Origin of the sequence: Shewanella putrefaciens (genome assembly GCF_016406325.1) — a bacterium.
GTDB lineage: Bacteria > Pseudomonadota > Gammaproteobacteria > Enterobacterales > Shewanellaceae > Shewanella > Shewanella putrefaciens.
In genome coordinates this window covers 288,357-749,729 of record NZ_CP066370.1, presented here as the reverse complement: position 1 = coordinate 749,729, position 461,373 = coordinate 288,357, and the positions used below count along the sequence as shown (strand labels likewise).

Here is a 461,373-nt window from a genome sequence, read left to right as displayed (position 1 = left end):
GTGTTGAGCGGTGCGCGGTCTTTGCTTGGTAGCTTGAGTGATGCATCTTCTAGGCTAAGGCGAAGAAACGGCTCCATCTGCTCGCCTGTGATTGCGCCCAGTATCGAAGATGGCACTTCCTTATCGACGGTAATGAGGGCAAAAATCAATGCTTCACTAAACTGTGAGGCGAGGTAGTGGCAATGATTGGCGCGCCATTTACGGGGGGATTTTGCACGCTTTAGCATCTTGTTTTCCTGCCCCGTTCGTTCGGTGCTGACACATAGTTCAGGGTGGCTGCTGCTTCACGCATAAATGCATCGCCACGCTTGTCATAAATAGTGGTGGTGCTGATATCCGCATGGCCTGCCATTTGGCGCACGGTGTTGATATCAACGTTTTGCTCCAGTAGCCGAGTAATAAAGGTGCGGCGCAAATCATGGGGTGATGCACCCATTACGCCGATATCTCCTAGCTTGTCTTTGACTAACCGATAGAGCGCATCCCGACTCACGGGGCGGTAATGGACGATAATGCCAGTCGTGCGACAGTGGCAAATGAGTGGCCCCAATTGCATCTTGCGCACGTTGAGCCAAGCGATGACATGTTGTTCAACCCAATCGGGTAAGAACAGAATGCGGCTCTTATTGCCCTTCCCCGCTACTACCTTAATCGTTGACGTTGCACTGTCGTAATCGGCGAGTGTCAGTGCCGCAAGCTCACTACGGCGCAGCCCCGTTCCGAGGAACAGCGCAAAGATAGCTAATGTACGAAGCCCATACGTGTCTTGGCGTTTGGAAAGTAAGGTGAGCAGCTTAGTGACTTGCTCTGCACTCAGGGGATTACCCTGATGGGCACCGTGTTTCATGTTCGCGATGCTATTGATGTGCGCGACTTGCTGCATATCCGCTTCACCCATCAAGGCCGCGACTTTAACGATACTTTTAATCGCGGTCATCGCACGGTTAATCGAGCGCGCCGACCACTGCTCGTGGATTAGCAATGCGCGTATCTGCATCGCTTGTTGAAAGTTAATGTTGCTGAGTTGCTTGCCTATCGTCGCGTCAGGCCAGTCCATCAGCTGTGCAATGCTGCGCATCTGCGAAGCAATCGAGCGCTGACTGTTGGGCGCAAGACGGCTCAAATAGAGCGCATAAGCAGTCGCTGTAGTCATAGATAACTCCAGTAAGAATAGATTGATATGTTGCTAGGGGATTGAAACAGAAGGGAATAGTGATACCACACTGTAAGCGTATGGTATCACAAATGCGGCTATTTTTCAGCCGCTGTTTTTGACACGGTTAGGCTACGTAAATGAGAAACTACTTAGCTGTACTCGCTCTCCTTATATCTTTAGTTGGCCTACTTACTCACACTTGGATGTCATCGAACCGTATTGTTCCATAAACATCTTACGTATCTTCTGCGCTTTGACTGATTTAGAGCGTGAATACTCAGACATTAACCCACGCAATTTTTTCAGTTCTTTCGTGACTACATCTTTCACTGCTTTATCATCAAGAGAAAGGAGCACACAATCTTTTAGCTGGCTTTGCATTTTGCGCCGTTCTTCCTTAGGTAGGCGTTGTAATGCAGACTTTAGTCCGTAAGCTGTAATAGCCATAAGCGTATGCGGGTGTAAAGTAGGTGATTTTTTTAATTTCAAGAAATCATACACTTGGATCCTTTTAAGATAACTGTGATGATTTATGAACTTATCTAGTTGCAACAATTTACAATTGGGTTTGAATTGGGACTCTATGCGTGTCTCAGGCTCGTCATTTGTGGGAAGGTTTTTAGCCCTACAATTTGCGGTACGATCATAAGCAGTTATGCGGCAACCACTTTTCTTATTACCTAATATAATCGTTCCAATACCACCATCTTTAGCGAAGAAGACTCCAGATGTCTGCGAGCTCGCGAAATTTACGCAAATGTTATTAATATCGACCATCAAATCAAGGGCTATATCAAGGGTTGTTACCTTCATATTCTCGCTGCTTAGTAGAAAATGGGCTGAGGCCGGTATAATCTTTTCGAGCCATAACCGCGCGAGATAATAGTGCTCTCTATTGAGTGGGAACCCTTTAAACTCAAACCGAATGAAAGGCCTATTCTGAGCGTAGGGACCCACTTGAATGAACAAATGGGGCTCTCCATTTACAGGTCTTACCCAATCAATCGGCTCTAGTAATGGCAACTTAACAGAATAGCGATAGCCCCCTAAAGACTTCATTACCTGAGGCTGAGCAAGCCCTTCATGACCGACAATAGCTTCAATTATGCTGAATAGGTTAAGCACAATGGTTTCACGGTGGTCTAAGTCTAAGCAGTGGCAGACAATCACCAATTTGTCGAACAGGACACTTTCAATGGATTTGGAGAGCTTATTCATCTTGAGCCTCCAGAATCGCTTTTGCTTCTAAAGTCATGACTGATATTTGCTGCTTCATCAAGAACTCAATAGCCTTTGCTAAAATAGCTTGATTTTTACCTGCATCCGTTTCAATAAACGCCTCGAAGATGGCTTTGCTACTTTTGCATTTCTCAGCCTTAAGATTGAACTGTTCAAGGAATTGGCGATGGCTTTTGCTTTGTTTGATTTTATCTGTGCTGGGGTGTTTAGCCCTAAATGATTGCTTAGTCGATGTCTTAGGCTTTGTATCAGAGTCTAAAGTTTCATCATCGCTACCATCAAAATCTAGACTATCATCGTCTTGCTCAACGCTATCTTCTTCTACTCCATCATTTACATCCAAATCTAGGTCATTATTCGAATTAACTTCTTGGAGTAGGCCAAGCGAACGCATAGCGGCTTCGACTATCTTGCGGGTGTATTTACCCACGATAGTAATTTCCTCGCCGTGTACTTCTTCAATATGCTCAACCACTTCTTCAATTTGATCGTTTGACAGGTCTTTCATCGGTAGCATTGAGTTGTCACTATAGAAGCCAATAGCATCCATCCCGTTAATTGCATACGCTACCTTTGCTGCCCAAACTTGTTTAAGCGCCACGTCATATGAGATGGTGAGATTTTCTTTGACGTAAGCTTTAAAGTCTGCACAACCAAGTTTTTTATAACCCTCATTTTTATAGATGATGAGTAGTGCTTGTTTAAGCTCGGTTTGCGAAGTTGTGACGATAGTACTTAACTGTTTAACTTGATCATTAGATAGTTCAAAATTACCTTCAAATGCGGATTTAAAATTGTCATCATTGTTGAATAATGCTGATACTAACTTCGATTTTGCAAAAGACTGGCTCGAGCTATCATCATTGATAGCGCATTTTTGTACTACAGCTAACGACGTTGATTTCACCTTCTTAGTTTTTTTCGATTTCTTTTTAGCGTGTTTGGTTGCTGGTGCATTTGCATCATGAATTTGCTTACGTTGAATAGCCATTGTAAATCTCCTAATTAGAACTGTGTGTGTTCGGTGATTACCGATCTCTTGATTTACAGATTCGCTTTTTCATCACTGAAACAACTTTCTCTGCAATCACAGATCTATTTACAGATTTAAATGTGTAGCTATCTAAGTACTGCTATCTACTGCTGTTTCTACTCAACTGAAAGCTTTCAGTTTTAGACATGGTTAGTGTTAATGAATACAATCACTTTAGATAAGAATGTTCTAGAAATACCTTATTAGACAATGTGTTATTGATGTCGTGTTGTTTTTTTGTCGACGGGCCGATGCTTTAGTGGTTTTGCATCAAGGTAAGGTTTGAATTCGCTGCGGCTACAAAAAATTTTTTGAGCATAAAACAATTCGTAATTCGTCGTCCCGTTGATATATTTGTAGTATTAAAGCATAGTCGTAACCGACGGGACGACGAATTGTCTGACGATTTGGATGATTAGGTTTAGTCTAGTTATGGTGGTGATAATTCAGGTGTGTAATTTTTTATAACTGCATTTTTGAAATAAGGTGGATGATATGGCCGTTGATCGAGAACAGAGTATAGACCATATAAATAAGCATTTGACAGAATGGTTTAAGGCTTTAAAGGCTAATAATGAACTGACTATTGAGCGTAAGTGTAGGAAATTGTTGGTGGATAAAAGTAAACTGTTTAATAAGGATTATCCGAAATTTTTTGTGTGTATGCAGGAAGTAAAAAATGAGACTTGGGAAAATTATCTAAGAAGATGTCGTGATAAAAAGTATGAGAAAAATCGAGGGAGGATTTCAATCAATAAATCGACACAAAAGCAACTAGACGATTTAAAGGAAAGGCTTGGTTCTGATTCATATGATACTTTGATTATTGTATTAATTGATGAATACAAAAAAGTAAATTGCAATAAAAAAACTTCACTTAAATTAAAAGGGCGGTAAAAATACTTCGAAGGCTATTGAAAGTACAAATCAATTTGTATCATAGTAGTGACTACTTGATGAATCGATTTTTTAATCATCTTAATTGGAATGGAATATTTTGATGTCGCGGAAAAAAATAACTAGATTTTTGAAAAATGAATTTGGAGTACGAAAGCTTAAACTTCCAGAATCATTGGAATTTTTATATGGGGTTCGTTTTCACGCACTGGTTGAAGAGCGAATTGGTAATCGCACCGTTCGAACAATTGAGATAAAGCCAACCAGTTTAAGAAGATTAGTTGAATATAACCAGTTTTTATCTGATGAATACGAGAGAAATCGCGATTCCATTTTATCTTTAAAGCGTATTGTACGAAAACTTAAAAATGAGGCCCTAATTGTACCTTTAGAAGTTGATATTATCGAACAGCCAATAGTTGTTGATAACCCACATAAAAATATGAATGATGCAGAAGAGGCTGAGCTTCAGGTTACTAAAGAAGAATTGAATGCAACGATAGAAAATCTTAAGCAAGAGCTTTTAGTCGAAAGGATGAAAGTTAAAGCGTTAGAGCATAACAACCAGACATTAATGGCAAATATAGAGAAAACTCCTGAACCTGAGCCACAAAAAAAAGAGAATATTTTTTTTAATTCTACAGTCAAGGTTAAGACTGATTTTAGGAGAAAGCCATTTCAAGGAGGATCGCCACAATAGGGATTGTCATCTTTACCAATAACAACCACTGTGGGTTCTGTATTTCAAGGAGGATCGCCACAATAGGGATTGTCATTGACGGTAACTTCAGCCGCAAGCTTTGAAGTTTCTACTTGCTAGCTGCTATTCTGCGATTATAATCACTGTATATATTAACAGTGGTTCATTGCAATGCGTGTTATCCCTATTCCTGCTCGTGCTGGCATTACAGGTTTTGAGTCACCTGCGGCTGAATACACTCAGCTTGGTCTAAGCTTGGATGAGCTATTGGTCGACCACCCAAGCTCAACTTTTATGGCTTATGCCCTAGGGGACTCGATGCAAGATGTCGGTATCTTTGATGGTGATATTCTCATTGTTGACCGCCATGAAACAGTGCGAAATGGCGATGTCATTGTAGCCAATTTAAATAGGGAGTTTGTCTGTAAAATCATTGATATCCCCCGCCGTTTACTGCTTTCCTCTAATCAGCAACACCAGCCTGTCATTATTCATGAATACGACGAGTTTAGTATTGAAGGCGTAATCACTCGTTCTATTCGTTGCCACCGTAAAAGTCCTGTATTGAGTAAAAAGTAGATGTTTGCGCTAGTCGATGCCAACAGCTTTTACTGTAGTGCGGAACAAGTGTTCCGACCTGATTGGCGTGGTAAGCCTGTTGTTGTGCTCAGTAATAATGATGGGATGATTGTTGCTGCCAATAGGCAGGCAAAAGAGGCGGGTATTCAGAAGTTTGTACCTTACTTTCAAGTCAAAGCACAGTGTGCGGAGCGTGGTGTGATTGCGTGTTCATCTAACTATGAACTGTATGCTGATTTGTCTAGCAAGATGATGGATATCATTGGCCGCTTTGCGCCTGAGCAGCATGTTTATAGCATCGATGAAACGTTCCTCTCGTTTAAGAACTGCTATCCAACAATAAAATGCCTACATACTCAAGGTCAATTAATAAGACGCGCTGTATGGAAAGAAGCTCGCTTGCCAGTTTGTGTGGGGATAGCGGAAACTCTGACCTTGGCAAAACTGGCTAACCATGCTGCTAAGAAGATTGAGGGTTATAAAGGGGTTTGTGTTATCGACAATGACCAAGACCGAACCGCTATTCTAAAGCAGCTAGCAGTAGGTGATGTTTGGGGAATTGGGCGCAGGATTAGTGCAAAGCTTGAACTGATGAATATCCGTACTGCGTTTGATCTATCAAACATGCCAGCAGGGCTAGCCCGTAAACAGTTCAGCATTGAAGTCGAGCGGACAGTACGAGAGCTTAACGGCCAAGCATGCAAGGTGTGGGGTGAAGTGAGGGCTGATAAGAAGCAGATATTCTCGACAAGAAGCATGGGGGAGCGAATAATCGATTTTGAATCGTTACTGCAAGCACTGAGCAAGCATGTGGGGATTGCAGCAACTAAAGCACGTAAGCAAGGCTCTGTTTGCAAGACGATGCTGCTATTTGCGAGTAACTCCCCCCACGATGAGCGTCCTGTAAGCTACAAAACCGTGGTGCATTTCCCCTGTCCGACGAACTGTACGATAGAGTTGACGAAAGCAGCGTGTGAAGCCGCCCCCAAGCTATTTCGTGAAGGTGTACGTTATTACAAGATAGGCGTAGGTTTGATTGATTTAGCGAGCGAGAAACATAGTCAATTAGACTTGTTCAATCCACCGACAGCAAAGCCAGCGCTAATGCTTACACTCGATCATATTAACCAACGCTATGGAAGTGATACTCTGTTTGTTGCAGCTCAAGGCATAGAGCAAAAATGGGCAATGCGGAGGGACTTATTGACGCCTCAATATACGACTAAGTGGCGAAGTGTGCCGTGTATTAAGTGCTAACGAGATTATGCGAGGCTGTTCTCAACGCGTGGCATTTACACTATGCGTTTGTTTAAGTGATTAAGGTGGTATGCGGCGGCTTCGGTATTGCATTGCTCACACCTTAACAGGGCGTTAACTTTCACTCAAGTTCGAGCCACTTACTTGATATATGACTATATTTTTAAGTCCGCTGTTCAGTATAGTATTCATATTAAACTTGATTACTATTGAGGGCGATATGCCACTATCATATTCCTTTGAAGATTTAGCTCAAACATTTCGTGTTCAAGTTGAATCTCATCTTAAATTCCATCAACTGATTTCAGTGGATAGACCTGAAGCTGTAGGTAATGTTGAAACCTCCGTAAATGCTATGCTAAATGCTTTCCACAATCTTTATGACCTTATGCAGCAAGAACTTGATGCACCTGTTGATTGGTATGACACACCAGAATTATGCATTATTCTCGCTATTAGAAATGCACGTCACCACAACAAAGCAAATAGAATTCGAAGCTTATACAATTACCATGTGCAAACAGCTGAAACACCTGAAACACTGCAAAAGTATTATTACGCTAACTTTCTAGCAAACCCTGAAGAGGTTGGTGGTGGCTTCTTTGATATACCACTCTCATGGGGAGATCTCCGAACATTGCTAGCTTTACCGCGAAATGAGTCACGTTTAAGAGCATCGGCTGAAGGGATTATTCGTGGTTATATCAATGCAGACTTGATTGAGGCATCAGCCGAAGAAGCCGGAGTTGACGTTAACGATATTTTCATAAATTTCGTACCTTTAGCAATGAATGCTGGCATTAAGTTGTATCCATTTATCAAAGATCATGTTACCCCTAACTCTTTGGAAGCTAGATCATTTTTGAGTTTATTTGGCTCAGTTAAACCGTCTTTGACGAATGAGCCTGATTGTGATGTTCTTCCTTTTAGTCTTCCGTCGTAAAGAAAGTTAACAAAGCATTTAAGAGAGATTCCCAACGCTTTGCATTTTTCATACCATCGTTGGGTTTGGTGTTTACGGTGGTATGGTTAGGTTCTTCGTAGCGTTGCTCACACCTTAATGCGGCAATTAGCTGGAGATATGTTATGGATGCATTTGAAAGTGGCTTGGCTTGCTATTGTCATCAGAGTCAAAATGAAGTTAATCGCATTAGACGATTCTCCCAATCTATAGATTCTCACTGGGAGTCGAAAGCGAGGCGCTTGGACTGCGAACTTGAGAAATCGTTGGCAGAAACTACCTGCGAAGATCGGCGTCAAGAGTTAGGCGAGAGCTATGGAATGATTTACTACGAAGACATAGTGAAGAGTGAATGGATACACAAGCATAGCGTAGTAATTACTATTTCGAGCTTTGTCGAAAATTCCTTATATGAGCTATGTGAGCTACTCGCATCACATAAAGGTCAGCCTCTAAAGTTACTTGAGAAAGGTAGGTTATCAAAGGTAGATAAATGTCTGCTCTATCTAAAAACCAATGCTCATCTTAGTCTTGCTGACTGCAAAGAAGAAGCCGATGCAATGATTGTCGCCTATAAGTTAAGGAATCAGATAATTCATAATAACGGCAAAGTGACTGATCGGTTTGAAAAGCAGAAGGCTCAATGGAAAGGCTTAGTTAAAGGCAGCTTAGGTTCTTATATTGAAATCGAGAGTAAATTTGTTGCATGGTACTTAGAACAAGTTGCATCGTTTTACCATAAATTGGCTCCGGAAGTGTCGTCATTTATACAGCGAACGAAAATTGCCTAACAAATAAGGATAGGCCGCGCGTAGCTGCGACCTTATCCCAAGTGTTGAACAAGCCCGATGTTGATTGTTGACACTTTATTATGCAAATAGCGGATTGAGAATTTGTACTGGCGAAGGTCTTATTTTCAAAGAGACTTTTATGCAGACATGGCCCCCCCTTAGCGAACGAGCTAATATTTTTATCACTTGTTTATCAAGCCTTTATCGAGTCCTCATTTTGTTTGGTTAACCCGTTATCCTTATAGGGGTTCTACGCCGGAACCCCAGAAAGCTAAAATGATATCAAGTTATTACCCATCAAACTGTATAAAAAACCGCTACCGCAAAAAAGCAAATTCCTATAGCATCATTCATACCCATTTACACGGATGTGGCAGCGGCCAAGTCCAACAAGCGATTTATGCCCTGCAAACAGCGCAGCGCATAAATACTAAGACGTTATGCAAGCTGAGATGAGCATGGATTCTACACCGCAATATTCAGGAAAGCCGACACTATACTTAGATCAAAACATACTCGATCTTTTCGTTAAAAATAGCGTGGGTAGTTTTGGACGAGAGCTTATGGACAAGTTCCAGATTGTTTATTCTGACGAAACTCTCAAAGAGATAAGACGATCTGCCGGCTATGAAAACGACTTTCTTAATGTTCTAAAAAACCTTGGTTCATATCATTTAAAAATCGTTGTTGAGCAGCCTGGCTTCATTGTAACTGACAAAGCGACCATCACTAGCAGGGACGTATTTGAAGCATTCGAAGAACACTGTAGCAATGATAATGAATATGAAAGCATTGAAAATTCAATGCAACAGTGGTTGTTTAAGTTCTCTGGCGGAAGATCGGGTGATAGCATTTCTGATATTCATGAAGAACAGTTGGCTGCTTTTGCACAGCTTATGGGCGGTATGCTCGAAAACGCTGATGAACTTCCTGTTGAAATGAGGGCGCAGATTAAAGAGTATTCCGAACTAATGATGGAGCAATATAAATCTACGCTTCATGAGCTTGAAAATACGATGTCAAAAGACATTCCTGATACGAAGTACTGGAATGGAATAAAGTCCTACAGAGAGTCAGTGGGTATAGGCCCAAAGGAATTAAATAATATAGAGCCACCAAATGTGATCGAAAAAATATGGGATGTTTTCAAAGTTAAGCTTCCAAAAAACGATCACATCAACAGCTTAGAAGACTTTTTCCAGAGCCGCATAAACCCTATCTACCCTGACAGACCTTACCATCTGCACCAGAAGGTAACTGGTATGTATAACATGCTTAACACTCTTGGCTACTTCCCCGACTCCAAAGTACATAAGGAAAGACGATTTATTGCCGCTATGAGTGATAATAGTCACGCATCAATGGCCTCATTCTGTAATTTATTATTATCGAGAGATGAGAACTTTGTAAGAAAGGTACGGGCGGTATATGAGTATCTTGGAGTGCAAACAGAAGTAAGGCTGGTTACGGTAAGTAATGCATAACAAAGCGCTGCTGCCGGACAAATTTTCCGCTGCGCTCCAAATTTGCCGCAGAGCGCGGCGTTATCTATAACCAAGCACTAGGAATGGAATAAAATGTCTTTTTTCTCTCAGGAGTCAGTAACTCTAATTTCAGCTGTTAGTGGTATTGCAACAATAGTCGCTTCATTTGTAGCAATATTTACATTAATCATATGGCGCAAGCAGCAAAAGTACTCTCATATGCTTAATGCAATAATGGATCTTGAAGATAATTATGAATTACTAATGCGTGAGTATTTTGTTGTTTATAATTTTTTTTTCCAGATACAAAAACTAGCTAGTGAATCTGAAGGTCAATCCAAAGAGTACAAAAAACAAGTGAATGATAGAATAAAGAGTGATTATGACGACTTCAAGACAAGCGACAAGTTATCCATAGTGCGAAATAACTATCAACTCTCACATATTAGAGCTGGTAGATTTGATATCTCTTTAAGCTCTTATGAAGCGCTCACATATGGCGCACTGCAAGATTTTTTTGAAAAAAATATTTCCTGCATTAAGGCTGAGAACTTTTCTAGTGCGGAATCCATAGAACAAGAGATGGAACGGTTTGCATATAATCTCTCTTCATTCAAAAATGCAGGACTTGAACAATTCAAAGCAATCAGGAAGTCAATATAGCTAACAAGGACGTGCAATCTGACCTCCGGCCACTGTCACCTTTTGTGCAAGAAGCGCACAAAAGTCGCCATTGGCCTGCGGCAGTTGACGCCAGCGTTAACCCATAGAAATTTTTATCCAAAACAGACACATTAGAGTTAAGGCTTTAACTCGGAAATGTCCAAAAGTGAGCTTGTGAGTCAGTCTCTCACAGACAGATTCACGCATAAAGCCCAGAGATCTGGTGTTCGTTGTGTGCTGACATGCCTCTGCACGCCTAAGCTAGTTAGAAGTCAAAGATGAGTCAAAATCTGAATGTTTATGCAGTTTCATGTGCATAAGTAAAGACTATCGACATAATCTAGCAATTCGCTTCGAAAACAGCTGAAATCTGCTCGTAAACACGCAATTTATGCATGTTAATAGTTATTACACTGCAAATATGTTATCGAATAAGTAATTAGTAGTGTCATACGCACCGTGTATATCAAATTTGTTAATTTTTTAGAATAGTACAAATTAGAAAAATGCCGATTTTAACTATTATAACGGTTAAATTTAAAGGGGTAGATATGAATATAGATTTTTCTAAAATTAGCGGTGAAGACTTCGAGTTCTTGGTGGCAGAACTCTTGTTAGAAGAGGGACTAACAATAGAATCTCGACCAGCAATAGGACCTGATGCTGGTAAAGATTTGTTAGTAATTCGCAATTCGACATGTTCACTAGGCTACCCTTCAGTTGAACGAATTTTAGTGGAGTGCAAGCACACAAAGGCAAACGTTTCTGAATCTGACTTGGGCTACTATGAAAGGAAAATGGAGAAGCATAAAGCAAATCGTTACTTGCTTGTTACTACCTCTTCTGTCACTGAGTCGGTTAGAAACCACTTTGAAGCTACCAATAACTCTGAAACTGATAAAAAAGCTATATATTGGACAAAAAACGATTTAAAAGTATTTATCTCAAAGCATGAGCGCATATACGAAAGATACTTTGTTTCATGGGATACTGAAATTAATAAAGCTCTAAGATTTACTAAAAAGCACTTAATGGAAGTTCACAAAGGAGCATTATTGTGGACTTCAAATGTAACCTTTATCTTTGGTAATGACGGCTATAGCTCGGCATTTGTACGAAACTATATTGAAGAATTAAATGATGAGCTTGGTCGGAAAGGAGTGGAAGTTCTTGCTTTCAAGGTTTTTGAAGGATATTCATGGGGAATGCTTGTGAATTCAATCCTAGCAGATGTCATGTTCGACTTAGTTTGGGATAGTACAATGAGGCATAAAGATATTGATGAAGCGACTTATCAAAAAAAAATCGCGTATTCTCGGTTGGTGAGCTATTTCAACGAGCCACATCAAACATTTGTGGGATAAATTTAACAGATAAGGATCGCCGCTCATAGTTATTATCTCATCATGTAGTTGCATAGTGAATTTGGCGGTCTAATCAGAAGTGTCTGGCTTTACTCATAGCAATCCAAATTGCTACAAACTCAAAGGTGATAAGTGATACTTTTTTTGAGTTCAGTCTGAGTCATACTAAAGTATATTCTCATCTGATTTTTTGACTGAGCGTCTAAGACTGATAGATATGTGACTACTTATGCAAATTGCGTTGCATAAGCTGAGCTTTGCATGAATCTGTTACTATAATGTGCAATGCACATCGAATAAGCGCTAGAACACACGAAAACTGCACTTTAACAGTTATTAAAATGCAAACCGTCTTTAAATGTCTGAGATCTTCTTTTGAGCGCTGTTATGCGCGTCTCTCACTAAAACAGTGTAGCGCTTGACTGGGCCGCTTTTTCACCATAGCGTAACATCTGTTTCTTCGTGGACCAGTGTTCCATATTCTTAACTGCCGACCTTAACAAGGAAGTTACCATGAACGTCATGACAATATTAATATTGCCCCTGCTTTTATCTACCAGTGTATTTGCGACACAAACTTTCCAAGTTCATAGCGGAATTTGCTTAGGTAAACAGTTAGTTTCCCAGTCTTCATTGGTTGTAAAAAACAATTCAAAAGCATCAATGGTTCTTGGCAATGACTTAGCCTACGATGTCACCATTAATCCTCAATCCGACACACAAATTGCTGTCAATGCAATACTGAAGGTAGATGACGATTCAATTACTTCCGATATGTTTGTTATGGAAAGGCAAAAGGCCAATATATAAGGTGGCGATACCAGCTTAGCTATCACTGTGAACGAAGTAAAATGACGGTAATACCAATGGAGGTGAATTAATGCAGTTTAGATTGATTCCAGCATTACTGGTTTTCTTGGGTTCTTACTTCCCACTTGCGCTAATTCTATTGGTACAAGATGTAAGCGAATCTAGTTGGTCTTCAAACTTCTGTACTGAATGGGAATCGTGTCGGTTACCGACGTTTGATCATCCTTGGCTGGCATTTTCTGCTGTAGCTGTGACAGGACTTTGCCTCCTGTTAACGTGTATGATCTTTAGGATTATTCGATACCGATATCAAGTTAATGTAGTTGAATCCAAATCGATTCCGAGTGAACTCATCAGTTATAGCTTCCCCTATATAGTGTCTTTCATGGGGGTGGACTATGGTGCATTAGGTAAAGTAGTCGGTCTGATGTTCTTTCTGTTATGGTTATTTCTAATAACATTCAGATCAGGTCAGATTATTTTAAATCCAATATTGCTTATATTGGGTTGGAACCTTTACGAAGCCAAGGTTTGTGTTAACGGACATATCCGTATCACGCGTGTGCTAAGTAAGTCTAAACTCACCCCCGGTGATTATCGCTGTGAGGTGATTCAGGATAACTACATAACAAAAGGGAATGATTTAGAATGACGGATTTTACCGATTGGCGAGAGTTTGATTATCAACAAGCAGCAGTACAGTTATGGGTTTTTAAAAAAAGTACCACAGATAAAAGGTTTAAGGCTTGGCATGTCAGAACTGACGTCAGAATAGAAACATTATTTCGTGATGCCATTGTCGATATAGTGTCAAAGACTACTGAAAAACTAGATTACAGTCCGATCTCTCAAAATAACGAGAATAGTTGTTTAGTGCATGCTTTGGAGAGCAGTGAGGGCCTTTTAGCACTTCTGGCTGCTGTGGATTTACCAGAAGCGGATAACATCGATGCGGAGTTAAAGCACCTGAAGGGTGCTGCTGGGTATCTTGTGAAATTTCAGCATGATGATAATACTGTCTATGCGGTTAGAAAAACGGCTCCAACTTGGAAACCTAAGGTGAGGAATACAGTTATCAATGCAATATTCCATAACGGCGAGCTATCTGTTACTCCTGAGGAAACCTTTTCTTTTGATTCATTTTTTGATTTTTTCTGCATAAATGAAACTGTTTTCGTTAAGTCAAAACGTGCTTATGAAAGTACCATGTCTGAAAAAAGTGCATATAAGAAAAACTTCGATGATTTAGTCGTAGAACCGACATTTAACTCCATATTCTCTGATATAGAACCACTAAAAGCTTATGTTGGAACTAATTCTATGCAGTTGAGGCGAATAACGGTTATTCAGAGTAAAGCATTATATTTACGTCCCAATTTCCCGCAGAAATTGCAAGAGATTAATGGTAAGAGAAACTTCGGACTGAACTTTGATGACAACGGAAAACTAATTGTGTGCAAAGATACCGCCAAGACGGTTTTGCAAGTCTTATTAGATCATCGCCTTCTGAGCGAAATAACTGACACCATTTACGATGTGCCAGATGCTGAAGTTGTTTAGATTGATTATGGCTGCCTTTCTTTAGATAACAATATATGGGTAGCCATATGTTGTTATCTGTGAAGTGCTAGTTCAGGGGGAAGCCTTATTTGTATTAGTGTGATTACGTCAAAATCACTTAGTACTTATACCGTCAGTATCCCTTGGTAATCACACTAGTAAATATTATTCATTGTCATTCGCTGAGTCAGAATTTGGATGTGCTTTTACTAATTCATCCAGTCTTTTCTCAGACAACCATTTTAGACGTACCACTTGAGTAATCAGCGTTTTCCGTAATCCATTATTGACTTAGCGTTCACTAATTATGTGCGAAAGACTCGCAATTGTTGCCGCTCTACGAACTATTCTTGAGTCCGGATGACTTCTGTGCGCTAGCACTTCAGGGGAACACTAAATGACTCTGGTAGTTCAATATCTAACAGAGATTGTGGAGTTTTTTTCGTTAAGAATCTCACGAAACTTAGACATGCTTTAATCCAATACACCGAATATTTTATGGCTGTATATAAAATTATGCGATTTCATTAACAATTTTTTACAGTTGGTCGTTGTAACCTCTACCAATAACCAACTAATGAGTAGTATTTATGCCAAAAATAAGATGTAACGGCTGTGGGTTTGAAGAAGAGGCAAACAAGGAGTTTTTCTTCAAAGTCTTAGGTGGTGGTATGGTTGGGTTTGGTGGCTATGCTTGGATTGCATATTTATTTGCTGGTACAGGATTTGCCTTAGTTATCTGTATCGCAATAGTTGCTGGCGGGGTCGCAATGTTAGCATTTGCTGATGAAATAACTAAGTGGATTTCCGAACGATATGATTGTCCAAAATGTCGTAAAAATAGTTGGAGCTTAATAAAGTAGATTTATATATAAGTGTAAGTGAATCGAAACTATTTTATCCAATGACTAATGCATCATAAATACACCGACGTTTGCAACGAAATGAAATGACTATTGAATTTTGACTCAATTTAGCAAGCCGCGAACTTGTAACTAAGAATCAATATGTGATGCTGCATGAAGCTAATAGGTGTCTAGTGAAATAGTGGCTATTCAAATATCAGTTCGAGAATCTACCAATAATGCATCAGGCATACATTCTTAACAAGTCAACGCAGCCGACCGTTAACACGGAGGCTGATTGAGGCGTTAGTTCCTCAAGCCTATCTTTGGAGTTTTTATGGGAAAAAACGAAGTTTATCTTCTATTTCTTCTGATTTCATTTTCTGTTTCCATCTTGTTGACCGTTTGGTTGGTCAAAAGAGGTAAGCCTGAACGTCGGATTCATTGGTTTATTGGTTGCTCAGTATTTTCAATGTTTTTACTAGGTATCATTTCAGGCCCCGTTGCTATACTGCTATCGCTCGGTATTTTAGCCTTTTTAAAAAAGGATGAAGATAGGCCATTAAATGATATTTCAAATGGCTTTTTCATCATATTTAGTTCTGGGCTATCTATTAGCTTTTACCTATTTTACATGTTGCTCAGTGTAGGCGCTTTGTATTGGTTATGGATGGCAATTCAACTAAAGAGCTTTTTAATGTTTCTAGTCGGTTTGTTTCCATTTTTTATGATTATCACAGGACCTGTAGGAGCGTATTCGTTGCTATTTGGAACACCAGAATGGGTGTATAACTGGTTTGCTTAAGTGCGGAACTAACAATCACATTAAATCACTCGCTGCACGTACTGGGGCACAAACACGGGCTGTGTCACTTCGTTCCGATTATAGCCGCCGTGTTTATGCTCTTTATGTGGGCCCTACCGTAAGGAAATAATATGTTCGAAGAGTTTTTTAATCATGGAAGTGTCTTATCTGTCTTGCTCATGGTTTATGCAGGAAATGTGATGATGGAAGCCTTGAGAAGGGATCGTCTAGATCCTCATGGTATTAACAGCCCAATGATAATTAAGCACCCCGTTTCAGCACTTTTCATGTTTGCATCCATACCATGTGCTATCTGGCCTGCTGTCTATATTGGATTGTATTCCGGCTGGGTAGCTGGAGTTGTTTCATGGGTTGTTCTACAGCTTGCTGGGGCGTTGACAACAATCGCACTCGGCATTCGGGGGCCATTGCTTAGTTTTCATTTTATTGCTGGTTGTATTGCATATCCAATTGGCTATTACCTTAGCTTTACTGCATTACCCGTATAACAATGCCAAGAAAAATCAGTCTCTGCGCTCCTTGAGCAAGCTTATACTTGCGCCTTCTATATCCTTGGCTTGCAGAGACCATGATTGTAGCGGTTGTTACCTCATTAGTTTTACCACTAGGTTTCTTTGATGTGTTCATTCAAAAACTACTTGAATACAACACGCAGCTCCTAGAAGAGCGTATACAGCTTAATGCTAATAAAACAAATAATAATCTAGAGTTATTACCTAGAAAGATTCGATGATTGAGAGCTGAATGCTCTCTTGTGGCTGCATGTCTCTGTTGACACTGCGAACGTTAAGTCTAAGACTGACCTATAGGTGATTATTTATGCATATTGTGCTGCATACACTGAGTTTCGCACTAGTTTGTCACGATATCTTTCAAAACACATCGATTGAGCGCTATAACTCGCGAAAACTGCACTTTAATACATATTAAAGTGCAAATCTTTTTCGGATAAGTAACTAGTATTGTAATTCAGATAGATTCTAACAAGCTGGCCAGTTTTGTAGACCGCATCTACGCCTTGAAGTAAGTTGCTGTTTAGGACAAGTGATTTAATTTTGTATTTATAGAATCATGACACTTGTCATCGGCGTTGTTGATTAAATCATTTCATAGAACGTAATCGTTCCAAGACTTCTGGCCGATTAAGCAACTTGCTGGCGAACGGCCATACCCAGTCTAATGACTTTGTTCATCGCCTTCACCAAACACTTTCAGGCCTGTGGCATCGACAACAACATGCATTATCGGTCCGCGACTGGGGTTGCGGTACTTAACATTGACTCCTTAGCGCGTTTACTGATAGAGGTGTAATCAGGTGATGTTAGTGGAACATTCATCAACGTAAATAATGAGTTGAGAAAGCCTTCTAGCGCACGCAACGATAAACTAAAGATGCCTTTGATCATCAACGCGGTTTCAATCGCCACATCACTATAGCTAAACCCGCGACCACGCCCGCCATGATGCTCATGGCAGTACCACGCTTTTACTGCAGCTTCATCTATCTAGAACGTGAGCGAACTTCGATTTACTAAGGGTTTATTGTATTGCTAACAGTGAACAATTTTACGTATTGATTTGCCTATGTAGCTGTCCTGATGATGAGCTAGGGGAACAGAGCACGGCAACGCCGATTAGTTCACAGATTTGTTCAACAACGCCTTGTTAAGAGGCTAAAAGTCATCTTGTGAAGTTATGGCTATTTACAACAATAAACCAATTTTCTTGGATGTTAGCAAAATGAGATCCCTATAACTTTCCTAATTGTGTTTTGGCGATAGTTTAAATGTAGATTTATTTACAGGGCACAATCAATGGATGATGTTCAATTCAATAACGAGTTAATGCAGTTGCTGGCCGATGTGGGTATTGCCTATGAACAATCAGATATTAAGAAGGTAAATCTTAATTGGTCATACTCCTTGATTAGTCCAATGCCAACTCAGGGATGTCCCTTATTGATCGGTATCAACTGGGGGGGAGGAAATAACTCAGATGAACAGTTTCATGCACAGACAGAGTTTGGACATGACGATTTATCGACACAGGATATAGGCATACTTAAAACTGCTCTCCAATATTGTCGAGATCATCTGGGTAATGAGAAAGCTCATCGGATGGCACAAACCAACTACAATTTCTTCCGTTCACCAGATGAAAGATATCTCTCATCCAAAGATTTTTCGCTGTGCGAGCCAATATTCGAAAAGCTGGTAGCTCTAATACAGCCAGAAGTTATGGTATGTTTATCAAGCAAGTTGCGTGACTATCTGCTTAATAATAACAGGTTGGATGACATAGAAATTGCTGACAACATAAAATCGGAGTCTGGAAACTCATTAAGGTCGGTTGTGGCAATCAAAGCAAAACTAAATGGTGCAAAAATTGTTTTTTTGCCTCACCCGATGTCGCAGATAACTAGCAAGGCCAGAAAAGAGGCGTGGAAATTTTGCTTCTCATAGTCGCTGATTGGCCTGCGATATGACCTCAACATAATATAAGACTGATTTTTTACTCTTTACCGTCACTGTTATCAAGTAGTGGTAGTTTTGCCCCATTCGATGTTAGCAAGGTGAGTAATGGTCAAGTCCTTCACCTAAATATTGACCAAATTTTAGTAATGTCACAAAGTGACGACTTTAACGGTGGTGATTCAAATTAATGACTGCGGAATTAGTTAAAGTGGTCCCCTTTTTTGTTCTCCAAAAGCCGCCAACTTGACCAAGCCAGTATTTGAAGATTTAAGTGCCACAGAGGAATTTATGATCGAGTCAGAGTTTGAATATAAATCATACCTTCGAGACGTACGGAAACTTGCAGAGGGAACTTGTAACAGTTACCCAACTTATCTGAATGCTATTTGTAACCATTTACGAATTGATATCTCATCGAACAGTGTTACAAATATGCAGGATGTTAATGACATTCTTGAACATTTGAAAGTGACTCTGGCTGACAGAAATTACTGGGGCAACTGCCAGTCTGCGTTGAGAGCATATTTGGCATTCTTAGAAAATGAGTCTTATAATATTACTTTGTATCCAGATGAGCATACTGAAGGGCAATCTGTAACCATCCAAGCTAATTGTTACGAGCGAAATGCTAAAGCTCGTAGAGAGTGCATTAAATTCCACAAACCTATTTGTAAGGTTTGTGGAATTGATTTTTCAGAGGTGTACGGCGATATTGGAAAGGGTTTTATTCATGTACACCATGTAAAACCATTATCTGAAATTGGGCATAGTTACACAGTTGATCCGGTTAAGGACCTAAAACCTGTGTGCCCTAACTGTCATGCTATGTTGCATACCAAAAGGCCCCCACTCCAAATCGAAGAGTTGAAAAGGCTAATATCATCCAACGGCACTTAGCAGAGGCATTAATGAATGGACGGCTAAAGCTTGGCTGACGCTCGTTCCTCGCCAGTAGAGGCAGTTATTGAGGTGTTAACCTAAAGGTATTTTAATCTGAAACTCAGCTATTAGTTGTTGAAAAACTAACTCGAAGTCTAGTCAGGGCGGCATTTCAGAAATACCCCATTATCATTTAGTGCAAAAGCTTACTCACATTGATATTTATAATTTTTCCCATAACTCAGCTAATGTGAAAAGCAAAATACAAGATTTGACCCACCGTAAGGAATAGAAATAGTTCACTTGTTACTTATCCGGTAATCCTCCCATTTTTAATTCCTATGGGATACGCTTTATATTATTGATAGGTGACTTGATATTTTCTTATCGACTTACTCACGTTTTTCTACCCATCATCACAATTTTTAAGCCTTCGTAGCTAATCCAACTCTTGATAATGTAGAATTAGTATTTTCAAGATAGTTTTACTTTTACAGCTTATAAAAACCACTTTTATATCGATGTATCTTTATAAAATTAACTCTTTAGGTAGCTGCTCTATGATTACAATGTTAAAGCAATTATTCGCCCTCTCGCTTTTTGCGTTTAGTTCCCTAGCTATGGGTAATGAACCCGCTATCCTAAAGGCTGATGTTAGCGTAGGGTTTGCTAAATGGGTATTCGAAGAAAAAACGGTCTTACTCATTGGGGAATGCGACTATTCCCCGCCACAATTTAGCAATGTTGTGGCTAAGGCTTTTACTAGTTCTGATGACTGCGGTGCTGCTGGCGTCTTTGCGTATCCTTCAGGGTCAAAGGTTTTAATCGATGGTGTAGAGTCTACGTTTATAGACCTAAGACCACTGATAGGTGATAAGGACTCTTTTCTGATTGAAATTAATGGGATAAAACTTAATATCCAAGGCTTCCAAGCGGTACTAGCGCAAGCTAACAAAGATTCGATTTTCTTCTATAACAGCGAGCTATTAAAAATAAGGATCGGGCTCTTCGTAGCTCTTGCCATTGCTCTATTCCTAGCTTACGAGATTGCTAAGTTTGCATTAAGGAAAGCAAAGCAGTTAGCAAAGACTGCAAAGTATAAAGTAGTGCAAATTGGTGAGGCTAGAGAAGCCAAAAGGGTTGCTAGAATTGCTGAGGACGAGGCCATTAGGCAAATAGTCTTTAGGCAAACTCAAAATGCAACAAGTGACGAGTTAGAAGTACTTAAAGAGCAAATTAAGGCGGCTTTAGATGCCAATGACACTAAAACCGCTTCAAACTTGATGAGCGTTTTAAGCACACAAAAGAATAAATAACCTTATGAAATTTGATCTAAAGGGGCTGTTTTTCGCAGTTTGTAAATACTTTGCTGTGGGAACGAAAAAGGAGCACTGTGGAACTTCTTGTAAGGCTATTCGGTCGGCATTAAGATTAACCTACTGGATATCTTCTAAATGCCGATTAACATCGATTTGTCACAACTTGATGGGACTCATGCTCATAACTGCTCATATCACTACTATTCACGCGGTTTATGTGCATAAGTGATGAATCTAGCTCTTTGCTTCGAAAACAGCTGAAATCTGCTATAAAACACGCGATTTGTGCATGTTCAGTTATTAAAATGCAGAAGTAATGGCACGTTTCACAAACTATGTCCTGATGTTGCTTAGCCGCTGTGTTTTTGTGGATAGAAATTATTTAATAAATGGATGGCGATTCACATGATGAGAACCACTTTAACTCGTGGAGTTGATTTTATGGCAGAAGTCTATGACCCAGAAAGGCACAAGTCTTCTAAGGTGTGGGGTGTTATCCCACAACTACTGAATAGGCAATCCTCATTGACCATCAACGCTGTTTGAATCGCCACATCACTATAGCTAACTCCGCGACCACGCCCACCATGATGAGTTTGGCAGTACCAAGCTTTTACGGTTGCTTCATCTATCTAGAACGTGAGCGAACTTCGATTTACTAAGGGTTTATTGTATTGCTAACAGTGAACAATTTTACGTATTGATTTGCCTATGTAGCTGTCCTGATGATGAGCTAGGGGAACAGATCACGGCAACGCCGATTAGTTCACAGATTTGTTCAACAACGCCCTACTACAATAATACAGCAGATCATGATTATGGATCTAAGGAATAATTATTCTAAACTTCTTGTTTTTAGTATACTTATTTGTAATATATATACTGAACTTATTATAAAAGGACGTAGAAAATTCATGGCTGACTTAAGCAAAATTATTAACGATGCAGTTGTTGCGTCGGGAGCTGATGAATCCATTAGCTCACAGTTGATTTTAGCTCTCAAAAAAGAGCTTGAGGGGTATGTTAGTTTAGAGCTTTTAAAGACTAAGTTAGCTGTTTTATATGAGTATGAAAAAAACTACTTAGAACTAGTCAAAGAGTATAAAGAAGAGATCAAATTCGCGAGTACAATTCAAGAGGACTTGAGAAAAGAAAGAGCTAAGTTTTTCTCGGAAACACTCAAAGAAGTATCTCGTACATTAAGCGAATCTCAAGTTGATACGGCAGTTGCTTCTAAATGGCTCAAAGAGCTTGTTGATAGTTACACTAAAAGCTTAGATTTAAGTAGTGGGCTTATTGAGGAGCATACACTTGATATGATAGGGAAAATTAGAGATGAAGCCAAAGGGAATAAACCAAATCTAGTAGATGATGTATCTACTCATGCAGATGCATAAGCAATCGTTAATTGAGATTTTGTTATCTCTACGAGGGGCAAGAGAAAATCTTGTTTCTCGTACAATAAAAGAAGAACCACAACTATTTTCAACATTTTTTGAGTTTGAAAACAATGTTAATATGTTGGAGTTGTCGTTCGAAAGAGAGTTTTCGATTTTTTTAAATAACAATCTAGAGTTTTTTTCTAATACAATTTCCGAACCTCACTTATCTTTTACACGTAATAAACTAAAATATATTGTTGAAGAGTTTGTATGCTCTCGATTATCTGATGACCACCGCACATCAAATCATTTGGATGTTTTTTTTCTAAAGAATAAAATTAATATGATTGATGAAATTTTTTCTGTAGCTATCAGTAATAATGAAAAAATTGAGAGAATAAGATATGTGTATAGGAAAGAACAGGTTTTATTCGATAGAGAGTTCAAGAAATTAAGGGATGCTGATAATGAGTTGGATTAAAAACTTAGGTAATGCTCTGATAAGTTGTGTTAGTAAACCGATAGATGTTTTATGTGACTGGGCTTCGGAACCTCTTAAGTCACGCAGTCATGATAGAAGTGAGTCATCTAGAGCGGCGGATCATAATAGGTCAATGGACAGTATGACTGCTCAAGCAAAGTCAGAGCACGAGCTGAAAATGGGAGCAATGCAGCTTGAAAGTGAATTGGTAGCCAAAGACAAAATCCTAAATGTTGATTTAGAAGTTCGAAGGGTTAGTGAAATAGAGGGCGCTATTGCTCAGATTGAAGAGTGGAAGAAAGAAAAAGAATTTGAACGGATGCAAAGAACAACTGAAGCAATTGCCCGTTATCTTGAACAATTAACAAAGTTAAATGTTGATACTATTAACTCAATTGGTCATATGCAACTTGAACTCAAGGAGCGTGCGCAGCAACTTGTTTATGAAAAAACAATTCAGTATAAAGAATTACAAGATGTGGCTATTTCAGATGCTATGAGAGATTTAGAGCGAATTGAATCTCAATTTGGAGATAATGAACGAGCGAAAGATATTCTTATTAAGGCTACAGATACAAAAATGAGTAATATCATTGATACAGCAAATCGATTTTTAGAAGAGCTGAATCGTGATATTGTTAATTTAAATGAGAGTATCGATCGTTTAACTGTCCAAGGTCAAAGATTTATTGAAAATCATCTTGAAAAGTTTCATATAACTAATAATTCACCAGCTTCAATTTCTATCAACAAAGAAGAACAGCTATTAAAGTCTGAGAAAAATATAAATTAATAAAGAAAGGGGGGGGTACCCCCCCTTTTTATTCTGGCTTACTTACTTTCATCTAGCTCATTTATGTCCAAAGCGAGTCGCTGTGTTTTTTGCTGATTAAGAGTTAAATATTAAAAACTGATAGATATGTGACTATTTATGCATATTGTGCTGCATAAACTGAGTTTTGCACGAGTATTTTACTATAATACGTAAAGCACATCGAATAAGCGCTAAAATGCGCGAAATCTGCACTTTAATGATAATTAAAGTGCATTATTTTTTTTGAATTAGAAATGTGCAGCGTAATTCACATAGTTTCTATCAAGTTGGCTAATTTTTGTATGCCACTACAGTGCCACTAGAGTTGGTATGACTCAAAACGTACTGGACGTGTGGGATGGGAAAGTTTGTGGGAAGGATGGTTCAAACTGCAAACCATCCTCGAAGGTTACCACCTTGCCTTGCCTCTTCAACCAGACTTGTGATCAAGAGACAAGCGAGTGCAAGACTTTGGATTAAAGGTTAATTTCCCTTAATTTACATATTTTTGACTAAAGTAGTTATCTAATGCAGCTTTTGGTTTATTGTGATTCACTAAATAATAAATACAAAATTTTAATACTTTCTGACCATTTAAAGTTTCATTAGTCATTGAGATCGATATTCTATAAAAGTTGTGCACTTAACAATCTAAGTAATTGATATCATTGACAAACATAAATTCTTCACTATCTTCAAAAAATAATTCATTAACTTCTGCCATTAGTTTTTCCTTTCAAAATCTTTAATAAAGACAGAATATACAATTGCATATTCATGTTCATGTTCATGTTCATGCATAAATCTCCCTCCGAGACTCTCACAACAAATTCACTTAAACAACGTGATACATTTATCAATCATAAATGTATCACTGTGAATATAATGTTGCACTCTACATGCTTTGATTTCAGGATAACTAACTTCGTTTTTTACCTCCGTAATATTGATAACCCGAAACATACAAATAACGAAAAAGCAATAATAGAAAAGTCTAGTAAAAATCCAAACAAATCAAATTCTGAATAAATCAAATAATCTACCACTGATGAAACGCCAGAAACCAATAATATAATTATAAACCCATGAACAAGAGGCTTATTACCCTGCGTTCTTATAAAAAAATAAAAACATATACAACTAATAAAAAAAACAGCCAAATATTTATATGCTACCAGCCAAGAAGGAACATTTTTCCCAGTTGGATCAATATCAGCCATAATATAACCAATGGGCACTCCAGACAGCACTAATAACGCGTAAATTATCATGAAATATTTAGCAATAACTTTTAAGTTCACACATAACCTCTCATTATCTATGTATTTATAAAAATCAAACTACATAACTCAACTACCCCATATAGAGTAATTGATAAAGAAAACAACAAAGCCATAACCCTAAAGACTTCTGGACAGTCTTTTGATATCTTCAAGGCATAAGTTAAACGTATCTCATCCCCTAGATAATATGCAAACGCCTTATTGCTCCCCCAAAATATGAAAATTAAATATAAAAATAATAATGTCAAATTTTTTTCACCAAAAATCGCACTAAAAAAGAACGCCACCAAAAGTAAAATAGACAAATACAATGTAATTCGTTTTCCTAACAATAGTTGATTAATCACTTTGATGTTGGTCATTTAATTAGCTCTGACCTTATCGGGATTGATCTGTGGTACGTCAGGTTTATTCTCAATAATATCAGATACATATGATTTTGCCGCATCACCAGATAATTTACCTACAACTGCTCCTACAAATTCCGAGCCTTCTTTTCCTAGTTTCTTCTCTAGAACCTTCTCAGTTACAGCACCAGCGATCTCACCAGTAGCCATTCCTGAAACATTGTCTACAACACTCTCCCCATTCACAGCTTCAATTACCGTTTCAACAGTGTCAATAACAGTGCCAACCCTTGTAAAAGAGAGAGCTTCTTTAGCGCCGTTAGCCATTGCCATATTGGTCTCATGGGTAGATTTAGCTGATTCTTCTAGACTTTTTCCTGAAAGCAAATTACCAATCAGTACACCTAGCGATTCTCTTCCATCTGGATCAGTGAATCTATAAGGATTGTTGTTAGCGTAAGTATATCTATTAAAACTATGCACATCACGAAAATCTAAAGGATCATTCGAATAAAAACGCCCAATCAGTGGATCATAGTAGCGTGCCTGCATATAAGTCAGGCCTAAATCTTTATCATGTAGATGTCCAGTATATCCCATACCTTCCTTATCGCCACCTATGCGTTTACCAAAAGGTTCATAATGGCTGCGACTGATGATGTTGCCCGTCTCATCAGATTCAGATATCACTGAACCTAGCATATCTGTGTGCTGATATCGCACAACGGTAGCCATAAGGTTAAAAGAGGTTATATAAACCAAACAAAAAAATATCAAACTTTTATATTTCATATTTACTCCTAACTAACAGACCTACAAGCTATAAGTCGCTGTTATAGTTTGATTGGAATTTGTTAGACATGTCATGGTTACGTTTAATGTAAAATGCCGTCCTAAATTTAAGCTGCCAGAAGTGCCTGAAATTTCGGTCGTACCAGATATATTAGTTCCAATTAAGCGTTGAACTTCCCCTGTACAAGAACTGGCATTTTGAGTTGTCCAACTAAATCCTTTTTTATCTTGTGTACAGATCGTCTTTGTCTTTTTTGAACCAAGTATTGGTTCTTGCCTACAAACTTCCGGAGGATTAGTTATCTCAAACTTTATATAATGATTTTCTGCATTATCGACCTCAGCAATTAATTGTTTCCATAAGAATACATTATCACTTTTTGTACCATTCGCAGCTTCACGGTATAATAACTGTCCGGCCTGACTGTATACAGAATAGTGAGAACCATCTGCTTTAGTTTGTTTAACTCTTCGATTATGACCATCATAGACATAGCTAATTCCTTTAGCTGAGGTCATTTGTTCACCTAAGTTATAGGCAAGGCTATAGCGTCCGTTATTGGTCACATTACCGCGAGTATCGTATTGGTAACCATAGGCATAGGCACCAGTTAGATTGTTTAAGCGGTTAAGTGAATTGTAATTGTAGGTAATGGTTGAGTTATTCAAACTGCGGCTGAGCACATTACCCAAACCATCATAGTTATACCGACCGGTCCCCCACTTGCCATCAGCAGATTTAAGCCTATCGACTCCGTCATAAGTGAGATTATCTACATCATTGTTGCGGTCCACCCAATCGATTAAATGGGCCAAATTGTCGTTATAGTCATAACTTGGATCGAGACTATTTTTGACTGAGCCTGCTTTGATATCTGTCAGTGCATCAATACGGCCTGTCGTGTCTAACGCAACATTTCTCACAATCCCATTACCATACGTGAATTGCTTAATCTGTCCGTTCGGATGGTAACTTACTCCTGAAGCATAACTTCCTGCCTTAGTTGCTTGACCCAGTGCATTAGGTGCAAAATCAACGATTGCTCCTGAGGGATATATAAGAGAACTCAATGCGCCTAGGTTGTTATATTCCCAGTCTAGTACAAAGTTCTTGCCATCGAGCGTAAGAGTCTCTTTTTCGATAGTATTCGAACTATTGTACAAATACGTCCAGTTTACAGACCCTGCCAGTAAAGAGGTGAGATTGCCATTGCCATCATAACTATAGGTTTTATCAGGTGTTGCATCAGGAAAGTTTTCGGTTCTTAACAGCCCTAAGTTGTCATAACTCAATACTACTTTGTGTGTTGCAGGGATAGCACTTGCATCACAAGCCGTTGTTGAGCCGTTAGTCCCTTCTGCACGCCATATCTGTTGGCGCTGTCCATTGTAACCAAATGCAGAAATCCCCGTTTCAGGACGCACCTGCTTACACAATTGTTGGTAAGCATCGTAAATTCGTGTTTCAGTCACATTACCTTGACGAATACTGGTTACTTGGCCAAATACGTTATAATCAATTGCGACATCATCCGTATCTGGTGCCTCAATTAAAGTTGGTTTATCAAATGAGGGTTCGCCGTAGGCAAGGTATGTCGTTGTCGTTGTATTGTTTTCTCCATCAGTCACGGCAACCTTATTACCTGACAGATATTCACGACGACTGACACTACCATCGCTCGTTCGAATCTGGGTAATCACTCGTCCTAGAGCATCATATTCAGTTTCCATTCCTATCCGGTTACTTGCATCAGTGCTTGGGAAACTGGCTAATGTTTGACGATTATCATGGTCATATGTAAACGACTGATATCTGGTCGTTGATGGGTTGGATATATCACGTTCCTGAGTCAAAATAGGTCTCAACAAACCATCATGATAAATCCGTTTTTCGTAATTCCCTTGCGAAATAGTCTGACGCAAACTGCCGACGGCAACATCACTGCCGCCAACGCCATCTCCAAGACTACTAACAACAGCATAACTAATAACTTTGTCGGCCCACTTAGGGTCAGCATAGTCAATCTTTGTCAACCAACCGATGGGGTTGTAGGTGTAAGACGTTTTATTGCCATTAAAGTCTGTGACACTTTTAGTGGTGCCATCTGAATTAACTTCCAGTAAAGCTATGATGGTGTTTGAAGTACTGCCATTCGCAGTGTTACACCCATTTGTTGTTGCGCAAGGAAAAGTAATTTTACGAGCTTTCCCACGATGGTAATCTTCAAATTTTTCATAGCGAGTGGAATCAGCATAGGTCGTTTGCTGTAGATTTCCATCAGGATGGTATGTATTTGTTAATAAAAGTTTACCAAATAATTTTTGTTGACGAACTAGCATTCTATCATCATAAACATACTCTTTTAATGGTATAGATGATGGATTTTCATCCCCTTTAAATTCTTTGCTTATTAAGTTCAATATCCAATATTTACTATTCCAAATATATTCGCTTGTTAAGGTTTTTTTATGCGAGTCAGAAGCTTCAACAAGCATAGTTGGTGTGTTAAATTCATTGAATTTCATATAGGAAGTTGAGTACTCAGAGTTTTTTTCTTTGACTATTTTCTTGAGCTGTACGACATTCCTCCAACCATCAAAAATAAATTTATTAACTAACTCTCCAAAATTTGAGCCAGCCCCATACTCAAATAATTCTGTCCTAATAACTTCACCATTTTTATTAAAATATTCCTTAGAGATAACTTTCCCTTCAGATAAAGAATAAACCTCACGATCAAAATAACTTTTAACTGATGTACCATCCGGTTTTTTTACTAAAGTAAAATCTGAGAGAAAACGATCCACATTGCTCGGGACATCTCCTTCTAATAGAAATTCAGCGGGTGGCTTCTGTCCCTTTATAACATATCCACCCTTATTTTTTGAGTATTCGAATAACCAAATCAATGCATTAGAGTCATCTTGCTCAGAAAAAGCAATTTTTTTCTCAGTTATATTTATTATTCGCCTACAATCTATAGGTTCTCTCGAGGGTTGTGAAAGATATTTAGAACTATAATCAATACGCTCTGAAAATCGAAATATTCCGATAAGTCCATTTGGTGTAGTGACCGTCATTACATCATTTAAAGAGGCCATGATACAGTTTGTATTATAATGCAAGTTTACATTCGGTGGTATTGTATAGTATTTATTAATAAATAAACTGTAACTCCACTCTCTATTATCTGGCTCAGTTATTATGTATTTGTTATCTCGAATAAAATAATGCCATTCTTTTTTCTGTGACAAGGTATTATCTGTTAAAGATAATACCTTTTCATTATTTAAATATTTTACTTCAAGCACTCTTCCATCGTTACTTTCCATTTTAGATAGGCCACCATCATTATGGTATTTATAGGTTATATAATTCCCAAAACGGTCTTCGATCCTTTTGACATATAATGCAGCAACTTTCCTGTAAGCTGAACCACCTGACATGGTGAAAATAATATTTCCAGCGCCTTTTACATTATTTCTTTCATAAGAGTGAACTTTTTGATTATCAACATAATGTTCAAAAAAATATGTAATGCCTTCAGGGGAGGTTGCTCTAAATCCCTCTTTATTAGTTTCAGCTGAAATATAACAACTGATTCTCCATAAGTTATTGGTTACATATGGGTATTCATCAATACTATTTCCACCAATTTTTTGCGTATTTTTTAGTAACGGTTTTGTGCCCAGTTCGGGAATAACTAATGTCGTCCCAGTATGCTGTCTACCAAGAATCGTAGAGGCACTATTAGATGAAGTCTGAGTCTGTGAGCAAAATTTACCTGAACGCCATCCGTCAGCAAGAGTGGAATGGTTTCCATTCCCTTTAATATACCCATATTCAATTCTTGGAATATCCTCCTTCCATCCAGCAAAATCAGGCATTGATATATCATAATAAGTAGGATAAGCAAATGGTAAACTATTGTTTCCTGGTAATGATGCATCTTTACGGCGAAACATCACTGCCCCCGAACTTAGATCTATTGACTCTCCAAAAACTGTTCCAGGGTCACTGGCTGATAGCGCCTCACTAGTTATAAATAACTTCTTATAATACTGCTGCTGCTGATCATTACTTGTAAACTGATCTGCAACCGCAAAAAAAGAGAATAACAGCATGACACCCGATATAATCCTTAACATATATCACCATTAAAACTAAAAAGAATAAATAAAAAAGCAATCACTACCACCTCCAATATACAGAACAACTCCATGAATAAACTGAAGAATCATGATATCATCTACTATTTAATACAATTTAATTTACATTAATTACTAACGTTTATTAATAAAAAATTTACTCAAGTTAAGAATCCACTTTCTGAAGAAGGTGGCTTTGCCCCTAAAAGAAGACTTTATTCAAGAATCAGCTAACAAAGCAATTGCTAATTTAGGTCATCTGAAATCCCTAACGTTCCTACGAATGGTTTCTTCGTTTATACCAACCGAATCGACAAATTTAACATGAGTAAATATACAGAAAAAACTATGAATGAACTCCTCCTACTGAAGTAGGTGATTCAGGGAAAAATATAATTATACTGAATTTAAAAAACACAATTAAATCTAACTAAATAACTATATACAACTAGCATATTGAAATTAAAACTGAGTGGCTTTATTTCCAAAATCAGTTGAACTAATTTTGAAGCAGATGATCAGATCTGTATTATTTACAGACTTACCAAGTAACCATGCCTAACCCCGCTACCAAACGACCAACTGGAAACAATACAACCAAGCCTTGATAAACCGTGGTTAACTTACCTTCTGGATTGATGAGGGAGCTATAGCCAACTGGAAAGCTTAAGTAGAACAAGGCAAGGAAGGTCGTCCACGATTGTTTTGTAGTGGTATCGTGAATTTGGCCATTAAGTAAGAAGTGTATACTTTACTCGTAGCAATTTGGGAGTTCTACAAATTCAAGGCTATTAAGTGATACTTGTTCTGAGTTCAGTTATGTTAAACTCCTTTCTCTTCTGATACGTCGAGTGAGTGCTATAACTCGCGAAAACTGCACTTTAAGTATAATTAAAGTGCAAATGAGATCAATTTACGTGTTAACTGTTCGTATATTTAGCTTCTTTACTGCGTTAATCAATTTAGCGCCATTTTCTTTCATAAATATTTGATTTCTCTTGGTTACACCCGTCGCAAAGAATCTGAAGATTAGTTATGTCTGATTCAAGGTCTGGTCTTAATGAGCGTGGTTTTATGTGATCTACGTGTAATACGACTCCATTTTTTGGAGTCTTTCCACAACAGGCGCAGTAGTTACCATATAGTTCAAATGCTTTGCGCCTTAATTGACGCCATTCAGTTGTTTGTAAAAAGTTTACTTCATTTGGCTGTTCAGAGAATGGTAATTCTGACCACTGCGATATTACTCTAGGTTCAGTAATACTTGGTCCAATCACAATTGCATAGTGCCCCTTACCAGCGATTTCTTCTGACCTTAGCCACTTCCAAACAGCGCGAAGTGCCCCACTCTCAGTTTTATATTTGTTTGTTCGCCTAGAATCGTCATGGTAAGTTACTGTGAACATTTTTTATTCCTTAATTCAACTACATTAGATTAGCCTATAACATGATAGTGTATTAAATATAAACATTGCGAGGCCAAAATGCTGTCAATCAAGATCAATAATAAGTCAGACGTGAACGTAAATGAATGAAAAAGCTAAAATGAGATCAAGTGATTACCCTCAAAACTTGATAAAAAACAGCTTCCGCAAAAAAGCAAACTCCTATAGCATAATTAATGTCAATATAAATTGATTGGTTGCCACCAAGTATATCTAGATATTTTTGCCTTATAGATAATGTTCAAATCCTAAGATGTACGCTCTCAATTAATCAGCGAGATTTTATGAAGTACGACAAAGTAATCAATCGAATTCAAAGTGGAAATATGAGTCGTGCCGATCTCGTCAAGCTGAAACGGAACGCAGACGAAAAATATAGTAAAGGTGATAGTGACGCTAAGTATGTTATTGATGCGATTAATAATTCAACGCCAACTGATTCTTACATACTTTTTATGGGATTTTGTCCTGGAGCTGACTTCAATGAACGCCTTGATACCGAATGGAAAGAGAAGGGAATTTGTAGATTCGATTATCATGAAAGCGAGCATCAGGTAGAACGTTTCAACAGCATATGTAAAGGCGATCTAGTTATCCTAAAGAAGAGAGAGCAATTTGGTAAGACCATGAAACTATACGGATTTGGTCGAGTGAGTGGAATTGCCTATGATAATGATCAAGTGCGATATCTAGAAATGGATTGGTCAGACCAAGAAGAAACTATCGAAGTTCCTCTGATGGGGTGTAATTCCACTGTTGACATCAGAACTATTGAGACAGTGGAAAACGAAATGACAGAAGAGTTCTATACATGGCTAAAAGCGTAACAGAGCGCTGTTGGTTGCTATATCACCGGAGGTCGAAGCATGCGCATGACTAGAATAGCAGAGATTATTTTTGAAACGGCAATCTCTGAGGATAAAGAACTTTCGGTTATTACTAATCAAGGGATTTTTCATATGCCAGAGTTGGCATTTGCTTATCAATGCGGTAAAGCAATTTTAAAGGAGGCTCATACAATCTTTGATGGTCTAAGTGTTACTTGGATTAGAGAGGCAAACCTTGGTAATGGTGGCCCTACGGACCTAGTTTTTGAACTTGAAAATGGAGATACCTTAGCGATAGAGTTCAAACTTCGGGGTACTGCAACTGCTTACAAAAAAGATATAATTAAACTCTGTAAAATTACACAACCAAATACATCAAAGATATTTTGTGCATTAATTGATGTTTTTGATTCGAAATTACCTGATGATGGAAGGCAATCTTATATCGAGTCAATGTCTGGATATAGGGTTACATCGTTATTAAAAAAATCATTCAAGACAAAACAAAATTGGTATCAATCGGAAACTTCTTGTGTTGTGGGGGCGTGGTCAGTTTCTTTGAATGAAACAGATTAATTAAATTGGGAGCTTTGTGTAAGTTGTGAGCAAATACCTTATTGAAGAAAGAGTCCAAATGAATCAGAGCTAAGATTTTGTGAAGATTTTGAAGCTGTGGTAAAATTTAGTGTCACTTCAAGTCCTTAGAAACATTCGAGCGTGCACACATGGAATTGAGTAAGCCACAGGATTTATTTTCTCTTGCTGCTGGAGATACCGTTTCAAAGAGAAATTTATTTGACCTAATTCAGTACTCTAAGGTTGAGTCCTCGCAGTATTGGTCGGGTTCTGAGTTTGCTATCTGGAATACACCTCAGCAAGGCATAAACTGGATTGGAAAATTACCGTCCGTGAAAGCTGTAATTATAAAAACTCGTCCGGGATCATATGAAGAAGATGGTTGGTCTGGCGATAAAAAATCGATATTTCACTATTCATTTAAAGCAAGGAATGGGGAGGTTAATTTTCGGGAAAAGGCCAACGATGTTCTTATAAAGCAACCACAGCATCTTTATCCTATTCTCTTGTTCACAGAATCAGAGGGCAAATGGCTTTACGAAGGTGATTTTTCTGTTGCAGAGATCGAAGAAAAATTCGTTGTACTTGCACGAAAAGGTTCATTTTTTGAACATGAGGTTAATGATCTGAGCGAAGTCCTGTATCAAGAAGGTGAGCGTCGTTATGTTACCCATTTGATGGCAGAAAGAAGCAAGGCTGTAGTTTCTGCAGTAAAGAATGCTCGCTCATGGTTCTGCGAAATATGTTCATTGGATTTTCATAAAAAATATGGAGTTAAATATATTGAGGCACACCACAAGACTCCAATTTCTACGTACTCAGAAAAGTACGCCATCAAACCTCAAGATTTAGCGCTCCTTTGCCCTAACTGTCATAAGGCTGTTCATATACTCATGAAGGAAAGTAACATTGAATATAATGAAATAATCAAAATTCTGGCTTCAAAGGGCTAACCTTGGCATGGTTGCCAGATTAGTTTTCCACTGCGTTTCAAAATCGCCTAGTGAAGAAGTGGCGATTCAGTATAACTAAACGAATATATTCAACATAACTATCAAAAATATAACTTGTTGATGAGTTTGAATTTAATCTAGGTTAAGCTTACTCAATAGTATTTAAATGACAAGAGTTAAGCATGTTCGAGCAGCTCGCTGATGTATTCACATCAGCTGCATTCAAGTACCTTACAGCCGTCGATGCCAGTCCGGTGTCAAATCAGCACGAAATAGGTGGACTGGTTAAGGCTGGTATTGGCAAAGATTTGGGAACTCCTGATGATGGTAGCCAGATAAAAATTGCCGCGATGCTCGTCTACCTCACTGAGGAGGAAGGCGAGCCGATCATCTGTGAGGATACAGTTACTTGGTACGATACACGCTACCAAGATCCTAACCGCTCCCCTGAGTGGCGGCTCTATTACAAATCTAACGATGTCAGTAATAGGTTTGAACCCGGCGATTTTTTCTTGATAGCTGTTACACGTGAAGGGACGCTGCTGATGATATTCTGTCCCCCTAGTAGCGATTATGAAGATCAGATCCGAACACTTTTCGGTGTGCGGGATACCAATACTAATGAGAGGGGACTAACTGGCGTGAAGGTCGATCAGCCCGGATTCACCCTCCCCATCAGGTTGATGTTCGCTCGGTACGGAATAGAAATCGGCTCCGAGGGTACAGACTATCTTGAGCTTATCATCGATAGGTTTGGCGCCGAATTTCCCAAAACCAAGGATTTCTCCAAATTTGCACGTGACCTAACAAGGGAGTTATCTCCGGTCGATAACCCTGACATGACTCTCATAGAGTGGATGGAGACAGAAGAGTCTGCGTTCAGGCAGCTTGAGAAACACATCGTGCAGCAGAGATTGCGAGAAGGGTTTGGTGAGAATGGCGACGATGTCGACGAGTTCGTACGCTTTTCGCTCAGTGTCCAGAATCGTAGGAAATCACGGAGTGGACATGCCTTTGAGAACCATATCGAAACTATATTGCTTTCTAACGGCATTATGTTTGATCGCGGTGCCATAACAGAGGGGAGACAGAGGCCTGACTTCCTGTTTCCCGGCAGTAGTAGCTATGCCGATACCAATTTCCCCGGGGATAAGCTCCGTATTCTGGGTGCTAAGACTACCTGCAAGGACAGATGGAGGCAGGTGCTAGCTGAAGCAAAACGAGTTCCGCGTAAGCATCTTATAACAATGGAACCAGCTATCAGCGAAGCCCAAACTCAGCAGATGGAAGAACTACAACTGCAGCTCGTTGTACCTGAAGCAATTCAAGCGAGCTACCAACCGTCGCAGGCCGAATGGCTGATGTCATTCAAGGACTTTATAGACGAAATCAAAGGTATACAGCGTTAGTAGGAGCAAATGCCGCGTGAATAAACAAATACAAGGGACGCAAACACCTGTCAGCAACGGTACAGTGCTTAGTCAACTAGATCTGAACAATAAAAGCATTCAGTTCGAGCTCCTTAGCTACGACAAACACCAGACCCTAGAAGGACTACAAATAGAACCAGTCGCGATGACTTACATAAAGCAACTCGAACAGCTAGGTCTCGAGGTGCCCAACGTTACGACAGTTATTGCTCTGCAGAAGGGAGCCGGAAATGCTCGCTGTTTTTTCGTTTGGGATCGAAGCAACAGCTGGGTAAGTCAAGAGTATATTAGAACTCTCCAGAAACTTGCGCCTAAAACCACCTTTATCGTCGGCTTCAACGAGGAAAGCTACGACTTCTACTGCCACAAACCCGGCCAAGAAGAAAAGGTATTACCGCTTCAAACCTTCCTGCAACGAAAAAGAAGATGTGCAATAATCCCTTTCCCCGCTATCCAACAGAATGTCAGAGATACAGAAAGACAGATGGCTGTTTTCTGGGGTAGATTACATGGAGCCTTTGAAACAAAAGACAATTTTAGGAACGAGGTGCTGCTTAATAGGGTAATGAAAAACTTCGTGATCCAGCCATTCTTCAGTTGGCTATGGGACCTCGATCGGATCATCCTTTACAGAAAGCAGTTCTGGGAGATCGAACTCAAGCATAAGTTCCCCTTTAGACGCGGAGCGAAGGCCCCTCTCAAATTTGGTATCAATGTAGGCCAAGCGAAACTAGTCAGGGACTTAGGGAAGGCTGGCGTCCGCACTCTACACCTGATCTTAGTAAAACCTGAATGGAATAAAAACTCCGATCCTGGCTACATATTTAATCGCCGGGACCTTCACCATAAAGTTCTGCTCATCGGCACCGAGTTGACCAAAGACAAGGCCGAAGCTCTGCTGAACCAGAAAGCACAAGAGAGCGATGAAACAACTAGTTTTACTGGTGCGACCAAGAATCACTTCCTTGAAATACCTGCAACCGATTTCCATGTACTAGGTAGCTACCAGACCCCGCCAGAAGAAGTGGCAGAGAATATAAAACTCTTACTGGAAGGAGCCTCCCTTGAAAAGGTCACGGATAGTCTGTTAGACAGTTGCCGAATAGACAAATAATCAATCTTTATATGCTTAGTACTGGATATCCATACAATATAAAAATACTCTCTGGGAATTTTGTGTGATAGAATTTACGGAAAGCTCCCATAAAATATTGTTATGTTACATAAAGAAATACTAATAGGCGATCAGTTTGACAAACTGAGAATCGAAACGAATAGATTACAAAGCAATAAGTTACTTAAGCTACTTGTCGAGATTTATGATCAAAAAAATCTTGCGATTCAATTTCAAATGCTTGGCGGTGATTTCTCATCGGTGACAAGAGAAAAGCTTAATAAGTGGAAAGCCTCAGCAGAAGAGCATCCAATCATTTTCCACGAACGAGCGATAGCGCATCTTAGAGAAAACTTACTACCTCGTAAACCTACACATTGGGATAATCCTGATTTCACATTTATCGACTTATTTGCAGGTATCGGTGGAATAAGAAAAGGCTTTGAAGCCGCGGGCGGTAAGTGTGTGTTTACAAGTGAATATGATGCAAATGCTCGTAGAACCTACCTAGCAAACCATTTTGTGGACGATACCGAGTTACCTTACTTTCTAAACAGTGAGGAAGATGACCCCCATAGAAACAATACATTCATGGATATCACTAAAGTGACAAGAAGTGGTGATGATTCAGCAAGTGAAGAGGAAAGAAAGCATAGCATTCTTTCTCACATTCCGGAGCATGATGTGTTGTTAGCTGGTTTTCCTTGCCAACCTTTCTCAATTGCTGGTGTTTCTAAGAAAAACTCACTTGGTCGCGCACATGGCTTTGATTGTGACACGCAAGGGACTTTGTTTTTCGATGTCGAACAAATACTTATAGTTAGACAGCCAAAATACTTCGTACTTGAAAATGTTAAGAATCTTAAAAGTCACGATAAAGGAAATACTTTTGCCACAATCATTCGTGCGTTAGATCGAGCAGGTTATTGGATTGCAGATATTAGTAATCAGCACAAGAACATTGAAGAAGCGATTAAAATCGTACGTCAGCGTAAGCCTGAGCCGACCATCATAGATGGCGCGATATATACGCCACAACACCGCGAACGTATCGTTTTAGTCGGTGTGAGAAAAGACATTTTAGCGGCTAACCCCGAACTCGCTAACTTAAGTTTGAAAAACATTGCTAAGCCAGAGAGTCGCTATACATTGGCAGACATTCTTCTCCCTCTTGATCAAGTTGAGCAAGCTAAATATACACTTACTCCAAACTTATGGAGCTACTTGTATCACTATGCTCTTAAACATCAAAGCAAAGGTAATGGCTTCGGTTTTGGATTAGTTGACCCTCAAAATGAACAAGCAGTAACTCGCACTCTATCTGCCCGCTATTACAAAGATGGTTCAGAAATTCTGATCAACCAACATGGTTTACAAGATGAGTATCTTCAGAGCAGGAAAAAGTTTGCTATTCGCAAAAACCAAGATAGAGAACGGTTTGCTATAGAATTTGCAAATAAATGGAAGAATGATAATCCCAAGTCGACAACAAATGCCTTCAATGAACAGATTAAAGAAGGTGAGAAGATTTACGATGACAAGTTCGGTCGTTATGCTGAGGAGTTTGACTCCCTATACCGAACTCCCCGTCGTTTAACACCTCGTGAATGTGCGCGTTTAATGGGGTTTGAAAAGCCTGAATTTGATAGAGGCGAAGCTGATACGAATTTTAGAATTGTTTGTGCCGACACATCAGCGTACAAGCAATTTGGTAACTCTGTAGTTGTGCCAGTATTTCGTGGGGTGGCCGATTTACTGAAAAGATGTTTGTCGTTAGATTGAATGTTTGCCTTCTGAAAATGCTGGGACGATTTGGGTAATACGTTATTTTTAAATCATATTCTTCTTGGGTGGTATTTACTATTTTTAATAGCATTAGCTCAGTATAGATTGTCGTATGTGACTCATAGTCGATTGTGTCTAAGGCAAAGATTTGGGAACATCTTGTCTATTGTTATGTGTAGGACTGACTATGAGTATTAAACTGGCAACAGCGGTAACGTTAAGGCAATTGCGCAATGAGGCAGGGTTAAGCCAAGAACAATTGGCAAGGCAATCTGGTATTGATCGCACCTACATTTCGGGAGTTGAACGCTCCGTTCGTAACATCACCCTTGATTCGCTTGAAGGGCTAATTAGTGCACTAGGCGTGACTTCTGAAGAGTTTATTAATAGGTTACATATTGAGCTGATTAAACAGAAGTCATAGCTGCTCAGTTTGACTCACTCTGATAGGCTGTCTGTATAACCGATAATGTTTAGTATCAAAACAATGGAGTTAAGCCAACTCATTAACTAACACAATCATTGAATTCTCATACCTCTTATTTCCTTGAATAATTCTATTGGCTTCGGTCTCGGCAGCGTACCAAGACTGACCCAGTTCAGAATCTGTATCCTGCTTGTAGGCGGCATAACATTCTGCTGGTTCTAAATCGTGTTCCTCAAAGTAAAGAACAGCTAATTCTAATCCCTCTTGCGCTAGATAGTCAGGAACATCACCAACTCCTTCAGCGCCTAATTCAAATTTATCCATCATTGTTTTTCCTATGTTTTTTTTCGATTGAGGCGTTTGCAATAGCCTCGCTAAATCGCTCAGGATTGTTGTTCCATGATTAATGGGCTGAGGCTAATTGCCTCAGATATGCCGTTAATTCAGAAGGGCTTTCAGTCGCCAATACCACTTCGCTATCCTCACCCGTGTAGATTTCTGGGGCAGCCTCTGTACCTTCATTGATTGCCGTCATCACAAGGTAGCGTTCTTGACCAAGCTCACGGCTATCAGAGTCTTCATAGTCGACCCATAGGACAAGGTACTGAGAACCTGCTTTAAAGGTAAAGCTTGGGCTGACGTCATTGTGCCAGCTCTTATCTTTCAACCAAGGGAAATCAGCGAGGTTAAAGCCTAAATTAAAGTCTTCACCAAACTCGCGTTTATAGTGTGTCATTTCAAACTCCTGAGTTTTATGTCGGTATCCTATCATTTGAAACCGTTTAATGGCGAGGGTATGACAGGATTATGGCTTATTGATATTGCCAGTCTCTTATTTACAGAAAGGTATTCATTTCAAAGGTAATCTTTAGACTAGAAGCGGTAGGCATTCGCTCTTTATCTGCAATACCTACCTAATGGTGAGATCCGTTACTTTTGTTTTCCTCTCACCATCCGGACGTATAGATAAAGGACTGGTCCATTCCAGCGGCCATGACCATCATAGAATTGGATAAGCCACTTGCCGCCAAACTGGCTATTATCGCTGGCAGTTGAAGTCCAATAGCCAGCATAGTCAGGTGTCTGCGGAAATGCTGCTTGCGCTAATGTAGGGCTTTTATAGTTACCTTCACACATATTATCGTTTGGTTTCCAATAGCTTGGTTTGCCTGATGAGCAATAAATTAGTGAACTTAATTCCTCTTTGGTGGGTAAGCGCCAGTCGGTGTAGTTACCATCAGAGATAGACATTCCCATGGCATATGGCCAGATAAAAGTATTAGGGCTGCCTTTACAGCTACCGTCTTGCCAAGTCTGTCCTACACTACAGCGCATCCACATGAGCTTGGTTTGCGTGTCGGTGATAGTGCCATTACCGTTATCGATATACCGCTCAGCAAGTGTGCCATCGCCAATTTTGGTAAACGTGGCGTTGATTTGGCAATCTGATGTCACTGTTCCTGTGGTGTACTCATTGTTATTGAGCATGCCATTACAGCCTGTGACGGATTCAATTTGATAGCCGATGTCCGTTGAGAGGTTAAAGCTGGCGTGGGTGTTGTAACTGACATCAATACTCTCGGGACTGATTTTGCCTCCGGTTGTTGCTTGTGTGGTGATTTTGTACGTACTGAGTTTGAAAGATACGGTGACCGCGCACTGGGCATTTATGACCGCCGTTGTATAGCTGTTTTGAGTTAATGAACCACCGCAACCACTGATATCATCGATTTGATAGCCGGTATCGGGTGTCACGGTGAAGGTGGTTGCATAGCCGGATTCAACCATGTTGATTGCTGGGCTGATTTTCCCGCCAAGGCTTGCCGTCGCTGGGATGCTATAGACAGTCGGCGTGACTCCCCCTGAGTCATCACTCCCCTCCCCGTCCGAGCCGCCACAACCTGCGAGTAATGTTGTTGCAAGTATGCTTAAAAGCAGTGGATTTGCCTTTGATGGCGGTGTCTTTATCGCCGTTATGGCGTGTTTGATGCTTGCGTGAATGCACTTATTCATAGGTGTTCCCTGTTATGTTGTCCTGATTAAAGCAGGCTGTTGGTCTTGATGATTACTTCGTTACTTGATTGAGGAGGATGTTTTCTGGTGTGAATATTTCGCCGATAGCCTTGTTGAGTGAGTTACTGTAGATGTCATCTAGGGCATTGTTGGCGGTGATATACGGGGTGTACTCTTTACCTTCTCCCAATGACAGTTGCCACTTTGCTGTATTCACTTCAAAGGTATCGTCGAGATTGATGAGAAACTGAATCGTCAATGATGCGCGTGTGACCTGAGAGATAAAGGTTTTATCTACTTTTCCAGTTACCGCTTCAGAGGCTTTTTGACCCATTTGCTTGAAGTGTTTCAGCTTCATATTGCAGGTATATACCACTGTGGTAATGCCATTGCTGGCTTCTTGTTCTACCCAAGCCGTGTTGGCGCAAGGCGTCCATTTATCAAACGCCTGACCTATGTTGGTTTGCTTGTAGTCTTCGAGGTACCCCTCTTTTACATAGATAATATTTAATGGTTCACCGAAACGAATGCCGAGAATGATTAAGACGATAAGGAACGCGACAAACGTAACAACCGCAGAGGATATGATACCTAACCAGCCCGTCATCCATTTAGGCATCCAAGGCCATGTGGTTTCACCGAGCTTGTAATAGCGGTAATAGTCATAATTAGCCATAAGACCGAAGACAACAGAATTGATGATAAAAGCAAGCTTGCTCAGGTTCTTGTCAGTAATGAGTGATGCAACTGCTAGGATTATCAGATTCAGCAGCATTAGCATGAGAAACAGATAAATGCCTTTCTTCCACATGCCCTTAGCGAAGTAGTACCCCGAGCCAAACACAAAAGCGAGCGCATTCATGTTAACCATATTCTGCCCCTTTAATTGCTCCTTTTTAGGCCTTGAGGTATGTGCAGGACTTTTTGCTGAAGCAAAATAGCCCAACTTGTCAGCTTGTCTAAGGTCAAATTCAGCAAACACCTTTTGCCAGCCTTTACTTAAATCATCATAGGACTTCAATGTAGGCTTGGTGGCCGTAGATGGCTTAGCTTCAATCGATGGCTTCGCTACTTGTTTTGGTGTAACAGGGGCGGTGGCTACAGGGGTTGCCGTTGCGGCTTGAGTTGCTACGGGCTTGATGTAGGTAATGATACCCACACCGTTCAGCTTGGTTTTTAGTGCGTTAGCTTCACTTTCGCTCAGAGCTTTCTTAATGCATATCGGATTACCTGAGAACAACAGATGTGCTTTTTCCTCGGGGACTTTTAGAAGCTTTGCCAGTGCCTGACTCAGCTTATGGCGGTCTTTTCCTTCTGCTATCTCACCTTTAAAAATGACGTTGTAGGAGTTCATTACCTTTCCTTGTGATACGTGAAGAGCAATCGGCTTTGCTAGACATGCAGAACTCAGGTTTGCTCAAGGACTTAAATGAGGACTATATGCACTAAATGCGGATTATAATCCGTGGTTAGTTGGTAAGCAAATTCCCATAGTGGTTGCCTTGTGACGAAGGAGACACTATGAAAACATTAGCGACTGAATTTGGTCATGCGATGCGTAAAATGAGAAAGCTCAGAGGCTTATCTCAAGATGAATTGGCGTTACGTGCAGAGATTGACCGCAGTTATATCGGCCGTATAGAACGAGCTGAGGCGAACATCACGCTCGATATGTTGTACAAGATTGCTGAGGTGCTCGACTGTGAGCCACATGAGTTGCTGCCGAGTCGAACATCACTAAAAAGTTAGTGATTGCCTAAGGCTTAAATGCAGCCTCGCTGTTTGTAGCTGGCTTGCCACTCTTTAAACAGCTCAGTCAGTCTTGCTTCATTCTGCTTACCACCAGACGCTCTTTTGGCTCTTACTTTGGATTTAGCTATGCCGAGGTCAACACCCGACAGCTCTTTACTGTACATCTTCGGCGTCACGTGGCTGTAGTGCTGTTCAATCATGGCAATGCTAGTGCCACATTGTTTAGCCAATACTTCCATGCTGACGTTACCTGATATCAGTTGCCAAGTAATGTAGGTATGGCGCAATGAGTAAAGTGTTCTAACGCCATGGGGGGATGACTTTAAACCTGCCGCTTTTATCGCTTTATCAAAGGCTTTACCGAGTTCATTGGTTTCACTTCCGTCGACTAAGCGAAACAGCTTGTCAGAAGGCTTTCTGTTTGGGAAACGCTCTCGTAACTCTTGAACGCTGGAGAAAATTTCATCACGACAAACCACTTCTCGGACGCCCGTGTGTTTGACTGTTTTCCCCTTGGTCACAGTGATATAGAAGATAATATTGTGCTCATTGGTATCGATGTGGATGTCACCCCATGTCAGGCTTTCCATTTCTGTTCCTGGTCGAATACCTGTGTTCACCGCAAACTCCATATAGTCCATCAGTAGCTCACGAATTTGGCGGGTTTTCTCTTTACGGCTGTTTTGCTCAAGCTGATATACAGCATCGAATGCTTTGTCGTATTCCTCTGGTGAAAAATGCGCTCGACGTTGTGATTCAACCCCTTTGGTAGATAGTGAGGGGACTTGTGCTGCCAGCATCCACTTACAATCTACGGCTTCCTTAAACACTAATTGCAGGGCTGCGTTGTGGTTCAGTAGCGTTGATTTTGCGGGTTTCCGGCCAAGTAGCTTTTCACGCCATTCATCAAAATCACGCAGCTTTTCATTATTAATCGAAGTGATGTAAGTGCGATCGAAAAAGGGGATATGGTACTTGCGAAGCACCTGAATGTAGGTCGTAAACTTGTGATTTTTGTCTTTGTCTTTGTCCTTCTCCTTTTTGATAATATCTGCCATGGTATTAATGGCTTTTTCAGCCACATCACGAAAGCGCTTGGAACTCACCAGTTGATTACGGTCTGCCATAAATTGGTATTCGATTTGAAGCCGATACGCCATACCAATGGCTTTCTTTTTTTCTTTCTGCTTGGTGGCTTTAGAGTGCCACTTACCTGCAACTTTGATGCGGGCATACCAACGCTCGCTGTTATCTTGTTTATAGACGTATAATTCGTCTGAAATGTCATGCCGTTCGACTTGTTTGCTCATGGTCTGATTCTGATGCTATTTTGCAAAGAATTTGCAAAGTTTGTACTTGCGTCGTAACTATATGAAAAATAATAGTGATATTACAAGCGTTATATTCAAAATCCGCCGCCCTTAAAAGCGTGCCAGTTCGAGTCTGGCCACTGGTACCAATTCTTCATGAGAAGAATATAAAACCGACTGAGCGTCGGTTTTTTTGTATCTAAAATTCAGCTAATAATAGATGCGAATCCAGTGGTTGACTCACTTTCTCGCTTGATGTTTACTGCGACATCTTACGCATTTATAAAATGAGTTTATTAACATCTATAAAAAAGCCACCGAGCAGAAATAGCGTCAGTGGCCCTCGAATATACACAATCATTAGATGCTAAGTGATGGTTCTCCACCCTCACCTAATTCAACACTATCAACACGCTGCAAGCCACGCGGTAATTTAGCCCCACGACGACCACGTTCCCCTCGATAATGTTCAAGATCACTCGGCTTTAAGGTCAGTTTTCGTTTACCAGCCCAGAGAGTCACAGAAGTATCACTCGGCACGAGTTGTAGGTGTGTCATTAGCTCATCACGACTCTTTGCGCGTTCTGAGGGGATGCCGATAATCTTATTGCCTTTACCCTTAGATAATTGTGGTAAGGCTGCAAGCGAGAACAGCAACATACGGCCTTCATTGGTGATCGCTAACAATGACATCTCTTTAGTACGGTCGATCAACTTAGGCGTCAATGATTTAGCGTTTGTCGGTAGACTCAGCAAGGCCTTACCCGCCTTATTGCGTGACACCATATCGTTGTAGGTACAAATAAAACCATAACCCGCATCAGTGGCTAGCAGGTAACATTGCTCCTCTTCACCCATGATCACGTGTTGCATCGTTTCACCAGGCGCCATATTAAAGCGGGTGGTGATTGGCTCGCCTTGGCTCCGAGCCGATGGCAGAGTATGGCTATCCGTTGCAAATGCTCGCCCTGATGAATCAATGAATACGGCGGCCTGATTGCTGCGGCCCATGGCACTACACAGATATTGATCGCCTGCCTTATAAGATAAGGATAACGGATCGATATCATGCCCCTTAGCACAACGCACCCAGCCTTTCTCAGATAATACAACGGTTACAGGCTCACTCGGCGTTAGCTCTTGTTCGGTTAAAGCCCGTGATTCATGGCGCTGCACTATGGGCGAGCGACGATTATCGCCATAGGTTTCAGCATCTTGAATTAATTCTTTCTTGATCAAGGTCTTTAACCGCCGCTCAGAACCTAATAACTGTTCCAACTTTTCGCGCTCAGCTTCGAGTTCATTCTGCTCGGCGGTAATCTTAAATTCTTCTAACTTGGCTAAATGGCGTAACTTTAATTCGAGGATCGCTTCTGCTTGCTTATCAGTTAGCGAAAAACGCGCCATCAACTCGACTTTTGGTTCATCGTGGAAACGAATGATTTCAATCACTTCATCGATATTGAGGAAAGCGATCATCAAAGCTTCGAGTATGTGTAACCGAGAAAGCACTTTATCTAAGCGATATTCAAGCCGGCGTTTAACCGTGTCTACGCGAAATTCTAGCCATTCGGTTAAGAGTGTTTTTAAACCTTTCACCCGTGGGCGACCGTCTAGGCCAAGTACGTTTAAGTTCACTCTGAAGCTTTTTTCTAAATCTGTGGTGGCAAATAAATGTGCCATTAGCTGATCACAATCGACACGGTTTGAACGTGGCACCACCACTAAACGTACTGGATTCTCGTGATCCGACTCATCGCGTAAATCGGCCACCATAGGCAATTTCTTCGCCTGCATTTGACCTGCGATTTGCTCTAAAATCTTGCCGCTACTGGCTTGATGTGGCAAAGCGGTGATAATAATTTCACCACTTTCAACAGTATAAACCGCACGCGCTCGCAATGAACCACGACCCGATTCATAAATTTTTGCGATATCGGCAGACGGGGTAATAATTTCGGCTTCCGTCGGATAATCAGGCCCAGGCACATAACTCATCAATTGCTCAAGTTCGAGCTTTGGATCATCAAGCAAAGCTACGCAGGCAGAAACTAATTCTCTGACATTATGAGGCGGAATATCCGTCGCCATTCCCACGGCAATGCCTGTAATACCATTAAGTAAAATATGCGGTAAACGAGCCGGCAATACTTTGGGTTCTTTCAGTGTTCCGTCAAAGTTTGCCCCCCAATCAACAGTGCCTTGGCCCAGTTCACTGAGTAACACTTCTGAAAACTTAGATAAACGCGCCTCGGTGTAACGCATCGCTGCAAATGACTTAGGATCATCGGGCGCCCCCCAGTTACCTTGTCCATCAACGAGGGGATATCGATAGGAAAATGGCTGCGCCATCAATACCATGGCCTCATAACAGGCACTATCACCATGGGGGTGATACTTACCCAATACGTCACCCACAGTACGGGCGGATTTTTTGTGCTTAGACTGAGCCGATAGCCCTAGCTCACTCATGGCATAAATAATTCGGCGCTGCACAGGCTTAAGCCCATCACCAATATGTGGCAAGGCCCTGTCCATAATGACGTACATGGAATAGTTCAGATAAGCCTCTTCGGTAAAGCGCCGCAATGGCATTTGCTCTACCCCATCTAAACTTAACTCGATTGCGTCACTCATTTTCTTCTAGTTCCTGTGGTTCTTCAGTACTATCGCCACCTTTAAAGAACAAGCGATATACGTTACCTTTTAAATCATCTGATATGTACATCGCCCCATCATCGGCTGATAACAACGCAAAAGGGCGAGCAACGGGGAATTCTCCGTCGAGAAAACTGACTACGGTTTCACGACTCACAACCTGTTGATTTTCAATCTTAAGCATCACAACTTGGTAACCCACTTTACTAGAGCGGTTCCAAGAACCATTTTCGGCGATAAATAATTGATTGTGGAAAACTTCTGGAAATTGGACGCCGCGATAAAAAGCCAGCCCTGTCGGTGCTACATGGGCAGGTAACTCATAAATAGGAACACTAATTTTTAAGTTTTTAGGCTTTTCGTAAGCGGGCTCAATAACAGAGGTGGCATGTAAATAAGGAAAACCATAGTGGCTTCCGATAGAATCAACACGGTTGATTTCATCGGGGGGTAAATTATCCCCCATCCAATCCCGCCCTTGATCGGCAAACCACAGTTTACCGTCGATGGGCGACCAATCAAACCCAGTTGTATCACGGACTCCAGAGACAATCTGCTCATTTGCTCCTGTATCGACATTAATCGCGATTATGCTGCTGTAGGGGGCTGGTGCTTCACACACATTACAGGGTGCGCCGATAGAGATATAAAGACGACCATCGGGACCAAAATTCATTGCTCTGGTACTTTTTTTATCAGAGGCAGGCAGATCGCTGTAGATTTCTTTCGGGCGACTAGGACGACGCAGACGCTGCTCTATATCAATAAAGCGCATAACCCGATTCTCGGTTGCCACAAACAGATCGCCATCGTAAAAGGCAATTGCTTCAGGAGATTTTAAACCTTTTGCAATCACATAACGCTTATCAACTCGGCCATCTTGGTTACTATCGACCAAGGCATGGATGGTGCCACTTTTATGAGAGCCCACAAATAAGGTGCCATTTGATCCCATCGCTATCTGTTTGGCATCCCCCAAATCAGAGGCGTAAAGGGATAAACCAAATCCCTTCGAAACGGTAATCATCACCGATTGAGATGCAGCTACCGCGCTGTGAATGGGGAGTAAAATCACAGAGACGAATAGAACTGTATAGGCTGAGAACACCTTTAAATAATTATAATTATTGGTTTTTATATACAACATTGTAATTTTCTTTATGCCTATGTTTTATCGTTATCGGCAATAATGCACAACATTAAAGTAAAGCCATGTCACCCTTATCTTCGAGCCAAGATTTACGGTCCGGAGAACGTTTTTTCGCAAGTAACATATCCATCAAAGAATCGGTTTCTTCCACATCATCTATCGTCAACTGTACTAAACGACGGGTATTAGGATCCATGGTTGTTTCACGAAGCTGTAAGGGGTTCATCTCACCCAAGCCCTTAAAGCGCGTCACTTGAACTTTTCCTTTTTTATTTTCAGCGCTAATACGGTCAAGAATACCTTCTTTTTCAGCCTCGTCTAAGGCGTAGTATACGTCTTTACCTATATCGATACGAAATAGTGGCGGCATAGCAATATACACATGACCCTGTTCGACCAATATACGGTAATGCTTCAAAAATAGCGCACAGAGTAAGGTGGCAATATGCAACCCATCGGAGTCCGCATCCGCCAGAATACAAATCTTGCCATAACGCAACTCTGAAATATCATTGCAATCGGGATCACAACCAATAGCCACTGAAATATCATGCACTTCTTGAGAAGCCAATACTTGAGAAGCGTCAACTTCCCAAGTGTTAAGGATTTTACCACGCAGCGGCATAATCGCTTGAAACTCACGGTCCCGGGCCTGCTTCGCACTACCGCCTGCGGAGTCCCCTTCGACGAGAAATAATTCGCCCCGCATCGGATCTTGCCCGCTACAATCCGTCAATTTCCCTGGTAATGCGGGGCCTGACGTCACCTTTTTACGCGCCACTTTTTTTGCAGCTTTAAGACGACGCTGGGCATTGTTAATGCATAATTCCGCTAAAGATTCAGCTAATTCCGTATTCGAGTTTAACCAGAGTGAAAAAGCATCCCGTACTATACCTGAAACAAAAGCGGAACACTGGCGGCTGGAGAGTTTCTCTTTAGTTTGCCCAGCAAATTGCGGATCCTGCATTTTTACCGACAGAATAAACGCGGCTCTGTCCCAAATATCTTCTGGTGATAATTTAATGCCACGGGGGATCAAATTACGGAACTCACAGAATTCCCGCATAGATTCGAGCAAACCTTGGCGAAATCCATTCACATGGGTGCCACCAAGTGGGGTAGGAATGAGGTTGACATAACTCTCATTGATGGATTCACCCCCCTCTGGCAACCAAGTAATGGCCCAGTCGGCTGCTTCAATTTTCCCCTTAAAACTGCCAACGAAGGGCTCTTCGGGTAACATGACGTTATCACCAACAGCAGCCTTGAGATAATCGGTTAAACCGCTTTCGTAAAACCATTCATGGACTTCATTGGTCTGCTTATTGGTGAATTTTATCCGCAATCCAGGACACAGTACGGCTTTAGCTCGCAACAGATAAATGAGTTTTGAGTTGGAAAAATTTGCAGAGTCAAAATAGCTCGCATCGGGCCAAAAATGCACGCGCGTGCCGGTATTACGACGACCACAGGTTCCTGTGACTTTTAACTCTTCAACCTTAAAACCATGTTCAAAAGCAATATCATAAACTTGACCATCACGACGCACTGTAACTTCAACACGGCGCGATAAGGCATTAACAACCGAAATACCAACACCATGTAAACCGCCTGAGAACTGATAATTTTTATTGGAAAATTTTCCGCCTGCATGCAGTTTAGTCAGAATAAGCTCAACCCCTGGAATACCTTCTTCAGGATGAATATCCACAGGCATACCACGGCCATCATCAGTCACTTCAAGGGAGTTATCGAGGTGTAAAACAACTTCAATTTTGGTCGCATGACCCGCTAAGGCTTCATCGACACTGTTATCTATGACCTCTTGGCCTAAATGGTTAGGTCTGGAGGTATCGGTATACATACCTGGACGGCGTTTAACAGGATCGAGTCCGTTAAGGACTTCAATGGCGTCAGAGGTGTATTGATTCGTCATAGTGTACGCTATAAGTTGTTATATCCGGCCATGTTGCGGCTCTGGATGTCGGTTTGTCAAGGTAAGTGTAAAAATTGGCTTATAGTTTGCAGATAGTGCTCGTAACCTACAAAACTGTGATCTCCAGCCGCTTCAATCCGTAATTGGCAGTGATGGTATTTACTCAGTGCTTCACGGTAATCGAGCACTTCATCGCCGCTTTGCAATAGTACCAAAAAACGATCTGGATTACGGATAACTGGCGTATTAAATTCAGCGACCTCCATCTTATGTTCAGGCAATACTTGGTAGTTTTCTCCTGTATAAGGATTAAACTGTGGCCCCATGAACTCATCAAACAACTCAAAAGGTTTTACCGCAGGGTTAACTAATACCGCTCGGCCACCATAATGTTCGGCTAAATAACTGGCGAAATACCCACCCAATGATGAACCAATATAGGTAAGTGGTTCACCATCCTTCAATGCCGCTTCCACATATTCCAGTAAAAGTGCCATTGCGGCCTTAGGAGTATTCGGTAATTGGGGTTGATGAAAGAGAACGGACGGATGATGCTGCGCCATATATTGCGCAGTCATTATCGCTTTATCTGAAAAAGGTGAACTGTTGAATCCGTGAATATAGAGCAGCATAGTTCCTCAAGCTGCGGTCACTCGCGTTAATAACCGCTGGAATCATTATCGGGGAAAAAATGGTTACCCGGTACGCGATAAACATTAGTGCCGATGCTACCATCGGCCTTCAACTCCAGCAAACGATAACCGGGTTGCAAACCATCTAAGGCAAAATAAGGTGATAAAGGCTTAAATTGGATACAGGTAGAAGGCGTCGCCATAAGCTGTAGCGCACCATGCGGCCCTTCATAGTGAGTATCAATTCGCTGATGCACATGCCCCCAGAGTAATCCCTTAACTTGAGGATACATTGCCACACGCTCTAAAAACTCAGCACCATTATCCATGCAATGTTGATCTAACCAAGTACAGTTAACCAAAATCGGATTATGGTGCATCACCAGTAAAGTGTAACATTCAGGGTGTGCCGCAATGGCCTGTTCAATAAGTTCAAACTGGCTCTGCGCCATATGACCACCGGGTTTTCCACGAACCGTGGAATCCAGCATTAAAATTTGCCACTTGCCAGCAAGGATACGCTGCTGCCCAAAAATCTGCTCACCTTGCATATGCAGATACATAATACGCGGATCATCATGATTTCCGGGAAGATAATGACAAGGCAAACCTACCGGCGTAACAGCTCTAACAAACTGCTGATAAGACTCAGCCGAATAATCTTGGCTTAAATCTCCCGTGGCTAACATGATATGTGCCGGATAATCGACCGCCCGAATGGTATTAAGCACAGCAGCAAAACTTTTGCTGGTGTTGACTCCAAGTAGCTGGGCCTCAGGATCGGCAAAGAGATGCGGATCAGTGACCTGCACTATACGCACACTTTCCCCTTCAGCTATGGAGTAAGAGACTGCCTCTTTCAGCACATTGAATACCCAAATTCTAAGACTGGCATACTAAACGTTGTTGGTTACCAATCTTCAACAACTCCTCCAGGAATGCATTTACCTGGTACTTTTCATCACTATGATACATGCGTAAATTGGGATAATCATACACTGGGCGTAATTGGTAAATCTGTTGACCAGTTAACACTTCTGCTAATTTAGCATCGTGATAAATTCTCACTAACACCTTGGGAGTATTGACAAACTCGCCTGTTGCAAGCGGACGAGATATCTCAACCAATTGAGTATATTTGGTATTTTCTAAAATACGCACCACTAATATACCAAACTCACCTTTTAGCTGCCATGATTGACCGATAGCAATATCCAGCGGTAACCATTTCAGCATATAGCCATAATTGCGGCCGCAAAGAGCCAAGAAATCACTGACATTCGGTCGATAGCGTGGTTTTTGATGCGAAGTGGAGGTAGCCACATTATTTCCCACTTAAACGAGTTGCTGATAGTTTAATTGCAACCATTGCAATCCAATAACGGTCGATGCATTGTCGATTTCTCCCGCCACCACACTATGATAAGCGTGCTCACGGCTCACAACATGCAATCGGATATCTTCATGTTCTTCAGCTAATCCATGCAATCCACAGGCTTGGGTTGAATCCACTTCAGCCCAATAAAAATAAAAACGCTCAGTACTGCCACCAGGGCTTGCTAAGTAGCTGTTAACAAAATGAATACTTCTAGCAACAAGGCCCGTTTCTTCAAGCAGCTCACGATGAGCAACATCGATTGCTGTCTCTGTGGGCGCAATCATACCCGCGACTAACTCCATAAGCCAAGGAGATTTAGTGGTCGCTAATGCAGGAAAGCGCACTTGTTCAATTAACACAACTTGATCGCGCTGAATGTCATAGGGCAATACCACCACAGCGTGACCCCGCTCGAATACCTCGCGGATGACAGGTTGACTCCAACCACCGGCAAAAAGTTTGTGCTTAAAAGTGAACTGTTCTAGCGCAAAAAAGCCTTGATATAGGGATTTTTTATCGAGAATTTCAATATCCATTTGCGAAAAAACAGGGGGTTTCATACTCTATCCTTAAAAGTTAAATTTGCGCCTATTATCAAGGCAATTTGACACATTTTTAAAATAAAATCTGTTACACTTCGCATTTGACTTGCCAGTGTCAGAGTTTTTAGACTCTACATCATTAAGTTTTAGCTGTATCGGGAAGCGTCGGGAAGCGCAAACCGCCTTGGTAAAGGCATTACTTAGTCTAAACGAAGTTAAAATATTTCTCCTTTGGGAGATTTTGTCTAATAAGGACAGCAAATGAAATTTAAGATCCGTTCTTTATGCGCAGCATTAACTCTCGCAGCTTCCGCTCAAGCGGTACAAGCAGATGATTTACTGCAAATTTATCAACAAGCACTGACTAACGACCCTCTCGTGTTACAAGCTCAGGCGCAACGTGATGCTTTATTTGAAAAGATTGAGCAAAACCGTGCGCCTCTGTTACCAACACTGAGTGCAAACGTAGGGTATGACAAAGCCTGGAATGACCCTAGGGATAATACCAGTGGTTTAACGGGTGGTCTTAAGTTAAATCAGGTCATTTATGACCACAGTGCTTGGGTAGGTTTAAGCCTTGCAGAGAAAGCCGCTTCTCAAGCTGATTCAAACTATGCATCAACGCTACAAACCTTGATTACTCGCGTGACTAAAGCCTACTTCGATGTGTTAACGGCCAAAGATAACTACGAGTTCCAAGGTGCAGAAAAACGCGCTATTGAACGTCAACTTGAGCAAACAAAACAACGCTTTGCTGTAGGTCTAACAGCAATAACAGATGTACATGAAGCTCAAGCTCAATATGACCTAGCGTCTGCCAGCGAGATCCTTGCTGAAAACGATCTTGCCAATAGCTATGAAGCACTGCGTGAAATCACAGGTATCGATCACAAGACTCTTAATGTGCTAGATACAAATCGTTTCTCAGCCGTGACTCCAGCCCCTTCATCACCAAGTGAATGGCTAAAGATCGCTGAATCAAACAGTGTTGATCTAATGACCCAACGCATTGGTAAAGATATTGCTCAGGAAACCATCAGCCTTTACAAAGCGGGCCATATGCCATCCTTGAGCTTAAGTGCTGGTTATAATAAAGGGCTTGAGCAAAAAACAGGCAGTGTTAACGATCCTGATTTTGATAATGTCAATGTGGGCTTAAATTTAAGCATTCCCATTTTTGAAGGCTTTAAAGTGACCTCTCAAGTCAATGAAGCACAATATCAATATGTTGAAGCCAGTGAGAAACTTGAGCAAACCTACCGTAGTGTTGTCAAGAATGTACGCAATAACTACAACAACGTAGGCGCCTCAATTAGCTCAATTCGTGCCTATGAGCAATCGGTCATTTCATCAGAAAGCGCATTAAAAGCGACTCAGGCGGGCTTTGAAGTCGGTACTCGTACTATCGTTGACGTACTAAACCGTACCCGTGACTTGTATGACTCAAAACGTAAATTGTCTGATGCACGTTACAGCTACATTAATTCGATCGTTGCCCTAAAGAAAGCAGCAGGCACACTTAACGAAGATGATGTTATTGCCATCAATAGCGGCCTAAAAGCTGAGTAAGATTAGCACTAATGTCATTAAATAAAAAAACCGCCAATTGGCGGTTTTTTTATTTTCAGAATAAAGCTTAAAAAGTAATTTCTACACCTGCAAAATAGCCATCGAACTTAGTATCAGCACTGATCCCAGAAAAACTATTTACATCGAATAAAAACTCACGGTAGCCCACACGTACACGCGTATCTACTGCTAGGCCATCAAACTCCCACCCCAGACCTATGGCATAGTCATGAACATTCGATTCATTCACACCCAACATTAAATCCGCAAACCCAAATAAACCAAATCCAGGCATACCGATATGGGTACTGGCATACCCCATAAAAATACCACTATCGACATCTTTTTCTTCTGGATGACCGGGATCTTGTACTCGCAGCGATCCATTCATTAACTTGTAGGCTGCACCGAGGTCGAATGACAAAATATCGTTATCTAACAACTCGTAATACAGCACAAAATCTGTGTTACTTAAATCGGTATAGCTAGTCACATTACCGGAAAAGTCATGCCCATTAAAGGTAAAGTCAGCACCTGACATTTTTCCTTTTTGATCAAGACTATTTTCACGAATTTTAAGGTTTGGTACAAATGGCAATGGGTGTTCAACAGCAATCCAATAACTACCCTGAGCCGATGAACTGTAATTAAAAGTTTGCTGTGGTTGCCCTTTATCTGCAAAAGTACCACTGGTATCTGCACGCCAGTAGTCACCGCCAAGTTTAAAACCAACCACTGTTGCAGCCTGGGCCGATGTGGCCATCAAAAATCCTAATACAGCACTGGCAAGGAGTGTCTTTTTCATAATTAACCTTGAGATAGCAAGTTCGTTAAATCAATCACCGCGGCATTCGCACGGGATACATAGTTAGCCATAACCAATGAATGATTAGCGACTAGACCAAAACCACTGCCATTTAGTACAACAGGGCTCCAGACGGTTTGCTGAGTCGCCTCCAATTCACGAATGATTTGTTTTAAGCTCACTTCAGCATTTTTCTTCTTTAAAACATCTGCAAAATCGACTTCTACTGCACGCATAAAATTCAGGAGTGCCCATGAAGCACCACGACTTTCATAAAACACATCATCAATCTTCCACCAGCTTGTTTTTATCTGATGGCTTGCCAAATTAGGCGTCGATTGACGCGCAGAGTTATCACCAGCTAAGTCCGTGTTCAATCTTTCCTGACCCACACTCGCCGATAAACGCTGTGACATACTGCCTAAACGTTTTTGAATTTCTTTTAACCATTCGTTGAGATTGTCAGCCCGTGCATAGAACTGTGCATCTTGATTGTTAGGGTCCATCATGCGTGCACGATACAGTTTTAATAGTTTGACTGCATCACGGTATTCACTTTCTGCACTCGGCACTAACCAACTTGTATGGTCGATATTCAGCTTAGATTGTGCCTCACCCAAATCTTTATCCGCAGTAGACTGAGACTGTGAACGGCTAAACTCTTTACGCATGATAAGTGCTAAATCGCGAACTTGCTCTAACGCGCCAAATTCAAAGGCAGGCATATTATCCATAAAGATAGAAGGCGGGATCACATCGTTAGATAACCAACCGCCTTGTTTATCCAATAACGTTTCAACGGTTAAGATCAGCGATGTGGTCGTGGCAAAACCAACAACATTCTTATCTGTTGCAGTGAGTTCTTGAGGCGTAAGCGTATCGGGTTCAATACTCCACCACACACTCACTGCATAGCAGATTAAGACTAAAAATAAACCGACTCCGGTGACTTGCTTCCATGTTATTTGCATCAAGCGACTCCTTAATGATGATGGTGATGATGCTCTTGCTCAGCATTGTTTTCTGCTTGCTTATTGACGGGTAGTGTTATCGCAATGTTTTTGCCATCGTCAAACTGCAATAGCAATTCAACTTGTTGTTCTAAGACAAGAGGTGCTTTTAAACCAAGTAACATGACATGATTACCCGATGGCGTTAACGTCAATTTGCCATGGGATGGAATATCAAATCCCTCAACATGTCGCATTTTAACCATGCCTTGCTCTTCAATAATGGTGTGAAGTTGTGCTTCTTTTGCTACATCAGTTTGTACGCCAACAAGACGAAGCGCTTTATCTGTGTGGTTTTCAAGCGTAAAGTAAGCGGCGGTATTGGGCACTGTATCTGGCATAGCTCGTACATGCCCTTCGGTCACAACCACACTCGCCAACACAGAAAAAGATGCACAGGATAGTGCGAGACAATTAAACATCTGTTTGAATATTGGTTTCAATGTCTTAAACTCCATGTCTACCCAATGTCGTCGTAAAGGAAAACAACCCATGAGTCATATACAGGTTCAGGATGATCAAGGTGTCCGTATTATCAGCTTTAATCGCCCTGATAAACGCAATGCACTTGATCTTAATATGTATAAACAACTGACAGAATACCTGATCGAAGGTGAAGCAGACAACGACATTCGTGCCTTTATGCTCCATGGACAAGATAATTGTTTCACCTCAGGGAATGATATTGCAGACTTTTTGAAAAATAGTGACTTAGGGCCTAATCATCCCGCTGTACGTTTTTTATTTTGTCTACTCGAACTGAAAAAGCCACTCGTAGCGGCTGTGTCTGGTTCCGCCGTGGGTATAGGTACAACGGTTCTATTACACTGTGATCTTGTGTATGCCGATAACACTGCCAAATTTCAACTACCCTTTGTTAATCTGGCACTCGTGCCTGAGGCTGGTGCCAGCTTACTCTTACCTGAACTCGTTGGTTATCAAAAAGCGGCAGAACTACTCTTACTCGGAGAGAGTTTTGATGCCAATACAGCCTATCGACTTAACATGATTAATGAGATTATCGCTCAGGAAGATTTACTCAGTTACACTCTTAATCAAGCCAAAAAACTCGCTAACCAACCGCCACAAGCTCTGCAAATGACTCGCCAGTTGATGCGTCCACATAAGAATCGAGTACAACATCAAATGCATCAAGAGTTGGAACAATTTAGCGCTAGGCTAAAGAGTGATGAAGCAAAAGCCAGATTTCAGACTTTTCTAAAAAAATAATGTCACTAAACCGTTCAGTGCTCACTATTTGCATGAGGGTCAGGTGCCCTCTTTTTGATGGATTAAGCATTAGCGCTTATAAGCTGTTTATAAGGTATCTCTCAAACCAACTTAAATAGACTTCTTCCACTGGGTCACTAACAACGCTAATACAAAGTAAACCAATAAGCTGACACCAGGCATCAAGAAGATAGCGACAGCCCACACTGCTCTTGTCCAAAAACAAGACCAACCAAATTGCCATGCCATTCCGGAAGCAACACCGCAGACTAAACGATCTGCATTTTCCATACGCATTTGAACTCGTTTCATTTTAAACTCCCTCATCACTTAAATACGCGCTTATTTTTCGCTGCAACAGTGCCGCTGAAACCAGCAGATAATTCCTGAAAACAACGCGAGGCTAATCACTGGTAGCAGTAGCAAAGTCACTAGATGGGCTACAAACCACATAGGCAGATCCTACTACTTCGCACTATATTCAACGGCTGCGGCCGATTCAGTTTTATTGTCAGCACTTAAGCTAAGTTGGTTATTAAAGTCGTAGATACTTTCTGCAAGTTGTGTGTGTAGTGACAGCACTAACTCACGTTTAGCACTCACTAACAACTCTTGAGCCTGCGTTGTGAGTGTTTTTTCAATTGCAACCGCCACATCTGACATTGGGGCTGCTTGGGCATGCACCATAGCACTACTGATTAATCCAACACATAACACACTCATTTGAACTGATTTTTTAAGATTTGAAGTAAACATGATGTCTTCCCTTTCGATTAATTAACTTGACAAAGGGAGTATTACAAATGACGTGCCAACTTTTAAAAAACGAATAACATACTGAAAATAAATAAATTTATTTAAGGTGAATTTAGAGAGGTAAAAATTAAAAATAAGAAGTGGTGAAAAAAACTACTCACTTTAGCTAATTTCACCATTTTTTATCAGAACAAAAATCACACAGCCATTTCTGTCTGGATACTTTGAAAGGCCTGCCTAACAGTCTCGATCCCTGCACCATTTTTATGGGCGTTTTCACTTAAATAACGACGCCAAGCCCGAGCACCTGGTAACCCTTGAAATAAACCAATCATATGGCGAGTGATATGATTTAAGCGTCCACCCGCCTGCAAATGCGCTTCAATATAGGGCAACATAGCCTCAATGACATCCTCACGGCTAATTACCGCTCTTTGACTACCGCAAAGCACTTGATCAACCCGCGCAAGTATATAAGGATTTTGGTACGCCTCACGCCCCATCATCACTCCATCAAGTTGTGCTAAATGCCCTTGCGCTTGCTCAAGTGTTGTAACTCCACCATTAATACTGATATTCAGCACGGGATAATCACGTTTAAGTTGATATACTCGCTCATAATCAAGTGGTGGGATCTCGCGATTTTCTTTTGGACTCAATCCTTGTAACCAAGCCTTACGAGCATGAATAGTAAAATCCGTGCATCCCTTGGCGTTGACAATATCGATAAAGTACGTGAGAAATTCATAACTGTCTTGCTCATCAATACCGATGCGGGTTTTGACTGTAACTGGAATATCAACAACTTGCTTCATGGCATCCACACACTCAGCCACAAGCTCAGGCTCAGCCATTAAACAAGCACCGAAACGACCATTTTGCACGCGATCTGAAGGGCAACCGACATTGAGATTCACTTCATCATAACCGCGCTCCGCCGCGAGTTTAGCGCAACGCGCTAAATCCTGCGGGTTAGAACCACCTAACTGCAGTGCCAAAGGATGCTCTTCTTGGTTATAGGCCAAGTAATCACCACGACCATGCAGTATCGCCCCTGTAGTCACCATTTCTGTGTATAACAATGCCTTAGCCGACATTAAACGTGCAAAATAACGATAGTGCCGGTCCGTCCAATCCAACATGGGCGCAATGGAAAAGGTTCTATCGAGTGAGTAAGTATCAATATTGTTATTTTTCAAAGTATTAACATCTATTCTGTGTTGAGACATGATGGACTCTTTCCAAGTGGCTTCTTGCCTAGCTAGCCATTGTAAAATTGAGACATTGTAAGCTCACGCTCAAGTTAACCCATGACTAGATTGACGATAACAACGCAAAAAGCACAGACAGAAATAGCCATTGCCCTTTCGTGCTCACAATATATTAGCCGCGCATTATACCGCTAATCGCATATATTGTGGAAATTAAGGCGGCGGAGAATAAGCAAAGACCCCCTTATCGATATGCTTAGTATCGTAAACGAAGATCGCGATTTATCTCCCTGTGAATAAGCAACGGACTTCTTTTTCAGCAAACACGAGATAACAAGGTATTTGGAATGCCTCCTCCCTAGCAATATTCAAATAAAGGATAAGAAAATGGTCAAATTAGCCGTACATTTATATCGAGTTCATCTAAGCTGATAGAGTGTGATCCTAGTTGCGGCGATTAAACCACTTTTCGACTAGTCTTAAATAAGCCACAACCGACAGGCTTAGAGCTAAAAGAGGACAAATTTAGGCATGAACGTCAATTTTATTAACCCTTTCCTACAATCTCTACTCAATGTTATTTCAACAATGGCGAGTATGGATTTGACGCCGGGCAAGCCCCAAATAAAAAATGATAACTTAGCCAAAGGAGATGTTTCCGGATTGATCGGTATGGTTGGGCCACAGACTAAAGGATCCTTGTCGATTACATTTGAGCAAACGCTTGTACTACAGATTATGCAGAATATGCTCGGTGAGAACCCTGGCAAAATTAATGAGGAAGTCACCGATTTGGTCGGTGAAATCACCAATATGGTCACAGGTGGCGCTAAAAATCTTTTAGGGCAAAAAGGATATGAATTTGAAATGGCTACGCCTATGGTCGTATCAGGAAAAGGCCATACAATTTCCCATAAAGCCAATGGCACCAAAATTATTATGCCTTTTACTAGCCCACATGGTACTGCTTTTATTGAAATCTGTTTTGAAAGCTAACAGTGAGTAAATCGCTACTGTTATTAAAAGAAAACGGCACATACGTGCCGCTGATTAACCTAAAAAACGCTATCTAAGCTAAACATACCGCCACCCTTGGCGTGAGTTTAGTCACCAACTCATAAGCGATAGTGCCGATCCTTTCTGCCACTTCTTCGACAGGTAAGTCCTGCCCCCAAAGTAGAACATCATCACCGACTTTATCAGTCGCATCTTGGCCTAAATCCACAGTGAGCATATCCATAGAGACACGACCAACGATGGGCACTCTACGGCCATTAACCCATACAGGTGTACCTTCGGGCGCATTACGAGGATAGCCATCGCCGTAACCAATAGCGACTACACCTAAACGGGTATCTTGTTTGGCCGTCCAATAACAGCCATAACCGACTGGCTGATTGGCTTTATGATCACGCACGGCGATAAGGCGCGAAACGAGATTCATCGCGGGGATAAGCCCATGATTTGTACCACAATCGCCAGCAACGGGAGACACTCCATAAAGTGCGATACCGGGTCTAATCCAATCACCTTGGCTTTTGGGCCAATAAAGCGCTCCTGCAGAATTAGCTAAGGTTCTAAAACCCGGTAAGCCCGCCGTCAATTCATTAAAAGCGGCCATTTGTACATCTGTATAATGGTTATCCGGTTCATCGGCACAGGCAAAATGCGTCATCAGATGAATGGGTTTTGCGATATTAGGGCAAGCCATCAATCTTGCATAAACGGTGGCAAATTGCTCAGGCGTGACCCCTAATCTGTGCATGCCAGAATCCACTTTAAGCCAGACGGTGACAGGTTTAGTGAGCTTAACCTGCTCTAACATCTCTATTTGCGATTCATGGTGAACCACAGTGTCAATATCGTGGGCAACCAGTAAAGGTAAGTCCGTGCTACGAAAGAATCCCTCGAGTAACAACAGCCGCGCCTTTACACCACCCGCTCGTAATTCTAGTGCTTCTTCTAAACGCGCCAACCCAAAACCATCGGCGTTCACAAGACAATTGGCCACATTCAGTAATCCATGGCCGTAACCATTGGCCTTAACAACAGCCATCACTTGGCTTGCGCTGGCCTGCTGACGCAGCACAGCTAAATTGTTTTGCAGTGCACTACTGCTAATTTCTGCACGGGGAAAAGGTTTCAAAATTTACCTTGCCTATTCTGGAAAAAGTCAGGAAATAAAAAGCCAGAGAAATAAAAAGAATACATAAGCGTTGCTTATCTTCTATCACCATCAACTTGTTCTTGTAAAACTCACTATCTATATGCTCAGACACGTCAATCGCTTAATCTTCTTCAAACTGAGGGCCTGCATAATTATCGAAGCGAGAATACTGACCTTGGAAGGTTAAGCGTACCCGCCCAATAGGACCGTTACGCTGCTTACCGATAATAATTTCAGCCGTGCCTTTGTCTGGAGAATCGTTGTTATACACTTCATCACGGTAAATAAACATGATGAGATCCGCATCCTGCTCGATAGATCCCGATTCACGTAAGTCTGAGTTGACCGGACGTTTATCGGCTCGTTGCTCCAGTGATCGGTTAAGCTGAGACAGGGCAATAACAGGGATCTCTAGTTCTTTCGCCAAGGCTTTAAGTGAGCGAGAGATTTCGGCAATTTCAAGCGTTCGGTTTTCAGATAAAGCGGGCACTTGCATCAACTGTAAGTAGTCGACCATGATCATAGATAAGCCACCGTATTCACGAGCAATACGACGGGCGCGGCTACGCACTTCCGTCGGCGTTAAACCAGAACCATCGTCGATATACATTTTACCCTGCTCGAGCATAATCCCCATGGTCGATGACACCCGCGCCCAATCTTCATCATCAAGTTGACCAGTACGGATTTTAGTCTGATCGACGCGGCCTAATGAGGCGAGCATACGCATCATAATTTGTTCGGATGGCATCTCGAGACTGAAAATAAGTACGGGTTTATCTTCATTCATCGCTGCCTGTTCGCAGAGGTTCATCGCAAAGGTCGTTTTACCCATGGATGGACGTGCCGCCACGATAATCAAGTCGCCAGATTGGAAACCTGCGGTCATTTTATCGAGATCACTAAAACCACTCGATACCCCAGTTACACCGTTGTGCGGGTTGTTATAGAGCTTCTCAATCTTATCGACGGTTTTTTCAAGAATGGTTTTGATGCCTTCAGGGCCTTCGTTGGCATTGGTGCGTTGCTCGGCAATCTTAAAGACTTTGCTTTCGGCTAAATCGAGCAAAGCACTGGAGTCTCGGCCTTCGGGGTTATAACCCGCATCGGCAATTTCATGGGCGACTCGGATCATCTCTCTGACTACTGCACGTTCGCGAACAATCTCAGCATAGGAGACAATATTGCCGGCACTGGGAGTATTCTTAGCAATTTCACCTAAGTAGGCAAAACCTCCCGCTTCTTCGAGCTGATTTTCAAGCTCAAGTTGCTCAGAAACCGTGATCAAATCGATGGGCTGACTGGTTTCCACTAGGCGGTGCATCGCCGCAAAAATCATCCGGTGCGAGCGCGAGTAAAAATCTTCTTTTACGACCGTTTCAGCCACCTTATCCCAAGCATCGGCGTCCAACATTAGGCCGCCTAATACCGATTGTTCAGCCTCAATAGAATGCGGTGGCAGCTTGAGTCCATCTAGCTGCAAATCTCTTGGCTTACTTTTAGGCTTAAAAGCACCTTGTTGTGACATTAACACTCCCGATTTCCAACAACTTAACAAAATATGATATAAAACCCGCGTTAAGCAACAGGTGGTTTACCTGTTATCCTGTTCCAACGGACACTCTAACAATCAATAAGGAAAAGACATGCGTATTGCACTGGTTGCGACCTTAGTACTGACATCCGGCATAGCAAATGCCGACGAAGGGCAATGGCAACCTTATCAAATGCCTTCAATTGCAGACAAACTCAGTGAACGCGGAATCGACATTCCTGCCGAAAAACTGGCCGATCTAACTAGCTATCCAATGAATGCCGTTGTCGGGCTGGGCTATTGTACCGCCAGTTTTGTCTCCCCCCAAGGGCTAGTTGTGACAAACCATCATTGTGCCTACAAAGCGATACAATATAACACTAAGCAAGAACATAACTATCTAGAACAAGGCTTTTTAGCCACATCAATGGATAAAGAACCTTCGGCTGGGCCGAACGAGCGTTTATATATTACCGAAGCCGTCACCGATGTAACCAAGGACGTCACGAAAGAGTTAAGCCAAGATCCCCTCACCCGCTATGAAGAAATTCAAAATAATAGCAAAGCACTCATAAAAAACTGTGAAGTGGATGATAACTATCGCTGTAATGTCCGTAGTTTTCATAACGGCTTAGAATACTACTTAATCAAGCAATTGATGATCCGCGATGTACGTTTAGTCTATGCACCGCCAGAAAGTGTTGGCGGTTATGGTGGTGATATCGATAATTATGAATATCCACGCCATTCGGGGGATTTTGCCTTCCTACGGGCTTACGTGGGTAAAGATGGTAAGCCCGCAGCCTATGCGGAAGATAACATTCCCTACAAACCGAAAAGCTACCTTAAAGTGAATGCCGATGGCGTTAAGGCTGGTGATGGCGTGTTTGTTGCGGGTTATCCCGGAACGACTAGCCGCTATAATCTCACTAGCGAGCTTAAATTTGCCAGTGATTGGCTCTATCCAACCCAAGCCAAACGCTATCAATTACAGATTGATACCATCGAAGCCATGGGTCAGGAAGATGCGGATATCGCCATAAAATACGCTGGTAATATGGCCTCAATGGCCAACCGAATGAAGAAACTTAATGGCCTATTAGCGGGTTTTAAAGCAACGGATATCATTGGCATTAAGCAAAGTCGTGAAGATAATTTTTTAGCTTGGCTTAAACAAAACCCTAAACTAAATCAAAATCTTATTGCAGAACTAGAAGTGTTACTCGCCGAGCAGCAACAAGTATTCCAGAGTAATTATTACTTTACCAATGCCCAATCGAGCACACTGTTAACCGCCGCTAACAGCCTTTATCGCCTTGCGAAGGAAAAACAAAAGAGCGATGCTGAACGCGAAATTGGTTATCAGGAGCGTGATTTGGCGATGTTTAGCTCGCGCTTAAAACGTATCGATTCAAGCTTTCACGTTGATGTAGATAAGACCCTATGGCGACAAGACCTCACAGCGTATCTTGCTCAACCGAATCGCATAGCAGCCCTTGATGATGCACTGGATCTCAACAATAAAGAGACAAATCTCGAGGCCAAACTCGATGGTTTGTATTCACTCACGACGCTCACAGACCAAGCCCAGCGTCTCGCCTGGATGGATGCCGATACGACAACCTTCGAAACCAGTACCGATCCCTTTATTCGTTTAGCCGTTGCGCTCTACGATACCAATATGGCACAGGAGAAAGCGGAAAAAATACTCGATGGTAAGTTATCGACTGCGCGTCCTGACTATATGGCCGCGGTTATCGAGTATTACAAAGCCAATAACTGGCCTGTCTACCCTGATGCCAACGGTACACTTCGTATCAGCTACGGTATGGTGGATGGTTATCAATCCCGTGATGCACTCTATAAACAGCCGTTTACTCGTCTGGATGGCATAGTGGCTAAACACACAGGAGCCGAACCCTACAATGCCCCCAAAAAACTGCTCGATGCGATTCACGAGCAACGCTTTGGCGATCATCTTGTGAAGTCAGTTTATCAAGATCCCCGCGGCTGGATTTGCAAGCTATTTTCTTGTTTAGACAAGCCTGAAGAATTTAACTCAGTACCGGTTAACTTCTTATCGAGTGTAGATACCACAGGTGGCAACTCAGGTTCACCCGTCTTTAACGGTAAAGGGGAATTGGTGGGCCTTAACTTCGACTCTACCTATGAAGCGATTACTAAGGATTGGTTCTTCAATCCGACAATCACCCGCGCCGTACACGTGGATATCCGTTATATCCTGTGGATGATGGATAAAGTTGACCATGCCGATAATCTGATTAAAGAACTGGATTTAGTGAGAAATTAATCTTCTAAGCTAAATCAGTTGCTATAGACAAAAAACCGCTCACTGTTATGCAATGAGCGGTTTTTATTTAAGCGAGCTTAGCCACTTATGTAGTTTAAGATTGAATGTGTACCGATTACTTACCGCATTCATTCCCTATCAAAACTTGCTCAAGCCATAACATGGCACCCAACACTGAATTTCAACCATAAAAAAACACCGCCGAAGCGGTGTTTTTTTAGTTTAAAGCAGTATGTAATTAAGCTTCTGCAACGATAGAAACTTTAACAACAGCTTTAACTTCAGTGTGTAACTGAACTTCAACTTCGAAGTCGCCAGTAGTACGCAGAGCGCCTAATGGTAAACGAACTTCTGATTTAGCCAGCTCAACACCAGCAGCAGTTACTGCATCAGCGATGTCACGGTTGCCAACTGAACCAAACAGTTTGCCTTCATCACCCGCTTTAGAAGCGATAACAACCGCTTCCAGGGCAGTGATTTTCTCAGCGCGTTGGTTAGCAGCAGCTAATTCAGCAGCTAATTTAGCTTCTAATTCAGCGCGACGAGCTTCAAATACTTTAACGTTGCTTTCGTTAGCAACAACAGCTTTACCTTGTGGCAGCAGGTAGTTACGAGCGTAACCAGCCTTAACTACAACTTGGTCACCCAAGTTACCTAGGTTAGCGATTTTATCAAGCAGAATAACGTTCATTATCAAATCCTCTATATTCGATTAGGAATACTGCAATTACTGATGTAAATCAGTGTATGGCAGTAGAGAAAGATAACGAGCACGCTTGATAGCGCGAGCTAGTTGGCGCTGATATTTAGCACTAGTACCAGTGATACGGCTTGGAACAATTTTGCCGCTTTCAGTGATGTAGTTCTTTAAAGTAACGATATCTTTGTAATCAATCTCTGCAACACCTTCAGCGGTGAAACGGCAGAACTTGCGACGACGGAAATAACGTGCCATGTGACAGTCTCCTAAGTTTTCAATTCGACATTTTCGGCATGGATAACTAAGCGGTTTTGACCATTTCGCCCTTGTTGGAGCGTCATAAAGCCTTGCACTTGCACTTCCACACCTGCTTTCAGATTGTCTGCGACGCTTTCAAAGCGCGGGCCACTCAATATCACTTGTATTTGTACGTAGACGTTGCGGAGCATATCTGCTTCATAACGCTGCGATTTGTGTTCCAGCATAATCACACTGTGTGCAATCCCTGCTGGGCTTTTAAAGCGTCTGGAACGGGTTATGGTTCCGGACAACACCAAGCTATTGGTGGTCACAGATAAACTTACTCACCGATTTCTTCAGCGTGAGCTTCATCGTATGAGCGTTCGCCAGCTGGGCCACGACGTGAATCGCGCTCATCTCTAGCTCTAGCCATTGGAGATGCTTCAGTAACGGCAACTTTAGTACGCATTACCATGTTACGCAGAACTGCGTCGTTGAAACGGAAAGCTGTTTCTAGCTCTTCGATCGTTTCTGCAGGTGCTTCAACGTTCATCAGAACGTAGTGAGCTTTATGCAGATCTTGGATTGGGTAAGCCAATTGGCGACGGCCCCAATCTTCTAAACGGTGGATTGTGCCGTTAGCTTCGGTGATAACACCTGTGTAACGCTCAATCATACCTGGTACTTGTTCACTTTGATCTGGGTGAACCATAAATACGATTTCGTAATGACGCATTTATTGCTCCTTACGGTTATGTAGCCTCGGTATTGGCTCAGTCAAACCAAATAGAGGCAAGGAACGAAAATTAGTGACTGATTTGAGCGCGAGATAGTACAGAAAGCAGACGCGAAACTCAAGCAATAACTTTGCCTCGCTTGCCAATACAGGTATGATGACGCCTCGCCCCCATTCGGATATCTGAAATCAGCCAACCAAGAATAAAATACAATGCTAAAAGTTACCGCTCTTATCAGTTTATGTTCTCTTTCAATGCCGGCATTTGCGCTCGTCCCCCCCGACTATCAGGAGCCTCCTAGCGACTTTACGGCTGAAGTCGAAGCAGGATTACAGCTAAATACAGGTAATACCGAATCGAGTAGTTTTAATGGCCGAACCCAGCTCATTTACGACACGAAACAAACCAAACAAGAAGCCACATTAAAAGCTTACTTTGCATCCGAAAAAAGCCAAACCACTTCAGAAAAATATGAACTGCAATTGCAGTCAAACTATAAGCTCAATAAAGGGTATGTTTTTGGCCGTGGGGACTTTACGTGGGACCAATTTGGTAGCTATACCCAGATATCAACACTTTCAAGTGGTTATGGTTTTAATGCTATTAGTAATCATAAAACAAAGCTGAGTCTCGAAATAGGTCCTGGTTACCGTTATAACTTACCCGCTGAGTCTACTTCTGTTCCCGATCCAGACGCAGAAAAAGATGCCATTTTACGTACAGCGGCGAAGTTTTCTCAAAAACTACAGGAATACACGAGTATCAATGCCGATCTCACCGCTGAAGTTGGGGAAAATAACAACACACTGACTTTAGATATGAGCTACAAAAACCTCGTATTTCAGGATTGGGCGTTTAAAATTGGAATGAACATTAAATACACTGAAGTGGTTCCCGAAGGGAGTCAGCAAACTGATACGATAACGACATTCAATCTACTCTATACATTTAGGTAAATTGTTTGGATTAATGGACCATCGATTAACCTTGGTTAAACCCAAACTCCTTGTGCAAAACCGCCATTATCTCCGTGTAATCTGAAGCACCATTTATGCTTCTGTGGTCATAATTTAGTGACCCATACACAAAAACGAAAAATAAATCGATAATCACCAACAATTTGCAACACTCTACAAACACCAACCCCTGATATACTAGCCAAGAATTATCTTGTTTGCGTTTTTGGCTGTGTTGGTGTTTAGAGTGATTTGACACTTTTTTATACAAGGCAGACAAAATTCAACATCGGAAAGTTAACACGCCTTAGGAGTAGTATATGGCAAACCCGCTACGCACTTTCGCCTCTTTATATAGCACAACGCTCTTAACTGTGTTGGCAGGTGGTTTACTTACCACTTATTTAGGACTTAGGCTCTCTGTAGCGAATGTGCCACAACTTTGGATTGGTAGCATGATGTCTGCCTATTACGTCGGCCTCGTTGCTGGCTCCAAGATAGGGCATAAACTTATCGCTCAGGTCGGTCATATTCGTGCATTTGTGGCAAGTGCGGGTATCGTTGCGGCATCGGCATTATGTCACGCTCTCGTTAATGATCTATTTATATGGATACTACTTAGACTTATCGTTGGCATGGGGATGATGTGCCAATATATGGTGCTTGAAAGCTGGTTAAATGAACAAGCGGAAAATAGTCAACGTGGCACTGTATTCGCGAGCTACATGATCGTCTCTTACTTTGGCTTAATCCTCGGACAGGGGGCCATTAGTATCTATCCCGAACTGGGTTTAGAACCCTTATTGCTTATCGCCATTTGTTTTGCACTGTGTATTGTACCTATTTCACTTACTCGCCGAATTCACCCTGCGCCACTGATACCAGCGCCACTGCAAATTACTCATTACTGGAAAAAAGCCCCACAGGCCCTCACCACCATTGCAATAGGCAGCATGATCGTCGGCTCCTTTTATGGTCTCGCTCCCGCCTATGCCAGTAATTTAGGATTACCACCGGAGAAAGTCGCAACCTACATGACTGCCACTATCCTTGCAGGACTTTTGGCACAATGGCCGATGGGCAAACTGTCCGACATTATGCCCCGCAGCAGGCTTATTCGTATCAACTGCGTGCTCCTCGGTATTTTAGCTCTGGGCATTGCACTCACACCCTATCACCCCGTCATTTCATTGGTGATGACTTTCCTTTTTGGGATCCTTGGATTTACTTTTTATCCATTGGCAACAGCCTTAGCTAACTCTCGGGTAGAGCAAAGTGAACGCGTGGGTTTGTCAGCCACAATCTTACTCACCTTTGGTCTGGGTGCCAGTATCGGTCCATTAATCGCATCCACCCTAATGCAATGGCTAGGCAATAACATGCTCTATGGTTTTATGTCCGCCTGCACCTTAGTACTCTTTTTACGCTTACGTTATGTCAACTCACTGCAAAAAACGGAAACAAATATCACCCAAGACTACATAATGGCGACAGGGGATTTAGTCTCGTCTCCACTGGCTGCAGCACTTGATCCTCGGGTGGACGTCGAGTCAATTCAGGAGCATATGACTCCGAATCCAGAAGAATATGAGGATCAAGAAGATTTAGGTGCAGATGCGATAACGAGTGATGACGAAGATGATGATCAACAACTTGCCTTTAGTTTCGATATGGAACCCGTTCGCACTTTCGCCTCACAAATGGAGACGATAGTGCCGCTTGATGAACAAGTCTGCGAGACAAAAGATTTAGCTAAACCTATTTAATTAATCAATTAATAAAAAGACGGAAAATATCCGTCTTTTTATGGCTTATAACGAGTAATTTAATTAGCTACGGCGTTGACGCACTGCTTCAAATAAGCAAACACCTGTCGCGACCGAGACATTCAAGCTAGACACGCTTCCCGCCATAGGGATAGAAATAAGCGAATCACAAGACTCACGACTTAAACGGCGTAAGCCTTTATCTTCAGCGCCCATAGCAATCGCCAATGGCCCTTTAAGATCCGCTTGATAAAGCTCGCAATCAGCCTCGCCCGCCGTGCCCACAATCCACACACCTTTATCCTGTAGATGGCGCATCGTGCGCGCAAGATTAGTGACTTGGAATAAAGGGACGGTTTCTGCCGCGCCACATGCCACTTTACTCACTGTCGCCGTTAAGCCAACCGAGTTATCCTTAGGGACGATAATACCTTGCACGCCCGCCGCATCGGCATTACGTAGGCAAGCACCTAAGTTATGGGGATCGGTCACACCATCCAAGATCAACAGGAATGGTTGCTCAGTGTTAGCAAGTAGCACATCTAAATCTTGCTCATTCAATACTTTTGCCGCTTTAACGCGCGCGACTATGCCTTGATGTTGGCTGCTTTCCGCTTTGTCATCCAAGGCTTTACGAGAAGCCACTTGAATCGTCGTACCAAAGGCCTTAGCCTGTTCGGCAAGCACAGTTAAACGCTCATCATCACGACCTTGTAACAGCCACAACTCAATAATGCGCTCAGGGCTGTGTTTTAACAGGGCTTCAACTGCGTGGATCCCAAAAATAATATCTTGTTTTTTCATTTATTTCTTTCTCGTGCTCCGCTTTGCGGCTTTTGGCTTTTTAGCCGGATCTTTTACTGTTGCCTTTTTGGCTTTAGCACCCGCTTTGGCCTTAGGTTTGGCTTTGCCTGTTCCAACTTTGGCGCTAGATGCCGCGGTTTTGCCAGCTTTACCTTGCTTAGCACCTTCACGATTAACACGCTCACGGGCTGTCATCGGTTTATCACGGCTAGCTGATACTTTACGCTTGCCACCTTTGCTATCATCACCCAGCATGATCAAATCAATCTGTCTGTCATCTAAGTTGACTGCAGCGACCTTAACTGTCACAGGATCACCCACTTGATAGACTTGGCCTGTGTGCTCGCCGATAAGACGTTGGCGCATTGGATCAAACTGGTAGTAATCGCTACCTAGGCTTGAGATATGCACTAAGCCATCGATAAATAGCTCATTTAAACGCACAAACAAACCAAAACTGGTTACTGAAGCAATCACAGCTTCGAAGGTATCGCCGACGTGATCTTGCATAAACTCGCACTTGAGCCAATCGCTGACATCGCGAGTTGCTTCATCGGCACGACGTTCTGTGGTCGAACACTCTTCGCCTAATTGATCGAGTTCATCGAGTTGATAATGGTAGCCACCATCCTGCGTCCACTTCTCAGTGGTTTCGCCTCTTTCCTTCGCGAGTAAATAACGGATCACACGATGTAACACTAAATCCGGATAGCGGCGAATGGGCGAAGTAAAATGCGCATATTCTTCTAAGGCTAAACCGAAGTGGCCTTCATTATCCGGTGTATAAATTGCTTGACGCATAGAGCGCAGCAACATCACTTGGATAAGTTCAGCATCGGGACGGTCGGCAATTTGCAGCATCACGTTCTGATAATCTGACGGCGTTGGCTCAAGCCCGCCAGTCATAGTCAAGCCACGCTCGGCCAAAAACTCTTTAAAGTTCGCTAGCTTTTGCTCTGATGGCGCTTCATGTACACGATACAAGACTTCGCCTTTGTGTTTCTTCACAAACTTAGCCGCCGAAACGTTGGCTAAAATCATACATTCTTCAATGATTTTATGTGCTTGATTGCGGCCACGTGGCACGATTTTTTCAATCTTGCGCTGCTCATTAAAAATAAACTGCGTTTCCATGGTCTCAAAGGCAATCGCGCCGCGCTCGGCTCGCTGCTCATCAAGCGCTAAATACAGTGATTGTAAACACTGCAAATGTGGGAATAAGGCCTCGTGCTCTGGTGCAATCGGGCCGCCTTCTAACATCTCTGCCACTTGGGTATAAGTGAAACGGGCATGGGAATACATCACAGCCGGATAAAATTTGTAACCCGATAACTTACCTTTTGCAGATACCGTCATCTCAGCGACCATACATAAACGGTCGACGTGAGGATTAAGCGAACATAAGCCGTTAGAGATTTTCTCTGGCAACATAGGGATAACTTGCGACGGGAAATACACTGAATTACCACGGGCACGCGCTTCAGTATCTAATGCCGAATCGGTGCATACATAGTAACTGACATCCGCGATTGCGACCCATAAACGCCAGCCGCCACCTGCTTTTTTCTCGGCATACACAGCATCATCAAAATCGCGGGCGTCTTCACCGTCAATAGTCACTAAGGGGAGATGACGTAAATCCACACGGCCTACTTTATCGGCTTCGGTCACTTCATCGGGAATACGGCGCAGTTTCTTCTCGATCACGGGTGACCAAGTATGGGGTAAATCATAATTACGCAGGGCAATTTCGATTTCCATTCCCGGCGCCATTTGCTTACCAAGCACTTCGGTCACTTTACCCGCAGCCTTAACAAAACGGCCTGGGCGACGCGTTAATTCAACCACAACCACATCACCTTGACGGGCGCCATTGCGGTCTTCATTGGCGACTAAAATTTCTTGGGTAATGCGTTTATCATCGGCAATCACAAATGCCATACCGCTATCGACATGATAGCGACCGACAATTGCAGCACTGCGAGGCTGAATAAGGCGTACAATACGGGCTTCGCGGCGGCCTCGACGATCTAACCCTGCCTTTTGCGCCAGTACTTTATCACCGTGGAAGTACATCAACATATCGCGGTTGGAGATAAATAAGTCATCACCGCCTTCATCGGGCTTGAAAAAGCCAAAGCCTTCCCTATGCCCAAGAACGATGCCGGAAATTAAGTCCATCTTCTCTGGTAAGCCATAGCTTTGTCCGCGGGTGAACACCAGTTCGCCATCGCGTTCCATCGCACGTAGGCGACGCCTTAAGGCTTCTAGTTGCTCTTCCTCGTGAATGTTTAACGCTGCGGCGATGCTGTCACGAGTGATGGGTGATTTTTGAGAACGTAAGTATTCGATAATATACTCACGGCTTGGGATAGGGTTTTCGTACTTATCCTGTTCACGCTCAAAATGAGGGTCTTTTATCATTCAATATCCAAATAATGAGTCTCTGCTTTCAGAGACATCTTAACGGGTTCGCAACTGCTCTTGCTGGGCCCGCGCCACTGCACTGGGGGGCATTTTAGCTGCTAACACCTGCAGTAAAGATAAGGCTTTTTTCTTCGTAACCTCATCTACAAATACATCGTTATATAACCAGTGATAGGCCATTTCGTAATCCCTTGGACTACCGTAACCTTCACCGTATAAACGCACTAACATCATACGAGCGGGTAAATCGCCGCTTGCGGCTGCAGGTAACAAATAGTTAACTGCTCGATCTTTATTGCGAATGACAAATTTACCACTTTGATAATACTCGGCAAGTTTCACCATTGCTTCAGGGCTACCTTGTTCAACCGAATCACGTAGCAAGCGCATTCCCTTAGTAGGATTTGCTTTTACACAAGTCCCATGGTTCAGCATTTCTCCCCAAAGAAATTGATATAAAGGTTGCTTCAGAACTTCAGCCCTGGCCTCAATATCTTGGACCAATTGGCAATCATCACGCTTTACTTTCGCTAAATACTGATTGCTACGGATCAATTCAAGCAATTGATCTTGGCTGTAAATATCGACTGCCAGTGTTTGCGCAAAGCACATTGAAGAGACTAAAGGCAGTAGCGCAACTAATACAGTACGAAGCATAACGACTCTCAATGACAATAGGGTGAATACTTGCATCGGCAGTATAACCTATTTCTTGAGCTTAAGCTGAATATCTAACCGCAGGGAAGCACAGAGAAAGGATAGCGCGAAGAGAAAAAGGCCGTGAAACACGGCCTTTTAAGTCTTAATTGAACGGATTAACCAAAATCATCGTCTCGTTACGATCAGGACCTGTTGAGATAATGTCGATTGGTGTTTCTAATAACGCTTCAAGACGCTTGATATAATTGATCGCCGCCTGTGGCAGTTGATCAATCGACGTCGCACCAAAAGTCGACTCGCTCCAACCCGGCATTGTTTCATAAACAGGTGTAACCTGCTCATAACCTTCTGCGGCAAGTGGTGTCACTTTCGCGATAGTACCATCGGGGTGTTGATAACCCACACAGATCTTCACTTCTTTGAGACCATCAAGTACGTCCAACTTAGTCAGGCAGAAACCACTGACGCTGTTGATTTGAACTGCGCGGCGCATGGCCACTGCATCCAACCAACCTGGACGACGCTTACGACCCGTGGTCGCACCAAACTCATGACCTTTAGTGCCTAAATGATCACCGACTTCACATAATAGTTCAGTTGGGAATGGACCTGCACCTACGCGAGTGGTGTAAGCCTTCATGATACCTAAGACATAGTCTAAGTGACGCGGACCAAAACCGCTGCCTGTCGCAACACCACCAGCAGTGGTATTTGAAGAGGTTACAAATGGGTATGTTCCGTGGTCGATGTCGAGTAATGTACCTTGAGCGCCTTCGAACAGAATTGGCTCACCGGCTTTACGCGCAGTATCCAATAGTTCAGTCACATCAACACACATGCTCTTCAGATAATCGGCCATAGCCAAAGCATCTGCTAGCGTTTGCTCGTAATCAACCGCTTCGACTTGATAGTACTCTGTCAGCATAAAGTTATGGTATTTCATAACTTCTTTCAGCTTTTCAGCAAACAGTTCAGCATTGAACAGGTCGCCTACTCGCAGACCGCGACGAGAGATCTTGTCTTCATACGCAGGTCCAATACCACGGCCAGTTGTACCAATAGCTTTATTACCGCGCGCTTTTTCACGGGCAATATCAAGGGCACAATGGAAAGGTAGGATCAACGGACACGCTTCAGAAATCAGCAGGCGCTCCTCAACAGGAACTCCACGATCTTTGAGCATATTGATCTCTTTCATCAGGGCGTCTGGTGCAAGCACCACACCGTTGCCAATAATGCATTTCACATTATCACGCAGAATACCCGATGGGATCAGATGAAGAACGGTTTTTTCACCGTCGATAACCAAGGTATGACCAGCATTGTGGCCGCCTTGATAGCGAACTACATATTTTGCCTGTTCTGTTAGAAGGTCGACAATTTTACCTTTTCCTTCGTCACCCCATTGAGTGCCGAGAACAACTACGTTTTTGCCCATTGTTTGCTGCAAGGTTGTGGTTAAAAAAGGATTCTAGCAGATTTGTGGGGCCAAGTTGCAAGCCATTTATGAAAAAATAATCAAGATTACCACGCCGGCAGTAACCAAAGCACCGCCCATTCTGCGTAAAACTTGCTGATTTTGATTGGAAAGCTCACTTAAATAACGACGCCATTTATTGGGAAATAATAGTGGGCCTACGCCTTCCAAAATCAACACCAATGCTATCGCAAGCATAAATAATTGAAATGTCATTTCCATCCTCAAACTTAACCTAACGCTTTATTTTGATAAGCATAATAAATCTTAGGTAATAAAAAACCCAGCATAGGCTGGGTTTTTTGATATTCCAAAAACGAATTAACGCTTAGAGAATTGTGGCTTACGACGTGCTTTACGTAGACCCACTTTCTTACGCTCAACTTTACGAGCGTCACGGGTAACGAAACCAGCAGAACGTAACGATGGACGCAGCGCTTCATCTAATTGCATCAGAGCACGGGTAATACCGTGACGGATTGCGCCTGCTTGGCCAGTGATACCACCGCCTTTAACAGTTACATAGATGTCCAGCTTGTCAGTCATTTCAACTAACTCTAAAGGTTGACGAACAACCATACGAGCAGTTTCACGACCAAAATACTGATCCAAAGGACGTTGATTTACAACGATGTTGCCACTACCAGCTTTAGCGAATACGCGAGCTGTAGAGGTTTTGCGACGGCCAGTGCCGTAGTACTGAGTTGCAGCCATTTGCTTAATCCCGTTTAGATATCAAGAACTTGAGGTTGTTGTGCAGCGTGGTTATGTTCTGCGCCAGCGTAAACTTTCAGTTTACGGAACATGGCACGGCCCAGAGGACCTTTTGGTAACATACCCTTAACTGCCTTCTCGATGATCATTTCTGGCTTATGCGCTTGCAGCTTTTCAAAGCTGATTTGCTTAATGCCACCAGGGGAGCCTGAATGCGAGTAGTACGTTTTGCCTTTCGCTTTGTTACCAGTAACAGTGACTTTTTCAGCATTGATAACGATGATGTAATCACCAGTATCAACGTGAGGAGTGTATTCTGGCTTATGCTTGCCGCGTAAACGGGTAGCAATTTCAGTAGCGATACGACCTAAAGTTTTGCCGTCTGCATCAACGACGAACCAGTCACGAGTTACAGTTTCTGGTGTAGCAGTAAAAGTCTTCATTATTACAAAAACCCAAAGTTAATTTCTGTCTCACATGCCGCTTGCATTTGCAAACAACACAAAATTGCCTTTCAGTACCCCTTCGAGCACTTAATTCGGCTTACAACTTCCGCCCAATTGGCGGAGTAACGTGGGCAGGTGGCGGAGTATAGACAAAGCTGAGTTAAAAATCACCTGATATTTTGACAAAAAACATAAAATTTCGATCAAGCGGCTAGTCATCTCAAGGAGGAATGAGCCGCTCTCGATGGTGTAAAAAAATAACGCGAGTGCGATTGTCTACAAGGACTAGGGAAGATGTTCCGATTTCAAATAATCGTGGGATTGCATCTCAATAAGACGCGAGCGACAACGCCTAAATTCAAAGTTAAGCAAACCATCGGCATAGATATCTTCAAGCGGGACTTGGGCTGACACAATAAGCTTTACATTACGCTCGTAAAACTCATCCACCATCGCTAAAAAACGCCTTGCGATATCGTCACCTGTTAAAAATGCCCCCATTTGTTCTATGCCGCTGACCAGCACGGTATGATAAATCCGAGCCAATTCCATATAATCACGTTGACTACGGGGTCCATCACAAAGAGCCCTGAAATCAATTAATAACACACTCTGTGCTTGTTGACGAATCGGTATCACACGCCCTTCAATTTCAATGGCTTCAGTGGATACCACTGCCTCAGGCGCTAATTGAGAAAAGTAATGCAGTAAATTTTTATCTGCCTGTGCATCTAGCGGGTAATGATAAATTTCCGCTTGCTCTAAGGTGCGTAAACGATAGTCAATCCCAGAATCCACATTAAGCACTTCGCAATGTTGATTGATCAAAGCTATTGCCGGCAAGAAACGCGCACGCTGTAAACCATTTTTGTAGAGATCGTCGGGAATAATATTTGAGGTCGCAACTAATACCACTCCTTCTTTAAATAAAGCTTGGAATAACGTACCGAGTAACATAGCGTCAGTAATATCGGAAACAAAAAACTCGTCAAAACAAATCACTCGATATTTAGCGGCCATCTGTTTGGCAATCACAATCAATGGATCGCGAACGCCCTTTAGCTTGTCCAACTCTAAATGCAACTGGTGCATAAAACGATGGAAGTGAGCGCGCAGTTTTTTATCACCAGGCAATGCATCAAAAAACGTGTCCATCAAATAGGTTTTACCACGACCAACACCGCCCCAAAGATAGAGTCCTTTTATACCTTCAGGAGCGGATTTTAACCCTAAAGCCGTAAACAATTTACCGACGATAGAATGAGGTATTTCGGCTGTGGTTAAGTCCTCATATACACGTTGTAATGCTTTAACCGCCACTTCTTGGGCTGGATCATGGGAAAAACCGTCACGGGTAAGATCTTTTTGATAATGCTGCCAAGGGCTTAACTGGGGCACAGTTTAATTCTCTTCTATCCTTTAATAACACTGTGACGATATTAGCACGGCAAATGTGACACAGGATATATTTAAACTGAGCGTAATATCGTCTTTAATACACGACAGATTGAAGCATCATGTAAACAATCAAAATAGTGTTAGCGGGTAACCCGTTAAGTTGATAGATTTGATTCATCCTCCCCCTTGAAAAGTACATCTTTCGACCATAGTGTTGGCCTTAGTAACAAATCGGAAAAGCTCATAAAACCAGCTTAAAGAAATTAACCTTTGTTAATATTAATGAACTTTTTCAAATAGGTGCGTGTCCGAATGGTTACCTAGGCAAATAGCCAGTACCGATACAGATTCGATCTGGGGCGTATATTACAGCGCATTATAGCCAGATCTTTGAACCCTTATTTGGAGTTATGAATAGATGAAAACAAAACTATCTGTACTTTCAGCTGCAATGTTAGCCGCAACCCTGACTATGATGCCTGCTATCTCACAGGCCGCAATTCCACAAACTGTTGATGGACAGTCGATGCCAAGTCTTGCGCCCATGCTTGAGCGCGCAACGCCAGCCGTCGTCTCTGTGGCTGTCACTGGTACCCACGTTTCTAAACAAAGAGTACCTGATGTATTTCGTTACTTCTTTGGCCCTAATGTGCCACAGGAACAAATTCAAGAACGTCCTTTTAGAGGATTAGGTTCCGGCGTCATTATTGATGCTGATAAAGGTTATATTGTTACCAATAACCATGTGATTAATGGCGCAGATGATATCCAAGTTGGTTTACACGATGGTCGAGAGGTCAAAGCGAAACTCATTGGTGCCGATGCCGAATCGGATATAGCCTTATTGCAAATTGAGGCTAAAAATCTTGTCGCTATCAAGTCATCAGACTCCGATGATTTACGCGTAGGTGACTTTGCCGTTGCCATTGGTAACCCTTTCGGTTTAGGTCAGACTGTGACATCAGGTATCGTCAGCGCCTTAGGTCGTAGTGGCCTAGGAATTGAAATGCTTGAAAATTTCATTCAAACCGATGCGGCAATTAATAGCGGTAACTCAGGTGGTGCCCTTGTTAACCTTAATGGCGAATTGATTGGTATCAATACTGCTATTGTGGCTCCGGGAGGCGGTAACGTCGGTATTGGTTTTGCAATTCCTGCCAATATGGTGAAAAACTTAGTCGCACAGATTGTCGAACATGGTGAAGTACGTCGTGGTGTGCTTGGTATTTCAGGCCGCGATCTCGATAGTCAACTTGCTCAAGGTTTTGGTTTAGATACTCAGCACGGTGGCTTTGTCAATGAAGTGACCGCGGGTAGCGCTGCAGAAAAGGCTGGTATTAAAGCGGGCGATATTATTGTCAGTGTTGATGGCCGGGGCATTAAGTCTTTCCAAGAGCTACGTGCTAAGGTGGCGACTATGGGAGCGGGTGCAAAAGTCGAGTTAGGGATCATCCGCGATGGTGATAAAAAAACCGTTAAAGTCACCTTAGGTGAAGCAAGCCAAACGAGTGATTCGGCCGCAGGCGCGGTGCACCCTATGTTACAAGGTGCCGCCTTAGAAAATGCTGCCAAGGGCGGAGTGACGATTACTGATGTTGCTCAAGGTTCCCCCGCCGCGATGAGTGGCTTACAGAAAGGCGATATCATAGTGGGAATTAACCGCACTGCAATTAAAGATCTTAAGGCACTCAAAGCCCATCTTAAGGATCAGGAAGGTGCCGTAGCGCTAAAAATATTGCGCGATAAGAGCATGTTATATTTAGTACTGCGTTAACGGACTAATCATCGCTGAAAAATCAGCTATTTTTCAGACTTAGATCAGAATAGGGAGCCTGCGCTCCCTATTCTTTGCCTAGCTAAACATGTTAATCTAACTCACCTTTTTCAATATTTATCCTGCCATGACTATAAAAGACACCCTGTTGTATCTCGGTAAAGCCATCCTTTTCGGTCTTATCATGGCGGCAATGTTTTTATTGGTGACTCGTTATTTCGATAGTAACAATCTCGGGAATACTCTACTGCAAACCCGCGCCAATAATACCGTTGAACTTTCCTTTGCCAAAGCCGTTCGCCGGGCAGCCCCTGCCGTTGTCAATATCTATAGTCTCAGTATCGATCAACGTCGCCCTCTCAATTCTGGCTCACTCCAAGGTCTTGGTTCTGGGGTAATAATGAGTAAGGAAGGTTATATCCTTACCAATTATCATGTGATTAAAAAAGCCGACGAAATTGTGGTCGCACTACAGGATGGACGTAAATTTACCTCTGAAGTCGTGGGCTTTGATCCTGAAACCGATTTATCGGTTCTTAAAATTGAGGGGGATAATTTACCGATTGTCCCGGTTAATCTTGATAGTCCACCTCAAGTAGGTGATGTCGTACTTGCCATTGGTAATCCCTATAATTTAGGTCAAACCATTACCCAAGGTATCATCAGTGCCACTGGGCGCAACGGGTTAAGTTCAGGTTACTTAGACTTCTTGCAAACCGATGCTGCGATTAATGCGGGTAACTCCGGTGGCGCATTAATTGATACTAATGGCAGTCTTATTGGTATAAACACTGCAGCCTTCCAAATTGGTGAAGAAGGGGGGGGGCACGGCATTAACTTCGCTATTCCGATTAAATTGGCCCACAGCATTATGGGCAAGTTAATTAAAAATGGCCGCGTTATCCGTGGAGCATTAGGCATTTCTGGCGAACCAATTAACCCTGTTGTGGCACAAATTCTTAATCTTCCCGATCTACGTGGCGTATTAGTGACAGGTATCGATCCTAATGGTCCAGCAGCACGAGCACAGCTAATGCCAAGGGATGTGATCATTAAATACGAGGGTGAAGATGTCCCCGGCGTCGAGATGCTGATGGATCGCATAGCAGAAACGACCCCCGGCAAAAAAGTGATGATGACAGTGATACGCCAAGGAAAACCTCAAGAGTTACCCGTCATTATTGATGAAAAGGTTGTGGTTGATAATTAAGTTCGGTTGAATAATCTTGTTTAGTGAAACTCAGAATGAGGTAAGAATAAAGCTTCATTCTGAGTAATAAGATCAACATATGGAATTGCCACATCATCCTCAAATGGCAGAGGAAGATATATCGCACCGCTATGTTTAACTCACTTTTGGCCCAAAGCAACACAGTTGAGTTACGCGCATTACATTACATTACGCATTAGTTGTCATTGCTTCCCCAATAACACGCAGCCCCTTCATTTAACAAGAAGCATCCATATAGGCTCGACGGCGATATCTGCTGTACATGGATATTCGAATGTTACGATCACATAGATGTGAATGAGCAACCATGCCGCCAACGGTCACTGTTGCAACTGTGCCAATCTTAGCGACCATTGAACTGTTCATTTGCCTAAAAGCTTTTGCCCCCAAACGAGTTATAAAAAGATAATTTACACATACCAAGGACAGCTGCTTAGCATTAGACTATCTAACTATACAGATTTAAGCTAAAAATATTCTTTAATTGACTCCCTTAGGGATGCACATCACTACCTCAAGATGCTTGAGCATGATAAGGACTTACCATACTAACGATTCTAATTACATTCATGGTTATTTAACTCTTGACCTTCCCTTTGAGTAGGGACCTTCCTTCGCCGAATTAAGATCCTAAATATATCTCATATTCCAAAATGAACTAAATACAGCAATATTAATAACTATTTTTACAGTTATAGTCAGGCTGCGAGTCAAACTGGCTTCATCCGGTCGTCATTTGGCTCTCTTATAAACTCACATCTTGGAGGATGAAATATGGCAACCTTATTAATTGTGCCAGGGTTTGGTGGTAGCGGCCCTTTACATTGGCAAAGTTGGATTGCACAAAAATATGAATCAGCTATATGGGTCAATGACTTACCACTATTGGAGCCTAAAATTCATATCTGGGCCAATGCCATTTGCCGCGCAATCGATCAAATCGAAGATGAAATCCTCATCCTCGCCCACAGCTTTGGTTGCTTAGCCTCAAGCTTGGCAATTGCTCGTCACCCACAGCGGGTAGCAGCAGCTATTTTAGTCGCGCCAGCATCACCAGCACGATTTTCTGAGAATGGACACATTCTGCCTGAACACGATGGCACTCAAACGATCAAACACTTGTTGCCAAAACATCCCTTAGGTGTCACAGGGCTTGTCATTGCCAGTGAAAACGATCCTTGGATGCCCTTTAATCAAGCTGCAAAACTGGCAAAAAAATTTGGATTCCCAACAATCAACTTAGGGTTAAGTGGCCACATTAATGTCGATTCCGGACATGGAAAGTGGCCCCTCATTGATGTGCTTATTGGTAATCTTATCTATCAAATAGAAAGTGCAACTCAGAGCCAGTCTAAAGATCTCGCAAACTCAAACACCAAAAACACGCTTATTACATAAAAGAATATAAAATCGCAAAATGTAACTTTTTAGTTATCAATATTTGATTATAATTCCAATTACGTTGTCAAAAACTACTTACATAAGGACTGATATGGCAACCAAAGAAGATCTACAGACCGTGATCCCCTTGCTCGTCAATAGTTTAGAAAAACTACTGGGTAGAATTGAGTTTGGGACAGTGGAATTAACCTTTCACCATGGGAAATTAGTGCAATTAGAAAAGAAAGAAAAAATTCGTTTAGACCAAGTTACGCCGTCGAAATAAAACGAAATTTACCACCCAATCAACACAGTTAGACCACATCGCTGACCGGTCAACCGGAAGCCTTATTAAATAATATGAGGATTTCGGTATGAATATTTTATCTCACCTACAAAAAGCAACACTCACCTTAGTTTTGGCCTCGGCTAGTTTTCTCGCACTCGCTGAAGATACGCTATTGAATGTTTCCTATGATCCAACCCGTGAATTCTATCGGGAATATAACCAAATCTTCAGCCAATATTGGCAAAAACAGGGCCATAAAGCCCCAACCATACGTCAATCTCATGGTGGTTCAGGCTCGCAAGCTCGCTCAGTTATTGATGGATTAGAAGCGGATGTTGTCACTCTGGCACTGGCCTATGACGTTGATGCATTAAGGCAAAAAGCGGATTTAATTCCTGAAAATTGGCAAAGTCGCCTGCCACACAATAGCTCGCCCTATACCTCGACCATAGTGCTATTGGTTCGCAAGGGAAATCCCAAAAATATCCATGACTGGAATGACTTAGTTCGAGAAGGTGTAGAGGTCATTACCCCAAATCCTAAGACTTCAGGCGGGGCGCGCTGGAACTATCTCGCCGCTTGGGGTTATGCACTGAAGCAATACGGCTCAGAAGAAAAAGCGTTAGAGTTTGTCACTCAGATTTATAAAAACGTACCTGTGCTGGACTCTGGCGCCCGTGGCGCAACCAATACCTTTGTACAGCGTAAAATTGGCGATGTGTTCATCGCTTGGGAAAATGAAGCCATATTATCCGTTGAGGAGTTAGGAAAAGGTGAATTTGAAATCATTGTTCCCAGTGTCAGTATTCTTGCCGAGCCACCAGTGACAGTGGTAGATAAAAATGTCGATCGCAAAGGGACACGTAAGTTAGCAGAAGCTTACTTAGCACATCTCTATACTGATGAAGCACAACACTTAGCCGCAAAACACTTTTATCGCCCGACAAACCCAGACATTGCGTTGCAATACAAAGACAAGTTTCCACAACTGAAGCTCTTTACCATTGATGAGGTTTTTGGTGGCTGGAACAAAGCACAAAAAACGCATTTTAATGATGGTGGTCAATTCGATTCTATTTTAACCAAGATTAGCAAGTAATCTTTTACGCGGTTTCATTAATACGAAACCGCCCATGAGTTTCACTTATCTCGCTACGGAATAATGATATGAGCAAGGTTGTCATAAAATCTGTGCTACCTGGATTTGGTATTACCTTAGGCTTCTCAGTTTTATATTTAAGTTTGCTGTTTCTTATTCCTGTAGCCGGATTAGTTCTGTTTACGCTGCAAATGAGTTGGGCTGACTTTTGGGTCGCAATTAGTCATCCTCAGGTTGTAGCCTCATACAAGCTGTCATTTACGGCGTCTTTTATTGGCGCCAGCATTAATGCCATTTTTGGGACTCTTGTCGCTTGGGTGTTAGTACGTTATCAATTTTTGGGTAAAAAAGTCGTCGATGCTTTAGTCGATCTGCCTTTTGCCTTACCGACGGCTGTCGCAGGTATCGCGCTCGTAACGCTTTATTCGACTACCGGGTGGGTAGGTCAATATTTACATTTATGGGGCATTAAAGTGGCCTACAGTCAAATTGGTGTTGTGATTGCCTTAACTTACATTGGATTGCCCTTTGTCGTACGAACAGTACAACCGGTTTTAGCAGACTTTTCAAAGGAACTTGAAGAAGCCTCAGCATCCCTCGGTGCTAATCGATTAACCACCATAAGAAGAGTGATCCTACCTGCGGTATTACCTGCATTATTAACGGGTTACGCCTTAGCCTTTGCACGTGCAGTAGGCGAATATGGTTCCGTCATTTTTATCTCGGGCAATTTGCCCTATCGCACCGAAATCACTCCGCTACTGATAGTGTCCAAAGCTGAGCAATATGACTATAACGGCGCTGCGGCTATCGGCGTGGTCATGCTCGCAGCAGCTTTCCTCTTATTGTTATTAATTAATAGCCTACAGTGGTGGGCGAGTAAAAGAGGTTAAGTCTATGGGCCAAATATCGACTGTAAATTATCAAGCTACCACTGAGGCCCCTTGGATAAAGTGGAGTTTAATCGGGATCGCATTAAGCTTTCTCGCACTGTTTCTGGTTTTGCCATTAGCGGTTGTGCTCTACGGCGCCTTCGAAGCGGGTCTCAAGGTCTGGTGGCAAGCTGTGACCGATCCCGATGCGCTCGCTTCCATTCGCCTCACCTTGTTAGTGTTAATTATTGTTGTACCCACCAATGCTATTTTTGGTGTCGCCATCGCTTGGGCCATTGCTAAATTTGAGTTTAGAGGCAAAACCATACTGATCTCGATAATCGACATGCCCTTCGCCATTTCACCCGTCGTGGTCGGGCTGATTTTTGTGATCCTCTTCGGTGCCCAAGGCTGGTTTGGGCCTTGGCTTGCTGCCCATGATTTAAAAGTGATTTTTGCCGTTCCGGGCATAGTCATTGTCATCATGTTCGGCACTTTACCCTTTATTGCCCGTGAACTTATCCCACTGATGCAGCAACAGGGCAAAGATGAAGAAGAAGCCTCACTCACCTTAGGTGCCAGTGGTTTAAAGACTTTTTGGTACGTCACACTGCCGAACATTAAGTGGGGCTTACTCTATGGAGTGATCCTATGTAATGCCCGTGCTATGGGCGAGTTTGGTGCGGTAGCAGTGGTCTCTGGACGCATTCGCGGTGAGACCAATACTATGCCGTTACACATAGAAGTGCTTTATAACGAATACATGTTTACGGCCGCGTTTGCCGTGTCGTCCCTGTTCACTGGTTTAGCACTGGTCACTATCGTGCTCAAAAGCGTTGTGGAATGGAAAGATGAGCGCAAACATCAAATTAACTAAACGCAACGTCCTTGGGAACAGAGCATTATGAGCATACACATTCAACAAGTTAATAAGCGTTTTAGTGATTTTGTTGCCGTTGACTCGGTCAATTTAGAGATCAAAACCGGAGAGCTGACGGCCCTTTTAGGTCCATCCGGCTCAGGCAAAACAACGTTACTCAGGATTATTGCCGGACTCGAACAGGCCGACAGTGGCATAGTCAGATTTAATGGCGAAGACATCACCACACAGCATGTGAGTGAACGCGGTGTCGGTTTTGTATTCCAACATTACGCCCTATTTAAACATATGACTGTATTCGAAAATGTCGCCTATGGGCTCACAGTCCGACCACGAAAGACACGGCCGAGTAAGGTTGAAATTGCCGATAAGGTGCATTCATTACTCAAACTCGTCCAATTAGATTGGACTGCTAATCGCTATCCATCACAACTTTCAGGCGGTCAAAGGCAACGTATCGCTCTCGCCCGCGCACTTGCTGTCGAACCTAAGGTTCTACTGTTAGACGAACCCTTTGGCGCGCTCGATGCAAAAGTCCGCGCAGAATTACGCCGCTGGTTAAGACGTTTACACGATGAGATTAATGTCACTACCGTATTTGTGACCCATGATCAGGAAGAAGCACTCGAAGTCGCAGATAAAATCGTGGTGATGAATCAAGGTCGTATCGAGCAGCAAGGTACGCCAGAAGAAGTCTATGACAATCCAAGCAATCCTTTTGTGTACGAGTTTCTTGGCAATGTGAACCTATTTCATGCCAGGGTAAAACAAGGGCATAGCACTATAGGCAATATCCACATTTCCTCACCAGAGCACACGATTAGTGAAGAGCAACAAGGCTTAGCCTATGTGCGCCCACACGAAATCGAAGTACTGACACAACCAACTGAAAATGCCCTTAAAGTCAGTTTAGACTTAGTGACCATCGTTGGCCCAGCAGTAAGATTAGAAGTCCTAACTGAGCTAGATAACCAACTGATCCATGTTGAATTATCTAAAGTGCAATTTAAACAACTTGGCATAAACAAAGGTGATAGCGCTTGGATCCAGCCGCGCTATACCAAAGTCTTTTTAGGGGAAGGCATTTAACGGGTAATACTGGATAAGCTCAAGGAAATGAACATTTGTTGAAAACTCATATGAGTTTTCAACTTAAATTATTTATTTTCGTGAGTGGTGTTTAGATCTTAATATATGTAACGCCAATACGGTTATCATCCTATGCTAATATTTATTACCTTAAGCTGAGTCACACTTTAGCTATATTCTTTAATTATAACAATTACTTTTGAAGTAGCGTAGATTTTGCTACTTAGTATAGAATAAAAAACAAGGAATGAGCTAAGTGATGATGGGGGCACCATTTATACTCTACCGGGGAGAGGAGTATATCTCAAACCTTGTAAAAACTGTTCAATGCTGAATTGTAATTCAACACCTTATTATAGAAACTTCACTACTTTAAGGTTATTAACCCATCTTGACATCTCAATAAACCCTATCCTGCCTTGCGGTTAAGTATAACATTATAAATTAATTGCATTTTTAATGTGAAAGGCAGACAAGTATTTAAAGTTTTTTCATCACCAGAAAGGCTTTAGCCATAGTAGTTTAACTGTAATTAATAAGTGGCAAGGCCGAAAATAAAGAGGTTACATTTTTGTTTTTAGGTAACTATTCTAAATCGTATCAGCGATAATACATCCTATTCGGCCTTGCCTTAACCTTATATGAACAATGTTACGCGATATTCATCTCTATTAATGTGACTTACATATGATTAGAAATAACATTATAAACAGTTCATCACAAATACAAAGCTAAAGTTTATTTTTATATATATCAAATTAGAATATTTAATTATTTATATAATGGTAAGGGTTGTTGCAGCATGCATAATGACTCTTTCAGTTATTGACTTGTTTTTATATTGATACTATGTAAATCTAAAACAGAAGCTGAAAAAGTTTTATTTATATCCTTAATAGTCATGGCTATCATGTATTTCAATTGATAAATCGTCTATACGAAATACTCAAGTTTCAATTGCTGAATGACGTTGTTGGAGAGTAATAAGTATCATACCAAACGATCAAGTAACCCTGTTCGTACCATTTTAATGATACGTAACCAGAAATAAAGATTCATACAGGTTACCCTGAACATTCGCTGCCTTGACACGTTCGGTGTTTTTCAAGGCAGTTGTCACTCTTTGATTCATCTTAAGGGAAAAACGCCCAAGAATAGCCGTAAACAGGGTGCTAGAGCGGATTTTAGGCGATAGCGTGAATCGGTCTGACCTAGAGTGATTCACTGACATAAACTAGAAAAATTAGTGAATCAATCCGCCAGCTCTTGCGATCCCTACAATACCAATCAAAATCCAAAAACCATTGAGTAACGTGTAAGCGGCATCTTTGCGTAAAGCGGCACACCATGTTAGCAAAACAGCATCTATCGTGTTGAAAATCCATACAAACATAAAAGGACTTTCAGGGCCAAGCCAACTGACAAGTGAGAAACTAAATATTCGCATTAGAACACCAACCATTTCAAAGGTCCGCATGTTTGCGTTCAAATATGCGTTAAATTTTTTATAAGACAATTTATCATTACTCTTTTATTCATAAGAAAATTCTTATCATGTAGAACTACATAAAAGAACAACTGTTACCAACGCAATCCCTTTGATACGGGGTAAATTGCGCGAAATTTTAATATGTAAACCAAACTAGGTAAATCTGATTCACCGTAACGAGTGTTGAAATCTCTCATGATCAGGTTTTTCTTTTTGGTATTAATTACGTTTTGTCTCTCTAGTTAACAGATAACAAAGGGCTGACATTTGAGCCATGGCATGCTTTGGGGCATTTTCGATTTAGAAATGGCAGCGTACCGATGTTATCGCCGCCATTTTAGTATGATACTTTAATACTCAGGATTGAGACTTTATTGCTCTCCTACAGCCGTATCCAATTGGACACCATTAAAACACTAAGGCTTGCTCAAGATCGGCAATCAAATCTTGAGGATCTTCCACACCAATGCTCAATCTAATCAGGTTGTCATTCACCCCTGAAGCTAGCCGACTCGCAGCATCCATAGCAGCATGGGTGGTGCTAGCTGGATGACAGGCAAGGCTCTCTAAGTCACCTAAACTGACCGCTTGAGTAAACAAGTTCAAATGATCTAAAAACTGCGCCGCTCGGTTAAAACCGCCTTCGAGCTCAATACTCACCATACCGCCAAAGGCATTGATTGTTTCACTCAGAACTTGATGACCTTGATCCTCTGCTAGCCCAGGGTAATAAACTTTTGTAACGCTCGGATGGGTTGCAAGAAAAGCGGCGACCTTAGCCGCGCCCGCAAGATGAGCATCCATTCTCAGTGCTAAGGTACGTAAGCCTCGCTGTAATAAATAAGCTTCCTGTGGCCCAATCGCGGCGCCGATATGTTTAAGCGCTATAGTGCGAATAGGTTGCATTAATGCCTTAGGTCCAGCAACAACTCCGGCGATCAAATCGCCATGACCACTTAGATACTTAGTGGCACTGTGCATCACGATATCAATGCCATGTTCCAGCGGTTTGAATAAATACGGGGTTAAAAACGTATTATCACAAATGGTTATAGCGCCCACTTTTTCGGCGGCAAGCTTAACCTTACGGTAGTCACTGACTTTTAAGGTCGGATTGGTGATGGGCTCAAATAAAATAATTTTTGTTTCGGCGGTAATCTCTGCCAATAAATGATCATCGTCTTGATAACGGCGCACGGTAATACCCGCGCGAGTTAACGTTTGGATTAAAAATGCCGCAGTGCCACCATATACGGGGTCGATAAATGCGATTTCATCACCTTGGCTGGCTAAGGCATAGAAAATACTGCTGATTGCCGCCATCCCACTCGCAACAACGAGTGCTTCATCAGCCCCTTCCAGTTGTGCTAATTGATATTCAAGCGCCTGCACTGTCGGATTCGCCATGCGACTGTAGATAAAGCCCGGTTGCTCACCAGCAAAACGGGCTCGACCATCCTCGGCACTACCGTAGGCGAAGGTGCTACTTTGATAGATAGGAGTTGTAAGCGCGCCCGTCGAGTTATCAGCGGCATAATGGGTGTGAAGTAATTTAGTTTTAAATTGCATAATAGATCCTAATAACCATTAAATGGCATGAGCGAATGAGGCGTAATGCGCTTGAGCAACGTCGGGATGAGAGCGTAAACGCCCTTTTAATACGTTCTGGCCCACTTGGTGGAAAAGTGGATTTAATGGATCACTTGCCGGTCCTTGAGCTTGGTTCGCCAGATGCTTTGGCAAAGGTAACAAAGGGACTGTCGCATTCAACTGCGCCGCCATAAAAAAGGCGCACGAGTAGCGCTCGACCCCAGCAGGCGGGCTTGTCACCCTATGGTTGGTTGCCTTTAAATACCCATTAGAAGCCAACTCAAGTAATTCACCTATATTCACCACAAAGGCATCTTCTAATGGCGGTATGCTTAACCAACCGTTGTCAGTCTGAACCTCTAAACCGGATTGCTTATCTTGCAGCACTAAGGTCAAATAGCCAGGATCTTTATGTGCCCCTACACCTTGGCCTGAAGTCTGTCCATCCGCGCCGGGATAGCGAATAAGCTTCATATGTTGATAAGGACCGGCTTCAATCGTGGCATCAAAGGCGCTTTCAGGTTGCTCTAATGCGACAGCAAAAGCTCTCAATAGAGTGACACTGATATCCACTAAATCCTGTTGCCATGCCAATAAAGTCGATTTCATCTGTGGTAATTGTGATGGCCATTGATTTGGCCCCTGTAGCTGCCACCATATAGGCCCATTTGACTGCTGAGGGTTAGCGACTTCTTCTTGCATAATATCAAACTGTTCCCGCCAGTCCGGTTTCCCTAAGGTCAATTCACCTTGTAAACGGGTATAACCTCGAAAATGCGGCGTGTTAGCCATTTTTACCGCAAGTTTATCTGCAACGGGCAACGCAAAGAAATCTGCCGCTAACTGAAGTACTTGCTGCTGTCTAGCGAGGCCAAGACCATGTCCAGTTAGGTAGAAAAAACCAATTCTTCTAGCGGCATCGGCAAGCTTAGTGATGAAGGCGTTACGACGTTGCCCACCCGCATACCAATCACTTAAATTCAATATCGGTAATTGTTCCATCCATGACTCCCATTTAATGAAATGCTTTGTATGAGTCGGATTCTATGCCTTTACCAGTTGAGGGATAATGATTTAATAACTATTTGATATAACGATAATGAATAATAGATCATTTAGATATATAGACATCTAGGTATCTATACTTCTATTTCTTTACATCACGATAAAAAAGTAGAACTAAATACATGATTAATTGATATTCCTATACGAATCGCGATTAGCCAATAAACCGATGCCTATCGACATATCTGCATATTGAAACCTATTGTCCATTCGAATTTTTCATTACTTTTGTTTATTCGAAATGAAGATAATTCCGCGCAAAACGCAGCACACTTCTATCCCTTCCCTTTTAGCAGAGCTAAATTGAGCGCAATAAAAAACCAGCATTACGCTGGTTTTTTATTGGAGCCAATTCGACGCTGAAGTTATTGTACGCGCTCTACATGCGCGCCCAATCCTTGGAATTTCTGCTCGATATGCTCGTAACCGCGATCTAAATGATAGATACGATCGACGATAGTCTTACCATCAGCGACTAAACCGGCAATCACTAGACTGGCTGACGCGCGTAAATCGGTCGCCATCACCTGTGCACCGCTTAAAGACTCAATCCCTTGGATAATACAGGTATTGCCTTCAAGCTCCATGGTAGCGCCCATACGGATAAGTTCTGGCACGTGCATAAAGCGGTTTTCGAAGATGGTCTCGGTAATGGTTGCCGTGCCCTGCGCGAGCGCATTGAGTACACAAAACTGCGCCTGCATATCGGTGGGGAAACCAGGATAAGGCGCCGTCTTGATATTCACCGCCTTTGGACGCTTGCCTTCCATATCCAGCTCAATCCAATCTTCACCTGTGGTGATCTTAGCGCCCGCATCTTCAAGTTTTGCGATAACCGACTCTAATGAAGCGGGATCGGCTTTTAGGCAGCGAATACGGCCACGAGTGACAGCTGCAGCAACCAGGAATGAACCGGTTTCGATACGATCTGGCATCACGCGATACTCACAGCCCTGTAAACGCTCAACCCCTTGAATACGCAGTGTAGCACTGCCTACACCAGTGATTTTTGCGCCCATGGCAATCAAGCAATTCGCCAAGTCGATCACTTCAGGTTCGCGGGCTGCGTTTTCAATCACAGTTTCGCCATCGGCTAACGCCGCCGCCATCAGTAAATTTTCCGTCGCACCAACGCTGACCATGTCCATAAAAATATGCGCGCCTTTAAGACGACCATCGACACGGGCTTTAATATAGCCTTCTTTCACTTCAATCTTGGCGCCCATCATTTCGAGGCCATGCAAGTGTAAGTTCACTGGACGCGCGCCAATGGCACAGCCGCCCGGCAATGAAACGTCAGCGGTACCATAGCGTGCCAATAACGGTCCTAAGATCAAGATAGAGGCACGCATGGTTTTCACTAGATCGTAGGGAGCGCAAAACTCATTCAGATTAGTGGTCGAAATGCGGATCTGTCCGTCACCAAGTTCAGTCACTTCAGCACCAAGGCAGCGTAATAATTTGCAGCTAGTACTTACATCGCGAAGATTCGGCACATTAGAAACCACAAAATCGGTCTCTGCCAATACTCCCGCCATTAGGATTGGTAGCGCCGCATTTTTAGCACCAGAAATGATCACATCACCGGCAAGCGGGGGGCTTGCCTGAATTGTTAGTTTATCCACTTTTCCTCTCTAGCTAGGCATGTTGAAAACTTTTTCGCGTTTCCATTGAGTCGGCGTGAAAGTTTTGATCGTTAATGCATGTAATTCACCGCTGGCAATGTGTGCAGTGAGTGGTGCATAAATGGCTTGTTGCTGTTTAACTCGGCTCATACCATCAAAGCACTCACCTACGGCGATGACTTTATAATGGCTACCATCCGAGCTTGCGTGAACTTCTTCAAGCCCTAACGCATCACGTAAAATCTGTTCGATTAAGCTGCATTCCATAGAATCTAATACCTTGTATTCAAATCGCTTCTTCAGAGAAGAAGGACTGTAAATCATATAAATCAATTAATTTTTTAAGTTGCTGCGAAGCGGAACTCAGCGCGAGAGGGGTTTTATGCTCACTGACTAAAGCCAGCAGAAAAGCTACGCCAGCACTATCACTGTATTCAAGCCCAGACAAAGATAGCACCTGTGTCTGTGGGCTAAGTAAGCTGTGTCTTTGTGACCACAAGGCTATCACTTGAGTTTGTGATAAACGTCCTTTGAGGTGGCAAACTGTATCCTGCTGCACAAATTCAATCACGACATTGAGTTCCCAGATGATTTAGCTTGTTTGGTGACTTTGTCTTTAGTCCGTTCTTCTAGCATCTTAATGACAGGATCAATCCCCTGTTGACGAATAAGATTAGAAATTTCAGATTGTTTAGATGACAGTAAACTCACACCTTCAGCGACTAAATCAAACGCCTTCCATGAATCATCCTTTAAACGACGCACTTTAAACAACAGTTTAATCGGTGGACGTCCCGGTTCGATGATCTGCACATTAACGTCGACAATTTTCTCATTGCTGAAATCAATGCCGGGGGAAAATTCAACTTTCTGATTCGTATATTCAGTAAATGCTTGTGCATAGGTGGTAACTAAATATCCCTCAAAAGCATCAACAAAACGATTACGCTGATCTTCAGTCGAATCTTTAAGGTACTGGCCTAAAACCTTGTAAGAGGCATATTTATAATCAACGTAGGGCATGAGTTCTTCATGGACGATGACTTTCAGGTGATCGGTATTCGCATCGATCAATGCTTTATCTTTATGGAAACGATCGAAGGTTTTATTCGCAACGGATTTTACCATGGCATATGGATCTTTAGTGTTTACCGTGGCATCAGAAGCAAGCGCACTTGCTGTACCTAAGACCATAACTAACGGCAGTAAAAAGCGAGATAAGCTTTTAAACATAGTAGTAACCCCTATTTATCCTTTGAACCCATACTATATAGGAACTGACCAATCAGATCCTCTAACACTAAGGCAGAGCGAGTATCATCAATTTTATCGCCATCTTTTAGCATGCCGATATCATCATCCACAAAACCTGGAGTAAGACCAAGAAACTGCTCACCTAACAGACCCGAAGTGAGAATCGCTAAGCTACTGGTTTCTGGGAATTTATCGTAACGCTTATCCATAACTATCGTGACGACAGCAACCAATTTAACCGGATCAAGGTCAATACTACTGACTCGCCCAACAACCACTCCGCCCACTTTCACAGGCGAACGCACTTTAAGGCCACCAATATTGGTAAAGTTTGCCGTTAAGGTATAACTGCTATCGCTGGTTTTCACTTCAATATTGGCGACATTAAACACCAATACCAAAAAGGCGGCTAAACCGGTTAAAAGAAATACACCCACTAACAATTCAATTTTTCGTGTCAACATACTCAGTTACCACTCTCTTAATCCATCTAAACTGTGTCTAACGGCGCAATAATCCATTAGCTGCCAAACATCAGGGCTGTTAGTAAAAAATCCAATGCCAGAACGGCAAGACTCGACTGCACTACCGTCGACGTTGTTGCACGGCTGATACCCTCAGGATTTGGGATCACTTGATAGCCACGATACAACGCAATCCAAGTGACCACTACGGCAAATACACCACTCTTGATCAGGCAATTAAGTATGTCTTTTTGCCATTCTACTGATGCCTGTAAAATCGACCAAAACGCACCACTGTCGATCCCCTTCCACTCCACACCAACAAGATGACCGCCATAAATACCGACCGCGGTAAACATCAATGCCAATAATGGCATACTGATCACCCCAGCCCAAAAGCGTGGTGCAATAATTTGTCTTAATGGATCGATAGCCATCATCTCTAAACTGGAAAGCTGCTCAGTGCTTTTCATTAAACCGATTTCAGCGGTTAATGCTGAACCCGCCCGTCCCGCAAACAATAACGCGGTAACAACAGGCCCCAACTCACGCAATAAACTCAATGCCACCATAGGACCTAGGCTTTCTTCAGTGCCAAAGCCTACTAAGATGTTGTAGCCTTGCAGTGCGAGCACCATGCCGATAAAGAGCCCTGAAACAACAATAATCACCATAGATTGCACACCAACGACATAAATCTGGCGCACTAATAATGGGAACCCTTTACGCACCCGTGGCCAGCGAAAAATCGCTCCCCACAACATAAGACCTGCACGGCCAAAACCGAGCACTAACTCAATCGCACTACGGCCTAGGTCGGCAATACTGTCTAATAACTTCACTTGCCAACTCCTTTTGCCATTAATTCTTGTTGGTAATCATTTGCCGGATAATGAAACGGCACAGGACCGTCTGGCGCTCCTTGAATAAACTGTTTCAACTGCGGATTATCGGCATACTTTAATTCCTCTGGCGTGCCATGGGCGATCACTTTTTTATCGGCCACCACATACACGTAATCGGCAATGCCAAGCACTTCATCCACATCATGGGATACGACAATCGAAGTTAAGTTCAACGCATCCGATAACTCGCGAATCAGCTTGACTAACACCCCCATAGAGATAGGGTCTTGTCCCGCAAAGGGTTCATCATACATCACCATTTCAGGCTCAAGGGCAATCGCGCGCGCTAATGCAGCACGGCGCTGCATACCGCCGGATAATTCGCTTGGCATCATCTGGGCCGCACCACGCAAACCTACGGCTTCAAGTTTCATCAACACGATAGTGCGAATAATCTCTTCAGGTAATCCCGAGTGCTCACGCAGTGCAAAGGCGACATTATCGAACACATTTATATCCGTGAATAAAGCACCACTTTGGAACAACATGCTCATGCGTTTACGTAAGGCAAATAATTCATTTCGACTCACAGCATGGATATCATGCCCATCAAATAACACTTGTCCCTGCGTAGGTGTTAATTGCCCGCCGATTAACTTTAAGAGTGTGGTTTTACCAATCCCGCTTGGCCCCATGATGGCAGTCACTTTGCCCCGAGGAATAGACAAGCTAATATCTTCATATATGACACGCTGTCCGCGGCTAAACCCCAAATGACGGATCTCAACCAGCGGCGTTTGTTCTTGAGTCATGCTTGATTCCGATATTTGAAAAAGAGGTGATCTGAGTTTTAGACAGACCAATCGAAGAGCCGTAAATTGTACGTAATTGCGCTTTAACCTACAACAGAATCGACACTATCGCCCCGCGATACTTTCAATTTGCCCTATTTCCAGCGAAAATGCGCGCTAAGTTTTTATTTCCAGCGAAAACTGTTACACAGGGTTCGCTGGTGAGTTAATTAAATGATCGAATTATTTTAATTGATTGCTAAATCATAACTGCACAAGGTTAGAATGACGGTTAAACAACCCTAGCTTAACTGCTCATATTTAAAAGAGAAAGCGAGCAAGCGTGCTGCCCTCTCACATAAAACCATTAAAATAAACGATAAAGACGATGATATTGCTCAAGACATTCAAGCACTAAACACGCTATTCTGCTTCATTAGCCTAGTGATTTACCCTTGGTGGACGGTAAATGGCCGTCATACAGGCAAAATGAGCAATATTGACAAACGTGGCGCAAAACCGAATCTAAAAATAAAGGCCATGACAAAGTAGCATAGAAAACGACATAACCTTGGCAGGATGCCCTTTTATTTATCATCTTTATCGCGTACCAAATTGTGCTATTCCAATCCCATCCATGGGGCGACAAAGACAATGCAAGAAGAGAGATAGACATGGTAGACCAATCACAATTGCGCCAATGGGGCAGCAAAGTTATCGACATTGAAAAGTTAGCCCTCGATAATCTTTATCAATATGTTGATTCTATTGAATTTGTACAGGCTTGCGAGTTAATTCTTAACTGCTCTGGCAAAGTTATTGTTATGGGAATGGGTAAATCAGGCCATATCGGCAATAAGATTTCAGCGACACTGGCAAGCACTGGTACTCCGGCATTTTTTGTGCATCCCGGAGAAGCGAGCCACGGGGACCTTGGTGTGCTCTCAGACAATGATATTATTCTCGCAATATCAAACTCGGGAGAATCCAGTGAAATCTTGGCCTTAATGCCCGTCATTCAACGAAAAGCTATCCCCGTGATTGCGATGACAGGTAAACCCGATTCAACGATGGCGCGTCTGGCCAAAATCCATTTATGTATAGAAGTGCCAGAAGAGGCCTGCCCGCTTGGGCTTGCACCCACCTCCAGCACAACGGCAACCCTCGTGATGGGTGATGCAATCGCTATTGCGCTACTACAAGCCAAAGGCTTTACTCGCGAAGATTTTGCCATGTCGCATCCAGGTGGCGCACTGGGCCGAAAATTGCTACTAAGAGTCCGCGATGTTATGCACAGCGGTAACGAGTTACCACTTGTCAATCACGATATTTGTATCACCGAAGCCCTCTATGAAATATCCAAAAAAGGCTTAGGTATGACGGCGGTTATTGATGAGCAGCATAAATTAGTGGGCATTTTCACCGATGGCGATTTACGTCGGGTGATTGATGCAGAAGTGAATCTACGTACAACGCCAATTGCCGATGTGATGACTCGCAATTGCATCACAATTACCGATAGCGCACTTGCGGCTCAAGCACTACAAGTTATGGATAGTAAAAATATTAATGGTTTAATCGTGATAAACAAAGATCACCATCCTATCGGAGCACTTAATATGCTCGATTTGGTTAAAGCAGGAGTTATTTAATGCCACAGCAAGGATTTTACGGCCCTATCAGCGATGATGTTTGGCAAAGAGCACAAAAAATAAAACTGCTTATCTGTGATGTTGATGGCGTATTTTCTGACGGGCGCATTTATTTAAGTAATGCAGGTGAAGAACTTAAAGCATTTCATACCCGTGATGGTTATGGTGTTCGCTCGCTACTGACCAGCGGTTTTAACATGGCAGTTATTACAGGTCGCCAATCTAAGATTGTTGCCAATCGTATGACTGCCCTAGGCATTACAGATATTTATCAAGGTGTTGATAATAAATTCGAGCCTTATCAAGCCCTACTATCACACTATAATGTCATCCCAGAAGAAGTGGCTTACATCGGGGATGATATTGTCGATCTTCCGGTGATGAGCGCGGTAGGTTTAGCAGTATGTGTCGCCGATGGTCATCCCTATGTCCGCCAACAGGCACACTTTGTCACCAACCTCAACGGCGGACATGGCGCGCTACGGGAATTAACCGATTTACTGCTGTTAAGCCAAAATAAGTTCACTTCGGCCCACGGGATGAGTATATGAGTCGTGTGACCCTCGCTATCATTGCCTTTTTTGGTACTGCCCTCATTCTCTACTGGCAAGTACAACAAAAGCGGGGTAACGAAACAGACAGCAGCTTGAATAACCAAGATAGTCCCGATTACATTATTGAAGATCTGCGTAGCATTGAATTTAATGAACAAGGTCAAGTGAATAGCCGTGTCACCGCCAAGCACATGGAACACTATGAACTAAAAAGCCAAACCTATTTCACTCAACCTGTATATCTTGTTTATCCTGACCAAGGCAAAGCACAATGGCAGATCAGAGCGGATCAAGGACAACTCAACAAAGAAACAGGCAAGGTTGTATTAGAAAATAATGTTATTATCGATGCCATTAGCCCTGAAGAGCCGATACAAACCTTATCGACTAGTTTTTTAGAACTTGATCTAAACACTATGATAATGACCTCTGACCGTATCATTTACGTCACAGGGAAAGATTTTAATATCCAAGGGCAAGGCCTTTATGCGGACCTGAACGCGCAGGAAGTCCAATTGACCAGTCAGGTAGTAGGAACCTATGAAGCAAAATAAGATATTACTTGCCAGCTTAATGCTGATAATGAGCATGAGCGCTTATGCAAAAGTCGCAGATCTGCAGCAAGAAGTTAAAATTAAAGCCGTTAGCCAGACCGCAGATATCAAAAACAACCAAATCATCTTCTTTGGCCCGGTAGAAGTCACACAGGGTTCAATCAAAATCCAAGCTGCCCAGCTTCGCGCCTTTTCTGCCGATGGTGAAACCAGCAAAATCTTAGTTGCAACGGGCAACCCCGCGACTTACACCCAAATATTAGATGACGGTCGCCCTGCTTCCGCCAGTGCTAAAGAAATTCGCTATGAAATGGCGACAAGAACATTAACACTGACAGGTTCGGCCTCCCTCGATCAAGCGGGCAGTCAAGTGACAGGTAACCTCATTCGTTACAACATCATTCAACAAAAACTGATCGCAGAAAGCACAGGGAGTGGTGATGATCGCGTGATCACTATCATCCAACCTGAAAACTATCAGGATGATCTCAAAACCCAAACACCCGCAGATAAACCTGTGAAAGAGCAGGATTCTCAATGACCCAAATCACCCTAAGAGCACAAAATCTCGCGAAGAGCTACAAAAACCGCCAAGTTGTTAAAGACGTCAGTCTGACAGTCAAAACCGGCCAAATTGTTGGCTTACTCGGCCCAAATGGTGCAGGTAAAACCACGACCTTTTACATGGTGGTTGGGTTAGTAAAAAGCGATAAAGGCCATATTTTTATCGACAATGATGATTTAACTGCAGACCCTATGCATCTTCGCGCCCGCAAAGGAATTGGTTACTTACCACAAGAAGCCAGTATCTTCCGTAAGCTGACCGTTCACGACAATATCATGGCGGTATTACAAACCCGTAAAGAGCTAAAAGACGAAGAACGCGAAGAAGAACTGGAACACCTACTCGAAGAGTTCCATATTACCCATATTCGCGATAGCCAAGGTATGTCCCTTTCGGGGGGTGAACGTCGCCGAGTTGAAATTGCCCGCGCCCTCGCGGCCAATCCAAAGTTTATTCTGCTCGATGAGCCTTTTGCGGGCGTTGATCCGATTTCCGTCATCGATATCAAAAAAATTATCGAACAACTTAAGAGTCGTGGCTTAGGCGTACTTATCACAGACCACAATGTCCGAGAAACATTAGACGTATGTGAACATGCCTACATAGTAAGTCATGGAAACCTGATTGCCGAGGGAACTCCTGCAGAGATCTTAGACAATCAGCAAGTTAGGGCTGTGTACTTAGGTGAACAATTCAGGCTATAGTTACTCCAGCGGAGTCTATAGCCTAAAATTATCGCGACTAGACTCCACTCACTGATAACAAGCGGCCTCATTCAAAAATAATAACGTAGGGATCAGCGGTAACATGAAAGCGTCACTCCAGCTCAAACTGGGCCAACAGTTAACCATGACGCCACAGTTACAACAGGCGATTCGTCTGTTGCAGCTCTCGTCATTGGAATTACAACAAGAGATCCAGCAAGCCTTAGACTCTAATCCTCTTCTTGAGCTGGAAGATGAGCAATTTGACGCACCTACAGAACGCAACCAGAATTTATCAGACACCGATTTCAGCGAATCAAGCCCACTGCCCCCCGAACAAGATAGCTCCACTGTTGATACCGCAGAATCCTTGACCAAAGAATCTATGCCAGATGAACTGCCCATGGATACCACTTGGGATGAAGTATTTACCGCCTCACCCAACTCAGGTTCAGGTGGCAGTAGAGAAGACGACATGCCCTTTCAGGGGGAAACCAGCGAGGGCCTGCATGAACATTTAGAATGGCAAAAAAACCTCACCCCCTTCTCTGAAACCGATCTTGCCATTGCCACTGCCATTATTGATGCTATTGATGATCAGGGCTATCTCACCCAAAGTACTGAAGATATTCTCGAAGCGATGGGAAATCCTGAGATTGAGTTGGACGAAGTCGAAGCTGTACTTAAACGTATCCAACACTTTGATCCTGTTGGTGTTGCAGCAAGAGATCTCAGCGAATGTTTACTGATCCAGCTATCCCATTTTTCGCCGGACACACCACATCTCGAAAATGCCCGCATGTTGATCAAAGATCATTTAGATCTGATCGCTGCTCGCGATTTTAGGCTGTTAATGCGTAAAACCAAACTGAAAGAAGATGAACTTCGGGATGGTATCGCACTGATACAAACGCTGAACCCTCGCCCAGGTTTGTTGATCACACCGATGGATGAAGAATATGTGATCCCAGATGTGTCAGTATCGAAGAAAAATGGCCGTTGGGTGGTAGAACTCAACCCAGATTGCATGCCCAAAATCAATGTAAACCAGCAATATGCCGCCATGGCTCGCAGCACAAAAAGCCAAGCAGACAGCCAATTTATTCGTGGCCATCTGCAGGAAGCCAAATGGTTTATCAAGAGCTTAGAAAGTCGTAACGACACCTTACTCAAAGTAGCCAATTGTATCGTTCAATACCAACAAGGCTTCTTTGAGTACGGTGAAGAAGCCATGAAACCTATGGTACTTAACGATATAGCCGAAGCGGTTGAAATGCATGAGTCCACCATCTCACGGGTCACAACTCAAAAATACATGCATACCCCTAAGGGACTTTTTGAACTAAAATACTTCTTCTCAAGCCATGTCGGGACTGACGATGGCGGTGAGTGCTCATCCACAGCAATCAGAGCCTTTATTAAAAAACTGGTTGCCGCGGAAAACCAGAAAAAACCATTAAGCGACAGTAAGATGGCACAACTTCTGGCAGAACAGGGAATAAATGTTGCGCGCAGAACCATTGCGAAGTATCGAGAAGCAATGCTTATTCCCCCTTCCAATCAGCGTAAAAGTTTATAGCCTACTATGGATATCGGAGGACGTTTCTATGCAAATAAAGCTCATTGGACACCATATCGAGATTACTGAATCGTTACGGGCATATGTAGAGGAAAAATTTTCAAAACTTGAACGCCATTTCGAACAGATCCATAATGTGCACGTTGTGCTCAATGTTGAGAAAATGCAACAGATTGCCGAAGCGCGAATCAACCTCACCGGTGGTGAAGTTTTTGCAACTTCAGAGCATACTGACATGTATGCTGCCATAGACGTCCTGATCGATAAACTTGATCGTCAGGTTATTAAACACAAAGAGAAGTTAACAAAACACTAATAATGGAACTTTGTACCATACTGAGGCCGGAGTGCACTACCTGCGCCACTCCGGGCAGTAAAAAAAAGGTACTGGAACTCATCAGTGACTTAGCCGCTGCCCAGTACCCCACCCTCTCATCTCAAGAGATCTTCGAAAGCCTTGTGGCGCGCGAAAAGATGGGGAGCACAGGTATAGGTAACGGTATCGCCATTCCACATGGTCGATTAACCGATATTACACAACCCATTGCAATACTCGTAAAATGTGAGGAACCGATAGCTTTCGACGCTATCGATAAGCAACCTGTTGATATTTTGTTTGCACTGCTTGTGCCGGCGGATCAATGCCAACAGCACCTAAGCACGTTGTCGTGCATGGCAGAAAAGCTAAGTGATAAACAAATATTAAAACAACTGCGTAAGACGCATGATGAAACGGAACTCTATCAGGTAATCACTGGATGAAACTGGTCATAGTGTCAGGCCGCTCTGGCTCAGGCAAATCTGTCGCACTTAGGGTACTTGAAGATCTCGGCTATTACTGTGTCGATAACCTTCCCTTGCCACTAATAGGCAGTTTGCTTGAGCAACTCAAAGGCAGTAACGATCTTGTCGCCATTAGTGTCGATGTTCGTAATATGCCAGAGCAAGATAAAGTGCTGGTTCAGCAGCTTTCTAACCTGCCAGCAGGGACGGAGATTACCAGCTTCTTCCTCAATTCAAGCGATAAAGTGTTACTTAAACGCTACAGTGAAACACGCCGCCTGCACCCGTTATCTAAAAGTCGTGTATCCCTACAAGAAGCCATTAAACTTGAAGGCAAACTGCTCGAACCTATGTCCAAACTGGTAGATCACTACATAGATACTTCAAATTTAAATATCTATGATTTAAGCGATCAAGTCAGACAAATTCTTCTTGGTAGCGTTGATAAAGAATTAGTCATCTACTTTGAGTCCTTTGGCTTTAAAAATGGCATGCCTACAGAAGCCGACTTTATGTTCGATGTGCGCTTTTTACCTAACCCCCATTGGGAGTTAGCATTGCGTCCACTGACAGGCCTAGACGAACCTGTGGCTGAGTTTTTGAATCGCCAGCCCCTGGTAAACAAGTTCATTTGGCAGATAGAAAACTTACTAGAAACCTGGTTACCACACCTTGAGCGTAATAATCGCAGTTATTTAACCATTGCGATTGGTTGCACAGGTGGACAGCACAGATCAGTTTATGTGGCAGAACAATTAGCGAAGCGATTTAGTAATGGTAAACATAAGGTCAATGTACGCCATCGAGAGCTAGATCATGCCAAAGCTTGAACGTCAGATTACCATCTGTAATAAGCTCGGTTTACACGCCCGCGCCGCCACAAAATTGGTGGTGTTGGCCTCTGAGTTTGATGCCACAATAACGTTAATACAAGGCGATAAACAAGCCTCAGCGGCAAGTGTGCTTGGTCTTTTGATGCTTGAAACGGGTATGGGGAAAACCATCAAGCTAATTGCAGAGGGCCCAGATGCAGAACTCGCGCTTGATGCTATTTGCGCATTAATCGATGCTAAATTTGACGAAGCCTGCTGATCTTAAGCAAAGTTACACTTAACCTATTCCCGTTGTACCGTTCACTGGTACCCAATCGGTACTCATTTGTGACTCGACGTTCCCTGTGACGCTCAATTACAATATGTCCCCTGCGTCCGCTGATCAAACCCATTACCTTGACTAGGCTATATTCACACTCAGTGAAAATAGTCTCTAATTATCCGTTTCCCTCACCATATTATGGAGGACAAATGCCCGTAGAAGCTTCAGATAGTCATCAAGTCGGACATCGCCTCGACCAGCTCAGCAAAGCCCTTAGCAGCGGTATGTTTGTCCATGTGCGGCAAATGCTACAGAATATGGCGGCATCGGATATCGCTTTAATCCTCGAATCTTCACCACCAAAGGCAAGGCAAGTCCTATGGCAATTAATTGATCAGGAGCAATTAGGGGCGATTCTTGACGAACTGAGTGAAGAGTTGAAAGATCCGCTGATCAGCACCATGAGCCCAGAACGAGTTGCAAAGGCGACTGCGAGTATGGATACGGACGATCTCGCCTATATTCTGCGAAGTCTACCAGATACGGTTTATAAACAAGTATTACAGTCGATGAGCCTACAGAATCGTCAACGAGTGGAGCAAGCACTGTCCTACCCTGATGAGACGGCTGGCAGCTTGATGAATACAGATACCGTCACCCTAAGGCCAGACGTTAATATCGATGTTGTACTGCGTTATCTTCGGCAAAGGGGTAACCTCCCCGATACCACTGACACCCTATATGTGGTCGATAAACAGGATAAAGTCCTCGGCGGTGTCAGACTTGCCGATCTGCTCACCTGCGATCCCAACACGCCTATCCGTAATATTATGGATCCTGACATTGAGAGCATTCCAGTGGGTATGTCAGACAGTGAAGTCGCCCAATTATTCGAGCGTCACGATTGGGTATCCGCGCCCGTTGTGGACAGCGATAACAAACTACTCGGCCGGATCACGATTGATGATGTCGTCGATGTTATCCGTGAAGATGCAGAACATTCTATGATGGGAATGGCAGGCATGGACGATGATGAAGATACCTTTGCACCAGTGCTAAAAAGTACCTTTCGTCGCTCACTTTGGTTGACCATCAATTTGTTTGCCGCCCTACTTGCGGCCTCTGTCAGTAGTATGTTTGAAGGGACTATCGAGAAATTTGCCACTATTGCGATATTAATGACCATAGTTCCAAGTATGGGTGGTGTCGCGGGTAATCAAACCCTTGTTTTAGTCATTCGCGCTATAGCGCTTGGGCATATTGGCCAAAGCAATGCCCGCTGGCTTATTGGTAAAGAATTGGCGATTGGATTTCTCAATGGCTTGCTATGGTCAATACTGGTCTTTGTTGCCGTATCCCTTTGGAAAGGAGATACCGCACTCGCCAGCTTAATTGCAGGGGCAATGCTAATCAATATGACAGTCGCAGGGCTCGCGGGTGCCAGCATTCCGCTAATATTAAAACGACTCAAAATCGATCCCGCGCTAGCTGGCGGTATGGTATTAACCACAGTCACAGATGTAACAGGGCTTTTCGCCTTTCTCGGTTTAGCCACCCTCTATTTAATGAATTAGCATAAAAGAGGATGTCATATAGTCATACCATCGAAAGGTGGTAATACATTAAAACGGCGCTATTCATTGCGCCGTTTTAATATCAGCCATATTTTTATGATTGGTATTGAAGCTAATTTACCGGTGGTTGAAAGCCATAACGACTTAAAATAGCTTGCCCTTTCGCCGATAAAATAAACTCAGCTAAAGGAGCCGCCGAGGCGTTACTCTCTTTCAGGATAAGTAAACCATAGTCGGCCCCAACAGCAAGACTTGTCGGTAAATCAATAATCTGTAGACTAGGCACTTCATTTTTAGCCAGCACTGCATTGGTGCAATAGGTCAAAAAGATATCCGCTTGCTTATTTTCCATTACCCAACCATAAGGGTTACGATCCTTGGGCGGTTTCGCACTATCTGGCCCTCCAGTCAACTGTAATGCCTTGGCCTCTAAAATAGCTTTTGCATCTGGTTTTAGCGTTTGTGCTTTATCAAACACAGCCCAAGCATAATCTCCTGCGGGATCTGCTTTGGGCGTAGAAGTGCCAACTTTAATATTGGGATCGAGCAGTGTATCTAACAGTGTCGCGCTTGTAAGAGAGACGCTATTTTGAGCAATAGCACAGAGCTGATTACGAGCAAACATTTGCACCTTTTCCCCAAACCCTGCGTCAACAAGCGCCTGAGGATGGGCCATATTTGCAGAGGCAAAGAGATCGACGCGCTCCCCCTCTTGAATACGCTTTAACAACAGGCCAGAAGGTGCATATTGCGCAACAACAGTATCTTTAGTTTGGGCTTGGTAGGCGGTAATAATATCGTTCATCGCCGCTTTTAAGCTACCCGCCGCACGCAGTTCAATTGGGGCGACCTCGGCAGTCACAGGGGCACCTTGTACTATCGAAACCATCATAGCAGGGCAAAAACTTAAGGCTACGAGTATATTTTTCTTCGTCATAATGATCTTCTCCTCTAGGTATTGAGCCTTACCCTGCTCAATATTTGCCATACAACACGTGAAATAGCTTTGAAGATCAACTACAAATCATCATCTAGCCGAAGGAAGCTGCACAATTGCAGTACAGATCACTCAAGCCTTAACAGACTAAAGACATATTGTCTCAACGGGAAATAATAAATGCCTGGATACAAAAAAGTCGCCCGCAGGCGACTTTTGATTGTTGAGCAGCACTTAGCCCGTAGGTGTTAATACAATCTCAACACGACGGTTTTGTGCTCGCCCTTCAGCACTGGCATTAGATGCTATTGGACTCGCCTTTCCCATTCCCTTAGATTTAACACGTGAAGCCGCTATACCTTTACTCATTAGATAATTAGCCACTTCACTCGCGCGCACCTGTGATAGACGCAAATTGTAAGCATCTGAACCACTGCTGTCGGTATAACCTAATACGTTAAGTTGGGTTTTGCTGTATTCCTTTGCCACCAACGCCACAGAGTTAAGCACCCGTGAGGCGCCATCGCTTAACTCGGTTTGATCGACACCAAACGTCACTTCGTTGGGCATATTCAAAATAATATTATCGCCATTACGGGTCACGCTCACCCCCGTAGATGCCAATTGCTGCCGTAATTTGGTTTCTTGCACATCCATATAATAACCAATACCACCGCCCACAGCGGCGCCCGATGCAGCACCAATTAATGCCCCTTTACCGCGGTCACTCTTACTTGAGGAAGCAACACCCACTGCCGCACCAGCAACGGCACCAATAATGGCACCACTGGTCGCTTTAGCCGTTTGCTGCTCGTTAGTATATGGATTAACTGTTGAACAACCAGATACAACAAACGTACCGATAATCGCAGCAAAGGCGAGCCTAGATGATGTAAATCGATTTACCTGAAAACGTTTCATCGTTAATGACCTCATAACAGGATTGAAAATGTGAGTACCCACATAGAAGGCATAGATCTCACTGCCAATGACATAGCGAAATCCTTATTGAATACTCTAAAACCCGCAGTATATAAGCATTCCTCACAGAGACAATCTTTAATCGCTGTGTAAATTTATAAATCGATAATTTAGTCAGCAAAGATACAGGGATTATCTAAGATAACCATCCCCAACAACATAGAGTAAAAGCACTGAAATAGTGCACTTTGCACCGTTTTTGCCATACGTGAAAAAATCCCGCGTTTTAATCGATATGGTAAACAATTGATTTTAAACAAAAATAAAAAATTTAGAATATTGGCACGAATTTTACATACTACTTAGTGAGTAAGGCGAGAAATGGACAAGCAAACCAGTTACTCGAGCGCCACTTAAATCGTTTTAACCTAGATGAAATACCTAAAAGCATAACGGGTATTGAGGACGAAAGATGAAAAGCATTATGAACTTAATCAAACTGTGCCGCCATGAATGGATATATCTACGCCATGTTGGACTCAGCCAGTGGGATTTAGAGCAGCGTCGCTAATCTATTTAAGGACTATACATAACCGCTAAACCGATTTTAGTTAGAAGGCAGTAAAGAGGGATCGCTTATGGGAATCGCCGACAATAATCTCAAATTAGATGTCATCGCTGAAGTAAAAGTGAAAGGTCGCTTGCTCTCGGATGTGGCTCACCAATACGGTATTTCAACTAAAGCCGTATACCAGTGGGTAAGAGAAAGCGATCAGCAACCACAGCAAAGAGAATATGCGCTCATCAGTGAAATAGCCCAACTGCAAAAAAGAATTAAGCAGCTTAACAACGAATTACGCACGCTAGGTTAACCATTACGGTTTTATAAGTGCCCTAATCGACAAGGCCGGACAACATTGCAAGTCGCCCTGCTGATGACGCTAACGATATAAAAGATGTGCTAACAACAATAATAACAGCGCCTTTTTAATGTCCGGCCTTGTCATTCAAATAATGAGATTAACGAGTAAAAGGAAGAAGAAAAGTTAACCAGTTTAGGCAGAGTCGGATGGGTATCTATTATCGCTCCCCAACGACCTAAGATATATGCCCAAACAACCTCTAAATACAGGATAAGCATTTTGAGGGTGCTTGGGTGTAAATGCACAAATAACAATAATAAATGTGCTGTTTACCATCTGACTCTGCCGCTTTATTGATTGAATCCAACAGAGATTGGACAATTTGCTCAACACGGGACAATGCAAAAGTTTCGGCAAGACTATAGAGGGAATTATCTCCCCCAAAGATTAAATATGTGAATTGTGCTCCCCCAAGTCATGAACATATTAACCTCTTAGGTCTTGTCCTTTTATTCACAAGATCAATGAAGATCAAACGCTATAGTGAGTGTGGCGTGCCAAGGAGGGCTGTGATTTAACACTATTTAGTGTGATTAAAAATACACAAGGTTTCGGCAAGACTCGAGGGAGTGGTCTCCCCCAAGATTAAATATGTAAATTGTGCTCTCCAACTCAACAGCATATTTCTCTCTCTGGTCTTGTCCTTTTATTCACTTAGTCAATGATGACCCTGTGCTTAACAGCGCATATGCCAAGGATGGCAGTGATACATCAAATAACACATTAAACCTCAATATTGCCCATAAAAAAGACGCTACCCTGAGCGCCTTTACATGGGATGGTATACCCACCTAATAATCTTCATTCGCCTCTTGGATCCGCAGTTTTCGCTCCTGCGCTTCCTCATAGGCAGCTTGGATTTCTTCAAGTACAGAACCGACATCCGCTTCTGCCAATACTTCGGTAAATTCACCCGTAAGTTGAGTATCAGGCTTAAGATCTCCCGCTTCAAACAAGGCCCACATTTCTTTGGCATATTGGGTCTTGAGTAATTCGGGAGCATATTGGCCATAATATTGGGTCATATTATTAATGTCCCTCGCTAACATCCATTTAGCATGGTTATTCGCGGCAGCATCGACGGCTTGGGGTAAGTCGATAATCACAGGCCCTTCACTATCGACGAGAACATTAAACTCAGATAAATCGCCATGGACTAAACCTGCACATAGCATACGTTTAACGTAGGTCATCACTAAGTTATGATCGCGGATCGCTTTTTCGGCGGACAGCGTGACATCATTTAAACGAGGGGCAACATTGCCCTCAGTGTCAGTCACCAACTCCATTAGCAGCACACCATCAAAACAACCATAAGGTATAGGCACGCGAACACCTGCATCGGCTAAACGGTAAAGCGCATCAACCTCTGCACTTTGCCAAGCTTCTTCCATTTGGTCCCGACCAAACTTAGAACCTTTTTCCATAGCCCGAGCACGACGGCTATTACGGACTTTACGGCCTTCTTGGTAAAGCACGGCTTGCTTAAAACTGCGTTTATCTGCTTCTTTATAGACTTTGGCGCAGCGGATATCGTCGCCGCTGCGTACAACGTACACTGTGGCCTCTTTACCGCTCATTAACTGGCTAATGACCTCATCGACCAGTCCTTCATCAACCAGAGGTTGGATTCGTTTCGGAGTTTTCATAGCGCCCTTATACCTTACTTAGGCTTGAGATGGAATACTGCGGACAAATCTTCATATAAAAGCGGTCTCCTGCCAGATAAAGGCACTGTTGATTCTCAATCAAAATCATTTTGTAAACTAAAATAGCAATGATGAATAGTCGATACTTAGGCTGATATCAAACGCAGATACACATCAACTGATTGCAGTTACAACACTAGCAATGCCCATTTAAGAACCTAAAGCCCTAACTTGGTTCCACCGTTGCACTGCCAGCACAAAATAACCGTATCAATCGCTGAATATATCACTAGATCTCATCTTTCAGAGTCCTTATTCTAATCCAACTTTACAATCTATGTCCCTTGAGATCTTCGAATGCGTTACCTAAACCTTACCTTAGCACTTTGCGCCCTGTCTCTCACCCACTGCACGAGTCTCTCCCTTGAAGAATGTAGCAGCAGCGATTGGTATACCCTTGGGCTTGCAGATGGTAATCGTGGGGCAACGGCCACGAGACTCAATCAATATCAAAAGGATTGTAATGAATTTAATCTTAAAGTGGACGCATCTCAGTGGCAGCAAGGCTATCAACAAGGACTCATCAATTATTGTTTACCTGAAAACGGTTATCGTGTGGGATTAGAAGGTGAAAGTTATTACGGGGTCTGCAGCGATAACCAATTTGTAGAACGCTATAACCAAGGGCATCAACAGTATCTCGTCAATAAGCGTTTGGCGGAAATCGCAGACCGTTTACACACTATTGATAGTGAGATCAGCAGTATTAATACCAAACTCAATAATCTCACCGATAAAGCCGACTTATTAAGGCAAAAAAATATCCTCTTAAATGAAAAAAATCATCTTCTAGATGAAAAAGCCCGCCTACGCCAAGGAAATATTGAGTTTAAATTTAGATTCTAACCATAAAAATCTAGCCATCCACAAAGCCAATTCAAAAGAGTAAACCCAAACAAAAATGTTAAAAGGAACAAGCCGTAAATAAGGCTATTTTAGGATGACTCACCCATACTTCTATTGCATTTAGAAATAAGCTATAAATACAAAAGGTTACAATAGATGATTTTTAAGAAGGTAAAAATACGTTTTTTATCCTAACTGCCTGTTGTAACTTTATTTTATTGATTTATTCTACAGTTCACTGCCGCACAGGCAGCTTAGAAATCTGGATCAATATCAATATCTACTTCAGCAAAGTTCACTGCCGCACAGGCAGCTTAGAAATAGAAGCGCATGCAGGCAATGGGTGAAGACATGTTCACTGCCGCACAGGCAGCTTAGAAAAGAATCATAGCCTTCTACATTGTGCAGCGGATGTTCACTGCCGCACAGGCAGCTTAGAAATGCATCGTCATTAGCTGGCAATTCAGGCTTAGGTTCACTGCCGCACAGGCAGCTTAGAAATGCCATATCGGCGGCGGCATCAATGTAATTTTGTTCACTGCCGCACAGGCAGCTTAGAAAATTTTAGGAATAAATCATATATTTGTAGTTAAGTTCACTGCCGCACAGGCAGCTTAGAAACAATTGAGATTACTTTGGCTGGTTGTCGAAACGTTCACTGCCGCACAGGCAGCTTAGAAAAATCATCGACATTAATACCGATGAACTTTATGGTTCACTGCCGCACAGGCAGCTTAGATGTCACCAACAATGCAAAACTGATCTACTTGTTTTCACTATCAAAGATGGGACATACCCAACTCTCTATGGATTAACAATCAAAACCGAGGTGACAGTATTTTACTCTTCCCTTCGAAATTGCCTCAGGGCATTTGCGTTCGTTGCGTGAGCGAGGCATGGTCATTCTCGTGCATATCTGGACCCATCCATTGCACTTCACAACATTCAGGCATCTTACCTATCAGATACCGAGATAGCGTCAGTCGAATCAGGGACGAGCAGTCCTTCTTGGTCGACTCTTGATTAAGAATAAGGAGGGAAAGCCCCACGACTTTTATTCACCTCGGCCGTAAGGCCGCAATGACTAACAATGTAGAAAGATGGGACACTCTAACCACCAGCAAAAGTATACGATGTTACACTTTTAGTAACTATTTCAGTGCTTAAATCTCAAAAAGTGTAGCTAAGTACACCTGAAACTTACCCAAGTCACCAGACCAAAAAACAAAACCCCAATTCGGTTTCCCGAATTGGGGTTTTCATTTTTCTCTTACAAGAATTTAGGTTTAAGCGATTAAGCTAAAGACCGTAGATGTTTGCTAATCTAGCGCAGGAAAAATCGTTTTAGAGCAAGGCTTTTTGTTGCGACGTGTAGTGTTTTTCTACACGAGTAACAAAGTAACGCAGCTATAAACGATTTTAACCAGCTAGGATCACATCATGCCGCCCATTCCGCCCATACCACCCATTCCGCCCATATCTGGCGCAGAATTTTGTGGGATCTCAGCAACCATAGCTTCTGTGGTGATCATCAGGCCAGCAATTGATGCTGCGAATTGCAACGCACAACGAGTCACTTTAGTTGGGTCAAGGATACCCATTTCTAACATATCGCCGTAAGTGTCGTTACCGGCGTTGTAACCGTAGTTACCGCTGCCATTCTTCACTGTGTTAGCAACAACTGACGCTTCTTCACCCGCGTTAGTGGCGATTTGACGCAGTGGCGCTTCCATTGCACGCAGGGCAATAACCACACCGTGTTTTTGATCTTCGTTTAATACTTCAAGTTCAGCGATCTTAGACGCTACGCGAACCAGAGCAACACCACCGCCAGGAACCACGCCTTCTTCTACCGCAGCGCGAGTGGCATGCAGCGCATCTTCAACGCGTGCTTTTTTCTCTTTCATTTCAACTTCAGTCGCTGCGCCAACTTTGATAACTGCTACGCCGCCAGCTAATTTAGCCATACGCTCTTGCAGTTTTTCTTTGTCGTAGTCTGAGGTTGATTCTTCGATTTGTTGCTTGATTTGGCTTACACGCGCTTCGATTTGCGCTTGCTCGCCGTTACCATCGATGATGGTGGTGTTGTCTTTAGTGATCACAACACGCTTAGCTGTACCTAAATCTTCTAGGGTTGCTTTTTCAAGCTCTAGGCCGATTTCTTCAGCAATAACAGTACCGCCAGTCAGGATTGCTACGTCTTGCAGCATTGCCTTACGACGATCGCCAAAGCCTGGGGCTTTAACGGCAGCCACTTTCACGATACCGCGCATGTTGTTCACAACTAAAGTTGCTAATGCTTCGCCTTCAACGTCTTCAGCAACGATAAGCAATGGCTTACCCGTTTTTGCCAGACCTTCAAGGATAGGTAACAGTTCGCGAATGTTAGAGATTTTCTTGTCTACTAACAGGACGAATGGGTGATCTAATTCAACGCTGCCTGTTTCTGGCTTGTTGATAAAGTATGGAGACAGGTAGCCACGGTCGAACTGCATACCTTCTACTACGTCCAGTTCGTTTTCCAGCGCTTGGCCTTCTTCGACTGTGATCACGCCTTCTTTACCGACTTTTTCCATCGCAGTAGCGATGATTTCACCGATAGATTCGTCAGAGTTTGCAGAGATAGTCGCAACTTGTGCAATCGCTTTTGAATCTGCACAAGGTTGTGATAAGGCTTTTAATTCAGCAACGGCAGCGATAACGGCTTTGTCGATTCCGCGCTTCAGGTCCATTGGGTTCATACCGGCTGCAACGGCTTTTAAGCCTTCAGTCACAATGGCTTGAGCCAGTACAGTTGCAGTAGTAGTACCGTCACCGGCGGCGTCGTTGGCTTTAGAAGCAACTTCTTTCACCATTTGCGCGCCCATGTTTTCGAATTTGTCTTCTAATTCGATTTCTTTGGCAACAGAAACACCGTCTTTAGTGATCAGTGGTGAGCCGAAGCTCTTGTCTAATACCACGTTACGGCCTTTAGGGCCTAAGGTCACTTTCACTGCGTTCGCGAGAATGTTTACGCCAGCCAACATTTTTACGCGAGCGTCATTACCAAATACAACTTCTTTAGCTGCCATCTTGATTATCCTTTAAATTTTTAATGATTAATTGGAATGTCGAATTGATGCGAAGGATTAACCTACTACTGCCATCAGGTCAGCTTCTGACAGGATCAAGACTTCTTGATCGTCAATTTTTTCTTTCTTAACGCCGTAACCTTCGTTGAAGATCACCACGTCACCCACTTTCACATCCAGTGGTTTAACTGTGCCGTTTTCTAGAATACGGCCATTGCCCACTGCAAGGATTTCACCGCGAGTTGATTTTTCAGCGGCGCTTCCTGTTAGAACGATGCCACCCGCTGAAGTTGATTCAACTTCTAGACGCTTAACGATTACGCGGTCATGTAATGGACGAATATTCATCTATGAACTCTCCTAATGATTTAATGCCCAACAATCGAGGCGATTTGTGATGAAAAAAGGAGGCTTATCCGCCTTCCTCTTTGATGTCTGTGATATGGGGTTAATACTTGTCAGATCCAAGTGCCTTTACAAAAAAAATTTCTTTTTTTTGATGTCGGTTTTTTAAAGCGGGCACAATCCTGCTAGAATTCCGCCTCCGCACGCAAACAAGGCACTATTTTTCCCATGAAAGACAGACACGGGCTGCTCACCGCGCCAATTGGTCGTGTACTGCTCAACATGAGCCTCCCTAACTTGATTGGCATTATGACCATTCTAGGTTTTAGCCTCGCTGACACTTTTTTTATCAGTCAATTAGGGACAGAGCCTTTAGCTGCCATCAGTTTTACCTTTCCGGTTACCCTGATTATTTCGAGCATTGCTATCGGTATTGGTGCAGGTGTTTCAACCAACCTTGGGCGTCTTATCGGCTCAGGAAATGCTCCTAAAGCAAAAGTATTTTTACACGATGCCTTACTGCTGACGTTTATATTAACAGCCAGTTTATCGGCCCTTGGCAGCATTTTTATTACACCGCTGTTTAGTTTGCTTGGGGCGAATGAAAGCAGTCTGCCGCTGATCCGCGACTATATGATTTACTGGTATTTAGCCGCACCATTGCTGGTCGTGCTAATGGTGGGCAATCAAGGTTTACGCTCAACTGGTGACACCCGCTCACCTGCAATGATCATGTCACTTGCGGCGATCATTAACCTTATTCTGGATCCTTTACTTATCTTTGGGATTGGCCCATTTCCACGCTTAGAAATTCAAGGGGCTGCCATTGCAACCCTTATTGCTTGGGTTGTGGCTTTATCGCTATCCAGTTATTTGTTGATTATTAAGCGTAAAATGTTGGAGTGGGCCGCTTTCGATATCGATAGAATGCGCGCCAATTGGAGTAAACTTGCCCATATTGCACAACCTGCGGCATTAATGAATTTAATTAACCCGCTTGCCAATGCCGTGATCATGGCCATGTTGGCGCATATAGACCACAGCGCTGTTGCCGCCTTTGGAGCGGGTACGCGGTTAGAGTCAGTATTATTGATTGTCGTAATGGCACTATCGTCAAGCCTAATGCCCTTTATTGCGCAAAACTTAGGTGCAGGGCAACCACAAAGAGCCAAAGAAGCACTGCTGTTATCACTTAAATTTATCTTTATCTTCCAAACCTTACTCTATATACCACTGGTGTTTTTGGCTGAACCCATAGCACACTTATTTAGTACGGATCCGCAAGTATTGGAATGGCTTAGTTTTTATATTTTAGTACTGCCCTGCGCTTACGGGCCTTTGGGGATAGTGATTATTTTCGCTACCGCCCTAAACGCCTATCACAGACCCATAAACTCCTTGGTGATTAATCTGTGCCGCTTAGTATTGCTGATGTTGCCATTGGCGGCATTGGGCTCCTATATTGGCGGGGTAAAAGGCTTATTGCTCGCGCTACCTGTGACCAATATTTTAATGGGAATTGCCTGCTATTGGCTGGCGCAGCAGATATGTGAGCCTGTAAAAGTCACTACTGTAAACGCCAATAGTGCGACCCATTAACCTTAGACGGACTCTTTAATGCGAAAACGCAAATCGTCGTGAGGGAAGGCTTCTTTAGAGACTTTACATGTCCGGCGAGTACTCATCTCGCTCATATTGGTCGGTACGCCATTGGGCACTAATTCTTGCATGATAAAGTCAATAAAACGCCGGCTAGCTAAGCTCACATAACGCCTTGATGGATATGCTAAGAAACACTCACCTTGATGAGCATCAATTTCTGGCAGTAGGGTAACGAGCTCACCCGTTTCGACAAATTCAGCAACCACCTCTGTGGGCGCATAGACAATACCTCTGCCTTGTAATGCAAACTCAACCGCGACTTCCACACTGTTCGAACAAAAATTCCCCCGCACTCTGACTTCTTCTTCCAACCCTATCCATAACTCATTAAAAATTTTGCCATTGGATAATCGAAATAAAGAAACATTATGTGACTCAATCTCTTGAGGTGTTTTTGGTATACCTTGTGCGGCTAAATACTCAGGGCTAGCATAAAAGCGAAGATCCGTTGTAAAAATAGGGCGTACCACTAAATCTAAGGTATCTAAAGCAGGCTCAACCACAAAAGCGACATCGAGGTTATGCTTGACCATATCGACGGATTCAGCGCTGCTAATTACTTCAACTGTGAGTTTGGGATGCATATCCATAAAACGAAAAATGGCTTGCATCAATATCTTCATACTATGGATAGGGAACATTTGAATGCGTAAATGCCCGCTGATCTCGGCGTCATCATTGGTCATCTCAAATAAGGTTTCATCGAGTTGGGCCAAAATATTTTGTGAACGCTGGTAAAAATGGCTGCCCGCCGAAGTTAATGTCATCGAACGACTTTGACGGTGAAACAGTTTAATATTCAGCTCATCTTCCAATGCCTGCAGACGGCGACTGACCGTCGATTTAGGTAAGTTAAGTAAATCAGCGGCTTCAATCAAACTGCCTGTTTCAGCTATTCGGTGGAATAGTGCTAAGTCCTCTGTCTTCATTTTTGCCCTAATTTCAATCTCATTATATGAGACCGATAATCCCAAACAATCCCGTTTATTGCAACAAATTTAACTGTTATCTTCGCGCCTCTGAAATGCTGACAATTTGTTATCAAGGAACCTCCCATGACATCATATCGACTCCTCCCCTTAGCGGCGCTGCTTCCAGCCTTGCTCAGTGGTTGTTCACCTGCCGAGAGTTCAGTGCAAACTCCAGCGGTTCGTCCAGTAAAACTGTTTGAGGTGATACAACTCGAAGGCGGGGATTTTAGAACCTTTCCAGCCCGCGTAGCAGCCAATAGCCGTGCCGAGTTATCGTTTCGTATTTCAGGACAATTGACTGAACTTGCATTAGTTGAAGGACAAAAAGTCACAGAGGGAAGCTTGCTTGCCAAACTGGACGACAGGGATGCACATAACAACTTGATGACGCGTGAAGCCGACCATGAACTTTTGGCTGCGGATTATCAACGTAAAGTAGAGTTATTGAATCGCAAACTGATTTCACAAGCCGAATTCGATAGCACCCAAGCTCAGCTAAAATCCGCCAAAGCCGCTTTAGCAGCCGCGCGCGATCAACTGAGTTATACCCGTTTAACCGCCCCTTTTAGTGGCACTATCGCTAAGCGCTTAGTGGATAACCACCAAATAGTGCAGGCAAACCAAGGGGTGTTAACACTGCAAAATAATAACTTGCTCGATGTCAGCATCCACGTGCCCGAAGCGATGGCCGCAGGCTTAAACGAGTATATTAAGCAGAAAAACTTTACCGCAAAGGTGCGATTCACCGCGCTAGAAGGAATGGAGTTTGATGCTAAATTCAAAGAGTACTCAACCCAAGTTACGCCGGGTACTCAAGCCTATGAAGTGGTGTTTTCGCTCCCACAACCTAACAATGTGCAGCTATTGCCAGGAATGAGTGCCGAGCTAACCTTAGCCTTGGTTAAAGCTCCTAATCAAATTTCAGCTATTGTACCTGTTACCGCTATCGATAAACGTGACCAAGACGGTCAAGTACAGGTCTGGGTATATCAAACTCAATCAGGCGAAGTCGTCCCCGCACCAGTGACACTGGGACGCGTAACCAATCAAGGGATTGAAATTCTTGGCGGTCTAAATAAAGGCGATCTTATTGTCAGTGCAGGCGTGTCTCAGTTATCCACGGGGATGAAAGTTAAACCACTGCGCTGGCAGCATGGAGTATAAGTGATGAATATTGCTGAATACTCCATTCGCCACAAAGTCATTAGCTGGATGTTTGTGTTACTCCTATTAATTGGTGGTGGCATCAGCTTTACGGGATTAGGGCAGTTAGAATTTCCCGAATTTACCATCAAAGAAGCCCTAGTGATCACGGCTTATCCCGGTGCCTCGCCAGAACAAGTTGAAGAAGAAGTTACCCTACCGCTGGAAGATGCCCTACAACAACTCGATGCAGTCAAGCATGTGACCTCTATTAACAGTGCGGGTTTGTCACAAATCCAAATTGAGATCAAAGACAGTTACGATAAAACTAGCCTGCCACAAGTATGGGATGAAGTGCGCCGTAAGGTCAATGATACTGCGGGCCAATTACCTCCAGGCACAGGGACCCCACAAGTCATGGATGACTTTGGTGATGTATACGGGATTTTATTTAATCTTTCAGGGCCAGATTACAGCAACCGAGAACTGAGCAATTATGCCGACTATTTACGCCGTGAGTTAGTACTCGTGCCAGGGGTAAAAAAAGTTTCAGTTGTGGGCAGTATTACCGAGCAAGTGGTCATTGAAATATCTCAGCAAAAACTCTCGGCGCTAGGGTTAGATCAAAGCTATATCTATGGCCTTATCAATAATCAAAACGTGGTCTCCAATGCAGGAAGCCTAGTGATTGGTGATAATCGAATCCGCATTCATCCCACTGGTGAATTTGGCAGTATTCAGGATCTCGCCCGCTTGATTGTCAGTCCACCCGGCAGCACGGAACTTATCTATTTAGGCGATATTGCCAATATCGCAAAGGATTATAACGAAACCCCGACAGTGCTTTATCACAACAAAGGCGAAGCTGCGCTATCCCTAGGCATTTCCTTCTCTAGCGGTGTAAACGTCGTCGAAGTCGGTCAAAGGGTGAGTGAACGCCTCACCGAACTCGAATCCCAACGTCCGATTGGAATGAATTTAGATACAGTCTACAACCAAAGTTCGGCGGTAGATGACACCGTTAATGGATTTTTAATCAATCTATTAGAGTCAATTGCCATCGTTATTGCCGTACTGTTGCTGTTTATGGGCTTACGTTCAGGCTTACTAATGGGGCTTATCCTGCTGTTAACCATCTTAGGGACTTTCATCGTAATGAAAGTGCTAGGTATTGAGCTACAGCTCATTTCACTCGGTGCGTTGATTATCGCCTTAGGTATGTTGGTCGATAACGCGATTGTTGTCACCGAAGGCATTTTAATTGGCCTTCGCCGTGGCAAGACGCGCTTAGAAGCGGCAAAACAAATTGTCTCCCAGACTCAATGGCCACTGTTAGGTGCAACCATTATTGCCATCATCGCCTTTGCGCCTATCGGATTATCGCAAAATGCCTCTGGAGAATTTTGTCGCTCACTGTTCCAAGTGCTGATGATTTCATTATTTATCAGTTGGATCACCGCAATTACCCTCACCCCTTTCTTCTGTCATTTGTTGTTTAAAGATGCACCAAGTGATGACGAGCAAGATCCTTATAAGGGTTGGGTTTTCAACTTATATCGAGCCAGTTTAACCCTAGCGCTGCGATTTAGAATTGTGAGCATACTGCTGGTTGGTGTGCTGTTAGTGAGTGCCGTGATTGGCTTTGGTCATATTAAAAATGTGTTTTTTCCCGCATCCAATACGCCAATCTTTTTTGTGGATATTTGGATGCCTGAAGGCACTGATATTAAAGCAACGGAGCGCTTTGCTGCTGATATTGAACAACAATTACTCAAACAAGCTGAGCAACAGCATACTGGCCTGACCCACCTAACGACGGTAATAGGCCAAGGGGCGCAGCGTTTTATTCTGCCTTATCAGCCCGAAAAAGGTTACCCCGCATTCGCCCAGTTGATTGTAGAAATGCAGGATCTTGAGGCGGTGAAAAACTATATGCCTGAACTGGAGCGGTTTTTAAATCAACGCTTCCCACAGGCACAATATCGCCTAAAAAATATGGAAAATGGTCCATCCCCCGCAGCCAAAATTGAGGCTCGTTTCTATGGTGATGATCCTGAAGTCCTAAGAGCATTAGGTGCCCAAGTCGAAGCTATTTTCTACGCAGAGCCAAGCATGGATGGTATACGCCACGACTGGCGTAACCAAGTCCCGTTAGTTCGTCCGCAATTGGAAAATGCCCAAGCACGGGAAACGGGGATCAGTAAACAAGATCTCGACAATGCACTGCTGGTTAACTTTAGCGGTAAACACATTGGTTTATATCGAGAAACCAGCCACTTGTTGCCGATAGTCGCAAGAGCACCCGCCGAGGAGCGCTTGCAAGCTGATAGTCTCTGGAAACTACAAATTTGGAGTAGTGAACACAGCACCTTTGTACCAGCAACTCAAGTTGTCAGTAACTTCAATACCGAATGGGAAAATCCACTGGTGATGCGCCGTGACCGTATGCGCATGCTTGCTGTCTTGGCAGATCCTAAATTAGGCAGCGATGAAACGGCGGACTCTGTGCTACGTAAGGTCAAAGATAAGGTTGAAGCTATCGCCTTACCCGCTGGCTACCACCTCGAATGGGGCGGCGAATATGAAACCGCAGGTGAAGCGCAAACAGCGGTGTTTAGCTCAATTCCGCTGGGTTACCTTGCCATGTTTTTAATTACAGTATTCCTATTCAACTCTGTGCGTCAGCCATTGGTTATTTGGTTTACTGTACCACTCGCATTGATTGGGGTTTCGGCGGGACTCTTGTTATTCGATGCGCCCTTCAGCTTTATGGCACTGCTTGGCCTATTGAGCTTATCGGGCATGGTGATCAAAAACGGCATTGTGTTGGTCGATCAAATCAACCTTGAACTAAGTGAAGGTAAAGCGGCCTATAGTGCATTGTTGGATTCCTGCGTCAGCCGTGTTCGCCCTGTCATGATGGCGGCGATAACCACAATGCTTGGAATGATCCCCTTAATTTCAGATGCATTTTTTGGTTCGATGGCCATAACCATCATCTTTGGCTTAGGCTTCGCTTCTGTGCTGACATTAATTGTCCTGCCAGTCATGTATAGCTTGGCCTTTAATATCAAACCGACACTAATAGGAGGTCAATCACGTAACTAACGCTCCACTTTTATCCTAAACGCTTCCCGGCGCGGCCGATCGATACTTGATGTGAGTAATCGATCGGTCATTTCACCAACCTTGCCACTAAAAAGCTAACACGCAAACTACTCAGCCTTAATCGCAGGTTCACGCAATAAGGCCTTATCATGCTTAAATACCACTAACTCACCTATTGGACTATCGCTGGTACCTAAAACGATCACATCACATACATAAAGGTAGGGGCCACTTGTAAACTGAAATGAGTGATTACCACCACTGCCATCAAACACGAGCTTACCCTGATTAAGCACTAAATCAGGCTTTTCACTCAATGGCTTACCTTTTGCCCAAGATGCATAGCGGTATTGACTATTACCCATATTATCAACTCGAATCGTAAACTTGGCAGTTTGCCAAGCTAACTCCGGACTAACGAACTGACTCACGCTTTCATGCAGCCCTGTTTTTTGGTTGGCAATAAGCTCAGCTTTAAGTTTGGTCTCTGCAGGTGTTTGATAGTTAACAGCAGTAATCTTGCCATCAAAATCCATCCATATAGTGCCGTTACCTAACATAATGCCGCGCCACCCCATTGCCTGCCAATCAGCTTCAACCTGAGATTGTGCTATTGTCTCAAGGATTTCTGGATCAAATACTTGGTCAAAACGCTTAAGCAATTCCTCCGGAGTGTTAATCGCAGGGATAGGATTTGTACGCTTTATGGGATAAGCCATATAGTCCGCAATAGCTTGACGATCATGTGCCTTTACCGCATCAATAAATCCCTGAACGAGCGGGATAGACTCCTGCGGTAGCGAGTTATCGGTAACGGCGGCATTGACTACGCTGACATGAATCGCCACCCCCAATGAACCCAGTAATATCATGCGCAATATGTGAGCCTTAAACCGCAGGGTGCGTACCAATCCCTTAGAGATGATTTGGATAATCCATAATACTTGCGCCATTTTTATCCCTTAATCCAATAATGTCCCGAAAAATGGCACACAGCATAACACAAGAGATTTAGGCGCCATTAGGCCGAAAACAGTAAGTTCGAGACGATCGCGAATGCCACCGCAATAAAAATAACGCCGATAACAGTATCAATAACCGGTGTTAATCGTTGTAGTTTGCGTTGCACCTGTACCTTAGACAGCATTAGTGCCAGAAAACCAAACCACAGCAGTGATAGCAATAGGAGAAGCATGGCGGCTGCAACTTTAGTGCTCACAGTCACACTGGGAGTGATCAAAGCAGAAAACAAGGTTAAGAAAAAAACTAACGCTTTGGGGTTCAATAAATTCGTATAAAACCCCGTTAAAAAGCCTTGTTTAGGCGACATCGTTGTGCCCAAAGGCACTGGCGTTACGGCCGATCCTGCCATGCCACTATCGTTAACACCTTGAGTTCCCTTCGATGTCGCCAATACCGCGAAAGCGGCACGCAAAGCTCCCCATCCCATCCACGCTAAATAACAGGCACCAATGATTTGCACCAACAAATATAAAGTGTGCGAACTCTTAATAACCAAACTGACGCCCGTTAAACTCAAAATAGTGTGAGCGACAATGGCCACCGAAATTCCCACCGCAGCAGCAACGGCAGCGCTTCTTGACTGCTGAGTGGCAATTTTTACCATAATCGCAAAATCGGGCCCTGGGCTGACTAAAGCCACAGCGTGGATCAAGGCTAAGGTGAGTAAAAGGGATAAATCCATAACAAGGCGACTCCGCGAATAAAAATAATGAAGGCCAGTATTACAACTTCGACAAAGGCTGCATTGTAATAAATTGCACCATAAGAAGGAGTTTAAAAGACAAGAAGCACTAAAGCATGCGCCGCTGAAACTGTACAGGAGAGAGTAGGAATGCTTGTTTAAAGGCTTTATTCAAATGGCTTTGGTCGAAAAATCCAAGCTGCTGCGCCACATCAGCGACTAAGGTGCCATGACATAATGACTTTTTGGCTAGCTCTAAGCGCACACGCTTAAGATAGGCATGGGGCGTCATCCCCGTTGCCTGTTTAAACTGACGTAAAAATTGAAACTTACTCAAATTCACTTCACCCGCTAAGGTTTCAAGCTGCGTATTATGCCAAGGCTCATCATGCATTCGCTGTTTAACTAAGCCCAGTTGTAATGTCGATAAACCCTGCGGTGAATTGCACTTGAGTATGCCGCTAGGATGGCGTCTAAGGAGTAGCTGAATGAAATTAAACAGGTGAGACTCACTCGCAAGCGCGGTAACTTGACCTTGAATAAGAAGCTCATGTAAGTGGATAAAATAGTGATAAAGTAGCGCATCGTCCACCATAGGCGCGCTAAAAAAGTGCTCCTTTAGGCCGAGTTCTTGGCTAACTTCATTCATATATTCCACAGGGATAGACATGACTTTCACCCGATAACCTTCGGCGTCACGGCTTTGTCCATCATGGGTATCGTCGGGATTTAGGGTCGATAGACTATGCTGACCAAGCTGATAATAACTGCCCTTATTCACAAACTGTTGGGCACCTTGAGTAACGACGCCTAGGTGATAATCCAAATGGACATGTTTATCGAAGCTAAAATGCGTAAACTCAGCCTGACTTAATTCAATGCCAGATAGACTTGGGTGTCGCCAATAGTCAATGTTCTCAATCGATGCTGTCGTACTCATAATTGGGGGCTTTGGCCGCAAAAATCCTGTAATCGAAATTCATTTAGATAGCATTCTAGTCGTCATTACCACCTAAAGAATAGTAAATAATTGCAGCCTGAGTTTCTGATATCAACACAAATATTCTGCTGAATTTAATCCCATGTCGGCGGTTAAACTCAGCACATAACACTAGAAGTGATAGCTTACACTCACCCTAATCATACGGGGTTCAACGGGATGATAGTGCTGATCTTCTATGCCTTCGGCCGCTTCACCGGGTAAGCGTGAAGCATAGAAATAATCGATATCATGGTCCTGACTATCAAACAGATTTAACAATTCAAGTTTAGTGTCAAAGTGGTCAAATTTATAACCCAGAGCAAGATTCACTAAGGTCGTATCATCGGCCTTATGCTCGTTAAAATTATCAAGCACCCGCTCACCAAGGTATCGAATGCGAATGCTGGAATACAGGCCACCGTCGGGGCGATAGGTTATCCCTGCACTGCCAACAAAAGGCACAGCACCATCGATATATTTGCCTTCTTCGGCTTCGTCCTCGGTAAATCGAGCATGGGTCCATGCCAACTCCATATCAAGACTAATATCATCATTTAGCCAGTAATATGCTGTTATTTCAGCACCATAACGCTCTGACGCACGGCTTGGCTCTGTGTTACCTGCATCGCCAACAAAGACTAACTCCGAATCCAATTGCAAATACCAAACTGCCGCAGAAAAGTTAATAAAATCGCGGTCGTAATATTTGACACCAAACTCACCCCCATTGGAGCGCACTAAAAGATCGACTTTATCAACCTCATCTCCACTAACAGGATCGACTTGGATCGTTGCTCCACGAGCATCGTTTGAGTGCAATCCTTGGCCTGCATTCACATAAAGCTCAAGATTATCACTCCATAAATAGGAAGCCCCCGCCTTGAGGCTCAGCATACCATCGGACGCATCACCACTGTTGAGCGAATTGTCACTATCAACCTGCACATCAAAATAGTCGTAACGCAGCCCTAGATTAAAACGCCATTGCTCAAGGGGTAGCCACTCGAGCTTACCAAATAGACCCCCTGATAATTCCTGCACTTCATCAAGCCTTACCGTGCTTAACCTTTGACGCGCCTGAGTATTGTATAACCCTACTGCACTTATATCGTCGTAACGTATATCAGCACCCAAACTGTAATTAATCTGAGTTCCACCTAAGAATGTATGCCAATCACGCTTAATATCCCCACCCCAAAGGGTGCGTTCATCAACTTGCTCAAATTCATCGCCATTGACGGGATCATTTAGGAAATAGGTAAAATTTGAGAATAAATCCATGGTTGAACGAATTGCATACGCATTTCCCTGCCAATTCCCCGCATCGTAATGGGCAGAAACGCTGTAACGACTGGCATCGCCACCCACATCCTTGTCTAAGGATCCATAAAAATCGATGAGTCCAGACTCCACAGCCCGTGCGGGGATCTGATCCGCCGAATTCCAGCTATTGTCATAGGCCATCATAGTCACACTTAAATCACCGCCAGCGAGTCGCGTTAAATAACGGGCGACGACATTAACCTTGCTAACATCTTCATTAATATCCTTCCATGGGCCATCATAGGCTTGTAACTCTACACCAAGAATAAAACGCCCAACATCCGTAGTTAACGCTTGAGTCGCCACCAGCCGCTGGTAACCATACTCCCCTAAAGTCACCCCAACTTGGTTATAAGCCAGTTGGTCTGCAAGCATCAACTGCGCGGCTCCGGCACCAGAAAAGTCGGCAACCTCTGGATAATACGCCCCTTTTACATAACGGATCTCCCCTAAAAGCTCGGGAATTAAAAAGTTAAGATCCGTATAGCCTTGACCATGTCCATGGGTGCGCATATTGACAGGCATACCTTCGACACGAGTATTAAAATCAGTCCCATGGTCTAAGTTAAACCCGCGCAAAAAATACTGATTTGCTTTGCCTGAACCACTGTGTTGGGTAACTATCATCCCAGGGACAAATTCTAAAATCTCTCCCGTTCGTAGCAGAGGTCGACTCGCTATCTCCGCCGCACCGACAATCCCCTCCGAAGCAGAAGTGCTATGTCCTAAGGTATTAATTTGCCTACCACGAATTTCAAGTCGTTCAATATTATCGGCCAAATCTTCGGCGATAACCGTGTACGACAACCCCAAAAGCGGTAAAAAACATACAGCTAATTTCATCTGTCATATCCCAATGTTGATGATAGTTGGCGCCGATTTAACGCTTCACTTACAAACCAAACACTGAGCCAAATCAAAGTTTCACACTTCAACAACGAGATGGTGACGTATTTTTGCCATTTTTATGTGCTATGTCGCACATTATTTCTTATGGCATAGACAATTTGTCCACAGATAATCCTATTTTATGGGGCTTTAAATAGTGATTAAGATTGCGTGTCTATCATTTTCTGCATCGCAAAATATCGCGCACACTTTCATAGCAAGGAAACAGTGCCGCAATAATCAAGCAATAACTCAGCCCTTTATTTAGCATGGCTAATGTGGCTATGCTCAGCCACGCCTCATTGGTGCTTTGTAATATTGGACCGCTAAAAGCAAGTATTAATAAGAACAGCGCATAAGCAACATTAATGCCTATATTTGCCACTAATAACTCAACAGCCCATACGCGACGACGTAATTGCCATAAGCTATTAACGACTGAAAGCACAATAATTGGACTAAACCACTGGAGTAATTGCTGGGCATTGGCACTGAATATCACTGTCAAAGTGCTCAATTGTTCAGGACTCATCCATACCGAAGGCCAAATCACTAATAGCAAGAATATATAAGTTGCAAGATCAGTGAATACATCACTTAAACTGATATGCTCCCAACCAGGGCCAACCTTAGGTAAATTTTGGGGTTCCCATGTTTGGCAATGGCGCCCCGTCACAGTCTTCTCTTGTGTCGAAACTAACCAAAAAGACAGCACGATAGCCGTAAAAGCAAAACAAGCATCTTCGATAAATCCCGCTGCAATATAGTGTAAAAAACCGACAAGACTAGCCCCTGACGTCCCCAACCACTGCATAGTTCCACCAACAACTTGCAGTACAAATAACACGCCTAGTACCATAATAAGCGTATGCTTTAACAGTGGAATATCCTCAATGGCAACAATAGGTGTAGAGGGAGAAAACTGCTGAGCAACCTTACGTGGGTGGCCCATCGTCTTTAGCACTTCAGTCACCTGAACTTCGGTCAATTGGCCCTGTTCAGACAGTGCGTCCAATTGATCATAAATATTAGCTTTCAACTCACGACCAATTTCCTGACGTTTGTTCTCGGGCAATTCTCGTTGCACTGCGGCGATATAGCGATCGACTAATTCCATATCAAATCTCCTTTTGACTCGTATCTGAGTTCTTATCAGAACTTGTGGTATCAGTACCATTAGTGTCAGCGCTTTGCTCCAGTAAAAAAGCCAAAGCACCATTAAGTTGCTGCCATTCATCGGTCAGTTGACTGAGCAACTCAGCGCCCAATGATGACAATTGGTAATAACGACGCTCACGCCCTTCGGCTTGACGCCACTCACTCTCCAACAATCCTTGATCGGCTAGGCGGCGCACTAAGGGATACAGAGTCCCTTCGTCAATATCGATACCGCCTTCCTGCAACTGTTTGCGGAGCGAATAACCGTAGTGGGCTTGTTTTAATAATCCCAGTACCGCCAACACTAATACCCCACGGCGCAACTCGAGTCGCATTTTGACTAGCTGTGAACTTGTCATGGTCGAATTCCTATCCTTAACACTGTGTCACACACACTGTGTGCTACACAGCAAATACTATGCATCACACAGTAATAATGCAAGATTTAATGTTGTTTTTTTGTAAATAAAAAAAGTAAACAGGTAGAAACACTTTAAGATGATGTGGTGCCAGATAAGTAAATTTTATATAACATATTGAAATCAAAACACTCACCTAACGGCTATACAACTGATAGGGTTAATCATAGCCATCATATCGATCCCTACGAGCACTTGCTTCAATCTTGGTAAATTAATGGGAAATAGCGCAGTTATAATGGGATGGCTTTCATCATGCCAATGAACGAGTGAGCAGACTCTCGATAATTAAATGATAATGAAGACTATGAATGCCTCTGACCTAATTCAACAAATTGATTCAACTGAAATGCTAGAACGACTTTTAGTGAGGAAAGCAGCGGTATTGCTGTTATTTGGTGCGCCAAACTGCGGAGTATGCCAAACGCTCAAACCAAGAATTGCTGAAATGTTATCGCAGGAATTTCCACTCATCCAAATGGCCTATATCGATTGCGAGGCTCAAGCAGAGATAGCGGCGAGCCACAATGTATTTTGCCTACCTGTAGTAGAGTGTGTGTTTTATGGTAAAACCTTTGGGCGGTTTGCCAAGGTGTTTTCGCTAGCCGATATAAGAGGGGCGCTGGCTCGCCCCTATACGTTAATCGCCACAGAATAATCTACATAAAAACGGTGATCATTTATTTCCTAACGGCCTAAAACCTGCGTAATGCACTGACTTATCAGATTTCGCCTCTGCTGTTGGCGCTCCAATAAGGCGTGATGAATGAGTTAGGGCATGCGCTTTACCACCGCAACCACAGCCGTCTTTAGAATGACAACATCCGCCCTTAGCGGCATGCTTGAGCGATGCTCGCCCTTGGGATGCATCCGTCAGCCTTAGATTAAGATCGGTACTTTTTGCTAATAAAGTTGCGACTGCTTGGCTCGCGTCACCTTTACTCACACTGATCCCAGAATCTAATAATTTTCCCAACATACGCTCACCAATATGCTGCACAATAACGATATTGGTTTTTTGTTGGACAATAAGATTAAGTAGTGCTTTTTTAGCACTGCAGTCGCCATCAAGTGCGGGATTATCCACTAAGGAAATCAGTTGATGATGCTCATCAAAAAAACCTATCTGTTGAGCTTTAGTAAAATGGGCCGCGAGTCGCTCACGGCTCATAGGCATAGCAATAATCATGATAAATCCTTGTCTGTTTTGCTTGGCAATCTCAACACTTGGCCTTGCGTAATCGCAGTTGCTACTTTTTTACGGGCACTTGCAAGTAAATACCCAAAGGTTTGCCGAGAAATCCCCATCAAAGCTGCAGCATCGAGCTGGCTTAATCTTTGTACATCTCCGAGTTCCAATGCTTCAAATTCATCGGCTGCTAACTGGATATGGGTTAGCTCTACGGATGGAATGCCATTGGGCTTAAATAAGCTACAGGGCACACAACTCGAGAGCTGACGGCATTTTTTGGGTCTTGCCATAACGAAAATCACCTGACAAACAGCGTTAATAGATAAATTTATATTGATGATCTTTTGAGAAACACCAATTGTTTATGGCGTAGGCCAGAAACAATTATTTGGAATATTGGGATTTCAAACCGAGGGATTGCTCACAACACTTAACATACATAGCAATATTTTGGAGGAATACGGAAATCAGCAAAAAAATACCACGCCTAAAAATATAGCCGTGGTATTAAAAAATCAGTTGATACTTGGATATTACTGACTAATAGGTAAGTCGAACCAATCACCTGTTGAGGTATATCTCACTTGCAGTAGCGGATTTTCATCACCTTCGTAAACGATGGAGCCCTCAACCAAGGTTTTATCTGCACCAAGTCCATTGCAGTCACCGATGCCATAGGCTTCTTCGCCACCATCAACAGTACCGCTTAAGTTGAATCCAGTGATCATACCTTTGCTATTTTTTCTTGGATCAATAGCTGCACTCGTGTCAACCGCATGCGTGCTAACGGAGTTAACATGGCGTTTCTGAGTTGGACCAGTAAACCACTCACATTGCCACGTTACACTTCCTGCGGTAATAAAGCGAAATTCAAGTAAAGATGCATTTTCTTGTAATTGGCTATTATTCCAATCAAATAGTGATTGGATATCCCCTTTACCAACAAAACCTACACCATTTTCATCATAGATTACGGAAGCATTTGCCGACATAGCTGCAAACAAAGAGACTAAAGCGAGTACTTTATATTTCATATATTCTCCGACAGGTAAAAAATATTGTTAAACATTCTGTAAACGCTAATGATTTGAGCGTATACGAACGATTTTTCACCTGATTCGGCAACCCGGCTATCTTAATAAAAAATCAAGACCCGAAGCTTTGCGACCCCGTCTCACAACGGGTGTACCTGTTCGTCAGTTGACTAAATAAGAAGTCAAGAAAGCACTTAGCTTCCCCGTAAAACTCCTATATCAGTCGCAAGTATGAACAAAAAAATAACAATTGCAACAACATTAAACAACGCCAAATTTACAATAAAAATTCGCTATCACTAAAATAGTTAGTATTTTTCATATTAATTTTAATGAGTTAACTAGCTTAGAGATGGCTCACTTGCACAGAATATCCATCACCTTGTCTAACGAAATCAATAAAGTGTTTGATGGATGGTAGGGCATCCTCCCTATGATGGGACACATATAAAAGCTGACTCAGATGATGATGGGCAATCATCTCTAGCGTACGCATCACTAAGGTTCGATTGATAAAATCGAGCCCTTGGTACGGCTCATCAAGAATCAACAATAAGGGCTTTTTAATTAACGCCCGCCCAATCAGTAATAATCGCTGCTGCCCATATTCTAGTTGCTTAAAACTGATGTGTGCCAATTCACTCATATGTAGAATAGCTAACCATTCTTTAGCGAGATCATGTTGAAGCTTAGTGGGTTTATGGTATAGGCCAATAGAATCAAAGAAACCTGAAAGTAGCACATCAAGGGCGGAGCAACTCACTCGATACTGCAAATGCAGTGCGGAAGAAACAATGCCAATCCTTTGTTTAATTTCCCAAATACTTTCACCACTTCCCCGTGGACGACCAAAAAGCGTGATATCGTTGCTATAACATTGGGGATGATCCCCTAAAATAAGCCCAAGTAAAGTACTTTTACCGCAACCATTCGGGCCACGCACTTGCCAATGTTGCCCAGCCTCAATACGCCAGTTAACTCCAGAAAAAATCAGCCCACTCACATATTCCACTTTGCCATTTTTAATTTCCACCAAGGGGTCAAAATCTTCAACCTTATGGCGCTGGCGCACCAATAATGCCAATAATTCATCGCTGCGCTGGGCCGACAAAGCATGAAGCTGGGCCATAATGGGATGGCTATGCCACTCCTTGATGGACATAGGCAAACTCAACTTATGTATGTTCTGTCCTGATTGAAGCATTTCAGTATTAAACAATGCCACATGGCTGATACATTCTGGTAACTCCTCTTGGCGAGAGGTAATGAGCAGTAGCTGACAGTTCTTGGCAACTTCATCCAACAGTTGTGACAAACTCTCCTGATGCTCACAATCTAAACCCGCATAGGGATCATCAAGGATCAGCAATTGCGGTTGCATTGCTAGGGCACGCGCTAACATTACCCGCCGAGTTTCACCGGTTGATAACTGCCGAAAACCTCGTAGGCGCAAATGTTCTAGCCCTACTTGTTGTAATAATGGGCCTAATTGCTGAGCACCCTGACAACATTCCAGCACTAACAACTCGACACTTGATCCATAATCAAGCTCATCTTTCGCTAATTCCCGCGCCAGTAATGCCTGTTGCTGTCCAAGGGAAACCCAACCAATACGCTGTGGTAGACCAGTTATAATCCCCTGATCTGGTGTAATATCCCCCGATAAGATCCGCCCAAGGAGGGAGCCTGAATAACTATCGGTCGCAAAAATTGCCCAATGCTCAGCCGTTCCTAATTGCCATGCATCAACTACCAGCACATCATTACCGTGCCCATAGCGCAATTGCTCAATCACAATACCTTTATTCAGCACAACATCAGACATCAATCTTCCTCTTTTTATGCGGTAATAAAACTCACTATGCCACCTAATGAAGCGTTTTATCACTTTGTTTTATCCACCTGAGGAAAAATAATCTCTAAACCTCAAGAGACCTCAATAAGCCCATTATAAAAAAAAGCCCTCAAATTTGAGGGCTTTGGCTTTATTAACCTTTATCAGGCTAAGTATTACTTATATGTCGCTTCGCGCTTTTTAGCTTCTTCATCCCATTTAGGCAGGATGTTTTTCTTGAAGGCTTCTTTCTCTTCAACCAGTTGTTTCATATCCATGCCTAACACGGCTTGTGCTTTCGCTTTGGTTGAAATATCAGGAACGGCCACTGGATCAGTAATACCTTTTTTACCCAGTAACTGCGCTAACTTAACACGCGCATCAGCAGCTTTATTGACTGATGTTCCTAGGATACGCAAGGCTTCATCAGGAGCGTGAGCCGCAACACCATGGGAAGCAATCGCTAGATCCCAACGCCATTGTGAATGACGGATATCAGTCAGGATAGGCTTCATTTCTTCTTCAGTTGCACCAGCTTTCCAAGCAGCTTCAGCTTCAAAATGTGCTTTAACTAATTGCTCTTCTGCTTTCAACTTCATTTCTTTGACTTTAGCTTTACGCTCATTCGTCACGCCAACCAAAAACTCTTTCGTTTGGCTATGGCAAGTTGCACAGGTTTCTTCAAAACGGTCGAATGGATTACCGACTTTATGATCGGTAAACTTCTTGCCATCAGCACTGGTGACTTTTGGCATGTGGCAGTCAACACAGCTCACATTATTCATACCATGAATACCCATTTTCCAAGTTTCATACTCTGGATGTTGGGCTTTTAACATTGGTGCTTTAGACAGTGCATGGGTCCAATCTGAGAATTGGATTGAGTCATAATAGACTTCCATTTTCTCAACAGTCACACCCATATCCCAAGGGAATTTGACAAAACCTTTTTTGTCTTCGGTTTTTTCAAAATAGTATTCAACGTGGCACTGGGCACACACCATTGATTCTTTATCTTGCTTAGAAGCCTTGCTAAAAGGTGTACCGATTGCATCTAATGCACGGTCAACATAAGGGCGAGAAATACGTAACTTTGGCGAGCCTTTATCATGGCAATCACCGCAGCCAATTGCGTTAGTCACTTCTGGGCCACCCTTAGCCCACTTACCTTTGAAATAACCGTCTTCGCCTTGCTCTTCAATCAGGCGAGGCACATCTGGACTTTTACAACTCCAACATGCCATTGGCAATGGGCCGTCTTCCGCGTCTTTAGGCGCACCTGTACGTAAGGTATTGCGTACATCGGTTACCGCATACATATGACCACGCGGAGCTTTATAATCCTTTGCAAAAGGATAACCTGCCCACAGGATAACCATATTAGGATCCTGTTCAAGCGCATCCACTAACTCTTCACTTTTAGCGGTATCATGCCAGCTATTGTATTGATTTTTAAATTTATCTTTATAAACCTCATTGCGAGGTTCAGTTTTATCGCTCGCCATTGCGCCCGCCGCCATGAAGCTGGCGGCAACCAGTGCACTTAGTGCAAAGGACTTACCTGTCATCTTCTTCATCATCTCATCTCCGTGTTACATTATTGTTGTGAATCACGACATCTCCGTTACCAAAGTTAGTAGCTTAATGCCGCTAAAAATATACCTCTTAGGAGGTATCTGCGGTGAAGTTTGCGCCAGATCAAAATGTAATAGTGTTGTTGTTCACACTTTTATGTTTTTGTTAAGGTATTACATTATTTTCTAATGTAAAAACACAACTAAAGAGCCATCAAAACGTGGCCTTCAACTGGATAGCCAACCTATGAAACGAGGCAGTCTCACCTCTAAGATTTTAGGATTAATGTTAGTCCTTATTCTGCTTTCTAGCAGTTTAGCCATCTTTGCCATCATTAATCTGTCCTATAGTTTAGGCGATGCTAAAGCAATTAACGCATCAGGATCCCTGCGGATGCAAAGTTATCGACTCATGTTTTATGCCAATTCAGGTAGCCAAGCCGCCCAGAAAAAAATTATCGAATTTGAAAATACCTTGCATTCCGAAGCCTTACAGCCATCGACAGGTTGGCTAAGCCCACAAAAAATCGCAGACCAATACCAACTTGTGATCGACAAGTGGCTCGTCATGAAATATTACATTGAGCAGGAAAATTCCCGTGACTATGCTGCAGCACTCAAGGACTTTGTCGATACGATAGATTTACTCGTACTGGAAATGGAACACCATGCCGCCTTTAAATTGAGGTTATTGGCAGCCAGCCAAATTTTTGGTCTAGGGCTGATGCTCTTTATTGCTTTTATTGCCGTGCGGTTCACCAAACGTAAGGTAGTAGTGCCATTGCAAAAATTGATGGAGTCCGCCAACACCATTTCTAAAGGTAATTTTGAAATTGAAATGCCAGAAACCGAATATATCGAGCTCACCGCGTTGACCAATGCGCTACAAAAAACAGCAAAGGAATTAGCTACGTTATATGGAAACTTAGAGTCACAGGTTGCAGAAAAAACCTTAGCATTGACGAGGGCAAATAATGAGCTGGCCTTTTTATATGATAATTTACTCACCCTAAATGCCAATAAACTCGATTATAAAGCCCTTAGAGAAGCACTAAATCAGCTTAAAGGTTATGAATCCCTTGATTATCTACGACTGATAATTCAATACCCAGATCAAGAGGTGGAAATCGTTGAGGCAAATGGGGGCTGGCCGACAGAACCAAAGGAAAGCACTCGTTTTCCGATGCAGTTTGAGCAAGTTGATTTAGGTTATTTAGAACTGATTTCCGCACAAACACCTAATATTGCATTGTTTAACAACTTTGCCATTATGTTGACTCGCTCAATTGTGATTCACAATGCCACAGAGCAAAGACAACAGTTAGCGTTAATGGAAGAACGCGGGGTGATCGCGCGCGAATTACATGACTCCCTTGGTCAAGTGTTATCTTTTTTGAAGATACAAATCAGCTTGTTGCGTAAAAATCTTGCCTATAGTTGCCGTAGTCCAGCGGTAGAAAATCAGCTAAACGAGATTAACGAAGGTGTGAGTACGGCTTACGTGCAGCTTCGAGAATTGTTATCAACCTTCAGGCTTACCATTAAAGAACCTAATTTGAAAAGTGCAATGGAAGCCATGCTGGATCAGCTTAGAGCTAAAACCGATATAAAAATCAGTTTAGATTACAAACTCTCCCCCCAATGGCTTGAGGCAAAACAGCATATCCATATATTACAAATCACCCGAGAAGCAACGCTTAATGCCATAAAACATTCAAAGGCAACCCTGATACATATACGTTGCTATAAGGATGATAACGCTATGGTCAATATCAGTGTCTGCGATAATGGCGTGGGTATTGAGCATTTAAAAGAGCGAGATCAACATTTTGGTATAGGGATTATGCACGAGCGAGCGAGTAAACTCGCGGGTATGGTGGTGTTTAGCAGCAATGATAAACTCATTGTCCCTAATCATATTGAACCAACCGAAAATCAAATACAAAATGGCACACTTACTACTGTGACCGATGGTGAACTCGGTATTCCCCAAGGAACGAAAGTCACTCTTATTTTTCCTTCTCAACTGGAGCCTACACATGGGTAAACCCTATTCTATCTTGGTCGTTGATGACCATCCGCTTTTACGTAAAGGTATCTGCCAATTGATCACTTCAGATCCTGATTTCAGTCTTTTTGGCGAAGCTGGTGGCGGATTAGATGCGTTAAGTGCAGTCGCGACGGATGAGCCAGATATCATACTCCTTGATTTGAATATGAAAGGCATGACAGGACTCGATACACTCAACGCCATGCGCCAGGAAGGTGTTACTTCACGCATCGTTATTCTCACTGTTTCCGACGCAAAACAAGATGTGATTAGATTACTTCGCGCAGGTGCGGACGGCTATTTACTCAAGGATACCGAACCGGATTTACTGCTCGAAAAACTCAAAAATGCCATGCTAGGACATAGGGTGATCAGTGAGGAAATTGAAGAATATCTCTATGAGCTTAAAAATGTTGCCGATGAGCAAGAATGGATCTCAAGTCTTACACCAAGGGAGTTACAAATCCTGCAACAATTGGCGGAAGGCTTAAGCAATCGTATGATTTCAGAACATTTACATATCAGTGAAGGCACAGTAAAAGTTCACGTTAAAAATTTACTGCGTAAAGCGAATGCCAAATCACGAACCGAAATGGCAGTAAGGTATTTAAATAACTAAAACAGCAGAGTAAATAATAAAGGCAATCAACAGATTGCCTTTATTATACTAGCCAAAAGAATACACATTCATATGGCATCAGTGATGCTTAAATGCCCTTTTGCACAAATTCTTGCCAGCTTAACAGTGCTTGTTCAAAATCCTCTAAACCGCAATAGGCTTCAGATTCAGCATCATAGAGTGACATCGCATCTTCTAATTCATACTCCTCATCAAATCCCAATACATTGGCGTACACTCTGGCTTGCTCTCGATCTATTTCTAAGGTTAAGTCACTGCCAATAAGCTGCCATGATTCGCGTTTACCCGCGAGGATCTCTGTGACGCTGTCTAACACTTGCTGAATTTTGGCTAACTCTGGCCCTAATTCTTCAGAAAACCACTGCCCAAGCACTTCATGATCCATGCTAAAGGTGGCTAAAAAAGTGCCCGTTAAACTGTTACGCCGAAATTCATATTCCATTTTAGGTTCTCTTTGCACTAACTCACTTAAGGCTAATTTTAACTTAACATGGGACAAGTTGCTTGAGTAACAGCGTAGCTGCCTTGAACTTATTCAAATATCCCTTGATTAGCATTGCGAGCGACAGACTTCATTTTTAGAACAAAATCAGTTAGCTTGAATAAATGATTGAGAAAGTAATTGGAAAACATATGCATGATGGATTTATCTATAGTTTAGTGCTTAGCGGCGCCCAAGCAGGCTCAAGCTTAAGCCCTGAACAACTTGATGCTTGGGATCCAAAGGATGGCCTACTCTGGCTACATCTGCGTTATCGCCACAAGAAGGCGCGTCATTGGGTCATCAATAGTGGCCTCAATAAAGTAGAAACCGATGCGCTACTCGCACAGGATACCCGACCAAGAGCCGTACTGGCTGGAGAGGGAGTACTGTTAGCACTGCGTGGCGTAAACTTAAACCCCAATTCAGCCCCAGAGGATATGGTTGCCATACGCATCTACGCCGATAAGCAAAGGATTATTTCAACCTGCGACCGTGAATTACAATCGGTAAAAGATGTGGCAGAACTTATCAAAGAAGGTGTAGGGCCGACGACTACGGGGGATTTTATTGTCGCAATCTGTGAGAGACTCACCAATCGAAAGGTCGAGTTTATCGATAAATTAGAAGAACAACTTTCTGAATTAGAAGAACAAGTCGTTTCAGGCAATGTGAAGGATCTGCGTACCGATATCGCCGAGTTACGCCGTCAAACGGTCGCAATTCGCCGCTATTTAGCGCCACAAAGAGAAGCATTCACTAAAATGCTCTCCGATCAATTTACCCTACTTAACGATCCAGAACGGCTTAAACTAAGGGAAATCAACGATAAACTAATCCGTACCATTGAAGATCTCGATGCCCTGCGCGATAGGGCGAATGTGACTCAAGAAGAATTGCTCAGTCAGCAATCAGAACAACTCAATAAACGCTTATATTTCCTATCATTAGTATCGGCAATCTTCTTACCGCTAGGCTTTTTAACGGGTTTGTTGGGAGTCAATATTGGTGGTATTCCTGGGGCAGAAGACACTTGGGCCTTTGCCACCTTCTGCGGCATATTGGTATCCCTTGTTGCTCTGCAAATGGCACTTTTTTACCGATTTAAATGGCTATAATCATCGCAAAATAAAAACGCCAATCCCTTTAGATTGGCGTTTTTATGTTTGCAAAATCACTTTAAGCCTTGGCTACAGATCAAGCAGCTTCGAATAAATTTTCATGTAATGCTTTTACCACCTGAGCCGCTTCCGATTCTGCCACTAACACGCATAAATTATGTGGACTCGCACCTTGGCAGATCATGCGCACATTGTGGGGTTCTAGCACTTCAAACACACGGCGACAAATGCCCGGCGTGGTCGCAATACGGTTACCAATAATTGCCACTAAAGCTAAACCGTCTTCAACACGCACTCGGCAATGTTGTGATAATTCTTGCAGCAGTGCCTCACTCAACAAGCCTTGACCACTCGAGTCTGAGCCCGTTTTATCGAGGGTTAGTGATACGTTCACTTCCGAAGTGGTGATTAAGTCCACACTGATCTTATGCCTTGCAAGCGTTGCAAAGGTTTCCGCTAAAAAGCCTTGGGCATGTAGCATTTGCAAGCTGTGAAGATTTAACAGAGTTTGATCGCGTCGCAGTGCCACAGCGCGGAACACTGGCGCATCTTCCACTTGATGACGGATCCAAGTCCCGCCTTTCTCGGGTTCTTTACTCGAGCCAACAAATACTTGAATTTGCTGACGAACGGCTGGAAGAATAGTGGCAGGATGTAATACTTTGGCGCCAAAGGTCGCCATTTCAGCGGCTTCATTAAAACTGATCTCGGCAATAGGATGGGCATTTGGCGCAAGGCGTGGATCGGTCGTATAAATGCCTGCGACATCGGTCCAAATCTCCACCGCCGATGCACGCAGAGCCTCGGCTAACAAAGCTGCCGAATAATCGCTACCACCGCGGCCAAGCGTTGTTGTTTGCCCCGCTTCATCGGCGCCGATAAAACCTTGGGTCACAATGACTTGCTCTACAAGTAGCGGTTGTAAATAGTCGTGCGATAGGGTTGCAATCTGTTCAACCTGAGGTTCGGCACGGCCAAAGTGGCTATCAGTACGCAGTACTTTACGTACATCAAAAGCACTGGAGTTTGCCCCTTTTTCACGCAATACCGCTGAAAATAAGGCAGAAGAACATTGCTCTCCCAGCGATAGCAACTCATCTATGGTCGCTTTGCTGCGAACGGAAACTAAAGCTTCACTGAGTAGCGCCATCCGACTCAATAATTTATCTAATGCAGCGGCCACATCGTTAGGGCGACCGAGTTTATCTAAGATAGCATATTGAATTTGGGCAATTTGTTTTAATCGTTGTAGACGCGCATCATCGGTTATCGCTTCTTGCGTTAATTCAACCAATAAATTCGTCACACCGCTCGAGGCACTGACCACAACTAAACGGCAATCAGGATTTGCTAACACTATATCGGCACAGCGATTCATCGCACCATAGTCAGCAACGGAAGTTCCACCAAATTTTGCGACAACAAGGGACATTAGCTCACCTCCGCAAAATACGCAGGATAAGCGACGACAACAGATTGAATAAGATATTGATTAACTAACATGATCACACTCCGAACTAACGACGTTCGAAGAGCCTGGTGCTCAATGATAACGCACCCCAATAGAAGGGAAACAGCAATCGTCACCAGAAGCTCTCCACCAATTACAGGTGACAATCGTCAGGATTCAGCCTGAACGACCGACATAAACACGCAGCAACCATATCTATGCCTCGGCGTTAATCTCCCTCATCTGTCATCGTTGGAGTTTGTGCTCCTCAGACCGACTACCTAGTTAACGCTCCTCTTCTGTTCCTTTCCACGGAAAGGGACGAAAAAAGTAGCAATAAACCCCTAATGAAGTCAATGCTAATTTCATATCAAATAAACAAATTAACTGAGACTAAGTGTGAGATTAAGTGTTCAAATCAGGCAACTCATACACTAATTGCACATAATCACTAAATTTACCTAAACAAACTTCATCGTATCCCGCTAATGTGCAAGGCACTAAACTCACACAACCCTGCTCAACCATGTAAATGGCATATTGATTAAATTTCTTGCCTAATTGTAGCGCCATGGTTCTATCGATAAACACAGCCCAGCTTTTTTCCATATAGGATAAATCAGGAGCTGCACCGACTAATGCCCTATAAGGACTGCTAAGTGATTCAATATCGCGGAGAAGTTGTCTATCGAGTAAGCGGTTCTTGCTGGGAGAAAAACGTTTTGAAGCAGGATTATGGGCGGTAATTACGGCAAAGGGAAAATCACAGGATAATGCTTGAGTCAGCAAAAATAATGGTGTTTGGTAACACTGCCACAGGTCTTGAGTTGTATTGTCCATTGGTAGTCTAGTCGAAAAATGAACCCGAGTTAGTGTAGCAGAGTGATTGTAAAATCCAAAGAGGCGTGAACTGGCTCACAAGAATTAAAAATACATTAGTTATACTAATCAATAAGTAAAGTAAATATCATGGTAAATATCGCCCTTAGCTTGAAATTTGTTAACATTTCATTTGTTAACAAATGCCTAAAACGAGTACAATGACATCACTGGCCTAGTTGAACAACGGCTTAAGATTGCCTAGTGTTTAATACTGTTTGTTATGTTGTTCTTTGGGGATAACAACGTCGGCTAGACATCTGTTTAAAATGTGTTCTACATTTGATTTATCATTTAAACATTAAAAAAAACAATAGTTAAGGAACTATTTCTAACTATTGCTTATCGAAGTTGATACTTGTTACGTTTTATCGTATTACACTTTAAACGTGCACTTTATATACATCCTGATATGTCGCAGTGAAGATCTTTCCTTTAGAAGCACAGCAGTTCAAGGAAGTATCAACATTTTTATGAATATAAGAGCCCGATGTAAGAGGCACTTATGGTTAGAATAGAATTGATTAAAATTTAGGTAAATAACATGCAAAATCCGCACATTCTGATCGTTGAAGATGAAGCCGTTACCCGTAACACGCTGAGAAGTATTTTCGAGGCAGAAGGGTATGTGGTAACTGAGGCCAATGATGGCGCAGAAATGCATAAGGCTATGCAAGAAAACAAAATTAACTTGGTGGTGATGGACATTAACCTACCAGGTAAAAATGGTCTGTTGTTGGCACGTGAACTGCGTGAAATCAACAACATCGGCCTAATCTTCCTGACAGGTCGTGATAACGAAGTCGACAAAATCCTTGGACTTGAAATTGGCGCGGACGATTATATTACCAAGCCGTTCAACCCACGTGAATTGACGATTCGTGCTCGTAACCTTCTGACTCGTGTTAATAGCGCTGGCAATGAAGTCGAAGAAAAGAGCTCTGTCGAATACTACCGTTTCAACGATTGGAGCTTAGAGATCAACAGCCGTTCTCTCGTAAGCCCACAGGGTGAATCTTACAAACTGCCACGTAGCGAATTCCGCGCTATGCTGCACTTTGTTGAAAACCCAGGCAAAATCTTAACTCGTGCTGATCTGCTGATGAAGATGACTGGCCGTGAGTTAAAGCCACATGACCGTACTGTTGACGTGACTATCCGTCGTATCCGTAAGCATTTCGAAAGCTTACCAGATACGCCAGAAATCATCGCAACCATTCACGGTGAAGGCTATCGTTTTTGCGGTAATTTAGAAGACTAATCTGCGACTTACCGTTTAAACGCCATAAAAAACCAGATCATAGGATCTGGTTTTTTTATGCATGCTACTTTCCGCTTTTTAACTGTCTATCGAGGAAATCCGCCAGCGAGCGATATAAGTGATTACGCACTTTTTCGCCACGCATTGAGTGTTTAGATCCCGGATAATCGATCATCTGAAATAATTTACCTTCATCCTGCAATGCCTTATAGACGCGAGTGCTGTTTTCAAACAAGACGTTATCATCAGCCATGCCGTGGTACATCAAGAGTCCCGATTGATAGTTTTTCACATAGGGGAATACGCTACTGGCTTCATATCCCGTTTCATTATTCTCAGGATGATCTAAGTAACGCTCAGTGTAATGGGTATCATATAAACGCCAGTCGGTTACAGGTGCACCCGAAATCGCGGCTTTAAAGTAATCCGGCGCCTTAAATAGACTCATTAAAGCCATATAACCGCCGTAGCTGTGGCCGTAAATCGCCACATTATCGGCATCGACAAAGGGCAGACTCCGTAAATAGTCCACTCCCACTTTTTGATCATTGACTTCAGCTTCGCCCAAATGACGGTAAATCACTTGCTCGAACTTGGTGCCTCTGTGGGCACTACCGCGGTTATCCAGTTGAAATACCACATAACCTTGCTGAACTAAGTACTGGGTAAAGTAATCCTGCTCACTCCAGCTATTGGTCACTAATTGCGCATGTGGGCCACCATAAACCCGCACAACCACGGGGTACTTTTTACCCGCATAGAAGGGAACCGGTTTAAATAGGCGTGTTTGCAAGATTTGGCCATCTTCGGCTTTAAGCTCTTTAAACTCAGGCAGTTGCCAAAGTCCCACATAGTCATATAAAGGATGACCCGCTTTGACTTGGTTTTGCTCAACCCACGCTAAATGCTGGCCCTTGTCACCGTGTAAACTAATCTGCGGTGGCTGAGATAAGCTATTGAAATAATCCAGATACACGCTTTGATTGTCGGCAAATACAGGCTCATGCATACCCGCCGCTGTACTCACTCGTTCAATCTTGCCGCCCGCTAACGGCACGCGATACAGTTGTTTCTCGATTGGCGTATCTTTACGGCCAGTGAAATACACCCAACCTGCGGTTTCATCGACATATTCCAGCTTATCGACAGCCCACTCACCTTTAGTCAATTGCGTCTTAAGTTTGCCTTTTAAGTCAAAAAGGTACAGATGATTAAAGCCATCGCGCTCCGAGGCCCAAATAAAAGCCGATTGCTGCTTTAAAAAGTGCAAGTCATTGTTAAGATTAACCCATGCCTCGCTTCGCTCTTTGACTAACGTTTTCGGCTTGGTCAGCGCATCTAATGCCACTAACTGCAAATCAAGCTTATGTTGATCGCGGCTCTGCCACTGAAACGATAAATGTCTACTGTCGGGCAACCAATTAACCCGCGGCAGGTAAATGTCTTTGCTCTTATCATCATTTAAGGTCACCCAATTGATAGCCTTATCTTTTAGCGTGACCACACCTAATGCAATGTCGACGTTGTTTTTGCCCGCATAGGGATAGCGCTGTTCGGTGAGTTTAATGCCATCGGCATAGATTTCATTACGGGTGACTAACTCAACGCCAGATTCATCTATTCGCGTAAAAGCGATAGCCGATTCATCGGGTGCCCACCAGTAGCCCGTCATGCGATCCATTTCTTCTTGAGCCACAAATTCTGCCATGGCATTTTTAATCGCCCCACCACCGTCAGTGGTCATGGCCTCAAGCTTTTTAGTTGCAAGATCGAGCACATACAAATTTTGATCCCGCACAAAAGACACAAAATTGCCCTTAGGTGATAAGCGGGCATCGGTAGCAAAACCTTCACCAATCGAAAGTTGACTCACACGATTATCGACCAAGGAGAAGTAATACAAATTGCCCGAGGCAGGGATCAATAGCGCCTTGCTATCGTCAGCCCAGAAATATTCCATAATGCCTTCGCCATAAATACGTTGGCGCTCGCGGCGTGCCTTTTCTTCATCGGATAACTCATTGCTCGCCAGCTTATCGGCGCTCAGCAACAAGCTAGATTTTCCTGTTTTAACATCCATTTGCCACAGATCGTAAAAGTTTTGGTTATCCTTACGCCCTGCAAGATAAGTCACGTGCTGACCATCGGGAGATAATTTTAAACCTCGGGGACTGGTGCCCGCTAATGCGGGCGAAGCATTCATCCGCTCAATGGTGAGGGGCAGTTTGCCGCCTTCGAGGGCATAACTCGGCGATATTGAAACCATAACCATTTGACTCGCTATTAATAGGGATGAGGCGCCCAATTTCACGGCGCGTAGGGAGGAAGCTAACCCATTTTTAGTCATTATTATTCCTTGGAAGCATATTCGCCTTAAGACGGCGATTAAAAAACTGCCGCCATTGTGCCAGAGGCAAAGCCTAAATAAAAAGCGCGGGCAATATACAGATACAAATTAACTGGCGAACAAAACACCCACAACTCAGCCAAATCATCAAGATGATAAACACAGTTTCGCATTAACAGATAACCGCAACGCTCTAAATTCATTAAAACCCACAGTAACATCGCTGAAATTGTCGACTAACTGAGTTATCATTCGCGGCAAATAACCAAATTGACCTCATTGTTGAACCCCTAAAGGACCTAACATGCAGACTCTTGCCCAGCACTTAACCTCACAGGCAGTGAACGACTCTCTCTCGCAACTGATTTTGACCTTAGCCGACACCTCAAAAGCCATTAGCCATGCCGTACGCCACGGTGCGCTCGCAGGCGTGTTAGGTGCGACCGAGCAAGAAAACGTCCAAGGTGAAACACAGAAAAAACTGGATATCATCACCAACGATATGCTTAAAGATGCGCTCAAAGCCGACGGAACAGTGCGCGGCTTAGCATCAGAAGAAGAAGATCATGTGGTGGAAGTGAGCACCAATGGTCAATATCTGGTGTGTTTCGATCCCTTAGATGGCTCATCGAACATCGATATCAACTCGCTAGTCGGCACGATTTTCTCTATCCTGCCCGCCTCTGCTGGCGAGTTAACTGAAACTAGCTTTTTACAATCTGGCCGCAATCAGTTAGCCGCAGGTTATGTACTTTATGGTCCATCGACCATGCTGGCATTAACCACAGGCCAAGGCGTGCAACTCTTTACTTTGCACCCAGAAACCAATGAGTTTTTACTGACGAATGCCGCCATGAGCATTAGCCCATACACCGCCGAATTTGCCATTAACATGTCAAACCAGCGTTTTTGGGAAGCGCCAATGCAAACCTATATCGCCGACTTACTGTTAGGCAAAATTGGCCCACGCGAAAAATCCTTCAACATGCGCTGGATTGCCGCCATGGTCGGCGATGTACACCGCGTGTTATCCCGTGGCGGTATTTTCACTTACCCAACAGATAATAAAGATCCGAAAAAACCGCACAAACTGCGCTTGATGTACGAAGCCAACCCAATGGCATTCTTAGTCGAACAAGCAGGCGGTAAAGCCTCAACGGGTTATGAAACCATTTTGGATATTCAACCAACTCAAATTCACCAACGTGTAGCGGTTATCCTAGGCAGCGCCAACGAAGTTGACGCTTGTTTGAGCTACCATGGTTTAGACTACAGCGAAGAACCTGGTTTAGACTACAGCGAAGAACCTGGTTTAGACTACAGCGAAGAACCTGGTTTAGACTAAGCCGAATCGCTTATATTCTGATTTTTATGATAAAAGCCACTGATTATAGTGGCTTTTTTGTTGTCGCTGAATGCAACATTCATTTTTAAATGCGGCCTTATGGCCGAGAAAGTTTAACGTCGTGGGGCTTCACCCCACACCCGACCAAGGAGGACTGCTCGTCCTATCCTCCTTGGATGCTCCAAGACGCCCCAACGGAGTTGAAAACCCCTTGTGCTCATTGCCAAATTTGCTACCGCTTCCGAAGGATGCATCCCTGCACCTGCGAAAGCTAGCTTGCCATCCATGGCAAGACTCACGCAATTTGTCTATTCGCCCTGCAGCAACTCCGAGGGGAGGGTGAACACCTGTCGCTACTGTATGGGCTGTAAATTCAGAAAGAATTGTGTCTGTCCGATCTTTCATCCATGACCGGACTCACGCAATTTATTCCAACGCCCCACGGCAACTTCGCAGGGAATGAGTATCATCTGCACAATTGTATGAACTTAGGTTGAGAAAGCCAATTATTCTTAAAATTAAATAAAAATGTATACCTACTTAACTTTTTCGACTTTTTGAGCTCTCTGTGGAAGAGGGCAAACTATTTACATTTTTCTGAGGAGAATTTGATGTAAGACGATAGTTTTGCATCCATAAAGGTAAGCCTCTAACTACTTGAGCAGAGTTACTTTTAATCATTTTGCTTGTCCTTATGTTCTTGTAAAATATCTTGAAGCTCTGCATCAAGAATAAATTCACTCTCTAAGTATGATAATGGAACTAAAGGGATTCTTAGTTCTGCTGTTTCTCTTTTCCAGTCAGCAAGATGACCCGCAGATTTGCGAATAAGCTTCCTTCCATTACCTAACTTCATTGAGAATAGGTCAATAAATTTTCTTGGTCCAACCCCTGCAAACGGATAAAAGTGCACTTTCGTTTCGTCACCATTGAACCTATCAACTTTTATTGAGTCACTATGCAACTTTGTTGCAAAACTCTTTGGATAGGGCTCAATAAACACAACTTTACCAACGCCTGCAGCAACAATATGCTTGGCGCAATTGTGGCATGGGAAAGTGGTTGTGTATAGCGTGGCTCCCAAAACTGAGATCCCCGTACGTGCAGCAGACATCAACGCTTCCATTTCAGCATGCACAGCGCGACCATACTCTGTGATATCCAGTATACCTGTCTGCTTTAAGCGTTTTTTCGCGATTTTATAATTTTCATCTTCGGAAACAGTATTATTATAAGCATCAAATTCTTTTAAAATTTTTAAACTAATAGCCTTTTTTTCCTGCTCATTTGTATCGCATCCTTTGACATAATCTCGCTGATCATTAATCCCAGGCCAATAGAGTCCGCCCCCTTTTTGAGGGACATCATTAGCCCCTGTTGAAATAATATCACCAGAGACTCCCACAACTACAGCACCTACTTGTCGAGATAAATCTGCAGAACGTAGAGAAGCTGCATACGCAAGAAACATTGCATATTCATCTAGATTCGGTGATACAACAGGTTTAGCAAATAAAATACTAAGAATCCGCTGTAGCTGCTCATCGAACTCCTCTACAGTATCAATAGTTAAAAAGAAGTCTGAAAGTTGGAATACATCGCGAGTTGACTGTCCGTGCTCGCCATATTCAGTTGATAAATCATTTTCTCTATCGTCACGCTCTATGAGCTCCTGAGCTTTTTCTCTAGTTTCAATTCCTTTTTGTTCCATAAGATATTTTATACGGCTCTCTTCATCGGCAGTTATGCCTATTAAGACAAAGCCTTTCCCGTAAACAGTCCGTAGAGTTTCCACTTCATCAGGATGCTTTAAAGAACGAATAATATGGGCAGTCCGAAAAAGAGGTTTACTTCTATCAGCCTCTCTTTCACGCTTTGAAAGAATCGAATTAATGGCCACAAGAGCCATAATGTCGTCTCTTTTATAGTCTTTCCGTAAACGATTACCTAAAGCCATAGCATTTTGAAGTCGTTCATCTTCTGAAACGAAGCCAACCTCACCATTCTCAATCAGTTCTGCCATCAATTTACTAAGGTGAAGCCAATTTAGCTTGTATCTGTACCGAGTTAAAAATGTTTCAAAACGAGAACTTATATCGTCATAATTCACACCAACTGGTGTAACAAGTCCAATAATGACCTCACTGTCAGGTGCATAAGTATCCATATTAAGAATTAAGTCCTTCAATAACCGAGTAGACACATAAAAAAACACTATTTTAACAAACTTACGACAAAGTCGAGCAAGAGTAAATTGATTGTGTTGTTGGCATCGAAAGATGGCACAGGCATAACTCTTTTGGGATTAACGGCCAACACCGAGATCACAGAAGTTCACCTCCCCTCGGAGTTGCCGCAGGGCATTTGCGTTCGTTGCGTGAGCGAGGCATGGATGCCGAGATAGCGTCAGTCGAATCAGGGACGAGCGTCTGACGCGATAGCATAAGGACGCTTAATGCCCAAAGGGCTTTCAACTCCGTTAGGGGCGTCAAGGAGCATCCAAGGAGGATAGGACGAGCAGTCCTCCTTGGTCGGGTGTGGGGTGAAGCCCCACGACTTTGACTTACCTCGGACGTAAGGCCGCAATTGCTAACATACTCACAGCGATAACCTTGCCAATTCAACACCAAACAAACCAGCACTATTATCGGGTGTGGGGTGAAGCCCCACGACCTTGATTCACCTCGGCCGTAAGGCCACAAAGCCAAAAGCTACGTAGCAAGAGCAAGTGCGAAATGTGGCGCAAAGAAAGTCACGACAGGTACAAACTCCAAAGCACAAATCTGCCACAGCAGCCGCAAGGCCTGCGTGAGTGACCATGGCTGGGCTTACACATTTTATAAATCAAGAGGGCCAACGCCCCGCTGCAAGGTCGGCGGGGATTGGTATTGCGTGGCATTAGTGGTGGATTTAGATCAGAAAGATCTACCTATCCGGTTTGTCGCCTTTCTATTCAGCGAATTAAACCTGCAGCTTTACTGACATTGTTTACTTTACTTTCAGTTGATTGTTTACTGAATGCACACCTGAGGTTGCTGCAGTAACCAGTTTAGCCTGGTCTTTTTGAGCTTGGGTGTCTACCTTACCGGAGAGCATGACATCGCCCTTGCGAGTTTCTATCTGAATATCAAAATCTTTTAACTGCGCATCGGCCATCAGCGCGGTATTAACTGCTGTGGTTATTTTTACATCATCACCAGTGCCATCCTCGGTTGTCACGGTTAAATCCGGTGAACCGCTTTGAGCATTAACATCTCCACGGTCACAGCCGCTAAGCAACAGACTACCAGCTAGCACTATACCAGCAGTTACGAACGTAAGTTTTAGTGTTTGCATTATAAGCTCCTTCACACTGCAAAAAGTGCAGGGTAATAACCATAATGCAATAACGATAGCTCTGGCTCTGTGCGCTGACAGACATACCAAGTTATGGGGTGACATTAAGTAAGCGGTAAGTACAGCGTAGTCGTGCGACAAATGAGAGCTCCATAATAGATGGCATTTCATCCCCTCTGCTATTGTATAATGGCGAACCGAAAGTGCATTATGCTATTGTTTTAGCTTAAATGATTCGATTGACTTCTACTGTATCTTATATAAAGGGTTAAATTTTTGATGGAAAAAATATTTGAAAGGCTAATGTATGCATCGCGCTGGATTATGGCGCCGATTTATTTGGGATTAAGCCTCGTCTTATTAGGTTTAGGCATTAAATTCTTTCAAGAAATCTTTCATGTTTTGCCTATCATTTTTGAGATGCGCGAAGTGGACTTAGTGCTAGTCACGCTGTCACTGATTGATATCACGCTTGTGGGCGGGCTTATTGTGATGGTGATGTTTTCTGGCTATGAGAATTTCGTCTCACAATTAGATGTAGGTGAAGATAGCGAAAAATTAAGCTGGCTTGGCAAACTGGATTCCGGCTCGCTGAAAAACAAAGTCGCTGCCTCTATTGTGGCTATTTCGTCCATTCATTTGCTCAAAATATTTATGAATGTTGAGAATATTTCCAATGACAAGATTATGTGGTACCTGCTGATCCATATCACTTTTGTCTTATCTGCCTTCGCTATGGGATATTTAGATAAAATAACCCGTAAATAAGCGCGCTAGATGGGTGCACCTGTAAGATTATGAATTTCAGAGTGGAAGAAGACGGACTGCGGGGAAAATATAAGCTCCAATCCCCCGCGTTATATCTAGACATTATCCCATTTAAGTAAGAGCCCCGTTCAGAGCTATTCCTTCAGACTTAGCCGCGGCAGGTTTTACCACTGCCGCGGCTAAATTAACACAAGAGGGTATTCCATAATCAGTCTGGTGCCGGGGTCGAAGGCGGGAATACTCTCGCCATCATCTCACTCCCGCATAGATATTGATGCCAAGCCTTAGCTCGGCATCAATATCTATGGTTATCTACATCTATGCTTATTCTACCGCTTATAACCTAAAGCCACTCAGTGACTTTTTCATATCACTAGCCATGTTCCGTAGTTGATGGCTGGCAGTCGATAGTTCTGAAGATTTTGCATTGGTGTTTTCCACCGCCTGCGCAATATTCTCCATATTTTGATTAATCGTACCCGACACAACGGCCAGTTGTTCTGTGGCGCTGGCCAATTGATCGTTGACATCGGTAATGCTCGACACGGCAGTGTTAATGCGGGTTAGCGCCTCGCTGGCCTGCTGAGAACAGACTATCGTTTGCTCCGTTTCGGTTCGACTTTGCGCCATCGATTGCACGGCGTTGGCAGAGTCTTGCTGAATGCCTTGAATACGCCTATTGATATCCTGAGTTGACGCCTGAGAGCGGCTAGCAAGGGTACGCACTTCATCGGCCACAACAGCAAATCCGCGCCCCATTTCTCCAGCACGCGCCGCTTCTATCGCCGCATTTAATGCCAATAGATTGGTCTGCTCCGCAATCGCACCGATAACATCGGTGACCGCACCAATTTCATCGCCACGTTTAGACAACTGCCCTATCACATCAGAGACTTGCTCCAGTTTTACTTTAAGCGCATCAATGGCCGTTATCGTTTGGCCTACGGATGTCACGCCGTTTTTGGCTTCAGTGTCAGCATCTCTGGTCGCTTTAGCGGCCAGAGTCGCGCTGCGGGCCATATCCTCACAAGTCGAGGTCATTTCATTGACCGCGGTAGCCACTTGAGCAGTTTGGTCCATCACACTTTGTAAAATATGCTGCGTCTGTTGGCTGGTGTCCTCAAGTACCTCTGATTGCTTGACCAATTGCTCAGCCATTGCCGATTGCTGGCCGATAATACTGCGCAACTGGCTGATAAGGCCACTTAATGCCGCCAACAAGCTGTCGTTATCACCCGGCTTTAACCCAAAGTTCACTGAGAAATCACCCGCCGCAACCTGCTGCACCAGTGCTTTGGTTGTCGCCAGTTCCCCACCTAGTGCCTGCAATAACCAGCGGCGGATATACAAAGACACACCAACTGTCAGGGCCATAATAACCACGACGACCAACCCAACTCTCATAGCGACTTCCCAGAAGGCCGCTTTAACATCATCAATATAAATTCCAGAACCGAGCACCCAGCCCCATTTGTCATCTTTTGCCACATAGGACAACTTGGTATAACGCTCCTGCGTCACTCCCCCACCTTTTAAGGGTTTAGGCCATTGGTACTCAACAAAACCATTGCCATAACGGTCGATAACGTCAACAAAACTGACAAACAAGTTGGCGTTGCTCAGTGTTTGTTGTTGGCTGCCATCACGGTTACGCATTAAGGTCGCGTGATGAAAGTTGGGTTTGTCCAGTACAGTGCCGTCTAAAGTGGATACGGTTGGATGCATAACCATTTTGGGGATAGGCCGACCGGTATCGTTAATCCAAATATATTCAGTACCATCATAACGAATGGCCTTAATAGTCGACATGGCCTGCTGCTGCGCTTGCTCAGTGCTTAACGCACCGCTTTGCTCCAGTGTCTGATAATGTTTAACGATACTCAGGCTGCTATCAATAATCGCCACAACGCGATCTTCCCTCCCCTTAGTCAAACTCTGGTTAAGTGCGTTTAGCTCCATGATGCCCAGCACCACGAAACCCAGCAATGCCAGTAACGGAATGCTGAGTAATCGCCCCCCTACTGTCTGCCAAAATCCAGTCATGGTGCCCCCTAATTTTTCAAATGATTCAAGGTTATAAACCAGTATGGTTTAAGTTACATTTATTTAACCACTTTTAATTTGATAAAAATACTCTATGCATCTGACTCAGCTTGGAAATATCAGATTTTTAGGCGCGATAAAGGCCGTATTGAAACATTAGAACCAAACAAGCTCACCTTAAGCACAAGATTCACTCTCATCATAAAAGCCAAAGACAGCTAAATAAATCCATACAACCTTCAATTCACCTAACAAAAAAGCCACTGATATCAGTGGCTTTTTGCATATCATTTTATAGCGTATAAATGAGTGGCGTTAGCTCTTCGCTAACTCAAGCTGATGCACTTTCTCGGTTTGATCCACTATGGTCAACACCGCAGTATCACCGACCACGTTACAGGATGTCAGCACCATATCGATAATACGATCCAGCGCTGCCACAATGGCAAAGGCTTCTATCGGTAAACCCATTTGATGGATTAACACACCTATCATCACCATACCGCCACCGGGCACACCGCCCGCCCCAACGGATAATAAAAAGATACTAAACAGCAGCGAAGGCAATTGCTCAGTGGTTATTGGCATACCAAAGGCGTTGGCGACAAAGAAAATCGCGACTGTGATATAAATCGCCACACCGCCCATGTTCATGGTCGCACCCAGCGGCACACCAAAACCAGCAACAGCACGGTTCACGCCTAACTTGTCCGTTAAAGTACGCATAGTCACAGGAATAGTCGCATTTGAGCTTGCGGTCGAGAGTGAAAATAACACTTGCTCTTGGGTCTTCTCGCGGAAGGTTTTGGCTGAAATGGGGGTAAAGAATCCCACAGCCATAGGATAAACCACAAAAATCCACAGTAGCAGCAGCGCGAGGATCAGCACCATATACTCAACCACACTCATAAACACACCTGCATCTAAGGTCGCGCCGAGTTTAAACATCAAGGCAAATACACCATAGGGCGCAAGATTCATCACCACAGAAATCAGCTTCATCATAATTTTATTGGCGGTTTGAAACCCTTGCACCGCGCCAGTGACATGCTCACCGAGGGATTTGATCACACCACCGAGCATTAACGCCATAAAGATCACTTGCAACATATTGCCCGACATAAAAGCCGCCACTGGATTACGCGGGACTATGTCAATCACCAGCGCCATCAGACTTGGCAACTCTGTTGCGGTAATGGCTACACCGTCTGTGCTGCTCATATCCACGCCTTTACCGGGTTCGAGTAGCAGTGCCACTAATAATGCCGTCGCGATTGCGACAAAGGTATTGATGATATAAAAACCAAAGGTCTTACCGCCCAAACGGCCAAAACTTTTGAGATCTTGTAGCTCACAGACACCGCAAACGATGCTCACGAACACGAGTGGCACAACCAACATCATGATCATATTGACGAACATAGTGCCAACGCCACCAGCAAGCTCCACTAAATTGCCCGAGAAAAAACCGATATCGTTTAAGAAGTATTGCACTATTGTGCCGAAAATAAGGCCGGCAAACAGACCAATAAAGATCCGCGTCGAAAGTGATTTCATCATGCTTGTGGTTTCCCCAGAAAGGTCATTTATTTGTTATTCATCTTCCATGATGAGCACAATAGCCAATCCATTTTTGGCTCAGGCGGGGATAGTGAAACATGCTAGCAGTAAATTCAATGAATAAATTTACTTATTTAATTTCAAATTAAGCAAAGCACATCACAAAAAACTTCTATTAACATGATTTTAAATGAAATAAAAACAACTGAATAATAAATACTCAGTTAATCACTTTATTTTAAAATCAAAATAATAACAGTAATCAAACAAAAAACTCACGATTCAAGGGTTTTATTAGGATAACACTAGATTTAAAAACTGAATAAATACTTTAATTAGCATTTAAAACTGTCAATATCGAATTTTACAGAGAGATGGGGAAGAATAAAGGTTAACTGTATGCCAGTAGTACTAGCTCAAGCCGATGATGCAGCAGGTGCTGCTGTTTGATACTAATACGGTGTTGATTTAACCAAACGGCTAATTTTTGCCAATGCTTTAACTCGGCATTTTGTAAATACTTAGCCTGTTTCGCTTGCTTGTCAAAATCATCAGTAGAATTAATTTGTGCTATCGCCAATAACTCAGCAGGTGCTGTCAGCGCAAGTTGTGGCACAAGCCAATGAGTCACGCCCGTTAAGGTATGGGCGATTTGTAACCCTGCGGGATCTAAGTCGGTAAAGGCAATGATCGGCAATTTATCTGCCATCGCTTGCAAAAAATGCCGCACGCCAATCGGGGAATGATGACCGCTACCACGGTAGATAACCATCACATGGGTTAAATTCTCAGGCAAACGCGCTTGATGGATAACATCAAACACATCTAAATTTTCAACCACTAGGATGGCTGCGACATTGAGGTCATGGCAATGCTTTTGTGCTTCATCCAATGGAATACGCAGTGATGTGCGTGTTGAAATCCCAAATGGTGAAGATCCGAAACCCAGATACTTCATCAAAACGTATTCGGCTTCGGGACGGATCTTAGCGAGCTTTTCATCGTGACTTTTAGCGGACATCGCCATGCGATCGACGTTGAAATCAAGCTGCCTTAAATCAAGCCCCATTAACGCCAACACGCTTTGCCTTAGCAGTTCGAAATCTTTGGGCGCAAAACACAGATACTTTTCGGATCCGTCTAACTCACCCACTTCTAACTCGCGATAAATCGCGCGCCAGTTAGCCGTGAGCTTAACCTTGGGAGAACGCTTAATAAAAGCGTTCTCCAACAGTTGTAATTGTTGCTGGCCTAGGCGAGCCATAATTCCACATCGCGAATAATAAAGTTACCGCTATAGATGGGATGCGGTTCACCCAATGGCTCAAGCTCAAAATACGCTTTGTGTTCATCGGGCAGACCTTCGTAGCCACCAATCACTTGATAAATCCAGCTTTCGGCGTCCCAAGGCAGCGCTTTATCCGCCAGATATTCCAGCGCCGATTGGCGCAGGCCAGACTCAATCACATCGACGAAATACTCATCCACCGCTTGCTTGAGTGGATTATCCGGCACATCGAAGTCTTCACTTTGGGTGATAGAAACGGATACATCATGCTCACGCACCGCCGCAATCACGGGATGACGACTAATAGCTTTAATGTGCGCGACTATGCCCATCAACTCCAACTCTTGGCTGGCGTTATGTACGTCGACCGATGCAGGCGCGAGCAAGATTTCGGCGCGATTGAATAGGCTTGGAATTTCCTTGTGGGACACATGGTCCGCAGGACGATAATCCGGATGCAAATCAGTGTAGAGCAACCAACCCTTGAGCAAACGGGTACGTCCACGGATTTGCCTAAAGCGGCCTAAGAGTTCGAGTAAACGCCCCTGCACTACGCTCAGTTCCTGGGCGCAGTCGCTCATGGTTTCCTGCAAAGTCGTCACTAAGAGCTTGCGCAGTTCACGGATATCGCCAGCGATTTCGCCTAGCTCACTAAACTGGAACATCTCTAAGCCATTAAGCAATTCAGACACTTGGCTTTGGGCTAATTCGTTTTCGCGGATCTTAGCGTTGATCGTACCGACGTAACCGAACTCGTTATTAATGCGGCCCCAGAGCACACGGATCGAATAACGCAGACTGTCGGCGAAACTATAAACATGCTCGCTTAAATCGGATAAATAGGCCTCGGCGGCGCTGTAGTCTGAGCTATGACGCGCCTCTTTATAATGGTCGGCCAAGGTTTTAATGGTCGCTAAGGCCGAACCGACATTAGAGTCGATTTGGCGATTGCGCTCATCACTTAAGCCTTCTTCGAGCAAGGCACGCACAGAACGCTTAAGCCGCAGCTCCTGATCTGGCTCTGGCCGCCATAAAATCCCGGCTTGTTTAAGCTTTTCGACCACGCTTGGATCGTGCGCATCCTCATTAAGAGAGCCCGCCAAATAGGTGTCCATAATAATGTCAGCATGGCGACCTAACTGCTTGAGCAGTTTCACACCCGCCTGATGTAAATTACTGCTCATCATGGCCTCCTTGGTCGCAGTTTTTACCTAGGTTTAACAGTGCCAACATTATATTAGGTCCCGCTGGGTCGCCGTTTCTGCCTGCGCTTCTAGGCTTAGGCCTTCAGTTTCATCGATAAAACGAATGACTTCATACAGATAATCCAGCTTGCCCGTAGCGATATAGATTTGCTTCTCCGCATTCGGGCGCACTAAATAGCCGAGTTCGACTAAGCGTTTGAAGACTAATTTGATTTGTGCATCGCTATTAGTACTCGTCGAGCCAAATAGGCGATATTGGCTGAGTTTGGCTAACTGCTCACGGAACGCCGGCGTGTCTTCGATACGGCTTTGCAGCTCGGTTAAGCGCACGGGCGCACCTTCGCTCAGCGGCGCATCTTGGCCACTGGCTTCTTGCACTAATACCAACCATTCCACCAGCGGGATCAATGCCTGACAGATATCTTTAAACTGCGATGAAATCACTTTACGTTCGGCATCGCCGAGCTGCAAATAACCGCAGAAGAACACATCACCTTCGGCGGCGGAGGCTACGGTACGGTTGATTTGATTGAGATAGGCCTCGACCCGCTCGCGGGTACTGCTATTTTTAAGGGCGCGCCAGCCTTCTTCATTGGTGGTGCGGCAAATAAACTCGCCCTTGAGTAACAGTTCAATCAAAGCGCCAGTACCAACTAATACGGTTTGGGTTGCATCGCTCATTAGATGGCCTCCTTCGACAAACGCTTATTCAACATGTCTGTAATTGGGTTGACCTTAGGCTTCACCACCTGCAACTTCTTAGTTTGTTTGTTGATAATGTAACGGTTGGCGAACAAGTTCAGCACCTCAGACTCAGGGTTCGGGAAGGCGCCCAGCACACAAATATTGTTGTTTTCACAGGCATCGAAAATCTTCTTCACGTTGGTATGGTGCAAAGTGCCCAACTCATCAATTGGCCAGTGAATGGTCACATCGGCGCGGCCACGCAGCAAGCGCGTGAATGCCAGCAGGAACTTACACAAAATCAGATACGCCATACCATGGCTTGAGGATTCGTTAAGTTGTCTATCGGTGCGGATGATTAAGTCGCTGTTACCTTCTTTAAGGCGCAGCTCGATTTCCAGCAACTTAGAGATGCCCCCCGTTAATGCAGCGCGGCCGATAATGTCTAAGGCGCGGCGCATACTGTTGGTATAATCCTCATCGGGCAAGCCATTAAAGCCATCGGCTTTCCAATGTTTAAAGGCTTTGACGAACTGCTCAAGCTCAGGCCAGAACTCTAACTCACTGATGCGCGAGCGAATACGTACAGCCGATTCAGACACGCCATCGAGGAATAACTCTTCGCCCACTTCGCGGGTAATACGCGCACTTTGGGAGGCAATGCGGCGGTCGATATCGGCTAACACATCGTAGAAGGCGGTCAAGTCGACACCGAAGATCCGTCCCTGCTCACGCAGCGCCATAATCGATTGCGGCACTATTACGTTTAGCAATTGTTCAAGTTGTGGCACTAACTTGCGGTAATCCAGCAGACGAATACCTTTGTCGTTGATAAAGCTCGATTCTTCACGGGCACGCTCCCAAGTTTCGGCAAGACCTGAACCTGACTTGCTGGCGATCACTGAGTCAAAATGCTCCACATATTGCTTCACTGAACCCATTAGGTAATCGCGTTTTAGCAGCAAATCTTCACCTTGGCGCAGACGCTCGCCTAGGCTGCCTTGGGCTTCTTCGTTATTGGTTGGTAACTTAAGCTCGGCGAGTTTACGCATTACTGCACGTAACTTAGTTAAGTTTTCAGAGGCTTCCACCTGCGCCGCATTGGATGCCTTAAGCTCGGTATCCAATTTTTGCCTACGGGTCTTCACCTCTAAAGTTTTAGCCTTAAGCTGTTGATCGATTTCCGATACGGCGCGCTTTACATCGCTAAGCTGAGTTTGCAGTTTAGGTTTGCGCGCAAGCCAAGTGTGCTGATACCAATCGTCGAAACGCAGTACGTCACTGCGGCGCTGCTCTGCGCGGCTGATTTTGGTTTCTAACTCGCGAATTTGTTGCTTAAGTTTGAGGATATTATCCTCATCCACACCGCGGGATTTAAGCTCGTTTTTGTACCAAGTCTCGCAGGCCTTCTGCTCGATTTTGGCACTTTCACGGCGCCCTTCAATGGTCGCTTTAATTTGCCCGAGTTGATTATCGAGCGCGCCGATGACTTCCTGCCAATAGGCATTCTTTTCCATGCGCGCTTCTAGCGCTTGCTCTTTTTGATCTTCGAGCCAGAGTTCGTGCTGATGTTTAAGCTGTTTTAGCTCACCATCAAGTTGAGTTAGTCTTTGTCCCGCATGGGCTTTGCGCTCACTCAATGCTTTGTTGATTTTGTCTTGCTCGCTGCGCTTTTCATCGAATAGTCGACGCAGATCGTCACGGCTATTCTTATATGCCGTGCGGGCAAAGGTCAGTTCACGGCTGAGATTATCCAACTCGCCATTAATCGAGATTAATTGCGATTCCGCCTCGGTTTGTAGCTCCTGAGCACTTTGTAACGCTTCTTCGGCTTTGCTTAAGCGAATACGCAGCTCTTGCTCAGAGGCGGCATATTCAGGCACATCGATGGCTTTAAGATCTAAATGCACCCCAAACAGGGTGTCACCAGAGCCTGTTACACTCGGGTGTAAATCGGTACGATGCAACAGTTCTGGCGCAATCACTTTCCCTAAACTTTGCTCCCAACCTTGGGCTTCTTTACGTAAGAATTCCAATAGGGTGTGTGACTCGGGGAACAGCATATGGTGCAGTTCATCCAGTTCGGCTTGGCGCTCATTCACCCTTAAACTGGCGATACGCAAGGCTTCATTGGCTTGATCGCGCTTAGATCTGAGTTTGCGCTCATCGCTGGCAAGACGCTCGACCTTAACATTGCAGCTTTCTTGCTCTTCATCGGCGCGGTGAATACGTTCGTCGAAAATCGCGAGACTTAACTTTTCTTCTTCGGTGTAAGTCACACCATCGACACGTAATTTAAGCTCGGCGGCAGTAAGTTTGAATTGGTATTCCTGCTCGCTAAAGCTGGCCTTACCCGCATCGATTTGGTTGCGCCATTGAGTTTCTAAGGCATCAATATCGGCGCGCGCCACCTCACGCTGTTTATCGCGGGCTTCGCGCTGCTTGTCTTGGTCGCTGTGCAAGCCTTCTAGCTCACGGTTTAACTGCTCGCCAATCTTGCTGCGACGGGCATTGTAGGCCGCCTCAATATCTTGGTGTTTCTCGGTTTGTAGCTTATGACGTTCACTTAAGTTTTCAACATCGGTGCGCCAGTTTGGTAGCATCTCTAAATCAGCTTTAGCCTCTTCGATGTTGGCATCTAAAAAGGCGGCATGCTGATTTTCAATCGCATCGAGTTCATACTCGCACTTTGCCACATCACCCTTAGCGGCAGATAAGTCGAGGTTTAGCTCATCGCGCTGCTCTTTCCATTCTTCATCTAATAAGCGAAGCTTTAAATTCAATTCCTTAGCTAGGGTTTGCTCCCTATCTTGGCGATCGGCTTCTAAGGTTTCATCGTTTCGATAACCGCGAGACAGACTCGATAAACGCAGTTCGGCGCTGAGCAGTTGGTTAAATTCTTGTTCGAGTTTCTCAAACTCAGGACGAATGACTTCAAAGCCTTGAATAAGTTGGCTTTCACGGATCCACGCTTCAACGCGCTGCGGATTCAAACGTGAGCTGGGCGGATTAACCCCATCTTCCTCTAAAATGGCGGCGATCATGGATTTGACCGTCTCCATCTTGCCTTCTTTGGAGTGCACCGCTTTAGCGAGTTTTTCGATGTGGCGCAGGGAATGCTCACCCTCACACAGGGCAAATTGGCGTGCATAACCGCGTAGTTCGCTGCGGTTACTGCCCGTGCTCAATAGGGTGCGATCGTTTTGAATAATGGCGCGATATTCACGGGTATTAAGCAAATTAGTGGTGGCGATGCCGGCACGTTTTAAATCACGGCCTAATTCCGCCATGGTGTGGCACAGAATAGTGTCGCCATTTTGCGATTTAATATAATCACTTAACTCAAAACCTTTGGCGATAAAACGATAGTTAACGCCCTTACCATCGCCCGCCGAGGCCAACACGGCTTGGTACAGTAAGCCATCGGCCTTTTGATATTCGTAAATGATGTAGCTTGAATCGTGTGGTAAATACCAACGCTCGAAACTGTCGCGGGTCGAAGGCACCACGCGGCTTGGGTATTCACCATAAAAAACAGGGACTAGACGTTGTAATGTCGTTTTACCCGAGGCGTTAGTACCACAAATGTTGGTATGGCCATTGAGGGCGAGTTCCACCACGCCCGGAAGGTGCGTATCAATCAGCACAATACGAATCAAGCTTGCCATTTCATTCCTTATGCAAACAGGAGAGTCTTATCTAAGCTGCAGAAGCTTCTACACAAATAAGAGAAAACAATCCAAGAGGGCCACTGACGTTAAAATCGTGACCTAAAAATAGTGCCCCTAAAATAAGGCAATCACAGTGTATTGGCAATTAAGCGGCGATGCACTAATGCCTTAGCTCACATCTCAGCCCATTGCTCAGCAAAAACATAACCCCATAGCTAGGCCAATGTTAAGCGGCCAATGATACGACAACTTAGCCCAAATGGACGGCTAACAAAGCGGCAATTAGCGCGATAAAAGGTAAATTCCAACGGATTTATTCGAGACGCAGGCGTTCGGCGATCCGACTGTAAATCAGCATCATTTCCGCCAGCGATCCCACTTGCATGCCTTTCATCAAATTGGCACGGTGGATCTCAACCGTGCGCATGGCAATACAGAGACTATCGGCGATCTCTTGGTTCTTCAGTCCTTGGGCAATCAGGTTGAGTATTTCCCGCTCCCTTGGCGTGAGCGCTTGATAAGTCTCAAGATACTGATTGTCTTGATGATGCGCCTTAGTATGTTCCAACGCTTTGACAACCGCTTCGGCTAACTTAGCGCCATCGGCGGGCTTTTGGAAAAAATCCACCGCACCTAATTTAAGCGCATCTACCGCCATAGGCACATCGCCATGGCCAGTGAGATAAATCACCGCTAGCGGACTATTTTTTGCCACTAATTCAAGATGCAACTGCTGACCACTCAAACCCGGCATACGCACATCGACCAGCGCACAACCCGGTAGTGTTAAGTCTACAGCGGTAAAAAAAGCTTCGGCGCTATCAAAATCGATGATCTTAAGGCCATAACTTTCAAGCATAAAACGCAAAGAACGACGCACTGAGTCATCGTCATCGATTAAATACACAGGTAACTCAAGGCTCATTATAGTGCTCCATTGGGCTCAGGTTTACGCGGTATAGCTACCTGCGCTTGGCAACCGCCACCCATAGCGCTTTCTAGGCTAAACGTCCCGCCATGGCTCTCGGCAATATCGCGGCAAATCACTAAGCCTAAACCTAATCCCTCTGATTTAGTGGAATAAAAGGCTTGCATCAGCAGGCTGGCGGCTTCGGTTAAACCCGTGCCATTATCCGTGACTGTCAGCAAGAGTATGCGTTCTTGGTAGCGAAGATCGATATCGATCGTCGGCGTGTATGGTTTTTGCGTGATGATCTGTTCTGTGCCACTGGGTTCAAGCTCTAACCGCTGAACGCAGGCGTCAAAGGCGTTTTTCAGCAAGTTAAGCAACAACTGCTGCATGCCAACTTCATCGAGGGACTGTAAATAGGGTTCACCATTCACATTGACAGCAAGGTTTATCTGATGTTGTTCAAACTCATAGGCGAGCAGCGGCACAGTATCATTGACCAACTCATGCAGATACAAAGGTTGTTTCGACACAGGTCGCTTCTTCAATAAATTACGTAAGCGACTGATAATATTGTCGGCGCGCGTGACTTCCTGCTGGATCAGCGCCAATACAGATTGCAACTCCTCAGGGCTAGTCCCCCTCTGTAATCGCACTTCAGCGCCATGACAATAATGGCCAATCGCCGCCAAAGGTTGATTGAGTTCATGGGAGAGACTCGCGCCAAGCTCGCCCGCGATAGCAATACGTTGGGCATGTTCCAGTAACGCACGGTTTTCATTGAGCTGGCGCTGAGTGTTAATCAACTCACGGCCACGACGACTAAAGCGGTATTCAAGCCAAAAATGATACACATTGAGTAAAACCAAAATCCCCAAAACAAGCCAAGCCCATTGTTGATGTAACTTGATCCACTGCCACGCCCTTTGCCACCATGGTGCCTGCAAAGGATGCATATCGAGATCTTTAAGCAGTTGATCGATCGCAAGCTGACTCACGGCAGTGGTCCAGCCCGCAGAATCAGCAGACTTAGCGGCGAGATGATCTTCGGGCAGCGCCAGCAAAGCTTGAGTCACACTTTTAGCCAGAGACTGGGAGGCGCGATTGGTCTTTGCCATAGACCAGTTGGGATAAAGGTGAGTCGAGACTTGGCAATTAAACCCCGCAGGCGCTTGATTATCGAGCACTCGATAATGGGCGATGTTAATAAGACCTTCCGTTTGCATCTGCTCAAGCTGACACACAGGCACGACCGCAGCATCTAACGGTTGATGTCGCTCTGTGGAAGTTTTTTTGTCATCTAACTGATAAATCAAGTTATCTAGCGGAAACCCCAACGGAATAATCTCACCCACAAAGCGAGGCAAATCTATGCCCTTTAGCTGCGCTTCGTACACTAAGGTCAAGTAACCGCCGAAGGCATTTTTCGATACGATCCCGAGTCGACGTCCCTTAAGATCACTTAAGGTGTGATAGGGTGAATCGGCGCGCACCACCAGCGCCGAACCCACTTGCATTGCCGCGCCATTATTTAACGGGCTACGCAGGGTCGCCAACCAAGTGAGAGAATATTGCCGTGCCAGTAACACGGATTGCCCTGGGTTAGTGATCACAAAATCGAGCCCTTGGGTTTCAACGCCCTTAGCTAGTTCATCGAGGGTGAGAGGATGTAACCTAAAGTAACTGTTGGGAATTTGGGTTTCGAGCCATCCCATCAAAGGTTGCCAGCGGTTGATGGTTGCCTTATAACCGCGGATGGCTAACACGCCAACATCGACCACTTGATAACTGGGCTCTTCGATAGCAACTTGAGCAACAACCTCAGGGTCAGTTAAGCCCGAATGCACACTTTGATTCAGTGGCTCCGCAGCAAACACCTCAGCCGAAGCGAGCAAGCATAGGAATAACACTGCGTTCCTTGGCTTTTTCCTCGGTATTGCCACGGAATGTGGAGTGCTCAGAATCGATAACGGCCACTTGACCGATACTGCTAAGCGAAACACCGTTTTCATCATCCTAAATAACATGAAGTGCAATACTTTATCCCCAGTCACTCACACTAAAATCAAGTCCAACTCAAGCTAAGAAAAGGCCAAACTCAAGTAACAAAAAATAAAACCCTAGCATTTTGAAGGCTATTCTAACGGATATTTGTTGCGCTAGATCAAGTCCACACCCGATATGTGGAAAACCACTATAGTTATGCCGCCTCCCCTTTTACAGAATGCCTGTAAACCTCGCCATAAACCTTACCCCTAGGTCTATGAGCCAGTTTATTCGCCATCTGCAAGAGTGAAGGAAATCTGTATGGACAAGAGTAAACGTCAGTTTCTCGGCAAAATAGCCAGCGTCAGTGTTGGCGCCGCACTCATCCCTGTCGTGCAAGTGTATGCACAGGATGATAAGCGCAGCCCTCAAATGCACAGTGCCAGCGAAGGCCAAATAGGTAAACGCTACGGTATGGTAATTGACTTGCGTCGCTGCGTGGGCTGCCAAGCCTGTACTGTGGCTTGCACTATCGAGAATCAACCGCCCCTCGGCCAATTTCGCACCACAGTGCAGCAGTATGAAGTCTCGCAGCAGGAAGATACCACTCCGCCTGCGTTTTTAATGCTGCCAAGACTTTGTAATCACTGCGAAAACCCGCCCTGCATCCCAGTTTGTCCTACGGGCGCGACCTTCCAGCGCAAGGACGGCATAGTGGTCGTCAACAATGAATGGTGTGTTGGTTGTGGCTATTGCGTGCAAGCCTGCCCATATGATGCGCGCTTTATCAACCACGATACCAATACCGCCGACAAATGTACCTTCTGCGCCCACAGGTTAGATGCAGGGTTACTGCCCGCCTGTGTCGAAACCTGCGTAGGAGAAGCCCGTGTGATTGGCGATCTGAATAATCCCAACAGCCAGATAAGCCAACTGCTCGCCGCCAACAAAACCGATATCAAGGTGCTCAAACCGACGGCCAACACTGCGCCACGGGTGTTCTACATCGGCATGAGCAGCGCTTTTGAGGACAAGATTAGCGGCCAAGCCCCCGTTAGAACCTTACTTACCGATACTGGCGAGGAGATCCACCATGGTCATTAAAGAAATCTTTACCCCAGATATCGCCATTACTTGGCTACCTTGGGCAGTACAATACTTTTTTATGATGGGGCTCGCCTACGCCAGCGTATGGGTAGCGACAATACACTTGTTCAGCCAACCCAAACCCGATGACAGATTGCTGAAGCTCTGCGCCTGTTTAATGTTAACCGCAGGCATAGTCGCCCCTATCGCCTTACTCGCCGATTTACACCAACCGCTGCGGGCTTGGCATTTTTATGCGCAAGTTCGCCCTGATTCTTGGATGTGGTATGGCGCCTTTTTACTGCCCGTATTCTCGGGCACCAGCGCAGTGTTTGCTTGGCTGCTACTGCGTCAATATCTGCCTAAGCACACCACGAATCAAGACTCAGATTGGGTGAATAAAATAGGCCAATTACTGAGATTCGGTGATTGGAACAGTGACAAATTCATCAAGCCGATCGCACTGATCACGGCCCTGAGTGCCTGCAGTATCGCCCTCTACACTGGCATGGAAACCATGGCCATTAAGGCGCGGCCACTGTGGCATACCTATTGGCTGCCACCTTTGATGGCAATGAGTGCCCTGCTCGCCGCCTGCGGCACTTTGGTGGTACTGAATCGACTATTAAAGGGCTACCAACAGCGCACCCAAGACAGCCTATTACTCTGGGTAAGAGCGAGTTTTGGTCTATTCGCCCTATGCCTTATCGGCTGGGCGTTATTCGATAAGGGCTCGGCCCCTGAAGCCGCACTATTGCTTGAAACCAGCCCAAGCTGGCAACTGGCTGCGATTTGGGTACTGGTCACACTCGCCGTGCTGGCACTGATGCTCGCCATTCGTCACTTACCCAATATGGCAATGCTAATCGTCAGCCTCACGGCCATTCACCTTGCGTGGGGATTTCGCTGGATAGTGCTAATTCAAGCGCAAACCGATCCTAAATACGGCGCGGGGACTTATCTCTATCAACTGCCTTGGGGACCCGAAGGGCTATTAGGAATAGCTGGGACTTTCGGCCTTTGGTTAGCATTAATGGCGCTGGTCTCCGAACTTATTCGCCACACGCCTGCGGCAAAACTTGCTCGCTGAGCACCCAATTAGTTTACAGAATTAAGGAGTCCATCATGGATAAGAGTAAACGTCGTTTTATCAAAGGGGCCGCTGTAACGGGTGGTGTGGGATTATTTGCCGCGGGTTATAGCCATACATTAGCGCAAATAGGTAAAGGTGTCGTCAATGGTACCTCAGGAAAACCAACCCAAGATCCGCTGCATGGTAATTCCTTAGCACCTGAATACAAAGTCGATTTACAGTCAGGTCAGCTGATCAGCAATGACGATCAACGCATCGCCAATACTATGTGCTTAGGTTGCTGGACCAAATGCGGCGTGCGCGCTCGTATCGATCAAAAAACCGATAAAATCATCCGTATCAGCGGTAATCCTTATCATCCGTTGTCATCGCGGGAACATATCGATTTCGATACACCAATCAAAACCGCCTTTGTTGGGCTTAGCGCCTTCCAAGAACAAGGGCTGCAAGGACGTTCCACCGCCTGCGCCCGCGGTAATGCCATGCTAGAACAATTAGATAGCCCACATCGCGTCACCCAATGCCTTAAACGCGTGGGTAAGCGCGGCAGCGGCCAATGGCAGAGCATTAGCTTTGAGCAATTGCTGAATGAAGTCGTCGAAGGCGGTGATTTATTTGGTGAGGGCCAAGTCGAAGGCTTAAGAGCGATTCGTGATATCACCACGCCACTCGATACCAATAATCCAGAATACGGCCCTAAAGCTAATCAGTTACTGGTCTCAAACGCATCAGATGAAGGCCGCGATGCCATTATCAAACGCTTCACCTTCAACAGCTTTGGCACGCGCAACTTTGCCAACCACGGCGCTTACTGTGGATTTACCTACCGTGCTGGAGCGGGCGCTTTATTGGATGATTTGAAAAAATACGCCCACTTAAAACCCGATTGGGACCATAGTGAATTTTTACTCTTTATCGGCACTTCACCGCAGCAATCGGGCAATCCCTTTAAACGCCAAGCAAGACAATTGGCTAACGCGCGGGTGAATAACAGCAATTTCAGTTATGTGGTGGTGTCACCCATGCTACCCAATACCTCGAATCAACCTTGCGCGGGTAACAATACTTGGCTGCCGATCCGCCCCGCCACCGACTCGGCCCTCGCCATGGGCATGTTGCGCTGGATTATTGATAACCAGCGCTACGCCGCCGATTTTTTGAGTGCACCCAATGTCGATGCCGCAAAAGCATCAGGTTACCGTGGTTTTAGTAACGCGGGCTTCTTGATCGTCAGCGAACCGACCCATCCAAGATATGGCCAATATCTCTTTGCCAGCGATCTTGACTTACCTTTCGAGGGCAAAGCCTATGGCGAGCAAGACTCGCAGTTGGTTGTCGATGCCGCGAGTGGCGAGATAGTGTTGGCGAGTCAAAGCCTGAAAGCTAAGCTCGACGTTGACCAAAGCGTCGACACACCTAAGGGAATGATTGCGGTTAAATCTAGCTTCCAACTGTTAAGTGAAGCGGCGCAGAGCTTCGAGATGGCACACTATGCCAAGGAGTGCGATATCAGCGAGGCGCAGATCATTACCCTCGCGGATAAATTTACCAGCCATGGCACTAAGGCTGCGGTGATCTCCCACGGCGGCACAATGAGCGCCAATGGTTTTTATAGCGCGTGGGCAATCATGATGCTCAACGCCATGATAGGTAACATCAATTTAAAAGGTGGCGCATTAGCTTCCGGCGGTTCATTTCCTGCCTTTGGTAAAGGCCCAAGGTATAATCTGCAGGAGTTTGACGGCATGGTCGAGCCTAAGGGCGTATTCCTATCGCGCTCTAAATTCCCCTACGAGAAAACCTCAGAGTATCGCCGTAAAGTCGAAGCGGGCGAATCGCCTTATCCTACAAAGGAGCCTTGGTTTCCGATTTCATCGCCCTTGCTTGGCGAACATTTAACGGCGGCGGTGCACGGTTATCCCTATCGACTCAAAGCATGGATTAACCACATGGGCAATCCAATTTATGGTCAAGCGGGTCTAGGTGAAGCCATTGGTGAACAACTGAAAGATCCCAAAGTGCTGCCGCTGTTTATCAGTATCGACAGCTTTATTAACGAAACCTCGGCGCTATCGGATTATATCGTGCCCGACACATTAACTTACGAGTCATGGGGTTGGAGCCCTTCTTGGCATGGGACCCTGACGAAGGAAACGACAGGTCGCTGGCCGATTGTCGAACCAAGGGTCACAAAAATGGCCAGTGGCGATGTGGTGTGCATGGAATCTTTCTTGAGCCAAGTGGCGATAAAACTGCAACTACCCGGCTTTGGCGAAAATGCCGTTAAGGCCGCCGATGGCAGCTTGCATCCGTTAACGCGCGCAGCGGATTACTCACTCTATGGTGCAGCCAACGTGGCCTATTTGGGTAAAGCCGTCGCCGATATCAACGCTGAGGACATGTATCTTAGCGGTGTGAGTCGTATCCAAAGTGAGCTCAACGCCAGACTCAAGCCAGATGAAGTCAAAAAAGTTAGCTACTTATTTGCCCGCGGCGGCCGCTTTGAAAATATGAGCGGTGCACGGGATGAAGTGGGGAATCCAACCAAGGTTTGGCCAAAACCTATGATGCTGTGGAATCCTGAAGTGGGCAGTCGCCGTAACAGTCTCACAGGGGAATTTATGAGTGGCTGTCCGCGCTTATATCAACCCGCCTTAGCCAATGGCACACCGCTCGATAAGGCGTTTGATAAGTCACAGTGGCCATTGCTGATCAGCAGCTACAAATCCCATACCATGAGTTCTATGAGTATTGGCTCGGATCGTTTACGCCAAGTACACCCTAATAATCCGGTGCGACTGAACGAGAAAACCGCCACTCGCCTTGGGATCAGCACAGGTGACACGGTCAAGATCAGCACGCCCAACGGCAGCGTTATTGCCTTAGTGGAATGTGTTGCCGGAGTGCACCCTGACTGCATCGCTATCGAACACGGTTATGGCCATAAGGAACTCGGCGCGCGGGACGTAGTGATCGACAACCTTAAAATCGCCGCCAATCCGCTGATCCGAGTAGGCATCAATATGAACGACTTGAATCTGTTTGATCCGAGTCGCCACGGCCGCTACCCGCTGGTGGATTGGGCAAGTGGCGCTTCGGCCAGACAAGGGCTACCCGCAAAAATAGAGAAAGTCGTATAAGGTTTATTCTCACCTCAAGTTGGCAGGCTTTTATGCAAAGCAAAGCCCGTATAGTGAATCTATACAAACGGGCGATAATCTAGCAAAAACGCCTGCCAAACTCCGTTACTTGGCAACATTTGCTCATGTAAGCTTGATGTCTGCACTTTATCCACATCTGATTTTAGTGATCTTACTTGCCAATATTGCAGTATACAGTTCGGCGTACCATGTTAATAAAAACCACAAATCATCCCAATCATAGCTATATTTATCAGTGTATTTGGCGCCATATCATCCAATAAAAAAGAGTTCGTTTTTGAATTAAGGAGTATCTCAGTGTTTAATTCATCGTTACGTAAAAGCCTTGAAGAGAGTGAAGCGAAACTACTGGAATCAGAATCTTTAGTTGATTCCATCGATAACAGCGTCGCCACTATCACGTTTTCACCAGATGGTGAAATCCTAGATGCTAATCCTCTGTTTTTAAATACGATGGGTTATTCTCTGGTAGAAATTATAGGCCGAAGCCATAGGATATTTTGTAAGCCAGAATATGCAAACGCCTCTACCTATCGTCAGTTTTGGGACAACTTGAAAGCAGGCCATCTGCAGGAAGGTAATTTTTGCCGTATCCATAAAAATGGACACGAGATATGGCTTAAAGCGACTTATTTTCCCATTAAATTAGATGGGAAAGTGATAAAAGTGATGAAGATTGCCGCTGACATCACGAAAGAAAAGCTTCAACTCGATGATCAAGCGGCTATTTTCGATGCATTAAATAAGTCACAGGCCATTATTGAATTTACGCCAGAGGGTACCATACTCAACGCCAATCATAATTTCTTACGGGTAATGGCGTACAGCAAAGAACAAGTCATCGGCAAGCACCACCGTATTTTTTGCTTTGATAATTTCTATCAGCAACAACCTCATTTTTGGGACGATCTTAAAAATGGGCAATTTAAGAGCGGTTTGTTTGAGCGTAAAAATGCCTATGGTCAATCCATCTGGTTAGAGGCTGCCTATAATCCCATTATTGATGAAAACGGTCATGTCAGAAAAATCATCAAATTCGCCAGCGATGTCAGCGCGCGAATCCAACAAAATCAAGCCGTTCAAGAAGCCGCTAATATTGCGCTGATCACCTCACAACAAACGCTTACACAAGCCCAACAAGGTGTGAAATTGCTGGATGCAACAGTAAGTACCTCAAATGCCATTGCCGAGCAAACCCATAGGACGACGGATTCAATGGCAAAACTCAATGAGCAGTCTCAGAGTATTCAAGCCATTGTTGCAACCATCAGTTCGATTGCAGATCAAACGAATCTTCTGGCGCTTAACGCTGCCATTGAAGCTGCGCGTGCAGGTGATCAAGGGCGTGGCTTTGCCGTTGTCGCCGATGAAGTGAGACAACTTGCAGCCCGAACCAGTAAATCAACCAGTGAAATTGCCGCCGTAGTCAGTAAAAATACTCAATTAACCGCTAGCGCAACACACATGATGAATGAGGTTGAGCGTATCGCTCAGGAAGGGAAACTGCAGTTAGCAGAGGTGACATTGGTTATGGGGGAAATTCGTAATGGGGCGGAAAATGTCTCATCAACGGTGTCAAAGCTTTCCATCGACGATCAACATTAATCCGCATATTACATCATTCATTAGCGCTATTTATGGATGCATAGCGCTTTGCCTACAGACAAAAACCACGCGATGACCTAAGCGCCTATCAATAATCTATTTTACGGCCTTCATAGGTTGCGCACATTTGCTGCACAAAAACCTCATCGTAAGCACGTAATCCACTCATCACTAAGGTCTTTATACCTGTTCCGACTAAGGTATCACCACTGTGTAACTCAAAATGCAAAGTCACATCGCCGCGTTTGCCATCAATTTTAAGATCTTGTCCAACGAGGGATAAAGTGACCTCAATAAAATCAAGTGTAGTGAGATCGAACGACATGCTTTCGTAAATCACTAATGGGCGTTCTGGATTTATCATCACTTGATGCTGTTTCATTAACGGCACTAAGATATCGATGAAATTATGTCCAGAGAAAGCAACATATTGACGAATAAAGGATTCTTTCTGCGCATCACAACAACTTACATCACCCTGACGGCTGACATTAAGATAGGCTTTTTCACGACTATCGCAAATCGAAAAACTATCATTAACCTGCTCTGGAAATTGCAATTCGACGCCATCCCCCACCATGCCTGCAAAGCTAAATTTCATGCTCTGACTCAAACCATACTGGGTTAACACTAAAGCAAACAGCAGATCTCCGGGGACACAAAAACGCTTGGCGCCGACATCATGTATAGGATTAAAATCCTGTGCAACTTTCTTAGCGAAATCGCTAGCCTGCTGTGCCGAAACTGAAATTGCTTGATTTTGCTTTGAAAAATAAGGCGCTAGAAACATATAAACTCTATTAGTAATGACTCAAGTAGGGATGGATAACAAAATTCTCACGAGTCTACCTTAATTTAGGTATTTCACTCACCCGATGACTTGAATCCAACGAAGCCGTAAAAGTAACACCGTGATAATATTTGTAAAGCGAATAACCTCGTTGTTGCATTTCACATTGCTAGCGCATTTCCATCGCAACATGCATCTTTTAGACTTTATTAAACTCACGTTTTAATTGAAAACCATCGTCAGTCACTAACTGCTCTAGCACCTCAACACGACGACGCAGCGTTTCTAACTCGGTGCGCAGCACTTGGTTCTCCTGTGCTTGCTCATGACTCGCCAATCTTTGCTTTTCACGGATCTTCATAATTGCCACAACATATCCTCCCACAATCGCAAGTATGGGAATAAGTAAAGCAAGAGCACCATTGTTCATAATCCATTCCTTTCGTTTTAGGGTGTGTTGACGTTTCAGGGTTATTTTTGCAGTGAAATTTAATCTCGAAACGCAGTAACAATCAGTATGTTCAAGATACGCCAAATACACCAGTGACAAAAGTCATGAGATTTGACTGCAAAATCATTCTTTATCAAAACTATCCACAACGATAGCGCCCATAGAGGCCGGCATAGTAATCACTATGATCCGTTTAATCGAGGTCAGAGGATCCTCAAAAAATGGCACTTTATCGAGGCAAAACAGCACCAGAAAAACAACAAGTGCAGTGAGCAAATACGCCACCACTATCCGAAAAATAAACACAGGGATCCGTGTTCGAATATTCTGCTGGAACACGCTGTGGTAAGTAAATACTCCGAGAAATAACAACGATAAACTAAAGAGCATAGCAATATTTAATAAAGGCAACGTTTCGCCAAGTTGCCACGCTTCCTCAGAAAATGCGATGGGAACCGCAAGGGCAAAAGCGCCCACACATACTTGGCTCGCATCTTCGGTGTTAAAACTAAATTTCATGCTGATCGCTCCCTAATCTTCCAATCTATTTGATTAGTCGAAAATAACGTTCGGTGAAGATGCGCTTATTACTGAGGTATTAAGTGCGATAAAGCACTTTAACGACATGCCAGCCAAACTTCGTTTTTACTATATGTGGCACCAATAACTCGCCCGAAAATGCGACTTTATCGAACTGTGGCACCATTTGGCCTTTTTTAAACTCACCTAAGTCGCCGCCTTTTTTGGCTGAAGGACAAGAGGAAAAACGCTTAGCGAGCACAGCAAAATTAGCACCATTATTTAGCTGCTTAACAATATCCTCAGCCTGCTCTTTGTGTTTCACTAAAATATGCACGGCGGCAGCGGTTTTAAACATGTCATTTCTCACTTTGAGTTAACGTCCCGAGCAAAAGGAAGAGTGACATCCCGAGTTTGCTCTCGATAACATCACTTCCATCGACACAGGTTCTACTGGTTTTATATTCAACACATCAGTGCGTTATTAGCCAATAATCGCCCCGATTAACCTAGAAAATCTTCTGCCACCATTGCAAAGGTTCACCGCAATTTTGTGCAGGATTATAGGTTCCCTTTAATGCGGGTAGAGCTTCGACATTGCCACAACCCGCTTCTTTAGCGACGCCAGTATCACGGTCAAAATAGCCTCGCACAACACCTGGAACCGGGATTGAGCGTAAACCAATTGGTGGGCGCTCACTTAAGAAGGATTGATATACCGCCATGGCGCCACTACTACCATAGAGGCTAGTTTTGCCATTATCGTCCCGTCCGACCCAAATTGCTGCAACATTACGCTCATCAAACCCCGCAAACCAAGAGTCACGGCTATCGTTACTCGTTCCCGTTTTACCCGCTAGCGCCACCCCAGGGAAAGCATTACCTAACCGTGTTGCCGTACCAGAACGCACCACCTGCTGCATCGCATATTGCACGAGAAAATCTGTTTCGGGCGTAATGGCTTGCTCTTTAGGTGAACGGGTCACTGGCAAAGGTTCATTATGGCTATCCAATACTGCAGTAACGGTTGTGAGCTTACGATAAGCCCCATTATCCGCTAGGGTCTGGTACACCTGCGCGACCATCAGAGGAGAGCCATTCACTGCCCCTAATAACATCGATGGATATTCGTTTAAGGGCTCTTCCCAGCCAGATTTGGCTAGGGTGGTTGCTACTGCGTCCACACCAACCGCAATCCCCAAGTTTACCGTGGGCACGTTCATCGATTTTTTCAACGCCGTTAACAGGGATACTTGACCACTAAACTTTTTATCGAAGTTTTGGGGAGACCAAGTTTTACCTTGTTCATTTTTTAAGGTAATAGGCTGATCTTTTAGCGGTGTCGCCAAAGTGAATTTGCTATTAGGCGCCAATGCCGTCGCGTACACAAAGGGCTTAATTAACGAGCCAATAGGACGGCGAATTTCAACGGCGCGGTTAAATCCATCAAACCCTGGCGTTTTATCGCCTACCATTGCGGCAATACCGCCGGTGTATTTGTCGGTCACCACCATACCAATCTGCAATGATTTATTGCCTTTATCTAAACTTTTAAAGGTTTTCATCACCGCATTTTCGGCCGCTTCTTGGGCCATTGGGTCTAGGGTAGTATAAATTTTCACACCAGATTGTTTCAGTAAAGCATCACCATAACGTTGATTTAGTTCTTGCTTCACCAAAGCATAGAAAGCAGGTAACTTCTGATGAACAGGCTTATTTTGACTACGTAAGCCCAATGGAGACTCTACCGCCGCCTTATACTGTTCTGTATTTAATTCACCCGCATCCATCAATAAACGCAATACGAGATCGCGTCTTTCTTGACTACGATCTGGATATTTCCACGGATTGTAGTAAGACGGACCTTTAATTGCTGCCACAAGAAATGCCTGCTGAGGCGCAGTCAGTTCGCTAATCGGACGTCCAAAATAAAATTGCGAGGCCAGCCCCATGCCGTGTATGGCACGGGATTTATCCTGCCCCATATAAACTTCATTTAAATAGGCTTCGAGGATTTCTTCTTTGCTGTAGCGAAAATCAATAATCACCGCCATTAGCGCTTCCCGCACTTTACGCAGCAAAGAGCGCTCACTGGACAAGAAAAAGTTTTTTGCAAGCTGCTGTGTCAGCGTTGAGCCGCCTTGTACTGTTCGTCCAGCACTTAAGTTGACAAACGCAGCACGCAGAATCGCAAAAGGATTAACGCCATGATGTTCATAGAAACTGCGATCTTCCACTAGAAGTAATGCCTGAATAATCAATTTAGGCATATCTTCGGTTGGCACAAATAACCTATCTTCACCGTCGCCAGCAATAATACGATCAAGTAATACGGGTTCTAAATGAAACACCGCTAATTGACGCTTATCTTCTATCCGCGCGACGGAACTTACACCATCACTGTCGAAGCTTATCATTACTCTTTGTTCTGCTTGATCGCCCTCAGGATGTAAAAAGGGTCTACGCCATAACTCTATACGCGTACTTGAAGCTGAAAATTCACCGACTTGGCGAGGATTAGCGACCTTACGATAACCGAGCAATTTAAGTTCAGCCATTAACTGAGGATGACTGACGGCGGCACCGGGGTACAAGGCCATGGACCGGCTAAATACTTGGGCGGGTAGATGCCATTTTTGCCCTTCAAATTTTTTGGCAATAATTTGATCAAGATAAATACTGTAAAAAGTAACTACGGCAAGCACTACTAAAGTCAACTTCCAAGTGAGCGACCAGATGTGCCCAAAGAGTCCACGACTCCTTTTTGCCTTGCGCTGAGCGGGTGTTTTTTTTGTCGTCTTAGTTGTCATATCTACTTCATCATTCACACATTTAAAGACATCAGTCACGGGCACAACACCTAAATGTTGTAAATCAAAGCAGCCTAAAAGCTATGACTGAGATAAACCCAAGGTTTTCTTCTTGGTATATTTTGTAGGTAAAGTATTCACAGGATCGTCCGGCCACAAATGTTTTGGATAACGACCACGCATTTCTTTTTTGACTTCAACATAAGGGCCCTGCCAAAAGCTGGCTAAATCGGCTGTAAGTGCTAATGGTCGCTGTGCTGGCGAGAGCAACTCCATCGTCACCTTAAGTTTGCCCTGTGCCAATATTGGGCTTTGTGCCATACCAAAGGTTTCTTGTAATCTCACCCTAAGCAAAGCTCGCCCAGAGGCGTCATACACTATCGGGGCATGTGTTCCAGTGACTAACGCCCAAGAGGTTGGCAAACATGTCTCGAGCATTTGTTGCTGCTGCCAACTTAATTGGTTTGCGACAAAGCTAAAACAATCGAGTTTCTGTAACTGCGGCAGATTATTCACATTTTCAAGGTAAGGCGCCAGCCAAGTTTCAAGGTTTGCCAATAATGCAGTGTCACTGATATCAGGCCAATCAGTACTCGCATCCAGTGCTTTAGCCAACTGGATGCGATATTGGAGTTGTTCTAAGTTGTCGTTCCAATTGAGAATTTTTAATCCCTGCAAACGGATATAGTTCAGTAATGCGGCCACTATTTGTGGGCGTTCAGGCTTAGAGATTGAATCAGACCTGAACAATATTTGGCCAATCTTATATTGGCGTTCTGCCACTACTCGCCCTTTTATCTCATCCCAACCGCATTGCTCTGTGATATTTAGCAGGGGCTTTAGTGCCTCATCGAATAGATTGGGGTGCAACTGACTTGCCAAATAGATCCGACCTGCACTTTTACCTTCTGTTTCTTGAAAATCAGCGACAACAAGCCATGGTGTTTGCGCAAGTCCATCCTCCGCGGCGAGCACAACACCCGTGCCATTAGCCAATTGATATCCCTCTACGCCCCGCGCCCTAGCGATACGATCAGGATAGGCAAATGCCAATAATAACCCGACATCTTTATGATGAGCATGGGAGGCTATCACGCTTAAATCACCAGACACGGCTAACTTTCTTTGCCATTGTTTTACCTGCTGCCCCACTTGTCCCTGAGTCGCAAAGTACAGGTAATTCATCATATCTGCACCCTTTTTGGGTAAGCCTCTGGCCTCTAAAATCCCCGCAAGCAAACAGGCTAAGCTAGATAATTCTGGTTGAGATAACTGCTCAGCTAAGGTTTTAGCACTCAGTAACATATGGGCAAGCCGAGGGTGGCAACCTAACTCATAGGCAGCTTTGCCATGGGGAGATAACTTATTTTGACCATCAACCATCCCTAAATGCTGTAACAGCCGCCAAGCTAGTGCTTCATTTACCTTGGGGGGTGAAGTCAGTAACATTAGATCACTAAAGGATTTTGCCCCCCAATAGGCACAATCGTGGGCCATTGAGACAAGATCTGCTTGGCAAATTTCAGGCTCATCAGCCTTTAGCATTCGCCCTTGTTCTTCTTGGCTCCATAATCGAATACATACACCCGCGGCTAAACGCCCTGCACGCCCTGCACGTTGAGTTGCCGAGGCTTGACTAATGCGTTTTAAACTGAGGCGAGTAACGCCGGTTTTAGGATTAAAACTCGCCTGACGCTTATAGCCACTGTCTATAACAAAGCCAATGCCATCAATCGTTAAGCTCGATTCTGCTACGTTGGTTGCCAATACAATTTTACGCTTTCCCTGTGTCGATACCGCTATGGCGCGATCTTGCTCAGCACCAGAAAGCTCACCGTATAATGGACATATCAAGAAAGTATCACTGTCGAGACGCTCACCCAAATACTGCACTAATCGCAGGATTTCAGCTTTGCCGGGTAAAAAGACTAATACATCATTGTGAACGGTATTTTTTTCAGTAACCGTATTTGCACTGACAAGCTCGACAATACAGCGACCAAGATGCTCCAACCAATGCTGCTGACTTGGCACGGGGCAATATTCAACTTCAACGGGGAAACTGCGACCTTCGCTGTGTAAAATCGCCGCCGAGGGCATTAATTCACCCAAGGCTAAGCCCGATAACGTCGCCGACATAGCCAATATTTTTAAATCATCACGCAGGGAAGCTTGTACTTCGAGCGCTAAGGCAAGGCCAAGATCCGTTGTAAGATGCCGCTCGTGGATCTCATCAAAAATGATCACTTCAATCCCTGTTAACTCAGGATCTTGCTGGATCATCCGCGTTAAAATCCCTTCGGTAACTATCTCTAAGCGTGTATTGGCGCTGACCTTAGACTCTCCACGCACCCGATACCCAATCTCTTGCCCTACGTTCTGTTGTCGGCAGCGGGCAATATAATGTGCCACACTACGGGCGGCGACTCGACGAGGCTCAAGCATTAGAATACGCCCAGTGACTTCAGGCCAATCCAACATAGCCAGAGGCAAAGCGGTAGATTTACCCGCCCCAGTAGGCGCCTCAAGAATGACTTGCGCATGGGTAGAAAATGCCTCATGCAGCGGAGCAAGTAGAGAATAAATGGGTAGAGAGTTCAAGGATCTGATATCAAAGTTCAAAACAGGTCGTCAGTGTACTCATAATCGGCTTTAATACCAACCGTGCAGGTTGTGGATTTAAGGCTGTAAACCACTGTTCATATCAAGCCAAGGCCGACTTAGCCCTGAAGTTAAATCAGATAAACGAGTGGGTTTGTTAATCGCGTAACCTTGGGCGTAGTCGACCCCGAGCATCTGTAATTTAAGGCCAATTTCGGGGGACTCCACAAACTCAGCGATAATATCAAATCCCATGTCTTGCCCCAACTGACAGATAGCCTTAACAATAGCTTGATCCGCGGGATCCTCACAAATATTAAGGACAAACTGACCATCAATTTTGACAAAATCCACATTAAGACGCTTGAGATAGGCAAAGCTTGAAAAACCAGCTCCAAAATCATCTAGAGCTAACTGACAATTAAGGGGACGTAATACTTCAATCAATTTTGTCGCCTGTTCTAGCTGACTCACCGCTGCCGTTTCTGTAATCTCAATACAAAGTTTGTCCACCAACTCCGGCTCGGTCATTAAGCGCATTTCAAGCCAGTTCATAAACTCACTGTCTCCTAAAGACGTGGCCGATAAATTAACGGAAACAAGATCCAACTGCTGCCAAATCGCTAAATGACTACTACCCCATTTAAGTAAATTATCTATCACCCAAAGATCGACTTTAGAAGCTAAGTTATAACGCTCAGCCGCGGGCAAGAAAATCGCAGGAGAAACAATAGTGCCGTTCGGCTGCACCATACGCAGTAAGATTTCTAAATGCAGACCTGACTCACGGCGATTTAATGGTGTAATAATTTGAAAATAAAGCTCAAACTGATTCAATGCGAGGGCGCTGACAATATCAACTGAGGCCATCATCTCAGTATAAAGTCGAGTCATCTTAGGATCTTTGGCGCTGTATAAATGCCAACCATTGCGCCCTTTATCTTTAGCAAGGCGACATGCCGCATCCGCTTGACTCATCACAGTGTAAATATCAGCAGCCGATTTATCGAGCTTGGCAATGCCCATACTCACACTGACATTATGGCAACGGTTCTCCCAAATAAACTCGTGGGTTGCAAGCTGGGTACAAATGCGATTAGCAATATGCTGCGCCGAATCCACGTTGCTGTAATGCATCAAAATACCAAATTCATCACCACCGAGGCGCGCGACAATATCGCCTTTGCGGACAAGTTGTTTTAGACGCAAAGCCAACTGACACAGGAGTTTATCTCCCGCTTGATGGCCGCTCACATTATTGATGACTTGAAATTGGTCGACATCAATAAAAGCAACGCAGGTCGGCATGTCATCCCTTGCTTGTAGAAGATTCTCAAGCAATGCCTCAAAATGTAGTCGGTTGGGTAAGCCAGTCAGTGCATCGTAATTAGCATGGAAAGAGAGTTCATCGGCTAAGCGATACTTTTCACTCACATCTTCAGCTATCATCACCAGCGTATTTTTATCACCATGGATCTGGCTGAAACTTAACCTTAACCAATCGAGTTGATGCACCGATTTTAACGGTAACTCACACCAAGCTTGACCTAAGACGCCCTCACGTACCATATGCAAGGTATCGTTGAGCATGGCGTGTTCTTCTTCTCGTACCATCTGGAATAAATCATATCCGTGCTGCACAGGTAAAGTTTGCAACGCCACTTTATTTAACATTGCCAGTTGATTATGTTTATCGAGTAACGCACAGGCTAAAGGTAACTGATTAAATACTTGACGGTATTTATATTCACTTGCCAGCATATTTTGGGCAATTCGAGTCAATTCCATTGCAGAGCCAATCATCACTGCGGCATGACTAAACTCATCAATAAACGCATTACTCCAATCACAACACTCAGAGCAGTTAACCGCCCCTAGAGCTATCCGTGTTTCGCCAAAAATGACGGGAGGTAAAACCAATAAACTTTTTACATTCCAATCTTTTAGTAGGGCTCTTTCAGCCAATGCCTCATCGGGCAACCGATTAACATCAGGCACATTTAATAATCTTGGTGAACGTACCAACGAACGAAAAAAAGGCATACGTGCTAAAGGCCAAACTCGGATCTGTTGTCCCTTAGTAAATTGCGGTTTTAAATAAAGATTTCGAGTGCGTAAATGGTCAAGAGACTGGCTTCCTGTCAACACAAACACTCCATCACAGTGGAGTTGCAAGGTAATAGTCTCTAGGGCTCGGTCAACATTCTGCTCTAAGGTTTCTAGCGGGGTTTCGCTAAAAATAGTGACGAGTGCCTGTTGGAGTGGATTGGCTAAACCATCTGACATTTCAAGGTATTTCCTTACCTAACATTCCATTTAAGGTGTTATCAACATGCGTTGAGCATAGAAATTTGAATAATCAAAAACGGCTAATGAGCTAATGAGCTAATGAGCTAATGAATAGCTATAAAATAATAAAATGACATTAACCGCTACGGAAAAAAGTATAGCTTATTCAGAAAAACACACTTCTTTATGATTGGTCAAGATTTAGCCTGAAATAGATTAAATCCTGCACTCAATAAGCAGGACTGATAAGGAAAGTCAGATAGAAAGTAGGGGCAACAAACACGAGAAAGTCTAATAATTTATTCAACCAGACGTAAGGTTTCGCGATAGGCTCGTTTTTGTTCATAGGTTTGTAACCGCTGAATGAACTCATCCGTCTTAGTCAGTTCAGCACTCATCTTTAAAGCTTCAATCGCTTTTTGCTGGGTCAATATTGCAGCACTAAAATCACCAATTTCTGCATAGGCAGCAGCGAGGTTATCTAAATTAGTGGGATCGTTTTCATTTACTTTAAGTAACTTTAAGGATAACTCAACCGCTTTATTGCCATCGCGATATTCAGCCTCAGGGCAAGTCGCAAGGATCCACGCCACATTACCCAGCGCAATATCATCACCCACTTGGGTAAATTGCTCGACCGCTTTACCACAATTACGTACAACGCCATCACCGCCAGAGGCATAAATAAAACCTAAACGGAACTGAGCCCAACGATTACCTCGTTCACTCATCACTTTATACCAATGCTCTGCTACCGAGAGATCTCTGGCAATAATTTTGCCCTCAAAGGATAAATCAGCCAGCGTTTGCTGTGCTTTCTCATGCTGTTGTTCAGCCGCCAGGGATATCCAATACATGCCAGATGGCACCTCTTGTTCCACATAGCGCCCAGAGAGATACATCAGCCCCAATAAAAATTGAGCATCAGCACTGCCATGCGCCGCCTGAACTTGGATTAGCGCAAATTTACTCGCTGCAATTTCAGCTGCAGGTTGTGGAATAGAAAATGCGTGCGCAACAGAACTTAGCCCTACGCCTAAAGTTAAGCCTATGCTCAAAACCCATTGTCTGTATTTCACCTTACTTACCTCACCTCAAAGCGACCACACCATAAAGTTAGCCTGAATTTTTTGGATAAGTCGAGCCTAAATCGCACTAAAACCAAGACTAAAATGGGATAATAAAGGGATATTTTTTCGAAATAGCAAAAGTAATTACCTCGTACAGTGGCATTTTTTTTATTTTTGGCTCAAAAAATTCTTAAAATGCCTTATAAGATGTGATTAACTCGACAGAGTTAACTGAATCCGATGAGTTTCGTACCGATTTAGTTGACTAATATCACTAAAGTAGCAAAATAAGCTCTAATTTTAGATGGTTAATTGCATTTATTCACTTATTCTAAACTAAGACTTCTATCAAGTTTTTGTGAGTCTAATTGACGTAAAATGCTTATTTAGAATATCCTTACTTTCGTTTTAATCAATCGAGGAACATCAACATGGCTCTGATTGGTAAGCCAAAACCGGACCCAACTTTGGAATGGTTTTTATCACACTGTCACATTCATAAGTACCCTGCAAAGAGCACTCTTATCCATGCTGGTGAAGATTCAGATACCCTTTATTACATCGTAAAAGGTTCTGTTGCCGTATTGATTAAAGATGAAGAAGGTAAAGAGATGATCCTTTCTTATCTTAATCAAGGCGACTTTATTGGTGAGTTAGGATTATTTGAAGAACAAGCAGAACGTACCGCTTGGGTTCGAGCTAAACAAGCATGTGAAATTGCAGAAATTTCATATAAAAAGTTTAAGCAACTGATCCAAGTTAACCCTGAAATTCTGATGAAACTGTCTGCTCAAATGGCTTATCGCCTACAAAGCACGAGTCAGAAAGTCGGCAATTTAGCGTTTCTTGATGTCGCAGGTCGTATAGCACAAACATTATTGCACTTAGCTAAACAGCCTGATGCAATGACTCATCCTGATGGGATGCAAATCAAGATCACTCGTCAAGAGATTGGCCAGATTGTAGGCTGTTCACGTGAGACTGTCGGTCGAATCTTGAAAATGCTTGAAGAGCAAAATTTAATTCAAGCACACGGCAAAACGATAGTGGTATACGGTACCCGTTAAGTTAGTCTTCAGCTTGATTTAAGCCTGTTTCATTAAAGTGGCCTAGCATAAATTCTAGGCCATTTTTTATTGGGGTACACAAATGAAACGGCTGTTTTTTATCTGTTTTTTCAGTCTGTTCGCACTGGTGTATCCAACAATAATCAATGCTGAACCGATTGAATTAGAACACTATCAAGTCAAAGATCTCGTTAACTCAGGACAAATTCTGTCGCTCAATGGTACCCTTGCGGTTGTGGATCAATTTTGCCAAGGTGAACTAATTGATGCCCATCTCTATCAAGAAGCGCATAAATGGCGCTATGATTTACAAATTAAAGTTCAGCGCGGCCAAATCGTTAATCTGAGCATTGATGCAACCAATGGCCAACCCGATCAATCCATTGCACTACCGAGCGAATGCCAAAAAAATGAAACTGCTACTCGTTGAAGATAACCCAATGCTGGTCAATGAACTGGCAAAGCAACTCAAACTTGCTGGCTACGTTACCGATATCACAGACAAAGCACTGGAAGCCGATTACCTCATCAAAGAAACTCAATATGATTGTGTGATCTTAGATATTGGCCTACCCGATGGTAATGGACTCGAATTGCTCGAAGGCTGGCGAAATCAAGGTATTAGTACGCCAGTGATCATGTTAACGGCTCGTAGCCAATGGCATGAAAAAGTCGAAGGTTTTAATGCGGGTGCTGATGATTACCTAGGAAAACCTTTCCATGCTCAAGAACTGCTTGCTCGCATACAAGCACTGATTCACCGAGCCCATGGACGCTTAAATACTCCTAGCAAACAACTCACCTATGGTGGCGTTACCTTAGATGAAACGGAGCAAACAGTAAAAGTAGCCGATCACCTATACGAGTTAACAGCCATGGAATTTAGATTGCTTAAGATTTTTCTTATGTCACCTAAAAAGCTGTTATCTAAAGCACAGCTAACCGATAAACTCTATCAATTTGATGATGAAAAAGAGAGTAACGTCGTAGAAGTTTATGTGACACATCTACGTAAAAAACTCGGTAAAACCGCTATCGAAACCCGCCGCGGTCAAGGTTATATTTTCCACGGCGCAATTCAATGATATCCATTCGCACTAAGCTCAGTTTATGGTTAACGGGCTTAATAGTGCTGGGCACAGTGATTGGACTTATCTTATTTGAGTCCATGTTGCGCCAAGCTTTTCACGATTCGATTATCAATCGTTTAGAAGAAGATCTTGAACATATCATGCTGGCGACCCATATCAATGATGGTGATATCAGCATAGATCAAAGCCAGCTTTCCAGTTTTTATAAACCTGCCTATTCGGGCCGCTATTTCCAGCTTAATCTGCCAAATGAAGTGATTCGCTCACGTTCATTATGGGACATGCAATTAGATATTGAACCATTAGCCCCAAATCAAACCCGAGTTTGGCAAGCTAAAGGCCCAAAAAACAATGATATGCAACTGTTATCCTTGGGATTAAATTCGAGTAGCGCCAATGTCACAGCCACCCTGACAGTGGCGCAGGATCTCAGTATTGGTAGACGCGTATTTAGTGAAGTTTATGGCACTAAACTTGGGGTCAATCTAGCGATGCTAGTGGCGATGATCATGGGGATCTTTTTAATTCTACGTCAGTCTTTTAAACCCGTTAGGCAAATCCAAGATGCGCTATCCCGTTTACAGCAAGGGGAGATCAACGCTCTCGAACTGAGTAATATCCCCCCGGAAGTAAGGCCACTAGCAAAAACCTATAATGAACTACTCGAATACACCGCCAAGCAAATTGAACGTAGTCGCAATAACTTAGGTAACTTGAGCCATGGGCTCAAAACGCCACTGGCGGTGATGCAGCAACAAGTTGAAGCACTTGGGCTTAAAGATCCTGAAACCGCCATAGCCCTGCAGCAGCAACTTGATTCGATTCACAAGATGGTCGAGCGTAAACTGGCGGCGGCAAGGATCACAGGCGACATGCTTCCTGCGGCGCAATTAGTGATCCCAAGGGATTTACACAGCCTAGCCAATACCCTTAATAAGGTCCACCGCAACAAGTCCATCGAATGCAATTTTGAACTCGATCCCAATATCCTACGGCTGCCGATCCACAGAGAGGATGGCATGGAGCTCCTAGGCAACCTATTAGACAACGCCTTTAAGTGGGCTAAGCACCAAGTGAGTATTCAGCTATCACGTCAGCAAGAGCGTCTCTGCCTTTGTATCGATGATGATGGCCCTGGGGTTGCTGATGATGAGCTAGATAAACTCACGCAGCGGGGAACAAGATTAGATGAAGCTGTAATGGGTCACGGCTTAGGTTTATCGATAGTGAAAGAAATTGCCGAGCAATATGAGATTGAACTTAGATTTGATCACAGCACTCGCTTAGGTGGACTGAGGATCGAACTGACCTTTAGCTAGATGTCTTACTTGAGCTATTCATAAAAAACGCCATCGAATCGATGGCGTTTTTTATACTCAAAGCGAGATTAGGCTCTGATGAAGTTAAGCTTTATTCACGTTGGTACTTTCAAAAATCTTGTCGGCAGACGCCGCTACAAAGCCCGTGTAAAGCTCGCCATTTGCCATAGGATAACGCAGGGCAAACTCGTAGAAACAACTTGGGATTTCTACTGTCGCATTAGTAAATTCAACGCCAATTTTATCGGCCATGGTCGAGGATTGCTCTAACAACACCTCTGGCGAACCTTTAATCTCACCACCAGAACTATTGAGCACAAAGCCCGCTTGTTTCAATGCATTATTCACTGACTCTAAGGTATCAAAACCATCGAGGTGATTGATAGACACAGTAAAATGGTTTGCACGATAACCAAAAGCGGCTACCCAAGCAGCATATTCACTCTCGGCTAATAAATCCTGATAGGTTTGAGAATCCAATGACCAATGGCGGCCTGAGTAGATAAAATTATCCGCCGTTGTCGCGGCGACATCCACTTGGGCGATTAAACCTTGAATGGTCGCTTGTAGCGCAGGGCTAAATTCTTCAACCAACAACTCAGAGATAAACACTTTAGGCTGAGTCGAGTCTGGATGTTCAAAATGCTTAGCCACCAGTTTTTTCTGCTCGAACTTATAATCACCACAAGCAACATAGCCTAATGATGTGAAATGCTTAGCCAGCACATCCAAATTCACTTTAGCGATATTAAAAGTGCGTAGGGCGATATGGTCGTTGATAATCGGTTTACCATGGCCCAGCAGCGCGTGCACTTTTGCCGCAGAAGGGGTCATTTGAATATAGTCTTGCCACAGGGCGGCAAATAAGGCGTTGATGTCAGTATGCATAAAAACTCCTTTTATTGTGCTGCGGTTATTGCTGTTATTGTGCCGCAAACACTAAATGTAACGACCTAGATGCCACTGTTGCAGCGTCACACATACCCACAGTAGAAACTCAAGTCACGTTACTGCTTGTTATTAAAAAGGAAGAACATTCATCCTTCCTCCTCTTTACCACATAAAAGTCAAATCTCTACCCGCTTACAAGCTCAAACCTGGGCTTAGTGTCGCGGGTAAACTCACGGCATCAGCCTCGACCGAAGCAACGGGGTAAGCACAGTAATCAGCGGCATAGAAAGCACTCGCTCTGTGGTTACCCGAAGCGCCTACGCCACCAAAAGGCGCCGCGCCCGATGCACCTGTGATTTGTTTGTTCCAGTTAACAATGCCTGCACGAATACGCGCGAGGAAATAATCATAATCTTCACGGCTATCGGCAAGTAATCCCGCAGACAAACCATAACGCGTTTGGTTAGCCAATTTGATCGCCTGATCGAAATCGCCATAGCGCACCAACTGCAATAGAGGCCCAAAGTATTCTTCATCCGGCAATACATCAATTGCCGTTACATCGATAAGGCCAGGAGAGACTAAGCCCGTTCCTGCTTGTAAATGCGTTAATTCAACGAGCACTTTACCGCCTAAATCGAGTAGATTGGCTTGCGCCGCAACCATACCTTTGGCGGCAGTTTCTGAAATCATTGAGCCCATAAATGGCTGTGGCTGCGCATTCCAAGGGCCGACTTTAATCTGTTTAACCGCATCGACTAACAGGGCAATCAGGGCATCACCCTGCTCGCCTTGCTCAACGTATAAACGGCGTGCACAAGTGCAGCGTTGGCCAGATGAGATATAAGCCGACTGCAGAATATCGTGCACTGCAGCCTTAATATCCTGTACCCCTTTGATGATCAGTGGATTATTACCACCCATCTCAAGTGCTAAAATTTTGCCAGGATGACCCGCATATTGTTGGTGTAATAGGTGTCCTGTACGTGAACTGCCCGTAAAAAACAAACCATCGATCTGAGGATGTGAGGCTAACGCTTTACCTGTATCCACCTCGCCTTGAACTAAGTTGATAACCCCCGCAGGTAAACCCGCTTTATCCCAAAGCGTGACCATTAACTCAGCGACTTTAGGCGTGAGTTCAGATGGCTTAAACACCACGGTATTCCCAGCAAGTAACGCAGGCACTATATGACCATTAGGCAGATGACCGGGGAAATTATAAGGTCCAAATACGGCCACCACACCATGGGGTTTATGGCGAATAACCGCACGCCCTGCCGGAGTATCGTTCGCTTCAGTGCCAGTACGTTTATTGTAGGCCGCTGCCGATAGCGCAATCTTACCTATCATGGCGCCGACTTCGGTTGCCGTTTCCCACTGAGGTTTACCGGTTTCTTGGGCAATCGTTTCAGCCAGTTCCGCTTTATTGGCTTCGAGTTGGCTGCGATACGCTTCAACTATGGCTAAACGCGCGTCAAAACCTAACATAAACCAATCAAATTGTGCAGCGCGCGCAGCCTCAACCGCGGCATTAACCTGCTCTGCGGTAGCTGTTTTTCCGCACCAAATAGTTTCACCATTGGCAGGATTGATTGAGGTCACGTCATGACCGTTACCAGTATGCCATTGGCCTTGAATATAATGTGTCATGTGTTTATTCCTACATTGCCAAAATACGGATTTGATCGCCTTTAGCGAGCAACAAACCCGCTGCGAGTTCAGGGCTAATTACTATGTGTTCGGATTTATCATCCACCGCTAAATATGCCGCTGTTGCACGGTAGTTGGCTAATTGGGTATTGGAGATAATGAATTGGCTACTCGCCTCGACCATATCACCTATATCTATGGTCAATAGCCGACTTTCTCGGACTGCGCGAATATCGGATAAACGACACTCAACCGTTGGGCCACCATCGAAAATATCCACATAACCGCGGCATCTAAAACCTTCTGCTTGTAGCAGACTCAATGCGGGACGGGTGTTGGTATGCACTTCGCCTATCACCTTTTGTGCTTCTTCCGGTAGTAAACACACATAAACCGGATTTCGTGGCATCATTTCAGCCATAAATGCCTTTTTACCCAAACCAGAAAGATAATCTGCCTGAACAAAATCAATGCCTAAGAAATGCTTTTGCAGCCAACCATAAAAGGGAGAATGACCATTAGCGTCGCTCACACCACGCATTTCGGCGATCACTGTTTCACCAAAACGTTTCGCATGTTGGGCCAAAAACAAAAAGCGACTACGGGATAACATGCGGCCATTATTACCTTTACGATAGGCTTCACGTAAAAACAATGTACATAATTCGGCGGCGCCAGTGTAATCGTGGCAAAGGGTTAAGGTTTCAACCTCATTACGCACGTCGATTTGTTCAGAATGATAAACTTCGGTGCCGAGTCGATAATGGTAAAAAGCATCTTCCATTCCGACAGCGGCCTCAATGGCACAAGTGCCGACCACTGCGCGGGTATCGGTATCTTCCAATACCATCAGATAGCCTTCATCGAAGGGAGTCTCTACAGGTTTGACGAATGAGGCTTCTGCTCTCGCAATTTTATGTTTGAGCAAATCGGCATTCACAGGTAATGACGTAAAACCATGGCCAGACTCTTCGGCAATTTGATATAAAGCCTCAAAATCACCAGCCTGAATAGGACGTATGATTAACATCTTAGTGTCTCCTCACTTTGGCTTGCAGCGCACCAAGGCTCCTATCTAAATAAGACAGGTAGTGATGCACACAAGCATTCCCTGACAAAAAAGGAGTGCGAATAAATTCAGCACTCCTTAGGTCATTTAGGCGGCAGCTATGCTCGCCACAGCACGTTCAAAACGAGCTAGACCTTCAGCAATATCTGCCTCGGGGATCACCAGAGAAGGAGCAAAACGCACCACGTTAGCACCCGCCATCAGACTCATTAAGCCTTCGGCGACAGAGGCGACCAAAAAGTCGCGTGAACGACCTTGGTACTGTTCATTAAGAACGGCCCCTAAGAGTAAACCTTTACCGCGAACTTCTGAAAAAACATGATATTTTTCATTGATTTTATTCAAACCATCACGCAGTAATTGCTCGCGATGTTTCACGCCATCTAGCACTTCTTGCGTGTTCACAACATCTAATACTGCATTACCGATAGCACAGGCCAATGGGTTGCCACCATAGGTAGAACCATGGGTGCCCACTTTTAAATGCTCAGCAATTTCAGCCGTAGTCAGCATAGCAGCAATCGGAAAACCACCACCCAAAGCCTTAGCCGTGGTGAGAATATCTGGCACTATGTCCGTTCCCATATAAGCGTAAAGCTCGCCAGTACGGCCAACACCGGTTTGGACTTCATCAAAAATTACGAGGGCATTGTGCTTATTCGCAAGTTCACGTACCGCTTTGAGGAAGGCGGGCTCGCCACTGATAATACCGCCCTCACCTTGTAGTGGCTCAAGCATAATGGCACAGGTTTTATCCGATACTGCGGCTTCTAATGCTGCGATATCGTTATAAGGTAAATGTGTAATGCTCTGTGGTTTAGGACCAAAACCATCGGAATAGGCGGCTTGCCCACCAACACTTACAGTAAAGAAAGTACGACCATGGAAGGCTTTATCGAATGCGATGATTTCGTCTTTTTCAACACCGTATTTTTCTAAGGCATAACGACGGGCTAATTTTAATGCGGCTTCGTTTGCCTCAGCACCTGAATTAGCAAAATACACTTTGTCGGCAAAAGTGCTGTTCACTAATTTAGTCGCTAAGGCTAAGGCAGGTTCGTTTGTCATCACATTGGACAAATGCCACAGTTTTTCACCTTGAGTTTTTAGCGCATTCACGAGAGCTGGATGACAATGACCTAAGCAATTTACCGCAATACCGCCAGCAAAATCGATAAACTCGTTACCTTCTTGATCCCATACTCGGCTTCCTTCGCCACGAACGGGGATCACTGCCGCTGGCGCATAATTAGGCACCATCACTGCGTCAAATTGGGCACGGTTTAACTTCATATCAACGCTCATTCTTCTTCATCCTTTGTTTTTGTTTAGCGGCATAGGGCGCCGTCAGAATACCCTGTGTATCTTTATCTAGAGTTAGTGATACAGGGAATGCTTGTGTCTGTTAATAGCCATTATTAGCGAAAATGTGATCAAAATACCAGTTTTTCACAAACATCAATCGCTATGCTTTGACACAAAGTGCATAAAGATTGCAGTTTAAGAACTATACAAGCGTTTATCCCTAAGGCTTGTAGCATATTTAGTCAGAAAAAAAGTTATTTACCTCTATTTTTGCTAGCTATTCACTGAATATGAATAACTACACAATTTTAACGAATCAAATGTGAAAGCACAAAGTGACTGATTTTCTCCCTCGCCTCGAGGGCCTCAGGTAACAAGTCAAACATAGGAAATACGTGAGGCATATTGGGATAGAATATGCCTTGGATCTCCCCACCACTCGCTTTAATTTGAGTCACTAACCGTTCTGAATCCTGTAATAGCAACTCCCGAGTACCCGCGATCACTAAGAGCGGCGGCAGACCTGCCAAGTTCCCTTGTAAAGGAGAAACTCTTGCAGACATAGGATCTGCGCCTGCAAGATAAGCTCCCCGTAAACGCAGCAATGACTCTATGGTAAAAAAAGGATCATCTGCACCAAGAATAAGCTCAGTGTCCCCCGTTATCGCCAAATCTAATGCTGGCGATAAGAGTACGCAGGCTTGGGGAAGCGGTAAATGAAGACGCTTAAGTTCGAGCAATAAACTTAAGGCTAAATTACCTCCCGCAGAATCCCCCATCAGTACCAAATTATTTGCACCTTTCAAGTCGATTAAGCGTAAATACGCCTCCATCACATCATCACAGGGCGCGGGAAAAGGATATTCGGGAGCAAGACGATAATCGGGAATATAGATATCTAACTGACAACGCCGACCGATATCTGCAACAAGCCTTGCATGGGCATGGGGGGTTTTAAAGCAAAAACCGCCACCACGAACATAAAAGAGATTTCCTAATAGAGGTGATTTAGTCAGATGCACATAGTGCAATAGATTTGAATGCCTAAGCGGAATGGTGGCACTGACTAATTTATCGGGCCAGGGGATCCAGCGCTTATCCAGCTCAATAAGCTTTTCACGCACTTGTGCTAAGGGGACTTTTGCCTTGCCTCGGCTGATGGATGGGCGGGCAACGTAGGATAAAATAGTGTTTAATACAGATGATTGCCAGCTTGACATCTTCCCTCCACATCAGCGCCATATCGACACTGATAAAAGGGCATCGATTATAGCAAATCTAACTTTCGATAATTTTGTGCTTTTAAACGCAGCACTTCTTGCTCTGTTAACTCGTAATAATCGAACATTAAACGCTTTTCTTGCGGCTCAATATGGCGCATCTCTTCAAGTAACACCACCTTAGCATAACAATTAGCCCGTGCGACAATCGCGGCTTGAGGTGAGAGCTCACGATAACTTAAGGTTTGATCAAGTTCCTTTAATAACAAAGTTAATGGACTATGTTCAAACTCAAGTAGTGTTAATAATTGCCAATTAAGTTTCAGCCCATGATTTAACACTTGTTCAAAAACCACTTTAGCTGGGAATTCTGTTGCTATCACAGCATCGTATACTTCTTTATCGCGGCTGCTACTGGCTTCCCGTATCCAAGTTCCCCATGTTTTATCGAATAAGCGAGCACTTAAACTCAATACAACCGACGTGCCTAACTGGTTTAACAGAGCACTACTATAAACCAGTGCTGAGTCAGTATTGTGAAGCTTAGCCAGTGCATTGGCTGCAATACCGCTGATAATGCTGTAGCGCCAAAGTTTACGGGTAGTCCACAGCAATTTAGCATTGCCGCTAGGTAACCAGTTACGTAAACAAAAATAGGGAATAATTGTGCGAAGGTTCTCTATTCCAATGTAACTCATCACTAATTTGATATCAGTGACATGCACATCAGCCCCCTGAGGTCGATGGGCACGAAAGGCGGGACTGTTGACCATATTGGTTAAATCGCGACATAACCAACTTAGATTACTGATGAGCGGTCGTAATCGAGTGGCATCAAGGTTTTTTGCAAGTAGGAGTTCTAACAATAAAATTTGGGACTCATTGATATCAGCCTGCACCAAAACCAATTCAGGGGAGGCTAATTGATGCTCAATGGCGTTATTAACGGTTGCAGTTAATTGTTTCGACACCGCTTCAAAAACTTCTCGGGCTTGGAGCTGTTTCATCATACGCGCCAAAATGGCTTCGCGTTCAATATCCAACTTATTCGCATCGGCCTCAAGCTCCCTATCAAGTTCATCCAATAGTGTTGGACTCGCCTTTTGTTTGCCGAGGATTAATTGCTGATAGAGCCTATGCTCTATCTCTATAATTTTGCCAGGCCTTACGCCACCCGCTACCGAAATCGCCACTATTCATCTGTCCTATTAAGCCATGCCTGTGACGTCAATATTCTAAAATCCTAAAAAACATTATAATTTCAGCACATACACTCAATCTTAGCAATAAACAAACCCTGCTGCTTAGTACCTCTCAAATTTACTAACTTAAACATAAAAAAGGCCTCTTAAAGAGGCCTTTGTAAAACGCTAAACGCGCTTATTTGAGTTCTTGTTCAAATAGCTTATAGATACGACGATATTCATCTAACCAACTCGATGGCTGACGAAAACCGTGTGGCTCAACAGGATAAATTGCCATTTCAAACATCGGCTTTTCCAGTTCAATCAGGCGCTGCACCATGCGAACACTGTCTTGGAAGAAGACGTTATCGTCCATCACACCACTCATAATTAACAATGGCTTAGTTAATCCTTGGGCATGTTCAATCGGTGAACTGCGCTCATAGGCAATAGGATCCACATCAGGCGTGTTTAAAATGTTCGAGGTATAAGGAGCATTATAGTGTGCCCAATCTGCCACAGGGCGCAGTGCGGCGCCCGCTTGGAATAGATCTGGCGCGGTAAACAGCGACATAAAGGTTAAGAATCCACCGTAGGAGCCACCATAAGTACCGACACGTTGAGTATCGACATTGGCATGGTTCCCCATCCAAGTCACACCATCCTTTAAGTCCTCTACTTCGGGATGCCCCATATTGCGATAAATCGCAGTACGCCAATCACGGCCGTAACCCTTAGAGCCGCGGTAATCCATATCCATCACCACATAACCTTGTTGAGTTAATAGGTTATGGAACATAAACTCGCGGAAATAACCGCTAAAGCCATAGTCAGCATTTTGCAAATAACCTGCACCATGGTTAAAAATCACCGCAGGGTACTTTTCAGCGCGGGATTTATCATAGCCTTGGGGTAAATAGACTCGAGCATAAATATCACCTGCACCGTAATTTGACGGCACCGCCACCACTTCAGGCGCTTGCCATGGGTAGTTTTTAAAGGCATCACTCGTATAAGAAGTTAGTTGCTTTAACTCGCCGCCAATAGATTGAATATAGAGCTCATTCGGTTGTGTACGGCGTGAGGCATTGAGCAACAGCTTAGTTCCATCAGGGCTTAAGCTGTAATCTAAATTACCATCCCACTGAGTTAATTGCTCATTTTTACCCGTGGATATATTTACGCGGTGAACATTATAAATACCTGGATGATTTTGATTTGCTTTGTAATAAATAAAACTTGCATCCGGTGATAGCGTGATATCACTTACCACAAACTTACCTTGGGTTAACGCACGTGGCTTTTCGCCTAATGATTTAATGTAAAGTTGCGAATAACCTGTTTCTTCCGACAGATAGTAAAGCGTATCTGTCCCTGGCACCCAACCGAACTGGTTATAGTCATAGTTCACCCAAGCATCATCATGGAGGCGATGTTCAGTAATAAACTTCCCCTTTGAGAGGTCAACACTGGCTATCCAGCGATCTTTATTATCTGTGGCTTCCAACATGAGGGCGACTTTAGCGCCGGACTCATGCCACTGAATCGCACTTTGTGTCCAACCCCAATCCTGCATTAACTGAATTTTACGTGGTGCGAAAGTGCTTTGATAAGTTTCGCCTTTAGCCTTGGCATTCTCAGTTTTAACCTTTGCCAGTACATCCTCATCGAATCCTGTTAGGCCTTCAATGGTGATATTGATTTGTTTGTGCAGGGTTAGGTCAAGTAATACAAAGCGTTGCCCAGGTGGAGCATCTTCAGCTACACGAGCGCGCACAGGCACAGGATCGATATATCCTTTGGCACCAAGATAATTAGGCATGATGTCATGCTCATTACGGCCGTTATAATTTTTATCGGTTAACGCCACTAAAATATAACGGCCATCAGGAGACAGGCTAAGCTCAGAAACCACCTCACTATCGCCTAAATACCAAGTACTGGCCGCAAGCGTCGGATCGTTTTTCTGCAAATCATCATTGAACTTCGCCTTAGCTTTGGCGTTTTCCTGTTGCAGTGCCACATATTGAATTAATCTGTACTGCTGTTTAGCCAAATAAGTATTAGGCTCTTTTACCCCTTCTGGCGCTTTTGCCATTTTGATTTCGGCAAGCTGCTCAATTAACCCTGTCTCTTGATGAATTTGGAAAACATTATCCCCCTGCCAGTATGCAATGTCGCCATTATTCAAATAACGTACACCATCAATCGCAGTGCGTTGGCGAGTCAATTGGGTGATCTTCCCTGTACTTAACTGCTTAACAAAAATATTGCCTTGATAGAGGTAGGCTTTATAAGACTGCGTGGGATCTATGACCCCAAATTGCTGATCAGCGGTATGCAGCTTATCGATAGCTAACTCAAGCGCACTACTATCATCAATACCTTGCTGATAATAACTCCGCAAAGGTGCACCACTGGCTTGACGGGCAAAAAATACACTTTGACTATCATCACTCCAATAAGCTTCTTTAGCGAAAATCCCCATCCAATCGGGATTCGCCATAATTTGATTAAGCGTAAGGGCCTCTGAAACCTGCGGAGGTTGCGCCAATGGGACTTGGAACACCTGCGGCAATGATGTAGGGATTGACGTTTCTGTCGATGTTGCGGCACAACCCGCTAACACCGCAACGGTAAGTGCACTAAATCCCAAACTTCGGATTACGCTTTTCATTTATCCTTCCTTTTTATTGTTATCGCAACAGCCAAAGTATGATCTGTCTATCTTGTCTGTTTAGCGTAGTTTTGCGGCACTTATATCATATTTAGCGACTAAATTGACGCAAAAGGAGGGATAAATCTTGTAACAGAGAATGATAAAAGAGTGAATAAAAACGACTTTAACTTGGGGATAAAGATAAAAAGTTTGCTAAAAGATCAAGTCCTTGCTCAGTTAAAATTGATTCCGGGTGGAATTGCACCCCATAAAGCGGTAAATGTTGATGACTCATTGCCATAATCTCACGTCCATAGATAGGATCATCAAACCAAGCGTCGAGCACAAACCCCTCTGGCACGGCGTCCACAAGTAATGAATGATATCTTGTCACCGTCAAAGGGTGATTTAGCCCTGTAAATAATCGCTCACCACTGTGCTCAATTTCACTTACTTTGCCATGCATCACTCGCTCGGCACGAACGACATTCGCCCCAAAAACCTGAGCCATAGCTTGATGGCCTAAACACACACCTAAAATAGGTAAGTGTGTCGAAAAATGCTTAATCGCCGCGAGGGAAATTCCCGCTTCATTTGGAGAGCATGGGCCAGGGGAGATCACCAGATGAGAGGGTGCAAGGGCTTCAATCTCATCTAAGCTAATTTCATCATTACGTTTTACCACAATCTTTTGCCCTAGTTGCTGAAAATACTGCACTAAGTTAAAGGTAAAAGAGTCGTAATTATCGATCATTAACAGCATTAAAATACCAATAGGTTAATTTTAAAAGGCAATTAAAGAATAACCCAGCTATTAGCTGGGTTAGTTTTAATATTAGCGATTAAAAGAATTTATTCTTATCGCTTCAATCAGTACCGCTCTAGAACGGAATATCGTCATCCCAGCCATCATCCAAATCTGGCGTAAAATTCTGTTGTGGTTGTGGCGCAGGACGCTGTGCCGGTGCTGCAAGCGCTTGATAAGCTGGCGCAGGAGCGGCTTGTGGCTTAGGCGCATAACCACCTTGTTGTGATTGTTGAGCCTGTGGCTGACCATAACCTTGCTGCTGAGCAGGTGCTGGCGGAGCATATTGTTGCTGCGCAGGGGCTTGGTAAGCAGGTGCAGCTTGAGGCGCTGGCGCATACTGATTTTGTGCAGGAGCGGCTTGCTGAGGCGCTGACTGATAGCCTGCATTTTGTGGCATACCGCCGCCCATTGGCGCACCTTGTGCTTGACCACCTTGACCACGGCTACCTAGCATTTGCATGCTACCGCTTTGATCGATAACCACTTCAGTGCTGTAGCGATCTTGACCGCTTTGGTCTTTCCACTTACGAGTTTGCAGTTTACCTTCAAGATAAACCTGTGAACCTTTACGTAAATATTCACCTGTAATTTCAGCTAATTTGCCGAACAGAACCACACGGTGCCATTCGGTGCGCTCTTGCTGTTGACCCTGTTGGTCTTTCCACGATTCGCTAGTCGCTACTGTAATGTTTGCGACTGCATTACCGTTTGGCATATAACGCACTTCTGGATCTTGTCCCAAATTGCCAACCAAAATTACCTTGTTAACACCACGACTGGCCATTGAAATCTCCTGCGATTCTTTAAATAATCTATTAATTCAGTATGTTGTTTATCAGTGTTGCCATAAGGGAAAATCTAGGTCCCAAAATACTTTGGCTATCACACATATTATTGAGCAGAGCCTAACACAGCTCGGGCTTCTCTTAAATCGAAATGCTCGTCTACCTTGAGGTAAGCCACCTTCTCGTCCAGTACAACTATGGCTTCAACAACACCCATTAATTGCGATAACTGGGTTGCCATATCGCGCGCTTGTGCCTTATCTTTTACTTCGGCTTCTAAGGTGTAACTCTTTAACAGCACAGGATTTTGCATACCTAATGTCAGGAATAACCATATAGACATTAAGATCACAGCAACAATAAAGACCCCGACGGCGCCCACGAGCTGAAAAGCACCGCCACCGAGCATACCACCACAAAATGCCCCTAAGAATTGGCTTGTGGAATATACCCCCATGGCAGAACCTTTCTCCCCTACGGGACAGAATTTAGCAATTAAGCTCGGTAATGATGCCTCGAGATAGTTAAAACCAGTAAAAAATAATAATACCGCCACACTCAAAGCCCATAGATTACTGGCAAATACTGCCATACCAGCCAATGAACATATCATGATCACCAGCGCAATTTGGAACATGGCTTTAGTATTCTTACGCTTAACCCCAATGATGATTAACGGCACCATTAAAATAAATGCGCCCACGAAAGCGGGAAAATACAGCATCCAATGTTTTTCTTTAACCAGCCCCGCATCAACCAGATCTAGCGGTAAGGCCACAAATACAGCGGTAAGCACTAAATGCAGGATAAAAATCCCAGCGTTAAGCCTAAATAATTGCGGCTCAAGGAACATACGTTTGAGCTTAGCGGGCGTCGCTAAAGTATCTCCCTTGGGTGCCTGAGTGATGGGATTAGGCACTAAAAATTGGATCAACAGCATACCCACAATCGCCAATACAGCCGTTAACCAAAATAATCCAGTCAACCCAAGATGCTGCGCGACTATCGGCCCCATTAGCAAAGACAGGGCAAAGGATAGCCCGATGCACATGCCGATAATCGCCATCACCTTAGTGCGCTGCTCGTCGCGGGTTAAATCCGCGGCAAGCGCCAGCACTGCAGCGGCAATCGCGCCCATCCCCTGCACTGCTCGGCCAAACACAACGCCATAAATTGTATCTGCATTAGCTGCGATAACACTACCGACAGCAAACAACACTAAGCCACCAAGAATAATCGGCTTGCGACCATACTTGTCAGATAAAATCCCCATAGGGATTTGCAGCACGGCTTGAGTCAGACCATAGGCGCCGATAGCAATACCCACCCACAGAGGCGAAAAACCTTCGAGGTGCTGACCATAAAGCGCAAAGACGGGCATGATCATAAATAAGCCCATCATGCGTAAACCAAATACACTGGCTAAAGAAAACGCGACTTTTTTCTCAGTACCTGAAAGCCCGTTGTTACCCATGATTATGCCCTAATATGAAGTCTTTTAGGGGGCGCATGTTATCACACCCAAAAGGGTTTGCTCAAAAGGAAATCGTGGCCTAGTCCACAGTGTTTGCACGCCCTATTTGTCCTTGAAAAACGAGCATTCCACCTTCATAGGTCAATAACGCCATTACACTACCATTACAATATGCTAACCAAGCGGTCACGAATATAATGAAGGCCATATAACATATCGCATTAATCTTAGTTAATCCTCATAGACTTATATCCCAAAGGAAGTACAACACTCCTCTATAAAGGCTTAAAAGCGACAAGGTATGGAATAGGTTTAGATCACAGAATCAACTAAACTCAGCGGCAGAACTGTGCGATACTTATGCTCATTTTTTTTAAACGCATATGACTTGAGTGATAGATGGATAAGATTGAAATACGCGGCGCCCGCACCCACAATCTCAAAAATATCAACCTGACTATCCCAAGGGATAAACTGATTGTCATCACAGGTTTATCTGGGTCCGGCAAATCCTCCCTTGCATTTGATACTTTATATGCCGAAGGCCAACGACGTTACGTTGAGTCCCTATCAGCCTACGCTCGTCAGTTCTTAAGTTTGATGGAAAAACCCGATGTAGACCATATTGAAGGTTTAAGCCCAGCCATCTCTATCGAGCAAAAATCGACATCCCATAACCCGCGCTCTACGGTGGGGACCATTACCGAGATTTACGATTACCTACGTCTACTATTTGCTCGTGTAGGCGAGCCACGCTGTCCAACGCATAATCAACCTTTGGCAGCGCAAACCGTCAGTCAGATGGTCGATAAAGTATTGGAAATGCCCCAAGATAGCCGCTTAATGCTATTAGCCCCTGTGGTCAACGCCCGTAAGGGTGAACACGTTAAACTGCTGGAAGGCTTAGCCGCTCAGGGATATATCCGTGCCCGTATCGACGGTGAAGTATGCGATTTAACCGATCCACCAACACTGGATTTACACGTAAAACACACCATTGAAGTGGTCGTTGACCGTTTTAAAGTACGCGACGATATCCAGCAACGCTTAGCTGAGTCCTTTGAAACTGCACTAGAACTCTCCGGCGGCATTGCCATCGTTGCCAGCATGAATGAAGGTGACGGTAAGACCAAGAGTGACGAGCTCATCTTTTCCGCTAACTTTGCCTGCCCGCATTGCGGTTATTCGATGGCAGAATTAGAGCCACGGATTTTCTCCTTTAATAATCCTGCGGGGGCGTGCCCAACCTGTGACGGTTTAGGCGTGCAGCAATTTTTCGACCCAGAGCGCGTGATCACTAATACCGAGCTTTCACTGGCGGGCGGTGCGATTCGAGGCTGGGATAGACGCAACTTCTATTATTTCCAAATGCTCAGTTCACTTGCCGAGCATTATAAGTTCGATGTTGAAGCCCCCTTCGAACAACTGAGTGAAAAAGTCCGCAAAATCGTACTCTATGGTTCAGGCAAAGAAAGCATTGCCTTTAAATACATTAATGACCGTGGCGATGTAGTGGTGCGTAATCACCCCTTCGAAGGCATTCTAAACAATATGGACAGGCGCTATCGCGAAACCGAAAGTAACTCAGTACGTGATGAATTAGCCAAGTTTATCAATACCCAAGCCTGTCAAAGCTGTGGTGGCTCACGTCTACGCGAAGAGGCCCGTCATGTGTTTATTGGCGATCTCAACCTACCCAAACTCACCACTTGGTCAATTGGTGAAGCCTTGGACTACTTCGAGAAAGTCGAATTTAGCGGTCAGAAGGCGCAGATCGCTGAGAAAATTTTGAAGGAAATTCGCGATCGCTTAGGCTTTCTTGTCAACGTAGGTCTCAATTATTTGAGCCTGTCACGTTCGGCTGAAACCCTTTCCGGCGGTGAAGCCCAGCGTATTCGACTCGCCAGCCAAATCGGTGCAGGGCTCGTCGGCGTGATGTATGTGCTCGACGAACCCTCAATTGGTCTGCATCAAAGGGATAACGAACGCCTGTTGCAAACCCTGATCCATCTGCGGGATTTGGGTAACACTGTGATTGTGGTTGAGCATGACGAAGATGCGATCCGTATGGCGGATCATGTGATCGATATCGGTCCAGGCGCAGGAGTGCACGGCGGCGAAGTTATTTGCGACGGTCCGATTGAGAAGATCATCGCCTGTGAAGCATCTGTCACTGGTCAATATATTTCCGGTAAGCGCAGCATTCATATCGATACGCCGCGCATTCCGTTTGACAAAAACCAAGTCATCCAATTATTTGGCGCTCGCGGTAACAACCTGCGCAATGTCGATTTAACCATTCCTGTGGGATTATTCACTTGTGTGACAGGTGTGTCAGGATCAGGTAAGTCGACCTTAATCAACGATACCTTCTTCAAAATCGCCCATAGGATGCTCAACGGAGCGACTGTGGATGAGCCGTCACCCTATGATCGCATCGAAGGGATGGAACTGTGCGACAAAGTGGTCGATATCGACCAAAGCCCGATTGGCCGCACGCCGCGCTCGAATCCTGCCACTTATACGGGCATCTTCACCCCGATCCGCGAGATTTTTGCCGGCACCCAAGAGTCACGTACTCGAGGTTATCAAGTCGGCCGTTTCTCCTTTAACGTCAAAGGTGGACGCTGTGAGGCTTGCCAAGGCGACGGCTTGATCAAGGTCGAAATGCACTTCCTACCCGATGTGTATGTGCCCTGCGATTCCTGTAAAGGTAAGCGCTATAACCGCGAAACCTTAGAAGTACGCTATAAAGGCAAGAATATTCACGAAGTACTGCAGATGACAGTGGAAGATGCGCGTCAGTTCTTCGATGCCGTACCTGCCATTGCCCGTAAACTGCAAACCTTGATGGATGTGGGTTTGTCCTATGTGCGCCTCGGCCAGAGCGCGACCACGCTTTCGGGCGGTGAAGCCCAAAGGGTGAAACTCGCCAAGGAGCTGTCCAAACGTGACACAGGTAAAACCTTGTATATCTTGGACGAACCGACCACAGGCTTACACTTTGCCGATATCCAACTACTGCTCGATGTACTGCATCGCCTTAAATCCCACGGCAATACCATAGTGGTGATTGAGCATAATCTGGATGTAATCAAAACCGCAGACTGGATTATCGACTTAGGGCCAGAAGGCGGCGGTGGTGGCGGCATGATCTTAGCCACAGGCACGCCAGAAGACGTCGCCGAACATCCAACCTCCCATACGGCACGCTTCTTAAAGCCACTGTTAAAACGGGATGTTGAACTGGCAAAGGCTAAAAAAGCCAAGGCGTAAAAACCAACCGCGATTATATTTAGAAGCGCAGTCGTTTAAGGACTGCGCTTCTTTAACTGAGTCTGCATTTGAATTACTTCAATTAAATGTTGAATATTTAAAGAATTAATGGGAAGTGGCGCGTTTCTTGCTCAGTTTTAGCGAAAAAAATGCAGAAAACAGGTTAAATAGTGTGACTCTGATTGGTAAAGTGGCTGCTATGCTGCTATAATCCGTCGTTCGCGGGAAATCGACACGGGGTTGATTTTCTGTCTGTGAAACTATTAGCGCCATTTCGCGCGCGCATCCACAAGGCTACAACCCAATGTCATCCGATGAAAGAACTTTCCGTGAACTCGGCCTGTCCGAGAATTTGTTGCGTGCTCTTGACGAGCTAGGTTATGAAAAACCCACGCCAATCCAATCAGCCAGTATTGATCCACTTATGGCTGGCAAAGATATTTTAGGTCAAGCGCAAACAGGTACAGGTAAAACTGGCGCCTTCGCGCTGCCGCTACTTAACAAAGTCACCAGCCAAACTACACCGCAAATTTTAGTATTAGCGCCAACGCGTGAATTAGCGGTTCAGGTTGCTGAAGCATTTAGTAGCTATGCCAAATTTATGAAGAATTTCCACGTTCTGCCAATTTACGGCGGTCAAAGCATGCAACAACAGTTGAATGCCCTGAAACGTGGTCCACAGGTTATCGTGGGTACGCCAGGTCGTGTTATGGACCATATGCGTCGCGGTACCTTGAAACTTGATTCATTAAAAGCACTCGTGCTTGATGAAGCCGATGAAATGTTAAAAATGGGCTTCATCGACGATATCGAATGGATCCTTGAGCACACGCCAAGCGAGCGCCAATTGGCGTTATTCTCTGCCACTATGCCAGAGCAAATTAAGCGTGTTGCTAACCAACATTTACGCAGCCCTGTGCATGTTCGTATCGAATCAAGCCAAACAACGGTTGAATCAATCGAACAGCGTTTTGTGCAAGTGTCACAACACAACAAACTTGAAGCTTTAGTACGTGTATTAGAAGTTGAAAACACTGAAGGTGTGATCATATTCGTGCGTACTCGTAACTCATGTGTTGAGTTAGCTGAAAAGTTAGAAGCCCGCGGTTATGCTTCATCACCACTACACGGTGACATGAACCAGCAAGCCCGTGAGCGTGCAGTTGACCAACTGAAACGTGGCAAGTTAGACATTCTGATCGCGACTGACGTTGCGGCCCGTGGTCTTGACGTTGAGCGTATTGGTCACGTTGTGAACTACGATATTCCGTATGATGCCGAAGCTTATGTGCACCGTATTGGCCGTACAGGCCGTGCTGGCCGTACTGGTATGGCAATCCTGTTTGTGACAAGCCGTGAAATGCGCATGCTGCGCACTATCGAGCGTTCAACTAACAGTCGTATTTCACCAATGAAAATCCCAAGTCCAGAGACAGTTGCAGAACGTCGTCTGTCTCGCTTAGGTGAGCAATTGGCTGAAACCATCAACGGCGATTTAGATTTCATGAAAGAAGCTGTTGCTCAATTATGCCAACAGTTAGAAGTCGATACCGATCTGCTAGCCGCAGCCTTGTTACAGCAAGTTCAACAAGAACGTCCTTTGCAATTGCCAGCCATTCAAGAACGTGTTCGTGATGAACGTAATGAGCGCAGTGAACGTAGCGACCGCGGAAGTGATCGTAATGACCGTGGTGGTGAGCGTGGTGAACGCAGAAGTCGCGAACCGCGTCCAATGCCAGCCAGCTTAGGCTCAGCTGAAGCGTTGAAAGACAACCCAGATTTAAAAATGTGTCGTTACGTTATCGACGTAGGTCGTGAGAATGGTGTGGGTGTGGGTAACATCGTTGGCGCTATCGCGAACGAAGCCAACATTGACAGCCGTTACATTGGCGCAATCCAACTTTACGATGCAGTGACTACCGTTGACCTGCCAGACGGCATGCCAAAAGACGTGTTACAGCACCTACGTAAAGTACGTGTTTGTGGCAAGCCATTGAACATCCGCGAAGCTGGCGATCAAGTATTTGTTGATTCAGGCCGCAGTGCTCGTTCAGACCGTCCTGCTGGTGACCGTAAACCACGTGGCGATCGTCCAACGGGTGACCGCCCAGCGGGTGATCGTAAGCCTCGCGCTGCGTCTACGGGTGACAAACCATTTGCTGATCGCAAACCACGTGCAGACAAACCTGCCGGTGAGCGTAAGCCACGTAAACCACGTGAAGACTAATCTAGCTTAAGCTAGAGACTAAAAAAGGAGCCTAGGCTCCTTTTTTGTTGGCTTGATTTTGTCTTAGTTTGCCTTTAGCAAAGATAAAGCTTAGTGTCTAATATCCAAAGAGTTTAATGGCATAAGTAATCGACTCCCATGAAAAAAGCCCTTACCGCTGGACTATTATCCGCCTTCGTCGCCCCCGGCAGCGGCCATTTCTATCTTAAGCATAAACGCACTGGCCTAGTGTTTTTTGTACTGGCAATACTGAGTCTCGGCCTGATGCTGCAACAAGTCATGCAAGTCGCACAGCTTATCTCGCTGGATATTCAAACTGGCGTTTTGCCGTTGGATATAGGCGTGATTGCGGCCGAAGTGACCAAACAAACCACCGCAACTATTCGGGATGGTGCAGACAAGTTAATGTATGGCTTTATCCTCTGCTGGCTAATTGCCTTACTAGATAGTGTGCGCTTGGGACTGAAACAAGATAAGCAAGATGCAGTCACGGCCCAAAACAATGCCTAGTCGCCAACTGTCCATGCTTCAATAAAGCTATGGTAGCAAGTAACGAGCATATCGGCGCCCTTGGCATAATCGGGAATGGTTTCAGGACAATAGAGGGCGCAGCGGCTACCTGCATTACGCGCAGTTTGCAGATCAAACAGATAATCGCCTATATATAAAATATCAGCGGGCGCGAGTTGCCACTGCTGGCAAATAAGGTGAATACCTTCGGGATGCGGCTTAGGCTCTGCATCGTAACGGGTCAGCACTAAAGGGATATCAATACCCAGTTTTTCGATAGTAATTTGCGCCGCTTCTGGCATATTGCGAGTCAAAATAGCCAAGGGCAGTGACTTGGCCCGTAGGCATTCGATAAGCTCCCTCGCGCCATCAATCCAACGAGCATTGAGTGAACTTTGCCTTTCGTACTCATGGACAATGTCTAACGCCTTAGCCCGTGCTTCACCAGTACTGAGACTCTCAACATGGGCCAAGATATCCGTGCCAGAATGAATCCCCAATTCACGCCGCAGCCCAGCAAAATCGGGATTAGAATGCGCAAGCGTACCGTCGAGATCGAAGATGACGCCACGGATATCCTGAAGTTTTAATTCGCTGAGTCTAGTGATCACTGGCCTTTCCCATAAATAAAATGTATGCGTTAGGCAGCCTGTAAACGCTTCGCCTGACGATTACGGTACATAGGCAGCAATTGCACCACCATCACAGACACAATAATCACGCCAATCCCCAGCAGAGATAGACCATCTAATTCATCAGCACGGAATACTTCTGGCCACCAGCCAAGGCTCACCACTAACGCCGTGGCACTAAAGCTAAATACGGGTGTTAGGGCCAACATGGCGCTCACCTGTGCCGTCGGCCAATATTTTATCGACTGACCAAAACAACCATAAGCGATCAGTGTATTGGCAGCGCAAAACAGGGCAACCTGCCAATCGAAACTGTCCATGTTGGCGAACTGACTAAAGTCACTAAAGGGTGCCATAACCACAATGCCTAAACCATAGAGCACTAATAGTACGTTCGCGGGCGATAAACGGTTCAATAAGGATTTTTGTAATAACGCATAGGTCGTCCACGATAAGGCAGAGAACTGAATAATCATCACCCCAAGCCAAACCTGATGATTATCCGATGCAGAAAAATCTAAATACGGATGGAAAAACATCAACATACCTAATGCTAAAGTCGCAAAACAGCTGAGCTGCACCGCATTAAGCCGTTCCTTAAAAAACAACACACCACCAAAGGCGAGGAAAAAGGGTGAGGTTTGGAAGTTAAGCTGGGCGGCACCCGGTGCAAGAAAATCGAGGGAATACACAAATGAAACGTAGTTAAGCATCAAAAAGATGCCAGCAAGCACCAACCTTAACCAGGCCGTTCCCGTCAGTCCCGCAAATTGTTTTAAACTGCCCGCACTCCACTGGATAACTAAGCTCACTAGCCATGCGACTAAAAAACGAAACCAAGTCAAAGTAATGGGATCGATAAACGCACCCGACAGTTTCAATGCTATGGGTAAAATACCCCAAAATAAAACCGCAACTGAGATGAATAGGAGCCCGAGTTGAGCATGATTATTTGCCTGAGGGGCGTTATGGCTAAGATTCACGAAGGAGTCCAGTAGAAACCGCAAAATGGACAGCCATTCTGGCACTGAGCTAACACAATATCTAGCGGATCATCATGGAAACATTCGCGTTAGATTGGATACTTTAGCTGACACTTATGTGAGGCAAGTATCAGCATCTTACGATGGCTGAAATATTGGCCCTACGTTTGAATCAACGACAGCAGATTTACCCCGAAAGCCAACATTGGCATTTCCCGCGTTGCCAATAACCGAGTATATTTGGCCCATAAAAATGGCTTCTGCCACACTCTCTAGGCCACTTCTTTTTAAGCTAACGCTTTAAATAGGAAAGTTAATGTTATCTACCGCCACACTCGAACAAGTTAAAACGCATATTAATACTGCAGCCAAAGAATTAGCCGAGCGCCGCGCCGCAGGCACGAGCGGCGATTTACTGATCCCAGAACTAAGGCCAACCAGCTTCGAACAGGCCTTCGCTATTCAACAAACCGTGGCAGAAATATATAAGGCAAGCGATAACAATCCTATCGCAGCGTGGAAATGCCTCTTACCCTCGGCGGAAAAAACCGTCGTAGCGCCTATTTATCAAGCTGATGTGTATCAACAATCGACCACTTGCTCACTCTATCCATCAACTAAAGGGCTTGCCCGAGTCGAACCCGAACTCGCCTTCGAGATTGCTCGCGATTTACCGCCAAGAGCCACGCCTTACACTGAGGCTGAAATCGATGCGGCCTTAGGCCACACACGCTTAGCCTTGGAATTGATCAAAAGCCGCTACCACACACCCAGTGAAGCGACGCATTTTGATGCCCTCGCCGATGGCTTAGTCAATCAAGGGCTGTGGTTAGGGCCAGTACTTAATCCGCAAGAAGGTTTAGAGACGAGCCGTTTTGAACTCCGCGTTGATATTCAGGATGGCGACACTCTGCAAAAATCCGCCATTCATCCTAACGGTTTCCCTAAGGCGGGACTCTACTGGTTAGTTAACTTTTTATCCGCCCAAGGCATTGGCTTAACGCAAGGGCAATATGTGATCACAGGCTCCTACGCTGGCGTGCTCGATCTGCCATTGGCACAGGTCTGCAAATTTGAATACGGCGCGCTTGGGCAGTTCGCCGTGACTTTTATTGCCAAATAATCCGGTAGTCATTTAGTCATAACAACAAATAAAGTAAGCGACCCAGTGACAACTGGGCTCGCCTATTTTCAATCTAAGTGCTCAGCACCTCTACCGCAAATTAACAAAAACCAAACTGACTTGTCCCATAATCCACATCTATGTATCATCCAACTTCATTAATAATAAGGATATATAGAATGTCACACGGAAAAATGCTGCCAATTGCCTGTCTTCTTGCCCTCACTTTAGGCACTTCTCTTAGCGTGCATGCCTCAGAAAATAGCTTTGCCAAAGCCTATAGTGACTATCAAGCCGCCGTTGAAAAGGGCGATGCCGCGAATATTGAAGCGAGTGCTAAAACCGCTTATCAACTCGGCGAAGCTCAATATGCCAAGGACAGTATCGACTTAGCGAATCTCGCCATAAACTGGGCCAGCGCAATAGAAAAGCAAGTTGCACCCTACCCATTTACAGAAAAAAACCTAGCACAAACTGCCAAGGCGAATGAGCTATATCAAATCGCATTAGCAAACTATAAAGTCCATTACGGCAAAGAGGCACTGGAGCTTATCGATCCCTTGCTAGGATCTGCTACAACCGAGAGCAAAGCTAAGGTTGCAAAAGATTACCTGCAAGCAGCAATTGATATCGCAGAAAAATCGGATAATAAAAAACTCATAGCCGATGTAAAAATGGCTGCCTTCAATCGCTTATCCAATACTGAGCTATACACCAAAAGCATAAGAAACTATGCCTTCGATGCCTATGATATTTATAAAGAAATTCTTCCCGAAAATGCATTAGATAGAGTCAAGGCAACCTATGTGGTGGGTGCCGTTGAGTATGCAGAAAAGCATGATGACAAAGCGATTCCATTGCTTTTAGAAGTCGTTAAGCAGTTTGAAGCCCTTAACTTTAGCCATCCCTATGCCTTAAGTGCCCACGCTTATTTAGTCGAACTCTATGAGCGCCGAGGAAAGCGTGAGGAGTCCACCGCTCACTGTATTGCTATCGGCAAAATGCGCCCATGGGCCGACGCACAGGAACAACAACCTATTTTCCGTATTAACCCTAAATATCCATTATCCTATGCCCAACAACGGAAAAGTGGCTGGGTTCAGCTTAAATTTACCGTAGATGAACATGGTTTCGTGAAAAATCCTGAAATTTTAGCCTCTAATGGTGGCATTTTATTTGAAAAAGAGAGCATTAAAGCCCTAGATAAATGGCGTTACGCACCAAAGTTTGAAAATGGTAAAGCGGTTGAAGCACAAACTAGCGTGCAACTGGATTACACCATAGATAAGTAACCCACTACCTATGAATAGCCTGTAATCAAGAAATAGCCGTTACTTCGCCTCATAACCTAGCCCATCCCTCACACTCGATGGGCTTTTTTCATCCTGCGCTTTAAGCTGGTCCTGACTTAAACCCAGCTTGAGTTGGCTTAAACAAGCTTGGCAAATACACGCATCGCTAGGCGGTAAAATAGGGCTTAATGCCCCTTGCAGCGAACCTGATGCTTGCGCTTGCAAGGCGGCCAAAGGTGGAAATGTTTGCAGAGCGCACCAACAGTCCTTAATGCCCTTACCTAAAATCACAGCACATTGATTCGCGCCTTGGCACAAAGGGCAAATTTTCGCAGTTTCGAACTTAGGTTGTTCCGATGGCTGAGACACGGTAATCCTTATTGCAAGATAAGTTGTTATAGCACGTAGATCATAATAGATTTTTGCAACTCAGGCTTAGTTGTTTCCCACCAAAGCTGCTGAGTTATGCAGCATTAATTGCCATTGTTTTCCCAGTGACACGCCTGCTTATGATTTAAAAAAAAGTGTTAATAATGTCCTAGGCATTATAGTGATATTCTCTATGCCCCTATCGGTCAGATACAATAAAGTATCCTTTCTGATTTGCTAAAAGATTAAGTACTTGTATTCCAGTGACACGCCATAAACTCATCCCTGAGGGCTCGACGGCGGCATCCTTGCCGCCAACGGTCACTTCCATGCAAGTACTTAATCTCGTTAATTCCCGAGTATACCTGTCGCTAAATTTAACAATGGATGTTTCAATAAAGTTCAATTGGTTGTATTCATCAAGTTATCTAACTTAAATGATATTTTGATGTATTCATTTGGCTCAGTGAACCGCATTCCTGTGCTATAGCAAGTGTGTTCACAGATGCATACATGGTGATTTCATTTTGGAGGTATATAAGAAATGTGGAAATGTTTGAGAAATATACATTTGAAATTAACTAATTGATTTTACATACTAGCTTTTCAGGCAAAATATAAGATTAAAAGTAGTTCTAGGGAGTAAGAAATGCAGTTGTTTTTTCATGATGTAGGGCTGAAGGGCGCAAATGAAGATTTTCCCAAGACTGTTTTCGGTGACATTTCAATTGATGACATAGTAGAGCATTCTCCTGCTGAGCTTAAGGATGAAATTAGTCAAACTCTTTCTGCTGAATTTCCTACGGGCTTTTGTAATGTTTGGGGTGTACCTGACGGTGCTAAAAGCATTATCAAACATTTAAACACTAACGATGTCATGTTACTTATCAAAACTACAGGCGGGTTGGGAGACATGCCTGCATTGTGTCATATCAAAGGTTTTTGGCGCGTACATATGCCAGTATTATCTAAGTTTTTGTGGGGTAGTAATCATTTCCCATATGTATTTTTCTTTAAAACTCAAAATATTGACTTAACGTGGTTTCAGTTCAAAGAAGATGTTAAGTATATGCCGAAGTTTAGGCCAAGCGGCAATGTTTATAGAGTCCGTGAAGATAGGCTTACACACTTTGGTGGTGTAGAGGGATATGTTAATCGGCTTTTGAACAAGACTATAAGCGTAACTAATGTACTTGACTTAAAAGTCCAAGAAAATACACAAAGCTATGAATACGAGGAAGGTGAACGTCATACCAAGGAGGTCAATTATTTCAGGAGAAATGCTAAGTTAGTTAAGGAAGCAAAAGAGCATTTAGGCTATGTTTGTCAGGCATGTGGTTTTGACTTTGAGAAAGTCTACGGTGATATCGGAAAAAATTATATTGAGTGCCATCACTTAAATCCACTGTCAGAGAGAGATGAGGATCTTACTAGTACAATCAATGATGTATGTATGCTTTGTTCAAATTGCCACAGAATGATTCATAGAATTAGACCTGCCATGAGCGTTGCAGAGTTTAGACAAATTATTAAAAGTAATCTTACTAATATTGATGATGGATGGCCTTTAAACTAGAAGCGATTCTTGTTTTTAACTATACCTAAATTTGACTATCCAAAAGATATTGTTGTCACATATAGGTGTAACAACTCCGATAAACGAAAACAATAAACCAGTGTAGAATCAGCTCCTTAGAAAACGTAGAGAGGGTTCGACTCCCCCGATATGTTTTGCACACTCAAGATAGTTTAATAAGCCACCCATGGCTAAATTCTCTGTGTACTTTAGATCAACAGATAACACTAATGCTCGAAAGGTGAGTCATGGTGATTTGCGAGACGACCGTCCGCCCCATGGACGGGGCGGTCGAGCATCCACGGATGGACTGGCTGCGTGTCGGTGAGCGAATACCATGACAAGCCGATACTAGCGGGCTAAACCATTAAGTATTAATACCCTGAAATCACAGAGCGCTCAGTAGAATTGACCAACACATATTTGACCAATAAAAAAGCCAGCAAAGCTAAATACTTGCTGGCTTTTCTGTCTAACTTATTCACTCGCTTTATAACATCACACGAGCACTTAATCTCAGCGGCTCAACTACGACTTCTTAGGAAAAATAGGATAGGCCTCAGCGCCTAACACTTTGCCATCGACTGTGACACCATAGTAGTCGCTGTCATTATGGTATTTCTCCTGCGCTTGCTTCACATCACCCTTGTTACGTGGGTCCTGCGGACGCTCGTGGGAGTTGATGTAAGCGGCAACATCCCAAGCTTGTTGGTTCGTCAACTGCATACTCTTACCAAAGGGCATATTTTCATAAATGAAAAATGCGGCAGTATTGACCCTGCGCATTCCCGCTCCCCAGTTATAACTTTGAGGTCCCCACAGCGGCGGCAGTGTATACACGCCCGCAATGGCTTGACCTTGCCCATCGGCGCCATGGCACGCTTGGCAATGGGCGACATACACGGCTTTACCTCGTTCAGGTGAATAGGCTTGTTCGGGTTTTGGGATCTCAGGATAAGCTCGGCCCGGCAAGTTAGCACGCTGTTCAACTGTCATCGTCTTAGCTAATGCCTCTGGTAATGGGAAGTCATCCCGCTTAGCACCTTTGACTAACTCAGCATCACTGATCTCAGGAACAGGACCACTGATATTAGCCTCATCCATCAAGCCGCCCATGCCTAACCAATAGGCGTAGGCAGAAAGCGCCACTAACTCAGGGCTACCCGACGCTGGGGCTTTACCATTCATCGAATAGTTAAAACAGCCTTGAATGCGTTCTTCAAAGCTACTGACTTTATCATCTTTTTTACGATACGCCGGATAAGCAAAATACGCGCCCCAGAGGGGTGATGCATTGGCTTTACGGCCTGCGTCCATATGGCAATTGGTGCAGTTAAGCTCATTACCTACATACTTATCACGCAGCTGTTGGGTATTCACAAACAGTTGATAACCTAAACGCACTTTGTCACCAAAGGCGCCTTCGGGAATCGCACTCAAAGGTCTAGGGGTAAGATAGGTTTGATCCGCTACCTTAGGGAAAGAAGGCAGCGGAGCTTGCTTATCTGGCCGTTCTTGTACTGGCTCAGTTTCAGCTTGCGCCTGAACGGTTAACGACCCCATCGCGGCCAATAATAACATTGCGGAATATTTCATGGCCGGCTCCTTATTTTAAATTCGCAAAGTAGTTGGCTAACGCATCAATCTCGGCGACGGTGAGCTTATTCGCGACGCTCCCCATCATGCCATCGACATCACCTTTACGTGTTCCCGACTGCCACGCCAATAATTGCGTTTTGATATAACTCGCCTGTTGACCTGCTAAGCGAGGAAATAAGCCGCCACCTAATGCAGAAGGACCATGGCAGGTCACGCAGGCGGGTAAACCACGGGACCAATCACCTTGATAGGCTAAACGAGCGGTGTCGTCATTAAAAACAACTTGTTCACCACGGATAACGGGCTTGACGTCAGTGGTTGGCTTTGCCGAAAAATAGCTCGACACTTGCTCAATACCGTCACCTTGGAGCGTCATTGCCATAGGCATCATGGTCGCATTTTGGCGAACGCCCGTTTGGAAATGCTGCAACTGTATCGAGATATATTCTTTAGATAATCCCGCTAATCGAGGGCCGAGTGGTTCAATACCCTCACCCTCTGCCCCATGGCAAGACACACAGAGTTGCGCTGCAGGTGGGATAATGTCCATCGATTGTTTGCCAGAAGGCGCATCAGAGGCGGCTGCATAACCGCTGCATAGGGTTAGACCTATGACGAATGTTCTAATATTCATTTTCTATCCTGAAAGAGAGGTAAGCTCTAAAGCATAGGGATAAGGTTATTTATGTGGGTTTGCTCACACATAATGCTTGTTACCTTACTCCGCAAACCTAAAAACGACAAGCATAAAAAAAATCTAATATATCTAATTACAATCAATAACCAAATCGCGTCGATTCGAAACGATTCAATAACTTATGTATCAGGTAACATAAAAGTAGCGTGCCAACGATAGCGATTAAAATACTGCTCACTCGGTATAAGGCACTGAAGATTAAATCGTTACCTGGGGTCAGATACTGGCCAAACAAAATCCCTAAGGTGGTCATAGCCCCAAAACCGACTCCAGAGCCACTCGCCTCGCGCACATGAGCTTGGCTAAAAATCATCAGTCCAATCCACAATAAAGGAACAACTAACACCAATAACCCAGACCAATCATAAAGCAGTAACTGCACGAGTATCCCAAACGACACCCCCAACAAAGTACCGATGGCGCGCTTACGGGCATAGTCGAGTGCGCCATTCCAATGCATGGGAAACAATAGTAAAAGAGTAGTCGCTTGAGCCGACATCGAATCCCGCAGATCAAATATTTGGAACACCAGAAACGATGCCGTCGCTATGGTCGCACCAAGCAAGGCTTCGTGGCGCATTCGATGCGGCGCCTTAGGCCCAGGCTTGTAAGCCGCTCTTGGTTCAACATCGGGCCAGAGTGCCGTCATAGCGTAGGCGATAACAACTGAAAGGGCTGTTGCCCAAAAGTTACTGAAAATTAAATCGTTTAAATCAACGCCGGGATAACTAGCAAAGTGCAGCATGATACTGAGACTCAACACACCGTTAGCACCAAAGAGAAACAAACTGCCGCGGGACATGGCTGCAAAGCGGTATAAAAACAGCAAAAACACGATAGGAGTCATCATGCCGGGATGGCTACCAAAGAAACCACCGAGCAACCCAACCTCTAACCCAGCTATGGCAGATGAGGCCAATAATTGGCGCATCGCATGACCATTCATTACGGGCACTAATCCGAGGAGTAGCATAGGTGTCACAGTGAAAAATACCCCGTTGCTCCAACCAAAAATTTTACACAGGGTAAAACCTAAGGTCGCGCCAGTCGCAATCCGTAAACACTGGCGTAAATCGTTGGCCGTCAATGGGCTATGGCGTAGTAACATGCTCGTCGCCTTGTTCTATCGATACATTAAATGAGGATGTTTAGCTGACTTATGCTGCGTTCATGCTTATGTTGTGAACTCTTTTACGACTCGCGGTAAATACAAATCAACCACGAGTCACTGAGACCTCAACAGCGAGAAGCGCGAGTAGATAGGCTAGTAAATGGCTAGTAAATATAGTGCAACAGGCTTATCACTTTAATTTGCACTTTAGCGAGTAAACCAAACAGGCTATTATCCGGAAGTAACTGCACCGTAGCGCGCGCACCTGAGGGTAGGTCTTTCATTCCATCGCCATCCAAAATTAAGTGCAATCTGAGCCTTTGAGCATCACGCACCCAGCGGTCAGACTCCTGCGGCGCGGCTAAACGCCCATTGGCATCGAATTGCCCTGCACTCACGCCCGCATCGACGCTGCTGACTTGAGCGCGATATAAACGACCGGGTTCGCCATCAAACGCAATCAAAGCAGTTGAAGAGGCATTAACCCCACGCAGACTTTTCTCGCGAAAATCGGCAATAATATCCACTTTATCCGAGACCAAGGCCAACAGTGGCTGACCAACAGTGGCAAAACTGCCGACCTCAAGTTGCAAGTTAGTGACGACACCATCCTGATCGGCTCGAATCTGCGTGTAAGATAGATTCAGTTCTGCCTGTTCAAGGCTATTAAGTGCTTGGCGAACTTTAAGATTTGCCTCACCATAAGCACCACGGCTCACTTTAAGTTTATCTAAGCGCGCATTGGCGGCGAGTAAATTAGCTTCCGCGGCGTCAGCATCACTATCGGCCTGATCGCGCTGTTGCTGCGATACGCCGTGGGTGGCATATAGGGCATCCAGACGTTTAGCTTCGCTGCGTTTTTGTAATGCAGTTGCTTTACTCGCATTCACATCCGCTTTAGCTGCGATAAGTGAAGCATCTAATTCGGCATTGTCTTGGCGAACTTGTTCTAGTGCCAATTTAGCTTGTGATACTGCGAGCTCATAGGGCGCGGGATCGACTTGAAACAATAAATCACCTTTAGTGACGGCTTGATTGTTCGTCACCGCTATCGTCTGAATTTTACCGCTGATCTGTGGTGTCACTTTAGTCACCACACGGGTAGCCATGGCTTGAGGTGTCAATGGCATCACTGTATCGGCAAGCATGAAATAGCCAAAAATCATCACAAAGCCAAACATGGCAAATTTTACTAAACGGGCAAATTGTTGATCTGGTGTCATCTTTTTTCTCACAAAATGGTGTCTGTTACCTTGGCTAATTTGGCGCTGGCGTTGTCACTGATCAGGCTAATAATGCGTTCAAATTCGCTGAGCTCGCTGGCACTGATCCCATCGAGTAACTCACGGCGAACTTGAATAATCCGCGCTTCCATTTGCTTTAAAACCTCTAATCCCGCAGGCGTCAAACTCACAATCCTTGCCCGCTTATCTTTGTCACAGCAATGACGCTCGACTAAGCCCTGCTCCTCTAATTGTCCTAAAGTGCGCATAAGCGAAGCCAATTCAATCTCTAGCGCATCGGCCAATACTTTTTGACTCAGGTTGTCGCCTAAACGCAGCAGTTTCCATAGGGCAGTCCAGCGTGGATGAGTTAATCCTAAAGGTGCCAATTCAACATCGGCGACAGTGCGCCACAACCGATGTAGACGGCCTAAATGTTCCGCGAGGGATAATTCCTTTAAACGCTCTAATTCTGTTTGCATCATGCTTACCAGTTTACTTAGCCTGCTAAGCATTATACTTAGTTAGCAGGCTAAGTAAATAATTGAGAATAAAAAAGATCTGTGTTCAAGACCACGAAACCAACGTAAAGAAGGAAAAATAACCTAAAAAGGTTCGTCCCCTCTCAAATATTGTCATGTTGTATCTCTATAATATTAAACAGATAATTTAGATGGATGCGCACATGAACTGGAGGCTGCTTTGATAAATCTAAAAATTAGTACGAGGATCGTTATCGGGATCTGTCTATTACTGTTAACAGCTATGAGCTTTATCATGCCGCTCGTGCTCTCCGAATTCAGTCGCCAAGTTGCTGAATCCGAACAAAGAGAACTCCATAAGCTCTATGAAACCGCAGTGGCCGAAATCGCCTCTTCGGGCAAATTAGCCGAAGCAATGGCTACCATTATCTCGCTCACACCTGAAGTGCAAAGCACCTTTGCAATGGGTGATCGTGATGAACTCACCACACGCACCTTGCCTATCTTTACCCAACTCAAGCGTGATTTTGCCGTTCAGCAATTCCAATTTCACACACCACCCGCCACATCTTTCCTGCGTTTACATCGCCCTGAAAAATTTGGCGATGATCTCACCAGCATACGTAAAACCATCGTTGAGACAAATAGCCAAAAACGCCCCCTCTATGGCTTGGAATATGGAGTGGAAGGATTGGGTATTCGCGGCTTAGTACCAATGAGTTACAACGGACAACACACAGGTTCGGTGGAATTTGGCATGTCCTTTGGTCAACCTTTTTTTGATAATTTTAAACAAGCCTATCAAGCGGAAATCGCCCTCATATTACCTGATGGTCCAAAATATAAGTTATTTGGTGCCACCTTCACGCCTGATACCCAAGCAATAAATGAGCTAAATACGGTTATGCAAGGCCATGAAGTGATCCGCACTCTCACCTTAAATAACACAACCTACGCCCTGTATCGACACGCCATAAAAGATTATTCAGGGAATGTATTTGGGGTACTCGATATCGCGATGGATAGAACCCATTCAGAGCAGACGATGGCAGATATTCGTCTTAAGCTGATCCTTATCGGTTTAGCAGCGCTATTCATTGGAACCGCCATTGCTTGGTTTATTGCCAAGGGCATTACGCGTCCTATCGCAGAAACCACCCAAGCCATGAATGATATCGCCGAAGGTGAAGGTGACTTAACCCGCCGAATCGCGGTAAATGGTAAGGATGAGATCGCAGAATTATCCATGGCATTCAACCGCTTTGTTGAAAAAATTCACAGCACAGTTTCCCAAGTTGCCAACTCTACCAGCCTGCTCGCCACCTCCGCAGAGGAAATGTCGAGCATTACGCGAGAAACCCAGCAAATGGCGAATCGCCAACACCTCGAAACCGAGCAAGTTGCTACCGCAATGAATGAAATGGCCGCAACGGTACAAGAAGTTGCCCATAACGCCACCGATGCGGCCGATGCCGCCAATCACGCCAATGACTCAACCGAACAAGGCAAATTGGTCGTACAAAAAGTGGTATCAACGATAGCGATTCTAGCCGAGGAGATAGCCACAGCAGCGAGCGCAATCAATGAATTAGAGCGTAATACCGCTGAAATTGATTCTGTGCTTGTGGTTATCCGTAATATTGCCGACCAGACTAACTTACTCGCACTCAATGCGGCAATTGAGGCCGCAAGGGCGGGTGAACAAGGTCGAGGATTTGCGGTGGTTGCCGATGAAGTGCGCACCCTTGCTAGCCGCACCCAAGCATCTACCACAGAAATTCAGCAGATGATCGAAGCGCTTCAACATAAAGCAAAATCCACGGTTAATGCGATGGAAACCAGCACCCGTACCACCCAAAGCTGCGTATCCCAAGTCCACCAAGCGGGTGAAGCACTCGAAGCCATTACCCAAGCAGTATCCACTATTAGCCAAATGAACATTCAAATTGCCAGCGCCGCAAATGAGCAATGCGCAGTTTCGGCAGAAATTAATAAAAATGTCAATAACATCAATGATATTGCGACCAATGCCACAGATAGTGCGGTACAAACTGCACGCGCTGGCGATGAACTTGCCCAACTCGCAGCCCGTTTAACAACGTTATTGGCCCAATTCAAAATTTAAAGCACAGAAAAACAAAACGCCGCATTCTCTGCGGCGTTTTTATTAGCTTATTTTATAAGATGTTATTTAGGACGCACGCCTAAAGTGTGGCAAATCGCGTAGGTCAATTCGGCGCGATTTAAGGTGTAGAAATGGAAATCCTTCACGCCTTCGCGGGACAATACTTTTACCATATCGATTGCCACGTTTGCCCCCACCAATTGGCGTGTACCCGCATCGTTTTCTAGGCCATCAAATTGCTTATGTAACCAATTAGGTAACGACACATTGGTCATGCCCGCGAAACGTTTTAGCTGGGTAAAGTTAGTCACAGGTAAGATGCCAGGCACGATTTCAACATCGATACCGGCGGCAACGCAGCGATCACGAAAACGCAGGTAAGATTCCACATCGAAGAAAAACTGGGTAATGGCACGGCTGGCACCCGCATCAATCTTACGCTTAAGGTTGATCAAATCCGCCTGTGCATTGCTCGCATCGGGGTGCACTTCTGGATAGGCCGCAACGGAAATATCAAAGTCAGCCACAGAGCGCAGCAAACGCACTAAATCGGCCGCAAAACGGGTTGGCTTTGGGCTACCTGCGGGTAAATCACCCCGTAGGGCCACTATGTCACGAATGCCCGATTTCCAGTAATGCTTAGCCAGTTCTAATAACTCTTCATCGCTGGCGTCCACTAAGGTTAAGTGCGGCGCGGCAACAAGGTCAGTTTCCTGTTGGATTCGTTCAATCACACCGTGGGTACGGTCACGCACACCTGAGTTAGCACCATAAGTCACAGACACAAACTTAGGATTCAGTGGCTCTAAACGACGGATAGAATTCCACAGGATCTGTTCCATTTCGGGGGTCGATGGCGGAAAAAACTCAAAAGAAACATTAATATCGCCATTAAGCTCAGACAAGCTCTGGTTTAGCGAATGTGAATGTTGTGCGTGATGAAAAGCCATGTGTATTTCCTCAACCGCCCTTGGCACGACTAACCGCCCATGGCACGACTCTATAGTTCAGTGGTTCAAATCAAATGGACGTTTGGACGTCTACATGTCCATATACTAGAGAAACTGAGATGCAAGTCAAGCCAAAAAATCTCCATTTGTTGCATTTTCTTATCGCTTGTAGACCAGCTTAATTTTAGTCAATAAAAAAGGACTCGAATGAGTCCTTTAAGCTTTTGAATTTAAATCTATTCCTGCAATAGATCGCGACAAATCTGGGTCAAGTCCGACTGCACTGCTGCCGCAGTCACTTCGCGGCCTGCGCCCGGCCCACGGATGATCAGCGGATTACCTTGATAGAAGGCGCTGCGGATCACAAACACGTTATCCCCCGGGGTTAAATTGGCATAGGGATGATCGGTATCAATCCACTGCAAGCCCACCTCTGCTTTCAGAGCAGCACCGCTATTGTCTAAGGATGCCACGTATCTGAGCACCTTATTCTGCTCAGCCGCCGCACCATATTGTTGCAGCAAATCGGCATCTAACTCGGCAATGCGAGCAAGAAACTGCTCTAAGGGAATATCCGCTAAATGTGCGGGCACTAATGAACGCAGCTCAATATCTTCAAGCTCTATTTCAAGGCCAATTTCACGAGCTAAAATAAGCAACTTACGCTGCATATCACGGCCGGAGAGATCGTCGCGGGGATCGGGTTCAGTAATACCTAAGCCTCTGGCTTCAATCACTAATTCTGAAAATGGCTTGCTGGTATCGTATTTCTCAAACAACCAACACAAGGTGCCAGAGAAAATCCCGCCTACCGCTTCAACACTATCACCGCTATTACGCAGATCATTTAGCGCATGCTGGATAGGCAAGCCGGCGCCGCAACTAGCATTGTAGCGCCAAAATAAGCGACGATTACCTAGTTGCTGCTTTAACTCACGGTAGAAAGGTAGTGGACCCGAGCCAGCGAGTTTGTTCGCGCTCACCACATGGATACCGCGCTCGAACAGTTCTGGATATTGCAGCGTCAAACTGGCGCTGGCACTGATATCTAAGGCCACCAGCTCATCGCAGTTAACTTGCTCTAACTGCTCAAATAAATGCTCATATTGCCAAGGCGTAGCATCTGCCTCGAATTCGGTCTGCCAATTGGCTAAGTTAATGCCAGCGGATTTGATCAACGCCTTACTGGAGCTAACTAATCCCACTAACTCAACCTTAGCCTCAAGTTCATGGTCCAGTGATGGCGAAACCGACTTAAAGAGATTGACCCAAGCCTCACCAATATTGCCCACACCGAGCAGTAAGACGCCAATGCGTTTACGCGGGCCAGCGCAGCGGCGGTGGACTTTTTGGGTTAACAGATTCACCTGTGACTGTGGCACTAGCGTCACTAGGCTTAAATCGCCACTGAACAAAGGTTTAGCATCACGGCTCAGTAAACGCGCGAAGCTGCGGCGATAATGTTCGGCGTCGGCACTCACTAATGCGACTAAACCATAATCTGTGTTGATCTGCTGATCGCTGATCCCTAATGCTTCTGCCTCAGCATCGAGTAATCTTTGAACTTGTTTTTGATTCTCAGCGGTATAGGCAAGTTCAACCCTTTGATGGGCAGATGTCCAATGGGCCAATGGCGTTAAACCCGCGGCAATCAATAAATCTAATAAACGGGTTAATTCACCCGTGAGTTTAAAGCCGAACAGGACCACAGCATTGAGATTAGTCACCACAGGCGCGCTCGCCGACGAACTGTGGGGCGCGATTAAGGTAAAGTCGGTGTGCGACGCATAACTTGAACGCACCGCTAAGCTCACTTCGGTATTGAATAACGGCTGCAAAGTGCGCGAATGCAATACTGGCGACCCTAAACGCGCTAGGCGATCGGCTTCGGCAAGTGACATACTTTTTAGTAACTTGGCATCGTTGATTTTATTAGGATCGGCGTTGAACACCCCTTCCACATCGGTCCAAATGGTCACGCGCTCAATGTCGGCAAGGCTAGCAATCAGGCTGGCACTAAAATCTGAGCCATTACGACCAAGTAACAAGGTATCGCCACGCTCGTTAGCGCAGATAAAACCTGTGATCACTAAGCGTTCATTGGGATGCGCGGCTAATAGGGCTTGTACTTTAGCGCGGGATTCCTGTACCCGAATTTGTGGCACAGCGGCTTCATCGGCCACTAAAATTGAACAGGCATCTACATGGCTTGCCGCCACGCCAGATTCGCGCAGTAGCGCCGCCATTAAGCGTGCCGACCAACGTTCACCAAAGCTCACCACATAGTTGATTTGGTAATCGTTGCGAACGTCTAAGGATAATAAGCTGATAAGTTGCGCTTTATCAGTCGCCAAACGCTCACGCAGATCGCGGGCCTGTTCATGCGACAACAACTGCTCAATCAACCCCTGTTGGTAACTGATCAGCACTTGTAACTCTTCTTGCCATAGCTGACCCGCATCACGCAGCGCTAATAATTTATACAGGAAATTCGTGCTTTTACCCGCCGCAGAGACCACTACGAGATCATCACTATGACCGTGGGTTAACAGGATATGGGCGACTCGGCGATAACAATCGGCATCCGCTAAACTGGAGCCACCAAATTTATGTAAGTGACAACGTGCCATCTATTATTCCTCTACTGACAAGCCGCAACGGCGGCTAATCCTGCTTGAATATCTGCAACTAAATCGGCGGCATCTTCAATACCCACCGATAGACGCAATAGGGTGTCTTTAATACCAGCCTCGAAGCGCGCCTGCGGCTCCATGGCTCTGTGGGTCATAGTGGCTGGCACTGCCACCAAACTTTCGACGCCACCTAAACTTTCTGCCACGCTAAATAAACTTAATGCACCTAAAAAGGCCACCACTTCGGCCTCGCCGCCTTTGAGCTCAAAGCTCAGCATAGCGCCAAAGCCTTTTTGCTGCTTGGCCGCAATGGCGTGACCAGGGTGATCCGCAAGACCGGGGTAATAGACTTTGCTCACCACAGGGCTTTGGGTTAATACCTCAATAATGCGCTGGGCATTGGCTTGATGTTCGCGAATGCGTACCGCTAGAGTACGTAGGCCGCGCAGGGTCAGATAACTGTCGAAGGCTGACCCCGTTAAGCCTAGAGTGTTCGACCACCAATGTAAGCTTTCGCCGATTTGCGCATCTTTGGCGACCACAGCGCCGCCGACCACATCGCTGTGACCATTGATATATTTAGTGGTGGAATGGATAACGATATCCGCACCTAACAATAGGGGTTGTTGCAATATCGGCGATAAAAAGGTGTTATCGACCACCACCAGCGCGCCGACATCATGGCTCGCCTTAGCAATGGCTTCGATATCCACCACACGCAATAATGGGTTCGACGGGGTTTCGAGCCACACCATCTTAGGATTCTGCGCTATGGCTGCGGCTAACGCTTGACTGTCGGTTTGATCGACCACCAGCAGCTTAAACTGGCCTTTCTTCGCTAAATTGGTAAATAAACGGTAAGAACCACCGTAACAATCATGGGGCACAACCAAGAGATCATCTGGGCCGAGTAAGGTGGTCACTAAGGTGATGGCCGCCATGCCAGTGCACGTCACTATGCCAGTGGCGCCCTTTTCTAATTGGGCTAACGCTTCGCCTAAAATACAGCGCGTTGGGTTACCTGAACGACTGTAATCAAATTCGCGGGGATTGTTATGACCATCGAAGGCGTAATTAGTCGACAAATAAATCGGTGGCACAACGGCACCATATTGAGTATCGCTTTCGATACCCTGACGCACTGCCAGTGTGGCTAATTGACGCTCTGTCATGGGTGGACTCCTAAATTCGGTAGACTGATAGAGATGTCTGGACGTCTAAATGTACCTAAGCCCAACCACATCGTCAATAGGCGTTAAGACGTTTAGACGTCTAAACATAAAGAAATCTGTTTGCAATCCCTAAGAAATAGTAGCAATAATTTGACTGTTGTTTGTAAGGGTTTAAAATCTGCCCCGAATTTAGCGTTATAACAGGTGAGTCAATGACTGAATGGAATGGGGAATATATCAGCCCCTATGCTGAACATGGCAAGAAGAATGAGCAAGTAAAGAAAATTACTGTGTCCATTCCGCTCAAAGTGCTTAAGATCCTTACGGACGAACGTACTCGTCGTCAGGTCAATAATTTACGTCACGCCACCAACAGCGAGCTGTTGTGTGAGGCATTTTTGCACGCCTACACTGGCCAGCCATTGCCTAACGATGACGATCTGTCAAAAGACAACCCAGACAGTATTCCCGCCGAAGCCAAGTTGTTGATGGACGAAATGGGGATCGAGTGGGAAGACATGGAATAGCGACTCGTCGCTTCCAAGATTGCTGTTATTTTCAAGATCACATTGCTCATCAATAGGGATCGTTAACGGTCCCTTTTTGTTTATGCCTACATAATCTCAAGCGATGAGTTTATCTTGAGATTTTGGGGTATGTAGGAACCCTATGTTTTCTATGATAGATCCCCAGACACTTGCCTTAGCCTCGCTAATCGTGTTTATGGGCGCCTTAACCCAAAGCCTGATTGGATTTGGGCTTGCGGTTGTTGCTAGCCCCTTGTTGTATATCGTCGATCCGCAGCTTGTCCCTGCACCCGTTATTGCGATGGGATTCTCTATCGCGCTACTTACCTTAGTGCGTGAGCGCGGTCATTTAGAATTCAATGGCTTGCAATATGCTCTTATCGGTCGCGTACCCGGCGGTTTTATCGGTGCCAGCCTGTTGCTGTTTGCGCCTCAACCCATACTCGGTTTATCCATCGCCGCCATTGTGACAATCGCGGTTATTCTCAGCCTATATAAATTCAGTCTCCCCGTTAATAAAGCAACCCTCTTCAGTGCGGGTGTGGTTTCAGGGATTTTCGGCAATATTGCCGCAATTGGTGGCCCGCCAATGGCGATTTTATTGGCAGGCAAAGATGCCTCGCAGTTTCGCGCAGCTTTATCGGCCTTCTTTATTTTTAGCTCTATGATTGCGCTGTGTATTTTAGCTGTAACAGGCTTGCTAGAGATCAAACACCTATGGCTCTCCTTAATGCTATTACCCTCAGTCATTTTGGGTTATTTAGTCGCAGGTAAACTCGTGGGACGCATCGATAAACATAAAACCAAAATGGCGACATTAGCCCTCTGTGCCATCAGCGCCTTAGTGTTAACGGTAAAGTCGGTTATCGAGCTATTACCCCAATAAGTGCCCTGCTTGTACAGGCAAACCTTCTCAAGATTCAAACAATAAAAAGCACTGACATTGCCAGTGCTTTTTCTTTATCTCTCAATATGTAAAGCCTATCTACACTCAGCTTAAGTAGCTTTGTCCTGCGTACACAATAAAGTGTCTCAGTGCGAGCACGCCCGTTAAGCTAGCGCAGGCAACCATGATCATTGCGCCCTTAGTATGGCGAGTCGCAGCGGGTAGCAGCATAAACAGCAATGGAATACCAAAGCCGATACCCACTACGCCAATCCAGAATACGCTTGCCCAAACACCTGTTGTCAATGAAGCCAGTGCTGCAGCCGCAGCACCACCTTTAAAGTACAAGGCGCAGAACAACATAAACAGGAACATGACTTCAATCGCCATCACAGGCAATTCTAAACCGTGCATTTTGACAAGCGTTTTATCGTGACTGTCTGTCTTAAACATCAGCAACGCCAGTACCGCGTTAGCCGCAGCGCCCGCCGATAAGCCTGACACTAAAAACAGTGCAGGCAGTACCGCAGTATTGAGCATAGGATAGGCATTCATGGCCGAAATTAAGAAGCCAGTGTAAGCCCCTACGCCAATAGCGAGGACAAACAGCAATACTTCAATCACCTTTCTAAAGGGCATAAGTAACTTAGCAATAGGCACTAAGAAACCTAAGCCCCACTTTGGCAAATCGTCACGCAATACGAGAATCGCGTAGGCAAATGCCAAGGGTGAATAAGCCAGCAGCGCCAACACCCCAATAGCCATCACTGACTGGAAGTTGTAGTTAATCAAGATTAACCAGAAATGGAATGGCTTGGTTAAATCAAACACTAAGCACGCCAAACCTAAACTGATCGCTACAGGCCCAATAATGGCCGCCGCCTTAAGAATACTGCTTTCAACTCCAGCGTTAAGCTCCTTATTCGCCCAACGTAGACCGATACCAATCAGTAAACTGCCCGCGGATAACCCCGCCATAAATAGGTAGACGGCGATAACCCAGTGCCAAGTCACTGGATCATATTGCGTCATATCGCCCCAAGTATTGTTCATAATCAAATCCCCCCTCTTTTGGTAGGAACGCGATACACCCTAGGCTTAGTGCCCAAATGGGTTTTATCTTGGTAAGTGATTTTGGTATTGAGCATGATGGCCACTTCACTCTTAGGATCATTGGCATCACCAAACACAAGCGCATCGGTTGGACACACAGTCACACAAGCAGGCTCTTCACCCCGCGCTAAACGCGTGTCTTTACAGAAGTTGCACTTATCCGCGACTTTAGTTTCTGGGTTCATAAAACGTACTTTGTAGGGGCACGCCGCCACACAGTACATACAACCCACACACTTATCTGCATGAATAGAAACAATGCCGTCTTCACCCACATAGGCAGCCCCCGTTGGGCACACCTTAACGCAGGGCGCATCTTCACACTGTTGGCAGGATACCCTGTGGTATTTGAAATGCAGATTGGGCATTTCACCATAGGGGCCTTCGACACGTACCTGTAGGCGGGTAACACCTTCAGGTACACCATTTTCACTGCGACACGCCACGTTACAAGCTTGGCAGCCGATGCACTTATTCTCGTCGTGCACCATTACATATCGTTTATTCATTTAAGCCTCCGATTAGCGCTTTGCCAGCGTGACACCCGTAGTGTGCACATTCATGCCGCACACAGGTGCTGTCACGTGGGGAAGTAAGTTTCCGCAGTGGATACCTTTGCCCGTTGCTCTGACCAACTCTTTGTTTTTAGAGCCGAAACCCATATAAGCAAATACAGTATCTGGGCGAATACCCGGCGTGACTAAGGCATGACCTTCTTCGGTACCTACGCTACTGGTGAGACGAATTGGATCGCCATTACTGATCCCTAACTTGCCCGCTGTCACTGGGTGAACCCAGATAGCGTTATCAGGCATCAGGTTCGCCAACATAGGAATATTGTGGGTGGCGCCATTGGTGTGTACAGCCACTTTGCCTTGGATAAAGTAGAGCTCGTCTGGTTTTTTCAGAGCCACTTCGCGGAACTTAATCACTCCACGCCCCGGAGCCATCGCTTCAACTTTAGCGGAGGTGAGTTCAATTTTGCCGCTTGGGGTTTTAAAGGTCAGTGCACTGGCGTAAGTGCCGTCTTCATCGGCTGGTCGCGCATTGGGGTATGCCTTAATAAACTCGGCAACCATCTTAGGTTCGCGCAACATAATAGGTTTACCAAAGCTGACAAAACCTTCATCCTTAATTCGGCGTAACAGCGCGGTATCGCGGTTCACTTGCATTAATTGCAGGGTTTCAATGTTGTCCCATGGATAAAACTCACCGAGGCCCAGTTCATTGCCAATGTCTTTAAAGATTTGCCAAGAGGGTCTTGTATCACCGAGTGTTTCAACCACTCGTTGACGCACATAGTAAGCGGGATTTTTCCCCGACCTATCGGCAATTTCTTCATCGCGCTCAAGGTAGGTTGATTCAGGTAAAATCACATCAGCATAGGCCGCAGTTTCACTGATATACACATCACACACGGCGATAAAGTCGAGCTTTTTCATGGCTTCAACAACGCGCGCTCTGTCTGTCATGGTTTGCATTGGGTTAGTGCGGGACATCACCCAGCCGTGTAACTGATATGGCACTGCACTTAAGGTCGCATCGAGAATGGTTTGGTAAATCCCCCCCGATGACCACATCATGGCGTATTGTTCTTCCACTTGGTCAATGCGTTTTGCGGCTGGTTTTGGCATATCTTTTATGCCGGGTTTGGCCAACACTGGCGCAACCGCTTCACCGGCGAGCTTGTTGTAATCACCCGGCTTTTGGCCGATATAAATCCCCCCCTTACGCTCAATGTTACCAATCAAGACGTTGGCAGCATAAAGGGCGCGGCGCATATCAAACTCTTCCGTGGTGAATGTCGCTCTATGACCAAAATCGACTACAGCATGGGGGGCTTTAGCGGCATATTCATGGGCGATACGGCGAATGTCTTTGGCGGGCACATCGGAAACCGTTTCTGCCCATTCAGGGGTATAGGCTTTCACTTCGTCGGCAAAGGCTTCAAAACCTTCAACATAACGCTCAACAAAAGCTTTATCGTATAGATTATCTTCAATTAATACATGGCATAACGCTAAGGCGACTGCGACATCGGTGCCGGGGCGAATGGCATACCATTCATCGGCCTTGTCGGCCACAATCGAGAATCTTGGCTCGAACACCACCAACTTGGCGCCTTTATCCATTTGCGCCGCCATCATGCCGCGGGTTTCGGACATGTTAATGCCTTCGTACAGGTTATGGCCGAAGTTGATAATGTATTTTGAATTGCCTAAATCACGTTTTAACTTAGTCCCAAAGATGGCTTTGGCGGCAATTTCATAACCACCGGGGCAAGTTGAAGCGTGAGTAAAGGTGTTAGGACTGCCATAAGCCGTGGCTAAATGGAACAAATGCTGTTCGAGTGATCCAGATTTTGACGAGAATGCTACGGCTTCAGGACCATGTTCCTTTTTAATTTTATTCAGATTATCCGCAATCAGTTTATAGGCTTCGTCCCAACTGATCTCAGCCCATTTGCCTTCGCCACGCTCACCCACACGTTTAAGTGGTTTAACAATACGTTGTGGATCGTACAGCAAGCTGTGACCTGCACCACCACGGGCACAGACTTTACCACCAAAGGATTTAGCCGCTTTATTGCCGCTAATGAAGACATTTTTGCCCTCAATCACCCGCGCAGAAATAGGGCAACGGGTTGAGCACATTTCACAAATACTGGCAATATCCTTGCCCATGCCCTTTAGCTGTTTATTCTCTAATGCCGCTAAGCTGCCCGGCAGCAGACTGGCTAAGGCACAGGTTGCACCGCTCGCCCCAGCACCCTTTAAAAAGGTTCGCCTATTAAGCTCTATCATGGTTACCTCCATCACGCTCATCCAACCCGTTTAATGCCTTTTGGCCATATCGAGTTAAAGTGTGCTCACTGATTTTGTTTTGCTTTTATCGTTATCAGCGCATTAAAGTTCGTTTAATGCACTTCTTCTAATCCAAGGCAATTGTTAACCCTAAAGAGGTAAGCGGATATTGTGGTAAACCACATAGGGGAGAGCGGTGTGATCTAAGGCAACGAAAAGCTAAAATCAATCTAAAAAATCGTGAATAAGATCAATAGACTTGCTGAGGACTTTTAGAGGAAAAAGATGATGCTTTTTTATAAAAAAATCATCTTCGATAAACATAAAAATTTATGAAAATACTTTAAAAATAATTAGTTAATACTGATTAAAGCGCATTTTAATCGACAAGTTCGATATCGAGACAATTGAGCAAACGAATCGCCTCATCACAACTAAATTTAGCCCCTTTGATTTTATTATTAAAAATATCAATATCGTAATTTGTCGCTTCAGAGAAATCCGCATCAGCTAATTGGGTGCGGCCAAACAGGCTATGGCTAAAATCCGTGTAGGTGAAATTGGCTCGATTGAAGCTGCCTTCTCGAAAATCCACATCGTGGGCTTTACACTCCTCAATCACTATTTCGTCGAGGGATAAACCAAGAAAAGAACTATCGTTGAGGATGCATTGTTTAAAGGAAAATGGCGCAGCAAAGGATAAACGTGGCCATGCAGCGCGGGTCCAATCTATACCGACGAGCTTACATTCTTCAAATACAACGGCATTGAACTGGCATTGGGGCACTTTGACTAAACTCAAGTTACAGCGCACAAAGCGGCACTCGATAAACTTACATTTACGGAAGGTACTCTCGCTAAAATGGCAATCCAAAAACTCGCAATCCTCAAATTCAACCTCCTGCCACTCCTGCGCATTCTCGGATAAGCCACTAAACTGCTCAGATAAAAAATGGCTACCCTGTGGTGCCGCCCTTTGGCCAATCTTACATGCCATCACCTACCCCTTTATAAAATGATTCCAATGCTATAATTCCACAGACATTGTTCAACGGCCAATTGCGCCATCATCAATAAACCTTAGGATTTTGTCCACTGCGTCGCACAAATAGCCATGGTAAATTTTGTCAAAAACGGTAGAATGTCGGCACTTTTTCGCGGCAGTCTAGAACAAGGTTCTCTCGGATTAATGGTTAGCATTTTCGAGCAAAATGACACGGGCCCAGCCCGCTTTAGCAGACCACTTTCACTGTGGTGCCAACCTTGCCCTGCGTTCGTTCCATCCCTTGCCTTATCTCCAACAAACACAATTCAAACACCGCCCGAAAACAACATTTTTGCTGTTCAAGATTTAACATCAAATCCCACCAATGGACTTCTCCAATTAAATGGTAAGCCTTTGGTAAATAATAAAAAGATTGTACTAAACAAGGCGCTCGCTCGAAGCATGGCCCTAGTGCAAACCGACACCTATAAAAACCTTATCCCTACACTCTTAATCCAAAGGAATACTCGTCATGAGTCTTGCTGATTCCGTATTAGCCGTGAACAACGATTTACCCATCCGTACCGACAGCCCAGTCCACAGCGGCAAGGTACGTAGCGTTTACTGGCTAACCGACGCCGACAGCCGCCGTTTAATCAAAACCAAGGGTTATAACGTCCCCGAAGATACCCCGCTCGCCATCATGGTGATAAGCGACCGTATCTCCGCCTTCGACTGTATCTTCCACGGTGAAGGTGGTTTAAAAGGCATCCCAGGTAAAGGCGCTGCATTAAATGCCATTTCTAATCATTGGTTTAAGCTGTTCGCCGAAAACGGCCTAGCCGACAGCCATATTTTGGATATCCCGCATCCCTTCGTATGGATAGTCCAAAAAGCCCGTCCCATTAAAGTCGAAGCCATTTGCCGCCAGTACATCACAGGCTCCATGTGGCGCGCCTACTCTAAGGGCGAGCGTGTATTCTGTGGCATCACACTGCCAGAAGGCTTAGAGAAAGATCAAAAGCTGCCTGACTTACTGATCACCCCTTCAACTAAGGGCATTTTAACCGGCATCCCAGGCGTGCCAGCCCAAGATGACGTTAACATCAGCCGCAGCGATATCGAAGCTAATTACCAAGCCTTTGGTTTTGAAAAATTAGAAGATATCGACCTGTACGAAAAACTATTAAAAGATGGCTTTAAGGTTATTTCAAAAGCACTGGCCGACATTGACCAAGTGTTTGTCGATACCAAGTTCGAGTTTGGCTATGTGACCGACAAAGATGGCAACTCAAAGCTGATTTATATGGATGAAGTCGGCACCCCAGACTCATCACGTATTTGGGACGGCGCCGCCTACCGCGATGGTAAGATTTTGGAAAACTCCAAAGAGGGTTTCCGCCAGTTCCTGCTAAATCATTTCCCTGATCCTGATGTGCTGCTCAACAAAGACAGAATGCCAGAGCGTGAAGCCCTCGCCCGCGACAATGACCTCCCACTTGAGGCCATGATGCAAGTGTCACGCACTTACACCGGCGTTGCCGAGAAAGTGACTGGCGCGGCGATTCCGCTTCCAGCGAATCCAAAGGCAGATATTATTAAGATCCTACGGGAAGAGTATGATCTGATTCTCTAGTAGAGAGTTGTAAGCAAATCTGAGGTTTTGGGTGGTTTACCCATAGCTGAATAGTAAAAAAGGCGCTTAGGCCTGTCTCTTATACACAAATCCCCCGATAAATTCGGGGATTTTTTTGAACTCGCGCTGATGTTGTTGATCTGATCTACAAAACAACTTTAGGCGCACGCTATGAATTTTATTTCCAACCCAGCACAATGGGCCCAACATCTCTTCCAACATGCCAGTTTAGGTGATGCTCGGCGCGTCAAACGCTTGATAGCATTATCGGCAACGCTGGCTGCTCATATGGGAAAATCTGTGCCGCAAGCCAGTCAAACTACCGCTGATATTGAAGCCGCTTACCGTTTTATCCGCAATGAGGCCATTTCGGCCGATGCCATCGCCGAAGCAGGCTTTATGGCAACGAAGCAAGAAGCCTTAGCATTTGACACCTTACTGGCACTGGAAGACACCAGCTCGCTAAATTTTTCTCACAAAGGGGTCCGTGATGAACTGGGACATATTACATCTCATCTATCGAGCCGCGGATTTCAAGCACATTCAGTATTGCTGTACGCACCATCACATAACCAACTGATTGGTTTAATTGAACAACATTTGCGGACCCGCGACATAGCTACGATGGGAAAGCACAAAAACGCAACCAAAAGACCTTACTGGGAAAAAGAGAGTTTTAAATGGCAGCAGGCCTCACAAAATGTCGCTAACCGTTTGGGTCAACACATGGCACATGCGGTCAGCGTCTGTGACCGCGAAGCGGATTTAATTGAGTACCTGCAATATAAACTCGAACATCAGCAACGGTTTGTGGTGCGTTCGATGATAAGTCGGCATATAGAAGAAGCCGAAGGTAAGTTACATCTGTACGGCCATTCGTTGCAAAGTGCTGGGGAGCGAATGGTAGAGGTGGTACAAAAAGGTGGCCGCAAAGCCAGAGTCGCGACCTGTGAAGTCCGTTTTGCACCGGTAACCCTGAAAATGCCCAGCAATAAAGTTGGCGAAAGTACGCCGTTGTTTTATGTCAGTTGTATTGAAAAAGGCAATGACGATGGATTGTGCTGGCACCTGCTGACGTCGGAGCCCGTCACCACGACGGAACAAGCACTGACGATCTTGTGCTGGTATGAAAAGCGCTGGCTGATAGAGGACTTTCATAAATCCTGGAAAAGCGGTGGGACTCAGGTTGAAGATTTGCGCTTACAAAGCAAAGGTAATTTGGAGCGTATGATTACGATCCTAGCGTTTATAGCGGTGCGAGTTCAGCAGTTGCGCCATCTTGGGTTACAAGAAGAACAGGCAAAGCAACAAAGTTGTGAGACATTGTTGGGTTGCAAAGCGTGGAAATTACTGTGGCTGAAAGTTGAACAATGCAAACCACCCAAGCAAGCACCCAGTGTGCATTGGGCTTACCTAAGTTTAGGAAAATTAGCGGGTTGGCACGATAGTAAAGGAACGGGTGTAGTAGGTTGGGAGCGGTTATGGGAAGGATGGTTCAAACTGCAAACCATCCTTGAAGGCTACGAATTGGCTCTATCTCTTGAACACGAGATGTGATCAAGAGATAGGCTTAGGCGCCTTTTTCTTTAAGTTATTCATAAACTAAACCAATACATCGCTGATGATTAAGCACTGTCATTCCAGTGACACGCCATAAACTCATCCATGAGGGCTCGACGACGGCATCCATGCCGTCAACGGTCACTTACATGCCAATGCTTAATTCAACCAACTCCCCAGTAATCTGCATGCCTTTTTACAAGCATACACTTTGCAAATTTAACAATGGGTGGCTCGTTAAATTGTTAGCTGTTAATCTCAAAAGAGTGCAGCCTGCCCTATCTTTGTCTTAAAAAGCCATGGGGTAATAGTTTTGGGACAGAGGTTATTTTGTCGATATAGCAGGGGTTAATGAAGAAATCATTAGACGATATGTGCGCCATCAAGGTAAATAAGATCTGGAACACGAGGCTAAATTATCGTGGCAGACGATGTAGGCTCTTGGAATAGCTCCTTCCAGGGAAAAGGGTAGTGTTCAAATTTCTGTGTCATTTCTTTAAGCTATACCAAAAAGAGATGATTTATGACCACACCTACTTTTGATATCAATGCTGCCATTCAAGCACTACGTGAAGGTAAAGACCTCACAGGCAAGGATGGCATCTTAACCCCTTTGATTAAGCAACTCACTGAAGCGGCCTTAGCCGCAGAGTTGGATGGCCATTTGGCGAGCACTGAAGGCGCCAATCGTAAAAACGGTAAAACCACCAAAACGGTTAAAAGCCCCATTGGCAACTTTGAGTTGAACACGCCCAGAGACAGAGCGGGCACCTTCGACCCTCAATTAGTCAAAAAGCACCAAACCCAGCTTACCGATGAAATGGAGCGTAAAATCATTGGCTTATTTTCATTAGGCTCCAGCTACCAAGATATTCGCGCGCATATCGAGGACATGTACGGCATGTCGATGTCCAACGGCACGGTGAATGCCATCACTGACAAGTTATTACCTGAACTTCAGGCATGGCGTGAGCGCGAACTAGAGCCGCTTTACCCCGTCATATGGCTCGATGCGATTCACTATAAAATCAAAGAGAACGGCCGCTTTATCAGCAAAGCGGTTTACACCATTTTAGCGCTTAATGTCGAAGGTAAAAAAGAGCTATTAGGCTTATATCTGTCTGATAATGAAGGCGCTCACCATTGGTTAAGCGTGCTAACCGACTTGGATAACCGTGGGGTGAAAGACATCCTCATCGCCTGCGTTGATGGCCTCAAAGGCTTTCCTGAAGCCATTGAGACCATTTACCCGCAGACGGAAGTGCAACTGTGTGTCATCCACCAAATTCGCAACTCGATGAAGTATGTTGCTTCAAAGCATCAAAAGGCCTTCATGGCGGATTTAAAGTGCGTTTATAAGGCTGCCACCTTGAATGCGGCTGAGATGGCACTGGATGAACTGGAGACGAAATGGGGCGATAAATACCCTGTGGTGATTAAGTCATGGCGTAACAAGTGGGCACTGTTATCGGTGTATTTCAAATACCCTGACTATGTCCGCACTGCCATCTACACCACCAATGCGGTTGAAGCGGTACATAGGCAATTCAGAAAGTTAACCAAAACAAAGGGCGGTTTTGCTAACGAGAATAGTTTACTCAAGCTGCTTTACGCGGGTATATTGAAGGCCTCAGAGCGCTGGACTCACCCCATCCAAAATTGGAATTTGACGCTATCACAGCTCTCAATCCATTTTGAGGGGCGCTTAGAAAACCATATCGATCTGTGAAATTAATCTGACACAGAATTATGAACAGCCTCGGGAAAAGTCAAAGCCGCCTTCTAAAAAGGCGAGTTCTTTACTGAGAGTAAGCTGGCTACATTTTAAAATGTTATTCTGTAAATTAATAGTTTAGTATTAAAGTATCTATTTTTAATGCAGTAAATTTCTAGATCTTAATTTTTGAAAGAAAATATAATTATATACCTGTATTTAAACCTAAAAAAACCACTAAAGTGCTTCACTCCTATAATACTATTTAAAACATGCTCATCTTTTATATTATAATTTCAATTCCGTCAATAATTATTCTACTATTAACCCCACATATTTCAACTCATATCTGTCATTAACAACTTCATTGTAAACTAAGGTTTAATAAGAATCATGTTTATATGTTTTAATGGGAAATCTCAAAAACAGTTGAAAAGCAATTAACATCCAGATCACGGCAAGCTCCTCTCCTTTCATAAAAACACAACTCCTATCTAAAAATTAATTAAAAATCTATATATCTTTATTTAACTCGTTATGTGTATCAAAATAAAAACCCTGAAAATAGTCGAATGGCAAATAATAAACAGTCAAAAAATCCTGCTTTGATTGGACCTTTTCTGCGATAAGCTTGGCATTATTATACTTTAATCCATATAAGTGATCAGTAAATCCATTGATATCATTCTTTAAATTGACTAAATGGACATCCATCGTTAATGGCGAGGTAGTTAACCTCCGACTATGCTTTGGTTAAGCATTAAACAAGGAGGTTTGTATGCCGCGCCCTCGCAGAACTCAGATTAGTCTTGAAGACACCCCTTTTTATCACTGTTGCAGTCGTGTCGTTCGACGTGCTTTTTTGTGTGGCGATGATAGTTACTCAGGTAAAAACTATGACCATCGCCGCGCTTGGGTAGAGTCGCTATTGTTTGAACTCGAAGCCGTTTTTGCAATAGATGTGGTGGCCTTTGCGGTGATGTCCAATCATCTACATGTGGTTTTACGCATTGATGTAGAGACAGCAAACCGCTGGAGCGACAGGGAGGTGCTTGAGCAATGGCATAAGCTATTTAAAGGCGATGAATTAACGCAAAAATTCGCCAAAGGTGGGTTGGTTGAAGCGGACGAGGTCAACAGATTAAGGCATTCAATCGCCATTTATCGCAGCCGTTTATGTGATATCAGTTGGTTCATGCGTTGCTTAAACGAGCCGATAGCAAGACAAGCAAATCAAGAAGATAACTGTACTGGGCGTTTTTGGGAAGGTCGATTTAAATCGCAAGCTCTACTTGATGAAGCTGCCGTTTTAGCCTGTATGACTTATGTTGATTTGAATCCCATCAGAGCCCAAATGGCCGATACACTTGAGCAATCAGCTCATACCAGTATTCAGCTCCGAATTCAGGCGGCATTGAAAGATGAGCAGCCCAAAAATCTATTGCCTTTTATCGGCAATGAACGCGATAACCAACCCATTGGCATTACGTTTTCATTAATAGATTACCTTCAATTGGTGGATGATACCGGTCGAATTATTCGAAATGATAAACTAGGTGCAATCACTGAAAATAGCGCCAAGTTCCTGACAAGATTAAATATCCACCATGACAATTGGCTTAAGCTTACCACCGAGTTTGGTAAGCTATTTCATGGCCCTGTGGGAACCTTGCAAGAACTGACTGATTACTGCGAACACTTAGAAAAGCGACGACGGCACTTTGCCAAATGCTGTCAGCACCTCAACGCTGGCTGATTTCAATCCTGCATCATTAACCGTGCCTTTCACAACAGCCAACAAGAGAATGGCTTAGGTATTTTTTACTAAAAATCTAAGTTTTTCAGCAAAATAGGCTAATAGAGTTAGTCCTCATCCTCTGGAGCAATACCTCGCAAGCTTTTTAGCCGCTAAGTGACTTTTAGTCACTTGGGTGCTAACTGAAAGTACATTATGTTCTTGTTTTATATTGGGTGGCCTGATTTGTTTCTGATTTGTTTTTCCTGATTTGTTTTTGATTTGTTTTGCCTGATTTGTTTTGTTGCCCGCTGTTCTGATTAGCTTGTTTAGGTTTCATAAGAATCATGTTCATATGCTTTAATGGGAAAGCTCAAAAAAATAGTAGAAAGTAATTAATCCAGAATACGACAAGTTTCTCTTCCTTCATAAAATCACAACTCCAAACATTAAATTTAAAAGACCTATATACAATTATTTAACTCGTTATGTGTATCAAAATAAAAACCCTGAAAATAGTCAAATGGCAAATAATAAACAGTCAAAAAATCCTGCTTTGATTGGACCTTTTCTGCGATAAGCTTGGCATTATTATACTTTAATCTATATAAGTGATCAGTAAATCCATTGATATCATTCTTTATACTTTTATAAACAATATCCATATCGATTTTTATATATTGATAGTCATCTACAAAAATGTGTGTTTTCTTTTCAAAAGAATAATCATCTGCCGCAAAATCAATATCGTCAACCAACATTTTGTAGAATACATTTTTTATATTTACATCTGTTTCATACTGCCTTTCTGTAACTTCGTAAACAAGCTTTACTCCCTTCATCTTTAGTTCTTTATTTGCAATAGTTAGTATATCAACTACTTTAGGGTCAACAAGTAAATAACGGTCTATATTTAAAAAGTATTTATAGCCACTAAGATTAAGTATTCCCCAGTTTTTAGTCAGATTAAGAAGTTGATGTTTTATTAACCTTTTACCCTTATCAACACTCATGGTATCAAAATACTCTTCAATATTGTTACTCGGGTTATAATGGGGCCTTGATAACATTTCTACCGCATATAACTTTCCATATCTATCAATAATATGCTGAAAAATATAATAGTGCTCACAACCTTTTTTTCACAATTTAATCCAAAAAAAACACAACGTTTGCAAAGAGTATCTTTCAGCAACCTAAACATCAATTCTCTCCATAATATTTCTATATTTGTAGTAAATTATTAAACTACCAACAAATAACTAGCAAGAAATATTGCCAAAGAGACCAATGTGTCAAAAATATGACTCAATGATAATAAAAGGTGATAATATCGTTTCAAAAAAAATTAAGATTAACAATGGTTGCAGTTCTTCGTATTATCAAATTATGTATCATTCAGAGAGCCAATAAATCCTACCACCCATTGTAAAACAATAATATAATGCATTTTTGATATGGGGTAGAGTAACGGCAAGCCGCCATAGGCGACTTCCGCGCTAAAAGCACTAGAAAGCACTATTCGAATGGACATTGCTTAGCTAAATAGGTCGATATGGCTTTCTAAGCCCGCTACAAATGGAGGACAAGATCTATTTCTCCCAACACTAATTGTCAATTGCTGCAATTTTTTTAAAGATTCCATCTAACTAATCATTATTATAAGTCGTTTCTTGAGTTAAATGACCATCTTCATTATAGCTTTTCCAAATACCTTCTTTCTTACCATTTTCATAAGTTCCTTCTACTTCTATTATACCATTTTTATAATAACTCTTAAAAAGCCCCTCTCGCTCTCCATTTTTATAATATTCCTCAGCTTGCAATATTCCTTCCTCATCATAGGCTTTATAAAGACCATCTAATTGATCATTTTTATAAACGCCTTCCGCCTCTAATTTACCGTATTCATTATAATATTTAAACAGACCATTTCTAACACCATTAACATAGGTTTTTTCCACTGTTAATCTACCATTTTCATTATAACACCTCCAAACACCTTCTAATTTTCCATTTATATACAACGCTTCATTCTCTAGTTCACCATTACAATGATAAGTTCGATAAAAACCGTCTTCTTTCCCATTTTTAAAAATTTGTACTGTTACTTGACCGTTTTCATTATAATATTTCCAAACACCTTCTAAAGTCCCATTTTCATAAGTCAATTCCGACTCTAACTGACCGTTTCTATAATAGCTTTTACAAATACCCTCTTCTTTCCCATTTACATAAAACTTTTCCTCCGTTAGTTTTCCATTAGACCAATAATGCTTATAAATGCCTTCTCTATTGCCTTTTCTATAAGTTCCCTCTTTTTCTAACTGACCGTCTTTATAATAACTATTACAAATACCATCTAACACTCCATCTTTATAATTTTCTTCTTTTTCTAGCAGGCCGTTTTCATAATAACTATTACGAATACCATCTAACTTTCCATCTTCATAATTTTCCTCAATCCTTAGTTGACCATTTTTATAATGACCTGTTACTTTCCCTGTAAATATTTTTTTACTCATTTTGCTATACCATAATTAAGATAACTAAAATTCAACTCCGAAGTGCGATACTCTAATCGGAGAATAGAAGCAAGATTAACGCCCAAGAGTGCAAATCTCAATCTATCAGTTCTATTTTCAACCATAGTTTACTCAAAAGCATACTTATGTTAACCATAGATATAAGAGACTATCACCATGAATTATCTGTATTTGACCATAGTAAGACGATACCAGATTTCTGTTCTTTTAGAACAAGGCTTTCGATATAAATGTACTGATTGTCATCGTCCTAGTGACGATAGGCAATCCTCCCATGCCTAAAATCGGTGGGGTTTGCATGTTTAAAAACGCCTTTTTTAATGAATTAGTTTGATTTTTGTCCCCTATATCGTCCCATCATTTTTAATGGTACTCGTTCAAGCAATTTTCGCCATAACAGATTGTAGGCAAAAATGGAAAGTGCATTATATTGTTGTTTGTAAATAGCTCTCAACATTTCTTATTAAATCCAATAACATCTACCATCAAGATAATATTAAAGTAAAAAAGGTATAACACTTAGCGTGTTACACCTCGATGATTAGTACTTTAATTTTAAGTATTAAAAATATTTAGAATCGATATTCAACACCTAAACTTGCTTGTTTAAAGTCCGTTTCTGTATTTGCACCATTAGCTACATTATCCGCATTAATCTCTGCATCATACCAAGTGTACTCAGCATTAATTAAAAATCGGTCTGTGACTTTAAATGCGACACCTGCACCCGCAAATACACCTTCATCATCTTTATTTCCAGAAAAGCCTACGACTTTATAATCGGTGGAATACCATAGCTGCCCAGCTTTAGCGTATAACTCGACTCTGTCTACAATTGGAAACATGACTTTAAGGCCTGCAGTATAACCATCCGTTTCGGCCTTAGCTAAGTTGTTGCCATACTTGCCAAAGTTAATGTATCCACCTTCAAGGGCTAAGTACTGGTTGAAACGATAACCAACAAGACCTTGAAAAACATCGCTGTTATCATCAAAATCGTCGGCTCCATCGACCTTTAAATACCCATAGTTAGCGCCTACATAGATGCCATTTTGTGCAACATCGATGTTGTTAGAACTATTGGCATGAGAATATGTACTAAAAGACACTAAGGAAATAATGGCCGCCAAAGTAATAATGTTATTTTTCATAAAGTACTCCTAGTTAATTAATTTAAATACACTAAAGTACATTACAAATTTGATGCCAGCTTTTAATAAATAGCCTTGGACAACTTAAATAAATAAAAACTTACCTTGATTATCAATGCTATGCCATATTTAATATGATTAATTCTAAATAATACAGCTTTTTAAAAGTGTTCAAGATGCTTATGTAATGATGACCAAATTCACACTCATTCTATTTTAATGTATTTATTTCCGATGCATTTGTAACTATTTCATAAGCCATTCCATAAAATATTAGCTTATCTTATATAGTGCCGCGCCAATGTAAAATACAGCGATGTCTTATCGGGATAATGGGATCAAATAGCCTGAATTTGCTATAAATGCTGGCGGATATACATCACATGGGCGACCTGATAGTTTTGATGCTCCAGTACACCATAGGCAAAATGCGGAGTAAATGTGCTGCTTTGCGCAACAGTTAACAAATGTAAATAACAATAACTATCATTAACACTAAAGTGCTATTGCGCTATATTGTGCCCACTTTTGCATTTGATTCTTCACACCATTGGGCCTATTGATGAACTCACCACGCTTATCCCTACTCTATTCAGCTATGTTGCTGGCGCTAGGCACCGCAGGCCTAAGCCATGCGGATGACAGTGCCACCAACAATAAAACCACTGATAATATTGAAAAAATTGAAGTGAAAGGCAGTTATATCGCTGGCTACAATGCCAGCACTGCCAGCGGAGCCTCTCGCCTTGATTTAGCAATAAGCGATATTCCCCAATCGGTATCGGTGATCACCAATGCCCAGATGAGTGATTTCCAACTCACTAACATTAATACCGCCCTCGACTCGGCAACGGGTGTGAATGTTGAGCGCATTGAAACCGACCGTACCTATTACACCGCCCGCGGTTTCGATATTACCAACTTCCAAGTGGATGGCATTGGTTTACCCTTAAGCTCGGGTAGTAATCATGCCGATGAAGATACCGCGATTTATGATCGTATCGAAGTGATCCGTGGTGCTAACGGTTTGATGACGGGCGTGGGTAATCCTTCGGCGACCATTAACTTTATCCGTAAACGCCCAACGGCCGACACTCAACTGAATATCAATGGCAGTTATGGCAGCTTTAATAACACCCGACTCGAACTCGACGGTTCCACCAAGCTGAGTGAGAATATTGCCGCCCGCGCCGTGGCGGTAAAACAAACTCAAGACTCGTACCTTGACCGTTATGAGCAAGACAAAACCGTGCTCTATGCCTTTATTGAGGCCAATTTATCCGATAGCACCAGCTTTTCCATCAGCCACAGTTATATCAATAACGACGCCAACGGCGGCCTGTGGGGCGCATTGCCACTGTATTTTACCGATGGCAGCGCCACAAACTACGACCGCTCCACCAGCACATCGGCCAATTGGTCGGCTTGGGTGGTAGAGAAAAACAATACCGTAGTTGAACTGAGTCATTACTTTAATGATGATTGGCACTTACGGGCGACTTATTCCCATAAATCCGCCGATGAAGACACTGAACTCTTTTATGTTTTCGGTACACCTGATAAAACCACTGGCTTAGGGTTAACGGGTTACGGCAGCGCCTATGATGCGAAAGAAACCACCGATCTTGCTGATATTTATGTAAAAGGTGATTTTAGTCTGTTTGGCCGTGATCATCAGTTAGTCTTTGGTGCTAACTATTCCACCGCCGATAAACAAGAACACTCCCTCTACGATGACACCACGGGCAATGGTTTCCCGAAAATGCCCGATCTCAACACTTGGGATGGTAATACCCCGTACCCCACCTTTGCTGACAGACCATCGGGGAGCGATACCGAATCGACTCAAAAAGCCGCCTACTTTACCGGACGCTTTAATCTGTTTGAGGATATGCACCTTATCGCTGGGGGCCGTTTTAACCGTTGGGATACCAAAGGTGAATCCTATGGTAAGTCTCGTGACGCCGAAGCCGAGGAGTTTATTCCCTACATCGGCGCCGTTTACCGCTTTATGCCAGAATTGGTCGCCTATGCCAGCTATACCGAAACCTTCTTGGCGCAAACCGAAGTCGATATCAATGAGCAACCACTCGATCCAGTGACGGGTGAAAGCAAAGAAATCGGCCTCAAAAGCGAGCTATTTGAGGGTAAGTTGATTGCCAGCTTAGCTTATTTCCAAATCGATCAGGTCAACCTCGCGAAGTTAGATCCTGCCACCATTAACTTACCGCCTAACCAGCAAAAATATATTGCGGCTGACGGTATCAGCAGTGATGGCTATGAAATAGATATTGCAGGCGAAATCTATGATGGTTTGCAAGTGAGTGTTGGATTTACTGACTTCAATATTAAAGGCGATGAGTTAGTGGCCAACTACACCCCAAGCAAGCTATTCAAATTAGCGGCAACCTACGATGTTGCCCAACTAGAGGGCTTAAGCTTGGGGGTCAATATGCGCTGGCAGGATGATATTTCTCGCGAGCAAGGCACGGTCGGTGCAGGTTTTGCTAATGCGGGCGACACCATTATCACCCGTCAAGACGCTTATGCCATCGTCGACCTGATGGCGCGCTATGCCTTTAGCGAAAACATCAGCCTCACCTTCAATGCCAATAACGTGACCGATGAGAAATACATTAACAGTTTGTACTGGGCGCAAGGGTTTTACGGCGCACCAGCCAACTACAGCGCAACCTTAAGCTGGAAGCTGTAATACATGTCATCAAAGTGGGCTGCTCATATCAAGCAGCCCAAGGTCAAATCTTCACACAGACAAATAAGGCATTACCCGAATTTAAATCCCATGGAATAATTTTTTCATAGTCATGTTCAAAAATATGCACTTCAAAATAGGGGGCTAACAGTTCCTGTAGCTCAGCAAAACTGGTGGCAACCATGGCATGTTGATCCTGCCATAATTCTGTTTGGCGCGGGCTCTCCTCGGCATTAAACTCTACATCAGTGAACCGACTGAAAGGTTGATTACTCTTCTCAATACTGAGCGTTAGCGACTGCTTCTCACCTTGTCCGCTGTAATGCCAACCTGATTCAAAGGCGAAGTGGTTGCCCTCAAACTCGGCAAAATGCTTAATCGAGCTTGTGTTATCGATTCTGTGCTTATCAACCGTATTAAAACAAAACAGCCCACCATCATTAAGTGCGCTATGCACACTGGCGATACAGCTCTTAAGGCGTTCGATACAAGCACTGTAATGAATGGAATATAAAAAACAGGTAATCAAATCGACGCGCTCTTCTAAGTAAAAAGCCGTCATATCTTGGAGGTTAAACTGAGCTTCAGGGCAACGACGCATGGCCATGTCTAGCATAGGCTGATTAATATCAAGGCCACTGCACTGATAACCAAGGTCGATAAAATGCCGCACATGTGGACCAGTACCACAGGCTAAATCAAGATGTTGCTTACCATTATTGCCGAGGAACTGATGCAGACGATGGATACTCGCGCTCTGTTGCTGGTAGTTGATATCGGAACACATTAAATCGTAATAACCGGATAAATCGGTATAGAGCGCGTTGGAAGACATAGTAGCGAATAGGTAACAAGGGCAATTTTAGGTGGCGCATGATATATCAGTTAGCCGATATCAGAAACAAAGAATTATCCATCGAGTCTCTGCACGTGTTATCACTCTAATCGTGCAACGATATCAATCCACCGAACCATTTACTTTGGGGCGTGAAAGCTCAGCTCTTCAAAGGAACTCAAATATTCGAGTTGTGGTTTGGCAAAATAATAACCCTGAAAATACTCAATCCCTATTCCAGCGAGATAATTAAGTTCGGCTTCAGTCTCAATGCCTTCAGCCAAAACTCTTGTATTAAGCTCTAAACAAATACGCAGTATTTCATCCACGGCTAACTGCTTTTCTTTGTCTAGATCGATATCTCGGATCAAGGTCATATCGAGTTTTAATACTTGGGGACGAAGAGCTTCGAGCCAGCTTAAATCGGCAAAGCCACTGCCAAAATCATCGATTGCCGTGATAAAGCCACGCTTGGCATAACTCTCGAAAATACGCATTAATTTTGCCCGATCGACAATTTGCTCGCCCTCAGTCATTTCAAACATGATTTTATGAATATCAAAACCATAAAGATCTGCAGCTTCAATCGTCGCGCGGATACAGGTCTCAGGGTTATATACGGCATTAGGTAAAAAGTTGATGCTGAGCATTTTATCGAGTCCCAGCTTTGAAGCAGTTTCTATCGCTTTAACACGGCAAGCCTGATCAAAATAGTATTTATTATCTTCATTAATCCGCTCAAACACCCACGCAGCACCTTCTCCATTTGGGCCTCGAACAAGGGCTTCATAACCGCTAATTTCACGACTAGGCCAATGGATAATAGGTTGAAATGCCATTCGGATTTCAAAGCCTAATGACTTACCACTTAAGCAATCCATGCAAGTTTGTTGCTTTATTCGAGCGGGAAAATCCATAAACGGCCTCCTAAACATTAACCTTACTAGTGTGAGGATAAATGCTTAAATTTGCCAGTTTTTACTGTTCATCATCCTAATAAAATCCATCACATATAGAGTGAAGAATGCTATTTCCAAAAATATAAAACGATTGTAAACGGCATAAAAAATGGATGAATCCCAATAGGAGCTTCATCCATCACCATATGCCTCTGGCTGATTTACTTCAGTTTATAAATCACTTCGACTCTATCTTCGATGCTTACTTGGCCGTATTGATAGCTCTCGGCGGCGCCCATGGCATCGGCTTTGGCGCTCATGCGTAACATAACAGGTTGCACAGGGCGTTGATCGTAATAACGGATCTGCCAAATTTTACCGAGGTTTTCACCAAAACCTTTAGCCAAAGATTCGGCTTTTTGCTTAGCATCCGCTATCGCCTCTTGACGTGCTTTTGCAACATATTCTGCTTCTTTGCTCGACTTAAGGGCAATGTTATTCACCCGATTCATCCCCTCTTCTAAGGCTGAATCTAAGATAGCATTTAAGCGGCTTAAGTCTGTCACCGTCACAGTAATTTGGCGACTGGCGGTATAACCCGTCAATTCTGGCGCTTTATCCTGCACATACACATATTGCGGCTGCAGATTTAAATTGGCGCTTTGGATTTGATCCTTTGCTACACCAGCAGCCGTTAAGCGAGCAATAAACTTAGCCACTGCCGCATCGGAATTATCTTTAGCGGCTTTAGCGGTTTTTTCTGTCACGGCCACTTCCACATTTAAATCCGCCATATCGGGTTCGACTTGGATTTGGCTCACACCCATGGTTTCAATATGCGGAAAATCGACCTCAGCGGCGAGCACTGCTGGCGCCATAAACGCGCTAGAAAAAAGACCACCCGCCACCAATACCGCTAAAAGAGAATTTTTCATAACTTACTCCAAAAATTTAAGATAAATAAAACTGAATATTCTCGACTATCTAAACTGACTATCTAAGCTATCACTTAAAGAGACAAATACCTGTGTCAATATGTAACCCTGCTAGAAGCTAGAACCTTGCACTGATAAACGCGCTGAAATTTAAAAAGGGTTAATTTTTCTGAAAAATGTTTAGATCTTTTTATCCCGATGAGTTTTGCCACAGATCTTTGGCTTATCTTCCTATGTCCACACCCAGAATAGGCCTTTGGGTTAACTGGCATATTCAACGCCTTGGTTGTACATTTTTCAGCCAAAGCTACTGTACCTTTTAATCACTTCAGGTATAATCCGCCAACTTTTTTAAGGCAGCTTATATCTCAGCGAGAAACCATGACAGTTGAAACGTTTAAACCCAAGCAAACAACCACGCTTGATACCCCAGCAAAAACATTAGAAGCAGCAAGCACTAATGCTGTGACCCCTGGGAATCGCATCGGTTTCGTGTCTTTGGGCTGCCCAAAAAACCTCGTGGATTCAGAGCGTATTCTGACTCAGTTACGCATCGACGGCTACGAAGTGACTAACAGCTACGACAATGCCGACTTAGTTATCGTCAATACCTGCGGCTTTATCGATGCTGCGGTGGAAGAATCTCTGGACGCTGTACGTGAAGCCTTAGAAGAAAACGGCAAAGTGATCGTCACTGGCTGCCTTGGCGCCAAAGAAAACCAAATCCGCGAAGTGCATCCAGATGTATTAGAAATCACTGGCCCACACAGCTATGAAGCGGTGTTAAAGCACGTTCACAAATATGTGCCTAAGCCAGAGCACAACCCTTTTACCTCGTTAATCCCACAAACTGGGGTTAAGTTAACGCCTAAACATTACGCTTATTTAAAGATTTCAGAAGGTTGCGACAACCGTTGTACTTTCTGCATCATTCCTTCGCTACGTGGCGATCTCGACAGCCGCCCAGCGGGCAGCATCCTAGATGAAGCTAAGCGTTTAGTGGAATCAGGCGTACAAGAAATTCTAGTTGTGAGCCAAGACACCTCAGCCTACGGCAAAGACAAAGGCGGTCGTACCGATTTTTGGGACGGCATGCCAGTCAAGCAAGACATTACTAGCCTAGCGCGCCAACTGGGTAAAATGGGCGCTTGGGTGCGTCTGCATTACATCTATCCCTACCCATGGGTTGACGATTTGATCCCGCTAATGGCCGAAGGTTTAATCCTGCCGTATTTGGATATTCCAATGCAGCATGCTAGCCCACGTATCCTGAAGATGATGAAGCGTCCAGGCCGTGTTGACCGTCAGTTAGAAGCGATCCAACGCTGGCGTGAAATTTGTCCCGATCTAGTGATCCGCTCGACCTTTATCGTCGGCTTCCCAGGTGAAACCGAAGAGGATTTCCAAATCCTGCTCGATTTCTTAAAAGAAGCTCGTCTCGACCGCGTAGGTTGCTTTAAGTATTCTGAAGTGGATGGCGCTGTCGCCAACACCATCGCTGAGCTTATCAGCGAAGAGGTTAAAGAAGACAGATACCACAGATTTATGGAACTCCAAGCCGAGATCAGCGCCGAGCGTTTAGCCCGTTTCGTTGGCCGTACTTTAGATATTCTGATTGACGATGTAGACGAAGAAGGCGCCATTGGCCGCAGCTTCGCCGATGCACCTGAAATCGACGGCATGGTGTTTATCAATGGTGAAACTGAACTTGAGCCCGGTATGTTGGTTCGTGCCCGCATCACCCATTCAGATGAGCATGATCTATGGGCTGAAGTAGTCGACGCTGACACCCAAGACTAAGCATTAAGCTAGGCTCTAGATTCTAGGGCCTGATTCTCGCAGCTGCGCCTTTTGTAGCGTCCTAGCAGGGCGAAGCCCGCCCTGCTTTCCTCCTTCTGATCAATGCAACTTTCCATTTAATGCAACTAGACATCTGGTCCTAGCATCTTTTTGGCATCGACCCACAGCTCGAACTCTTCTGCCGTGACAAACTTAAGTTCTAATGCCGCTTGGCGCAGTGTCTTATGCTCGCTATGGGCTTTTTTGGCTATCTTAGCAGCCTTTTCATAACCGATATGTTGATTTAGCGCCGTGACTAACATAAGTGAATTTTCCACATGCAGCGCGATTTGTGGCTCATTCGCCACTATGCCGACTACGCAATGGTCATTAAACGACTGGCAAGCATCCCCCAATAAGCGCCCCGATTGCAGCACATTGGCGATAATCATCGGCTTAAATACATTGAGCTCAAACTGACCATTGCTGCCGCCAATCCCAACGGCGACATCATTACCCATGATTTGCGCACACACCATGGTCATAGCCTCGACCTGAGTCGGATTCACTTTTCCCGGCATGATCGACGAGCCGGGTTCATTTTCAGGCAGTAATAACTCACCGATGCCGCAGCGCGGGCCAGAACCTAACATCCTAATATCATTTGCGATCTTCATTAAACTAACCGCTGCCACTTTATAGGCCGCCGACAGGGAGACTAATTCATCGTGGGCAGCAAGGGCAGCAAACTTATTCGGCGCCGTCACAAAGGGCAAACCCGTGAGTTTTGCGATATTGTCCGCCACCTTAACAGCGTAATCCTTATGGGTATTCAGCCCAGTGCCGACGGCGGTCGCACCTAAAGCTAACTCGGCCACCCGCTTGAGACTGTGCTCAATGCCTTCGATGGCATGACTTAACTGCGCGGCGTAACCGGAAAACTCTTGGCCTAACGTTAACGGTGTTGCATCCATAAAATGCGTGCGACCGATTTTGACTAGGTGCGCAAACTCCTCGGCCTTCTTCTGTAAGCTCTGCTGCAGGCATTTCATGTTAGGTAAAACGAGTTCCACTGCTTGGCGATAGGCAGCGATATGCATGGCGGTGGGAAAAGTATCGTTGGAGGATTGTGAGCGGTTAACATCATCATTGGGGTGCAAGCATTTAACCGCATCGGTGAGTTGCCCACCCGAGAGCACATGGCCGCGATAGGCAATCACCTCATTGACGTTCATATTGGTTTGCGTGCCCGAACCCGTTTGCCAAATCACTAAAGGAAATTGCGCATCGAGTTCGCCTGCAATCAGCTCATCGCACACTTGGGCAATCAATTGAGCTTTATCTTGGTGCAAGACGCCAAGCTGTTGATTGGTAATGGCGGCGGCTTTCTTTAAATAGCCAAAAGCGTGGATCACTTCGACAGGTATAGATGCCTCAGCACCAATACGAAAGTGCTGCCGCGAACGCTCGGTTTGTGCGCCCCAATAACAATCGGCGGGGACTTTCACCTCACCCATAGTGTCGTGTTCAACTCGATATTGCTGTGCCATGTGCATCTCCTTCGCTAAAACCCTCTAAGCGTTCACCATACTCGCTCAGGGCGAAAGTACAATTAACCTCCAACAAGGAGTATCAACAAGAAGGATGATTTAAGCGTAAAGATTGGCGTAAGGACAGATGGAAGAGCATGAATAGACTGGATTAACGAGCACTAAAACAACAAACTAAAACAGCGAACTGAGGCCGTAAAAAAGCAGATTAACAAAAGCACAGACCTAAAAAGTCGAAAGGGGCATCACCCTTATGCTGATGCCCCTTTCGGTTTGCTGCTTTACGGTCATATGACCCTTTGCCCTTTTTCGCTTTCTCGGTGCGGGTCCTAAACAAGGGACTCGTCACTAAGGCTTTGAGTGCATTATCGGTAATGGTGCCTCGACCACTTTCGTGTTCTAAGGTTATATTTTGCGGTTTTTGCTTAGTCATTTTATGCCTCACTGCTTAATGAAAGTTAAGCCCATGGCCTAACGGCGCAAACTATAGCGCAATCTAATCAGATGTACAGAGTTTGTGCTATCTACCCTAAAAAATGGCTTTTACCCACCTGAAAGTATGATAGATTAACCCAACAAAAATAACACATTAGCCCAACAAAGCATAAACAGTCACCGTTGAATTTAGCCATCATGTTTTGGCAAATAGATTACTGATGTAATCGCTAGATAAGGAGATCAATTTGAAATCCGGATCCATATACAAAATAGGACTTACCGCTTTTTGCTTATTTATTGCCCTACAACCGATATTAAGCTATTCCTTTTCCAGCGCCGAATCCTGCGTACTCACTATGGGATATCGCACCAGCGAACGCCTTCCCTTTATTGAAGGAGAACCCAGTAATAACGGGCTATATCAGGATATCTACCAAGCTGCCGCAGAAAAAATAGGTTGCAAGCTTAATATTGTTCGTGCGCCTAAATTACGTATTTTACGGGATATAAAACTTGGCAATATCGACTTTTACCCCGGCCTTAATTTTACTGAAGAACGTGCAGAATATGCGCTTTTTATCCCTAATGGTCTGTCGGAACGTGCCATAGGCATTAGTCGTTCAGGAGCCGCAGATATTCGCTCTAAAGAGCAGTTATCCCAAAGCGGTCTAACTCTCTTAATTGCTCCAGGCAGTTATGATTTTGGTGGTTTAGCAAACAATATGCAGGTACGTAAGCCTCCAGAGCTAGATGTATCGAGAGCATTAGATTATTTATTGTCAAATCAGGGTGATATATTTATCTATGATCAAGCCACTATCAGCTACTACTTGCGAAATCGTGATAAAACTCGGTTTAAACTGCACTATACCTGCTGTGAAATCCCACAAGAAATGTATTTAGGTTTCTCAAAAAACAGTCAATATTTTCGCAGCGAACCCAATCCCCACTATCGCAGCGATAAACCGCTAAGCCCTGATAACAGCCCCATATTGTTATCACCTCAGTCTAAAGCCTATGAATTTGCCAAAGCACTGGCAGCTATGGACTCGGGTGGAGAAACAGAGCAAATTTACTTCCACTACTTTGGCTAATAGTTCAAGACAGACCTCTATACCCAAACAAGCTATTTGCATATCTAGGTAAAATGATAAGTGGGGCTTACTTTACTTAAGTCTTTATTTTATAAGGTATGCGACAATATGCCGCACCTACCACAATGAGATAATCTTTATAATGCAGCGCAATTATCCAAGTGAATGGAAGACAATAAAATGGCTGCAAATTCTGCGTATTTATCTCACGCCTTTAACACCTCAATACTCTATTCATCCCTTGCGATTGCGCTAGGAATTGCCCCTATAACACAGGCAATGGCAGATGATAGCGAAGTCGCTAATATTGAACATATCCAAGTCCATGGTCAGCAAAGTGAGCCCCGAAACATCCTAGGCTCAGCAGAAAATAGACTTAAAGAACAAGGTGTTGATTTTTCTGAAGCGGGCGGCGTATCGGCCCTACCTATCCTCAATGGCATGATGGGCGATCGCATCAAAGTGCTGGTCGATGGCGCAGACATTACCGCCTCCTGCGCAAACCAAATGAATCCACCGCTGTCCTATATCTCCGCCAATCAAATCACCACGGCCGAAGTCATTGCGGGCGTATCGCCAGTCAGTGCCGGTGGCGACAATATTGCGGGTGTGATCAAGGTTAGCAGCCTTAACCCTAAATTTGGTGAAAGCGAGGCTATCAAGTGGAATAGTGGCGATATTTCAACTGGATACCGCAGCGTGAGTGACACTTTATTACTCGGCACCAACGCCACAGTCGCCAGCAAAAATGTCAGTCTTAGCTATCAAGGCGCCTATGAAGATGCCAACAGCTATAAAGATGGCAATGGCGATAAAGTCATCGATACCCTGTACCGCGCACAAAACCATGCACTGACCGCCGCATGGCGCGATGAGACTCAAGAAGTTGCCATCAAATTGACCCACCAAAATATTCCATTCCAAGGTTTTGCTAACCAATACATGGATATGACGGATAACAAGAGTTACGGTGCCCTCGCCCGTTATCAACTTAAACTCGACGATGACGGTGAATTCAGTGCCCAAGTAAACTGGCACGGCGTGAAACATGAGATGGGCTTTTTCACCCCAGAAAAAACCGGCAAGATGCCAATGAACACTGAAGGTGATGACTACAGCTATCAACTACACTGGCGCTTGCCAATGGGTGATGACAGCACCTTACTGGTCGGCCAAGAATACTATAGCTACCAGCTCGACGATGTTTGGCCTGCAGTGCCTGGCACTATGATGGCGCCCAATGACTACATCAACATCAACGATGGTGAACGCCGCCGTGCCGCCGTTTATGGCGAATGGCAGCAAGATTTAAGTCAAAGCTGGTGGTTATCGGCGGGTATTCGCTTTGAGTATGTCACCACCAATACCGGTGAAGTCCAAGCTTATAGCCCTAGCTCTATGATGGGCATGCCCAATGTCGACGCCGAAGCGGCAAAAGCCTTTAATGCAATGGACAGAAGTAGAGACGATAATCTTATCGATGCGACATTACTAGCGCGTTATCAATTATCGACCAATCAACAACTGGAATTTGGACTCGCCCGTAAAAATCGTGCTCCAAACCTTTATGAGCGTTACAGCTGGGGCCGCGGCACTATGGCGACCACTATGATAGGTTGGTATGGTGATGGTAATGGTTATGTGGGTAATCCGGATCTTAAACCAGAAACCGCCCATACCTTAAGCGCAGCCTACAAATATAACGATGATAGCTGGCAAGTCTCGACCACGGCTTGGTACACAGCTGTGACTGACTATGTAGATGCCGAAGTCATTGGTAGCTTTAATCGTACCAACACGCCTGATGGCAAACGCAATATTCTCCAATTTACTAACCTCGATGCCAATCTCTATGGCGCACGTTTTAATGCGCTCTATCAGTTTGCCGAAACCAGCACAGGTAAGTGGCAAGTGTTAGGCAAAGTGAATGTCACCCGTGGCGAGCGAGATGAAGGTGATGAACCTTTATATCAAATCAAGCCGCTACAAACGGAACTGGCACTGCAACATCAGTTAGGTAACTGGGAAAACAGTCTTTCATGGCAATGGGTTGCGACCAAAGATCGCGTCGATGACCGCCGCCTTGAAAATGAAACTGACAGCTACTCCTTGCTCAATTTGAACAGCAGCATGAAATGGCAAGATCTGACCGTCACCTTCGCCGTCAATAACCTGTTTGATACCTATTATGCGTTGCCACTGGGCGGCGTGAGTGTGGCTGAATTTAAGGCCGATAATACCAATGGCTTTAATCAGGTGGCTGGCGCGGGACGCTCATTTGAACTCAGCGCAAGCTATGCGTTTTAACCTTAGCGGTTCATTAGACGAATAGCCGTAATCAGCGCGTTATACAAAAAGGGCAAGCAGATTAAATAGTTAATCGCTTGCCCTTTGTTATTTTAATTCAGTAGCTTAAATATGGATATTAAAACCTAAAGCACTCAATGCCCAACTCACTGCGCACAGATGCGCATCTGTGCGCATTAGTTACCTGCAATCTTCATTTCAGATAACAAGATACCGCCGGTACGAATCGATGAGCGCAAATCAAAATCCTTACTCACGGCTTGTACGCCACGGAACATCTCTTTCAAGTTGCCCGCGATAGTGATCTCTTCCACTGGATATTGGATCTCGCCGTTTTCAACATAGAAGCCCGCCGCACCACGGGAATAATCCCCCGTGACCATGTTCACGCCTTGGCCCATGACTTCGGTCACAATCAAACCTGTGCCCATGTCTTTAACTAGTTTGTCGAAAGTTTGGCCCGTGTGGCCGAGCGTCCAATTGTAGATACCGCCCGCATGACCCGTGTTCGGCAAACCTAATTTTCGCGCCGAGTAGCTAGTCAACAAATAGGTTTCTAACATGCCGCGGTCGATAATGCGTCTGTCTTGGGTCGCCACACCTTCGCTATCGTAGTTCGCACTCGCCAATGCGCCCAGTAAATGCGGCTGCTCTTCGATACTGAACCAATCAGGGAAGATTTGTGTGTGGATTGCATCCAATAAGAAGCTGGATTTACGGTATAAACTGCCGCCACTGATGGCACCAATTAAGTGACCAATTAAGCCAGTTGCTATCTCAGGGGCCAATAAAATAGGTAAACGTGTCGTGGCAATCTTACGCGCACCTAAACGGCTCACCGTCTTCTCGGCGGTCTTTAACCCTACGGTTTCTGGCGCAAGCATCTCACTGAATTTACGGGCGATAGTGTAATCGTAATCCCGTTGCATATTGCCTTCGCTATCTTCACCGATCACGCTGCAACTCAAACTATACCGTGAGCTGCAATAACCGTTTAAAAAGCCATGGCTGTTGCCATACACTTTAACCGCGGTGTGCGCATTGGCACTAGCGCCATCAGAATTATTGATACGAGGATCGGCATCGAGTGCCGCAGTTTCGGCGCGGATGGCAAGCTTCGCTAATTCCTCGGGGGAAATATCTTCAGGATAATAGAGCTTAAGATCGCGGATCTGATGGGCCATTAAGGCTTTATCGGCAAGACCACTGAAGGGGTCGGGAGAAGTATAACGGGCGATATCGTCGGCCGCTTTCACCGCTAAGGCAATGGCCTCAGGGCTTAAATCCGACGTTGATGAACTGCCCTTGCAACCATCGCGGTAAACCGTAATTCCTAAGGCACCATCTTTATTAAATTCAACGGTTTCAACTTCTTTTAAACGGGTAGAAACCGACAATCCCTGTTGTTTGCTGATCGCCACTTCGGCCGCGTTCGTTCCTAGTTTGTTGGCATATTCGAGTGCCACGGCAACCGCATCTTTCAGCGCGCCCAATTCACTATCAATTCTGTTCAAAGACACAAAGCTACTCTTTCGTTGTCGGCAATGGCGCTAGCATAACAAACACAAAACCCATTCACATTAATTATTAACACCATATCAGTAGCAAAATGAGACTGATGACCCACACTATAAGCACATTCACCTAGGCGATTTTTGGCTGGAGATGTTATTATTAGCAAGATTTTTACTTGAGGTTTTATCTATATGAAGATAGTTGGTGATTCAGAGCATTTTAAACAGCCCTACGACATTGATGAAGATTATGTCAGCAGCAAAACATCGGACAAGCGTGATAGCGAAGCCGTGCAAAAAGTCGGTATGGAGCTTGTTTCACTGAGCAAGACTCAGCTAGATAAAATCGAGCTGGATGAGTTTTTGTACGACGCTATTTTGCAAACGCGCAAAATCAAGGTCAATACTGAGGCGTACCGTCGCCATATGCAGTATATCGGCAAATTGATGCGCAATTTTGATATTGAACCGATCAAAGCTGCTCTCGCTGTTGTGTTAAACAAAAACAACAACGAAACCGCTAAACTGCAGATGTTTGAGAAAATGCGTGAGCGTTTGTTAACCCAAGGTGACGATGAAATTCAAACCTTAGTCGAGCACTATCCGCAATTAGACAGACAAAAACTGCGTACTTTGGTGCGTCAAGCGACTAAAGAGCTGGCTAAAAGTCCAGAATCAAAATCATCTAAAGAGCTGTTTAAATATCTACGCAGCGAAATCCAAGACTAATTAACTTCAGCCTCACAAGGATGTTGCTTATGCGACTCAGCAAAATGTTAGCGGTATTTTCTTGGGTGTTACTGGGCGCATTAGCGCTCAGTGGTTGTAATGGCGCCGCCGATGAAGATAATGGCGGCACAGATGCCACTGACGGTATCTATAAACTGTCTATCGACTTTAAAACCTTATCGGGTTCTGAATGCGGCAGTTTGACTTCACTCCAACGTTTCCCTAAAAACACAGGTTTTTGCGCAGTCGCGAAGTTAAAGAAAGGCTCAGCCGCAGTCAGTAATCAGAAAGTCGACTTTACGACTGACCTTGGTGTATTAACGCCCAGCAGCAAGCTAACCGACAATAACGGTGAAGCCATTATTATCGTGAGTAATCCAGATTTACTCATCAATGCTGGAACAATTTCGGCAACAACCATCCCAAAAGATTCCACAACAGCACTCACCGCTAGCCGCAATTTTGAGTTTTTAAGCACGGGCGATAATACCTCTCCGACCACCCCTAAACTCAGCGCCAGTATTTTAAGCAGTTCTGCCTTAGTCACTCGCTTTAAAGTCGATGAGGCGGTGCAACTGCAAGCCATATTGTTAGACAGCGAAAGTAAGGGTATCGAAGGCGCTAAAGTGACCTTTACCGCAGGTTCGGCAACGCTCAATCCAGCCAGTGCGCTAACCAACAATCAAGGTATTGCACAGGTGACCTACACGCCAAGTGGCAGTGAATTAGGGGCAAACGCCTTAACGGTCACAGTGGATTATCAAGGTCAATCGCTGCAAACCAGTAGCCTGTATGAAGTGTTGAGTAAAGATGCCGTCAACCAAGAAGGCACGCTAAAACTCGGCTCATTCAATGGCACAGTGTTTACCGAAGGCAAATTAGCAAGCACCTTAACGGCCGATGCCAATGGCGTATATAAGATCAGCGCAGGTGGCAGCTTTGGCGTAAGCGCAAGTTTAGTCTTAGAGGCCAATGACGGCACAATTACGCGAGTACAAACACCGGCTTCCATCAGCTTTAGTTCAGATTGCACCACAAACAATAGTGCAACTCTCGATACCCCCGTTACCACCCTATCGGGTAATGCGAGTTCAACCTTCCAAGACACGAGTTGCAGTGGCAATAGCGAGCGTAACGATCAGATCATCGCCACCACAGTTGCGGGCAATCAAATCTTAACGGCTAGCCTACCTTTTACCCTACAACGCCAAACGCTGGCTAGCTTAAGCTTTGAATCGGCGGAACCCACTCAAATTCGTATTAAAGGTGCGGGCGGTACGGGTTCAAGCGAATCCTCTTTAGTCAGCTTTAAAGTCACCAGCGCCAACGGCCAACCCGCAGCGCAGCAAAAGGTCAGCTTTACCTTAGATACAGTGGTCGGCGGTTTAAGTTTTGCCAATGGCACTGCAAATGCGCAAAGCCAGACTAACTCCCAAGGTATCGCCAGTGTACGGGTATTATCCGGTACCGTCCCCACGCCAGTGCGCGTAGTCGCTACTGCGGTTGATACTGATACTAAAGAAGTCATCACTAGCCAATCTGAACAATTAACCGTGAATACGGGTCTGCCACAACAGCTTGGATTTAGTTTAGCGACCAGTAATGCCAATCCTGAAGCGGGTAACATTGATGGCGAAAAAGTCACAGTAACGGCAAGGTTATCCGATAGTTTTGGTAACCCTGCGCCCAACGACACAACAGTCAATTTCACCAGTGAAGGCGGGCAAATAGAGCCAAGCTGCTTAACTCAAAATGGTGTCTGCAGTGTGACTTGGACATCAAGCGACCCGAGACCTCAAGACCATCGCATAACAGTATTAGCCTACGCTTTAGGTCACGAAACCTTTTTCGACACCAATGGTAACAACCAATTTGATTCGGCCGATGGTAGCGCAATCGCAAAGGCCTGTTTAATGAATGGCGTGCCTGTGGCTTGTAGCGGTAACGGCTTAGATGTTGAAACCTTCCATAGCTCAGGCTTTAGCGATCTGCCGACAGCCTTTCGCGATGATAACGAAAACTTTGCCTATGACAGTGGTGAGCCCTATTTCGATAACCTCGCGAGTACGACCTATAAAGGCGCCGATGGCAAGTTTAACGGCCCTCAATGTCAAGGCGCACTCTGTGGTACAGGCCAAGCTAATAAGACTTACGTTCGCAAAGCGGTTGTGATGATAATGTCAGGCTCAAAAGCCTATTTCTCCCTATGGCAAGATGATGTCAAAGTATATGAAGATCGCCAAGGTCAAAATATTCTCAATAATCTTGACGCGTTAACTGCAATCCCTGCCGGGAAAACGGCTAAATTTACCGTAAAATTCTACGATAGTGCCGATCAAATTATGCCCTCGAGCACAACGCTTAATATCGGTGCGGATAAAGGGGAATTACTATCAACAACCTATACTGTCCCTAAAACGAATAATGCTAATGCTGGTATGACGGACTTTTTCCTCAAGAATACTGGAACCGCTAGCAGCCAAGTGGTACTAACAGTGAATACACCAAGTGGTGTTGAAACCTTGCTTAAGTTCAATATATTGCTGCAATAGTCGGTAATGTATCCGTAAAACACAGACCCGCCAATGCGGGTCTTTTTTTAGATCCAGATGACCTATCATTGGGGCTAAGAAAAAACACGCAAGAGGTGTATCCTCTGGCTTTTCCTCTTGCTTTCCAATGCCTTCTGTAAACTCTCTGCTACTCTTGTTTATCCTCTTGATCTCCCACGCTCGCTTTAGCTGGACTCATCAGCCTCAAGGTAAAGAACGTCATGGCACTGAGCACCAGCGCAATTTCGAGGCGGCCAGTGGCGACCGATATTCCGATAGCTCCCGTTAACCACAGGCTTGCTGCTGTTGCTGTACCTGAAACAACACCTTCACCTTTCACCGCATTTTTAAGAATGGCACCGCCACCAATAAACCCTATCCCTGTGATGATACCTTGCATCACACGGGCTTCTGCATCCGTTGAACTCAGTACCTCAATACCAACCAGCATATATCCGCATGCGGCAACCGCGACCAGCGGAAAGGTGCGTAAGCCCGCCGTACGTTCACGCTTTTCACGGTCCCAACCGATCGGCAGGGCCAGAATAAAGGCAAACAATAAATCGCGTACATGCAGTGCGGCAACACTCAATTCAAGATCAGGTATTAGGTTCATAGGCCTTTTTACAGAGTTTAAAAGTGAATCTAAAAATCCTAGTCAAGCTCTGCTTATCGACCTTTAGCTGCGACAAAACAGGCGTTCCACAACCAGTCTGAAGGATACAAATCACAGCGTCGGTGCGTTGTCGAACTGAACAAAAAAACGGCATACGGTGATGCAGATACAGTCTAGTGGATGGTTCGCTATCGAACAGACACAGCCCATCAACTCAATAAGAATCGATAAAGGTTGGCGGTTTGAGCGGTATCTCTATTGTCAACATTCCCCACCTCACCGGAGAACAATTATGGCTATGAACAAAAAACCAGACCCGTCATCACGAGTGCAAAGCAAAGATGACTCATCCGTCGCCGCAACAGAGGGTCAGGAGTCTGTGCTTAAAACGAATGACATAGTTGCAAAGCAAGCTCGCGATAGCGATACCTTGGTCGCAGCTATGCCCTACAACATTAATAAGGCATTCGACTATGGTCATGATAACGCTATGGCACCTGTACCTGGAGTGACTGTGGAGTTGCCCTCTATTGCATTAACGGCAAGCACGGCAACTGAGGATATCGAAACGGCTAAAACCGGTAGCGCTGTGCGACCTGGGATTAACCCTATGGTCGACTCGCTCAATCGGGTTCGAGTCGATGCAAGCGCTCAGCCTTTGACCACCAATCAAGGGGTTAGGATTGGCGATAATCAAAATAGCCTGAAAGCTGGATTACGCGGACCATCCTTGCTTGAAGATTTCATCCTGCGGGAAAAAATTACCCATTTTGATCACGAACGAATCCCTGAACGGATAGTTCATGCTCGCGGTTCAGGAGCTCATGGCTACTTCAAAGCCTATGACGCACTGGGCAAATACACTCGCGCAGCACCTTTTGCGGAGCAAGGCAAAATCACCCCTGTGTTCGTACGTTTTTCTACGGTAGCTGGCGAGCGTGGCTCAAAAGACACGGCGCGTGATGTGCGTGGCTTTGCGGTGAAGTTCTATACCGACGAGGGTAACTGGGATCTGGTTGGAAATAACATGCCAGTATTCTTTATTCAGGATGCGATGAAGTTTCCCGATCTAGTACACGCAGTTAAACCTGAGCCACACCACGGCATGCCTCAGGCGGCATCGGCCCATGATACGTTTTGGGACTTTGTTTCACTGATGCCAGAATCCACCCATATGCTGATGTGGGTGATGTCGGACCGCGCTATACCGCGCAGTTATCGCATGATGCAAGGCTTTGGCGTGCATACCTTTCGTTTAGTGAACGAAGAGGGGCAATCCGTATTTTGTAAATTCCACTGGAAGCCGCTGCAAGGCACGCATTCATTGCTGTGGGATGAGGCGGTGAAAATATCGGGCGCCGATCCTGATTTCCACCGACGGGATTTATGGGAAGCCATAGAGTCGGGCGAGTTTCCGGAATGGGAGCTCGGGCTGCAAATTTTTAGCGAGGAACAGGCCGATGGTTTCAGTTTCGATGTACTCGATTCAACTAAGCTGCTCCCTGAGGAACTGGTGCCAGTACTGCCTGTTGGGCGTATGGTGCTCAATCGCAATCCTGATAACTTCTTTGCCGAAACCGAACAAGTTGCGTTCTGCACCGCACATGTTATTCCGGGCATAGACTTCTCTAATGACCCACTGCTGGCGGGTCGTATCCACTCCTATGTGGACACGCAAATTACCCGCTTAGGTGGCGCTAATTTTCACGAAATCCCGATCAATGCACCACTAGCCCCGGTTCAAAATAACCAACGCGACGGCATTCATCGTCAGGCGATCCATCGCGGCCGTGTTGCCTACGAGCCAAATTCACTGGCGGGTGGTTGTCCATTTCAAGCTGGAAGCAGCGGATTTGTATCGTTTCCAGAAAGAATTAGCGAAGACAAAATCAGGGGTAAGCCGGAAAAATTTGCCGAGCACTATCTACAAGCCACTTTGTTTTTCAACAGTCAAACGGCTGTCGAAAAAGCCCATATTGTCGATGCATTTCGCTTCGAGCTCAGCAAAGTTGCAGTCCCTGCCATACGCAATCGGATGCTGTCCTCGTTGGTGAATGTCTCCCCTGAACTTGCCGCTGAAGTTGCAGCAGGCCTAGGCATGGTTGTTCCAGATGCAATGCCCAAGGCCATCGCGGAGCCGCAGTCACCTGAGGTAACAGTCTCTACCGCCTTGTCGCTGATGGCATTACCGGGCGAATGCGGTATCCGTACACGTCAGATTGCCGTGTTAATCGAGGATGGAGTTCACCATGCATCCTTGGTCAGCCTTCATTCGGCCTTAGTGGAAGCGGGGGCTGTCGTTCATTTTGTAGGGCCACGAATAGGAAGTTTTGTGGGTGCCTCAGGCGAGAAAATAGAAGCGGATAAATCGATGGAGAATTCTCCGGCTGTGCTGTTTGATGCCATGGTCCTACCCGATGGAAACGAGGCGGTTCAAGCTCTCGCAGGCTATAGCCACACAATCCCATTTATAAAAGAGTTGTACCTACACGGCAAAACAATCCTCGCTTTAGGTGACGGACGGGAACTGCTGGATTTGGCTAACATTGGATTCCGCATGGAAGAAGACAGGGGGATCCTGCTAGTAGACAGCAGCAATATGGCTGAAATTGTGCCGGTATTTATTGATGCGGTCGCATCTCATCGCCACCCTTCTCGCTATTCAATAATCCAATAACGCTATAACCACATGAAGCAGTCCGATTATCGCTCACGACCAACCACTGCTTAAAAAATGCCACTAAAAGGATAACGCTATGAACAAGAAACCTTATATCAAAAAACAGCTACACGAGTTGCTGTATCAGGCTATCGAGACAGAGCGCGGTGGCATAAAAATCTACGAAACGGCCCTGTCATGCGCGCTAAACAAAGATTTAAAAACTGAATGGCAAGAATACCTTGAGCAAACCCGCATCCACGAGCAGGTACTTATGGATGTTTTTGGTGAGCTAGGGTTGGATCCTGACACTAAGACACCTGGTCGTGAAGTCGTGGCTCATATAGGGAATTCACTGGTCAAAGCGATGCAAATAGCAAAGACACGAGGCACTACTGCCGCAGCGCAACTGGTCGCTGGCGAGTGCGTGGTTCTGGCAGAAACAAAAGATCATCAGAACTGGGAGCTGATTGGACATCTGGCAGAACACGGTGAAGGTGAGGAAACCGATGCACTAAGGACTGCGTTTGAATTGGTGGCGCAGGATGAGCACCATCATCTCTATCACACCAAGGGATTCCTACGCGAACTATGGATCGAATCACTGGGTTTACCCGCCGTCCTACCGCCGCCTGAGGAAATTAAAAAAGTGGAAACCGCCATTGGCGCCGCGCGGGCAATAAACCTACGCGATGACATGTTGAAGTCTAAAAGCTAATAGATATGTATGGCGGCATCAAATAGTGGAGTGACGCCAACAAGGAAGTCTGTGCAGTTATAACCGCACTGTTTTTCAGTTCCAACAACAATGCCAACACTGTGGATAACCTTACTACCTTATTTTTATAAATACAAAATGGAGAGACACATGTCAGAAGTTAACCTCGGTATGGAAACGATGAAAGATCGCCGCATACCAGCAAACAGCATTAACACCCCATACGGATCTAGCGCCGTCTCATGGGCAGCCATCTTTGCAGGAGCGGCAGGTGCCGCAGCGCTGTCACTGTTATTAATGCTCTTAGGCACTGGGCTGGGTTTCTCTGCTATATCGCCGTGGAGCATGGAGGGCATCAGTGCAGCAACCTTTGGTGTTGCAGCAATCGCATGGCTGAGTTTCACTCAACTCGCTGCATCAGGCATGGGCGGTTATCTAGCCGGACGACTGCGCACCAAATGGACAGATGTACATACGGATGAAGTGTACTTTCGCGATACCGCTCACGGTTTTCTGACATGGGCTGTCGCATCACTGCTAACCGTTGTGGTACTGACGTCGGTCGTGGGTAGCATTGGCAGTGGCGTCCGTGCTAGTGCTGACGTTGTCGGTAAAGCCGCAAGTGCCGCAGGAACTGCAGTGGGTTCGGCGGCAACGCTAGCCACAGGTGAAGCTGGCAATGGCAACCATCCCATCGGCTATTTTGTTGATTCACTGTTCCGTGATAACTCTAACGGCTCCCGTAAAAGAACAACACCGCAGGTAAACAAACCGGCCCAAGAAATCCCAGCAGAAAGAATGACACCTCAGGTCAATGAACAAATGCCAGAAGTCCAAACTGAAGCTACAGCCCCCCAAGTAAACGCATTGGCAAACGAGCAAGCCCCTGAAGTCTTGCCAATTCCAGTCCGTGAAGTCTCACGGATACTCGCACAGGCACTGCAAACAGGTACGTTGTCACCAGAGGACGAACGCTATATAGGTCAACTCATTACACAACGCACCGATCTGACTCAGCAGGAGGCAGAGCAGCGAGTGTCACAAGGGTTTGAGAAAGTGCAAACCACGCTGAAAAATGCGGAAACTACGGCTCGCCAAGCCGCAGATGAAGCACGTAAAGCATCGGCCTATGCTGCACTTTGGATGGCGGTAGCACTATTGTTGGGCGCATTCGTCGCAAGTGTGATGGCTATTTTCGGTGGCCGTCAACGCGATGCTTAATTCGCACACTGTTTATTCAATTTAAAGGAGGTTGTTATGCGTTCAGTATTACTTTGGTTTATCGGGATCCCAATTCCGATCATTATCTTAATCGCGCTGTTCTTTTAGAACACGTGACTCCCTTTACCAGTATGCGGAGTACTATCTGGTAAAGGGTTTTTATCGTCTAACTTAGGTGAATTGCCATGTATTGAACTCAACTAATTTTGTAGCTCTACTGCACGGCGTAAACGGAAACTCCGTAAAGCCAAATACATCGCTCCCACTGCCGCCCAAATGAGCCCCAGCTCTAATGATTGTGGTTCTAAGTTCACCCAAAGTACACCAATAGTACCCGCGCCACACAATGGCAAGACTAAGTATTGCAAGTATTCTCTAAGTGATTGATTACGCTGCTCCCTCACATAAAACTGCACAATGACAGATAAATTCACGAAGGTAAAAGCGACTAAAGCACCAAAATTAACTAAGGCTAGCGCCATTTCTAAGTCAAATGAGACGGCAGATAGCGCAAGCGCGCCCACCAACAGAACATTAAATGCTGGGGTGCGCCACTTAGGGTGGATATAAGCAAACCCTTTACGTGGCAGCATATTATCCCGCCCCATCACATATAAAATCCGTGCAACGCCTGCATGGGCTGCCATACCCGAGGCTAATACCGCAACAGTGGTTGCCACTAATACGATGGACTGGAATAGATTACCGCCAACGTAGAGTGCAATTTCAGGCAATACCGCATCAAGCTGTTGAAAGCGTGAGATATCGGGGAAATAAAGCTGCAAGAAATAGGATACACCAACAAAAATCACGCCACCGATCAAGGCTGTCAACACAATCGCGCGAGGAATAACACGTTGAGCATCCTTAGTTTCTTCGGTCAGCGAACTTAATCCATCAAAGCCGAGGAAGGAGAAACACAGAATCGTCGCCCCCGTGAATAATGGCGCCATCGCCATATTATCTGCATAAAATGGTCGTACGCTCGCAATCACACCCTCGCCTTCACCGAGGGAAATGCTATAGCCCATTAGACCAATAAACACCACAATAATGGCCAGCTGTGCAAACACTATCACCCCATTAAAGTTAGCGACCAGATCTATCCCCTTAAGATTAAGTAAGGTCATTATGATCACAAGAGCGAAAATAAAGATCCAAGGTTCAACATTGGGGAACATGGCAGTTAAATAGATTTTTGCCAGTAACATATTGATCATCGGCATAAACATATAATCCAGCAGCGATGACCAGCCCACCATAAAACCGACGTTCGGACTAAAGGTTTTTTGAGCATAAGTGTAGGCTGAACCCGCATAAGGATATTTACGCACTAAGTGGCCATAACTGAACGCGGTAAATAAGATCCCAGCGAGCGCAAAAAGATAGGATGTAGCAACATGACCTGAGGTTATCTCGGAAACAATACCAAAGGTGTCAAAAACGGCCATCGGCGTGAGATAGGCAAGCCCCATTACCACCACTTGCCATAAGTTGAGGGTCTGCTTCAAACCCGGATTTTGTTGACTCATCAGCACACCCCCATTCTATAGGGATGAACACTTAACCATACATCTGCAATTGGTTTTTGCTTGTGAGTCACCATCAACACCTTAGGTTGAATAGCTAACGCAACTACTTGATTTACAGCAACGACCGAAAATTCGGTACACAACAACCTCATTGGTTTGTCCTCAGTAAAATAGGTTCAGCCGAACCTCATATCATTTCCGGATGTTTACCGGCCTCAATTGGTGTTAAACGCATATTCATAAATGAAAAATAACCGAGCCACTGAGTAGCTCGGTTATTTTTTCGGCGCGCATTCTCCCCCAAAACCAACCAGAAGACAACCCAATAAAAATATTAAGTGATCCGCAATCTGTGATGGTTTAGCGAAAAACGACAGAATCTAAGTATAAGACTTGATAACCGCTCACGATCCTCAATCTGCTTTAGTCAGAACCAATATCTCCCTTTGTCGACACATTAGAAGAATCACCAGCAGCATTGCGCAACAAGGTTTGTAATTGTTGTAGCTCGAGTCTGATGGCTTTCAACTCCTCGTGCATTTGTCTTTGTTCCTGCTCTAAGATTTGTTTGTCTTGTTCACGCTCTAATGCATGCTCTTCGTCGCTGAAGGTTTGCATGGTATTGACGATAATCGCAATAAACAAATTTAGCATTGTGAAAGTCGCTACCAGAATAAATGGTACGAAAAATACCCAAGCATAAGGGTACACTTCCATCACTGGCCGCGAAATTCCCATAGACCAGCTTTCAAGCGTCATTATTTGAAATAGGGTATAAAATGAGTCAGCAATAGTGCCAAACCATTCAGGGAATGCATCGCCAAAAATTTTGGTAGCAATCACCGCAAACACATAATAAATCAACAGTAATACCGTGGCGATCGATGCCAATCCAGGAAGTGATCCCAACAGCGCAGACACCACCCGTTTCATTGATGGCACAATTGTTAACACTCTCAGCACCCGCAATACCCTGAGCGAACGCAGGACAGCCAATGGCCCAGATGCAGGGATCAGTGCTATCACTATCACGGTAAAATCGAACACGCTCCAAGGGTCTTTAAAAAATTTCCCCCTGTAGGCATAAATCCGCAGCAATAACTCCACCACAAATACACTCAGTAGCAACTTATCAAGACTCATCAACAAAGTACCGTATTGCGCCATCAGGCTGGCTGAGGTCTCCATACCTAACTGCACCGCGTTGATTAAAATCAATGCCAAAATAAAATGACCAAACCAGTTTTGCTCAACCAAGTTAATCACTCGTGCCTGCAAACCCGTTGGCGCGTTAAGTAAAGATGTACTCATGTCGACTCCTATAATCACAATGGCGGCGATTGTAGCGATTGTACTTTCAGATGCCCAGTTCTTTGCGGTGGGCTATACCAATCGTATTAAATTACAACAGGGGTAAACGCAGCGGATTGACTAAGATTCGAATGATATGAGTAACAAATTTTTGGTGGGGGCAAAGCGTCGTTGCGTCCTAGCAAACTATTCACACTCGCCAATAAATAGAAATAGCGAATATTGCTAAACCTAGGGGTTATCAATTAACAACAACTTCGCTCTTCGCTTGATCCCTACAATTGCTAGGCCGAAAAAGACCGCAAATAAGCCCCAGAGTTGTAGCCATTTAGGGGTTACACTCGCCCAACTCGCCCCCATTTGATTAAGCTCGAGCATGCCCATAATCGCAGGCACTGCAGGAATAAACTGCGAGCCTAACACCAGCGGTTCAGGGATCAATGCTATCGGCCACACAAAACCTGACACAAATAAAATAGGCATAGAGATCAGCAGTAGCACTTGTGTTGGTAAATCGCGGCGAGTGAACAGTGTGCTCATCGCAACCCCTGCTGCTGCGGTAGCCAGTAAAAACGGCAATAACCACAGCGCAACTAAGCCAAGGCTCGTTTGAATACTGACGTTATACCAGTGATAACAATAGCCCACATAAAAGCTGGTAAAAAATATATAAATCAACATAAAAGCAATTATACGACCACAGACTAATTGCACCGGTGACACCTGCTGCCAATATCCTTTATGGCGCCATTGCCCTGCCCCTAAAATACCCGTACCAATCAATAAGGTTTGATGTAGGATCAGCAAAAACAATCCGGGTACCACATAGGGCGTATAACCTAAACTTGGGTTAAAAGCAGGAACGCTATTTAGATGGAGCGATTGTAGACTTTCTTGAGCCTGCTTAGGATTTTGCCCTTGGGCAAGCATGCCAATTAATTGCACTTGTTTACCCGCATCCATTCCCGCACTGACTAAACCTTCGGCAACGGCGGAGTAAATCAAAAAGTAACTGGCGTCACCACCATAACTTAGCGTGACGCCTTTACCGAGCAATAAATCGCGGCGAAATCCTTCGGGGATGACCAATAAACCATGGGCTTTACCTATTTCAATAAAGCGCTTCGCCTCGGTTATCGAGCCGACTTGACCTATGACTTGAATTTTTGCGCTGGCATCGGCATGGCGGATCAACTGACGGCTTAAGGAAGAATGGTCTAAGTCCACCACGATCAATTGTTGCTCGGTCGGCACTTGGTTTAGATAGGGTAAAGGATAGAGCACCGAATAAAACAATACGCCGCCAAATAAAGTCACGGCTATCGCTTTATCGCTAATAATGGCTTTAAGTTCAGTGAATACCAGCCGCCATATATTCATACTATTGCCCCTTGGCAGGCTGTGCTGCATCCGAATCACTTGCCGCTAACCCACTCTCAGTATTTGCTGTCATGGGCAGTAACTTACGCGCTAATAAATAAATTAGAGGAAACAGGCAGATAAAGCCCCAATAGCTGCTCATTTGGCTCACCACGTCCAGCCCACTGGCGCCGTAACTCACCACGCTCACATGGGACTCCATATAGTGGCTCGACGGCATAATCAATCGCCACCACTGGGCTAATGGCGGCATATCATGGGTCGGGAAAGTAATGCCCATAAAAGCAAAGGCGGGCGCAAATAAAGCGGTACAAAAACTGATGACCCGCGCACTGTCACGCATCACAACAAATATAAATAACACTAAGCTCCAGACCGCCAATAACATCACTAATTGCGCGAGCAATAATAGGGCTAAACTGCCCGCCATAGGCAGGGCAAGATACAAATACAGCCAAGCTAAAATAAAGCCACCCTGCAACATTAATATCGGCGTAAACAATGCCACTTTAGCCAATACTTTAGGCCAGAAATGTGTGGTTAATCGATCCGATATCACATCGGCTTGTACAACAGGCGCTAAATGTAACTCACGATTTAGGCTATTTGCCATCACCAACATCGATAATAACTGCCACAGTGCAATAAGCACTGGTGGCACCAAGAAACCGATGTAGTTGTTATTACGATTAAATAATGCCGTAGTTTGGCTTTTGACAGGGCTTAAATTGACTGCCACTTGGGATTTTGGCGTACCCGTTGCCAGTTGCTTTAATTCCGCAACTTGCTGTAATCCCTCACCTAAACTCAGTTGAATTTGGCTTGACAGTAACTTACCCACCAGCAAAAACTGGCTATTATAGCGCACATCAATTGTCGGTTTATGGCCTGTGAGTAAATCCTTTTTCATATCATAGGGGAAGACCACAATCGCGTAGACTTTCGCCTGCTGCATGGCGCTAACAGCTGAGGATAAATCGGTAAAACTTTGGGGGTCGGTAACGGGATTTGCCTTCATCTGACGGGTCAACATGCGGCTCAATTGGCTATGATCTTGGTCGACAATCGCCACGGGCAGTTGTCTTGGAAGACCGGCACTGAACAGCCACCAAAGGCATAACATTCCCAGTAGCGGAATATAACTTATCAGTGCTAACTGCCAAGGATCATGCCATAGGGCACGCAGCTCACGACGAACTAATGCGACGAACAATGCCATTAAGCCCATGTCAGCAGCCCTTGGCGCGCTGCGAGTGTCCAGCGCTTTGATGTTTGTCGAGTGCTCAGTCACGGCCTTTACTCACCGCGTAGCAGCACTGACATGCCGACACGTAGGTTAGCAATCGGTGCATTGGGGCGTAATTCCACCTCAAAAGTACGCATATCAAAGTCATGGCCACTCTCGGTCGAGCGCCAAGTGGCAAAGTCACCCATGACACTGATATGGGATACTGTAAATTCGACATCCTGCCCGAGTGCCGGAATATTGAGTTGAATTTTATCGCCTTTGTTGAAACGCTTGAGTTGATCTTCACGCACTTGGAACACAGCCCAAGCATCCTGCATATCAATTAAACTCACAATCGGAAAACCACTTGGTGCCAATTCACCCGCCTGTAATAGCACCTCGCTAATTTCGCCCGATTTAGGGGCGCGCATTTGGCTATCTTCCATCACGGCGCTCACTTCTTTTACCGCGCCTTCAGCCATACGTGCATTACCCGCAGCAGCGGCTTTGGTCTCAACTCGCGCGCCTTCCTCGGCCATTTGATACATGGCTAAGGCCGCTTGTTCTGTGTATTTTGCCGCTTGCCATTGAGTAAAGGCTTCATCACGTTTTTGTCTTGCTGCCACACCTTCGTTGAATAAGTTTTCAACGCGGGTATAAGTCGTTTTAGCGAGCGTTGCCGCCGCCTGCGCCTTGAGCCATTGCTCCCTAGCCGCCATCACTTCTTGGCTACGAGCACCATTATTAGCTTCTAACTGCTTAGCCTTGGCGGCATCGCGCCCGCCTTCAGCCTGCATCAACTTTGCATCCAGCTCAGGGCTGTGGATCGCGAATAACAAATCCCCTTCGGCCACGCTATCGCCACGGCGCACTAACACTTGCTCGACCCGACCGGGCACTTTGGATGACACATTGTATTCTCGGGCTTCTATCTGCCCCTGCAATAGACTCGGCTGCGGGCTATAAGCCAGCTTAAGCCCATAGGCTAAGATGAGGCCTAATGCGACCAACGCCACAAGGGCCAGCATTCGATTAGCGCGCATGATTTATCTCCTGCACTGGGTGACGATCGACGGTACGACCAATAAATTCATCTAATTGACCACTGATTGCCATCAATCTGGCATAGGCTTGCACATAACGATAACGGGCAGCCAATTGCTGGGTTTTCACTGCGCTCAGTTTTAGCTCGGCATCGACTCGGTCGATAGAAGTGGAAAGCCCTTGATTAAAAGCAATCTCCCTAAGCCGCAGATTTTCGGTCGCAAGCTCGAGTGAGGTATCAAGCGCCTTCACTTCTTCTTCGGCCTGTAATAATTGGCGATAGCTTTGATCCACCAGAAGGCTTAAGTCTTGCTTGGTTTGTGCCTTGGTATAGCGGGCTTGCAGTAGGGCACTTTTCGCTGCTTCGACCTTACCGCTGCGGCCATCACGGCTGATCAGCGGCACATTAACCCCGACACCAACCATCCAATCAGGCGTAATGCTCGATAAGAGTGTGTCTTCTTCATACAAGGTGTAATTACCAAAGAGGAATACCGTTGGGTGGTATTTCCCCTTTTCTAATGACACTAAACCATTCGCTTGCGCTTCTTTCGCTTCGAGCAATTTGAGTGCTGGATGTTGGCTTAAGGTTATTTGGCTAAGTTGATCTAATGATGGAGCGTGCGGCAGTACAAATAAAGGGGAATGGGTACTCACCTGACTTTGCTGGAGCATACGAGCCAGCGCGATAACAGCCATTTCATGTTGGCGGCGGGCACTACCTAAATTGACTTTAGCATTATCTAAAGCGACCTGAGCATTGAGGCGCTCAACCTTCGCAATTTGCCCTTCGCGCTCCATTGCTAGAGCATGTTCAACATGCTTTGTTAAGGAGCCAACCAGATCGGTTTGGGTCTCAACTAATGCCTGAGTCACATCGACAGCATAATATCTGTCCACCAACTGGGTAAATAAATCGCGGGTGGCTAATTGTAATTCTTGTTGTTTTTCAGCCACCATGGCCGCGTGTATACCTTGAGCGGCCGTGATCTGCCCACCCGTATAAATCGGCCACATTGCCTGCAAGCTTGCACTAAAAATATCTTGCTCACTTAAGGGCAGCGGCGGAATACCCGCGATGATGCCGCCAAGGGCTGGTGGAATAGAAACCACTGAATTTAATTCTTTCAAATCAAACTCTATCGGTTTATCCAAATGAATATAGTTACCGCGAATATCTAAGGAGGGTAAGTTTAACCCCTCTCCGGCCTGCTGCTCGCCTTTAGCACGGTTAACTTCCTGCGACTGCGCCTGTAGCTTATCGCTCACCTTCAGCACTTGTTGCCAAGCGTCACTGAAGCTTATCGGCTCTGCATGCAAAGCCGATGGCAATAAAAAAGGCACTGACAGTAAACACAGCCAAGCCACTCGTGATCGTTTCATTAACACCTCTAGAGTTGTTACTCTAATTTAGTTTGCGGATGATAACATTCATGGTGGAAAGCGGCTAGAACTCGCCTCCTTAAGTGTGGCGTTAAGCCTAGGTTCTAGGTTCTAGATTCTAGATCTTATGCTGTCCCCCCCACTGTTAAGCGATCTAACTTCAAGGTCGGTTGGCCGACACCTACAGGTACACTTTGACCATCTTTACCACAAACGCCAACGCCTCTATCCAGTGCCATATCATTCCCCACCATCGAAATTTGGCTCATGGCTTCTGGGCCGTTACCGATTAAAGTCGCGCCTTTAATGGCTTGAGTCACTTCACCATTTTCAATCAAATAGGCTTCAGAGGCTGAGAACACAAACTTACCTGAAGTGATATCCACCTGCCCACCGCCAAAGTTAGGAGCATAAATACCCTTCTTCACCGACTTGATGATCTCGCTTGGGTCAGACTCGCCTGCTGTCATATAAGTGTTAGTCATACGTGGCATAGGCAAATGCGCGTAGGATTCGCGGCGACCGTTACCCGTTGGCGCAACACCCATTAAACGCGCATTGAGTTTGTCTTGGATGTACCCCTTTAAAATACCGTCTTCAATCAATACCGTTCTTTGAGTTTGTACACCTTCATCGTCGATACTCAGTGAACCACGGCGATTGGGCAAGGTACCATCGTCGACCACAGTCACTAATTTAGACGCAACTTGCTGGCCAACCTTGCCACTAAAGGCACTGCTGCCCTTACGGTTAAAGTCACCTTCCAAACCATGTCCAACCGCTTCGTGGAGCAATACACCCGGCCAGCCATTACCCAATACCACTGGCATTTCACCCGCTGGTGCATCGATGGCGTTAAGGTTAACCTGCGCTTGACGAACAGCCTCACGGGCAAAGGCAAAACACATAGGTAAACCTGTGTCATCATTTGCCATTAAAACACCGTAGTCATGGCGTCCACCGCCCCCTGCACCGCCACGTTCACGTTTACCGTTTTCTTCTAAAATCACACTGCAATTAAAGCGCACTAAGGGGCGAATATCGGCCGCCAACGTACCATCGCTCGCAGCAATAAGGATTTCTTCGTGCACACCGGCAAGGCTAACCACCACTTGGATAATGCGACTATCGAGACTGCGAATAAAGGCATCGGCCTCTTTTAGCAGGTTGATTTTTTTGACTTCTTCCATCGCCGCTATGGGATCTAAGCTATCATATAGCGCTAATGCTTTTTGGCGTTTAAAGGCTTGCACTTGAGTTTGCTCACCCGCACTGGCAATACCTCGGGCAGCCTGTACTGCAGCGCTTAAGGCAGCAGGAGTGATATCGTCGGCATAGGCAAAACCGGTTTTTTCACCGCTAATAGCCCGCACACCCACACCGCGCTCAATATGAAAACTACCGTCTTTGATGATGCCGTCTTCCAGCACCCAAGACTCGTGGCGACTGCCTTGAAAATAGAGATCGGAATAATCGATATTGTGCTGATGTATGGTGTTCAAATAGCTTTGCAAGCCATCTAACGCTAACCCATTCTTTAATAAACTTTGCTCTACTTGTGCTAAAAATGGCATCTATGCTCTCTTTGATCCCAAAGGATCTTGATATTCTGAGTGTAAACTCGGTGTACTCATTCTATGTGTTAATGCTGCGTATCGACTCAAGCGTAAATTCAGCATTTCAACTCGTCTGCTGGCTATTGGCGCATTATTTCAAACATGGTTCACGGAAACGATTATGCTGCATGACGGGCATTTTACTGCGAATACTGTGCAGTTCGGTTAAGTCGACCTCGGCCTGCACCCAACCCGTACCCGTTTTAAGCTCAGCCAAAATATTTCCCCAAGGACCGACTATCATGCTCTGCCCCCAAGTTTCGCGGCTACCTTCATTATGGGCTCCCCATTGCGCCGCAGCGAGAATAACGCATTGGGTTTCAATGGCTCTTGCCTGTAGCAATACTTGCCAATGGGCTTCCCCCGTCACTTTAGTAAAGGCCGAAGGGACTGTAATAATCTCGGCACCCGCAAGACGCATCGCCCTAAACAAGTCGGGAAAACGTAAATCATAACAGATAGCTAGGCCTATTTTGCCAAAAGGTGTATCGATAACAGTTATATGATCGCCAGGGCAGAAAGTTTCGCTCTCGCGATATTGCTTTGTACCGTCGGCAACATCCACATCAAAAAGGTGTAGTTTATCGTAATGCCCTAAAGTATCACCTTTATCATCAAACAGATAACAGCGACTATAAACACGACCATCCTCAGCCAACGCCGGAATAGTTCCCGCGACCATAAACACCCGATACTTGGCGGCCAGTGCACTTAACGCCGATTTGAGTGGGTTCTGATGGGCATCGCCCGCATAGGCAAGTTGCTGACTTTCATGGCCACCAAACAGTAAGCTGCATTCGGGTAATACCACTAAGTGGGGCGCATCGGCATCCCGCGGAAGCGTTTTAAGCTGCGATTCGATAAACAGCAGATTGGCGCTGACGTCGCGACTGCTCTGACATTGCAACAGGCTGATGTGCATTGTTATCTCCCTGATTTTGCTTAATCGGTTTAACGTCTTGGCTATTGGTAGGTTCGATAGGCTTGATGGCTGGCTCGGGCGGCATCGTATCAGGCTGAGATCCTTGAGGCAGAGGTTCGCCAAGTTTCTTGTCCTCCGAAGCCTTTGGGTCTAGCTTCGGGGTATGTTGTTCATTGTTACCCTCGGTCGGCATGGCTTTATCGCCAGCGCCAATAATGGGCAAAATAGACTCTGGAATTTCAATCTCTTTACTCTTACGCTCTAATTCTTCGACCACAGGCTCAGCCATAGTCCCCGTTACCCTAAAACGAATTTCTGAAATCACCTCAATCACAGGCTCAAGCACTTTGGTCAGGGCAAATGCGCCCAGTCCCAATGTCCACGCACTGGTGCTGAGCAATACCACTGTCGGCACACTCGAGGCCAATTGCGGCACAAAACGAATATCGTAATTTAAACTTTCAGTGGTGAGATCCGTGTATCCTCGCACCTTCATATTGCCGGCAATCGCATCCATTTCGGTATCAGTGGTTTTCACCACCCCATTATCAATTTGCAGGTTTCCGGTAAAGGAATTGAAATACATGCCTTGCCCAAAAACATCGCTAAAATCTAACGATAGCTTACGCACGAGGGAATCTAAGCTGAAAAGTGAAAATATTCGCGCCCCCTTATCACTCACTTGGGATAAATGACCTTTACCCAAAGCAAAGTTTACTTTGCCGTTTAAGCTTTCAAGGGAAAATGCATAGGGCGCGCCCTCCCACGATAAGTCAGCATTAACCTTGAGTGGCGCCTCATTAACGCCAGGATCAATCCCTAATTGCTCGGTCAAATGATTAAACTGGGTCGCATTTAACATCATGCTCAACTCTGTTTTATTTTGCCCATCCTGCTGTTGCCATATCCCACTCCCTTTTAGGGTTACATTAGGTGTAGCCAAAGACAATGTCTGGATCTGATATCCCGATGGTTGTGGACTAGCCTGCAACACTAATTTGCCAAAGGGTTTATCAAAAACATGGAAATCTTCCACATTTACGGCAACGGGTGGCAAGTTAGTAAGGACTTGTTCCGCGCCAAAATCGGCTTCTGCATCATTTTTTAACTCAGGAGCAAAATAGAATTTGCTTGCAGCAATTTTAAGCCCCTGCGTCATCCAGTTTGGATAGAAATCTATCCAACCTTCGAATTCGTTGGCGTTGGCATTGAAGCGCCATCCCGTTTCATTAGGTTTCGCATTAAGCCTAAGCTCTGTCAGTTGTTGCCCCAATAGATCGAGACGACCAATATGAGAATCGATACTTGCTACCGCGGGAAATACGTTTTTATGTGGGATCTCATCAACTAAAATCCCCGTTTTAGGCATTTTTTCTTGCCCAACAAAAGCATTAATCACAGGTAACCATTCAGCTAATTTGGCTTTGCCAAGATCAATTTGGATATGACCTTGCTCTGTATTTTTGGCCTCATCCTCATCGAATAAACGCCCCAATAACAAATCAAAGTAACTAAAGCGAGTACCATTATCGGCTGTAAACCCACCGACAAACTCGGCATGACTGGCAAGCTTTACGTCTAAGATCGCATCATTTTGATCGCCAATAAACTCCGCAACTAAAGATCGCGGTTCATCTTCTGGCTTAGCAAAATATCCGGGGAATGACAGTTGCGTCCCCAGCATATCGGATGTCACTTTGGCTTGGATTTGATAACCTTGCTCAGTAAAGAGCATATCGATTGCACCATCCCAACTGATTTTCCCCTGATAGAAATCACTCAAAGGATGATGTAATTCATCGGGAAGACGGTTGAGATCCCAGCGACTTTTCAACTGAAGATTAAGGGCAAAATCTTTACCTTTGGGCTGAGTGTCAAAGGTAAAACTGAGCGGCTGTTCAAACAAGCGGGCTTTGATGCCTTTGCCTGTAATCACTTGATTTGTAAAATTGATTATACCTGTCACGCCATTAAGCTGAATCCCAGGTTGCGCAATATACACAGGCGTATTATCAAAACTAATTTGGCCTCGAATGTCTTCATCTTCGCCCTCATATAAGGGAATACTGATATCTAAGTTTCCTGTCACAGCGCCTTGAACTTGCACAACGCTGAGTGTTTTACCTACGGAGTCTGCAAGGGGAGATGCCTGTAAAACTTGAGTCGCGGCACGACCTTGAGTCGCCAGCTCTGCTTGAATTTTTAGTAATGAATATTCACCCAATTCAGGAATAAATACATGGGCGCCATCAGCGATAACATCCATTAACTTTCCTTGATTAACCCAAATATCCATACGAGCATTTTCAAATAGGGCGTCGAGGGAAAGATCCGTGACCGCTGGCCAATCGGGTTGAAATTGGAATTGCGCATCCTGCAACGTAAAGGCTGCTTGAAAAACCCCACTATTATCATCAAAGGGAAAATTCGCCAATGCTCCTTGCCATAACACCTGTGCATTTTGGCTATGCCCAGCCTTTATCGCATCATCAAGGTATTTAGCTAAAGACTCGCCCATGGCTTTTACGGGAAAATATTTATCCGCATTGGCAGCATTTTTTACCTCCACATTGGCGGCAAGCGACATCAATACTGCGGCACTGAAGTCCAATTTAACGGCTGCATCGAGCGCTATATCATCATTATCAAACCGAATTTGCGGCACTCTTAAGGTTAAAGATTCAGTATCGAATTGCCCAACAATGGCTGCACCATTAAGCACTAAGGGGGCAGGAAACTCATCGCCAAAGTTCAGGGTATAAGCTTGCTCTGGCAATGAAAAGACGAGGGTTTTATCCTGCCACTGCAGATGAGCATCCAATGGGTTAGCATTAGGAACACCCTCATCCATCCGCCAATGAAGCTGTTTAATATCCGTGTTGGCAAGCCAAGGTTCACCTTTTTTATGGTATACGCGGATAGGGCCAATTCCGCCCTCTGGAGCCAATTGATGCCACTGTTTTAAAGCCGCTAAATCAACGCTGGGAAATAAGGGCAATAATGGAAATAAAGTTTGTAACTCAAGTTGACTTGCATAGCCAAATAACTCATCACCCTGCTGTTCAAGCGCCAATGTCAACTCAGGCCAAGCCTCGCCATTGGTTATAAAATCCAGATCCGTGCTATTAACCTCCCAACCAGAGGCTGTCGGTAACCACGTAATGCTGCCCGACTTGATCTCAAATTTTTGTGGTTTGTCCCCTATTGCCCATTCAAGCCAACTCGGTTCAAAGTGGATCATCCCCGAATGGATACTCCGCTGAGCAAAAGTAAGCCAAGCTTTGAGATTGATAACACCTTCCAAAGGGAGTTTCTCGCTAGGCTCATCTGGATGAGATTGACGCGACGCCCACTCTCCTAAATCCAAGGATTGAGCCGCTAGATAGATTTGACCTGTGAGGCTATCAGGGGTAGCGCCATCGCCCTTAATATCGAGTTGTAATTGTAATGACTCGTGCATAGAGGCGTGATTATCGAGATAAACTTGACCCGCACCGCGATGGCTATCACCATTATTACGCCAATTTAAATGCCGAATATGAATGGGGCGATATTCATGCTGCTGACTTAACAACTGTACCGAAACATCTGTGAGAGAAAAACGCTCAAGCTGTTTTAGGAGTAATTTGTACAACCAATCGGTCTGATAGACGTTACTTTGTGTCGTCACCGACGGATCTTCGATGAGTTTATCGATATCGAGGGCGAGTCTGATCCCATCAAAATTGACATCCTCAATACGCGGGCTGGTTTTCAATAAGGATTGCCAAAAATCCAGCTTAATTTGGATATTCTTGACCAATACTGTTACTGGTACTTTATGTTGGGGTGGGATAATCAGGTTTTCAATGGTCAGTGCGGGTCCAAAGGCTTGCCATTGAGCCGATAATTCCCCCACTTGAACATCGAGATGATATTCATTTTTTATATAATCAACGAGCTGCTGACGCACTTCATCGACCTGAGGTAATAATCCACGGATCAAGCTAACAGCCAGTGCAAACAACACCAAGACAACTGCTAGAAGCTGCCAGCAAAAACGGCTCACTGATTTAACGGTAACAAACGCAGCCACTACATCATCACCACATCGTATTTGTGCTGTGAGTACATAGGCTCATTTTGCAGGCGAATACGTTTACTAATATAAACTTCAAGCTCAGCGATCAGATGACTTTCTTCGCCACTCAAACTTTGATATACCGCAGGAGAACAATACAGCAAAAACTCATCGGCATCGTATGCACGATTTAATCGAATAATTTCTCGGAATATTTCATAGGAGACAGTTTCAACTGTCTTCATACTCCCTGTGCCATGACAAGCTGGACACTCGCTACAAACCACATGCTCTAAACTCTCGCGAGTGCGTTTGCGCGTCATCTCGACCAGCCCTAAACCAGAAAACCCACTGACATTCGTTTTAACGCGGTCCTTGGCTAAAGCACTATTTAAACTATTAAGCACACGTGTTTTATGCTCTTCATTAAGCATATCGATAAAGTCGATAATAATGATGCCACCTAGATTGCGTAGGCGCAGTTGTCTTGCAATGGCTTGGGTCGCTTCGAGATTGGTATTAAAGATGGTTTCTTCGAGATTACGATGACCCACAAAGGCACCAGTGTTGATGTCGACGGTCGTCATAGCTTCGGTTTGATCGATGATCAGATAACCGCCCGACTTTAACTCAACTTTACGACCCAGCGCGCGCTGGATTTCATTTTCAACATCGTAGAGATCAAAAATAGGTGCCGGGCCTGAGTAATGCTCAATTTTCTCAGCAATTTCAGGCATAAATTCTTGAGCGAAGGTTTGCAACTCATCAAAGGTGCGGCGTGAATCGACCTGAATACGATCCAGTTCAGTGCCAACAAAATCACGCACAATACGCACTGGCAACGCTAAATCTTGGTATAAAAGCGCCACGCCACGGCGTTGTCGTCGCTCGCTGACCTTAGACCAAACTCGGCGTAAGAACGCCGCATCTTGAGCAAGCTCATCTTCTCCAACGCCTTCGGCAGCCGTGCGAATAATAAATCCGCCATCTTCATCCACATAAGGAAGTGTGATTTTCTTTAAACGGCTGCGCTCTTCCTCAAGCTCAATACGTTGGGAAACCCCAACATGGCTAGAGCCAGGCATAAAGACTAAATAACGGGAAGGCAGCGTGATATCAGTTGTTAAACGCGCTCCCTTAGTACCCAAGGGATCTTTAACTACTTGCACCATAATATCTTGCCCTTGGCGGACTAATTCAGCGATATCACGGACAACGAAGTGGCCTTTTTCAACATCGGCAACGCACTCAGTGTGTGGCACTATGTCAGAAGCATGAAGAAATGCAGCTTTATCTAAACCTATATCAACAAAAGCCGCTTGCATGCCAGGTAACACGCGGCTGATTTTACCTTTATAAATATTGCCGACTAATCCCCGTTTCATACGGCGTTCAATATGCACTTCTTGCAATACACCGTGTTCAACTAAAGCGACGCGAGCCTCGGATGGGGTTACGTTGATCAGTAATTCTGAACCCATCTTGCGCTGTATTTTATTTTGATTTAAGCGACTGGTATTCACGACTCACCCCATTCGGGAAATTAGATTAAATAATTGAAGTTATAGCGTCTCTCAGCCTGAAACCGATACTCCAACTACGACCAACACCGTAAGTTCACGGACTAAAACTTGGTAGTAAGAGGTTATCAACATCGATAAGGTTCCGTTTTAAATCCTTTAAACCTCGCAACAGGGATAAGATTAACCGAATCCAACCTCAGCTAATAATGCACGCGTTTCAACTAAAGGTAAGCCAACCACGCAGGAATAACTGCCTTCAATCGACTCAACAAAACAGCCGCCTAACCCCTGAATACCATAACTACCTGCTTTATCCATGGGTTCCTTTGAGGCAACATAGGCATCGATATCAGCATCACTTAGCGTACAAAATCGTACTTGGGTTTCAACCAAACGCACTGATGTTGTAGGGCTGTCGACATCACCATAGGTTATCGCCACCGCTGTCATTACTGTGTGTGTTTTGCCAGATAATGCCCGCAACACACGTTTTGCATCCTGTTCGTCAACGGGTTTTCCTAATATTGCGTTTTCAAGCACAACGATAGTATCAGAACCTAATACAGCAGGCTGTGACATGCCAAGGCATAATGCAAGCCCTGCTTGCGCTTTTTCAGCGGCGAGACGTTGTACATAATCCCTTGGAGTCTCATCATTTAAAGGGGTTTCATCAATATCTGGGGCGACTTGAGTAAAACTAAAATCTGTACGCCCTAAGCCAATATTTGCCAATAATTCTTTGCGACGTGGAGAGGTAGAAGCGAGAACTAAATTCACCGTTAGCGAACCTTATAATGACGTCGAACACGACGTAAAATCCAAAAAATCCAAGGCCAAATCACTAGCCCAGAAATTGCAGGTAGAAACAAATCCGCATTAAATGTCGCTTCATCCATCACAAACTCTACCCAGTAAACGACTAAGTGGTAAAGGGCAATTAGCAGCGCCACTACTAAGGTTTGCTGCCATTTTGGGAAATTACGCAACCGTTGGCAATGCAAAATCGCAATATAGATCACCAATGACATCGCTAAAGAGCGCACACCCAAGGTTGCTCCCAACAGAATATCGAGGGCCAAACCTAAAACCCAAGCAGTTAAAATATTGTATCTGTGTGGCAAGGCAATAGACCAATACATAACCACCATTAACAGCCAGTCAGGGCGCCAAGCTTCAACCACCGAAGGTAACGGCATAATTTGGCTTAGCAATCCGATAAACAGCGTCAACCAGACGATGAGTCGACCATTGGCAGCTTGTAAACTCATTAATGCACCTCTGCTGGCGGTGGAGTGGTCACAGCGCCCGTTGTAGCATTCGCATTAGTTGCAGCCCCTTGTGGCGTGTTTGCCGAACCTTGGGTATTGGGTGCACTATTTATCGTATTGGGATCCGGCTTAGCCTCTTCAGGCTGATCCGCAGCAGGTACTGGCATTTGATGCGGCAAAGTCACACCTGAATCTGGTGATGGCCAAATCAATAATAAATAACGAATACGATCAAGGGCTGCCAGTGGTTGAGCGGTAACACGGGCATAGCTTTGGCCATCCTCCGTCAGGACTTCCATGACCCGAGCAACGGGATACCCTTCGGGAAAACGATTACCAAGGCCAGAAGTCACTAATAAATCACCAACACGCACATCGATACTTTTAGCCACATGGCGCAATTCAATCTCATCATTTTCACCCGTACCATTGGCGATTAAGCGCACATCGTTGCGGGTAATACGCACAGGTAAACCATGGGAGACATCAGAAAGCAGCAATACACGACTGGTCATCTCGCTAATTTGCACCACCTGCCCCACAACCCCTTGTGCATCAACAACGGGTTGCCCGACGAAAACGCCACTGCGCGCTCCGTGATTTAACACAACATAATGATGGGAGGGATCGCTAGCGACCTCGAGCACTTCTGCCACCATTTTGCGAGAATCCTGATACGCAGGAGACCCAAGCAAGGCGCGTAAACGCTCATTCTCTTGGCGCAAATGTTCAAAACGCTGCAAACGCTCGCTCATTAGTAATTGCTGTCTTAATAGCTCTTTATTCTGTAACGCCAGCATATTACGCGTTGCAAAACTCTCGGATGACCAATCGAGTAAGGCCCCAGGAAAACTGGCGAGATATTGCACAGGGCTTAATACAGATGAAAGGGATTGACGCGCAGGTTCGAGACGATGATTAGCCACGAGCAAAATCACCGACAAAATAATTGCCAGTGTTAAACGAAATTGGTTAGAAATACCACGAACAAAAATTGGCTTCATAGAAAGCTAGGGCGGTGATTAGCCGCCCCATACCGAAGTTAAATTAAGTTTCTTCGGAGAACAGATCGCCGCCGTGCATATCAATCATTTCGAGGGCTTTACCACCGCCGCGTGCAACACACGTTAGTGGATCGTCCGCAACCATTACAGGTATACCCGTTTCTTGCATTAATAAACGGTCTAAATCACGCAACAGTGCGCCACCGCCCGTTAATACCATGCCACGCTCAGAAATATCTGAGGCTAACTCAGGTGGAGACTGCTCTAACGCCACCATCACCGCGCTAACAATACCCGATAATGGCTCTTGCAGCGCTTCTAAAATTTCATTGCTGTTAAGTATAAAGCTACGCGGCACACCTTCAGCCAAGTTACGACCACGTACCTCAATCTCTAACACTTCATCCCCAGGATAAGCCGTACCAATTGTGTGCTTAATACGCTCAGCCGTTGCTTCACCAATTAAGCTGCCATAATTACGGCGCACATAGTTGATAATGGCATCATCAAACTTATCGCCACCAATACGTACTGAAGAGGAATACACGACACCGTTCAATGAAATAATAGCGACTTCAGTGGTACCACCACCAATATCCACTACCATAGAACCTGTTGCTTCAGAGACAGGTAAACCCGCACCAATCGCAGCAGCCATTGGCTCTTCAATTAAATACACTTCGCGAGCACCAGCCCCCATGGCCGATTCACGGATAGCACGACGTTCAACCTGAGTTGCCCCCACGGGCACACAGACTAAAACGCGCGGGCTTGGACGAAAAAAGCTATTGTTGTGCACTTGTTTGATAAAGTGCTGCAGCATTTTTTCAGTCACATAAAAGTCAGCAATAACACCGTCTTTCATTGGACGGATAGCTTGGATGTTACCGGGTGTTCGGCCTAACATTTGTTTAGCCTCTGTGCCGACTGCGGCGACAGATTTCTGACCAGAGCTGTTACGCTCACCACGTATAGCAACAACAGAAGGCTCATTGAGGACTATGCCTTCGTCACGAACATAAATTAATGTGTTAGCTGTACCCAAATCGATCGATAGATCATTAGAAAAAATGCCACGCAGCTTCTTGAACATGTAACTAGCCTGTATTCTGTGGAGTCAGAAGAAAAGAAAAATCAGCTAACTTTATCAATGCCACCTTGATTCCACAAGACCATTGAGGTTAACAATCGCTAATGGCGTGATTTTTTTTCAAATATACACCTTAAAAACAGTATTTAGCCGAAAAATACGCTTTACAGGTTAAAGTTTGAGCAGTGAAAAGTAAAAAGTAATACAAACTAGCAACACATGCCAAACGTCATTTTTGCATTTAAAGCCGAACGTAGACATTTAAGCCAAGGCTCAAAAATAAGTCGCCTAACGATTTACCACTAAAGTTACAACTTAATTTAGCGGGATAGATTACTAAAACTAATTAATTAACCTCTCGCCAGTAGATGATCCTGTCATGCCCACGGTAACGACCAAAAAATGCACTGGCGCGGGGTTCGGATAAGCTAGTAGGTGAAACCCCGTTCCAATTCCAATACCATTCTAGCCAAGCGGGTACATCTAAAGGCGCGGTCACTTGTCCTCGGTAAAGCGGGCCACTTGTCGCCACGGCTCGCCACAGCAACTCAAATTGGCCAGATTGGAATGTTGATGTGCCACCGGAGCGCACAACACTTTGTCCTGTGGCTAAATTTGGGTCAAAGTGATAGCCAAGACCAGCATTATCAACCTGCGAACCTAAGCCATAAGTGGCGATAGTGCAGCTATCATCCCCATTTAACACCCAATTCGTGCCATTCCAATACTCGGCCCGAACAGGCATACTTAATGTTTCAGTCTCTGGGCCGTAAGTGTTGTCCATTACCACTCGACCATGGCGATATCTCTGCTGGATAGCGGATAATATAACAGCATCACAACTAGTACCCGCACTGCAGTCGCCAAGGGTGGCTGCATTCATATTTGGCGATGCAACTGAACTAACATTCCCATCATTATCAAATACTTTAACTCCCAACAACATTTGCTCATAGGGACCATCGACTTCACCACCAATTAAAGCGGGGAGGCGGGAAAAATGAGGTTGATAATCTATGCTCGCCTCACCAGCTGTCCACGAACTCGATTTCAAGGGTACAGCAACGTCATCTAAGCGTAGCTGCATATCATTACCATCATCATTATTTTCTCCCACCAGCAGCCCCGTCGCTTTGGCAAAACTACCGTGATAATTCTGTGTCACAACTCCAGCGACATTTCGCGCCTCAAGATTAAATGCTACATCAAAAGGCTGATCCATATAGCTAAAGCTATAGGTACTACTACACGCAGGCACCACACTCGATGTGGTCACTTCAAAGTGGTCGGGGACAAATCGGCCTATGTTGGCACTCTTTGCGAGTGGTATTGAGTAAAAACTCGATCCTAAGTAACTCGATGGCGGCGCAGCACTAAAGGTAAATACCCCCACTTCACTTATGCTTTGAGCCACTGTATTAAGATTATTTATCTTGCCCTCTTGATCGTAACTGGCTACGCCTACTGCCCCCTGTACACCGGAACTTGGCGCCACCAGTTGGCTGGATAACGCGATACCAGATTGGACATAATTGGGCGTACTAGGGTTATCGCAATAATTGCCGTCGTTATCAACAACCCATGCTTTAGCAACAATCTGCAAATTAAAACTCTCACCCGCTTTTTTATACACAGAACAGCTCTCATTTCCCGCGGGACACAAGGCACCGTTGTCTTCTGGGGTAACACATAAACCTACAGGGACATTGACAAACTGATCTGAGCCTATCATCAATAAACCTTGCTCATCGCCCGTGCCTGTATATTTCGCATTGAGCTGTAATTTGCCCGCATCGGGGTAATTGACCGTGATTTTTGCCTGCCCATTAATATCAAAGCCCAGGCTCAATGCAGTAGGTACGGCGCTCGCAGCACTGATTGCAGTGCTATTAATAGTGACAGCCTTAGGTGTGATTGGCGCACTAGGCTCCACATACTGACTCCAAAAACTAAGGCTCTTAGCCTGATTCTGGAAACTCGGAATACACTGCTGTGTGACATCCGACTTTTTAACCGCTTTGACCAACACCTCAACCGGTTTATTAGCTAATTTATCAGGTACATCAAAAATAAAACCGCTATCGGCAAAGGTCAGCGAACAATTATTTTCACTTAATGCACCAGCACCAATACGGCATAAGGTCTTGCTTAAGGGCCTAGTTGTTGGACTGGACCCTTTTACACCTAAGGTCACAACGCCAGCAGTATTGCGCCGTAGTTGTAATTGCGCAGTACCACCACTAAAACTCACTTGGTTACCGCCAACCCACACGCCCTCGGCTGTAGACTCAGGCAATAATGTTGCCGTTAGCGGTTCGGTAAAGAGTTGACTACAACTCGTATTGGCACAGGCTCTAATGGTCACAGTCTCGGGATTACAGGTGAGTCCCTGACCCGTATGATCAAATTCAAAATGATCGATCTGTGTGGTAATTGGATTCGACTTTAATGCGCAAATCTGAACATTATCAATTTCATGGTTATTATAGTAATCCCCCGTCGATCCCGTTAATGACAATAAAAAATCCTTCGGAATGGTTGCTTGCCCCGTCTGAGCCGCAGCATTGAAAGAGGATATTAAGGTGACAAAACCTGAGCCTGTATTACGCTCAACTTTGACTAATGATTGTCCCGCAGACTGCGAATCTATGGTAATTTTATATCTGTGTGCAGGGGTTACATTGTTTTTATCAACCGTAGGAGATAAACAGCTACCACTGGTATTGGTTGTGCCGTTATTACAGGTTCCACGCAGATAACGATAACCAGATGTGCCAGCACCAGAACCACGCACGACAACTGACTGGCGCCGCTGGCCCGAAAGATTTATGCTCCCGCCTTCACCAGAGAAGTTCCCAAACTCATCAATACCAACCCCAAGCCAGCCTCCCGCAAACCCGCTAATTCCAGGCTTAAAACCATAACCTAAAGGTCCTCCAAAGGCGCCAGGCTGCGGTGTAATCGCGGCATCAGATAACACTACGGCAATACCATCGGCACCATTATTGGTCGCGCCACCGTAAGCATAATGATCAAACTGGATTTCGACTAAGTTTTCAGCGGCGGGGAAAAGTCTTTGATAAGTGGATGCCGTTGATTGTTTCTGACTCGCTTGCGTTAAACGCATGCGGCCACCCACGATTGAAGGGGTAAAACTGCCACTGCTACGGGAAACAACCCAATCACTGCTTAATGCGCTTTGGGAGAAATCATCATTAAAGCATTGTAAGACAGGTGCAGGATTACAATTAGGCACGACATTTATATTCGATGCCTTATTATCAAACCTAACACTACTTCCCCCTTTTAAACTGATGTTTTTAGCTGTAATGGCACCATCTAAGTAAGAGCTACCTTCAAGTAGTGCATTTTTTTCAGAAACCACATATGACTTTAGAGATGCCCCCCCATTAAGAGTAAAATTCCCATAATTATAAATGAGTAATTTTTCTGGTTGGCCAACAGTATTTAGACTGTAATGTTTATAGTCATCTTTAATAAATAACGATACTGTACCAACCGAAGGGTATATTAATGTAACACCATGGTTTATGGATAAACTTTCAATCCAATACTGCCCAGCAGAAAGCACTATTTGTCCAGATGTTGCTGTGAGTGATTTTATTTTATATATACCATCTTTGCTTGTGAATCGGAGAATCTTATCCGAACCACCCTCTAAAAGAATATTATTATATTCACCTTCCACAATATCTATTTGTTTATTGTCCCATGTAGGTGGGCCAACATTCACGGTACTAGAAGATGTACATTGAGCGAAATCTATACGGCTGATGGGTAAATTAGCAACATAGTTACCTGCCTGACACCAACGATATGAATTACTGGATGTCACACATAATTGGTCAAGACTATAACCATCCTGAATATATTTATATGTAGGTAAATAGCTATACCAGAAAGTGGCATTATTAGGTGCATTATATAGATATGAAGTATTAAATGTTATTGTACCACTTACATCATAGTTATTTACACCTTGAGGAAAGGTTCCACTCCAATCAGCCTTTACAAAACTAGAAAGCAGCACTGTGAGTAAGCATAAAAAAATAAACAATGATCTAATTATAATTTTTTTATAATACACATCTAAAAGGTTAATTCCCACGGGCTTCTACCTCAACTTGTCGGCTGACGCGAATCTCACCACTCTCACATACCGCTTTACTATTTATTCGATATTGGGTGACAGTGTCTACGGCATATGCTTTACAACTGAGTTCAACACGGCAAGCATGGAAACCTACTACATTCGGTGGCGTCCAAGAACTGCTTGCCAAACAAACACCGACACTACCGTTTAGTGGAAATAACTGTGCTAATGCGGCATCAGCACCGCTATTGGCCGCGGCTAAGGCACGAGCGCCCCACACTTCTTGCGTCAATCCAGTATCCGCATCTTCCACAATATTGATAAGCGCAGACGCTAATAAAAACATCACAGTGATAACAAATATCCCAATGATCAACGCACTCCCCCGCTGCCGCGTAGGTAAGGCTGGTCGTTGCGACCTTACTCGCGATGTTCTGGGTAACATTCGCATTATTGAGTGATGACCTGTCAATTGACGAGATACATTATGGAACATTGATCACCTGCACTTGATGTCGATATTGGAATGTCTCACCATTAACATTAAACCGCGGTTGTAAATGCACCATGGCATGATTAACTAAACTTGATGGGGTTAATGTCATTGGTAAGTCATTACTATCGTTCAAACGATTTGCCACACTTTGCGCCATCAACACCCCTGAACCCATATCGCCCGGTTTAGATTGAGTGGCAGTAAAGGCATAGCCCGCGTAACGTCGTACCTGCAATTGATTAGCACTTGGCTCTTTTTCAAAACAATAACTCACAGGATTTGAACCAAAATAGATCCGCTGCCGTGGTGATGCTTCAGCAAAACGTACTGGCGCAGTAAACGTCAGCGTTACCCAATTACCCGAAGGCGCCATGGTGTTAATCTGAGCGCGTTTTTGCCTCGCGCTGTTATACACATCGCTATCAGTCAAAGGATAAATCCAAGCATATTGGTTAACCGCAATCTTACTGGTCACATTGTCTAAAATCACCGTTCCCGAGAGAGCTGTGGCGCTCGGCGATATTGGCATAGATAAATAGGAGGTGCTGGCTTGGATAGGTACAAATTCAATACATTGATAGGTGAGTGAATCCGTATTCACTCGCACACTATTAGGCACTGCGCTGCGTAATTCGCGCGTCATTCGCTCGACCACAAAACGGCTCTGACTGAGCACTTGATCGACCGAGCTCGACTCGACAAAAATCCGCGTGCCAAAAATAATAAAGCTACTGACCCCAACCACAAGAATACCCAGAATCAAGATAACAGTGACCATCTCGACTAAGGTAAATCCCCGCGCGAATTTTTTATTTACAGCATAGTGTGAAGCCATCAGTAATTACTCCTCACCATATTGTAAGTAATCACTTCGTTATCAGGCGTTGTCACATTAATCGTCACTAACTTGGTATTGGGCACGACCCCATAAGCAACAGTGACACTTAAACGATAGTTAGGATAAGCCTCGGTATAAGTTTGGCTGGAGTTAAGCATAGTCGCGGTTTCATTTAAACCGTGGTAATCATCCACATCATTAAAATTATTGCGGCTTTCCACTATTCCAGAAACGATATCTTTACCTAACTTATCGGCAGGGGTACAACTCATCCCTAAAGGACTCCCACAGGCGGGCACACCGCCATTGGCATTGGTATTTTGATCGTATCTTTTACCCCATATCTCATTCATCACCGAATGGGCAAGTTCGGCGCTTCGCACCCTATGCAAGGTTTTTGCTGCACGATCCGCTTGGGGAAATAACATACTGCTAAGCATCACGATAGCAATCGCAATCACCAGCATGCCCACCACTAATTCAATTAAGGTAAAGCCCTTGTGTGGCGATATTTTATGAAGGAATAAGCGAGGATTAGTTGGCATAGATATATCCCTCGCTCGAGATATTGATGCTTACAATATCGTTGGCGATGACTTTGATACAGTGACCATTACAAGCTAATGAGGGTCTACCATTAATATCAAAATCAATATTAAAACTACTGGCATTGCTACTGGATAACGTAAGCGTAGCACCACCTTTAAAGGCTTGGGTATATAGCGGTTCTGGAGAAAGCGGCGCGCCCGTGCAACCTGTATTATCACGGGTCGCAAATTGACTCACTTGATAACCCACACTGGAGACAGCGATCCGATAACATCTATCGGTATTGTTTAATGCTCTTTGTTGCACTTGACGCAGCTCTGCCATAAATTCATTACGCAAGCTAAAAGCACTATAGGATGACTGGGTAAACAGACGCGGCAGGACGGTCACAGAAAGGATCGCAATCAAGATGATCGTTGTGACTAACTCAACTAAGGTAAATCCCGCCTGTTTTGCCATTGAAAATTTAGCCATTGTCCATTTCAGGTTCTAGGTTCTAGGTTCTAGGTTCTAGGTTCTAGGTTCTAGGTTCTAGGTTCTAGGTTCTAGGTTCTAGGTTCTAGGTTCTAGGTTCTAGGTTCTAGGTTCTAGGTTCTAGGTTCTAGGTTCAGTTTCTGCCAACTTGATTTGTAAGGCAAACATTTCGTACAAACAAGATAAATAATAAGTAAATTCAATTTATTAGAACCAAAAAAAATCAATAGATTATAGACCTAAAAAAAAGGCCTGCTAGGCAGGCCTTTTAATAAAAAATTTTCTAGCATCCAGACACAACAGTATTAACAGTGATAGGACCGTATGCAGTCAGACCATTCACATACTGAACATAACATTGACCACCAGAAGCCGTCCCATCAGGAGCAGTTTGTCCTTGAGGATAGAAATAAATGCTGTCAGTAGCTAACACATATAGCCACTCAGTTGTTGCACCGGTATCGGCAGCATTAATATCTAATATATTAGCTAATGCATCATTCCATTTAGCTACTGCATGACCGTAATTAATGTCAACAGTAGTACCTGCAGAGTCGACAGTTACTGTTGGGCCATCAGTGTCTGCCCCTGCAACAGTATTATTACCCGCTATTAACGATTTTGAGTTAATTAGAGTATCCGCACCTTTAATTGCAGCTTCTAATCCTTTCACAGTTGAAGCTCTTGCATCCGATTGTAGATTGATAAATTTAGGTGCGGCGGTAACAGCTAAAATGCCTAAAATAATAATCACAACCACTAATTCAATTAATGTAAAACCACTTTGTTTTTTCATTCTTCAAGACTCCATTAACACGCAGTAGCTACAACGTTATACACAGGCAATGTGGTATTCGTTGCAGGTGTATATTCTAAACGGCAAGCATCAGTATCTTTCTTTCCCTTGGGAACAATAATGAAAGATGTCGCACTTTTATAGATAACACCAAAGTCATTCACTGTACCGACAGTATCAGTGGCCAATGCATCAAATTTCATATCTAACGCTTTTTCAAGGTTAGCCTTCACCTCTGTAGAATCGGTAGCACTGTTTATATAACCATAATCAGTTGTAACCTTAACATTAGGAGTTACACTTGAATCAATTGTCACGCTCTCACCAGCAGCTTTACCTAAACCTTGAATGGCCGCCTTTGAATAAATCAGTGTATTAGCACCTTGCAACGCAGCTTTAACACCATCAATTGTCGATTTACGCGCATCAGACTGAAGATTAATAAACTTAGGTGCCGCTGTGACAGCAAGAATACCTAAAATAATAATAACTACCACTAACTCAATTAAGGTAAAACCTTGTTGTCTTTTCATCATTAACTACCTATGTAATAACAATTCTAAATATCTAATTCCACGCCAGTGTAATTAAGGCGTAAATGGGGTTTGGGTAAAGCTTAATACTCTGCCTGTACCTGGGTTATAGACCACGCCCTTAGCACCTGCCGTGGATAAATCGGGTGTAGGCGTCGCGACCCCCGTTGTTTGGTTGACCACCAGTGAAGCCACTTGGTGATAAACACATAAATCTAAGCCAGTTACCGTTGCACCTGCAATTGAGGTCGCACTGCCGCCCGCACCATCGATCACTCTGACGGTATAGCGTTGATTACGGGTATCTTGAGTGTAAAGCACATTGCGTGGTGCACTCTGCAACACGGTATTAAAGACTTCTTGGCAACTGGCATCCGTCATTACGGTCGCATCCGTGACTGAGGTTCCAGTAGGGTAACCAAAACGAGTATCGAGGTTAACCGAGGTACCATCGAGGAGCACATTATTATTGCGACGTCCATCCACTTCCCACTGTGAACGTACAAAGCTCACGGCAGTGGATAAACCACCCGCAACCCCATCGACACTCGCATCCTGTGCGTCATCGGTTACATTTAAAAACCGTGGGATCGCCGTTGCCGCTAATAAGCCTAAAATCACAATAACGATAACGAGTTCAATCAATGAAAAACCATTTTGCTTAGTCTTCATTTACTTACCCTCATACTTAAGACATGTCATTCTAACAGTTAAATTCATTTTAAAAAGCCTACTGCTTAACAATATTTTAAGGATTCGTCAAAAAAATGACCCTGCCAGAATCCAGTTGGTAGCCAATGCTATCGCCATTTTGCGAGCGATAATGGCAGCTATTATCCCGAGGAAGATACGCGCCGATTAGAGTGCTTTTTTTTAATTCTGTTCCCATTAACTGTTGCCATAACGCTTGGCAACCTTGGTTATTCCGTTGCTGAGGTTGTGGCCAACCAAGGGGATTCATCTTAACCACGCTAGGCTTAAGCTGCTGATTTTGATTATCAAATATTTCCCAGTCTAAATTCATCTGTGACGGTTTACCAAGGGATAACCATTGGGAGCGCACCATAGCCACTATATTTAAAAAACGCGTATGTTCTAATTCAAGCCCTCTAGCGGCCAACTGCGGCATCGTTGAAAAATATTTGATACCGATAATAGCCATCATAGTTAACACCACAATTAACGCGATCATCCGACCATAGAGGTTCAATAGATTGCTTTCAGCCTTCTGCTGACTTCGCATCTAGTCACACCCTTTGCAATAAGCAGGTGTGCTGCGCATGCTGTTAATTCCCACCCTTAACCACATTGAGCATATCCCACATAGGGAGATAGATACCGAGCGCAAGCACTAATACGATAACGGCGACTATGCCAATAAGAATAGGCTCTAATTTTGCCGTGAGATTTTTAAGATCGTAATCCACTTCACCCTCATAAAAATCGGCAGCATCATTCAATAACTGATCGATTTGCCCTGTTTCTTCACCTACCGCCACCATTTGTAGCACTAAGGGCGTAAATAATTGGCTCTGATTCGAAACCCTAAGCACTGAGTCACCGGATTCAATCCCTCGGCGCATACCCACAATCCTATCGTGCATATAAGCATTATCCACCGCATCAGCCACCAGACTTAATGCTTGAGTCATAGGGACTCCCGCGCTGAGCATCATCGAAAAACTGCGGCAATAACGTGAAAGGGTTGAACGCTCAATAATAGAGCCAACGGCTGGAATATGCAGCTTCCACTTATCCCACTGCTTTTCACCTTTTTCCGTATGATGCCAATAACGTATCCCAACAATGGCTCCGATAAGTGCCACTAGCATTAAGGGCCAATAATTAACAAAAAGGTTTGATGTACCAATTAACACTTTGGTCGCCCAAGGTAAATCGGCCCCAAAGCGACTAAACATTTCAGCAAATTTGGGGATCACCATAATATTCAAGATCACCATGGCAATGGTGATGGCGATTAATACAAATATGGGGTAACGCATAGCCGCTTTTATTCGACGCCGCGTCTCTTGTTCACGCTCGATATAGCCTGAAAGCTGGATAAATGCATCCTCTAACTTACCGGTGTTTTCACCCACATGCACCATAGAAACAAACAAAGAATCAAATACCTCAGGGTGTTGATTCATCGCAGAGGACAAGGGGCGCCCAGCGGTAAGTTGCTCAGAAATATCATTGAGGGCATCTTTCATCCGCTGGGAATGAGCGGTTTCAGATAATCCTGCAATCGCCCGTAAAATCGGAATGCCTGAACGAGTCAAAGAGTACATTTGGCGAGTGAAAATTTGTAACTCGTCTAAACCGACTTTGCCGCCAAATAACTGAGTCACAGAAAAGGATTTAACGACTTTAGCCACTTTCACTTCAAGGGGAATAATCCCGCGGGCTAAGAGCATATCCGCCGCAGCACTTTCCGAGGCAGCATCGAGCTGCCCCGTAACGGCTTGACCTTGACCACTGCGACCACGGTATTGATAAACCGGCATAATTACGCCTCAACGCCTTGTTGGCTAATCAGATCCTTAGATAAAGGGATCTGCGACTCACTCACATCTTCCACCAGCTTCGCCACCTCTTCAATGGTCGTCATGCCTTCAATTAAATATTGCAAGGCTGACTCGGCCAGTGGCGTAAAATTGGGGCTTTGTAATGCTGCGCGGGCAAAATCCTGTGGATTACCCGTACGCATGGCATCGATCATCTTCTCATCCAGTTCAAGGATTTCAAAGATACCGATCCGACCACGGTAACCACTGCCATTACAACTCTGGCAACCCGTACCAATTCTAAAATTCGCCGCTGAAAAATCTTTACGGCTTACGCTGCTCAACCAGGCTTTTTCCTGTAGTGTAGGTTGATAGTCAACCCCACAATTATGGCAAACGCGGCGAACTAAACGCTGAGCAATAATCACCCTGAGCGCGCTTGCCACCAAATAGCTCGCCGCCCCCATATCGAGTAAACGCAATGCACTGGTGACCGCATCATTGGTATGTAGCGTCGATAACACAAAGTGACCAGTTAAGGCACCGCGTAGTCCAATTTCTACCGTTTCTTGATCGCGCATCTCACCGACCATGATGATATCGGGGTCTTGACGTAATGTGGTACGCAGTACGTTTGAAAAATCGAGCCCAATCTTGTGGTTCACTTGTACTTGGTTTATCCGCGGCAATTGATACTCGACGGGGTCTTCCACCGTAATAATTTTACGGTCAGCGGTATTAAGCTCACTTAAAATGCCGTACAGCGTGGTGGTTTTACCGCTACCCGTGGGGCCTGTTACCAATAACATGCCATGGGGACGTTTAATCTGTTTACGAATTCGCGCCAAAATATGCGGCGGCATCCCGGTTTCATTAAGTGTAAGCAAACCTGCGGATTGGTCGAGCAAACGCATTACCACAGATTCGCCGTGGTAAATCGGCATGGTCGACATACGCACATCAATATGATGGCCTTTGATTTCGATATGGAAACGCCCATCCTGTGGCAGACGTTTTTCCGAAATATCAAGCCCTGCCATTAACTTCAGCCGCAGCACTAAGGCGGCTGCAATATTTACTTCATTCAGAATCGTTTCATGCAGTTGACCATCGATACGCTGACGAATACGCAGTGCTTTATCACCGGGTTCGATATGAATATCCGAGGCGCGCATTTGTACCGCGTCTTCGAAAATCGATTGCAGTAACTTAACCACGGTCGTTTCATTATCGCTATCGCCCGAGGTTAAACTCGCCAAATCAAACATTTTATCGGCGGCGTATTCTTCTTCGAGCTTGCCGGCAATCTGCGCGATTTGATCGGTACGACGATAAAGGTTATCAAAGGCCTCTAGCAGTTGTTGCTCTGGCGCAACCGCTAAGGTTAAGCGTTTAGGGGCAACGAGAACCTCTAAGTGATCGAGCGCCTGTAAATCTGCGGGATCGCTCATGGCAACCAGTACACTGTCTCCCCTATCTTCAACTGCAAGTGCCCGAAAACGCCGCGCTTGTACTTCAGGGATAAGCTGTACTACTTCTGCTGAAATGGGGCGCTTACTGATATCGAGTAAGGGCAAATTCAATTGTTGGGAGAGAAATTGCAGCAATTGATGTTCGCTAATGGAGCGTAAATCAATCAAGGTTCGACCCAGTTTATGGCCTGTTTTACGTTGCTCAGTTAACGCTTGCTGTAGCTGTTCTTCGGTAATAATCGATTCTTGCACTAACAGATCGCCCAAACGCATCTTTAATCTGGGTTTCATTGGCTATCTCCTAGTTGGCTTAATCGTTGTTCAATAAAAGTCGTTGCCTGCGCCGAGAGCCCTGAATGGCTTAATGCGGTGCGATAGGCTTGACTCGCCTTGGCAAATTGCTGCTGAGAATCTAAAGCATATCCTAAGCCCATCCACCATTTTCCTTGCTGCGGCTCCTGTTGCAATAGCTGCCGATAAGCCTGTTCAGCTAAAGTAAATTGCCCTTGTTTTTGGGCTAAATCGGTTTGCGCTAACCATTTTTGCCGTGCTAAAACATGGCTGTCGGGGATTTGCGCTAGGCTAGCCAATGCTAAATCTACTTCGCCAAGCTCCTGCTGAACTCGTGCTAATAACAGGTAAAACTCAAATTCTTGAGGGTATAACAGTACGGCTTGCTGCAACACTTGTTCGGCGTTATTGAGCCGTCCTTGGCCATAGTGCAATGCCGCAAGCTGCTGACGCACATTATGTAAGCTTGGGTCAAAGCCGAGGGCCTTTTCATAATATTCGAGTGCCTTATCGAGTTTTCCCTGTTTTTCGGCATCAGTTGCAAGAGTAAGCTGCTTTTGCGCGAGCTGGCTTGGCGTAAGCTTAACTTCTGTCACCGCCATTTTACCCGCGGGTTTAACAGGCTCAATTGTGGGGGTATCTACGGATGGCTTAACGAACTCACGTTCGGGCGCACTGGCCTGAATCGCTTCAACAATTTCATCCTCTTCTGTGACTATTGTCTGTGGTTCAGATTGGGCATTAGCAGTCACTGTGGCTTCTATTTGGGCATTCTGCTTGGCGACTGGATGCGATCCCTCATCGAGGGGCATTTCTGTATTAACCAAACCATTAGATGCTTTGACCACTGTCTTTTTGCTAAGGGCTACATTCACGGCCTCTGAGGTGATTGTCTCTGCTTCAGCGTTTATTTCTGGCACTGTTGGGATTATCGCCACTTCAGTCTCACTCGCGGCGGCAAACTTAGGTGCTGGCTCGACAGACATTTGACTGATTAATTGATAGCCATAAACACCAACACCGCCAATAAGCAATGACATTAGGCTGATTGAAACCCAGATGTTAACGCTATGCTTGCGACCTAAATATTGCACTTGATGCTGGGCAATATTTGAAAGTTGATGTCCCTGTTGGCGCTGATCAAGATCTTTTAGCATTTTGTTGATAACACTCATTCTCTATTCCCCAAAATCTGCAGGAAATCGATACCTGATGCTGCTATCGCAAAAATGAAGACCGTTAATAGCGCTAGAACGAGCGCCATGCTTCGAGACCAGAACGAATTTTTACTGGCATCTTCAGTATCTAAAATAGCACCACGCACATGGGATGCCTTCACCCGTGTAACGCCTTCACCAAAACTTAGCAATAGCGCCTTGTGGGCGAGAATATTAATCAATCTGGGGATCCCTCGGGAGGCATTGGCAATCTTACGCGTTAGTTTAGGTGTAAATAAGGCTTCACCTTGGCGACCCGAAATGGCTAATCGATAGCGAATATAGGCATCGGTTTCATCCCATGTGAGCGGGCGTAAATTGTAGCTAAAAGTGATGCGCTGCCTTAACTGTCTAAATTCTTGACGTTTTAATCTTTCATCAAGCTCTGGCTGCCCAAATAACACGACTTGGAGTAATTTGCGACTCTCGGTCTCAAGGTTAGTGAATAAACGCAGCGCTTCTAAGCTATCGTCCGGTAATGCCTGCGCCTCGTCTAACACTAAAACTATCGCCTGCCCATGACTGCTTAACTCGAGCAGTTGCTGCTGAATCAAGCCTGTAAGCTGCTGCTGATCGATATCTTTCGCGTAATGAAGCCCCAATTCATTTGCTACCGCCCAACGTAATTCCGCTGGTGTTAAATAGGGATTAGGCAAATAAGCACAATGAAATCCACTCGGTAGGTCATTAATTAACTTACGGCAAAGTAATGTTTTACCTGTACCGACCTCACCTGTCACCTTGATAAACCCCTCACCCGTTTGCAAGGCCGTTTGGAGCACTTGCAAGGCTTCCACATGTGGCGATAACCCGAAAAAAAATCCGGTATTCGGGGTGAGTGAAAATGGGGTTTGGCTTAGGCCAAAATGCTTCAAATACATAGAAGCTTACTTAGTCTCCGGATACCAGCGATCTAATAAGGTTTTTGAACGCTCTAACTCATTCTTCCATGTATCACCGCCAACAACGGTGGGTTTTAACAGAATAATCAGCTCGGTTTTCTTCTTTTGCTTGCTGCGGTTTTTAAACAGCTCGCCTAATAATGGAATATCACCCAATAACGGCACCTGTGAGACAACTTCTACGTTCTCGCTTTTCATCAATCCACCGATCACTACCACATCACCAGATGCGGCGCGGATTACTGTGTCTGATTCTCGGATCTCACTCTGTGCTAAGGGTAATTCCAGCGATTCATTACTCACTTTGATATTTTTTGTCTGCTCTTTCACATCAATAACCGATGGATGAACATGCAGTAACACATTGCCATCTTTATCGATTTGCGGTGTGACGTCCAAGGCAATGCCCGAGAAGAACGGCGTTAACTCTACCTGTGGCGTCGTCACAGGCGTAGTACCTGCCACTGTGGTTGAAGATACATCAGTGACAAAATACTCATCAGTGCCGACCTTAATCACCGCTTTTTGATTGTTCGATGCGGTCACTCTTGGGCTAGACAACACATCCACATCACCCTGAGTATCTAATAGATTGATCATAGTTGTGAAATCAGAGCCTTTAATGCTAAGTGATGTTACACCGCCCAGAGTGGATGTGACTTTATTACCCACAGTTCCTGCTGTTGTACCAAAATTAATATTGGTATTTCCCACATGACCTAACACGTTTTCCCATTGGATCCCTTGCTGAAAATCATCCGATAGTGTGACTTCTAGGATTTTTGCCTCAAGGATAACTTGGCGTTGCAAATGGGTTTCCGCCGAATTTAAAAAACTGCGTACTTGGCGTAATTCGCTAGGGAAAGCTCGAATAGTGACTAACCCTGCCTGTGGTGTAACAACCACCTGACGCCCATTGCCCGTATCACCAATAATGGCCGTTAGGGTTTCTTTTAAATCACCCCAAAAATCTGTTTTAGTGCGCGAACGGATAAAAGTGCCGTTTGAACTATCACTATTATTGTTTGAATTACTACCGTTGTTCGAATTGTTATTGCCGCTATTATTGTTGGAATTACCGTTATTCGAATTGTTATTGTTATTAGTATTACTGTTGGAATTATTATCGGAAATCCGACCCGAGCTAACAGAGGTCAATGACAGACCATCACGTTCCATATAGAGGTAGTTTAAGGGGAAAGTTTCTGTACGCATGCCCGCAGGGAATACCCGTAAAACTCGCCCTTCTCGACTGACTTCATAGCCATAAATATCTTCAACAACTTGAATAGCTTCACTTAAGGTAACGCCCTTTAGTGATAGAGAAATCGTGCCCTCCACCTCGGGATGTACGGCAACGCTCAGTGGCGTACCTTGCACTAAGCTAGGAAAAAACACTCTCGCATCCACATCATTTGCCGAAACATCAAAGCGTCGCTCGGTTTCTAATGCCGGAGCGAGTCCTGCCAATAAAGCACCCGAATTTAGTTCACGTTGCACTGCATCAGGCATAGTTGCGGGAGGTGGCGTCGTCGCACGATTCGCCGTTTGCATTGATGCAGCCAATGCTGCCTTAGAGGCTTCAGGTTGTGGCCTATCTGTGGATTGGCACGCCACAAGACAAAGTGAGAGCAGAGGCGTGAAGTATTTGATCGCTGTCATGTAATTTGTATTCCCTATCTCTCGGTTATTGCTTGAAACAGTGCCAATTTACGCCCATCAGAAAGTGACACAGACGAAGGGGTGATCCTAACGATTTTGACCCCTTGAATGCTGTCGCCGACAGACAATATTTTATTATTAATCACAGCATAGGCTGTGCTTCCTGAGCTAACGATGCTATTTAGGATCAGTGTTTGTTCCTGAGACTGAGTGACTTGCCCTGCACCAGAGTAACCTTTTCCGGGTAAGGTTGGATCGCGCAGCGCTTCGGCCGATACGCTCGAAGCTACACATAATAATGTCATGAAAAGATAAGGCTTATTTAGCAACACTGATAAAGTCCTTATTAAGGCTCAAAGTATAAACTTCGATATCAATCATCCCTTTAGGATATTCGGCCACCTTATAATCAAGGCGCTTCCAATAGAGTTTGTCAGGCATAGCCTCTACCGCCTCGACAAAGCGCATGACCGAAAAATAATCTCCCTCAAGACTCATACGAATACCATGGCTGTAAAGGTTGAGTTTTTTCTCATCGCCCACCGCCAGCAAAGGTACTGGGGCAATAGAAGTAAACTTAATGAGCTTTATCCCCTGCACTTGCCCAAGCAAATTACCCAGTAACTCCGGCATGTAATCTGCTGGCACCATGTCGACCATCTGTTCATTAAGCTGCATATCAATCTCTTGATTTTGCTGCTGTAATAACACCAATCTTTGTTGGTAATCCTGATTAGGATCCATGGTTAAACGCTGCTGATATAACTCAATCTGCTGAACCGAAATCTGATTTTCCTGCTCCAGAACCTTAAGTTGCTGTGATATCGACATCTGTTTTTTCCAAAGCGATTCTAATGGCATAAACCCGATAATGCTGACAAGTGCTAATAGGGCGATACCGATCAAGACTCGTTCGCGGCGGCTTAAAACCTCAAACTGTTGGCCGACATGATTAAACATCGTCTTCATCGCTTCGGCTCCACTAAGATCTCACTGGTTAATGTGAAAGCCAAAGGCTTATCCTCACCACGATCCATCGTCATAGAAGAAAATGCCTGCCCCTTTAATGTATTTGTTGTTTTTAGCTTACCCACCCATAACGGGATACTTTTAGGATGGTCTGCAAAACCTTCAAACATCACGTTTTGCTCATTAATCATAATCCGGCTTAGCCACACACTCGCATCGGAAACCTGTGCTAAATCCTTAAGCACTGGTGCAAAGCCTCGACTCGTTAAAGCGGAACGAAGGGCTAATTCACTAATTAACAACTGTTTAAGTTCGAGTTGCTGCGACTCTAACTCGACCCGTGCCACCAATGCAGGATCCGGTTTACGTGCCGCGATTTGCGCTTCAAGCGCCGCTTTTTGCTGTTCGAGTTGCTGCTTTTGCTGGGAAGCCTGTTGTAATGCTTGCTCTGACTGACTCACCTGCCAATAGCCGTATACCCCGGCTAACATGCACAGCAGGGCCAATCCAGCCACATAGGCCATCAGTTTTGCAAAGGTTAACTGCTGCTTAGGAGGTAATAATGTTGCAGAATAAAGGTTTACTCTCGATTTAATCACTCTGCACCTCGAGACAATTCATAAAAAGCCAGTCCCGCCATGCACGCACCCACAGCATTTTTCTCGATAACATTGACTGCTTGATTGAAATTGGTTGAAACCAATTTGGCTAAGGCGTCGGCCGCGCCATCAATGAGTAACTCAATAGATGCCACAGGAGCCTGCCTAAGCTGGCTCTCAAAATAATCCATAGAACGTTGAATTTCTAAACTTAAGTTATCAGCAAGACCATAGTTAAGCTCATCTACTTCCGCTTTATCTAACTGCATAAAACCACGCACACGTCGCTGCATATAAAGTTGGCCTTGCTTGACTACGGTGAGCAAGAGATCGTGCCCAGAATAATGGCTCACAACGAGACGAGCTTGGTTATCATCGACAAACAAATTCGTCATGGCGAGCTCTTCAATACTGATGCCTGCAATGGAAAGCCCATGCGCATGTATAGCTTGCACCATATTGATTAATTTATCTTTTTCAACTACCACCACATTGATTTTACCGCTAGGTAATGGCGACTCAAAATAATCCAAATGGATCTGTGGCACAGGCAGGGTCACCATATCTTTAACTGACCAGAGCAAGGCTTGGGGTAGTTCCTCGGGAGCCACATTGGGTTTATCGGCCACGAGTAGCTGATAAGGGCCACTTGCTAATAGCAGTTGTAATCGAGCATGGGGGAAAACGCGGGCGAGCTCAGCAAAAGCCATTAGCCATTGCTCATGTTGCAATTCGAATGTGACCCACTGCTCTGCATAGCGCTCTGTTGCAGGGGCATAGACCCATAGCTTATCGGCACAAACATAGACGCCAAGATCTGTCGTAATCGCTTTATTTTGCCAGAAGGCTAATCGACCAATACGTCTTTTATCCATAAAATGTTTATAACCTAATGAATTTAAAAGCTAGAGCAATGATTTTGCAAAAATTATTACGCCAACAACAATACAGTGTAAGGTGAAATAGAAAACGTGAAACCTGTCATATTCACCGTCATAATTTTGGCACCGGCTAGTCTAGCCGCTAATCAGTGAATTTTATAGGAAAATAGGTCCGTTATGCGCCCAATCTTCCATAATGATCACAGGAGCAAATATTTATTACGCCTCCACAGGATCACTGAAAAACATACCTTGTCCCATACCGACACCAAGAATTTGTAGTGTTTGCCATTCTTCAAACACCTCCACCCCTTCGGCGCAGACTTGCACTTCGGTACGATATAAACCACCGATCAAACTTCGAATAAATAGCTGATTTTCAGGGCGTAAGTGAATATGCCGAACAATAGAGCGATGGAGTTTAATCATGTCAAAATGACATTCGCGAATATAATAAGTGCCGACCACTTGCTGACCTACGTGATCAACACAGAGCCTTGCCCCCATTTTGCGGATCATATCCAACTTAGGCTGTAACTTGGCTTGATGCTGAATAACGATATCCTCAGAGACCTCAAATATCAGCCTTGGAGTTAAATGGCGATATTCCAACAAAGTCGTTTTTAACCACTGACTAAAGGCACGGCTCGTTAGGGAGTCGAGGCTTAAGTTCACACTATAAATCTGTTTACTATGTCGCTCATCGGCAAGCAACGCTAAAACCCGCTCAATCATTTGCCGCTCGATTTGCGGCATTAATCCACACTTATTGGCCATAGGAATAAAAAGCGTGGCACGAATTAACGCGCCTTGATTATCCCTTGCACGGGTGAAAATTTCCTTATGGTGTTCATTCGCATCTGAATCAATCACGGGTTGGCTAAAAGGAAAAAAGCGCCGCTGAACTAAGGTATTCTCTAAAAAACTGCGCCAACGCACAGAGCCCTTAGCAAACTCCTCATCAATTGCCCCTTTATCGTACATAAACCAATTACTGTTACCCTGTAATTGAGCGGCACGTAAGGCCATATCAGCCTCATCGATCAACTGCGTTGCGTTGTCGCCTGCGGTAAAATAAGCACATCCTAAGTGGAAAAAATTGTCTCGATTATCCACATCCGTTAACGGCTGGCTTAAACACACTTTTAACAGTTTACTGGCAAGTTGATCGGCTTCAATCAAAGAGACTTGGGGTACAACAATGGCAAATTGATTATGGGAACGACGGGCAAAAATACTGTTTGGTAGCGTTTGCAGGATCTGATTAATCCCATTGACAGTTGAATTTAAAAGCTCTTTGGCTACAGACTCACCTTTCGCTTGCTGTAATAAATCGAGATCATCCATCTCTAATAAGTAAATAACCCCATGGGCAACCATACCTTGATTGTGACTTAAAGCATCGAGACGATTATTTAAGAAAAGTCGATTACCAATACGAGTCTCAGCATCTAAAAAGGTATTTGAGCGGATAAATTTATCAAAACGTCCACGCTCTTTTTGCGCATCCTGCAACTCTTCAAGTAATTTTGTCAGTGCACGATTGATTAACCGAGGTTTACCTTTACCTGGGCTCGCCAGTGCTTGCTCATGCTTTCCTTGTAAGATTAAACGGCTCCGTAATGCTAATTCTTCAATCCCATCGAGCTGCTGTGAAAACCATAAATAACCAAAACGCACTAAAACAACAATGGCAAAAATCCCTACCGCGAGGATTAAAAACTCGTACCAACCAACATGATATTGCTCAAAAGGCTGTGGCAAAATGAGTGACATTCGCAGATCGGAATTGGGATCGAGCAGATGGTTATATACCATGGCATTTTGTGTTAACACATTACCTTGATAAGCGAATAGTACTTCCGTTTTCAAGGTCAACTTAAACTCAACGGTATTGTACGCTAACAACAGTGGTGGCAACCAAGAGTCCAATTCCCAACCAGATTGGGCGTGATAATGGTTAACCAACATAGATTCGAGTTCAGTCACTTTTTGCTGCTGAAATTTATAGGTCAGTTGCACAAAACTCATCATGGCACAGAGTAAAAATACAAAAGCAATGGCAGCTAAAGACATCAACCAAAAACTGGTCAATTTTGTAGTTAACATTCGAGTGAATTTCATCGATCCGCTATCCTGCAGAATTATTATAATTATCGGTGCGTATTTAACATTAGCTCAACAAATGTTGCCCCCTGATTATTCAGTAGCATAAGCCAAAAGGCAACTAAGGATAGGCGTATTTACCTACAGCTAAAAACTAAAAAAGAGGCTAATGAGCCTCTTTTTAGATGATTTACCACTTTTTACTTAATCAGCATACTTGGGAAGCGTAGTGATTGCAGCCACTCCCGACTCAATTGCGGCCTGTGCAACGGCACGTGCCACCTGAGGCAATAAACGTGGATCCATAGGTTTTGGTAATACATACTCAGGGCCAAAACTTAATGAACTCACCTTAGGATAGGCCTTAAGTACACTCTCAGGCACGGGTTCTTTGGCTAACTCAGCGATAGCATGTACGGCGGCGATTTTCATTTCATCATTGATGCAAGACGCTCGCACATCTAAAGCACCACGGAAAATAAATGGAAAACACAGTACGTTATTCACCTGATTTGGATAATCGCTGCGACCTGTGCCCATAATCAAATCATTGCGAATGGCATGGGCAAGTGCAGGCTTAATTTCAGGATCTGGATTTGAGCAAGCAAAAATAACCGGCTTGTCAGCCATCATGGCAACTTCTTCTGCGCCAATCACATCTGGACCAGATAAGCCCAAAAAGACATCGGCACCTTTAATTACATCTTGTAAAGTGCGTTTATCGGTATCATTGGCAAATAATGCTTTATATTCATTAAGATCGGTACGACCAGAATGGATAACGCCTTTAGTGTCTAACATATAAATGTTGGCGCGATTAGCACCACACTTGACTAACATCGTCATACAAGCAATAGCAGCAGCACCTGCACCCATACACACAAAAGTCGCGTCACTTATCAACTTGCCTTGAATTTCCAACGCATTGATCATACCGGCAGCAGTCACAATGGCCGTACCATGCTGATCATCATGGAATACGGGCACTTTACAACGGGCAATTAACTCGCGTTCAATGACAAAGCATTCGGGCGCTTTAATATCTTCGAGGTTAATGCCGCCAAACGTATCTGCAATCGCGGCAACAGTGTTGATAAATTCCTCAGGAGTATTGTGAGTAATTTCAATATCTGTCGAGTCGATATTGGCAAAATGCTTGAATAGTAAAGCTTTACCTTCCATTACAGGCTTTGATGCTAGCGGACCTAAGTTGCCAAGACCAAGAATTGCCGTGCCATTGGTGATCACTGCAACTGTGTTGCCTTTATTGGTGTAACGATATGCATTGTCAGGATTAGCGGCAATTTCACGTACAGGCTCTGCGACACCAGGGCTATATGCTAGGGCGAGATCGTGGCTCGTTTCGGCGGGTTTAGTAAGACAAACGGCGGTTTTACCTGGAACGGGAAATTCATGATAATCGAGTGCTTGTTGACGAATATCTGACATTTTAACATCCTGAAATGCGACATTTATAATAGTATGGGTAAGGCCTAGTCAGCGCAGATGAGTTCATTTTTGAGACATCTGTCGACTTTGTAGGTGAGGGGTAAGATACGCCAATCACAGTAATTTTTAAATAAGAGATTGAGAAATTTCGCCTTTGCGCATCAATCTGACATCTAAGCCCAGTTTTATAAACTTATCTGTACGGATAAGACCTGATTACCTATTTACTTTTTGTAGGAAACAAACTTAAATTTTACTGAAATAATGCGGCTCACAACCATAACTCACAATAAATTTTGGCTAAATTACAATAAAGATAGTGAACTCCACTTATCTTATCGTTAATTGCAATGAATAAGTCGTTTTACCGTGTTAAAGCGTCAGCTTCCACAGTATTGATGATTTTTTAATTGAAGTCATACCAGCGGCTATTACTGTGAAGAGTCATAAATATCAAAAATTGAAAAGCAAAAAGGCGCCGAGGCGCCCTTTCTAGAAACATTGCCGTCGCAATTATTTCTTAGCAAGCACAGCAAAGCGCTTGTTGAATTTGTCGATACGACCGCCTGTATCAACAACTTTTTGTGTACCTGTGTAGAATGGGTGACATGCACCACAAACGTCTAAGTGCAGGTCTTTACCAGCAGTAGAGTTTACTTTGATTACGTTGCCACAAGTACAGTTTGCAGTAATAACTGCGTATTCTGGGTGGATACCTTGTTTCATTGGGGTTACCTCAAAATGTAAGGCCATGTCGCTCTTCCAACCCTTAGTCGGACACCACATGCAGTTAATAACGATATGTTAGGGCGCAGAATGGTACAGTATCGTCACTGCGGATACAAGTAGATTATCTGAGCATTTCACAGATAACTCCGCATGATAATACCGTTGAATCTCGCTCTTATTTACCCGCTTGCTTTGCCTCAAAGATGGCCTTGGCCTCTTTCGCATCTGGGTACTGTGCCAACAGATCTGTTGATGGGCAGTAAAGGGCAGCATCGCCTCTTAACGCGCTGATTTTATTTTTAGCAAACGCCTTGGGATTGGCATCATATATAGCAAGCATGGCGCCATAAACACTTACATTCCATTCGTTCGCATAACGATTTGCAACCCGCCAGAGGGTTTCGCTTGAGTCATAATTGAGCAAACATTCCTTAGTTGGCATCATCTTGGGTGCATTACCAGTCTCTTGATCAGGCTCATCTTTAGAAAATATAAAACCCGTTGTAACGATAGATTCAGAACCCATACTTTTCGTTATAGGGGTTAAATTACTTGATGACACCGCTGGTAAGGACTTAGCTTCTGTTGCCACAATATCCACTTTGTTTAGCCTCACTTCGGAACTAAGCTCTGCAGATTTAACACCTTGAGATATTCTTGTTGAATCCACTGAAGTGGTGTGACTCGCAACGGCAGAAGGCTCCACAAAAAGTGGGATCTTTTTTACCTCATACCAACGATCAACACGATATTCCCTCACCACTAACTGCGCCTTGGGATCTTTGACGTCTTCAACCCCAGTGAGTAACACTAGAAAGCGATTGAGCTCCTGCGCCATCAACTTCTCTTCACCACTTGATTGGCGCAGCACAAATTCAAGCCGTGTAATATCCTGATTATCAGTAATCACATTGAGGCGCATCTTCGGATAAGTCCCCAACTCAAACATCATGTTATTGATACTCACATGGGATACTTGAGCCATCGAAGATGCACTGCAAACTAAGATGAATAGACCTAATGATTTCACGATATTAGCCATCAATTTACTCTCCACTATCCTTAGATAAACCATCATTAGGACTAGCCCTTGCTAGCCGTGCTGAGTACACTAAACCCCATTCTCATTAAGACTTGCCTAGCATATGTCACTGTTTGTCGAAGTTGCGTTACCTGTACCTATGCGGCAAAACTTTAGTTACCGCGTTCCCGAAACCTACCCGCAAACACCACAAATTGGGGTTCGCGTTAAAGTGCCTTTCGGTCGCCAGCAACTTATAGGGTTAGTCACCGCGGTGACTGACACTTGTAGCCTAGAGCCAAAGCAAATAAAAGCGGTTATTGATTTTATTGATGACACGCCATTATTGCCCGAATCCCTTTATAAATTAACTTTATGGGCAGCAAGATATTACTTTTGCAGCCAAGGGCAAATGCTAACTCAAGCCCTCCCTGTCGCATTACGTAAGGGGCTAGATGCCGCACCACAAAAAATCCAATATTGGCAATTAACTGAACTAGGGCAAAATATTGCTCCCGAGATCGTTAAACGCGCTCCCGCGCAGAAAAAACTGCTCGAGTTACTCAAAAAGACTAGCCTAACTCAAGAAGAAGTGATCACTTTCGCGATAAGTAAAACCGCCTTAAAAGCCTTGGAAGATAAAGGTTGGGTTGCTCGTCACGAAAAAATAGCCGAACTTAACCTTGATTGGCGTACCCAATTAGTTCTGGATGAAACACCGCATAGACTCAATAAAGAACAAGCTATTGCCGTGACTATTTTAAATCAGCAACAAGGTTATCATTGCACCTTATTAGAAGGTATTACCGGTTCGGGTAAAACCGAAGTCTATTTGGCCGTACTCGAAGAAATTCTAAAACAAGGCAAACAAGCGCTGATCTTAGTGCCAGAGATTGGCCTAACGCCACAAACCATCAACCGATTTAAACGTCGTTTTAAGGTCAATGTCGCGGTTTTACATTCAGGGTTAACCGATAACCAACGCCTCGAAGCATGGCGTCAAGCACGCTGTGGACAGGCGGCGATCATTATTGGCACACGTTCAGCGTTGTTCACACCTATGGCCTATCCTGGGATTATTATTCTCGATGAAGAACACGACAGCAGTTTCAAGCAGCAGGAAGGCGTCGGTTATCATGCTCGTGATTTAGCGGTTATGCGTGGCCATTTAGAATCAATTCCCGTCATTTTAGGCTCTGCCACACCGTCACTCGAAAGTCTGCAAAATGCCTTGAGTGGTCGCTATGTGCATTTACAACTTGGTGAGCGCGCAGGTGCCGCCAAAAAAGTAAGACAAGGTATTATTGATATTAAAAATCTGCCCCTAAAGGCAGGGATGTCGGCACCACTATTAAATGAAATTAGGCTGCATCTAGATGCAGGAAACCAAGTATTACTGTTTTTAAACCGCCGTGGTTTTGCGCCAGCCCTGCTATGCCACGAGTGTGGGCACTTACATGAGTGCGACCGCTGCGATGCATTTTTTACTGTGCATCAATCCCTTGGTGAAATTTGCTGCCACCATTGTGGTAACCAATATGCCATTCCCAAACAATGTCACAAATGCGGCAGCACTATGCTGATGGGTCAAGGCATAGGCACAGAGCAACTTGCCGAAGCATTACAGCAGGAGTTTCCGAAATATCCTGTGGTGCGCATCGACCGAGATACGACGCGTCTTAAAGGCTCCCTAGAAAGCCATTTAAGTGCGATTCATAAGGGTGAATATAAAATCTTAGTCGGCACTCAAATGTTAGCAAAAGGACACCATTTCCCCGATGTAACCCTTGTTGGGCTATTGGATGTCGATGGGGCCCTATTTAGCGCCGACTTCCGCGCACCTGAGCGTTTTGGGCAACTCTATACTCAAGTCGCAGGGCGTGCGGGCCGCGCCAGTAAACCCGGCACAGTGCTACTACAAACACACCAGAGCGATAACCCCATCTTGCGGGATTTGCTGCACCGCGGTTATGGCGAGTTTGCCCGTAGCCAGTTAAAAGAACGCCAACAGGCACTACTGCCACCAGCATGGCATATGGTACTCGTACGCGCCGAAGCGCATTCTGCCTTGGATGCCGACAGTTTTCTCAATGCCTTTGCAGCACTTTTACCTCAAGATAAAGAGTTTGAGGTAATAGGCCCAATGCCTGCGCCACTGGATAGAAAAGCAGGTAAGTTCCGCCGCCAGTTAATGTTTCAGGCCAAGAATCGCAATCGCCTGCAGCAAGAGTTTGAACGTATTCATCCGCTTGTGGAGTTACTCCCCGAAGCAAAGCGTTGCCGCTGGAGTTTGGATAGGGATCCACAGGATCTGCTATAAATCGATTATTTGATAAAAAATCATCGGGAAGATAGCAATTGTTAACCACAAGCGGCTAAAATATGCGGTTATTCCCTGTATTCACTCTTAAAGTTAGTGCTAATTAATCCATGAAATCACATATCCAATCATTACTTGAACAAACAATCGAATCCTTTAAACAACAAGGTATTTTGCCTGCTGATTTTGAAGCACGCATTCAAGTAGATCGAACCAAGGATAAGAGTCATGGCGACTTGGCAACCAACTTAGCCATGATGCTGACCAAGGTCGCTGGCAAGAATCCACGTGAATTAGCCCAGTTGATCATAGATACCCTACCCGCTTCGGCATTTGTGGCTAAGGTTGAAATCGCAGGTCCAGGCTTTATCAACTTTTTCATCAACGACAGTGCCCTAGCGGATCAACTGCAAAATGCGGTTAACGATGAACATTTAGGTATTAAGTTACCGACACCGCAAACTGTAGTGGTCGATTACTCTTCCCCCAACCTCGCCAAAGAAATGCACGTAGGTCACTTACGTTCAACCATCATTGGTGACAGTGTTGTGCGTGCGCTGGAATTTCTGGGCCACAAGGTGATTCGCCAAAACCATGTGGGCGATTGGGGTACACAATTTGGTATGTTGCTGGCCTATATGGAAGAGCTGCGCGCCAAAAATGGTGAGCAGGCTCATCTTGAGCTGTCTGATCTTGAAACCTTCTACCGTGCCGCTAAACTGCGTTTCGATGAATCAGCAGAATTTGCCACCCGCGCTCGTCAGTTAGTGGTTGAGTTGCAATCGGGCGACGAGTATTGCAACAAACTGTGGCGCGAGTTTAACGATATTTCGTTAAGCCACTGCCATGAAGTCTACGCCCGTTTAGGTGTGAGCCTAACCCGCGCCGATGTGCACGGAGAAAGTGCCTATAACGCCGACCTCGAACAAGTGGTGAAAGATTTAGATGCCCAAGGTTTATTAACCGAAAGCAACGGCGCCAAAGTGGTATTCCAAGAAGCCTTCCGCAATAAAGAAGGTGAGCCACTGCCTGTGATCATCCAAAAAGCCGATGGGGGCTATTTGTATGCCACCTCAGATCTCGCGGCAATGCGCTACCGCTCTAACGTGTTAAAAGCCGATCGCGTACTGTATTTTGTTGACCTACGTCAGGCGCTGCATTTCCAACAAGTTTTTAGCCTCGCCAAGCTAGCTAAATTTGTTCGTGAAGATATGTCATTGGAACACTTAGGTTTTGGCACTATGAACGGCGAAGATGGCCGTCCATTTAAAACCCGTAGCGGCGGCGTTGTGAAGTTAGTTGACCTGTTAGAAGAAGCCAATGTGCGCGCGCTAGAACTCGTTCGCAGCAAAAATCCTGATATGGATGAGGAAACGCTGGCAGAAATCGCCCGTGTTGTAGGAATAAGCGCAGTTAAATACGCCGACTTATCGAAAAACCGCACCAGTGATTACATCTTCAGCTTTGAACAAATGCTCAGCTTCGAAGGCAATACTGCACCTTACCTGTTATACGCTTATACCCGTGTTGCGGGCATATTCAAGCGAGTCACTGGTCTGGATCTCAGCCAAGCTAAAATCGTGCTTGAGCATGAAAAAGAGAAAGATCTCGGTAACAAATTGGCTCAGTTTGGCGAAATCCTTAATCGTGTTGTCGATAAAGGCCAGCCGCACGTATTGTGTGCCTACCTATATGAGTTAGCAGGCGCTTTCTCTAGTTTCTATGAGGCTTGCCCTGTACTTGCCGCCGATAACGATGAGCAAAAAAATAGCCGGTTACTGTTGTCACAGTTGACTGCTCGCACCCTACAAAAGGGACTCAATCTGCTAGGTATCGAAACCCTAGAACGGATGTAAGCTATGAGCCATCGCGACTATGCCAACAGAAGACCGCAATCGGGCGCTAAACCGCGCCCGATCCGCGCAACCCGAGCTCGGCCAGTTCAAAAGTCTGTACCGCGTAAGAAGTACCCTGTCGCACTGATCCTGTTTGTCATCCTTGCCGTGGGGTGTTTTAGCTATTTTCTGTGGAGTATCAAAGATACAGCAAAACAGCAAACGACAACCACAACACCTAAAACAGAGAGTCGTGTTAAGGTTAAAGAAACTTCAACGCTAACCCCAAAAGTGAAAGAAGCGCAAGTGCAGGAAGAACGTCAAGCTGTGACTCTTCCGGTAGAAAAACAAGAGGTAACACCTAAAGTCGATCCTAATGCGCTGCCACCAAAACCTAAGGAAGAGTGGACCTATCTTAACGAGTTAGAAAACAAGCATGTTGAGGTTGATATTCCTGACGTTGTTAGCACACGAGCACCGCAACAATATCAATTACAGTGTGCGTCATTCCGTCAGGAGTCCCAAGCCAATCAAATGAAAGCCGTCATCGCTTTTCAAGGGTTGGAGGCGCAGGTAAGGCAAATTGAAGGGACAACAGGCACTTGGTATAAGGTATCCTTAGGACCATATACCACCAAACGTGATGCAGAACGTAAACGCCATGTGTTGCAAAATGCAGGCATTAACGGTTGCCAGATTTTAGCCGTTCCTAAATAACCCAGTCGTAACCACAAATTAGCGGTCAGTTTTTAGAACTCACCGCTATTTTTATCCCTGCACCTTATTGATTAAAATTCACCACACAGCCAAGTCTCCGCCCTTAAATATACGTTTTTATCATTTATCCACTAACACCTCTTTTTGTATAACCCTCTATTTATAAATTGAAAATCAGTTTATTAACAAAGGTTAATACACAGTTAATTTGACCTAGATCAAAGTTAGGCGTATCCCTTAATCAACGGCAAAAAGTTATTTCCGTATGAATAACCAACCTAAAGGTGAAGTAATATGAACGCATTGATAGAGATTGAAGCCAATGAATTTAGTCAACTGTTTAAGGATGGTGACACGTTAGGCATTAGAATGTTTATGGAGCATGTAAACATGCCTTTAGATGTCCAAGATAAAATTTACGATGAAATCTCTGCATTACCCCAACTTGAGCAAAACGCAATTGCTCAGCTCATTGAAACTCACTCACACTCTCAAATTTCTGAGCGTTTAGCATACTAAGAATATGAGATCTCGATAGCGGTATTAAGCAAATATTGGCAAGCTAACGACTCATGCAATAGCTCGGCTTAAATCGAACAGCCATAAAACCTACAATTTTAGCTAACCCCCCATGATAATGCTCAAAAATAAGGCCAAATACTGTGTATTTGGCCTTAGGTATAGACTTATAAATCAACACGGCAGGGATTATTTATCCTTTAAGCCTGCTTCTTTTAATCCTATGCTATTCATCCAGTAATCAAAATCCACCATATTGCCTGGCAATACCACACGAGTATTTTTTTGGCTCAGGCCATCAAGCTGTTTCATATACTGTTCACCGAGTTGCATCCTCAGCGCGTTATGACCACCGGGGGCAGAAATCACCGAGGCAAGCCGTTCAATTGACTCTGCAGTTGCGCGAGATAAGGTTAATATCTCCTCAGCCTTACCTTCGGCCTCGTTAATACGGCGCTGCATTTCCCCTTCTGAGCGGTTAACTGTTTCAGCCTTAACCCCTTCTGAGCGGTTAATCTTACTCTGCTTGTCGCCTTCACTCTTAGCAAGTAATGCTCTACGCTCACGTTCAGCATTCACTTGCATTTCCATTGCATTTTTAACAGTTTCTGGTGGCGTGATATTTTTTATCTCATAGCGGTGTACACGGATACCCCATATAGCGCCAGCTTGATCAAGCACTTCGACGACCTTAGCCGAAATCACATCACGCTCTTCGAACGTACGATCTAAATCTAAGGTGCCAATCACTGAACGAGTTGTTGTTTGCGCTAATTGGATAGCTGCATAACGATAGTCAGTAATGCCATAACTCGCCTTAACAGGGTCAGTTACAGAAATATAAATTACACCATCAACTTCGACGTTCACCTCATCGCTAGAGAAGCATTCCTGTGGTGGAACATCAATCGTTTCTTCTTTTAAGTCATGGATATAAGCCACTTTATCCACAAAGGGGATCAAGGTATGAAATCCCGCATCTAGGGTGGAGTGGTACTTACCCAAACGCTCAACAATGTAGGCTGACTTAGTTGGTACTAAGCGAATCGATTGGAAAAGTTTAATAACAAAAATGGCAAAAATAAGACCCCAAATGGCCATCACAGCAAGATCAGTATCGAATGGGATATTCATTAACGCGCTCCTTTACTTACTGTATTTTGACCACTCATAGTGTGAGTGACCTGCTCCATGCCCTCGAAGAAACCTTCGAGCTTCGCCATTTCGGCGGGGACTACCGATACTTGTGCATCATTAAGTATCTTGCCAACTTGAGCGATAAACTGCTCTTTTAACAACATATTCATCGCATCAGTACCACCATTAACCGCTAATGCTTGAGAGATCATTGCCATCCCCTCTGATTTCGCCTTAGCAATGATAGCAATCTCCTGTCCCGTACCTTTGGCTTCATTAATCCGTTTCTGTTTTTGCCCTTCAGAAAGGTTAATGGCCTCTTGACGCTCACCTTCGGACATATTGATCATTGCCGCTTTTTCCGCATTGGCTAAGGTGATTTCAGCGCGTTTGCGACGCTCGGCTTCCATTTGCTTTTCTAGGGTATGGATCACATGGCGTGATGGGGTAATATTACGAATTTCATAACGTAATACTTTGATCCCCCAAGGCTCAGAAGCCTTATCAATCTCGCGTACTATGGATTCATTCAAACTATCACGCTCAGAAAAAGTTTCACTTAAGGTTAACTTACCAATTTCAGAACGCATCGTTGTCTGAGCGAGGTTTACCGCTGCTTTACGGTAGTTTTCAATACCATAACTCGCCAGTTTTCCATCCATTACCTTAAGATAAACAAGACCATCCACCTCAAGCTGAGTATTATCCTTAGAAATACAACTTTGTGGTGGCACATCAAGCACTTGCTCACGGGTATCGTGACGATAGGCGACACGGTCAAAAAACGGGATTAGAAAATGAAAACCCGGTTGCAATACAGTACGAAACTTCCCTAATCGCTCAATAACGTGAACTTCACGCATTGGCACTATTAGCATTAGTTTGTAGAGAATAAATAAAACAAATAAAATAATTAAGGTAAACAGAAACATAGACTCATCCTTTAGTTTTGAGACGTTGCCTGAGTAACAGGCTCAACCACTAGGGCAATGTTTTCTCGGCAGATAATTCGAACTTCACAACCCACGGCAATAATACTGCCATCGCCAAGAGCAGGCCATTCGCTCCCTTGAAACTCAACCCGCCCCGTTGTTTGTCCGGGACCGATAGTTTGTTTTACACGAGCAATTTGATTGTAGATGTCGAGTTCTTCATCGGTATTATCGACATGTGAATCGCCCCCTACCAGTCTTTGGGTTAACTGCCGAAAGCTCAACAACAAAACAATCGCGGAAATAAACCACAATGTCATACTCTGCACTATGCCTTCCACTAACCCGATACCCAATGCGCCAGCAACAACCAAACAGGCAGCTCCCAGCAATATCACTATACCACCCGGAACAATGAGTTCGGCTAACATCAAGATAATACCAATAACTGACCACATTAAAATTGGATTTGAAAGCTCCATATCCCCCCCCTAAAATGAGAGTGCCCGTTGCAGCACTATAGCAGTAGACACATCAATGTGCGACATAATATGTCAAAATTTACGTTAAATATGAGCCGCTATAGATATCACACTGTCAAAAAATACCGCGATGAAATTTATCAAATCACTTCTTTAGTTGTTTTAAAATTAAGCATAATCAATTCAAAAAGATAGCTATCATTTAAGTAAACGGATGTCACTTAAAACATAAAAACACTAAAAATCAACTAATTAAACCATTTTAATTACTGATTTTGATTATGTGATTTTGACAACAACATTAGATAAAAACTTTGAATAAATGTGAATTTTTGCATATATTGCCCGCACTTTTTATCTAGACCTTTGACCCGCAGCAACCGCAGTGTTTGACCTTACCCATCAAACTGTGCCGACGTCAGAGCGAGGATTGAGTACAACACTATTTAGCCTCTACCTCTACAACAGGAAATAACAATGAAAAAAACATGCCTATGTCTAGCATTAATGCTTTCTCCTCAAGCATTTGCGGGTGACTTAGTACAGTGGTGGGATTTCAGCGCTACAGCCCTTTATGGCGAAGACTACGATTTAGCGCCATCAGACAAACAAGCCACTATTACCTTAGAAACTGCAGGCGGTTGGAAATACGGAGATTGGTTTGCCTTCCAAGACTTTATCTATTTCAAAGGCAACCACACGGGCATGGATAGCACCACCTATGGTGAAATTTCCCCACGCTTTAGTGCGAGTAAAATTCTTGGCGAGAAAATCGCTTTTGGTCCAGTGACCGATTTATCTTTAGCCCTAACCTATGAAGAAGGCGAAGGCCCAGTTCATAGCCTGCTTTATGGTCTAGGCGTTGATGTCGCCGTACCTTATTTCACTTACCTTAACTTTAATACTTACCGTCGCGATGCAATGAGCACGGGCAACAATAGTGATGGTTGGCAGTTCACCCCAGTATTTCGCATCGATATTCCCGTTGGTTCAGCCAACATAGTGCTCGATGGCTTTATCGATTGGGTGTTTGCGACAGACAAGGATGGTTATGAAGAGAACTTCCACTTCAACCCACAATTAAAATACGACCTAGGTAAGAGTCTATTCGGTGAACATAAAGCCAATAAACTGTTGGTAGGTATCGAATACGATCTGTGGACCAATAAATACGGCGTAAAAGGTGTAGATCAAGACACTTATTCTGTGATTGCTCAATACCACTTCTAAGCTGTATTAGCGCCGTTTTTAAGCCATAAAAAAGGTGCCATTGGCACCTTTTTCATTTTAATCACTCACTTTGCAGGGGAGTGTTACTTAGCTTAATCCAAACTAGGCTAATAATTTTTTCGCGGCAGCAACCACGATAGAAACCGCACTGACTTCCGTTTTCTTCATCGTGGCTTCATCAGGAATTTCTTGCTGAGTACGGTTTACAATCACACCCGCCACACAGGCAGCACGCCAACCTTGAGTTGCACACATAGTAAACAGCGTCGCAGACTCCATTTCATAATTCAGTACGCCCATTTCCTGCCATTCTTTCATTGAACCAGCAAAACGGCGCGTAACACGGCCTGTAACAGTGTCATAGCGCTCTTGACCTGGATAGAAAGTATCTGAAGATGCCGTCACACCAATATGTGGCTCTACACCCGCATCGCGACATGCGGCAACCATGGCCGTAGTACATTCAAAGTTGGCAACCGCAGGAAACTCCATAGGCGCAAAATGCAAGCTAGCACCATCTAAACGCACAGATGCTTGGGTCACAATCACATCACCCACATTCACATGGGGTTGAATTGCACCTGTTGTTCCTACACGCAGGAAGGTGTTTACACCTAGCTGAGCTAATTCCTCAACGGCGATAGATGTCGACGGACCACCGATACCGGTTGAGCAGATAACAACAGGCTTACCATCGGCATACGCTAAATAGCTTGTATACTCGCGGTGGCTTGCAAGAAAAGTCGCATTGTCCATTAACTCAGCAATACGTTTTACACGCTCTGGATCGCCTGGCACGATTGCCAAGGTTGCACCATCGAGCATTGCTTTGGTCAAACCTAAATGAAATACATCAGCCATTGTGAAAACCCCTTTCATTTTTGATAATTAAATTCTTATAAAATCGACTTTAACCTAGTATCGAAGCGATGAAGGTTAACTTGATCACAGAATTATCGGCAAGAAGTAATTGTCTATTCGTAATGTAATTACCAAAACGCTTACAGTCTGATCACAAAGATAGCAAATCTTCCTCAATTCTGGATGAATGTCTGATTTATGTAAAACAAAGTGTGAACCAGATCTAACTTACGCGCTATAGACTACAATTATGATTTTAGAGCGTGCAGGCATCTAGGGATATTTTCACCGTGATTTGACGTTCTTTATATACGAATCTACACATAAGTTTGCTGATTTAACGAAATGTCGGCGATATGAACGTGAAAATATCAATAAAGCCCTTACCATTGGATTGATAGCAGATAAACATAAATCCCCCTTTAGTATGAGCCGAAAGGCAAATGAATATTGATCTAAGTCACAATTCAACCAGCTACATAAGGTTAGGGTTAAAGAGAACAAGACATATAGTAAAACGACAAGGAGAAAGCCAATGTTTCCAGAGTACAGAGAGCTCATTTCCACCCTAAAAAATCAAGATGCCCATTTTCAGCGTAAATTCAATGAGCACAATCAGTTAGATGAAGAAATAAAACAACTGGAAAAACGTGTCGGCAGTGATTTCAATCCTGCGGTGAAAGAACTCAAAAGCAGAAAGCTACATCTAAAAGAAGAGATCTATCAAATCCTTAAATCCCATAACTAGCCTTGTTCGCTAAGTTAACAATAAGGGCGCCTAAGCGCCCTTTTTAATTCTATTTCAAAAGCTTATAAATAATAATCTTTCAGCGGTGGAAAACCATTAAAACATACCGCTGAATAAGTGGTGGTATAAGCCCCTGCGGTTAACCAATACATACGATCACCAATGGCTAAGTCATTCGGTAAACCATAGCTGTAGTGCTCATACATAATATCGGCACTGTCACAGGTTGGCCCAGCAATGACACATTTATCCAACTCACCCTTTTTCTCGGTATAAATTGGAAACTTAATCGCCTCGTCCATGGTTTCAATTAAACCCGAGAACTTGCCCACATCGGTAAACACCCAACGCTCTAAGGCTGTGTAGGATTTTTTACTGATCAGCACCACTTCAGACACTAAAATGCCCGCATTAGAAATCAATGAACGGCCCGGCTCCAGAATAATTTGCGGTAAATCATCACCAAAATCTTCCTTCAGGAAGTGAGTGATCTGCTCGGCATACACACCCAACTGATTGGTTTTATCAATATAGTTAGCAGGAAAACCACCACCCATATTGATCATTTTCAGCGTGATATTGTGCTCATCGCGCAGACGGTCAAAAATGCTTTTCACTTTGCCAATCGCAGAATCCCAAGCGCCGATATCGCGCTGCTGTGAACCCACATGGAATGAAATACCATAGGGTTCTAATCCGAGTTCCTGCGCCAATACCAATAGCTCATAGGCCATCTCATTTTGGCAGCCGAATTTACGGGATAACGGCCAATCGGCAGTGTCTGTCCCTTCGGTTAGAATGCGGACATAAATGCGAGAACCTGGTGCTTCTTCGGCGATCATGCGTAAATCGGCTTCTGAGTCAGATGCATACATACGCACGCCACGCTCATAAAATGCTCGCACATCTTGGCGTTTCTTAATGGTATTGCCGTAACTCACACGGTCGGCAGTAACACCGACATTCATGACCATATCTAGCTCATAGATCGAGGCGATATCAAAGTTGGACCCTTTATCTTTTAATAAAGATAAGATCTCGGCCGCAGGGTTTGCCTTGACTGCATAATAAACGTTGGCATAAGGAAAACTATTAACCATGTCATCGTATTGTTTCGCAATGATACTGGTATCGATCACCACGAACGGGGTTGCTTTGTCTTTGGCAAACGCTTCAATACGTTTGAATGTGTCCATATCATAATAATCAGCAACATCAATAGATTGAAATTGGCTCATTGGGCCAGAGTCTCCTTTGGGTCAGGTCATAAAAAGTGGGTATGAGTCTTAAAAACGTGCGCAGTAAACGATATTTTTCCATTTTACGCAACGAATTTTTATGCTGAATAACTAACTTTTTATGCCATTTAATTTTAAGGGGATATGTCATCCAAAAAAGTATTTGTAAAACAGATGATTATGCATGCAAACCCGAAGTGAAATTTGCACCTATTTGGAGAATAAAAAGTGAATTTTTTACGATGTACTTAAATCAGGGATGGATAAGCGAGAATATCCATCCCTAACAAGCCTACTCAAGTGGACTATTTGAAGATGACAAAACCGCGACGCAGTGAGCCAATCACTGTGTCACATTTATTTTTGTGAGCGCTTGGCTCAATGCTTCACTGGAATCAAAATAAGCGATATCGAGAATATTGCGGTGATCAAGCAAAATCATCGTCGCCATATCCTTTGTGTCTGGCAGCATTTGGCTTATCTCACCTTCTCTATCTAGACCGATTGAAAAAGGTAATTCCTTCATTTGCGGTACCGCCACAAACTTAGCAATTAAAGAAGGCATACCACTAATATCAGCGACATAAACTAAGTGATTGGGAAACTGTGTTTCACTTAACGGTTGTAGCGTTTCTTTAATAATATCACCACCTTTCATACTGCGGCTAAAGAGTACTACACGGGTATCATCGGTGACTTCAATTGATTTATCATGCTGATCAACCAATGAAATAGGATTGATAGTATCCCCAGTTACATAACTAGCAGCAAATGCCCATATTGGGGTTAATAGGCAAGACACACATAACAACAGCGTTTTCATAAACACTCAACTCCATATTTGGATAGATGAACAGCATACCCGACTCCCCCTATTGGCTCATTAAAGCAACTGCGATTACATGATACGCTTCACAATGTATGACAGCTAAGCATGGAATAACCTTTTTAGGTTATACTCATACGATTAAATTTATTACAAGGATATCAAAATGATAGCACCAGGACTGGATCAAGAATTACAGCAATTACAGGGCGTTTATCAACTGATCACTGAGTTTTTAGTCACCTATAGCTTTCAGTTACTTGGTGCTTTATTGATCTTTTTATTAGGTTTATGGGTTGCGAGTAAAGTCTCCCGTTTAGTCGCCAAACAGTTTGAAAAACACAATATTGATATCACCCTTAGCAACTTTGTCAGTAATCTTATTCGGATTCTGATCATTGTTATGGTGGGGATTATCGCCCTAGGCAAAATCGGTATTAGTGTTACTCCAATGGTGGCAGCTATTGGTGCGGCCTCTTTAGGTGCAGGCTTAGCTTTGCAGGGCATGTTATCCAACTACGCTGCAGGCGTAACTATTATCGTAACCAGACCGTTTGTAGTCGGAAATACTATTGAAATTAAAGGCGAAAGTGGTGTTGTTAAGCGTATTAATTTAGGAATGACGATACTGACGAATGAAGAAGGTGAGCAAATCAGTATCCCGAATAAACATATCGTCGGTGAGATCCTACATAACTCTTTTAGCAATAAACTGGTCGAAACCCAGTTTAATCTCAGTTACAGCACAGATCCTGAGCATGCAATCGCAGTGATTACAAGCCAACTCACTAATAACCCTTATGTTCATCAGGAAACGACACCTAATATCGGCATAAACGGTTTTAACGCGGTAGGAATTGAAATGGGGGTGCGTTACTGGGTGCCAACCCAGAGCTATTTTCAGCATAAATATAAGGTCAATCTTGATTTATATCATGCACTTAAAAACGCAGGAATTGAGATAGCTTGCCCAATGAAAGAAATTCACTTACAAAATAAATAGCCCAAAATCATAGGTCTAAATCATTCAATTGGTCGACCTTAGTTAAACAGTAAACTTGCATTTTAGTGATAATCCAAGTTTACTGTGACTCCAAATATCGATAGTGACGGACTACTATGTTGTTGATACTCATAATTATTGCGTTTGTTGTATTGTTTATTGTTTTTGCTAAATATCAAAAAAAGCAAGCGCAAGCTAAGGCGCTTGCCGCAGGTGAACCTACGGCGCTACTCAATCATGGCCTAACGCTGATTAACCAAGGCGAAGTCAACGCTGGTCTAGATTATATTCAGCAGGCAGCCGATAAAGGCTTAGCCGTTGCCGCCATTGCTATGGCCGAACTTTATTCGGGTCGATTCCCACAAATCCCCGCCGATCCCAAGGCATCTAACGATTGGTATAAAAAAGCCGCCGAAATAGAGCCTCAATATTTACCCATGCTCACACTACCTAATTTGCTCTCTTCGCAGTCGCAAACACTCGATGAGTTAATCGCACAGGTAGAACAGCTCAAACCTAATGCCGAAGCGGGGCAAGCCGAGTTTCAATATGAGCTTGCTTACTTGTATCTAAGCCAGCCCTTTCTCGATCCCGATGCTAGTCAAGCAATTTACTGGTTCGAAAAAGCCGCCGCACAAGAAAACCAAAGAGCCTATTACCATTTAGCCACACTCTACTGGCATGATGAGCGCGTCACTTCGGACTATATCAAAGCACGTGAATACTTTGAGAAATCCGCAGCCGCTGATTATGAATTAGCAAAAGATGATCTAGGGCATATGCTTGCTGCAGGCCAAGGTGGACCTAAAGATTTAGCGCGTGCAGAGGCATTACTTAGCGAGCGCGCCGCAGACGATGATTTCCGCCAGTATTATCTTGGTAAACGTTTCCTCTACGGTGAAGATTTTGCTGTCGACTATGACAAGGCGCGCCATTGGTTAAGCCAATCTGTCGCTAGAGGTAATGACTTCGCTAAGATTGAATTTGCTCATCTTTTACTGAAAGCGCCACAAAATGAGAGTGATTACCAACAGGCTAAAATTGACTTTGAAGAATTCGCACTTAAGTGGAATGAAGACGCACTGCTAGGCCTGGGCAAGATTTATGAGCAAGGTTTAGGCGTGAGTCGCCAACCGATTAAAGCGTTAATGTATTACCAGCTCGCGGCCATGAGCAATAGAGCCGATCACCTAAAAGAATTAGCCAGATTCAGTCAGCAACTAGGCACCTTAGAGATAAGAGAGGCTGAGCGTCTACGTGACAGTTTCTTGCATCAGCATCCAATCCCCGCTGAGCAACAACAATATTTTTATTCCTATAAGGCTGAATCATTTTTAAGTGGTGAAAAACCCACTCAAGAGGCTCTACAAGCGGCAGAAGCTTGGTACATCAAATCGGCAGAGCTAGGTAATGAAATTGCTATGCGGGAACTGGTCAATATTTACGGCGCGGAACAATTAAATAAACCCATACAAATGTTTATTTGGTCTAGTTTATTGCTACGTCATTTTGGTAAATACGGGATGAATAGCGTTCAACGGCTGCATCAAAACACCGCAAAATCATGTTTAACAGAATCCGAACTTGCCTACGCTGAAACTCAAATTGAGACCATAGAAAGCAAACTTGCCCCCTTTATTGAATCCGAAGATTAACCCGCTCAGGTTTGGTCAGATAAAGCTGACCAAACCATCATTTATCTCGTTCGTATAAAACCAAGCGCAAAAGCCACCTTCACACTACAATCTTTATATCGGTCCTAGCTATGATTCTAAATCGTTAAAAAAATAGAACATAGTCCGACTTGCCATAACACCATAAAGAGTAAAGTCGCCCATTCAGATAGGCAAAAAAATGAAGTTGACTGTGATAACTAAGCTGTTAACGATGATTATCTTTTCATCCTTATGTTTGCCCAAAGCAGCAGCCGCAGTATCGCCAATTGTTTGGCAAGCGCACTGCCGCGATAGGAGCCCCATCATTTATTTTGAACAAGGTGAATGTAAAGGCCCCGGTGCCGCGGTGATAAATGAAGTATTCCGCCGCCTAGGACACAGAGTACATTGGACTGATGTTCCATGGGCAAGAACAATCAAAGTTGCAGAGGCTGGTCAGGTTGATCTCATTCCCTCCCATTCAATGACCACAGAACGAGAGTCCTTCCTCGACCCTATGCTACTTGGCTACGACAAACAATATGTCTATTACTACGCGCTGGCGAGTCAACCGACGGCTATTCGGGAGTTCAATGAACTCACCCCTTATATCATTGGAGCATTAAGAGGGACATTTTATAGCACGCAATTCAATGAAAATATGAATCAACTAAAGGTTTCATTTGTTAATACTAACAGCCAGTTAATTAATATGCTCAAAGCGGGCCGTATTGATTTAGCAATTAGCTCTGAGCAACATGAAATGCATATTTTTGCCAATGATCCCATGCTAAAACAGATGGAATATGTCGATATCAGTAAAAATGGCCGCTACTTCAGCATTCCATTAACGTCACCACGACACAAATATGCAAAGCAGGTTCATCAAATCGTCGACCAAATGCGTACCTCGGGTGAAATCACGCGTCTATTTGAATCCTATGGTGTCGAGCCACCACTTAATCTCACTGAATCACCTACCGCCACTCACTAATCAATACTCAAATTAACCCTGTCATCATAGAAACAAAAAGACAATTAGACTCAACTTTATCTTAATTTTGCCCTAATTTGTCTTACTGACTGGCTCAATACGGTAGTTTAAGTCTGTTTATAGTCTAAATCATCTGATTTTTATGGCATTTATTTTGCCTAATCAAGCCATGTTCAATTGTGGCAACCTCTATGACTGCGGGCAAAACCCCAACCCATTTTACGACTCAACCATTAAACCGTGTACTCGGTGAAACCAGTGGCGCTTTTGCCGACTTAGGTACTTTTTTACCTTTAGTGTTAGGGCTTATCGCCCTTAACCAGTTTTCTCCCCAAGGGATATTTTTAGGCTTTGGCGTATTCGCGATAATAAGTGCATTTTTTTACCGCCGCCCTATGCCAGTCCAACCGATGAAAGTCATCGCTGCATTGGTGATCGCCCAAGGCTTAACCCCTGGGATGCTACAGGCCAGTGCCATGTTGATGGGCATTATCCTGTTAATCTTGGCCTTTAGCGGCGCCATCACTTGGCTTGCTAAACAATTATCCCAAGCCGTGAGTGTGGGGATTCAATTGGCGATTGGTCTGCAATTGATGTGGATGGGTGCCAAGATGATGAGCGACTTTTGGCTCCTCGGGCTAGGCGCATTTATCTTGTTATTTGTGAGTAAATTCTTGCCATTACGCTACCTTGCCATGCCACTCGTTATCACCGCAGGCATGATCTGGCAAGCCAATAGCCAAACCGACATGGCCACCAGCCTGAGCATTCCAGCCGTGAGTGCATCTTTACATTTGGCTTGGCCGACACTAAACGAATGGAGCTCGGCCGCGATTTTGCTGGTGTTACCGCAACTGGCGCTCACCTTAACCAATGCGGTGATTGCAACCTCGGTTATGGCGCGGGAAAAATTCCCTGAAGATGCCGCCAAACTTACCCCTAAAAACTTAGCGATTAGCTCTGGGCTGGCGAATCTATTGCTCGCACCTTTTGGTGCTGCGGCCATGTGTCATGGCGCGGGAGGACTCGCGGTGCAGTACCACTTTGGCGCCCGAACTCACCTCGCACCACTGATTTTTGGCGGCACTTGTCTTATCATTGCCCTGTTTTGGGATAACCAAATGGCTTGGCTACTTGGGCTGATCCCAGTAGCGATTCTCGGCAGTTTACTGTCTATCGGTGGATTACAATTAGCCTGGTCAAAACGCCTGCTCGACGGCAAGCCTTTCTGTATCTTTGTGATCTTATCTACCGCCGTGACTTGCCTTGCCATTAACGCGGCGGCAGGGTTGGCCGTGGGAATTATTCTCGAACAAGGTCGCCGCACTTGGGCCATCGCTATGCGCTAATATGGCTTTCTCGCATTGTCACTTCGACGCTATTCCCGTGGTAATACTACGGTGACAATGCAACCTTGCTGCCAAGGTAATGCTGCTTCGGTGGTACAATCTTGGCAGTTTTCAATTTGAATACTCCCGTGATGGCGGGTAACCACATCCTTACAGATCGCCAAACCTAACCCTAAACCTTCATCCTTGGTTGAGGCGAAAGATGCCATCAACTCACTCGCCTGCCCCTGTAGACCTTCACCATTATCAATAACGAATACTCTGATTTCATGCGGCAAATAGTAGATATCAATCCATAACTGCCGCACCCGAGTATCACCACAGGTTTCTAGCGCATCTAGACTATTTTTCACTAGATTGACCCACATTTGGCTTAAACCCACACTATCACCCGTAAGTTCAAATGGCTCGCCCTGTACTCGTACATTCACTTGTACATTAGCCCTATCTAACTCTCGCCGCAGTAAAGCTAAGGCTTCTTTCACCACCACCGTAATATCTAAAGGTTCAGTCTTAGCTTGGCGCCGTTTAAGTAAGCCGCGAATACGATGCACAACCGCTCCTGCGCGAATCGATTGAGCATTAATTTTTCCAAGCACATCATAAAGTTCGGGATTATTTTGCCCAAGCCTTTCCAGTTGTAACATGGCACCTTCACTGTATTGGGTGATGGCTGCTATAGGTTGATTAAGCTCATGGGCAAGGCCTGCGCCAATTTCCCCCAAAATCGCCGCACTTTGTAACCGCTCTAGTTGCAGTGCCTTATCCTTTAGTTGCCGCTCTGTACTGATTAAAAACTCACTCTTCTGGCGAAATTTATATTCAAGCCAAAGGTGATAAATAGTTGAAACAATAAAAATCAGTAACAACACTCCGCCCCATTCTTTATTTTTTTCCATCCATTTATAAACGGTTTGATAAAGCGGTGGTGAAGCCCCTTGTAGTTGTAGTTCTTTGAATAATTCAATGACTTTTAACTGGCTAACGGGCGCTGTCCAGCCCAACGTATCGGCGGTAATCGCAGCCACATGGTCAGGAGGTAAATCAAATAAAGCGCGGGAGATCTGCATAGTAATCCTCGGGGAAACAGTATCTGCCGCAGCAAATGACCAACTGGGATACAACTGGGTACTTACCTCACAGTCATACCCTGCGGGCTTAGTCGGGTGGATCACTCGAAAATCAGCTTTATTAATCAGCCCTGTCTCAATCATTTCTTCTAAGGTACAAAAGGGGGCTATGGCTGCATCGGCGCTACCATCACGCACCTGATAAATCAGCGGTTCTAACGGGAAACCTAAAAAACGCACTTGCCCAAAAAACTGCTCTGGTAAAAAACCCATTTTGTGCAGCAATCCCATGGCTGCTTGATACCCCCCTAAGGCCTGCGGATCGGTTGCGACCACATTTTTACCCCGTAGATCCTGTAGGGTTCGAATTGGGCTATCAGCACGTACAATGATAGTTGCACCTATCGTGAAAGTGCTGCCTTGATGCTTACGGCTCTTCATCGTCGCCAGCCAAGATAGCGGAAAATTATTACTTAAGTGTAAATACTGCCCTGGGTTGGTCACAATAAACTGCAAGTCATGGCTAAGTAAGCCACTACTCATACCATTAAAATCAACTGGGACAACTTCAAAATGGCTATTAGGTACTTGTTCACTGAGATAATCCATCATAGGTTGCCAACGCTGCTTAGCCTGCAATACACCGTGGTTCGCCAGAACACCCACCTTAAATAAGTTCACTTCGGTCGCTTCATCGGCATAGCTCAAACTCACATAGCTCAACCCTAAAAGTAATAAATAACCGATAGCTTTAAACATTAAGCGCATCTCTTTTGCCTGAGTAATACCAAGACCTTAACTGATAAAAAGACACTAAGCTGTGAAATGCCACCAAACTCTCACCCCACTGTAAAATGAATATTGTGATTTAGTGATATACCTCCCAAGACACAGGGTTAATCTTGAGCACTACACCTTCACGGCTTAAGCTGGTTAGGGCTTGTTGAGGTATGGAGATTTTATGTTTGGCGCTGTAACTCACCAAAACAATCAACAAGCCCTAATAATCTGCCTAATAACACAGGATATATATGCTCACTAAGCTGCCCCTTTATCTTGTCGATGACGATGACGCCATTTTAGATTCACTTGGCTTTATGCTCAGGCAATTTGGCTACCAAGTACAAACCTTTAATAATGGTCGAGACTTTCTCGAACAGTGCCCTCTATCTGAGGCTGGCTGCGTAATTTTAGATAGCAGAATGCCTGAAATTACGGGCCAAGAAGTACAGCAAAAACTGATAGAAACCCACAGTCCACTAGGCGTGATATTTCTCACAGGTCACGGTGATTTACCTATGGCATTGAGTGCTTTTCGTAAAGGGGCCTGCGACTTTTTTCAAAAACCCGTATCGGGCAAAGCATTAGTACAAGCCATTGAAAAGGCTCAGTGCGAGAGCCTCGCAACCTTTGAAAAGCAGAGCTTACAACATAAGTTTGACCAACTCACCGAACGCGAACAGCAAGTGTTAGCCCATGTAATCCAAGGCATGACTAACAAGCAAATCTCGGAGGCAATGTTTTTATCCCTACGCACGATTGAAGTTCACCGTGCAAAAATCATGAAAAAACTTGAAGTAAACAATATGGCAGAGCTAGTACAGCACTTAGGCAATCTGAATTCTGTCTTATAAACGGTGAACCAATATTAAGTGCGCAATAAATGGCATTCCCATGAGCGTATAAGTTCTAATCAAAAAACCTTCTATTGCACTAATTGATGAGAGTTAAATATTAATTTTACCTAAATTGGCTTAGATCTAATTACCATTTAACAAAACTGGAATAAGAGAGTTTGATTTGTTACCTTTGCCCTAAATCACTGTAAATTTAACGAAATTACCGATGGACAATCTCATAATAAAACCCGGTTATGTCACTCAATTCCAATGTGTTGGACCTGAATGCGAAGACAGCTGCTGTTACGATTGGCGAATATCATTCGATAAAAAGAGCTATAAAAATACGATTAAACATCCATTGTTAGCAACAACAGCAAAAAGCGCATTTATTGAAACCAAAAAAAGTACAAGCGATTGGGCTGACATTAGACTTAATGAGCAAGGTGCATGTCCATTTGTTAACGAACATAAGCTTTGTGACATCCACGCAAAAGCGGGTGAACAGGCCTTAAGTCATACATGTAAAACTTATCCAAGGATCCACAAGGTCATTGGCGGTAATAAATACGAAAGCCTCTATCTATCTTGCCCAGAAGTCACTCGTTTGGTGTTATTTAATCCTAATGCCTTCCAATTTGATTCTAATATAAGTGGCATAAAACAGCCTTCTACACCAAGTCCTATTTGGCTAGAAAAAACCCATGAATACAGTCTCGACTTATTAGTCAATCTGGGGCTTGATTGGGAACAAGTACTGCTAGCCATTGGGCTATTAATCAAGGTCAGTGACCAAGTTCGTCAAAATATCTTACCGATAGAAGAGCTAGATAAGCGCTTACAGCAACTAAAATTATATGCCCAGTCAGGCGCATTGGCAGAGCAATATAAGAACTTACCTTATTCCCCACAGCCGCAGATGCACGCTTTTATTGCAGTCCATAATGAGTTGTGCAAAACCCACTCGAGAGGTGTGAGAGCAAGATTTACGTCGTTAAATCAGGCGGTTGCCGCACTATGTAACGAAGAAAACAACTATCAAATTGATGCGTTGAATCAAGCATGGGCAGAGCATGCAGTACCTGCATTGATTAGCCATACGGATCTTTTTGAACGATATATTTTGTATTCAATTTACCACCACCACTTCCCCTTAATAGACTCACAACAACTATCTTGGGAAGCATTCCGTTTACTCGTACTCGATTGTTTCATGATCCGCAGCTATTTATCTGCAATAGCCTTTAAAAATAAAGGACTATCTGAAAGTGATATTGTTATGTGTTTTCAGCTTTATCAAGTAGTTAGGCAGCATAAAATTGAGTTTACCCAAAGTATGAGCAAAACATTAGAGGAATGCGGAATAGACAGTGTGCCAGCTGCAATTTGCCTTTTAAAAACAAATATCTAAACGCATAAACAGCACCACACAATAGTAAGAAGATAACACTATAGCGAAGCAATAACACAGGTGTGAATCTTCACTTTACAATAGTGATTTACCCTGTCGTGTGGGCCTGTAGTGCATAACAAATTCATCCTGCCTGCGACAAGCTGTCGCAGTTTGTGCATTTGGCTTTGTTAAAAATCGTATCAAAGCGCAGACTCTCGCAATAGGTTCTTTCCTCTGTGCCCTGCTGGCGCTCAAGAAATCCACTGCTTTTGAACCTTCACCCCGAGAGCCTGCCAGTGCCCTCGGGGATTTTTTTTATATGTTTGATTTTCGAGTTCCTTTACCTCAGAAAAACACCCACAATAGAATGGAATAATTCAGCACTAGGCTCACACTGCGGACGGGTTATATATTTACGGCCATTTCAAATGATAAGACCCATGGCAGCCTATGTTCAAATCCTTCATATCCATCATTTTTAGTCTATTTTTATTAACCTCTATTGGCGGCTGTGTTGGGCCATTAAATGCGAAATGCGATGCAAACTCGCCTTACAGCACACAAGAATGCAATGCCGCAGACGCCGCGGTTTATGTTGCAGCCGCCATATTAGAAGGCCCAGATAAAAGTCAAACGTGTAACGATATGTCCGGCAAAGCAAAACAAGACTGCCTCGCTCAGCAACAAGCACTGAAAGAATCATTAGAGAAACACGCACGGAAATCGCATTAAGGAAGAATAAATGAAAGCTTCTGTTTTTATTGCCGCGACCCTCGACGGTTATATCGCGACGCCCGATGGGGATATCGACTTTTTAAATCAGCACCCCAGTACTAATCCCGATGAAGACTTTGGTTATCATGCCTTTATCGACACTATCGATGCGATTGTAATGGGACGAAAAAGCTTTGAAAAAGTCCTCTCCTTCGATTGTGATTGGCCCTATATGAATATCCCAGTGTTTGTATTAAGTCGCAGCGGCATAACAGTACCGTCGGCGTTAAGTGAGCACGTACAAGTGCTTAATGGCAATGCGGCAAATATTAGCAAACAACTCAGAGAGCGTGGCTTCAAACATCTCTATATCGATGGCGGCCAAACAATTCAAGGCTTTTTAGCGGCAGGACTAATTCAGGAACTCACGCTCACTCGCATCCCCACTTTACTGGGTAAAGGTATTCCGCTCTTTAGTGACGTACCCCAAGCCATACAATTAATGCCAATCCACACCCAGCAATATGACAATGGCTACGTACAAACCCGCTATCGTGTTATAGACAACACGGCTTTATAAGCCGTTTACATTCGGCAGATGGCATTGAAGGGTAAAGTTCTGGCTTGCCATCTTACAGCAGTCTCATGTAACAACAATGTTAAACAACTAAATATTATCAATGGCTTACTGATTGCAAATCAAAGTTCCGTTAGAATATTGTCCTCTAACAGATAGGTGAGCAATATGAGTCGTTTGCAGTCCTCGAAGGGCTTTACGTTAATTGAGCTGGTTGTGGTCATTATCATCCTTGGGATCTTGGCCGTCGTCGCAGCACCACGGTTTTTAAACCTAGGCCAAGATGCTCACGATGCCAGAGCCAAAACCGCATTTGCGGCCTTTACCTCTGGTGTTAAGCTTTATCACAGTTGCTGGCTTGCGGGCGGTCACTCTGGTTATATCCAAGATATCGCCTGTTATGGTGATGGAAAAATAGATTCAACCTCCACTGGATTTCCACTCGGTATCAACACGGCAAGTAGCAGTAATGCAGGAACCCAATTACAGGGCGAGTTTTGCGGTGAGCTATGGCACAACCTAATTGGAAACAATGAATTTGTCCTGACTAATCACTTCGACTGGCAGCAAGTGCCCAACACTGACATTGTTTATTGGTACAGTGGCGGCCCAATAACTAATCCAAATACCTTTTGCTATTTCAATTATGTCTCAGATGATCGTCGTTTAGGCAGTGAAAATTGGGAACTCAAATACTATCCCCTTAGTGGCTACACTGAAGTGGGCCGATCCACTCTTTCCCAGTAACCGCCTATTTTCCCCGCGAAAAGAATGCCAAAGATCGCAAACTCCTTTGGCTTTTCTTACTACAACTTGAATTATTGTCATCTATCCCCATATCTACTCCATTATCCACCGCATGATTTGTCATGGCGGGCCAGAGAAGAGGATTCAAAAGTGACCACTATCGTATCAGTACGCCGTAATAATCAAGTTGTCATCGCCGGCGATGGACAAGTCTCCCTAGGCAATACCGTGATGAAAGGTAACGCCAAGAAAGTGCGTCGCTTATATCACAACAAGGTATTAGCCGGTTTTGCTGGCGGCACCGCTGACGCCTTTACCCTATTTGAGCGTTTTGAGGCCAAACTCGAAATGCACCAAGGCCATTTACTGCGCTCGGCCGTCGAACTGGCCAAAGATTGGCGAACCGATCGCATGCTGCGCAAACTCGAAGCTATGCTAGTGGTGGCCGATGCGGAAGCGTCGCTTATCATCACAGGCAACGGCGATGTGGTACAGCCAGAGTATGACTTAGTCGCCATTGGCTCGGGTGGTAATTATGCCCAAGCGGCGGCGCTGGCACTGTTGCAAAACACCGAATTATCGGCACTCGAAATCGCAGAAAAGTCCTTAACTATTGCCGGCGATATTTGCGTGTTTACCAATCAATTCAAAACGATTGAAGAACTCAATTACTAAACAGCCCGTGAGGAATATTATGTCTGAAATGACCCCCCGTGAGATTGTCCACGAGCTGGATGCACACATTATCGGCCAGAAAAAAGCCAAACGCTCCGTTGCCGTAGCCCTGCGTAACCGCTGGCGCCGCATGCAACTAGATGCCGACTTCCGTCAAGAAGTCACCCCCAAAAATATTCTGATGATTGGCCCAACAGGTGTGGGTAAAACCGAAATAGCCCGCCGTTTAGCCAAACTCGCGAATGCGCCTTTTATTAAGGTCGAAGCCACTAAGTTCACCGAAGTGGGTTATGTCGGTAAAGAAGTCGAGCAAATCATCCGTGATTTGACCGATATCGCCATCAAACTGACCCGTGAACAACAAATGGGCAAGTGCCGTCAGCTCGCTGAAGAACATGCCGAAGAACGCATTCTCGACGCCCTGCTGCCTAAGCCGAAAAATGACTGGGAAAGCACAGACACCGACACGGGTTCCAACACCCGCCAAATCTTCCGCAAGAAACTACGCGAAGGTCAATTGGATGATAAGGAAATCGATATCGATGTGGCGCAGCCGCAGATTGGTATTGAAATCATGTCGCCACCGGGCATGGAAGAAATGACAAACCAACTGCAAAGCCTGTTTAAAAACATGGGCCAAGCACCAGCAAAACGTCGCAAGATGAAGATCAAAGAAGCCTTTAAGCTATTGATCGAGGAAGAAGCCGCTAAGTTGGTGAATCAAGAGGATTTAAAAGAGCGAGCCATTGAAATGGTTGAGCAACACGGCATAGTGTTCCTCGATGAAATCGATAAAATCTGTAAGCGCGGCGAAACCTCTGGGCCCGATGTTTCACGCGAAGGTGTGCAACGTGACCTGCTGCCGCTGGTTGAAGGCTGCACTGTGACCACTAAACACGGCATGGTAAAAACAGACCATATTCTATTTATCGCCTCTGGCGCGTTCCAGATGGCAAAACCCTCGGATTTAATCCCTGAGTTACAGGGACGTCTGCCTATTCGTGTTGAGCTAGATGCACTCTCTGCCGATGATTTTAAACGCATTTTGACCGAACCACACGCCTCGCTCACCGAGCAATATGTGGCACTCATGGGGACAGAAGGCGTTAAGGTCGAGTTTACCGAATCGGGCATTGAAAGCATTGCCAAAGCCGCATGGCAAGTCAACGAGCGCACCGAGAATATCGGCGCCCGTCGTCTGCATACTGTGATGGAGAAGCTAATGGAAGATATTTCTTATGAGGCTTCCGACAAGTCTGGCAGCGCCTTTGTGATTGATGCCGATTATGTGAGTGCCCACTTAGATAATCTGGTGCAGGACGAAGACTTAAGCCGCTTTATTCTCTAGTGCGCCCCCGTTCATCGCCAAGCCCAAACAACTTGGCGATGAACGACAACTCAAAAGCAAAAGTGTGACTTAAACGAAAAAGCCTCCTCCCAGAGATAGACAGCTCTGGCTTACCCTTTGTATCCTTGGCGGCAAGCGGTTACATTAATCAGGCGTTATTTTAATGAGTCCTTATCTTATCCCTAGCATTTTCTGGTAACCAACCTATGACCACAGCAAGCCCCAATGTCATTGATCTTAAACTGAAACGTAAATCGCGCATTCTAGAAATCAGTTTCGATAATGGAGAGCAATATCAACTTAGCTGCGAGATGCTCAGAGTCTACTCGCCCTCTGCCGAAGTGCATGGTCACGGCAACCCAAAGCTGGTCACCCATAAGAAAAACGTCAATATCACCAGCATCGAACCGGTTGGCAACTATGCGGTAAAAATCGTCTTCGATGATGGCCACGATACCGGCCTATTCTCGTGGAAAGTACTCTACGATCTCGCCACTCACCAAGTGGAGTTATGGGAAAAATACCTAGCTCGCCTACGCGCTGAAAAAGCCTCGCGCGAACCGCTGATCTCGATGAATATTAAGTACAACTAATCGGTTGCTAATCGGTTAAATAGCCTAGTATTGACCAAGGAGATTGCTCTGTTTTCTCCTTGGGCCATAACACCAAAACCTTACTGACTAGGGCATCTAAGGAAAGATAATGTCGGAAAAAGTCCCCTGCACAGCCTGCCAAACCTTAATCATGCCCAGCACCGCCGAGCGAAACGCGGGCTTATGTATGCCCTGTAAAAATGGTAATCGTGAAAATATCGAGCAGGCAAAAGCCTATTATCAGCAGGAGTGGGAATTAGATAAAACTTGCCCTTTTAGAGCATTGTGGCGAGATATTGTGGTGAGGGTGCACGACGATAAGCAGGGTTTTCACACACTAAGCGAAGCAGCGCAATACTATTACGTAGTCAATTGCCTCTCTGGCGAAGTCTATAACGGCGGCTTCATCCAATATTTCGATAACTCATCGGGCGAGTATTATGAAGTTGCCGAGCGCGGCCTTCAGCAAATAGGCGCTTTGCACTCGTTAGCTCTATTACAACAAGCCAAACAGGCGGTATTTGGCGACCATCCAGTCCCCACCAATAGAGACCAGCGTCTGGCCGCAACTGATAATCCAATAGCCGAAGCACGACTCAATCAACTCGATGATGAGTTTTATAAAGACTTGGATAATCTTGATATCAAGCTAGAGAGCTATGCGCGACAAACTGGGTTGGTTAACGCCATCGAATGATTGCGGGTTTACTTCTATTAATTCAATCATTAAGCGATGTACACCAAGAGCTAAAGGCATTCAACTTAATCTTGGTTGGCTCATTGAATTACACCACTCAAAGTCGTGGGGCTTCACCCCACACCCGACCAAGGAGGACTGCCCGTCCTATCCTCCTTGGATGCTCCAAGACGCCCCTAGCGAAGTTACATGCATTAGTTACTAGCCTTGGTCTTATGGATAAATTGCTATCGCTTCCGAAGGATGCGTCCCTGCACCTGCGAAAGCTAGCCGGTCATCCATGACCGGACTCACGCAATTTATTCCAACGCCCCACGGCAACTTCGCAGGGGAAGGTGAACTTCTGTAATTTAAGTGTTGAACGTCATGTCGAAAGGGATGTATAAGTCTGACTCTAAATCAAATTATTTCATCTTGATTCTTTAATAGTTTTAGTTCACTTTGTTCCAAAAGTTTATTTCTAAGATGATCACCAACATCATGAACTTTATCATTAATTTCAATAGTTGGCTGGTCACCTAATAACAAGTCTAACTTTCTTGCTATCTTTTTAGTTGCGGAATTAATTTCATCATTAATTTCATCAGTATTATAACCATTCTTTTTAAGCTGTTCTGATATTTTCAAAAGATCATTGACTACATTAACAGAATTAGGTAATTGGTTTATTTTACCTGTTACTGTAAAGTTTTCCTGATAGTAAGATGATGCAGTATTAAGGATTGTAGTCAAAACTGTTGCTGTCAAAGCGTGACCAGCTACCTTAACCCACAAACTACCATTTTCAATATGCTCAATTATTAGAGGGTTATCTATTATCGAAATATCAAACAAATGACATATTTCGATATATATAGCCTCTATAGCTTCCAACTTAATACCAAAAGCCTTCAGGGTTGTAACATTAGACAAATAAAGCTCTAACTTAAATAAATCATTATCAGCTTGAGTAGATTCTGACATTGAAAGCAATAAGTTAATTGAAAGAAGTAAATTCTCTATACTATTCGCTAGAATATTGGCTGAAAATGATAACCTATGAAAAAATTCAGCACTAAAATTAACTCTGTAACCTTCATATATCTCTTGAAATTCCTCTAAGTTTTTCAGAAACTTTTCCATTATTGATAAAACAGCATCATTACTATCAAAACTAGTAATAAAACTTCTTATCCTTGATTCAACTTGATAACAATCAATAATCAACTTACGGTAAGTAACATCCTGTTTCTCTTTACTTATACATTGATTAGCTCTACTCAGTATTTCGGCACGTTTAGATTGAGACGCTTGGGTTTCACCAAACGTCTGATAATTAATTGATGTAAAAGTATTCGCAAAATACCCTAAGTTTTGACATGTTTCCAAAATATTATCAATTCCTGAGCTTAATAACTCTTCCTTCAGAATCTTAATTGACTTATTAAAATATTTTTTATTCACAAATATTCCCTTCCATTTATAAACTACCGACAAGAGTGAAACAGGACATCCACAACTATTTAATGCTTTAAGGAACAATAATCAGGCCACCCAAGATAAAACAAGAACATAATGCACTTTCGGTTAGCATTCAAGTGACTAAAAGTCACTTAAATACTAAAAAGCGAGCGAGGTATGGCTTCAAAGGATGATGACTGACTCAATTAACCTATTTGGCTGAAAAACTGAGATTTTTAGTAAAAAAAGCCCAACCCATTATCTTGTTGGCTGTCTTGAAAGGAACGGTCAATGAAACAGGCTTGAAATCAGCCAGCGTTGAGGGGAAAAACCGGACATCCACAACTATTTAATGCTTTAAGTGACCAATAGACAACTCAATAATCAAAGGAATACACCTCCCCTCGGAGTTGCCGCAGGGCATTTGCGTTCGTTGCGTGAGCGAGGCATGGTCGTTCTCGTGCATCCATGCACTTCACGACATTCAAGCATCCTGCCTATCAGATGCCGAGATAACGTCAGTCGAATCAGGGACGAGCGTCTGACGCGATAGCATAAGAACGCTTAATGCCCAAGGGGCTTTCAACTCCGTTAGGGGCGTCTTGGCTGATGTGAAAACAATAGGCAAGGAGGATAGAACGAGCAGTCCTCCTTGGTCGACTCTTTATTAAAAAATCAGGGGGTGAAGCCCCACGACTCTGATTTATATTGGAAAGAAATTAAAACGAAGGTTACGAATAAATTTTCTCTGTCGAAATAACGGCAAACGCCCCAGTACAGTGATCCTCACATCAACACAATTCGTAAGATTAAAAGATAAGGCTAAACGCAAGAGTCATCCAAGAGTCCACTCAATGCAATTCCATACAGTCAGGCTAATTTTAGGCGATCAACTCAATACCCAGCATTCTTGGTTTAACCGCGTTGATGATCAAGTTCTGTATGTGATCGCAGAATTACATCAAGAAAACACCTATGTGACGCACCATGTGCAAAAGATCTGTGCCTTTTTCAGTGCTATGACACAATTCGCCAGCAAGCTTTGCGCGGACGGGCATCAGGTGCGTTACCTCACCCTCGACGATACCCAAAACTTTGCCGATCTGAATGCCTTACTCCAACACTATATCGCCGAAACGGGTGCAATTAAGTTTGAATATCAACGGCCTGATGAATATCGACTGTTAGCCCAGTTAAGCCAACTTAAGTTTGCCAATATAACGGTGAACTGCGTCGATACTGAGCACTTTTTATTACCCTTTGCCGAGATTGATAAGGAGTTCCCCCAAGGGCAGCACAGAATGATGGAGCATTTTTATCGGCGAATGCGCAAAAGATTCAATATCTTAATGACGGATGGCAAGCCTGTTGGTGGACAATGGAATTTTGATGCGAGCAATAGGCAAAAGCTTAAATCCCAAGATCTGAAATCATTACCAACACCCTTGATGTTTGGCCACAATGTAGAAGATATTCTCGAGCGCCTTAAACGCCATGGCATTAACACCATGGGAAAGGCGGATATGCATTTACTCTGGCCGATAAACCGCGCGCAAAGCCTCGAGTTGCTTAGGTATTTTTGCGAGTATTGCCTGCCCGCCTTTGGCCGCTTTCAAGATGCGATGACCCAGCAGCATCCGGCGCAGTGGAGCCTGTACCATAGTCGGCTGTCCTTTAGCTTAAACGCCAAACTTATCAACCCATTAGAAGTGATTAATGCGGCGATTGAGTATTATCAGGCCAACCCGCATATCGAGATAGCCCAAGTCGAAGGTTTTGTTCGGCAAATCCTCGGCTGGCGAGAATACGTTCGCGGAATTTATTGGGCGAATATGCCGCAGTACGCCAGCATTAATGCCCTCGAGGCCACGCGCAAGCTGCCCGACTACTTTTGGAATGGCAAGACTCAAATGAATTGCCTGCGCCATGCGTTATCTCAATCATTGGATTTTGCCTATGCCCATCATATTCAGCGCCTAATGGTGATCGGCAATTTTTGTTTATTAACCGAAATCGAGCCAAATCAGGTAGATGAGTGGTATTTAGGCGTGTATGTGGATGCGATTGAATGGGTCGAGATGCCCAATACTCGCGGCATGGCACTATTTGCAGATGGCGGCATTGTCGGCACAAAACCCTATGCTGCAAGCGGCAGTTATATCAATAAAATGAGCGACTATTGCAGCGGTTGTCATTACAAAATAAAAGAACGTAGCGGCGCACTCGCTTGCCCATTCAATAGCTTTTATTGGCGCTTTATGAATAAACATCGCGCACGATTGTCGCAAAACCCAAGGATTGGCATGCTGTACCAGACTTGGGACAAGATGGAAGAATCCGTCAGAAACACCATATTAGCCACTGCCGAGCACAATCTTGCCAATCTAAACCGTTTATAGCGGCACATTTTATAATGGCACATTGACCATGGAGAATTTTGTTATGGAAATACTTATCATTGGCGGAAGTGGTGGCATTGGTAAAGCCATGGTTAAACAAATCCAAGAAACATATCCAGACGCGGCTGTGCATGCCACCTACAGGCATCATCCTCCCCAAGATGTGCAGGAGAAGATCCAATGGCATGCGTTAGATGTAACCAATGAAGCCGAGATTAAACAGCTAAGTGAACAACTCGCTAAATTAGATTGGGTCATTAACTGTGTTGGCATCTTACACACTCAAGATAACGGGCCTGAAAAAAGTTTACAGTCCCTCGATACGGATTTTTTCCAGCATAATCTAAAGTTAAATACGCTTCCCAGCGTCATGCTGGCAAAATACTTTGAGCCTGTGTTAAAACGCAGTGTGTCTGCAAGGTTTGCCGTGGTGTCGGCCAAAGTCGGCAGTATTACTGATAACAGATTGGGTGGCTGGTATAGCTATCGCACCTCAAAAGCGGCACTGAATATGTTTCTTAAAACACTGTCGATTGAATGGCAAAGGACAATGAAACACTGTGTGGTGCTATCACTTCATCCCGGCACTACAGATACGTCATTATCCAGACCTTTTCAGCAGAGTGTGCCCAAAGATAAATTGTTTACACCGCAATACGTTGCCCAGTGTTTAGTGAGCATTATTGCCAATGCCACTCCAGCTCAAACGGGAAGATTTTTAGCCTACGATGGTGCAGAGCTTCCTTGGTAGAGCAATAAGGCAACGCTTAGCACTGACACAGGTTAACTCTGACAGCGATTAACCTTGGCAAAAGTAGGCATAGTTTATTCGGCTGCCTTGCCCCCATACCGCCGTCCAACAATTCACATCGCTCATATAACCAAAGTAGATAGCCTGCAACGTATCGCATTCATCTTGAAAGGGCGCCTTATTGTCGTTAATAAATTGCGCCGAGGCCGCCAAAATATCACTGCATACCTCATCATCGGCGACTAACCAGATAAAGTCATCACGCCAATAGTCCCGTGCAACAGCCTCTTCGGGAGAATATAAATCCAGTTTTTGTTGTAGAACTTGCCGCTGCTCGGGCGTGACGAAGCAAGAGATCGCCAGTTTATCCAATACCCCAGCGCCACCCGCCCAAAAGGATAAATCAAAGTCTAACTGCTGCGGTTCTGGCGCAAATCCCAATAGATTTTCAATCACTTGTAAACTTTTGGCTAAATTGGTATCGGGCCTGCGATAACGCACCTCAATACCATCATACTCACGCATCCTACGACTCCTTCCTTGAGATCATTCTCGTTTACTTTAGCGGCCCGGTTTCACTCACGGGTTTCTTTAATAACTTACGCTGCAAAGTACGGCGATGCATACCAAGCTGGCGGGCGGTAGCCGACACATTGCCCTGATTCGCATTGAGCACTTGCTGAATATGTTCCCACTCCAGCCGTTTAGGATTAAGCGGCGAGTCATCAATTTCATCCTCTTGCAATAAATGTGACTGCGTATCTATATCCAGCGCAACAAGCAGTGTTTGGGTATCGACAGGTTTAGCCAAATAGTTATCGGCGCCGAGGCGAATCGCTTCCACCGCCGTTGCGATACTGGCATAGCCTGTGAGCAAGACCATCATCACCTTCGGCAGTAAATTACGCAGCGGCACAATTAAACTTAACCCATTGGCTTCAGCAAGCTTCATATCCAACAGAATATGGCTGGGTCGAAACTCCCGCGCCACCAGCAGTACATCGCTAGCATCATGGGTTAGACGACAATTAAAGCCATGGCGCGTAAGACGACGTTCCAAAATACTCGCAAGGGCGTGGTCATCCTCAACAATCAACAATTTTTTCATGGCGTTATCTTATCAACCAAGGCGGTCTTATCAACCAAGGCGGTCTTATCTAATGTTTTCGGGTCAACTAAAACCGTAAAACAAATTTGGGCAACGGTTCCGCCCTGCGGGTGGTTAGCCAGAACTAACTGTGCGCCTAGCCTTTCTAAGCTGGCATGACTAAGTAACAGTGCAACCCCTAATCCTTTAGGGCTTTCAACCAGCAGAGTACCGAGTTGAGGCAATAATGATGGTGCAATTCCGGCGCCGTAGTCGCGGATCCGCACATAAAGCAGCTCTTCATTTGGCTCGCTATCCACACTAATATCCACCTGCGCCACACCTAGCGTTTCAACACTGGCGCGGGCAGCATTTTCAATCAAAGCCATGATTGCAGGTGCAAGGCTCATATCAGTCAAAATGTGTAGCCCTGTCAACTGCGAAGGGGGACAGGCAATCTGCCAATTAATCTCTGTATGTGGCATAAGTAATGAGGTTTTTTGTTTAAGTCCATCAATAAGCTCATTTAAAGCTAACGGATGCTGACGACGGTCACGAATCGATTCTGTGGCTAGCCGCAATTCGGTAAGGGTATGTTCACAGCGACCGAGGGCAATTTCCATCTCGCCCACACTGGCAGATACAACACGACCTTCTTCCTTAACTTCGTCTAACAATAATCTTAAGGTTGAGAGTGGCGTAGCCAATTGATGTGCCATTTGAGCTGACGCCGTCCCTAGCGCAAGTAATTGCTCCTGACGCAATTGTCCCTCACGCATAAAGGCCAATTGCGCATCTTGACGACGCATACGTTTAGTGATCAGCGCGACACTGGTCGTCATCACTAATGCTGAAATCACAAAGTTAAACCACATTCCCAAATAGTGGGAACTCATATCCATACCGTGGTGCTGCATTTGCGATTCTGGCACGGTAAAAATCATCAAGCTATAGGCAAGGGTCGATATCGCCGTCAGGCTCCAAGGTGCCCAAATTGGTAATGTGACAGCGGCCAAGGCGATAGGCAATAACAACAGCGAGATAAAGGCATTGGTGGCACCACCGGAAAAATATAACCACGAAATCCAAAATAGTGTATCTACCCCCAGCGCAATAAATAATCCACTTTCTTTTGCAAACAATGGCTTGCGTAATACGAGTGTGAGTGACAAATATAGTGTCTCCAACACGAGTACATGCACTAAAGGTTCCATTTGCAAGCTAAGGCCAAAGGTGTCGGCTGCAAAGGTGGTTAAACCCATTTGTAATAACAAACCTAATGTTCGTAGCAATGCAACTTGGTCGGCTGCAGGTAAACTTGTGCCCAAAATCTTCGTCATTGCAACACCTATATGCAGTCGCTAAGTGAATTCACTTTAATTTAAAAAGCCTTTAATATTCAATGCATTTATTAACTACTGCTCGACCTTTAAGTCTATCTTGACGAGTGGGTTTTAAAACTCAAACCCATTGCACTGAGCATCGTGGTGAATACCGCTCACAGGATCCACAAACCGCAAACGTTGGGCCATTAACTTTAACGGTGTAGCAAAATTATCTGGACCTTTGGGTTGTAATTTTGGATAAAATCTGTCGTTTAACAATGGCATACCTAGACTTAGCATATGCACCCTTAGTTGATGCGTTTTTCCCGTAATCGGGCTTAAATGGAATAATCCTAAGTCGTCTTTTATCGCCACCAAACTGATTTCAGAATGGCTATTCGCTTCACCTTCAACCAGTTGCATCGTGAAACTCGGATCACCTGGCTGCATACGATTTTTTACCGTCCAATGCAGTGGCAAAGTTAAATGGCCTTTTTGGTATTGCTCAATAATTCCAGGTGTGAGTTTTGCAATGGCCTGATAATCCTTACATATGGCATTATCGACAAAAAGTTGATGATAAAGATGACGTGTTTCAGGCTGAATTGTCATCAAAATCACTCCTGCGGTTTCACGGTCTAATCTATGGGCCGGAGCAATGGTCTCGATGCCCGTTCGCAGCCTCAATCGATGTACTAAACACTCATTCACATAATTACCACTAGGCGTTACAGGCAAAAAATGCGGTTTATAGGCCAAGATAAGGTTATCGTCTTGAAATAGAATCTGTTCTTCAAAGGGGACTTTTGTCTCAACAGGCACTTCGCGATAGTAATATACCCTCGCCATTGGACGGTAAAGTGTATCTAGCGCGATCAAACTGCCATCCTGCCAATGCACTTTGCCATCGAGAATACGCTCACGCCAAACCTCTTCACCGATACGCGCAAAGTGTGTCGAAAGAAACGCAAATACTGTCGGCGTATCGGTAATATTCCGAGGCAGTACTACATAGGAAGGTTGAGCGGCGCGGGCAGTTAAGGTCATATCGAAAAAAAGCGGCTATTGATAAGCCGCTATTCTAACGTTTATAGGCTTTTTCAGTCTACATGCGACTTGATCAGTTGTAATACAAAATCCAGTGTCTTATGGCAATCGGGTTGATTGACCAACACTAATTTATCTTTGTTATACATAGGTAAAACCTCAAGCCAACGCTGGCTGACCCAAGCCGCATCTTCTAAATGCACTTGGGCATAAAGCTCCAAGAGCGCGGGGTTAACCTCATAGAATTGCTCTAGAGCGGCGCTAATTAATTCAAACTCACCTTTGATTGGCTCATGCCGCCAATTACGACAAGGTAAGGTACGCGACATCCAGACTTTATCTTTAGCCTGCGCAGCTGAGAGTATATTTACCCTTTGTCGCCCTTCGAGCACAATGCTAAGAGAATCATCCTCTAACTGATTAAAATCAATAATATTGCACTGAGTCGCAGTGGGATAACAGGGCGGATTTCCACGTGGATTTGCCGCAGCAAAGGCTAAATCATATTTCCCTTTAAGCACATCTGCCACCATTCGCAAATAACCGGGCTCCACCACTCTAACTTCAATCCTTCCCTGTGGCAGTAACAAGGCATCGCGTATGATTAACGCCATTTCTCGTGTTTGCATAGCAACCTCCCGCCCTGAAATAAAAGGAAATGATCAGTAACTCACCTACATTCCCTATTAACTTAGAGTGTAGCAGTAGAAATAATTTCCTTCCTAAGCAAGTAAAAAAGCATCCACCCGATTTGTGTAACCAGAAACACCTCCACTTTTAAAAAGTGTCTTAATGATGACTCCCGACAACATATTCATTTATATCGATTTAGAACAGTCCGCTCTGAGTTAGTACATATCCGTCTAAATGTAACAATTGTTATGGTGTTAACCTTCGTTCGGTCTAATTGTTGTTTTATATATACATTATTGAGAGGTTGTATGCGTCTAGCCGTTATCGCATTAGCAGTATCATCTACATTGACTATGTCTGCCGCACAAGCAGATTCACAACACGCTGCCGTAGAAAAAATTGAAGTTATCGGCTCACGTATTGCCTTGCGCACGGCAACCGACAGTGTTGCCCCTGTCGATATCATCACAGCCGAACAACTCGAATCAACAGGTATGACGGAAACCGCGAAAGCGCTGCAATTTGCGGCGCCAAGCTATAGCTTTCCATTCTCCTCGGTGACTGACGGTTCAGATGCGGTTCGCCCCGCCAGCTTACGTGGCCTGTCGCCAGACCACACCTTAGTGCTCGTAAATGGCAAGCGTCGCCATGGTTCTGCCCTAGTACATTTAAGTGGCACCATGGGAAAAGGCTCGTCTAACGTCGATTTAAACGCGATTCCAATGACAGCGATAAAACGCATTGAAATTCTCCGAGATGGAGCCTCAGCGCAATACGGCTCGGATGCAATTGCGGGCGTGATTAACGTGGTACTCAAGGACAGCGATCAAGGAGGTAGCATCTCGGCGCAAGCCGGACAAACCTACCAAGGTGACGGTGAGCAATGGCGTGTAGGTGTTAACCATGGTATCAGTTTAAGCAATGATGGCTTTGTGAATGTCGCCCTAGAAGCGCATCACAAAGACAGCACAAACCGCGCAGGACTCGATCCACGGCAGCAATACCCTAAACTAGCAGATGGTTCTGACGATCCGCGCGAAGCGACATTTAACCGTAAGAGCCACCAGGTTGGTGATGCCGAATATGATAATGTCGGTTTATTTATCAATGCGGCTCAGCCTATCTCTACTGATGGAAAACTGTATGCCTTTGGCGGCATCAGTCAACGTGAGACTAAATCAGGGGCCTTTTACCGTTTAGCTCTCGATGCCCGTAACTTACCCGAAGTGTATCCCGACGGTTTTTTACCGCAAATTAACCCCAAAATTATCGATTCTTCTCTTACCCTAGGCTATGAATTCAATCTAAGTGATTGGGATATTGATACCTCTGTGGGATATGGTAAAAACTCATTCAACTATAATATCGTCAATACGTTAAATGCTTCATTAGGTCCTGAAAGTCCTACTGAATTCGATGCTGGAACATTGGCTACCCGTGAAACCAATATCAATTTAGATATTTCTCGCTATTTTGCCTTTGTGAACGATTCTGAAATTCTGTTTGCGACGGGGATTTCATGGCGTCAAAACGGTTATGAAATTGAAGCCGGAGAAGAAGGCTCCTATATCAATGGTGGCTACAATGGTAAAGCACCCGGTAGCCAAGGTTTCACCGGTTTTACCCCTGAGTCCGAGGTCAATGAAACACGCGATAATACAGGCATTTATGCCGAACTTGAAAACCAGCTAACCAACGAGTTTTATTGGGCTGCGGCGCTGCGCTACGAAAACTATTCTGACTTTGGTGGCAATACAAGCTGGAAGTTAGCGGGTCGTTATGATTTTACCGACAACTTAGCCCTGCGTGGCACTATCAATACAGGCTTTAGAGCGCCAAGCGTACAACAACTGTACTTCAGCAACATATCAACCCTATTTAATCCCGATCCTGTGACAGGCCAGCTAGTTCCAGTTGAATCAGGCACCTTCAACACCTTATCACCAGTGACAAAGGCGCTTGGAATTAACGAACTAGAACCTGAAATATCGCAATCATTTAGTCTCGGTCTTGTTTATACCAATGACTCTGGCCTCGCGGTAACACTCGACACTTACCAAATCGAGATTGATGATCGCATCATCTTATCTGGCTCCCTAAGAGCGACTGATAGCCCTGCGGTTGCAGCGGCACTTGCGGGCACCAATGCCGATTCAGCACGATTTTTCGTCAATGCCGTCGATAGCCGCACTCGCGGGGTCGATCTCGTTGTTAGCCAAGATATTGATATTGGCACTTGGGGCGATTTACGGGCGAATTTAGCCTATGCCTATAATAAAACCGAGATCCAAGACATCAATCTGCCGTCTATTTTAGGCGGATTAGAAAAGAAACTCTTTGATGGTATAGAAAGAACCCGCATGACGTCTGCTACGCCGCATAACACGGGCAGTATTGGGCTAACCCATGAGTTAGGGGACTTTAAAACCAATGTTCGCTTAAACTACTTTGGTGACTATAGTGAAGGTTATTCAACGGGCGATGTAAACTATAGCGATCAATGGGTAATGGATCTGTCGGTAAGATACGCCGCCACTGATGCGCTAAGCTTTACCGCTGGGGTGCAAAACTTGTTTGATGTGTATCCAGAAAAACGACCAGATAACAATAACTTCAATGGTATCTTCGTCTACCCATTAACCAATACCCCCTTTGGCTTTAATGGTGGCTACTACTTCTTAGAAGCCAAATACACTTACTAATGAGTTCATCGTTTCATAACAACAGGCCATTCCATGGCCTGTTGTTTTATCTTTAAACTTGATGTCTAAACCAAAGGGATCTGATTATAATCAGCCATAATTTATCCATTTCCCTTCTGCCATATCGAGTAACAGATGATCGTTGATACTTTAGCTAACCGTCATATTTATCAAACCCTAAATCCCCGTATTGCGAGTGCGCTGGAGCATTTAGCAACGACTGACTTTAGTCAGCTACCTGTGGGAAATTACCCTCTCGATGGAGATGATATTTTTGTGATAGTTAACGACTACCACACAAAACATCAATCAACTGAATCCTTTGAAGTGCACCAAAAATATATCGACGTGCAATATGTTTTCAGCGGAGAAGAAGAGTTTGGTTACTTGCCTTTAGTCGATCAGACTCCCTCAAAACCCTATTTTGAAAAACATGATTATGCGGGATTTGATTACGAGTCAAATAAAGAAAATGCCTCTTATATCAAACTCAAAGCGGGCATGTTTGCGCTATTTTTCCCTGGCGACATACATATGCCCGGTACAGGGCATCCTGCGACCGCAGTACGCAAGGTCGTGATAAAAGTCAAAGTGTAAGCCTATTGCCCAAATTCAAGTTCAATATCTTTTAGCGTAATAGCAGCTTAAAGCCAGAGTGATATGCGCTTTGGCTATTTCCGATTAAGGCCAAATATTGCTAAAATTGTCACAAATTTAAAGGAGAGTCCCTGAAATGCCCATTTACGTTGTCGGTCACAAAATTCCCGATTCTGATTCAATCTGCGGTGCTATCGCCTTAGCTTATTTAAAAAACCAAATCGGTGAAGAAGCCGTTGCCGCACGTTTAGGTGAGTTATCGCCAGAAACGGCTTTTATTTTAGAGCGTTTCGGCTTTGAAGCGCCAGAATACAAAACCAGCTATGCAGGCGAGCAGGTCTATATTGTTGACCACTCTGAACTGACTCAAGCACCAGACGATATCGCTAAGGCGACAATTGTCGGTATCGTTGATCATCACAAATTAGGCGATCTGACAACAGATACCCCATTAGAATGTTGGATCCGCCCAGTCGGTTGCAGCAACACAGTAATCAAGATGATGTACGACTTTTACCAAGTCGCCATTCCTAAAAACATTGCTGGCATTATGATGTGCGCCATTTTGAGCGACACTGTGATTTTCAAATCACCCACTTGCACCACAGCGGACATTCGCTGCGTTGAAGCCTTAGCTGAAATTGCGGGCATTGAAGATTTTAAAGCACTGGGCATGGAAATGTTCAAAGTAAAATCTGCCGTTGAAGGCACGCCTGCACGCGATCTCGTTATGCGCGACTTTAAAGACTTCAACATGAATGGTCACTTAGTCGGTATCGGCCAGCTAGAAGTCATCGATCTGTCTGTATTTGATACAATCAAAGCTGAACTGGAAGCCGATATCAAAGCACTGAAAGTTGAAGGCAACCGTCACAGCGTATTGTTACTGCTGACCGATATTATGAAAGAAGGCTCTGAGTTGTTAGTGGTTTCTGACGATGCCGATCTGGTTAACCGCGCTTATGGTAAAACCCCAGTTGATGGCAAAGTATGGTTAGACGGCGTATTGAGCCGTAAGAAGCAAGTTGTGCCGCAACTACAAGCTGCATTCGCTTAATCGCGATGCGCGATACAAAAGGCCGAACTGAGTTCGGCCTTTTGTATTTCAACCAATCAGATATTTACTGCTAAACCCCTTGTGCATAATCAGATATAGCAAGCATGAAACTTTGCTCATAAACCTATTCAGTCTTAGCGCTTCACTTGTATGATGCTACATATTCCAAGTTAATATTAAACCTTTTCCCTATGCCTGATGCATTACAACATATCATGAGTGAACTCACGCCATGGCTACAAGAATATGGTTATGTCTTACTGTTTATCGCTATCGCGGTCGAAGGATTTGGCATTCCTGCTCCGGGGCAATCCCTATTAATCGTCGCCAGTTTATTAGCCGCTACAGGTCAAATGTCATTATCTGCTGTTTTGATGGTGGCCGCTTGTGGCGCACTTTGCGGGAATAGCTTTGGGTATTATATCGGTTGGCGCTTCGGGGAGGTGTTACTGAACAAAGGCTGGATAAAACCACAATTAGAAGACAAGATCCACAGCGTTATCGGTCAATATGGTATAGCAGCATTAATCCTGAGTCGTTTTATCGAAGGCTTAAAACAATTCATGTTTATCGGCTGCGGACTGGCAAAAATGCCGCTGAAACAGTTTGTAGTAGGTAACTGTCTTGCCACCAGTATTTGGGTAAGTATATTTGGTCTTGGCCCCGCCATTATCCGTGATGAGATAACACCAATATTGGCATTCTACCACCAGCATAAATATCCAACATGGGCAGGTGTCAGCTTGATACTTGCCGTACTTATCCTGCTTACTTGGCGAAAGTGGCAGACCAAAAATCCACAATAACCTGTTTATGATAAATGTTTACCTGAACACTAGAATAAACTGGCATGATAACTACAGGTTCATTTAAAGGTTAAACCCATTTTCGACCTGAAATTGACCTGAATCAATTAGTTAATTTGGTCTTTTAGTGATCTAAAGTAGTCACTTTACGTATACTAAACATCAGATATGGCAAGAAACCTAATATCAAAATAAGGTGTTATTAATGAATGTAATAAAACGTTTGTATTCAGGCTTCGCTGTGCTGCTATTGATCATGCTTGGTATCACACTCTTTGGCTTGTTCAAAATCAGCATAGCTGATGAAAATTTGACTGAACTGTCCGAGCAAACGGCAGTAGAACAACGCCAAGCCATCAACTTCCGTGGTAGCGTGCATGATAGGGCAATTTCCATTAGAGATGTCGTTTTAGCCAAAGATAACGATAAATCAAAATTACACCAAAATGACATTGTTCGTCTGAATGAGTACTACCAAAAAGCGGCAGTTACATTAGATGCCATGTATGCAAAGGTAAAGCACACACCAGAAGAACAAAACCTACTACGGTCAATCAAAGAAATAGAGGCTTCAACCTTATCATTAACCGAAAACTTGCTCAGTATGATCAATAATGGCCGTCAAGCCGAGGCAACCGATTATTTGATTACCACAGTTTCACCTGCCTACAGTGAATGGCTTAAACGAATTAATAAGTTAATTGATTATCAAGAAGAAGCAATACAACATCAAGTTGCCTCGGCACGTGAACAAACAAACAGTTTCCAGTGGATCATGCTCGTTGTGACCACTATTGCGATTATTATCGGCTCCCTTGTGGCGATTAGTACCGTTAATCGATTAAAAAAACTTGTCGGTGGCGAGCTTGAATATGCGGCTTTTGTTATAAAAGAAATCGCATCAGGTGATTTAACGACACAAGTTAAATTCCATACTTCCGAAAGTATTTTAAGTGCACTTAAAGATTTAACTGACCATATGTCAGGGATCACTAAAAATTCAATAAAGGCTGCCAGCGAACTACTTTCAGCATCAAACGAATTATTACTAACAGCAAAGTACAATGAAGATTTAATCGGTAATCAAAAAGCCGCCACAGAGCAGGGTGCTACGGCAATAAACCAGATGTCTTCGACCGTTTCTGAGGTTGCAAACCACACCAGTGATGCCGCCGTTTTAGCACAAACGGCAATGAATGAGTTCAATGCAGGGCAAAATGAAGTGAGCAAAACTCAGTCAAGTATTAATAAACTTGCAGACAAAGTTAGCGAAGCTGCTGTGGTTATTAACAATTTATCAGAGGATAGCCGTCAAATTGGTTCAGTATTAGAAGTGATTCAAAGCATTGCAGAGCAAACAAATTTACTCGCACTCAATGCCGCAATTGAAGCAGCAAGAGCTGGGGAGCAAGGCCGTGGCTTTGCCGTGGTTGCCGATGAAGTTCGAAATCTAGCACGCCGCACGCAAGAATCCACAGGACAAGTACAAACGGTTATTGAGAAGATGCAAAGCAACTCAATAAATGCAGTCGCCGTGATGAATGAAGGTAAGACTCAGGCTGAAATCAGTGTCGAACAAGCCAAATCTGCAGGTGATTCATTGTATGCAATCAATCTATCAGTCACCAAAATAAGCGATATGAACACTCAGATCGCCACTGCTGCGGAAGAACAGTCCGTCGTGGCATCAGAAATCAATCGTAACTTTAGCCAAATTACTCATTCCGCCTCGCTCGCAGAGGAACAAGCCAGTAAAATTACCATTGCAAGTCAAAAACTTGAAGTACTGGCAAAAACATTAGAGCAAAATGTTAAACAGTTTAAAACAGCATAATCTCGTTTAAACGACCACCAGATTGACAGATAACATCAAGTACAATCTGGTGGTTATTGCTTGATACTGAACATAGCCTTAAGCCATTAGCACTTTCTCTAGATGGCTTACATGTCTTTAGTCTCAGGTTGAGGTTTGATGTCTTCCTCAGGCTGACTCTCAGACGTTGAGTCTGGCTCAGAATCAATGATTGGCACAGGTGGCACTTCGGTAATAGGGGATTCATCTTGACGCTGAGAGTCTGAACTTTGCTCATTTGGTAAAGGTTCAACGATAACAACAGGCTCCTCTGGTACAGCTATTTCACCTTCCGCAGAGACTACTGCCCCAGACTCTGGCGTTAGCGCGCCGAGATCTTGGTTAGCTGGACTTTCAACCGCATGTTTAGGCAATTGATTTCGATACAAATCAATCATACTCATCACTTCAGACAAGGCTTTGGCATGATCCGCTGTGAGAATACCATTGTGCCCAGAGACAATCTCATCCGACACAGCCAACACCCACACCGCCTGCATATTAGCATCGGGACAGGTTTGTACGCTGCGACGAGCCTGTAAGCGAGCGCGAATTTTCCAACCTGAATTGGCAAGAGTCATCATACAGCCAGGAATTTTATCGTGAGCCATCAGTGCCGAAGGCATCTTTATTGGGGTATTGCAGTTTCCACCAGAACATTTATCGATATCATGGGTAATTGCCCAAGAGTTACCCACAGCACGCTCGCCATCCTTGATATAATTGAAAGCTTCTTTTACCGCAAAATCCCCCTTAGATTGCAGCACAACCATACTCGGTTTTTGCCTATCCAAACTTACTAACTTATCTAAAGGTTGGTAATCCTTCGCAGGCACAGCGGGGTTTAACAACAAAAATAAATTGGGATTATCTTGGCCATTATCAATTGCAGCTTTAATACGATCCTTACTGGCGTGTAATACAACTGAACCGCCTAGACTATGGCCTATAACGGTATAACGCAGTAATTGATGATTAGAGACTAAGCCATCTAGCTTATCAAATAACTGCGACAATCCCTGCTGACCAATGCGTTTAGCCACTCGTTTACGTTGCAAAATCGTCGGAAAATCTATGGGTTCAATTTGACTGGTTGCATCGTCCGAGCCGTCGAGCCAGAAAGGATCATATTTATCGCCACGCCAACCAATATAAAGACCCAATAAGTTACGTTGTTTATCTGATGCCGCCATTTGTCGGTAAAATTGTTCAAACGCCACAAAATTTTCATCTTTTGGATTAGCACTATGGTGCCAGCCATGAACGAAAATTAGCAACTCAGGAGCGATATCGTTATTAGGTTGTAAAATACGATCCCGTAAACCTTGCCACTGTCTATCATCATGGGCTTGGCCTTGATCATTAAACTCAATAACATGAAAATTTTGCTCCGCGATATCGGGACCGGGAATGTGATAAGCCTGATCTGGAATAAAAGGAAGTAAAATACAAAGAGATAACAACATTAAAAACAGTAGCTTGTACTGAGTAAACTTCTTGAGGCTCATTTATAACAACATAATCAACGGCCAGACTAGGCCAACATAGACGTGCTGAAAGGGGCTAACAGCAAAATTGCCCAAATTATACGCTAAGCCCATAAAGCCAGCTAGTGTCTCACCTACTTTTCATGTCAATCGAACACAGGGTTAACGCCATGTGTCTGGAAGCGCCACTTGTGCCCATAGCTCTTGGCATAATGGTTGGCTATGATGCCAATCACCACCTCGAAGCCATTTCACGAGAGCATCCCCCACCTGAGGATAAGCAATCGGATTTGGTGATGCCGCTTTAAGCCAACGCTTTAGCACATTAATATCAAGCGTCATCATGCTATCTGCGGCGGCAAGCAATTGTAATGCGGCCACATTTGATAACTGCTCAAACTGCCCAATCAAAGGTTTTACCAATAGTTTTTTCCCTAATGTTAACGCCTCGCTGGCAAGTTCAAACCCTGCATTACCAATCACGCCGCCGCAACTCGCTAGATGTTGCTTAAAACCATCACGGTTAAAGCCATACCATTGGATATGTTTGGCTGTTTGCACCTGAGGTTGCTGGCTGTGATACACCAAGAACTGATAGTCAGAAAAAGGAGCCAGAAAACTGGCTATCGTATCCACATCTTCAAAGGGTAAGTACACAAGGATTTGGTGAGTATGCTCAGAAGAACAGGGAACGACCTCAACAAAGGGGGGCAATATCGGAAACCCGAAATGGTGCCAATGGCAACCGAGCGCCACATCCACAGGCGCAAAGTACATAAGCAACAACTCGTTAAGCCAAGTATTCCCCATTTTAGGCACAGGATGGATCAGTGCAGCTTGATGGCTAATGCCAATTGATGGCACGCCTTGACGCCGTGCAGCCCAAGCAGAAATAGGCTCGAAATCATTAAGAACCAGATCGTAACAACTTAAATCTAAAGCTTGAATATCTTTCATTAAGGATAGTGATAAGTTCTGTCTCACCGTTTGTGGCAAATTAAGCCGCCCAGAATGAGTCGCAAACGTCATTCCTGTTTGCACACGATAATCACCAAAACATTGCATATCAAAGTATTGATCCGACTTACGCCCAGAGAATAAAAAGTCCACTTTAATATCTTGCTCCATCAGCGCCTTAGCCATCACTCGAGCACGACTTAAGTGGCCATTCCCTGTGCCTTGAACTCCGTAGAGTATTCGCATTCGTTATCCTTTAACCAATAAATATGAAAGATGTTGGTAATAAAATGAAGTGGTATATTTAATAGGATGTGAGTTAAATCAGTTGATGAACGAGTAATACAATTCCAGCCCCTAGTGAAGCCCCAGCCATGATATCTAAGGGATAGTGCACTCCTAATGCAACACGCGAACAACTAACACCTAGCGCCCATAAATATGCTGCGGGAGCGGCAACGGGATAAATCTGCGCCACACTTGTCGCCATGATAAAGGCCGCTGCCGTATGGCCAGATGGCAAACTAAAACGATCCGATGGCTCAAAGCCACTTTCAAACCCCACTAAGGCGTGGCATGGACGAGTTCGCCGAATGCTATTTTTCAATAATAAATACAGCGGCAATTCAACCAGAAAACTCACTAACATTAAATTGAATAGCGCCTGCCCCTGAGAATGAGCCAACATCAAACCTACAGATAAATACAAGTACAGATGCCCATCGCCACTCGCAGATAGTCGCTTGGCATAGGCATAAAGACCATGGCGATCAGTAAAGGCGACAATACAACAAAAAAATCGCTTATCTAAGTCTGCAATGTAACTCAACATAAAACAGGCTCCTTGCTGGTATACCAGCGAGTTTTACTGCAATGTGAATCCGCATTCTCTGTGTCGCTTAACTAAAATGCTCAAATTCAGTAATAGATTCTTTGCTTTGAGGCTTGGTTTTTAATACTTGTCTTGATGCTCATATAACACCAACTCAAGTACGATGTTGTTAAAATGAGGCTAAAAAATCGCTATGACGCCTCTGTGACATCTAGCCTAAAGTTTTATGACAATAATGACCGTTGGTGCGCTGAAATAACCGATTAGCAGTGATTTGCTGAAATAAGCGGTGGGAATAACGAAGGAGTGTTGTTCTAAATTGATATGCCTCAAGTTTAGAACAACACGTCTCGATAAAACTTAGGCTATGGCGTTTGGATTTGCCTTAGCACGGTAAATTTTCGTCAAATGATAAATGTTAATACAGGCAACAAACGCATTCATCCCTGCTACTGGCCAAGCTGAAATAAACACACCATAGATAACAAAGAGTGTACATCCCACAAAATTCAACCAGCGTAACCAAATGATATTCTTCATCATTAGAGAGATTGCCACCATTACAGAGGCAAAATAACCAATAATTTCAATCGTATTTATAGCTTCCACAGGCACCTCTCGAAGGCCCTCTACCGTCCATAAGCATAACGGGGGGTCCATGCCCCTAAAGCAAATTAAGTTAAGTAAGTTAATTTAAACTTGGGATATAATAACAAATCACGCAACAGAGTTGTAATAAAAAACCGTTATTTAATGACTAATATCAAGTTTTTGGCTTGAATTCCGATTATATGAAGAAACTTTACCACTAAAGTGTTAACGAGCTAATGGCAACAATACCGTGATTGATAACACTTTTCTTTTCAATAATCCCTTTTATACTGGCGTAAACTCGCTAAACTGTACGCAACGCGGATCAATAGGAGTGTAAATATGGAATACAACACCTCAGAACTATGTGACATGTACTTAGATGTCGTAGATGTAGTCGAGCCCATGTTCAGTAACTACGGTGGTTGTAGCTCTTTTGGCGGTTCTATTAGCACCATTAAGTGCTTTGAAGACAACGGCCTAATTACCGAAGTCTTACAAGAAGATGGCCAAGGTAAAGTCTTACTCGTCGATGGCGGCGGCTCATTACGCCGTGCTCTTATCGATGGCGCTATCGCAGAGCTTGCGGTTAGCAACAACTGGGAAGGCATTATCGTTTACGGTTCTGTACGCGATGTGGATGCACTAGAAGAATTAGACATTGGCATTCAGGCTCTAGCCTCGATTCCAGTGGGTGCAGATGGTAACTCCGTAGGTGAAGTCGAAATTCCCGTCAATTTTGGCGGCGTGACTTTCTTACCAGGTGATCATATCTATGCTGATAACACTGGTATTATTTTATCACCTGAACCTCTCGATATTGAGTAGTCTAAGTACTGTTTGATGAAAGCCAGCTAAGCTGGCTTTTTTATTATCTATTTTACCCAATGACCATTGAATAACCGCCCTAGCCTACGTCACAATAAGTTATCTTTGGCTCAATAAGAATAATCATATGCCCGAATTTATTCATTTTACTCATGCCGATGTTGCGATGCTTGTCAACTCAAGAGCAGGTGAAACCAAGCTAGGTCAATGTGTGCATACTGCAAATCAAGAGCATACTTTAGATGTGATTCTTCACACAGCCAAAGCTCATGGTGCTCAGTTTGCAATTTTGGGTGTCGGTGAGGACATAGGGCCACGTGCTAACTTCGGCCGCAGCGGTGCAACAGATGCGTTCACAACCAGTATGCAGCAATGGCTCAACCTGCAATCAAATCGTTTCCTTTCCGGCGCCGAATGCCTAGTGCTAGGCCAAGTTAACACCGCCGATCTGCAGCAACAAACCACGAGCAATACAACAGCTAACAATGACGTCACCTTAGATGAATTACGCGATGCGGTAGAACAACTCGATGAGCGCGTGATCCGTATCGTCAGTGCAATTTTAAAAGCGGGTTTAGAACCCATACTCATCGGTGGTGGCCATAACAATGCCTATGGTTTGTTGATGGCAACCTACGGCCATTATCAGCGCCAAGTCGCGGCGGTGAATCTCGATCCCCATTCGGATTTTCGTCTGCTTGAAGGTCGTCACAGCGGCAATGGCTTTAGCTATGCTGCCGACCGTGGCGCCTTAGGTTGTTACCATGTACTGGGATTGCACGAGTTAAAAAACAGCGAAACAAACCTAAGCCAGCTCACTGAATTTGGCGGCACTTGGCATAGCTTGCAACAGATTTGGGTTCGCCGCGAAATCAGCCTCAACCAAGCCTTGCTTGAGATTGCGACCAAACTCAATAACACAGGTTTACCCGTAGGCTTAGAACTCGACGTCGACGCTATCGCTAAAATGCCTAGTAGCGCCTCAACTGCAGCAGGTGTGCCGCTGCTCGATGCTGCGCATTATGTCAATTATATCGCCCGTCACTGCCCTTGTGCTTATTTGCATTTAGCTGAAGCGGCACCGATCTGTCACGAGGCAGGCATAGAAGCTGGATTTAGGGATGTAGGTCAAAGCCTAAGTGAACTTATTTATGCCTATGTTCAAGGCCGCATACAATATTTGGCACAATAACATGTGCAGGTAACGTCTAACTACACGCTAAGCTATTCAACAAATCTTGATATTGTGGTCTAATGCCTGTCCGTTTTATGTGGTCGCAGGCACATAACTTGTTGTGCTATACCAAGTGGCGTAAACAAAGACACTGACGTTAGTTTACTAACTCGATCACAGAGTGATAGATCAAAGATTCAGCAAATGCAGGCGATGGCATACACTCGCAGCTAATACATTGCAAAACAATAGGAACACATTGATGTCTGAGGGCGAATCTAAAAGTACCCACTTTGGTTACAAAACTGTAGAGGCCGATAAAAAAGCCGAACTCGTTGCCGGCGTGTTTCATTCTGTTGCCGCTAAGTACGATATCATGAACGATGTAATGTCCTTCGGCATCCACCGTTTCTGGAAGCGTCATACCATTGAGGTTTCTGGTGCTCGCCCTGGTATGAAAGTCTTAGACTTAGCAGGCGGCACAGGCGATTTAACTGCAAAATTCTCTCACTTAGTGGGCGATAAAGGGGAAGTGGTATTAGCCGACATTAACGATTCGATGCTGAAAGTCGGCCGCACTAAGCTGCGCGATAAAGGTATAGTCAACAATGTCAGTTATGTACAAGCGAATGCAGAAGCACTGCCGTTTCCCGATAACCACTTCGACATTATTACCATCGCCTTTGGTCTACGTAACGTGACCGATAAAGATGCGGCGCTACGTTCAATGAACCGCGTGCTTAAGCCAGGTGGCAAGTTATTGGTGTTAGAGTTTTCTAAGCCTCAGCATGAAATCATGCGTAAAGTGTATGATTTATATAGCTTCAAAGTCTTACCTAAGATGGGTGAACTCATCACTAAAGATGCAGATAGCTATGAATATTTGGCGGAATCGATCCGCATGCACCCAGATCAAGATACTCTGAAGCAAATGATGGTTGATGCAGGCTTCGAACAAGTCGACTACACCAACATGACCGACGGCATTGTCGCATTGCACCGTGGTTATAAGTTCTAATGATGCCGCAAGAAGTTGTGCTGCTTGCCTGCGCCGCAATTGAAACGGGTCTGAAAAAGCTTCAGGCCCAAGCGGGTGGTGATTATTCGCGCCGACGCCATTTACATGGAAAAGTATTTCGCATCCAATTATCACAACTTAGCTGGCCGATTTATTTGATTTTTGCCAAAGAGATCCAAGTACTCAGCCACTACGAAGGCGAGGTCGATGTCAGTCTACATGCCGATGCAACGACACTTTACCGTGTGACGGAAGGGGCTAACTTAACCGAATTAATTAAACAGGATAAACTCAAACTAGAGGGCGACCTCAATTTATTACAAAGTTTTAGCCAATATCTACGTGGTATAGAGTTTGATTTTGCGGAGCCCATATCACGCTACTTAGGTGATGCCGCCACCCATAAACTCATCAGTACAGGCCATCAGGCAAAGGATTTTGCCCTCGATGTTTTACGCAAAACTCGCTCCCATTTAGGTCAACTTGCAGTTGAAGAGTATCGCCTCGCACCACACAAAATTGAATTAGTTTATTTTCGCGATCAACTGGATGATTTAGTCAGTGATACTCTTGCCCTTGAACAGCGAATAATCCAATTAAGAGACCACATTAAGCCATGACCCTTACCAGTATCCGCCGCGGTTACCACGTCATAAAAACCCTGCTTCAATACGGGTTAGATGAAGTTCTGCCGCCAAAGATAACCCCTTGGTACTTTACACTCGCCCGTAGTAGCTTATTTTGGATACGTAATAAACATAAAAGCAAACCCGGTGGTGAACGCTTAAAACTGGCAATGCAAGAGCTCGGCCCTGTTTATATTAAGCTCGGACAAATGCTCTCAACCCGGCGCGATTTATTGAGTGATGAATGGGCCATTGAGTTAGCCATGCTCCAGGACAAAGTCCCTCCCTTCGATGGTGTGCTCGCTCGCAAAGCAATTGAGGCCGAGTTAAAAGCATCGATTGAATCTTTGTTTGATGACTTTGATGAAACGCCATTGGCCTCTGCATCTATTTCCCAAGTTCATACCGCGACGCTCAAATCAAATGGTAAAGCCGTAGTATTGAAAGTGCTCCGCCCTAATGTAGAGGCTAAAATTCTGGCCGACCTACAGTTGATGTCACAAACTGCTAATCTGCTTGAATATTTTCTTGGTGAAGGTAATCGCTTACGCCCCGCTGAAGTGATTGAGGACTATCGAGTCACCATTTTAGGCGAGTTGAATTTGAAGCTAGAAGCCTTAAATGCAATAAAGTTACGCAATAACTTTCTCAACTCAGATGCACTTTATGTCCCTTATGTTTATGAAGAGTTTTGTTACCCGCGTTTAATGGTAATGGAGCGCATTTACGGCATCCCTGTCTCCGATATTGCCGCCCTAAAAGCACAAGGTACAAACTTTAAATTACTAGCAGAACGCGGGGTTGAGCTATTTTTTACCCAAGTGTTCCGCGATAATTTTTTCCATGCAGATATGCATCCGGGGAATATTTTTATCTCCCGCGACCATCCCGAGAATCCTTACTACATAGGCCTAGACTGCGGCATTATGGGCACACTCAGCGAAGTCGATAAGCGCTATCTGGCAGAAAACTTCCTCGCATTCTTTAATCGTGATTACCACCGAATCGCCCAACTTTATATTGAGTCTGGTTGGGTATCAGAAAAAACGGATCTACAGGCTTTCGAACAAGCAATCAAAGTAGTTTGTGAACCTATGTTTAACAAACCACTCGATGAAATATCCTTCGGCCACGTGCTATTAGAACTCTTTCGCACAGCACGCAGCTTCGATATCGTAGTACAACCACAACTGGTATTACTGGAAAAAACCTTACTTTATATCGAAGGTCTCGGACGCCAGCTTTACCCACAGTTGGACTTATGGCAAACCGCGAAACCCTTTTTAGAACAGTGGATGGCTGAGCAAGTGGGGCCTAAAGCGATGTTTAAAAAGGTATCCACAAAACTGCCATATTGGTCTGATAAACTACCTGAATTCCCTGAACTAATTTACGACAACCTTAAGTTAGGCAGGAAATTGCTGAGTTCTCAGCAACAAATGCTAGATAAGTATCTGAAATATCAGCAGCAAGCTCATAAAAGCAATTACATGCTTATCACTTCTGCGGTTTTATTGATCTGTGGCACGTTATTATTCAACCAAGACGCTACACTGTGGTCCCCTTACGTATGCTTAACTTCAGGCGTACTTATGTGGTTCATCGGATGGCGATCTAGGCCAAAGAATCGTAAATTTTAGCTAGCACTAATTAATCAGAGGTTCATAATAGAACCGATTTCAATTAAGAGGATACCTTCATGGGTGGCATTAGTATTTGGCAACTTCTTATCATTGCCTTAATCGTTGTCTTATTGTTTGGAACGAAGAAATTACGCTCTTTGGGTGGTGATTTAGGTGGTGCGGTTAAAGGCTTCAAAAATGCAATGTCTTCAGAAGAAGATAAAAAGGCATTAGAAGATACCGAAGCAGCTAAAACAGCGCAAACAACTCAACAGGCGACTGAAAAGAAACCTGAGTCTAACAAAGAACAGGCGTAACTCTATTATGTTTGACGGTATCGGCTTTATGGAGCTGCTGCTGATCGGTGTTTTGGGGCTAGTCGTTCTTGGCCCCGAACGTTTACCGGTCGCGGTACGTTCGGTTACAGGTTGGATCCGCGCGATGAAACGCATGGCCAACTCAGTCAAAGAAGAGCTTGAGCAGGAGCTAAAGATTGAGCAATTACATGCCGATCTTAAAAAAGCTGAAAGCAAAGGGTTATCTAATCTTTCGCCTGAACTCAAAGAGTCCATTGAACAGTTAAAACAAGCGGCGCAATCCGTAAACCGTCCTTATCAAGTTCAAGACTCTTCATCCCAAGGGACGGCTGCACCGGATAATCAAATTCACAGTCCAGCTCAAGTGAGCCAGACCAATCCGACGACCCCATTAGAGACAAGTCAACATTTGACGTCTCCCGCCGCTCACAATGAGCCATCTCAGGGCGTGGATACCAGTTCTAACCCGAAAGCCAACGGATAATTCATGTCGCAACAGCAGCCACTTATCAGCCATTTGCTTGAACTTAGGTCCAAGCTGCTAAAATCCATTGCTAGCGTGTTATTGGTGTTCATTTGCAGTGTGTACTGGGCAAATGATATCTACCATTACATGGCAATACCTTTAATGCAGTCTTTACCGCTTGGTGGCAGTATGATTGCGACAGATGTCGCTGCGCCATTTTTTGCGCCTTTTAAATTGACGCTCGTTTTATCATTTTTTGTGGCTGTGCCTTATGTGTTATTTCAAATTTGGTCCTTCGTTGCACCGGGTTTATATAAACATGAAAAACGCTTAGTGATGCCACTGCTATTCAGCAGTACCGTATTGTTTTATCTCGGCATTGCCTTTGCCTATTATATTGTATTTCCTGTTGTTTTTGGATTCTTTGCTAATAATGCACCGGAAGGAGTTCAAGTTGCGACGGACATTACTAGCTACCTAAACTTCATTTTGAAGCTTTTCTTTGCCTTTGGCCTATCCTTTGAAATCCCCATCGCAGTCGTTTTACTCTGCTGGGCTGGTGTCACAACTCCTGATGACTTAAGACAAAAACGCCCCTATATTGTTGTTGGCGCCTTCGTTGTTGGTATGCTATTAACGCCACCAGATGTCATCTCGCAGACTATGCTTGCTGTACCAATGCTGCTATTGTTTGAAGGTGGTTTATTCGCCGCTCGTTTTTACAGCAAACCTAGCGACGAATCAGACGACGAAGAACAAACCAATAGCTAACGTCTTAGCTGGCGTTAGAGAAAATATAATAATAAGGAAGATTCTCATGCGCTTAACTATTATGGCTGTAGCTATAGCTATAGTATCAGTGCAAGCTAATGCCAGCATTGAACAGCAGCTAACCCAATGTGCCGCAACGGCGGATAAACTTGAACGCTTAATTTGCTATGACAAACTAGCAGAAAGCGTCAAAGGTGTAACACCAGCCATAGTAAACACTCAAGCTCCAACCACAATGACAATCGTTGCACCGGTTTCAGAACAGGCGGCTACCGTTGCAACGACGTCACAAGCACCTGCTGCGAATATTGCCGATGACTTTGGAATGGAAGCTAAGCGCATTCAAGAAAATACTGTAGATAAAATTTATTTGGAAGTTCAATCTACAACTGAAGATGCCTACGGCGCGCTTAAAGTCACTTTCACCAATGGTCAAATTTGGAAACAAACCGAAGGCCGTAAGTACAACTTAAAGCAAGGCGAGACGGTTTATATTGAAAAGGCAGCTTTAGGTTCTTTCTTAATGGGTACTGATAATCGCAATGCCAAAATTCGGGTGAAACGCCTAAAATAATGCCCTCATATATAGATATCGCTGTCAATTTACTTGGCAGCGCACTCGAGCCAGAAATAGCATCAATCATACAAGCAGCGGCGAGCCAAGGGGTTTCGCCGTTAATTGTTATTGGCAGCGATTTAAGTGAAAGTGCAGCCGCCATTACCCTTTGTAAACAATATCCGAACCAACTTTATTGCACTGCAGGTGTACATCCCCATCATGCGAGCACTTGGAATACCGATTCAAGTAAGTTACAAGCTCAGCTTTGCCAAGCACCTCAGGCCGTTGCTATTGGTGAGTGTGGTTTAGACTATAATCGTGATTTTTCACCAAGACCTATCCAGCGTCAGGCTTTTATCGCCCAACTGGAATTGGCGGTTGAGTTGAAAATGCCCGTACTGATGCACGAACGGGACGCTCATGAGGATTTTATCGCTATTCTACAAGAATATAGGCCACAGCTTACGGGTGCATTACTGCATTGCTTTACTGGAACCCATGCACAAATGGAGACCTACATTTCGCTCGATTTACACTTAGGCATTACTGGCTGGGTGTGTGACGAAAGGCGAGGCCAAGAGTTAGCACAACTCGTCCCCTTTATTCCACAAGAACGCTTACTGATAGAAACTGACAGCCCTTATCTTCTACCAAGAAGCATGCGACCTAAGCCAAAATCGAGCAAAAACAAGCCAGAACACCTCCCCTATATTGCAAAATACATTGCAGATTTGAGGGGGGAAAATGCAGATGAATTTGCTGCACGCTGCTATCAAAATAGCTTAGCGTTTTTTAATTTGAGTCGAGATAATGGCTAAAGTAAGTCGCTTTCTTTTATTCTTTCTTGGGCTGCTAACGTCTGTAACTTCCGCTGCGGCTTTACTCCACATCGACACAGATACACCAACACCACTGAACTTAACTCCTTGGCTACAGGTAAGTCATCCTTCAACAACGCAATTGGCAGATATCCAGAATCTGTCTAAACAAGAATGGCGTAACTTTACCAATAAAGATATTCAAAAACTTAGTCAACATAACTTTTGGCTAAACATCAGTTTGAATAGTACTGATGAAAGTCTTTCACGGATCTTAGCCCTAGATAATCCTTTGTTAGATAAAGTGACTATCTACCACCTCATTAATCAAAAACCATTCAACGTAGTTTATATGGGAGATAGTCTGCCTTACTCTGAACGGCCGTTACTCAGTAATATTTTCCTCTACCCTTTCAAAATCAGTGCTAATGAAGAACACACTTTTTATCTGCATATTGAAACGGAAGGCAGCGCAGCAGTCCCACTCTACCTCTGGTCTGCAAATGATTTGGCACAAATAGCAGAATCAACAGCCGTTGAGCATGGATTTCAATTAGGGGTGTTAGCTGCGATAGGCATTTTTAGTCTTTTTATTGCTGTCGCTTCAGGATCTTTCAGCTATAGCTACTATTCTGGTTATGTGCTTAGCATGACTTTACTCGTCGCAACGATTAACGGCTTCGCTTTCCGTTTTATTTGGCCAGAATGGCCTATGTTGCAACAAATTATGGTGCCTATACTACTACCTGTAGTCATGGCATTCGCGTTGATGTTTACCGAAAAGATTCTGCAACTCAAATACTATAATCGCCATATGCTGCTTATTTGCCGCTACAGCGCTGTATACATTTTACTCGTTGGGCTATTACTGCCATTTATCCACTATGGCACAGCCTTATACATTGAGATTATTTCAGTCGCCATTCTCAGCCTCATCCTTATGGTGCTTGCTATTATGCAAGCTATCAATGGGCATAAACTTGCCAGACTTTACACTATAGGTTGGGTCAGCATGCTAACAGGGGCCTGTATCAGTAGCCTGCTATACCTGAGCGTGATTGATTTAAATATGAAACCTCAGACACCAGTTATGCTCGGACTCACCTTTGAGATCATCTTCATGTCCCTCGTACTTGCAATCCGATATAACGATGAACGTAAGGCAAAACTGCGTATTCAGCAAGAGGCATTAAAGCAAGCCCAGAAAATTCGTAGTGCTCGAGAAGAAGCCCTGAAACTAGAAGCTGAAACGAATGAAAAGCTGGAGCAAATGGTGCAAGAGCGCACCTTAGAGCTTGAGATTACACTAAGAGAATTACACGAAGTAAATCAAAAACTCACAGAACAAAGTACTATCGATAGTCTCACTGGTGTTAAAAACCGCAGCGCTTTTGATAAACGATTGCTTGCAGAAAGCCGGATCAGTCGACGGCAAGAAACTCCTATTGCGGTATTAATGCTTGATATAGATAAGTTTAAATCAATCAACGACCAGTTTGGCCATTTAGCAGGCGACCAAGCATTAAAGATTATCGCTCAAACATTACAACAAAGCTTAAAGCGTCCAACGGATCTAGTATCACGTTTTGGTGGTGAAGAGTTTGCTATCATCCTCCCCAATACAACTGCAGACGGTGCACTTCAAGTTGCTGAAACTATAAGAGATGCAGTAACGTCAATTGGTTTAATGTGGGAAGGAAAACCCATCCCTCTCACCGTCAGTATAGGTGTGAGCGCAGATATAGTCGCCAGCGATCAACACAGTACAACCTTACTTGAACAAGCAGATAAAGCGCTCTATCAAGCAAAAAATAGTGGGCGTAATCAAGTGAAATTATATTCTTCTGCAACAGCAGAACCTAATTAGGAGTCAGAAGTGAATATTATTACCAGTGCTTTTCCACAGCGCAGAATGCGCCGCATGCGTAAACATGATTTTAGTCGTCGATTGATGGCCGAAAATCATCTAACGGTCAATGACTTGATTTACCCAATGTTTATCCTTGAAGGCACTAATCGTAGTGAAAAAATTGCCTCTATGCCAGGTGTCGAACGCTACTCGATAGACTTGCTACTGAAGGAGGCTGAAGAACTGGTTGAGTTAGGTATTCCATTGATCGCACTTTTCCCTGTGACACCTGCAGAGAAAAAGACATTAATGGCAGAAGAAGCCTATAACGCAGATGCCCTAGTACAACGTGCTGTGCGCGAGCTCAAAAAAGCCTTTCCACAGCTCGGCATCATGACGGACGTGGCACTAGATCCCTTCACCACTCACGGTCAAGACGGTATCATAGACGAAACAGGTTATATCCTTAACGATATCACAACCGACATTCTCGTGAAGCAAGCGCTATCGCATGCAGAAGCTGGCGCAGATATCATTGCACCATCAGATATGATGGATGGCCGTATTGGTGCAATACGCCAAGCACTTGAAGCGGCTGGTCATGTGAACACCCAAATCATGGCTTACTCAGCAAAGTACTCATCAAGCTACTATGGACCATTCCGCGATGCTGTCGGTTCAGCAGGCAATCTAAAAGGAGGCAATAAACACAGCTACCAAATGGATCCTGCAAACAGTGATGAAGCATTGCACGAAGTCGCACTGGATATTCAGGAAGGTGCAGATATGGTCATGGTCAAACCTGGTATGCCTTATTTAGATATAGTGCATCGTGTCAAAACCGAACTTGCAGTGCCAACATTCGCTTATCAAGTCAGCGGTGAATACGCCATGCATATGGCAGCAATCCAAAACGGTTGGTTGGCAGAAAAGGCGATCGTGATGGAGTCCCTACTCTGCTTCAAGCGTGCAGGAGCCGATGGTATTCTCACATATTTCGCCAAACGCGCAGCTCAGTGGCTTAAAGAAGCCTAGACGCAGTGTGAATGTGGGAAGCAAGAGCAGCCAGATGGCTGCTCTTTTTGTATCTGCAACTTTTAATACCGATTACATTCTTATGGATGACCACCCACATTTGTCCCCCCAAAAGATACTCATCCACGTGCAGTCAGGCACTATATGGCACAGTGTGTCCGGCGATGGGGGCGACACAAGCGATTATTGCGCCGCATGCCAATAGCGAATATATGTACGAGCATTTAAAGCTGATTTCAGCCGCCACAGCATTTGGGCGCCATGCACTGCTCATCATGGACGGCGCAGGCTCGCATCAACAAACTTTGATAATCTCACGCTTCTCAAGTTGCCCCTTATTCACCGAAGTTGGATCCGATAGAGCAGGTATGGCAGTGGCTACGTCAAAATATGTTGGCCAATTGTTGTTTTAGCGGCTATGCCGATATTGTCGAGCAGTGTTCCATCAAACATGGGTGGACGTTATTTTTGCCCCAGCTTAGCTGGCGAGTCGACATCGAGGTAAATTTTCGCGAAGTGGATAAACACAAAAGCCCTAGCGGTTTAGGCTAGGGCTTTTGTGTTTATTTGGGCGCTTGGCGATGACCTACTCTCACATGGGGAGACCCCACACTACCATCGGCGCGATTGCGTTTCACTTCTGAGTTCGGGATGGGATCAGGTGGTTCCACAATGCTATTGTCACCAAGCAAATTTTGTATTCTAGGAAAAGGCACTAGATTGTAATGGTGCTGATACCCAGAATCGAACTGGGGACCTCATCCTTACCAAGGATGCGCTCTACCGACTGAGCCATATCAGCAATTCTTTATCATCAGTGATGATTATCCATTTTTGATTTCACTTTTATCGAAAAGTGGAAACCTAAATTAGGCGCTTGGCGATGACCTACTCTCACATGGGGAGACCCCACACTACCATCGGCGCGATTGCGTTTCACTTCTGAGTTCGGGATGGGATCAGGTGGTTCCACAATGCTATTGTCACCAAGCATATTTGGTTTTAAACAAGACTCGAGAGCGCACTGCGTGCTGCTAGATTCTAGGAACTAAAACCTGCTCTTATCTTATTTAATAATTCGGAAAACTGATTGTTTTTTGAGTCCACACTTCATTAAGTGTTTATATTCTGTCTAAGCTCACTTTGCAGTAAAACCCATCTGGGTTGTATGGTTAAGCCTCTCGAGTCATTAGTACATGTTAGCTCAACGCCTCACAACGCTTACACACCATGCCTATCAACGTCCTAGTCTCGAACGGCTCTTTAGTGGACTTATAGTCCAAGGGATGACTCATCTTGGGGCTCGCTTCCCGCTTAGATGCTTTCAGCGGTTATCGATTCCGAACGTAGCTACCGGGCAATGCCATTGGCATGACAACCCGAACACCAGCGGTTCGTTCACTCCGGTCCTCTCGTACTAGGAGCAACTCCCCTCAATCATCCAACGCCCACGGCAGATAGGGACCGAACTGTCTCACGACGTTCTGAACCCAGCTCGCGTACCACTTTAAATGGCGAACAGCCATACCCTTGGGACCGACTTCAGCCCCAGGATGTGATGAGCCGACATCGAGGTGCCAAACACCGCCGTCGATATGAACTCTTGGGCGGTATCAGCCTGTTATCCCCGGAGTACCTTTTATCCGTTGAGCGATGGCCCTTCCATTCAGAACCACCGGATCACTATGACCTACTTTCGTACCTGCTCGACGTGTATGTCTCGCAGTTAAGCTGGCTTATGCCATTGCACTAACCGTACGATGTCCGACCGTACTTAGCCAACCTTCGTGCTCCTCCGTTACTCTTTGGGAGGAGACCGCCCCAGTCAAACTACCCACCAGGCACTGTCCCTAACCCCGATTAGGGGTCTAGGTTAGAACATCAAAACTACAAGGGTGGTATTTCAAGGACGACTCCATCAGGACTAGCGTCCCAACTTCATAGTCTCCCACCTATCCTACACATGTAGGTTCAATGTTCAGTGCCAAGCTATAGTAAAGGTTCACGGGGTCTTTCCGTCTAGCCGCGGGTATACGGCATCTTCACCGCAATTTCAACTTCACTGAGTCTCGGCTGGAGACAGCGTGGCCATCATTACGCCATTCGTGCAGGTCGGAACTTACCCGACAAGGAATTTCGCTACCTTAGGACCGTTATAGTTACGGCCGCCGTTTACCGGGGCTTCGATCATGAGCTTCTCTTGCGATAACCCAATCAATTAACCTTCCGGCACCGGGCAGGCGTCACACCGTATACTTCCTCTTGCGAGTTTGCACAGTGCTGTGTTTTTGATAAACAGTTGCAGCCACCTGGTATCTGCGACTCCCGTCAGCTTAGAGAGCAAGTCTCATCACCAACAGGAGCGTACCTTCTCCCGAAGTTACGGTACCATTTTGCCTAGTTCCTTCAGCCGAGTTCTCTCAAGCGCCTTGGTATTCTCTACCCGACCACCTGTGTCGGTTTGGGGTACGATTCCCACTAACCTGAAGCTTAGAAGATTTTCCTGGAAGCATGGCATCAACTACTTCAGTCCCTTAGGACCTCGTCATCAGCTCTCAGTGTATAGCAACCCGGATTTGCCTAAGTCACCCACCTACCACCTTAAACGCGGACTACCAACGCCGCGCTAGCCTAGCCTTCTCCGTCTCTCCATCGCAGTTAGCGGAAGTACAGAAATATTAATCTGTTTCCCATCGATTACGCCTTTCGGCCTCACCTTAGGGGTCGACTCACCCTGCCCCGATTAACGTTGGACAGGAACCCTTGGTCTTTCGGCGAGGGGGTTTTTCACCCCCTTTATCGTTACTCATGTCAGCATTCGCACTTCTGATACCTCCAGCGTGGGTTACCCCTTCACCTTCAACGGCTTACAGAACGCTCCTCTACCGCGCAACCCTAATGGGCTGCACCCGTAGCTTCGGTGGTATGTTTAGCCCCGTTACATCTTCCGCGCAGGCCGACTCGACTAGTGAGCTATTACGCTTTCTTTAAATGATGGCTGCTTCTAAGCCAACATCCTAGCTGTCTAAGCCTTCCCACATCGTTTCCCACTTAACATACACTTTGGGACCTTAGCTGACGGTCTGGGTTGTTTCCCTTTTGACGACGGACGTTAGCACCCGCCGTCTGTCTCCCGAGTAGTACTCATTGGTATTCGGAGTTTGCAAAGGGTTGGTAAGTCGGGATGACCCCCTAGCCTTAACAGTGCTCTACCCCCAATGGTATTCGCTCGAGGCGCTACCTAAATAGCTTTCGAGGAGAACCAGATATCTCCCGGTTTGATTGGCCTTTCACCCCCAGCCACAAGTCATCCGCTAATTTTTCAACATTAGTCGGTTCGGTCCTCCAGTTGATGTTACTCAACCTTCAACCTGCCCATGGCTAGATCACCGGGTTTCGGGTCTACACCTTGCAACTAAACGCGCAGTTAACACTCGGTTTCCCTACGGCTCCGCTATTCGCTTAACCTCGCTACAAAATGTAAGTCGCTGACCCATTATACAAAAGGTACGCAGTCACGGTCTCAAGAACCGCTCCCACTGCTTGTACGTATACGGTTTCAGGTTCTATTTCACTCCCCTCACAGGGGTTCTTTTCGCCTTTCCCTCACGGTACTGGTTCACTATCGGTCAGTCAGGAGTATTTAGCCTTGGAGGATGGTCCCCCCATATTCAAACAGGATGTCACGTGTCCCGCCTTACTCGTTTTCATCTACGGTTAGTTTTCGTGTACGGGGCTATCACCCTGTGCCGCTGGACTTTCCAGACCATTCCACTAACACCCCATAGACTTAAGGGCTAATCCCCGTTCGCTCGCCGCTACTAGGGGAATCTCGGTTGATTTCTTTTCCTAAGGGTACTTAGATGTTTCAGTTCCCCTCGTTCGCCTCATGTAGCTATGTATTCACTACATGATGACCGCTTATGCGGCCGGGTTCCCCCATTCGGACATCGTTAGCTCAAATGCTTGTTACTAGCTCGCCAACGCTTTTCGCAAGTTACTACGTCCTTCATCGCCTCTGACTGCCAAGGCATCCACCGTATACGCTTAGTCGCTTAACCATACAACCCAGATAGGTTTCTTTTTCGCTTGCCACTCCTCTTGTTATGCGGCGTTGCAAGTCTCATTCCTCAATCATGTAGCGCTGCTACACTCATTCGTCATTCAACTTACGGCCTTGCCTAACAAGCGATTGGCTGCGCTTATCTTATCGAAATAAGAAAAAACACATATCGAATTGTATTGCGACCAGCTTGGTTTTACTTGTCTCACTTCTGACCAAAGAAGTGGACGCGCCTTAGACTTGAATATTCAAGACACTTAATAAAGTGTTTGAGAACTCAATGTTCAATGCTTTCGCATTAAACTTTTTTCGTATCAACACAACGACAGACATCATTGTGTTTAATACTATCAGCTTTCCAAATTGTTAAAGAGCGGGCTTAAAAAAGCCAAAGATAATTTTTCAGTTTATCTTTGGCATCTCTAACCATAATGCAGTAAATGGTGGAGCTATGCGGGATCGAACCGCAGACCTCCTGCGTGCAAGGCAGGCGCTCTCCCAGCTGAGCTATAGCCCCATTTACATGCAGTGCGAGTAAATAAGATGTTCCAAACCTCTTAAAGGATTGGTTTGCCAATCATTTCTTATCAAGGCGGACAGTGGCGACGTTTAGTTCACTAAACGAGTCACTTTCCAACGCTGAGAAGGAAGGATTGGTGGGTCAGAGTGGACTTGAACCACCGACCTCACCCTTATCAGGGGTGCGCTCTAACCAGCTGAGCTACAGACCCATCTTATTGATAAATCTACAACCATCCAGAACCACCGACCTCACCCTACTCTTTATGAGGGGATTGGGGTGCTAACCAGTTAAGCTACAGACCCATCTTTTACTCTTTCTTCTATCAAGCAAATCTGTGTGAACACTCAAAAGGTACACGGATGTACCGAATGTCGAAAATGCAGGAGCATTTTTCGACCAAGCATCGAGTTAGTCGTATAGGTAAGGAGGTGATCCAGCCCCAGGTTCCCCTAGGGCTACCTTGTTACGACTTCACCCCAGTCATGAACCACAAAGTGGTGAGCGCCCCCCCGAAGGTTAAGCTACCCACTTCTTTTGCAGCCCACTCCCATGGTGTGACGGGCGGTGTGTACAAGGCCCGGGAACGTATTCACCGTGGCATTCTGATCCACGATTACTAGCGATTCCGACTTCATGGAGTCGAGTTGCAGACTCCAATCCGGACTACGACGAGCTTTGTGAGATTAGCTCCACCTCGCGGCTTTGCAACCCTCTGTACTCGCCATTGTAGCACGTGTGTAGCCCTACTCGTAAGGGCCATGATGACTTGACGTCGTCCCCACCTTCCTCCGGTTTATCACCGGCAGTCTCCCTAGAGTTCCCACCATTACGTGCTGGCAAATAAGGATAGGGGTTGCGCTCGTTGCGGGACTTAACCCAACATTTCACAACACGAGCTGACGACAGCCATGCAGCACCTGTCTCACAGTTCCCGAAGGCACCAATCCATCTCTGGAAAGTTCTGTGGATGTCAAGAGTAGGTAAGGTTCTTCGCGTTGCATCGAATTAAACCACATGCTCCACCGCTTGTGCGGGCCCCCGTCAATTCATTTGAGTTTTAACCTTGCGGCCGTACTCCCCAGGCGGTCTACTTAATGCGTTAGCTTGAGAGCCCAGTGTTCAAGACACCAAACTCCGAGTAGACATCGTTTACGGCGTGGACTACCAGGGTATCTAATCCTGTTTGCTCCCCACGCTTTCGTGCATGAGCGTCAGTCTTTGTCCAGGGGGCCGCCTTCGCCACCGGTATTCCTCCAGATCTCTACGCATTTCACCGCTACACCTGGAATTCTACCCCCCTCTACAAGACTCTAGTTCGCCAGTTCGAAATGCTATTCCTAGGTTGAGCCCAGGGCTTTCACATCTCGCTTAACAAACCGCCTGCGCACGCTTTACGCCCAGTAATTCCGATTAACGCTCGGACCCTCCGTATTACCGCGGCTGCTGGCACGGAGTTAGCCGGTCCTTCTTCTGTAGGTAACGTCACAGATATAGCGTATTAAACTACACCCTTTCCTCCCTACTGAAAGTGCTTTACAACCCGAAGGCCTTCTTCACACACGCGGCATGGCTGCATCAGGGTTTCCCCCATTGTGCAATATTCCCCACTGCTGCCTCCCGTAGGAGTCTGGGCCGTGTCTCAGTCCCAGTGTGGCTGATCATCCTCTCAGAACAGCTAGGGATCGTCGCCTTGGTGAGCCATTACCTCACCAACTAGCTAATCCCACCTAGGTTCATCCAATCGCGGAAGGCCCGAAGGTCCCCTCCTTTCCCCCGTAGGGCGTATGCGGTATTAGCAGTCGTTTCCAACTGTTATCCCCCTCGACTGGGCAGATCCCTAGGCATTACTCACCCGTCCGCCGCTCGCCACCTCAGAAGTAAACTCCCTTGTGCTGCCGCTCGACTTGCATGTGTTAGGCCTGCCGCCAGCGTTCAATCTGAGCCATGATCAAACTCTTCAATTAAAGTTTTGGTGAAACCCGAAGGTTTCGGCTCAACGAATTCTGTTCGAATTAATCTTGCGATTAACTCTTTGTACATATTGCTATGGACACTCTTCACTCTCGTGAAAGAATTGGTTGATTTAATTCTTTGACTGCCAACCCGAAGGCTAAGCAGTTTCGATTAACTCAACACCTGTGAGTGTCCACACAGATTTGCTTGATATATTGTTAAAGAGCGTTGACCATTCGCTTACACACTTCAGTGTTTTCAGCGGGTCAGGGCTGCGTATTCTACGCATTCCCGTTAGTGCGTCAAGTAGTTTTTTCAACTTTCTCAACACTCATCGTTTAGCTTGCTAACCGATGAACTGCTTGGCTTTCTTTGCTTAACTTGCGTTTCGCTGTCTGCCCTGTCAGTGGATGCGCATTATAGGGAGATTAACCAAGTCCGCAAGGGCTTTTTTGAGAAAATTAGATCTTTTTTTAATACTTTCAGTTAGTCACACTATACCCCCACTTTATCCTCAGACTTATCCACAAAATGGTTTTTAACGGTTAAATTTACGACCACGACAGGTTTACTTTAATGGCTATTGATAAGAGTGAAACTATGTTCAATGGGGAATAACAACGATTCGCTATAAAAGAAGAGTAAGAAAATACAATCCAGATGCAATCAGATTAAACGTAAGGTTTATTAAAGGAAAATAAAAAGGCAACTTCGATAAGTTGCCTTTAGTGTTCTAATCAATCTATTCGATAGAAGTAATGTCAGTAAGTCGTGCAGCAGATTAGCTTAACTTACCATGGCATTGCTTATACTTACGTCCTGAACCGCATGGACAAGGATCGTTACGACCCACTTTATCACCGTCACGGATCATCGGTGTATGTGCAGCGATAGATTCGTCATCTTCATCACCACCACCGACTAACGCTTCTGCGGCTGCATGTTGATAGTCGCGTTGGATCTTAGCATCTTCTTCACGACGACGCGCTTCCATTTCTTCAACATCTGACTGAGCTTGCACTTGAACTTTAGACAACACGCTAATCACGTCATGTTTCAGCGTATTCAGCAATTGTTGGAACAGCTCGAATGACTCACGCTTATACTCTTGCTTTGGATTCTTCTGCGCGTAACCACGTAAGTGGATACCTTGACGTAAATGATCCATTGCTGCTAAATGCTCTTTCCACAAGCCATCGAGGGTTTGTAGCATCACTGCTTTTTCGAATTGGCGCAGTACTGAGGCACCGACCATTTCTTCTTTCGCCTTATAAGCATCAGACCAAGAGGTGATAATACGCTCACGCAGACTTTCTTCATGTAAGTCGTCTTCTTTATCTAGCCATTCTTGAATTGGCAGTTTAAGCATAAATTCTTGGTTTAGGCGCTGCTCTAACCCTGGAACATCCCATAACTCTTCTACTGATTGCGGTGGAATATACTGATCTATAACTGCGCCAATCACATCGTCTTGAATGTTTTTAATAGTATCTTCAATACTTTCAGCATCCATTAACTCGTTACGCTGAGCGTAAACCACTTGACGTTGATCGTTTGCTACATCGTCAAACTCAAGTAATTGCTTGCGGATATCGAAGTTACGCGCTTCAACTTTACGTTGTGCGTTTTCAATTGCGCGTGATACCCATGGATGTTCAATCGCTTCGCCTTCTTCCATGCCCAGCTTTTTCATCATGCCAGAGACACGATCAGAGGCGAAGATACGCATTAAGCTATCTTCCATAGATAAATAGAAACGTGAAGAACCTGCGTCACCTTGACGACCCGCACGTCCACGTAATTGGTTGTCAATGCGGCGAGATTCGTGACGCTCAGTACCTAAAATATGTAAACCGCCCGCAGCGACGACAGCATCATGTCGCACTTGCCAATCGGCTTTAATCTTGGCTTTTTGCTCTGGAGTTGGATTATCGAGGGCATCGATTTCCATATTCCAGTTGCCACCGAGCACGATGTCAGTACCACGACCGGCCATGTTTGTGGCAATCGTCACAGCACCTGTACGACCAGCTTGCGCGACAATTTCAGCTTCTTTCTCATGGAACTTAGCGTTCAATACTTGGTGCGGGATCTTTTCCTGCACCATTAAGCGTGCTAATAGCTCAGACTGTTCGATTGATACTGTACCCACCAATACTGGCTGACCACGTTCGCGGCAATCTTTAATATCTTTAATAATGGCTTGATACTTTTCATTGGCGGTTAAGTAAACCAAGTCGGCCATATCTTTACGGACCATTGGACGGTTGGTTGGTACAACGACTGTATCTAATCCATAAATGTGCTGGAATTCGAACGCTTCAGTATCGGCTGTACCTGTCATACCTGCCAGCTTCTCGTATTGACGGAAGTAGTTCTGGAAAGTGATTGAAGCTAACGTCTGGTTTTCGTTCTGAATATGCACGCCTTCTTTGGCTTCTACGGCTTGATGTAAACCTTCAGACCAACGACGACCTGGCATAGTACGGCCAGTATGTTCATCAACGATAATTACTTCGCCATCTTGAACGATATAGTCAACATCACGCTCAAATAGTGTATGTGCCCGTAGTGCTGCATTAACATGGTGCAGTAGAGAGATATTGGCAGCAGAATAGAGAGAGTCACCTTCTGCTAACATACCGCGCTCGATCAGCAAGTTTTCTACTTTCTCTTGACCGCGCTCAGTGAAATGCACTTGTTTGGCTTTTTCATCAATACTGTAATCGCCCTCTCCCACATACTCTTCGGAATCTTCTTTATCCTGACGAATAAGATTTGGGATAAGGGTATTAATCTTAGTGTATAACTCAGAGCTATCTTCAGCGGCGCCAGAGATAATTAATGGCGTACGCGCTTCGTCGATTAAAATTGAGTCAACTTCATCGATAAGGGCGTAGTGCAATGGGCGTTGTACGCGATCCTGTGGCGAAAATGCCATATTATCGCGCAGATAATCGAAACCAAATTCATTGTTAGTACCGTAGGTAATATCGGCATTATAAGCAGCTTTCTTTTCTTGCTGACCAATACCTGCGACGTTAATCCCAACGGTTAAACCAAGAAACTCAAATAATGGGCGGTTATTCTCAGCATCACGACGTGCTAAGTAGTCGTTCACAGTGATCACGTGAACACCTTTGCCAGTCAGCGCATTGAGATAAGCTGGTAAGGTTGCCGTTAGGGTTTTACCTTCACCCGTACGCATTTCAGCAATACGGTTGCTATCAAGCACCATACCACCAAGTAATTGCACATCGAAGTGACGCATTTCAAACACACGCTTGGATGCCTCACGAACTGTAGCAAACGCTTCTGCCATGATGTCATCGAGAGTTTCACCTGCAGTTAATCGCTCACGGAACTCAGCCGTTTTTGCTTTTAGCTCTTCATCGGTTAACTTTTCATAATCAGCTTCGAGTGCATTAATTTTAATAACGACCTTTTGCAACCCTTTAAGGGTACGATCATTACGGCTACCAAATACTTTTGTCAGTAATTTACCAAACATCTGAATCACTTATTCTCTGTAGGCCAAGTCCATGATGGAAACTAGAAGCCAATGTTTCAATTAACTTGCTTTGCGGTAGACAAACTTTTGTGGATCTATCTGTTGTCCGCCACGCAACACTTCATAATGCACATGAGCACCAGTAGAGCGCCCAGTGCTTCCCATACTGGCGATAGTATCGCCCTTTGCGACTACATCACCTACAGTCACTGACAAAGCTTTATTATGGCCATAACGAGTTCGAAAACCATTACCATGATCAATTTCAACTAATTCGCCATAACCAAACATATTCCCAGCCCAAGTCACCACACCAGCAGCCGTCGCCACGACTTTGGCACCTTCTCGACCCGTAAAATCAATTCCTTTGTGCACAGATCTGCGACCATTAAAAGGATCATTACGCAATCCATAAGGCGACGATAACCAACCTTTATCGAGCGGGATACCTGATATATAACGCTCATCATCTATATGGTGGTTAGATGATACAGTTTCAAGTAGTGACAATTGAACATTATTGTTGTCAATTCGTGAAGCCAACTTATCCATATCATCGATAAGCTGACCAAGCTCGATATTGGTGCCTAACTCGCTTAATCCACCCACCCCAACTTCTGAGGAAAAATCAAAATCCTCAGCCAGTTTATTCTGTTGGGCAACCTGTTGGCCTAAAGCTTCGAGACGGGTGATTTTGGCTTGCATACGTGCAACATGAGTCGCTAGCATGGCTAGTTGAGACTCGGTGGCACTTTTTAGCTCTAAGACTTGTTTCTTTTGTTGTTCGCGTACGAGACGATCATTATCCACACTGGCTTGCTGATCTTCAAATCGAGCAGAGTTGTGCTGATAAATACCCGTCCCCGTTGCCAACAATAATATAGGAAGTAGCAACCAACGTTTACTGGGTTGCCAGCGTGTGACGCCATTCCGACCTTGAATAAATACTGTTACACTCATAGCCTAATTCAGCCATCTTATTATCATATGAAAAAGCCCCCTCAAGATCTCAGCCAATTACTACATCAATCAGGTAAATTACCTGACATCGCTGAGAAAGCGGAACTACTTTTATACCTGGATCAGCACGTGAAGCAAATTGTCGCAGGTCCTGTTGCGGAGCAGCTGAAAGTCGCTAATTTCCGCCAAGGTGTTCTTGTGATTGAAACTACTTCGGCGGCTTGGGCTGCACGAATTAATTTCCAAAAGCCGAAGCTATTAGCACAGCTTCAAGCAGAAACGCTCACAATCCTTACCGCAATTGAGGTTAAAGTCAACCCGAGATTAGCATTGTATGATGCAAAGCCTAAACAAGCGCACAAAGAACTGAGCCCTGCGGCCGCTGAACATATTGCTGCACTTGCGGAAAATATTAGTGGAACGCTGGGTGAAAAACTAAAACGGCTGGCCTCATTGGCCAGCCGTAATAAATAAATCAACCCTTTTTAGGCAAATACTGCGCCACTAGGTACACTAAAGCTAACGGGAACATCGGCTTCTTTTTCAAAGCTAACCAATTCCCATGCATCTTGTTGTGCCAGCAATGCTCGTACTAATTGGTTATTTAACGCATGACCCGTTTTATAGGCCGTGAACTCACCTAAAATCGCGTGTCCTGCGACATAGAGATCACCAAATGCATCTAAAATCTTGTGCTTAACAAACTCATCCTCATAACGCAGGCCATCGGGGTTGAGGACGCGGTATTCATCAAGCACAACCGCATTTTCCATGCTGCCACCTAAAGCAAGGTTGTTCGCACGCAGATACTCAATATCGCGCATAAAACCAAAAGTACGGGCTCGGCTGATTTCTTTTACAAATGCAGAGGTTGAGAAGTCCATCACCACATGCTGTTGACTACGAGCGATCTCTGGATGAGCAAAGTCAATTTTAAAATTAACTCTAAAACCTTTAAACGGTTTTAACTCAGCCCATTTATCACCATCTTCAACGCGCACAGGGCGTTTAATCTTTAAGTACTTCTTAGGTGCTGCCTGCTCTTTAATGCCAGCAGACTGCAATAAGAAGACAAATGGGCTCGCACTGCCATCCATAATAGGAATTTCAGGCGCGTCCACTTCGATTACGGCGTTATCTATGCCTAAACCCGCGAGTGCTGCAAATAAATGTTCAATAGTTGAAATTCGAATACCTTCGTCATTAACAAGAGCCGTGCACATCGTGGTTTCGCGAACTTGTTCTGCCTTCGCTGGAATAGCAACAGCAGGACTCAAGTCGGTACGCACAAGTACGATCCCTGTATTAACTGGTGCGGGCATAATGCTCAAGGTGACCTTGTTGCCAGAGTGTAATCCGACCCCGGTAGCTTTCACCATTTTTTGAACAGTTCTTTGAAATATCATTCAGTTACCCGTTTAAATTTCTATTATAGCGCTTAATATTTACACACTCAGCAGTGGCGAAACGGCCACACTGGTATGACATGGTAACATAACTTAACCATGTCATACAAATGCAGCTATGTTGTGATATTGCTCAATCAAACAATATCACCACATACACGCTGAACTCAAATACCGTCTTTAATCAGCTTGTTTACGCAAAAATGCTGGAATATCAAGATAGTCCAGTTCATGCTTTGTCGAGGGTGCTGGAGTCGGTGCTGGCTGTGCTGCCGTTGGTAACACGTTACCTTTCGGTGCAGCATAGTTTACATGAACTGCTTCTTCGACATAAGCTTCAACTTTTGGTTCCACAACCACAGGCTCTGGACGCGGCGCAGGTTTAGAAACCAATTGGATATCAGGGCGTTTTTCAGCGCCAATACCAGTAGCCACAACGGTTACACGCAGTTCGTCGCTCATTTCAGGATCGATAACCGCACCCACAACCACAGTCGCATTGTCAGAAGCATAAGCCTTAACATGATTACCGACAGTTTCGAATTCTTCGATGCTCATGTCCATACCTGCGGTAATGTTAACTAACACACCACGGGCACCGGCTAAGTCGATATCTTCTAATAATGGGCTGGCAACGGCAGCTTCAGCGGCTTCTTCAGCACGATCTTCACCACGCGCAACGCCTGTACCCATCATGGCATTACCCATTTCAGACATAACAGTCTTCACATCGGCGAAGTCGACGTTAATCAGACCTGGACGCGTGATAAGCTCGGCAATACCTTGCACCGCTCCGAGTAACACGTTATTCGCAGCAGCAAATGCATCGAGTAATGAAGTGCCACGGCCCAATACTTTTAATAATTTTTCGTTCGGGATCGTAATTAGCGAGTCCACGTGCTTAGCGAGCTCGGCAATACCTTGCTCGGCATAAACCATACGTTTTTTGCCTTCGAAGGGGAAAGGCTTAGTCACAACCGCAACGGTCAGAATACCTTCTTCACGGGCGATTTGTGCAACGACCGGCGCAGCACCTGTACCCGTACCACCACCCATACCCGCAGCGATAAAGATCATGTCTGAACCTTTAATTGCGGCACGAATGTTTTCGCGATCTTCTTCAGCTGCTGCACGACCCACATCTGGGTTCGCGCCTGCACCTAGGCCTTTGGTCACATCACGGCCTAATTGAATTGTTGAGCCAGCACTTGATTTACGCAGTGCCTGCGCGTCTGTGTTGGTAACGACAAACTCAACACCTTCAATGTTGTGTTTGACCATATGTTCGACAGCGTTACCGCCGCCGCCGCCAACGCCGATGACTTTAATCACCGCGTCGTCTGAGTGAGTATCCATGATCTCAAACATTGTCTGATCTCCGTGTTGCCTGCGTTATGAAAATTAAAATTCGCCCTTAAACCAGCTTTGGACCCGATTCCAAGCGCTAGTTACCCCTTGGCGCTCAGGACGCTCGAATTGACGTTCAAGCACCCTTCTTGCACCGTAATGAAGCAGCCCAACTCCCGTTGAGTAAATGGACTGATCCACGTATTCATATAACCCTTTGATCGGTAACGGTGACGCTACCCGAACTGGCATGCCAAAAGTTGCTTCCGCAATATCCACCACACCTTGAATCGACGCGGTACCGCCCGTTAGCACAATACCTGCGGCGATCTGATCTTCTAAACCACTGTCTTTCAACTCTTTGAGCACTAGCTCAAACAACTCTTGATATCTTGGCTCCACCACTTCGGCCAGCGTATGACGCGACATGCTGCGCGATGGGCGACCACCTACCGATGGCACTTCAATACTGTCTTCGCGACTCACCATGGAGCTGCGAGCACAGGCGAATTGCACTTTAATTTGTTCAGCATGCGATGATGGCGTGCGAAAAATCTTCGCAATGTCGTTAGTCACTTGGTTACCCGCAACGGGCACGACCGCACAGTGGCGCAGCGCACCATTGGTATACACTGCAATATCGGTAGTGCCACCGCCGATATCGACGATACACACACCTAAGTCTTTCTCATCGAAGGTCAGCACAGCGTCGGCTGAAGCAATACCTGAAAATACTAAGTCATCGACTTTTAAACCGCAGCGTTCAACGCTTTTAGTGATGTTCTTTGCCATATCATTGGCACAGGTCACTATATGTACCTTGGCTTCCATCCGCATGCCTGACATGCCGATTGGGCTGCGAATACCGTCTTGGACATCAATGGCATATTCCTGTGGCAGTACGTGCAATATCCGACGTTCAGTCGGGATCTTGACCGAGCGCGCAGTGTGGATCACATTGTCCACATCTTCCTGTGTCACTTCTTCATCGTTAATAGACACCATGCCGTTTTCGTTTTGGCAGGCGATATGTTTACCGGAAATGCTCAGGTAAACCGATGAAACTTGGCAATCTGCCATTAATTCTGCTTGGTCGAGCGCACGTTGTACACTGCGAACGATGGAGTCTAAATCGTTAACGCCACCTTTATCCATGCCCCTTGAAGGATGATTGCCAAGGCCGACTATGCTGATTTCGCCATCGGGCAGAACTTCGCCTATGATCACTGCGACCTTAGAGGTTCCTATGTCCAATCCGACGATCAGATTTCTATCTTGGTTTTTGGTCATTAATTATCAGTTCTCTTGTTTGTGCATCGCCCCAGCCTACGGCCAACCCTGTGTCGTAGCGTAAATCCACTCTGGCAATCGGTTTATCTTGTTTTGCCAAAAGAGGATAAACAGTAATAAATCTTTGTATCCGAGCAATTTTATCTTCTCGACCCAAGTCTAAAACGATACCGTTCTCTAGGGTCGCGTGCCACGCATGACGCGGCGTTAAATTCAAGCTAGCTAAAGTAAAACCATTAATTTTAAGCAATGAATTAACCTGTGCATACGCGGTTAATACTTCGACTCCCATATCATCAGGCCCTGATAGCTGTGGCAAATACTCAAGCTCTGGGCGCGCTGGCGCTTCAAACACTTCACCATGCACATTTAACCACGATGCTCCATTCCAATGGGCGACGGGTTGTTGTTCTTGCAAATACACCCTGAGTTTCGCTGGCCACTCGCGCCTTACTGACGCACGATATACCCAAGGCAAGGCTTCTAATGCCTGCTGTACTAAGGAGATATCAGCACTAAAAAAACTTCGCTGCATCAAATCCTGTAGTGCTATTTGTATATCTCTATCTGTGGTGTAAGTCCGTTCACCTTTGATGGCAACCGCTTCTATCGGCAGTGTACTGGCATCATTCAAAAACTTATGTAATTGGTAACCTGCAAAGACGAAACTACCAATCACTAAACTTAAAAAGCCAATCCCACTCCACAGATACCAATTGACCCGTGACATTCTCGCCCACCAGTGCCGCCTCTTATCACTCCAAGACACGTTTGATCCCACCTTTAACGACACTTACCAAAAACCACAGAAAACCGGCCATTATATAGAGCGAAACCTTTTGGTCAAAATTTCCTTTTAACCACAGTCCAAACACCATACATCACGCTGGCACCTGCGCGATTTCTACCTTTGCAAAGCCTAATTCTGTTACCGCTAACTGGCGCGACAGGGCGCCTATATTACCCGCACCTTGGGTCAACAATAAATCCCCCTCCTGCAACACATCGGGTAGCACTTCGGCTAGCTGATCTGGGCTGGCAATAAAGATGGGATCAAGCTGGCCGCGAAGACGAATCGAGCGGCACAATGCCCGACCATCGGCACCGGTAATGGGTGCCTCGCCTGCACTGTAGACATCGAGTAACAGCAGGCAATCCACCTGAGATAACACCTCAATAAAGTCTTCGTACAAATCACGGGTACGTGTATATCGATGGGGCTGATAGGCCATGACTAAGCGTTTTTCTGGCCAGCCTGCTCGTGCTGCTTTAATGGTTGCAGCCACTTCACTTGGGTGATGACCATAGTCATCAACTAACATCACTTCACCCTTAGGTGTGGCAAACTTACCTAAATGCTGGAAACGACGACCAATGCCTTGGAACTCAGCTAGGGCTTGAATAAGGGCGCTGTCATCAATTTCATCTTCGGTTGCTACCGCAATCGCAGCCAGCGCATTTAGCACATTGTGCTGACCTGGCAGGTTAAGCAGCAGATCTAAATCTTCCTTACCTTTGCGTCTTACCGTAAAACGGCATTGATGGCCTTGCTGGCTAAAGTTTAATGCTTGAACATCAGCGTCATCACTAAAACCATAAGTCACTAAGTGACGACCAATACGCGGCATAATTTCACGAACAACAGGATCATCAATACACACGACTGCCACACCATAGAATGGCAAATTATGCAGAAAATCCACAAAGGTCGATTTCAGTTTTTCAAAGTCACCGCCATAGGTATCCATATGATCGGCTTCAATATTGGTTACCACGCTGACCATAGGCTGCAGATGCAGGAAGCTTGCATCACTTTCATCAGCTTCGGCAATCAAGTAACGACTGGTGCCCAATCTTGCATTAGTACCTGCGCTATTAAGTAAGCCACCAATAACAAAAGTGGGATCTCGCCCTGCTTGCCCATAGACACTGGCAATAAGACTGGTTGTGGTAGTTTTACCATGGGTGCCCGCAATCGCCACACCATGGCGATAACGCATTAACTCCGCCAGCATTTCGGCACGGCGAACGATAGGGATCCGTAACTCTTTAGCGGCGATAATTTCAGGATTTTCAGCGTTTATCGCGGTCGAAACCACAACAACATCAACTTGCTGTACATTGTCAGCAGCATGACCAATTTGGATCTTCGCACCGAGTAAACACAATCTGTCGGTCACGGTATTTTGGGCGATATCCGAACCACTCACCTGATAGCCTTCGTTCACTAACACTTCAGCTATCCCGCCCATGCCCGCGCCGCCAATGCCGACGAAGTGAATACGCTTAATACGGCGCATTTCGGGGATCATGCTTCTTAGCTGTATGTATCTTTCTGTTTTAGTCATGCTTATCCTTTCTCAGCAAGGCTGATGCACACGGCTGCAACTTGTTCTGTGGCATCCAGTACTGCAACGTCTCTTGCTCTTTGGCCCATACGGGCTAATTCTGTTCTGTCATTAGCGAGCAATTGTAATTTACCCACTAGCTTATCTACGTCCAAGATGGCTTGCGGCAATAGGAAAGCAGCGCCAGCCTCAACCAATACTTGACCGTTACGTGTTTGGTGATCATCCACCGCATGGGGATAGGGAACCAAAATACTCGGTAATCCCACCGCGGCTAGCTCTGATACTGTTAGTGCACCTGCTCGGCATAGCACCACATCGGCCCAACGGTAGGCGGCTTCCATATCATCAATAAATTCAGCAATGTTGACCCCACCCTCTTGGCCTTGTTGCTGATATGCCGCTTTTACACCTGCTAAATTATCTTTACCTACCTGATGCCAAACGGTAATAGATTGCTGCTTACTTAAGGCCGCCACCACAGAAGGCATTAAATCGTTAAATATTTTGGCGCCTAGGCTTCCACCCACCACAAGCACTTTTAAAGCATCATCGGCAAGGGGTTTTGGCTCAGCGCCTAGCGCGATTAGCTCACGCCGAATGGGATTGCCCACTACCTTGGATTTCACTGTGGTAAAGGTGTTTTTAAAAGCACATAACACTTGAGTTGCGATACGAGAGAGCAACTTATTCGTCATGCCAGGAATCGCATTTTGTTCATGCAACACTAACGGAATACCCGCAAGTCTTGCTGCAACGCCACCAGGCCCACTGGCAAAACCACCCATGCCGAGCACGACATCTGGTTTAAATTCCGCTATTACAGCTTTGGCCTGCAAGATAGAGCGGATCACTTTAAAAGGGGCAGCCATTTTGCGAACCAAACCATTACCACGAACCCCTTTGATATCAATAAAATCAATATCAAATCCGTATTGCGGTACTAAACGCGCTTCCATACGATCGGCCGTGCCCAACCAACGGACTTGCCATCCCTGTTGCGCTAAATACTTGGCCACCGCTAGCGCCGGGAAGACATGCCCGCCCGTACCACCTGCCATGACTAGAATACGTTTACCCTCTTGGGTCATTACTTCAATCTCCCTTGCACGGCCTGAACTAAACTCATGCGCCGTTCATAATCAATGCGTAGCAATGTCATTGCCGCCGCCGTCATGACCCATAAACTACTACCACCGTAGCTTACAAAGGGCAGTGTTAACCCTTTAGTAGGTAACATACCAATGCTTGCTCCCACATTAACGACGGTCTGAAAACAGATCCAAATGCCGATGGCATAGGCCAGATAACCTTCGAAGGCTTTGTCCATCACTAGGCATAAATTGCCGAGGCGAATGGCCCTCAATGCCACAAACAGCAACACGGATAACACTGCAATAATGCCGATAAAACCTAACTCTTCCCCTATAACAGCAAAGATAAAGTCGGTATGGGCTTCGGGCAAATATTCTAATTTTTGAATACTATTACCTAACCCCTGACCAAACCAATCGCCACGGCCATAGGCCATTAAAGATTGGGTTAACTGATAACCACTGCCAAAGGGATCTTGCCAAGGATCCATAAATGAGGTGACACGGCGCATACGGTAAGGTTCGAGTAATACCAGCGCAACGAAGGCTAAAACCCCAGTAAAAATCAGTGCAAAGAAATCGAGTAACCGCGCACCGGCAAGGAACAATAACCCCACTGTTCCAACGAATAGCACCACGACTGTACCTAAGTCAGGTTGCATTAAGATCAAAATGGCGTAAATCGCGAACACAGCTATCGGCTTATAGAAACCCTTCGCATTTTCACGAACTTCTTGATGCCGACGCACAAGATAACCTGCCATATACACAGAGAAAGCAAACTTAGCCAACTCTGCGACTTGAATACGAATAGGCCCGATAGATAACCAGCGCGTGGCACCATTAACTGTGGTCCCCACCAGTAACACTGCAACCAACATCAAACCGACAACTAACAGCATGATTGGACTCAAACGCTGCCAAGTTTGCATATCTACCCGTAGCACGAAAGCCGCAATGACAAAACAACCAATCAAATAACCCACATGGCGAGTCATAAAGTGAAACGGATTTCCGGTTAGCGTTTGAGCCTCTGGCATCGATGCCGACATCACCATCACAAAACCAAAAGCGATTAAAGACAATACAGCCGTGAACAAAGCACGGTCGTACAATTGCACGCCCGGCACTTCAGTGTCACGTTGCCAGTTTGGCATTGCGGATAGCAAGCGACCAAACAGGCTGAATTGCCTTGTATCACTCGCCATCGAGCTGCTCCACCAGATTGCGGAAATCATCGCCACGCGCCATAAAGTTACTGTACATATCTAGACTCGCACAGGCGGGAGATAATAAAACGATATCGCCTGAGGTGGCTAATGCAGCCGCCTTGGCAACGGCTGCAGCCATAGAGTCGACTTTAATAGCCCCTTCCTTCAGCGCAGCAATCTTATTGCCATCACGGCCTAAGGTAATCAGATGAGTCACCTTGCTCAGTGGCTCAACCAGCGGGCTGAAATCCGCCCCCTTGCCATCACCGCCAGCAATTAAAATAATGTCGCCTAAGTGATCGCTTAAACCATCAAGTGCGGCAACTGTTGCGCCCACATTGGTGGCCTTGGAATCGTTCACATAAGTCACACCGCCTTTTATCCCAACCACTTCACAGCGGTGTGAGAGCCCAGTAAAGGTGCGAGCTACCTTCGCCATCACTTGCTTATCTACACCCACGGCATAGACTAGAGCCATGGCTGCAAGTAAGTTAGCATGGTTATGACTGCCAATTAGCGACACTTCGGTAATTGGCATAATTTCGCTGCGACCATGATAAATCTTACTATCACAAATACCCCACTCGTCGCCCTCTGGCGGCGCTAAACCAAAGCTGTTTTGGTTCATAGGTTCGGTAGGTATAGTCAGCGCATCATCACGGTTAAAAATGATGGAGCGACTTTGATGGTACAGACGCAGCTTTGCTTTGCGATAGGCATCCATATCGCTGTATCTGTCCATGTGATCTTCCGTCACGTTCAAGCAAGTTGAAGCCACGCAATTCAAGCTGTGAGTGGTTTCCAGTTGGAAGCTCGACAGCTCAAGCACAAAAATCTCAGCATTCTCGCTCAACAGATCTAGTGCAGGAACACCAATATTGCCCCCCACAGCGACAGCCATGCCTGCTTCACGCAGCATTTCACCGACTAAGGTTGTGACCGTCGACTTGCCATTAGAGCCAGTAATACCAATCACGCAGGGTTTTCGGTCTGCGATTTCTCTGGCAAAAAGTTCAACGTCACCAATGACCTCTATTCCCATATCTAACACTGCACGCACTTCAGCGGTATCGAGAGCAATGCCTGGGCTAATAATAATTTGGCTGGCTTGTACTAAATAGCGACAATCAAAACCACCCGTAATTAACTGTACTTCAGGGAAAGAGGCCGCAAGAGTATCCGCCCCCGGAGGTTGTCTACGGCTATCCATCACCAGTGGCGTAATGCCCTTTCCACACAAATAGCGTACAACGGACAACCCCGTTGCGCCTAAACCTAACACTATGTGTGAATACTGACGTTGCATACCCTATTACCTTAACTTTAATGTGGCTAAACCGAGCAAAACGAGGAATATCGAGATAATCCAAAAACGCACTATCACTCGAGGTTCAGGCCAACCTTTCAATTCATAATGATGATGAATAGGTGCCATACGGAAAATTCGTTGCCCGCGTAATTTATAGGAACCCACCTGTAGGATCACAGACACCGTTTCCATCACAAACACACCGCCCATAATGACAAGTAGAATTTCTTGGCGCACAAGCACTGCGATAGCACCTAAAGCAGCACCTAGCGATAATGAGCCAACATCCCCCATAAACACTTGTGCTGGGTAAGTGTTAAACCACAAAAAACCTAAGCCAGCACCAACAATGGCAGTACACACAATCACGAGTTCACCAGAACCGGGCAAATGTGGAATATGCAGATAATTTGCAAACTGCACATGACCAGATAGATACGCAATTAACGCAAATGCGGCGGCAACCATCACAGTCGGCATAATCGCCAAACCATCCAAACCATCAGTTAAGTTCACCGCATTGCTCGAACCCACAATAGTGAAATACGCCAACACGATAAACACGCCACCAAGCTGTGGCATCACATCCTTAAAGAAAGGAACCACTAATTGGGTTTCACCCGGGTTAGCCGCGGTTGTATATAAAAAGAAGGCGATTAACAATGCAGCTAAGGATTGCAGAATATATTTCCAACGCGCAATCAAGCCTTTAGTGTCTTTACGTACCACTTTACGGTAATCGTCGATAAAACCGATCAGACCAAAACTGCCCAGTACAAACAGCATCACCCACACATAGCGGCTACCAAGATCGCCCCATAGCAATACGCTAATGAAAATAGCGGCCAATATCAGTAAGCCACCCATAGTCGGCGTGCCACGCTTACTAAAATGTGACTCTGGACCATCGTTACGCACAACCTGACCAATTTGCAATAATTGCAAGCGTTCGATAAGTTTTGGTCCCCACCATAAACTAAAAATCAACGCGGTTAATAAGCCTAAAATGGCTCGAAAGGTCACATAGGAAAACACGTTAAACCCAGTATAAAAACGGGTTAAATACTCAGCCAGATATACCAGCATTTACACTAACTCCCCACGCCCGAAGGCTACTGTTAGGCCATCCACGACCCGCTCCATGGCGGCGCTACGTGAACCTTTGACTAAAACCGTCACCTGTCCCGGCAACTGGTTAATGTGCTTTATCAATTTTTCTACTAACACAGCCACGCTCTCATGGTGCTCCGCCCCAAAAGCTTGGCTCGTATGCTGACTCAACGCTCCTGTACAAAACAGCGCATCAATCCCCTGCTGTTTGGCCAGTTGTCCGAGTTCGGCGTGTAAAAGGGGCGCATTGTCGCCTAATTCGCCCAAATCTCCCAGTACCAAACAGCGATTTTCAGAAATTTCCTTTAACCAAGCGATAGCGGCGCCAACAGATACAGGATTTGCATTATAGCTATCGTCGATTAAACGAATTCGTCCTAATTGACTCGGCTGCATACGCCCCTTTACAGGCGTTAATTGGCTTAGGCCATGGGCGATATCAGTCAAACTTAATCCCAATGCAATACATACGCTTGCTGCAGCTAACGCATTACTGACCTGATGACGCCCCGCCAGCGGTAACTTAACGTCACAAGATTCACCTAAGTAGTTGAGCATAAAACGATAACAGCCATCGGCATCTGCTTTATGTCCCGTAGCAATAACGTCAATACGACGCTTTGCTGCGCCCTCTTGTTGAGAGAAATGCAATTGTTTATAAGGTCTTGCTTTAACACTCATCACATCGGCGAAAGCATCATCAGCATTGATAATTGCAGTACCGTCGGCCTGCAGATGGTTAAAAATTTCCGATTTAGCTTGGGCAACACCCGCTTGCGAGCCAAACCCTTCTAAATGGGCACTGCCAACATTATTGACTAACGCCACATTCGGACGGACTAGCCCAGAGGTGTAATCAATCTCACCTTTATGATTAGCGCCCAGCTCAAACACCCCATACTCATCCGCAGGCGTTAAGCGCAGCAAGGTTAAGGGCACACCGATCTCGTTATTAAAATTACCCGCGGTGTAAAGCACTTGGTGTTTAGCCGACAAAATAGTGGCGATCATTTCTTTTACGCTGGTCTTGCCGTTTGAACCCGTCAACGCCACACAAATGGGATTAATTTGGTCACGGACATAAGCTCCTATCGCGCCCATCGCTTTTTGACAATCTGCCACTATCAGTTGTGGAATATTCAGAGCGAGCTCACGTTCAACCATTAATGCTGCGGCGCCATTCTCAATAGCGGTTGCTGCGAAATCATGGCCATCGAAACGCTCTCCTTTTAAAGCGACAAATAGGGTTGCGTCGCCGACTTTGCGGCTATCACTGCTTAAATCTTGGATGGTAACGTCGTTACCGACTCGATGCGCACCTAAATGTTGACTTAGCACTTCGAGTGAAAGAGGGATCATTTTGATTGCTCCGCTAACTGGCGTGCCAAAGCGCGTTCATCATAGTTATGACGCACGCCTGCCGCCTCTTGGTAAGTTTCGTGGCCTTTGCCCGCAAGTAAGATCAGATCGCCAGATTTAGCCAATCCCACAACGTCTTTAATTGCTGTGATACGGTCAACCTGAGTCAATGCTCGTTCTGGAGTGACAAGCCCTTGGATAATATCGCTAATAATTTGTGCAGGATCTTCGCTGCGTGCATTATCACAGGTCACCATAATCCGGTCTGCATATTGCTCAGCGGCACGCCCCATCAAAGGGCGCTTGCCCTTATCGCGGTCTCCACCGCAACCAAACACGCACCATAAATCCCCCGCACAATGGCGGCGTAAGGCCGTTAATGCCTGCTCTATCGCATCGGGTGTATGTGCATAATCGACGACTAAGGTGATGTTATCCGCCGTAGTAAAACGCTCCATACGACCCGCAACAGGCGTTAAATACTGCACTTGCTCGGCTAAGGCTTCCATATCAAAACCTTGCAGATACAAGGCCGATAACGCCGCAAGTAAATTGGAAAGATTAAAAGCCCCCAGAAGTGGCGAGTGAATTTGAGTTTCGCCCTCGGGCCACACTAAAGTTGCACTTACGCCTTGATCGTCAAACTGAGTATTTTTGGTATAAAAAGCGGCGGCTTGGTGGCCTTCGATACTAAAGCCCCAGATCTGTGCAGCCATGTCTTTAAGCTCAATCAACCAAGATGCACCAACGGGGTCATCGAGATTCAATAAACCATGACCTAAAGTGCTAAACCGAAATAGGCTTTGCTTAGCGGCGGCATAGCTTTCCATGTCGCCGTGGTAATCGAGGTGATCGCGCGTTAAGTTAGTGAACACGGCGACATCGAATGGTACTGCATCGACGCGGCCTTGCACTAGCCCGTGGCTCGACACTTCCATAGCACAAACGCTCGCGCCTTGGGCTTCAAATTCATGCAACTGACGCATTAGGGTAATCGCATCGGCAGTGGTATTACCGCTATCAACTAGTTCACCCCATAGGCCATTTCCCAATGTACCCATAACAGCAGCTTTTCGCCCCAATGACGTCACTAGCTGTGCAATGAGTTGACTAGTTGAGGTTTTACCATTGGTGCCGGTAATGCCGATAACGCCAAGGGAGGGCGTAACGGCAAACTGGTGCGCTAAGGGATAACGCTGGGCGGCTATCGCTGATACCTGACGATTTAATTGGAAAAAATAAATCTGCACGCCACGTTCAGCATTATCGCCAAGCAACACTTTGCCATGTTGGTCAGCATCATCCGTGTGAACTAATACGCCTGTGGCACCTAAATCTAAGGCTTTATCAATAAACTGTCTGCCATCGACCCTATGCCCTGGCAACGCCAAAAACACATCGCCGCGGCGTATTGCGCGGCTATCTAAGGTCAACTCATTGAAAGATTGATCACCCGAATATATAAACCAAGGCGCTAACAGGTCCCGTAGCAACATCATTCTGCTCTCCCTGCAATTCCGGCCAATTGCACCTGTTCTTTATCGGAAATAGGTTCGACATTTAACATTTGCAGTGCGCCAGACATTACCTTGGCAAATGCCGGCCCTGCCACTGAACCACCATAATACAAATCACCCTTAGGCTCGTTGACCACAACAACTATGGCTAACTTGGGATTATTCGCTGGCGCAACGCCCGCAAATAACGCAACATAATCATCACCATAGCCACCCGCAACGGCTTTACGACTCGTCCCAGATTTACCCGCGACAGGATAACCATCAATATGCGCTAAGGTGCCTGTGCCACCTTTTTCAGTCACAGTCACCAGCATCTGTAATACATCGCGGGCAACCTTAGCTGAGATAACTCGCTCACCTTCAGGTGGTTTTTTCAATTTTAAAATCGACACTGGATACAAAGTACCGCCATTGCCTAAAGTGGCATACATACGCGCAAGTTGTAGCGTTGTTGCCGTTAAACCATAACCAAAAGAAAGCGTTGCACGCTCAAAGTCAGACCAACGATGACGATCCTGAATAAGACCAGCACTTTCACCCGTAAGATTAATCCCCGAAAAACTACCTAACCCCATGGACTGATAAGTACCTAGCAGTTGTTGTACCGGAATGGACAGGGCTAACTTACTGATCCCTACGTTGCTAGATTTCGCCAGAATACGCGCAAGGCTCATATCACCATAATTATTAGGGTCACGCACTTGGCGCCCACCTAAACGCATCCAACCTGGAGAAGTCGGGATAATATCCGTTGCCTTAACAGTGCCAGCCTCAAGCGCCGCCGCCACGACAAAAGGTTTAATCGTCGACCCCGGTTCAAAAGTGTCTGTCATAGCGCGATTACGCATTCTGAAGGTTTGCAGATTATCGCGAGAATTGGGGTTATAAGAGGGGGTGTTTACCATGGCAAGCACTTCACCCGTATGGATGTCTAGTACGACAATCGAGCCAGAGGTGGCTTGGTTCATCTCTGTAGTACGTTTAAGCTCACGGTAGGCTAACTGCTGAATACGATGATCAATACTCAGTACAAGATCATTTGGACTCTCGCCTTCTTGTACTATATCGAGGTGCTCAACGACATGACCATCACGCGACTTACGCACCTTTTGTTTGGATGGCGTGCCTGTCAACCAACTATTGTAGGCATTTTCAACGCCTTCAATCCCAACATCATCAATGTTAGTGATACCAATAAGCTGAGCGGTAATTTCACCACCTGGATAATAACGGCGGGATTCTGATTTTAAAAACACCCCAGGTAACTTCAGCTGAGTAATGTAATCCGCCACTGCGGGGGTGACTTGACGTTTAAGATAGGTAAAGCGTTTAGTGGGGTTACTACGAACTCTATCTAGCACATCTGCTAACGGTTCATGTAACACATCGGCCAACGCTTGCCAGCGGCGCATATCGGCAAAACTATTGCTGTCATTAACTTGCTTTGGATCGGCCCAAACCGCACGCACTGGCACGCTCACGGCAAGCATATCACCATTTCGATCTGTGATTAACCCTCGCTGAACCTCACGGCTCGTGGTACGCAGAGTACGCATATCACTTTCATGGCGTAACTTATCTGGCTCGATAATTTGAATATAAGCAGCCCGCCCCACCAAGCTCGAAAATAGCGCAAACACAAACCCAACCACCACGTATAAACGCCAATGGATAAGTTGCGGTTTTTGCTTTTTACTCGCCTGTTTGGTTTTTGCTTGCCTAATCATATCTTCCCTATACTCACGGCACCTTTACCACAATTTCTTCGCTGGGTAACGGGCGACTCATGTTGAGTTCTTTCGATGCAATACGCGTAATACGGCTATGCTCTGTCTGCGTTTGTTCTTCCAACAATAAATTGCGCCATTCAATATCCAGCCTATCCCGTTCCTGTAACAGTTGATCCCACTGTGTCGCGAGATTACGGCTAGCGTGGCTGATATAAACAACAACAACCGCGTTACTGAGCACGAGTAAAGCCAGTAACAAAATCCATTTGTGTGACCACAAATCATGTAGTACCACTCGTGGTAAATTTAATGAGGGCTTACTCACAGTTCGCCCCTTAGTAATCTAAACGCTCGGCAATGCGTAATACTGAGCTGCGAGCCCTGGCATTGCGTTCAATTTCCTCATCGGATGGCATAATCGCCTTACCAATGGCGCGTAATTTACGCGACTTATTAATTTGATCTTCAGTGATCGGCAAACCGTACGGCACACTCTCACCTTGGCTATGACGACGGATAAAACGCTTCACGATACGATCTTCTAAGGAATGAAAGCTAATGATGGATAATCGCCCTTGGGGAGCGAGTACAGCTAATGCCCCTTCAAGCGCCTGATCAATTTGGTCTAATTCACTGTTGATATAGATACGTATCGCCTGAAACACTCGGGTTGCTGGGTGCTTATTGCGTTCTTTATTCTTCGTGATACGCGCAATTAAATCGGCCAAATCTTTAGTGCGTAAAAATGGCGTTTTGTCACGGTCAGCAGCAATACAACGGGCGATATGACGGGCGTTTTTTTCCTCACCATAGGTTTTAAATACCCAAGCCATATCTTCAATTTCAGCGTGAGCCAACCATTGTGCGGCTGTTTGGCCTTGGCTGTTGTCCATCCGCATATCGAGTGGGCCATCTCGCAAAAAGCTAAAACCGCGCTCGGCATCGTCAAGTTGAGGTGATGACACACCTAAATCGAGTAATACGCCATCAATTTTGCCCACAAGCCCAAGATCTTTGACGTAATCGGCTAATTGGCCAAAACCGCCATGCACAATTTGAAAGCGCGGATCATCACTAAATTGTTTTGCCGCCTCAATCGCTTGGGGATCGCGATCAATTGCAATCAATCGACCATTGTCACCGAGCCGCAGCAATATCTGTCTTGAATGACCACCGCGGCCAAACGTGCCATCGATATAGATGCCATCGTCTTTGATGTTTAAACCGCCAACCGTTTCTGCTAACAGAACGGATAAATGGGCAAATTCCTGACTCATACTCTCTTCTTAATATAATTAGCGCGACTCGTTAGAGTGAAAAATCTGCCAGGCGCTCGTTATTAGCAAGCTCCTCACTTCGAATAGTTTCCTGGCATTCATCAATTTGCTGCAGCCAAGTTTGCTCATCCCACAGCTCAAACTTATTCAGTTGTCCCACCAGCATAATGCGCTTATCTAAATTGGCGTATTGCCTCAATGGTGGTGGCAGTAATATTCGCCCGTTACCGTCAAGCTCCACTTCGTGGGCATAACCCAATAACAGCCGTTTTAAAGATCTTTGGGTCTTATCGGTATCGGAAAGCTTCAATAATTTTGCTTCAATCAATTCCCATTCATGGATTGGATACAAGAGTAAACAGGCGGATTGAATATCAACGGTAATCACGATGCGGCCTTGGTGCTCAAGCTGCAAAGGTTCGCGGTATCGCACTGGAATAGCGATCCGTCCCTTTGTATCTAAGTTGATAGCACTGGCTCCACGAAACACGCTAATTCATCCCATCCTGTGATTTTTGATCCACAAATATCCACTATTTCCCACAACTGCTAAGTTTAGGGACAGTAGACAAGCATTGTCAAGGGATGGAATCCTTTTATAAAGCCAGTCGGCAAGCGGGTTAGCAGCATGTCATGCCTATGGCTTAGTGACAAAGTTTTGACAAAATATCGCACCCAAATTAGCTAAACGATGGAAAGCATAGGAATAAATAGAGTTGAAAAAAGCAGCAACCTTTAGCTTTCAGGTAGTTGAAAGATGAATTTGAGTATTTATCTCTATTTATTAATAAGGCAATCGACTAATAAAATGACCTTTAATCACCCATCAGCAGCAAATAGTTGCTTCAATGTGTAGATAGCGTTTTGAAGAATAACATCACATATAGTCTAAATATTAACCAACCTCTGCCGATATAAGGTTAAGATAGATAGAACTAAGGAGGCGTTATGAGTGGATTGGATAGCATTTATGCCATGCTGGCACAGCCAGCAAAAGCCGTATTGAACCCTAAACGGGTCGTCGACCAAGTGCATAGTGCCACAGCAAATGCCCCTGATAGCCATGAAGCACCGCAGTCACAATTGCCTCCGACGCTAGAGCGCCGAGATGCCAAAGTCAGAGATAGGCGCAAAGAGTCTGAAACCAGTAAGAACAAAAAACGGCGCGCATCAGATAAAGCTAAAGAGTTAAAAGAAGGCGCTGTACTTGAAGTCACTGATGATAGTGCTGAAATTAAAAAACCACAGACTCAACATATTATTGATGTTGAAGTCTAAGTTCTTATTACACAAAAAGAAAAAGGCGCAATCCACAGGATTAGCGCCTTTTTCTTAGCAACAACCAAACAATAGACCAAATCTAAGCATGCTAAAATTCAATGAGTTATGTTCGAGTTCTGGCCACCGCATCCTGCCAACCTGCATATAGCTGCACTCGAGTCTGGGCATCGATATTAGGGATAAAATGCTTATCGATGCAGGCTTTGTGCTCAAGCTCTATCACACTCTCCCAAAAGCCCACGGCCAACCCAGCTAAAAATGCCGCGCCCAAAGCGGTTGTCTCACAAACGCTTGGCCTTAGTACCTCAACATCGGTAATATCCGCTTGAAACTGCATCAAAAAATCATTGGCGACCGCGCCACCATCCACTTTTAAACGCTTAAGGCTGACGCCACTGTCTTTGATCATGGCATCGAGTAAATCTTTACTCTGATAAGCGATGGATTCTAACGCCGCCCGAATAATATGATTACGGTTGGCGCCGCGGGTTAACCCAAATAGCGCGCCACGGGCATTGGGATCCCAATAGGGCGCCCCGAGTCCCACAAAAGCGGGAACCAGATATACGCCATTAGTATCGGCGACCTTAGAGGCAAAGTATTCGGTATCACTGGCATCACGAATAAGCCCGAGTTCATCCCGCAACCATTGAATGGTCGCGCCGCCCATAAAAACTGAACCTTCGAGGGCATAGTTCACTTCACCCTTAGGCCCCACGGCAACTGTAGTCAATAAGCCATGGTTTGAGCGCACCGCTTTGGTCCCAGTATTCATCAACAAAAAACAACCAGTGCCGTAGGTATTCTTCGCCATGCCGGGCTCGACACATAACTGGCCAAAAAGCGCAGCCTGTTGATCGCCCGCCATTCCTGCAACTTGGATTTCACTGCCTTCACCGGCAATCCGTGTGGTGCCATACACGCTGCAGGAGGGTTTAACGTCAGGCAACATAGACAAGGGAATATCTAAGGCTTCGAGTAACTTATTATCCCAAGTCAGGCTATGGATATTGAATAGCAACGTGCGGGCAGCATTGGTGGGATCGGTGACATGTACCTTGCCTTCGGTTAACTTCCACACGAGCCAAGTATCGATAGTGCCGAACAACAACTCACCACGCTCGGCTTGCTCACGGGCATTGGGCACATTATCTAAAATCCATTTGATCTTAGTGCCTGAAAAATAAGGGTCGAGTAATAAACCGGTATTCTCACGCACATATTCTTCTAACCCTTGAGCTTTGAGTTGCTCACAAATCTCAGCGCTGCGACGGCACTGCCACACAATCGCGTTATAAATAGGTTTACCTGTGGCCTTCTCCCAAATAACGGTGGTTTCCCGCTGATTGGTTATGCCAATGGCCGCCACTTCATCGCTGTGAATACCCGCACGCGCCAGCGCTTCAACTAACACTGAACTTTGGCTTGCCCAAATCTCCATGGGATCATGCTCGACCCAACCTGGATTAGGATACAACTGGGTAAATTCCCGCTGGGACACACTGACAATGTTTGCATCGTGATCGAACACTATCGCCCTTGAACTGGTCGTGCCTTGATCTAAGGCCACCACGTATTTTTTCTGCACGCTACTATCCTATCTGGATCCTCTGTCGACATTTATATCAGCGAGAATTGAAATGACTTACTACTTATGTAGTGAATATATTCGGAATTTTCCGCCGTGAACAGTAAGCTAACCCGACGAACTTTATTCTAGCCATAAAAAAGCCCTGAAGATTCAGGGCTTTTTTTAACATACCGAACTTACATCTTGTAGCTCATTTGAATACCCGCAAGCCATACATTGCCGCTCGCTTCGCCGTTAAAGTTAACTGTCGCTAAGTTTAATAGATTTTGCTGTTCGTTGATGGGCGCATCGCCTGTCGCTTTGATATACGTCACTGCAAAATCAACATTCAGATTTTTGGAAGCCTGATAACCTGCGCCCACAGAGAACCACAAACGGTCAGAGTCAGGAATTGTAGTGGTACGCCACTCATCTGTTGCCGCCGTTTTATCTAAAGCGACACCGGCACGCACTAACCAAGCATTATTCACTTGGTAGGTCGTTCCCAGCGCGAAACGCCAGTTATCTTCAAAGTGTTCTTCTTTCACTAAATCAGACTCTAAGTCACCCTTAGGTTTAACCTCGCCGGGGAAATACGCCACTAACTGATCAAATACACTCCAATCGGTCCAGTTTACACTCGCATGCATGGCCCAGTTATCGGTCAGTTGATGGTGGGATGCAATTTCTGCAAATGCGGGTAATTCAAGCGGTAAATAACCTTCGATAGACACATCTTGGCCACCCGTATAAATGACCCCTGAAGCATGACCATCAAGATCTAGCTTAACGCCGCTATGGTAAGCCAAACCTAAACGGTGAGCGGGGGTAATCTGCCAGCTTGCGCCTAACTGCCAGCCATAGCCAATATCATCACCCTTCATACTCTTCAGCTCAGTACCGCCTGGGGGCAACATGGCAGCCACTTGCGCAGGTAAACTCGGTTTAATACCATCGACCCAACCGGGTAATGAAGCACCGATTTCACCTTCACCATAAACGATTCGCACACCACCGCCTACACTGACTGCATCATTGATGCGATAAGCAACATTAGGATTAAACTCAACGGTCGTTACCGAGGTCTTATTACCAAAAATGGCCGCGGCGTGGGTTGCAGGTAATTCTGTGGCGAGACCATAGTTAGAGTTTACCGCTAGGCCCCAAGTCCATTGATCATTTAACTGATTTGAATAATAAAAGTTTGGCACCAACGCGCTATCGGCCACATCCAGAGCATCGCCGCCTTGCATTTTAACGGGATCTGGCCCCAGTAACGGCGAGCTTAGGCTCACATCACCTTTCACATCGACGTTTGGCATCACATAAATACCACCCGCAGAAAGCTGACGTCCTTCTAAATAAGTGAGCATGGCAGGATTTCGACCTTGGGCAGAGGCGTTATCCGCCATAGCAGCTTCCCCTGCAAAGGCGCGGCCTAAACCTGTAGAAGAATATTCGGCCAATTGGAAACCAGCGGCATGGAGTTGAGTCGTTGAAGTTAACAAGGCTGCAGTGACAGCCAAAGTCAGAAGACGTTTTTGCATTATCATTCTCTAATTATCTTATTGTTATCTGTACTACTTAAATAAGTACTACGGCATTCAGGCAAAATAGAGTAAACACTCCAGATTGAATGCGCTGCAGTTTACTTATGCAGAAGATGTTTGCAACCAGAGGAGATAAAACAGATAAAAAAACTACAAACACTTGCTTGATTAAAATTTTTAGTGATAAAAATCACTTTTCAGATCAAAAATAACTAACAAATTGGCTAGGCACGTTCGCTCAATGTAGTTCTAAAAATGCAACAAAAACAAAATAATTAAACACAAACAAATAGATAATAAAAAACAACAACAGCACAAGTGTTTATCATTATTAATTGGCAATATCAGCACAAATCACTACCTCTTTTTAAAATTAGACATCCATAATAACAAATAAATAAATTATCAATTTAATACATGCACTTAAATTAATGCTCAACAAATGTGCTAACAAAAACGCCTAGACTTTCGTCAAGGCGTTTTATTATTGCATCATCATAGGTACAAGTGTTCGCTGAAATTTTAACTCCGCCAGCCTTGGATTTGGGTTTCGTACTGACTAATTTGCGCAGCATGGGACAAGGTCAGCCCAATAGCATCTAACCCATTGAGTAGCTTATGTCTCGCCGACTCTGCCAGCGTAAAACTAAACTCAGCACCTAACGGTGAAATCACTTTACAGCTTGTGAGATCGACCGTGATTTGCGCACCTTCTTCTGCCGCCACTTCGTCCATCAACTGACGCACCTGCGCATGGGTTAACGCCACAGGTAACAAGCCATTATTGATTGAGTTGCCGTAAAAAATGTCGGCAAAACTCGGTGCAATAATGGCGCGAAAACCAAAGTCTGCCAGCGCCCAAGGCGCATGTTCGCGGCTTGAACCACAACCAAAGTTTTCCTGCGACACAAGAATTGAAGCGCCTTTATAACGAGGCTGGTTCAATGAAAACTCAGGATTGGGCACATCGCCCGCATCATCTAAATAACGCCAGTCATGAAATAAGTGCACGCCAAAACCATCGCGCGTCACCTTAGATAAAAACTGTTTCGGAATGATCTGATCCGTATCGATATTGGTGCTGTCGATCATGACCGCAAGCCCGGTATGGGTCGTAAAAGGTTGCATTAACTTCTCCTCTTGGGTTTACGGTAATTAGTAAGGTTTACGAATATCGACAAAATGCCCAGCCACCGCAGCGGCGGCGGCCATCGCCGGGCTCACCAAATGGGTGCGACTACCACGGCCTTGGCGACCTTCGAAGTTACGGTTACTGGTCGAAGCACAACGATCGCCCGCCTCTAATCTGTCATCGTTCATCGCCAAACACATAGAGCAACCCGGTAAACGCCACTCAAATCCCGCTTCGATAAAGATTTTATCTAAGCCTTCGGCTTCGGCTTGCGCTTTCACTTGCCCAGAACCAGGTACGACAATCGCAGTGACACCGTTCGCGACTTTACGACCTTTAGCATGCACGGCAGCGCTGCGTAAATCTTCAATCCGCGAATTAGTACAAGAACCGATAAACACTTTGTTGATACTGATGTCTGTCATCGGCGTACCCGCACTCAGGCCAATGTATTCTAAGGCCTTTTCCATGCTGGCACGGGTGCTTGGGTTGGCTTCATCAATAGGATTTGGCACTTTTCCATCGATCGCTACGACTTGGCCAGGGTTAGTGCCCCAAGTCAATTGTGGCGCAATATCGGCGGCATCTAACTCAACGACAGCATCAAACACGGCGCCATCATCGGTTTTTATGGCTTGCCAGTAAGCGACAGCCTCTGCCCAATCTTCGCCCTTGGGTGCAAACTCGCGGCCTGCTAAATAATCGAAAGTGGTTTGATCCGGCGCGACCATGCCAGCCTTAGCGCCCATTTCAATCGCCATATTGCACACTGTCATGCGACCTTCCATCGACAGGGCTTCAATCGCCTCACCACAGAACTCCACCACATAACCCGTGCCGCCATCCATGCCGATTTTGCCGATAATGGCGAGTACGATATCTTTGGCGGTCACGCCATCGCTAACATGACCACGCACTTCAATCTTCATGGTCTTAGCTTTTAACTGACGCAGGGTTTGGGTTGCTAAAACATGCTCAACTTCCGATGTGCCAATGCCAAACGCCAATGCGCCAAAGGCGCCATGGGTCGCGGTATGGGAATCACCACAGACAATCACAGTGCCCGGCAAGGTAATACCCAACTCAGGGCCCATCACATGCACAATCCCTTGATTAGGATGATGAATGTCGTATAAACGCACGCCAAAGTCTTTACAGTTTTGCGCTAAGGTTTCAACCTGTGTGCGCGCCATTGGGCTTAGGGCATCCAAGCTGGCGCTACGGGTCGAAGTATTGTGATCCATAGTAGCAAAGGTTTTTTCCGGTGCACGCAGTTTGCGGCCCGCCACTTTTAAGCCACTGAATGCTTGGGGAGAAGTCACTTCATGGACTAAATGTCTGTCGACATAAATGATCGGCGCTTCACCTTCAGGAGTCGCTACAACGTGGGCATCCCATACTTTTTGATACAGCGTTTTTGCCACCGCGTTTTTTGGCACAGTCGTCATTACACACCTTCCTTTATAGCATTGGCGATAAAGTCACCCATCTCGGCGGTTGATTTAGCTTGGCTACGCTTGTCGCTGCTCAATAGCTCACCAGTTAAGTAGCCAGAATTTAATGCTTTGCTTACGGCGCGTTCAATCGCACAGGCGGCTTCTTCTTGCTTTAAGCTGTGGCGCAGCATTAATGCCGCCGACAGAATTTGGGCGATAGGGTTTGCAATGCCTTTACCTGCGATATCCGGCGCACTGCCACCCGCAGGTTCGAATAAACCAAAGCCAGTGCTGTTCATGCTCGCCGATGACAACAAGCCCATAGAGCCCGTTAACATGGCGATTTCGTCGGATAAAATGTCGCCGAACAGGTTAGAACATAGCATCACATCGAACTCATCGGGACGACGTAGCAACTGCATGGTCGCATTATCGATATAGATGTGTTCAAGCTCGACATCGGGGAAGTCCATCGCCACTTCTTCTACCACTTGGCGCCATAACACTGAACAGGCGAGCACATTGGCTTTATCCACTGAGGTCACTTTTTTACGGCGACCACGGGCGGCTTCGAAGGCGATGCGGGCGATACGGCTAATTTCGCGGCGGCTATAACGCATGGTATCGAAGGCTTCTTCATTTTCGCCTTCACCTTGACGACCCTTTGGCTTACCAAAATAAATGCCCCCTGTTAACTCGCGTACACATAAGACATCAAATCCACGGGCGGAGATATCGCTACGCAGCGGCGACATATGCTCTAAACTATCATGCAATTTAGCTGGGCGCAGATTACAAAACAGTTCGAAGTGACCACGCAGTGGCAATAGCGCGCCGCGCTCAGGTTGCTCATTTGGCGGTAACTTTTCCCACTTAGGGCCGCCTACCGAGCCAAATAGGATCGCATCGGCCGCTTCACAGCCCTTTAGCGTGGCATCGGGTAAGGGACAACCGTGGTTATCAATGGCAATACCGCCAACATCGTATTCAGTGTATTCGATATTTAAATCGAATCGTGCTTCCACTTCACGCAGCACTTTACGCGCCTCTGCCATCACTTCAGGACCGATCCCATCCCCTGCTAATACTGCTATTTGATAACTCATACGCCAGCCAACTCCTTTAAATGTAAATGCTTTATGCTCGACCTTGCTATTCTTTGGATGCTTTTAGCGACTAGACGCCGCCTAGCTCTCGATTTTTTTGCATGCTTTGTTTGTAATCGGCGACCTTGTCTGCGCGGCACGTTAAGTTCATCACATGCACTAAAGCGCGCGCCGAGGCTTCGACCACATCGGTCGCTAAACCTACGCCGTGAAAGTTCTGCTCGTGGTAAACCGCGGTAATGTCCACTTGGCCTAAGGCATTTTGACCTACGCCCTTAGCACCTAACTTATAGCTGATGATATCGATTCGACGATCGGTTGCGCGAGCAATCGCGTTATAGGCAGCATCAACAGGACCATTACCCGTTGCGGCTTCGGTTTTAATTTCGCCGCCCACTTCGATACGCACAGTCGCCGTAGCAACGCCTTCAGTTGAGTCAGACTGCACCACTAATTGCTGCAATTGATAGTGATTGTCTTCTTCGGCCTGTGCTTCCATAAAGGCTAAGGCTTCTAGATCATAATCAAATACTTGGCCTTTTTTATCTGCCAATTTTAGAAACTCTTCATACAGAGTATCCATATTGTAATCGTGCTCGCTATAGCCCATTTCTTCCATGCGATGCTTGATCACATGGCGACCCGAGCGAGAGGTCATATTCAAGTTATTGCGATTCAAACCTATGCTTTCTGGCGTCATGATTTCATAGGTATTTTGTGCTTTTAACATGCCATCCTGATGGATACCTGACGAATGAGTAAAAGCATTAGCACCGACAATTGCTTTGTTCGCCTGCACTGGCATATTGCATAACTGGCTGACCAAATTAGAAGTACGGTGAATTTCTTTAGCATTAATGCCTGTTTCTAGCCCTAACATTCCCTTACGCGTCGCTAAGATCATCGCGATCTCTTCCAGTGAACAGTTACCCGCACGCTCACCTATGCCATTGATGGTACATTCAATTTGACGCGCACCGTGCTGTACAGCGGTAATCGAGTTAGCCACAGATAAACCTAAGTCATCGTGGCAATGCACTGAGATCACCGCTTGGTCGATATTCGGCACCCGATTAAACAAAGTCTGAATGATATTGCCAAACTCGCTTGGCACTGTATAACCGACCGTATCGGGAATATTAATGGTGCGCGCGCCAGCAAGAATGGCGGCCTCTACCATGCGACATAGATTATCGATGGGCGTACGCCCCGCATCCTCACAGGAAAATTCCACGTCATCAGTAAAGCGACGGGCGTATTTCACTGCGCCCACCGCCATTTCTAACACTTGGTCGAAAGAACGCTTCAACTTGCTCTCAACGTGAATAGTCGAGGTCGAGATAAAGGTATGGATACGGAATTGATCAGCGACAGACAAAGCCTGCGCCGCTGCATCGATGTCCTTTTCCAATGCACGGGATAAGGCACAAACGCGGCTATTTTTGATGGTGCGTGCTATGGTCTGCACTGACTCAAAATCACCGGGTGAAGAAACTGGAAAACCCACTTCCATCACATCCACACCGAGACGTTCCAGCGCCATAGCGATCTGTAGCTTTTCTTTGACCGACAAACTTGCGGCTAACGCCTGCTCACCATCACGCAAGGTGGTATCAAATATTATGACTCTGTTAGACATCTCGCTTCTCCATGGAACGTCACCGTTCGTTAGTTAATTTTTGCCGTATTCAGATACAAAAAACCCCGCAACATTTGTGCGGGGTTTGTGAATGCTTTGCCTCTTTATCGAGCGTGCAACACTAAGACCTCCGCGTATAAACCGCGAGGAGAGAGAGGAGGAGGTCGAGTTTGCGGCTAATAATATTCATTTAATCTGTATATTTATTCTGTTTGAATTATTGAGGACGGTTAATATTTAACTTGCCTAGCCGATAGTGTCAACCCCAATTTTTTCATGTTCTACTGATTTGACTTGTCATCAGCCAACTAATTGCGAGTTTTATCCTTCAATTAGTGATCGTTCCCACAGAATTAACCCGCTGTTTGGATTCAGAAATCATTCAGATGTGTTAATTTATCTCACTTAGAAAAAAATAGTTTTTTATGCAAAAAATGATTAAGAAAAGTTATAATCCAGCCTCACTGATTATGGATAATAGAGTTTACGCATTCTATGGAGCACAAAATGGATTTTCGCGTCTTGGCACTGAGCATGCTCTTATGGCTTGTTACTCTTAATGCCTGTGCTAACAGTCAACTCGATGAATTGACCGAAATCATCTACCAATATCCGACTAAAGCCTTTAATCAAATAGCAACCCTTGAAAAACAACCCGTAACGGAAAAAGCATCAGACATTGATCAGCTCCGTCTCAGTATTTTGAAGTGCCAAAACTTGCTGCAATTAGGGGAAAATAAAGCCGCGATTAATCTCGCCCAGTTGGGTGAAGCAAAAGCTAAACGACTGAAACTCGATCAAGCTCGTCCCTACTTTTTAACATGCCAAGCCGAAGCACACCTTAATAACAATAATATCCAGAATGCTCTGCCATTACTCGATTCAGCCATTACACTCGCTAGACGCTACCAACAACCTCAGTCTTTAATTGATAGTTTAAGATTACGAGGACAACTCGATACAGATACAGACAACTTCTCATCGGCCATCGAAGATTTACGACTTGCGATTGATATTTATCCTGATATTCATAGCCAAACACAAAACTGGATTTGGCCGCCGCAGGCTTACATATATGCCGCTATGGGTAATTTACTCTATGCCACCCATGATTTTCCACAGGCCATGTATTACACCAATTTAGCGCTGCAAAGTTCTGATGCAAAAGGAAAAGTACTGCATGTCATTCTTCGTAATGCCTCACGTATTGCATTCGATAATCAAGAATTTGACTATAGTGACCAACTCGAAAAACAAGCAAAAGCCTTACTTCCTGAAATAGGCTCCCCCTTAGAACTCGCTTACAGCTATGCAATTTTGGCCTCTATCTCCTTAGATAAAGGACGTATAGATACAGCCGAAGAATATATTTCCATCAGTATCAATAGCTTTCAAAAACAAAACCAGCTCGTTGCCGTGATGCGCTCTACTCGTCTCTTGGCACAGATCCGTTTCGCCCAATCTCAAGATGAGGCAGCATTAACCCTAATGCAATCCGCAATTGAACAGGGAGAAAGTTTAAAGCAATACTCAGATTTAAAAGAATTCTACCGAATATTAAGTGACTATTACGTAGATAAAGGAGATTTTAAACAGGCATATGACTTTCTACTAAAACGTCATCAGGCTTCAGAATTCGCAAATGAAGCGATGAACAATACTCGTATATTGCAGTTCAAAGCACGCATCAATCAACAAGATTTACCGCAGGAAACTGCGCCTAACACGCAAAATCCTAACATCCTTGATGAACTCAATCTAGATTGGGCATATAGCACTCTTTTTTTACTTGCGATGACAATACTGGGCGGTGCTATTTGGTATTTTATTGATAAACAAAATAATCGCGTCCCAGCAACGGATAATGACAGCCAGTCATTATCCCCAATACAACAATTGGAATCGGCCCTAAACAGCGCAAAACAAGGCAACTATCCCCTGGCACTGCTGCTCTTTAATGCCAGCCAGATCCGTCAAGTAGACCTGCCACCACTGCAAGATGAGCTACAACATAAATTACGTGAGCACGATAAACTCATCCGCTATTCCATGGATGAAATAGTAATTGTATTACCCCATACCTCAGCGATGGGGGCGCAGCGTGTTGTCAATCAGTTAACGGCAGCGATTCAACCTTGGCAGGGGTCGAATAGAGTTTATATTGGCATTGCCGCATTGCAGCAGTTTGACACTTTAGAATCTCTGATTAAGCGCGCTGGCATCAATCAATTAGGTAAGATTAAGATCAGTGAAAATAGTCAGGATAATCACTCTCCAGCTAAATAAGCTGCAATCTCATCAAGGAAATCGTCACCAAAACGGCTGAGTTTACGCTCGCCAACCCCGTTAACCGCGAGCATTTCACCCGCACTCGTTGGCATCATGGCCGCCATTTCTGCGAGTGTCGCATCGTTAAACACTAAATATGGCGGCACGTCCTGCTGTTCGGCAATGGTTCTACGCAACAATTTTAGCCGCGCAAATAACTTACGGTCATAATTAAGCGGTGCTTTAGACTGACTCGCCTTACGTTTTGTGGTTGTTAACTGAATACGCGGTTCGGCGAGCATTAACGCCACTTCCCCTTTGAGCACAGGCCGTGCCGATGGGTTTAAGGTAATAGAGGAGCCACGAGTCACATCTTGGCTTGCTAATCCCAGATGAATGAGTTGACGGATCACACTCAGCCAATATTCATGGCTTTTATCTTTACCAATCCCCCAAGTCGTGAGTTTGTCATGCCCTCGATCGACTATCGGTGCGCCTTTCGAACCGCGTAACACTTCAATTAAGTGATTGATACCAAATCGCTGTCCTAGTCGATAAATACACGACAGCACCTTTTGCGCATCTTCGGTGCCGTTATAGCGCTTAGGCGGATCGAGGCAAATATCGCAGTTACCACAGGGTTCTAATGCACTTTCATCAAAGTAATGCAGCAGCACTTGGCGGCGGCAGGTTTGCGCCTCAGCAAAGGCCGCCATGGTATTGAGTTTGTGGAATTCGACCTGTTGCTGCGGCCCCGGCTCTGACTGCTCAATCAAATGCCGCACTCGGCCAATATCGGCCGGATCAAATAGCATAAAAGCCTCAGCATCGAGCCCATCACGACCTGCTCGGCCCGTTTCCTGGTAATAGGCTTCGATGCTTTTCGGGATATCGTAATGCACCACAAAGCGCACGTTCGACTTATTGATCCCCATACCAAACGCCACGGTCGCAACGACGATATCAATTTGATCTTTAAGGAAACTGTCCTGTACTGCACCACGGTCTTCCTGCGTCATCCCCGCATGGTAAGCCTTGGCATTAAAACCTTGCAGGCATAAACGATCGGCCACCTCATCAACACGGCGACGACTGCTGCAATAAATAATCCCACTGCTACCATTTTGTTGTAGTAGAAAATGTCGTAACTGGTTAGCGGCATTGAGTTTTTCGGCCACTGTATAGCGAATATTCGGCCTATCAAAACTCGATAATAGTCGGTAAGGATCAATACCTAAACGCTCACAAATACTTTGGCGCGTTGCCTGATCTGCTGTTGCAGTCAGCGCCATCATAGGCACATAGGGGAAGAGTTGTTTTAACTGGCCGAGTGCTGCATATTCAGGACGAAAATCATGGCCCCACTGACTAATACAGTGCGCCTCGTCGATGGCAAACATCGCCAGCTGCAGCGACTGCATACGCTCAATAAAATCAGCGGTTAATAAGCGCTCAGGTGACACATAAAGTAGTTTTAACTCACCGTGGCGTAGCTGCCTTAATACTTCGGCACTCTGCTCTCGCGGCAAAGAAGAATTCAGATAAGCCGCAGCAACACCGGTTTGCAATAAGCTATCGACTTGATCTTTCATCAAAGAAATCAATGGGGAGACGACAATAGTGATGCCATTCATCATCAAAGCGGGTAACTGATAACACAGACTCTTACCGCCGCCCGTTGGCATGATCACTAAACAATCTTGCCCGCCGCAGACACGTTCTATCACCTCCCGCTGACCGTCCCTAAAGTCACGGTAACCAAACACCTGTGCTAAGCGTTGCGAGAGCGGATCATCATGCGTGTCGAGTACGAGCTTTTCCATGGATCTTCTATGTCAAAAGTGAGGGGGCCTATTCTATACCCAAACTACCTCAAAATGCAGGATTCAGCGGGAATTTAAAGTACTTTAAAATCCGCCATGGCCTCATCAGAGTCACGTCGCCTGAGTCGCTTAGCCTGAGCACTTAGCATTAGTGGCACAGTTGCATTCGTAGTGAGGTTCACTGTAGATTAATTGCTCTAAGCCGCACTTTCCTAATCTAAGTGTTGATAACAAATCCAATTACGCCTAATACCGTCACTCAGTGACAAGGACCAGAAACCATGACAAGCCCAATCCAAGCCGAAATATTAAGCCGAGTGGCAGAAGTCTTTGATCAACATGTCCCTTTTCATAATCTGCTCGGGCTCGATATTAAACGCTACGATATCGACGGTGTCGAAGTGGTCATCAATATGAAACCAGAACTTATTGGCAATATCCATCAACAGATCCTCCACGGCGGTGTCACAGCTACAGTACTGGATGTGGTCGGCGGACTCACCGCATTTGCAGGACTGGTCGCCAGCCGTGAAGATTGGACGATTGAAGAATTACAACAACGCCTCCAAACTTTAGGGACGATTGATATGCGCGTCGATTATCTGCGGCCGGGACGCGGTCTCACCTTCACGGGTACGGGCAGCGTCATTCGTGCGGGTAATCGAGTTTCAGTATGCCGCATGGAACTGCATAATGAGCAAGGTACGCATATCGCTTTTGGAACAGGGACTTATATGGTTGGTTAGGAGATTAACTCTAGATGTTTATTGCTGTCTTATGGTTCAAAACGGACTAAGGTAAACATCTTGATGATGACTTTAATCGTCCATTCAATCTCTGGCAGAGATATTCTGTAACGAAAAGAACGCGGCGATGCCCTTGAGTCAGCGGTCAGACACACCTACAATCGCCACCTTGTTGTTCTTCGAAGATGTCTCATGCCAGATCGTGAATACCGCAAAGGGATCCTACTTGCCGTCAGTGCTTACTGTATGTGGGGTTTTGCGCCTTTATATTTCAAATTACTCAACCATGTTTCCGCCACCGAAATTTTGCTTCATCGGGTGATTTGGTCATTCGTATTTATGCTGATCATTATGCAATTTATCGGCGGTTTTTCTCGTTTACGCTTACTGTTTAAACAGCCTAAGCAGCTTATCGTCCTCGTCATTACCTCCATCCTGATCGCGGGAAACTGGCTACTATTTATCTGGGCGGTAAATAACGACCACATGCTCGATGCCAGCCTAGGCTACTTCATCAACCCTCTACTTAACGTCTTGCTCGGTATGCTATTTCTAGGTGAGAGGCTGCGTAAATTACAATGGTTCGCGGTCGCACTCGCCAGTGCTGGCGTATTGATCCAGTTAATCTCTTTTGGCTCAATTCCCATCGTCTCACTGGCACTCGCTGGCACTTTTGGCTTTTATGCACTGCTGCGAAAAAAGGTCAATGTAGATGCCAAAGCAGGCTTATTAGTCGAAACCGCAGTGCTATTACCGGTTGCACTGGTTTATCTCGTCGCAACCTTAGACACGGCCACGGCGAGCATGCTGACTAACGATTGGCAATTAAATCTGATGTTAATGGCGGCTGGGATAGTCACCACGATTCCTTTGCTCTGTTTTGCAGGGGCAGCGGTACGTATTCCATTGTCTATGCTCGGCTTTTTCCAATATATAGGCCCGAGTATTATGTTTATCCTCGCGGTGAGTCTGTTCAATGAGCCCTTCGATGCCGAAAAAGGCGTGACCTTCGGTTTTATCTGGAGCGCGCTGTTAGTCTTCACCTTAGATATGGCCTATAAACGCAAACCAGCGTAAACATTATCACGCCAATAAACACAGTGGCAGAAGTGATGACTGATGATTACTTCTGTAACTGTGCTAAAAACTCACTCCCTTGTGGTACTGTCAGTAATAAACTGTAGCCTTTAGTCGTTGGCACTAACACTAACTGCGATTTATCTGTTATCGCCAAAAATGCTTTAGTCTTCCCCTGTAAGTTAAACCAACCTAATTGAAATCCAGGCATACCTATACCATTCGTTTTAAAGCTCGGTGTTAAATTTGCCTCTTGCTGCAAATCGACTATGCGCGCCTCGGCAGGTAATAAATCCGCGCGGGATAACTGCACTTTATAGAAAGGAACATCCAATGTGAGCTCTGTATCGGTTAACACTAATTCGGCGCTATTGGATTGATAAAAGACCCAAGAAAATCCGCCCATCATCACCAGCAATATGCCTAAACTCGCTGATTTTGCTATTTTAGGCATGTTTTTTAGCCACAACATCAGCAAGATACCTGCGATCCCGAGCAATAAGACGATAAAGCTGAAGATAGAAGTCTGGGTTAAAGGGGCGAGTTCAAAAAATTGAGGGCTCATTGGCAGCATCTCCCGTGCAGTGAAGCCTTAATCTGCCAACAAAGACATATTATGTCAATAAAAATGCCAGCACTAATATCAGTACTAGGCTGGCATTCGTTGAATGTTGAATAACTTAGAGATCGAGTGCAAGAATTTTTGAGCGGCGTTGATAGTTATACAACTGCTTTTTCTTCTGCGGCAATGCATCAACATCTTCAATCACAAAGCCATGTTCTAAAAACCAGTGAATGCTGCGAGTCGTCAATGCAAACAAACGGGAATAACCACGGCTACGAGCCTGGCCAATAATATTCTTCAGCAGTAGGCTACCTCTGTCGGCATCACGATAATCAGGATGTACCACAAGACAAGCAAACTCCCCGGCATTATCCTCTTCAAAAGGGTAAAGCGCGGCACAGCCAATCACTAAGCCATCACGTTCAATCAGCATAAACTGTTCGATTTCAATCTCGAGCTGCTCACGGCTGCGACGCACCAGAATACCTTGCTCTTCCAATGGGCGAATAAGGTTCAATACGCCACCAATATCGGCGATAGAAGCACGGCGTAAACGCTCGGCACTCTCGGTCACTATTTGCGTGCCTATGCCTTCACGGGAAAACAATTCTTGCAATAAGGCGCCATCTTCAAGATAACTCACTAAATGACAACGCGGCACGCCATTACGACAGGCATCAATACTCGCCTTCAAGAAGGCCATAGTGCCCACACAGGCAGAACCTTGCTCGGCCAGCTTGTTCATGATGTTTTGCGCATCATTTGGCATCAACTCGGCAATCACATCGCCATTTCGATCGAGAATACCGTTCTGTGAGCTAAAGCCGATCATCTTGTCTGCTTTGAGCTTAATTGCCACTTGAGTCGCGATTTCCTCGGCGGTGAGATTAAAGCTTTCACCAGTAACCGAAGCCGCAATCGGCCCCATCAATACGATGCAGTGATTATCTAACTGACGTTTTAAGCCTTGCACATCAATACGACGAACTTTGCCACTCAGGCAAAAATCCACACCATTATCCACACCCAGTGGTTGAGCAATCACAAAGTTGCCGCTTACTAAGTTAATTTGCGCACCTTGCATCGGCGTATTACTTAAACTCATGGATAAACGCGCTGTGATATCAAATTGCAGTGCCCCCGCAACTTGCTTAATCACTTTGAGCGAATCTTCATCCGTGATACGCACACCGTCGTGGTAGGCAGGCGCAATACCGTTAGCGGCTAATGCAGCATCAATCTGCGGCCTAGCGCCATATACCAACACCACTTTAATCCCTAAACTGTGCAGCAGGGCGACATCATTTAAGATGGCGCGGAATTGATTTTGAGCCAAAGCTTCACCACCCAGCATGACCACAAAAGTTTTACCTCTGTGAGCATTAACATAGGGGGCAGAATGACGAAATCCATCAACCAGTTCAGTGGTACGCACGCGTTATTTACACCTCATTTTGTGCTGGCAGCATCACGATGACGCGCCAAGAGTGAATCGCTAATTTTCGCGTATGGTATTGCATTTTAATTCACATATAAAGAATTTATTCTCACTAAAATACAGTTTTAATGAATTAAAGTGCTTATAACCGCACTATTTTATATTTTCCGCGAGTATTCACAATTTTTTAACTTCACAGGAGTTGATTCAGCAGCTTAAGTTTGTGAGGAAATAATCTCAACTTGATGACGAACCACTAAAAAAAACCAAAAAAAAAGCCCCTTAAATAAGGGGCTTTTCTCGAAACACTAACCAAGGATTACTTGATTTTAGCTTCTTTGTAGATAACGTGCTGACGAATAACTGGATCAAATTTTTTGATTTCCATTTTTTCAGGCATGTTACGCTTGTTTTTTTCAGTTGTGTAGAAGTGACCAGTCTTAGCGCTTGAAACTAATTTGATCTTCTCACGATTACCTTTAGCTTTAGCCATGATCTATTATACCTTCTCGCCACGGGCACGAAGTTCAGCAACAACAACTTCAATACCTTTCTTATCGATCAGACGGATACCTTTAGTAGATACACGTAACTGTACGAAACGCTTTTCTTCTTCTAACCAAAAACGGTGGTTTTGTAGGTTAGGTAAAAAACGACGACGGGTCGCGTTTTTTGCGTGCGAACGGTTGTTACCAACCATCGGCTTCTTGCCAGTAACTTGGCATACTCTTGACATGTCAATCTTCTCCAAAAACAATTTTAACGCTCGAGCATTAATGTGCCTCGTATGGCCGTCGCCCGAGGCACAAAGAGGGCGCATTTTATACACGATCACAGAGTGAAGATCAAGTGTTAGATTAATTAATCCAGCCTCGTTCCGCAAAAGAAACTATCTCTCGATCACCTACAACCATATGATCCAATAAGGATACATCTATGGTTGATAACGCATTTTTTAATCGCTCAGTTATTCGTCTGTCAGCCTGACTGGGCTCGGCAATACCAGACGGATGATTGTGACACACTATAACGGCAGCTGCCTTTTTTTCAAGCACTAAGCTCACCACTTCACGTGGATACACTGAGGCTGAGTCTATTGTGCCGCGGAATAATTCGACAAACTGAATCACTCTATGCTGGCTATCTAGCAGCAAAATTGCGAACACTTCATAGGAGCGGTCAGTTAATTGTCTCATTAAATAGTCCCGAGTTAAATCGGGATTTGTCAAAACCTGACCTCTTTGTAGATTTTCTTGTGCGACACGCCGCGCTAATTCAGCTGCAGCTTGAAGCTGAGCATATTTTACAGGCCCTACGCCAGGAAGTCGACACACCTGATTTTTAGGGGCGCAAAGTAGATTTCTTAATCCTCCAAACTCACTGATCAACGATCTAGCTAGATCGACAGCGTTAAGACCCGCTAAACCATTACGCAGCAATACGGCCAGTAACTCTGCATCCGATAAATAGGCTGCTCCTTTTTGTAGTAGTTTATCTCTAGGCCCCTCTCCCTCTGGCCAATCTTTGATGCCCATGTGACCTCCTTGTTACCTCACATATTTTCACTTTACTGAGTATGGACGAGATTTTTTGAACTGGGATAGTCACTAAAATTCACCGCGTTGTGGTATCGTTGGAGGCATTATTTCAATCTCGGATGATGTCTGTGAGTCTCACAAATAAAAACGTCCTGCTGGGCATTGGCGGCGGCATTGCCGCCTATAAAAGTGCCGATTTAGTGCGACGCTTAAAAGAGCGTGGTTTTGATGTGCGCGTCGTAATGAGCCAAAGTGCGATGGAATTTATCACGCCTCTCACGCTGCAAGCGTTATCTGGACATCCTGTGGCATCTAGCCTACTGGATCCTGCGGCAGAAGCTGCTATGGGCCATATAGAGCTTGCTCGTTGGGCCGATTTAGTGATTATCGCCCCCGCTACGGCCAACTTACTCGCCCGTATCAATGCAGGCATGGCAGATGAGTTAATTACCACAACCTGCCTAGCTACCGAAGCCCCCATCGCTCTGTGTCCAGCGATGAATCAACAGATGTATCGTAATCTCGCCACTCAAGCGAATTTAACAAGCCTGCAAAGCCGTGGTTATACCCTTTGGGGTCCAGCCAGCGGTAGTCAAGCCTGTGGTGAGGTGGGGCCTGGACGCATGCTCGAACCGCTAGAAATTGCCGAGCTAGCCAGTGATTTTTTTGCAACAAAAGAAGTCTCTGCACAGCCTCTTGCAGGCCAGTCGGTGCTGATCACCGCCGGGCCAACCCGTGAAGCGATAGATCCCGTCAGATATATTTCCAATCACAGTTCTGGGAAAATGGGCTTTGCGCTCGCCAAAGCCGCAGCGGATATGGGCGCAGCCGTCACCTTAATCTCAGGTCCAGTGAACCTAAGTACCCCTGAAGGCGTAGCACGCATCGATGTTGAATCTGCGCAAAATATGCTCGACGCTGTTATGGATAATGTTGATAAGAAAAATATTTTTATTGGCTGCGCCGCCGTTGCAGACTACCGCATTAGCGATATTGCTACTTGTAAGATCAAAAAATCGGCAGAAAAAATGCAACTTGCGCTAGAAAGGAATCCTGATATCTTAGCCACGGTTGCGAGCTTGCCCAACCGTCCTTTTGTGGTGGGATTTGCCGCCGAAACCCATGATGTTGAAACCTACGCCCGCGATAAACTCAAACGTAAAAACTTGGATATGATCGCCGCTAATGACGTTTCAGTTACTGGCCAAGGCTTCAATGCCGATACCAATGCCCTGCGTGTATTCTGGCCGCTCGGCAGTCAAGATTTGCCTGCGACCGACAAACTCACGCTAGCACGGCAATTACTTTCGTTGATAGTGAAAGAAAAAATAAATACATGAAAACACCGATTGAATTAAAAATTCTCGACTCTCGAATCGGCTCAGAATTTCCTTTACCTGCTTACGCCACACTAGGTAGTGCAGGTATGGATCTTCGTGCCATGATAGATACCACAATGACGATAGCCCCCGGTGAAACCCAGCTTATCCCCACTGGCATTGCCATCCATGTGGCCGACCCAGGATTAGCCGCTGTGATTTTACCGCGCTCAGGTCTAGGTCATAAACACGGTATTGTACTTGGAAATTTAGTTGGACTTATCGATTCCGACTACCAAGGGCCATTGATGGTATCTTGTTGGAATAGAAGCAATAGTCCATTCACTTTAGACATTGGCGACCGTCTCGCACAACTGGTATTTGTCCCTGTGGTGCAAGCACAATTCAAACTCGTTGATGAGTTCGACAGCTCAGACCGTGGTGAAGGTGGATTTGGCCATTCAGGCACGAAATAACTACCAGTCGTTATTGAGCGAAGGATACTGCAATGGCTGTAAGCCCAAAAATTAATCGTCGTGAGCATATCTTGCAATGCTTAGCACAAATGCTAGAAACCAGTCCTGGGCAAAGGATCACTACGGCAAAACTAGCCTCAGAAGTGGGGGTTTCGGAAGCCGCACTTTATCGTCACTTCCCTAGTAAAGCGCGAATGTTTGAAGGGCTCATTGAGTTTATCGAAGAGTCACTGCTCTCACGCATCAACATCATCATGGATGATGAGAAAGATACCATGAAGCGCTGCCAGCTCATGCTACAACTGCTACTGATTTTTGCTGAACGTAATCCAGGGATCTCTCGAGTACTCAATGGTGATGCACTGTTAGGTGAAAATGAACGTCTGCGAAGTCGTATTAGTAGTTTATTTGCAAAAATTGAAACCCAGTTAAAGCAAATTTTACGGGAAAAGACACTTCGGGAAGGTAGAGGCTTTAACTTAGATGAAGCCATATTAGCCAATTTACTGTTGGCCTTTGCCGAAGGTAGAATTGCGCAATTTGTGCGAAGTGAATTCAAACTCAAACCGACCACCCACTTCGATGAACAGTGGCGTTTTATTCAACATCAACTACTCCAAAGCTAATGATTTTTCAGTATAAAGGGCGGTAATACCGTCCTTTATTTTTTAGCGTTCCCTCCTTGTCTGACTAGCACTTTTGTTTTATCCTCAAAAACATTTAAAAAACAAAACAACCACAATTACATTACAGGGATGTCTAATGAAACTCGTCCAATTAGCAACTTTGACTGCGCTTTGCTTACCAATGCTGCCAATCTCTACATTTGCTTCAGATACTGCAAACCCTAACGCCTTGTCACAGGCTCAGTTGTTTAGTAAAGGTAGTGAATACTCAAACGTAAAGATATCTCCAACAGGCAAATACTTAAGTGCTATTACCAGTGTTGATGGCAAAAAAGTACTCCTTGTATTAGATGCACAAACTAAAAAACTCCTTAATGCCATACGCTTCCCGAGCAATGCCCAAGTAGGTGATTACGAATGGGCAAATAGCGAACGAGTCGTTCTGGCAAAAGAGTATCTGAAGGGTTGGATTGAGGCTCCACAATACTATGGCGAATTAATGGCTGTTAATGCTGATGGCTCACGTCCCACATACCTGTTCGGTTTCAATAGTGGCGAACAACAAACAGGTTCAAACATTAAGAAAAATACTGCAATTAATGCAACAGCATTTATCCTCGATCCTCTGCCAGATGATGAGCGCTATATGTTGGTCAACGCCATTCCATGGAACAACGAAAGCACCCTTAACATTGAATTATCACAAGATGTATATCGAGTAGATTTATACTCAGGAGTTCGCAAACGTGTTCTAGGTTCGCCTATAGGTCAAGCGCGTTTTATGACAGACCATGAAGGTGAAGTCCGTTTTGTCGCAGGAGAAGACGGTAAAAACATCACAAAAGTATTTTACCGTCAAAATGGCGAGTGGGTGAACACTGATAAACTCAATCTTGGTCTAACTGATTTCAGCCCAATCTCCTTCGCCGATAACAAAAATACGATTTATGCCGCGGGACGAACACAAGGTGAAACATTAGGCGTATACAAAATTAATCTCGAAACAGGTGATAAAAAAGAGATTATTCAGGATGAAAATGTCGATCCCAGCAACTTTTGGATTAACGGTACCAATAAACAGCTCTATGCCGTTGAATTTGAAAATGGCTATCCTAGCTATGCCTTCGTCGATAGTGAAGATTCCCATGCAAAATTACTAAAAGATCTCATAGGCGTACTACCAGGCTATCAAGTGCGGATTGTCAGTGAAACCCGTGATGCGGAAAAGCTAGTTGTGCTTGCATTTAATGATCGCAACCCTGGCGATTACTATGTGTTTGATACCAAAAAGCTTAAACTTGAATACCTTGCTGCAGCTAAAAAATGGCTAGACCCAGAGCAAATGGCTGAAGTTAAACCCATTAATTTTACGAGTCGCGACGGTAAAACACTCCATGGTTATTTAACACTCCCCTTTGGTAAAGAAGCTAAAAATCTGCCTCTAGTAGTCAATCCTCACGGTGGCCCACATGGTGTCCGTGATTGGTGGGGGTTTGATTCACAAAACCAATATTTGGCAAGCCAAGGTATTGCAGTTTTACAGGTCAACTTTCGAGGATCTGGTGGCTATGGTGATCAATTTGAACGTGCTGGCTACCAAAAATGGGGTTCCGACATCCAACATGACATTATAGATGCAACTCAATATGTCATTGACCAAGGTGTTGCCGATAAAGAACGCATCTGTATCGCTGGTGGTAGCTTCGGTGGTTACAGCGCCCTACAAAGTGCAGTGCTTGCACCGGATATGTTTAAATGCGCCATAGGTATGGCAGGAGTATACAATCTCGAGTTGATGTTTAATAAAGGTGACGTCGCTCGCAGAAGTGCAGGAACAAGCTATCTTAAGGAAGTGTTAGGTCAAGATAAAGCGGTACTCAAAGCAATGTCTCCCTCTGAAAACGTCGATAAACTCAAAGCAAACATACTATTGGTACATGGTGGTGAAGATGAGCGAGCGCCAATTGAGCAACTCGAATCCCTCGAGAAAGCTTTAAAAGCTCACAAGTATCCTTACCAAAAACTGGTGATGGATAACGAAGGCCACGGTTTTTATAACGATGAGCATAGGGCTAAATACTATGAACAAATGCTCAGCTTCCTAAGTACCAACCTAAAACTTTAGAATTTACTAAAATTTATCGATACAACAAGTCTAAATACCACTGACAGTATCTGATTTAAAGCCGATAGCGATTAGAACTATCGGCTTTTTCATCGGTGCGGTGAATGATTTTCGGTATGAATTATCTGCAATTCGCGTTATCCTCCTCCCCCTTGTTCTTGCCCCACAAGAATAACCCAATTTGTATCCTAGGCTGGATGATCGATGCCAGTATAGGTTTTCAATGATAGCCGCTACAACGTAGTGGAGGATAAGATGGCATTAAGTGAAGCAGCAGTAAAAGTACAAGCCGCGTTATTAGAACGTGGACTTGAAACCCCCATGCTCCCCAGCGTTTACAGCAGTGAAGAACGTAAAGACAAGATTGAACATCATATGAAGGAGATACTGACATTAATGTCATTGGATCTGTCAGACGATAGCCTTGCCGATACGCCACGCCGCATTGCTAAAATGTACGTCGATGAAATATTCTCAGGCTTAGACTATGAAAATTTCCCTAAGATCACAGTTATCGACAATAAAATGGGCTTCGATGAAATGGTGCGAGTGCAAGATATTAGCCTCACCAGCACCTGCGAACATCATTTAGTGACGATCGATGGCACTGCCACCATAGCTTATCTGCCACGCAAAAAAATCATAGGTTTATCAAAGATTAATCGTATTGTGCGTTTTTTTGCCCAACGTCCACAGGTGCAAGAGCGTTTAACTCAACAAGTGTTAGTCGCGCTACAAACCTTGCTCGAAACTAAAGATGTTGCGGTAAAAATGGATGCAGTGCATTACTGCGTAAAGTCCCGCGGCGTAATGGACTCCACCAGTTCGACCACTACCACAGCGCTGGGCGGTATTTTTAAATCTAACCCCGCGACTCGCGCCGAGTTTTTGCATCAATAAGACATAGAGGGCCTAGGTTCTAGATTCTAGAGCCTAGACTCTCGAGCCTAGGTTCCTCTTAAATCCCGTATTGCTCGCGGTACTGGCTCACGGCAGCAAGCTGCACTTCCATCCCTGGTTTTTCAGACAGATAGCTGATCAGATCGGCGAGTTTAATAATCGCCACAATACCGCAACCAAAATCGCGCTCAACCTCTTGGATGGCCGATAATTCGCCCTTGCCTTTCTCTTGCCTGTCTAAGGCAATCAACACGCCGGCTAATTGCGCTTTATGGGCTTCGATGATTTCCATCGACTCACGAATCGCAGTACCCGCAGTAATCACATCGTCCACCAGCATCACACGGCCTTTTAGCTCGCTACCGACTAAGCTGCCACCTTCGCCGTGATCTTTCTTTTCTTTGCGATTAAAGCAGTAAGGGATGTCGATATCGTGATGCTCACACAAGGCAACCGCCGTAGTCGTCGCAATCGGAATGCCTTTGTAAGCGGGACCAAACAGCAAGTCATAATCAATGCCAGAATCCACTAACGCAGCGGCATAAAAACGGCCAAGACGCGCTAAATCTCGGCCGGTATTGAACAAACCTGCATTGAAGAAATAAGGACTGATACGGCCCGATTTAAGGGTAAACTCGCCGAATCGCAGTACCTGACGCTCTAAGGCAAATTCAATAAACTCACGTTGATAGGCTTTCACAATCTCTCCTTACGACTTTGTATGTAACTAGTTTTTATTAGGAAATATTTTATAAAATTTTATTAGGTACAGGGTTGGATCACGCTAGCCTCTTGTTACAGACAAAAAGCGACAGCTAATAAAAAGCCCCGCACTTTATCAATGTCGGGGCTTTTTATCAGTACACATTAGTTTAAAGCGGCTTTTTGCACATCGACGATTTCACGGATACTGTTCTTCGCCAATCCAAGTAGCTCAATCAACTCTTCGTGAGTAAACGGCTCACCTTCAGCTGTACCTTGGATTTCAATAATTTTACCCGTTTCTGTCATCACCACATTCATATCAGTTTCAGCGGCGCTGTCTTCGATATATTCGAGATCGCTTATCGCTTCACCCTTGTAAATACCTACGCTAACGGCAGCGATAAGGAATTTCAAAGGGTTAGATTTAATGATCCCTTTACCTCGTGCCCAGTTCAATGCATCCACTAAGGCCACACAGGCGCCAGTGATTGACGCAGTACGCGTGCCACCATCAGCTTGGATCACATCACAATCGATAACGATAGTGTTTTCGCCTAGGGCTTTCATATCCACGCATGCGCGCAGCGCACGACCGATAAGACGTTGAATTTCTTGTGTACGACCAGATTGCTTACCGCGAGCGGCTTCACGGTCCATACGGCTATGGGTCGAACGTGGCAACATGCCGTATTCCGCAGTCACCCAGCCTTGACCCTGACCTTTAAGGAAACGTGGCACACCTTCAGTAAAACTGGCGGTACAAAGCACTTTCGTTTCGCCAAATTCCACTAACACAGAACCTTCGGCATGGGCCGTAAACTGGCGAGTGATAGTGATGGGACGAGTTTGTGCTGGCGTTCTGTTACTTGGACGCATGCGAGATTCCTGTATTCTGAGTCATTGACCGATTTTGGCTGCATATTATAGGGGCTTGTGCCTTAGGATGCCATGCTTAGGGTGATTCTCTGGCAAACTCATCACACTCAATCGCCTAATCCGTGTCCTTATACCCAAACAACCTGAAGATGCAGAATTCAGCGGGAGTTTAACGCACTTTAGGCAAGGCCATTTATTGCTCCTGCATAAATGGCATTCACGCCATCCATGGCGATTGCGGTTATTTGCGGACCTAGTGGACTAAGTTAAAAATAACCAACGCAGCATAAAGTGCGTTACCCCGTGGTTAACATCAGCCGCCGGGACGGAACGCCTAGGGCACTTCACTTCCGTGTTGCATCAATTCAAAAGGTAGCCGACATTCTGTCATTGCTGCGCCTTGAATTGAAGCACCCTAGGCGCTCTGAAACTCGTATCTTCAGGTAGCTTGGGTATATTTACTGTATGCCTTTAATCCTACAGCCATTGACTCTATAATCGCCAATCATTATGACGATTACACCATTAGGACAACCCATGATCCAAAGCATGACAGCCTACGCTCGCATCGAGCACAAAGCACAATGGGGCACTGCCTCCCGGGAAATTCGCTCAGTCAATCAACGTTATCTCGAAACCTATCTACGTTTACCCGAGCAATTTCGCAGCTTTGAACCCGTACTTCGCGACCGCCTACGCAAACGCTTAAGCCGTGGTAAAGTGGAAGTGAATCTGCGCTATGAACTTGCCGACAACAGCAATAACGAACTGCAATTAAATCAAGCACTGGCAAAACAGCTATTAGATGCTGCCACTTGGCTCAAGCAAGAAGCGGGACAAGGCGATGTCAATCTGACCGACATCCTACGTTGGCCAGGCGTGCTAGCAAGCGGTGAACAAGATATGGATGCAATCGGTGCAGACTTAATGACAGCCTTCGATTCTGCCATAGATCAATTTATCGAAGCCCGCGGTCGTGAAGGCGAAGCCATCAAAGACATGCTGTTAAGCCGTTTAGATGGCGTGAGCGAGCAAATCGCTGTGGTACGCGAGCACATGCCAACGGTTATGCAGTATCAACGCGAAAAGCTCACCAACCGCCTTGCTGAAATCAAAGGTGAACTCGACCCAGCCCGTATCGAGCAAGAAATGGTGCTACTGGCTCAGAAACAAGATGTCGCCGAAGAAATGGACAGGCTCGAAGCCCACGTCGTCGAAGCTCGCCGCATCCTAAAAAAAGGCGGTAGCGAAGGTCGCCGTCTCGATTTTATGATGCAGGAATTTAACCGCGAATCGAATACCCTCGCCTCTAAATCCATCAGCACTGAAATCACCTCAGCCGCAGTGGAGCTTAAGGTCCTTATCGAGCAAATGAGAGAGCAGATCCAGAACGTGGAATGATGCTTCCGACTCATTACTAAAGCTTTAAAAAAGCAATAAATTGATTGGATTAATCTTTTGTATTTGAGATTGTTTGCTATTTTCTATGAAAAAGTGGGACTAAAGTGGTGACCAAAACTACTTAGCCCCACTCAATACAGTGCCCCAAATTCCGCTCAGTCATTGTTTTAATGAATTCGCCCACTAAAACGAGACTAACTTAGCGACTAAATCAATAAAAAGGCTAAATACCAAAGATTAACTAAATGTATTTTAAGCAAGAATTAAAAAATACAAGATTCAAATCTATGATTGTAGATACACCTTACCAATCGATTACTATAACGCTACTCATTTTCCCAAATAGACAGAGGCTGGATAGAGCACCATTGCCAGAATTTTTGTTCGGCTAAATCACTGGCCTCTAAAGGAATTCGTCCTTCAAACAGGCGCCAATTATCCTCGGAAAATTTCAATGCATACTGATAAAGGTGTCCCTTAGCATCTTCAAAATCGGATGCATCCTTGCCAAAGGCACTACCATCACGCATCAACTCCCAAGGGATACCTAACTTCTTCTTATGGTTTCTGAAAAAAGCTTCGGTAAACACACTGGCGGAGCCTCCGACCTCTTTACAGTTATTCCATCGCTGACAACGATAGTAAAGCTGGTAACCTTCGGCAGAACCATCTTCAGCTTCCAATGCAACATATGGACATGGGCGTTCCCAAGCCTTTTCTATACTGGCCTCTGCGACGCCTTTACGAGCCAGATCAACCTCATGGGGCTTAGGAATGGCCATTTCCAATAGCAAGTCATAGCCGGATTTTTCCTCAGCGATGGAAATAGAGGCGACGCTGAGCAACGAGACACAAAGTAAAAGATTCATGCTAAAAGGAAATGAGCGAAATGACATCTTTACAGTGCTTAGTTTAAAGAAGTTATTGTGTGGATTAGCCAAAAAAAGGATAAGGCCATCACCTGATAGCCTTTGCCCCATGTGCCGTTGTTATTAACGAATACTCGTCTTCGAAGCGGTTTAATAATTTTACGCTTAAACATAGTTTCACTCCTTGAATCATAAAAAGAATTCCATGGTTATTACTAAAACAATGTAACGATGATTAAATCACTCAGAAAGATAAAAATAAATTAAGCTATAAACTCTAAAAAAGTAATTATTTAGTATGACGACATTAGTTGAATTCGTCCCTTTAGATTGTTTTTGCGATAGATATTTTGGAGATGCATTTTCACTGTGTTAAGTGAAACATTCAATGCTTTGGCAATCTATTGCTGATAAATGTGAGACTAAAGAACTATTTCTGACAACTTGCCCATGAAATCCAGCTCTTAGCAATGTAATTTCTATTTGAGTATCGTGATGATTGACGACAGCGACATAAACTGTTGATTTTTCATGTCGCAATACCAATGCGGGAGATGTTTTTTGTGTCCAGTCGACAAAAATAACTCGATTAATATATTGTTGTTCATTGTTTGATAGTGCCTTTCGTAAACACAATCCATTCGTAAAATAAATTTTTCTCAACTCTGGTAACAAGTCAAAACCTTCTCCCTCCAGACGAATACCATTTCGTATATTCATATTCATACGTACATTCTCATATATCCATATATATCACTCGGGAAAAACATTACTCTAGTTAAACAAACTCTGAGTATGACATTTCAATTTTTTTATTGTACGATCCTTCGCCTAATTAATAAGCTAAAGTAAAACCTCCCCACTGAAAAGGATTTTTTATGGGACAAAATACATTATTGAGTGCTGTACTATTAACCACCACTGCCTTTGGTGCCAATGCAGAACAGTTGTTCACTCCTTTCTCGGATGCTAAATCTCCTGAAGAAAAACGCATCCACTTTACGCCCTTTGATATTATCACCGCAGTAAATGACAATAAGTTGACTCTTTTGACTGTCTCTGGACAGTTAACTCGGCAAAGCGTTGAACTACCTGAAAGTTATAGCCCTGAGCATGTGATCAATAATTATTTGGCTCAGATGAAAAAGCTCAATGCTGAGGTTTTATTTAATTGCAAGGCTGCATCCTGCGGAGATGGCCAAGCAATGCAGAGTCAACTAAAGCCACTTAGAGAAGTGAATGCCGACTATCACAGTGCTTACGTGGCAGCAAAAATGAAAGGTACAAGTGGTGATGTTTACAGCAGCATCTATGCCGTTAATCGTGAGGGCAGGTACACCTACATACAGGTCGATATTCTTGAGGTAATCCCAGAGCCGCTTGATCTGATTCAGGCAAACAACAGCTTTTTGCAACAGGCGCCAAAGGAGATTGAGATTAAAGACAAACGGAGTGAGGATGCACAAGGATCGGCTGATCATCCTTTGCTGGGTCGCATGCCCGGCAGTTATATCGCTCACTACAAACAAATCAATTTTACGCAGGTGCCTGTGATTGTGGGAATGGCCGGAAGCGATTACCAAACCAAGCCACTAGCAGCCAAGCTCACCCAAATCAGTTATCGCATGCCAGAGAGCTATTCTCTATTTGAAATCAACAGCAATTATGCCGCTGCGGCACAAAAACTGGCCGCAGAACGAATATTCCATTGTAAAGGTACCGTCTGTGGTGACGATGACAGCCTGATAAAAGCCATGGGCTTATTTAAAGATGATCAAGATGATGAGGGGCAAGAGTACCAGCTGTTTCAACTCAGCCATCCGCAGGGCGATGTATATTTCGATATCTATTCACAGGGATATTCCAATGGTACACCGACTGACACTACTGTTAGAGTAATGGAACTCTCGGCACTGAAGGATGATCGGGTGGCGATTAATCTCGATGCGCTAACCGATGCTATCTCGCAAACAGGTAAGGCGACGTTGGAGGGCTTGCTGTTCGATTACGACAGTGAGCGCATGCTGCCCGAGTCCAAGCCAATATTAGAGGTGCTAGCAACTTATCTTAAGCAAAATCCTGCTCTGAGTTTTTATGTGGTCGGTCATACCGATGATAAGGGCGAGCGGAGTTACAATCAAAGCCTGTCAGAACGCCGTGCTGCTGCCGTGATTAAACAACTGAATGAAGCGTTTAACATTCCATCCGTCCAATTAACAGCCCATGGCAACGGTGAATACAGCCCAGTCGCGAGTAATGCTAACGACACGGGGCAGCGTTTGAATCGCCGAGTCGAGCTGGTGCTTAGATCTGACAAAAAATAGTCAATAACTTGAACTAGTGTAAGCAAAGTTGAGCTAATGGCTCTCCCCGTGATCGGAGCTTTCGAATAAGAGAAACTCCATCACTCAGGAGAGTAAGGCGGCTGCTATAGCAGATCTCAGATAGCAAGTGGCTGGGGAGAAATTAATGACGTAGGGCTATCTCCCATTTCAAGTGCTGTCTTTTGGATTAGTGGCGTATGGAAAACCGGATCCTGTGCCACTTCTTTTATGCCGTTAATACAAAATTGCATTCCCATACACACCAATAGAAACCCCATAATCCGCGTCATAGCATCAATACCCGTAGCACCGAGGATTTTACAAACGGGATCTGCCAGCTTAAGTACGCCCCAACTGATCAGGCTCATCAAAGCAAAAGCCGTCACCATAGCGCTATAAATCGTAAAACGGCTGTATTCATCGGGCAGCTCAGCAATTTGGGCTGCACCACTAATCACCAACGCCATAGTGCCAGGCCCACACATACTTGGCATCGTCAGCGGCACAAAAGCAATACTTTCATTAATATCGACATTATTAGCCTGTGCTGGCGTAGGAAATAGCATTCTAAAACCAATAAAGCCGATAATCAGCCCACCCGCTAATCGCAAACCAGGGATTGAAATACCAAATAGCTCTAAGATTGAAGAGCCAATAAAAAAGCAAACACAAAGAGTGCAAAATAGGTAGATAGCAGCCAAGTTAACCTGATGCCGAACATGTTCGCGAGACATCCCCTTACTCAGCCCCAAAAGTAGAGTGGCCGTAGTAGGCGGATTAACCATCGGTAATAATGCTAATAAAGCAAGAACCACGACTTGGAAATACATCCTGCACCTCGTATGAGAAATGATAAATAAAACTTATCTAACCAAGACTAATTTTATGTGTAACAGATGAAAACTCAAAATATCTGTATTTTTTATGTATCGATACAAAACAAAGCGGTTAGGCAACCAATTTAAAAGAGCATAACCTTTACCCTCCTGCACTTTTATCGCGTTACGTCCTAAGATTGCCTTACGCTTATTCTCTGTTAATATATGTATAAATTCACAGTGATTGAGTGCTAACGACTTGCAGCAATTGGATCTTGTTCCGATCACCGACCTCAAAGGCGTCGCCAAAAAGGTCGCGGAGAAACTCGCAAAGCTCGGCATCACAACAGTACAAGATCTGCTGTTTCACTTACCCCTGCGCTACGAAGACAGAACCCAAATCTATCCGATTGCCGCCCTCAGCCTAGGCGGTTACGGTACGATAGAAGCAGAAATCCAATCGACACAAATCATCCAAGGCCGCAAGCGCATGCTGGTCTGCAATGTGCGCGACGATACGGGCAGCTTAAGCCTGCGCTTCTTTAACTTTTCCGTTGCTCAGCGTAATGCCATGCAAAATGGTTTGATGATCCGCGCCTATGGTGAAGTGCGCCGTGGTAGTCATCAAGCTGAGATAGTGCATCCAGAATATAAAGTGGTGTATCCCGGTGAAGATGTTCACCTGAGTGATACCCTAACGCCGATTTATCCCACAACTGAAGGCTTAAAACAGGCGAGTTGGCTAAAGCTGACGGAGCAAGCCTTGGTATTGCTGAAAGAGGGTGGCTTAACTGAGCTGCTGCCACCGCAATTACAACCTAACAACATCAGCCTTAAACAAGCACTGCAGACGTTACATCGCCCTCCTGCGGGGATCTCTCAGTTCGATTTAGAGCTAGGTCAACACCCTGCCCAGCAACGACTCGTGCAGGAAGAATTACTCGCCCATAATCTCAGCATGTTGCGCCTACGGCAGCGCAGTAATTTAGACGCTGCCGTCACCATGCAGGCCACGGGGCAGTTGCTCAATCCCTTCCTCGCGGCTCTGCCCTTTAAGCCGACTGGCGCCCAGCAAAGAGTCGTGGCTGATATAGGCAAAGATTTAGAAAAACCGCACCCTATGATGCGCTTAGTGCAAGGGGATGTTGGCTCAGGTAAAACCTTAGTCGCGGCGATGGCGGCATTACAAGCGATTGAAAACGGTTATCAAGTTGCCATGATGGCACCAACCGAATTATTAGCAGAGCAACATGCAACTAACTTTGCCGCTTGGTTTGAGCCACTCGGACTTAAGGTGGGTTGGCTTGCAGGGAAACTGAAAGGCAAGGCCAGAACCCAATCCCTTGCGGATATTGAATCTGGCGCAGCCCAGATGGTGATTGGCACCCATGCCATCTTCCAGCAGCATGCGGTCTTTAACAAACTCGCATTAATTATTATCGATGAGCAGCACAGATTCGGCGTACACCAACGCTTAGGTCTGCGGGAAAAAGGCATGAGCCAAGGCTTTCATCCACATCAGTTAATCATGACTGCAACCCCCATTCCACGCACATTGGCGATGACGGCCTATGCAGATCTCGACACCTCCATTATCGATGAACTGCCACCGGGGCGTACACCCGTAACCACAGTGGCAATTGCCGATTCCCGCCGTAACGAAGTGCTTGAACGGGTGCGCAACGCCGTCATCACCGACCAACGTCAAGCCTACTGGGTGTGTACTCTGATTGAAGAATCCGAAGTGCTCGAATGCCAAGCCGCCGAAGACACGGCCGAAGAACTGCGTCTCGCCCTGCCAGATCTCAATATCGGCCTAGTGCATGGCAGATTAAAAAGTGCCGAGAAACAGCAAATCATGGCCGACTTTAAGGCAGGCATGATTCATCTACTGGTAGCGACAACCGTGATTGAAGTCGGCGTCGACGTGCCCAATGCTAGCCTAATGATCATCGAAAACCCTGAACGTTTAGGTCTAGCACAACTGCATCAACTGCGCGGACGAGTCGGTCGAGGCGCCATCGCAAGCCATTGTGTGTTACTCTACAAGGCGCCGTTGAGCCATACCGCCACCCAACGACTGAGTGTCCTCAGACAAAGCAATGATGGTTTCATCATAGCGCAGAAAGATTTAGAAATTCGTGGCCCGGGTGAAGTGCTTGGCACTAAACAGACGGGGCTCGCCGAGCTCAAAATTGCCGATCTGGTGCGCGATCAAGCATTGATCCCACACATTCAGAAATTAGCGAGCCATGTAATGGCGCAAGCTCCCGAAAAAGTCGATGCAATTATTTTACGTTGGCTCGGGCACAGACAGCACTATGTGCAGGCTTAATTAGATAGGAAGCGAATCGCTTCATAGTAAAATAAATCATGTATGTTCAGCTAGGTGCTATAGACAAGCGCATGGAAACTTGCACAATAAACCTGCGGCCCTCGAATAAGTCCGTTATTGCACTTTAATGAATGTTAGCTGCATGTATTCACCACGTTACCTTGAAACTCAAGCTAAGGATGTAAAATGCAAGTTAATCAAGACGATAGAATAAACCCTCAAGAGACTTCTTCTAGCAGCAATCGCTTTGCTCTTTTTGCGATAGTGCTCGTCGTGCTACTTTCTGCCGGAGGATATTATTACTACAGCGGTGATTCAGACTCACCCAAACGCATCCCTAACGCGCCCATTGTATTACCTGAAACACCATCATCTGAACCTATGACACTGGAAAGTGCTACGGAGCCAGAAGAAACCACAGAAACAACACCAACAACCACTGAAACAAACACCAACAGCACAGAGTCATCCGTAACGACTGAGCCTGAGGTTGTCGTTGAACCCGTACCCGCCTTGGCTGAAAGTGATACTTTTGTACAACAAAAAGCACTCGCCATAATTAATAATAATCTGCTTGCATCTTCATTAGTGCAGCAAGACATTATTCGTCAATTCGTTGTGTTTGTAGATAACCTGGCTCAAGGTGAATTAACCCGTAAGGTAAGCCCAATTAAGGGGCCAGAAAAACTGTTTACAGTGTCTGAGATCACGAATAAAGTCTATTTGAATCCAGATAGTTATCATAGATACGACGCTTATGTTGACTCAATTACTAAGATGGATGAGCAGAGCCTAATCCGCACCTATAAGCAACTAACGCCGCTGTTGGAAGAAGCTTTTAGTGAGTTGGGTTATAGTAATGCGAAGTTTAATGACCGAATGCAACAAGCAATTAAAGTTTTACTCGCAGCACCTATCGTTGAAGATCCCATTGAATTGAGTTCAATTAGCGTTAACTATCAATTTGTTGACCCTAATTTAGAAGCACTACCCAGTGCACAAAAATTGTTAATCCGCATGGGACCAGAAAACACCCGTAAGCTCAAAGTTGCGCTACGTAAACTTGAAAATCAATTAGCACAATAATCTTAAACCCACTCAACAAAAGGCGCCCAGTGCGCCTTTTGTAATCTAAAACTCACTATATCAATATGTAATACCACTTTGTTTCTTATTACCCTACCTCATGAATAATATGTTACCAATGAGTTGAAATTTCCGATTTGGTTGCATTTTGTTAACCAGCATAATGCAAATGGCTTCATTAAAACTAAAGACTTAGTGTAGAATGCACGACACAACTGAGGGAGTATTTGGCGCGATTTATCCAACGCGTAGGTAGCCCAATATTAATTAAATTTATTAATGTTTTTAACTTAGTTAGGGATAACTAAGACAGCTTTAAACTAGTGTCGAGGCAAAGTAGTGCAACTAACATTCAGCATTCTCTCTTGGGGCGCATGGGCTCCTCAATATCCCCTTAATGATAGCTGGCAATGTTGGCGCAAAAACTCGGCTGAGCAGACCTCAGGCAAAAGCACTACATCAGAACTGGACACCACTTCCCCACCCCTGACACACATTCCTTCCATGCAACGCCGCCGTTTTAGTCGATTAACTAAAATGATGTTAGAGGTCAGTTTTCGTTGCAGCGTAACCCATCATTGCCGCTCTATTTTTGCCTCGCGCCATGGAGAGTTACAGCGCACCATTGGCCTGCTCGAAGATATTATCGCCAAACAGCCCTTATCGCCCTTAGGTTTTAGTCAGTCGGTGCACAACACCGCCAGCGGCATTTTTGGCATAGTGGCGGCCAATACCGCGCCTTCAACCTCAATTGCGGCGGGCACAGAAACCCTGTCCCAAGCTATGGTCGAAGCCTTCGCCCAATTACATCAATCGCCAGAACCATTGCTATTGGTTTTCGGTGATGATCCAGTGCCTCCGGTGTACGATGAGTTTACCCAAGAATTTGAATTACCTTTGGCCCTAGGCCTACAGCTCGCACCCTTCGATACACCCGCTTCGGCCAAGCTCACGGTGAGCCACATTTCTAAGGCAACAGCTTTAAATCCGCTGACCTATGGTGCATTTATCCACGCCCTTGCAACGGCGCAAAATATTTCAGGCTGCTTATCCCAATGGCATTGGAGACTTGAGCATGTTTGATGCAGCCCACAGCCATGACGCCGCTAAGGATCATCAAGATTCAATGCTCAATGCCGCTTATACCTTGCCGGAAACTCGCCGCAAAGGGCTGAATTATGTGCCACGTTGGCTAGGTGGCGTGAGTTGTTATATCGCCTTTGGCTTAGGCGGCTTATTAAGCTCCTTGACCATTCTGCCGCTGCTGCGTTTTTGGCCAGGCACACCAGAGGCGCGGATTATTCGGGTACAAAAGGCCGTGCATTTAATGTTCAAAGGCTTTGTCGCCATGCTCACTTGGGCTGGTGTGATTAAGGTCAGCAGCCACGATGCCCAAAAATTACATAATGCCAAAGGCGTTATCGTCATTGCCAACCACCCCAGTTTAGTGGATGTGGTGGTATTGATAAGTCTCATGCCCAATGCGGGCTGCATAGTCAAACAAGCTTTGTGGCGTAATCCATTTTTGCGTGGTGTGGTGTCCTGCGCGGGTTATATTCCCAATCGCGGCGCCGAACTCATGCTAGAGGATTGCCGCGAAGTGCTCGCAAGAGGCACCAATTTAATTATCTTCCCCGAGGGCACGCGTACGGTGGTCGGTGCGACCATTAACCACTTTGCCCGCGGCGCCGCCAATATCGCCTTAAGGGCCGAAGCTGATATTTTACCTGTGGTGCTACGTACCAATGTGCGTGGTTTGACAAAGGAGCAACCTTGGTATGAAATCCCAAGGCAAACCATGGGAATGGCCGTTGAAATCGGCACAATCGTTTCTTACCAGAAGTACCAAGCGGCTTTAGGTGAGCATGCAAAAATGGCCCGGCAGCTGACGCGGGATCTTGAACATTACTATAAACAACAACTCGAAAATAATTATGAACTTAAACAATGAAATAAAGCAGTTAATCATCGACTGTCTCGATCTAGAAGACGTCAGCATTGATGATATTGAAACCGATGCGCCGCTATTTGGCGAAGGTTTAGGCTTAGATTCTATCGACGCCCTCGAGCTCGGCTTAGCCATCAAGAAAAAATTTGATGTCAAAATCGAAGCCAATTCGGATGCCACTAAGGCCCATTTCCACAGTGTTGCCAGCTTAGCTCGCTTTATCGAATCACAGCGTCCATAGGAGAGGAATATGCAAAATCGTGAACAAATCCTCGCTATGCTGACCACTATTTTAGTGGACGAATTCGAAATTGATGCCGAGGCGATTACGCCTGAGGCCAACCTGTATGAAGAGCTCGATCTCGACAGTATTGATGCCGTCGACTTAGTGATAAAGCTGCAGCAACTGACAGGTAAAAAGATCCAACCCGATGAATTTAAATCAGTTCGCACAATCAACGATGTGATTAATGCTATCGAAGGTTTAGTGAGAACCTAATGCGAGCCTTGCTACAGGTCTTAACCGCCCTAACTTTGCTGGCCTACCCCGTTGCCGTGTACTTAGGGCTCAGTTACTTGCCTGCTGGCACCATAGCGCTCGTGCTGTGTTTATTGCTGATAATGCGGCTAATGCTTCAAAAGCAAAGGGTTAAGACATTAGTTTTACCACTATTGGTGGGGATTGTGCTCACGGCAGGCAGTTATATTGCCAAGCGCAGTGACTGGCTGCTGTATTACCCAGTAGTGATAAATCTCACTATGCTGGCGCTGTTCAGTTATTCACTGCACACTGGCCCTAGCATGATCGAACGTTTAGCCCGTTTGAAAGAACCCGATTTACCGGATGAAGCCACTGGGTATCTTAAGAAAGTCACGCTACTTTGGTGCGGCTTATTTATCTTCAATGGCACTATGGCGGCTTACACCGCTGGCTTTACTAGCTTAGCAACCTGGACCTTGTATAACGGTTTGATTGCATACGTACTCATGGGACTGCTCCTCGGTGGGGAGTGGTTATATCGCAGCTTTTGGTTGAAGAAAACATGACACAGCTACTCAAAAACTGGTTAATCCAAGGGCCCTTTGCCCAACAACTGATCAGCTTTAATCACCACGACATAGTCACAGGTGCATTATTTACCAATCAGGTGGCGTATTTTTATGAGCAACTGCTGGCCGCGCCAGAGAAAAAATGGCTGCTCGCGAGTGATACCAGCGATCTGTTTGCTGTGGGTTTATGTGCGGCGCTGTTAGCGGGCAAGGAAATTATCTTACCAGCCAACACCCAAACGGGCACGCTGAGCGAGTTAACCCACCAGTTTGAAGGCATATTGTCGGACAAGCCATTGTGTGAAAGTCAGGCCTTTATTCTACTGAGAAAAGAGCTGAGCCTGCCGAGTAAACCTTGGCCGGCAAGCGAGGCTATCGGCGAACTTGTGCTCTTTACCTCCGGCAGCAGCGGCGAACCTAAGGCGATCCGTAAAACACTTCAGCAATTAGACGTTGAAGTCTCAGTGCTCGAACATACCTTTGCCGAACATTTACCCCATTGCAGTGTGGTTTCAACGGTTTCCCACCAGCATATCTATGGCCTGTTATTCAAGATTTTGTGGCCACTCGCCGCCAGTCGGCCGTTTTTAAGCGAGCAGATTGAATACCCAGAAACCTTAAGCTATTACACCGCCTTACTGCCAAACCTGTGTTTAATCAGCAGCCCAGCCCAGTTATCGCGTTTACCTAAGGCCTTAGAGCACGAGCGGCAACTGCGCTCACCTAGCTTAGTGTTTAGCTCTGGCGGGCCCTTAAGTTTTGCTGCGGCTCAAGGGATCAGCCAATGCTATGGTCACTTGCCCATCGAAATATTTGGCAGCACGGAAACGGGCGGCATCGCCTATCGACGTCAGCATGAGGCCGATGAACCTTGGCAAGTGTTTGACAGAATATCGATAGATCAAGACCCTAGTGACGGAGCTTTGCTACTTAAATCACCCTATTTGGTCGACGATGAATGGTTGCGCTGCGAAGATAAAATCGAACCAACCGAAAATGGCCAGTTTAGACTCAAGGGCCGACTCGATCGCATCGTTAAGATAGAGGAAAAACGTCTATCACTGGCACAAATGGAAACGCTGTTAGGCAGCCACGCCTATGTTGAGCAAGCCGCACTTGTCGTATTGCCGCAGTTTAAATCCCAACTGGGCGCGGTGGTAACTCTCTCAGCACTTGGACGCAGTGTGCATCAAGAGCAGGGAAAACTCAGCATTAACAATGCCCTAAAAGCACATTTACTGACGCAATTTGAGCGAGTCACCCTGCCACGCCGCTGGCGTTATCCCGATATTTTGCCGCTGAACACTCAGGGTAAGCGTGTCACTGCCCAGTTAGTCGAGTTATTTGATCATGATTAAATCGAGTTTACCGCCGATCCTGCATTCCAATATCGGCATTGATAACATTGAATTACGCCTATTAGTGGCGGCCGACCTTGAATCTTTTAAGGGACATTTTCCCGAGCAAGCCGTACTGCCAGGCGTGACGCAATTAGATTGGGCGGTGCGTTTAGGCTGCCAATATTTCGGCTATTGCGAAGCCGTAGCCAACTTAGAAGTGCTTAAGTTTCAGCAACTCATACTGCCAGGGCAAGAAGTCACCTTAAGCATTAGCAACAATGCGGCTAAGGGAAAACTTACCTTCGCCTATAGCGATGGTGAAAACCGCTATGCATCAGGCCGTATCGCCTTTGAGACCACCCCATTGGTCAATCAGCCTGCCGATACCACTAATGCCAACAGCAACGGGGCGAGCCAGTGCTAACACCTCCCAGCGACTTAGTTGAGTCCGCGCCCATCAAGCTCGCCCTAGTGATCCCCAATTACAATCACAGTGCCGCAATTGCCCAGACCTTGGCCGAACTCGCCCAGTTTAATTTGCCCTGTTATTTGATTGATGATGGCAGCAATGACGAAACCCGTTATCTACTGCAATCCTTAGCCCAAACCTATCCTTGGGTGACTTTGCTGCTGCATCCTTACAACCGTGGTAAAGGCGCTGCTGTGATGACGGGCCTACGCCGAGCCTACCGCGATGGCTTTAGTCATGCACTGCAGGTCGATGCCGATGGTCAACACAATCTAGCCGATATTCCTGCTATGGTAGCAAGGGCGCAGGCTAAACCCGATGCGCTGATTTCAGGCAAACCCGAGTACGATGAATCCGTGCCTAATGGCAGGCTTTATGGCCGTTATATCACCCATTTTTGGGTGTGGGTCGAAACTTTAAGCTTTGATATTCAAGATTCTATGTGTGGCTTTCGCGTTTATCCGCTGGCCGCCACCGAACGGTTATTGTGTCAGCAGGCATTAACGGAGCGAATGGATTTTGATATTGAAATCCTCGTCAAACTCTACTGGCAAGGGGTGGAGATTTTATTCCAGCCGACTAAGGTGATTTATCCCGAAGGCGGCGTCAGTCACTTCCAAGGTGTAGCCGACAATGTGCGCATCACTAAACTGCATACCAAGTTGTTTTTCGGCATGCTCAAACGCCTGCCTTGGCTATTGAAGCGTAAATCACAGCGTAAATCGCAGCAACAAGCCGCGCAAAACTCCCATTGCTCGTCAGCAACACAATCGACTTCAGCAACATCATCAACTTCAGCCACCCATTGGTCGGGCATGAAGGAGCGCGGCAGTTACTGGGGCATCAAACTGTTAGCCGAGAGCTATCGTATTGGCGGCCATTGGTTGTGCCGCGCCATTATGTATCCTGTGATTTGCTATTTCTTCCTCACGGGCAAAGTCACCCGTGAAGCCTCGTTAGATTTCCTGCGCCGCGTGCAAACGCTTGAGCCGCAACATCCTAAGCTGAATCAGCCTGTAGGCTGGCGCGATAGCCTGAATCACTTTTTAGCCTTTGGAAATGCCGCACTCGATAGAATCGATGCCTGGTGCGATCGCATCCAATTGAGCCAAGTGGATTTCCCCGATCGCCAAGTGCTGGCCGACCAACTCGAAAGCGGTAAAGGCGCCGTACTATTGGTGTCTCACCTTGGTAATTTAGAGCTCTGCCGCGCCATTTCGATCCACCAGCGCAAAGTCAAAGTGAATGTCATGGTGTTAACGAGCCATGCAGAAAATTTCAATAAGGTACTCAAACAGTTAAACCCTGATAGCACGCTCAATCTTATTCAAGTGACCGAGCTTAACCCCGCGACATCTATGCTGTTGCAGCAAAAGATAGAAGCAGGTGAACTGGTGGTGATCGCGGGCGATAGAACCTCATCGAATACCCAAGGTCGCGTCATTTACGCGCCGTTTATGGGGCAAGACGCAGCGTTTCCCCAAGGGCCGTTTATTTTGGCAGGTTTACTCGATTGCCCTGTATTTTTAATGTTTTGCCTACGGGAACAGGGCCGTTATCGGGTGCATTTAGAGCACTTCGCCGAAACACTTAAAGGCCCAAGGGCGGGCAGAATGGACAGATTACAGCAGGCAGTAAATCGCTACAGCGAACGTTTAGAATACTTTGCCAGACGCGAGCCTTTGCAATGGTTTAACTTCTTCGATTTTTGGCGTAAAGACAGCGAGTTAGAACGCGCATCAGCCAATTCAGTACAAGCCGATGCTGTAACAACAGAATCAGCATCATCGCAGGTCCCAGAGCAGGATCATAAGACAGACAGGACTAGTCATTCATGAGCCACACCCAAGCCGCCGACTCAAAGAATCAATCAGACTTAAAGACTGTTGAGTTCGGCCGTCAATTTCTAACCTTAGAACAAGTGGTTGCCGTCGCCAAGGGCGCACCAGTCAAGCTCTGTGATGATGCGGATTATCAAGAATATATCCAAAAAGGTGCGCGCTTTATCGATAGCCTGCTGCACGAAGAAGGCGTGGTTTATGGCGTCACCACAGGTTATGGCGACTCTTGCACAGTCAATGTGAGCTTAGATCTGGTCCACGAATTGCCACTGCATTTAACCCGCTTCCACGGCTGCGGTTTAGGCGAGACCTTAAGCATAATGCAGGCCCGCGCTGTGATGGCTTGCCGTTTAAACTCCTTAGCCATTGGCAAATCTGGTGTGACCTATGAGCTATTAAAGCGCATCGAAACTTTGCTCAATCTCAACATAGTCCCTGTAATCCCAGAGGAAGGTTCGGTCGGTGCCAGTGGTGATTTAACGCCGCTGTCGTATTTAGCCGCCGTGTTAGTCGGTGAGCGCGAAGTGATTTACCAAGGTGAGCGCCAAGCGACTCAAGCTGTGTACGCTAAGCTCAACATTATCCCGCATGTCCTGCGTCCAAAAGAAGGCTTAGCCCTGATGAACGGCACGGCTGTGATGACGGCCTTGGCCTGTTTAGCCTTCGATCGCGCCCAATATCTTGCCCGCTTAAGTAGCCGCATTACCGCTATGGCTTCGTTAACGCTAAAAGGCAACTCGAACCATTTTGATGAAATCTTATTTGCCGCTAAACCGCATCCGGGGCAAAACCAAATCGCCACTTGGATACGGGAAGATTTAAATCACCACGAACATCCACGTAATTCTGACAGGCTGCAGGACAGATATTCCATCCGCTGCGCGCCGCACATTATCGGCGTGTTGCAGGATGCGCTGCCGTTTATGCGTCAGTTTATCGAAACCGAAGTCAACAGCGCCAACGACAACCCGATTGTCGACGGCGAAGGCGAGCATATTCTCCACGGTGGCCATTTTTACGGCGGCCATATCGCCTTTGCGATGGATTCACTTAAGAATACTGTGGCTAACTTAGCCGATCTTATCGATCGCCAAATGGCACTGGTAATGGACCCTAAGTTTAATAATGGCTTACCCGCTAACTTATCCGGCTCAACCGGCCCGCGCCGCGCGATTAATCATGGCTTTAAAGCGGTGCAAATTGGGGTATCGGCGTGGACAGCTGAAGCACTCAAGCACACTATGCCCGCCAGCGTATTCTCGCGCTCGACCGAATGCCACAACCAAGACAAGGTGAGCATGGGCACCATTGCCGCCCGCGACTGTATGCGTGTACTGCAATTGACCGAACAAGTCGCAGCGGCTGCATTACTTGCCATGACCCAAGGTATTGGCCTGCGTATCGCCCAAAATGAGCTGGACGAAGCCTCGCTCACGCCATCATTGGCGAAAACCCTCGCCCAAGTGCGCGGTGATTTTGAGACCTTAATTGAAGATAGGCCGCTTGAAGCCGTGCTGCGCCAAACCATAGCGAAAATCCAAGCGGGTGAATGGGAAGTGTGCCGATGAAATCATTGCTCACTATCGATATGGAAATGCAAATCCCCTTCCACGATGTGGATTCCATGGGGATCACTTGGCATGGCAATTACCTGCGTTATTTCGAGATTGCTCGCTGCAAACTGCTCGATGAGCTGGGCTATAACTATCGCCAAATGCAAGCATCTAACTATGCGTGGCCTATTATCGATTTGCAGATTAAGTACGTCAAAGCCAGCACCTTCGAGCAAAAAATCACAGTCCGCGCAGAGTTAGTCGAGTGGGAAAACCGCTTAAAAATCAATTATCAAATTCGCGACGTTGAAACAGGTGCGCGCATCACTAAGGGTTATACCATTCAGGCAGCGGTCGATATGAGCACCCAAGAATTGTGCTTTGTCACCCCAGAGGTGTTCCGTAACAAAATAGCCACCCTGCTCGCTAAGGTTGAAAACCAATGAACGCCGCGCTAACACACATCAAGCTTATGCTTATCCTGTGTTTTTGCAGCGTATTGATATCGGCGCAGTGCAAGGCTGACACATCGACAACGGCGGTTTCTGCCAACAATTACCAGCAACTATTCACCCAAACTGCGGATAAAGCGCAGCTTGTGGCCCTGAGCCAAAAGCTTAACTTGGGCGAAACGGTTCGTGGCAACTTTGTGCAATCTCGGCAGTTAAAGGTGCTCAAAAAGCCGTTAATCAGCCAAGGCCAGTTTATCTTCGATCAGACCCAAGGGCTGATATGGCAACAGATAAAGCCCTTCGAATCCCTGCTGATTTTAAAAGATAAGCAGCTTATTCAGCGCGATAGTCAAGGTCGAGTACAAGTCAGCAAGGCTGATGCATCGACGAGCGCCGCCGCTATGGGCGATTTATTGCCCAGCCTAGTGCGCGCTATGCTCGGCGGTGATATTTCCGGTTTAAGTGAGAACTTCGAACTGCACTTCCTCATCGCAGACAGGTTAAGCCCAGACGGCCAATGGCAATTAGGCCTAACGCCCAAAGATCCCTTAATGAAAAAAGCCATCGCCAATATGGTGTTAGAGGGGAGCGATGTATTGCAATCCTTAGTGCTGCTGAGCGCCGCGCCGAATGTGACACCACAGGATATGACCCGCATCGACTTTAGTGCGCTTTCCCAAGGTAAACTCAGCGAAACCGAATTGACGCAGTATGCGTTGGCGCTCGAGGCGAGCATACCTTAGCTATGGCCTCCAACTTCGCCGTGCGCGCCAATCAAGCGCTAATACAATCATCCCCTAAATGGCGCCTCGCCATTTGGTTGCTAGTGATGCTGTCTGCCAGTCTATGGACGTTGCAACTTTGGCAAAACGGCGCACGGGTACAGAGCGATATTCTCGCCATGCTGCCGCATTTACAACAGGACAAACTCACAGAGCGCGCCCTTAACCAAGTAGAAGCCACGCTCGCCGATCAAGTCTATATTGCGCTCGTCGCCAAGGATGAAACCACGGCAATCGCTGCGGCACAGCTGTTGATGCAAAAGCTTGAAACTGACCTCGTTGCTACTGGAAAAAATGCTGCACTCACAGAGATTCGCAGCGCCGATATGCAGCTCGGTGAAGCATTGGGGCAATACTATTTCCCCCACAGATTTAAATTACTGACAGCGCCACAAGCTGAGGCGTTAGCAACCAAAGACATTGGAAATCTGATTGAAGCGGCCACCGCACAGCTTTACAACGCCTTTAGTTACGCCAATAGCAACTTGCTTGCCCAAGATCCGCTGCTGTTATTCCCCGCCAATTTACTCGCCCTCGCGCCGAGTTCAAAAGTCAGAGCCAGCCAAAGTATTCTCCTTGCTAATCAAGGCGATAATGTCGCTGCGGTTGTTATGGCAAAAGGCCAAGAAAGTGCTTTTAATCCCAATGCGCAATTGGCGCAGATGACGGCATTAACCCTAGGATTGGATGCGGTTAAACAAAGCTATCCCGATATTACCCTGCTTAAGGCTGGCGCCCTGTTTCACGCGATTGCGGCGACCCAAACGGCTAAGAGTGAAATCTCGATCCTCGGTCTTGCATCCTTACTTGGGGTCATAGCCCTAGTCTGGCTGGCGTTTCGCTCTGTAATGCCGCTACTGTTGGCAATCGTTACCATTTCCAGCGGGCTGTTGCTGGCAGTGACGTTGACCTTAAGCGTGTTTGGCGAGCTGCATATACTCACCTTAGTGTTTGGTACTAGCTTGATTGGCATTGCCATCGACTACAGCTTTCATTTTTACTGCGAACGCTTAAGCGATACCGAACGGAGCGCTCAGGCGACGGTCGCGTATATCTTCCCCACTGTGACGCTTGCCTTTATCACCAGTGCCTTAGCTTATGTGGGCATAGGTTTAGCGCCGTTTCCAGGGATGCAGCAAGTGGCTATTTTCTGCGCCGCGGGGCTGCTCGGGGCTTATCTCACCCTCATTCTCGCCTACCCACTGTTAGCGGGAAGTCGTTTGCCATCGGGCTCCCGCCCATTAGCGTTAGCGGGGAAGTACCTTGCCAACCTCACTCAGTTATCCAACAGATTGACCACGCCTTTAGGCATGGGCCTATTTGCTTTAGTGATAGTGGTGTGGTGTCTGGTTGGTGTAACCAAGTTAACCGTCGATGACGATATTCGCCATTTGCAGCAAAGCCCCGCGAGCGTGACTGAACCTGAAAATAAGCTCAGGCAGCTACTCAGCGGCGGCACAGATAATCAATTCTTACTGGTACGCGCCGCGAGTGAAGAAGCACTGCTGCAACAGCTTGAGCGAGTGTCGCCACAGCTCGATGCCGCTATTGCGAACCAAGAGTTAGGCAACTACGTCAGCCTCAGCCGATATCTTCCCAGCCATCAAAGGCAAGACACGGCTTATCGCTTACAGGGTGATATCTATCAAACTCAGTTAGAGCAAGTGCTCACAAGCCTTGGGTTGGATGAGAACTTAAAGCCAGAGCTACAAGCCGCCTATTTGGCCGCGAAAACAGATTACATCACGCCAGCAGATTTCTTTACGCTAGAGGCAGGCAGGCAACTCGCGCCACTGTGGCTTGCGCCGAATGACAAGGCCACCGCTTATGATGCTGAGCATGGCACGGATCATGGCGCAATCGTCTTGCTTGGCGGCATTAAACAGATCGACGCGCTCAAGGCGCGCTTTGCCAATGATGAAAGCGTACAACTTATCGATAAAGTCGCGGATATCTCCGCCGTTATGGGGCATTATCGACTGTTAACCCTAAAGCTGTTAGCGCTCGCACTGGGTATCGCACTCTTGTTGTTTAGCCTGAATTTTGGCATTAAAAAAGCCGCGGTTGTCGTTGCCGTTCCAGCCCTTGCGGCCTTGCTAACGCTTGCAACCTTAGGCTTAACAGGCTCGCCACTGAGTCTGTTCCATGCACTCGCGCTCATTTTAGTTTTCGGGATTGGGATAGACTACAGCTTGTTCTTTGCCTCTGCTCAACAGCACGGCAAGGCAGTGATGATGGCGGTATTTATGTCCGCCTGCTCGACCCTATTAGCCTTTGGTTTACTCGCCTTTAGCCAGACCCAAGCGATTCATTATTTTGGTTTAACCCTGTCGCTAGGTATAGGTTTTACCTTCTTACTTTCGCCACTGATTTTAACGACTAAAAAGTCCTGATCACGACAAGGAACGTACTTTACATGCCTACACCCGCTCACAATTTATCGGCTATGCCAAATTCACTTGCCGTCGATGTGGCTATTATCGGCGCAGGACCTTCAGGCGCCATCGCCGCCAGCTTGCTACACCAACAAGGTAAACGCGTGCTGGTGTTAGAAAAACAACATTTCCCCCGTTTTTCCATCGGCGAAAGTTTACTGCCCTGCTGCATGCAGTTTATCGAAGAAGCCGGCATGTTAGACGCACTCAATGCCGCTGGATTCCAGTATAAAAATGGCGCCGCCTTTCGTCGCAATGGCACTTACACTACCTTCGACTTTACCGATAAATTTACCCCTGGGCCGGGCACCACATTCCAAGTGCAGCGCGCCAGTTTTGATAAACTGTTAGCCGATACCGCCCAAAGCCAAGGGGTCGACATCCGCTACGGCGAAACGGTCGAGGCGATAGATTTAACCGAGAACCCACGCTTAACGGTGCGCAATGAACAGGGCGAACTTTATCAAATCAGCGCCCAATATGTGCTTGATGCCAGTGGTTTTGGCCGTGTGTTACCCCGCTTGCTCGACTTAGAAAGCCCTTCTTGTCTGCCACCGCGCAGCGCCATCTTTACCCATGTGGAAGATAACATCAGCGATCCCAGTTTCGATCGTAATAAGATTTTAATCAGCGTCCACCCAGAGCATAAAGACATTTGGTATTGGCTCATTCCCTTTAGCAATGGCCGTTGCTCACTCGGCGTGGTTGCCGAACCGCAATTACTTGCGCGTTTACAAGGTTCGCTTGAGCAACAATTGATGAACATAGTCAATGAAGAACCAGGACTAAAAGCCCTACTGGCAAACGCTAAGGTGGTGCAAGAATGCGCCACACTCAAGGGCTATTCCGCCAATGTGTCACGGCTTGCGACCGACAAGTTCGCCCTACTGGGTAATGCCGGCGAGTTCCTTGATCCGGTATTTTCCTCCGGCGTCACTATCGCCATGCAATCGGCATCGATGGCAGCAAAATGTGTGACTAAACAACTCAATGGTGAAACGGTTGACTGGCAAGCCGATTACTCAGCGCCTTTAATGCAGGGGGTGAATACCTTCCGCACCTATGTGCAAGCTTGGTATGATGGCCGCTTTCAGGATGTGATCTTCTATGAAGAACCGAATCCACGCATCAAGCAAATGATTTGCTCGATTCTGGCGGGCTACGCTTGGGACCTCAATAATCCCTTCGTTAAAGACTCGGAGCGCCGCCTGAATATGGTGGTCGAATTGTGCCAAAACCAAGTTGCCATTCCTGAATTTGCAGAGGCGTAACCGCATGTCGCTCAACTTTAACGCGAAATGGCGAGTGTTCCCCGCGCTACTGATCATCAGTCTAGGGCTGACTGGATGTAGCGAACTGCTGTTCAGGCAAACCTGTGTCGGCCTCGCTAAAGACATGCGTTATTGCTTGGCGCCACTGCCCCATGATTTTGCCCCCGCAGCCGATAAGCCTCTGACTAAGCCGACGGCCAAACCCGTCGACATTAGCAGCCCGCAAACCGACAGCAAAGTTAAGCTAACTTCGCCCCAATCCTTTAGCCAAAAGGTCAGCATTAAAGTGGGTGATAAGTCCCACGAACTGCTCACTCAATTAGAGTTAGAGAATGAGCGCATGACGCTCGTTGGCTTAGCGCCACTCGGACAGGCTTTGTTTACCTTAGTTTATGATGGTAATACACTCAGCAGTGAACAAAGCGTGCTGCTAGGGGACAATTTTAAAGCTGAGTATTTTATGGCGATGATGCAACTGATCTATTGGCCTGAGCAGAGTATTCGCGCCCATTTAGAAGGTGGTCATTTAGTCACAGGCCTTTGCGATACGGTTGGGGGAAATCAGGGCGATGCACTTGTAGGCACCCGAGTGAATACAATCCCTTGTCGCCAGATCTATAGCCAAGATACCTTGATCAGTAAAAGCGGCCAGCAAACCCATGTGGTGCAAATCCGTTATCAACAAAATATCGGCGATGCTCTTTGGCAAGCCCACATCAGCTTAACTATGCCACAAGCTAAATTTGAGCTAGAAATCGAACCTATTTAATCTGTTAGCATCCGCACTTAACTGTGCCATGGTAAAAAGACACACAATGATGAACAGAGTAGCTATTACACAGATTGGATTGTGTACCCCGCTAGGGCAAGATCCCCAGCAGGTTTTAGACCGCCTGATCGCCGGTGATACCAGTGCGATGCTGCGCAGTGACACTCTCCTGTTCGAGCACCCAACCTTAGTTGCCCCCGTGACGGCAGCGCTACCAACCATTCCCGAAAAACTCATTCAGTTCGATTGCCGTAACAACCAATTACTGCTGTGCGCCGCACTGCAAATTGCGACCACAGTTGAACAAGCGAAACGGGATTTTGGTCATGCCCGTATTGGTGTAGTGCTAGGCACGAGCACGTCAGGGATTTCAAAAGGTGAAGCCGCGCTGAGCTACCGCAATCAACACGGATACTTTCCGGCGGATTACCACTATTTCCAGCAAGAACTCGGCAGCACCAGCGACTTTTTACGCCAATATTTTGAGCTCGATGGTCCCTGCTACACAATTTCAACCGCCTGCTCATCCAGCGCCAAAGTGTTTGCCAGCGCTAAACGCCTATTACAGGCTAACCTCTGCGATATGGTGATTGTCGGCGGTGTCGACAGTTTATGCCAACTCACAGTCAATGGTTTTCACGCCTTAGAATCTGTCTCGAAAGGCCACTGCAATCCTTTTAGTATCAACCGTGATGGCATCAATATCGGCGAAGGCGCGGCGTTATTCACCCTCACTTTGGGCGAGTCAGAGGTCATGCTAGCGGGTATTGGCGAGTCGAGCGATGCGCACCATATGTCGGCGCCACACCCCGAAGGCGCAGGCGCCATCACTGCCATGCACGCGGCATTGCAAGATGCACACATTGCAGCAAAAGACATTGGTTACATTAACTTGCACGGTACAGCCACGCCTAAAAATGATGCGATGGAAAGCCGCGCCGTGGTTGAAGTGTTTGGCGTGAACACGCCTCCTTGTAGCTCGACCAAGCCCTTAGTCGGCCATACCTTAGGTGCCGCTGGCGCCATTGAAGCCGCCTTCTGTTATTTATTACTTTCAGCACATAATCACCGCCAAGCCCTGCCGCCCCATCAATGGGACGGACAAGTCGATCCACAGGATCCGCCCATTGCATTGGTCGAGCGCCATCAAGTCGCCGCTAAGGGCGCGCTTAATTATGTGATGAGCAATTCCTTCGCCTTTGGCGGCAGTAATGCCAGCCTGATTTTCTGCCGTAACGAGGCCTAGTACCATGCAGTTACTTAAGATCAACAAACCCTTTGCCGAACAGAATATTGCCGATTTTATTCCCCATAGGGCACCGATGATTTTGCTCGATAAAATCATTGGCTATCGGCGCGATAACCTAGAGACCGAAGCCACTATCACGGCCAAGAGCCCCTATTTCGATGACAAACATCGAGCCGTACCCAATTATGTGGGTATCGAATATATGGCCCAAAGTATTGCCGCCCTTGCTGGGGTTGAGGCAAAGCTTCGCAATGATAAAATCCGCGTGGGTTTTCTATTGGGATCGCGCAAATTAACCTTGTATGCCAAGCAATATGAGCTCGGGCGCACCTATCGCACCCAAGTCAGCCGCCTCTATCAAGAGGAATCGGGATTAGCGGTATTCGATTGCCAAATTTATCTGCTGCCCGAAGCCGGCTCTAACCTAGAAAAGAGCTTAGTGGCCCAAGCCAATGTGAATGTGTTCCAACCTCAGGACACACAAGCCTACCTTGCAGGCAATCAAGACGCGGCAAATAGAAGCCTTGGGCACTAAAGCAATGATGTAGATAAAAAAGCCTTAAAGCGCCTTAACAAGCGACCTTTTTACCATAAATACATGAAATCCCATACCGACACATAACGATAAAATGGGGTGGAGAAAACAGATGAATAACAGAGTATTAGTTACCGGTTCGAGCCGAGGCATTGGTAAAGCCATCGCCCTAAAACTCGCCGTGGCGGGTTTCGATATCGCCCTGCATTACCACAGTAACCAAACGGCTGCCGATGCCACCGCCGCAGAAGTTCGCGCGCTTGGAGTGAATGCGAGCCTGCTGAAATTTGATGTCGCCGACCGCGCAACCGTCAGAGCCGCCATTGAAGCCGACATCGAGGCCAATGGTGCCTATTATGGCGTGATCCTCAATGCTGGTATCAACCGCGACACCGCCTTTCCTGCTATGACAGAAAGCGAGTGGGACAGCGTCATCCACACTAACTTAGACGGCTTTTATAATGTCATCCACCCCTGTGTGATGCCTATGGTACAGGGCCGCAAGGGCGGGCGTATCATTACCTTAGCCTCTGTTTCTGGGATTGCGGGCAACCGTGGCTAAGTGAATTACAGCGCCTCAAAAGCGGGTATTATCGGCGCGACTAAGGCATTGTCATTAGAACTGGCAAAACGCAAAATCACCGTCAACTGTATCGCTCCCGGCTTGATTGAAACCGACATGGTGGCCGATATTCCTAAGGATATGGTCGAGCAATTAGTGCCGATGCGCCGCATGGGTAAACCCAGTGAAATCGCCGCCTTAGCCGCCTTTTTAATGTCTGACGATGCCGCCTATATCACTCGCCAAGTGATATCGGTCAATGGAGGCATGATCTAAATGAGCGAGCCGACAAATCAAACCCGCTTAGGGAAACGAGTGGTTGTCACTGGCATTGGCGGCATTACCGCCCTGGGCCATGATTGGGAGGCGATAGCAGCGAGCCTTAAGGCGCAGAAAAACTGTGTTGTCACTATGGGCGAATGGGATAAATACGATGGCCTCAATACCCGCTTAGCCGCGCCCATTAGCGACTTTGAAGTGCCAAGCCATTATTCGCGCAAGAAAATTCGTTCTATGGGTCGGGTTTCTATCATGGCGACCCGCGCCAGCGAGCTTGCATTAATCGATGCGGGATTGTTAGACGATCCTATCGTGTCCTCGGGTGAAATGGGTATCGCCTATGGCTCGTCCACTGGCAGTACCGATGCCATCATCGCCTTTGGCGATATGTTGAAAACCGGTGATATGTCGGGCGTTACCGCCACAAGTTATATCCGCATGATGGCACACACCACAGCGGTGAATGTGGGGGTATTTTTCGGCTTAAAGGGCCGAATTCACACCACTAGCAGCGCCTGTACCTCGGGGAGCCAAGGCATAGGTTACGCCTATGAAGCCATCAAATACGGTCATCAAACCTTAATGTTGGCGGGCGGCGGTGAAGAACTCTGCCCCACAGAGGCTGTCGTGTTCGATACCTTATTTGCCACCAGCACTAAAAACAGCACTCCCGAACTCACGCCACGCCCCTTCGATGCGAGCCGTGATGGCCTAGTGATTGGCGAAGGTGCTTGTACGCTGGTACTCGAAGAGCTCGAACACGCCAAGGCGCGCGGTGCCAAGATTTACGCTGAGTTAGTCGGTTTTGGCACGAATTCAGATGGCCAACACGTCACCCAACCAAACGCGCAGACCATGGAAATCGCTATCAGATTAGCCCTCAAAGATGCGCAGCTTGAGCCTAGCGCCATAGGTTATGTGAACGCCCACGGCACGGCAACGGATCGCGGTGACATCGCCGAAAGCCACGCGACCCACGCAGTATTTGGTGCGGGTATGCCGATTTCATCCCTTAAAAGCTACACGGGCCACACCTTAGGCGCATGCGGCGCGTTAGAGGCTTGGGTGAGTATTGAGATGATGAATGCGGGCTGGTTTGCGCCGACACTCAATCTTGAAAGTATCGACCCACAATGCGCCGATTTGGACTATATCCGTAACAAACTGCGCCAAATCGACACAGATTATGTCATGAGTAATAATTTCGCCTTTGGCGGTATTAATACCTCGCTGATTTTTAAACGCTGGGCCCAATAACGACATATAAAAACCACATAAGGACATCACCATGAAACCACTGTTTGCAGGTATGCTGCTTAGCATCAGTTTATTAAGCTCGCCTTTATTGGCTCAGGAATATACGGTTGAAACCTATCAAGAAATCTTTAAGGGTGATAACCAATTCAAGCAAAAAGAAGCCATTGGATCACTCACCATCGCTGGTTTATCCGATCCTGCCATTTTTGATGCGCTCGAAGCCAAGCTACTCGCATCTTTGCCCCAAGCCACTGAAAAAAATGCCATTGACTACAGTGCTTGGTTAGTCAAAGGCTTAGCTTATTCAGGCAATGATAAGTACAGCGAAACCATCAACAAGATTGTTAATGGTGATTATCCTAAAAAACTCAAAAAATACGCAGGTCAAGCTTTAGAAAACATAACGATATATAAAAAATGGAATGCGATTCTTGCGGATAAAAGCCAATATACTGCCGATCAAAGTCAGCAAAATAATGCCTTTGCCAATGCCCTACGCAGCGATGATTTAGAATTAATGCGTCTCGCGGCTAAACGCATCATGGATGACCGCCAGTACGATGATTTTATCCTAGCCGTACTCAGTAACGAATTGAAAACACCACGCTTAATGGCCGATGATAAACTCGCCATCGATACCTATGCCAACATGGCAAAAGCACTAGCTAGTTCAGGGAATACCGCTTACCGCGATGTGATTGAAAATATGGCAGCCACGAGCTCAAACAAAAAACTCAAAAACTACGCCGAGAGTTATTTGAAGAAGTACTACTAAACCTACCCGTTTTACGCTTAATCGAACAAATCATGGCCGAGCTTATCCTCGGCCATTTTTATATTCGTTTGGATAGTTTTGAATATGAGGAAGTAAAAATTAACAGTGGGTGGCTTAGAGAACTCATTCCATCACATTGATATGAAGAAAGTGTTGGAAATAGTACTGAGTGATCTATCACTTCAACGGTTTGGATTGTAGCGTTTGCTGGTACCCACTCATACAGGCTTGCCATGGCATTGACTCACCGACGCGCTGCAAATGGGGCTGACGGCCGTCTCGCCAATCACCATGGTTTGCCTTTCGAGTACTTGTGTCATCTGTAGGTTTAAAAGGCTAGTGCAATTTGCCATGAATGGTGATTTGTTAAATTGGCTTCTCATTTGCGTTGAGCTTAAATCGCACGATTTAATCGTTTTGACCGTTTCGCACAATACACTATACTGCCACTGTATTTCCAAATAAGAGGGCTTATTCGTGCAAACATTAACAGCCAATGACGCCAAACGAAATTTCGGTGAGTTACTGCTAAACGCTCAACGTGAACCCATCAAGATCAGCAAAAACAGTAAAGATGCGGTTGTTGTGATGTCTATCCACGATTACGAACAGCTTGAGGCGATGAAAGCCGACTATCTGAAGCACTGTTTCAACGCAGCCAAAGAAGACTTAGCGAAAGGTAATATTGTTGATGGTGAAGATTTTCTTAACGCCCTGTAGCAACTTACATGAAAAATAAACGCTATAAACTGAGTAAGTTAGCTCAAACTCACTTACTAAAGATTAAAGACTACACCATTCAACACTTTTCTGAGTCGCAGTGGCACAAATACAAAGAAAGCCTAATATCCGGCTTGCAAATGTTAGCCGATAACCCCGGATTAGGCAGAAGCTGCGAAGATATTTACCCCAACGGATTCTACTTTCCGATTGCTAAACACACCGCCTACTTCACAAAAGAAGACGACTTCATCCTCATCGTTGCCATGTTAGGCCAGCCACAACTACCACAAAATCATCTGAAATAGTCTCACCCCTTTCATAGAGCAGATATAAAAAGTAGGAGTGAGGCCAACCATGGTACTGACTCGACGACACGCAGCGAGTCCATCCCTGGATGCTCGACCGCCCCGTCCATGGGGCGGACGGTCGTCTCACCAATCACCATGGCCAGCCTTTCTAGCATCTGCGTAGCCTCTAAGTTCAAAAGACTAGAACTAACATTTAACGATGGCCTGCTTCACCAACCATTTTGGAAAAACGAACAATAGAAGTCTTGTTATAGGGCGGGGAGCACCTTCTCTTTATGCGCTAACGCTAAGTAACCTAACGAAGACTGACTCTTAGCTGGTTCAAAAATTGTGGAGACTTTAGCTTGCAACTTTATTAATGAAACTAGTCCACCTGCTATAGCCCCAAGAGGTAAGTCTGTTGGGTTGGAAAAGAAGTCAAACACAGCACCTGCTGCCACACCTTGAGCTATTTTTCCACCGTCTAAGTTAAGCTGTGCTGAAAAGTCGTATTTACGAGTCATTTTCCAACGTTCGTTTGATACTTGATTCAATTCTGATATTGCGGTTTTAAGATCAGCAACAACTCTAGTTGAGGCAAAGTCTGGATCAGGAGAATTAATTATCTGGGTATAAAGGTCATCTAATGATTTATGCAATACATTTAGTTGGTCTCGCCTTCTATTTTTGAATTCTAAGACATCTTCTATAGGTATATCTCCAGATGGAACTGGCAAAGCATTAACCAAATCAAATCGTAAATTCGGTTGCTGCATCTGGAATTTACTTGGTAACACAAGCGATGAGCCCATTTGATGTAAAACCCAATCAACTTCGCGATTTGATGCTAGTAAATCTTCCGCAACTTTTGCCTGAGCAAGAGCGAATGAATGGCCTAAATCAGATCCACTCCATGTACCAGAGAAACCTACCAGGGGCCGTTCTATAACACCAGTTTGGATAAGAATATCTTCTTCAGGAACTCCCACATACACTAGGTTACTGCCGGGTATCACGACCTTATCCCAATACAAACTGTAGTATCGAATTTCCTCTTTTGAAATTGAGCGCTTCATAGTAAAGCCACTCAAAGTAATATCAATTAGTGCTGGTGACGCAACGACGCCTCTTTCCATCAAATGCACTCCTAATCTTCAATTAACCCTATAACGCTCAAATTTAGCGCGGAAAGTCGCACAGTGGGTTGAGGTCGCAGCCATCGCTTTTTGCTGGCGATAAGATTTGCTTATTACGTGAATTATTCACTGTACCGACGGCTCACAGAGACTTTGCCGTTTTCAAGTTCAAGAACATCCAGAGCTACTTCGCTATAGCTAAAATCCGAACCATCTGACCGCTGCCCCTTCGCTTAAAACTTGTGCTTAATAGAAACTACATTGTAACCATACTGATAGTCGATGATTTCTGCTTTGTATTCTGTATGAACACCAAAGTAGCGGCTCATCCCTTTACGCATCATGTCTTTACCATTAGGTTCACGAGAATCGTCAGGCGCATTTGGAAAATGTTGGTTGCCAACGTCATCGGTAAGATAAGGATAAATAGCGCTCAAGATCGTCCTTTGTTGCATTCGGTTGCTGAGTCATTATCTGCGCGTGGTGATAAGCTTTAACGAAAGCATCGTAATCAAAATCATCAGTTGGCGGGCGAGAGGTGAAAAATACTAAAGCTATTATAAAGATAATTAATTTGCTCACACGAACTCCTTTCCAAAAATTCACATAACGTCTTAATATTTATGCACTGCGCTGTTTGTCGGGTATAAATCGCTTATTTGACTTAGCCACTACCACGCCCATGTTAATTGGTATAAATGATGCTATAGGAATTTGCTTTTTTGGGGTAGCTGTTTTTTATACAGTTTAGAGGGTAATCACTTGATATCGTTTCAGCTTTATCATTCAAAATCTAAGAACACTCACAGATTAATTCACTGGTGACGCAGCAAGCTTTAGGGCTATAAATTTTTAGCTGAAAAACAGCTGAAGGGTCAGTTAGGATTGTCATTGTTGCACCAGTGACCTTCTAAAACATGGATGTTTTAGTAGAGCCCTCAGGGATGAGTTTATGGCGTGTCACTGGGGAAACAATGGCAATGAATGCCACGCAACTCAGTTATCTTGCTTTGGGGCATTTACGCAGTTGATATAAGAATTTATGTATCTCCTCATCTAGTTTTATGGCTTAAGATTTGCTTATCCACCACGGCGCATTGGCAAACAGATAACAAAGCGATGACGCCATTATGGATAAGCCACAATAATAGGGAGCACCCGATCTGCCATGAAATCCACAATAAGAGCCATGAAAATCACCTTAGATGACCTTAAAGGGCCAGAGATAGCGGCATTACTGCAGGAACACCTCAACGATATGCAGGCAACCTCACCGCCTGAAAGCGTTCACGCATTAGATCTTGATGGCCTGCGTCAGCCCAATATTCGCTTTTGGACCCTCTGGGATGGCAACAATTTAGCGGGCTGTGGTGCACTAAAATGGTTAGATACCGAGCACGCCGAGATCAAATCCATGCGCACCGCCGCGCCCTATAAGCAGCAAGGTATAGCGTCTAAGATATTGCAGCACTTGATTAACGATGCCAAAAGCGCTGGCGTCAAACGTCTGAGTCTAGAGACAGGTTCGATGGACTTCTTTAACCCCGCTCGCTTGCTCTACTGCAAATTTGGTTTTGAAATCTGCGGCCCCTTTGCCGATTATCGACTCGATCCCAATAGTGTGTTTATGACGAAGAGAATCTAAAACACATGCGCCTTAGTCTTTGAAATTCATCTCTAAGGCGCTTTGCTGCAGTTAAGTATTCGCTCGCTTAACTACTGATGCAGTTCTGTGCCCGTTCCACCAATGGATAATAAACCCAAGTAACAACCCCCAAAATGCGCTGCCGATGCCCAGCACACTAAAACCCGATGCAGTGACCAAGAAAGTGATAATTGCTACTTCGCGATCTTCCGTTTTAGCTAATGCAGCGGTCAGACTATTGGCAATAGTGCCGAGCAGGGCTAATCCGGCGATGGCCAGTACTAATTCCTTCGGGAAAGCGGAAAACAGTCCAACCACAGTGGCACCCAATAACCCAGTGATAAAGTAAAACACCCCGCCCCATACCGCCGCCCAGTAGCGGGTAGCCGGATTTGGATCGGCCTCTTTACCCATGCAGATGGCCGCTGTGATGGCGGATAAGTTAAAGGCAAAACCGCCAAAGGGCGCGAGAATAACCCCGATTAAGCCTGTGCTCGTGATCAAAGGCGAAATAGGCGGCCTGTAGCCATTACCGTGCAGCGCAGCAACGCCCGGCATATTTTGCGATGCCATAGTCACCACAAACAGCGGTAATGCTACGCCAATTACACTCGCCAGCGAAAACTCAGGTGTCGTCCACACTGGCATCGCCAGTTGCAACTGAACGGCATCTAGCTTGAGCAAATCTAATTGAAAACTCATGCCTATGCCCACCAACAAGGTCAGCAAGATGATGTAGCGCGGCGCAAAAGGCTTAACGACTACAAACACCAACAGCATGATCAAAATTAGACTCAACTGGGTTTGCATCGCCTGAAATAGCCCTAGGCCAAATTGCAGCAGGATCCCCGCTAACATGGCGGAAGCCACCGACTGCGGCATGATACGAATAAGTTTATCCATCCAGCCCGCAACACCGCAAAGGGTGATTAGAATTGAACTCACCAGAAAAGCGCCTATGGCTTGGTTGACGCTCAATCCCGCAAGGCTAGTCACCATTAGCGCTGCGCCCGGTGTAGACCAAGCCGTTAGAATAGGATTCTTGTAGTAAAGCGATAACCCTATGCTGGTCACACCCATGCCCACACCTAAAGCCCACAGCCATGAACTGATCTGTGCTGGTGTCGCCCCCACAGCTTCCGCCGCTTGAAAGATGATCACAGCCGAGCTGCTATAACCCACTAATACCGCAATAAAACCCGCTGATATTTTTGACAAACTTCCTGCATCTCGCCACATACCCACTCCCTTTTTCTGCAATTGCTGTCGCCACCACGTTGTGCGCTATAACTTATAAAATGAACAAGATAGCCTTTGTGCGCTATAACGCACGAGATGGACAAGATAGCATCAGTGCGTTATAACGTACAAACTAAATTTTCATAAAAATGATGGGGCCATTGTGCAGACGATAAACAGCTATCTCGCCACCACGCTTAAAGCACTTCGCAACCAAAAGGGATGGAGTTTAGATAAAGCCGCCCAAGAGACGGGCGTTAGTAAGGCCATGATAGGACAAATCGAGCGCGGTGAATCAAGCCCAACCATTGCGACTCTGTGGAAAATAGCCAGTGGATTCAATATCTCGCTGTCGACCTTTCTCGAACCCACACCCCAGAGCCAAGGCGCAGTATTCCGTAAGCCCGACGAGTTACGCCAACAACCCGCTACCGACGGTATGCTAGTCGCCTCACTCTTCCCCTTTGAAGAGCGCTTCGGTTTCGAGATGTTTGAACTCACGCTGCTGCCAAACTATGAGCGCCTTTCTGAGCCCCATGAAACGGGTGTCACTGAGCATGTCATTGTCTTGAGCGGCACTATGGAAGTGCTAGTCGATGGCGAGTGGCAAACACTTAAGCAAGGTGAAGCAGTACGATTTTCGGCCGACAAACCCCATGGCTATCGCAATCTAAACGAGCAAGCCGTGGTATTCCACGACATCATTCACTACCAACGAGGTAGTATCTAGTAACCTCGAGCTAATTACCCCAGAATAGCGTCTGCGGTAAACCAAGGGTGCAACCGAAGTGAGATAGGTTATTGGCACTGCTCAAACAAAAATGCCAGCTTATATAAGCTGGCATTTTATTAAATTTATTTGACTATTAAGCAGTTAACAAATCAATACTGTGTTTGGCTTCGCTCATGCCTTTATCGTGTGCTTCTGGCCCCATATTCAGTGCTTCGGCGTAAACCACTTCAACATTGGTGATACCTATAAAAGCTAAAACCGTTTTCAAGTAAGGTACAACGTGATCGGTTGGGCCATCTTTGTGGGCGCCGCCACGAGTCGTCACCAACACGGCGCGTTTACCTTCCACTAATCCTTTTGAACCGGTTTCAGTGTAAGTAAAAGTCACACCGGCGCGGGCAATAAAATCGATCCAGTTTTTAAGTTGGGCTGGAATGGTAAAGTTATACATAGGTGCCGCGATAACGATAGTGTCGTTCGCTTTTAATTCAGCGACTAAGGTATCTGATAAGGCGAGCATTTCTTGCTGACGTGCCGATAATTCTGCACCACCGCGTAACCCAGAAGCGATTTCACCGTCTACCATAGGCAGTACGTCTTTACCGCCTAAATCACGTACTGTAATAGCGGCGCCTTGGTTTTCCCAGTGGCTCGCTAAGTGGTCAATTAACACGGCAGATTGTGAATAACCGCCAAGAATGCTTGATTTTAAAATTAAGACTTTAGACATAATCTGCTCCGAAAATAGGTAAATGACTCAGAGTCAGATGGAATATCTCAACTCTATGACGCTAGTGTATTAGCTCATAAAAAAGAAATAAAGCGGATAAAATCTGAGATTAGCTTCGATTTTTTAGAAAGGTTACACCAAAGGCTAGCACAGCTAGCCTTTGACATTTGAAAATCAATCGCTCAAAACTATTGAACAAAATAATAGTTGTACTCGTTAATGAGATGGGATAATTCAGGGACTTTTTGAATATCTTCAATAAACTTATCCGTAGTTGTCATCGCCCAGGCCAAACTATCTTTATCAAGGCTATACAATCCCTCGTTAGAATACATATTGTGAGCCTTGGTGAAATTCTCACGATAACTGACACTGGCAACCACCTCATTGTGGACCCTAAACTCATAGGTCAGCACCAAATCATTATTGGTCACCATAGGCAACAGCCCTAGGGAACCACCCGCTAAAATAGCCGAGGTCAATCCCGCGGCCTCTCCCCCTGCTGTAGGTTCCATGTTATAAGTCACAATGAGCTTTAGTGGATTACCGATATTCTCTTTATCCATTTTTTCAAATAAAGGTGTGCCCTTGAGTTTGTTATAAAAGTCTGTTGAATCAATGGTACTGATAAAAAACACTGGTGGAAGTACCGTTGTTTGCGCCTTAACGAATGGGCTGATTAGCAACAAACCCAGCATTAAAATACGAAGCATAAATGGCATTGGAAACATCCTTATTGATAGCAATTTAGTTGTACTACAGCACCAAGCGCAGCCGCATTTGCCGTTCGAATATCACCCTTCATATTGGGCTCTACCGACTGATAACTAATGTGGTGTTTATCTAAAAAGCGGGCAGCATATTTCGCATCGAGGGCAAAGTTAACATTCTGCGGTAGCGCGCCCGATTCACGCAGACTCGTCACATTTAACGTACTGACGGTGATACCTAATAACTCCCCGCCGTCAGAGACCACTGGGCCGCCACTAGAACCAGGTTGGATCGGTGCCGAAAACTGGAACTGTCCAACCGCGCCTTTTAATGCCTCGCGCGAACTAATATTGCCTCGCGTTAAATTAGGTGAAGCCGCCAATAATCCCTGTAAGGGATAACCAACATTGGTAATGGCCTCACCAAGAAAAATCTCTGTACCTTTACGCAATGGCAAGTATTGCTCCACTGGTGTGCCCGTACTGACAACAGCTAAATCTAATAGGGTCGAGCTAGCCTCTACGATTGCATTAAAGGATTTATCGCCAACATTCACCTGTGTCACCATGCAATTTTTGAGTACATGGGCCGCAGTAACAATTTGTCCCTGCGGATTAATATAAAACCCCGTCCCGGTACTGACTGGTTTTTTCATATTTGCAAGTAAATTCGCCGATACATCTTTCATTGCATACTGTGCAGGGTAGTTACTTGCAGAAGGCGTTAACGCATTTAGCACGTCGACAATCACTAACTGAGTCGCTCGCAATGATGCGTTATAAAGCCCTAAACCATCCCCAAGATAACCAATATCTGTCTTAAAGGATTTTTGTCCCTCTCGAATAGGCTTATCGGAACCATTAAATACCCGATAACTCATGATCATTTCTGCTTTGCCCGATTCAAATTTCCACTCGGGATCGATATCGATCAATAACCCATATTGATTAGCTTGCGTGCGGTCTAACAGCTTAGCATTTGAAAAATAAGCACCAAAACCATCCTTCACACCATCACTGAGTGATTTTCCTGGGTCGACCCAAATATTCCATTTCTCTAAATAAAAACGGTTATTTAACTGCGAATGGGGCAAATAATAGGCAACACTCACATCCACAGGGAGCGTAATGGACTTATTCAGTACCACACCCTTAGGCAATTTATTTGCATTTAATTTGGTATTCGCGCAGCCACTAAGATGAAAACAGAACAGAACAATAAGCACACTGGAGAGAAATCGCATCGGTTATCCTTAATATCAATGCAAATAGCACTATACAGCGTAAACGAACCGTACAGACTATGGAGGATGCAATCTAAGTTGCATTAAGCCAAAGATTCTATTGCAAGATTAAAACAACATCAACGATGAAAGCCCACAAAAAGCAAACAATGACAACTATTTAGTAATATTTGGAATGCTAATATAGAGGCCCGTAAATTCAGCGCATCGTTGCTCACCACAGTAAAGTTCAACCACAAGTCGGACTTTAGCTTTTCGTCCTGCAGATAATCCAGCTAAATTGGCATCCTGCCATACCACGCGTGCAACAGGTTGTGAACTCACAGGTGCGAGATAACGCATATGGGCATCAGCGAGCACAATATCACCCGCCACGCCTATCAACTGTTGATTAAGCCACACGGCCCCCCAGCCTGTTAAGGTCATCAGTGTATAAATGCTGCCCGCAAACATGGTCTGATGCAGATTAATATTGGGCGTTATCGGCGCTGTGACTCGAAACTCTCCCTCACTGTAATCGAGTGGCACAATCTGCATAAACTCGCTAACGGGGATCGTACTGTGCCAAGTCTGGCGTAATTTGATGAGTAATTGATCCATGCGCATTTCCCTTAATACTCCCTCTTGGTACAAGCGACATTGATTATGTCTAATACTCAATCACCGGGCCCCAAGATAAACATCTCGATAGAAGTTACACCTGCAGATTAAAGGTCACTGGGCCATCATTGACTAAGGACACTTGCATATCGGCACCGAACTGTCCGGTTTCTGTAGTAACACCCTTATCGCGGCAAAAAGCAACAAACTCTTCATACAATGTCAATGCCTGATCTGGCGTACCTGCCCCAGAAAAACTCGGCCTCAAGCCTCTGCCTGTATCGGCGGCCAAGGTAAATTGTGACACGACTAATAAAGATCCACCTACTTGTTCTAAATTGAGATTCATCTTGCCATTTTCATCGGAAAACACGCGATAACTCATCACCTTAGTGGCTAATTTTTCCATTTTTTCGCGGTTATCTTCCCGCTCAACCCCGAGCAAGACTAACAAGCCTTTATCAATTGAACCTAGGGTTTGGTTATCGACCACCACGCTGGCACGGCTCACTCTTTGAATTAACGCTATCACAACTTTTCCTTTATATTTATATGGTTATACTGCCAACATAAAACCTATTACCGCAATTAATCGGCAAAAACTTAAGTTTTCGTACTCGCTTCGTCCTTATCGAAACTCGATTCATAATCGAGATACTCGGGCATAGCCGCGGTAATTTCTGCCCCCAGTAATACAATCATCCATGACAGATACACCCACACAAATAAGATAGGAATCGTTGCTAAGGCACCATAAATAGCCTCATAACTTGGGAACTGAGTGACATACAAAGCAAAAGCTTTTTTCCCTAACTCAAACAGCAGCGCTGCGACTAGTGCCCCTAATAATGCATGTAAAAACTTCACCTTTTGATTGGGTACGACCATGTATAACAACAGAAATGCTGCGACAGAAAACAGCATAGGTAAACGCTCAATAAACAGAGGGACAACACCAGAAAAAGTCTCATCTTCAAACAGTTTTAACGAAACAACATAGGAGGTCGCCACCAAACTTGCACCAACCAAAACAGGGCCAAGCGTGATCACCATCCAGTACATTGAAAAAGCCACCACCACAGAACGCTTCTCTTTAGTGCGCCAGATATTATTAAGCGACTTATCGATAGCGGAAATCAGCATAATCGCCACCACAACAAGTGCCGCAATACCGACTGCGGTGCCCTTAGAAGCATTTCCTACAAATTCATTGATATAGATTTGCACTGTATCGCCAGCAGCGGGGAGAAAGTTCTCATAAACAAAGGCTTCAATCTGTCCACGTATTCCCTTAAATACAGGGAAGGCCGATAGCATAGACATAGTCACCGCCACCAAAGGAACAAGTGATAGCAAAGTGACATAGGCTAAATGTCCCGCCCGAATATTGATTTGATCTTCCACTAAGCGCAGCCTTAAATGCTGTAAAAAGCGCCAGATCCCAAGGAATAAGACTCGAATTTGTGCTACTTCTATCTTCTTAGTCACGGGTTTCTCTTGATTCTGTTGGTATAGACTCGTTATCTTCGTACAATAAACACTTAATTTACAAGTCTAAGGAGTGAATTGATGTCTCAACAAGGATCCGCTGGTAATGTTATCGCTGCCATCGCTAGTCTGTTTTTCCCCGGATTAGGCCAACTGCTACAGGGCAGAATAATAGCTGCACTGCTATTTTTTGTGATTACCGTTGTAGGTTACGCCCTGTGGTGGCTAATCGTACCCGCCGTTATAGGGGCAATCTTTCACCTATGGGCTATTATCGATGCGGCGAAATTTAAGGCTGACTAAGTTCACTTCGCAATAGTATAACCACTGAAAAGACTAATAACGTCAGTCTTAATTCAAAAGACAAACAAATCGAACAGCTATAATAAAGCAAAAAATCAATAAGTTAATAAATCAATGTTGAATCCAAGCTGTTAGTTTCAAACCAAAACTAACGGCTTAGACTGATCCATTTAAGGGCAAAAATGGATTGGTAAATAATCAAAACAATGAGTAACACTCTAGCCTCTAGCCTCTAGCCTCTAGCCTCTAGCCTCTAGCCTCTAGCCTCTAGCCTCTAGCCTCTAGCAAATAAATTAGCTTTTCTCCCCCCCTGCAACTCATGTTTCTTTTGTGCAACCCTAAAATGCATAGCTTTGTGAGCTATCACGCGCTTTAGTGGGTTGATGGCGTAAATTTTGGATCTGCTGCACAATTTCGTTTAGTACTCAAAAACTTATCTTCCATCCACCCCTCATAGTTTGTACTTGTAACTTATTCGCTGTATTCATCACTATGACTTTTATCGAATCACTCACGTTGATGTTGGCATTGATGTATCTCGCTTCTCTTAGTTATTGGAGCGGCCAAAAGTGGGGAGCTATCGCCACCCTCTTGTGTAGTTTAGCTGCCGTCGCCATTAGCCTATATTGGCCCTTAGCTCTAGGTTTACTGATTGCATTACCTGCGGCTTTTGCCGTTAACAAATTTGCACCAGACTCCTTAAAGCAAGAAATTAAAATCAATACCTTGCGTGAAGGTACTCAGCATCTTTTAGCACTGTCCTTACTTTTGGTAGCTATCCAATACACCATTAACACGATATTACTGAAACAAGGCATAACACCTTGGCTAATGCGTCCCGATGTGGTGGATGCTTTCTTACCCATAGCGGGTGGCATTGAGCTTAAGGCCATTATTAGTCTCAATTTGTGGGATCAAACCCATCCTGCGGCGGCGGTTATGTTGGCTGCAGTCTTAGTCACGGGTTTGCTCTGCAAGCGAGCATTTTGTGGATGGGCTTGCCCATTAGGTTTAGCAGGGGAATATCTCTATGCATTTAGAAAACGCTTTATTAAAGCGGAATTAGCCCCACCCGCTTGGCTCGATTGGCCACTGCGAATGCTCAAGTATCTCTTATTGTTCGCACTCTGCTATATCGTGATCGGCATGCCAGCCCAAACTATACCCTACTATCTTGAAGGGAATTACCATAAAATCGCCGACTTAAAGATGGCACTGTTTTTTATCACGCCAGGACTTGTCACCCTGTTATGCTTTGGATTGATCCTCGCGTTAGCCGCATGGCGTCGTCAGGGATTCTGCCGTTATTTGTGCCCCTATGGTGCCATGCTTGGGATTTTAAGCTTTGCAAGCCCACTTAAAATCCGCCGAGATACTCAGCACTGCTTGATCGACGCCAAAGGAATGAAATGTGATAAATGTACCCGCGCCTGCCCTGCAAATATCATAGTGCACACTAAAACTACGGTTCGCAGTGATGAGTGTCAGGCCTGTATGCGCTGCGTTGCCGCCTGCCCTAAATCAGCGGCGCTTGGCTTGAGTCTCAAATCTGGCCACCGATTGGGCCATAAAGGATTACTCGCACTGGTACTACTGGCATTATTTGCATTACCACTTGGGGCCTATTTAGGCGGTTTTTGGCATAGCCAAACTCCAGATAATATTCGGATGGAACTTATTAAAGTCATAGATAGAGTCGGGCATTAAGCTAAGTTTGACATAAAAAACAAGGTGCAGCTCAACTGCACCTTGTTTGTTTTATCTCAATACTCAGCCATTAGGCGAGGTCAAATCTGTCGGCATTCATCACCTTGGTCCATGCATTCACAAAGTCATGCACAAACTTCTCTTTGGCATCGTCTTGAGCATAAATTTCAGCGTAGGATCTCAGCACCGAATTAGAACCAAATACAAGATCGACTCGGGTAGCAGTCCATTTCACTGTTCCGGTTTTACGCTCAATAATCTGGTACAGATTATTGCCAGCAGGTTTCCAGTTGTAAGACATGTCAGTCAAATTAACAAAAAAGTCATTACTGAGTACACCCACACGATCCGTAAACACACCATGCGCGCTACCTGCATAGTTGGCACCTAATACCCTCATGCCACCAATCAACACTGTCATTTCGTGGGCTGTGAGTCCCATAAGCTGAGTGCGATCTAACATAAGTTCTTCAGGTTGAACAACATAATCCTTTTTCTGCCAGTTGCGATAGGCATCGTGTAAGGGCTCAAGCACGGCAAATGATTCTATATCCGTCATCTCCTGTGAAGCATCACCACGGCCAGAAGCGAATGGTACTCGAATATTCACCCCTGCATCTTGGGCCGCTTTTTCTACGGCTGCGGTTCCACCCAATACAATTAAGTCGGCAATACTGACTTTTTGACTCAAACCAGTCTGAATATCGGTTAGCACTTTGAGTACTTTTTGCAAACGGACGGGTTCATTACCTTCCCAATCCTTTTGTGGTGCGAGACGAATGCGGGCACCATTGGCACCACCGCGATAATCAGAGCCGCGGAAAGTGCGTGCGCTATCCCAAGCGGTTGTTACAAGCTCAGCAATACTCAATCCTGATGCCAAAATTTTCGCTTTTAATGCGGTAATGTCATCATCAGAGAGGCGGTAATCCACCTGTGGAATCGGGTCCTGCCAAATTAAATCTTCTGCAGGCACTTCTGGGCCGAGATAACGGCTTTTAGGACCTAAATCGCGGTGGGTCAATTTGAACCAAGCACGGGCAAAGACTTCAGAGAAATAAGCAGGATCTTTATAGAACTTCTCAGAAATTTTCCGATATTCAGGATCCATTTTCATCGCCATGTCGGCATCTGTCATTATTGGATTGTGGCGAATCGTCGGATCTTCAACATCGACAGGTTTATCTTCTTCTTTGATATTAATGGGTTCCCATTGCCACGCACCTGCAGGGCTCTTTTTCAGTTCCCAATCATAACCAAGTAACAATGAGAAATAGCCGTTGTCCCATTGGGTCGGATGGGTGGTCCAAGCCCCTTCAATACCGCTAGTGACAGTATTACGGCCAACGCCTCGACCGTGCTTATTAAGCCAACCTAAACCTTGGGCTTCAACATCCTCAGCCTCGGGCTCGGGACCAAGATTCTGCGCCTTACCATTACCATGGCATTTACCCACAGTATGTCCGCCCGCGGTCAGGGCAACCGTTTCTTCATCATCCATCGCCATACGAGCGAAGGTTATTCTTATATCTTGTGCGGTTCGAAGAGGATCAGGATTACCATCTACGCCTTCAGGATTCACATAAATTAGCCCCATCATCACGGCGGCCAATGGATTTTCGAGATCGCGCTCCCCAGAATAACGGCTGTTGGGATTATCGCTCGGTGCAAGCCATTGTTTTTCTGAGCCCCAGTAAATGTCTTTCTCTGGATGCCAAATATCGGCACGGCCACCTGCAAAACCATATGTTTTCAAACCCATAGACTCATAGGCAACATTACCTGCAAGTATGATCAAATCAGCCCAAGACAGCTTATTGCCGTATTTCTTCTTGATCGGCCAAAGTAAACGGCGAGCCTTGTCGAGGTTAGCGTTATCGGGCCAGCTATTAAGTGGAGCAAACCTTTGATTACCCGTACCTGCACCACCACGGCCATCGGCAATACGGTAAGTACCCGCAGAATGCCGCGCCATACGGATCATTAATCCGCCGTAGTGTCCCCAGTCCGCTGGCCACCAGTCTTGGCTATCTGTCATTAAGGCATGTAAATCTTGTTTTACCGCCGCAAGATCGAGCGTTTTAAATGCTTCGCTGTAATTAAAAGTAGGATCCATTGGATCCGTTTTTTTGTCGTGCTGATGCAAAATATCGAGATTTAATGCCTTAGGCCACCAGTCCATATTATTGGTTGTGACGGAGGTATTACCACCATGCATTACTGGGCATTTACCTTGAGAGCTGTGAGTCTTATCCATGAGATCTTCCTTTATTGATGACGAACGAAGGGCGTATAGCCTGAATCATTTTTGTGTAATCTAGACTAATCACTTTCTGCCACCCCCTAAAGCGACTTTAACAGTTTGTATTAATCTGTTTTTATGATTAGTGATACCGTCCATACTCTCGATAAATGGGGAGAATAAACGAGCATCATGACAAAAAAGCCTGAACTTAAGGAATAAAACTAGGTTACTTTCGCGAAAAGACAACACAATAGATCTAAAAAACACCATAACAAATGCGCAAGATCACTATCTGAGCTCCTAGTTTAGTTTTTACAAAACTATATTGATTTTAATCAGACTGCAGAACCATTTTATCGTCAATACTTATTCTATAAGGGTATCGAAAACACGTTATATCCTCTCATTTGGAGTGAGTCTATGCGACAGAGACGCCTGCAACTTATGCAATCACTTTTTGACGAATATATTGAGATGTACTCCTCACGGAATGACAAGCTCACGACGCGTTTTAGCGATAATTTTAGTGGTTATGCGGGCAGTAGTGATGTTCTGATCACGAATAAAGAAGAGTGGATACGAATTACTCGCCAAGACTTTGCACAAGTACCAGAGCGGATCCACATCGAAATGCTAGATTTATCATTGCAGGATCTTGCAGAGGATATCCTTGTTGTTACCGCTTTTTTCCATATACATTTGCCGATCCCTGAATCAATACTCTGCCAAGAAACCGCAAGGTTAGTGCTCATTTTTCATCAAGAAAACAAGGATTGGAAAATTGCCCATAGCGGCATATCTATACCATATGGTTTAGCCAATAACGGGGAGATCTACCCCATGACGAGCCTAGAAGAAAGGAATCGCGAACTTGAGTCTATGATTGAAGCGCGCACCCGTGAATTGGCAGAAGCAAACAGTCGATTAGAAAAACTGAGTAACACAGACGGCTTAACCAATATTGGTAACCGTAGGCTCTTTGACCATATACTGCAAATGGAATGGAGCCGCGGACAACGCAGCAGTGCACCACTCGCGCTAATCATGCTCGATATTGACCACTTTAAATTGTTTAATGACCACTATGGTCATCTCGCTGGAGATGACTGCCTTAAACTACTGGCTAAGGGGTTATCTCAGTCAGGTCGTCGGGCGGGTGAATTGGTTGCACGCTATGGCGGTGAAGAATTTGTCATTTTACTCCCCAATACAGATCAGCAAACAGCACTCGATACGGCGCAATACATTCATCAACTTATCCAATCGCTTGCTATCCCCCATGTCAAAACCGACCTTGGTACAGTCACTGTGAGTCTTGGTGTCACCTGTATAGAGCCCTCAGAGCAACACAGCGCCTTAGAATTGGTACGCCAAGCAGATGCCGCGCTTTATCTTGCCAAATCGGCAGGTCGTAATTGTATACGTTATATGTCGCCATCAGTGAACAAGCTTGAAACGTAAAATAAAAAAGCCCCGTCAAATTTCTTTAACGGGGCTTTCATAAGGTGGCTCACCGAAGTAAGCCGCTCTTGTTAACCGCGGTTATTGCGCTTACGATCGTTTTCAGTCAAGTGTCTCTTACGAACACGGATGCTTTTCGGCGTCACTTCAACTAATTCGTCATCATCAATAAACTCAAGCGCTTGCTCAAGCGTCATGGTAATTGGCGTAGTCAGCACTTGCGCTTCGTCAGTACCAGAGGCGCGCATGTTGGTTAGCTGCTTACCTTTCAAACAGTTAACTGTTAGATCGTTTGAGCGAGCGTGGATACCAACTACTTGGCCTTCGTAGACTTCAGCCGCATGGCCGATAAAGAGACGACCACGATCCTGTAGACCGAACAGTGCGAAGGTCAACGCCTTACCCGTTGCGTTAGAGATCAATACGCCGTTAGCGCGTTGACCAATATCGCCACCTTTATGTGGACCGTAATGGTCGAACGAGTGGTAGATTAAACCAGTACCTGAAGTAGCAGTCATAAACTCAGTTTGGAAACCAATCAAACCACGGCTTGGGATGATAAAGTCGATACGTACACGACCTTTACCATCAAGCTGCATATCTTTCATTTCAGCTTTACGGGTACCCAACTTCTCGATCACTGTGCCTTGATGTTCTTCTTCAACGTCAACGGTCAACGTTTCAAATGGTTCACACAGTTCACCGTCGATGGTTTTCAGAATCACTTCTGGACGTGATACGGCTAACTCGTAACCTTCGCGACGCATGTTTTCAATCAAAATTGATAAATGCAATTCACCACGGCCTGATACGCGGAAGCGATCTGGGCTGTCAGTTTCTTCAACACGCAGTGCCACGTTGTGGACTAATTCTTGTTGTAAACGCTCAAGAATGTTACGTGAAGTCACATACTTACCTTCTTTACCTGCGAAAGGTGAAGTGTTGACTTGGAAAGTCATGGTCAGTGTAGGCTCATCAACAGACAGTGGCGGCAGCGCTTCTACATTACCAGCAGCACAGACAGTATCAGAGATTTTCAGCTCGCCTAAACCCGTAATCGCCACGATATCGCCAGCATTAGCAACCTCAACCTCAGTACGGTCAAGGCCCATGTAACCTAATACTTGGCCCATTTTACCGTTACGCGTCTTACCATCGGCACCGATGATAGTCACTTGTTGGTTAGTTTTGATGCTACCACGATTGATACGGCCCACACCGATCACACCTACATAAGAGTTGTAATCGAGCTGTGAAATTTGCATCTGGAACGCGCCATCGGCGTCAGCATCAGGGAAAGAGACTTTTTCAACGATAGTTTGGAACAGTGGCGTCATATCTTCACTGACGACATCTGGATCTAAAGTTGCAAAACCGTTTAACGCTGAAGCGTAAACGATTGGGAAATCTAATTGTTCGTCGGTCGCACCTAAGTTGTCGAACAGGTCGAACACTTGGTCGATAACCCAATCAGGGCGAGCACCTGGACGGTCAATTTTGTTGATAACAACGATTGGCTTTAGGCCTTGGGCGAACGCTTTTTTGGTTACGAAGCGAGTCTGTGGCATTGGACCATCAACGGCATCAACCAGCAATAATACTGAGTCAACCATAGACAGAACACGTTCAACCTCACCACCGAAGTCGGCGTGGCCTGGGGTATCAACGATGTTGATACGATAATCGTTCCACTTGATGGCAGTATTCTTTGCCAGAATCGTGATTCCACGTTCCTTCTCAAGATCGTTGGAGTCCATCACCCGCTCAGTAGCTTCTCCCCGGGTTGCAAGGGTTCCTGATTGCGACAGCAACTTGTCTACCAGGGTCGTTTTGCCATGGTCAACGTGTGCAATAATGGCGATGTTACGTAAATTCTCTAGCACGGATAAACCTCTTACCATCAAACAAAAATAGGGGATATTACAATATTCGTTACAGCAATCTACGTTGAGTCGCCATAAAAAAGCGTGCCATTCTACTCCAGAGCGGCCTTGGCGCACAGGATTATTTTTGAACACTTATAAAACAATACACCTTGGCAAAGGGCTTCTCGTTTGGCAACACACTAAGCCGAATAGTCTAGTCGCACCGTAAAAGCGCAAATAAATGGCCGTTTTTGGCAAATACTCATAAGTTAACCAGCTGAATTCACTATTCTTCATCTTATGGCGCGCTCACAAGAGTACGCATTTCCATCGCAATATCCAGATACTGTCACACACTATTCCCAAAGATTTTGGAATGCTAAATCCGCAATGACAGGGTATAGACAACAGATGAGTACACAGGTTAAATACACCGCATCTTTACAACTCGCCTTCCACAACATTTCATCTAAACGCTACAGGCTCATAAGCCATAAACTTATTTCGCTCTAGAGAACGAAGCTAGTGCTAATAACATGATCTTAAACACCTATTATAATTTTGCACACGGCTATGATTAGAACCTTAGCCTGTTACTTTCACATTATTTTATGACATTAATATGGCCAAAAAATAATCTCACAATAGGATTAGAATTAGCGCCCTGTTCTCTGTATGTTATGTGTAAGACCTATCATGCACACTGTCATAAAAGTAAATCTTGTTGTGTTGAGTCGTATTATTAAATGAGTCACTTAGACTCTAACCCGTGTCAGTAACATGCAAAAAACGACAGTGTCGTTAGCATTAGGGCGTATTGCCACTGCGCACCAAAATAGATTTATGCACCAAAATGCCACACACAAACGCACCATCATAGTGCATTTGTAAAATCAATTTAGTGCAATGTTTTTTATAGCCATTAATTATCAACACGTTACATTGTTGGCATGGATATCGCTATATAGCTCGTAAGTTTGGCTCAGTAATATACACTTGAGTTAAAAGATTATAAGAAGGGTCATCCCTTTACCCTACCGGAGGCTTGAGAATGTCAGTTGAATCAGTTTTAAAGCAACTTGAAGAATTAGAAGTTAAGTTTGTTGATTTACGTTTTACCGACACCAAAGGTAAAGAGCAGCATGTATCTATTCCTACTCATCAAGTAGATGCTGACTTCTTCGAAGACGGTAAAATGTTTGACGGCTCTTCAATTGCAGGCTGGAAAGGCATTAACGAATCAGACATGGTACTGATGCCAGATCCAACCACTTTTGTACTGGATCCCTTCACCGAAGAAACCACAGCCTTGATCCGCTGTGACATTCTAGAGCCAGGCACAATGACAGGTTACGACCGTGATCCACGTTCTATCGCTAAAAAAGCGGAAGAATACCTACGCTCTACCGGTATCGCTGACACTGTATTGATTGGCCCAGAACCAGAATTCTTCCTCTTTGACGATGTCCGTTTCGGTACTGACATGTCAGGTTGTTTCGTTAAGATCGACGCTAAAGAAGCGGCTTGGAACTCAGGTACAAGCTACGAAGGTGGCAACACAGGTCACCGTCCATTCGTTAAAGGCGGTTATTTCCCAGTTGCACCTGTTGACTCATCACAGGACTTACGTAGCGCTATGTGTTTAGTGCTTGAAGAAATGGGCCAAGTGGTTGAAGCGCATCACCACGAAGTGGCGACTGCGGGTCAAAACGAAATCGCTACCCGTTTTAACACGCTAACTAAGAAAGCGGACGAAATCCAAATTCTGAAGTACGTAGTACACAACATGGCTCACGCCTACGGCAAGACAGCGACTTTCATGCCTAAGCCAATCGTTGGCGACAACGGTAGCGGCATGCACGTTCACCAATCTTTATCTAAAGATGGCGTTAACCTGTTCGCAGGTGACAAATACGCTGGCCTGAGTGAAACCGCTCTGTACTATATCGGTGGTATCATCAAGCACGCTCGCGCGCTGAACGCTTTCACTAACCCAAGCACTAACTCTTACAAGCGTTTAGTGCCACATTTTGAAGCACCTGTTATGTTGGCTTACTCTGCCCGTAACCGCTCTGCATCAATCCGTATTCCAGTGGTACCAAGCCCTAAAGGCCGCCGTATCGAAGCACGCTTCCCAGATCCACATGCAAACCCATACTTAGGTTTTGCTGCACTGCTGATGGCAGGTCTTGACGGTATCCAAAACAAGATCCACCCAGGCGAAGCGATGGACAAAGACTTGTACGATCTGCCAGCCGAAGAAGCGGCTGAAATCCCACAAGTGGCCACTTCATTAGAAAACGCCCTTGAAAACCTGCAAGCAGACCATGAGTTCTTAACCCGTGGCGGCGTATTCAGCGAAGATTTTATCCAGTCTTACATTGCACTGAAAACTGCTGAAGCTGAGCGTGTAGCACGTACAACTCACCCATTAGAGTTTGAAATGTACTACAGTCTGTAATGGCTAGCGCTATACAACCAGCTCGCTTTATGTAATTGATACAGAAAATATAAAAGCCTCTATAGCAACGCTATCGGGGCTTTTTGTATTTTGAAGGTATATACAACTTTGATTCTGATTCAATCATCGCGTTGTTCTCTAAATAGGCATCATCGCCAACCACTCTTTTATCATTCAGAGAAGGCACGCCAGACACCGCGGCAACAGTAGAGATAGATGGTTAAAAAACAATCTAAATTAAACGGGTGTGCGGCATAAAACCACCTATATAGTCGAAAGTTAACTACCGCGCCATTATTGTTAAGTGTCCACGCTTTATTCAACCGGCAGAGTATTCTCAGGGTCAAAATCTGACAGTTGGACTGGTTCACCGTCACGGGTGCCAACTTTAGAGACGCCAACTATTCGTTCATTTTTCAATAAAAAGAGTTCCGACCCCGGTAATTGCTTCATCAGTAGCGACAACACTTTATGCATATCTTCGGGATGGCAATAACAGTCGAGATTTGAATAATATCCGAAATAAAACCTGTCTGTATCACACGATATATATGGCCTCTTGTGGGTCACTTTTATCATGTGGGGATGTCCACGCTTGATAGCA

399 protein-coding genes, 3 tRNA genes, 4 rRNA genes, 7 pseudogenes, 1 CRISPR repeat array and 2 riboswitches (2 of these 416 running past the window's edge) are annotated in these 461,373 nt (G+C 44.8%); of the genes and pseudogenes, 178 read left to right on the top strand and 235 right to left on the bottom strand.

Annotation, left to right across the window (positions count from 1 at the left end; translation table 11 throughout):
* The 4 genes from JEZ96_RS03430 to JEZ96_RS03415 form a co-directional block, all read right to left on the bottom strand.
* Positions 1-227: the 5' portion of an AAA family ATPase gene (locus JEZ96_RS03430; protein WP_128090170.1), read on the bottom strand. 1,816 nt of this gene lie to the left of the window's left edge; the window shows 227 of its 2,043 coding nt (coding positions 1-227); the start codon lies at positions 225-227; its stop codon lies beyond the left edge, outside the window.
* Entirely contained in the window at positions 221-1,153 is a 933-nt protein-coding gene (locus tag JEZ96_RS03425) for a tyrosine-type recombinase/integrase (RefSeq protein ID WP_128090171.1), read from the bottom strand. The genes JEZ96_RS03430 and JEZ96_RS03425 overlap by 7 nt, the downstream gene beginning before the upstream one ends.
* Before the next feature lie 192 nt (positions 1,154-1,345).
* Positions 1,346-2,374, bottom strand: coding sequence for a hypothetical protein (locus JEZ96_RS03420; protein WP_025007867.1), 1,029 nt, complete (start codon positions 2,372-2,374; stop codon positions 1,346-1,348).
* Positions 2,367-3,386 carry a hypothetical protein gene (locus JEZ96_RS03415; RefSeq protein WP_025007868.1) on the bottom strand — a complete coding sequence of 340 codons (1,020 nt, stop codon included), beginning with the start codon at positions 3,384-3,386 and terminating at the stop codon, positions 2,367-2,369. The genes JEZ96_RS03420 and JEZ96_RS03415 overlap by 8 nt, the downstream gene beginning before the upstream one ends.
* 537 nt (positions 3,387-3,923) lie before the next feature.
* On the opposite strand from JEZ96_RS03415, the gene JEZ96_RS03410 reads away from it, so the two are divergent.
* The 14 genes from JEZ96_RS03410 (at position 3,924) to JEZ96_RS03345 (ending at position 16,653) form a co-directional block, all read left to right on the top strand.
* Positions 3,924-4,325, top strand: a complete 402-nt coding sequence (locus JEZ96_RS03410; RefSeq protein ID WP_025007869.1) for a hypothetical protein — start codon at positions 3,924-3,926, stop codon at positions 4,323-4,325.
* 103 nt (positions 4,326-4,428) lie between these two features.
* Positions 4,429-5,025 carry a hypothetical protein gene (locus JEZ96_RS03405; RefSeq protein WP_025007870.1) on the top strand — a complete coding sequence of 199 codons (597 nt, stop codon included), beginning with the start codon at positions 4,429-4,431 and terminating at the stop codon, positions 5,023-5,025.
* 171 nt (positions 5,026-5,196) lie between these two features.
* The gene (locus JEZ96_RS03400; RefSeq protein WP_025007871.1) at positions 5,197-5,604 is read left to right on the top strand and encodes a LexA family protein; all 408 of its coding nucleotides are present in this window, start codon (positions 5,197-5,199) and stop codon (positions 5,602-5,604) included.
* On the top strand, positions 5,605-6,861 hold the full coding sequence (locus JEZ96_RS03395) for a Y-family DNA polymerase (RefSeq protein WP_198779848.1): 1,257 nt from the start codon (positions 5,605-5,607) through the stop codon (positions 6,859-6,861).
* Between the two features lie 220 nt (positions 6,862-7,081).
* A complete protein-coding gene (locus JEZ96_RS03390) occupies positions 7,082-7,804 on the top strand; it encodes a hypothetical protein (protein ID WP_025007873.1) in 723 nt (240 codons plus the stop codon).
* A 143-nt stretch (positions 7,805-7,947) separates the two neighbouring features.
* Entirely contained in the window at positions 7,948-8,613 is a 666-nt protein-coding gene (locus JEZ96_RS03385; RefSeq protein WP_025007874.1) for a hypothetical protein, read from the top strand.
* Positions 8,614-9,071: 458 nt separating this feature from the next.
* Entirely contained in the window at positions 9,072-10,097 is a 1,026-nt protein-coding gene (locus tag JEZ96_RS03380) for a hypothetical protein (RefSeq protein WP_025007875.1), read from the top strand.
* Between the two features lie 93 nt (positions 10,098-10,190).
* A complete protein-coding gene (locus JEZ96_RS03375) occupies positions 10,191-10,760 on the top strand; it encodes a hypothetical protein (RefSeq protein WP_025007876.1) in 570 nt (189 codons plus the stop codon).
* Positions 10,761-11,311: 551 nt separating this feature from the next.
* A complete protein-coding gene (locus JEZ96_RS03370; RefSeq protein ID WP_061782809.1) occupies positions 11,312-12,124 on the top strand; it encodes a restriction endonuclease in 813 nt (270 codons plus the stop codon).
* A 513-nt stretch (positions 12,125-12,637) separates the two neighbouring features.
* Positions 12,638-12,934 (top strand): hypothetical protein, encoded by a 297-nt coding sequence (locus JEZ96_RS03365; RefSeq protein WP_061782808.1) that lies wholly within the window; start codon positions 12,638-12,640, stop codon positions 12,932-12,934.
* A 648-nt stretch (positions 12,935-13,582) separates the two neighbouring features.
* On the top strand, positions 13,583-14,494 hold the full coding sequence (locus JEZ96_RS03360; protein ID WP_025007880.1) for a Kiwa anti-phage protein KwaB-like domain-containing protein: 912 nt from the start codon (positions 13,583-13,585) through the stop codon (positions 14,492-14,494).
* 590 nt (positions 14,495-15,084) lie between these two features.
* Positions 15,085-15,357, top strand: a complete 273-nt coding sequence (locus JEZ96_RS03355; protein ID WP_025007881.1) for a hypothetical protein — start codon at positions 15,085-15,087, stop codon at positions 15,355-15,357.
* A gap of 319 nt (positions 15,358-15,676) precedes the next feature.
* Positions 15,677-16,144, top strand: a complete 468-nt coding sequence (locus JEZ96_RS03350; protein WP_025007882.1) for a hypothetical protein — start codon at positions 15,677-15,679, stop codon at positions 16,142-16,144.
* A gap of 131 nt (positions 16,145-16,275) precedes the next feature.
* A complete protein-coding gene (locus tag JEZ96_RS03345; protein ID WP_025007883.1) occupies positions 16,276-16,653 on the top strand; it encodes a hypothetical protein in 378 nt (125 codons plus the stop codon).
* Between the two features lie 703 nt (positions 16,654-17,356).
* Here JEZ96_RS03345 and JEZ96_RS03340 read toward each other — a convergent pair.
* A pseudogene (locus JEZ96_RS03340) lies at positions 17,357-17,751 on the bottom strand (transposase); the annotation flags it as partial.
* 228 nt (positions 17,752-17,979) lie between these two features.
* On the opposite strand from JEZ96_RS03340, the gene JEZ96_RS03335 reads away from it, so the two are divergent.
* The 3 genes from JEZ96_RS03335 to JEZ96_RS03325 all read left to right on the top strand — a co-directional run bounded on the left by JEZ96_RS03335 (position 17,980) and on the right by JEZ96_RS03325 (position 20,834).
* The gene (locus tag JEZ96_RS03335; RefSeq protein ID WP_025007885.1) at positions 17,980-18,627 is read left to right on the top strand and encodes a uracil-DNA glycosylase family protein; all 648 of its coding nucleotides are present in this window, start codon (positions 17,980-17,982) and stop codon (positions 18,625-18,627) included.
* Positions 18,628-18,882: 255 nt separating this feature from the next.
* Positions 18,883-19,536, top strand: a complete 654-nt coding sequence (locus JEZ96_RS03330; RefSeq protein ID WP_128637767.1) for an HNH endonuclease — start codon at positions 18,883-18,885, stop codon at positions 19,534-19,536.
* Between the two features lie 542 nt (positions 19,537-20,078).
* On the top strand, positions 20,079-20,834 hold the full coding sequence (locus JEZ96_RS03325; protein ID WP_025007887.1) for a hypothetical protein: 756 nt from the start codon (positions 20,079-20,081) through the stop codon (positions 20,832-20,834).
* Between the two features lie 530 nt (positions 20,835-21,364).
* On the opposite strand, the pseudogene JEZ96_RS03320 reads toward JEZ96_RS03325, so the two are convergent.
* Positions 21,365-21,550: pseudogene (locus JEZ96_RS03320) on the bottom strand (transposase); the annotation flags it as partial.
* A gap of 201 nt (positions 21,551-21,751) precedes the next feature.
* Here JEZ96_RS03320 and JEZ96_RS03315 point away from each other — a divergent pair.
* From JEZ96_RS03315 to JEZ96_RS03305, 3 genes are read left to right on the top strand one after another with little or no spacing between them, the layout of a single operon-like run.
* Positions 21,752-22,234: a hypothetical protein gene (locus JEZ96_RS03315; protein WP_025007888.1), complete on the top strand. Its 483-nt coding sequence runs from the start codon at positions 21,752-21,754 to the stop codon at positions 22,232-22,234.
* A complete protein-coding gene (locus JEZ96_RS03310; RefSeq protein ID WP_061782807.1) occupies positions 22,221-22,700 on the top strand; it encodes a hypothetical protein in 480 nt (159 codons plus the stop codon). Before JEZ96_RS03315 ends, JEZ96_RS03310 begins: the two co-directional genes overlap by 14 nt.
* Positions 22,687-23,493 (top strand): hypothetical protein, encoded by an 807-nt coding sequence (locus tag JEZ96_RS03305; protein ID WP_025007890.1) that lies wholly within the window; start codon positions 22,687-22,689, stop codon positions 23,491-23,493. Before JEZ96_RS03310 ends, JEZ96_RS03305 begins: the two co-directional genes overlap by 14 nt.
* Before the next feature lie 953 nt (positions 23,494-24,446).
* Here the strand turns inward: JEZ96_RS03305 and JEZ96_RS03295 are convergent.
* The 4 genes from JEZ96_RS03295 to JEZ96_RS03280 all read right to left on the bottom strand — a co-directional run bounded on the left by JEZ96_RS03295 (position 24,447) and on the right by JEZ96_RS03280 (position 30,061).
* Entirely contained in the window at positions 24,447-24,734 is a 288-nt protein-coding gene (locus JEZ96_RS03295) for a hypothetical protein (RefSeq protein ID WP_128637768.1), read from the bottom strand.
* A gap of 98 nt (positions 24,735-24,832) precedes the next feature.
* On the bottom strand, positions 24,833-25,159 hold the full coding sequence (locus JEZ96_RS03290) for a hypothetical protein (RefSeq protein ID WP_025007892.1): 327 nt from the start codon (positions 25,157-25,159) through the stop codon (positions 24,833-24,835).
* Positions 25,160-25,936, bottom strand: a complete 777-nt coding sequence (locus JEZ96_RS03285; protein WP_025007893.1) for an RHS repeat domain-containing protein — start codon at positions 25,934-25,936, stop codon at positions 25,160-25,162. It abuts the gene before it with no gap.
* 21 nt (positions 25,937-25,957) lie between these two features.
* A complete protein-coding gene (locus tag JEZ96_RS03280) occupies positions 25,958-30,061 on the bottom strand; it encodes an RHS repeat domain-containing protein (protein ID WP_061782806.1) in 4,104 nt (1,367 codons plus the stop codon).
* Between the two features lie 628 nt (positions 30,062-30,689).
* Between JEZ96_RS03280 and JEZ96_RS19655 the strand changes: the two are divergent.
* Positions 30,690-30,818, top strand: a pseudogene (locus JEZ96_RS19655) (transposase); the annotation flags it as partial.
* 229 nt (positions 30,819-31,047) lie between these two features.
* Here JEZ96_RS19655 and JEZ96_RS03275 read toward each other — a convergent pair.
* The gene (locus JEZ96_RS03275) at positions 31,048-31,491 is read right to left on the bottom strand and encodes an HNH endonuclease (RefSeq protein ID WP_025007895.1); all 444 of its coding nucleotides are present in this window, start codon (positions 31,489-31,491) and stop codon (positions 31,048-31,050) included.
* A 323-nt stretch (positions 31,492-31,814) separates the two neighbouring features.
* Here JEZ96_RS03275 and JEZ96_RS03270 point away from each other — a divergent pair, with 323 nt between their 5' ends.
* The 7 genes from JEZ96_RS03270 to JEZ96_RS03240 all read left to right on the top strand — a co-directional run bounded on the left by JEZ96_RS03270 (position 31,815) and on the right by JEZ96_RS03240 (position 38,639).
* On the top strand, positions 31,815-32,357 hold the full coding sequence (locus JEZ96_RS03270; protein WP_025007896.1) for a hypothetical protein: 543 nt from the start codon (positions 31,815-31,817) through the stop codon (positions 32,355-32,357).
* Positions 32,358-32,396: 39 nt separating this feature from the next.
* A complete protein-coding gene (locus JEZ96_RS03265; protein WP_025007897.1) occupies positions 32,397-32,933 on the top strand; it encodes a hypothetical protein in 537 nt (178 codons plus the stop codon).
* A 149-nt stretch (positions 32,934-33,082) separates the two neighbouring features.
* On the top strand, positions 33,083-33,886 hold the full coding sequence (locus JEZ96_RS03260) for an HNH endonuclease (protein WP_061782805.1): 804 nt from the start codon (positions 33,083-33,085) through the stop codon (positions 33,884-33,886).
* 182 nt (positions 33,887-34,068) lie between these two features.
* Positions 34,069-35,295, top strand: a complete 1,227-nt coding sequence (locus JEZ96_RS03255; RefSeq protein ID WP_025007899.1) for a type II restriction endonuclease — start codon at positions 34,069-34,071, stop codon at positions 35,293-35,295.
* A 16-nt stretch (positions 35,296-35,311) separates the two neighbouring features.
* Positions 35,312-36,430: a hypothetical protein gene (locus JEZ96_RS03250; protein ID WP_061782804.1), complete on the top strand. Its 1,119-nt coding sequence runs from the start codon at positions 35,312-35,314 to the stop codon at positions 36,428-36,430.
* Between the two features lie 102 nt (positions 36,431-36,532).
* The gene (gene dcm, locus JEZ96_RS03245; RefSeq protein ID WP_025007902.1) at positions 36,533-38,212 is read left to right on the top strand and encodes a DNA (cytosine-5-)-methyltransferase; all 1,680 of its coding nucleotides are present in this window, start codon (positions 36,533-36,535) and stop codon (positions 38,210-38,212) included.
* A 190-nt stretch (positions 38,213-38,402) separates the two neighbouring features.
* Entirely contained in the window at positions 38,403-38,639 is a 237-nt protein-coding gene (locus JEZ96_RS03240; protein WP_025007903.1) for a helix-turn-helix domain-containing protein, read from the top strand.
* Positions 38,640-38,708: 69 nt separating this feature from the next.
* On the opposite strand, the gene JEZ96_RS03235 is transcribed toward JEZ96_RS03240, so the two are convergent.
* The 4 genes from JEZ96_RS03235 to JEZ96_RS03220 form a co-directional block, all read right to left on the bottom strand.
* Positions 38,709-38,969: a hypothetical protein gene (locus JEZ96_RS03235; RefSeq protein WP_025007904.1), complete on the bottom strand. Its 261-nt coding sequence runs from the start codon at positions 38,967-38,969 to the stop codon at positions 38,709-38,711.
* Positions 38,970-39,045: 76 nt separating this feature from the next.
* Entirely contained in the window at positions 39,046-39,378 is a 333-nt protein-coding gene (locus JEZ96_RS03230) for a hypothetical protein (protein ID WP_025007905.1), read from the bottom strand.
* 194 nt (positions 39,379-39,572) lie between these two features.
* Positions 39,573-40,655, bottom strand: coding sequence for an Lcl C-terminal domain-containing protein (locus JEZ96_RS03225; RefSeq protein ID WP_025007906.1), 1,083 nt, complete (start codon positions 40,653-40,655; stop codon positions 39,573-39,575).
* Positions 40,656-40,707: 52 nt separating this feature from the next.
* On the bottom strand, positions 40,708-42,009 hold the full coding sequence (locus tag JEZ96_RS03220) for a DUF2628 domain-containing protein (RefSeq protein WP_025007907.1): 1,302 nt from the start codon (positions 42,007-42,009) through the stop codon (positions 40,708-40,710).
* 167 nt (positions 42,010-42,176) lie between these two features.
* On the opposite strand from JEZ96_RS03220, the gene JEZ96_RS03215 reads away from it, so the two are divergent.
* Positions 42,177-42,404, top strand: coding sequence for a helix-turn-helix domain-containing protein (locus JEZ96_RS03215; protein WP_061783262.1), 228 nt, complete (start codon positions 42,177-42,179; stop codon positions 42,402-42,404).
* Positions 42,405-42,418: 14 nt separating this feature from the next.
* Here the strand turns inward: JEZ96_RS03215 and JEZ96_RS03210 are convergent, their stop codons facing one another.
* The 8 genes from JEZ96_RS03210 to nudF all read right to left on the bottom strand — a co-directional run bounded on the left by JEZ96_RS03210 (position 42,419) and on the right by nudF (position 52,031).
* Positions 42,419-43,717: a tyrosine-type recombinase/integrase gene (locus JEZ96_RS03210; RefSeq protein ID WP_061783263.1), complete on the bottom strand. Its 1,299-nt coding sequence runs from the start codon at positions 43,715-43,717 to the stop codon at positions 42,419-42,421.
* A gap of 360 nt (positions 43,718-44,077) precedes the next feature.
* Positions 44,078-46,354: a DNA topoisomerase IV subunit A gene (gene parC / locus JEZ96_RS03205; RefSeq protein ID WP_011918697.1), complete on the bottom strand. Its 2,277-nt coding sequence runs from the start codon at positions 46,352-46,354 to the stop codon at positions 44,078-44,080.
* Positions 46,347-47,522: a PQQ-dependent sugar dehydrogenase gene (locus JEZ96_RS03200; RefSeq protein WP_011918696.1), complete on the bottom strand. Its 1,176-nt coding sequence runs from the start codon at positions 47,520-47,522 to the stop codon at positions 46,347-46,349. Before JEZ96_RS03200 ends, parC begins: the two co-directional genes overlap by 8 nt.
* Positions 47,523-47,574: 52 nt before the next feature.
* On the bottom strand, positions 47,575-49,461 hold the full coding sequence (gene parE / locus JEZ96_RS03195) for a DNA topoisomerase IV subunit B (RefSeq protein WP_011790657.1): 1,887 nt from the start codon (positions 49,459-49,461) through the stop codon (positions 47,575-47,577).
* A 56-nt stretch (positions 49,462-49,517) separates the two neighbouring features.
* Entirely contained in the window at positions 49,518-50,093 is a 576-nt protein-coding gene (locus JEZ96_RS03190; protein WP_025007909.1) for a YqiA/YcfP family alpha/beta fold hydrolase, read from the bottom strand.
* Positions 50,094-50,119: 26 nt separating this feature from the next.
* Positions 50,120-50,959 (bottom strand): 3',5'-cyclic-AMP phosphodiesterase, encoded by an 840-nt coding sequence (gene cpdA / locus JEZ96_RS03185; protein WP_011790659.1) that lies wholly within the window; start codon positions 50,957-50,959, stop codon positions 50,120-50,122.
* 16 nt (positions 50,960-50,975) lie between these two features.
* The gene (locus JEZ96_RS03180) at positions 50,976-51,416 is read right to left on the bottom strand and encodes a DUF1249 domain-containing protein (RefSeq protein WP_025007910.1); all 441 of its coding nucleotides are present in this window, start codon (positions 51,414-51,416) and stop codon (positions 50,976-50,978) included.
* Between the two features lie 12 nt (positions 51,417-51,428).
* On the bottom strand, positions 51,429-52,031 hold the full coding sequence (gene nudF / locus JEZ96_RS03175; protein WP_011790661.1) for an ADP-ribose diphosphatase: 603 nt from the start codon (positions 52,029-52,031) through the stop codon (positions 51,429-51,431).
* Between the two features lie 243 nt (positions 52,032-52,274).
* Between nudF and tolC the strand changes: the two genes are divergently transcribed.
* The gene (tolC, locus tag JEZ96_RS03170) at positions 52,275-53,582 is read left to right on the top strand and encodes an outer membrane channel protein TolC (protein WP_011790662.1); all 1,308 of its coding nucleotides are present in this window, start codon (positions 52,275-52,277) and stop codon (positions 53,580-53,582) included.
* A 67-nt stretch (positions 53,583-53,649) separates the two neighbouring features.
* Here the strand turns inward: tolC and JEZ96_RS03165 are convergent, their stop codons facing one another.
* From JEZ96_RS03165 to JEZ96_RS03155, 3 genes are read right to left on the bottom strand one after another with little or no spacing between them, the layout of a single operon-like run.
* A complete protein-coding gene (locus JEZ96_RS03165; protein ID WP_014609870.1) occupies positions 53,650-54,387 on the bottom strand; it encodes a TIGR04219 family outer membrane beta-barrel protein in 738 nt (245 codons plus the stop codon).
* A 2-nt stretch (positions 54,388-54,389) separates the two neighbouring features.
* Complete coding sequence (locus tag JEZ96_RS03160) at positions 54,390-55,358, bottom strand: DUF2333 family protein (protein WP_011790664.1); 969 nt, start codon at positions 55,356-55,358, stop codon at positions 54,390-54,392.
* Positions 55,359-55,369: 11 nt separating this feature from the next.
* Positions 55,370-55,855 (bottom strand): copper chaperone PCu(A)C, encoded by a 486-nt coding sequence (locus tag JEZ96_RS03155; RefSeq protein WP_025007911.1) that lies wholly within the window; start codon positions 55,853-55,855, stop codon positions 55,370-55,372.
* 34 nt (positions 55,856-55,889) lie between these two features.
* On the opposite strand from JEZ96_RS03155, the gene JEZ96_RS03150 reads away from it, so the two are divergent.
* Positions 55,890-56,627, top strand: a complete 738-nt coding sequence (locus tag JEZ96_RS03150) for an enoyl-CoA hydratase-related protein (RefSeq protein WP_011790666.1) — start codon at positions 55,890-55,892, stop codon at positions 56,625-56,627.
* Between the two features lie 111 nt (positions 56,628-56,738).
* On the opposite strand, the gene JEZ96_RS03145 is transcribed toward JEZ96_RS03150, so the two are convergent.
* The 3 genes from JEZ96_RS03145 to dusA form a co-directional block, all read right to left on the bottom strand.
* Positions 56,739-56,939, bottom strand: a complete 201-nt coding sequence (locus tag JEZ96_RS03145; RefSeq protein WP_025007912.1) for a PspC domain-containing protein — start codon at positions 56,937-56,939, stop codon at positions 56,739-56,741.
* 153 nt (positions 56,940-57,092) lie between these two features.
* Entirely contained in the window at positions 57,093-57,383 is a 291-nt protein-coding gene (locus tag JEZ96_RS03140) for a hypothetical protein (protein ID WP_011790668.1), read from the bottom strand.
* A gap of 197 nt (positions 57,384-57,580) precedes the next feature.
* Positions 57,581-58,612 (bottom strand): tRNA dihydrouridine(20/20a) synthase DusA, encoded by a 1,032-nt coding sequence (gene dusA, locus JEZ96_RS03135; protein WP_025007913.1) that lies wholly within the window; start codon positions 58,610-58,612, stop codon positions 57,581-57,583.
* A gap of 513 nt (positions 58,613-59,125) precedes the next feature.
* Here dusA and JEZ96_RS03130 point away from each other — a divergent pair.
* Positions 59,126-59,590, top strand: coding sequence for a chemotaxis protein CheX (locus JEZ96_RS03130; protein WP_011790670.1), 465 nt, complete (start codon positions 59,126-59,128; stop codon positions 59,588-59,590).
* Positions 59,591-59,663: 73 nt separating this feature from the next.
* On the opposite strand, the gene alr is transcribed toward JEZ96_RS03130, so the two are convergent.
* Both alr and dnaB read right to left on the bottom strand, forming a co-directional pair.
* Complete coding sequence (gene alr / locus JEZ96_RS03125) at positions 59,664-60,740, bottom strand: alanine racemase (RefSeq protein ID WP_011918693.1); 1,077 nt, start codon at positions 60,738-60,740, stop codon at positions 59,664-59,666.
* 142 nt (positions 60,741-60,882) lie between these two features.
* Positions 60,883-62,289 carry a replicative DNA helicase gene (gene dnaB / locus JEZ96_RS03120; RefSeq protein ID WP_011790672.1) on the bottom strand — a complete coding sequence of 469 codons (1,407 nt, stop codon included), beginning with the start codon at positions 62,287-62,289 and terminating at the stop codon, positions 60,883-60,885.
* 118 nt (positions 62,290-62,407) lie between these two features.
* Between dnaB and JEZ96_RS03115 the strand changes: the two genes are divergently transcribed.
* The gene (locus tag JEZ96_RS03115) at positions 62,408-64,606 is read left to right on the top strand and encodes a S46 family peptidase (RefSeq protein WP_025007915.1); all 2,199 of its coding nucleotides are present in this window, start codon (positions 62,408-62,410) and stop codon (positions 64,604-64,606) included.
* Between the two features lie 238 nt (positions 64,607-64,844).
* Here JEZ96_RS03115 and rplI read toward each other — a convergent pair whose 3' ends face one another.
* From rplI to rpsF, 4 genes are read right to left on the bottom strand one after another with little or no spacing between them, the layout of a single operon-like run.
* Entirely contained in the window at positions 64,845-65,297 is a 453-nt protein-coding gene (gene rplI / locus JEZ96_RS03110) for a 50S ribosomal protein L9 (protein ID WP_011790674.1), read from the bottom strand.
* Positions 65,298-65,333: 36 nt separating this feature from the next.
* The gene (gene rpsR / locus JEZ96_RS03105; RefSeq protein ID WP_006083042.1) at positions 65,334-65,561 is read right to left on the bottom strand and encodes a 30S ribosomal protein S18; all 228 of its coding nucleotides are present in this window, start codon (positions 65,559-65,561) and stop codon (positions 65,334-65,336) included.
* Between the two features lie 11 nt (positions 65,562-65,572).
* Positions 65,573-65,878: a primosomal replication protein N gene (gene priB / locus JEZ96_RS03100; protein WP_011790675.1), complete on the bottom strand. Its 306-nt coding sequence runs from the start codon at positions 65,876-65,878 to the stop codon at positions 65,573-65,575.
* 8 nt (positions 65,879-65,886) lie between these two features.
* Positions 65,887-66,282, bottom strand: a complete 396-nt coding sequence (gene rpsF, locus JEZ96_RS03095; protein ID WP_011790676.1) for a 30S ribosomal protein S6 — start codon at positions 66,280-66,282, stop codon at positions 65,887-65,889.
* 213 nt (positions 66,283-66,495) lie between these two features.
* Between rpsF and JEZ96_RS03090 the strand changes: the two genes are divergently transcribed.
* The gene (locus JEZ96_RS03090; RefSeq protein ID WP_011790677.1) at positions 66,496-67,239 is read left to right on the top strand and encodes a DUF481 domain-containing protein; all 744 of its coding nucleotides are present in this window, start codon (positions 66,496-66,498) and stop codon (positions 67,237-67,239) included.
* A gap of 320 nt (positions 67,240-67,559) precedes the next feature.
* A complete protein-coding gene (locus JEZ96_RS03085; protein WP_011790678.1) occupies positions 67,560-69,005 on the top strand; it encodes an MFS transporter in 1,446 nt (481 codons plus the stop codon).
* A gap of 63 nt (positions 69,006-69,068) precedes the next feature.
* Here JEZ96_RS03085 and rlmB read toward each other — a convergent pair whose 3' ends face one another.
* From rlmB to zapE, 8 genes are all read right to left on the bottom strand, one after another.
* Complete coding sequence (gene rlmB / locus JEZ96_RS03080) at positions 69,069-69,809, bottom strand: 23S rRNA (guanosine(2251)-2'-O)-methyltransferase RlmB (protein ID WP_025007917.1); 741 nt, start codon at positions 69,807-69,809, stop codon at positions 69,069-69,071.
* A complete protein-coding gene (gene rnr / locus JEZ96_RS03075; protein WP_128090178.1) occupies positions 69,810-72,233 on the bottom strand; it encodes a ribonuclease R in 2,424 nt (807 codons plus the stop codon).
* A 39-nt stretch (positions 72,234-72,272) separates the two neighbouring features.
* Entirely contained in the window at positions 72,273-72,929 is a 657-nt protein-coding gene (gene motX / locus JEZ96_RS03070; protein WP_025007918.1) for a flagellar protein MotX, read from the bottom strand.
* A 109-nt stretch (positions 72,930-73,038) separates the two neighbouring features.
* On the bottom strand, positions 73,039-74,334 hold the full coding sequence (locus tag JEZ96_RS03065; RefSeq protein ID WP_011790682.1) for an adenylosuccinate synthase: 1,296 nt from the start codon (positions 74,332-74,334) through the stop codon (positions 73,039-73,041).
* 66 nt (positions 74,335-74,400) lie between these two features.
* Complete coding sequence (locus tag JEZ96_RS03060) at positions 74,401-74,589, bottom strand: DUF2065 domain-containing protein (protein ID WP_014609861.1); 189 nt, start codon at positions 74,587-74,589, stop codon at positions 74,401-74,403.
* Positions 74,590-74,694: 105 nt separating this feature from the next.
* Positions 74,695-75,087 carry a 30S ribosomal protein S9 gene (gene rpsI / locus JEZ96_RS03055; protein WP_006083052.1) on the bottom strand — a complete coding sequence of 131 codons (393 nt, stop codon included), beginning with the start codon at positions 75,085-75,087 and terminating at the stop codon, positions 74,695-74,697.
* A 14-nt stretch (positions 75,088-75,101) separates the two neighbouring features.
* Complete coding sequence (gene rplM, locus JEZ96_RS03050; RefSeq protein WP_198779847.1) at positions 75,102-75,530, bottom strand: 50S ribosomal protein L13; 429 nt, start codon at positions 75,528-75,530, stop codon at positions 75,102-75,104.
* Between the two features lie 288 nt (positions 75,531-75,818).
* Positions 75,819-76,931, bottom strand: a complete 1,113-nt coding sequence (zapE, locus tag JEZ96_RS03045; RefSeq protein ID WP_011790684.1) for a cell division protein ZapE — start codon at positions 76,929-76,931, stop codon at positions 75,819-75,821.
* 418 nt (positions 76,932-77,349) lie between these two features.
* Between zapE and degQ the strand changes: the two genes are divergently transcribed.
* The 8 genes from degQ to JEZ96_RS03005 all read left to right on the top strand — a co-directional run bounded on the left by degQ (position 77,350) and on the right by JEZ96_RS03005 (position 85,545).
* On the top strand, positions 77,350-78,705 hold the full coding sequence (gene degQ / locus JEZ96_RS03040) for a Do family serine endopeptidase DegQ (RefSeq protein WP_014609859.1): 1,356 nt from the start codon (positions 77,350-77,352) through the stop codon (positions 78,703-78,705).
* Between the two features lie 127 nt (positions 78,706-78,832).
* Positions 78,833-79,915, top strand: a complete 1,083-nt coding sequence (degS, locus tag JEZ96_RS03035; RefSeq protein WP_061783268.1) for an outer membrane-stress sensor serine endopeptidase DegS — start codon at positions 78,833-78,835, stop codon at positions 79,913-79,915.
* Between the two features lie 795 nt (positions 79,916-80,710).
* Positions 80,711-81,334: an alpha/beta hydrolase gene (locus tag JEZ96_RS03030; RefSeq protein ID WP_025007920.1), complete on the top strand. Its 624-nt coding sequence runs from the start codon at positions 80,711-80,713 to the stop codon at positions 81,332-81,334.
* 94 nt (positions 81,335-81,428) lie between these two features.
* A complete protein-coding gene (locus JEZ96_RS03025; RefSeq protein ID WP_011790691.1) occupies positions 81,429-81,602 on the top strand; it encodes a YezD family protein in 174 nt (57 codons plus the stop codon).
* Between the two features lie 88 nt (positions 81,603-81,690).
* The gene (locus JEZ96_RS03020; protein WP_061783269.1) at positions 81,691-82,704 is read left to right on the top strand and encodes a sulfate ABC transporter substrate-binding protein; all 1,014 of its coding nucleotides are present in this window, start codon (positions 81,691-81,693) and stop codon (positions 82,702-82,704) included.
* Positions 82,705-82,772: 68 nt separating this feature from the next.
* On the top strand, positions 82,773-83,597 hold the full coding sequence (cysT, locus tag JEZ96_RS03015) for a sulfate ABC transporter permease subunit CysT (protein WP_025007921.1): 825 nt from the start codon (positions 82,773-82,775) through the stop codon (positions 83,595-83,597).
* 4 nt (positions 83,598-83,601) lie between these two features.
* On the top strand, positions 83,602-84,453 hold the full coding sequence (gene cysW / locus JEZ96_RS03010) for a sulfate ABC transporter permease subunit CysW (protein WP_128090179.1): 852 nt from the start codon (positions 83,602-83,604) through the stop codon (positions 84,451-84,453).
* A gap of 27 nt (positions 84,454-84,480) precedes the next feature.
* Complete coding sequence (locus JEZ96_RS03005; protein WP_061783270.1) at positions 84,481-85,545, top strand: sulfate/molybdate ABC transporter ATP-binding protein; 1,065 nt, start codon at positions 84,481-84,483, stop codon at positions 85,543-85,545.
* 1,243 nt (positions 85,546-86,788) lie between these two features.
* Here the strand turns inward: JEZ96_RS03005 and JEZ96_RS03000 are convergent.
* From JEZ96_RS03000 to mlaF, 10 genes are all read right to left on the bottom strand, one after another.
* Complete coding sequence (locus JEZ96_RS03000) at positions 86,789-86,992, bottom strand: hypothetical protein (RefSeq protein WP_011918771.1); 204 nt, start codon at positions 86,990-86,992, stop codon at positions 86,789-86,791.
* Between the two features lie 450 nt (positions 86,993-87,442).
* Positions 87,443-88,603: a trans-sulfuration enzyme family protein gene (locus tag JEZ96_RS02995; RefSeq protein WP_061783271.1), complete on the bottom strand. Its 1,161-nt coding sequence runs from the start codon at positions 88,601-88,603 to the stop codon at positions 87,443-87,445.
* An 18-nt stretch (positions 88,604-88,621) separates the two neighbouring features.
* A complete protein-coding gene (locus JEZ96_RS02990; RefSeq protein WP_061783272.1) occupies positions 88,622-89,626 on the bottom strand; it encodes an isopenicillin N synthase family dioxygenase in 1,005 nt (334 codons plus the stop codon).
* A gap of 428 nt (positions 89,627-90,054) precedes the next feature.
* On the bottom strand, positions 90,055-91,314 hold the full coding sequence (gene murA / locus JEZ96_RS02985; protein ID WP_011790698.1) for a UDP-N-acetylglucosamine 1-carboxyvinyltransferase: 1,260 nt from the start codon (positions 91,312-91,314) through the stop codon (positions 90,055-90,057).
* A 9-nt stretch (positions 91,315-91,323) separates the two neighbouring features.
* Complete coding sequence (locus tag JEZ96_RS02980; RefSeq protein WP_006086065.1) at positions 91,324-91,581, bottom strand: BolA family protein; 258 nt, start codon at positions 91,579-91,581, stop codon at positions 91,324-91,326.
* Between the two features lie 19 nt (positions 91,582-91,600).
* Positions 91,601-91,885 (bottom strand): STAS domain-containing protein, encoded by a 285-nt coding sequence (locus JEZ96_RS02975; protein WP_011790699.1) that lies wholly within the window; start codon positions 91,883-91,885, stop codon positions 91,601-91,603.
* Positions 91,882-92,547: an MlaC/ttg2D family ABC transporter substrate-binding protein gene (locus JEZ96_RS02970; protein ID WP_061783273.1), complete on the bottom strand. Its 666-nt coding sequence runs from the start codon at positions 92,545-92,547 to the stop codon at positions 91,882-91,884. Before JEZ96_RS02970 ends, JEZ96_RS02975 begins: the two co-directional genes overlap by 4 nt.
* Positions 92,548-92,558: 11 nt before the next feature.
* Positions 92,559-93,032 carry an outer membrane lipid asymmetry maintenance protein MlaD gene (gene mlaD, locus JEZ96_RS02965; RefSeq protein ID WP_011790701.1) on the bottom strand — a complete coding sequence of 158 codons (474 nt, stop codon included), beginning with the start codon at positions 93,030-93,032 and terminating at the stop codon, positions 92,559-92,561.
* Between the two features lie 56 nt (positions 93,033-93,088).
* Positions 93,089-93,874 carry a lipid asymmetry maintenance ABC transporter permease subunit MlaE gene (mlaE, locus tag JEZ96_RS02960; RefSeq protein WP_011790702.1) on the bottom strand — a complete coding sequence of 262 codons (786 nt, stop codon included), beginning with the start codon at positions 93,872-93,874 and terminating at the stop codon, positions 93,089-93,091.
* Positions 93,871-94,689, bottom strand: a complete 819-nt coding sequence (mlaF, locus tag JEZ96_RS02955) for a phospholipid ABC transporter ATP-binding protein MlaF (RefSeq protein ID WP_011790703.1) — start codon at positions 94,687-94,689, stop codon at positions 93,871-93,873. The genes mlaE and mlaF overlap by 4 nt, the downstream gene beginning before the upstream one ends.
* 653 nt (positions 94,690-95,342) lie before the next feature.
* On the opposite strand from mlaF, the gene JEZ96_RS02950 reads away from it, so the two are divergent.
* The 11 genes from JEZ96_RS02950 to mgtE all read left to right on the top strand — a co-directional run bounded on the left by JEZ96_RS02950 (position 95,343) and on the right by mgtE (position 103,728).
* The gene (locus JEZ96_RS02950; protein ID WP_014609845.1) at positions 95,343-96,320 is read left to right on the top strand and encodes a KpsF/GutQ family sugar-phosphate isomerase; all 978 of its coding nucleotides are present in this window, start codon (positions 95,343-95,345) and stop codon (positions 96,318-96,320) included.
* Positions 96,320-96,871 carry a 3-deoxy-manno-octulosonate-8-phosphatase KdsC gene (gene kdsC / locus JEZ96_RS02945; RefSeq protein WP_025007927.1) on the top strand — a complete coding sequence of 184 codons (552 nt, stop codon included), beginning with the start codon at positions 96,320-96,322 and terminating at the stop codon, positions 96,869-96,871. The genes JEZ96_RS02950 and kdsC overlap by 1 nt, the downstream gene beginning before the upstream one ends.
* Positions 96,868-97,428, top strand: coding sequence for an LPS export ABC transporter periplasmic protein LptC (gene lptC, locus JEZ96_RS02940; RefSeq protein ID WP_011918688.1), 561 nt, complete (start codon positions 96,868-96,870; stop codon positions 97,426-97,428). Before kdsC ends, lptC begins: the two co-directional genes overlap by 4 nt.
* Entirely contained in the window at positions 97,415-97,969 is a 555-nt protein-coding gene (gene lptA, locus JEZ96_RS02935; protein ID WP_011918687.1) for a lipopolysaccharide transport periplasmic protein LptA, read from the top strand. Before lptC ends, lptA begins: the two co-directional genes overlap by 14 nt.
* Complete coding sequence (gene lptB, locus JEZ96_RS02930; RefSeq protein WP_011918686.1) at positions 97,966-98,697, top strand: LPS export ABC transporter ATP-binding protein; 732 nt, start codon at positions 97,966-97,968, stop codon at positions 98,695-98,697. The genes lptA and lptB overlap by 4 nt, the downstream gene beginning before the upstream one ends.
* Positions 98,698-98,800: 103 nt before the next feature.
* Positions 98,801-100,276 carry an RNA polymerase factor sigma-54 gene (locus JEZ96_RS02925; protein WP_011918685.1) on the top strand — a complete coding sequence of 492 codons (1,476 nt, stop codon included), beginning with the start codon at positions 98,801-98,803 and terminating at the stop codon, positions 100,274-100,276.
* Positions 100,277-100,304: 28 nt separating this feature from the next.
* Complete coding sequence (gene hpf / locus JEZ96_RS02920; RefSeq protein ID WP_011790710.1) at positions 100,305-100,592, top strand: ribosome hibernation promoting factor; 288 nt, start codon at positions 100,305-100,307, stop codon at positions 100,590-100,592.
* Between the two features lie 2 nt (positions 100,593-100,594).
* On the top strand, positions 100,595-101,038 hold the full coding sequence (gene ptsN / locus JEZ96_RS02915) for a PTS IIA-like nitrogen regulatory protein PtsN (RefSeq protein ID WP_011790711.1): 444 nt from the start codon (positions 100,595-100,597) through the stop codon (positions 101,036-101,038).
* Entirely contained in the window at positions 101,035-101,889 is an 855-nt protein-coding gene (gene rapZ, locus JEZ96_RS02910) for an RNase adapter RapZ (RefSeq protein ID WP_011790712.1), read from the top strand. Before ptsN ends, rapZ begins: the two co-directional genes overlap by 4 nt.
* Positions 101,876-102,151, top strand: a complete 276-nt coding sequence (locus JEZ96_RS02905; RefSeq protein ID WP_011918683.1) for an HPr family phosphocarrier protein — start codon at positions 101,876-101,878, stop codon at positions 102,149-102,151. Before rapZ ends, JEZ96_RS02905 begins: the two co-directional genes overlap by 14 nt.
* 212 nt (positions 102,152-102,363) lie before the next feature.
* Positions 102,364-103,728: a magnesium transporter gene (gene mgtE, locus JEZ96_RS02900; protein ID WP_011790713.1), complete on the top strand. Its 1,365-nt coding sequence runs from the start codon at positions 102,364-102,366 to the stop codon at positions 103,726-103,728.
* Between the two features lie 112 nt (positions 103,729-103,840).
* On the opposite strand, the gene JEZ96_RS02895 is transcribed toward mgtE, so the two are convergent.
* The gene (locus JEZ96_RS02895) at positions 103,841-104,665 is read right to left on the bottom strand and encodes a molybdate ABC transporter substrate-binding protein (protein ID WP_061783046.1); all 825 of its coding nucleotides are present in this window, start codon (positions 104,663-104,665) and stop codon (positions 103,841-103,843) included.
* Between the two features lie 234 nt (positions 104,666-104,899).
* Positions 104,900-105,586, bottom strand: a complete 687-nt coding sequence (locus tag JEZ96_RS02890) for an OmpA family protein (protein WP_011790715.1) — start codon at positions 105,584-105,586, stop codon at positions 104,900-104,902.
* Positions 105,587-106,224: 638 nt separating this feature from the next.
* Here JEZ96_RS02890 and JEZ96_RS02885 point away from each other — a divergent pair.
* Entirely contained in the window at positions 106,225-106,458 is a 234-nt protein-coding gene (locus JEZ96_RS02885; RefSeq protein WP_011918682.1) for a transposase, read from the top strand.
* A gap of 842 nt (positions 106,459-107,300) precedes the next feature.
* Here the strand turns inward: JEZ96_RS02885 and JEZ96_RS02880 are convergent.
* On the bottom strand, positions 107,301-108,158 hold the full coding sequence (locus tag JEZ96_RS02880) for a PA4780 family RIO1-like protein kinase (RefSeq protein ID WP_025007929.1): 858 nt from the start codon (positions 108,156-108,158) through the stop codon (positions 107,301-107,303).
* Positions 108,159-108,515: 357 nt separating this feature from the next.
* Here JEZ96_RS02880 and JEZ96_RS02875 point away from each other — a divergent pair, with 357 nt between their 5' ends.
* Positions 108,516-109,064 carry a DUF2799 domain-containing protein gene (locus tag JEZ96_RS02875; RefSeq protein WP_011790718.1) on the top strand — a complete coding sequence of 183 codons (549 nt, stop codon included), beginning with the start codon at positions 108,516-108,518 and terminating at the stop codon, positions 109,062-109,064.
* A gap of 233 nt (positions 109,065-109,297) precedes the next feature.
* A CRISPR array of direct repeats spans positions 109,298-109,805; the repeat unit is 28 nt; unit sequence GTTCACTGCCGCACAGGCAGCTTAGAAA.
* A 692-nt stretch (positions 109,806-110,497) separates the two neighbouring features.
* Here the strand turns inward: JEZ96_RS02875 and groL are convergent.
* Together groL and JEZ96_RS02865 are read right to left on the bottom strand one after the other, a co-directional pair.
* Entirely contained in the window at positions 110,498-112,135 is a 1,638-nt protein-coding gene (gene groL / locus JEZ96_RS02870; protein ID WP_011790719.1) for a chaperonin GroEL, read from the bottom strand.
* 57 nt (positions 112,136-112,192) lie between these two features.
* On the bottom strand, positions 112,193-112,483 hold the full coding sequence (locus tag JEZ96_RS02865) for a co-chaperone GroES (RefSeq protein ID WP_025008348.1): 291 nt from the start codon (positions 112,481-112,483) through the stop codon (positions 112,193-112,195).
* A gap of 225 nt (positions 112,484-112,708) precedes the next feature.
* Between JEZ96_RS02865 and JEZ96_RS02860 the strand changes: the two genes are divergently transcribed.
* Positions 112,709-114,079, top strand: coding sequence for an MATE family efflux transporter (locus JEZ96_RS02860; protein WP_011790720.1), 1,371 nt, complete (start codon positions 112,709-112,711; stop codon positions 114,077-114,079).
* A gap of 2 nt (positions 114,080-114,081) precedes the next feature.
* On the opposite strand, the gene JEZ96_RS02855 is transcribed toward JEZ96_RS02860, so the two are convergent.
* The gene (locus tag JEZ96_RS02855) at positions 114,082-115,071 is read right to left on the bottom strand and encodes a LysR family transcriptional regulator (RefSeq protein ID WP_061783045.1); all 990 of its coding nucleotides are present in this window, start codon (positions 115,069-115,071) and stop codon (positions 114,082-114,084) included.
* 126 nt (positions 115,072-115,197) lie between these two features.
* On the opposite strand from JEZ96_RS02855, the gene JEZ96_RS02850 reads away from it, so the two are divergent.
* Positions 115,198-116,277, top strand: a complete 1,080-nt coding sequence (locus tag JEZ96_RS02850; RefSeq protein WP_128090180.1) for an efflux RND transporter periplasmic adaptor subunit — start codon at positions 115,198-115,200, stop codon at positions 116,275-116,277.
* Positions 116,278-116,280: 3 nt separating this feature from the next.
* Positions 116,281-119,364 (top strand): efflux RND transporter permease subunit, encoded by a 3,084-nt coding sequence (locus JEZ96_RS02845; protein ID WP_025008351.1) that lies wholly within the window; start codon positions 116,281-116,283, stop codon positions 119,362-119,364.
* A gap of 107 nt (positions 119,365-119,471) precedes the next feature.
* Here the strand turns inward: JEZ96_RS02845 and JEZ96_RS02840 are convergent, their stop codons facing one another.
* From JEZ96_RS02840 to JEZ96_RS02815, 6 genes are all read right to left on the bottom strand, one after another.
* Positions 119,472-120,317: a nuclear transport factor 2 family protein gene (locus tag JEZ96_RS02840; RefSeq protein ID WP_025008352.1), complete on the bottom strand. Its 846-nt coding sequence runs from the start codon at positions 120,315-120,317 to the stop codon at positions 119,472-119,474.
* A 68-nt stretch (positions 120,318-120,385) separates the two neighbouring features.
* The gene (locus JEZ96_RS02835) at positions 120,386-121,069 is read right to left on the bottom strand and encodes a LysE family translocator (RefSeq protein ID WP_025008353.1); all 684 of its coding nucleotides are present in this window, start codon (positions 121,067-121,069) and stop codon (positions 120,386-120,388) included.
* A gap of 109 nt (positions 121,070-121,178) precedes the next feature.
* Positions 121,179-122,009: an AraC family transcriptional regulator gene (locus tag JEZ96_RS02830; RefSeq protein ID WP_011790726.1), complete on the bottom strand. Its 831-nt coding sequence runs from the start codon at positions 122,007-122,009 to the stop codon at positions 121,179-121,181.
* 171 nt (positions 122,010-122,180) lie between these two features.
* The gene (locus JEZ96_RS02825; protein ID WP_025008354.1) at positions 122,181-124,217 is read right to left on the bottom strand and encodes a TonB-dependent receptor; all 2,037 of its coding nucleotides are present in this window, start codon (positions 124,215-124,217) and stop codon (positions 122,181-122,183) included.
* Between the two features lie 223 nt (positions 124,218-124,440).
* The gene (locus JEZ96_RS02820) at positions 124,441-125,379 is read right to left on the bottom strand and encodes an HAAS signaling domain-containing protein (RefSeq protein ID WP_011790728.1); all 939 of its coding nucleotides are present in this window, start codon (positions 125,377-125,379) and stop codon (positions 124,441-124,443) included.
* Position 125,380: 1 nt separating this feature from the next.
* Positions 125,381-125,779, bottom strand: coding sequence for a PadR family transcriptional regulator (locus JEZ96_RS02815; RefSeq protein ID WP_014609839.1), 399 nt, complete (start codon positions 125,777-125,779; stop codon positions 125,381-125,383).
* A 352-nt stretch (positions 125,780-126,131) separates the two neighbouring features.
* On the opposite strand from JEZ96_RS02815, the gene JEZ96_RS02810 reads away from it, so the two are divergent.
* A complete protein-coding gene (locus JEZ96_RS02810) occupies positions 126,132-126,497 on the top strand; it encodes a thioredoxin family protein (RefSeq protein WP_061783044.1) in 366 nt (121 codons plus the stop codon).
* Positions 126,498-126,515: 18 nt separating this feature from the next.
* Here the strand turns inward: JEZ96_RS02810 and JEZ96_RS02805 are convergent, their stop codons facing one another.
* From JEZ96_RS02805 to nrfA, 5 genes are all read right to left on the bottom strand, one after another.
* Complete coding sequence (locus JEZ96_RS02805; RefSeq protein WP_011918665.1) at positions 126,516-127,028, bottom strand: NifB/NifX family molybdenum-iron cluster-binding protein; 513 nt, start codon at positions 127,026-127,028, stop codon at positions 126,516-126,518.
* Entirely contained in the window at positions 127,025-127,321 is a 297-nt protein-coding gene (locus JEZ96_RS02800; RefSeq protein ID WP_011918664.1) for a DUF134 domain-containing protein, read from the bottom strand. Before JEZ96_RS02800 ends, JEZ96_RS02805 begins: the two co-directional genes overlap by 4 nt.
* Positions 127,322-127,564: 243 nt before the next feature.
* Entirely contained in the window at positions 127,565-128,065 is a 501-nt protein-coding gene (locus tag JEZ96_RS02795) for a hypothetical protein (RefSeq protein WP_014609837.1), read from the bottom strand.
* A gap of 83 nt (positions 128,066-128,148) precedes the next feature.
* Positions 128,149-128,231: riboswitch (cyclic di-GMP riboswitch) on the bottom strand.
* A gap of 180 nt (positions 128,232-128,411) precedes the next feature.
* Complete coding sequence (locus JEZ96_RS02790) at positions 128,412-129,890, bottom strand: ATP-binding cassette domain-containing protein (protein WP_128090181.1); 1,479 nt, start codon at positions 129,888-129,890, stop codon at positions 128,412-128,414.
* A gap of 185 nt (positions 129,891-130,075) precedes the next feature.
* Positions 130,076-131,479: an ammonia-forming nitrite reductase cytochrome c552 subunit gene (gene nrfA / locus JEZ96_RS02785; protein ID WP_011790735.1), complete on the bottom strand. Its 1,404-nt coding sequence runs from the start codon at positions 131,477-131,479 to the stop codon at positions 130,076-130,078.
* 241 nt (positions 131,480-131,720) lie between these two features.
* Here nrfA and narQ point away from each other — a divergent pair, with 241 nt between their 5' ends.
* Complete coding sequence (gene narQ / locus JEZ96_RS02780; RefSeq protein ID WP_011790736.1) at positions 131,721-133,520, top strand: nitrate/nitrite two-component system sensor histidine kinase NarQ; 1,800 nt, start codon at positions 131,721-131,723, stop codon at positions 133,518-133,520.
* Complete coding sequence (locus JEZ96_RS02775; protein WP_011790737.1) at positions 133,513-134,142, top strand: response regulator; 630 nt, start codon at positions 133,513-133,515, stop codon at positions 134,140-134,142. Before narQ ends, JEZ96_RS02775 begins: the two co-directional genes overlap by 8 nt.
* Positions 134,143-134,230: 88 nt before the next feature.
* On the opposite strand, the gene JEZ96_RS02770 is transcribed toward JEZ96_RS02775, so the two are convergent.
* Positions 134,231-134,605, bottom strand: coding sequence for a YacL family protein (locus tag JEZ96_RS02770; protein WP_011918661.1), 375 nt, complete (start codon positions 134,603-134,605; stop codon positions 134,231-134,233).
* A 191-nt stretch (positions 134,606-134,796) separates the two neighbouring features.
* Between JEZ96_RS02770 and JEZ96_RS02765 the strand changes: the two genes are divergently transcribed.
* Positions 134,797-135,762, top strand: a complete 966-nt coding sequence (locus JEZ96_RS02765) for a zinc transporter ZntB (RefSeq protein ID WP_025008357.1) — start codon at positions 134,797-134,799, stop codon at positions 135,760-135,762.
* Positions 135,763-135,841: 79 nt separating this feature from the next.
* Here JEZ96_RS02765 and lysC read toward each other — a convergent pair whose 3' ends face one another.
* Both lysC and JEZ96_RS02755 read right to left on the bottom strand, forming a co-directional pair.
* Positions 135,842-137,197: a lysine-sensitive aspartokinase 3 gene (gene lysC, locus JEZ96_RS02760; protein WP_025008358.1), complete on the bottom strand. Its 1,356-nt coding sequence runs from the start codon at positions 137,195-137,197 to the stop codon at positions 135,842-135,844.
* A gap of 150 nt (positions 137,198-137,347) precedes the next feature.
* A riboswitch (Lysine riboswitch) is annotated at positions 137,348-137,522 on the bottom strand.
* Positions 137,523-137,620: 98 nt separating this feature from the next.
* Positions 137,621-138,055 (bottom strand): DUF3293 domain-containing protein, encoded by a 435-nt coding sequence (locus tag JEZ96_RS02755; RefSeq protein WP_011918659.1) that lies wholly within the window; start codon positions 138,053-138,055, stop codon positions 137,621-137,623.
* A 583-nt stretch (positions 138,056-138,638) separates the two neighbouring features.
* On the opposite strand from JEZ96_RS02755, the gene arcA reads away from it, so the two are divergent.
* On the top strand, positions 138,639-139,355 hold the full coding sequence (gene arcA, locus JEZ96_RS02750) for a two-component system response regulator ArcA (RefSeq protein ID WP_007644695.1): 717 nt from the start codon (positions 138,639-138,641) through the stop codon (positions 139,353-139,355).
* Positions 139,356-139,419: 64 nt separating this feature from the next.
* Here the strand turns inward: arcA and JEZ96_RS02745 are convergent, their stop codons facing one another.
* The gene (locus JEZ96_RS02745) at positions 139,420-141,702 is read right to left on the bottom strand and encodes a S9 family peptidase (protein ID WP_025008359.1); all 2,283 of its coding nucleotides are present in this window, start codon (positions 141,700-141,702) and stop codon (positions 139,420-139,422) included.
* Between the two features lie 304 nt (positions 141,703-142,006).
* On the opposite strand from JEZ96_RS02745, the gene JEZ96_RS02740 reads away from it, so the two are divergent.
* Positions 142,007-143,047 (top strand): class 1 fructose-bisphosphatase, encoded by a 1,041-nt coding sequence (locus JEZ96_RS02740; protein ID WP_128090182.1) that lies wholly within the window; start codon positions 142,007-142,009, stop codon positions 143,045-143,047.
* Between the two features lie 673 nt (positions 143,048-143,720).
* Here JEZ96_RS02740 and JEZ96_RS02735 read toward each other — a convergent pair.
* Positions 143,721-145,214 (bottom strand): anti-phage dCTP deaminase, encoded by a 1,494-nt coding sequence (locus JEZ96_RS02735; RefSeq protein WP_011790744.1) that lies wholly within the window; start codon positions 145,212-145,214, stop codon positions 143,721-143,723.
* Positions 145,215-146,035: 821 nt separating this feature from the next.
* Positions 146,036-146,383 (bottom strand): BON domain-containing protein, encoded by a 348-nt coding sequence (locus JEZ96_RS02730; RefSeq protein ID WP_014609828.1) that lies wholly within the window; start codon positions 146,381-146,383, stop codon positions 146,036-146,038.
* Between the two features lie 279 nt (positions 146,384-146,662).
* Here JEZ96_RS02730 and JEZ96_RS02725 point away from each other — a divergent pair, with 279 nt between their 5' ends.
* Positions 146,663-147,151, top strand: a complete 489-nt coding sequence (locus JEZ96_RS02725) for a TIGR00645 family protein (protein WP_011790746.1) — start codon at positions 146,663-146,665, stop codon at positions 147,149-147,151.
* Positions 147,152-147,487: 336 nt separating this feature from the next.
* On the opposite strand, the gene JEZ96_RS02720 is transcribed toward JEZ96_RS02725, so the two are convergent.
* The 8 genes from JEZ96_RS02720 to JEZ96_RS02685 form a co-directional block, all read right to left on the bottom strand.
* A complete protein-coding gene (locus JEZ96_RS02720) occupies positions 147,488-149,194 on the bottom strand; it encodes a methyl-accepting chemotaxis protein (protein WP_011790747.1) in 1,707 nt (568 codons plus the stop codon).
* Between the two features lie 315 nt (positions 149,195-149,509).
* Positions 149,510-150,754: a dicarboxylate/amino acid:cation symporter gene (locus JEZ96_RS02715; RefSeq protein ID WP_011918653.1), complete on the bottom strand. Its 1,245-nt coding sequence runs from the start codon at positions 150,752-150,754 to the stop codon at positions 149,510-149,512.
* 391 nt (positions 150,755-151,145) lie between these two features.
* The gene (locus JEZ96_RS02710; protein WP_061783041.1) at positions 151,146-152,018 is read right to left on the bottom strand and encodes a DUF7281 domain-containing protein; all 873 of its coding nucleotides are present in this window, start codon (positions 152,016-152,018) and stop codon (positions 151,146-151,148) included.
* Entirely contained in the window at positions 152,006-153,226 is a 1,221-nt protein-coding gene (locus tag JEZ96_RS02705; protein ID WP_011790750.1) for a hypothetical protein, read from the bottom strand. The genes JEZ96_RS02710 and JEZ96_RS02705 overlap by 13 nt, the downstream gene beginning before the upstream one ends.
* Before the next feature lie 48 nt (positions 153,227-153,274).
* Positions 153,275-153,928, bottom strand: coding sequence for a hypothetical protein (locus JEZ96_RS02700; protein ID WP_011790751.1), 654 nt, complete (start codon positions 153,926-153,928; stop codon positions 153,275-153,277).
* Positions 153,928-157,599, bottom strand: coding sequence for an ATP-binding protein (locus JEZ96_RS02695; protein ID WP_025008363.1), 3,672 nt, complete (start codon positions 157,597-157,599; stop codon positions 153,928-153,930). The genes JEZ96_RS02700 and JEZ96_RS02695 overlap by 1 nt, the downstream gene beginning before the upstream one ends.
* A 316-nt stretch (positions 157,600-157,915) precedes the next feature.
* On the bottom strand, positions 157,916-158,527 hold the full coding sequence (locus JEZ96_RS02690) for a response regulator transcription factor (protein ID WP_011918649.1): 612 nt from the start codon (positions 158,525-158,527) through the stop codon (positions 157,916-157,918).
* Positions 158,527-160,539: a sensor histidine kinase gene (locus tag JEZ96_RS02685; protein WP_061783040.1), complete on the bottom strand. Its 2,013-nt coding sequence runs from the start codon at positions 160,537-160,539 to the stop codon at positions 158,527-158,529. The genes JEZ96_RS02690 and JEZ96_RS02685 overlap by 1 nt, the downstream gene beginning before the upstream one ends.
* A 280-nt stretch (positions 160,540-160,819) precedes the next feature.
* Between JEZ96_RS02685 and dsrO the strand changes: the two genes are divergently transcribed.
* The 4 genes from dsrO (at position 160,820) to JEZ96_RS02665 (ending at position 167,443) form a co-directional block, all read left to right on the top strand.
* Positions 160,820-161,602 carry a sulfate reduction electron transfer complex DsrMKJOP subunit DsrO gene (gene dsrO, locus JEZ96_RS02680; RefSeq protein WP_025008364.1) on the top strand — a complete coding sequence of 261 codons (783 nt, stop codon included), beginning with the start codon at positions 160,820-160,822 and terminating at the stop codon, positions 161,600-161,602.
* Entirely contained in the window at positions 161,592-162,674 is a 1,083-nt protein-coding gene (gene nrfD / locus JEZ96_RS02675) for an NrfD/PsrC family molybdoenzyme membrane anchor subunit (RefSeq protein ID WP_025008365.1), read from the top strand. The genes dsrO and nrfD (JEZ96_RS02675) overlap by 11 nt, the downstream gene beginning before the upstream one ends.
* Positions 162,675-162,709: 35 nt before the next feature.
* On the top strand, positions 162,710-165,817 hold the full coding sequence (locus tag JEZ96_RS02670) for a tetrathionate reductase subunit A (RefSeq protein ID WP_061783039.1): 3,108 nt from the start codon (positions 162,710-162,712) through the stop codon (positions 165,815-165,817).
* Positions 165,818-166,135: 318 nt separating this feature from the next.
* Positions 166,136-167,443, top strand: a complete 1,308-nt coding sequence (locus tag JEZ96_RS02665) for a methyl-accepting chemotaxis protein (RefSeq protein ID WP_011918644.1) — start codon at positions 166,136-166,138, stop codon at positions 167,441-167,443.
* Positions 167,444-167,531: 88 nt separating this feature from the next.
* On the opposite strand, the gene JEZ96_RS02660 is transcribed toward JEZ96_RS02665, so the two are convergent.
* The 8 genes from JEZ96_RS02660 to JEZ96_RS02625 form a co-directional block, all read right to left on the bottom strand.
* Positions 167,532-168,233 (bottom strand): DUF3581 domain-containing protein, encoded by a 702-nt coding sequence (locus JEZ96_RS02660; RefSeq protein ID WP_025008367.1) that lies wholly within the window; start codon positions 168,231-168,233, stop codon positions 167,532-167,534.
* Positions 168,234-168,432: 199 nt separating this feature from the next.
* Positions 168,433-168,663 (bottom strand): hypothetical protein, encoded by a 231-nt coding sequence (locus JEZ96_RS02655; RefSeq protein WP_011918643.1) that lies wholly within the window; start codon positions 168,661-168,663, stop codon positions 168,433-168,435.
* Between the two features lie 144 nt (positions 168,664-168,807).
* Entirely contained in the window at positions 168,808-169,203 is a 396-nt protein-coding gene (locus JEZ96_RS02650; RefSeq protein ID WP_011790761.1) for a DUF2391 family protein, read from the bottom strand.
* Between the two features lie 79 nt (positions 169,204-169,282).
* Positions 169,283-169,561, bottom strand: coding sequence for a peptidylprolyl isomerase (locus JEZ96_RS02645; protein ID WP_006084190.1), 279 nt, complete (start codon positions 169,559-169,561; stop codon positions 169,283-169,285).
* Positions 169,562-169,712: 151 nt separating this feature from the next.
* A complete protein-coding gene (mrcB, locus tag JEZ96_RS02640; RefSeq protein WP_081429817.1) occupies positions 169,713-172,013 on the bottom strand; it encodes a penicillin-binding protein 1B in 2,301 nt (766 codons plus the stop codon).
* A gap of 81 nt (positions 172,014-172,094) precedes the next feature.
* A complete protein-coding gene (hrpB, locus tag JEZ96_RS02635; RefSeq protein WP_025008369.1) occupies positions 172,095-174,614 on the bottom strand; it encodes an ATP-dependent helicase HrpB in 2,520 nt (839 codons plus the stop codon).
* A 78-nt stretch (positions 174,615-174,692) separates the two neighbouring features.
* Complete coding sequence (locus JEZ96_RS02630; protein WP_025008370.1) at positions 174,693-176,900, bottom strand: putative bifunctional diguanylate cyclase/phosphodiesterase; 2,208 nt, start codon at positions 176,898-176,900, stop codon at positions 174,693-174,695.
* Positions 176,901-177,202: 302 nt separating this feature from the next.
* Complete coding sequence (locus JEZ96_RS02625) at positions 177,203-177,982, bottom strand: tetratricopeptide repeat protein (RefSeq protein WP_011790765.1); 780 nt, start codon at positions 177,980-177,982, stop codon at positions 177,203-177,205.
* A gap of 422 nt (positions 177,983-178,404) precedes the next feature.
* Between JEZ96_RS02625 and crp the strand changes: the two genes are divergently transcribed.
* The 4 genes from crp (at position 178,405) to JEZ96_RS02605 (ending at position 181,450) form a co-directional block, all read left to right on the top strand.
* On the top strand, positions 178,405-179,040 hold the full coding sequence (gene crp, locus JEZ96_RS02620; RefSeq protein ID WP_011070954.1) for a cAMP-activated global transcriptional regulator CRP: 636 nt from the start codon (positions 178,405-178,407) through the stop codon (positions 179,038-179,040).
* An 82-nt stretch (positions 179,041-179,122) separates the two neighbouring features.
* Positions 179,123-179,470 (top strand): PepSY domain-containing protein, encoded by a 348-nt coding sequence (locus tag JEZ96_RS02615; RefSeq protein WP_011790766.1) that lies wholly within the window; start codon positions 179,123-179,125, stop codon positions 179,468-179,470.
* Positions 179,451-180,125: a response regulator transcription factor gene (locus JEZ96_RS02610; protein WP_011790767.1), complete on the top strand. Its 675-nt coding sequence runs from the start codon at positions 179,451-179,453 to the stop codon at positions 180,123-180,125. The genes JEZ96_RS02615 and JEZ96_RS02610 overlap by 20 nt, the downstream gene beginning before the upstream one ends.
* Entirely contained in the window at positions 180,122-181,450 is a 1,329-nt protein-coding gene (locus JEZ96_RS02605) for an ATP-binding protein (RefSeq protein WP_128090183.1), read from the top strand. The genes JEZ96_RS02610 and JEZ96_RS02605 overlap by 4 nt, the downstream gene beginning before the upstream one ends.
* Before the next feature lie 84 nt (positions 181,451-181,534).
* On the opposite strand, the gene JEZ96_RS02600 is transcribed toward JEZ96_RS02605, so the two are convergent.
* The 10 genes from JEZ96_RS02600 to JEZ96_RS02555 form a co-directional block, all read right to left on the bottom strand.
* Positions 181,535-182,338: a DUF1338 domain-containing protein gene (locus JEZ96_RS02600; RefSeq protein ID WP_025008374.1), complete on the bottom strand. Its 804-nt coding sequence runs from the start codon at positions 182,336-182,338 to the stop codon at positions 181,535-181,537.
* 195 nt (positions 182,339-182,533) lie between these two features.
* The gene (gene astD / locus JEZ96_RS02595; protein WP_025008375.1) at positions 182,534-183,994 is read right to left on the bottom strand and encodes a succinylglutamate-semialdehyde dehydrogenase; all 1,461 of its coding nucleotides are present in this window, start codon (positions 183,992-183,994) and stop codon (positions 182,534-182,536) included.
* Between the two features lie 10 nt (positions 183,995-184,004).
* Positions 184,005-185,024 (bottom strand): arginine N-succinyltransferase, encoded by a 1,020-nt coding sequence (astA, locus tag JEZ96_RS02590; protein WP_011790771.1) that lies wholly within the window; start codon positions 185,022-185,024, stop codon positions 184,005-184,007.
* Positions 185,025-185,150: 126 nt separating this feature from the next.
* Positions 185,151-186,368 (bottom strand): aspartate aminotransferase family protein, encoded by a 1,218-nt coding sequence (locus JEZ96_RS02585; protein ID WP_011790772.1) that lies wholly within the window; start codon positions 186,366-186,368, stop codon positions 185,151-185,153.
* Between the two features lie 308 nt (positions 186,369-186,676).
* Complete coding sequence (locus JEZ96_RS02580) at positions 186,677-187,588, bottom strand: alpha/beta hydrolase (RefSeq protein ID WP_011918637.1); 912 nt, start codon at positions 187,586-187,588, stop codon at positions 186,677-186,679.
* 47 nt (positions 187,589-187,635) lie between these two features.
* Positions 187,636-188,781 carry an HDOD domain-containing protein gene (locus JEZ96_RS02575; protein ID WP_011918636.1) on the bottom strand — a complete coding sequence of 382 codons (1,146 nt, stop codon included), beginning with the start codon at positions 188,779-188,781 and terminating at the stop codon, positions 187,636-187,638.
* A 187-nt stretch (positions 188,782-188,968) separates the two neighbouring features.
* Positions 188,969-191,449 carry a S9 family peptidase gene (locus JEZ96_RS02570; RefSeq protein ID WP_061783036.1) on the bottom strand — a complete coding sequence of 827 codons (2,481 nt, stop codon included), beginning with the start codon at positions 191,447-191,449 and terminating at the stop codon, positions 188,969-188,971.
* Positions 191,450-191,615: 166 nt separating this feature from the next.
* A complete protein-coding gene (locus JEZ96_RS02565) occupies positions 191,616-192,194 on the bottom strand; it encodes an anthranilate synthase component II (protein WP_011790776.1) in 579 nt (192 codons plus the stop codon).
* Positions 192,195-192,312: 118 nt separating this feature from the next.
* Positions 192,313-193,023, bottom strand: a complete 711-nt coding sequence (gene ssb / locus JEZ96_RS02560; RefSeq protein WP_128090184.1) for a single-stranded DNA-binding protein — start codon at positions 193,021-193,023, stop codon at positions 192,313-192,315.
* 107 nt (positions 193,024-193,130) lie between these two features.
* A complete protein-coding gene (locus JEZ96_RS02555; protein WP_061783035.1) occupies positions 193,131-194,498 on the bottom strand; it encodes an MFS transporter in 1,368 nt (455 codons plus the stop codon).
* Between the two features lie 399 nt (positions 194,499-194,897).
* Between JEZ96_RS02555 and uvrA the strand changes: the two genes are divergently transcribed.
* The 3 genes from uvrA to JEZ96_RS02540 all read left to right on the top strand — a co-directional run bounded on the left by uvrA (position 194,898) and on the right by JEZ96_RS02540 (position 200,511).
* Complete coding sequence (gene uvrA, locus JEZ96_RS02550) at positions 194,898-197,774, top strand: excinuclease ABC subunit UvrA (protein WP_061783034.1); 2,877 nt, start codon at positions 194,898-194,900, stop codon at positions 197,772-197,774.
* A gap of 304 nt (positions 197,775-198,078) precedes the next feature.
* Positions 198,079-200,001 carry a DEAD/DEAH box helicase gene (locus JEZ96_RS02545; RefSeq protein WP_011790780.1) on the top strand — a complete coding sequence of 641 codons (1,923 nt, stop codon included), beginning with the start codon at positions 198,079-198,081 and terminating at the stop codon, positions 199,999-200,001.
* Between the two features lie 138 nt (positions 200,002-200,139).
* Positions 200,140-200,511, top strand: coding sequence for a DUF6677 family protein (locus tag JEZ96_RS02540; RefSeq protein ID WP_011790781.1), 372 nt, complete (start codon positions 200,140-200,142; stop codon positions 200,509-200,511).
* On the opposite strand, the gene JEZ96_RS02535 is transcribed toward JEZ96_RS02540, so the two are convergent.
* Together JEZ96_RS02535 and JEZ96_RS02530 are read right to left on the bottom strand one after the other, a co-directional pair.
* On the bottom strand, positions 200,508-201,122 hold the full coding sequence (locus JEZ96_RS02535) for an HAD family hydrolase (protein ID WP_014609813.1): 615 nt from the start codon (positions 201,120-201,122) through the stop codon (positions 200,508-200,510). The genes JEZ96_RS02540 and JEZ96_RS02535 overlap by 4 nt on opposite strands.
* A gap of 29 nt (positions 201,123-201,151) precedes the next feature.
* Positions 201,152-202,126: a DMT family transporter gene (locus JEZ96_RS02530; RefSeq protein WP_014609812.1), complete on the bottom strand. Its 975-nt coding sequence runs from the start codon at positions 202,124-202,126 to the stop codon at positions 201,152-201,154.
* Between the two features lie 316 nt (positions 202,127-202,442).
* On the opposite strand from JEZ96_RS02530, the gene JEZ96_RS02525 reads away from it, so the two are divergent.
* Together JEZ96_RS02525 and JEZ96_RS02520 are read left to right on the top strand one after the other, a co-directional pair.
* Entirely contained in the window at positions 202,443-203,249 is an 807-nt protein-coding gene (locus JEZ96_RS02525) for a hydratase (protein ID WP_025008377.1), read from the top strand.
* Positions 203,250-203,428: 179 nt separating this feature from the next.
* Entirely contained in the window at positions 203,429-204,541 is a 1,113-nt protein-coding gene (locus tag JEZ96_RS02520; RefSeq protein WP_025008378.1) for an energy transducer TonB, read from the top strand.
* Positions 204,542-204,580: 39 nt separating this feature from the next.
* Here the strand turns inward: JEZ96_RS02520 and JEZ96_RS02515 are convergent, their stop codons facing one another.
* Entirely contained in the window at positions 204,581-204,910 is a 330-nt protein-coding gene (locus JEZ96_RS02515) for a cysteine-rich CWC family protein (protein ID WP_025008379.1), read from the bottom strand.
* 649 nt (positions 204,911-205,559) lie between these two features.
* Between JEZ96_RS02515 and JEZ96_RS02510 the strand changes: the two genes are divergently transcribed.
* Entirely contained in the window at positions 205,560-206,486 is a 927-nt protein-coding gene (locus JEZ96_RS02510; protein ID WP_025008380.1) for an HNH endonuclease, read from the top strand.
* Between the two features lie 528 nt (positions 206,487-207,014).
* Here JEZ96_RS02510 and JEZ96_RS02505 read toward each other — a convergent pair.
* From JEZ96_RS02505 to slyA, 5 genes are all read right to left on the bottom strand, one after another.
* A complete protein-coding gene (locus JEZ96_RS02505) occupies positions 207,015-208,082 on the bottom strand; it encodes a c-type cytochrome (RefSeq protein ID WP_128090185.1) in 1,068 nt (355 codons plus the stop codon).
* 10 nt (positions 208,083-208,092) lie between these two features.
* The gene (locus JEZ96_RS02500; RefSeq protein ID WP_061783465.1) at positions 208,093-208,719 is read right to left on the bottom strand and encodes a c-type cytochrome; all 627 of its coding nucleotides are present in this window, start codon (positions 208,717-208,719) and stop codon (positions 208,093-208,095) included.
* A gap of 142 nt (positions 208,720-208,861) precedes the next feature.
* Entirely contained in the window at positions 208,862-209,890 is a 1,029-nt protein-coding gene (locus JEZ96_RS02495; protein ID WP_011918619.1) for a DUF2955 domain-containing protein, read from the bottom strand.
* Positions 209,891-210,057: 167 nt separating this feature from the next.
* Positions 210,058-211,116 carry an HlyD family secretion protein gene (locus tag JEZ96_RS02490; RefSeq protein WP_025008381.1) on the bottom strand — a complete coding sequence of 353 codons (1,059 nt, stop codon included), beginning with the start codon at positions 211,114-211,116 and terminating at the stop codon, positions 210,058-210,060.
* An 8-nt stretch (positions 211,117-211,124) separates the two neighbouring features.
* Positions 211,125-211,598 (bottom strand): transcriptional regulator SlyA, encoded by a 474-nt coding sequence (gene slyA / locus JEZ96_RS02485; RefSeq protein WP_025008382.1) that lies wholly within the window; start codon positions 211,596-211,598, stop codon positions 211,125-211,127.
* A 223-nt stretch (positions 211,599-211,821) separates the two neighbouring features.
* Here slyA and JEZ96_RS02480 point away from each other — a divergent pair, with 223 nt between their 5' ends.
* Positions 211,822-213,723, top strand: a complete 1,902-nt coding sequence (locus JEZ96_RS02480; RefSeq protein WP_061783467.1) for a methyl-accepting chemotaxis protein — start codon at positions 211,822-211,824, stop codon at positions 213,721-213,723.
* Positions 213,724-213,785: 62 nt separating this feature from the next.
* On the opposite strand, the gene metF is transcribed toward JEZ96_RS02480, so the two are convergent.
* The 3 genes from metF to metB all read right to left on the bottom strand — a co-directional run bounded on the left by metF (position 213,786) and on the right by metB (position 218,478).
* Positions 213,786-214,673 (bottom strand): methylenetetrahydrofolate reductase, encoded by an 888-nt coding sequence (gene metF / locus JEZ96_RS02475; protein ID WP_011790795.1) that lies wholly within the window; start codon positions 214,671-214,673, stop codon positions 213,786-213,788.
* A 236-nt stretch (positions 214,674-214,909) separates the two neighbouring features.
* Positions 214,910-217,303, bottom strand: coding sequence for a bifunctional aspartate kinase/homoserine dehydrogenase II (locus JEZ96_RS02470; protein ID WP_198779846.1), 2,394 nt, complete (start codon positions 217,301-217,303; stop codon positions 214,910-214,912).
* Between the two features lie 11 nt (positions 217,304-217,314).
* Positions 217,315-218,478: a cystathionine gamma-synthase gene (metB, locus tag JEZ96_RS02465; RefSeq protein ID WP_061783463.1), complete on the bottom strand. Its 1,164-nt coding sequence runs from the start codon at positions 218,476-218,478 to the stop codon at positions 217,315-217,317.
* A 212-nt stretch (positions 218,479-218,690) separates the two neighbouring features.
* On the opposite strand from metB, the gene metJ reads away from it, so the two are divergent.
* Positions 218,691-219,005 (top strand): met regulon transcriptional regulator MetJ, encoded by a 315-nt coding sequence (gene metJ, locus JEZ96_RS02460; protein WP_011790798.1) that lies wholly within the window; start codon positions 218,691-218,693, stop codon positions 219,003-219,005.
* A 142-nt stretch (positions 219,006-219,147) separates the two neighbouring features.
* Positions 219,148-219,891 carry a sulfite exporter TauE/SafE family protein gene (locus JEZ96_RS02455; protein ID WP_011790799.1) on the top strand — a complete coding sequence of 248 codons (744 nt, stop codon included), beginning with the start codon at positions 219,148-219,150 and terminating at the stop codon, positions 219,889-219,891.
* Positions 219,892-219,996: 105 nt separating this feature from the next.
* Here the strand turns inward: JEZ96_RS02455 and nrfD (JEZ96_RS02450) are convergent, their stop codons facing one another.
* The 4 genes from nrfD (JEZ96_RS02450) to JEZ96_RS02435 form a co-directional block, all read right to left on the bottom strand.
* Positions 219,997-220,944 (bottom strand): NrfD/PsrC family molybdoenzyme membrane anchor subunit, encoded by a 948-nt coding sequence (gene nrfD, locus JEZ96_RS02450; protein WP_014609796.1) that lies wholly within the window; start codon positions 220,942-220,944, stop codon positions 219,997-219,999.
* A 2-nt stretch (positions 220,945-220,946) separates the two neighbouring features.
* On the bottom strand, positions 220,947-221,513 hold the full coding sequence (locus JEZ96_RS02445; RefSeq protein ID WP_011790801.1) for a 4Fe-4S dicluster domain-containing protein: 567 nt from the start codon (positions 221,511-221,513) through the stop codon (positions 220,947-220,949).
* A gap of 12 nt (positions 221,514-221,525) precedes the next feature.
* Complete coding sequence (gene phsA, locus JEZ96_RS02440) at positions 221,526-223,808, bottom strand: thiosulfate reductase PhsA (RefSeq protein ID WP_061783462.1); 2,283 nt, start codon at positions 223,806-223,808, stop codon at positions 221,526-221,528.
* 379 nt (positions 223,809-224,187) lie between these two features.
* The gene (locus tag JEZ96_RS02435) at positions 224,188-224,805 is read right to left on the bottom strand and encodes a pentapeptide repeat-containing protein (RefSeq protein ID WP_025008385.1); all 618 of its coding nucleotides are present in this window, start codon (positions 224,803-224,805) and stop codon (positions 224,188-224,190) included.
* 520 nt (positions 224,806-225,325) lie between these two features.
* Between JEZ96_RS02435 and JEZ96_RS02430 the strand changes: the two genes are divergently transcribed.
* From JEZ96_RS02430 to JEZ96_RS02410, 5 genes and pseudogenes are all read left to right on the top strand, one after another.
* The gene (locus JEZ96_RS02430; RefSeq protein WP_011918610.1) at positions 225,326-226,429 is read left to right on the top strand and encodes a phosphoribosylaminoimidazolesuccinocarboxamide synthase; all 1,104 of its coding nucleotides are present in this window, start codon (positions 225,326-225,328) and stop codon (positions 226,427-226,429) included.
* Positions 226,430-226,600: 171 nt separating this feature from the next.
* Complete coding sequence (locus tag JEZ96_RS02425) at positions 226,601-227,986, top strand: IS4-like element ISSpu12 family transposase (protein WP_025008858.1); 1,386 nt, start codon at positions 226,601-226,603, stop codon at positions 227,984-227,986.
* 279 nt (positions 227,987-228,265) lie between these two features.
* A pseudogene (locus JEZ96_RS02420) lies at positions 228,266-228,384 on the top strand (transposase); the annotation flags it as partial.
* 128 nt (positions 228,385-228,512) lie between these two features.
* Entirely contained in the window at positions 228,513-229,718 is a 1,206-nt protein-coding gene (locus JEZ96_RS02415) for an IS256-like element ISSod5 family transposase (protein WP_025008689.1), read from the top strand.
* A gap of 763 nt (positions 229,719-230,481) precedes the next feature.
* Complete coding sequence (locus JEZ96_RS02410; protein WP_025008687.1) at positions 230,482-231,459, top strand: hypothetical protein; 978 nt, start codon at positions 230,482-230,484, stop codon at positions 231,457-231,459.
* 443 nt (positions 231,460-231,902) lie between these two features.
* Here JEZ96_RS02410 and JEZ96_RS02405 read toward each other — a convergent pair whose 3' ends face one another.
* Positions 231,903-232,508, bottom strand: a complete 606-nt coding sequence (locus JEZ96_RS02405) for an EAL domain-containing protein (protein ID WP_025008686.1) — start codon at positions 232,506-232,508, stop codon at positions 231,903-231,905.
* A 579-nt stretch (positions 232,509-233,087) separates the two neighbouring features.
* Complete coding sequence (locus JEZ96_RS02400; protein ID WP_025008685.1) at positions 233,088-233,963, bottom strand: toxin-antitoxin system YwqK family antitoxin; 876 nt, start codon at positions 233,961-233,963, stop codon at positions 233,088-233,090.
* Positions 233,964-234,140: 177 nt separating this feature from the next.
* Here JEZ96_RS02400 and JEZ96_RS19650 point away from each other — a divergent pair.
* Positions 234,141-234,251 (top strand): annotated as a pseudogene (locus tag JEZ96_RS19650) (IS30 family transposase); the annotation flags it as partial.
* A 305-nt stretch (positions 234,252-234,556) separates the two neighbouring features.
* On the opposite strand, the gene JEZ96_RS02395 reads toward JEZ96_RS19650, so the two are convergent.
* Positions 234,557-235,135 (bottom strand): porin family protein, encoded by a 579-nt coding sequence (locus JEZ96_RS02395; RefSeq protein WP_011790808.1) that lies wholly within the window; start codon positions 235,133-235,135, stop codon positions 234,557-234,559.
* A 356-nt stretch (positions 235,136-235,491) separates the two neighbouring features.
* Positions 235,492-235,602: a DUF1569 domain-containing protein gene (locus JEZ96_RS19645; protein WP_082785932.1), complete on the bottom strand. Its 111-nt coding sequence runs from the start codon at positions 235,600-235,602 to the stop codon at positions 235,492-235,494.
* Positions 235,603-235,697: 95 nt separating this feature from the next.
* Here JEZ96_RS19645 and JEZ96_RS02385 point away from each other — a divergent pair, with 95 nt between their 5' ends.
* Positions 235,698-237,848, top strand: coding sequence for a TonB-dependent siderophore receptor (locus JEZ96_RS02385; RefSeq protein WP_025008684.1), 2,151 nt, complete (start codon positions 235,698-235,700; stop codon positions 237,846-237,848).
* 43 nt (positions 237,849-237,891) lie between these two features.
* On the opposite strand, the gene JEZ96_RS02380 is transcribed toward JEZ96_RS02385, so the two are convergent.
* The 3 genes from JEZ96_RS02380 to JEZ96_RS02370 all read right to left on the bottom strand — a co-directional run bounded on the left by JEZ96_RS02380 (position 237,892) and on the right by JEZ96_RS02370 (position 240,517).
* A complete protein-coding gene (locus JEZ96_RS02380; RefSeq protein WP_011790810.1) occupies positions 237,892-238,683 on the bottom strand; it encodes a class I SAM-dependent DNA methyltransferase in 792 nt (263 codons plus the stop codon).
* Between the two features lie 140 nt (positions 238,684-238,823).
* Complete coding sequence (locus JEZ96_RS02375; RefSeq protein ID WP_025008683.1) at positions 238,824-239,600, bottom strand: EAL domain-containing protein; 777 nt, start codon at positions 239,598-239,600, stop codon at positions 238,824-238,826.
* A 203-nt stretch (positions 239,601-239,803) separates the two neighbouring features.
* Positions 239,804-240,517 (bottom strand): oxidative stress defense protein, encoded by a 714-nt coding sequence (locus tag JEZ96_RS02370; protein WP_025008682.1) that lies wholly within the window; start codon positions 240,515-240,517, stop codon positions 239,804-239,806.
* A 381-nt stretch (positions 240,518-240,898) separates the two neighbouring features.
* Here JEZ96_RS02370 and rimO point away from each other — a divergent pair, with 381 nt between their 5' ends.
* The gene (gene rimO / locus JEZ96_RS02365; RefSeq protein WP_014609783.1) at positions 240,899-242,317 is read left to right on the top strand and encodes a 30S ribosomal protein S12 methylthiotransferase RimO; all 1,419 of its coding nucleotides are present in this window, start codon (positions 240,899-240,901) and stop codon (positions 242,315-242,317) included.
* Between the two features lie 125 nt (positions 242,318-242,442).
* Here rimO and fumC read toward each other — a convergent pair whose 3' ends face one another.
* Positions 242,443-243,846: a class II fumarate hydratase gene (gene fumC / locus JEZ96_RS02360; RefSeq protein ID WP_061782881.1), complete on the bottom strand. Its 1,404-nt coding sequence runs from the start codon at positions 243,844-243,846 to the stop codon at positions 242,443-242,445.
* A 208-nt stretch (positions 243,847-244,054) separates the two neighbouring features.
* Entirely contained in the window at positions 244,055-244,279 is a 225-nt protein-coding gene (locus JEZ96_RS02355) for a ribosome alternative rescue factor ArfA (RefSeq protein WP_025008680.1), read from the bottom strand.
* 250 nt (positions 244,280-244,529) lie between these two features.
* Between JEZ96_RS02355 and JEZ96_RS02350 the strand changes: the two genes are divergently transcribed.
* Both JEZ96_RS02350 and JEZ96_RS02345 read left to right on the top strand, forming a co-directional pair.
* Positions 244,530-245,378 (top strand): substrate-binding periplasmic protein, encoded by an 849-nt coding sequence (locus JEZ96_RS02350; protein ID WP_025008679.1) that lies wholly within the window; start codon positions 244,530-244,532, stop codon positions 245,376-245,378.
* Positions 245,379-245,558: 180 nt separating this feature from the next.
* The gene (locus JEZ96_RS02345; protein WP_082785931.1) at positions 245,559-247,685 is read left to right on the top strand and encodes a TonB-dependent receptor; all 2,127 of its coding nucleotides are present in this window, start codon (positions 245,559-245,561) and stop codon (positions 247,683-247,685) included.
* 176 nt (positions 247,686-247,861) lie between these two features.
* On the opposite strand, the gene pmbA is transcribed toward JEZ96_RS02345, so the two are convergent.
* Positions 247,862-249,205 carry a metalloprotease PmbA gene (pmbA, locus tag JEZ96_RS02340; protein ID WP_025008677.1) on the bottom strand — a complete coding sequence of 448 codons (1,344 nt, stop codon included), beginning with the start codon at positions 249,203-249,205 and terminating at the stop codon, positions 247,862-247,864.
* 186 nt (positions 249,206-249,391) lie between these two features.
* On the opposite strand from pmbA, the gene yjgA reads away from it, so the two are divergent.
* Together yjgA and JEZ96_RS02330 are read left to right on the top strand one after the other, a co-directional pair.
* Positions 249,392-249,928 (top strand): ribosome biogenesis factor YjgA, encoded by a 537-nt coding sequence (gene yjgA / locus JEZ96_RS02335; protein ID WP_011790819.1) that lies wholly within the window; start codon positions 249,392-249,394, stop codon positions 249,926-249,928.
* Positions 249,929-249,957: 29 nt separating this feature from the next.
* Positions 249,958-252,480 (top strand): Ig-like domain-containing protein, encoded by a 2,523-nt coding sequence (locus JEZ96_RS02330; RefSeq protein WP_061782880.1) that lies wholly within the window; start codon positions 249,958-249,960, stop codon positions 252,478-252,480.
* 148 nt (positions 252,481-252,628) lie between these two features.
* On the opposite strand, the gene JEZ96_RS02325 is transcribed toward JEZ96_RS02330, so the two are convergent.
* Positions 252,629-253,096, bottom strand: coding sequence for an MgtC/SapB family protein (locus tag JEZ96_RS02325; protein ID WP_025008676.1), 468 nt, complete (start codon positions 253,094-253,096; stop codon positions 252,629-252,631).
* Between the two features lie 292 nt (positions 253,097-253,388).
* On the opposite strand from JEZ96_RS02325, the gene JEZ96_RS02320 reads away from it, so the two are divergent.
* The 3 genes from JEZ96_RS02320 (at position 253,389) to JEZ96_RS02310 (ending at position 257,694) form a co-directional block, all read left to right on the top strand.
* Entirely contained in the window at positions 253,389-255,773 is a 2,385-nt protein-coding gene (locus JEZ96_RS02320) for a catalase (protein WP_025008675.1), read from the top strand.
* Between the two features lie 79 nt (positions 255,774-255,852).
* Positions 255,853-256,473 (top strand): hypothetical protein, encoded by a 621-nt coding sequence (locus JEZ96_RS02315; RefSeq protein ID WP_025008674.1) that lies wholly within the window; start codon positions 255,853-255,855, stop codon positions 256,471-256,473.
* A 150-nt stretch (positions 256,474-256,623) separates the two neighbouring features.
* The gene (locus tag JEZ96_RS02310; RefSeq protein WP_025008673.1) at positions 256,624-257,694 is read left to right on the top strand and encodes a hypothetical protein; all 1,071 of its coding nucleotides are present in this window, start codon (positions 256,624-256,626) and stop codon (positions 257,692-257,694) included.
* Between the two features lie 200 nt (positions 257,695-257,894).
* Here the strand turns inward: JEZ96_RS02310 and JEZ96_RS02305 are convergent, their stop codons facing one another.
* From JEZ96_RS02305 to JEZ96_RS02130, 36 genes are all read right to left on the bottom strand, one after another.
* The gene (locus tag JEZ96_RS02305; protein WP_061782878.1) at positions 257,895-259,226 is read right to left on the bottom strand and encodes an APC family permease; all 1,332 of its coding nucleotides are present in this window, start codon (positions 259,224-259,226) and stop codon (positions 257,895-257,897) included.
* 423 nt (positions 259,227-259,649) lie between these two features.
* Positions 259,650-260,537, bottom strand: a complete 888-nt coding sequence (locus tag JEZ96_RS02300) for an ion transporter (protein WP_025008672.1) — start codon at positions 260,535-260,537, stop codon at positions 259,650-259,652.
* A gap of 231 nt (positions 260,538-260,768) precedes the next feature.
* The gene (locus tag JEZ96_RS02295) at positions 260,769-261,917 is read right to left on the bottom strand and encodes an ABC transporter permease (RefSeq protein WP_025008671.1); all 1,149 of its coding nucleotides are present in this window, start codon (positions 261,915-261,917) and stop codon (positions 260,769-260,771) included.
* A gap of 1 nt (position 261,918) precedes the next feature.
* Positions 261,919-263,136: an ABC transporter permease gene (locus tag JEZ96_RS02290; RefSeq protein WP_025008670.1), complete on the bottom strand. Its 1,218-nt coding sequence runs from the start codon at positions 263,134-263,136 to the stop codon at positions 261,919-261,921.
* Positions 263,137-263,213: 77 nt separating this feature from the next.
* The gene (locus JEZ96_RS02285) at positions 263,214-264,188 is read right to left on the bottom strand and encodes an HlyD family secretion protein (RefSeq protein WP_061782877.1); all 975 of its coding nucleotides are present in this window, start codon (positions 264,186-264,188) and stop codon (positions 263,214-263,216) included.
* Positions 264,178-265,572 carry a TolC family protein gene (locus JEZ96_RS02280; RefSeq protein WP_061782876.1) on the bottom strand — a complete coding sequence of 465 codons (1,395 nt, stop codon included), beginning with the start codon at positions 265,570-265,572 and terminating at the stop codon, positions 264,178-264,180. Before JEZ96_RS02280 ends, JEZ96_RS02285 begins: the two co-directional genes overlap by 11 nt.
* A gap of 125 nt (positions 265,573-265,697) precedes the next feature.
* The gene (gene tldD, locus JEZ96_RS02275) at positions 265,698-267,146 is read right to left on the bottom strand and encodes a metalloprotease TldD (RefSeq protein ID WP_011790831.1); all 1,449 of its coding nucleotides are present in this window, start codon (positions 267,144-267,146) and stop codon (positions 265,698-265,700) included.
* A 133-nt stretch (positions 267,147-267,279) separates the two neighbouring features.
* Positions 267,280-268,110: a carbon-nitrogen hydrolase family protein gene (locus JEZ96_RS02270; RefSeq protein WP_025008668.1), complete on the bottom strand. Its 831-nt coding sequence runs from the start codon at positions 268,108-268,110 to the stop codon at positions 267,280-267,282.
* Positions 268,034-272,185: a YhdP family protein gene (locus JEZ96_RS02265; protein ID WP_061782875.1), complete on the bottom strand. Its 4,152-nt coding sequence runs from the start codon at positions 272,183-272,185 to the stop codon at positions 268,034-268,036. The genes JEZ96_RS02270 and JEZ96_RS02265 overlap by 77 nt, the downstream gene beginning before the upstream one ends.
* Complete coding sequence (gene rng, locus JEZ96_RS02260) at positions 272,185-273,651, bottom strand: ribonuclease G (protein WP_014609762.1); 1,467 nt, start codon at positions 273,649-273,651, stop codon at positions 272,185-272,187. Before rng ends, JEZ96_RS02265 begins: the two co-directional genes overlap by 1 nt.
* Positions 273,652-273,873: 222 nt before the next feature.
* A complete protein-coding gene (locus JEZ96_RS02255; protein ID WP_011790835.1) occupies positions 273,874-274,470 on the bottom strand; it encodes a Maf family protein in 597 nt (198 codons plus the stop codon).
* A gap of 2 nt (positions 274,471-274,472) precedes the next feature.
* Positions 274,473-274,961 carry a rod shape-determining protein MreD gene (gene mreD / locus JEZ96_RS02250; RefSeq protein ID WP_011790836.1) on the bottom strand — a complete coding sequence of 163 codons (489 nt, stop codon included), beginning with the start codon at positions 274,959-274,961 and terminating at the stop codon, positions 274,473-274,475.
* Positions 274,961-275,965, bottom strand: coding sequence for a rod shape-determining protein MreC (gene mreC, locus JEZ96_RS02245; RefSeq protein ID WP_011790837.1), 1,005 nt, complete (start codon positions 275,963-275,965; stop codon positions 274,961-274,963). Before mreC ends, mreD begins: the two co-directional genes overlap by 1 nt.
* A gap of 43 nt (positions 275,966-276,008) precedes the next feature.
* Entirely contained in the window at positions 276,009-277,058 is a 1,050-nt protein-coding gene (locus tag JEZ96_RS02240) for a rod shape-determining protein (protein WP_011790838.1), read from the bottom strand.
* A 343-nt stretch (positions 277,059-277,401) separates the two neighbouring features.
* A complete protein-coding gene (locus tag JEZ96_RS02235; protein WP_373291720.1) occupies positions 277,402-281,184 on the bottom strand; it encodes a DUF6701 domain-containing protein in 3,783 nt (1,260 codons plus the stop codon).
* Complete coding sequence (locus JEZ96_RS02230; protein ID WP_025008664.1) at positions 281,174-281,665, bottom strand: hypothetical protein; 492 nt, start codon at positions 281,663-281,665, stop codon at positions 281,174-281,176. The genes JEZ96_RS02235 and JEZ96_RS02230 overlap by 11 nt, the downstream gene beginning before the upstream one ends.
* Positions 281,655-282,500, bottom strand: coding sequence for a PilW family protein (locus tag JEZ96_RS02225; RefSeq protein ID WP_025008663.1), 846 nt, complete (start codon positions 282,498-282,500; stop codon positions 281,655-281,657). The genes JEZ96_RS02230 and JEZ96_RS02225 overlap by 11 nt, the downstream gene beginning before the upstream one ends.
* Positions 282,500-283,048, bottom strand: a complete 549-nt coding sequence (locus JEZ96_RS02220) for a type II secretion system protein (protein WP_025008662.1) — start codon at positions 283,046-283,048, stop codon at positions 282,500-282,502. The genes JEZ96_RS02225 and JEZ96_RS02220 overlap by 1 nt, the downstream gene beginning before the upstream one ends.
* A complete protein-coding gene (locus JEZ96_RS02215; RefSeq protein WP_025008661.1) occupies positions 283,038-283,526 on the bottom strand; it encodes a type II secretion system protein in 489 nt (162 codons plus the stop codon). Before JEZ96_RS02215 ends, JEZ96_RS02220 begins: the two co-directional genes overlap by 11 nt.
* A gap of 283 nt (positions 283,527-283,809) precedes the next feature.
* Positions 283,810-284,322 carry a prepilin-type N-terminal cleavage/methylation domain-containing protein gene (locus JEZ96_RS02210; RefSeq protein ID WP_061782874.1) on the bottom strand — a complete coding sequence of 171 codons (513 nt, stop codon included), beginning with the start codon at positions 284,320-284,322 and terminating at the stop codon, positions 283,810-283,812.
* A gap of 14 nt (positions 284,323-284,336) precedes the next feature.
* A complete protein-coding gene (locus JEZ96_RS02205) occupies positions 284,337-284,855 on the bottom strand; it encodes a type II secretion system protein (protein ID WP_061782873.1) in 519 nt (172 codons plus the stop codon).
* A 54-nt stretch (positions 284,856-284,909) separates the two neighbouring features.
* Positions 284,910-285,527, bottom strand: coding sequence for a prepilin-type N-terminal cleavage/methylation domain-containing protein (locus tag JEZ96_RS02200; RefSeq protein ID WP_025008510.1), 618 nt, complete (start codon positions 285,525-285,527; stop codon positions 284,910-284,912).
* A gap of 76 nt (positions 285,528-285,603) precedes the next feature.
* On the bottom strand, positions 285,604-286,098 hold the full coding sequence (locus tag JEZ96_RS02195; protein ID WP_025008511.1) for a hypothetical protein: 495 nt from the start codon (positions 286,096-286,098) through the stop codon (positions 285,604-285,606).
* 43 nt (positions 286,099-286,141) lie between these two features.
* On the bottom strand, positions 286,142-287,362 hold the full coding sequence (locus JEZ96_RS02190; RefSeq protein ID WP_011790848.1) for a type II secretion system F family protein: 1,221 nt from the start codon (positions 287,360-287,362) through the stop codon (positions 286,142-286,144).
* Positions 287,363-287,364: 2 nt separating this feature from the next.
* Positions 287,365-289,125, bottom strand: coding sequence for a GspE/PulE family protein (locus JEZ96_RS02185; protein ID WP_011790849.1), 1,761 nt, complete (start codon positions 289,123-289,125; stop codon positions 287,365-287,367).
* Positions 289,122-290,300, bottom strand: coding sequence for a tetratricopeptide repeat protein (locus JEZ96_RS02180; RefSeq protein ID WP_025008513.1), 1,179 nt, complete (start codon positions 290,298-290,300; stop codon positions 289,122-289,124). Before JEZ96_RS02180 ends, JEZ96_RS02185 begins: the two co-directional genes overlap by 4 nt.
* Complete coding sequence (locus JEZ96_RS02175; RefSeq protein WP_025008514.1) at positions 290,297-291,223, bottom strand: ExeA family protein; 927 nt, start codon at positions 291,221-291,223, stop codon at positions 290,297-290,299. The genes JEZ96_RS02180 and JEZ96_RS02175 overlap by 4 nt, the downstream gene beginning before the upstream one ends.
* Positions 291,224-291,229: 6 nt before the next feature.
* Positions 291,230-292,906, bottom strand: a complete 1,677-nt coding sequence (gene mshL / locus JEZ96_RS02170) for a pilus (MSHA type) biogenesis protein MshL (protein ID WP_025008515.1) — start codon at positions 292,904-292,906, stop codon at positions 291,230-291,232.
* 14 nt (positions 292,907-292,920) lie between these two features.
* Positions 292,921-293,238: a hypothetical protein gene (locus JEZ96_RS02165; RefSeq protein WP_011790853.1), complete on the bottom strand. Its 318-nt coding sequence runs from the start codon at positions 293,236-293,238 to the stop codon at positions 292,921-292,923.
* Positions 293,225-293,875 (bottom strand): hypothetical protein, encoded by a 651-nt coding sequence (locus JEZ96_RS02160; protein WP_025008516.1) that lies wholly within the window; start codon positions 293,873-293,875, stop codon positions 293,225-293,227. Before JEZ96_RS02160 ends, JEZ96_RS02165 begins: the two co-directional genes overlap by 14 nt.
* On the bottom strand, positions 293,872-294,474 hold the full coding sequence (locus JEZ96_RS02155; RefSeq protein ID WP_025008517.1) for a PilN domain-containing protein: 603 nt from the start codon (positions 294,472-294,474) through the stop codon (positions 293,872-293,874). Before JEZ96_RS02155 ends, JEZ96_RS02160 begins: the two co-directional genes overlap by 4 nt.
* Positions 294,471-295,349 carry a hypothetical protein gene (locus JEZ96_RS02150; protein ID WP_011790856.1) on the bottom strand — a complete coding sequence of 293 codons (879 nt, stop codon included), beginning with the start codon at positions 295,347-295,349 and terminating at the stop codon, positions 294,471-294,473. The genes JEZ96_RS02155 and JEZ96_RS02150 overlap by 4 nt, the downstream gene beginning before the upstream one ends.
* A 225-nt stretch (positions 295,350-295,574) precedes the next feature.
* Positions 295,575-297,479 (bottom strand): RNase E specificity factor CsrD, encoded by a 1,905-nt coding sequence (csrD, locus tag JEZ96_RS02145; protein ID WP_025008518.1) that lies wholly within the window; start codon positions 297,477-297,479, stop codon positions 295,575-295,577.
* Between the two features lie 186 nt (positions 297,480-297,665).
* Positions 297,666-298,910 carry a malic enzyme-like NAD(P)-binding protein gene (locus JEZ96_RS02140; protein WP_011790858.1) on the bottom strand — a complete coding sequence of 415 codons (1,245 nt, stop codon included), beginning with the start codon at positions 298,908-298,910 and terminating at the stop codon, positions 297,666-297,668.
* A gap of 513 nt (positions 298,911-299,423) precedes the next feature.
* A complete protein-coding gene (rpmE, locus tag JEZ96_RS02135; protein WP_011790859.1) occupies positions 299,424-299,636 on the bottom strand; it encodes a 50S ribosomal protein L31 in 213 nt (70 codons plus the stop codon).
* Positions 299,637-299,814: 178 nt separating this feature from the next.
* A complete protein-coding gene (locus tag JEZ96_RS02130) occupies positions 299,815-300,681 on the bottom strand; it encodes a FimV/HubP family polar landmark protein (protein ID WP_174520870.1) in 867 nt (288 codons plus the stop codon).
* Positions 300,682-300,784: 103 nt separating this feature from the next.
* Here JEZ96_RS02130 and priA point away from each other — a divergent pair, with 103 nt between their 5' ends.
* From priA to JEZ96_RS02110, 4 genes are all read left to right on the top strand, one after another.
* Entirely contained in the window at positions 300,785-302,980 is a 2,196-nt protein-coding gene (gene priA, locus JEZ96_RS02125; RefSeq protein WP_011790861.1) for a primosomal protein N', read from the top strand.
* 110 nt (positions 302,981-303,090) lie between these two features.
* Positions 303,091-304,836: an arginine--tRNA ligase gene (gene argS / locus JEZ96_RS02120; RefSeq protein ID WP_011790862.1), complete on the top strand. Its 1,746-nt coding sequence runs from the start codon at positions 303,091-303,093 to the stop codon at positions 304,834-304,836.
* A gap of 3 nt (positions 304,837-304,839) precedes the next feature.
* Positions 304,840-305,532, top strand: coding sequence for an SPOR domain-containing protein (locus tag JEZ96_RS02115; protein ID WP_025008522.1), 693 nt, complete (start codon positions 304,840-304,842; stop codon positions 305,530-305,532).
* Positions 305,533-305,826: 294 nt separating this feature from the next.
* Positions 305,827-306,051: a hypothetical protein gene (locus JEZ96_RS02110; RefSeq protein WP_011790864.1), complete on the top strand. Its 225-nt coding sequence runs from the start codon at positions 305,827-305,829 to the stop codon at positions 306,049-306,051.
* A 189-nt stretch (positions 306,052-306,240) separates the two neighbouring features.
* Here the strand turns inward: JEZ96_RS02110 and JEZ96_RS02105 are convergent, their stop codons facing one another.
* Genes JEZ96_RS02105 through JEZ96_RS02095 form a run of 3 tightly spaced genes read right to left on the bottom strand, consistent with a single transcriptional unit; the run spans position 306,241 to position 308,602 of the window.
* Positions 306,241-307,185, bottom strand: coding sequence for an SPFH domain-containing protein (locus JEZ96_RS02105; RefSeq protein ID WP_011790865.1), 945 nt, complete (start codon positions 307,183-307,185; stop codon positions 306,241-306,243).
* On the bottom strand, positions 307,185-308,120 hold the full coding sequence (locus JEZ96_RS02100; protein ID WP_011790866.1) for an SPFH domain-containing protein: 936 nt from the start codon (positions 308,118-308,120) through the stop codon (positions 307,185-307,187). Before JEZ96_RS02100 ends, JEZ96_RS02105 begins: the two co-directional genes overlap by 1 nt.
* A gap of 11 nt (positions 308,121-308,131) precedes the next feature.
* A complete protein-coding gene (locus JEZ96_RS02095) occupies positions 308,132-308,602 on the bottom strand; it encodes an NfeD family protein (protein WP_011790867.1) in 471 nt (156 codons plus the stop codon).
* A 477-nt stretch (positions 308,603-309,079) separates the two neighbouring features.
* Between JEZ96_RS02095 and JEZ96_RS02090 the strand changes: the two genes are divergently transcribed.
* Positions 309,080-309,832, top strand: coding sequence for an outer membrane protein OmpK (locus JEZ96_RS02090; RefSeq protein ID WP_011790868.1), 753 nt, complete (start codon positions 309,080-309,082; stop codon positions 309,830-309,832).
* 102 nt (positions 309,833-309,934) lie between these two features.
* Here the strand turns inward: JEZ96_RS02090 and udp are convergent, their stop codons facing one another.
* Positions 309,935-310,693, bottom strand: coding sequence for a uridine phosphorylase (gene udp, locus JEZ96_RS02085; RefSeq protein WP_011790869.1), 759 nt, complete (start codon positions 310,691-310,693; stop codon positions 309,935-309,937).
* 535 nt (positions 310,694-311,228) lie between these two features.
* On the opposite strand from udp, the gene JEZ96_RS02080 reads away from it, so the two are divergent.
* Positions 311,229-311,441, top strand: coding sequence for a YdcH family protein (locus JEZ96_RS02080; protein WP_011790870.1), 213 nt, complete (start codon positions 311,229-311,231; stop codon positions 311,439-311,441).
* A 62-nt stretch (positions 311,442-311,503) separates the two neighbouring features.
* On the opposite strand, the gene JEZ96_RS02075 is transcribed toward JEZ96_RS02080, so the two are convergent.
* A complete protein-coding gene (locus JEZ96_RS02075) occupies positions 311,504-312,679 on the bottom strand; it encodes a type III PLP-dependent enzyme (protein ID WP_011790871.1) in 1,176 nt (391 codons plus the stop codon).
* Between the two features lie 343 nt (positions 312,680-313,022).
* Complete coding sequence (locus tag JEZ96_RS02070; RefSeq protein WP_011790872.1) at positions 313,023-313,502, bottom strand: hypothetical protein; 480 nt, start codon at positions 313,500-313,502, stop codon at positions 313,023-313,025.
* Between the two features lie 169 nt (positions 313,503-313,671).
* On the opposite strand from JEZ96_RS02070, the gene JEZ96_RS02065 reads away from it, so the two are divergent.
* From JEZ96_RS02065 to JEZ96_RS02050, 4 genes are all read left to right on the top strand, one after another.
* Complete coding sequence (locus JEZ96_RS02065) at positions 313,672-314,508, top strand: mechanosensitive ion channel family protein (RefSeq protein WP_011790873.1); 837 nt, start codon at positions 313,672-313,674, stop codon at positions 314,506-314,508.
* Between the two features lie 116 nt (positions 314,509-314,624).
* A complete protein-coding gene (locus JEZ96_RS02060; protein ID WP_025008523.1) occupies positions 314,625-316,163 on the top strand; it encodes an SEL1-like repeat protein in 1,539 nt (512 codons plus the stop codon).
* 199 nt (positions 316,164-316,362) lie between these two features.
* Positions 316,363-317,157 (top strand): substrate-binding periplasmic protein, encoded by a 795-nt coding sequence (locus tag JEZ96_RS02055; RefSeq protein WP_128090191.1) that lies wholly within the window; start codon positions 316,363-316,365, stop codon positions 317,155-317,157.
* Positions 317,158-317,348: 191 nt separating this feature from the next.
* A complete protein-coding gene (locus JEZ96_RS02050; RefSeq protein WP_011790876.1) occupies positions 317,349-318,506 on the top strand; it encodes a putative sulfate/molybdate transporter in 1,158 nt (385 codons plus the stop codon).
* 29 nt (positions 318,507-318,535) lie between these two features.
* On the opposite strand, the gene JEZ96_RS02045 is transcribed toward JEZ96_RS02050, so the two are convergent.
* Positions 318,536-320,344 carry a sensor histidine kinase gene (locus JEZ96_RS02045; protein WP_011790877.1) on the bottom strand — a complete coding sequence of 603 codons (1,809 nt, stop codon included), beginning with the start codon at positions 320,342-320,344 and terminating at the stop codon, positions 318,536-318,538.
* Positions 320,345-320,607: 263 nt separating this feature from the next.
* On the opposite strand from JEZ96_RS02045, the gene JEZ96_RS02040 reads away from it, so the two are divergent.
* From JEZ96_RS02040 to JEZ96_RS02000, 9 genes are all read left to right on the top strand, one after another.
* Positions 320,608-321,210 carry a response regulator transcription factor gene (locus JEZ96_RS02040; RefSeq protein ID WP_011918560.1) on the top strand — a complete coding sequence of 201 codons (603 nt, stop codon included), beginning with the start codon at positions 320,608-320,610 and terminating at the stop codon, positions 321,208-321,210.
* Between the two features lie 211 nt (positions 321,211-321,421).
* Entirely contained in the window at positions 321,422-322,606 is a 1,185-nt protein-coding gene (gene fliB / locus JEZ96_RS02035; RefSeq protein ID WP_025008524.1) for a flagellin lysine-N-methylase, read from the top strand.
* Positions 322,607-323,038: 432 nt separating this feature from the next.
* Positions 323,039-323,320, top strand: coding sequence for a hypothetical protein (locus tag JEZ96_RS02030; protein ID WP_025008525.1), 282 nt, complete (start codon positions 323,039-323,041; stop codon positions 323,318-323,320).
* 10 nt (positions 323,321-323,330) lie between these two features.
* Entirely contained in the window at positions 323,331-323,882 is a 552-nt protein-coding gene (locus JEZ96_RS02025) for a dihydrofolate reductase family protein (RefSeq protein ID WP_011918558.1), read from the top strand.
* Between the two features lie 165 nt (positions 323,883-324,047).
* Positions 324,048-324,626: a type II secretion system protein gene (locus JEZ96_RS02020; protein ID WP_025008526.1), complete on the top strand. Its 579-nt coding sequence runs from the start codon at positions 324,048-324,050 to the stop codon at positions 324,624-324,626.
* Between the two features lie 150 nt (positions 324,627-324,776).
* On the top strand, positions 324,777-325,301 hold the full coding sequence (gene hslV, locus JEZ96_RS02015) for an ATP-dependent protease subunit HslV (protein ID WP_011918556.1): 525 nt from the start codon (positions 324,777-324,779) through the stop codon (positions 325,299-325,301).
* Between the two features lie 19 nt (positions 325,302-325,320).
* The gene (gene hslU, locus JEZ96_RS02010; protein WP_061782868.1) at positions 325,321-326,649 is read left to right on the top strand and encodes an HslU--HslV peptidase ATPase subunit; all 1,329 of its coding nucleotides are present in this window, start codon (positions 325,321-325,323) and stop codon (positions 326,647-326,649) included.
* A 206-nt stretch (positions 326,650-326,855) separates the two neighbouring features.
* Positions 326,856-327,242 carry a gamma-butyrobetaine hydroxylase-like domain-containing protein gene (locus JEZ96_RS02005; RefSeq protein ID WP_011790884.1) on the top strand — a complete coding sequence of 129 codons (387 nt, stop codon included), beginning with the start codon at positions 326,856-326,858 and terminating at the stop codon, positions 327,240-327,242.
* 109 nt (positions 327,243-327,351) lie between these two features.
* Positions 327,352-327,939, top strand: a complete 588-nt coding sequence (locus JEZ96_RS02000) for a DMP19 family protein (protein ID WP_014609735.1) — start codon at positions 327,352-327,354, stop codon at positions 327,937-327,939.
* A gap of 399 nt (positions 327,940-328,338) precedes the next feature.
* Here JEZ96_RS02000 and JEZ96_RS01995 read toward each other — a convergent pair whose 3' ends face one another.
* Positions 328,339-329,382, bottom strand: coding sequence for a hypothetical protein (locus tag JEZ96_RS01995; protein WP_061782867.1), 1,044 nt, complete (start codon positions 329,380-329,382; stop codon positions 328,339-328,341).
* An 851-nt stretch (positions 329,383-330,233) separates the two neighbouring features.
* On the opposite strand from JEZ96_RS01995, the gene JEZ96_RS01990 reads away from it, so the two are divergent.
* Both JEZ96_RS01990 and JEZ96_RS01985 read left to right on the top strand, forming a co-directional pair.
* The gene (locus JEZ96_RS01990) at positions 330,234-331,778 is read left to right on the top strand and encodes a cryptochrome/photolyase family protein (RefSeq protein WP_025008529.1); all 1,545 of its coding nucleotides are present in this window, start codon (positions 330,234-330,236) and stop codon (positions 331,776-331,778) included.
* A 43-nt stretch (positions 331,779-331,821) separates the two neighbouring features.
* Complete coding sequence (locus JEZ96_RS01985) at positions 331,822-332,529, top strand: SDR family oxidoreductase (protein WP_011790887.1); 708 nt, start codon at positions 331,822-331,824, stop codon at positions 332,527-332,529.
* Positions 332,530-332,577: 48 nt separating this feature from the next.
* Here the strand turns inward: JEZ96_RS01985 and JEZ96_RS01980 are convergent, their stop codons facing one another.
* The 5 genes from JEZ96_RS01980 to JEZ96_RS01960 form a co-directional block, all read right to left on the bottom strand.
* Positions 332,578-333,054: a hypothetical protein gene (locus tag JEZ96_RS01980; RefSeq protein WP_011790888.1), complete on the bottom strand. Its 477-nt coding sequence runs from the start codon at positions 333,052-333,054 to the stop codon at positions 332,578-332,580.
* Between the two features lie 31 nt (positions 333,055-333,085).
* Positions 333,086-333,637 carry a response regulator transcription factor gene (locus JEZ96_RS01975; protein WP_011790889.1) on the bottom strand — a complete coding sequence of 184 codons (552 nt, stop codon included), beginning with the start codon at positions 333,635-333,637 and terminating at the stop codon, positions 333,086-333,088.
* A complete protein-coding gene (locus tag JEZ96_RS01970) occupies positions 333,634-334,956 on the bottom strand; it encodes a sensor histidine kinase (RefSeq protein ID WP_025008530.1) in 1,323 nt (440 codons plus the stop codon). Before JEZ96_RS01970 ends, JEZ96_RS01975 begins: the two co-directional genes overlap by 4 nt.
* Before the next feature lie 114 nt (positions 334,957-335,070).
* On the bottom strand, positions 335,071-335,988 hold the full coding sequence (locus tag JEZ96_RS01965) for a pseudouridine synthase (protein ID WP_061782864.1): 918 nt from the start codon (positions 335,986-335,988) through the stop codon (positions 335,071-335,073).
* A gap of 53 nt (positions 335,989-336,041) precedes the next feature.
* On the bottom strand, positions 336,042-336,617 hold the full coding sequence (locus JEZ96_RS01960; RefSeq protein ID WP_011790892.1) for an LON peptidase substrate-binding domain-containing protein: 576 nt from the start codon (positions 336,615-336,617) through the stop codon (positions 336,042-336,044).
* A 312-nt stretch (positions 336,618-336,929) separates the two neighbouring features.
* On the opposite strand from JEZ96_RS01960, the gene JEZ96_RS01955 reads away from it, so the two are divergent.
* The 5 genes from JEZ96_RS01955 to JEZ96_RS01935 all read left to right on the top strand — a co-directional run bounded on the left by JEZ96_RS01955 (position 336,930) and on the right by JEZ96_RS01935 (position 343,617).
* Positions 336,930-339,323 carry a TonB-dependent receptor plug domain-containing protein gene (locus JEZ96_RS01955; protein WP_188960068.1) on the top strand — a complete coding sequence of 798 codons (2,394 nt, stop codon included), beginning with the start codon at positions 336,930-336,932 and terminating at the stop codon, positions 339,321-339,323.
* Between the two features lie 135 nt (positions 339,324-339,458).
* Positions 339,459-339,920, top strand: a complete 462-nt coding sequence (locus JEZ96_RS01950; protein ID WP_014609729.1) for a YhcH/YjgK/YiaL family protein — start codon at positions 339,459-339,461, stop codon at positions 339,918-339,920.
* 136 nt (positions 339,921-340,056) lie between these two features.
* Complete coding sequence (locus JEZ96_RS01945; protein WP_025008532.1) at positions 340,057-340,977, top strand: manganese-dependent inorganic pyrophosphatase; 921 nt, start codon at positions 340,057-340,059, stop codon at positions 340,975-340,977.
* A gap of 191 nt (positions 340,978-341,168) precedes the next feature.
* Positions 341,169-341,783 (top strand): DedA family protein, encoded by a 615-nt coding sequence (locus JEZ96_RS01940; protein ID WP_011918544.1) that lies wholly within the window; start codon positions 341,169-341,171, stop codon positions 341,781-341,783.
* A gap of 205 nt (positions 341,784-341,988) precedes the next feature.
* On the top strand, positions 341,989-343,617 hold the full coding sequence (locus JEZ96_RS01935; RefSeq protein ID WP_011918543.1) for a methyl-accepting chemotaxis protein: 1,629 nt from the start codon (positions 341,989-341,991) through the stop codon (positions 343,615-343,617).
* Positions 343,618-343,724: 107 nt separating this feature from the next.
* On the opposite strand, the gene JEZ96_RS01930 is transcribed toward JEZ96_RS01935, so the two are convergent.
* The 4 genes from JEZ96_RS01930 to JEZ96_RS01915 all read right to left on the bottom strand — a co-directional run bounded on the left by JEZ96_RS01930 (position 343,725) and on the right by JEZ96_RS01915 (position 347,520).
* Positions 343,725-345,143 carry a hypothetical protein gene (locus JEZ96_RS01930; protein ID WP_011790898.1) on the bottom strand — a complete coding sequence of 473 codons (1,419 nt, stop codon included), beginning with the start codon at positions 345,141-345,143 and terminating at the stop codon, positions 343,725-343,727.
* Between the two features lie 141 nt (positions 345,144-345,284).
* Positions 345,285-346,325, bottom strand: coding sequence for an MJ1255/VC2487 family glycosyltransferase (locus JEZ96_RS01925; protein ID WP_025008534.1), 1,041 nt, complete (start codon positions 346,323-346,325; stop codon positions 345,285-345,287).
* A 73-nt stretch (positions 346,326-346,398) separates the two neighbouring features.
* A complete protein-coding gene (locus JEZ96_RS01920) occupies positions 346,399-346,911 on the bottom strand; it encodes a phosphatase PAP2 family protein (protein WP_025008535.1) in 513 nt (170 codons plus the stop codon).
* A gap of 360 nt (positions 346,912-347,271) precedes the next feature.
* Positions 347,272-347,520 (bottom strand): YgjV family protein, encoded by a 249-nt coding sequence (locus JEZ96_RS01915; RefSeq protein WP_014609726.1) that lies wholly within the window; start codon positions 347,518-347,520, stop codon positions 347,272-347,274.
* Positions 347,521-347,844: 324 nt separating this feature from the next.
* Here JEZ96_RS01915 and rraA point away from each other — a divergent pair, with 324 nt between their 5' ends.
* From rraA to JEZ96_RS01850, 13 genes and pseudogenes are all read left to right on the top strand, one after another.
* Positions 347,845-348,330, top strand: a complete 486-nt coding sequence (rraA, locus tag JEZ96_RS01910) for a ribonuclease E activity regulator RraA (RefSeq protein WP_011790902.1) — start codon at positions 347,845-347,847, stop codon at positions 348,328-348,330.
* Positions 348,331-348,457: 127 nt separating this feature from the next.
* Positions 348,458-349,522 (top strand): formimidoylglutamase, encoded by a 1,065-nt coding sequence (locus JEZ96_RS01905; protein WP_025008536.1) that lies wholly within the window; start codon positions 348,458-348,460, stop codon positions 349,520-349,522.
* A 244-nt stretch (positions 349,523-349,766) separates the two neighbouring features.
* Positions 349,767-350,522 (top strand): bifunctional demethylmenaquinone methyltransferase/2-methoxy-6-polyprenyl-1,4-benzoquinol methylase UbiE, encoded by a 756-nt coding sequence (ubiE, locus tag JEZ96_RS01900; RefSeq protein WP_011790904.1) that lies wholly within the window; start codon positions 349,767-349,769, stop codon positions 350,520-350,522.
* Positions 350,522-351,142 carry a ubiquinone biosynthesis accessory factor UbiJ gene (locus JEZ96_RS01895; RefSeq protein ID WP_025008537.1) on the top strand — a complete coding sequence of 207 codons (621 nt, stop codon included), beginning with the start codon at positions 350,522-350,524 and terminating at the stop codon, positions 351,140-351,142. Before ubiE ends, JEZ96_RS01895 begins: the two co-directional genes overlap by 1 nt.
* Complete coding sequence (gene ubiB / locus JEZ96_RS01890) at positions 351,139-352,788, top strand: ubiquinone biosynthesis regulatory protein kinase UbiB (RefSeq protein WP_061782861.1); 1,650 nt, start codon at positions 351,139-351,141, stop codon at positions 352,786-352,788. The genes JEZ96_RS01895 and ubiB overlap by 4 nt, the downstream gene beginning before the upstream one ends.
* Positions 352,789-352,847: 59 nt before the next feature.
* Positions 352,848-353,087: a Sec-independent protein translocase subunit TatA gene (gene tatA, locus JEZ96_RS01885; protein ID WP_011790907.1), complete on the top strand. Its 240-nt coding sequence runs from the start codon at positions 352,848-352,850 to the stop codon at positions 353,085-353,087.
* 7 nt (positions 353,088-353,094) lie between these two features.
* Positions 353,095-353,571 (top strand): Sec-independent protein translocase protein TatB, encoded by a 477-nt coding sequence (gene tatB, locus JEZ96_RS01880; RefSeq protein ID WP_011790908.1) that lies wholly within the window; start codon positions 353,095-353,097, stop codon positions 353,569-353,571.
* Positions 353,572-353,574: 3 nt separating this feature from the next.
* Positions 353,575-354,324 (top strand): twin-arginine translocase subunit TatC, encoded by a 750-nt coding sequence (gene tatC, locus JEZ96_RS01875; protein ID WP_011790909.1) that lies wholly within the window; start codon positions 353,575-353,577, stop codon positions 354,322-354,324.
* A 46-nt stretch (positions 354,325-354,370) separates the two neighbouring features.
* Positions 354,371-354,898 (top strand): hypothetical protein, encoded by a 528-nt coding sequence (locus JEZ96_RS01870; protein WP_025008538.1) that lies wholly within the window; start codon positions 354,371-354,373, stop codon positions 354,896-354,898.
* Entirely contained in the window at positions 354,898-355,701 is an 804-nt protein-coding gene (locus JEZ96_RS01865) for a TatD family hydrolase (RefSeq protein ID WP_025008539.1), read from the top strand. The genes JEZ96_RS01870 and JEZ96_RS01865 overlap by 1 nt, the downstream gene beginning before the upstream one ends.
* Positions 355,694-357,568 (top strand): sensor domain-containing diguanylate cyclase, encoded by a 1,875-nt coding sequence (locus JEZ96_RS01860; RefSeq protein ID WP_198779845.1) that lies wholly within the window; start codon positions 355,694-355,696, stop codon positions 357,566-357,568. The genes JEZ96_RS01865 and JEZ96_RS01860 overlap by 8 nt, the downstream gene beginning before the upstream one ends.
* A 9-nt stretch (positions 357,569-357,577) precedes the next feature.
* Positions 357,578-358,585: a porphobilinogen synthase gene (gene hemB, locus JEZ96_RS01855; RefSeq protein WP_011790913.1), complete on the top strand. Its 1,008-nt coding sequence runs from the start codon at positions 357,578-357,580 to the stop codon at positions 358,583-358,585.
* A gap of 131 nt (positions 358,586-358,716) precedes the next feature.
* A pseudogene (locus JEZ96_RS01850) lies at positions 358,717-359,137 on the top strand (transposase); the annotation flags it as partial.
* Between the two features lie 21 nt (positions 359,138-359,158).
* Here JEZ96_RS01850 and rrf (JEZ96_RS01845) read toward each other — a convergent pair.
* From rrf (JEZ96_RS01845) to JEZ96_RS01805, 9 genes are all read right to left on the bottom strand, one after another.
* Positions 359,159-359,274: ribosomal RNA gene (rrf, locus tag JEZ96_RS01845) — 5S ribosomal RNA — on the bottom strand.
* A gap of 37 nt (positions 359,275-359,311) precedes the next feature.
* Positions 359,312-359,387: transfer RNA gene (locus JEZ96_RS01840), tRNA-Thr, on the bottom strand.
* 73 nt (positions 359,388-359,460) lie between these two features.
* Positions 359,461-359,576, bottom strand: a 5S ribosomal RNA gene (gene rrf, locus JEZ96_RS01835).
* Between the two features lie 177 nt (positions 359,577-359,753).
* A 23S ribosomal RNA gene (locus JEZ96_RS01830) occupies positions 359,754-362,646 on the bottom strand.
* A gap of 443 nt (positions 362,647-363,089) precedes the next feature.
* Positions 363,090-363,165, bottom strand: a tRNA-Ala gene (locus JEZ96_RS01825).
* A 137-nt stretch (positions 363,166-363,302) separates the two neighbouring features.
* Positions 363,303-363,379 (bottom strand) — tRNA-Ile (locus JEZ96_RS01820).
* A gap of 213 nt (positions 363,380-363,592) precedes the next feature.
* A 16S ribosomal RNA gene (locus JEZ96_RS01815) occupies positions 363,593-365,135 on the bottom strand.
* Together the 16S, 23S and 5S rRNA genes with 3 tRNA genes alongside form the textbook arrangement of a ribosomal RNA operon.
* Before the next feature lie 770 nt (positions 365,136-365,905).
* Complete coding sequence (gene secA / locus JEZ96_RS01810; RefSeq protein WP_061783359.1) at positions 365,906-368,635, bottom strand: preprotein translocase subunit SecA; 2,730 nt, start codon at positions 368,633-368,635, stop codon at positions 365,906-365,908.
* A gap of 60 nt (positions 368,636-368,695) precedes the next feature.
* On the bottom strand, positions 368,696-369,595 hold the full coding sequence (locus JEZ96_RS01805; protein WP_025008066.1) for a M23 family metallopeptidase: 900 nt from the start codon (positions 369,593-369,595) through the stop codon (positions 368,696-368,698).
* A gap of 27 nt (positions 369,596-369,622) precedes the next feature.
* Here JEZ96_RS01805 and JEZ96_RS01800 point away from each other — a divergent pair, with 27 nt between their 5' ends.
* Positions 369,623-370,069, top strand: a complete 447-nt coding sequence (locus JEZ96_RS01800; RefSeq protein WP_014609691.1) for a DUF721 domain-containing protein — start codon at positions 369,623-369,625, stop codon at positions 370,067-370,069.
* An 11-nt stretch (positions 370,070-370,080) separates the two neighbouring features.
* On the opposite strand, the gene lpxC is transcribed toward JEZ96_RS01800, so the two are convergent.
* From lpxC to mraZ, 15 genes are all read right to left on the bottom strand, one after another.
* A complete protein-coding gene (gene lpxC, locus JEZ96_RS01795) occupies positions 370,081-371,001 on the bottom strand; it encodes a UDP-3-O-acyl-N-acetylglucosamine deacetylase (protein WP_011787788.1) in 921 nt (306 codons plus the stop codon).
* 180 nt (positions 371,002-371,181) lie between these two features.
* Positions 371,182-372,369: a cell division protein FtsZ gene (gene ftsZ / locus JEZ96_RS01790; RefSeq protein ID WP_011787787.1), complete on the bottom strand. Its 1,188-nt coding sequence runs from the start codon at positions 372,367-372,369 to the stop codon at positions 371,182-371,184.
* A gap of 33 nt (positions 372,370-372,402) precedes the next feature.
* On the bottom strand, positions 372,403-373,638 hold the full coding sequence (gene ftsA, locus JEZ96_RS01785; protein ID WP_011718494.1) for a cell division protein FtsA: 1,236 nt from the start codon (positions 373,636-373,638) through the stop codon (positions 372,403-372,405).
* Positions 373,619-374,368, bottom strand: a complete 750-nt coding sequence (locus tag JEZ96_RS01780; RefSeq protein WP_011787786.1) for a cell division protein FtsQ/DivIB — start codon at positions 374,366-374,368, stop codon at positions 373,619-373,621. The genes ftsA and JEZ96_RS01780 overlap by 20 nt, the downstream gene beginning before the upstream one ends.
* A gap of 151 nt (positions 374,369-374,519) precedes the next feature.
* A complete protein-coding gene (gene murC / locus JEZ96_RS01775) occupies positions 374,520-375,986 on the bottom strand; it encodes a UDP-N-acetylmuramate--L-alanine ligase (protein WP_011787785.1) in 1,467 nt (488 codons plus the stop codon).
* Positions 375,987-375,988: 2 nt separating this feature from the next.
* Positions 375,989-377,077 carry an undecaprenyldiphospho-muramoylpentapeptide beta-N-acetylglucosaminyltransferase gene (murG, locus tag JEZ96_RS01770; protein ID WP_061783357.1) on the bottom strand — a complete coding sequence of 363 codons (1,089 nt, stop codon included), beginning with the start codon at positions 377,075-377,077 and terminating at the stop codon, positions 375,989-375,991.
* The gene (ftsW, locus tag JEZ96_RS01765; RefSeq protein ID WP_025008065.1) at positions 377,077-378,288 is read right to left on the bottom strand and encodes a cell division protein FtsW; all 1,212 of its coding nucleotides are present in this window, start codon (positions 378,286-378,288) and stop codon (positions 377,077-377,079) included. The genes murG and ftsW overlap by 1 nt, the downstream gene beginning before the upstream one ends.
* Entirely contained in the window at positions 378,278-379,597 is a 1,320-nt protein-coding gene (murD, locus tag JEZ96_RS01760; protein ID WP_025008064.1) for a UDP-N-acetylmuramoyl-L-alanine--D-glutamate ligase, read from the bottom strand. The genes ftsW and murD overlap by 11 nt, the downstream gene beginning before the upstream one ends.
* A 6-nt stretch (positions 379,598-379,603) precedes the next feature.
* Positions 379,604-380,686 carry a phospho-N-acetylmuramoyl-pentapeptide-transferase gene (mraY, locus tag JEZ96_RS01755; RefSeq protein WP_025008063.1) on the bottom strand — a complete coding sequence of 361 codons (1,083 nt, stop codon included), beginning with the start codon at positions 380,684-380,686 and terminating at the stop codon, positions 379,604-379,606.
* Complete coding sequence (locus tag JEZ96_RS01750; protein ID WP_025008062.1) at positions 380,687-382,069, bottom strand: UDP-N-acetylmuramoyl-tripeptide--D-alanyl-D-alanine ligase; 1,383 nt, start codon at positions 382,067-382,069, stop codon at positions 380,687-380,689.
* Entirely contained in the window at positions 382,066-383,568 is a 1,503-nt protein-coding gene (gene murE / locus JEZ96_RS01745; protein WP_061783356.1) for a UDP-N-acetylmuramoyl-L-alanyl-D-glutamate--2,6-diaminopimelate ligase, read from the bottom strand. The genes JEZ96_RS01750 and murE overlap by 4 nt, the downstream gene beginning before the upstream one ends.
* Positions 383,565-385,316 (bottom strand): peptidoglycan glycosyltransferase FtsI, encoded by a 1,752-nt coding sequence (locus JEZ96_RS01740; RefSeq protein ID WP_011787778.1) that lies wholly within the window; start codon positions 385,314-385,316, stop codon positions 383,565-383,567. Before JEZ96_RS01740 ends, murE begins: the two co-directional genes overlap by 4 nt.
* A gap of 13 nt (positions 385,317-385,329) precedes the next feature.
* Complete coding sequence (gene ftsL, locus JEZ96_RS01735; protein WP_011787777.1) at positions 385,330-385,644, bottom strand: cell division protein FtsL; 315 nt, start codon at positions 385,642-385,644, stop codon at positions 385,330-385,332.
* A gap of 10 nt (positions 385,645-385,654) precedes the next feature.
* Positions 385,655-386,596 carry a 16S rRNA (cytosine(1402)-N(4))-methyltransferase RsmH gene (rsmH, locus tag JEZ96_RS01730; protein ID WP_061783355.1) on the bottom strand — a complete coding sequence of 314 codons (942 nt, stop codon included), beginning with the start codon at positions 386,594-386,596 and terminating at the stop codon, positions 385,655-385,657.
* Positions 386,597-386,627: 31 nt separating this feature from the next.
* Positions 386,628-387,086 carry a division/cell wall cluster transcriptional repressor MraZ gene (mraZ, locus tag JEZ96_RS01725; RefSeq protein ID WP_025008060.1) on the bottom strand — a complete coding sequence of 153 codons (459 nt, stop codon included), beginning with the start codon at positions 387,084-387,086 and terminating at the stop codon, positions 386,628-386,630.
* Positions 387,087-387,544: 458 nt separating this feature from the next.
* Here mraZ and JEZ96_RS01720 point away from each other — a divergent pair, with 458 nt between their 5' ends.
* The gene (locus JEZ96_RS01720) at positions 387,545-387,874 is read left to right on the top strand and encodes a hypothetical protein (RefSeq protein WP_198779844.1); all 330 of its coding nucleotides are present in this window, start codon (positions 387,545-387,547) and stop codon (positions 387,872-387,874) included.
* A gap of 106 nt (positions 387,875-387,980) precedes the next feature.
* Here JEZ96_RS01720 and glpK read toward each other — a convergent pair whose 3' ends face one another.
* The 6 genes from glpK to leuA form a co-directional block, all read right to left on the bottom strand.
* Positions 387,981-389,465 (bottom strand): glycerol kinase GlpK, encoded by a 1,485-nt coding sequence (gene glpK, locus JEZ96_RS01715; protein WP_128090192.1) that lies wholly within the window; start codon positions 389,463-389,465, stop codon positions 387,981-387,983.
* Between the two features lie 179 nt (positions 389,466-389,644).
* Positions 389,645-390,994 carry an outer membrane protein transport protein gene (locus tag JEZ96_RS01710; RefSeq protein ID WP_061783353.1) on the bottom strand — a complete coding sequence of 450 codons (1,350 nt, stop codon included), beginning with the start codon at positions 390,992-390,994 and terminating at the stop codon, positions 389,645-389,647.
* Between the two features lie 525 nt (positions 390,995-391,519).
* Positions 391,520-392,125, bottom strand: coding sequence for a 3-isopropylmalate dehydratase small subunit (gene leuD, locus JEZ96_RS01705; RefSeq protein WP_025008058.1), 606 nt, complete (start codon positions 392,123-392,125; stop codon positions 391,520-391,522).
* Between the two features lie 27 nt (positions 392,126-392,152).
* Positions 392,153-393,553 (bottom strand): 3-isopropylmalate dehydratase large subunit, encoded by a 1,401-nt coding sequence (gene leuC / locus JEZ96_RS01700; protein WP_061783360.1) that lies wholly within the window; start codon positions 393,551-393,553, stop codon positions 392,153-392,155.
* Positions 393,554-393,576: 23 nt separating this feature from the next.
* Positions 393,577-394,671, bottom strand: coding sequence for a 3-isopropylmalate dehydrogenase (leuB, locus tag JEZ96_RS01695; protein WP_025008056.1), 1,095 nt, complete (start codon positions 394,669-394,671; stop codon positions 393,577-393,579).
* Positions 394,672-394,741: 70 nt separating this feature from the next.
* Complete coding sequence (gene leuA, locus JEZ96_RS01690; RefSeq protein ID WP_011787768.1) at positions 394,742-396,310, bottom strand: 2-isopropylmalate synthase; 1,569 nt, start codon at positions 396,308-396,310, stop codon at positions 394,742-394,744.
* Positions 396,311-396,817: 507 nt separating this feature from the next.
* Between leuA and JEZ96_RS01685 the strand changes: the two genes are divergently transcribed.
* Positions 396,818-398,596, top strand: a complete 1,779-nt coding sequence (locus JEZ96_RS01685; RefSeq protein ID WP_025008055.1) for a tetratricopeptide repeat-containing diguanylate cyclase — start codon at positions 396,818-396,820, stop codon at positions 398,594-398,596.
* Here JEZ96_RS01685 and recQ read toward each other — a convergent pair.
* A complete protein-coding gene (recQ, locus tag JEZ96_RS01680) occupies positions 398,578-400,401 on the bottom strand; it encodes a DNA helicase RecQ (protein WP_014609676.1) in 1,824 nt (607 codons plus the stop codon). The genes JEZ96_RS01685 and recQ overlap by 19 nt on opposite strands.
* Before the next feature lie 281 nt (positions 400,402-400,682).
* On the opposite strand from recQ, the gene JEZ96_RS01675 reads away from it, so the two are divergent.
* The gene (locus tag JEZ96_RS01675; RefSeq protein WP_014609675.1) at positions 400,683-401,147 is read left to right on the top strand and encodes a thioesterase family protein; all 465 of its coding nucleotides are present in this window, start codon (positions 400,683-400,685) and stop codon (positions 401,145-401,147) included.
* 192 nt (positions 401,148-401,339) lie between these two features.
* Positions 401,340-402,224 carry an EamA family transporter RarD gene (rarD, locus tag JEZ96_RS01670; protein WP_011787764.1) on the top strand — a complete coding sequence of 295 codons (885 nt, stop codon included), beginning with the start codon at positions 401,340-401,342 and terminating at the stop codon, positions 402,222-402,224.
* Between the two features lie 46 nt (positions 402,225-402,270).
* Here rarD and JEZ96_RS01665 read toward each other — a convergent pair whose 3' ends face one another.
* The 5 genes from JEZ96_RS01665 to radC all read right to left on the bottom strand — a co-directional run bounded on the left by JEZ96_RS01665 (position 402,271) and on the right by radC (position 405,762).
* On the bottom strand, positions 402,271-402,789 hold the full coding sequence (locus tag JEZ96_RS01665; protein WP_025008053.1) for a PH domain-containing protein: 519 nt from the start codon (positions 402,787-402,789) through the stop codon (positions 402,271-402,273).
* Between the two features lie 115 nt (positions 402,790-402,904).
* The gene (gene argA, locus JEZ96_RS01660; protein ID WP_025008052.1) at positions 402,905-404,224 is read right to left on the bottom strand and encodes an amino-acid N-acetyltransferase; all 1,320 of its coding nucleotides are present in this window, start codon (positions 404,222-404,224) and stop codon (positions 402,905-402,907) included.
* 322 nt (positions 404,225-404,546) lie between these two features.
* Complete coding sequence (rpmG, locus tag JEZ96_RS01655) at positions 404,547-404,720, bottom strand: 50S ribosomal protein L33 (protein ID WP_007651290.1); 174 nt, start codon at positions 404,718-404,720, stop codon at positions 404,547-404,549.
* Positions 404,721-404,726: 6 nt separating this feature from the next.
* Positions 404,727-404,963: a 50S ribosomal protein L28 gene (gene rpmB, locus JEZ96_RS01650; protein ID WP_006079870.1), complete on the bottom strand. Its 237-nt coding sequence runs from the start codon at positions 404,961-404,963 to the stop codon at positions 404,727-404,729.
* A gap of 121 nt (positions 404,964-405,084) precedes the next feature.
* Entirely contained in the window at positions 405,085-405,762 is a 678-nt protein-coding gene (gene radC, locus JEZ96_RS01645) for a RadC family protein (protein ID WP_025008051.1), read from the bottom strand.
* Positions 405,763-405,884: 122 nt separating this feature from the next.
* On the opposite strand from radC, the gene coaBC reads away from it, so the two are divergent.
* From coaBC to folE, 5 genes are all read left to right on the top strand, one after another.
* A complete protein-coding gene (coaBC, locus tag JEZ96_RS01640) occupies positions 405,885-407,105 on the top strand; it encodes a bifunctional phosphopantothenoylcysteine decarboxylase/phosphopantothenate--cysteine ligase CoaBC (RefSeq protein WP_041411886.1) in 1,221 nt (406 codons plus the stop codon).
* Positions 407,102-407,560: a dUTP diphosphatase gene (gene dut / locus JEZ96_RS01635; protein ID WP_011787732.1), complete on the top strand. Its 459-nt coding sequence runs from the start codon at positions 407,102-407,104 to the stop codon at positions 407,558-407,560. The genes coaBC and dut overlap by 4 nt, the downstream gene beginning before the upstream one ends.
* 32 nt (positions 407,561-407,592) lie before the next feature.
* Positions 407,593-408,186 (top strand): nucleoid occlusion factor SlmA, encoded by a 594-nt coding sequence (gene slmA / locus JEZ96_RS01630; protein ID WP_011787731.1) that lies wholly within the window; start codon positions 407,593-407,595, stop codon positions 408,184-408,186.
* Between the two features lie 136 nt (positions 408,187-408,322).
* On the top strand, positions 408,323-410,311 hold the full coding sequence (locus tag JEZ96_RS01625; protein ID WP_014609672.1) for an alpha/beta hydrolase family protein: 1,989 nt from the start codon (positions 408,323-408,325) through the stop codon (positions 410,309-410,311).
* 255 nt (positions 410,312-410,566) lie between these two features.
* A complete protein-coding gene (folE, locus tag JEZ96_RS01620; RefSeq protein WP_011787730.1) occupies positions 410,567-411,211 on the top strand; it encodes a GTP cyclohydrolase I FolE in 645 nt (214 codons plus the stop codon).
* A gap of 58 nt (positions 411,212-411,269) precedes the next feature.
* Here folE and pyrE read toward each other — a convergent pair whose 3' ends face one another.
* Both pyrE and rph read right to left on the bottom strand, forming a co-directional pair.
* The gene (pyrE, locus tag JEZ96_RS01615; protein ID WP_006079863.1) at positions 411,270-411,911 is read right to left on the bottom strand and encodes an orotate phosphoribosyltransferase; all 642 of its coding nucleotides are present in this window, start codon (positions 411,909-411,911) and stop codon (positions 411,270-411,272) included.
* A 167-nt stretch (positions 411,912-412,078) separates the two neighbouring features.
* Positions 412,079-412,792 (bottom strand): ribonuclease PH, encoded by a 714-nt coding sequence (gene rph, locus JEZ96_RS01610; RefSeq protein ID WP_011787729.1) that lies wholly within the window; start codon positions 412,790-412,792, stop codon positions 412,079-412,081.
* A gap of 537 nt (positions 412,793-413,329) precedes the next feature.
* On the opposite strand from rph, the gene JEZ96_RS01605 reads away from it, so the two are divergent.
* Positions 413,330-414,193, top strand: coding sequence for a YicC/YloC family endoribonuclease (locus JEZ96_RS01605; RefSeq protein WP_128090193.1), 864 nt, complete (start codon positions 413,330-413,332; stop codon positions 414,191-414,193).
* 326 nt (positions 414,194-414,519) lie between these two features.
* Here JEZ96_RS01605 and JEZ96_RS19490 read toward each other — a convergent pair whose 3' ends face one another.
* From JEZ96_RS19490 to JEZ96_RS01590, 3 genes are all read right to left on the bottom strand, one after another.
* Positions 414,520-415,089, bottom strand: coding sequence for a hypothetical protein (locus JEZ96_RS19490; RefSeq protein ID WP_229781443.1), 570 nt, complete (start codon positions 415,087-415,089; stop codon positions 414,520-414,522).
* A 266-nt stretch (positions 415,090-415,355) separates the two neighbouring features.
* Positions 415,356-415,424, bottom strand: a complete 69-nt coding sequence (locus JEZ96_RS19640) for a hypothetical protein (protein ID WP_227498153.1) — start codon at positions 415,422-415,424, stop codon at positions 415,356-415,358.
* A gap of 10 nt (positions 415,425-415,434) precedes the next feature.
* Complete coding sequence (locus JEZ96_RS01590; protein WP_082785945.1) at positions 415,435-415,788, bottom strand: hypothetical protein; 354 nt, start codon at positions 415,786-415,788, stop codon at positions 415,435-415,437.
* A 152-nt stretch (positions 415,789-415,940) separates the two neighbouring features.
* Here JEZ96_RS01590 and JEZ96_RS01585 point away from each other — a divergent pair, with 152 nt between their 5' ends.
* Positions 415,941-417,386, top strand: a complete 1,446-nt coding sequence (locus JEZ96_RS01585) for an OmpA family protein (protein WP_061782960.1) — start codon at positions 415,941-415,943, stop codon at positions 417,384-417,386.
* Between the two features lie 116 nt (positions 417,387-417,502).
* On the opposite strand, the gene JEZ96_RS01580 is transcribed toward JEZ96_RS01585, so the two are convergent.
* Positions 417,503-418,216, bottom strand: a complete 714-nt coding sequence (locus JEZ96_RS01580) for a MarC family NAAT transporter (protein ID WP_011787702.1) — start codon at positions 418,214-418,216, stop codon at positions 417,503-417,505.
* Positions 418,217-418,463: 247 nt separating this feature from the next.
* Between JEZ96_RS01580 and recG the strand changes: the two genes are divergently transcribed.
* The 23 genes and pseudogenes from recG (at position 418,464) to JEZ96_RS01465 (ending at position 441,220) form a co-directional block, all read left to right on the top strand.
* Positions 418,464-420,539 carry an ATP-dependent DNA helicase RecG gene (recG, locus tag JEZ96_RS01575; protein WP_128090194.1) on the top strand — a complete coding sequence of 692 codons (2,076 nt, stop codon included), beginning with the start codon at positions 418,464-418,466 and terminating at the stop codon, positions 420,537-420,539.
* Between the two features lie 186 nt (positions 420,540-420,725).
* Entirely contained in the window at positions 420,726-421,625 is a 900-nt protein-coding gene (locus JEZ96_RS01570; protein ID WP_011787700.1) for a DUF3014 domain-containing protein, read from the top strand.
* Between the two features lie 339 nt (positions 421,626-421,964).
* Positions 421,965-422,708 carry a beta-ketoacyl synthase chain length factor gene (locus tag JEZ96_RS01565; protein ID WP_025008043.1) on the top strand — a complete coding sequence of 248 codons (744 nt, stop codon included), beginning with the start codon at positions 421,965-421,967 and terminating at the stop codon, positions 422,706-422,708.
* On the top strand, positions 422,701-423,576 hold the full coding sequence (locus JEZ96_RS01560) for a lysophospholipid acyltransferase family protein (RefSeq protein ID WP_025008042.1): 876 nt from the start codon (positions 422,701-422,703) through the stop codon (positions 423,574-423,576). The genes JEZ96_RS01565 and JEZ96_RS01560 overlap by 8 nt, the downstream gene beginning before the upstream one ends.
* Positions 423,560-423,814: a phosphopantetheine-binding protein gene (locus JEZ96_RS01555; RefSeq protein ID WP_011787697.1), complete on the top strand. Its 255-nt coding sequence runs from the start codon at positions 423,560-423,562 to the stop codon at positions 423,812-423,814. Before JEZ96_RS01560 ends, JEZ96_RS01555 begins: the two co-directional genes overlap by 17 nt.
* Positions 423,815-423,823: 9 nt before the next feature.
* On the top strand, positions 423,824-424,072 hold the full coding sequence (locus JEZ96_RS01550) for an acyl carrier protein (protein ID WP_014609665.1): 249 nt from the start codon (positions 423,824-423,826) through the stop codon (positions 424,070-424,072).
* Positions 424,072-424,620, top strand: a complete 549-nt coding sequence (locus tag JEZ96_RS01545; protein ID WP_011918526.1) for a COG4648 family protein — start codon at positions 424,072-424,074, stop codon at positions 424,618-424,620. The genes JEZ96_RS01550 and JEZ96_RS01545 overlap by 1 nt, the downstream gene beginning before the upstream one ends.
* A complete protein-coding gene (locus JEZ96_RS01540; protein WP_025008041.1) occupies positions 424,617-425,981 on the top strand; it encodes an AMP-binding protein in 1,365 nt (454 codons plus the stop codon). The genes JEZ96_RS01545 and JEZ96_RS01540 overlap by 4 nt, the downstream gene beginning before the upstream one ends.
* Complete coding sequence (locus JEZ96_RS01535) at positions 425,974-426,387, top strand: ApeI family dehydratase (protein WP_011918524.1); 414 nt, start codon at positions 425,974-425,976, stop codon at positions 426,385-426,387. Before JEZ96_RS01540 ends, JEZ96_RS01535 begins: the two co-directional genes overlap by 8 nt.
* Positions 426,381-428,270 (top strand): glycosyltransferase family 2 protein, encoded by a 1,890-nt coding sequence (locus JEZ96_RS01530; RefSeq protein WP_061782963.1) that lies wholly within the window; start codon positions 426,381-426,383, stop codon positions 428,268-428,270. Before JEZ96_RS01535 ends, JEZ96_RS01530 begins: the two co-directional genes overlap by 7 nt.
* Positions 428,267-429,841 (top strand): HAL/PAL/TAL family ammonia-lyase, encoded by a 1,575-nt coding sequence (locus JEZ96_RS01525; protein ID WP_025008040.1) that lies wholly within the window; start codon positions 428,267-428,269, stop codon positions 429,839-429,841. Before JEZ96_RS01530 ends, JEZ96_RS01525 begins: the two co-directional genes overlap by 4 nt.
* Positions 429,838-430,272, top strand: coding sequence for an acyl-CoA thioesterase (locus JEZ96_RS01520; protein ID WP_061782965.1), 435 nt, complete (start codon positions 429,838-429,840; stop codon positions 430,270-430,272). The genes JEZ96_RS01525 and JEZ96_RS01520 overlap by 4 nt, the downstream gene beginning before the upstream one ends.
* Complete coding sequence (locus tag JEZ96_RS01515) at positions 430,269-431,021, top strand: outer membrane lipoprotein carrier protein LolA (RefSeq protein ID WP_025008038.1); 753 nt, start codon at positions 430,269-430,271, stop codon at positions 431,019-431,021. The genes JEZ96_RS01520 and JEZ96_RS01515 overlap by 4 nt, the downstream gene beginning before the upstream one ends.
* A gap of 2 nt (positions 431,022-431,023) precedes the next feature.
* Positions 431,024-433,453: an MMPL family transporter gene (locus tag JEZ96_RS01510; protein WP_061782966.1), complete on the top strand. Its 2,430-nt coding sequence runs from the start codon at positions 431,024-431,026 to the stop codon at positions 433,451-433,453.
* A 23-nt stretch (positions 433,454-433,476) separates the two neighbouring features.
* The gene (locus JEZ96_RS01505) at positions 433,477-434,766 is read left to right on the top strand and encodes an NAD(P)/FAD-dependent oxidoreductase (protein WP_025008037.1); all 1,290 of its coding nucleotides are present in this window, start codon (positions 433,477-433,479) and stop codon (positions 434,764-434,766) included.
* Between the two features lie 4 nt (positions 434,767-434,770).
* Complete coding sequence (locus JEZ96_RS01500; protein WP_025008036.1) at positions 434,771-435,535, top strand: DUF3261 domain-containing protein; 765 nt, start codon at positions 434,771-434,773, stop codon at positions 435,533-435,535.
* Between the two features lie 46 nt (positions 435,536-435,581).
* Positions 435,582-436,781, top strand: a complete 1,200-nt coding sequence (locus tag JEZ96_RS01495) for a beta-ketoacyl-[acyl-carrier-protein] synthase family protein (protein ID WP_025008035.1) — start codon at positions 435,582-435,584, stop codon at positions 436,779-436,781.
* 4 nt (positions 436,782-436,785) lie between these two features.
* Positions 436,786-437,319: a hotdog family protein gene (locus JEZ96_RS01490; RefSeq protein ID WP_128090195.1), complete on the top strand. Its 534-nt coding sequence runs from the start codon at positions 436,786-436,788 to the stop codon at positions 437,317-437,319.
* A gap of 112 nt (positions 437,320-437,431) precedes the next feature.
* Positions 437,432-438,157, top strand: a pseudogene (locus JEZ96_RS01485) (3-ketoacyl-ACP reductase FabG2).
* Complete coding sequence (locus JEZ96_RS01480) at positions 438,158-439,417, top strand: beta-ketoacyl-ACP synthase (RefSeq protein WP_025008033.1); 1,260 nt, start codon at positions 438,158-438,160, stop codon at positions 439,415-439,417.
* A 31-nt stretch (positions 439,418-439,448) separates the two neighbouring features.
* Entirely contained in the window at positions 439,449-440,192 is a 744-nt protein-coding gene (locus JEZ96_RS01475; RefSeq protein WP_025008032.1) for a hypothetical protein, read from the top strand.
* Between the two features lie 477 nt (positions 440,193-440,669).
* Positions 440,670-440,912, top strand: coding sequence for a type II toxin-antitoxin system Phd/YefM family antitoxin (locus JEZ96_RS01470; RefSeq protein WP_025008031.1), 243 nt, complete (start codon positions 440,670-440,672; stop codon positions 440,910-440,912).
* A gap of 8 nt (positions 440,913-440,920) precedes the next feature.
* Positions 440,921-441,220: a type II toxin-antitoxin system RelE/ParE family toxin gene (locus tag JEZ96_RS01465; protein ID WP_025008030.1), complete on the top strand. Its 300-nt coding sequence runs from the start codon at positions 440,921-440,923 to the stop codon at positions 441,218-441,220.
* Positions 441,221-441,471: 251 nt separating this feature from the next.
* Here JEZ96_RS01465 and JEZ96_RS01460 read toward each other — a convergent pair whose 3' ends face one another.
* Positions 441,472-442,338, bottom strand: a complete 867-nt coding sequence (locus JEZ96_RS01460) for a DUF6236 family protein (RefSeq protein WP_025008029.1) — start codon at positions 442,336-442,338, stop codon at positions 441,472-441,474.
* 233 nt (positions 442,339-442,571) lie between these two features.
* A complete protein-coding gene (locus JEZ96_RS01455; RefSeq protein WP_061782969.1) occupies positions 442,572-442,775 on the bottom strand; it encodes a hypothetical protein in 204 nt (67 codons plus the stop codon).
* Between the two features lie 731 nt (positions 442,776-443,506).
* Between JEZ96_RS01455 and JEZ96_RS01450 the strand changes: the two genes are divergently transcribed.
* Positions 443,507-443,983, top strand: coding sequence for a GNAT family N-acetyltransferase (locus tag JEZ96_RS01450; protein WP_011787677.1), 477 nt, complete (start codon positions 443,507-443,509; stop codon positions 443,981-443,983).
* A 51-nt stretch (positions 443,984-444,034) separates the two neighbouring features.
* Here JEZ96_RS01450 and JEZ96_RS01445 read toward each other — a convergent pair whose 3' ends face one another.
* Positions 444,035-445,222 (bottom strand): benzoate/H(+) symporter BenE family transporter, encoded by a 1,188-nt coding sequence (locus JEZ96_RS01445; protein WP_011787676.1) that lies wholly within the window; start codon positions 445,220-445,222, stop codon positions 444,035-444,037.
* 163 nt (positions 445,223-445,385) lie between these two features.
* Between JEZ96_RS01445 and JEZ96_RS01440 the strand changes: the two genes are divergently transcribed.
* Positions 445,386-445,952 carry a helix-turn-helix domain-containing protein gene (locus JEZ96_RS01440; RefSeq protein ID WP_025008028.1) on the top strand — a complete coding sequence of 189 codons (567 nt, stop codon included), beginning with the start codon at positions 445,386-445,388 and terminating at the stop codon, positions 445,950-445,952.
* Positions 445,953-446,088: 136 nt separating this feature from the next.
* Here JEZ96_RS01440 and azoR read toward each other — a convergent pair whose 3' ends face one another.
* The 6 genes from azoR to JEZ96_RS01410 all read right to left on the bottom strand — a co-directional run bounded on the left by azoR (position 446,089) and on the right by JEZ96_RS01410 (position 450,727).
* Entirely contained in the window at positions 446,089-446,685 is a 597-nt protein-coding gene (gene azoR, locus JEZ96_RS01435; RefSeq protein ID WP_011787674.1) for an FMN-dependent NADH-azoreductase, read from the bottom strand.
* A 188-nt stretch (positions 446,686-446,873) separates the two neighbouring features.
* Complete coding sequence (locus JEZ96_RS01430; protein WP_011787673.1) at positions 446,874-447,407, bottom strand: hypothetical protein; 534 nt, start codon at positions 447,405-447,407, stop codon at positions 446,874-446,876.
* Between the two features lie 11 nt (positions 447,408-447,418).
* Entirely contained in the window at positions 447,419-448,639 is a 1,221-nt protein-coding gene (locus JEZ96_RS01425) for a S1 family peptidase (protein ID WP_128090196.1), read from the bottom strand.
* A 156-nt stretch (positions 448,640-448,795) separates the two neighbouring features.
* A complete protein-coding gene (locus JEZ96_RS01420; protein ID WP_025008027.1) occupies positions 448,796-449,239 on the bottom strand; it encodes a thioesterase domain-containing protein in 444 nt (147 codons plus the stop codon).
* Between the two features lie 94 nt (positions 449,240-449,333).
* Positions 449,334-449,771, bottom strand: a complete 438-nt coding sequence (gene dtd / locus JEZ96_RS01415; RefSeq protein ID WP_011787670.1) for a D-aminoacyl-tRNA deacylase — start codon at positions 449,769-449,771, stop codon at positions 449,334-449,336.
* Positions 449,772-449,842: 71 nt separating this feature from the next.
* Positions 449,843-450,727: a virulence factor BrkB family protein gene (locus JEZ96_RS01410; RefSeq protein WP_014609646.1), complete on the bottom strand. Its 885-nt coding sequence runs from the start codon at positions 450,725-450,727 to the stop codon at positions 449,843-449,845.
* Positions 450,728-450,808: 81 nt separating this feature from the next.
* On the opposite strand from JEZ96_RS01410, the gene JEZ96_RS01405 reads away from it, so the two are divergent.
* Complete coding sequence (locus JEZ96_RS01405; RefSeq protein WP_014609645.1) at positions 450,809-451,030, top strand: hypothetical protein; 222 nt, start codon at positions 450,809-450,811, stop codon at positions 451,028-451,030.
* A 492-nt stretch (positions 451,031-451,522) separates the two neighbouring features.
* Positions 451,523-452,737 (top strand): 4Fe-4S binding protein, encoded by a 1,215-nt coding sequence (locus tag JEZ96_RS01400; protein ID WP_011787667.1) that lies wholly within the window; start codon positions 451,523-451,525, stop codon positions 452,735-452,737.
* 70 nt (positions 452,738-452,807) lie between these two features.
* Here the strand turns inward: JEZ96_RS01400 and katG are convergent, their stop codons facing one another.
* Positions 452,808-454,994 (bottom strand): catalase/peroxidase HPI, encoded by a 2,187-nt coding sequence (katG, locus tag JEZ96_RS01395; RefSeq protein ID WP_128090197.1) that lies wholly within the window; start codon positions 454,992-454,994, stop codon positions 452,808-452,810.
* Positions 454,995-455,402: 408 nt separating this feature from the next.
* Here katG and JEZ96_RS01390 point away from each other — a divergent pair, with 408 nt between their 5' ends.
* Positions 455,403-456,443, top strand: a complete 1,041-nt coding sequence (locus tag JEZ96_RS01390; RefSeq protein WP_011787665.1) for a GGDEF domain-containing protein — start codon at positions 455,403-455,405, stop codon at positions 456,441-456,443.
* A gap of 71 nt (positions 456,444-456,514) precedes the next feature.
* Here the strand turns inward: JEZ96_RS01390 and typA are convergent, their stop codons facing one another.
* The gene (gene typA / locus JEZ96_RS01385; RefSeq protein WP_011787664.1) at positions 456,515-458,326 is read right to left on the bottom strand and encodes a translational GTPase TypA; all 1,812 of its coding nucleotides are present in this window, start codon (positions 458,324-458,326) and stop codon (positions 456,515-456,517) included.
* Positions 458,327-459,359: 1,033 nt separating this feature from the next.
* Here typA and glnA point away from each other — a divergent pair.
* Positions 459,360-460,769 (top strand): glutamate--ammonia ligase, encoded by a 1,410-nt coding sequence (glnA, locus tag JEZ96_RS01380; protein WP_011787663.1) that lies wholly within the window; start codon positions 459,360-459,362, stop codon positions 460,767-460,769.
* Between the two features lie 315 nt (positions 460,770-461,084).
* Here the strand turns inward: glnA and JEZ96_RS01375 are convergent, their stop codons facing one another.
* Positions 461,085-461,373, bottom strand: the end of a protein-coding gene (locus JEZ96_RS01375) for a hypothetical protein (protein ID WP_025008025.1). 584 nt of this gene lie beyond the right edge of the window; the window shows 289 of its 873 coding nt (coding positions 585-873); its start codon lies off the right edge, out of view; its stop codon occupies positions 461,085-461,087.

Excerpts from the sequence above, each read along its gene's own strand:
- JEZ96_RS03425 (WP_128090171.1), bottom strand. The coding sequence starts at position 1,153 with ATGACTACAGCGACTGCTTATGCGCTCTATTTGAGCCGTCTTGCGCCC.
- JEZ96_RS03420 (WP_025007867.1), bottom strand. The coding sequence starts at position 2,374 with ATGAATAAGCTCTCCAAATCCATTGAAAGTGTCCTGTTCGACAAATTG.
- JEZ96_RS03415 (WP_025007868.1), bottom strand. The coding sequence starts at position 3,386 with ATGGCTATTCAACGTAAGCAAATTCATGATGCAAATGCACCAGCAACC.
- JEZ96_RS03410 (WP_025007869.1), top strand. The coding sequence starts at position 3,924 with ATGGCCGTTGATCGAGAACAGAGTATAGACCATATAAATAAGCATTTG.
- JEZ96_RS03405 (WP_025007870.1), top strand. The coding sequence starts at position 4,429 with ATGTCGCGGAAAAAAATAACTAGATTTTTGAAAAATGAATTTGGAGTA.
- JEZ96_RS03400 (WP_025007871.1), top strand. The coding sequence starts at position 5,197 with ATGCGTGTTATCCCTATTCCTGCTCGTGCTGGCATTACAGGTTTTGAG.
- JEZ96_RS03395 (WP_198779848.1), top strand. The coding sequence starts at position 5,605 with ATGTTTGCGCTAGTCGATGCCAACAGCTTTTACTGTAGTGCGGAACAA.
- JEZ96_RS03390 (WP_025007873.1), top strand. The coding sequence starts at position 7,082 with ATGCCACTATCATATTCCTTTGAAGATTTAGCTCAAACATTTCGTGTT.
- JEZ96_RS03385 (WP_025007874.1), top strand. The coding sequence starts at position 7,948 with ATGGATGCATTTGAAAGTGGCTTGGCTTGCTATTGTCATCAGAGTCAA.
- JEZ96_RS03380 (WP_025007875.1), top strand. The coding sequence starts at position 9,072 with ATGGATTCTACACCGCAATATTCAGGAAAGCCGACACTATACTTAGAT.
- JEZ96_RS03375 (WP_025007876.1), top strand. The coding sequence starts at position 10,191 with ATGTCTTTTTTCTCTCAGGAGTCAGTAACTCTAATTTCAGCTGTTAGT.
- JEZ96_RS03370 (WP_061782809.1), top strand. The coding sequence starts at position 11,312 with ATGAATATAGATTTTTCTAAAATTAGCGGTGAAGACTTCGAGTTCTTG.
- JEZ96_RS03365 (WP_061782808.1), top strand. The coding sequence starts at position 12,638 with ATGAACGTCATGACAATATTAATATTGCCCCTGCTTTTATCTACCAGT.
- JEZ96_RS03360 (WP_025007880.1), top strand. The coding sequence starts at position 13,583 with ATGACGGATTTTACCGATTGGCGAGAGTTTGATTATCAACAAGCAGCA.
- JEZ96_RS03355 (WP_025007881.1), top strand. The coding sequence starts at position 15,085 with ATGCCAAAAATAAGATGTAACGGCTGTGGGTTTGAAGAAGAGGCAAAC.
- JEZ96_RS03350 (WP_025007882.1), top strand. The coding sequence starts at position 15,677 with ATGGGAAAAAACGAAGTTTATCTTCTATTTCTTCTGATTTCATTTTCT.
- JEZ96_RS03345 (WP_025007883.1), top strand. The coding sequence starts at position 16,276 with ATGTTCGAAGAGTTTTTTAATCATGGAAGTGTCTTATCTGTCTTGCTC.
- JEZ96_RS03335 (WP_025007885.1), top strand. The coding sequence starts at position 17,980 with ATGGATGATGTTCAATTCAATAACGAGTTAATGCAGTTGCTGGCCGAT.
- JEZ96_RS03325 (WP_025007887.1), top strand. The coding sequence starts at position 20,079 with ATGATTACAATGTTAAAGCAATTATTCGCCCTCTCGCTTTTTGCGTTT.
- JEZ96_RS03315 (WP_025007888.1), top strand. The coding sequence starts at position 21,752 with ATGGCTGACTTAAGCAAAATTATTAACGATGCAGTTGTTGCGTCGGGA.
- JEZ96_RS03310 (WP_061782807.1), top strand. The coding sequence starts at position 22,221 with ATGCAGATGCATAAGCAATCGTTAATTGAGATTTTGTTATCTCTACGA.
- JEZ96_RS03305 (WP_025007890.1), top strand. The coding sequence starts at position 22,687 with ATGAGTTGGATTAAAAACTTAGGTAATGCTCTGATAAGTTGTGTTAGT.
- JEZ96_RS03295 (WP_128637768.1), bottom strand. The coding sequence starts at position 24,734 with ATGGCTGATATTGATCCAACTGGGAAAAATGTTCCTTCTTGGCTGGTA.
- JEZ96_RS03290 (WP_025007892.1), bottom strand. The coding sequence starts at position 25,159 with ATGACCAACATCAAAGTGATTAATCAACTATTGTTAGGAAAACGAATT.
- JEZ96_RS03285 (WP_025007893.1), bottom strand. The coding sequence starts at position 25,936 with ATGAAATATAAAAGTTTGATATTTTTTTGTTTGGTTTATATAACCTCT.
- JEZ96_RS03280 (WP_061782806.1), bottom strand. The coding sequence starts at position 30,061 with ATGCTGTTATTCTCTTTTTTTGCGGTTGCAGATCAGTTTACAAGTAAT.
- JEZ96_RS03275 (WP_025007895.1), bottom strand. The coding sequence starts at position 31,491 with ATGTTCACAGTAACTTACCATGACGATTCTAGGCGAACAAACAAATAT.
- JEZ96_RS03270 (WP_025007896.1), top strand. The coding sequence starts at position 31,815 with ATGAAGTACGACAAAGTAATCAATCGAATTCAAAGTGGAAATATGAGT.
- JEZ96_RS03265 (WP_025007897.1), top strand. The coding sequence starts at position 32,397 with ATGCGCATGACTAGAATAGCAGAGATTATTTTTGAAACGGCAATCTCT.
- JEZ96_RS03260 (WP_061782805.1), top strand. The coding sequence starts at position 33,083 with ATGGAATTGAGTAAGCCACAGGATTTATTTTCTCTTGCTGCTGGAGAT.
- JEZ96_RS03255 (WP_025007899.1), top strand. The coding sequence starts at position 34,069 with ATGTTCGAGCAGCTCGCTGATGTATTCACATCAGCTGCATTCAAGTAC.
- dcm (WP_025007902.1), top strand. The coding sequence starts at position 36,533 with ATGTTACATAAAGAAATACTAATAGGCGATCAGTTTGACAAACTGAGA.
- JEZ96_RS03240 (WP_025007903.1), top strand. The coding sequence starts at position 38,403 with ATGAGTATTAAACTGGCAACAGCGGTAACGTTAAGGCAATTGCGCAAT.
- JEZ96_RS03235 (WP_025007904.1), bottom strand. The coding sequence starts at position 38,969 with ATGATGGATAAATTTGAATTAGGCGCTGAAGGAGTTGGTGATGTTCCT.
- JEZ96_RS03230 (WP_025007905.1), bottom strand. The coding sequence starts at position 39,378 with ATGACACACTATAAACGCGAGTTTGGTGAAGACTTTAATTTAGGCTTT.
- JEZ96_RS03225 (WP_025007906.1), bottom strand. The coding sequence starts at position 40,655 with ATGAATAAGTGCATTCACGCAAGCATCAAACACGCCATAACGGCGATA.
- JEZ96_RS03220 (WP_025007907.1), bottom strand. The coding sequence starts at position 42,009 with ATGAACTCCTACAACGTCATTTTTAAAGGTGAGATAGCAGAAGGAAAA.
- JEZ96_RS03215 (WP_061783262.1), top strand. The coding sequence starts at position 42,177 with ATGAAAACATTAGCGACTGAATTTGGTCATGCGATGCGTAAAATGAGA.
- JEZ96_RS03210 (WP_061783263.1), bottom strand. The coding sequence starts at position 43,717 with ATGAGCAAACAAGTCGAACGGCATGACATTTCAGACGAATTATACGTC.
- parC (WP_011918697.1), bottom strand. The coding sequence starts at position 46,354 with ATGAGTGACGCAATCGAGTTAAGTTTAGATGGGGTAGAGCAAATGCCA.
- JEZ96_RS03200 (WP_011918696.1), bottom strand. The coding sequence starts at position 47,522 with ATGTTGTATATAAAAACCAATAATTATAATTATTTAAAGGTGTTCTCA.
- parE (WP_011790657.1), bottom strand. The coding sequence starts at position 49,461 with ATGACGAATCAATACACCTCTGACGCCATTGAAGTCCTTAACGGACTC.
- JEZ96_RS03190 (WP_025007909.1), bottom strand. The coding sequence starts at position 50,093 with ATGCTGCTCTATATTCACGGATTCAACAGTTCACCTTTTTCAGATAAA.
- nudF (WP_011790661.1), bottom strand. The coding sequence starts at position 52,031 with ATGAAACCCCCTGTTTTTTCGCAAATGGATATTGAAATTCTCGATAAA.
- tolC (WP_011790662.1), top strand. The coding sequence starts at position 52,275 with ATGAAATTTAAGATCCGTTCTTTATGCGCAGCATTAACTCTCGCAGCT.
- JEZ96_RS03165 (WP_014609870.1), bottom strand. The coding sequence starts at position 54,387 with ATGAAAAAGACACTCCTTGCCAGTGCTGTATTAGGATTTTTGATGGCC.
- JEZ96_RS03160 (WP_011790664.1), bottom strand. The coding sequence starts at position 55,358 with ATGCAAATAACATGGAAGCAAGTCACCGGAGTCGGTTTATTTTTAGTC.
- JEZ96_RS03155 (WP_025007911.1), bottom strand. The coding sequence starts at position 55,855 with ATGGAGTTTAAGACATTGAAACCAATATTCAAACAGATGTTTAATTGT.
- JEZ96_RS03150 (WP_011790666.1), top strand. The coding sequence starts at position 55,890 with ATGAGTCATATACAGGTTCAGGATGATCAAGGTGTCCGTATTATCAGC.
- JEZ96_RS03145 (WP_025007912.1), bottom strand. The coding sequence starts at position 56,939 with ATGAAACGAGTTCAAATGCGTATGGAAAATGCAGATCGTTTAGTCTGC.
- JEZ96_RS03140 (WP_011790668.1), bottom strand. The coding sequence starts at position 57,383 with ATGTTTACTTCAAATCTTAAAAAATCAGTTCAAATGAGTGTGTTATGT.
- dusA (WP_025007913.1), bottom strand. The coding sequence starts at position 58,612 with ATGTCTCAACACAGAATAGATGTTAATACTTTGAAAAATAACAATATT.
- JEZ96_RS03130 (WP_011790670.1), top strand. The coding sequence starts at position 59,126 with ATGAACGTCAATTTTATTAACCCTTTCCTACAATCTCTACTCAATGTT.
- dnaB (WP_011790672.1), bottom strand. The coding sequence starts at position 62,289 with ATGTCACAACAAGGTGCTTTTAAGCCTAAAAGTAAGCCAAGAGATTTG.
- JEZ96_RS03115 (WP_025007915.1), top strand. The coding sequence starts at position 62,408 with ATGCGTATTGCACTGGTTGCGACCTTAGTACTGACATCCGGCATAGCA.
- rplI (WP_011790674.1), bottom strand. The coding sequence starts at position 65,297 with ATGAACGTTATTCTGCTTGATAAAATCGCTAACCTAGGTAACTTGGGT.
- rpsR (WP_006083042.1), bottom strand. The coding sequence starts at position 65,561 with ATGGCACGTTATTTCCGTCGTCGCAAGTTCTGCCGTTTCACCGCTGAA.
- rpsF (WP_011790676.1), bottom strand. The coding sequence starts at position 66,282 with ATGCGTCATTACGAAATCGTATTTATGGTTCACCCAGATCAAAGTGAA.
- JEZ96_RS03090 (WP_011790677.1), top strand. The coding sequence starts at position 66,496 with ATGCTAAAAGTTACCGCTCTTATCAGTTTATGTTCTCTTTCAATGCCG.
- JEZ96_RS03085 (WP_011790678.1), top strand. The coding sequence starts at position 67,560 with ATGGCAAACCCGCTACGCACTTTCGCCTCTTTATATAGCACAACGCTC.
- rlmB (WP_025007917.1), bottom strand. The coding sequence starts at position 69,809 with ATGAAAAAACAAGATATTATTTTTGGGATCCACGCAGTTGAAGCCCTG.
- rnr (WP_128090178.1), bottom strand. The coding sequence starts at position 72,233 with ATGATAAAAGACCCTCATTTTGAGCGTGAACAGGATAAGTACGAAAAC.
- motX (WP_025007918.1), bottom strand. The coding sequence starts at position 72,929 with ATGCAAGTATTCACCCTATTGTCATTGAGAGTCGTTATGCTTCGTACT.
- JEZ96_RS03065 (WP_011790682.1), bottom strand. The coding sequence starts at position 74,334 with ATGGGCAAAAACGTAGTTGTTCTCGGCACTCAATGGGGTGACGAAGGA.
- JEZ96_RS03060 (WP_014609861.1), bottom strand. The coding sequence starts at position 74,589 with ATGACATTTCAATTATTTATGCTTGCGATAGCATTGGTGTTGATTTTG.
- rpsI (WP_006083052.1), bottom strand. The coding sequence starts at position 75,087 with ATGGCTGCAACTCAGTACTACGGCACTGGCCGTCGCAAAACCTCTACA.
- rplM (WP_198779847.1), bottom strand. The coding sequence starts at position 75,530 with ATGAAGACTTTTACTGCTACACCAGAAACTGTAACTCGTGACTGGTTC.
- degQ (WP_014609859.1), top strand. The coding sequence starts at position 77,350 with ATGAAAACAAAACTATCTGTACTTTCAGCTGCAATGTTAGCCGCAACC.
- degS (WP_061783268.1), top strand. The coding sequence starts at position 78,833 with ATGACTATAAAAGACACCCTGTTGTATCTCGGTAAAGCCATCCTTTTC.
- JEZ96_RS03030 (WP_025007920.1), top strand. The coding sequence starts at position 80,711 with ATGGCAACCTTATTAATTGTGCCAGGGTTTGGTGGTAGCGGCCCTTTA.
- JEZ96_RS03025 (WP_011790691.1), top strand. The coding sequence starts at position 81,429 with ATGGCAACCAAAGAAGATCTACAGACCGTGATCCCCTTGCTCGTCAAT.
- JEZ96_RS03020 (WP_061783269.1), top strand. The coding sequence starts at position 81,691 with ATGAATATTTTATCTCACCTACAAAAAGCAACACTCACCTTAGTTTTG.
- cysT (WP_025007921.1), top strand. The coding sequence starts at position 82,773 with ATGAGCAAGGTTGTCATAAAATCTGTGCTACCTGGATTTGGTATTACC.
- cysW (WP_128090179.1), top strand. The coding sequence starts at position 83,602 with ATGGGCCAAATATCGACTGTAAATTATCAAGCTACCACTGAGGCCCCT.
- JEZ96_RS03005 (WP_061783270.1), top strand. The coding sequence starts at position 84,481 with ATGAGCATACACATTCAACAAGTTAATAAGCGTTTTAGTGATTTTGTT.
- JEZ96_RS03000 (WP_011918771.1), bottom strand. The coding sequence starts at position 86,992 with ATGCGAATATTTAGTTTCTCACTTGTCAGTTGGCTTGGCCCTGAAAGT.
- JEZ96_RS02995 (WP_061783271.1), bottom strand. The coding sequence starts at position 88,603 with ATGCAATTTAAAACTAAATTACTTCACACCCATTATGCCGCTGATAAC.
- JEZ96_RS02990 (WP_061783272.1), bottom strand. The coding sequence starts at position 89,626 with ATGGAACAATTACCGATATTGAATTTAAGTGATTGGTATGCGGGTGGG.
- JEZ96_RS02980 (WP_006086065.1), bottom strand. The coding sequence starts at position 91,581 with ATGGAATGCAGCTTAATCGAACAGATTTTACGTGATGCGTTAGGGCTT.
- JEZ96_RS02970 (WP_061783273.1), bottom strand. The coding sequence starts at position 92,547 with ATGTTTAAAAGCTTATCTCGCTTTTTACTGCCGTTAGTTATGGTCTTA.
- mlaD (WP_011790701.1), bottom strand. The coding sequence starts at position 93,032 with ATGTTGACACGAAAAATTGAATTGTTAGTGGGTGTATTTCTTTTAACC.
- mlaF (WP_011790703.1), bottom strand. The coding sequence starts at position 94,689 with ATGACTCAAGAACAAACGCCGCTGGTTGAGATCCGTCATTTGGGGTTT.
- JEZ96_RS02950 (WP_014609845.1), top strand. The coding sequence starts at position 95,343 with ATGGTAGACCAATCACAATTGCGCCAATGGGGCAGCAAAGTTATCGAC.
- kdsC (WP_025007927.1), top strand. The coding sequence starts at position 96,320 with ATGCCACAGCAAGGATTTTACGGCCCTATCAGCGATGATGTTTGGCAA.
- lptC (WP_011918688.1), top strand. The coding sequence starts at position 96,868 with ATGAGTCGTGTGACCCTCGCTATCATTGCCTTTTTTGGTACTGCCCTC.
- lptA (WP_011918687.1), top strand. The coding sequence starts at position 97,415 with ATGAAGCAAAATAAGATATTACTTGCCAGCTTAATGCTGATAATGAGC.
- lptB (WP_011918686.1), top strand. The coding sequence starts at position 97,966 with ATGACCCAAATCACCCTAAGAGCACAAAATCTCGCGAAGAGCTACAAA.
- JEZ96_RS02925 (WP_011918685.1), top strand. The coding sequence starts at position 98,801 with ATGAAAGCGTCACTCCAGCTCAAACTGGGCCAACAGTTAACCATGACG.
- hpf (WP_011790710.1), top strand. The coding sequence starts at position 100,305 with ATGCAAATAAAGCTCATTGGACACCATATCGAGATTACTGAATCGTTA.
- ptsN (WP_011790711.1), top strand. The coding sequence starts at position 100,595 with ATGGAACTTTGTACCATACTGAGGCCGGAGTGCACTACCTGCGCCACT.
- rapZ (WP_011790712.1), top strand. The coding sequence starts at position 101,035 with ATGAAACTGGTCATAGTGTCAGGCCGCTCTGGCTCAGGCAAATCTGTC.
- JEZ96_RS02905 (WP_011918683.1), top strand. The coding sequence starts at position 101,876 with ATGCCAAAGCTTGAACGTCAGATTACCATCTGTAATAAGCTCGGTTTA.
- mgtE (WP_011790713.1), top strand. The coding sequence starts at position 102,364 with ATGCCCGTAGAAGCTTCAGATAGTCATCAAGTCGGACATCGCCTCGAC.
- JEZ96_RS02895 (WP_061783046.1), bottom strand. The coding sequence starts at position 104,665 with ATGACGAAGAAAAATATACTCGTAGCCTTAAGTTTTTGCCCTGCTATG.
- JEZ96_RS02890 (WP_011790715.1), bottom strand. The coding sequence starts at position 105,586 with ATGAAACGTTTTCAGGTAAATCGATTTACATCATCTAGGCTCGCCTTT.
- JEZ96_RS02885 (WP_011918682.1), top strand. The coding sequence starts at position 106,225 with ATGGGAATCGCCGACAATAATCTCAAATTAGATGTCATCGCTGAAGTA.
- JEZ96_RS02880 (WP_025007929.1), bottom strand. The coding sequence starts at position 108,158 with ATGAAAACTCCGAAACGAATCCAACCTCTGGTTGATGAAGGACTGGTC.
- JEZ96_RS02875 (WP_011790718.1), top strand. The coding sequence starts at position 108,516 with ATGCGTTACCTAAACCTTACCTTAGCACTTTGCGCCCTGTCTCTCACC.
- groL (WP_011790719.1), bottom strand. The coding sequence starts at position 112,135 with ATGGCAGCTAAAGAAGTTGTATTTGGTAATGACGCTCGCGTAAAAATG.
- JEZ96_RS02865 (WP_025008348.1), bottom strand. The coding sequence starts at position 112,483 with ATGAATATTCGTCCATTACATGACCGCGTAATCGTTAAGCGTCTAGAA.
- JEZ96_RS02860 (WP_011790720.1), top strand. The coding sequence starts at position 112,709 with ATGAAAGACAGACACGGGCTGCTCACCGCGCCAATTGGTCGTGTACTG.
- JEZ96_RS02855 (WP_061783045.1), bottom strand. The coding sequence starts at position 115,071 with ATGAAGACAGAGGACTTAGCACTATTCCACCGAATAGCTGAAACAGGC.
- JEZ96_RS02850 (WP_128090180.1), top strand. The coding sequence starts at position 115,198 with ATGACATCATATCGACTCCTCCCCTTAGCGGCGCTGCTTCCAGCCTTG.
- JEZ96_RS02845 (WP_025008351.1), top strand. The coding sequence starts at position 116,281 with ATGAATATTGCTGAATACTCCATTCGCCACAAAGTCATTAGCTGGATG.
- JEZ96_RS02840 (WP_025008352.1), bottom strand. The coding sequence starts at position 120,317 with ATGGCGCAAGTATTATGGATTATCCAAATCATCTCTAAGGGATTGGTA.
- JEZ96_RS02835 (WP_025008353.1), bottom strand. The coding sequence starts at position 121,069 with ATGGATTTATCCCTTTTACTCACCTTAGCCTTGATCCACGCTGTGGCT.
- JEZ96_RS02830 (WP_011790726.1), bottom strand. The coding sequence starts at position 122,009 with ATGAGTACGACAGCATCGATTGAGAACATTGACTATTGGCGACACCCA.
- JEZ96_RS02825 (WP_025008354.1), bottom strand. The coding sequence starts at position 124,217 with ATGAAATTAGCTGTATGTTTTTTACCGCTTTTGGGGTTGTCGTACACG.
- JEZ96_RS02820 (WP_011790728.1), bottom strand. The coding sequence starts at position 125,379 with ATGGAATTAGTCGATCGCTATATCGCCGCAGTGCAACGAGAATTGCCC.
- JEZ96_RS02815 (WP_014609839.1), bottom strand. The coding sequence starts at position 125,779 with ATGACAAGTTCACAGCTAGTCAAAATGCGACTCGAGTTGCGCCGTGGG.
- JEZ96_RS02810 (WP_061783044.1), top strand. The coding sequence starts at position 126,132 with ATGATAATGAAGACTATGAATGCCTCTGACCTAATTCAACAAATTGAT.
- JEZ96_RS02805 (WP_011918665.1), bottom strand. The coding sequence starts at position 127,028 with ATGATTATTGCTATGCCTATGAGCCGTGAGCGACTCGCGGCCCATTTT.
- JEZ96_RS02800 (WP_011918664.1), bottom strand. The coding sequence starts at position 127,321 with ATGGCAAGACCCAAAAAATGCCGTCAGCTCTCGAGTTGTGTGCCCTGT.
- JEZ96_RS02795 (WP_014609837.1), bottom strand. The coding sequence starts at position 128,065 with ATGAAATATAAAGTACTCGCTTTAGTCTCTTTGTTTGCAGCTATGTCG.
- JEZ96_RS02790 (WP_128090181.1), bottom strand. The coding sequence starts at position 129,890 with ATGTCTGATGTTGTGCTGAATAAAGGTATTGTGATTGAGCAATTGCGC.
- nrfA (WP_011790735.1), bottom strand. The coding sequence starts at position 131,479 with ATGATGAAGAAGATGACAGGTAAGTCCTTTGCACTAAGTGCACTGGTT.
- narQ (WP_011790736.1), top strand. The coding sequence starts at position 131,721 with ATGAAACGAGGCAGTCTCACCTCTAAGATTTTAGGATTAATGTTAGTC.
- JEZ96_RS02775 (WP_011790737.1), top strand. The coding sequence starts at position 133,513 with ATGGGTAAACCCTATTCTATCTTGGTCGTTGATGACCATCCGCTTTTA.
- JEZ96_RS02770 (WP_011918661.1), bottom strand. The coding sequence starts at position 134,605 with ATGGAATATGAATTTCGGCGTAACAGTTTAACGGGCACTTTTTTAGCC.
- JEZ96_RS02765 (WP_025008357.1), top strand. The coding sequence starts at position 134,797 with ATGCATGATGGATTTATCTATAGTTTAGTGCTTAGCGGCGCCCAAGCA.
- lysC (WP_025008358.1), bottom strand. The coding sequence starts at position 137,197 with ATGTCCCTTGTTGTCGCAAAATTTGGTGGAACTTCCGTTGCTGACTAT.
- JEZ96_RS02755 (WP_011918659.1), bottom strand. The coding sequence starts at position 138,055 with ATGGACAATACAACTCAAGACCTGTGGCAGTGTTACCAAACACCATTA.
- arcA (WP_007644695.1), top strand. The coding sequence starts at position 138,639 with ATGCAAAATCCGCACATTCTGATCGTTGAAGATGAAGCCGTTACCCGT.
- JEZ96_RS02745 (WP_025008359.1), bottom strand. The coding sequence starts at position 141,702 with ATGACTAAAAATGGGTTAGCTTCCTCCCTACGCGCCGTGAAATTGGGC.
- JEZ96_RS02740 (WP_128090182.1), top strand. The coding sequence starts at position 142,007 with ATGCAGACTCTTGCCCAGCACTTAACCTCACAGGCAGTGAACGACTCT.
- JEZ96_RS02735 (WP_011790744.1), bottom strand. The coding sequence starts at position 145,214 with ATGGATACTTATGCACCTGACAGTGAGGTCATTATTGGACTTGTTACA.
- JEZ96_RS02730 (WP_014609828.1), bottom strand. The coding sequence starts at position 146,383 with ATGCAAACACTAAAACTTACGTTCGTAACTGCTGGTATAGTGCTAGCT.
- JEZ96_RS02725 (WP_011790746.1), top strand. The coding sequence starts at position 146,663 with ATGGAAAAAATATTTGAAAGGCTAATGTATGCATCGCGCTGGATTATG.
- JEZ96_RS02720 (WP_011790747.1), bottom strand. The coding sequence starts at position 149,194 with ATGACTGGATTTTGGCAGACAGTAGGGGGGCGATTACTCAGCATTCCG.
- JEZ96_RS02715 (WP_011918653.1), bottom strand. The coding sequence starts at position 150,754 with ATGATGAAATCACTTTCGACGCGGATCTTTATTGGTCTGTTTGCCGGC.
- JEZ96_RS02710 (WP_061783041.1), bottom strand. The coding sequence starts at position 152,018 with ATGGCTCGCCTAGGCCAGCAACAATTACAACTGTTGGAGAACGCTTTT.
- JEZ96_RS02705 (WP_011790750.1), bottom strand. The coding sequence starts at position 153,226 with ATGAGCAGTAATTTACATCAGGCGGGTGTGAAACTGCTCAAGCAGTTA.
- JEZ96_RS02700 (WP_011790751.1), bottom strand. The coding sequence starts at position 153,928 with ATGAGCGATGCAACCCAAACCGTATTAGTTGGTACTGGCGCTTTGATT.
- JEZ96_RS02695 (WP_025008363.1), bottom strand. The coding sequence starts at position 157,599 with ATGGCAAGCTTGATTCGTATTGTGCTGATTGATACGCACCTTCCGGGC.
- JEZ96_RS02690 (WP_011918649.1), bottom strand. The coding sequence starts at position 158,527 with ATGAGCCTTGAGTTACCTGTGTATTTAATCGATGACGATGACTCAGTG.
- JEZ96_RS02685 (WP_061783040.1), bottom strand. The coding sequence starts at position 160,539 with ATGTTATTTAGGATGATGAAAACGGTGTTTCGCTTAGCAGTATCGGTC.
- dsrO (WP_025008364.1), top strand. The coding sequence starts at position 160,820 with ATGGACAAGAGTAAACGTCAGTTTCTCGGCAAAATAGCCAGCGTCAGT.
- nrfD (WP_025008365.1), top strand. The coding sequence starts at position 161,592 with ATGGTCATTAAAGAAATCTTTACCCCAGATATCGCCATTACTTGGCTA.
- JEZ96_RS02670 (WP_061783039.1), top strand. The coding sequence starts at position 162,710 with ATGGATAAGAGTAAACGTCGTTTTATCAAAGGGGCCGCTGTAACGGGT.
- JEZ96_RS02660 (WP_025008367.1), bottom strand. The coding sequence starts at position 168,233 with ATGTTTCTAGCGCCTTATTTTTCAAAGCAAAATCAAGCAATTTCAGTT.
- JEZ96_RS02655 (WP_011918643.1), bottom strand. The coding sequence starts at position 168,663 with ATGAACAATGGTGCTCTTGCTTTACTTATTCCCATACTTGCGATTGTG.
- JEZ96_RS02650 (WP_011790761.1), bottom strand. The coding sequence starts at position 169,203 with ATGAAATTTAGTTTTAACACCGAAGATGCGAGCCAAGTATGTGTGGGC.
- JEZ96_RS02645 (WP_006084190.1), bottom strand. The coding sequence starts at position 169,561 with ATGTTTAAAACCGCTGCCGCCGTGCATATTTTAGTGAAACACAAAGAG.
- mrcB (WP_081429817.1), bottom strand. The coding sequence starts at position 172,013 with ATGACAACTAAGACGACAAAAAAAACACCCGCTCAGCGCAAGGCAAAA.
- JEZ96_RS02630 (WP_025008370.1), bottom strand. The coding sequence starts at position 176,900 with ATGTCAGATGGTTTAGCCAATCCACTCCAACAGGCACTCGTCACTATT.
- crp (WP_011070954.1), top strand. The coding sequence starts at position 178,405 with ATGGCTCTGATTGGTAAGCCAAAACCGGACCCAACTTTGGAATGGTTT.
- JEZ96_RS02615 (WP_011790766.1), top strand. The coding sequence starts at position 179,123 with ATGAAACGGCTGTTTTTTATCTGTTTTTTCAGTCTGTTCGCACTGGTG.
- JEZ96_RS02610 (WP_011790767.1), top strand. The coding sequence starts at position 179,451 with ATGAAACTGCTACTCGTTGAAGATAACCCAATGCTGGTCAATGAACTG.
- JEZ96_RS02605 (WP_128090183.1), top strand. The coding sequence starts at position 180,122 with ATGATATCCATTCGCACTAAGCTCAGTTTATGGTTAACGGGCTTAATA.
- JEZ96_RS02600 (WP_025008374.1), bottom strand. The coding sequence starts at position 182,338 with ATGCATACTGACATCAACGCCTTATTTGCCGCCCTGTGGCAAGACTAT.
- astD (WP_025008375.1), bottom strand. The coding sequence starts at position 183,994 with ATGACACATTATATTCAAGGCCAATGGCATACTGGTAACGGTCATGAC.
- astA (WP_011790771.1), bottom strand. The coding sequence starts at position 185,024 with ATGTTAATCATACGTCCTATTCAGGCTGGTGATTTTGAGGCTTTATAT.
- JEZ96_RS02585 (WP_011790772.1), bottom strand. The coding sequence starts at position 186,368 with ATGAGCGTTGATATGAAGTTAAACCGTGCCCAATTTGACGCAGTGATG.
- JEZ96_RS02580 (WP_011918637.1), bottom strand. The coding sequence starts at position 187,588 with ATGTCAAGCTGGCAATCATCTGTATTAAACACTATTTTATCCTACGTT.
- JEZ96_RS02570 (WP_061783036.1), bottom strand. The coding sequence starts at position 191,449 with ATGAAAAGCGTAATCCGAAGTTTGGGATTTAGTGCACTTACCGTTGCG.
- JEZ96_RS02565 (WP_011790776.1), bottom strand. The coding sequence starts at position 192,194 with ATGCTGTTAATGATCGATAATTACGACTCTTTTACCTTTAACTTAGTG.
- ssb (WP_128090184.1), bottom strand. The coding sequence starts at position 193,023 with ATGGCCAGTCGTGGTGTTAACAAGGTAATTTTGGTTGGCAATTTGGGA.
- JEZ96_RS02555 (WP_061783035.1), bottom strand. The coding sequence starts at position 194,498 with ATGGGTAACAACGGGCTTTCAGGTACTGAGAAAAAAGTCGCGTTTTCT.
- uvrA (WP_061783034.1), top strand. The coding sequence starts at position 194,898 with ATGGATAAGATTGAAATACGCGGCGCCCGCACCCACAATCTCAAAAAT.
- JEZ96_RS02545 (WP_011790780.1), top strand. The coding sequence starts at position 198,079 with ATGTCATCCGATGAAAGAACTTTCCGTGAACTCGGCCTGTCCGAGAAT.
- JEZ96_RS02540 (WP_011790781.1), top strand. The coding sequence starts at position 200,140 with ATGAAAAAAGCCCTTACCGCTGGACTATTATCCGCCTTCGTCGCCCCC.
- JEZ96_RS02525 (WP_025008377.1), top strand. The coding sequence starts at position 202,443 with ATGTTATCTACCGCCACACTCGAACAAGTTAAAACGCATATTAATACT.
- JEZ96_RS02520 (WP_025008378.1), top strand. The coding sequence starts at position 203,429 with ATGTCACACGGAAAAATGCTGCCAATTGCCTGTCTTCTTGCCCTCACT.
- JEZ96_RS02510 (WP_025008380.1), top strand. The coding sequence starts at position 205,560 with ATGCAGTTGTTTTTTCATGATGTAGGGCTGAAGGGCGCAAATGAAGAT.
- JEZ96_RS02505 (WP_128090185.1), bottom strand. The coding sequence starts at position 208,082 with ATGAAATATTCCGCAATGTTATTATTGGCCGCGATGGGGTCGTTAACC.
- JEZ96_RS02500 (WP_061783465.1), bottom strand. The coding sequence starts at position 208,719 with ATGAATATTAGAACATTCGTCATAGGTCTAACCCTATGCAGCGGTTAT.
- JEZ96_RS02495 (WP_011918619.1), bottom strand. The coding sequence starts at position 209,890 with ATGTTACTACGCCATAGCCCATTGACGGCCAACGATTTACGCCAGTGT.
- JEZ96_RS02490 (WP_025008381.1), bottom strand. The coding sequence starts at position 211,116 with ATGACACCAGATCAACAATTTGCCCGTTTAGTAAAATTTGCCATGTTT.
- slyA (WP_025008382.1), bottom strand. The coding sequence starts at position 211,598 with ATGCAAACAGAATTAGAGCGTTTAAAGGAATTATCCCTCGCGGAACAT.
- metF (WP_011790795.1), bottom strand. The coding sequence starts at position 214,673 with ATGGCTTTTCATCACGCACAACATTCACATTCGCTAAACCAGAGCTTG.
- JEZ96_RS02470 (WP_198779846.1), bottom strand. The coding sequence starts at position 217,303 with ATGGCACGTTGTCACTTACATAAATTTGGTGGCTCCAGTTTAGCGGAT.
- metB (WP_061783463.1), bottom strand. The coding sequence starts at position 218,478 with ATGACAGAGCGTCAATTAGCCACACTGGCAGTGCGTCAGGGTATCGAA.
- metJ (WP_011790798.1), top strand. The coding sequence starts at position 218,691 with ATGACTGAATGGAATGGGGAATATATCAGCCCCTATGCTGAACATGGC.
- JEZ96_RS02455 (WP_011790799.1), top strand. The coding sequence starts at position 219,148 with ATGTTTTCTATGATAGATCCCCAGACACTTGCCTTAGCCTCGCTAATC.
- nrfD (WP_014609796.1), bottom strand. The coding sequence starts at position 220,944 with ATGAACAATACTTGGGGCGATATGACGCAATATGATCCAGTGACTTGG.
- JEZ96_RS02445 (WP_011790801.1), bottom strand. The coding sequence starts at position 221,513 with ATGAATAAACGATATGTAATGGTGCACGACGAGAATAAGTGCATCGGC.
- phsA (WP_061783462.1), bottom strand. The coding sequence starts at position 223,808 with ATGATAGAGCTTAATAGGCGAACCTTTTTAAAGGGTGCTGGGGCGAGC.
- JEZ96_RS02435 (WP_025008385.1), bottom strand. The coding sequence starts at position 224,805 with ATGGCATGTAAGATTGGCCAAAGGGCGGCACCACAGGGTAGCCATTTT.
- JEZ96_RS02430 (WP_011918610.1), top strand. The coding sequence starts at position 225,326 with ATGAGTCTTGCTGATTCCGTATTAGCCGTGAACAACGATTTACCCATC.
- JEZ96_RS02425 (WP_025008858.1), top strand. The coding sequence starts at position 226,601 with ATGAATTTTATTTCCAACCCAGCACAATGGGCCCAACATCTCTTCCAA.
- JEZ96_RS02415 (WP_025008689.1), top strand. The coding sequence starts at position 228,513 with ATGACCACACCTACTTTTGATATCAATGCTGCCATTCAAGCACTACGT.
- JEZ96_RS02410 (WP_025008687.1), top strand. The coding sequence starts at position 230,482 with ATGCCGCGCCCTCGCAGAACTCAGATTAGTCTTGAAGACACCCCTTTT.
- JEZ96_RS02405 (WP_025008686.1), bottom strand. The coding sequence starts at position 232,508 with ATGTTATCAAGGCCCCATTATAACCCGAGTAACAATATTGAAGAGTAT.
- JEZ96_RS02400 (WP_025008685.1), bottom strand. The coding sequence starts at position 233,963 with ATGAGTAAAAAAATATTTACAGGGAAAGTAACAGGTCATTATAAAAAT.
- JEZ96_RS02395 (WP_011790808.1), bottom strand. The coding sequence starts at position 235,135 with ATGAAAAATAACATTATTACTTTGGCGGCCATTATTTCCTTAGTGTCT.
- JEZ96_RS02385 (WP_025008684.1), top strand. The coding sequence starts at position 235,698 with ATGAACTCACCACGCTTATCCCTACTCTATTCAGCTATGTTGCTGGCG.
- JEZ96_RS02380 (WP_011790810.1), bottom strand. The coding sequence starts at position 238,683 with ATGTCTTCCAACGCGCTCTATACCGATTTATCCGGTTATTACGATTTA.
- JEZ96_RS02375 (WP_025008683.1), bottom strand. The coding sequence starts at position 239,600 with ATGGATTTTCCCGCTCGAATAAAGCAACAAACTTGCATGGATTGCTTA.
- JEZ96_RS02370 (WP_025008682.1), bottom strand. The coding sequence starts at position 240,517 with ATGAAAAATTCTCTTTTAGCGGTATTGGTGGCGGGTGGTCTTTTTTCT.
- rimO (WP_014609783.1), top strand. The coding sequence starts at position 240,899 with ATGACAGTTGAAACGTTTAAACCCAAGCAAACAACCACGCTTGATACC.
- fumC (WP_061782881.1), bottom strand. The coding sequence starts at position 243,846 with ATGGCACAGCAATATCGAGTTGAACACGACACTATGGGTGAGGTGAAA.
- JEZ96_RS02355 (WP_025008680.1), bottom strand. The coding sequence starts at position 244,279 with ATGACTAAGCAAAAACCGCAAAATATAACCTTAGAACACGAAAGTGGT.
- JEZ96_RS02345 (WP_082785931.1), top strand. The coding sequence starts at position 245,559 with ATGGCTGCAAATTCTGCGTATTTATCTCACGCCTTTAACACCTCAATA.
- yjgA (WP_011790819.1), top strand. The coding sequence starts at position 249,392 with ATGAAGATAGTTGGTGATTCAGAGCATTTTAAACAGCCCTACGACATT.
- JEZ96_RS02330 (WP_061782880.1), top strand. The coding sequence starts at position 249,958 with ATGCGACTCAGCAAAATGTTAGCGGTATTTTCTTGGGTGTTACTGGGC.
- JEZ96_RS02325 (WP_025008676.1), bottom strand. The coding sequence starts at position 253,096 with ATGAACCTAATACCTGATCTTGAATTGAGTGTTGCCGCACTGCATGTA.
- JEZ96_RS02320 (WP_025008675.1), top strand. The coding sequence starts at position 253,389 with ATGGCTATGAACAAAAAACCAGACCCGTCATCACGAGTGCAAAGCAAA.
- JEZ96_RS02315 (WP_025008674.1), top strand. The coding sequence starts at position 255,853 with ATGAACAAGAAACCTTATATCAAAAAACAGCTACACGAGTTGCTGTAT.
- JEZ96_RS02310 (WP_025008673.1), top strand. The coding sequence starts at position 256,624 with ATGTCAGAAGTTAACCTCGGTATGGAAACGATGAAAGATCGCCGCATA.
- JEZ96_RS02305 (WP_061782878.1), bottom strand. The coding sequence starts at position 259,226 with ATGAGTCAACAAAATCCGGGTTTGAAGCAGACCCTCAACTTATGGCAA.
- JEZ96_RS02300 (WP_025008672.1), bottom strand. The coding sequence starts at position 260,537 with ATGAGTACATCTTTACTTAACGCGCCAACGGGTTTGCAGGCACGAGTG.
- JEZ96_RS02295 (WP_025008671.1), bottom strand. The coding sequence starts at position 261,917 with ATGAATATATGGCGGCTGGTATTCACTGAACTTAAAGCCATTATTAGC.
- JEZ96_RS02290 (WP_025008670.1), bottom strand. The coding sequence starts at position 263,136 with ATGGCATTGTTCGTCGCATTAGTTCGTCGTGAGCTGCGTGCCCTATGG.
- JEZ96_RS02285 (WP_061782877.1), bottom strand. The coding sequence starts at position 264,188 with ATGCGCGCTAATCGAATGCTGGCCCTTGTGGCGTTGGTCGCATTAGGC.
- JEZ96_RS02280 (WP_061782876.1), bottom strand. The coding sequence starts at position 265,572 with ATGAAACGATCACGAGTGGCTTGGCTGTGTTTACTGTCAGTGCCTTTT.
- tldD (WP_011790831.1), bottom strand. The coding sequence starts at position 267,146 with ATGCCATTTTTAGCACAAGTAGAGCAAAGTTTATTAAAGAATGGGTTA.
- JEZ96_RS02270 (WP_025008668.1), bottom strand. The coding sequence starts at position 268,110 with ATGCACATCAGCCTGTTGCAATGTCAGAGCAGTCGCGACGTCAGCGCC.
- rng (WP_014609762.1), bottom strand. The coding sequence starts at position 273,651 with ATGGGTTCAGAATTACTGATCAACGTAACCCCATCCGAGGCTCGCGTC.
- mreD (WP_011790836.1), bottom strand. The coding sequence starts at position 274,961 with ATGAGTTTACAAGCTGCCAATGGTCGACTCATCGTCTGGTTGACGCTG.
- mreC (WP_011790837.1), bottom strand. The coding sequence starts at position 275,965 with ATGAAGCCAATTTTTGTTCGTGGTATTTCTAACCAATTTCGTTTAACA.
- JEZ96_RS02240 (WP_011790838.1), bottom strand. The coding sequence starts at position 277,058 with ATGTTCAAGAAGCTGCGTGGCATTTTTTCTAATGATCTATCGATCGAT.
- JEZ96_RS02230 (WP_025008664.1), bottom strand. The coding sequence starts at position 281,665 with ATGTTCCATAATGTATCTCGTCAATTGACAGGTCATCACTCAATAATG.
- JEZ96_RS02225 (WP_025008663.1), bottom strand. The coding sequence starts at position 282,500 with ATGGCTTCACACTATGCTGTAAATAAAAAATTCGCGCGGGGATTTACC.
- JEZ96_RS02220 (WP_025008662.1), bottom strand. The coding sequence starts at position 283,048 with ATGCCAACTAATCCTCGCTTATTCCTTCATAAAATATCGCCACACAAG.
- JEZ96_RS02215 (WP_025008661.1), bottom strand. The coding sequence starts at position 283,526 with ATGGCTAAATTTTCAATGGCAAAACAGGCGGGATTTACCTTAGTTGAG.
- JEZ96_RS02210 (WP_061782874.1), bottom strand. The coding sequence starts at position 284,322 with ATGAAAAAACAAAGTGGTTTTACATTAATTGAATTAGTGGTTGTGATT.
- JEZ96_RS02205 (WP_061782873.1), bottom strand. The coding sequence starts at position 284,855 with ATGAAAAGACAACAAGGTTTTACCTTAATTGAGTTAGTGGTAGTTATT.
- JEZ96_RS02200 (WP_025008510.1), bottom strand. The coding sequence starts at position 285,527 with ATGAAGACTAAGCAAAATGGTTTTTCATTGATTGAACTCGTTATCGTT.
- JEZ96_RS02195 (WP_025008511.1), bottom strand. The coding sequence starts at position 286,098 with ATGCGAAGTCAGCAGAAGGCTGAAAGCAATCTATTGAACCTCTATGGT.
- JEZ96_RS02190 (WP_011790848.1), bottom strand. The coding sequence starts at position 287,362 with ATGCCGGTTTATCAATACCGTGGTCGCAGTGGTCAAGGTCAAGCCGTT.
- JEZ96_RS02185 (WP_011790849.1), bottom strand. The coding sequence starts at position 289,125 with ATGAAACCCAGATTAAAGATGCGTTTGGGCGATCTGTTAGTGCAAGAA.
- JEZ96_RS02180 (WP_025008513.1), bottom strand. The coding sequence starts at position 290,300 with ATGAGTGTTATCAACAAAATGCTAAAAGATCTTGATCAGCGCCAACAG.
- JEZ96_RS02175 (WP_025008514.1), bottom strand. The coding sequence starts at position 291,223 with ATGTATTTGAAGCATTTTGGCCTAAGCCAAACCCCATTTTCACTCACC.
- mshL (WP_025008515.1), bottom strand. The coding sequence starts at position 292,906 with ATGACAGCGATCAAATACTTCACGCCTCTGCTCTCACTTTGTCTTGTG.
- JEZ96_RS02160 (WP_025008516.1), bottom strand. The coding sequence starts at position 293,875 with ATGAAGACGATGTTTAATCATGTCGGCCAACAGTTTGAGGTTTTAAGC.
- JEZ96_RS02150 (WP_011790856.1), bottom strand. The coding sequence starts at position 295,349 with ATGGATAAAAGACGTATTGGTCGATTAGCCTTCTGGCAAAATAAAGCG.
- csrD (WP_025008518.1), bottom strand. The coding sequence starts at position 297,479 with ATGAAATTCACTCGAATGTTAACTACAAAATTGACCAGTTTTTGGTTG.
- JEZ96_RS02140 (WP_011790858.1), bottom strand. The coding sequence starts at position 298,910 with ATGTCAGATATTCGTCAACAAGCACTCGATTATCATGAATTTCCCGTT.
- rpmE (WP_011790859.1), bottom strand. The coding sequence starts at position 299,636 with ATGAAACAAGGTATCCACCCAGAATACGCAGTTATTACTGCAAACTGT.
- JEZ96_RS02130 (WP_174520870.1), bottom strand. The coding sequence starts at position 300,681 with ATGGCTAATATCGTGAAATCATTAGGTCTATTCATCTTAGTTTGCAGT.
- priA (WP_011790861.1), top strand. The coding sequence starts at position 300,785 with ATGTCACTGTTTGTCGAAGTTGCGTTACCTGTACCTATGCGGCAAAAC.
- argS (WP_011790862.1), top strand. The coding sequence starts at position 303,091 with ATGAAATCACATATCCAATCATTACTTGAACAAACAATCGAATCCTTT.
- JEZ96_RS02115 (WP_025008522.1), top strand. The coding sequence starts at position 304,840 with ATGAGCCATCGCGACTATGCCAACAGAAGACCGCAATCGGGCGCTAAA.
- JEZ96_RS02110 (WP_011790864.1), top strand. The coding sequence starts at position 305,827 with ATGAACGCATTGATAGAGATTGAAGCCAATGAATTTAGTCAACTGTTT.
- JEZ96_RS02105 (WP_011790865.1), bottom strand. The coding sequence starts at position 307,185 with ATGAATATCCCATTCGATACTGATCTTGCTGTGATGGCCATTTGGGGT.
- JEZ96_RS02100 (WP_011790866.1), bottom strand. The coding sequence starts at position 308,120 with ATGTTTCTGTTTACCTTAATTATTTTATTTGTTTTATTTATTCTCTAC.
- JEZ96_RS02095 (WP_011790867.1), bottom strand. The coding sequence starts at position 308,602 with ATGGAGCTTTCAAATCCAATTTTAATGTGGTCAGTTATTGGTATTATC.
- JEZ96_RS02090 (WP_011790868.1), top strand. The coding sequence starts at position 309,080 with ATGAAAAAAACATGCCTATGTCTAGCATTAATGCTTTCTCCTCAAGCA.
- udp (WP_011790869.1), bottom strand. The coding sequence starts at position 310,693 with ATGGCTGATGTATTTCATTTAGGTTTGACCAAAGCAATGCTCGATGGT.
- JEZ96_RS02080 (WP_011790870.1), top strand. The coding sequence starts at position 311,229 with ATGTTTCCAGAGTACAGAGAGCTCATTTCCACCCTAAAAAATCAAGAT.
- JEZ96_RS02075 (WP_011790871.1), bottom strand. The coding sequence starts at position 312,679 with ATGAGCCAATTTCAATCTATTGATGTTGCTGATTATTATGATATGGAC.
- JEZ96_RS02070 (WP_011790872.1), bottom strand. The coding sequence starts at position 313,502 with ATGAAAACGCTGTTGTTATGTGTGTCTTGCCTATTAACCCCAATATGG.
- JEZ96_RS02065 (WP_011790873.1), top strand. The coding sequence starts at position 313,672 with ATGATAGCACCAGGACTGGATCAAGAATTACAGCAATTACAGGGCGTT.
- JEZ96_RS02060 (WP_025008523.1), top strand. The coding sequence starts at position 314,625 with ATGTTGTTGATACTCATAATTATTGCGTTTGTTGTATTGTTTATTGTT.
- JEZ96_RS02055 (WP_128090191.1), top strand. The coding sequence starts at position 316,363 with ATGAAGTTGACTGTGATAACTAAGCTGTTAACGATGATTATCTTTTCA.
- JEZ96_RS02050 (WP_011790876.1), top strand. The coding sequence starts at position 317,349 with ATGACTGCGGGCAAAACCCCAACCCATTTTACGACTCAACCATTAAAC.
- JEZ96_RS02045 (WP_011790877.1), bottom strand. The coding sequence starts at position 320,344 with ATGCGCTTAATGTTTAAAGCTATCGGTTATTTATTACTTTTAGGGTTG.
- JEZ96_RS02040 (WP_011918560.1), top strand. The coding sequence starts at position 320,608 with ATGCTCACTAAGCTGCCCCTTTATCTTGTCGATGACGATGACGCCATT.
- fliB (WP_025008524.1), top strand. The coding sequence starts at position 321,422 with ATGGACAATCTCATAATAAAACCCGGTTATGTCACTCAATTCCAATGT.
- JEZ96_RS02030 (WP_025008525.1), top strand. The coding sequence starts at position 323,039 with ATGTTCAAATCCTTCATATCCATCATTTTTAGTCTATTTTTATTAACC.
- JEZ96_RS02025 (WP_011918558.1), top strand. The coding sequence starts at position 323,331 with ATGAAAGCTTCTGTTTTTATTGCCGCGACCCTCGACGGTTATATCGCG.
- JEZ96_RS02020 (WP_025008526.1), top strand. The coding sequence starts at position 324,048 with ATGAGTCGTTTGCAGTCCTCGAAGGGCTTTACGTTAATTGAGCTGGTT.
- hslU (WP_061782868.1), top strand. The coding sequence starts at position 325,321 with ATGTCTGAAATGACCCCCCGTGAGATTGTCCACGAGCTGGATGCACAC.
- JEZ96_RS02005 (WP_011790884.1), top strand. The coding sequence starts at position 326,856 with ATGACCACAGCAAGCCCCAATGTCATTGATCTTAAACTGAAACGTAAA.
- JEZ96_RS02000 (WP_014609735.1), top strand. The coding sequence starts at position 327,352 with ATGTCGGAAAAAGTCCCCTGCACAGCCTGCCAAACCTTAATCATGCCC.
- JEZ96_RS01990 (WP_025008529.1), top strand. The coding sequence starts at position 330,234 with ATGCAATTCCATACAGTCAGGCTAATTTTAGGCGATCAACTCAATACC.
- JEZ96_RS01985 (WP_011790887.1), top strand. The coding sequence starts at position 331,822 with ATGGAAATACTTATCATTGGCGGAAGTGGTGGCATTGGTAAAGCCATG.
- JEZ96_RS01980 (WP_011790888.1), bottom strand. The coding sequence starts at position 333,054 with ATGCGTGAGTATGATGGTATTGAGGTGCGTTATCGCAGGCCCGATACC.
- JEZ96_RS01975 (WP_011790889.1), bottom strand. The coding sequence starts at position 333,637 with ATGAAAAAATTGTTGATTGTTGAGGATGACCACGCCCTTGCGAGTATT.
- JEZ96_RS01970 (WP_025008530.1), bottom strand. The coding sequence starts at position 334,956 with ATGACGAAGATTTTGGGCACAAGTTTACCTGCAGCCGACCAAGTTGCA.
- JEZ96_RS01965 (WP_061782864.1), bottom strand. The coding sequence starts at position 335,988 with ATGACCTTAACTGCCCGCGCCGCTCAACCTTCCTATGTAGTACTGCCT.
- JEZ96_RS01960 (WP_011790892.1), bottom strand. The coding sequence starts at position 336,617 with ATGCAAACACGAGAAATGGCGTTAATCATACGCGATGCCTTGTTACTG.
- JEZ96_RS01955 (WP_188960068.1), top strand. The coding sequence starts at position 336,930 with ATGCGTCTAGCCGTTATCGCATTAGCAGTATCATCTACATTGACTATG.
- JEZ96_RS01950 (WP_014609729.1), top strand. The coding sequence starts at position 339,459 with ATGATCGTTGATACTTTAGCTAACCGTCATATTTATCAAACCCTAAAT.
- JEZ96_RS01945 (WP_025008532.1), top strand. The coding sequence starts at position 340,057 with ATGCCCATTTACGTTGTCGGTCACAAAATTCCCGATTCTGATTCAATC.
- JEZ96_RS01940 (WP_011918544.1), top strand. The coding sequence starts at position 341,169 with ATGCCTGATGCATTACAACATATCATGAGTGAACTCACGCCATGGCTA.
- JEZ96_RS01935 (WP_011918543.1), top strand. The coding sequence starts at position 341,989 with ATGAATGTAATAAAACGTTTGTATTCAGGCTTCGCTGTGCTGCTATTG.
- JEZ96_RS01930 (WP_011790898.1), bottom strand. The coding sequence starts at position 345,143 with ATGAGCCTCAAGAAGTTTACTCAGTACAAGCTACTGTTTTTAATGTTG.
- JEZ96_RS01925 (WP_025008534.1), bottom strand. The coding sequence starts at position 346,325 with ATGCGAATACTCTACGGAGTTCAAGGCACAGGGAATGGCCACTTAAGT.
- JEZ96_RS01920 (WP_025008535.1), bottom strand. The coding sequence starts at position 346,911 with ATGTTGAGTTACATTGCAGACTTAGATAAGCGATTTTTTTGTTGTATT.
- rraA (WP_011790902.1), top strand. The coding sequence starts at position 347,845 with ATGGAATACAACACCTCAGAACTATGTGACATGTACTTAGATGTCGTA.
- JEZ96_RS01905 (WP_025008536.1), top strand. The coding sequence starts at position 348,458 with ATGCCCGAATTTATTCATTTTACTCATGCCGATGTTGCGATGCTTGTC.
- ubiE (WP_011790904.1), top strand. The coding sequence starts at position 349,767 with ATGTCTGAGGGCGAATCTAAAAGTACCCACTTTGGTTACAAAACTGTA.
- JEZ96_RS01895 (WP_025008537.1), top strand. The coding sequence starts at position 350,522 with ATGATGCCGCAAGAAGTTGTGCTGCTTGCCTGCGCCGCAATTGAAACG.
- ubiB (WP_061782861.1), top strand. The coding sequence starts at position 351,139 with ATGACCCTTACCAGTATCCGCCGCGGTTACCACGTCATAAAAACCCTG.
- tatA (WP_011790907.1), top strand. The coding sequence starts at position 352,848 with ATGGGTGGCATTAGTATTTGGCAACTTCTTATCATTGCCTTAATCGTT.
- tatB (WP_011790908.1), top strand. The coding sequence starts at position 353,095 with ATGTTTGACGGTATCGGCTTTATGGAGCTGCTGCTGATCGGTGTTTTG.
- tatC (WP_011790909.1), top strand. The coding sequence starts at position 353,575 with ATGTCGCAACAGCAGCCACTTATCAGCCATTTGCTTGAACTTAGGTCC.
- JEZ96_RS01870 (WP_025008538.1), top strand. The coding sequence starts at position 354,371 with ATGCGCTTAACTATTATGGCTGTAGCTATAGCTATAGTATCAGTGCAA.
- JEZ96_RS01865 (WP_025008539.1), top strand. The coding sequence starts at position 354,898 with ATGCCCTCATATATAGATATCGCTGTCAATTTACTTGGCAGCGCACTC.
- JEZ96_RS01860 (WP_198779845.1), top strand. The coding sequence starts at position 355,694 with ATGGCTAAAGTAAGTCGCTTTCTTTTATTCTTTCTTGGGCTGCTAACG.
- secA (WP_061783359.1), bottom strand. The coding sequence starts at position 368,635 with ATGTTTGGTAAATTACTGACAAAAGTATTTGGTAGCCGTAATGATCGT.
- JEZ96_RS01805 (WP_025008066.1), bottom strand. The coding sequence starts at position 369,595 with ATGAGTGTAACAGTATTTATTCAAGGTCGGAATGGCGTCACACGCTGG.
- JEZ96_RS01800 (WP_014609691.1), top strand. The coding sequence starts at position 369,623 with ATGAAAAAGCCCCCTCAAGATCTCAGCCAATTACTACATCAATCAGGT.
- lpxC (WP_011787788.1), bottom strand. The coding sequence starts at position 371,001 with ATGATATTTCAAAGAACTGTTCAAAAAATGGTGAAAGCTACCGGGGTC.
- ftsZ (WP_011787787.1), bottom strand. The coding sequence starts at position 372,369 with ATGTTTGAGATCATGGATACTCACTCAGACGACGCGGTGATTAAAGTC.
- ftsA (WP_011718494.1), bottom strand. The coding sequence starts at position 373,638 with ATGACCAAAAACCAAGATAGAAATCTGATCGTCGGATTGGACATAGGA.
- JEZ96_RS01780 (WP_011787786.1), bottom strand. The coding sequence starts at position 374,368 with ATGTCACGGGTCAATTGGTATCTGTGGAGTGGGATTGGCTTTTTAAGT.
- murC (WP_011787785.1), bottom strand. The coding sequence starts at position 375,986 with ATGACTAAAACAGAAAGATACATACAGCTAAGAAGCATGATCCCCGAA.
- murG (WP_061783357.1), bottom strand. The coding sequence starts at position 377,077 with ATGACCCAAGAGGGTAAACGTATTCTAGTCATGGCAGGTGGTACGGGC.
- ftsW (WP_025008065.1), bottom strand. The coding sequence starts at position 378,288 with ATGGCGAGTGATACAAGGCAATTCAGCCTGTTTGGTCGCTTGCTATCC.
- murD (WP_025008064.1), bottom strand. The coding sequence starts at position 379,597 with ATGCAACGTCAGTATTCACACATAGTGTTAGGTTTAGGCGCAACGGGG.
- mraY (WP_025008063.1), bottom strand. The coding sequence starts at position 380,686 with ATGCTGGTATATCTGGCTGAGTATTTAACCCGTTTTTATACTGGGTTT.
- JEZ96_RS01750 (WP_025008062.1), bottom strand. The coding sequence starts at position 382,069 with ATGATCCCTCTTTCACTCGAAGTGCTAAGTCAACATTTAGGTGCGCAT.
- murE (WP_061783356.1), bottom strand. The coding sequence starts at position 383,568 with ATGATGTTGCTACGGGACCTGTTAGCGCCTTGGTTTATATATTCGGGT.
- JEZ96_RS01740 (WP_011787778.1), bottom strand. The coding sequence starts at position 385,316 with ATGATTAGGCAAGCAAAAACCAAACAGGCGAGTAAAAAGCAAAAACCG.
- rsmH (WP_061783355.1), bottom strand. The coding sequence starts at position 386,596 with ATGAGTCAGGAATTTGCCCATTTATCCGTTCTGTTAGCAGAAACGGTT.
- JEZ96_RS01720 (WP_198779844.1), top strand. The coding sequence starts at position 387,545 with ATGAGTGGATTGGATAGCATTTATGCCATGCTGGCACAGCCAGCAAAA.
- JEZ96_RS01710 (WP_061783353.1), bottom strand. The coding sequence starts at position 390,994 with ATGCAAAAACGTCTTCTGACTTTGGCTGTCACTGCAGCCTTGTTAACT.
- leuD (WP_025008058.1), bottom strand. The coding sequence starts at position 392,125 with ATGCAACCTTTTACGACCCATACCGGGCTTGCGGTCATGATCGACAGC.
- leuB (WP_025008056.1), bottom strand. The coding sequence starts at position 394,671 with ATGAGTTATCAAATAGCAGTATTAGCAGGGGATGGGATCGGTCCTGAA.
- leuA (WP_011787768.1), bottom strand. The coding sequence starts at position 396,310 with ATGTCTAACAGAGTCATAATATTTGATACCACCTTGCGTGATGGTGAG.
- JEZ96_RS01685 (WP_025008055.1), top strand. The coding sequence starts at position 396,818 with ATGGATTTTCGCGTCTTGGCACTGAGCATGCTCTTATGGCTTGTTACT.
- recQ (WP_014609676.1), bottom strand. The coding sequence starts at position 400,401 with ATGGAAAAGCTCGTACTCGACACGCATGATGATCCGCTCTCGCAACGC.
- JEZ96_RS01675 (WP_014609675.1), top strand. The coding sequence starts at position 400,683 with ATGACAAGCCCAATCCAAGCCGAAATATTAAGCCGAGTGGCAGAAGTC.
- rarD (WP_011787764.1), top strand. The coding sequence starts at position 401,340 with ATGCCAGATCGTGAATACCGCAAAGGGATCCTACTTGCCGTCAGTGCT.
- JEZ96_RS01665 (WP_025008053.1), bottom strand. The coding sequence starts at position 402,789 with ATGAGCCCTCAATTTTTTGAACTCGCCCCTTTAACCCAGACTTCTATC.
- rpmG (WP_007651290.1), bottom strand. The coding sequence starts at position 404,720 with ATGGCTAAAGCTAAAGGTAATCGTGAGAAGATCAAATTAGTTTCAAGC.
- rpmB (WP_006079870.1), bottom strand. The coding sequence starts at position 404,963 with ATGTCAAGAGTATGCCAAGTTACTGGCAAGAAGCCGATGGTTGGTAAC.
- radC (WP_025008051.1), bottom strand. The coding sequence starts at position 405,762 with ATGGGCATCAAAGATTGGCCAGAGGGAGAGGGGCCTAGAGATAAACTA.
- coaBC (WP_041411886.1), top strand. The coding sequence starts at position 405,885 with ATGATGTCTGTGAGTCTCACAAATAAAAACGTCCTGCTGGGCATTGGC.
- dut (WP_011787732.1), top strand. The coding sequence starts at position 407,102 with ATGAAAACACCGATTGAATTAAAAATTCTCGACTCTCGAATCGGCTCA.
- slmA (WP_011787731.1), top strand. The coding sequence starts at position 407,593 with ATGGCTGTAAGCCCAAAAATTAATCGTCGTGAGCATATCTTGCAATGC.
- JEZ96_RS01625 (WP_014609672.1), top strand. The coding sequence starts at position 408,323 with ATGAAACTCGTCCAATTAGCAACTTTGACTGCGCTTTGCTTACCAATG.
- folE (WP_011787730.1), top strand. The coding sequence starts at position 410,567 with ATGGCATTAAGTGAAGCAGCAGTAAAAGTACAAGCCGCGTTATTAGAA.
- rph (WP_011787729.1), bottom strand. The coding sequence starts at position 412,792 with ATGCGTCCAAGTAACAGAACGCCAGCACAAACTCGTCCCATCACTATC.
- JEZ96_RS01605 (WP_128090193.1), top strand. The coding sequence starts at position 413,330 with ATGATCCAAAGCATGACAGCCTACGCTCGCATCGAGCACAAAGCACAA.
- JEZ96_RS19490 (WP_229781443.1), bottom strand. The coding sequence starts at position 415,089 with ATGTCATTTCGCTCATTTCCTTTTAGCATGAATCTTTTACTTTGTGTC.
- JEZ96_RS01590 (WP_082785945.1), bottom strand. The coding sequence starts at position 415,788 with ATGAATATGAATATACGAAATGGTATTCGTCTGGAGGGAGAAGGTTTT.
- JEZ96_RS01585 (WP_061782960.1), top strand. The coding sequence starts at position 415,941 with ATGGGACAAAATACATTATTGAGTGCTGTACTATTAACCACCACTGCC.
- JEZ96_RS01580 (WP_011787702.1), bottom strand. The coding sequence starts at position 418,216 with ATGTATTTCCAAGTCGTGGTTCTTGCTTTATTAGCATTATTACCGATG.
- JEZ96_RS01570 (WP_011787700.1), top strand. The coding sequence starts at position 420,726 with ATGCAAGTTAATCAAGACGATAGAATAAACCCTCAAGAGACTTCTTCT.
- JEZ96_RS01560 (WP_025008042.1), top strand. The coding sequence starts at position 422,701 with ATGTTTGATGCAGCCCACAGCCATGACGCCGCTAAGGATCATCAAGAT.
- JEZ96_RS01555 (WP_011787697.1), top strand. The coding sequence starts at position 423,560 with ATGAACTTAAACAATGAAATAAAGCAGTTAATCATCGACTGTCTCGAT.
- JEZ96_RS01550 (WP_014609665.1), top strand. The coding sequence starts at position 423,824 with ATGCAAAATCGTGAACAAATCCTCGCTATGCTGACCACTATTTTAGTG.
- JEZ96_RS01545 (WP_011918526.1), top strand. The coding sequence starts at position 424,072 with ATGCGAGCCTTGCTACAGGTCTTAACCGCCCTAACTTTGCTGGCCTAC.
- JEZ96_RS01540 (WP_025008041.1), top strand. The coding sequence starts at position 424,617 with ATGACACAGCTACTCAAAAACTGGTTAATCCAAGGGCCCTTTGCCCAA.
- JEZ96_RS01535 (WP_011918524.1), top strand. The coding sequence starts at position 425,974 with ATGATTAAATCGAGTTTACCGCCGATCCTGCATTCCAATATCGGCATT.
- JEZ96_RS01525 (WP_025008040.1), top strand. The coding sequence starts at position 428,267 with ATGAGCCACACCCAAGCCGCCGACTCAAAGAATCAATCAGACTTAAAG.
- JEZ96_RS01520 (WP_061782965.1), top strand. The coding sequence starts at position 429,838 with ATGAAATCATTGCTCACTATCGATATGGAAATGCAAATCCCCTTCCAC.
- JEZ96_RS01515 (WP_025008038.1), top strand. The coding sequence starts at position 430,269 with ATGAACGCCGCGCTAACACACATCAAGCTTATGCTTATCCTGTGTTTT.
- JEZ96_RS01510 (WP_061782966.1), top strand. The coding sequence starts at position 431,024 with ATGGCCTCCAACTTCGCCGTGCGCGCCAATCAAGCGCTAATACAATCA.
- JEZ96_RS01505 (WP_025008037.1), top strand. The coding sequence starts at position 433,477 with ATGCCTACACCCGCTCACAATTTATCGGCTATGCCAAATTCACTTGCC.
- JEZ96_RS01500 (WP_025008036.1), top strand. The coding sequence starts at position 434,771 with ATGTCGCTCAACTTTAACGCGAAATGGCGAGTGTTCCCCGCGCTACTG.
- JEZ96_RS01495 (WP_025008035.1), top strand. The coding sequence starts at position 435,582 with ATGATGAACAGAGTAGCTATTACACAGATTGGATTGTGTACCCCGCTA.
- JEZ96_RS01490 (WP_128090195.1), top strand. The coding sequence starts at position 436,786 with ATGCAGTTACTTAAGATCAACAAACCCTTTGCCGAACAGAATATTGCC.
- JEZ96_RS01480 (WP_025008033.1), top strand. The coding sequence starts at position 438,158 with ATGAGCGAGCCGACAAATCAAACCCGCTTAGGGAAACGAGTGGTTGTC.
- JEZ96_RS01475 (WP_025008032.1), top strand. The coding sequence starts at position 439,449 with ATGAAACCACTGTTTGCAGGTATGCTGCTTAGCATCAGTTTATTAAGC.
- JEZ96_RS01465 (WP_025008030.1), top strand. The coding sequence starts at position 440,921 with ATGAAAAATAAACGCTATAAACTGAGTAAGTTAGCTCAAACTCACTTA.
- JEZ96_RS01460 (WP_025008029.1), bottom strand. The coding sequence starts at position 442,338 with ATGGAAAGAGGCGTCGTTGCGTCACCAGCACTAATTGATATTACTTTG.
- JEZ96_RS01450 (WP_011787677.1), top strand. The coding sequence starts at position 443,507 with ATGAAATCCACAATAAGAGCCATGAAAATCACCTTAGATGACCTTAAA.
- JEZ96_RS01445 (WP_011787676.1), bottom strand. The coding sequence starts at position 445,222 with ATGTGGCGAGATGCAGGAAGTTTGTCAAAAATATCAGCGGGTTTTATT.
- azoR (WP_011787674.1), bottom strand. The coding sequence starts at position 446,685 with ATGTCTAAAGTCTTAATTTTAAAATCAAGCATTCTTGGCGGTTATTCA.
- JEZ96_RS01430 (WP_011787673.1), bottom strand. The coding sequence starts at position 447,407 with ATGCCATTTATGCTTCGTATTTTAATGCTGGGTTTGTTGCTAATCAGC.
- JEZ96_RS01425 (WP_128090196.1), bottom strand. The coding sequence starts at position 448,639 with ATGCGATTTCTCTCCAGTGTGCTTATTGTTCTGTTCTGTTTTCATCTT.
- JEZ96_RS01420 (WP_025008027.1), bottom strand. The coding sequence starts at position 449,239 with ATGGATCAATTACTCATCAAATTACGCCAGACTTGGCACAGTACGATC.
- JEZ96_RS01405 (WP_014609645.1), top strand. The coding sequence starts at position 450,809 with ATGTCTCAACAAGGATCCGCTGGTAATGTTATCGCTGCCATCGCTAGT.
- JEZ96_RS01400 (WP_011787667.1), top strand. The coding sequence starts at position 451,523 with ATGACTTTTATCGAATCACTCACGTTGATGTTGGCATTGATGTATCTC.
- katG (WP_128090197.1), bottom strand. The coding sequence starts at position 454,994 with ATGGATAAGACTCACAGCTCTCAAGGTAAATGCCCAGTAATGCATGGT.
- JEZ96_RS01390 (WP_011787665.1), top strand. The coding sequence starts at position 455,403 with ATGCGACAGAGACGCCTGCAACTTATGCAATCACTTTTTGACGAATAT.
- glnA (WP_011787663.1), top strand. The coding sequence starts at position 459,360 with ATGTCAGTTGAATCAGTTTTAAAGCAACTTGAAGAATTAGAAGTTAAG.